Annotated in this window: 387 protein-coding genes, 8 tRNA genes, 1 other RNA gene and 7 pseudogenes (2 of these 403 only partly in view); 257 read left to right on the top strand and 146 right to left on the bottom strand. The window is 74.3% G+C overall.

Annotation, left to right across the window (positions count from 1 at the left end; translation table 11 throughout):
- Together HNR12_RS13330 and HNR12_RS13325 are read right to left on the bottom strand one after the other, a co-directional pair.
- Positions 1-762, bottom strand: partial view of a UvrD-helicase domain-containing protein gene (locus HNR12_RS13330; RefSeq protein WP_179767788.1) — the 5' end (the start) only. 2,682 nt of this gene lie to the left of the window's left edge; only the first 762 of its 3,444 coding nucleotides appear in the window; it begins with the start codon at positions 760-762; the stop codon falls past the left edge of the window.
- Between the two features lie 453 nt (positions 763-1,215).
- Positions 1,216-1,431: a hypothetical protein gene (locus HNR12_RS13325; protein WP_179767787.1), complete on the bottom strand. Its 216-nt coding sequence runs from the start codon at positions 1,429-1,431 to the stop codon at positions 1,216-1,218.
- Here HNR12_RS13325 and HNR12_RS28460 point away from each other — a divergent pair.
- From HNR12_RS28460 to HNR12_RS29520, 4 genes are all read left to right on the top strand, one after another.
- The gene (locus tag HNR12_RS28460) at positions 1,364-1,639 is read left to right on the top strand and encodes a hypothetical protein (RefSeq protein ID WP_246425069.1); all 276 of its coding nucleotides are present in this window, start codon (positions 1,364-1,366) and stop codon (positions 1,637-1,639) included. The genes HNR12_RS13325 and HNR12_RS28460 overlap by 68 nt on opposite strands.
- A 227-nt stretch (positions 1,640-1,866) precedes the next feature.
- Positions 1,867-2,205 (top strand): histone-like nucleoid-structuring protein Lsr2, encoded by a 339-nt coding sequence (locus tag HNR12_RS13320; protein WP_179767786.1) that lies wholly within the window; start codon positions 1,867-1,869, stop codon positions 2,203-2,205.
- A 475-nt stretch (positions 2,206-2,680) separates the two neighbouring features.
- Positions 2,681-5,191 (top strand): ATP-dependent Clp protease ATP-binding subunit, encoded by a 2,511-nt coding sequence (locus HNR12_RS13315; RefSeq protein WP_179767785.1) that lies wholly within the window; start codon positions 2,681-2,683, stop codon positions 5,189-5,191.
- Positions 5,192-5,324: 133 nt separating this feature from the next.
- A complete protein-coding gene (locus tag HNR12_RS29520; protein WP_308118951.1) occupies positions 5,325-6,272 on the top strand; it encodes a DUF3105 domain-containing protein in 948 nt (315 codons plus the stop codon).
- An 86-nt stretch (positions 6,273-6,358) separates the two neighbouring features.
- On the opposite strand, the gene HNR12_RS13305 is transcribed toward HNR12_RS29520, so the two are convergent.
- Positions 6,359-7,234, bottom strand: coding sequence for an A/G-specific adenine glycosylase (locus HNR12_RS13305; RefSeq protein WP_179767784.1), 876 nt, complete (start codon positions 7,232-7,234; stop codon positions 6,359-6,361).
- Between the two features lie 134 nt (positions 7,235-7,368).
- On the opposite strand from HNR12_RS13305, the gene HNR12_RS13300 reads away from it, so the two are divergent.
- Positions 7,369-8,091 carry a hypothetical protein gene (locus HNR12_RS13300; RefSeq protein WP_308118489.1) on the top strand — a complete coding sequence of 241 codons (723 nt, stop codon included), beginning with the start codon at positions 7,369-7,371 and terminating at the stop codon, positions 8,089-8,091.
- A 164-nt stretch (positions 8,092-8,255) separates the two neighbouring features.
- Here the strand turns inward: HNR12_RS13300 and radA are convergent, their stop codons facing one another.
- Positions 8,256-9,620 (bottom strand): DNA repair protein RadA, encoded by a 1,365-nt coding sequence (gene radA / locus HNR12_RS13295; RefSeq protein ID WP_179767783.1) that lies wholly within the window; start codon positions 9,618-9,620, stop codon positions 8,256-8,258.
- Between the two features lie 389 nt (positions 9,621-10,009).
- Between radA and HNR12_RS13290 the strand changes: the two genes are divergently transcribed.
- Positions 10,010-10,909: an SGNH/GDSL hydrolase family protein gene (locus HNR12_RS13290; RefSeq protein ID WP_338119760.1), complete on the top strand. Its 900-nt coding sequence runs from the start codon at positions 10,010-10,012 to the stop codon at positions 10,907-10,909.
- Positions 10,910-11,011: 102 nt separating this feature from the next.
- Here HNR12_RS13290 and HNR12_RS13285 read toward each other — a convergent pair whose 3' ends face one another.
- Positions 11,012-11,704, bottom strand: a complete 693-nt coding sequence (locus HNR12_RS13285) for a class I SAM-dependent methyltransferase (protein WP_179770589.1) — start codon at positions 11,702-11,704, stop codon at positions 11,012-11,014.
- A gap of 74 nt (positions 11,705-11,778) precedes the next feature.
- Here HNR12_RS13285 and HNR12_RS13280 point away from each other — a divergent pair, with 74 nt between their 5' ends.
- Positions 11,779-12,708: a TIM barrel protein gene (locus HNR12_RS13280; RefSeq protein WP_179767781.1), complete on the top strand. Its 930-nt coding sequence runs from the start codon at positions 11,779-11,781 to the stop codon at positions 12,706-12,708.
- Between the two features lie 56 nt (positions 12,709-12,764).
- Here the strand turns inward: HNR12_RS13280 and HNR12_RS13275 are convergent, their stop codons facing one another.
- A complete protein-coding gene (locus HNR12_RS13275) occupies positions 12,765-14,141 on the bottom strand; it encodes a serine hydrolase domain-containing protein (protein WP_179767780.1) in 1,377 nt (458 codons plus the stop codon).
- A gap of 160 nt (positions 14,142-14,301) precedes the next feature.
- On the opposite strand from HNR12_RS13275, the gene HNR12_RS13270 reads away from it, so the two are divergent.
- From HNR12_RS13270 to ccsB, 10 genes are all read left to right on the top strand, one after another.
- Positions 14,302-15,099 carry a TetR/AcrR family transcriptional regulator gene (locus tag HNR12_RS13270; protein ID WP_179767779.1) on the top strand — a complete coding sequence of 266 codons (798 nt, stop codon included), beginning with the start codon at positions 14,302-14,304 and terminating at the stop codon, positions 15,097-15,099.
- Between the two features lie 167 nt (positions 15,100-15,266).
- Complete coding sequence (locus HNR12_RS13265; protein WP_179767778.1) at positions 15,267-16,202, top strand: proline dehydrogenase family protein; 936 nt, start codon at positions 15,267-15,269, stop codon at positions 16,200-16,202.
- Between the two features lie 131 nt (positions 16,203-16,333).
- Complete coding sequence (gene proC / locus HNR12_RS13260) at positions 16,334-17,128, top strand: pyrroline-5-carboxylate reductase (RefSeq protein WP_179767777.1); 795 nt, start codon at positions 16,334-16,336, stop codon at positions 17,126-17,128.
- A 126-nt stretch (positions 17,129-17,254) separates the two neighbouring features.
- Positions 17,255-18,436: an acetoin utilization protein AcuC gene (locus HNR12_RS13255; RefSeq protein ID WP_179767776.1), complete on the top strand. Its 1,182-nt coding sequence runs from the start codon at positions 17,255-17,257 to the stop codon at positions 18,434-18,436.
- 244 nt (positions 18,437-18,680) lie between these two features.
- Positions 18,681-19,478 carry a phosphatase gene (locus tag HNR12_RS13250; RefSeq protein WP_179767775.1) on the top strand — a complete coding sequence of 266 codons (798 nt, stop codon included), beginning with the start codon at positions 18,681-18,683 and terminating at the stop codon, positions 19,476-19,478.
- A 242-nt stretch (positions 19,479-19,720) separates the two neighbouring features.
- Positions 19,721-19,915, top strand: a complete 195-nt coding sequence (locus HNR12_RS13245) for a helix-turn-helix domain-containing protein (protein WP_443729142.1) — start codon at positions 19,721-19,723, stop codon at positions 19,913-19,915.
- Positions 19,916-20,122: 207 nt separating this feature from the next.
- A complete protein-coding gene (locus tag HNR12_RS13240; RefSeq protein ID WP_179767773.1) occupies positions 20,123-20,770 on the top strand; it encodes a TlpA family protein disulfide reductase in 648 nt (215 codons plus the stop codon).
- Entirely contained in the window at positions 20,767-21,573 is an 807-nt protein-coding gene (locus HNR12_RS13235; RefSeq protein WP_179767772.1) for a cytochrome c biogenesis CcdA family protein, read from the top strand. The genes HNR12_RS13240 and HNR12_RS13235 overlap by 4 nt, the downstream gene beginning before the upstream one ends.
- Positions 21,574-21,575: 2 nt before the next feature.
- Positions 21,576-23,189, top strand: coding sequence for a cytochrome c biogenesis protein ResB (gene resB, locus HNR12_RS13230; RefSeq protein ID WP_394353912.1), 1,614 nt, complete (start codon positions 21,576-21,578; stop codon positions 23,187-23,189).
- A gap of 3 nt (positions 23,190-23,192) precedes the next feature.
- On the top strand, positions 23,193-24,248 hold the full coding sequence (gene ccsB, locus HNR12_RS13225) for a c-type cytochrome biogenesis protein CcsB (protein ID WP_179767771.1): 1,056 nt from the start codon (positions 23,193-23,195) through the stop codon (positions 24,246-24,248).
- Positions 24,249-24,326: 78 nt separating this feature from the next.
- On the opposite strand, the gene HNR12_RS13220 is transcribed toward ccsB, so the two are convergent.
- A complete protein-coding gene (locus HNR12_RS13220; protein ID WP_179767770.1) occupies positions 24,327-24,671 on the bottom strand; it encodes a PLD nuclease N-terminal domain-containing protein in 345 nt (114 codons plus the stop codon).
- A 177-nt stretch (positions 24,672-24,848) separates the two neighbouring features.
- On the bottom strand, positions 24,849-25,049 hold the full coding sequence (locus HNR12_RS13215; protein WP_040275033.1) for a BldC family transcriptional regulator: 201 nt from the start codon (positions 25,047-25,049) through the stop codon (positions 24,849-24,851).
- Positions 25,050-25,438: 389 nt separating this feature from the next.
- Here HNR12_RS13215 and HNR12_RS13210 point away from each other — a divergent pair, with 389 nt between their 5' ends.
- Positions 25,439-25,882, top strand: a complete 444-nt coding sequence (locus HNR12_RS13210; RefSeq protein ID WP_179767769.1) for a DUF4229 domain-containing protein — start codon at positions 25,439-25,441, stop codon at positions 25,880-25,882.
- 1,596 nt (positions 25,883-27,478) lie between these two features.
- On the opposite strand, the gene HNR12_RS13205 is transcribed toward HNR12_RS13210, so the two are convergent.
- Positions 27,479-28,798 (bottom strand): hypothetical protein, encoded by a 1,320-nt coding sequence (locus HNR12_RS13205; RefSeq protein WP_338119759.1) that lies wholly within the window; start codon positions 28,796-28,798, stop codon positions 27,479-27,481.
- A gap of 469 nt (positions 28,799-29,267) precedes the next feature.
- Here HNR12_RS13205 and HNR12_RS13200 point away from each other — a divergent pair, with 469 nt between their 5' ends.
- From HNR12_RS13200 to HNR12_RS27830, 18 genes are all read left to right on the top strand, one after another.
- Positions 29,268-29,978, top strand: a complete 711-nt coding sequence (locus HNR12_RS13200) for a demethylmenaquinone methyltransferase (protein WP_179767768.1) — start codon at positions 29,268-29,270, stop codon at positions 29,976-29,978.
- A 1,487-nt stretch (positions 29,979-31,465) separates the two neighbouring features.
- Complete coding sequence (locus HNR12_RS13195) at positions 31,466-32,776, top strand: geranylgeranyl reductase family protein (protein ID WP_179767767.1); 1,311 nt, start codon at positions 31,466-31,468, stop codon at positions 32,774-32,776.
- Between the two features lie 160 nt (positions 32,777-32,936).
- Entirely contained in the window at positions 32,937-33,296 is a 360-nt protein-coding gene (locus HNR12_RS13190; protein ID WP_179767766.1) for an NADH-quinone oxidoreductase subunit A, read from the top strand.
- Positions 33,297-33,384: 88 nt separating this feature from the next.
- Positions 33,385-33,957 (top strand): NuoB/complex I 20 kDa subunit family protein, encoded by a 573-nt coding sequence (locus tag HNR12_RS13185; RefSeq protein WP_179767765.1) that lies wholly within the window; start codon positions 33,385-33,387, stop codon positions 33,955-33,957.
- Positions 33,957-34,733 (top strand): NADH-quinone oxidoreductase subunit C, encoded by a 777-nt coding sequence (locus tag HNR12_RS13180; RefSeq protein WP_179767764.1) that lies wholly within the window; start codon positions 33,957-33,959, stop codon positions 34,731-34,733. Before HNR12_RS13185 ends, HNR12_RS13180 begins: the two co-directional genes overlap by 1 nt.
- Positions 34,730-36,028, top strand: a complete 1,299-nt coding sequence (locus tag HNR12_RS13175) for an NADH-quinone oxidoreductase subunit D (RefSeq protein ID WP_179767763.1) — start codon at positions 34,730-34,732, stop codon at positions 36,026-36,028. The genes HNR12_RS13180 and HNR12_RS13175 overlap by 4 nt, the downstream gene beginning before the upstream one ends.
- Positions 36,025-36,735 (top strand): NADH-quinone oxidoreductase subunit NuoE, encoded by a 711-nt coding sequence (gene nuoE, locus HNR12_RS13170; RefSeq protein ID WP_179767762.1) that lies wholly within the window; start codon positions 36,025-36,027, stop codon positions 36,733-36,735. The genes HNR12_RS13175 and nuoE overlap by 4 nt, the downstream gene beginning before the upstream one ends.
- Entirely contained in the window at positions 36,732-38,063 is a 1,332-nt protein-coding gene (nuoF, locus tag HNR12_RS13165) for an NADH-quinone oxidoreductase subunit NuoF (protein ID WP_179767761.1), read from the top strand. The genes nuoE and nuoF overlap by 4 nt, the downstream gene beginning before the upstream one ends.
- Positions 38,060-40,567 (top strand): NADH-quinone oxidoreductase subunit G, encoded by a 2,508-nt coding sequence (locus tag HNR12_RS13160; protein ID WP_179767760.1) that lies wholly within the window; start codon positions 38,060-38,062, stop codon positions 40,565-40,567. The genes nuoF and HNR12_RS13160 overlap by 4 nt, the downstream gene beginning before the upstream one ends.
- Positions 40,567-41,907, top strand: coding sequence for an NADH-quinone oxidoreductase subunit NuoH (gene nuoH, locus HNR12_RS13155; RefSeq protein ID WP_179767759.1), 1,341 nt, complete (start codon positions 40,567-40,569; stop codon positions 41,905-41,907). Before HNR12_RS13160 ends, nuoH begins: the two co-directional genes overlap by 1 nt.
- Complete coding sequence (gene nuoI, locus HNR12_RS13150; protein WP_179767758.1) at positions 41,900-42,454, top strand: NADH-quinone oxidoreductase subunit NuoI; 555 nt, start codon at positions 41,900-41,902, stop codon at positions 42,452-42,454. Before nuoH ends, nuoI begins: the two co-directional genes overlap by 8 nt.
- On the top strand, positions 42,454-43,404 hold the full coding sequence (locus tag HNR12_RS13145) for an NADH-quinone oxidoreductase subunit J (protein ID WP_179767757.1): 951 nt from the start codon (positions 42,454-42,456) through the stop codon (positions 43,402-43,404). Before nuoI ends, HNR12_RS13145 begins: the two co-directional genes overlap by 1 nt.
- Entirely contained in the window at positions 43,392-43,691 is a 300-nt protein-coding gene (nuoK, locus tag HNR12_RS13140; RefSeq protein ID WP_179767756.1) for an NADH-quinone oxidoreductase subunit NuoK, read from the top strand. The genes HNR12_RS13145 and nuoK overlap by 13 nt, the downstream gene beginning before the upstream one ends.
- Before the next feature lie 14 nt (positions 43,692-43,705).
- A complete protein-coding gene (gene nuoL / locus HNR12_RS13135; protein ID WP_179767755.1) occupies positions 43,706-45,661 on the top strand; it encodes an NADH-quinone oxidoreductase subunit L in 1,956 nt (651 codons plus the stop codon).
- Entirely contained in the window at positions 45,661-47,223 is a 1,563-nt protein-coding gene (locus tag HNR12_RS13130; protein ID WP_179767754.1) for an NADH-quinone oxidoreductase subunit M, read from the top strand. The genes nuoL and HNR12_RS13130 overlap by 1 nt, the downstream gene beginning before the upstream one ends.
- Before the next feature lie 17 nt (positions 47,224-47,240).
- Positions 47,241-48,866 carry an NADH-quinone oxidoreductase subunit NuoN gene (gene nuoN / locus HNR12_RS13125; protein WP_179770586.1) on the top strand — a complete coding sequence of 542 codons (1,626 nt, stop codon included), beginning with the start codon at positions 47,241-47,243 and terminating at the stop codon, positions 48,864-48,866.
- A gap of 135 nt (positions 48,867-49,001) precedes the next feature.
- Complete coding sequence (locus HNR12_RS13120; protein ID WP_179767753.1) at positions 49,002-50,015, top strand: polyprenyl synthetase family protein; 1,014 nt, start codon at positions 49,002-49,004, stop codon at positions 50,013-50,015.
- 244 nt (positions 50,016-50,259) lie between these two features.
- Positions 50,260-50,976, top strand: coding sequence for a PRC-barrel domain-containing protein (locus tag HNR12_RS27830; protein WP_217781151.1), 717 nt, complete (start codon positions 50,260-50,262; stop codon positions 50,974-50,976).
- 89 nt (positions 50,977-51,065) lie between these two features.
- On the opposite strand, the gene rarD is transcribed toward HNR12_RS27830, so the two are convergent.
- Positions 51,066-52,037 carry an EamA family transporter RarD gene (gene rarD / locus HNR12_RS13110; RefSeq protein ID WP_179767752.1) on the bottom strand — a complete coding sequence of 324 codons (972 nt, stop codon included), beginning with the start codon at positions 52,035-52,037 and terminating at the stop codon, positions 51,066-51,068.
- A gap of 203 nt (positions 52,038-52,240) precedes the next feature.
- On the opposite strand from rarD, the gene msrA reads away from it, so the two are divergent.
- Complete coding sequence (gene msrA, locus HNR12_RS13105) at positions 52,241-52,906, top strand: peptide-methionine (S)-S-oxide reductase MsrA (protein ID WP_179767751.1); 666 nt, start codon at positions 52,241-52,243, stop codon at positions 52,904-52,906.
- 150 nt (positions 52,907-53,056) lie between these two features.
- Here msrA and HNR12_RS13100 read toward each other — a convergent pair whose 3' ends face one another.
- Both HNR12_RS13100 and HNR12_RS13095 read right to left on the bottom strand, forming a co-directional pair.
- Complete coding sequence (locus HNR12_RS13100) at positions 53,057-55,006, bottom strand: serine hydrolase domain-containing protein (protein ID WP_179767750.1); 1,950 nt, start codon at positions 55,004-55,006, stop codon at positions 53,057-53,059.
- Positions 55,007-55,189: 183 nt separating this feature from the next.
- Positions 55,190-55,720 carry a pyridoxamine 5'-phosphate oxidase family protein gene (locus HNR12_RS13095; protein WP_179767749.1) on the bottom strand — a complete coding sequence of 177 codons (531 nt, stop codon included), beginning with the start codon at positions 55,718-55,720 and terminating at the stop codon, positions 55,190-55,192.
- Between the two features lie 92 nt (positions 55,721-55,812).
- Between HNR12_RS13095 and HNR12_RS13090 the strand changes: the two genes are divergently transcribed.
- On the top strand, positions 55,813-56,187 hold the full coding sequence (locus HNR12_RS13090) for a VOC family protein (protein ID WP_179767748.1): 375 nt from the start codon (positions 55,813-55,815) through the stop codon (positions 56,185-56,187).
- A 115-nt stretch (positions 56,188-56,302) separates the two neighbouring features.
- Here the strand turns inward: HNR12_RS13090 and HNR12_RS13085 are convergent, their stop codons facing one another.
- From HNR12_RS13085 to HNR12_RS13060, 6 genes are all read right to left on the bottom strand, one after another.
- The gene (locus HNR12_RS13085; RefSeq protein ID WP_179767747.1) at positions 56,303-56,521 is read right to left on the bottom strand and encodes a hypothetical protein; all 219 of its coding nucleotides are present in this window, start codon (positions 56,519-56,521) and stop codon (positions 56,303-56,305) included.
- 354 nt (positions 56,522-56,875) lie between these two features.
- Positions 56,876-57,430 carry a hypothetical protein gene (locus tag HNR12_RS13080; protein WP_179767746.1) on the bottom strand — a complete coding sequence of 185 codons (555 nt, stop codon included), beginning with the start codon at positions 57,428-57,430 and terminating at the stop codon, positions 56,876-56,878.
- A gap of 154 nt (positions 57,431-57,584) precedes the next feature.
- Positions 57,585-58,247: an SDR family oxidoreductase gene (locus HNR12_RS13075; RefSeq protein WP_179767745.1), complete on the bottom strand. Its 663-nt coding sequence runs from the start codon at positions 58,245-58,247 to the stop codon at positions 57,585-57,587.
- A gap of 422 nt (positions 58,248-58,669) precedes the next feature.
- Positions 58,670-60,208, bottom strand: a complete 1,539-nt coding sequence (locus tag HNR12_RS13070; protein ID WP_179767744.1) for a fatty acyl-CoA synthetase — start codon at positions 60,206-60,208, stop codon at positions 58,670-58,672.
- A 242-nt stretch (positions 60,209-60,450) separates the two neighbouring features.
- Entirely contained in the window at positions 60,451-61,437 is a 987-nt protein-coding gene (locus tag HNR12_RS13065) for a 2-oxoacid:ferredoxin oxidoreductase subunit beta (protein WP_179770585.1), read from the bottom strand.
- A gap of 70 nt (positions 61,438-61,507) precedes the next feature.
- Complete coding sequence (locus tag HNR12_RS13060) at positions 61,508-63,358, bottom strand: 2-oxoacid:acceptor oxidoreductase subunit alpha (protein ID WP_179767743.1); 1,851 nt, start codon at positions 63,356-63,358, stop codon at positions 61,508-61,510.
- 663 nt (positions 63,359-64,021) lie between these two features.
- Here HNR12_RS13060 and HNR12_RS13055 point away from each other — a divergent pair.
- Positions 64,022-64,885: a M48 family metalloprotease gene (locus HNR12_RS13055; RefSeq protein ID WP_179767742.1), complete on the top strand. Its 864-nt coding sequence runs from the start codon at positions 64,022-64,024 to the stop codon at positions 64,883-64,885.
- A gap of 8 nt (positions 64,886-64,893) precedes the next feature.
- Here HNR12_RS13055 and HNR12_RS13050 read toward each other — a convergent pair whose 3' ends face one another.
- Positions 64,894-65,889 carry a LysR family transcriptional regulator gene (locus HNR12_RS13050; RefSeq protein WP_179767741.1) on the bottom strand — a complete coding sequence of 332 codons (996 nt, stop codon included), beginning with the start codon at positions 65,887-65,889 and terminating at the stop codon, positions 64,894-64,896.
- A 196-nt stretch (positions 65,890-66,085) separates the two neighbouring features.
- On the opposite strand from HNR12_RS13050, the gene HNR12_RS13045 reads away from it, so the two are divergent.
- The gene (locus HNR12_RS13045) at positions 66,086-67,135 is read left to right on the top strand and encodes an aldo/keto reductase (RefSeq protein WP_179767740.1); all 1,050 of its coding nucleotides are present in this window, start codon (positions 66,086-66,088) and stop codon (positions 67,133-67,135) included.
- A gap of 202 nt (positions 67,136-67,337) precedes the next feature.
- Here the strand turns inward: HNR12_RS13045 and HNR12_RS13040 are convergent, their stop codons facing one another.
- Positions 67,338-67,835, bottom strand: coding sequence for a YajQ family cyclic di-GMP-binding protein (locus HNR12_RS13040; RefSeq protein WP_179767739.1), 498 nt, complete (start codon positions 67,833-67,835; stop codon positions 67,338-67,340).
- Positions 67,836-68,082: 247 nt separating this feature from the next.
- Between HNR12_RS13040 and HNR12_RS13035 the strand changes: the two genes are divergently transcribed.
- Positions 68,083-68,164 (top strand) — tRNA-Tyr (locus HNR12_RS13035).
- Positions 68,165-68,424: 260 nt separating this feature from the next.
- Here HNR12_RS13035 and HNR12_RS13030 read toward each other — a convergent pair.
- Positions 68,425-68,571 (bottom strand): annotated as a pseudogene (locus tag HNR12_RS13030) (MerR family transcriptional regulator); the annotation flags it as partial.
- Positions 68,572-69,737: 1,166 nt separating this feature from the next.
- On the opposite strand from HNR12_RS13030, the gene HNR12_RS13025 reads away from it, so the two are divergent.
- The 15 genes from HNR12_RS13025 (at position 69,738) to HNR12_RS12955 (ending at position 84,603) form a co-directional block, all read left to right on the top strand.
- Entirely contained in the window at positions 69,738-69,980 is a 243-nt protein-coding gene (locus HNR12_RS13025) for a hypothetical protein (RefSeq protein ID WP_179767738.1), read from the top strand.
- A 105-nt stretch (positions 69,981-70,085) separates the two neighbouring features.
- Positions 70,086-70,343 (top strand): hypothetical protein, encoded by a 258-nt coding sequence (locus HNR12_RS13020; protein ID WP_179767737.1) that lies wholly within the window; start codon positions 70,086-70,088, stop codon positions 70,341-70,343.
- 24 nt (positions 70,344-70,367) lie between these two features.
- Positions 70,368-70,610 carry a hypothetical protein gene (locus HNR12_RS13015; RefSeq protein WP_179767736.1) on the top strand — a complete coding sequence of 81 codons (243 nt, stop codon included), beginning with the start codon at positions 70,368-70,370 and terminating at the stop codon, positions 70,608-70,610.
- Positions 70,611-70,635: 25 nt separating this feature from the next.
- On the top strand, positions 70,636-70,926 hold the full coding sequence (locus HNR12_RS13010; protein WP_179767735.1) for a hypothetical protein: 291 nt from the start codon (positions 70,636-70,638) through the stop codon (positions 70,924-70,926).
- Between the two features lie 297 nt (positions 70,927-71,223).
- The gene (locus tag HNR12_RS13005; RefSeq protein ID WP_308251181.1) at positions 71,224-71,988 is read left to right on the top strand and encodes a DUF2397 family protein; all 765 of its coding nucleotides are present in this window, start codon (positions 71,224-71,226) and stop codon (positions 71,986-71,988) included.
- Between the two features lie 93 nt (positions 71,989-72,081).
- Positions 72,082-73,347, top strand: coding sequence for a DUF2398 family protein (locus HNR12_RS13000; RefSeq protein ID WP_179767734.1), 1,266 nt, complete (start codon positions 72,082-72,084; stop codon positions 73,345-73,347).
- A 202-nt stretch (positions 73,348-73,549) separates the two neighbouring features.
- A complete protein-coding gene (locus HNR12_RS12995) occupies positions 73,550-78,253 on the top strand; it encodes a TIGR02680 family protein (RefSeq protein WP_179767733.1) in 4,704 nt (1,567 codons plus the stop codon).
- Between the two features lie 93 nt (positions 78,254-78,346).
- Entirely contained in the window at positions 78,347-80,551 is a 2,205-nt protein-coding gene (locus HNR12_RS12990) for an AAA family ATPase (protein ID WP_372451046.1), read from the top strand.
- 110 nt (positions 80,552-80,661) lie between these two features.
- Positions 80,662-80,737 (top strand) — tRNA-Thr (locus tag HNR12_RS12985).
- A gap of 113 nt (positions 80,738-80,850) precedes the next feature.
- Positions 80,851-80,923: transfer RNA gene (locus tag HNR12_RS12980), tRNA-Met, on the top strand.
- Positions 80,924-81,038: 115 nt separating this feature from the next.
- Positions 81,039-81,203 (top strand): 50S ribosomal protein L33, encoded by a 165-nt coding sequence (gene rpmG, locus HNR12_RS12975; RefSeq protein WP_179767731.1) that lies wholly within the window; start codon positions 81,039-81,041, stop codon positions 81,201-81,203.
- 157 nt (positions 81,204-81,360) lie between these two features.
- The gene (locus HNR12_RS12970) at positions 81,361-81,861 is read left to right on the top strand and encodes a MaoC family dehydratase N-terminal domain-containing protein (protein WP_179767730.1); all 501 of its coding nucleotides are present in this window, start codon (positions 81,361-81,363) and stop codon (positions 81,859-81,861) included.
- Entirely contained in the window at positions 81,858-82,286 is a 429-nt protein-coding gene (locus HNR12_RS12965; RefSeq protein WP_179767729.1) for a MaoC family dehydratase, read from the top strand. Before HNR12_RS12970 ends, HNR12_RS12965 begins: the two co-directional genes overlap by 4 nt.
- A gap of 67 nt (positions 82,287-82,353) precedes the next feature.
- Positions 82,354-83,442 carry a UDP-N-acetylmuramate dehydrogenase gene (locus HNR12_RS12960; protein ID WP_179767728.1) on the top strand — a complete coding sequence of 363 codons (1,089 nt, stop codon included), beginning with the start codon at positions 82,354-82,356 and terminating at the stop codon, positions 83,440-83,442.
- Positions 83,443-84,012: 570 nt separating this feature from the next.
- Positions 84,013-84,603 carry a TMEM165/GDT1 family protein gene (locus tag HNR12_RS12955; protein WP_179767727.1) on the top strand — a complete coding sequence of 197 codons (591 nt, stop codon included), beginning with the start codon at positions 84,013-84,015 and terminating at the stop codon, positions 84,601-84,603.
- A 51-nt stretch (positions 84,604-84,654) separates the two neighbouring features.
- Here HNR12_RS12955 and HNR12_RS12950 read toward each other — a convergent pair whose 3' ends face one another.
- A complete protein-coding gene (locus tag HNR12_RS12950) occupies positions 84,655-85,755 on the bottom strand; it encodes an adenosine deaminase (RefSeq protein ID WP_179767726.1) in 1,101 nt (366 codons plus the stop codon).
- 223 nt (positions 85,756-85,978) lie between these two features.
- Positions 85,979-87,187: a pyridoxal phosphate-dependent aminotransferase gene (locus HNR12_RS12945; RefSeq protein ID WP_179767725.1), complete on the bottom strand. Its 1,209-nt coding sequence runs from the start codon at positions 87,185-87,187 to the stop codon at positions 85,979-85,981.
- A gap of 210 nt (positions 87,188-87,397) precedes the next feature.
- Here HNR12_RS12945 and HNR12_RS12940 point away from each other — a divergent pair.
- From HNR12_RS12940 to truA, 46 genes are all read left to right on the top strand, one after another.
- Positions 87,398-87,470, top strand: a tRNA-Trp gene (locus HNR12_RS12940).
- Positions 87,471-87,552: 82 nt separating this feature from the next.
- Complete coding sequence (gene secE / locus HNR12_RS12935) at positions 87,553-87,819, top strand: preprotein translocase subunit SecE (RefSeq protein ID WP_179767724.1); 267 nt, start codon at positions 87,553-87,555, stop codon at positions 87,817-87,819.
- Between the two features lie 121 nt (positions 87,820-87,940).
- Complete coding sequence (gene nusG, locus HNR12_RS12930) at positions 87,941-88,768, top strand: transcription termination/antitermination protein NusG (RefSeq protein ID WP_179767723.1); 828 nt, start codon at positions 87,941-87,943, stop codon at positions 88,766-88,768.
- Positions 88,769-89,042: 274 nt separating this feature from the next.
- Positions 89,043-89,471 (top strand): 50S ribosomal protein L11, encoded by a 429-nt coding sequence (rplK, locus tag HNR12_RS12925; protein WP_179767722.1) that lies wholly within the window; start codon positions 89,043-89,045, stop codon positions 89,469-89,471.
- 85 nt (positions 89,472-89,556) lie between these two features.
- Entirely contained in the window at positions 89,557-90,258 is a 702-nt protein-coding gene (rplA, locus tag HNR12_RS12920) for a 50S ribosomal protein L1 (RefSeq protein WP_179767721.1), read from the top strand.
- Between the two features lie 403 nt (positions 90,259-90,661).
- A complete protein-coding gene (gene rplJ, locus HNR12_RS12915) occupies positions 90,662-91,186 on the top strand; it encodes a 50S ribosomal protein L10 (protein WP_179767720.1) in 525 nt (174 codons plus the stop codon).
- Between the two features lie 99 nt (positions 91,187-91,285).
- Positions 91,286-91,678, top strand: a complete 393-nt coding sequence (rplL, locus tag HNR12_RS12910) for a 50S ribosomal protein L7/L12 (protein ID WP_179767719.1) — start codon at positions 91,286-91,288, stop codon at positions 91,676-91,678.
- A gap of 766 nt (positions 91,679-92,444) precedes the next feature.
- The gene (gene rpoB, locus HNR12_RS12905) at positions 92,445-95,912 is read left to right on the top strand and encodes a DNA-directed RNA polymerase subunit beta (RefSeq protein WP_179767718.1); all 3,468 of its coding nucleotides are present in this window, start codon (positions 92,445-92,447) and stop codon (positions 95,910-95,912) included.
- A 34-nt stretch (positions 95,913-95,946) separates the two neighbouring features.
- Positions 95,947-99,822 (top strand): DNA-directed RNA polymerase subunit beta', encoded by a 3,876-nt coding sequence (locus HNR12_RS12900; protein ID WP_179767717.1) that lies wholly within the window; start codon positions 95,947-95,949, stop codon positions 99,820-99,822.
- Between the two features lie 184 nt (positions 99,823-100,006).
- Positions 100,007-103,678: a hypothetical protein gene (locus HNR12_RS12895; protein ID WP_179767716.1), complete on the top strand. Its 3,672-nt coding sequence runs from the start codon at positions 100,007-100,009 to the stop codon at positions 103,676-103,678.
- 584 nt (positions 103,679-104,262) lie between these two features.
- Positions 104,263-104,634 carry a 30S ribosomal protein S12 gene (gene rpsL, locus HNR12_RS12890; RefSeq protein WP_017538026.1) on the top strand — a complete coding sequence of 124 codons (372 nt, stop codon included), beginning with the start codon at positions 104,263-104,265 and terminating at the stop codon, positions 104,632-104,634.
- Positions 104,635-104,636: 2 nt separating this feature from the next.
- Positions 104,637-105,107, top strand: coding sequence for a 30S ribosomal protein S7 (gene rpsG / locus HNR12_RS12885; protein ID WP_179767715.1), 471 nt, complete (start codon positions 104,637-104,639; stop codon positions 105,105-105,107).
- Positions 105,108-105,154: 47 nt separating this feature from the next.
- Positions 105,155-107,269 (top strand): elongation factor G, encoded by a 2,115-nt coding sequence (gene fusA, locus HNR12_RS12880; protein WP_179767714.1) that lies wholly within the window; start codon positions 105,155-105,157, stop codon positions 107,267-107,269.
- A gap of 52 nt (positions 107,270-107,321) precedes the next feature.
- Positions 107,322-108,515 carry an elongation factor Tu gene (tuf, locus tag HNR12_RS12875; protein WP_179767713.1) on the top strand — a complete coding sequence of 398 codons (1,194 nt, stop codon included), beginning with the start codon at positions 107,322-107,324 and terminating at the stop codon, positions 108,513-108,515.
- Between the two features lie 255 nt (positions 108,516-108,770).
- Positions 108,771-109,079, top strand: coding sequence for a 30S ribosomal protein S10 (gene rpsJ, locus HNR12_RS12870; RefSeq protein WP_017621536.1), 309 nt, complete (start codon positions 108,771-108,773; stop codon positions 109,077-109,079).
- A 13-nt stretch (positions 109,080-109,092) separates the two neighbouring features.
- Positions 109,093-109,743: a 50S ribosomal protein L3 gene (gene rplC, locus HNR12_RS12865; RefSeq protein ID WP_179767712.1), complete on the top strand. Its 651-nt coding sequence runs from the start codon at positions 109,093-109,095 to the stop codon at positions 109,741-109,743.
- 2 nt (positions 109,744-109,745) lie between these two features.
- Positions 109,746-110,420: a 50S ribosomal protein L4 gene (rplD, locus tag HNR12_RS12860; protein WP_179767711.1), complete on the top strand. Its 675-nt coding sequence runs from the start codon at positions 109,746-109,748 to the stop codon at positions 110,418-110,420.
- The gene (gene rplW / locus HNR12_RS12855) at positions 110,417-110,707 is read left to right on the top strand and encodes a 50S ribosomal protein L23 (RefSeq protein WP_179767710.1); all 291 of its coding nucleotides are present in this window, start codon (positions 110,417-110,419) and stop codon (positions 110,705-110,707) included. Before rplD ends, rplW begins: the two co-directional genes overlap by 4 nt.
- Before the next feature lie 76 nt (positions 110,708-110,783).
- Complete coding sequence (gene rplB / locus HNR12_RS12850; RefSeq protein ID WP_179767709.1) at positions 110,784-111,617, top strand: 50S ribosomal protein L2; 834 nt, start codon at positions 110,784-110,786, stop codon at positions 111,615-111,617.
- Positions 111,618-111,629: 12 nt separating this feature from the next.
- On the top strand, positions 111,630-111,908 hold the full coding sequence (rpsS, locus tag HNR12_RS12845; protein WP_179767708.1) for a 30S ribosomal protein S19: 279 nt from the start codon (positions 111,630-111,632) through the stop codon (positions 111,906-111,908).
- A 74-nt stretch (positions 111,909-111,982) separates the two neighbouring features.
- A complete protein-coding gene (rplV, locus tag HNR12_RS12840) occupies positions 111,983-112,369 on the top strand; it encodes a 50S ribosomal protein L22 (RefSeq protein ID WP_179767707.1) in 387 nt (128 codons plus the stop codon).
- The gene (gene rpsC, locus HNR12_RS12835) at positions 112,369-113,199 is read left to right on the top strand and encodes a 30S ribosomal protein S3 (protein ID WP_179767706.1); all 831 of its coding nucleotides are present in this window, start codon (positions 112,369-112,371) and stop codon (positions 113,197-113,199) included. The genes rplV and rpsC overlap by 1 nt, the downstream gene beginning before the upstream one ends.
- Positions 113,200-113,201: 2 nt before the next feature.
- Positions 113,202-113,618 carry a 50S ribosomal protein L16 gene (gene rplP, locus HNR12_RS12830; RefSeq protein WP_179767705.1) on the top strand — a complete coding sequence of 139 codons (417 nt, stop codon included), beginning with the start codon at positions 113,202-113,204 and terminating at the stop codon, positions 113,616-113,618.
- Positions 113,618-113,872, top strand: coding sequence for a 50S ribosomal protein L29 (gene rpmC, locus HNR12_RS12825; protein ID WP_179770583.1), 255 nt, complete (start codon positions 113,618-113,620; stop codon positions 113,870-113,872). Before rplP ends, rpmC begins: the two co-directional genes overlap by 1 nt.
- Positions 113,869-114,144 (top strand): 30S ribosomal protein S17, encoded by a 276-nt coding sequence (gene rpsQ / locus HNR12_RS12820; protein ID WP_179767704.1) that lies wholly within the window; start codon positions 113,869-113,871, stop codon positions 114,142-114,144. The genes rpmC and rpsQ overlap by 4 nt, the downstream gene beginning before the upstream one ends.
- Positions 114,145-114,245: 101 nt before the next feature.
- Positions 114,246-114,614, top strand: a complete 369-nt coding sequence (gene rplN, locus HNR12_RS12815; protein ID WP_017621547.1) for a 50S ribosomal protein L14 — start codon at positions 114,246-114,248, stop codon at positions 114,612-114,614.
- 3 nt (positions 114,615-114,617) lie between these two features.
- Positions 114,618-114,923 carry a 50S ribosomal protein L24 gene (gene rplX / locus HNR12_RS12810; protein ID WP_179767703.1) on the top strand — a complete coding sequence of 102 codons (306 nt, stop codon included), beginning with the start codon at positions 114,618-114,620 and terminating at the stop codon, positions 114,921-114,923.
- Positions 114,923-115,498, top strand: coding sequence for a 50S ribosomal protein L5 (gene rplE / locus HNR12_RS12805; RefSeq protein ID WP_179767702.1), 576 nt, complete (start codon positions 114,923-114,925; stop codon positions 115,496-115,498). Before rplX ends, rplE begins: the two co-directional genes overlap by 1 nt.
- A 9-nt stretch (positions 115,499-115,507) precedes the next feature.
- Positions 115,508-115,693 carry a type Z 30S ribosomal protein S14 gene (locus HNR12_RS12800; RefSeq protein WP_179767701.1) on the top strand — a complete coding sequence of 62 codons (186 nt, stop codon included), beginning with the start codon at positions 115,508-115,510 and terminating at the stop codon, positions 115,691-115,693.
- 303 nt (positions 115,694-115,996) lie between these two features.
- The gene (gene rpsH, locus HNR12_RS12795; RefSeq protein WP_179767700.1) at positions 115,997-116,395 is read left to right on the top strand and encodes a 30S ribosomal protein S8; all 399 of its coding nucleotides are present in this window, start codon (positions 115,997-115,999) and stop codon (positions 116,393-116,395) included.
- A gap of 16 nt (positions 116,396-116,411) precedes the next feature.
- Complete coding sequence (gene rplF / locus HNR12_RS12790; RefSeq protein ID WP_179767699.1) at positions 116,412-116,948, top strand: 50S ribosomal protein L6; 537 nt, start codon at positions 116,412-116,414, stop codon at positions 116,946-116,948.
- Positions 116,949-116,950: 2 nt separating this feature from the next.
- Complete coding sequence (rplR, locus tag HNR12_RS12785; protein ID WP_274613979.1) at positions 116,951-117,337, top strand: 50S ribosomal protein L18; 387 nt, start codon at positions 116,951-116,953, stop codon at positions 117,335-117,337.
- A gap of 46 nt (positions 117,338-117,383) precedes the next feature.
- A complete protein-coding gene (gene rpsE / locus HNR12_RS12780; protein ID WP_179767698.1) occupies positions 117,384-117,986 on the top strand; it encodes a 30S ribosomal protein S5 in 603 nt (200 codons plus the stop codon).
- Positions 117,987-117,988: 2 nt separating this feature from the next.
- Positions 117,989-118,177: a 50S ribosomal protein L30 gene (gene rpmD / locus HNR12_RS12775; RefSeq protein ID WP_179767697.1), complete on the top strand. Its 189-nt coding sequence runs from the start codon at positions 117,989-117,991 to the stop codon at positions 118,175-118,177.
- Positions 118,174-118,638: a 50S ribosomal protein L15 gene (gene rplO, locus HNR12_RS12770; RefSeq protein WP_179767696.1), complete on the top strand. Its 465-nt coding sequence runs from the start codon at positions 118,174-118,176 to the stop codon at positions 118,636-118,638. Before rpmD ends, rplO begins: the two co-directional genes overlap by 4 nt.
- A gap of 332 nt (positions 118,639-118,970) precedes the next feature.
- The gene (secY, locus tag HNR12_RS12765) at positions 118,971-120,284 is read left to right on the top strand and encodes a preprotein translocase subunit SecY (RefSeq protein WP_179767695.1); all 1,314 of its coding nucleotides are present in this window, start codon (positions 118,971-118,973) and stop codon (positions 120,282-120,284) included.
- Positions 120,284-120,934 carry an adenylate kinase gene (locus tag HNR12_RS12760; protein ID WP_179767694.1) on the top strand — a complete coding sequence of 217 codons (651 nt, stop codon included), beginning with the start codon at positions 120,284-120,286 and terminating at the stop codon, positions 120,932-120,934. Before secY ends, HNR12_RS12760 begins: the two co-directional genes overlap by 1 nt.
- The gene (map, locus tag HNR12_RS12755) at positions 120,934-121,758 is read left to right on the top strand and encodes a type I methionyl aminopeptidase (protein WP_179767693.1); all 825 of its coding nucleotides are present in this window, start codon (positions 120,934-120,936) and stop codon (positions 121,756-121,758) included. The genes HNR12_RS12760 and map overlap by 1 nt, the downstream gene beginning before the upstream one ends.
- Before the next feature lie 188 nt (positions 121,759-121,946).
- On the top strand, positions 121,947-122,411 hold the full coding sequence (locus HNR12_RS12750) for a DUF1707 domain-containing protein (RefSeq protein WP_179767692.1): 465 nt from the start codon (positions 121,947-121,949) through the stop codon (positions 122,409-122,411).
- A gap of 285 nt (positions 122,412-122,696) precedes the next feature.
- Positions 122,697-122,918 (top strand): translation initiation factor IF-1, encoded by a 222-nt coding sequence (gene infA, locus HNR12_RS12745; protein ID WP_017593374.1) that lies wholly within the window; start codon positions 122,697-122,699, stop codon positions 122,916-122,918.
- A 70-nt stretch (positions 122,919-122,988) separates the two neighbouring features.
- The gene (gene rpmJ, locus HNR12_RS12740) at positions 122,989-123,102 is read left to right on the top strand and encodes a 50S ribosomal protein L36 (protein ID WP_017537997.1); all 114 of its coding nucleotides are present in this window, start codon (positions 122,989-122,991) and stop codon (positions 123,100-123,102) included.
- Between the two features lie 261 nt (positions 123,103-123,363).
- Entirely contained in the window at positions 123,364-123,744 is a 381-nt protein-coding gene (rpsM, locus tag HNR12_RS12735; RefSeq protein WP_179767691.1) for a 30S ribosomal protein S13, read from the top strand.
- Positions 123,745-123,840: 96 nt separating this feature from the next.
- Positions 123,841-124,245 (top strand): 30S ribosomal protein S11, encoded by a 405-nt coding sequence (gene rpsK / locus HNR12_RS12730; protein WP_179767690.1) that lies wholly within the window; start codon positions 123,841-123,843, stop codon positions 124,243-124,245.
- A 137-nt stretch (positions 124,246-124,382) separates the two neighbouring features.
- Positions 124,383-125,402: a DNA-directed RNA polymerase subunit alpha gene (locus HNR12_RS12725; protein ID WP_179767689.1), complete on the top strand. Its 1,020-nt coding sequence runs from the start codon at positions 124,383-124,385 to the stop codon at positions 125,400-125,402.
- A gap of 104 nt (positions 125,403-125,506) precedes the next feature.
- On the top strand, positions 125,507-126,076 hold the full coding sequence (rplQ, locus tag HNR12_RS12720; RefSeq protein WP_179767688.1) for a 50S ribosomal protein L17: 570 nt from the start codon (positions 125,507-125,509) through the stop codon (positions 126,074-126,076).
- A 226-nt stretch (positions 126,077-126,302) separates the two neighbouring features.
- The gene (gene truA, locus HNR12_RS12715; RefSeq protein ID WP_179767687.1) at positions 126,303-127,184 is read left to right on the top strand and encodes a tRNA pseudouridine(38-40) synthase TruA; all 882 of its coding nucleotides are present in this window, start codon (positions 126,303-126,305) and stop codon (positions 127,182-127,184) included.
- 87 nt (positions 127,185-127,271) lie between these two features.
- On the opposite strand, the gene HNR12_RS28455 is transcribed toward truA, so the two are convergent.
- Positions 127,272-129,260, bottom strand: a complete 1,989-nt coding sequence (locus HNR12_RS28455) for a hypothetical protein (protein WP_246425068.1) — start codon at positions 129,258-129,260, stop codon at positions 127,272-127,274.
- 926 nt (positions 129,261-130,186) lie between these two features.
- Between HNR12_RS28455 and rplM the strand changes: the two genes are divergently transcribed.
- The 3 genes from rplM to glmM all read left to right on the top strand — a co-directional run bounded on the left by rplM (position 130,187) and on the right by glmM (position 132,788).
- Positions 130,187-130,636: a 50S ribosomal protein L13 gene (gene rplM / locus HNR12_RS12705; protein WP_179767686.1), complete on the top strand. Its 450-nt coding sequence runs from the start codon at positions 130,187-130,189 to the stop codon at positions 130,634-130,636.
- Between the two features lie 36 nt (positions 130,637-130,672).
- Complete coding sequence (gene rpsI / locus HNR12_RS12700; protein WP_179767685.1) at positions 130,673-131,179, top strand: 30S ribosomal protein S9; 507 nt, start codon at positions 130,673-130,675, stop codon at positions 131,177-131,179.
- Positions 131,180-131,435: 256 nt separating this feature from the next.
- A complete protein-coding gene (gene glmM, locus HNR12_RS12695; protein WP_179767684.1) occupies positions 131,436-132,788 on the top strand; it encodes a phosphoglucosamine mutase in 1,353 nt (450 codons plus the stop codon).
- Between the two features lie 133 nt (positions 132,789-132,921).
- On the opposite strand, the gene glmS is transcribed toward glmM, so the two are convergent.
- A complete protein-coding gene (glmS, locus tag HNR12_RS12690; RefSeq protein WP_179767683.1) occupies positions 132,922-134,772 on the bottom strand; it encodes a glutamine--fructose-6-phosphate transaminase (isomerizing) in 1,851 nt (616 codons plus the stop codon).
- A 1,408-nt stretch (positions 134,773-136,180) separates the two neighbouring features.
- Here glmS and HNR12_RS12685 point away from each other — a divergent pair.
- On the top strand, positions 136,181-137,467 hold the full coding sequence (locus tag HNR12_RS12685; protein WP_179767682.1) for a DUF7507 domain-containing protein: 1,287 nt from the start codon (positions 136,181-136,183) through the stop codon (positions 137,465-137,467).
- A gap of 171 nt (positions 137,468-137,638) precedes the next feature.
- The gene (gene coaA / locus HNR12_RS12680; RefSeq protein WP_179770580.1) at positions 137,639-138,544 is read left to right on the top strand and encodes a type I pantothenate kinase; all 906 of its coding nucleotides are present in this window, start codon (positions 137,639-137,641) and stop codon (positions 138,542-138,544) included.
- A 50-nt stretch (positions 138,545-138,594) separates the two neighbouring features.
- On the opposite strand, the gene HNR12_RS12675 is transcribed toward coaA, so the two are convergent.
- A complete protein-coding gene (locus HNR12_RS12675) occupies positions 138,595-139,131 on the bottom strand; it encodes a DUF4913 domain-containing protein (RefSeq protein ID WP_179767681.1) in 537 nt (178 codons plus the stop codon).
- A 287-nt stretch (positions 139,132-139,418) separates the two neighbouring features.
- On the opposite strand from HNR12_RS12675, the gene HNR12_RS12670 reads away from it, so the two are divergent.
- Positions 139,419-140,102: a Uma2 family endonuclease gene (locus tag HNR12_RS12670; protein ID WP_179767680.1), complete on the top strand. Its 684-nt coding sequence runs from the start codon at positions 139,419-139,421 to the stop codon at positions 140,100-140,102.
- Between the two features lie 124 nt (positions 140,103-140,226).
- Positions 140,227-141,720 (top strand): NAD(P)H-hydrate dehydratase, encoded by a 1,494-nt coding sequence (locus tag HNR12_RS12665; RefSeq protein WP_179767679.1) that lies wholly within the window; start codon positions 140,227-140,229, stop codon positions 141,718-141,720.
- Between the two features lie 105 nt (positions 141,721-141,825).
- Here the strand turns inward: HNR12_RS12665 and HNR12_RS12660 are convergent, their stop codons facing one another.
- A complete protein-coding gene (locus tag HNR12_RS12660) occupies positions 141,826-142,377 on the bottom strand; it encodes an NUDIX domain-containing protein (protein ID WP_179767678.1) in 552 nt (183 codons plus the stop codon).
- Between the two features lie 327 nt (positions 142,378-142,704).
- Between HNR12_RS12660 and HNR12_RS12655 the strand changes: the two genes are divergently transcribed.
- Complete coding sequence (locus HNR12_RS12655) at positions 142,705-143,607, top strand: endonuclease/exonuclease/phosphatase family protein (protein ID WP_218901922.1); 903 nt, start codon at positions 142,705-142,707, stop codon at positions 143,605-143,607.
- A gap of 30 nt (positions 143,608-143,637) precedes the next feature.
- On the opposite strand, the gene HNR12_RS12650 is transcribed toward HNR12_RS12655, so the two are convergent.
- Genes HNR12_RS12650 through HNR12_RS12640 form a run of 3 tightly spaced genes read right to left on the bottom strand, consistent with a single transcriptional unit; the run spans position 143,638 to position 144,556 of the window.
- Positions 143,638-143,925 (bottom strand): hypothetical protein, encoded by a 288-nt coding sequence (locus tag HNR12_RS12650; RefSeq protein WP_179767677.1) that lies wholly within the window; start codon positions 143,923-143,925, stop codon positions 143,638-143,640.
- The gene (locus HNR12_RS12645; protein WP_179767676.1) at positions 143,922-144,281 is read right to left on the bottom strand and encodes a hypothetical protein; all 360 of its coding nucleotides are present in this window, start codon (positions 144,279-144,281) and stop codon (positions 143,922-143,924) included. The genes HNR12_RS12650 and HNR12_RS12645 overlap by 4 nt, the downstream gene beginning before the upstream one ends.
- Positions 144,278-144,556: a hypothetical protein gene (locus tag HNR12_RS12640; protein WP_179767675.1), complete on the bottom strand. Its 279-nt coding sequence runs from the start codon at positions 144,554-144,556 to the stop codon at positions 144,278-144,280. Before HNR12_RS12640 ends, HNR12_RS12645 begins: the two co-directional genes overlap by 4 nt.
- A gap of 594 nt (positions 144,557-145,150) precedes the next feature.
- On the opposite strand from HNR12_RS12640, the gene HNR12_RS12635 reads away from it, so the two are divergent.
- From HNR12_RS12635 to HNR12_RS12625, 3 genes and pseudogenes are all read left to right on the top strand, one after another.
- Entirely contained in the window at positions 145,151-146,005 is an 855-nt protein-coding gene (locus tag HNR12_RS12635) for a DUF5753 domain-containing protein (protein WP_179767674.1), read from the top strand.
- A 9-nt stretch (positions 146,006-146,014) separates the two neighbouring features.
- A complete protein-coding gene (locus tag HNR12_RS12630) occupies positions 146,015-146,212 on the top strand; it encodes a DUF397 domain-containing protein (protein ID WP_179767673.1) in 198 nt (65 codons plus the stop codon).
- 192 nt (positions 146,213-146,404) lie between these two features.
- Positions 146,405-146,587 (top strand): annotated as a pseudogene (locus HNR12_RS12625) (GntR family transcriptional regulator); the annotation flags it as partial.
- Between the two features lie 91 nt (positions 146,588-146,678).
- Here the strand turns inward: HNR12_RS12625 and HNR12_RS12620 are convergent.
- On the bottom strand, positions 146,679-147,119 hold the full coding sequence (locus tag HNR12_RS12620) for a TIGR03668 family PPOX class F420-dependent oxidoreductase (protein ID WP_179767672.1): 441 nt from the start codon (positions 147,117-147,119) through the stop codon (positions 146,679-146,681).
- Between the two features lie 281 nt (positions 147,120-147,400).
- Here HNR12_RS12620 and HNR12_RS12615 point away from each other — a divergent pair, with 281 nt between their 5' ends.
- A complete protein-coding gene (locus HNR12_RS12615; protein WP_179767671.1) occupies positions 147,401-149,707 on the top strand; it encodes a PrsW family glutamic-type intramembrane protease in 2,307 nt (768 codons plus the stop codon).
- 64 nt (positions 149,708-149,771) lie between these two features.
- Here HNR12_RS12615 and HNR12_RS12610 read toward each other — a convergent pair whose 3' ends face one another.
- From HNR12_RS12610 to HNR12_RS12590, 5 genes are all read right to left on the bottom strand, one after another.
- Entirely contained in the window at positions 149,772-150,041 is a 270-nt protein-coding gene (locus tag HNR12_RS12610) for a hypothetical protein (protein ID WP_179767670.1), read from the bottom strand.
- 156 nt (positions 150,042-150,197) lie between these two features.
- Complete coding sequence (locus tag HNR12_RS12605; protein ID WP_308251182.1) at positions 150,198-151,292, bottom strand: ABC transporter ATP-binding protein; 1,095 nt, start codon at positions 151,290-151,292, stop codon at positions 150,198-150,200.
- Positions 151,289-152,143, bottom strand: a complete 855-nt coding sequence (locus tag HNR12_RS12600; protein WP_179767669.1) for an ABC transporter permease — start codon at positions 152,141-152,143, stop codon at positions 151,289-151,291. Before HNR12_RS12600 ends, HNR12_RS12605 begins: the two co-directional genes overlap by 4 nt.
- Positions 152,118-152,984: a molybdate ABC transporter substrate-binding protein gene (gene modA / locus HNR12_RS12595; RefSeq protein WP_179767668.1), complete on the bottom strand. Its 867-nt coding sequence runs from the start codon at positions 152,982-152,984 to the stop codon at positions 152,118-152,120. The genes HNR12_RS12600 and modA overlap by 26 nt, the downstream gene beginning before the upstream one ends.
- On the bottom strand, positions 152,977-153,387 hold the full coding sequence (locus HNR12_RS12590; RefSeq protein WP_179767667.1) for a TOBE domain-containing protein: 411 nt from the start codon (positions 153,385-153,387) through the stop codon (positions 152,977-152,979). The genes modA and HNR12_RS12590 overlap by 8 nt, the downstream gene beginning before the upstream one ends.
- Positions 153,388-153,630: 243 nt before the next feature.
- On the opposite strand from HNR12_RS12590, the gene HNR12_RS12585 reads away from it, so the two are divergent.
- The 4 genes from HNR12_RS12585 (at position 153,631) to HNR12_RS12570 (ending at position 157,823) form a co-directional block, all read left to right on the top strand.
- On the top strand, positions 153,631-155,259 hold the full coding sequence (locus HNR12_RS12585; RefSeq protein ID WP_246425067.1) for a sensor histidine kinase: 1,629 nt from the start codon (positions 153,631-153,633) through the stop codon (positions 155,257-155,259).
- Positions 155,260-155,263: 4 nt separating this feature from the next.
- Positions 155,264-155,929, top strand: a complete 666-nt coding sequence (locus tag HNR12_RS12580) for a response regulator transcription factor (RefSeq protein ID WP_179767666.1) — start codon at positions 155,264-155,266, stop codon at positions 155,927-155,929.
- A 58-nt stretch (positions 155,930-155,987) separates the two neighbouring features.
- Positions 155,988-156,971, top strand: a complete 984-nt coding sequence (locus HNR12_RS12575; protein WP_179767665.1) for a DUF4097 family beta strand repeat-containing protein — start codon at positions 155,988-155,990, stop codon at positions 156,969-156,971.
- A gap of 141 nt (positions 156,972-157,112) precedes the next feature.
- Entirely contained in the window at positions 157,113-157,823 is a 711-nt protein-coding gene (locus tag HNR12_RS12570; RefSeq protein ID WP_179767664.1) for a M50 family metallopeptidase, read from the top strand.
- A 92-nt stretch (positions 157,824-157,915) separates the two neighbouring features.
- On the opposite strand, the gene HNR12_RS12565 is transcribed toward HNR12_RS12570, so the two are convergent.
- Complete coding sequence (locus tag HNR12_RS12565; protein WP_179767663.1) at positions 157,916-158,278, bottom strand: STAS domain-containing protein; 363 nt, start codon at positions 158,276-158,278, stop codon at positions 157,916-157,918.
- A 518-nt stretch (positions 158,279-158,796) separates the two neighbouring features.
- Positions 158,797-161,082 (bottom strand): hypothetical protein, encoded by a 2,286-nt coding sequence (locus tag HNR12_RS12560; RefSeq protein ID WP_179767662.1) that lies wholly within the window; start codon positions 161,080-161,082, stop codon positions 158,797-158,799.
- 236 nt (positions 161,083-161,318) lie between these two features.
- Here HNR12_RS12560 and HNR12_RS12555 point away from each other — a divergent pair, with 236 nt between their 5' ends.
- Complete coding sequence (locus HNR12_RS12555) at positions 161,319-162,122, top strand: 1,2-phenylacetyl-CoA epoxidase subunit PaaC (RefSeq protein WP_179767661.1); 804 nt, start codon at positions 161,319-161,321, stop codon at positions 162,120-162,122.
- Positions 162,123-162,230: 108 nt separating this feature from the next.
- Here HNR12_RS12555 and HNR12_RS12550 read toward each other — a convergent pair whose 3' ends face one another.
- Both HNR12_RS12550 and HNR12_RS12545 read right to left on the bottom strand, forming a co-directional pair.
- A complete protein-coding gene (locus HNR12_RS12550) occupies positions 162,231-162,911 on the bottom strand; it encodes a DUF6069 family protein (protein WP_179767660.1) in 681 nt (226 codons plus the stop codon).
- Between the two features lie 119 nt (positions 162,912-163,030).
- Positions 163,031-164,344, bottom strand: a complete 1,314-nt coding sequence (locus HNR12_RS12545) for an aminotransferase class I/II-fold pyridoxal phosphate-dependent enzyme (RefSeq protein WP_179767659.1) — start codon at positions 164,342-164,344, stop codon at positions 163,031-163,033.
- A gap of 419 nt (positions 164,345-164,763) precedes the next feature.
- On the opposite strand from HNR12_RS12545, the gene HNR12_RS12540 reads away from it, so the two are divergent.
- From HNR12_RS12540 to HNR12_RS12495, 10 genes are all read left to right on the top strand, one after another.
- A complete protein-coding gene (locus HNR12_RS12540) occupies positions 164,764-166,452 on the top strand; it encodes a glycine/sarcosine N-methyltransferase (protein ID WP_449338038.1) in 1,689 nt (562 codons plus the stop codon).
- A 343-nt stretch (positions 166,453-166,795) separates the two neighbouring features.
- Positions 166,796-167,701, top strand: a complete 906-nt coding sequence (locus HNR12_RS12535; protein WP_179767657.1) for a universal stress protein — start codon at positions 166,796-166,798, stop codon at positions 167,699-167,701.
- A 140-nt stretch (positions 167,702-167,841) separates the two neighbouring features.
- Positions 167,842-168,825: an NADPH:quinone oxidoreductase family protein gene (locus tag HNR12_RS12530; RefSeq protein WP_179767656.1), complete on the top strand. Its 984-nt coding sequence runs from the start codon at positions 167,842-167,844 to the stop codon at positions 168,823-168,825.
- Positions 168,826-168,918: 93 nt separating this feature from the next.
- A complete protein-coding gene (locus HNR12_RS12525) occupies positions 168,919-169,743 on the top strand; it encodes an SDR family oxidoreductase (RefSeq protein ID WP_179767655.1) in 825 nt (274 codons plus the stop codon).
- A 9-nt stretch (positions 169,744-169,752) separates the two neighbouring features.
- Entirely contained in the window at positions 169,753-170,979 is a 1,227-nt protein-coding gene (locus HNR12_RS12520; RefSeq protein ID WP_179767654.1) for an acyl-CoA dehydrogenase family protein, read from the top strand.
- Between the two features lie 283 nt (positions 170,980-171,262).
- Positions 171,263-171,814 carry a COG4315 family predicted lipoprotein gene (locus HNR12_RS12515; protein WP_179767653.1) on the top strand — a complete coding sequence of 184 codons (552 nt, stop codon included), beginning with the start codon at positions 171,263-171,265 and terminating at the stop codon, positions 171,812-171,814.
- Between the two features lie 528 nt (positions 171,815-172,342).
- Complete coding sequence (locus tag HNR12_RS12510) at positions 172,343-174,130, top strand: phosphoenolpyruvate carboxykinase (GTP) (RefSeq protein ID WP_179770576.1); 1,788 nt, start codon at positions 172,343-172,345, stop codon at positions 174,128-174,130.
- Between the two features lie 357 nt (positions 174,131-174,487).
- Entirely contained in the window at positions 174,488-175,051 is a 564-nt protein-coding gene (locus HNR12_RS12505) for a dihydrofolate reductase family protein (protein ID WP_179767652.1), read from the top strand.
- Positions 175,052-175,258: 207 nt separating this feature from the next.
- The gene (locus tag HNR12_RS12500) at positions 175,259-176,044 is read left to right on the top strand and encodes a hypothetical protein (protein WP_179767651.1); all 786 of its coding nucleotides are present in this window, start codon (positions 175,259-175,261) and stop codon (positions 176,042-176,044) included.
- Positions 176,031-176,525, top strand: a complete 495-nt coding sequence (locus HNR12_RS12495) for a type II toxin-antitoxin system VapC family toxin (protein WP_179767650.1) — start codon at positions 176,031-176,033, stop codon at positions 176,523-176,525. The genes HNR12_RS12500 and HNR12_RS12495 overlap by 14 nt, the downstream gene beginning before the upstream one ends.
- Before the next feature lie 133 nt (positions 176,526-176,658).
- Here the strand turns inward: HNR12_RS12495 and HNR12_RS12490 are convergent, their stop codons facing one another.
- From HNR12_RS12490 to HNR12_RS12460, 7 genes are all read right to left on the bottom strand, one after another.
- Positions 176,659-179,667, bottom strand: a complete 3,009-nt coding sequence (locus HNR12_RS12490) for a glycoside hydrolase family 3 C-terminal domain-containing protein (protein ID WP_308251183.1) — start codon at positions 179,665-179,667, stop codon at positions 176,659-176,661.
- 125 nt (positions 179,668-179,792) lie between these two features.
- Positions 179,793-181,802, bottom strand: coding sequence for a glycoside hydrolase family 31 protein (locus HNR12_RS12485; protein WP_179767649.1), 2,010 nt, complete (start codon positions 181,800-181,802; stop codon positions 179,793-179,795).
- A 261-nt stretch (positions 181,803-182,063) separates the two neighbouring features.
- Complete coding sequence (locus tag HNR12_RS12480) at positions 182,064-182,891, bottom strand: carbohydrate ABC transporter permease (protein ID WP_179767648.1); 828 nt, start codon at positions 182,889-182,891, stop codon at positions 182,064-182,066.
- 2 nt (positions 182,892-182,893) lie between these two features.
- The gene (locus tag HNR12_RS12475; RefSeq protein ID WP_179767647.1) at positions 182,894-183,784 is read right to left on the bottom strand and encodes a carbohydrate ABC transporter permease; all 891 of its coding nucleotides are present in this window, start codon (positions 183,782-183,784) and stop codon (positions 182,894-182,896) included.
- A complete protein-coding gene (locus HNR12_RS12470) occupies positions 183,784-185,025 on the bottom strand; it encodes an ABC transporter substrate-binding protein (protein WP_179767646.1) in 1,242 nt (413 codons plus the stop codon). The genes HNR12_RS12475 and HNR12_RS12470 overlap by 1 nt, the downstream gene beginning before the upstream one ends.
- Positions 185,026-185,129: 104 nt before the next feature.
- Entirely contained in the window at positions 185,130-186,140 is a 1,011-nt protein-coding gene (locus HNR12_RS12465; RefSeq protein WP_217781170.1) for a LacI family DNA-binding transcriptional regulator, read from the bottom strand.
- A 173-nt stretch (positions 186,141-186,313) separates the two neighbouring features.
- The gene (locus HNR12_RS12460) at positions 186,314-187,255 is read right to left on the bottom strand and encodes a sensor histidine kinase (protein WP_179767644.1); all 942 of its coding nucleotides are present in this window, start codon (positions 187,253-187,255) and stop codon (positions 186,314-186,316) included.
- 529 nt (positions 187,256-187,784) lie between these two features.
- On the opposite strand from HNR12_RS12460, the gene HNR12_RS12455 reads away from it, so the two are divergent.
- Positions 187,785-188,561 carry a bestrophin-like domain gene (locus tag HNR12_RS12455; protein ID WP_179767643.1) on the top strand — a complete coding sequence of 259 codons (777 nt, stop codon included), beginning with the start codon at positions 187,785-187,787 and terminating at the stop codon, positions 188,559-188,561.
- A 75-nt stretch (positions 188,562-188,636) separates the two neighbouring features.
- Here the strand turns inward: HNR12_RS12455 and HNR12_RS12450 are convergent, their stop codons facing one another.
- Positions 188,637-189,350 carry a hypothetical protein gene (locus HNR12_RS12450; protein ID WP_179767642.1) on the bottom strand — a complete coding sequence of 238 codons (714 nt, stop codon included), beginning with the start codon at positions 189,348-189,350 and terminating at the stop codon, positions 188,637-188,639.
- A gap of 540 nt (positions 189,351-189,890) precedes the next feature.
- Between HNR12_RS12450 and HNR12_RS12445 the strand changes: the two genes are divergently transcribed.
- Together HNR12_RS12445 and HNR12_RS12440 are read left to right on the top strand one after the other, a co-directional pair.
- Positions 189,891-190,802, top strand: coding sequence for an NAD(P)-dependent oxidoreductase (locus tag HNR12_RS12445; RefSeq protein WP_179767641.1), 912 nt, complete (start codon positions 189,891-189,893; stop codon positions 190,800-190,802).
- Positions 190,803-190,962: 160 nt separating this feature from the next.
- Positions 190,963-191,730 carry a L,D-transpeptidase family protein gene (locus HNR12_RS12440; RefSeq protein ID WP_179767640.1) on the top strand — a complete coding sequence of 256 codons (768 nt, stop codon included), beginning with the start codon at positions 190,963-190,965 and terminating at the stop codon, positions 191,728-191,730.
- 61 nt (positions 191,731-191,791) lie between these two features.
- Here the strand turns inward: HNR12_RS12440 and HNR12_RS12435 are convergent, their stop codons facing one another.
- Positions 191,792-192,136 (bottom strand): DoxX family protein, encoded by a 345-nt coding sequence (locus HNR12_RS12435; RefSeq protein ID WP_179767639.1) that lies wholly within the window; start codon positions 192,134-192,136, stop codon positions 191,792-191,794.
- A gap of 367 nt (positions 192,137-192,503) precedes the next feature.
- On the opposite strand from HNR12_RS12435, the gene HNR12_RS12430 reads away from it, so the two are divergent.
- A complete protein-coding gene (locus HNR12_RS12430) occupies positions 192,504-193,754 on the top strand; it encodes a right-handed parallel beta-helix repeat-containing protein (RefSeq protein ID WP_246425065.1) in 1,251 nt (416 codons plus the stop codon).
- A gap of 66 nt (positions 193,755-193,820) precedes the next feature.
- On the opposite strand, the gene HNR12_RS12425 is transcribed toward HNR12_RS12430, so the two are convergent.
- Positions 193,821-195,428, bottom strand: coding sequence for an apolipoprotein N-acyltransferase (locus HNR12_RS12425; RefSeq protein ID WP_246425064.1), 1,608 nt, complete (start codon positions 195,426-195,428; stop codon positions 193,821-193,823).
- A 276-nt stretch (positions 195,429-195,704) separates the two neighbouring features.
- Between HNR12_RS12425 and HNR12_RS12420 the strand changes: the two genes are divergently transcribed.
- Positions 195,705-196,943 carry a sensor histidine kinase gene (locus tag HNR12_RS12420; RefSeq protein ID WP_179767638.1) on the top strand — a complete coding sequence of 413 codons (1,239 nt, stop codon included), beginning with the start codon at positions 195,705-195,707 and terminating at the stop codon, positions 196,941-196,943.
- Positions 196,944-197,066: 123 nt separating this feature from the next.
- On the opposite strand, the gene HNR12_RS12415 is transcribed toward HNR12_RS12420, so the two are convergent.
- The 3 genes from HNR12_RS12415 to HNR12_RS12405 all read right to left on the bottom strand — a co-directional run bounded on the left by HNR12_RS12415 (position 197,067) and on the right by HNR12_RS12405 (position 199,851).
- On the bottom strand, positions 197,067-197,540 hold the full coding sequence (locus tag HNR12_RS12415; protein ID WP_179767637.1) for a hypothetical protein: 474 nt from the start codon (positions 197,538-197,540) through the stop codon (positions 197,067-197,069).
- A gap of 42 nt (positions 197,541-197,582) precedes the next feature.
- On the bottom strand, positions 197,583-198,839 hold the full coding sequence (locus HNR12_RS12410; protein ID WP_179767636.1) for an alpha/beta hydrolase: 1,257 nt from the start codon (positions 198,837-198,839) through the stop codon (positions 197,583-197,585).
- 85 nt (positions 198,840-198,924) lie between these two features.
- Positions 198,925-199,851, bottom strand: a complete 927-nt coding sequence (locus tag HNR12_RS12405) for a GlxA family transcriptional regulator (RefSeq protein WP_179767635.1) — start codon at positions 199,849-199,851, stop codon at positions 198,925-198,927.
- Between the two features lie 103 nt (positions 199,852-199,954).
- Here HNR12_RS12405 and HNR12_RS12400 point away from each other — a divergent pair, with 103 nt between their 5' ends.
- Positions 199,955-200,596 (top strand): DJ-1/PfpI family protein, encoded by a 642-nt coding sequence (locus HNR12_RS12400; RefSeq protein ID WP_179767634.1) that lies wholly within the window; start codon positions 199,955-199,957, stop codon positions 200,594-200,596.
- Positions 200,597-201,081: 485 nt separating this feature from the next.
- Here the strand turns inward: HNR12_RS12400 and HNR12_RS12395 are convergent, their stop codons facing one another.
- The 9 genes from HNR12_RS12395 to HNR12_RS12355 form a co-directional block, all read right to left on the bottom strand.
- Complete coding sequence (locus tag HNR12_RS12395) at positions 201,082-202,458, bottom strand: ADP-ribosylglycohydrolase family protein (RefSeq protein WP_179767633.1); 1,377 nt, start codon at positions 202,456-202,458, stop codon at positions 201,082-201,084.
- Positions 202,459-202,827: 369 nt separating this feature from the next.
- The gene (locus tag HNR12_RS12390; protein ID WP_179767632.1) at positions 202,828-203,976 is read right to left on the bottom strand and encodes an ADP-ribosylglycohydrolase family protein; all 1,149 of its coding nucleotides are present in this window, start codon (positions 203,974-203,976) and stop codon (positions 202,828-202,830) included.
- A gap of 11 nt (positions 203,977-203,987) precedes the next feature.
- Positions 203,988-205,118, bottom strand: coding sequence for an ADP-ribosylglycohydrolase family protein (locus HNR12_RS12385; protein ID WP_179767631.1), 1,131 nt, complete (start codon positions 205,116-205,118; stop codon positions 203,988-203,990).
- Positions 205,119-205,218: 100 nt separating this feature from the next.
- A complete protein-coding gene (locus HNR12_RS12380) occupies positions 205,219-206,304 on the bottom strand; it encodes an ADP-ribosylglycohydrolase family protein (RefSeq protein ID WP_179767630.1) in 1,086 nt (361 codons plus the stop codon).
- The gene (locus HNR12_RS12375; RefSeq protein ID WP_179767629.1) at positions 206,294-207,601 is read right to left on the bottom strand and encodes an ABC transporter substrate-binding protein; all 1,308 of its coding nucleotides are present in this window, start codon (positions 207,599-207,601) and stop codon (positions 206,294-206,296) included. Before HNR12_RS12375 ends, HNR12_RS12380 begins: the two co-directional genes overlap by 11 nt.
- Positions 207,602-207,606: 5 nt before the next feature.
- Positions 207,607-208,461 (bottom strand): carbohydrate ABC transporter permease, encoded by an 855-nt coding sequence (locus HNR12_RS12370; RefSeq protein ID WP_179767628.1) that lies wholly within the window; start codon positions 208,459-208,461, stop codon positions 207,607-207,609.
- A 52-nt stretch (positions 208,462-208,513) separates the two neighbouring features.
- Positions 208,514-209,452, bottom strand: a complete 939-nt coding sequence (locus HNR12_RS12365) for a carbohydrate ABC transporter permease (RefSeq protein WP_179767627.1) — start codon at positions 209,450-209,452, stop codon at positions 208,514-208,516.
- Positions 209,449-210,483, bottom strand: coding sequence for a LacI family DNA-binding transcriptional regulator (locus HNR12_RS12360; RefSeq protein WP_179767626.1), 1,035 nt, complete (start codon positions 210,481-210,483; stop codon positions 209,449-209,451). The genes HNR12_RS12365 and HNR12_RS12360 overlap by 4 nt, the downstream gene beginning before the upstream one ends.
- A gap of 615 nt (positions 210,484-211,098) precedes the next feature.
- Positions 211,099-211,623, bottom strand: coding sequence for a lytic polysaccharide monooxygenase auxiliary activity family 9 protein (locus HNR12_RS12355; protein ID WP_179767625.1), 525 nt, complete (start codon positions 211,621-211,623; stop codon positions 211,099-211,101).
- A 788-nt stretch (positions 211,624-212,411) separates the two neighbouring features.
- Here HNR12_RS12355 and HNR12_RS12350 point away from each other — a divergent pair.
- Complete coding sequence (locus HNR12_RS12350; protein WP_179767624.1) at positions 212,412-213,185, top strand: GAF and ANTAR domain-containing protein; 774 nt, start codon at positions 212,412-212,414, stop codon at positions 213,183-213,185.
- Between the two features lie 41 nt (positions 213,186-213,226).
- On the opposite strand, the gene HNR12_RS12345 is transcribed toward HNR12_RS12350, so the two are convergent.
- The 3 genes from HNR12_RS12345 to HNR12_RS28450 all read right to left on the bottom strand — a co-directional run bounded on the left by HNR12_RS12345 (position 213,227) and on the right by HNR12_RS28450 (position 216,214).
- Entirely contained in the window at positions 213,227-214,348 is a 1,122-nt protein-coding gene (locus HNR12_RS12345; protein WP_179767623.1) for a winged helix DNA-binding domain-containing protein, read from the bottom strand.
- A 101-nt stretch (positions 214,349-214,449) separates the two neighbouring features.
- Positions 214,450-215,550, bottom strand: a complete 1,101-nt coding sequence (locus HNR12_RS12340) for a DNA topoisomerase IB (RefSeq protein ID WP_179767622.1) — start codon at positions 215,548-215,550, stop codon at positions 214,450-214,452.
- A 31-nt stretch (positions 215,551-215,581) separates the two neighbouring features.
- Positions 215,582-216,214, bottom strand: a complete 633-nt coding sequence (locus HNR12_RS28450; protein WP_246425847.1) for a hypothetical protein — start codon at positions 216,212-216,214, stop codon at positions 215,582-215,584.
- Positions 216,215-216,220: 6 nt separating this feature from the next.
- Here HNR12_RS28450 and HNR12_RS12330 point away from each other — a divergent pair.
- A pseudogene (locus HNR12_RS12330) lies at positions 216,221-216,685 on the top strand (AraC family transcriptional regulator); the annotation flags it as partial.
- Positions 216,686-216,957: 272 nt separating this feature from the next.
- A complete protein-coding gene (locus HNR12_RS12325; protein ID WP_179767619.1) occupies positions 216,958-217,779 on the top strand; it encodes a DUF817 domain-containing protein in 822 nt (273 codons plus the stop codon).
- A gap of 22 nt (positions 217,780-217,801) precedes the next feature.
- On the opposite strand, the gene HNR12_RS12320 is transcribed toward HNR12_RS12325, so the two are convergent.
- Positions 217,802-218,722 (bottom strand): DMT family transporter, encoded by a 921-nt coding sequence (locus tag HNR12_RS12320; RefSeq protein WP_179767618.1) that lies wholly within the window; start codon positions 218,720-218,722, stop codon positions 217,802-217,804.
- A 204-nt stretch (positions 218,723-218,926) separates the two neighbouring features.
- Between HNR12_RS12320 and rnhA the strand changes: the two genes are divergently transcribed.
- Positions 218,927-219,418, top strand: a complete 492-nt coding sequence (rnhA, locus tag HNR12_RS12315; protein WP_308118369.1) for a ribonuclease HI — start codon at positions 218,927-218,929, stop codon at positions 219,416-219,418.
- 93 nt (positions 219,419-219,511) lie between these two features.
- Here rnhA and HNR12_RS12310 read toward each other — a convergent pair whose 3' ends face one another.
- Positions 219,512-219,883, bottom strand: coding sequence for a hypothetical protein (locus tag HNR12_RS12310; protein ID WP_179767617.1), 372 nt, complete (start codon positions 219,881-219,883; stop codon positions 219,512-219,514).
- Between the two features lie 361 nt (positions 219,884-220,244).
- On the opposite strand from HNR12_RS12310, the gene HNR12_RS12305 reads away from it, so the two are divergent.
- Entirely contained in the window at positions 220,245-220,874 is a 630-nt protein-coding gene (locus HNR12_RS12305; RefSeq protein WP_179767616.1) for a hypothetical protein, read from the top strand.
- A gap of 4 nt (positions 220,875-220,878) precedes the next feature.
- On the opposite strand, the gene HNR12_RS12300 is transcribed toward HNR12_RS12305, so the two are convergent.
- A complete protein-coding gene (locus HNR12_RS12300) occupies positions 220,879-221,442 on the bottom strand; it encodes a DoxX family protein (RefSeq protein ID WP_218901921.1) in 564 nt (187 codons plus the stop codon).
- A gap of 294 nt (positions 221,443-221,736) precedes the next feature.
- On the bottom strand, positions 221,737-222,930 hold the full coding sequence (locus HNR12_RS12295; protein WP_179767615.1) for a hypothetical protein: 1,194 nt from the start codon (positions 222,928-222,930) through the stop codon (positions 221,737-221,739).
- A gap of 160 nt (positions 222,931-223,090) precedes the next feature.
- Between HNR12_RS12295 and HNR12_RS12290 the strand changes: the two genes are divergently transcribed.
- A complete protein-coding gene (locus HNR12_RS12290; RefSeq protein WP_179767614.1) occupies positions 223,091-224,131 on the top strand; it encodes a phosphotransferase family protein in 1,041 nt (346 codons plus the stop codon).
- 37 nt (positions 224,132-224,168) lie between these two features.
- Here the strand turns inward: HNR12_RS12290 and HNR12_RS12285 are convergent, their stop codons facing one another.
- Positions 224,169-224,951, bottom strand: coding sequence for a TetR/AcrR family transcriptional regulator (locus HNR12_RS12285; RefSeq protein WP_179767613.1), 783 nt, complete (start codon positions 224,949-224,951; stop codon positions 224,169-224,171).
- Between HNR12_RS12285 and HNR12_RS29755 the strand changes: the two are divergent.
- A pseudogene (locus tag HNR12_RS29755) lies at positions 224,950-225,222 on the top strand (NAD(P)-binding protein); the annotation flags it as partial. The gene HNR12_RS12285 and the pseudogene HNR12_RS29755 overlap by 2 nt on opposite strands.
- Before the next feature lie 247 nt (positions 225,223-225,469).
- The gene (locus HNR12_RS12280; protein WP_218901920.1) at positions 225,470-226,267 is read left to right on the top strand and encodes a hypothetical protein; all 798 of its coding nucleotides are present in this window, start codon (positions 225,470-225,472) and stop codon (positions 226,265-226,267) included.
- Between the two features lie 48 nt (positions 226,268-226,315).
- Here HNR12_RS12280 and HNR12_RS12275 read toward each other — a convergent pair whose 3' ends face one another.
- From HNR12_RS12275 to HNR12_RS12265, 3 genes are all read right to left on the bottom strand, one after another.
- The gene (locus tag HNR12_RS12275; protein ID WP_179767612.1) at positions 226,316-227,608 is read right to left on the bottom strand and encodes an alpha-amylase family protein; all 1,293 of its coding nucleotides are present in this window, start codon (positions 227,606-227,608) and stop codon (positions 226,316-226,318) included.
- A gap of 135 nt (positions 227,609-227,743) precedes the next feature.
- The gene (locus HNR12_RS12270; protein WP_179767611.1) at positions 227,744-229,408 is read right to left on the bottom strand and encodes a catalase; all 1,665 of its coding nucleotides are present in this window, start codon (positions 229,406-229,408) and stop codon (positions 227,744-227,746) included.
- 137 nt (positions 229,409-229,545) lie between these two features.
- Positions 229,546-229,935, bottom strand: coding sequence for a VOC family protein (locus HNR12_RS12265; protein ID WP_179767610.1), 390 nt, complete (start codon positions 229,933-229,935; stop codon positions 229,546-229,548).
- A gap of 184 nt (positions 229,936-230,119) precedes the next feature.
- Here HNR12_RS12265 and HNR12_RS12260 point away from each other — a divergent pair, with 184 nt between their 5' ends.
- Positions 230,120-232,303 (top strand): heavy metal translocating P-type ATPase, encoded by a 2,184-nt coding sequence (locus tag HNR12_RS12260; protein ID WP_179767609.1) that lies wholly within the window; start codon positions 230,120-230,122, stop codon positions 232,301-232,303.
- A gap of 66 nt (positions 232,304-232,369) precedes the next feature.
- On the opposite strand, the gene HNR12_RS12255 is transcribed toward HNR12_RS12260, so the two are convergent.
- Together HNR12_RS12255 and HNR12_RS12250 are read right to left on the bottom strand one after the other, a co-directional pair.
- On the bottom strand, positions 232,370-232,705 hold the full coding sequence (locus tag HNR12_RS12255) for a hypothetical protein (protein ID WP_179767608.1): 336 nt from the start codon (positions 232,703-232,705) through the stop codon (positions 232,370-232,372).
- A gap of 132 nt (positions 232,706-232,837) precedes the next feature.
- Positions 232,838-233,431 carry a GlxA family transcriptional regulator gene (locus HNR12_RS12250; protein WP_179767607.1) on the bottom strand — a complete coding sequence of 198 codons (594 nt, stop codon included), beginning with the start codon at positions 233,429-233,431 and terminating at the stop codon, positions 232,838-232,840.
- Between HNR12_RS12250 and HNR12_RS12245 the strand changes: the two genes are divergently transcribed.
- Positions 233,430-233,792: a hypothetical protein gene (locus tag HNR12_RS12245; RefSeq protein ID WP_179767606.1), complete on the top strand. Its 363-nt coding sequence runs from the start codon at positions 233,430-233,432 to the stop codon at positions 233,790-233,792. The genes HNR12_RS12250 and HNR12_RS12245 overlap by 2 nt on opposite strands.
- A gap of 49 nt (positions 233,793-233,841) precedes the next feature.
- Here HNR12_RS12245 and HNR12_RS12240 read toward each other — a convergent pair whose 3' ends face one another.
- Positions 233,842-234,726 carry a helix-turn-helix domain-containing GNAT family N-acetyltransferase gene (locus HNR12_RS12240; protein ID WP_179767605.1) on the bottom strand — a complete coding sequence of 295 codons (885 nt, stop codon included), beginning with the start codon at positions 234,724-234,726 and terminating at the stop codon, positions 233,842-233,844.
- 93 nt (positions 234,727-234,819) lie between these two features.
- On the opposite strand from HNR12_RS12240, the gene HNR12_RS12235 reads away from it, so the two are divergent.
- From HNR12_RS12235 to HNR12_RS12225, 3 genes are all read left to right on the top strand, one after another.
- Complete coding sequence (locus HNR12_RS12235) at positions 234,820-236,172, top strand: FAD-dependent oxidoreductase (protein ID WP_179767604.1); 1,353 nt, start codon at positions 234,820-234,822, stop codon at positions 236,170-236,172.
- Positions 236,169-237,383 carry an MFS transporter gene (locus tag HNR12_RS12230; RefSeq protein ID WP_179767603.1) on the top strand — a complete coding sequence of 405 codons (1,215 nt, stop codon included), beginning with the start codon at positions 236,169-236,171 and terminating at the stop codon, positions 237,381-237,383. The genes HNR12_RS12235 and HNR12_RS12230 overlap by 4 nt, the downstream gene beginning before the upstream one ends.
- Before the next feature lie 76 nt (positions 237,384-237,459).
- Positions 237,460-238,518, top strand: coding sequence for a flavin-containing monooxygenase (locus HNR12_RS12225; protein ID WP_179767602.1), 1,059 nt, complete (start codon positions 237,460-237,462; stop codon positions 238,516-238,518).
- Between the two features lie 60 nt (positions 238,519-238,578).
- Here HNR12_RS12225 and HNR12_RS12220 read toward each other — a convergent pair whose 3' ends face one another.
- Positions 238,579-239,001 (bottom strand): arsenate reductase ArsC, encoded by a 423-nt coding sequence (locus HNR12_RS12220; protein WP_179767601.1) that lies wholly within the window; start codon positions 238,999-239,001, stop codon positions 238,579-238,581.
- Between the two features lie 82 nt (positions 239,002-239,083).
- Here HNR12_RS12220 and HNR12_RS12215 point away from each other — a divergent pair, with 82 nt between their 5' ends.
- The 3 genes from HNR12_RS12215 to HNR12_RS12205 all read left to right on the top strand — a co-directional run bounded on the left by HNR12_RS12215 (position 239,084) and on the right by HNR12_RS12205 (position 240,862).
- Positions 239,084-239,389: an ArsR/SmtB family transcription factor gene (locus HNR12_RS12215; RefSeq protein WP_179767600.1), complete on the top strand. Its 306-nt coding sequence runs from the start codon at positions 239,084-239,086 to the stop codon at positions 239,387-239,389.
- On the top strand, positions 239,389-240,510 hold the full coding sequence (gene arsB, locus HNR12_RS12210) for an ACR3 family arsenite efflux transporter (protein ID WP_179767599.1): 1,122 nt from the start codon (positions 239,389-239,391) through the stop codon (positions 240,508-240,510). Before HNR12_RS12215 ends, arsB begins: the two co-directional genes overlap by 1 nt.
- A 121-nt stretch (positions 240,511-240,631) precedes the next feature.
- On the top strand, positions 240,632-240,862 hold the full coding sequence (locus tag HNR12_RS12205) for a hypothetical protein (RefSeq protein ID WP_179767598.1): 231 nt from the start codon (positions 240,632-240,634) through the stop codon (positions 240,860-240,862).
- A gap of 70 nt (positions 240,863-240,932) precedes the next feature.
- Here HNR12_RS12205 and HNR12_RS12200 read toward each other — a convergent pair whose 3' ends face one another.
- The 4 genes from HNR12_RS12200 to HNR12_RS12185 all read right to left on the bottom strand — a co-directional run bounded on the left by HNR12_RS12200 (position 240,933) and on the right by HNR12_RS12185 (position 243,312).
- Positions 240,933-242,084: a methyltransferase domain-containing protein gene (locus tag HNR12_RS12200; RefSeq protein WP_179767597.1), complete on the bottom strand. Its 1,152-nt coding sequence runs from the start codon at positions 242,082-242,084 to the stop codon at positions 240,933-240,935.
- 387 nt (positions 242,085-242,471) lie between these two features.
- The gene (locus HNR12_RS12195) at positions 242,472-242,672 is read right to left on the bottom strand and encodes a hypothetical protein (protein ID WP_179767596.1); all 201 of its coding nucleotides are present in this window, start codon (positions 242,670-242,672) and stop codon (positions 242,472-242,474) included.
- Positions 242,673-242,751: 79 nt separating this feature from the next.
- Complete coding sequence (locus HNR12_RS12190; RefSeq protein ID WP_179767595.1) at positions 242,752-243,081, bottom strand: hypothetical protein; 330 nt, start codon at positions 243,079-243,081, stop codon at positions 242,752-242,754.
- A 155-nt stretch (positions 243,082-243,236) separates the two neighbouring features.
- Positions 243,237-243,312 (bottom strand) — tRNA-Arg (locus HNR12_RS12185).
- A gap of 344 nt (positions 243,313-243,656) precedes the next feature.
- Here HNR12_RS12185 and HNR12_RS12180 point away from each other — a divergent pair.
- A complete protein-coding gene (locus HNR12_RS12180; RefSeq protein ID WP_372451047.1) occupies positions 243,657-244,769 on the top strand; it encodes a D-alanyl-D-alanine carboxypeptidase family protein in 1,113 nt (370 codons plus the stop codon).
- Between the two features lie 68 nt (positions 244,770-244,837).
- Here HNR12_RS12180 and HNR12_RS12175 read toward each other — a convergent pair whose 3' ends face one another.
- The 4 genes from HNR12_RS12175 to HNR12_RS12160 form a co-directional block, all read right to left on the bottom strand.
- A complete protein-coding gene (locus tag HNR12_RS12175) occupies positions 244,838-245,278 on the bottom strand; it encodes an MscL family protein (protein WP_179767593.1) in 441 nt (146 codons plus the stop codon).
- A 100-nt stretch (positions 245,279-245,378) separates the two neighbouring features.
- Positions 245,379-246,044, bottom strand: a complete 666-nt coding sequence (locus HNR12_RS12170) for an SAF domain-containing protein (RefSeq protein ID WP_179767592.1) — start codon at positions 246,042-246,044, stop codon at positions 245,379-245,381.
- 573 nt (positions 246,045-246,617) lie between these two features.
- On the bottom strand, positions 246,618-246,974 hold the full coding sequence (locus HNR12_RS12165) for an FmdB family zinc ribbon protein (protein ID WP_179767591.1): 357 nt from the start codon (positions 246,972-246,974) through the stop codon (positions 246,618-246,620).
- A 201-nt stretch (positions 246,975-247,175) separates the two neighbouring features.
- Positions 247,176-247,727: a 5-formyltetrahydrofolate cyclo-ligase gene (locus HNR12_RS12160; protein ID WP_179770570.1), complete on the bottom strand. Its 552-nt coding sequence runs from the start codon at positions 247,725-247,727 to the stop codon at positions 247,176-247,178.
- A 163-nt stretch (positions 247,728-247,890) separates the two neighbouring features.
- On the opposite strand from HNR12_RS12160, the gene galU reads away from it, so the two are divergent.
- The 8 genes from galU (at position 247,891) to HNR12_RS12120 (ending at position 255,303) form a co-directional block, all read left to right on the top strand.
- Positions 247,891-248,823, top strand: a complete 933-nt coding sequence (gene galU / locus HNR12_RS12155) for a UTP--glucose-1-phosphate uridylyltransferase GalU (RefSeq protein WP_179767590.1) — start codon at positions 247,891-247,893, stop codon at positions 248,821-248,823.
- A gap of 81 nt (positions 248,824-248,904) precedes the next feature.
- On the top strand, positions 248,905-250,140 hold the full coding sequence (glp, locus tag HNR12_RS12150; protein WP_179767589.1) for a molybdotransferase-like divisome protein Glp: 1,236 nt from the start codon (positions 248,905-248,907) through the stop codon (positions 250,138-250,140).
- 68 nt (positions 250,141-250,208) lie between these two features.
- On the top strand, positions 250,209-250,697 hold the full coding sequence (gene moaC / locus HNR12_RS12145; protein ID WP_179767588.1) for a cyclic pyranopterin monophosphate synthase MoaC: 489 nt from the start codon (positions 250,209-250,211) through the stop codon (positions 250,695-250,697).
- Positions 250,694-251,254: a MogA/MoaB family molybdenum cofactor biosynthesis protein gene (locus tag HNR12_RS12140; protein ID WP_179767587.1), complete on the top strand. Its 561-nt coding sequence runs from the start codon at positions 250,694-250,696 to the stop codon at positions 251,252-251,254. The genes moaC and HNR12_RS12140 overlap by 4 nt, the downstream gene beginning before the upstream one ends.
- Positions 251,255-251,398: 144 nt before the next feature.
- Positions 251,399-252,103, top strand: coding sequence for a GNAT family N-acetyltransferase (locus tag HNR12_RS12135; protein ID WP_308118367.1), 705 nt, complete (start codon positions 251,399-251,401; stop codon positions 252,101-252,103).
- A gap of 483 nt (positions 252,104-252,586) precedes the next feature.
- Positions 252,587-253,258 (top strand): divisome protein SepX/GlpR, encoded by a 672-nt coding sequence (gene sepX / locus HNR12_RS12130; protein ID WP_179767586.1) that lies wholly within the window; start codon positions 252,587-252,589, stop codon positions 253,256-253,258.
- A gap of 110 nt (positions 253,259-253,368) precedes the next feature.
- Positions 253,369-253,442, top strand: a tRNA-Ala gene (locus HNR12_RS12125).
- Positions 253,443-254,709: 1,267 nt separating this feature from the next.
- The gene (locus HNR12_RS12120) at positions 254,710-255,303 is read left to right on the top strand and encodes a hypothetical protein (protein WP_179767585.1); all 594 of its coding nucleotides are present in this window, start codon (positions 254,710-254,712) and stop codon (positions 255,301-255,303) included.
- A gap of 28 nt (positions 255,304-255,331) precedes the next feature.
- On the opposite strand, the gene HNR12_RS12115 is transcribed toward HNR12_RS12120, so the two are convergent.
- Positions 255,332-255,652, bottom strand: a complete 321-nt coding sequence (locus HNR12_RS12115; protein ID WP_179767584.1) for a sec-independent translocase — start codon at positions 255,650-255,652, stop codon at positions 255,332-255,334.
- A 256-nt stretch (positions 255,653-255,908) separates the two neighbouring features.
- On the opposite strand from HNR12_RS12115, the gene HNR12_RS12110 reads away from it, so the two are divergent.
- Positions 255,909-256,808, top strand: a complete 900-nt coding sequence (locus tag HNR12_RS12110; protein ID WP_308118366.1) for an ion transporter — start codon at positions 255,909-255,911, stop codon at positions 256,806-256,808.
- 55 nt (positions 256,809-256,863) lie between these two features.
- Here the strand turns inward: HNR12_RS12110 and HNR12_RS12105 are convergent, their stop codons facing one another.
- Both HNR12_RS12105 and HNR12_RS12100 read right to left on the bottom strand, forming a co-directional pair.
- The gene (locus HNR12_RS12105; RefSeq protein ID WP_067975405.1) at positions 256,864-257,067 is read right to left on the bottom strand and encodes a cold-shock protein; all 204 of its coding nucleotides are present in this window, start codon (positions 257,065-257,067) and stop codon (positions 256,864-256,866) included.
- Between the two features lie 300 nt (positions 257,068-257,367).
- Complete coding sequence (locus HNR12_RS12100; protein WP_179767583.1) at positions 257,368-258,999, bottom strand: dolichyl-phosphate-mannose--protein mannosyltransferase; 1,632 nt, start codon at positions 258,997-258,999, stop codon at positions 257,368-257,370.
- 222 nt (positions 259,000-259,221) lie between these two features.
- Here HNR12_RS12100 and rsmI point away from each other — a divergent pair, with 222 nt between their 5' ends.
- Positions 259,222-260,037 carry a 16S rRNA (cytidine(1402)-2'-O)-methyltransferase gene (gene rsmI, locus HNR12_RS12095; protein WP_179770568.1) on the top strand — a complete coding sequence of 272 codons (816 nt, stop codon included), beginning with the start codon at positions 259,222-259,224 and terminating at the stop codon, positions 260,035-260,037.
- Between the two features lie 122 nt (positions 260,038-260,159).
- Here rsmI and secD read toward each other — a convergent pair whose 3' ends face one another.
- Both secD and HNR12_RS12085 read right to left on the bottom strand, forming a co-directional pair.
- Complete coding sequence (gene secD / locus HNR12_RS12090; RefSeq protein WP_179767582.1) at positions 260,160-262,802, bottom strand: protein translocase subunit SecD; 2,643 nt, start codon at positions 262,800-262,802, stop codon at positions 260,160-260,162.
- 96 nt (positions 262,803-262,898) lie between these two features.
- A complete protein-coding gene (locus HNR12_RS12085; protein WP_179767581.1) occupies positions 262,899-263,387 on the bottom strand; it encodes a hypothetical protein in 489 nt (162 codons plus the stop codon).
- 176 nt (positions 263,388-263,563) lie between these two features.
- On the opposite strand from HNR12_RS12085, the gene metG reads away from it, so the two are divergent.
- Positions 263,564-265,381 (top strand): methionine--tRNA ligase, encoded by a 1,818-nt coding sequence (gene metG / locus HNR12_RS12080; RefSeq protein ID WP_179767580.1) that lies wholly within the window; start codon positions 263,564-263,566, stop codon positions 265,379-265,381.
- 202 nt (positions 265,382-265,583) lie between these two features.
- Positions 265,584-266,525, top strand: coding sequence for a TatD family hydrolase (locus HNR12_RS12075; RefSeq protein ID WP_179767579.1), 942 nt, complete (start codon positions 265,584-265,586; stop codon positions 266,523-266,525).
- Here HNR12_RS12075 and HNR12_RS12070 read toward each other — a convergent pair.
- Positions 266,522-267,634: a CaiB/BaiF CoA transferase family protein gene (locus tag HNR12_RS12070; RefSeq protein ID WP_179767578.1), complete on the bottom strand. Its 1,113-nt coding sequence runs from the start codon at positions 267,632-267,634 to the stop codon at positions 266,522-266,524. The two genes, HNR12_RS12075 and HNR12_RS12070, sit on opposite strands and share 4 nt — an antisense overlap.
- Positions 267,635-268,063: 429 nt before the next feature.
- Between HNR12_RS12070 and HNR12_RS12065 the strand changes: the two genes are divergently transcribed.
- Positions 268,064-269,431, top strand: coding sequence for a ubiquitin-like domain-containing protein (locus tag HNR12_RS12065; protein WP_338119753.1), 1,368 nt, complete (start codon positions 268,064-268,066; stop codon positions 269,429-269,431).
- Between the two features lie 152 nt (positions 269,432-269,583).
- Positions 269,584-270,519, top strand: a complete 936-nt coding sequence (gene rsmA, locus HNR12_RS12060) for a 16S rRNA (adenine(1518)-N(6)/adenine(1519)-N(6))-dimethyltransferase RsmA (protein ID WP_179767577.1) — start codon at positions 269,584-269,586, stop codon at positions 270,517-270,519.
- Between the two features lie 67 nt (positions 270,520-270,586).
- On the opposite strand, the gene HNR12_RS12055 is transcribed toward rsmA, so the two are convergent.
- A complete protein-coding gene (locus tag HNR12_RS12055) occupies positions 270,587-272,509 on the bottom strand; it encodes a serine/threonine-protein kinase (RefSeq protein WP_179767576.1) in 1,923 nt (640 codons plus the stop codon).
- Positions 272,510-272,771: 262 nt separating this feature from the next.
- On the opposite strand from HNR12_RS12055, the gene HNR12_RS12050 reads away from it, so the two are divergent.
- Positions 272,772-273,695 carry a 4-(cytidine 5'-diphospho)-2-C-methyl-D-erythritol kinase gene (locus HNR12_RS12050; RefSeq protein ID WP_372451051.1) on the top strand — a complete coding sequence of 308 codons (924 nt, stop codon included), beginning with the start codon at positions 272,772-272,774 and terminating at the stop codon, positions 273,693-273,695.
- A 34-nt stretch (positions 273,696-273,729) separates the two neighbouring features.
- Here HNR12_RS12050 and soxR read toward each other — a convergent pair whose 3' ends face one another.
- The gene (gene soxR, locus HNR12_RS12045; protein ID WP_179767574.1) at positions 273,730-274,191 is read right to left on the bottom strand and encodes a redox-sensitive transcriptional activator SoxR; all 462 of its coding nucleotides are present in this window, start codon (positions 274,189-274,191) and stop codon (positions 273,730-273,732) included.
- Positions 274,192-274,260: 69 nt separating this feature from the next.
- Here soxR and HNR12_RS12040 point away from each other — a divergent pair, with 69 nt between their 5' ends.
- The 3 genes from HNR12_RS12040 to HNR12_RS12030 all read left to right on the top strand — a co-directional run bounded on the left by HNR12_RS12040 (position 274,261) and on the right by HNR12_RS12030 (position 277,787).
- Positions 274,261-274,956 carry a transketolase gene (locus HNR12_RS12040; RefSeq protein WP_179767573.1) on the top strand — a complete coding sequence of 232 codons (696 nt, stop codon included), beginning with the start codon at positions 274,261-274,263 and terminating at the stop codon, positions 274,954-274,956.
- 50 nt (positions 274,957-275,006) lie between these two features.
- Positions 275,007-275,906, top strand: coding sequence for a transketolase family protein (locus tag HNR12_RS12035; protein WP_179770566.1), 900 nt, complete (start codon positions 275,007-275,009; stop codon positions 275,904-275,906).
- A 99-nt stretch (positions 275,907-276,005) separates the two neighbouring features.
- Positions 276,006-277,787, top strand: a complete 1,782-nt coding sequence (locus HNR12_RS12030; RefSeq protein WP_179767572.1) for an ABC-F family ATP-binding cassette domain-containing protein — start codon at positions 276,006-276,008, stop codon at positions 277,785-277,787.
- Positions 277,788-277,839: 52 nt separating this feature from the next.
- Here HNR12_RS12030 and HNR12_RS12025 read toward each other — a convergent pair whose 3' ends face one another.
- The 4 genes from HNR12_RS12025 to HNR12_RS12010 form a co-directional block, all read right to left on the bottom strand.
- Positions 277,840-278,880, bottom strand: a complete 1,041-nt coding sequence (locus tag HNR12_RS12025) for a GDSL-type esterase/lipase family protein (protein WP_179767571.1) — start codon at positions 278,878-278,880, stop codon at positions 277,840-277,842.
- Positions 278,881-278,971: 91 nt separating this feature from the next.
- Positions 278,972-279,460, bottom strand: a complete 489-nt coding sequence (locus HNR12_RS12020; protein WP_179767570.1) for a MarR family winged helix-turn-helix transcriptional regulator — start codon at positions 279,458-279,460, stop codon at positions 278,972-278,974.
- Positions 279,461-279,629: 169 nt separating this feature from the next.
- Positions 279,630-280,289, bottom strand: a complete 660-nt coding sequence (locus HNR12_RS12015) for a TetR/AcrR family transcriptional regulator (RefSeq protein WP_179767569.1) — start codon at positions 280,287-280,289, stop codon at positions 279,630-279,632.
- A gap of 28 nt (positions 280,290-280,317) precedes the next feature.
- Positions 280,318-281,283, bottom strand: a complete 966-nt coding sequence (locus tag HNR12_RS12010; RefSeq protein ID WP_179767568.1) for an acyl-CoA desaturase — start codon at positions 281,281-281,283, stop codon at positions 280,318-280,320.
- A gap of 311 nt (positions 281,284-281,594) precedes the next feature.
- Here HNR12_RS12010 and HNR12_RS12005 point away from each other — a divergent pair.
- From HNR12_RS12005 to HNR12_RS11960, 10 genes are all read left to right on the top strand, one after another.
- Positions 281,595-281,666, top strand: a tRNA-Gln gene (locus HNR12_RS12005).
- Positions 281,667-282,171: 505 nt separating this feature from the next.
- A complete protein-coding gene (gene glmU, locus HNR12_RS12000; protein WP_179767567.1) occupies positions 282,172-283,635 on the top strand; it encodes a bifunctional UDP-N-acetylglucosamine diphosphorylase/glucosamine-1-phosphate N-acetyltransferase GlmU in 1,464 nt (487 codons plus the stop codon).
- Between the two features lie 34 nt (positions 283,636-283,669).
- Complete coding sequence (locus HNR12_RS11995) at positions 283,670-284,641, top strand: ribose-phosphate diphosphokinase (protein ID WP_179767566.1); 972 nt, start codon at positions 283,670-283,672, stop codon at positions 284,639-284,641.
- A 320-nt stretch (positions 284,642-284,961) separates the two neighbouring features.
- Complete coding sequence (locus HNR12_RS11990) at positions 284,962-285,615, top strand: 50S ribosomal protein L25/general stress protein Ctc (protein ID WP_179767565.1); 654 nt, start codon at positions 284,962-284,964, stop codon at positions 285,613-285,615.
- Between the two features lie 48 nt (positions 285,616-285,663).
- A complete protein-coding gene (gene pth / locus HNR12_RS11985; protein WP_179767564.1) occupies positions 285,664-286,344 on the top strand; it encodes an aminoacyl-tRNA hydrolase in 681 nt (226 codons plus the stop codon).
- 307 nt (positions 286,345-286,651) lie between these two features.
- Positions 286,652-288,127 carry a sugar transferase gene (locus HNR12_RS11980; protein WP_179767563.1) on the top strand — a complete coding sequence of 492 codons (1,476 nt, stop codon included), beginning with the start codon at positions 286,652-286,654 and terminating at the stop codon, positions 288,125-288,127.
- Positions 288,128-288,132: 5 nt separating this feature from the next.
- Positions 288,133-288,924 (top strand): 3'(2'),5'-bisphosphate nucleotidase CysQ, encoded by a 792-nt coding sequence (locus HNR12_RS11975; RefSeq protein WP_308118363.1) that lies wholly within the window; start codon positions 288,133-288,135, stop codon positions 288,922-288,924.
- A gap of 61 nt (positions 288,925-288,985) precedes the next feature.
- Positions 288,986-289,918, top strand: a complete 933-nt coding sequence (cysD, locus tag HNR12_RS11970; RefSeq protein ID WP_179767561.1) for a sulfate adenylyltransferase subunit CysD — start codon at positions 288,986-288,988, stop codon at positions 289,916-289,918.
- A 38-nt stretch (positions 289,919-289,956) separates the two neighbouring features.
- Positions 289,957-291,225, top strand: a complete 1,269-nt coding sequence (gene cysN / locus HNR12_RS11965; RefSeq protein WP_179767560.1) for a sulfate adenylyltransferase subunit CysN — start codon at positions 289,957-289,959, stop codon at positions 291,223-291,225.
- A gap of 122 nt (positions 291,226-291,347) precedes the next feature.
- Positions 291,348-292,241 (top strand): sulfotransferase, encoded by an 894-nt coding sequence (locus HNR12_RS11960; protein ID WP_179770565.1) that lies wholly within the window; start codon positions 291,348-291,350, stop codon positions 292,239-292,241.
- Positions 292,242-292,667: 426 nt separating this feature from the next.
- Here HNR12_RS11960 and HNR12_RS11955 read toward each other — a convergent pair whose 3' ends face one another.
- The gene (locus HNR12_RS11955) at positions 292,668-293,069 is read right to left on the bottom strand and encodes a hypothetical protein (RefSeq protein WP_179767559.1); all 402 of its coding nucleotides are present in this window, start codon (positions 293,067-293,069) and stop codon (positions 292,668-292,670) included.
- Here HNR12_RS11955 and HNR12_RS11950 point away from each other — a divergent pair.
- The gene (locus HNR12_RS11950) at positions 293,056-294,048 is read left to right on the top strand and encodes a glycoside hydrolase family 26 protein (RefSeq protein ID WP_394353911.1); all 993 of its coding nucleotides are present in this window, start codon (positions 293,056-293,058) and stop codon (positions 294,046-294,048) included. The genes HNR12_RS11955 and HNR12_RS11950 overlap by 14 nt on opposite strands.
- Positions 294,049-294,076: 28 nt before the next feature.
- Here HNR12_RS11950 and HNR12_RS11945 read toward each other — a convergent pair whose 3' ends face one another.
- Positions 294,077-294,454, bottom strand: coding sequence for a nitroreductase family deazaflavin-dependent oxidoreductase (locus HNR12_RS11945; RefSeq protein ID WP_179767558.1), 378 nt, complete (start codon positions 294,452-294,454; stop codon positions 294,077-294,079).
- Positions 294,455-294,606: 152 nt separating this feature from the next.
- Between HNR12_RS11945 and HNR12_RS11940 the strand changes: the two genes are divergently transcribed.
- Positions 294,607-295,191 (top strand): TetR/AcrR family transcriptional regulator, encoded by a 585-nt coding sequence (locus HNR12_RS11940; protein ID WP_179767557.1) that lies wholly within the window; start codon positions 294,607-294,609, stop codon positions 295,189-295,191.
- 25 nt (positions 295,192-295,216) lie between these two features.
- On the opposite strand, the gene HNR12_RS11935 is transcribed toward HNR12_RS11940, so the two are convergent.
- The 8 genes from HNR12_RS11935 to mfd form a co-directional block, all read right to left on the bottom strand.
- The gene (locus HNR12_RS11935; protein ID WP_179767556.1) at positions 295,217-296,734 is read right to left on the bottom strand and encodes a glycosyltransferase; all 1,518 of its coding nucleotides are present in this window, start codon (positions 296,732-296,734) and stop codon (positions 295,217-295,219) included.
- Positions 296,731-297,189 carry a UDP-N-acetylglucosamine--LPS N-acetylglucosamine transferase gene (locus HNR12_RS11930; RefSeq protein ID WP_179767555.1) on the bottom strand — a complete coding sequence of 153 codons (459 nt, stop codon included), beginning with the start codon at positions 297,187-297,189 and terminating at the stop codon, positions 296,731-296,733. The genes HNR12_RS11935 and HNR12_RS11930 overlap by 4 nt, the downstream gene beginning before the upstream one ends.
- Before the next feature lie 147 nt (positions 297,190-297,336).
- Entirely contained in the window at positions 297,337-298,878 is a 1,542-nt protein-coding gene (locus HNR12_RS11925) for a lipopolysaccharide biosynthesis protein (RefSeq protein WP_179767554.1), read from the bottom strand.
- A gap of 26 nt (positions 298,879-298,904) precedes the next feature.
- Entirely contained in the window at positions 298,905-299,780 is an 876-nt protein-coding gene (locus tag HNR12_RS11920) for a sulfotransferase domain-containing protein (RefSeq protein ID WP_179767553.1), read from the bottom strand.
- Between the two features lie 150 nt (positions 299,781-299,930).
- Positions 299,931-301,172 carry a phosphotransferase gene (locus HNR12_RS11915; protein ID WP_179767552.1) on the bottom strand — a complete coding sequence of 414 codons (1,242 nt, stop codon included), beginning with the start codon at positions 301,170-301,172 and terminating at the stop codon, positions 299,931-299,933.
- Complete coding sequence (locus HNR12_RS11910; protein ID WP_246425063.1) at positions 301,169-302,683, bottom strand: ligase; 1,515 nt, start codon at positions 302,681-302,683, stop codon at positions 301,169-301,171. Before HNR12_RS11910 ends, HNR12_RS11915 begins: the two co-directional genes overlap by 4 nt.
- Positions 302,683-304,830: a Wzz/FepE/Etk N-terminal domain-containing protein gene (locus HNR12_RS11905; RefSeq protein ID WP_179767551.1), complete on the bottom strand. Its 2,148-nt coding sequence runs from the start codon at positions 304,828-304,830 to the stop codon at positions 302,683-302,685. Before HNR12_RS11905 ends, HNR12_RS11910 begins: the two co-directional genes overlap by 1 nt.
- 377 nt (positions 304,831-305,207) lie before the next feature.
- Positions 305,208-308,825 (bottom strand): transcription-repair coupling factor, encoded by a 3,618-nt coding sequence (gene mfd, locus HNR12_RS11900; protein ID WP_179767550.1) that lies wholly within the window; start codon positions 308,823-308,825, stop codon positions 305,208-305,210.
- Positions 308,826-309,512: 687 nt separating this feature from the next.
- On the opposite strand from mfd, the gene cysC reads away from it, so the two are divergent.
- Together cysC and mazG are read left to right on the top strand one after the other, a co-directional pair.
- Positions 309,513-311,087 carry an adenylyl-sulfate kinase gene (gene cysC / locus HNR12_RS11895; protein ID WP_218901919.1) on the top strand — a complete coding sequence of 525 codons (1,575 nt, stop codon included), beginning with the start codon at positions 309,513-309,515 and terminating at the stop codon, positions 311,085-311,087.
- 76 nt (positions 311,088-311,163) lie between these two features.
- The gene (gene mazG / locus HNR12_RS11890) at positions 311,164-311,904 is read left to right on the top strand and encodes a nucleoside triphosphate pyrophosphohydrolase (protein WP_179767549.1); all 741 of its coding nucleotides are present in this window, start codon (positions 311,164-311,166) and stop codon (positions 311,902-311,904) included.
- Here the strand turns inward: mazG and HNR12_RS11885 are convergent.
- Together HNR12_RS11885 and HNR12_RS11880 are read right to left on the bottom strand one after the other, a co-directional pair.
- Positions 311,870-313,330: an FtsW/RodA/SpoVE family cell cycle protein gene (locus tag HNR12_RS11885; RefSeq protein ID WP_179767548.1), complete on the bottom strand. Its 1,461-nt coding sequence runs from the start codon at positions 313,328-313,330 to the stop codon at positions 311,870-311,872. The two genes, mazG and HNR12_RS11885, sit on opposite strands and share 35 nt — an antisense overlap.
- Positions 313,331-313,525: 195 nt before the next feature.
- Complete coding sequence (locus HNR12_RS11880) at positions 313,526-314,452, bottom strand: sulfite exporter TauE/SafE family protein (RefSeq protein ID WP_179767547.1); 927 nt, start codon at positions 314,450-314,452, stop codon at positions 313,526-313,528.
- 448 nt (positions 314,453-314,900) lie between these two features.
- On the opposite strand from HNR12_RS11880, the gene eno reads away from it, so the two are divergent.
- The 11 genes from eno (at position 314,901) to HNR12_RS11825 (ending at position 325,076) form a co-directional block, all read left to right on the top strand.
- Positions 314,901-316,184 (top strand): phosphopyruvate hydratase, encoded by a 1,284-nt coding sequence (eno, locus tag HNR12_RS11875; protein WP_179767546.1) that lies wholly within the window; start codon positions 314,901-314,903, stop codon positions 316,182-316,184.
- A gap of 11 nt (positions 316,185-316,195) precedes the next feature.
- Entirely contained in the window at positions 316,196-316,918 is a 723-nt protein-coding gene (locus tag HNR12_RS29515; RefSeq protein WP_179767545.1) for a septum formation initiator family protein, read from the top strand.
- A gap of 81 nt (positions 316,919-316,999) precedes the next feature.
- Complete coding sequence (locus tag HNR12_RS11865) at positions 317,000-317,596, top strand: DUF501 domain-containing protein (RefSeq protein ID WP_179767544.1); 597 nt, start codon at positions 317,000-317,002, stop codon at positions 317,594-317,596.
- Positions 317,593-318,651, top strand: a complete 1,059-nt coding sequence (locus tag HNR12_RS11860) for a Ppx/GppA phosphatase family protein (RefSeq protein ID WP_179767543.1) — start codon at positions 317,593-317,595, stop codon at positions 318,649-318,651. The genes HNR12_RS11865 and HNR12_RS11860 overlap by 4 nt, the downstream gene beginning before the upstream one ends.
- 491 nt (positions 318,652-319,142) lie before the next feature.
- Complete coding sequence (locus tag HNR12_RS11855) at positions 319,143-320,522, top strand: NAD(P)/FAD-dependent oxidoreductase (RefSeq protein WP_179767542.1); 1,380 nt, start codon at positions 319,143-319,145, stop codon at positions 320,520-320,522.
- A 119-nt stretch (positions 320,523-320,641) separates the two neighbouring features.
- A tRNA-Leu gene (locus HNR12_RS11850) sits at positions 320,642-320,715 on the top strand.
- A 90-nt stretch (positions 320,716-320,805) separates the two neighbouring features.
- Entirely contained in the window at positions 320,806-321,720 is a 915-nt protein-coding gene (locus HNR12_RS11845; RefSeq protein WP_179767541.1) for an RNA polymerase sigma-70 factor, read from the top strand.
- 85 nt (positions 321,721-321,805) lie between these two features.
- On the top strand, positions 321,806-322,966 hold the full coding sequence (locus HNR12_RS11840; RefSeq protein WP_179767540.1) for an NAD(P)/FAD-dependent oxidoreductase: 1,161 nt from the start codon (positions 321,806-321,808) through the stop codon (positions 322,964-322,966).
- Positions 322,967-323,507: 541 nt separating this feature from the next.
- Positions 323,508-324,353, top strand: a complete 846-nt coding sequence (locus HNR12_RS11835) for a nitroreductase/quinone reductase family protein (RefSeq protein ID WP_179767539.1) — start codon at positions 323,508-323,510, stop codon at positions 324,351-324,353.
- A gap of 120 nt (positions 324,354-324,473) precedes the next feature.
- Positions 324,474-324,767, top strand: coding sequence for an AbrB/MazE/SpoVT family DNA-binding domain-containing protein (locus HNR12_RS11830; RefSeq protein ID WP_246425062.1), 294 nt, complete (start codon positions 324,474-324,476; stop codon positions 324,765-324,767).
- Between the two features lie 6 nt (positions 324,768-324,773).
- Positions 324,774-325,076, top strand: coding sequence for a hypothetical protein (locus tag HNR12_RS11825; protein ID WP_179767538.1), 303 nt, complete (start codon positions 324,774-324,776; stop codon positions 325,074-325,076).
- A 35-nt stretch (positions 325,077-325,111) separates the two neighbouring features.
- Here HNR12_RS11825 and HNR12_RS11820 read toward each other — a convergent pair whose 3' ends face one another.
- Positions 325,112-326,953, bottom strand: coding sequence for a PucR family transcriptional regulator (locus tag HNR12_RS11820; RefSeq protein WP_179767537.1), 1,842 nt, complete (start codon positions 326,951-326,953; stop codon positions 325,112-325,114).
- Positions 326,954-327,077: 124 nt separating this feature from the next.
- Here HNR12_RS11820 and pruA (HNR12_RS11815) point away from each other — a divergent pair, with 124 nt between their 5' ends.
- Complete coding sequence (pruA, locus tag HNR12_RS11815) at positions 327,078-328,703, top strand: L-glutamate gamma-semialdehyde dehydrogenase (protein WP_179767536.1); 1,626 nt, start codon at positions 327,078-327,080, stop codon at positions 328,701-328,703.
- Between the two features lie 81 nt (positions 328,704-328,784).
- Positions 328,785-329,711 carry a proline dehydrogenase family protein gene (locus HNR12_RS11810; protein ID WP_179767535.1) on the top strand — a complete coding sequence of 309 codons (927 nt, stop codon included), beginning with the start codon at positions 328,785-328,787 and terminating at the stop codon, positions 329,709-329,711.
- A gap of 60 nt (positions 329,712-329,771) precedes the next feature.
- Here the strand turns inward: HNR12_RS11810 and HNR12_RS11805 are convergent, their stop codons facing one another.
- Positions 329,772-330,722, bottom strand: a complete 951-nt coding sequence (locus tag HNR12_RS11805; RefSeq protein WP_179767534.1) for a TauD/TfdA dioxygenase family protein — start codon at positions 330,720-330,722, stop codon at positions 329,772-329,774.
- Between the two features lie 700 nt (positions 330,723-331,422).
- Here HNR12_RS11805 and HNR12_RS11800 point away from each other — a divergent pair.
- A complete protein-coding gene (locus HNR12_RS11800) occupies positions 331,423-332,361 on the top strand; it encodes a Bax inhibitor-1/YccA family protein (protein WP_179767533.1) in 939 nt (312 codons plus the stop codon).
- 144 nt (positions 332,362-332,505) lie between these two features.
- Here HNR12_RS11800 and HNR12_RS11795 read toward each other — a convergent pair whose 3' ends face one another.
- The 3 genes from HNR12_RS11795 to HNR12_RS11785 form a co-directional block, all read right to left on the bottom strand.
- Positions 332,506-332,751: a DUF4287 domain-containing protein gene (locus HNR12_RS11795; RefSeq protein ID WP_179767532.1), complete on the bottom strand. Its 246-nt coding sequence runs from the start codon at positions 332,749-332,751 to the stop codon at positions 332,506-332,508.
- Between the two features lie 272 nt (positions 332,752-333,023).
- A complete protein-coding gene (locus HNR12_RS11790; RefSeq protein ID WP_179767531.1) occupies positions 333,024-334,247 on the bottom strand; it encodes an acetyl-CoA C-acetyltransferase in 1,224 nt (407 codons plus the stop codon).
- Between the two features lie 187 nt (positions 334,248-334,434).
- Positions 334,435-335,502 (bottom strand): SGNH/GDSL hydrolase family protein, encoded by a 1,068-nt coding sequence (locus HNR12_RS11785; RefSeq protein WP_218901918.1) that lies wholly within the window; start codon positions 335,500-335,502, stop codon positions 334,435-334,437.
- Positions 335,503-335,923: 421 nt separating this feature from the next.
- Here HNR12_RS11785 and HNR12_RS11780 point away from each other — a divergent pair, with 421 nt between their 5' ends.
- The 5 genes from HNR12_RS11780 to HNR12_RS11760 all read left to right on the top strand — a co-directional run bounded on the left by HNR12_RS11780 (position 335,924) and on the right by HNR12_RS11760 (position 345,419).
- On the top strand, positions 335,924-337,291 hold the full coding sequence (locus HNR12_RS11780; protein WP_179767530.1) for a cystathionine beta-synthase: 1,368 nt from the start codon (positions 335,924-335,926) through the stop codon (positions 337,289-337,291).
- Between the two features lie 99 nt (positions 337,292-337,390).
- Entirely contained in the window at positions 337,391-338,083 is a 693-nt protein-coding gene (locus tag HNR12_RS11775; protein ID WP_179767529.1) for an acyltransferase, read from the top strand.
- A gap of 520 nt (positions 338,084-338,603) precedes the next feature.
- Entirely contained in the window at positions 338,604-339,905 is a 1,302-nt protein-coding gene (locus HNR12_RS11770) for a hypothetical protein (RefSeq protein ID WP_179767528.1), read from the top strand.
- A 50-nt stretch (positions 339,906-339,955) separates the two neighbouring features.
- Positions 339,956-341,641, top strand: a complete 1,686-nt coding sequence (locus HNR12_RS11765; protein WP_179767527.1) for a hypothetical protein — start codon at positions 339,956-339,958, stop codon at positions 341,639-341,641.
- Between the two features lie 322 nt (positions 341,642-341,963).
- Positions 341,964-345,419, top strand: a complete 3,456-nt coding sequence (locus tag HNR12_RS11760) for a hypothetical protein (protein WP_179767526.1) — start codon at positions 341,964-341,966, stop codon at positions 345,417-345,419.
- Between the two features lie 114 nt (positions 345,420-345,533).
- On the opposite strand, the gene HNR12_RS11755 is transcribed toward HNR12_RS11760, so the two are convergent.
- Together HNR12_RS11755 and HNR12_RS11750 are read right to left on the bottom strand one after the other, a co-directional pair.
- The gene (locus tag HNR12_RS11755; RefSeq protein ID WP_179767525.1) at positions 345,534-346,475 is read right to left on the bottom strand and encodes a lysylphosphatidylglycerol synthase domain-containing protein; all 942 of its coding nucleotides are present in this window, start codon (positions 346,473-346,475) and stop codon (positions 345,534-345,536) included.
- Positions 346,476-346,507: 32 nt separating this feature from the next.
- Positions 346,508-347,461, bottom strand: coding sequence for an alpha/beta fold hydrolase (locus tag HNR12_RS11750; protein ID WP_179767524.1), 954 nt, complete (start codon positions 347,459-347,461; stop codon positions 346,508-346,510).
- A 290-nt stretch (positions 347,462-347,751) separates the two neighbouring features.
- Between HNR12_RS11750 and HNR12_RS11745 the strand changes: the two genes are divergently transcribed.
- The 4 genes from HNR12_RS11745 to HNR12_RS11730 all read left to right on the top strand — a co-directional run bounded on the left by HNR12_RS11745 (position 347,752) and on the right by HNR12_RS11730 (position 354,699).
- The gene (locus tag HNR12_RS11745) at positions 347,752-348,510 is read left to right on the top strand and encodes a hypothetical protein (RefSeq protein WP_179767523.1); all 759 of its coding nucleotides are present in this window, start codon (positions 347,752-347,754) and stop codon (positions 348,508-348,510) included.
- Between the two features lie 130 nt (positions 348,511-348,640).
- Positions 348,641-349,342: a class I SAM-dependent methyltransferase gene (locus HNR12_RS11740; RefSeq protein ID WP_179770560.1), complete on the top strand. Its 702-nt coding sequence runs from the start codon at positions 348,641-348,643 to the stop codon at positions 349,340-349,342.
- 1,417 nt (positions 349,343-350,759) lie between these two features.
- Positions 350,760-352,001, top strand: coding sequence for a glycosyltransferase (locus HNR12_RS11735; RefSeq protein WP_179767522.1), 1,242 nt, complete (start codon positions 350,760-350,762; stop codon positions 351,999-352,001).
- Positions 352,002-352,080: 79 nt separating this feature from the next.
- The gene (locus HNR12_RS11730) at positions 352,081-354,699 is read left to right on the top strand and encodes a bifunctional FO biosynthesis protein CofGH (protein WP_179767521.1); all 2,619 of its coding nucleotides are present in this window, start codon (positions 352,081-352,083) and stop codon (positions 354,697-354,699) included.
- 228 nt (positions 354,700-354,927) lie between these two features.
- On the opposite strand, the pseudogene HNR12_RS11725 reads toward HNR12_RS11730, so the two are convergent.
- The 5 genes and pseudogenes from HNR12_RS11725 to cofD form a co-directional block, all read right to left on the bottom strand.
- A pseudogene (locus HNR12_RS11725) lies at positions 354,928-355,938 on the bottom strand (chitinase); the annotation flags it as partial.
- A 397-nt stretch (positions 355,939-356,335) separates the two neighbouring features.
- Positions 356,336-357,094 carry a DUF1266 domain-containing protein gene (locus tag HNR12_RS11720; RefSeq protein WP_179767519.1) on the bottom strand — a complete coding sequence of 253 codons (759 nt, stop codon included), beginning with the start codon at positions 357,092-357,094 and terminating at the stop codon, positions 356,336-356,338.
- 220 nt (positions 357,095-357,314) lie between these two features.
- Positions 357,315-357,992, bottom strand: a complete 678-nt coding sequence (locus tag HNR12_RS11715) for a lytic polysaccharide monooxygenase auxiliary activity family 9 protein (protein WP_179767518.1) — start codon at positions 357,990-357,992, stop codon at positions 357,315-357,317.
- 224 nt (positions 357,993-358,216) lie between these two features.
- Positions 358,217-359,527 carry a coenzyme F420-0:L-glutamate ligase gene (locus HNR12_RS11710; RefSeq protein ID WP_179767517.1) on the bottom strand — a complete coding sequence of 437 codons (1,311 nt, stop codon included), beginning with the start codon at positions 359,525-359,527 and terminating at the stop codon, positions 358,217-358,219.
- Positions 359,524-360,498, bottom strand: coding sequence for a 2-phospho-L-lactate transferase (cofD, locus tag HNR12_RS11705; RefSeq protein ID WP_179767516.1), 975 nt, complete (start codon positions 360,496-360,498; stop codon positions 359,524-359,526). The genes HNR12_RS11710 and cofD overlap by 4 nt, the downstream gene beginning before the upstream one ends.
- Before the next feature lie 314 nt (positions 360,499-360,812).
- On the opposite strand from cofD, the gene HNR12_RS11700 reads away from it, so the two are divergent.
- The 5 genes from HNR12_RS11700 to HNR12_RS11680 all read left to right on the top strand — a co-directional run bounded on the left by HNR12_RS11700 (position 360,813) and on the right by HNR12_RS11680 (position 368,511).
- Positions 360,813-362,471, top strand: a complete 1,659-nt coding sequence (locus HNR12_RS11700) for a hypothetical protein (RefSeq protein ID WP_179767515.1) — start codon at positions 360,813-360,815, stop codon at positions 362,469-362,471.
- A gap of 250 nt (positions 362,472-362,721) precedes the next feature.
- Complete coding sequence (locus HNR12_RS11695) at positions 362,722-363,009, top strand: WhiB family transcriptional regulator (RefSeq protein WP_040272150.1); 288 nt, start codon at positions 362,722-362,724, stop codon at positions 363,007-363,009.
- 328 nt (positions 363,010-363,337) lie between these two features.
- Positions 363,338-366,643, top strand: a complete 3,306-nt coding sequence (locus HNR12_RS11690; RefSeq protein WP_179767514.1) for a glycosyltransferase — start codon at positions 363,338-363,340, stop codon at positions 366,641-366,643.
- Positions 366,644-366,646: 3 nt separating this feature from the next.
- A complete protein-coding gene (locus HNR12_RS11685; RefSeq protein WP_179767513.1) occupies positions 366,647-368,086 on the top strand; it encodes a DUF5719 family protein in 1,440 nt (479 codons plus the stop codon).
- A gap of 164 nt (positions 368,087-368,250) precedes the next feature.
- Positions 368,251-368,511, top strand: coding sequence for a hypothetical protein (locus tag HNR12_RS11680; RefSeq protein ID WP_179767512.1), 261 nt, complete (start codon positions 368,251-368,253; stop codon positions 368,509-368,511).
- A gap of 46 nt (positions 368,512-368,557) precedes the next feature.
- Here HNR12_RS11680 and HNR12_RS11675 read toward each other — a convergent pair whose 3' ends face one another.
- Positions 368,558-368,983 carry a metallopeptidase family protein gene (locus HNR12_RS11675; protein ID WP_179770559.1) on the bottom strand — a complete coding sequence of 142 codons (426 nt, stop codon included), beginning with the start codon at positions 368,981-368,983 and terminating at the stop codon, positions 368,558-368,560.
- 121 nt (positions 368,984-369,104) lie between these two features.
- Between HNR12_RS11675 and HNR12_RS11670 the strand changes: the two genes are divergently transcribed.
- From HNR12_RS11670 to HNR12_RS11650, 5 genes are all read left to right on the top strand, one after another.
- A complete protein-coding gene (locus HNR12_RS11670; protein WP_308118937.1) occupies positions 369,105-369,530 on the top strand; it encodes a DUF3499 domain-containing protein in 426 nt (141 codons plus the stop codon).
- Positions 369,531-369,750: 220 nt separating this feature from the next.
- Complete coding sequence (locus HNR12_RS11665) at positions 369,751-371,112, top strand: phosphomannomutase/phosphoglucomutase (protein ID WP_179767511.1); 1,362 nt, start codon at positions 369,751-369,753, stop codon at positions 371,110-371,112.
- A gap of 34 nt (positions 371,113-371,146) precedes the next feature.
- Positions 371,147-371,323, top strand: coding sequence for a Trm112 family protein (locus HNR12_RS11660; protein WP_179767510.1), 177 nt, complete (start codon positions 371,147-371,149; stop codon positions 371,321-371,323).
- A 53-nt stretch (positions 371,324-371,376) separates the two neighbouring features.
- On the top strand, positions 371,377-372,537 hold the full coding sequence (locus HNR12_RS11655) for an SIS domain-containing protein (protein ID WP_179767509.1): 1,161 nt from the start codon (positions 371,377-371,379) through the stop codon (positions 372,535-372,537).
- A 31-nt stretch (positions 372,538-372,568) separates the two neighbouring features.
- A complete protein-coding gene (locus tag HNR12_RS11650) occupies positions 372,569-373,864 on the top strand; it encodes a serine/threonine-protein kinase (protein ID WP_179767508.1) in 1,296 nt (431 codons plus the stop codon).
- A 42-nt stretch (positions 373,865-373,906) separates the two neighbouring features.
- Here the strand turns inward: HNR12_RS11650 and HNR12_RS11645 are convergent, their stop codons facing one another.
- Positions 373,907-375,445, bottom strand: coding sequence for a hypothetical protein (locus HNR12_RS11645; RefSeq protein ID WP_179767507.1), 1,539 nt, complete (start codon positions 375,443-375,445; stop codon positions 373,907-373,909).
- A gap of 468 nt (positions 375,446-375,913) precedes the next feature.
- Between HNR12_RS11645 and HNR12_RS11640 the strand changes: the two genes are divergently transcribed.
- Positions 375,914-378,007: an SGNH hydrolase domain-containing protein gene (locus tag HNR12_RS11640; protein ID WP_179767506.1), complete on the top strand. Its 2,094-nt coding sequence runs from the start codon at positions 375,914-375,916 to the stop codon at positions 378,005-378,007.
- Between the two features lie 79 nt (positions 378,008-378,086).
- Here HNR12_RS11640 and HNR12_RS11635 read toward each other — a convergent pair whose 3' ends face one another.
- Complete coding sequence (locus HNR12_RS11635) at positions 378,087-378,563, bottom strand: MerR family transcriptional regulator (RefSeq protein WP_179767505.1); 477 nt, start codon at positions 378,561-378,563, stop codon at positions 378,087-378,089.
- 139 nt (positions 378,564-378,702) lie between these two features.
- Here HNR12_RS11635 and ahcY (HNR12_RS11630) point away from each other — a divergent pair, with 139 nt between their 5' ends.
- Positions 378,703-380,139 carry an adenosylhomocysteinase gene (ahcY, locus tag HNR12_RS11630; RefSeq protein ID WP_179767504.1) on the top strand — a complete coding sequence of 479 codons (1,437 nt, stop codon included), beginning with the start codon at positions 378,703-378,705 and terminating at the stop codon, positions 380,137-380,139.
- A 31-nt stretch (positions 380,140-380,170) separates the two neighbouring features.
- Positions 380,171-381,433 (top strand): adenosylhomocysteinase, encoded by a 1,263-nt coding sequence (ahcY, locus tag HNR12_RS11625; protein ID WP_179767503.1) that lies wholly within the window; start codon positions 380,171-380,173, stop codon positions 381,431-381,433.
- A 1,244-nt stretch (positions 381,434-382,677) separates the two neighbouring features.
- Here ahcY (HNR12_RS11625) and HNR12_RS28440 read toward each other — a convergent pair.
- Positions 382,678-383,481: pseudogene (locus HNR12_RS28440) on the bottom strand (RDD family protein); the annotation flags it as partial.
- 483 nt (positions 383,482-383,964) lie between these two features.
- Here HNR12_RS28440 and HNR12_RS11615 point away from each other — a divergent pair.
- Complete coding sequence (locus HNR12_RS11615; RefSeq protein WP_179767502.1) at positions 383,965-384,960, top strand: stage II sporulation protein M; 996 nt, start codon at positions 383,965-383,967, stop codon at positions 384,958-384,960.
- A 265-nt stretch (positions 384,961-385,225) separates the two neighbouring features.
- Here HNR12_RS11615 and HNR12_RS11610 read toward each other — a convergent pair whose 3' ends face one another.
- The 5 genes from HNR12_RS11610 to HNR12_RS11590 form a co-directional block, all read right to left on the bottom strand.
- A complete protein-coding gene (locus tag HNR12_RS11610; RefSeq protein ID WP_179767501.1) occupies positions 385,226-386,527 on the bottom strand; it encodes a DUF58 domain-containing protein in 1,302 nt (433 codons plus the stop codon).
- Between the two features lie 484 nt (positions 386,528-387,011).
- Positions 387,012-388,007, bottom strand: a complete 996-nt coding sequence (locus HNR12_RS11605; protein ID WP_179767500.1) for an AAA family ATPase — start codon at positions 388,005-388,007, stop codon at positions 387,012-387,014.
- Positions 388,008-388,098: 91 nt separating this feature from the next.
- Complete coding sequence (locus tag HNR12_RS11600; protein WP_179767499.1) at positions 388,099-389,301, bottom strand: DUF4350 domain-containing protein; 1,203 nt, start codon at positions 389,299-389,301, stop codon at positions 388,099-388,101.
- The gene (locus HNR12_RS11595; RefSeq protein WP_179767498.1) at positions 389,298-389,963 is read right to left on the bottom strand and encodes a DUF4129 domain-containing protein; all 666 of its coding nucleotides are present in this window, start codon (positions 389,961-389,963) and stop codon (positions 389,298-389,300) included. The genes HNR12_RS11600 and HNR12_RS11595 overlap by 4 nt, the downstream gene beginning before the upstream one ends.
- Positions 389,960-391,483 (bottom strand): hypothetical protein, encoded by a 1,524-nt coding sequence (locus HNR12_RS11590; RefSeq protein ID WP_179767497.1) that lies wholly within the window; start codon positions 391,481-391,483, stop codon positions 389,960-389,962. Before HNR12_RS11590 ends, HNR12_RS11595 begins: the two co-directional genes overlap by 4 nt.
- A 448-nt stretch (positions 391,484-391,931) precedes the next feature.
- Between HNR12_RS11590 and mtrA the strand changes: the two genes are divergently transcribed.
- The 5 genes from mtrA (at position 391,932) to hpf (ending at position 398,586) form a co-directional block, all read left to right on the top strand.
- Positions 391,932-392,609, top strand: coding sequence for an MtrAB system response regulator MtrA (mtrA, locus tag HNR12_RS11585; protein WP_067963433.1), 678 nt, complete (start codon positions 391,932-391,934; stop codon positions 392,607-392,609).
- Between the two features lie 31 nt (positions 392,610-392,640).
- Complete coding sequence (gene mtrB / locus HNR12_RS11580) at positions 392,641-394,365, top strand: MtrAB system histidine kinase MtrB (protein ID WP_179767496.1); 1,725 nt, start codon at positions 392,641-392,643, stop codon at positions 394,363-394,365.
- Positions 394,362-396,266 carry an LpqB family beta-propeller domain-containing protein gene (locus tag HNR12_RS11575; RefSeq protein WP_179767495.1) on the top strand — a complete coding sequence of 635 codons (1,905 nt, stop codon included), beginning with the start codon at positions 394,362-394,364 and terminating at the stop codon, positions 396,264-396,266. The genes mtrB and HNR12_RS11575 overlap by 4 nt, the downstream gene beginning before the upstream one ends.
- A gap of 96 nt (positions 396,267-396,362) precedes the next feature.
- On the top strand, positions 396,363-397,085 hold the full coding sequence (locus tag HNR12_RS11570) for a ComF family protein (protein ID WP_179767494.1): 723 nt from the start codon (positions 396,363-396,365) through the stop codon (positions 397,083-397,085).
- An 823-nt stretch (positions 397,086-397,908) separates the two neighbouring features.
- Entirely contained in the window at positions 397,909-398,586 is a 678-nt protein-coding gene (hpf, locus tag HNR12_RS11565) for a ribosome hibernation-promoting factor, HPF/YfiA family (RefSeq protein WP_179767493.1), read from the top strand.
- A 95-nt stretch (positions 398,587-398,681) separates the two neighbouring features.
- Here hpf and HNR12_RS11560 read toward each other — a convergent pair whose 3' ends face one another.
- On the bottom strand, positions 398,682-399,122 hold the full coding sequence (locus tag HNR12_RS11560) for a hypothetical protein (protein ID WP_179767492.1): 441 nt from the start codon (positions 399,120-399,122) through the stop codon (positions 398,682-398,684).
- Positions 399,123-399,394: 272 nt separating this feature from the next.
- On the opposite strand from HNR12_RS11560, the gene secA reads away from it, so the two are divergent.
- Positions 399,395-402,304 carry a preprotein translocase subunit SecA gene (secA, locus tag HNR12_RS11555; RefSeq protein WP_179767491.1) on the top strand — a complete coding sequence of 970 codons (2,910 nt, stop codon included), beginning with the start codon at positions 399,395-399,397 and terminating at the stop codon, positions 402,302-402,304.
- Between the two features lie 211 nt (positions 402,305-402,515).
- Here secA and HNR12_RS11550 read toward each other — a convergent pair whose 3' ends face one another.
- Positions 402,516-403,937: a PTS transporter subunit EIIC gene (locus tag HNR12_RS11550; RefSeq protein WP_308118526.1), complete on the bottom strand. Its 1,422-nt coding sequence runs from the start codon at positions 403,935-403,937 to the stop codon at positions 402,516-402,518.
- Positions 403,938-404,012: 75 nt separating this feature from the next.
- Positions 404,013-404,753 (bottom strand): GntR family transcriptional regulator, encoded by a 741-nt coding sequence (locus tag HNR12_RS11545; RefSeq protein ID WP_179767490.1) that lies wholly within the window; start codon positions 404,751-404,753, stop codon positions 404,013-404,015.
- 177 nt (positions 404,754-404,930) lie between these two features.
- Between HNR12_RS11545 and HNR12_RS11540 the strand changes: the two genes are divergently transcribed.
- The 7 genes from HNR12_RS11540 (at position 404,931) to HNR12_RS11510 (ending at position 411,540) form a co-directional block, all read left to right on the top strand.
- Positions 404,931-405,974, top strand: a complete 1,044-nt coding sequence (locus HNR12_RS11540) for an SIS domain-containing protein (RefSeq protein ID WP_179767489.1) — start codon at positions 404,931-404,933, stop codon at positions 405,972-405,974.
- Between the two features lie 115 nt (positions 405,975-406,089).
- Positions 406,090-406,338, top strand: coding sequence for a PTS glucose/sucrose transporter subunit IIB (locus HNR12_RS11535; RefSeq protein WP_270074524.1), 249 nt, complete (start codon positions 406,090-406,092; stop codon positions 406,336-406,338).
- A gap of 91 nt (positions 406,339-406,429) precedes the next feature.
- Positions 406,430-406,876, top strand: a complete 447-nt coding sequence (locus HNR12_RS11530) for a PTS sugar transporter subunit IIA (RefSeq protein ID WP_179767487.1) — start codon at positions 406,430-406,432, stop codon at positions 406,874-406,876.
- Positions 406,873-407,556 (top strand): HAD family hydrolase, encoded by a 684-nt coding sequence (locus tag HNR12_RS11525; protein WP_179767486.1) that lies wholly within the window; start codon positions 406,873-406,875, stop codon positions 407,554-407,556. Before HNR12_RS11530 ends, HNR12_RS11525 begins: the two co-directional genes overlap by 4 nt.
- A gap of 64 nt (positions 407,557-407,620) precedes the next feature.
- A complete protein-coding gene (locus tag HNR12_RS11520; protein ID WP_179767485.1) occupies positions 407,621-407,884 on the top strand; it encodes an HPr family phosphocarrier protein in 264 nt (87 codons plus the stop codon).
- Positions 407,885-407,896: 12 nt separating this feature from the next.
- On the top strand, positions 407,897-409,579 hold the full coding sequence (gene ptsP / locus HNR12_RS11515) for a phosphoenolpyruvate--protein phosphotransferase (RefSeq protein ID WP_179767484.1): 1,683 nt from the start codon (positions 407,897-407,899) through the stop codon (positions 409,577-409,579).
- A 275-nt stretch (positions 409,580-409,854) separates the two neighbouring features.
- Positions 409,855-411,540 (top strand): glycoside hydrolase family 3 protein, encoded by a 1,686-nt coding sequence (locus tag HNR12_RS11510; RefSeq protein ID WP_179767483.1) that lies wholly within the window; start codon positions 409,855-409,857, stop codon positions 411,538-411,540.
- 76 nt (positions 411,541-411,616) lie between these two features.
- On the opposite strand, the gene HNR12_RS11505 is transcribed toward HNR12_RS11510, so the two are convergent.
- Positions 411,617-412,816 carry an acyl-CoA dehydrogenase family protein gene (locus tag HNR12_RS11505; RefSeq protein ID WP_179767482.1) on the bottom strand — a complete coding sequence of 400 codons (1,200 nt, stop codon included), beginning with the start codon at positions 412,814-412,816 and terminating at the stop codon, positions 411,617-411,619.
- 218 nt (positions 412,817-413,034) lie between these two features.
- On the opposite strand from HNR12_RS11505, the gene HNR12_RS11500 reads away from it, so the two are divergent.
- From HNR12_RS11500 to pruA (HNR12_RS11490), 3 genes are all read left to right on the top strand, one after another.
- Positions 413,035-413,709 (top strand): HAD family hydrolase, encoded by a 675-nt coding sequence (locus HNR12_RS11500; RefSeq protein WP_179767481.1) that lies wholly within the window; start codon positions 413,035-413,037, stop codon positions 413,707-413,709.
- A gap of 227 nt (positions 413,710-413,936) precedes the next feature.
- The gene (locus tag HNR12_RS11495) at positions 413,937-414,401 is read left to right on the top strand and encodes a DUF6912 family protein (RefSeq protein WP_179767480.1); all 465 of its coding nucleotides are present in this window, start codon (positions 413,937-413,939) and stop codon (positions 414,399-414,401) included.
- Positions 414,402-414,603: 202 nt separating this feature from the next.
- Positions 414,604-416,232 (top strand): L-glutamate gamma-semialdehyde dehydrogenase, encoded by a 1,629-nt coding sequence (pruA, locus tag HNR12_RS11490; protein WP_179767479.1) that lies wholly within the window; start codon positions 414,604-414,606, stop codon positions 416,230-416,232.
- Positions 416,233-416,286: 54 nt separating this feature from the next.
- Here pruA (HNR12_RS11490) and HNR12_RS11485 read toward each other — a convergent pair whose 3' ends face one another.
- Positions 416,287-417,945 carry a hypothetical protein gene (locus tag HNR12_RS11485; protein ID WP_179767478.1) on the bottom strand — a complete coding sequence of 553 codons (1,659 nt, stop codon included), beginning with the start codon at positions 417,943-417,945 and terminating at the stop codon, positions 416,287-416,289.
- Positions 417,946-418,134: 189 nt separating this feature from the next.
- Between HNR12_RS11485 and HNR12_RS11480 the strand changes: the two genes are divergently transcribed.
- The 8 genes from HNR12_RS11480 (at position 418,135) to ssrA (ending at position 430,732) form a co-directional block, all read left to right on the top strand.
- Positions 418,135-418,833: an HAD family hydrolase gene (locus tag HNR12_RS11480; protein WP_179770556.1), complete on the top strand. Its 699-nt coding sequence runs from the start codon at positions 418,135-418,137 to the stop codon at positions 418,831-418,833.
- Between the two features lie 366 nt (positions 418,834-419,199).
- Positions 419,200-424,098 (top strand): NAD-glutamate dehydrogenase, encoded by a 4,899-nt coding sequence (locus tag HNR12_RS11475; RefSeq protein WP_179767477.1) that lies wholly within the window; start codon positions 419,200-419,202, stop codon positions 424,096-424,098.
- 118 nt (positions 424,099-424,216) lie between these two features.
- On the top strand, positions 424,217-425,332 hold the full coding sequence (prfB, locus tag HNR12_RS11470; RefSeq protein ID WP_179767476.1) for a peptide chain release factor 2: 1,116 nt from the start codon (positions 424,217-424,219) through the stop codon (positions 425,330-425,332).
- A 324-nt stretch (positions 425,333-425,656) separates the two neighbouring features.
- The gene (ftsE, locus tag HNR12_RS11465) at positions 425,657-426,346 is read left to right on the top strand and encodes a cell division ATP-binding protein FtsE (protein ID WP_179767475.1); all 690 of its coding nucleotides are present in this window, start codon (positions 425,657-425,659) and stop codon (positions 426,344-426,346) included.
- A 75-nt stretch (positions 426,347-426,421) separates the two neighbouring features.
- Positions 426,422-427,330 carry a permease-like cell division protein FtsX gene (gene ftsX / locus HNR12_RS11460; protein ID WP_179767474.1) on the top strand — a complete coding sequence of 303 codons (909 nt, stop codon included), beginning with the start codon at positions 426,422-426,424 and terminating at the stop codon, positions 427,328-427,330.
- 55 nt (positions 427,331-427,385) lie between these two features.
- Positions 427,386-427,850 (top strand): SsrA-binding protein SmpB, encoded by a 465-nt coding sequence (gene smpB / locus HNR12_RS11455; protein WP_179767473.1) that lies wholly within the window; start codon positions 427,386-427,388, stop codon positions 427,848-427,850.
- A gap of 23 nt (positions 427,851-427,873) precedes the next feature.
- Positions 427,874-429,907, top strand: coding sequence for a penicillin-binding transpeptidase domain-containing protein (locus HNR12_RS11450; RefSeq protein WP_179767472.1), 2,034 nt, complete (start codon positions 427,874-427,876; stop codon positions 429,905-429,907).
- Positions 429,908-430,360: 453 nt separating this feature from the next.
- Positions 430,361-430,732: a transfer-messenger RNA gene (gene ssrA, locus HNR12_RS11445) on the top strand.
- Between the two features lie 209 nt (positions 430,733-430,941).
- Here the strand turns inward: ssrA and HNR12_RS11440 are convergent.
- The gene (locus HNR12_RS11440; protein ID WP_246425060.1) at positions 430,942-431,115 is read right to left on the bottom strand and encodes a hypothetical protein; all 174 of its coding nucleotides are present in this window, start codon (positions 431,113-431,115) and stop codon (positions 430,942-430,944) included.
- A gap of 174 nt (positions 431,116-431,289) precedes the next feature.
- Between HNR12_RS11440 and HNR12_RS11435 the strand changes: the two genes are divergently transcribed.
- On the top strand, positions 431,290-432,270 hold the full coding sequence (locus HNR12_RS11435; RefSeq protein ID WP_449338321.1) for a helix-turn-helix domain-containing protein: 981 nt from the start codon (positions 431,290-431,292) through the stop codon (positions 432,268-432,270).
- A 27-nt stretch (positions 432,271-432,297) separates the two neighbouring features.
- Here the strand turns inward: HNR12_RS11435 and HNR12_RS11430 are convergent, their stop codons facing one another.
- The 4 genes from HNR12_RS11430 to HNR12_RS11415 all read right to left on the bottom strand — a co-directional run bounded on the left by HNR12_RS11430 (position 432,298) and on the right by HNR12_RS11415 (position 437,391).
- Positions 432,298-433,194 (bottom strand): radical SAM protein, encoded by an 897-nt coding sequence (locus HNR12_RS11430; RefSeq protein ID WP_179767471.1) that lies wholly within the window; start codon positions 433,192-433,194, stop codon positions 432,298-432,300.
- 159 nt (positions 433,195-433,353) lie between these two features.
- Entirely contained in the window at positions 433,354-433,668 is a 315-nt protein-coding gene (locus tag HNR12_RS11425; RefSeq protein ID WP_179767470.1) for a hypothetical protein, read from the bottom strand.
- A gap of 150 nt (positions 433,669-433,818) precedes the next feature.
- A complete protein-coding gene (locus tag HNR12_RS11420; RefSeq protein ID WP_179767469.1) occupies positions 433,819-434,997 on the bottom strand; it encodes a Cmx/CmrA family chloramphenicol efflux MFS transporter in 1,179 nt (392 codons plus the stop codon).
- A gap of 279 nt (positions 434,998-435,276) precedes the next feature.
- A complete protein-coding gene (locus HNR12_RS11415) occupies positions 435,277-437,391 on the bottom strand; it encodes a glycosyltransferase family 2 protein (protein WP_179767468.1) in 2,115 nt (704 codons plus the stop codon).
- A 373-nt stretch (positions 437,392-437,764) separates the two neighbouring features.
- On the opposite strand from HNR12_RS11415, the gene HNR12_RS11410 reads away from it, so the two are divergent.
- The gene (locus HNR12_RS11410) at positions 437,765-438,442 is read left to right on the top strand and encodes a DinB family protein (RefSeq protein ID WP_179767467.1); all 678 of its coding nucleotides are present in this window, start codon (positions 437,765-437,767) and stop codon (positions 438,440-438,442) included.
- Positions 438,443-438,490: 48 nt separating this feature from the next.
- Here the strand turns inward: HNR12_RS11410 and nagA are convergent, their stop codons facing one another.
- Complete coding sequence (gene nagA, locus HNR12_RS11405) at positions 438,491-439,645, bottom strand: N-acetylglucosamine-6-phosphate deacetylase (RefSeq protein ID WP_179767466.1); 1,155 nt, start codon at positions 439,643-439,645, stop codon at positions 438,491-438,493.
- 666 nt (positions 439,646-440,311) lie between these two features.
- Between nagA and HNR12_RS11400 the strand changes: the two genes are divergently transcribed.
- Entirely contained in the window at positions 440,312-440,920 is a 609-nt protein-coding gene (locus HNR12_RS11400; RefSeq protein WP_179767465.1) for an NADPH-dependent FMN reductase, read from the top strand.
- Here HNR12_RS11400 and HNR12_RS11395 read toward each other — a convergent pair whose 3' ends face one another.
- Positions 440,921-441,856 carry a hypothetical protein gene (locus HNR12_RS11395; RefSeq protein ID WP_179767464.1) on the bottom strand — a complete coding sequence of 312 codons (936 nt, stop codon included), beginning with the start codon at positions 441,854-441,856 and terminating at the stop codon, positions 440,921-440,923.
- Between the two features lie 1,013 nt (positions 441,857-442,869).
- On the opposite strand from HNR12_RS11395, the gene HNR12_RS11390 reads away from it, so the two are divergent.
- The 7 genes from HNR12_RS11390 (at position 442,870) to HNR12_RS11360 (ending at position 455,181) form a co-directional block, all read left to right on the top strand.
- Positions 442,870-444,663, top strand: a complete 1,794-nt coding sequence (locus HNR12_RS11390) for a GDSL-type esterase/lipase family protein (RefSeq protein ID WP_308251186.1) — start codon at positions 442,870-442,872, stop codon at positions 444,661-444,663.
- Positions 444,660-446,867: a hypothetical protein gene (locus HNR12_RS11385; RefSeq protein WP_179767463.1), complete on the top strand. Its 2,208-nt coding sequence runs from the start codon at positions 444,660-444,662 to the stop codon at positions 446,865-446,867. The genes HNR12_RS11390 and HNR12_RS11385 overlap by 4 nt, the downstream gene beginning before the upstream one ends.
- Complete coding sequence (locus HNR12_RS11380; protein WP_179767462.1) at positions 446,864-447,004, top strand: hypothetical protein; 141 nt, start codon at positions 446,864-446,866, stop codon at positions 447,002-447,004. Before HNR12_RS11385 ends, HNR12_RS11380 begins: the two co-directional genes overlap by 4 nt.
- 251 nt (positions 447,005-447,255) lie before the next feature.
- Complete coding sequence (locus HNR12_RS11375; RefSeq protein ID WP_394353910.1) at positions 447,256-448,803, top strand: glycosyltransferase family 4 protein; 1,548 nt, start codon at positions 447,256-447,258, stop codon at positions 448,801-448,803.
- A 302-nt stretch (positions 448,804-449,105) separates the two neighbouring features.
- Positions 449,106-453,518, top strand: a complete 4,413-nt coding sequence (locus HNR12_RS11370; RefSeq protein ID WP_179770553.1) for an alpha-(1->3)-arabinofuranosyltransferase — start codon at positions 449,106-449,108, stop codon at positions 453,516-453,518.
- Positions 453,515-454,636 carry a DUF3068 domain-containing protein gene (locus HNR12_RS11365; protein ID WP_308251188.1) on the top strand — a complete coding sequence of 374 codons (1,122 nt, stop codon included), beginning with the start codon at positions 453,515-453,517 and terminating at the stop codon, positions 454,634-454,636. The genes HNR12_RS11370 and HNR12_RS11365 overlap by 4 nt, the downstream gene beginning before the upstream one ends.
- Before the next feature lie 122 nt (positions 454,637-454,758).
- A complete protein-coding gene (locus HNR12_RS11360; RefSeq protein WP_179767461.1) occupies positions 454,759-455,181 on the top strand; it encodes a PPOX class F420-dependent oxidoreductase in 423 nt (140 codons plus the stop codon).
- Positions 455,182-455,221: 40 nt separating this feature from the next.
- Here HNR12_RS11360 and HNR12_RS11355 read toward each other — a convergent pair whose 3' ends face one another.
- Both HNR12_RS11355 and HNR12_RS11350 read right to left on the bottom strand, forming a co-directional pair.
- A complete protein-coding gene (locus HNR12_RS11355; protein ID WP_179767460.1) occupies positions 455,222-456,013 on the bottom strand; it encodes a class I SAM-dependent methyltransferase in 792 nt (263 codons plus the stop codon).
- Positions 456,010-456,753, bottom strand: a complete 744-nt coding sequence (locus tag HNR12_RS11350; protein WP_179767459.1) for a class I SAM-dependent methyltransferase — start codon at positions 456,751-456,753, stop codon at positions 456,010-456,012. Before HNR12_RS11350 ends, HNR12_RS11355 begins: the two co-directional genes overlap by 4 nt.
- A 177-nt stretch (positions 456,754-456,930) precedes the next feature.
- On the opposite strand from HNR12_RS11350, the gene HNR12_RS11345 reads away from it, so the two are divergent.
- The gene (locus tag HNR12_RS11345) at positions 456,931-459,129 is read left to right on the top strand and encodes a hypothetical protein (protein WP_246425059.1); all 2,199 of its coding nucleotides are present in this window, start codon (positions 456,931-456,933) and stop codon (positions 459,127-459,129) included.
- Between the two features lie 17 nt (positions 459,130-459,146).
- Here the strand turns inward: HNR12_RS11345 and HNR12_RS28435 are convergent, their stop codons facing one another.
- Both HNR12_RS28435 and HNR12_RS28430 read right to left on the bottom strand, forming a co-directional pair.
- The gene (locus HNR12_RS28435; RefSeq protein WP_449338320.1) at positions 459,147-459,617 is read right to left on the bottom strand and encodes an acyltransferase family protein; all 471 of its coding nucleotides are present in this window, start codon (positions 459,615-459,617) and stop codon (positions 459,147-459,149) included.
- Between the two features lie 618 nt (positions 459,618-460,235).
- Positions 460,236-461,015, bottom strand: a pseudogene (locus tag HNR12_RS28430) (acyltransferase family protein); the annotation flags it as partial.
- Between the two features lie 351 nt (positions 461,016-461,366).
- Between HNR12_RS28430 and HNR12_RS11335 the strand changes: the two are divergent.
- Positions 461,367-461,373 carry the start of a DUF3068 domain-containing protein gene (locus tag HNR12_RS11335; protein WP_179767458.1) on the top strand. The gene runs 917 nt beyond the window's last position, so the window shows 7 of its 924 coding nt (coding positions 1-7); its start codon is at positions 461,367-461,369; its stop codon lies beyond the right edge, outside the window.

The raw sequence follows: 461,373 nt of genomic DNA, 5'->3' as shown, positions 1-461,373 counted from the left end.
GTCGCCGGTCTCCAGCGCGCGGCGGATGGCGTGGTAATCGAGGTCGGTGTCGAACCGGGTGGCCTCGCGGGCCAGCATGGGCGGGGAGTGCGCGTCGGAATTGCTGACCAGGGTGTAGGCGTCCAGCGAGGACACCGTCCAGTTCATCTCGGGGTCGCTGGAGAGCCCGGTCTCGACGGCGAAGATGTGGTCGGCGAGGTCGCCATAGCAGTCGGCGACGGCGTCGAATCCGGATTTGGAGCCGAGAACGGCGAACCACGGAGTCCACACGTGCGCGGGCACGAGGTAGCTCGCCGGGTCGCTGGCGAGTGTGATCTCCAGGAGGTCGCGCGAATCCAGGCCCAGGATAGGGCGGCCGTCGGAGGCGAGATTGCCGATGCGCGCCAAATCCGCCGTGATCGCCTCGGCCGCCTCCATCGTGGGGGCGTAGAGCAAATGATGCACCTTTCGGGTGCGTTCGCCCCGTTTATAGATGGTGGAGATCTCCACTGACAGCAGGAACCGGCACGGATTGCGGCACGAGGGCGGCAGAGTGCGCAGCACCTCGGCCTCGATATCGGGCGCCAGGCGGAACAGGCCCGGTTCGGCCGGCACCAGTTTGGTGCGCAACTCCTCGCGCCAGGCAGGGTGAGTGAAATCACCCGTACCGACCACCTGAATACCCTTGCGCGCGGCCCACCACGCCAGGTGCTCAAGGTCGCAATCCCTGCTGCAGGCCCGTGAGTACTTGGAGTGAATATGCAGATCTGCGTGGAACTCCACGATGAGGTCCTCCCAATGCCCACGGTCGCCGTCTCCGGCGGGGCGGTGCTAACTCGCGGATGTCGGACTCGCCCCGAGTCAGGGTGCCACGATCTCGCGGCCTCCTCGGCCCGGCACCGGTTATCCGGGGCGCCGGAGGCGGTGCGGGATCGGACATAGCACCAGGTAATCTGTGCATTGGGAGCGGAAGTCGGCGTACGGCGCCGGGCGCCTTGGCCAAGGCGGGGCACCGGGTACCGCGCGCCGGTCCATAAGCCCCCGCACGGCACGCGGGCCAATCCGCGGGCGCGCGCGGTCGCGAACCGCCGTCATTTCAACGGCGATTCGGTTGCGGCCGGCCGCCCCGGGTGCCGCGCGCGCCCCCGGCACGAACCCGGAACGCCTTATACGGCGGGCTTTTGGCGCGTTCCTAAGCCTTCTTCGGGGCGGGGTCCGAACCGGTGCGCACGGTGTCTATGATGTCAGTGCCTGCTGATGTTTGCCGATGTCCACGCCCGTGTATGGGCGCGGGCGCCGCACCGCCGGGCGAACCGGGTCGAGCGGCGCCCCTCCGTGGGGTAATTGCTGCATAAAGTAACAACAAGGAAGGGGTGCGCGCTCGATGGAAGAAGTTTTGTCGGCGCTGATCCCCCCTGCTGTTGTCGCAACGGTCTTCTGCACGTTCGTCATCAAGCTGCTCCGTAAGGAGATGGCGCCGAGAACATCGGACGGCCGCCTCGTCAGCGAGACCGACACGGCATCCGGCCACGGACCCGCGGGGACCACAACGGCGTCCGCGGCCGCGACCGATGGTGTTCCAGCGGATGACGGGGCAAAGGGATCGGGAAGTTCCCAGACGGAACTCCCCGCCGATGCCCCCGGGTCCGCCGACCGCTAACGGCAACGCATGGGAAAGGGGCCCGGCCGCCCCGCGCGTTAACGACTCCGGTCCCCGGGCAGGGGACCGGAGTCGTATCAGCCGTTGACCGGTCATTTGCACCGGGGGTCGCCCCGCCGCATACCTCCACCGGGTTTCCGCCGCGCCGAGAATTGTCTTTCTGCTTCTCTCCGGCTAGCTTTACATTCAGGTGCCCTCGCACCGCTCTGCTGGAAAGGTTTGTATCTATGGCACAAAAGGTTCAGGTGCTTCTCGTCGACGATCTCGACGGCGGCGAGGCCGAGGAGACCGTTTCGTTCGGAGTCGACGGCTCCTCTTACGAAATCGACCTCAGCGCCGCCAACGCGAGCAAGCTGCGCGACGCGCTGGCTCCCTACGTCGAGGCCGCCCGCAAGGCTCCGGCCAAGAGCGGGGGACGGGCCAACCGCCGCCAGCAGCGCAGCGCGCCCAGCCGTGAGCGCAGCGCCGAGATCCGCGCGTGGGCGAAGGCCGCCGGCAAGCAGGTCAACGAGCGCGGCCGAATCCCGGCCGCCATCGTGGCCGAGTACGAGGCCGCCCAGCGCTGAGCGCACGGCGGCGCCCGCTCATGAGTGGCGGTTGCGCGGAGCTCTCCGGACCCGGGAGACCCGCGCAAGGCCATTACCCGCCGGGCCGCTTCGCGGGCACCGTGCTCTCCCACGGGCACGGTGCTTCGATGTTCGCTCAAAGCAAACTGCCGCGCGAATGCGCACCACGGCCCGTGTGCCCTCGTTTAACGGGGGCACACGGGCCGTTCGCTTGCGGCGTACTTGGAACACGAGGCCCCCGATCGGTAGTTGGATGAGGGTGAACGCCCTATCGTCGGGGAAAGTCTCTTGCACGGGCGGTTGGATTCAGCAGCCTCCGTGCACGGTGTGTCCGTCGGGCGCGTCGGGAAGCCGGCCGCCGGGTCGGACGGGGTGCGGATGCGCCTCCTGGAACTTTCCCCTTGGGGCCGAAATGCGGAAAGCGAGGGTCGGAGCTTCCGTCCCTGCCTGACCGCTCTGTGAGGAGCGACGAGACATGTTCGAGAGGTTTACCGACCGCGCACGGCGCGTGGTGGTCCTGGCCCAGGAAGAGGCCAGGATGCTCAACCACAACTACATTGGTACAGAGCACATCCTGCTCGGCCTCATCCACGAGGGCGAGGGCGTCGCCGCGAAGGCTCTGGAGAGCCTGGGAATCAGCCTCGAAGCGGTTCGGCAGCAGGTGGAGGAGATCATCGGCCAGGGCCAGCAGGCCCCCTCCGGCCACATCCCCTTCACCCCCCGCGCGAAGAAGGTTCTTGAGCTCTCCCTCCGGGAGGCGCTGCAGCTCGGCCACAACTACATCGGCACCGAGCACATCCTGCTGGGCCTCATCCGCGAGGGCGAGGGTGTCGCGGCCCAGGTGCTGGTGAAGCTGGGCGCCGACCTCAACCGGGTGCGCCAGCAGGTTATCCAGCTGCTGCACGGCTACCAGGGCAAGGAGCCCCAGGCCACCGGCGCGTCCTCGGAGTCCACGCCGTCCACCTCCCTGGTGCTGGACCAGTTCGGCCGCAACCTCACCCAGGCGGCGCGCGAGAGCAAGCTCGATCCGGTCATCGGCCGGAACAAGGAGATCGAGCGCGTCATGCAGGTGCTGTCGCGCCGGACCAAGAACAACCCGGTCCTCATCGGCGAGCCCGGCGTCGGCAAGACCGCCGTGGTCGAGGGGCTGGCGCAGAAGATCGTCAAGGGCGAGATCCCCGAGACCCTCAAGGACAAGCAGCTCTACACGCTCGACCTCGGCGCGCTCGTGGCGGGCAGCCGCTACCGCGGCGACTTCGAGGAGCGGCTGAAGAAGGTCCTCAAGGAGATCCGCACCCGCGGCGACATCATCCTGTTCATCGACGAGCTGCACACGCTGGTGGGCGCGGGCGCCGCCGAGGGCGCGATCGACGCCGCCTCCATCCTCAAGCCGATGCTGGCGCGCGGTGAGCTGCAGACCATCGGCGCCACCACGCTCGACGAGTACCGCAAGTACCTGGAGAAGGACGCCGCCCTGGAGCGGCGCTTCCAGCCCATCCAGGTCGACGAGCCCACGATCTCCCACACCATCGAGATCCTCAAGGGACTGCGGGACCGCTACGAGGCGCACCACCGCGTGTCCATCACCGACTCCGCCCTGGTGGCCTCCGCCCAGCTGGCCGACCGCTACATCAGCGACCGGTTCCTGCCGGACAAGGCGATCGACCTCATCGACGAGGCCGGCTCGCGCATGCGCATCCGCCGCATGACCGCGCCGCCGGACCTGCGCGAGTACGACGAGAAGATCGCCGCGGTGCGCCGCGACAAGGAGTCCGCGATCGACGCGCAGGACTTCGAGAAGGCCGCCTCGCTGCGCGACGACGAGAAGAGCCTGCTCGCCAAGAAGGCCCAGCGCGAGAAGGAGTGGAAGGCCGGCGACATGGACGTCGTCGCCGAGGTCACCGAGGAGCTGATCGCCGAGGTCCTGGCCACGGCCACCGGCATCCCGGTCTTCAAGCTCACCGAGGAGGAGAGCTCCCGCCTGCTGCGCATGGAGGACGAGCTCCACAAGCGGGTCATCGGCCAGGAGGACGCCATCAAGGCGCTCTCCCAGGCGATCCGGCGCACCCGCGCCGGCCTGAAGGACCCCAAGCGCCCCGGCGGGTCGTTCATCTTCGCCGGCCCCTCGGGCGTCGGCAAGACCGAGCTGTCCAAGACGCTGGCGGAGTTCCTGTTCGGCGACGAGGACGCGCTGATCCAGCTCGACATGAGCGAGTTCATGGAGAAGCACACCGTCTCCCGGCTGTTCGGCTCGCCTCCCGGCTACGTCGGCTACGAGGAGGGCGGCCAGCTCACCGAGAAGGTGCGGCGCAAGCCGTTCTCCGTGGTCCTCTTCGACGAGATCGAGAAGGCCCACAACGACATCTTCAACTCGCTGCTGCAGGTTCTTGAGGAGGGGCGCCTCACCGACGCCCAGGGACGCAACGTCGACTTCAAGAACACGGTCATCATCATGACCACCAACCTCGGCACGCGGGACATCTCCAAGGGCGCGGCCATGGGCTTCGCCAAGGAGGACGACGCCAAGACCAACTACGACCGGATGAAGGCCAAGGTCCAGGAGGAGCTGAAGCAGAACTTCCGGCCCGAGTTCCTCAACCGCGTGGACGACGTCATCGTCTTCCACCAGCTCACCCAGGCCGAGATCATCGACATCGTGGACCTGATGGTCGAGAAGCTCGACGAGCGCCTCAAGGACCGCGACATGGGTCTGGAGCTGCGCCCGGCGGCCAAGAACGTGCTGGCCGAGCGCGGGTACGACCCCGTGCTGGGCGCCCGGCCGCTGCGCCGGACCATCCAGCGCGAGATCGAGGACGCCCTGTCCGAGAAGATCCTGTTCGGCGACCTCAAGCCCGGCCAGATCGTCGTGATCGACGCCGAGGGCGAGGGCACCGAGGCCAAGTTCACCTTCCAGGGCGTGCCCAAGCCCGAGTCCGTCCCGGACACCCCGCAGGTGCAGGAGACCGCGGCCGGCAAGGGCGAGTAACCCGGCGCGCACCGGCCGGAGCACGCTCCGGCCCCGCGCTCCTGAGCGGTCAGGGGGCGGTCCCGCGGGACCGCCCCTTTCGCGTGCCCGGGCGGGGATCCGGGCGGGCGGCGCGGCCCGATAGGGTTTGTCCGTGGTTTCTCCCGACAACCTCCCGCAGCAGCCCGACCGGCCCGGACCGCCGGGGCCGCACCGGCCGGGCGTTCCCGACACCGGCGGACCCGGTGCTCAGCAGGGCGCCCAGGGGCCGACCGGCCCGCACGCCGGCCGGTTCGGCCAGCCGGGGCAGGCCGCCCAGCCGGGCCGGCCCGGTGGGCCGGGCGAGCACGCCGCCCACGGCGCCCCCGGCCAGTACGGGCCCGCGGGCGGGCCGGGCGCGCCCGGCCAGTACGGGCCGCCTCCCGGCGCGCCCGGCTACGGCGGGCCGCCCGGAGGGCCGCCCTACGGCAATCCCCCGCCGCCCGCGGGGACGCGGCGCCGCTCCGGCGGCGGCGCCCTGTGGTGGATCATCGGCGCGGCGGCGGTCGTCCTCGTGCTGCTGGTCGCCGGCGGCGGGGCCGTCGCCTACATGTCCATGAGCGGCCCGCCCACCGCTTCCGGCGGCGGGGACTCCGGCCGGACCGAGCCCGGCGACATCGAGGGCGTGCGCACCTTCGACAACCTCGACCCCACCCACACCGAGGAGCCGGAGGAGTACCCGGTGCACCCGCCCGTGGGCGGCCCGCACTCGCCGATCTGGCTGGACTGCGGCGTCTACACCCAGCCGGTGCCCGACGAGAACGCCGTGCACTCCCTGGAGCACGGCGCCGTGTGGATCACCTACAACAGCGGCTCGGTGTCGGCCACCGACCTCGCCACGCTCGAAGGGCTCTACCGCGACGGCGACTACCTGGTCGTCAGCCCGATGGACGACCTGCCCGGCCGGATCGTCGCCTCGGCCTGGGGCAAGCAGCTGGTCCTGGACTCCGCGGACGACCCCCGGCTGACCGAGTTCCTCAACACCTACGTGCAGGGCCCCCAGACCCTGGAGCCCGGGGCGCCGTGCAGCGGCGGCACCGGGATCACCGGCGAGCCGGTCTAGCCGACCCGGCCCCGCCACGGGGTCCGCGCACGAGAGGGCGGGCGCGCCGCGCCCGCCCCCCGCCGTGTGTGCGGCCCGTCCCCGGCTCAGCCGGGCAGGGCGTAGGTGCCGTCCTCCAGGGGGTCGACCAGGCCGTCGGCCACCAGCGCGTCGAGCGCGCGCTCCCGCTGGATCGGCTCGTCCCACACCACGTCCAGCGCGGCCTTGGGCACCGGCGCCGCGGACTCGCGCAGTACCGCCAGCAGCCGGCCGCGCACCTGCCGGTCGGTCCCGGCGTAGGTCTGGCCGCGCCGGGGCGGACCGTCGTAGGGCGGCTTGCCGGCCAGCCGCCAGGCGCACTGCCCGGCGATGGGGCAGTCGGCGCAGGCGGGGGAGCGGGCCGTGCACACCAGCGCGCCCAGCTCCATGACCGCCACCGCCCACCGGGCGGCCACGGCCGGCTCGGGGGGCACCAGGGACTCCGCCAGGGCGACCTCGGCCCGGGTCTGGGTCTTGGGCGGGTACTCCACGCCGGTGCGGGCGCGGGCCAGGACCCGCCGCACGTTGGTGTCGAGCACGGCGTGGCGCTGGCCGAAGGCGAAGCTGGCGACCGCCGCCGCCGTGTAGGAGCCCACCCCGGGCAGGGCCAGCAGGTCGGCGTGGGAGTCGGGGACCTCGCCGCCGTGGCGCTCCACGATGGTGCGCGCACAGGCGTGCAGGTTGAGCGCGCGGCGGGGGTAGCCCAGCCGGTTCCACATGCGCACAGCCTCGCCCGAGGGCTCGGCGGCGAGGTCGGCGGGGGTGGGCCAGCGCGCCATCCACGCCTCCCAGGCGGGCAGGACGCGCACGACGGGGGTCTGCTGGAGCATGATCTCGCTGACCAGCACCGACCAGGGGGAGGCGCCGGGGCGGCGCCAGGGGAGGTCGCGGGCGTTGGCCTCGTACCAGGCGAGAACCGCTGTGCTGTAAGGGTTGTCGAACATGCGCAATCGGTGTGGGGTTCGGCGGGTTGAGTAGGTGCGGTGCGGGGAAACCCGGAATACTACGCGCCATGGCGTCAAGTGCTGGACATCCGGGACCGGTGAGTCCCGAAACGTATTGGAGAAGGCGTGTCTTCGTGCTGGTGGGTGTCCTCGTCGTCGTGGCGCTGATCACCTACGCGTGCACCCGCGCGTCGTCGGAGGAGAACGGCGGCACGGCCGGCGGCGGCGGCGAACCCAGCGCGGCGCCCGAGGAGTCGCCGTCCCCCAGTGTCTCACCCCCGGCCTCCTCCAGCGCCTCGCCCAGTGCCTCCCCGAGCGCGAGCGAGGACCCCGAAGGCGGCGGCTCCGGCGGTGCCGCGGGCGGGGCCGGGTCCGGCGCCGGCGACTCCGGCGACGACTCCGGCGGCGGATCGGAGGGCGGCGGCTCCGGCGGGGGGTCGGTGGCCGTCCCGGTGCGCGCCGAGGACCCCTGCCGGCCCTCCGACATCGTGGTGACGATGGAGGTCAACAAGTCCGACCACGACTGGAACGACCGGCCCAAGTTCGAGCTGACCCTGGTCAACACCGCCGAGCAGACGTGCACGGTGGACACCGGCCGCAAGGCCATGGAGATCCGGATCACCTCGGGCGAGGACCGGGTGTTCTCGACGGCCGACTGCGTCGAGGGCTCGGGCGCCGACCGGCAGCAGCTGCGCCGCGGGGTGCCCTACACCACCACGTTCACCTGGGACCGCAAGCGCTCGTGGGAGGACTGCCGCGACAGCGACGTCAACGCCAAGCGGCCGGGCACCTACGTGGCCGAGCTGCACAGCGACTACGACGAGGGCGCCGAACCCCAGGTGTTCCGGCTGAACTGACGACGCCGCACCCCCGGCCCTCCGCGGGCCCCCGCACCCCCGACCCCCGAAGGATTCACCGCGCCCCCGCCGCCCGGGTCACCGCCCCGGCGGCGGGGGCGCGGTGCTGTGCGCGCCGCCCGTGCCGCCCGTGCCCGCCGGTGGAGCCGCACCGGCCGGCGGGGTCACTCCGCGCGCTGACGGGCGGGAAAGGCCGCGCGCAGCGCCGCGGCGACGTCGTCGACCCCAACGGTCTCGATGCCCTCGACCGGCTCCTCGCTGTGCCGGGGCACGATGGCGCGGGTGAAGCCCAGGCGCTGGGCCTCGGCCAGCCGCCGCTGCACGGCGCTGACCGCGCGGACGTCGCCGGCCAGGCCGACCTCGCCGATGGCGACCAGGCCGCGCGGCAGGGGCTCGTCGCGCACCGAGCCAGCCACGGCCAGCGCGAGCGCGAGGTCGACCGAGGGCTCGCCCAGCCGCACCCCGCCCACGGTGGAGGCGTAGACGTCGGCGTTGGCGATGCGCACCCGCGCGCGGCGCTCCAGCACCGCCATGACCATGTTGACCCGCGCGGTGTCGAGGCCGGAGGTGGCCCGGCGCGGCTGCGGCAGGTTGGAGGAGGCGACCAGGGCCTGGACCTCGGCGATCAGCGGCCGGCGGCCCTCAAGGGTGACGGTGACGCAGGTGCCGGGCACGGGTTCGTTGCGGCGGGTCAGGAACAGGCCGCTGGGGTCGGGCAGGCCGATGATACCGGAGTCGGTGAGTTCGAAGCAGCCGATCTCGTCGGTGGGGCCGTAGCGGTTCTTGACGGCGCGCAGCATGCGCAGCTGGGAGTGGCGGTCGCCCTCGAACTGGAGCACGACGTCGACGAGGTGCTCCAGCAGCCGGGGGCCGGCGATGGAGCCGTCCTTGGTGACGTGGCCGACCAGCACGGTGGCGATGCCGCGCTCCTTGGCCAGCCGGATCAGCGCGCCGGCGACCTCGCGGACCTGGGTGACGCCGCCGGGCACCCCCGAGACGTCGGGGGAGACCATGGTCTGCACGGAGTCGACGATGAGGAGCGAGGGCGCCACGGCGTCGACGTGGCTGACCAGGGCCGCCACCGAGGTCTCGGCGGCGAGGTAGAGCTTGGGGGAGAGCGCGCCGAGGCGTTCGGCGCGCAGCCGCACCTGGCCGGTGGACTCCTCGCCGGTGACGTAGAGGACCGGGCCGGCCTCGGCGCACAGCGCGGCGACCTCCAGCAGCAGGGTGGACTTGCCCACGCCGGGTTCGCCGGCGAGCAGCATGACGCCGCCGGGCACCACGCCGCCGCCCAGCACGCGGTCGAGTTCGTCCAGGCCGGTGGGGGTGGCGTGGGCGGCCTCGACGCTGATGTCGGTGATGGGCTGCGCCGGGGCGGTGACCCGGGCGGGCGCGATCACGGTGGAGGTGGGGGCGCCGGCCTCCTCGACGGTGCCCCATGCCTGGCACTCGCCGCAGCGGCCGACCCATTTGAACGTGGTCCAGCCGCACTCGGCGCAGCGGAACGTGGTCTTCGCAGCCTTGGCCATGGTCTGCACGGTAGCGGTTGGCGGTGACAACCGGGGCCGGGCCGCGCGCCCGCCGCCCGCGCCCCGCCCCGCCCCGCCCCGAGCCTGTCCGCGCACCCGGTGAGCGGCCCGCGAGGGCGCGTGGCGGTGCCTGGTGTGCGTGGCGGTGCGTGGCAGTGGGCGGCCGGGTCCGGCGTTTCGCCGAGCGGTCGCCACCCTGCGTAGTACCGTTGTCGCGTCAAGTCGTTGGCCGGTTGCGGTCCGCGCGGTTGACCCGCCGCACGCACGCGCTGACAGTCGGTGCGGCACCCTGCCGCGTCCCGGTGCCGCAGACCCTCGCATCCCCTGCGCATCCGCCGATGCGTCCGCACCCGCGCCGGTTCCGGCGCGCCCAGCACGAGGAGTACCGCGTGTCCGCACCGCCGTCCGCCCGCCGCCGCACCGCCGCCGCCCTCGCCGCGCTCGCCGGGGTGAGCGCCCTCCTCGGGCCCGCTGCCGCGCGGGCCGAGGACCTCGCCGCCCGCTACGTCGCCCTCGGCGACTCCTTCACCGCCGGGCCGTTCATCCCCCACCAGTACGGCGACCCCGCGCTGTGCCTGCGCTCGCGCGGCAACTACCCCAACCTGGTCGCCGAGGCGCTGGGCGCGGCGGAGTTCGTGGACGCCAGCTGCGCGGGCGCGGAGTCGCGGCACATGACCGAGCCGCAGACGCTGGCCCTCGACACCGCGCCCCCGCAGTTCGACGCGCTGACCCCCGACACCACCCTGGTCACGGTCGGGATCGGCGGCAACGACCTCGGCTTCGGCGAGATCGTGCTGAAGTGCCTGGCGGTGAGCGTGACCGACCTCACCGGCGACCCGTGCCGCGACCACTACACCGACCCCCGGGGCCGCGACGAACTCGCCCAGCGCATCCCCGAGACCGGCGAGGCGGTCGGCGAGGTCCTGGCCGGAATCCGCGAGCGCAGCCCCGGCGCCACGGTCGCCGTGGTCGGCTACCTCGAACTCCTGCCCTCCGAGAAGGGCTGCCTGCAGGTGCCCTACGCCACCGGGGACATCCCCTACCTCTACGGGGTGTGGGAGGACCTCAACGCCGTGATCGAGAAGGAGGCCGCCGAGGCGGGCGCGGTGTTCGTGGACGCCTCCGGCCCCGGCCACGACATGTGCGCGCCGCGCTCGGAGCGCTGGGTCGAGGGGATCTTCCCCACGCGCCCGGCCGCGCCGGTGCACCCCAACGCCGACGGCATGGCCGAGGTCGGCGACCGCGTGCTGGCGTCCCTGGGCGTGCGCGCCGGCAGCCCGCTGGCCTGAGCCGGCCCCCCACCCGGCCCCCGCCCGGCCCCCGCCCGGCCCGCCGCCCCCTGCGGCGGCGCCGGGGACCGCGCCCGCCGCGCCCCGGCCGGTACCCGCGGGTCAGTACTCGCGCCACCACAGGTTGACGGCGTAGTCGACCTCCAGGCCGGGGTGCTCGGCGATGATCTCCTCGGCGAGGGCGCGGTCGAACTCGATCCGCACCACGGCCTCGAAGTCGGCGCGCCGCTCGAACTTCCAGCGCATGGTCAGCGGGGTGCGCGCGAAGCCCTGCCGCGCCCAGAACCGCTCGACCGCCTCGGGGTCGTAGCGGGGCAGGAAGCGGCGGAACCACCCGCCGAACGTGCTGCGGGTGGCGTCGTTGTCGATGACGAACGCCACCCCGCCCCGGCGCATCACGCGCCGCAGCTCGGCCAGGCCGGGCTCGCAGCCGGGGCCGAAGAAGTACGCCCAGCGGGCGTGGGCGAGGTCGATCCGGGAGTCGGGCACCGGCAGGTTCTGCGCCACGCCCGTGCGGACCTCGACGTTGGCCAGTCCGGCGGCGGCCGCCCGCGCCCGCGCCACCGCCGCCAGCTCCGCGTGCGGCTCCACCCCGATGACGTGCTCGGCCTCGCGGGCGAAGCGCGGCAGGTGGTACCCGGTGCCGCAGCCGATGTCGAGGACGCGCGCCCCGGCCGGGCCGCGCACGGCGCGCATGGCGGCGTCGATCGCGCCGTCGGGGTCGACGGCGTCGTTCTCCAGTTCGTAGGTGCCGGGGCTGTTCCAGATGTTGGGGCTGGGGATCGCGCCCGCCATCGCTGCTCTCACCCGAGGAAGGATAGGCACACGCGGGGAGCCGCGATCGGCGAACAGCGCATACTCTTGGTGGAGTGAGCGCTATCCAGGTTCCAGACGCGCCGGTTGTCCTCTCGACGGCGTCGGTCTACCCGGAGAAAACACCGGCGGCCTTCGAGACCGCCGCCAAGCTCGGCTATGACGGCGTTGAGGTCCTGGTCTCCTCCGACCCGGTCAGCCAGGACATCGACATGCTGCGCCGGCTGTCGGACTACCACGGTGTGCCGATCCTCGCCGTCCACTCGCCGTGCCTGATCTTCACCCAGCGCGTCTGGGGGCGCGACCCCTGGGGCAAGCTGGTGAAGTCCAAGGAGATGGCCGAGGCGCTGGGCGCCAAGACCATCGTCGTCCACCCCGCCTTCCGCTGGCAGCGGGAGTACGCCCGCGAGTTCGAGGCCGGCATCAACCGCATGCAGGACGAGACCGACGTCGTCTTCGCGGTCGAGAACATGTACCCGGTGCGCATGCGCGACCGCGAGGTCGTGCCCTACGCGCCCAGCTGGAACCCGCTCGACCGCGACTACCCCGACGTCACCCTCGACCTGTCGCACAGCGCCATGTCGCACTCCGACGCCATGGAGATGGCCAAGGCGCTGGGCGACCGGCTCTCCCACGTGCACATGGCCGACGGCACCGGCACGCAGAGCTTCGACGAGCACCTGATCCCGGGCCGGGGCACCCAGCCCTGCGCCGAGCTGCTGGAGCACCTGGCCACCACCGGCTACCGGGGCCAGATCGTGCTGGAGGTCAACACCCGCAAGGCCGCCGACCGCGAGTCCCGCCACCTCGAACTCGCCGAGGCGCTGGCCTTCACCCGGCTGCACTTCGCCGGCATCCACACCGACCCCGCCGCCGACCCCCGGGGCGACCGCCGCGAGCGCATCGCCATGCGCCGCCGGGACGACGGCTCCCCGCCCCCGCGCACGTTCGCGGTGACCTCCGAGGGCACCGTCGACCGCACCTGACCCCTCCGGCCCGCCCGGCGGGCGCTCCGGCCGCAGGGGCGCCCGCCGGGCGGGCCTCAGCCCACCCGCGGCGCGGCCCGCATGCCGATGTAGACGCACGCGGTGCCGTCGGCCAGGGTCGTGAACACCACGGGCATCCACTCGCCGCTGAAGGCGCCCATGCCCGGTACCGCGAACACGCCCGGCTCCACCGGCACGAGGTGGGTCTCGAACGGCGGCGCGAAGCCGGCCATGCCGTCCACGAACGCGTAGCGCATGCGCGCGGTGCCCTCGGGCGTGCGGGTGACGGAGACCTCCACCCCCTCGCGGCGGTACTCGCCGGTGATCCCGGCGGTGTCCGCCTCCACCGGCCGCGCGGGCGGGCCGAAGGGCGCGGGCTGGGCCACCCCGGCCAGGTCGCCGAGCAGTTCGGCGAACAGCTCCTCGTAGAGGCGCCGCGCGCCGCCCCCGTTGGTCAGCAGCACCGCCGCCACGCCCGCGCCGGGCACCACCCGCAGGTAGGAGTACTGGCCCAGGGTGGCGCCGTCGTGCCCGAACCCGGGTGTCCCGGCCCAGTCGTAGAGGGTCCAGCCCAGGCCCCAGGCCGAGGAGTGGACGGTCCAGCGGTCGGGCGTGGGGGCGACCGGGCGCCGCATCGCGGCGACGGCCTCGGGGGAGAGCAGGCGGGTGCCGTCGGCGGCGGTGCCGCCGTCCAGGTGCATGCGGGCCAGCAGCAGGACGTCGGCGGCCGAGGCGCACATCCCGCCGTAGGGTCCGGCGGAGCGCGGCATGGCGGTCCACGCGGGGGCGGGCCCGGGGTCCTCGCCGGGGGCGCCCAGGTGGCTCATCGCGGCGCGGAACCGCAGCACCTCCTCGGGCAGGGTGGCGGTGCGCTCCGCGCCGAGCGGGTCGAGCAGCAGTTCCCGCAGCGCCTCGTCCCACACCCGCCCGGTCACGACCTCGGTGATCCGGCCGAGGACGGCGTAGCCGGTGCTGCTGTAGGAGACGGCGGCGCCGGGCGGGCAGTCCTGGCCCACGGCGGTGCAGGCGGCGACGTAGCGGGCCAGGCAGTCGTCGCCGCGCCCGGTGTCGAGGGTGAAGTCCCCGCTGATGCCGCCGGTGTGGCTGAGGAGCCGGCGCGGGGTGACGGTGGCGCTCGCGCCTGGGTCGGGCACCGCGAAGCCGGGCAGCACCTCGGCGACGGGCGCGTCCAGGTCGAGCGCGCCCTCCTCGGCCAGCCGCATGACCAGGGTGGCGGTGTAGACCTTGGCGACCGAGCCGAGCTGGAAGACCGAGTCGGGGGTGGCGGCCACCCCGGTGCCCCGGTGCAGGACTCCGGAGGCCAGTTCGTGCACGTGGCCGCCGGCGAGGACGGCCAGGGCGGCGCCGGGCACGCGGTGGGCCGCGCGCAGGGCGTCGAGGCGGGACTGCCAGTGGGCGGGGTCGAACGGCATGGTCACTCCTGGGCATCCGTTTGCGAACAGTGTTCCGGGGATGCGCACACCGTACTCATTGCGCACGGTGTGCGCAACATGCGAACGCCGTCCCCCGGCGCGCTAGGGTGGGTGTGCCGCCAGAGCCGCCAAGCCGCCAGTGCCGCCATGAGGGAGCGCCGTGCCAGCCGACACGCCAGCCGACGACCAGCCGATCCGCTCGGTGTGGGCCCGCCCGCGCCGCGGCCGCGCCCAGCCCGGCCTCAGCCGGGACCAGATCGTGTCCGCCGCCGTGGAGCTGCTGGACGCCGAAGGCGTCGAGGCGCTGAGCATGCGCCGCCTGGGCGCCGCCCTGGGCGCCGGGGCCACATCGCTCTACCGGCACGTGGCCGGCAAGGACGAGCTGATCGAACTCGTCGTGGACCGCTTCTACGGCGAGCTGGCGGTCCCCGACCCCGCCGACGGCGCCCCCTGGCGCGACGCGGTCGCCGCCTGCGCGCGCGACCTGCGCGCCGCCGCCCTGCGCCACCCGTGGGTCGTGGCGGTGCACGGCCAGGCGGGGCTGTCCCAGCTCGGCCCCAACCTCGCGCGCTTCTCCGAGGGCGTGCTGGCGGTCCTGGAGGCCGCCGGGTTCGACCTGGTCGAGGCCGACCGGGCCATGAGCGTGCTGCTGCCCGCCGTCATCGGCATGGTGTCCAGCGAGGCCGCCTGGCTGTCGGCGGTCCGGCGCGGCGGCGCCGACGAGCGGGACGCGGCCGAGCGCCTGTGGGCCGTCACCCAGGAGGCCATGCGCGACCACCCCCGCCTGCTCGCCGTCTACGCCGCCCAGCGCGGCACTGAGCCCCGCGCGGTCATGGACGCCTACTTCGACTACGGCCTGGACCGGCTCCTCGACGGCCTGGCGGCCCGGCTGCCGGCCGGCGGCGCGGGCGGGGCCGCCCCCGCGCGCGCCGAGGGCGCCGCCGGCGGCGCGGACTGATCCGCGGGCGTACGGGGGCCGCGCGCCCCTGCCCGGCGCGGCCGGGGCGGCGTAGCCTCGGAGGGGACGCGGCGGGCGGGCGGCATCCGCGGCCGATCGGCGGGTAGCACTCACCGGACGCGGAAACCGGCGGGCGGCGCCGGACGACGGTGAACGAGGAGCGCGACATGGTCCTTCGGCAGACTCTCCTGGCGGCATCGGGAAGCGACCGGCTGCGCACCCTGGTGGCGGGGACCCGCCTCACGCGCGGCGTCGTAGACCGCTTCGTGGCCGGCGAGCGCGCCGAGGACGCCGTGCGCGCGGCGGGCGAGCTGGCCGAGTACGACCTGCTGTCCTCCATCGACCACCTCGGCGAGGACGCCGACCACCCGGCGCGCACCCAGGACGTGGTCAAGGGCTATGTGCGGCTGCTGCGGCTGCTGGACGACACCGGCCTGACCTCGTGGGCCGAGGTGTCGGTCAAGCCCACCGCCGTGGGGCTGGGCCTGGGCCCGGAGGGCGAGGCCCTGGCCGTCGACAACCTGTCGCGCATCTGCGACACCGCGGCCGAGGTCGGCACCACCGTCACCGTCGACATGGAGGCCGCCCGGCACGTGCCCGCCACCCTGCGCGTGGTCGCCCGGCTGCGCGCCCGCCACCCGTGGGTGGGCTGCGTGCTCCAGTCCTACCTGCGCCGCACCGAGGGAGACACCGCCGCCATGGCCGCCGAGCCGGGCGCGCGGGTGCGGCTGTGCAAGGGGGCCTACGCCCCCGAGCGGGGCAGCGCCTACACCGGCCGGCGCGAGGTCGACGCCGCGTTCGTGCGCTCCCTGCGCCGGCTGATGACCGGTTCGGCCTACCCCATGGTGGCCACCCACGACTCCCGGCTGATCGACATCGCCACCACGCTGGCCCGCCGCTACGGGCGCACCTACGACGACTTCGAGTACCAGATGCTCTACGGCGCCCGGCCCACCGAGCAGCGCCGGCTGGCCTCGCTGGGCGCGCGGGTGCGGGTGTACGTCCCCTACGGCACCGACTGGTACGGCTACCTGGTCCGGCGCGTGGCCGAGCGCCCGGCCAACGCCGCCTTCGCCGCCCGCCAGGTCCTCACCCGGTACTGAGCGCCCGGCCCCGCGCCCGGCCGCCGCCCGCCCGGCCCCGCCCGCCCGGGGTTTTCCCCAGGCCGCGGGGCCGCGGATGCGGCATACCCGCCGCGTCGATACCGTTGAAGTGACGGGAAAGGTGTGAGGACATGATCGCGATCATCGGCGGCGGCAAGATGGGCGAGGCCCTGCTCGCGGGGCTGCTGGCCACCGGCTACGAGCCCACCCAGGTGCTGGTCACCGAGCCGCACCCCGACCGCGCCGCCGAGCTGCGGGAGCGCTACGGGGTCGCCGCCGCGCCCCTGGCCGACTCCGCCGCGCGCGCGTCCACCCTCGTGCTGGCCGTCAAGCCCCAGGACATGGTCGAGGTCCTCGACGACCTCTCCCCGCACCTCAAGCCCGACTGCCTGGTGGTCTCCATCGCCGCCGGGATCACCACGGCGCTGCTGGAGAAGCACCTGCCCGCCGACACCCCCGTGGTGCGGGCCATGCCCAACACCCCGGCGCTGGTGGGCAAGGGCATGACCGCCGTGGCGGCCGGCTCCCACACCGGCGACGCCCAGCTCGACCACGCCGAGTCCCTGCTGCGCTCGGTCGGCGACGTCGTGCGGGTGCCCGAGCACCACATGGACACCGTCACCGCGCTCTCGGGCAGCGGCCCGGCCTACTTCTACTTCATCGCCGAGACCATGATCGAGGCCGGGGTGGCCATGGGCATGACCCGCGCCGCCGCCAGGAAGCTGGTCACGCAGACCATCACCGGCGCCGCCGAGATGCTCGCCGACCCCGCCAACCACCCCGTCGTGCTGCGCGAGGCGGTCACCTCGCCCGGGGGCACCACCGCCGCCGCGGTGCGCGAACTGGAGCGCCACGGCGTGCGCACCGCCTTCACCGAGGCCATCGAGGCCGCCCGCGACCGCAGCCGCCGGCTGTCGGAGGGGTGACGGCACGCCCCCGACCCGCCGCCCGCGCGCCGGTTCGCCGTTGACTAGGCTGGAGGCGCGGGTGACGCCGCACACACCACCGCCCGCGTGCTCGGCACGCACGCGATCCACCGTCCGGGAGGGCGCATGGCCTGTTCACTGCACGTGGCCTGGGACGACGGGCTGACCTCCTACAACTTCGGCCCGCAGCACCCGCTGGCGCCGGTGCGCGTCGAACTCACCATGGCGCTCAGCCGGGAGTTCGGCGTCTTCGACCGCCCCGGTGTCACGATGATCGACGGCGTCGAGCCCGCCTCCGACGAACTCCTCCAGCTCGTCCACGCGCCCGACTACATCGAGGCCGTCAAGCGCGCCGGCAAGACCCTGGAGCCCGACGACCCCTACTGCCTGGGCACCTCCGACAACCCCGTCTTCCCCGACATGCACGACGCCTCGGCGCTGGTCGCCGGCGCGTCGGTGCGCGCCGCCGCGGCCGTCTGGCACGGCGAGGCCGCCCACGCCGCCAACATCGCGGGCGGCCTGCACCACGCCATGCCGCGCCACGCGTGGGGCTTCTGCGTCTACAACGACGCCGCCCTGGCCATCGCCTGGCTGCTGGAGCAGGGCGCCAAGCGCGTGGCCTACGTCGACGTCGACGTCCACCACGGCGACGGCGTCCAGGCCATGTTCTACGACGACCCCCGCGTGCTCACCATCAGCCTGCACGAGTCCCCGGCGACCCTGTTCCCGGGCACCGGCCGCGCCACCGAGACCGGCGGCCCCGGCGCCGAGGGCTACGCCGTCAACGTCGCCCTGCCCGCCGGCACCAACGACGCCCGCTGGCTGCGCGCCTTCGAGGCCGTCGTGCCGCCGCTGCTGCGCGAGTTCCAGCCCGAGGTGCTGGTCACCCAGCAGGGCGCCGACACCCACGCCCTGGACCCCCTGGCCAACCTCGTCCTCAGCCTCGACGGCCAGCGGCGCACCTACGCCGCCCTGCACCGCCTGGCGCGCGAGACCGCCGGGGGGCGCTGGCTGCTGCTGGGCGGCGGGGGCTACGAACTCGTGCAGGTCGTGCCGCGCGCCTGGACCCACCTGCTGGCCGAGGCGTCCGGCGGCCAGGTCGACCCCGCCTCGGCCACCCCCGACTCCTGGCGGGCGTTCGTCCGCGAGCGCACCGGCGAACTCCCGCCGCTGTACATGACCGACGGCCGCGATCCCCAGTACACGCCCTTCGAGGACGGCTTCGACCCCGAGGACCCCGTCGACCAGGCCATCCAGGCCACCCGCCGGGCGGTCTTCCCCAGCCACGGCATGGACCCCAGCCTGTGACCCCCCGCCCGGCGGCCCCCGCCGCCGGGCCCGGGTTCCCGGTCCGCCGCAGCGCGGCCCGCGGCGCCACCCCGATACGCCACGGGCGGTACCCCTGCGTTCAACCGATGGACAGCGGCGCTCAAAGTTGAATTTGTCATGAAGAGGGTATGACGCCCTTTTGGATCGTCCGTGGCCGCCACGGGTCCCGCGCCGTCCCGTGCGCGGGCGGCGCGCCGTCGCATCGGAGGGGAAGGGGATCGTGGTGAGGCCGCCCTCGCGCGCAGAACTCGTCGCCTATCTCGTGCGGACCGGAATCGCCGGGCACGTCGACACACCGCGGCAGAACAACCTGCGCCACTACCGGCGGCTCTGCCAGAAGGACCCCTACTACCAGTTCGGCCTCACCTTCGACCACGAGTGGTCGTTCTCCGAGGTGCTCGACCTCATGGCCAAACGCTGCGGCGTGGTGGCCGACCACGGGCACCAGTGGGGGATCGACACCATCGACCCCGACCGCACCGTCGACGCGCTCGACGCCGTCGCCGACCGCCTGGCCGAGGCCGCCGCCCGCAGGCAGCGGGTGATGTTCGCCACCGGCCACCCCAAGAGCCTCGCCGACACCTACCGCAGCTGGAAGTCCGCCCTGGAGGCCCGCGGCTGCGAGGTGGTCACGGCGGCGGCCGGCTACACCTACGACGTCGCCACCGAGCACCCGCCCAGCCGGCGGGTGCTCGTCTGGAAGGACGGCGTCGGGTTCGTCATGGACGGCGGCACCCCCCGGCACAGCCACCACCCCTTCGCCATGCGCGCCGCGCTCGCCGACCTCTCCGAGAAAGGCCAGGAGTGGCCGCAGTTGGTCGTCGCCGACCACGGATTCGCGGGCGCGGCCGGAGAGGCGGGGGTCCCCACAATCGGCTTTGCGGATTGCAACGATCCCGCATTGTTCCTGGCCGAATGCGAGGGAAAACTGCTCACCACCGTTCCCCTGGACGACGGATACCCGCCGCGCGAATACCGGCCATTGGCCGCATATGTGCTGCACCGCGCCGGCCTCGACTAGCGGCTATCTGCGGCGGGACGGCGGTACCCACTTCCTAAACCTCACGCGACCCCCGACTCTCATGTAGCTGCAGGGACAGCAAAACCGGCCTTTCAATGCCGTGCACCCGGATCTACCCTGAAACCGGACGTGTCAGCAGTTACCGAAGAACACTCCGGCGCGGCGATGGGGTCTTGGCGCCGGATGACAGAGGCTGGGACATCTACGCTCACGTCCGGAAGTGAGGGCGTCGGAGAATGAACGTGAAGGCACCCCTTGACGAGGTCCGGTTCCTGACCGTGGCCGAAGTCGCCACGATCATGCGAGTTTCCAAGATGACCGTCTACCGAATGGTGCACTCCGGTGTGCTCCCCGCGATCCGCGTGGGTCGCTCCTACCGCGTGCCCGAACGCGCCGTGCACGACTACCTCCGCGAGGCATTCGTCGAGGCCGGGTAGTCCCAACGGCGCCACCCGATCGGGGCGGTGAAACCCCGCCCATCGCCCCTCGGGTGGGCACAGGCGTCGGTTCGGCGGGCGCGCGGAGCGGGCGCGCCCCGTCACCTCGGGGCGCCGGTGGCCGCGGCCAGGCATCTACTACACTTCGTCGTTGATGCATGTAGCCGCTAGCTGCCCCTTGCCACCTCGCGTTCTAGGTTGACGCCCATGCCCTGGAAGACCACGCCCGCGCGCGTCCGCTCCGCCGCCGCGGCCGCGGCGCTGCTCCTCCTGCTGACCGGATGCGCCGGGGGCTTCGGCGCCGGCGGCTCCGGCGCCGACTCCGGCTCGCAGGACAACCGCTACATCGAGGGCGACGGCTCCAGCACCTCCTTCGCGCCCGACGAGCGCAGCCCCGCCCCCGAGGTCAGCGGCGAGACCCTTGAGGGCGACCCCGTCGACCTCGCCGACTACCGCGGCCACGTCCTGGTGGTCAACTTCTGGGCGAGCTGGTGCGGCCCCTGCCGCTCCGAGACCCCCGTCCTCAACGAGGTCTACGCCGAGCACAAGGACGACGGCCTGCGCTTCCTCGGCGTCAACATCAAGGACAACAGCACCGCCGCCGCGGCCTTCCAGGAGAACCAGGAGGTCGCCTACCCCAGCCTCTTCGACCAGCCCGGCGCGGTGCCCCAGGCGTTCCGCGACACCGTGCCGCCCGCCGCCATCCCCTCCACCCTGGTCCTGGACCGCCAGGGCCGCATCGCCGCCCGCGTCATCGGCGAGACCGGCTACAACGAGCTGACCGGCCTGGTCGAGACCGTGCTGGCCGAGGACGGCGGCGGAGCGGGCTCCGGCGACTCCGCGGACTCCGCATGATCGCCGACACCGTCCTCCACGGCTCGCTGCTCCTGGCCGTCCCGCTCGCGCTGGCCGCCGGCCTGGCGTCCTTCCTGTCGCCGTGCGTGCTGCCGCTGGTGCCCGGCTACCTGTCCTATGTCACCGGCATGACCGGCGCCGACCTCGCCGCCCGCCGCCGCGCCCACGCCGCCGCCCTGGGCCCCGGCGCCCCCGAGCCCACCGCCGACGACGTCCTGGCCGCCCGGCGCGGCACCATGCTGCTGGGCAGCCTGCTGTTCATCGCCGGGTTCAGCGCCGTGTTCGTCACCGCCGGCGTGTTCGTCGGCGGGATCGGCGGCCTGCTGCTGGACTACACCGAACCCCTCACCCGCGTCCTGGGCGCCGTCACCGTGGTGCTGGGCCTGATGTTCATGGGGGTCCTGCCCGGCCTCAACCGCGACCTGCGCATCCACCGCCTGCCCAGCGCCGGCCTGGCCGGGGCACCGCTGCTGGGCGTGGTGTTCGGCCTGGGCTGGACGCCCTGCATCGGCCCCACCCTGGCGGCCGTGCAGACGCTCGCCTTCACCGAGGGCAGCGCCGCGCGCGGCGCGCTGCTGTCGCTGGTCTACTGCGTGGGCCTGGGGCTGCCGTTCGTCGCCGCCGCGCTGCTGTACCGGCGCGCGCTCGGCGCGTTCGCCCGGGTCAAGCGGCACTACCGCGCCATCACCGCCGCCGGCGGCGCGATGCTGGTCGCGGTGGGGCTGCTCCTGGCGACCGGACTCTGGACCGATCTCACCGCCCTCCTCCAGGGCTGGGTGGCCGACTACACGACGGTGATATAGCAGTGCCCACCGAATCCGCCTCCGCCACCGCCCCGGCCGCCGCCCGCCCGCCCGCGGGCGACCCCGAACTCCCGCGGCTCTCGGCCCTGGGCTGGGCCCGCTGGGCCTGGCGCATCCTCACCTCGATGCGCACGGCGCTGATCCTGCTGTTCCTGCTGGCCGTGGGCGCCATCCCCGGCTCGATGCTGCCCCAGCGCGGCGTCAGCGTCGAGCAGGTGCGCAACTACTTCCTGGAGCACCCCGACCTCGCGCCCTGGCTGGACCGGTTCTACCTCTTCGACGTGTACTCCTCGCCCTGGTACGCGGCGATCTACCTGCTGCTGTTCGTCTCGCTGACCGGCTGCGTGCTGCCGCGCGCCGCCGCACACTACCGGGCCATGCGGGCGCGCCCGCCCAAGACCCCGCGCAACCTCGCGCGCATGCCCTACTCGGCGACCTTCACCACCGCCGCGCCGCCCGAGCAGGTGGTCACCGCCGCCCGCGCGCTGCTGCGCCGCCACCGCGCCGACACCGCCGAGGAGCCTGACGGCGGCCGCGCGCTGGCCGCCGAGACCGGCTACCTGCGCGAGACCGGCAACGTGCTGTTCCACCTGGCGCTGCTGGCGCTGCTCGTCGCCCTGGGCGCCGGCTCGTTCCTGGGCTACCGCGGCAACATGCTGGTGGTCGAGGGCGACGGGTTCGCCAACACGCTGACCTCCTACGACGCGTTCTTCCCGGGCACGGCCGTGGACGAGGGCGACCTCCAGCCGTTCTCCTTCACCGTCGAGGAGTTCCAGGCCAGCTTCATCGAGGAGGGCGACCTGAGCGGCCAGGCCGCCGCGTTCTCCGCCGACCTCACCTACCGGGCCGCGCCCGACGCGCCCGAGGGACGCCACCACCTGGCCGTCAACCACCCGCTGTCGGTGGACGGCGCGCAGATCTACCTGCTCGGCCACGGCTACGCGCCCGAGTTCCGCGTCACCAACGCCGAGGGCGAGGTGGTCTTCGACCAGGCGGTGCCGTTCATCGCCCGCGAGGAGACCGCGTTCACCTCCGACGGCGTCATCAAGGTGCCCGACGCCGGCGAGGAGCAGCTCGGGTTCACCGGGGTGTTCCTGCCGTCGGCCGCCGAGGGCCCCGACGGCGAACTCGTCTCCACCTTCCCCGGCACCCGCAACCCGGTGGTCACGCTCACCGGCTACCAGGGCGACCTGGGCATGGACGACGGCGGGTCGCAGTCGGTGTACCAGCTCTACACCGACGACATGCGCGAACTGGGCGAGTCTCCGGAGCTGTCGCCCGGCGACACCTGGGAGCTGCCCGACGGCGCCGGCGAGATCACCTTCACCGGGTACCGCGACTACATCAGCATGCAGGTCAACAGCAACCCCGCGCGGGTGCCCGCGCTGGTGGCGGCCGCCACGGCGGTGGCGGGCCTGCTCGCCACCCTGTTCGTGCGGCCGCGCCGCGCCTGGGTGCGCGCCCGGACCCGCGAGGACGGGCGTACGGTGGTCGAGGTCGCCGGGCTGAGCAAGATCGAGAACGCGGCCCTGACCGCCGAGTTCCACCAGTTCGCCACCTCGCTGAGAGACCGACTGCGGGAGACCCCCGCGACCGACACAGGCACGAAGGAGTAGCCGGTGGAGCACACGCTCGCCGCCGAGACAGCGGTGGACACCAACCTCGCCGCGGTCAGCGACTCGCTGATCATCGCGATGATCGTGGCCTACGCGATCGCGCTGTTCCTGTTCGCCGTGGAGGCGGCCTACGGGCGGCGCCGGCGCCTGCGCGCCAACCGGCTGATGCCGGCGGGCGCCGCGGCCGAGCCCGCGGCGGTGGGCGCAGCCGGCCCCGCGGCGGCGGGCGGCGGGGGCATGGCCGACCTCGACGCCGAGGACGACATGGAGGTGCGGCTGCGCCGGGAGGAGCCCGAGCCCAGCGCCGCCCAGCACGTCGTCGGCCGGATCGCGGTGGTCGTGACCGCGCTGGGCCTGCTGCTCAACGCCGGGCAGATCGCCACCCGCGGCCTGGCCGCGGACCGCTGGCCGTGGGGCAACATGTTCGAGTTCGTGGTGGCGATCTGCCTGTGCAGCGTCGCCGCGTTCCTCTACGCCGCGGTCCGCTACCAGGCGCGGTTCCTGGGCACGTTCGTGCTGCTGCCGGTGCTGGTGCTGCTGGGGATCGCCGCGCGCTGGCTCTACAGCGAGGCCGGGCCGGTCATCCCGGCGCTGCACTCCTACTGGATCGCCATCCACGTGTCGGCCGCCATCATCGCCACCGGCGGGTTCATGGTGGCCGGGGCGGGCGCCATCGCCTACCTGATGGCGCGGCGCACCGAGATCCGCCGCGCGGCGGGCGAGCGGGTGAGCGGGGTGGCCGCCAAGCTGCCCGACTCCGAGCTGCTGGACCGGGTCTCGCACCGCTTCATCGTGCTGGCGTTCCCGCTGTGGACGTTCGCGATCATCGCGGGCGCGGTGTGGGCCGACGAGGCGTGGGGCCGGTTCTGGGGCTGGGACCCCAAGGAGGTGTGGTCGTTCATCACCTGGGTGGCCTACGCCGCCTACCTGCACGCCCGCGCCACCGCCGGCTGGCGCGGCAGCAAGGCCACCTGGATCGGGCTGATCGGGTTCGGCTGCCTGCTGTTCAACTTCTTCGCCGTGAACTACCTGTTCAGCGGGCTGCACAGCTACGCCTGAGCGGGTTTCCGCCCTGGAACGCGACGTGCGGGCCGCCCCGGTGGGGGCGGCCCGCAGGCGTGTGCGCGGTGTGCGGCGCTAGTCCTCGGGGTTGATGCGCCGGTTCAGCATGCGCAGGAACTCCGGGTCGTCGTCGGGGCCGCGCGGGACGTCGTGCGAGGACGGGCCCTCGAAGTCCGCCGGGTCAAGGTCCTCCAGCGAGGCGGCCTCAGCGGGGGTGTCCAGCGGCTCCGGGGTGTTCCTGGGGCGGCCGAGGAAGATCCACAGCAGCGGGCCGACCGGGGTGAACAGGACGATGATGATCAGCCACAGGATCTTCGGCAGATTGCGCACCTCGGCGGCGGGACTGGTGAGCGCGTCGAAGAACGCGTACACCCAGAGCACGATCGTGAGCAGCGTGATAAGGCCAGCGAGCCACACCATGGTTTCAGCCTATCCGGGATCGTTTCCGAACGCGCCGGAACGAATTGGCCCGGTGGCCACGCGGGAGCGGGACGCTCCGTCGCTCCGGCGCGTGTGCGCGAAGCGAGGATCCCGGTGGCGGTGGACGGCGCGTCGCCGCGGGGGCTCCGACGAGCGGGCGACCTACGGGCGCCCGGTTCAGGGCGTGGACTCGGTTGGCTCTCCATGGAGTAGGGCGCGGACTTCGGACTCGCGGAACCGGCGGTGACCGCCGGGTGTGCGGATGCTGCTGATCCGTCCCGAGGCGGCCCACCGCGTCACGGTCTTGGGGTCGACTCGGAAGAGGGATGCCACCTCTCCAGGGGTCAGCAAGCGTTCGCTTCCTCTTTCCACCTTCACAATCCCCCTTCGGGCCCGCCAAGTGTCTTTGGGGGAGGCGGGCGTTTGCTCCCCTAGTGTGCATGAGTTAGTCCGTTTCCTCCCTAGTTTTCGTAAAAACAGAGAGGAACAGGTGGCGAGTGCGCGATATGTGATCGGAACGTAACCTTCATTTCGGAGGTCCGGATTCGAGGGTCCCATCATCGGTATGGCCCTTCCGCCCGCCCCGCTCCACGCCCTCCCGCCGGGGGCGGATCCGGGCGCCGCCGACCAGCCCTTACCCTGGCAAGGACGGGGCGGAGGCGCTCGCACGCCACCTCAAGCGGGCGGTCGCATGCCGGCCATCGCCGACCGCGCGCCGCGCCCACGTCTCAATCTATTGCCGATTGATCCGTTGTGAGGCGGTTTTCATGCGTAGCGTCGTCGCCTACACCGCAGCCCGGCTGCTGCTGTTCGCGGTGGCCTTCGGAGTCCTGTACCTCCTGGGCGCCCGGGGCCTGCTGGCCGCCGCCCTCGCGGTGCTGATCAGCGGCATGGTGAGCTACGTGCTCCTGGCCCGCCAGCGGGACGCCGTGTCGGCCGTCATCGCCGGAGGCATCGCCAACATGCGCGGAATCGGCGACCGCCTGGAGGCAGGAGCCGCCAAGGAGGACGCCGCCCAGGCGGCGGCCCGGAGCGAGGCCGCGGAGAGCGCGGCCGGCGGGCCCAAGGACGGCACCGAGGGCGGTGCGGCCGGCCAGGAGCGCGCCGAGAAGGAGTCCGGCGAGGGCGCGGACGGGCCCCGCGAGGAGAGCGGGGAAGGCGCCGCGGCAACGGCCGCGCCGAGCGCGCCGGGTTCGACCGCCGAGCGCTGAACCCAGCCCGGCAATCCCTCAGCCGCCCCCGGGGCCACCGCAGCCGCCCCGGGGGAAGGGTTACCGTCCCGCTCCGCCCCGTCCGGCGGCGGGGATCTGACGGGGATCTGAGGCGCCGCCGAAGGCGTCGAGGCGAGCGCGGTTTCCGTGCCCGGACGATCGGAGAGAGCCCGGCCGGACACGGATGCGGCCCCAGCGGACCCGATCCGGGGCGTCCCCGCTCGGCGGTCGCCGAGGGGACCGGGTGGCCAGGTAGTCGGAAGTGCGTTCACCCACCGGCGGGGGCGGTGGGCGGCCGAGGCCCCATCGCGGCGGCGAGGCGCCCAGGGGGCCGGGCGGCGTTCACCGGTGCTGCCGGAGTGGGCTCGGGCGGTAACGACGGCGGCGCAGGGTGCGGGCGAACTCCCATCGGAGCCCTTCGCGACGGCCGGGCCCAGCGACGTCGGCGTGCCGGAGGGCGTGCGACCGCCGGACTGGCGTGGTCGGCGTCCCCCGCCTCGGCGACATGAGTGAACGCGACGGCGGGGCGTCGGCAAGGTCGACGGAAGGCGCTGTCCAGGCGGATTATCTCAGCATGTGAGACGAAAATCGCCTGCCCCTGACGATATACGTTTCCCGGTCATCCCGACGTGCGAAAAGGCCAGACTCGTCACCCATGAAAAGGGGCGCATTGGCCAAATCGGGCACGGAGGGGCGCATTCTGTCTCATGGTGTGGACACCCTCTGCCGCTGAGCTGCGAAAAATCCTCATGTGGCATTGTGAAACGGGCAAAGCGTCGAAATGGGCAGGCTGTATACCATCGACATTAGGCTTTTTGCATTCCCGCGCGGACGCCCACAGCAGAACGGCGCGGCACCACCCAAATGCGGCCACCGCATCCCCTTCGACCAGCCGACGAATGCCGACCTCGCAGCCCCGGCCCTCTGCGCAAACCCGCCCGCCGGAGCCGCGCCGTCAACACCCCCGCGCGAGAAGAGGCGGCCACCGCCGCCCCGTTCGGGCCTGGGCCGCCCGCCGAGAGTCCCGCTGGAGGCTCGCCCCCCGCCGCCCTTGGTGCCCGCGTCGCCACCCGATTGCGGCGCGGGGAGATGCGGTGGTCGCGCGGCCGGGCCACAGGCGCCCTCGCCGCCCGCCGTCGCGGCCGAGTCCCGGCTGACAGGCCGGTGGCTCCGGCCGTGGCCACGCGCCGCCCTGGTCGGCGCCCCGTTGGCCCGGCCCACCGGCCGACAGAATCGAGAGGGGTTCGCCCCGGCCCTCAGCGCCCCCGGGTGCCATCGTCGCGGCCTTCGCCGACCGGGTCTTGGCGATGGCCGAGTGCCCGGCTTGCCGCCGCGACCAGACCTCGGCCGACCGCCGAGGGCACCGGTTGTCAAAGCCCCGGCCATCCGAAGCCCCGGCGCAGCGTCGTCGCCCGCCGCCCTGGCAGGCGCCCGGCCGATGCATGGACGCCGGGGCCGAGCGGCTTCAATTCCCTGGCCCTCACCTGGGACGACGGCGGGATGACCACCGCTCGCGGTCCGGACGGGCGATGGGCGGCGGCCTTCGCCCGCCGCCCATCGCCCGTCCTTCCGCCGTTCCGCGTCAGTTCGCCGTCGTCACCTGAGCGGGAACATGCCGATCCGGCCCTTGTACTCGCCGCCCAGGCGGGTGGTGTCGCTGCCGACGTACAGGCCGTCGGCCGTGGCCAGCAGGGCCTCGGCGCCGTGGCCCCGTTCGCGGCCGGGGTTCCAGGGCAGGGCCTTGCCCGTCCGCGGGTCGATGGCCCCGATGCCCTCGCGCTCAACCGCGCCGGGCCCGGCGTCGTGCTGGCCCTCGGGGTTGTCCATCCACCGCTGGTGTCCGCCCACGTAGACCGCCGCGCCGGTGGCCGCGACCGAGTACACGGCGTCGCCGCCGGTGTGGTTCACCCACGTGGGGTCGGCACCCGCGGGACCGTTGGACTCCCAGCGGGCCACCGTCTTGCAGATGCCTTCCTTGATGGAGGGGCCGCCGGCCGTCGCCACCACGAAGTAGGACCCGTCCGGGGCGAAGTCGATCTGGCGCAGGTAGGTGTTCATGCGCTCGTAGTCGCACGGCTTGCTGTAGGCGCTCGTGGACCAGTTGCTCAGCCGGGCCGGGGTCGAACCGGTGTTGATCACGGCGATCTGGTAGCGGCCCTTGCCCTCCACCTTGGTGAAGGTTCCGGCGATGACGAGCTTGTCGCCGCTGGGGCTGACCGCCAGCTCTCCCACGCGGAGGTCGCCGCGCCGGGGCTCGGAGATGGTGATGTCCAGTCCCTTGTCCAGCTCGCCGGTGTCGGCGTCGAACCGGGCGACGCCCGTGCGCTCGGTCCCGTTGACCGAGGTGAAGGAGCCGCCCGCGTAGAGCTGGCCGCCGTGCGCGGCGAGGCGGTACACCGAGCCGTTGTCGATCGAGGCGGAGAAGCCGTCCACCGGCTCGCCGTCAACGGTGGAGAGGAGCGCGAGGCCCCGGTGCGGTTCGCCGTTGACGTGCTCGAACCTGCCGCCGATGAAGACGGTGCGGCCGGGGCCGGGGACCACGCTGCGGATGGTGCCGTCCACCTCGGGCCGGAAGGTCGAGCTGATCTCACCGGTGCCGGGCTCGAAGGCGAAGATCCGGTCGCGCTCCAGGGTGTCCTCGCCCTCGGGGTCCGAGACCTCGGTGAAGTCGCCGGCGGCGACCACGAGGCCGCCCGCCTCGGCGATGGTCGTGACCGAGCCGTCGAGGACGTGCGGGGTCCAGTTGACGGGGTTCTCGCTGACCACCCCGCTGTGCCGGGCGCCCGCGTGCGCGGGCGACGGGGCCACGACGGTCGAGGCCGAGGCGGCGGCGAAGACGCTCAGCGCTACCGCCAGCGCGAACGGAAGCCGGTGCCGCAGTGCGGCAGGTGAGTAAGCGGTACGGACGGTGGCCACAGGCTGCCTCCAGGTCGAAGTAGAGCCAGGGGGGACAAAGGCGCGCCACCGACGCCCGGCCGCGCGGGTCCGGACACGAACCACCGAGTCGCCGTTGAGACCGACGTCCGGCGGGCGCGATCTTTCGATCACACAGAGTAACGTTTTATGCACTACCGGGTTACCGAAAAGGCGGTTTGGGCACGCGCGTGTCGCGGATTCGGCCGACAACGCCGCCCTGAACCGGCCGGACCACTGCCGCAGGCAGACACGAGCACGGTGGACGTGACCGAATCCGCGCTCACCGTCTCACAACCCCGCAGGCCGGTCAGTGCTCCCCGCACGCGGGGATGGCCCCTGCACGGTGTTGGCCGCCCGCGGCAGGCCGAGGTGCTCCCCGCGCAGGCGGGAATGGGACGTTCAGCGACAGGGGAGGGGCATACCGTCATGCCGGGTCGGCATCCGCCGGCACCGGCTCTAAAGTGGACGCATGACCCGCGCTGAGCTTGACAAGCGGCCCGCCGATGTCGCGACCATGTTCGACTCCATCGCCGACCGCTACGACCTCGCCAACGACGTCCTTTCCCTCTGGCAGGACCGGCTGTGGCGGCGTGCCACCGTGCGGGCGGTCGAGGCGTACAGCGGTGAACTGGTCCTCGACCTCGCCGCCGGAACCGGGACCTCGTCGGAGTCCTTCACGGGCAAGGGCGCGCGGGTCATCGCGTGCGACTTCTCCCAGGGGATGCTGCGCGTGGGCGCCGAGCGGCTGGGCGGGGCCTCCCGGCGCGGGGTCACCTTCGTGGCGGGCGACGCCCTCGCGCTGCCCTTCAACGACGAGACGTTCGACGCCGTGACCGTGTCCTTCGGTCTGCGCAACGTCTACGACCTCGACCAGGCGCTGCGCGAGCTGCGGCGGGTGACCAAGGTCGGCGGCCGACTCGTCATCTGCGAGTTCAACCACATCCCCTTCCGGCCGCTGGACAAGATCTACACCACCTACCTCATGGCGGCGCTCCCGCACGTGGCCCGGGTGATCACCTCCGACTCGTCCGCCTACGAGTACCTTTCGGAGTCGATCATGGCCTGGCCCGACCAGCAGGCCCTCGCCGCGCGCATCCAGGAGGCGGGCTGGGACCGCGTCGCCTGGCGCAACCTCACCTTCGGCGTCGTCGCCCTGCACCGAGGCTTCCGCACGAAGTAGCGGCCCCGGCTCGGCCGGGCGCGTCGCGACCCGGCCGGCCGGGTCCACCGCCGCTGTGCCGCGCGCCCCCGTTGCGATGCGCTCATCAGCGGCCGTCGCGACGTTGCGCCGCAACCGGTCTCCGTCGGCGCGCTGGGAGACGCCGCCCGCGCTCAAGTCGCGCGGCGACTCATCGCCGTTTACCAGGCGAGACCGCCTCCCGGTGGCGCGGCCCTGCGCGGTCGCGTGCTCGGCACTCTCCACGCACCTGGAGGCGAGCCGCCGCGCGCGCAGCGCGAGCGGCAGCGGCGGGTGTCCTCTCCCCACACACGTGGAGGTGAACGGATTCTGCGCGGACGCGGTGGGGGACCGCGTATGCGTACACTTCGCCGCCCGCCCGCCCTTCCTGACACCCGCCCCGCCTTTTTCGCTCGCTCCGGACCATGGCCGCGGCGCTTCGGCGGCGGATGACCGGCCGACCGGCCGGCCCGAAACCTCCAGGCGCCACCCCGGCTGTCCCATCTGCGCGCGTGGCGCGAGGCGCGCCTCTTCCCGCGCGGACATCCCGCCGCGCGCCCCCATACCACACCGGGCGCAGTGCTCCCGCCCGTAGTGGTCCGCGCTTAACCACCACTCCTGGGTGACCGAAACCCGCCCACCTGCAATTCCCATTGCTTCGGTGGAAATTCCAGGCCGCCGCCCAGCGGCTTTTTCCGCGCCTATCCCAGCCTTTCCGTGCCCCCGTCGACCGGGGGTCCGGCCCGCTCGCGCGCCACCGCCCGCTCCCGATCGCGCTGCCCCCTCCACCGCGCCGCGACGTGTCGCGGCCGACCTCTCTTTGCGGCCACGTCCACGGCGAGCCGCGCCGCGCCGTGGCGGGCCGGCGGCGGGCCGGCCGCACCGTACCCCTCTCACCTGCGCGGATCCGGCTTCGCGCACCCCGGCCGCGCCCCATTCGGCTGAACCTCCGCCGACCCCCGCCGCGCCGCCGCCCGCGTCACCCCATCTCTGGAATCCCGCATCGCGGAAATCTCTCATTCTCCACAAAACGCCATTGGCGGGGCAAAACACTGGCAAAGCAATTTAGGTTTGCCTAACTTTACCGACAAATTGACTGGGCGTCCCGTTTGTCGCTGAAAACGCCGCAAGGCGACGAATGCACCCCTGGGGGTCGCCCCGCGAACCGGAAAGGTCTAGACTGCGAACCGAGCGTCCTTGTGAAGGACTTCACAAGCGTACGAGTCGCAGATAACAGCACATCAGCCGCCACGTGGCAGCCAGCCGCGCGGGGGCCGCGGGCAGGACGGCGCGACCCGCCCCGGGCGTCCGCCCAGCCGACCAGAGAACCCACACCCGACCCGCAGAAGCCACAGCCACCACACAGCCGAACCGGCCAGGCAGGCCGGCCCAGACCAGCCACCCGCACCACCGCAGTCCGCCCGCACAAGCGCCGACACCGGGCGCACCCCCGAGCGCGATGCCGCGCACCGCACGTCAAGGACCAACTCGTGAGCGAGACAGCACCCGCCCTCCAGTCTGTCCAGGACCGCCGCCCCGCCGGCGAGTCCGCCGACGTCATCGTCGTCGGCGCCGGACCCTCCGGGTCCACGGTCGCCTATTACCTGGCGCAGGCCGGACTGGACGTCCTCCTCCTGGAGAAGACCGCCTTCCCCCGCGAGAAGGTCTGCGGCGACGGCCTCACCCCCCGCGCGGTCAAGCAGCTCACCGCCATGGGCGTCTCCCTCGACGACAAGGCCTGGATCCGCAACCACGGACTGCGCATCATCGGCGGCGGCGTCCGCATCGAGCTCCCCTGGCCCGAACTCGGCGAGTTCCCCGACTTCGGCCTGGTCCGCACCCGCCACGACTTCGACCAGATCCTGGCCGAGCGCGCCGTCTCCGCCGGCGCCCGCCTGCTCCAGCGGACCAACGTCACCGGCCCGGTCATCGACCCCCGCGGCAACCGCATCGTCGGCGTGAACGCCAAGGACCCCGACGGCGAGCCGGTCACCTACCGGGCCCCCCTCGTCGTCGCCGCCGACGGCAACTCCTCCCGCCTGTCGGTCGCCATGGGCATCCGCAAGCGCGACGACCGCCCCATGGGCGTCGCCGTGCGCACCTACTTCACCAGCCCCCGCCACGACGACGACTACCTGGAGTCCTGGCTGGAGCTGTGGGACAGAACCGAGGGCCGCGACGTCCTGCTGCCCGGCTACGGCTGGGTCTTCGGTGTCGGCGACGGCACCAGCAACGTCGGCCTGGGCATCCTCAACTCCACGGCGTCCTTCCGCGATGTCGACTACCGCGCCCTTTTGCGCCGCTGGACCGAGAGCATGCCCGCCGAGTGGGGGTTCACCCAGGACAACCAGCAGGGGGCCATCCGCGGCGCCGCCCTCCCCATGGGCTTCAACCGCACGCCGCACTACACCCGCGGCCTGCTGCTGGTCGGCGACGCCGGAGGCATGATCAACCCCTTCAACGGCGAGGGCATCGCCTACGCCATGGAGGCCGGCCACATCGCCGCCGACGTCATCGTCCAGGCGCACGCCCGGCCCACCCAGCAGACCCGCGAGCGGACCCTGCTGCGCTATCCGCGGATCCTCTCCGAGACCTACGGCGGCTACTACACGCTGGGCCGCTACTTCGTGAAGATGATCGGCCAGCCGGAGTTCATGAAGTACGCCACCAAGTACGGCCTGCCGCAGCGCACCCTCATGCGGTTCACGCTGAAGATGCTGGCCAACCTGACCGAGCCCACCCGCGGCGACGCCATGGACCGCGTCATCAACGGGCTGAGCAGGATCGCGCCCGCGGCCTAGCCGCGCTCCGGAGGGTTCGCATGCACGCGACGCAGCCACCGCACAACCGGTCGCACCGGTACGTGAACGCAATCACAAGCGGGACCCGACCGCCCCGCCCGCACGCCAGGCCGCGGCGCGAGGTCGCCGCCGCACCGCTTCTTGAGGGGAACGGCTAGCCATGGAGCTGTACGCACCGATCTTCGTCCTCGCCGCGATCGGCGCCGCGTTCGTCGTGGTCTCGATGGTCGTGGGCTCCATCGCCGGACCCAAGCGCTACAACCGCGCCAAGCTCCAGGCCTACGAGTGCGGCATCGAACCCACCCCGCAGCCCGCGGGCGGCGGCCGGTTCACGATCAAGTACTACCTCACGGCGATGCTCTTCATCGTCTTCGACATCGAGATCATCTTCCTCTACCCCTGGGCGGTCCACTTCGACGAACTCGGGGTCTTCGGCCTGATCGCGATGGTCCTGTTCCTGGTAAACGTGTCGATCGCCTACGCCTACGAATGGCGCCGCGGCGGACTGGAGTGGGAGTGAGCGCCACCACCGACGCCGTCGGCGCCCCAGGCGCCGGAGCGACCCGGAAACCGCAAACCGAGCAACCGGAGGAAAGGGGGTTCGCCGGATGGGGATCGAGGAGAAGCTGCCCAGCGGAATCCTGCTGACGACCGTCGAGCAGATCGCCGGCCTGGTGCGCAAGAGCTCCATGTGGCCGGCCACGTTCGGCCTGGCGTGCTGCGCCATCGAGATGATGTCGGCGGGCGGACCGCACTACGACATCGCCAGGTACGGCATGGAGAAGTTCGGCGCCACGCCGCGCCAGGCCGACCTGATGATCGTCGCGGGCCGGGTGAGCCAGAAGATGGCCCCCGTCCTGCGCCAGATCTACGACCAGATGCCCGAGCCCAAGTGGGTCATCGCCATGGGCGTCTGCGCCTCCAGCGGCGGCATGTTCAACAACTACGCCATCGTGCAGGGCGTCGACCACATCGTGCCGGTCGACATGTACCTGCCCGGCTGCCCGCCGCGCCCGGAGATGCTGTTCGACGCCGTCCTCAAGCTGCACGACAAGGTGCAGAACACCAAGCTCGGCGCGCACCGCCGGCGCGAGATCGAGGAAGAGGAGGAGCGCAAGCTCCGCCGCCAGCTGCCCTACCCGGTCTTCGCCGCCACCGAGCACAGCGAGGGGGTGGGCTGATGAGCCTCAACGGCAACGGGTCCGCGCCCGCCCCCGGCGAGGAGGGCGAGGAGCGCGTCGACGAGAACCTGCCCGCGCGCGCCGGCCGGGAGCGGCTGAACGCCGACGTCGACCGCCGCGGCATGTTCGGCGCCAAGACCACCGGCGACACCTCCGGCTACGGCCGGCTGCTGGTGCGCCGGCAGCCGCCGCTGGCCTCCGAGCGGCCCTACACCCACCCCGACGACCCGCGCACCTCGTCGTTCGACGCGGTCGCCGACGCGCTGGAGCGGGCGCTGGGCAAGTCGCCGGTCGCCTACGGCCAGGCCGTGGAGCGCGTGGTGGTCGACCGCGGCGAGATCACCTTCCACGTGCGCCGCGAGCACCTGGTCGAGGTCGCCCGCCGCCTGCGCGACGACCCCGACCTGCGGTTCGAGCTGTGCCTGGGCGTGACCGGCGTGCACTACCCGCACGACACCGGCCGCGAACTGCACGCCGTCTACCTGATGCGCTCCATCACGCACAACACCGAGATCCGGGTCGAGACCGCCTGCCCCGACGCCGACCCCCACATCCCCTCGATCGTGTCGGTCTACCCCACCAACGACTGGCACGAGCGCGAGGCGTGGGACTTCTTCGGCATCGTCTTCGACGGCCACCCCGCCCTGACCCGCATCGAGATGCCCGACGACTGGAACGGCCACCCCCAGCGCAAGGACTACCCGCTGGGCGGCATCCCGGTGGAGTACCGGGGCGCCACCATCCCGCCGCCCGACGAGCGGAGGTCTTACCAATGACGAACGTCACCGAGGACTACATCGACGCCTCCGGCGGCGACTGGGACGAGGTCGTCGCCGCCGCGCAGGCCAGCAGCGCCGAGCGCCTGGTGGTCAACATGGGCCCCCAGCACCCCTCCACCCACGGCGTGCTGCGGCTCATCCTCACCCTCGACGGCGAGACCTGCACCGAGGCGCGCGTCGGCATCGGCTACCTGCACACCGGCATCGAGAAGAACATGGAGTACCGGACGTGGACGCAGGGCACCACGTTCGTGACCCGCATGGACTACCTCACGCCGATCTTCAACGAGACGGCGTACTGCCTGTCGGTCGAGAAGCTGCTGGGCATCACCGACCGCATCCCCGAGCGCGCCAACGTCATCCGGGTGCTCATGATGGAGCTGAACCGGATGTCGTCGCACTTCGTGGCCATGGCGACCTTCGGCATGGAGCTGGGCGCCACCACGATCATGACCAACGGGTTCCGTGAGCGCGAGATGGTGCTCGACATCTTCGAGCTGATCACCGGCCTGCGGATGAACCACGCCTACATCCGTCCCGGCGGCGTGGCCCAGGACCTCCCGCCCGAGGCCGAGGGCAGGATCCGCGAGCTGCTGAAGGAGATGCCCAAGCGCGTCACCATCATGCGCAAGATGCTCGACGCCAACCCGCTGTACCTGGCGCGCACGCGCGACGTCGCCCACCTCGACCTGGCCGGGTGCATGGCGCTGGGCGTCACCGGCCCGCTGCTGCGCGCCTCCGGCCTGGCCTGGGACCTGCGCAAGGCCAAGCCCTACTGCGGCTACGAGAACTACGAGTTCGACATCCCCGTGGCCGAGGCCGGCGACGTCTACGCCCGCTACCGGGTGCGCCTGGCCGAGATCGAGCAGAGCCTGCGCATCATCGAGCAGTGCCTGGACCGGCTGCGCCCGGGCCCGGTCATGATCGAGGACGCCAAGATCGGCTGGCCCGCCAAGCTGGAGCTGGGCGCCGACGGCCTGGGCAACTCGCCCGACCACATCGCCCACATCATGGGCGGGTCCATGGAGGCCCTCATCCACCACTTCAAACTGGTCACCGAGGGCTTCCGCGTCCCGGCCGGCCAGGCCTACGCCGCCGTCGAGAGCGCCAAGGGCGAACTCGGCAGCCACGTGGTCAGCGACGGCGGCACCCGCCCCTACCGCGTGCACTTCCGCGACCCCTCGTTCACCCACCTGCAGGCGGTGGCCGCCATGTGCGAGGGCGGCACCGTCGCCGACGTGATCGCCGCGGTCGCCAGTATCGACCCCGTGATGGGAGGGGTGGACAGGTGAGCACCACGTTCCCCGAAGAGGTCCGCGCGCGCCTTGAGGTCGACGCCAAGGAGATCATCGGCCGCTACCCGCGCGAGCGCTCGGCGCTGCTGCCGCTGCTGCACCTGGTGCAGGCCGAGGAGGGCTACGTCAGCGCCGCCGGCATCCGGTTCTGCGCCGACCAGCTCGGGCTGACCACCGCCGAGGTCACCGCCGTGGCGACCTTCTACACCATGTACAAGCGGCGGCCCACCGGCGAGTACCACGTCGGGGTGTGCACCAACACGCTGTGCGCGGTGATGGGCGGCGACGAGATCTTCGCCGCCCTCAAGGAGCACCTGGGCGTGGGCAACGACGAGACCACCGAGGACGGCCGCGTCTCGGTGGAGCACATCGAGTGCAACGCCGCCTGCGACTTCGCGCCGGTCGTGATGGTCAACTGGGAGTTCTTCGACAACCAGACGCCCGAGTCCGCCCGGAGGCTGGTCGACGACCTGCGCCTGGGCAAGGACGTCAAGCCCACCCGCGGCCCCGACCGGCTGTGCACCTGGAAGGAGGCCAGCCGCATCCTCGCCGGGTTCGGCGACGGCCGCGGCACCGAGGGCGTGCAGGCCGGCGGCCCCTCCCTGGAGGGACTGCGGCTGGCCCGCGAGCGCGGCTGGGCGGCGCCCGACCCCGACTCCGTCCGCCCCGCCCCCGCCGACGGCGACGAAGGGAGCGCGAAGTGACCACCCTGACCCCCGTGCTGTCGGCCAACTGGGACCGCGCCGACTCCTTCACCCTGGAGGGCTACCGGGCCACCGGCGGCTACCAGGCGCTGCGCACCGCCCTGGGCATGGCGCCCGACACCCTGGTCGACCTGGTCAAGGCGTCGGGCCTGCGCGGCCGCGGCGGCGCCGGGTTCCCCACCGGGATGAAGTGGGGCTTCCTGCCCAAGGACAACCCCAACCCGCGCTACCTGGTCGTCAACGCCGACGAGTCCGAGCCGGGCACCTGCAAGGACGTCCCGCTGCTGCTGGCCAACCCGCACGTCCTCGTCGAGGGCGTGATCATCGCGGCCTACGCCATCCGCAGCTCCCAGGCGTTCATCTACGTGCGCGGCGAGGTGCTGCACGTCATCCGCCGGCTGCGGCACGCCGTGGAGGAGGCCCGCTCGGCCGGCCTGATCGGCAAGGACATCCTGGGCAGCGGGTTCGACCTCGACGTGGTCGTGCACGCCGGCGCCGGCGCCTACATCTGCGGCGAGGAGACCGCGCTGCTGGACTCCCTGGAGGGCTACCGGGGCCAGCCCCGGCTCAAGCCGCCGTTCCCCGCCGTGGCCGGGCTCTACGCCTCGCCCACGGTGGTCAACAACGTGGAGTCCATCGCCAGCGTCCCCGCGATCGTCGCCAACGGCGCCGAGTGGTTCACCGCCATGGGCACCGAGAAGTCCGCCGGGTTCGGGTTCTTCTCGCTGTCGGGCCACGTGGTCCGCCCCGGCCAGTACGAGGCGCCGCTGGGCATCACCCTGCGCGAACTCCTCGACATGGCCGGCGGGATCCGCCCCGGCCACCGGCTGAAGTTCTGGACCCCCGGCGGGTCCTCCACCCCGATCTTCACCGAGGAGCACCTCGACACCCCGCTGGACTTCGAGTCCGTGGGCGCGGCCGGCTCCATGCTGGGCACCCGGGCGCTGCAGATCTTCGACGAGACCACGTGCGTGGTGCGCGCCGTCGGCCGCTGGATCGAGTTCTACGCCCACGAGTCCTGCGGCAAGTGCACGCCCTGCCGCGAGGGCAACTACTGGATGGTGCAGGTGCTGGACCGGCTGGAGCACGGCCGGGGCACCGAGGCCGACCTCGACAAGCTGCTGGACATCTGCGACAACCTGCTGGGCCGCTCCTTCTGCGCGCTCGGCGACGGCGCCACCAGCCCGGTCATGTCCTCCATCAAGCACTTCCGCCAGGAGTACATCGACCACGTCACCCAGGGCGGGTGCCCGTTCGACCACAGCAGGTCGACCGTGTGGGCCGACCGGCCCCTCGCCGGCGCCCGGGCAGGAGAGGAGGAGCGGTGACCGTCACCACCAACAGCACCGCGGGCGGCCCGCCGGCCGTCCCGCCCGAGGACCTTGTCACCGTCACCATCGACGGCTTCCAGATCCAGGTCCCCAAGGGCACGCTGGTCATCCGGGCCGCCGAGCTGCTGGGCATCCAGATCCCGCGCTTCTGCGACCACCCGCTGCTGGACCCGGTGGGCGCCTGCCGCCAGTGCCTGGTCGAGATCCCCGACGCCGGCAACGGGCGGCCCATGCCCAAGCCGCAGGCGTCGTGCACGATCACCGTCATGGAGGGCATGGTCGTCAAGACCCAGCTCACCTCGGCGGTGGCCGACAAGGCCCAGCGGGGCATCATGGAGTTCCTGCTGGTCAACCACCCGCTGGACTGCCCCGTCTGCGACAAGGGCGGCGAGTGCCCCCTGCAGAACCAGGCGATGTCCAACGGGCAGGGCGAGACCCGCTTCGTCGACGTCAAGCGCACCTTCCCCAAGCCGGTGCCGCTGTCGACCCAGGTGCTCCTGGACCGCGAGCGCTGCATCCAGTGCGCGCGCTGCACCCGCTTCTCCGCCCAGATCGCCGGCGACCCCTTCATCGAACTGCTGGAGCGCGGGGCCTCCGAGCAGGTCGGGATCGCCGAGGGCGAGCCGTTCCAGTCCTACTTCTCCGGCAACACCGTGCAGATCTGCCCGGTGGGCGCCCTCACCGGCGCCGCCTACCGGTTCCGCTCGCGCCCCTTCGACCTGGTCAGCACGCCCAGCGTGTGCGAGCATTGCGCCTCGGGCTGCGCCCAGCGCACCGACCACCGGCGCGGCACGGTCATGCGGCGGCTGGCCGGCGACGACCCCGAGGTCAACGAGGAGTGGAACTGCGACAAGGGCCGGTGGGCGTTCAAGTACGCCACCCAGCCCGACCGGATCACCCGCCCCCTGGTGCGCGACGAGGAGACCCGCGCGCTGGAGGCGGCGTCCTGGCCCGAGGCCGTCTCCACCGCCGCCGCCGGCCTGGCCCGCGCCCGCGACCGCGGCGGCCGGGTCGGGGTGATCACCGGGGGCCGCCTCACCCTTGAGGACTCCTACGCCTACGCCAAGTTCGCGCGGCTGGCGCTGCGCACCAACAGCGTCGACATGCGGGCCCGCCCGCACTCCGCCGAGGAGGCCGACTTCCTGGCCGCCCGGGTCGCCGGCACCGGTATCGGGGTCACCTACGCCGACATCGAGGCCGCCCCGGCGGTGCTGCTGGCCGGGTTCGACCCCGAGGACGAGTCGCCGGTGGTGTTCCTGCGGCTGCGCAAGGCCCACCGCAAGAACCGGCTGCGGGTCTTCTCCGTCGCCTCCCACGCCGCGCGCGGCCTGGACAAGACCGGCGGCACGCTGATCCCCGCGGCGCCCGGCGACGAGTCCCGCGTCCTGGACCAGATCAGCGACCTCGCGCCCGAGGCCGTCGAGGCGCTGCGCGCCCGGGGCGCGCTCATCCTCGCCGGCGAGCGCCTGGCCCAGGTGCCCGGCGCGCTGTCGTCGGTGGCCCGCCTGGCCGACCGCACCGGCGCGCGCCTGGCCTGGATCCCGCGCCGGGCCGGGGAGCGCGGCGCGGTCGAGGCGGGCGCGCTGCCCAACCTGCTGCCCGGCGGGCGGCCCGTCTCCGACGCCACGGCCCGCGCCGAGGTCGCCCGCGCCTGGGGCGTGGGCGCGCTGCCCGAGCGCGAGGGCCGCGGCACCGCCGAGATCCTCGCGGCGGCCGCCGAGGGCGAGCTGGAGGCGCTGCTCATCGCCGGCGTGGAGCTGGACGACCTGCCCGACCCCGAGCTGGCCCGCGCCGCCCTGGCCCGGGTGCCGTTCGTCGTCAGCGTCGAGATGCGCGCCGGCGCCATCACCGACCGCGCCGACGTGGTGCTGCCGGTGGCCGCCGTCGCCGAGAAGAGCGGCACGTTCCTCGACTGGGAGGGCCGCGCCCGGTCCTTCGGCACCGCGCTGAAGAAGCCGGGGACGCTGTCGGACCTGCGGGTGCTGTCCGCGCTCGCCGACGAGATGGACGTCCACCTGGGCCTGCCCGACGACGCCGCCGCGCGCGCCGAGCTGGAGCGGCTGGGCCCCTGGCAGGGCGAGCGGGTGCCCGACCCGCTGAGCCGCCCGGCGCCGCTGCCGCGGCCGGAACGGGGCGAGGCCCTGCTGTCCACCTGGCGCCAGCTGCTGGGCCGCGGGCGCATGGAGGACGGCGAGCCCTACCTGGCGGGCACCGCCCGCCCGGCCGTGGCGCGGGTCTCGGCCGCCACCGCCGCCGAGATCGGCCTGCCCGACGGCGGGCGGCTGCGCGTCACCGGGCCCGGCGGGTCGGTCAGCGTGCCGGCGCTGGTGGTGCCCATGCCCGACCGCGTGGTGTGGCTGCCGGCCAACGCCCGCGACTGCGACGTCCGCCGCGACCTGGGCGCCGACGCCGGCGCGGTGGTGCGCCTGGAGGCCGAACGGGGCGCGGGCCTCGACGTCGAGGCCCGGCCGACCGCGACGAGTGCTGGGAGCGACCAGTGATGACCATCGCCCAAGGCGCCGAGCCCGGGCTCGGCGCGTTCGGCACCGACCCCTGGTGGATCACCCTCATCAAGGCGCTGGTGATCTTCGTCTTCCTGATGGTCTGCGTGCTGATGATGATCATGGCCGACCGCAAGGTCATGGGCCGCATGCAGCAGCGCCACGGCCCCAACCGGTTCGGTCCGCTGGGCCTGCTCCAGTCGCTGGCCGACGGCGTGAAGCTGTCGCTGAAGGAGGACGTGATCCCGCGCGGCGTGGACCGGCTGGTCTACATCGCGGCGCCCATGATCGCGGCCGTCCCGGCGTTCATCGCCTTCTCGGTGATCCCGGTCGGCCCCGAGGTCACCATGTTCGGGGTGCGGACCCCGCTCCAGCTCACCGACCTGCCGATCGCCGCGCTGGTCGTGCTGGCCACCGCCGCCATCGGCGTCTACGGGATCGTGCTGGGCGGCTGGGCCTCCCAGTCGCCCTACGCCCTGCTCGGCGGGCTGCGGGCGTCGGCCCAGGTCATCAGCTACGAGATCGCCATGGGCCTGTCGTTCGTGGCGGTGTTCATGTACTCGGGGACGCTGACCACCTCGGGCATCGTCGAGGCGCAGCGCCCGCTGTGGTTCGCGGTGATCCTGCTGCCGTCGTTCCTCATCTACCTGGTCACGATGATCGGCGAGACCAACCGGCTGCCGTTCGACCTGGCCGAGGGCGAGGGCGAGATCGTCGGCGGGTTCATGACCGAGTACGGGTCGATGAAGTTCACGATGTTCTTCCTCGCCGAGTACGTGAACATGGTGACCGTCGCCGCGGTCTCGGTGACGTTCTTCCTCGGCGGCTGGCTCGCGCCGCCGCCCATCACCTCGTTCTGGGCGGGCGCCAACGAGGGCTACTGGCCGATCCTGTGGTGGCTGGTGAAGTTCCTCGCCGTGATGTTCCTGTTCATCTGGGTGCGGGGCTCGCTGCCGCGCATCCGCTACGACCAGCTCATGCAGCTCGGCTGGAAGATCCTCATCCCCGTGCAGCTCGTGTGGATCACCGCGGTCGCCGTGGTGCGCATCCTCGTCAACGAGGGCGCGCCCGCGGGTGCCGTCGCCGCCGTGGTCGCGGGCTTCGCGGCGGTGGTGGTCGCGGCCGTCTGGGGCTTCGCCCGCTCGGCCCGGCGCCGGCGCGCCGCCGCGGCCGCCGAGCGTGAGGAGGAGCTGCGGCTCATGCGCGACGACCCCGCCTACGGAGGCTTCCCGGTGCCACCGCAGAACGCACCCCACTACGGCAGCAGCGTGCCGGCCGAGGGACCCCGCCCCGGTGCGCGGGTCCCCCACGACAAGCGTGAGGAGGTTACCGGTGCTTGACTGGCTCAACCCCGTCAAGGGGTTCGGCGTCACCTTCCACACCATGTTCAAGAAGGTGCCGACCGTCAACTACCCCGAGGAGGTGCGGCCCACCGCGCCGCGCTTCCACGGCCGCCACCAGCTCAACCGCTGGCCCGACGGGCTGGAGAAGTGCATCGGGTGCGAGCTGTGCGCCTGGGCCTGCCCGGCCGACGCGATCTACGTGGAGGGCGGCGACAACACCGAGGACTCCCGGTTCTCGCCCGGCGAGCGCTACGGCCGCGTCTACCAGATCAACTACCTGCGGTGCATCCTGTGCGGGCTGTGCGTGGAGGCCTGCCCCACCCGCGCGCTTACGATGACCAACGAGTACGAGATCGCCGACGACGAGCGCGAGAGCCTGATCTGGACCAAGGAGCAGCTCCTCGCCCCGCTCAGGGAGGGCATGGAGGCGCCGCCGCACCCGATGCGGCTCGGCGAGACCGAGGAGGACTACTACCGGCAGGGCCCCGCCTTCGCCAAGGCCGCCGCGGGCGAGCCCGCCGCCGACGGTAAGGCGGCCCGGTGATGCCGGGCGCGCTCGCCGCCGCCGCGGCGGCCCCCATCGGCGGGCTGGAGACCGCCGCCTTCTACGTGATCGGCGCCGTGGTCGTGCTCGGCGCGCTCGGGGTGGTCTTCAGCCGCAAGGCGGTCCACTCGGCCGTGCTGATGGCGATGGTCATGCTCGGCCTGGCCGTGTTCTACGGCATGAACCAGGCGCCGTTCCTGATGGTCGTGCAGATCGTCGTCTACACCGGCGCGGTCCTGATGCTGTTCCTGTTCGTGCTGATGCTGGTGGGTGTCAGCTCGGCGGACTCCCTGGTGGAGACCCTGCGCGGGCAGCGGCTGCTCACCGCCGTGGTGGCGGCGTGCTTCCTGGGCGCGCTCGCGCTGGGCCTGACCCGCATCACCGCCGGCGACCCCGCCGGGCTGGGCGCGGGCACCGCGGCCGCCGGGGGCAGCGTCCCCTGGATCGCGAGCGAGGTCATCTACCGCTACATCATCGCCTTCGAGGCCACCGGCGCGCTGCTGATCACCGCGGTGCTGGGCGCCCTGGTGCTGGCGCACGTCACCCGGCTCAAGAAGCGCCGCACCCAGCGCGAGATGGCCCGCGACCGCATCCGCGGCGACCACCCCACCCCGCTGCCCGGACCCGGCACCTACGCCCGGCACAACGCCATCGACATGCCGGCGCTGCTGCCCGACGGCTCGGTGTCGGAGCTGTCGCTCAACCCGGTCCTCACCGCCCGCGACCCCGCCCTGCAGTCGGAGGTCCCCAAGGACGTCCGGCTGGGGGTCGGCCCCCGCCCCGGCGGCGCCTCCGACTCCGCGTGGTCCAAGGAGGGCCACGCCGCCGGCGAGCGCGCGCCCGAGGAGGCCGGCTCCGCCGAGGCCGCCGACGGCACCCGCGAGCCGGGCGACGACGACCGCAACGGCGACGCCAACGGACAGGAGGCCGAGCGCTCATGGACCCGATGAACTACATCGTGCTCGCCGCGATCGTGTTCACGATCGGCGCCGTCGGGGTGCTGGTGCGGCGCAACGCCATCATCGTGTTCATGTGCGTGGAGCTGATGCTCAACGCCTGCAACCTGGCGTTCGTCGCCTTCGCCCGGATGCTCGGCGACATCGAGGGCCAGGTCATCGCGTTCTTCGTGATGATCGTGGCCGCGGCCGAGGTCGTCGTGGGCCTGGCGATCATCATGCAGATCTTTAGGACCCGCAGGTCGGCGTCGCTGGACGACGCCAACCTGCTCAAGCACTAGAAGGCGACGTGGCTGTGTCTCAACTAACCCTCGCCGCCGAGCAGCACGCGCACGCCGTCACCACCGAGGCCGGCGGGGCGGTCCTGGAGAACTCCTGGCTGCTGATCGCGCTCCCGCTGGTCGGTGCCGCGATCCTGCTGCTGGGCGGGCGCCGGACCAACGCCTGGGGCCACTGGCTCGCGGTGGCGCTGCCGCTCGCGAGCTTCGGGTGGGCCGTGGCGGCGCTGCTGCAGATGCTGGGCGCCCCGCCCGAGGAGCGGAGCTACGCGGTCCCCGTCTACACCTGGTTCTCCGTCGGCGGGTTCGACGCCGAGGTGGGCCTGCTGCTGGACCCGCTGTCCATCAGCTTCGCGCTGCTGATCACCGGGGTCGGCTCCCTCATCCACATCTACTCGGTGGGCTACATGGCCCACGACGACCGGCGCCGCCGGTTCTTCGCCTACCTGAACCTGTTCGTGGCGGCGATGCTGGTCCTGGTCCTCGCCGACAACTACGCGCTGCTGTTCCTGGGCTGGGAGGGCGTGGGCCTGGCGTCCTACCTGCTGATCGGCTTCTGGCAGCACAAGGACTCCGCGGCGGTCGCCGCGAAGAAGGCGTTCCTGGTCAACCGCGTCGGCGACATGGGCCTGCTCATCGCGATCATGCTCATGTTCACCACGTTCGGCACGGTCGCCTTCCACGACGTGTTCGGCGCGGCGGGCGAGGCCGGCCAGGGCCTGATGACCGCCATCGGCCTGCTGCTGCTCCTGGGCGCCTGCGGCAAGTCGGCCCAGCTGCCGCTCCAGTCCTGGCTCCTAGACGCCATGGAGGGCCCCACCCCGGTCTCGGCGCTGATCCACGCGGCGACCATGGTCACCGCGGGCGTCTACCTGATCGTCCGCTCGGGCGCCGTCTTCGAGGCCGCGCCCGCCGCCCAGCTCACCGTCGCCATCGTCGGCGCGGCCACGCTGCTGGCCGGCGCGGTCATCGGGTGCGCCAAGGACGACATCAAGAAGGCGCTGGCCGGCTCCACCATGAGCCAGATCGGCTACATGACCATGGCCGCCGGCCTGGGCCCCATCGGCTACGCCGCCGCCATCGCCCACCTGATCACCCACGGGTTCTTCAAGGCCGGGCTGTTCCTGGGCGCCGGCTCGGTGATGCACGGCATGAACGACGAGGTCGACATGCGCCGCTACGGCGGACTGCGCACGGCCATGCCCGTCACCTTCGCCACCTTCGGCCTGGGCTACCTCGCCATCATCGGGTTCCCGCTGCTGTCGGGGTGGTGGACCAAGGAGGGCATCATCGCCGCGGCCTTCGACAGCGGCGGCGCCGCGGGCACGGTGTTCGGCGCCGCGGCCCTGCTGGGCGCCGGGCTGACCGCGTTCTACATGACCCGCGTCATGATCATGACGTTCTTCGGCACGCGGCGCTGGGCCGACGACGCCCACCCCCACGAGTCCCCGGCGTCGATGACGGTGCCGATGATCGTGCTGGCGGTGGGCTCGGTGGCGCTGGGCGCCGTCCTGGTGTTCGGCTACCGCTTCGCGGCGTTCCTGGAGCCCGCCATCGGCGCGCCCGAGCACCACCACGCGTTCAGCATGGCCACCATGCTCACCAGCTGGCCGAGCCTGGCCGCGCTGGGCCTGATGGTGGCCGGCGTGGCCACGGCCTGGTTCATGTACGGCCGGCGGGAGGTCCCGCGCACCGCGCCGCGCGCGGGCCTGGTCACCGCCGCCGCGCGCAACGAGCTGTACGGCAACGCCATCAACGAGGGGCTGCTCATGCGGCCCGGCCAACAGGTCGCCCGGGCGCTGGCGGCCTTCGACACGTCGGTGGTCGACGGCCTGGTCAACGGGATCGCAACGAGCGTGCGCGACAGCTCGCGCGGGCTGCGCGGCGCGCAGACCGGGTTCGCCCGGACCTACGCGCTGACGATGCTGTTCGGTGCCGCCATCGTCGTCGCAACGCTGGCTGTGAGGATCTGATGACCGACATCCCCTGGCTCACCCTCGCCATCGCGCTGCCCGCCCTGGGCGGCCTGGTGGTGGCCCTGCTGCCGCGCGAGCGCGTCCAGGCCGCCAAGTGGACGGCCCTGGGCGTCAGCGGCGCCGTGCTGGCCCTGGTCGCCGTGATGGCCGCCCGGTTCGCGCCCGCCGGCGGCGACCGGCTGCAGTTCGCCGAGGTCTACCCGTGGATCCCCCGGTTCGGGGTGAACTACGCGGTCGGGGTCGACGGCATCGCGCTGGTGCTGATCCTGATGTCGGCGGTGCTGGTGCCGCTGGTCGTGCTCGCGGCCTGGCACGAGAACGACGACGCCGACGACCGCGGCAAGGGCTACTTCGCGCTGATCCTGGTCCTTGAGGCGATGATGATCGGGGTCTTCGCGGCCACCGACGTCTTCCTGTTCTACGTGTTCTTCGAGGCCATGCTCATCCCGGTCTACTTCATGATCGGGCGCTACGGGCGCGGCGAGCGGCGCCGCGCGGCCGCGGTGAAGTTCCTGCTCTACAGCCTGCTGGGCGGCCTGCTGATGCTGGTCGCGGTGATCGGCGTGTACGTCTACGGCGGCACGTTCCTGTGGAGCGAACTGGTGGGCCCCGACGGCGCGCTCGCCGGGGTCGACACCACCGCGGCGCGCTGGCTGTTCCTCGGCTTCTTCGTGGCCTTCGCGATCAAGGCGCCGATGTGGCCGGTGCACACCTGGCTGCCCACGGCGGCCGGGGCGTCGCGGCCGGGCACCGCCGTGCTGCTGGTGGGCGTGCTGGACAAGGTCGGCACCTACGGCATGCTGCGCTACTGCCTGGAGATGTTCCCCGAGGCGTCGCGCTGGTTCGTGTGGCCGGTGGTGGTGCTCAGCCTCATCAGCATCGTCTACGGCGCGGTCCTGGCCATCGCGCAGAGCGACATGATGCGGCTGATCGCCTACACCTCGGTGTCGCACTTCGGGTTCATCACCCTGGGCATCTTCGCGATGACCTCCCAGGGGCAGTCGGGTGCCGCGCTGTACATGGTCAACCACGGGTTCGCCACCGGCGCGCTGTTCCTGGTCGTCGGGTTCCTCATCGCGCGCCGGGAGTCCTCGGCGATCGGCGACTACCGGGGCGTGCAGAGGAGCGCGCCGGTGCTGGCCGGGGTGTTCCTGGTCGCCGGCCTGGCCGGGCTGGCGCTGCCGGGGCTCTCGCCGTTCGTCAGCGAGTTCCTGGTCTTCATCGGCACCTACGCGTTCCACCCGGTGCCCGCGATCATCGCCTCGGTGGGCGTGGTGCTGGCCGCGCTCTACATCCTGTGGATGTACCAGCGCACCATGACCGGCCCGGAGCCCGAGGGGGCGCCGCGGCTGCGCGACCTCAACCGCCGTGAGACCTGGGCCGTGGCGCCGCTGATCGCCCTGCTGATCGTCTTCGGCGTGTACCCGCAGCCGCTGCTGGACGCCATCAACCCGGCGGTCGACGCGACCATGCGGCAGGTCGGCGTCACCGACCCCGCACCGGCGCTCGGCGACGCCGAGACCACCGCGAGCGGGCAGGAAGAAGGGGACCACGAGTGAGTACACCGTTGCTCGTGATGGCGGCACCGACCATCACGGAGAACCCGCCGCAGATCGACTACTGGCTGCTGTCGCCGATGCTGGTGGTGTTCGGCGCCGCCGTGGTCGGCGTGCTGGTCGAGGCGTTCGTGCCGACGGCGCGGCGCCGGCCGGTCCAGCTCGGCCTGGCGCTGGCGGCGGTCGCCGCCGCGTTCGTGCTGAGCATCCTGATCGTGGGCGCGCTGCCCGCCGAGGGGCCGGGCGAGACCCTGGCCTTCGGCAGCGTCGCGGTGGACCGGGTGTCGGTGTTCCTCCAGGGCTCCGTGCTGGTGCTCGGGTTCGTCAGCCTGCTGCTCATCGCGGAGAACCGCCGGGGTGAGAGCGCGTTCGCGGCCCAAGCCGCGGCGGTGCCCGGCAGCGAGGAGGAGCGCGAGCACGTGATGGCGGGCTCGCAGCACACCGAGGTCTACCCGCTGGTGCTGTTCGCGCTGCTGGGCATGCAGCTGTTCCCCGCGGCCAACGACTTCCTGACGATGTTCGTCGCGCTGGAGGTCATGAGCCTGCCGCTGTACCTGCTGTGCGGCCTGGCCCGGCGGCGCCGGCTGTTCTCCCAGGAGGCGGCCGTCAAGTACTTCCTGCTGGGCGCGTTCTCCTCGGCGTTCTTCCTGTTCGGGATCGCCATGGTCTACGGCTACGCGGGGTCGGTGAACTTCGCCGACATCGCGGCGGCGGTGCGCGACGGCGGCGGGCCGCTGTTCGCCGACGGCGGGGGCCGGCCGCTGCTGCTGCTGGGCATCGGCATGGTCGCGGTGGGCCTGCTGTTCAAGGTCGGCGCGGTGCCCTTCCACAACTGGAAGCCCGACGTCTACCAGGGCGCGCCCACCCCCGTCACGGCGCTGATGGCCTCGTGCACCCTGGTGGCCGCCTTCGGCGCCGTGCTGCGGGTGTTCTACGTGCCCTTCGGCGGCTCGGCGGCCGACTGGGCGCCCATGCTGTGGGTGGTGGCGATCCTGACCATGGTGCTGGCCGCCGTGGTCGCGGTGACCCAGCGCGACATCAAGCGGCTGCTGGCCTACTCCTCGGTGGTGCACGCCGGGTTCGTGCTGACGGCGGTCGTCGCCGCCAGCCCCGAGGGCCTGGCCGGGGCGATGTTCTACCTGGCCGCCTACGGCTTCACCACCATCGGCGCGTTCGCCGTGGTCACCCTGGTGCGCACGCACGAGAACGGCCCCGAGGCGGGCGAGCTGGCCCAGTGGGCCGGGCTGGGGCGCACCTCGCCGCTGCTGGCCGGGGCGCTGGCGCTGTTCCTGCTCGCCTTCGCCGGGATCCCGCTGACCAGCGGGTTCATCGGCAAGTTCGCGGTGTTCGAGGCGGCCATGGCGGCGGGTGCGGCCCCGCTGGTGGTGGTGGGCGTGCTGAGCAGCGCGGTGACGGCGTTCTTCTACGTCCGCATCATCGTGCTGATGTTCTTCGCCGACCCGGCCGAGACCGGCCCCACGGTGGTCCGCGCGGGCGTGTTCACCGGCTCGGCCATCGCGATCGGTGTCGCCGCGACCGTCGTGCTGGGCGTCTACCCGACCCCGGTCCTGGACAACCTGCTGCCCCAGCCGGGCACTGAGCAGGGCGAGTCGCTGGTGGCCACGGCGGAGGGCTCCGCGGGGTAGCCGCCGTGACCCGGTGGGTGGCTTTGGCACCGCTATCCGGGTCGGATAACTTGGCTAGTCGGTTTTGTTCATCCCGAGAGCGCGCGATATGTCCGGTTAGGGGGTATCGCGCGCCCGTTGACATGTGGAGCCCAGGTGAGCGGTGCTGTCCCGAGCGATTTCCTCGCTCTGCCGAGTATCGACGCCGGCCTCGCCAAGGAGGTCCAGGAGGCCCTGGACCAGGTCGAGAAGCTGCTTCGGGAGTCCGTCGCCGCGAGCGACCCCCTGCTCACCGAGGCCGCCTCGCACCTGCTGTCGGCCGGCGGAAAGCGGTTCCGCGCCACCCTCGTGCTCCTGGCGTCGCACTTCGGCGACCCCACGGTGCCCGACCTCACGCGCGCGGCCGCGGTGGTGGAGCTGACCCACGTCGCCACGCTCTACCACGACGACGTGATGGACGAGGCGGAGCTGCGGCGCGGCGAGCCCAGCGCCAACCAGCGCTGGGGCAACAGCGTGGCCATCCTCACCGGCGACTACGTGTTCGCGCGCGCCTCGGAGATCCTGGCCGACCTCGGCACCGAGGCGGTGCGGATGCAGGCGCGCACGTTCGGCCGGCTGGTGCAGGGCCAGATCCTGGAGACCTCGGGGCCCCGCGACGGCGCCGACCCGCTGGAGCACTACCTGCGGGTGATCTCCGACAAGACCGCCTCGCTCATCGCGTCGTCGGCGGAGTTCGGTGCCACGTTCGCCGGGGCGGGACCCGAGGTCACCGGCACCATCACCCGCGCCTGCGACGCGCTGGGCATGGCCTTCCAGCTCGCCGACGACATCCTCGACGTCGCCGGCGACCCCAGCGAGTCGGGCAAGGTCCCCGGCACCGACCTGCGCGAGGGCGTCCTCACACTGCCCATGCTTTATGCCCGCCGCGCCGCCCAGGCCGGCGACACCGGCAGCGCCCGGCTCGACTCCCTGCTGGGCCGGCCGCTGAGCGACGCCGAGACCGAGGAGGCCCTGGGCCTGCTGCGCGTGCACCCGGCCATGGACGAGGCGCGGGCCACCACCCGCGAGTGGGCCGAGCGCGCCCGCGCCGAGCTGGCCGCCCTGCCCGAGGGCGCCCCGCGCGACGCGTTCGAGGCGCTGTGCGACTACGTGGTGCGGCGCTCGGGCTGACCCCGGCCCGCGCCGCCTCCGGCCCCGTCCCGCCGCCGCGCGGGGCGGGGCCGCCGTTGTCTTCCGGGGCCCGCGGGTAACGCGCGGGTCCGGACTCGGTCATAGCCGGGCAAAACCGGCATGACCTCCCTCGCCTGCGGGAATCCGCACACTGGCGGGCTGGCGCCGCTCGGGGTCGTGCGCCGGGCGTCCGCCGAGGACGTTGGGGCACAACGGGGGGATGTGAGTCGCCGTGGCGGCGCAGATGGGAACACAGCGGTTGATCGGGCACCGGCTCGTGGACAGGGACGGCGCCGCGGTCGGCAAGATCGGCCAGGTCTACTACGACGACCAGACCGATGAAGCCAAGTGGATCACGGTGCGGACCGGCCTGTTCGGGTCGCGGGAGAACCTGGTGCCGCTGCTGGGCGCGGAGATGGTCTACGACGCCCTCCAGGTGCCGTGGTCCAAGGCGGAGATCAAGTCGGCCCCGAGCTTCGACATCGACCAGCACATCTCGGTGGAGCAGGAGGACCGGGTCTACGAGCACTACGGCCTCACCCCCGAGATACCGGGACAGCGCCCGGCCGAGCCGATCGAGCGCCCGCGCGGCCGGCACGCCCGCGCCGAGGACCGGCCCGAGCAGCCGGAGTACCTGGACCGCTCGGAGCCCCCGCCGCGGCAGGCCCCCCGGCAGCGCACGCAGAGCCCCGGCGACCAGGTGCCGCGCCGGGAGCGCGCCGAACGTCCGGGCCCGGCCGCGCCGCAGGCCGGCAGCGGCGGCGGGCCGGCCGCGCGGGGAGGCGCGCCCCGGAGGGGCGAGGCCCCCGGCGAGGCCGGTCCGCGCCAGGCCAGGCCCGGATGGGCGGGGCCCACGGCCCCGCAGGTCCGCCCCGGCGCGCCCGAGGCCGGCCGCGCGGGGGAGTGGGCCCGCTCCTGGCAGCCGCCGAACCGGCCGCCCGCGCGCCCCGGGCAGCCCTAGCCGGGGCACATGACATCCCCGCGGGGGCGGCGGGCGCGTCACGCGCCCGCCGCCCCCCCGTGCGCGTGGCGGACGCGTCCCCTGCGGGCCTAGGTCCTCTGGTCGGGCTCGGGCTCAGGGTCGGGCTCGGGGCCGGTGCCGCGCGCCGCGCGGTCCGCGCGCTGCCCCGGCTCCGCGCCGCGCGGTGTCCGCGCGGTGGCGCGCAGCATGTCCGCCACGAACACCACCAGCGCCACCCACACCACTCCGAACCCGATCCACCGGCTCAGCGGCATCGCCTCGTCGAACACCAGCCAGGCGAACAGGAACTGCATGACCGGCACCACGAACTGGAGCAGCCCCAGCATGCTCAGCGGCACCAGGCGCGCCGCCATGCCGAAGCACAGCAGCGGCAGCGCCGTGACCACCCCCGAGCCGACCAGCGCCCAGGTGTGGGCCGTGGAGACCCCGGTGAAGGTGCCCGCGCCGGTGGCCTCAAGAAACCCGAGGTAGGCCGCCGCGGGCAGGAACAGCAGCAGGGTCTCCACCGCCAGGCTCTCCACGCCGTCCAGCCGGACCGTCTTCTTCAGGGCGCCGTAGGTGGCGAAGGAGAACGCCATGCCCAGGGAGAGCCACGGCACCCCGCCGTAGGCGAGGCTGAGCACGGCCACCGCCACGGCGCCGAGGACCACCGCCGCCACCTGCGCCCGGCGCAGCCGCTCGGCGAAGAACACCACGCCCACCAGCACGCTCACCAGCGGGTTGATGAAGTAGCCCAGCGCGGCCTGGCTGGTCTGCCCGCTGTTCACGGTGTAGATGAACAGGCCCCAGTTGACCGTGATGAGCGCCGCGGCCCCCGCGAGCACCGCGAGCTGGCGCGGGGTGCGCAGCACGCCGAGCAGGAAGCGCCAGTGCCGGCGGACCGCGAGGACGGCCAGGACGGTCAGCAGCGACCACACCATGCGGTGCGCGATGACCTCGGTTGCGCCGGCGGCCGCGACCAGGGGCCAGTAGAGGGTGGAGACACCCCACAGCAGGTAGGCACCGGCCCCGAAGAGCATGCCGCGGTTGGAATCGGACACGCGCGCTAGCGTAGGCGAAAATTCATCCCATGAGTATGTGAATCAGCTGGCACCGCCCGGAAGCGGCCGTTCCGGGACGGACCGGACGGGGGGTGGAACGGGGGCGACGGCCGGGGCGTGGGCCGGGGGGAAGCGGGGTGAGCAGCCGGGGCGGGCGCCGCCCTGGCCCGGTCCCCGTTGGACCGGCCGGGTAGCCTGAAGGCATGTTCGGCAAGCAGATGACCATGGTCACTCCGGAGCAGGCACTGCCCGGCCGCGACACCCCCATGCCCGTGCCGCCGCGCCACGAGGTGCTGGGCACCCCGCTGGCACCGCCCTACCCCGAGGGCAGCGAGATCGCCGAGTTCGGCATGGGCTGCTTCTGGGGCGCCGAACGCCGGTTCTGGGAGCTGGGCGCCGCCAACGGCGTGATCACCACCGCCGTGGGCTACGCGGGCGGCTACACCCCCAACCCCACCTACGAGGAGGTCTGCACCGGCCGCACCGGCCACACCGAGGCCGTGCGCGTGGTGTTCGACCCCCGGGTGATCTCCTACGCCGACCTGCTGAAGGTCTTCTGGGAGAGCCACGACCCCACCCAGGGCATGCGCCAGGGCAACGACCTCGGCACCCAGTACCGGTCGGCGATCCTCTACCACTCCGACGCCCAGAAGGCCGCCGCCGAGTCCTCGCGCGACGCCTTCCAGCAGGTGCTCACCCGCGACGGCTACGGCCCGATCACCACCGAGATCACCGCCGCCGGCCCGTTCTACTTCGCCGAGGACTACCACCAGCAGTACCTGTCGGCCGCCAAGAACCCCAACGGCTACTGCGGCCTGGGCGGCACCGGAGCCACCTGCCCCGTGGGCGTGGCCCGCACCCCGGCCTGACCCGAGCACTCGGCCGCCGGCCTCCCCCGAGGTGTCCGGTCCAGGACTCCCCGTCGGCGTCCGACCGCGGGCGGAAACCGGTGAACCTGTGGAAAGAGCGGGCGGCCCGGATGTCCGGGCGCCCGCTCCTTCGGTCGGCCGAGGCGGTGCCTACACCGGCGGGGTCCAGAGCAGGCCGTAGGCCCCCGCGACGTTGACGACCACGGTGAGGGCCGCGGCGACCAGGGTGAAGTGGACGCGGCCGGCCAGGGTCCACCAGCCGCGGATCCACGCGGCGGCCACCCCGACCAGGACCGGGACCGCGATGACGGCGGCCACCGCCATCGGCACCGTGAGCATCGGCGAGCCGGTGAACATCGCCCACGTGAAGGCGTAGCCGCTGCTCAGCAGGTAGACCAGGTAGCCGGCGAACCCGAACACCACCAGGACGGCGAGGCCGGCGGCGAGGGTGGCCGCGCGGGCAGCGGCCGGGGTGGGGCGGGTGCGGCCGCGCAGCCGGCGGACCAGGGCCGTCAGGGGCCAGGCCAGGGCGGTCAGCATGACCACCAGGGCGATCCCGGCGGCGGCGAAGTGCGGCGTGGGCGCCTCGTACCAGGCGCGGCGCTCGTAGTCCTGTGAGGGGATGGAGTCCAGGCCCAGACCGGCGACCTCGCCGCCGTGCTCGGCGAACGCCAGCCGCTCGCCCTGCTCCGACCGGAAGACGCCGTCCCCGACGGGCGTCCAGTACTGCTCGCCGAAGATCGCGTTGGTGGTGCGCAGGCGGCCGTCGCCGGTGACCGCCACCGACATCTGGTCCATGACCACCATGGCGGCGCTGGGCTCGCTCCGGCTGGTGCGGGTGGTGGTGTAGGTGCCCGCGTAGCGGTCCAGGTCCACGTCGGCGGCGGGCTCCACGACCGGGGCGCCGGTGGTGCCCGCGAACTCGGTCAGGACCGCGTCGACGATCCGGGCGCGGGCGTCCTTCAGCGGGTTCTCCGCCACACCGTCGCCGTTGACGACCACGTAGACGCCCAGGTCCAGTTCGGGCACCAGCGCGTACTCGCTGTGGGCGCCGTCGAGGTCGCCGCTGTGGCCCACCACGCGGGGACCGTTCCAGAACCGGTCCCAGGTGCCGTAGCCCGCGCCGGTCAGCTCCGGGTGCAGGTCGGCCTGGTGGGCCAGCATCGCCTCGGCGGACTCCGGGGAGAGGACCCGCTCGCCGTCCAGTTCACCGCCGTTGAGCAGGGCGAGCATGAACCTCGACATGTCGGCCGCCGTGGCCCAGCCCTCGCCCGCCGGCCCCTGGTTGACGTACATGGGGGCGGCGGTGGTCTCCGGAGAGTCCGCGTAGAGCGTCGGCAGGGTGAACCGCCGCCCGGCCTCGTCGGGGTCGGCGAACCCGCTGCGGGCCATGCCCAGCGGCCCGAAGACGTGCCGGTCCAGGTAGTCGTTGAAGGGCGTGCCCGACACCTCCTGCACGACCAGGCCGGCGAGGGTGGTGCCGTAGTTGGAGTAGGCGATGAACCGGCCGGGCGGGTACACCCGGGCGGGCTGGTACCGGGCGGCGTACTCGGCCAGCGGCAGCAGGCCCTCGGCCGACGGCGCGGCCATGCCCTCCACGCTGTCCTCGAACCCGGCCGTGTGGGTGAGCAGGTGGTGCAGGGTGACGGGCTTCCCGGGGTAGGTGTCGGGCAGCCGGGCGTCCTCGGGCAGATAGGTGTTGACGTCGGCGTCGAGGTCGAGCCTGCCCTCGTCCACGAGCTGGAGCACGGCGGTCGCGGTGAAGGACTTGCTCACCGAGGCCATGGGGAACGAGGTGGCCTCGGGGTCGACCGGCGTGCCCTCGGCGACGTCGGCCTCGCCGTACCCGCCGGCGTGCACCTGCTCGCCGTCGGCCACCACCGCGACCGCCGCGCCGGGGACCTGGTGCTCCCGGAGGAGCTCGGGGACCCGTTCGTCGAGGAAGCGGCGCACGTTCTCGGCCGTGGGCGCGGCGGCCTCGTGCGCCTCGGCGCCGGGGGAGTCGTCGGCCGCCGCCGCGCCGGCGGGAAGCACGGCCAGCCCGGCGGCGAGGGCCGCCGCCGTGCAGAAGGCGAATGCGGATCGGATGCGTGGCGACACGGCGCCGTCTCCTCTGAACCGGGGGACCGGGGGTTGGTCCGTTCAAGAGAAGACGCTATTTGCGCGAAAGCCGCAGATCAGCGGAGCCGCCACCCGTCTCCGCGCACCGGCGGGCGCCACCCCGGGGGTGTAGCCCGCTCCACCCCCGGGTCCGGTCCGCGGCCGCGGCCCCGACGGATAGGGCTAGGTGTCGGGCAGGACCTGCTTGGGGTCGGCGCAGTAGGCCACCATCCAGTGCGGCTCGATGCGGTAGTAGACGATGTCTCCCCAGGTCACGGGGTTGCTGCCGTAGTGGCGGGTGAGGTGGTCCAGGACCTCGGGCCACTGCGGGTCGTCGGCGTCCGGCGGCGCGATGGGCACCGCGCGGCCGTGGGTGAACACGCCCAGGGCCTCGCCGCGCAGGTGCGCCACGCTGACGGCGGGCCGGGCCGCCAGGTGGCGGGCCTTGGCCGCGCCGCGGTCGGTGCCGACGATCCAGCGGCCGTGCAGGAAGTGGCCGTCGACTCCGCTGATCCGCGGCTCGCCCTTGGCCGTGACCGTGGAGATCGCCAGCGTGCACATGCCGGTGAGGGCGCGGGCGAGCTGCTCGGCGTTGAGCGTGTTGGGCGCGGTGTTCTCAGGGGCGACGATGGAGCGCAGGTGCGCGGTCGAGCCGCGCAGCGATGTGTCCAGCAGCCCCTGGAGTTCGGCGAGTTCGGCGGGTGATTCGTACATGGCGCCGATTCTTCCCCGGGTGGCTGACACCCTCTGTCAGTCAGTGCGGCGCGGCGCCGGGTTTGTCGGTGGCGGGTGCCACACTCGCTCCCATGATCGACCACCTGTCCCTCCAGGTCGCGGACGTGGCCGTCAGCGCCGCCTTCTATGACTCCGTCCTGCGCCCGCTTGGCGGCCACCGGCTGGTGGAACTCGGCGACGGCGCGGTGGTGGCCTTCGGCGCCGACCGGCCCGTCCTCTGGCTGGTCCCGGCCGTCGGCGGCGGTGAGGTGCGGGAGGTCCACCTGGCGTTCAGCGCCCCCGACCGCGCGGCCGTCGACGCCTTCCACGCGGCGGCCGCGGCGGCCGGCGCCGAGGTCCTGCACGCCCCGCGCGTGTGGTCGGAGTACCACCCGGCCTACTACGCCGCCTTCGTCCGCGACCCCGACGGCGTCAGCATCGAGGCCGTCTGCCACCTCCCCGAGTAGCCGGCGCACTCTCGGCCGCGGGTCCCGGCGCGCCGGAGGCCGGGCGGTGCGGCGCCCCAAGTACGGCGACAGGCCCGAGCGGGCGCCCGCTCGGGCCTGTCTGAGGTGCGACGGGTCAGGAGACGCCGACGCCCTTCTCGGAGTGGACGTCCACGACGTTGCAGCCGTCGCCGCCGTACACGCCGCTGCCCTGCAGGGCGCCGAGGTCGAGGCAGACGGGAATGGTGATGTTCTGCACCTCGGCGTTGTTGTCGGCGGCGGCGGTGCCGGTCATGGCACCCAGGGCGAGGGCGGTGGCGGCGATGAGACCGGAGACCGTGGCGATGCGCTTCATAGTCGATCCTCTCGGAGAAAGCTCGGCAAGCTTGGCCGGGGCGGAAAACCGCCCGCGCCAAGTAACCTAACGTAGTCACTACAGCGCGTCACGTTATTACGGGCAAAAGGCGGGAGTTTGTTTTGGCGCTGAGCTGCGGAGATGCGGCGCTTCTACGCAGATCGGGGCAGAGGGTGCGCCCCCTGGGGAGCCCTCGGCCGGGCCCCGGCGCCCCGCGCGGCCGTCACGGAGCGCGCACACGGCAGCGGCCCGCGCGCGAATGCGCGCGGGCCGCTGCCGTGTCGTGTTGGGCCGGGTCGGGCTCTCAGCGTCCCCGCCGCGCGGCCTCAGCCGGGCGCGGGGAAACGGGGCAGATTACCAGCCCTGCTGGCCGTAGCCGGGGTACTGCTGCCCATAGCCCGGCTGCTGCTGACCGTAACCGGGCTGCTGCTGTTGACCGTAACCGGGGTACTGCTGTTGCTGCTGGCCGTAGCCCGGGTACTGCTGCTGTTGCTGGTAGCCCTGACTGTACTGCTGGCCGGTCTGGTACTGGTAGCCGGCGTAGGGGTCCTGCTGGGGCTGGCCGCCGGTGTTGGTCGGCTGCGCCGACGCCTGCTGCTGCGCGGACCGGTCCTTGCTCTCCTGGCCCGAGCCGGACGAGGAGCCCTCGGCCGCCTCGGGGTCGGGGCGGAAGATGAACAGCCGCGCGGCCTCGCCCTCGGCGCCGGTGCTGGGCGCGGTCTGGTCCAGCCGCCAGCCGGCGTCCTCGATGCCCTCCAGGATGCGGGTCAGGCCGGGCCGGACCTTGCTTGACGCCTCGTCATAGGCGTTGACGTCCAACTGCACGATGAACATCTTCCGCTTCTGCTGCGCGGCGACCTTCGCGTGCTCGACGACGGTGCTGTCCCTCACGACCTGCGTGACGCTCATTTGTCAACCGTACCTATCTGCTCTCTGCGGCGCTCGCCTGCCCGTTGAGCGTTGCCCCACCATCCACGTCCGTCGAGGAGTTGGCCCGCCGGGCCGTTCGCACCCATGATGCCCTGTATGGGGACTTCAAGCCAGAAGACCCCGTGAACGGCTACTACGCTCCGACGGCCCGCACCGCCTCGGCAATCGGGGTGGTCCCGCCGACCAGCTCCAGAACCTGGCCGATGGTGGCAGGCTCGTCGAGCAGCGCGACGATGACCGCGGCGACGTCCTCCCGTGCGACCTCGCCCCGCTCTACCTTGGGCGCGAGCCACACCTTTCCGGTTCCCGCGTCATCGGTCAGGCGTCCGGGGCGCAGGATGGTCCAGTCGGTCTCCAGGCTGCGCTGGCGGAGGTCGTCGTCGGCGGCGCGCTTGGCCTCGACGTAGGCCGCCCACACCGGGTCGGAGCCGGGCGCGGGGCCGTCGTCCACGCCGATCGCCGAGACCATGATGTAGCGGCGCACCCCCGCCAGGGAGGCGGCGTCGGCCAGCAGGCGAGCGGCGTCGCGGTCGACGGTCGCCTTGCGGGCCGCCCCGCTGCCGGGGCCCGCGCCCGCGGCGAACACCACGGCGTCGGCGCCCATGACCTTCTCGGTGAGCTGGGTGACCGTGGTGTTCTCCAGGTCGATCACCACGGGCTCGGCCCCGGCCGCCTCGACGTCGGCCGCGTGGTCGGGGTTGCGGATCAGCCCGACGGGTGTGTCGTTGCGCGCGGCCAGCAGGCGTTCGAGCCGCAGCGCGATCTTGCCGTGTCCTCCGGCGATGACAATACGCATACCCGCAGGCTATGTCGTGGTGGCGGTGTTGGCGGGAATTGCCGGTAAGCGACGGTTTCGCGTCGCTCACAACCTGGAGTGTGCGGGTCGGCTGCGCTGTCGGCACCGCCCACTCCGCGCGCTCAGCGGAACCGCCGGTGTGGTGTGGCTCGCGGTGCCGCCTCGCTTGCTGCGCGGGCGGTGCGGGTCGGCTGCGCCGTCGGCACCGCCCACTCCGCGCGCTCAGCGGAACCGCCGGTGTCGTCTGGCTCGCGGTGCCGCCTCGCTTGCTGCGCGGGCGGTGCGGGTCGGCTGCGCCGTCGGCACCGCCCACTCCGCGCGCTCAGCGGAACCGCCGGTGTCGTCTGGCTCGCGGTGCCGCCTCGCTTGCTGCGCGGGCGGTGCGGGTCGGCTGCGCCGTCGGCACCGCCCACTCCGCGCGCTCAGCGGAACCGCTCGCGGAGAACGCGCTTGAGGAGTTTGCCGCTCGCGTTCTTCGGCAGGTCGTCGACGACGTGCACCCGCTTGGGGGTCTTGAAACCGGCCAGCCGGGCGCGGACGAACTCGATCAGCTCCTCCTCGGCCACCGGCTCCTTGAGCACCACCACGGCCGTGACCGCCTCGCCCCACCGCTCGTCGGGGACGGCGATCACCGCCGCCTCGGCCACCGCCGGGTGCTGGTAGACGACGTCCTCGACCTCCCGGGGCGCCACCAGCACCCCGCCCGTGTTGATGACGTCCTTCACCCGGTCCACGATCGTGAAGTAGCCCTCGGCGTCGCGCCGCGCGATGTCGCCCGAGCGGAACCAGCCGTCGCGGAACGCCTCCTTGGTCTCCTCGGGCTTGTCCCAGTACCCCTCGCACAGCTGCGGCGACCGGTAGACCACCTCGCCGCGCTCGCCCGGCCCGACCTCGGCGCCCTGGTCGTCGACCACCCGCGCCTCCACGAACAGCACCGGCCGCCCGCAGGACTCCATGCGCCCCTCGACGTGCTCCTCGGGCCGCAGCACCGTGGCCAGCGGGCCGATCTCGCTCTGCCCGAAGCAGTTGTAGAAGCCGATCCCCGGGTGCCGCGCCCGTATCCGCTCCAGCACGGGCACCGGCATGATGGCGGCCCCGTAGTAGGCCCGGCGCAGCCCCGACAGGTCGCGCGTGGCGAAGTCGGCGTGGTTGGCCATGGCCGCCCACACCGTGGGGGCCGCGAAGAACGACGTGATGCCGTCGGCCTCGATCCGCCGCAGCATGTCGCCGGGCTCCGGCGCCTCCACGATCTCGCTGTAGGCGCCCGCCGCCAGCGCCGGCATGAGGAACACGTGCATCTGCGCCGAGTGGTACAGCGGCAGCGCGTGCAGCATGCGGTCGCCCGGACCGATGTCGAGCGCGTGCAGGCAGCTGGCGTACTCGTGCACCAGCGCGCGGTGGGTCATCATCGCGCCCTTGGGCTTGGACGTGGTGCCCGAGGTGTAGAGGAGTTGCACCAGGTCGGTGTCGGCGACGTCGGTGATCAGCTCCTCGGGGGCGTCGGGGTCGCGCGCGACCTCCAGGACCGACTCCTCGGCGCCGCGCAGCGCCAGCACGTCGCGCGCGGGGATCTCCGAGCGGATCTCCTCGACACGCCCGGCCAGCTTGGGGTCGGTCAGCACCACGATGCTGCCCGACTGCGCCAGCAGGTAGCTCAGCTCCGCGCCGCGCAGGCTCTGGTTGACGGGCACGTGCACCAGCCCGGCGCGGGCGCAGCCCAGGAACGCCAGCAGGTAGGCGTCGGAGTTGTGCCCGAAGCACGCCACCCGGTCGCCGCGGGTCAGGCCCAGGCCCAGCAGCCAGGCGGCCACCCGCGTGGCGCCGCGGTCCAGTTCGGCGAAGGTCCAGTCCCGGTCGCCGAAGCGCAGCGCGTGTTTGCCCGGTGCGCGCGCCGCCGTGCGGCGCAGCACGCCGTCGACCGTGCTCGCCGTGGTCAGTGCCGAGTCGCCGACCGCTCCCATGCCGCCTCCCGCCGCCGTCGTTGGCTGCCCGCCCCGCCGCTGTGACGTGGCGCACCACCAAACCTAGGGTGCGAAGGCGCCGGGAGGCCAGACGCAATCCGCGCACACCCGCGGAATCGCTGGTCGCGCCTCAGCGGAAACATGAAAAACATTCGCACCGCGGTGGCCGCCGGCGCCCGCGCCGGCACGCCGGCGGGCGGCCCGCTCGTGCGGACCGCCCGCCGGCGGGGTCCCGACCGCCCTCAGCGCACCGTCCAGGTGTCGCCGCCGGCCAGCAGCGACGCCAGCTCCTCCTGGCCGCTCCGCGCCTCGGCCCCGCCGAGCTGCTCCGCCATCAGCTCGTCGTAGGTGGGCCGGGAGATGTCGCGGAACACGCCGACCGGCACGTGCTCGAACGCCGGGTAGTCCATGCGGGACAGGGCGAACGCGTACCCGGGGTCGGCCCGGTGGGCGTCGTGGCGCACCAGCGCGTCCTCGCCCACCTCGGCGATGTCGGCCACCTTCAGCTCGCCGTAGTCGCCCATGACCACGCCCCGGTCGGCGCCGATGCGCAGCGGCTCGCCGTGCTCCATGCGCAGCAGCCGCATGTCGCGCTCGGCGGGGTCCTTCAGCGGCTCGAACGCGTCGTCGTTGAAGATCGGGCAGTTCTGGTAGATCTCCACGAACGAGGCGCCCTCGTGGTCGGCCGCCGCCCGCAGCACGCCGGTCAGGTGCTGGCGGTCGGAGTCGATCGTGCGCGCCACGAACCCCGCCTCGGCGCCCAGCGCCAGCGACACCGGGTTGAACGGGGTGTCCAGCGAGCCCATCGGCGAGGACTTGGTGATCTTGCCGGCCTCGGAGGTCGGCGAGTACTGGCCCTTGGTGAGCCCGTAGATGCGGTTGTTGAACAGCAGCACGTTGATGTTGACGTTGCGGCGCAGCGCGTGGATGAGGTGGTTGCCGCCGATGGACAGGCCGTCGCCGTCACCCGTGATCACCCACACCGACAGGTCCGGGCGGCTGGCCGCCAGGCCCGTGGCGATAGCCGGCGCGCGCCCGTGGATCGAGTGCATGCCGTAGGTGCTGAGGTAGTAGGGGAACCGCGACGAGCAGCCGATGCCCGACACGATCACGATGTTCTCGCGCGGCACCCCCAGCTCCGGCAGGAAGCCCTGGAAGGCGGCCAGGATGGCGTAGTCGCCGCATCCCGGGCACCAGCGGACCTCCTGGTCGGACTTGAAGTCCTTCATCTTGTAGGACGCCTCGGCGCGCGGGACCAGCCGCAGGCCTTTGAACCCGCCGCCCTCGCGGCCGTTGTTGTCAGACACGGTCGATGACCTCCTGCACCACGCCTGCCAGCTCTTCGGCCTTGAAGGGCAGGCCGCGGACCTTGGTGTAGCTGATGACGTCGACCAGGAACCTGCCGCGCAGCAGCAGCGCGAGCTGGCCGAGGTTGATCTCGGGCACGAGCACGCGGTCGTAGGACCGCAGCACCTCGCCCAGGTTGGCCGGGAAGGGGTTGAGGTGGCGCAGGTGCGCCTGGGCGACCGTGCCGCCGGCGCGGCGCACCCGCCGCACCCCGGCGGCGATGGAGCCGTAGGTGCCGCCCCAGCCCAGCACCAGCACCCGGGCGTCGCCGGTGGGGTCGTCGACCTCGAGTTCGGGGATGTCGCGGGCGATCCCGTCGATCTTGGCCTGGCGCGTGCGCACCATCAGGTCGTGGTTGGCCGGGCTGTAGGAGATGTTGCCCGAGCCGTCGCTCTTCTCGATGCCGCCGATGCGGTGCTCCAGGCCCGGCGTGCCCGGCACCGCCCAGGGCCGCGCCAGGGTCTCGGGATCGCGCCGGTAGGGGAGGAACTCGCCGTCGTCGCCGTTGGGCTCGGTGGTGAAGGGCACCGACAGGTCGGGCAGCTCGGCCACGTCGGGGATCCGCCAGGGCTCGGAGCCGTTGGCCAGGTAGCCGTCGGAGAGCACGATGACCGGCGTGCGGTACTTCACGGCGATCCGGGTGGCCTCGATCGCGATGTCGAAGCAGTCCGAGGGCGAGCGCGGCGCCAGGACCGGCACCGGCGACTCCCCGTTGCGCCCGAACATCGCCATCAGCAGGTCGGCCTGCTCGGTCTTGGTCGGCATGCCCGTGCTGGGCCCGGCCCGCTGGACGTCGACGACCAGCAGCGGAAGCTCGGTCATGACCGCCAGGCCCAGGGTCTCGGCCTTGAGCACCATGCCCGGGCCCGAGGTGGTGGTGACCCCCAGCGAGCCGCCGAAGGCCGCGCCCAGCGCGGCGCCCACCCCGGCGATCTCGTCCTCGGCCTGGAAGGTGCGCACGCCCAGCCGCTTGTGCTTGGACAGCTCGTGCAGGATGTCGGAGGCCGGGGTGATCGGGTAGGAGCCCAGGAACAGCGGCAGGCCCGACAGCCGCGAGCCCGCGATCAGGCCGTAGGAGATCGCGAGGTTGCCGGTGATGTTGCGGTAGGTGCCCGGGGGCAGCTGGGCCGGCTTGACCTCGTAGGAGACTGCGAAGTCCTCGGTGGTCTCGCCGAAGTTCCAGCCCGCCTGGAACGCCGCCAGGTTGGCCGCCAGGATCTCGGGCTTGCCGGCGAACTTGGACTTCAAAAAGCCCAGCGTGCCCTCGGTGGGGCGGTTGTACATCCACGACAGCAGGCCCAGGGCGAACATGTTCTTCGCGCGCTGGGCGTCCTTCTTGGAGATGTCGAAGTCGGCCAGCGCCCGCACCGTCATGGAGGTGAGCGGCACCTGGCTGACCTTGTACTCCGCCAGCGAGCCGTCGCTCAGCGGGTCGGAGTCGTAGCCGACCTTGGCCAGGGCGCGCTTGGTGAACTCGTCGGTGTTGACGATGATCGTGGCGCCGCGCGGGAGGTCGTCGACGTTGGCCTTGAGCGCGGCGGGGTTCATCGCGACCAGGACGTTGGGCGCGTCGCCCGGGGTCATGATGTCGTGGTCGGCGAAGTGGAGCTGGAAGCTCGACACCCCGGGCAGGGTGCCGGCCGGTGCGCGGATCTCGGCGGGGAAGTTGGGCAGGGTCGACAGGTCGTTGCCGAACGACGCGGTCTCCTGGGTGAACCGGTCGCCGGTCAACTGCATGCCGTCGCCGGAGTCGCCTGCGAATCGGATGATGACGCGATCGAGTTGCTTGACCTGCTTGGTCACGGGGATCGCCGACCTCCTCGGCACGCCGCCGAATGGGGTCGGCGGCTCAGGTTGGCAGAGTCCTCACCACCACGTTCGTGCACCGGCTGGGCCGGGGGTGGCCGGACGGACTTGTTCGAGCGGGGACCTGGCCTGGCTCCGGCGGCCGAGGAACGCCGTCGCGCGCTCACGCACGCCTGGCGGGCGCCGATCCTGCGGGACGGGGACCCCGGTGTCATCCGGACGGGACCGAGCGGGCTCGACCGCTGGACCGCGCCGGACGCCGCGGTGGCCGGCGGCGGGTGGTGCCGCCGGGGAGCCGCGTGTCTAGGGACAACAGGGCTCGCGTGCGATGCGCACGAGGTCCACGTGCCGTCGACCGGTCAGCGCTGCGCCTGGTACGACGGTCGTCGAAGGGTAAGCGGCCACTCTCGCACTATAGGTGGTCGTTGTCGCCGCTACCGAGGCGAGTGGGGGATATCACACGTGTGAGACGTGAAACGTCCCGCTTAACCTGCGGTTGGGCGGTTGCGGGCATCGGGGCGCGCGGGCGTGACCCAACCGGAACACCGATGAGGGGCTGGTCACCCGGCCGATGCGGGAACGCTTGACGTGCGCTCGCGCGTTTGCCTCCCAGGAGCGGCCTGGAGGGGGCCGCCGACCGGAGGGAGGCCGTGAGCCGTCGTGCAGCTCAACACGATCCGCGCAGCCGCTCTGCTGGTCGGCGTATCCGCGTTCGTCATCGCGGCGAGCTGGATCTGCGGCGGGGCCCAGGGCCTGCAGATCGGCATCGTCGCCGTGGTCGGGCTGAACGCGGTCGTCTACTTCTTCGGCGACACCATGGCCCTGCGGGCCATGCGGGCGCGCCCGGTCAGCGAGATCGAGCGGCCCGAGCTGTACCGGATCGTCCGCGACCTGGCCACCCAGGCCCGCCAGCCCATGCCGCGGCTCTACCTCTCGCCCACGCGCGCCCCCAACGCCTTCGCCACCGGGCGCGGTCCGCGCCGCGCCGCCGTCTGCTGCACCACCGGGCTGCTGAGCCTGCTCAACGAGCGCGAGCTGCGCGGCGTCATCGCCCACGAGCTGGCCCACATCCGCAGCCGCGACACCGTGGTGTGCTCGGTGGCCGCCGCCGTGGCCGCGGCCATCACCTCGCTCACCGCGCTGGCGCTGCTGCTGCCGCTGGGCGACTCCGAGGACGAGGACGTCCCCAGCGTCCTGGGCGCGCTGCTGTTCCTGCTGCTGGGGCCCCTGGCCGCCGGGGTGATCCGGGTGGGCGTGGGGCGCACGCGCGAGTACTCCGCCGACCGCGCGGCCGCCGAGCTCACCGGCGACCCCCTGGGGCTGGCCAACGCGCTGCGCAAGATCGACGTCGGCGCCCGCATCCACCCGCTGCCGGCCGAGCGCCCCCTGCTGACCGCCGGGCACCTGATGATCGCCCACCCGTTCCCGCTGCGCGGGGTCAACCGGCTCTTCGCCGTGCACCCGCCGATCGCCGAGCGCATCCGCCGCCTCCAGCGGCTCGCCGACACCTGGGGCGCGCCCTAACCCACCGCCTACCCCGGCGCCGGCGCGGGGCCGGGCGCGCCCCCGGAGGGCTCGGGCCCCGCGGGCCCGGCCTCGGCCGGGCGCGGGCCGTGCCGGCGCGGCACCTCGTGGGCCAGCTCGGGCGCGCGCAGCTCGCGCACGATCGCCGCGAAGGCCGGCAGCAGCGGGTGGGCGCACTCGTGCGTCCAGCCCAGCGCGATCCGCAGCGGCTCCACGCCCACCAGGGGGCGCCACACCAGGTCGGGGCGCCGGTAGTACACCGAGATCGAGCGCGACACGATGCACACCCCCGACCCGCCCGCCACGTTCTCCAGCAGTTCCTCGGCGTTGTCGTTGGCGGGCCCCCAGCGCGGCCGCGAGCCGTCGGGCCGCGGGACCACCGCCCACCACTCCACCCATTCGCGCGGCGCGCTGCGCGCCCAGGGCAGCGGCTCGTCGCGCAGGTCCTCGATGGTCAGCACGTCCTTGGCGGCCAGCGGGTGGTCGGCGCGCATGCCCACCGCGCGCGGCTCCTCGGCGACGATCTCGGTGGTCAGGCCCGACAGGTCGTTGGGCAGCCAGATGAGCGCGGCGTCGACCAGGCCCTCGCGCAGCGCCGCGACCTCGCCGCCCCAGTTGAAGCGGTGCGGCTCGATCGAGGCGTCGGGGTGGCGCTCGCGGAAGCGCATCCGCGCGCGGGTGGTCAGGTCGGCCGCGCCGGTCGCCTCGAAGCCCAGCCGCAGCACCCGCTGCGCCGCGGCGCGGGCGGTGCGCGCCGCGCGCTGCCCGGCGGCCCAGTCGTCGATCATCCGCCGGGCGACCGGCAGCAGCGCCTCGCCCGCGGGGGTGAGCCGCACACCCCGGGTGGTGCGCTCGAACAGGGTGACCCGCAGGTCGCGTTCGAGCCGGCGGATCTGCCGGCTCAGCGCGGGCTGGGAGACGTAGAGGCGCTCGGCGGCGCGGGTGAAGTGCAGCTCCTCGGCCACGGCCGCGAAGTAGCGCAGCAACCGGGTGTCGACGTCCACGGCGGCGAGCCTCCCTCGGCCCGGTGCGCGCGGCGAAACCCCTGGTACCGCCGCTATTCCCGGCAATGCGGACCTATTGATGCACGCAGGTTATAAGAGCGGGTCTTGGACGCGCAGGGGGTTTCCGCGATCGGGTGGGGAAACCGGCCCCGACGGGGACCGGGCACACGCGAAGACCCATGGAGAGACACACGCGATGCGATACACCCTGTTCGGCCGCACCGGCCTGCGCGTCTCCGAGCTGGCGCTGGGCGCGATGACGTTCGGCGAGGACTGGGGGTGGGGGGCCTCCGAGGCCGAGTCCGCCCGGCTGTTCGAGACGTTCGCCGAGGCCGGGGGCACCTTCGTCGACACCGCCGACCAGTACACCGACGGCAGCTCCGAGCGGATCCTCGGCCGGCTGCTCAAGGGCCGCCGCGACGCGTTCGTGGTGGCCACCAAGTACACGTGCAGCTCCTCGGCCACCGACCTCAACGCGGGCGGCAGCCACCGCAAGAACCTGGTGACCTCGCTGGAGGGCAGCCTGCGCCGGCTGGACACCGACCACGTCGACATCCTCTACGTGCACGCCCGCGACGTGCTCACCCCCGTCGAGGAGACCATGCGCGCGCTGGACGACCAGGTCCGCGCCGGCAAGGTGCTCTACGTCGCGGTCTCGGACTGGCCGGCGTGGGAGATCGCCCAGGCCGACACACTGGCGCGGCTGCGCGGCTGGACGCCGTTCGCCGGGGTGCAGCTGCGGCTCAACCTGCTGGAGCGCACGCCCGAGCGGGAGCTGCTGCCCATGGCCGCCGCCCTGGACCTGGGCGTGGTGGCGTTCGGCGCGCTGGCCGAGGGGCGGCTCACCGGCAAGTACCTGCGCGGGGAGACGGGGCGGCTCGACACGTTCGACTGGGGCGGCGGCCACGACCGCACGGCCGAGATCTACGCGGAGGTCGCCGCGGTCGCCGAGGAGGGCGGCTGGAGCCCGGCCCAGGTGGCGATCGCGTGGCTGCGCACCCGGCCGGGCACGGTGGTGCCGCTGATCGGCGCCCGGACGGAGGAGCAGCTGCGCACCAACATCGCCGCCCTGGAGGTCGGCCTGAGCGCGGACCAGGTGCGCCGCCTCGACGAGGTCAGCCGGATCGACCTCGGCTTCCCGCACGACTTCCTGGCGGCCCCGGTCGTGCGCGAGGCGGTCTACGGCCCCCGGTGGCGGGAGGTGGACGACCGCCGCACGACGGCCCGCCCGCCGTTCGCCGGCTGATCAGCGGCTGCCCGCCGGCCCGCCCCGGGCCGGCGGCGAGGCGCCCGGAGCCCGGCACCCGCCCGCCGCGCGGACGGCCACCGGGCTCCGGGCGGGTGTCCTGCGGGCGGGCGGCGGTCCACCGGGCGGCCGGGCGCCGGGGCCGGCCGCGAGCCCGTACCGGTGCGCCGCCGTGCGGAGGCCCCGTCGGGGCCCAGCAGGGTCAGCGGTAGTTGGTGAACTGGAGAGCGACGTCGAGGTCCTTCTCCTTGAGCAGGGCCTGGACCGCCTGGAGGTCGTCCTTCTTCTTGGAGCTGACCCGCAGTTCGTCGCCCTGGATCTGCGCCTTGACGCCCTTGGGGCCCTCGTCGCGGATGATCTTGGAGATCTTCTTGCCGTCCTCGGTGGAGATCCCCTCCTTCAGCGAGATCTGCAGCCGGTACTCCTTGCCCGACACCTTCGGCTCCTCGTCGGTGTCGAGGACCTTCAGCGAGACGCCGCGCTTGACCAGCTTCTCCTTGAAGACGTCCAGGGCGGCCTTCACGCGCTCCTCGGCGTTGGCGCGGATCTCCACGCCGTTCTCGCCCTGCCAGGCGATGGCGGCACCGGTGCCCTTGAAGTCGAAGCGCTGGGAGAGCTCCTTGGCGGCCTGGTTCAGCGCGTTGTCGACCTCTTGCCGGTCGAGCTTGGAGACGACGTCGAAACTGGATTCAGCGGCCACGTGCGCTCACACCTTCAGATTTGGATCCACGGGCCGCGCCGTTTGCGGCCCGAGCTTGCCTGGGAGCACGACCCGCCGCCCTCCGGCGGCCCTGGTCGCGACAGCCCCCGAGCTTAGCCGTGCCCGCTTCACCACGCGCGGGCCCGCGACCCGCCCCCGCGCCCCGCCGCGCCAAACCGATTTCGTGTCCGCACCGCTTGTCCGCTATCCTCACTGGTGCGCCGCGACGAACAGTCGCCGCACTCCAGGCAGGTTGCCCGAGTGGCCAAAGGGAGCGGTCTGTAAAACCGCCGGCTCAGCCTACGCAGGTTCGAACCCTGCACCTGCCACCCACGGAAAACCCCCGTTGAACAGCAGGAACGTGCCGTCCAGCGGGGGTTTTCGCTTTCCTCGTCGTGCAGCCACATGCCACGGAAAGCAACTCCACGCGGGTGGTCGCGGAATATTCGCGGAATGCTCTCGCGCGTGTCGTCCCAGGTCGGCCCGGACACGCGAAGGGGGTCTCGGCGCCGCGGCCGCCGTCCTCCGCACGCGCGCCTGCCCGTCTGGCCGTCCTCGCGGGCTCGGGCGAGCCAGGCGAGGAAGTGGGTCCGTAGCGGCGGCGGTTGTCGGCGCCCCGCCGCGGTTCGGCGAGCAGCCCGATGGCGTGGTAGTGGCGGATGGCTCGGGGAGTGGTCCCGGTGAATGCGGCAGCGTCGCCGATCTTGACCCAGCGGGGAATCGCAGGCAGGTGCATGAAGGAAACCTCTCAGCGTCGTGCTCACCGTTCACTGGACCACATGCCGCTACGGCATGTGCAAACCCGCCGACGTCAAGCTCGCCTGGCTTCGGGGGAACCGCGCCGACACCGACCGCACCCCCGCGGCCACACGGCCGTCAACTACGGCGCCCACCAGTGCCTCGGCCACACCTTGGCACGCCCGGAACGAACGGGAGGTCGGCGCCGCGCCGCCCACCCTGCCGGCGCCACCGGCCCGACCCGGGGCTCGCGGTGCCGCTGGGGAGGCCCGCTTCCGCGACCACATGGGCATCCACGGGGTCCACGAGCCGCCCGTCACCCGGCAAGCCGCCGACGTCAGGACCGTCCTCGGCGGCCCGCCGGTTCAGCCGTGCGGCAGGACGGTCCCCTGCACGCATGGCGAAGAGCGTGTCAACCGATGCGACAGTCGCCGGGGATCACCCTTCCGCTCGTACTCGGACCCCTACCTGCGCCAGGCGCGCGCCTGCCACCCACGGAGACCTGTGAACGGCGCGAACGTGCCGTCCAGCGGGGGGTGCCGCGTGTCCGGGCCCGCCGGCGCGGGGCGCATTCGAACGACTTGGCTGTGTGGGGCGGCGCGGTGGGCTATGGTCGGGGTGTTCGCACGGTGGCCCTTTGTGGTTGCGGTGCGGCGGCGGGTGCCGGGTGAGTCGCCTCCGGTGGGCCCGCCCCCTTCCCTCTCGCAATCCCTGTGCCGTTCCCGGCGCCTGGCGGCGGCCGGGAATTTCGTCATGGCCGTAACAGGGCAACACGCGTCCGCGATCGCTCCCCAGAGGGTTTTGCGTGTCCTCCGCGGTGGCGGCGGCGTGTCCGCATCCGGGGTGTGCGGCGGTGCGGCGTGCCGCGTGTCGGGGTGGTGCCCTGTGCTATGTCCGGAATGCCTGCGGCAAAGCCGTCACCAGCGGAGATAGTGGCGTGCAACGGACACGCCAAGTATTTCGTAAACATCGGAAAATAAAACCCGCGCTTTTTCCGCCATTCTCGGTCAATTGCTCACTGCGGACTAAACGGACATACTGTCTTCGTTGTTTTTGGCGTTGACAAAATCCATTTGCGGGGTCGATGATTGCTCCAGTCCACCACGACATCGGGCGCTTGCCGCGCCTTCTCCAATCAACCTCGTTTGAATTACCGGGGGAATCGTGCTGAAGAAGTTTGCCGCCGCGGGTCTGATCGCCGGTGCCGCGATGGGCGCTGTGCTTATGGCGGGCCCCGCTCAGGCCGCCACCAACTCCGGCGACCAGCAGTTCAACCAGAACCTGCAGGTCGTGCCGATCCAGCTGTGCAACGCCAACGTCTCGGTGCTGGGCGTCACCGTGCCGGTCCTGTCGCCGCAGACCACCGGCGACTGCATCAACGGCCCGGTCGCCGCCAACGTCGACTAGCAGCCGGCGCGCCTACGACGTCGTGAATCCCGGGCACGCCTCCGGTGGCCCCCGGGACAGCAAGCCAAGACTTCTCTGACTTTTTCCAGCCGAAAGGACATTGCCATGCTGCGCAAGCTCGGAATCGCGGGTCTGATCGCCGGTGCCGCCCTGGGTGCGGTCGTCGCCGCCTCGCCGGCCACCGCCGCGACCAACTCCGGCGACCAGCAGTACAACCAGAACCTGCAGGGTGTCCCGGTCCAGCTGTGCAACGCCAACGTCAGTGCGCTGATCGGCGTCACCGTGCCGGTCCTGTCGCCGCAGACCACCGGCGACTGCACCAACGGCCCGGTCGGCACCAACATCGACACCGGCAAGAAGTAAGAGCGGACGAGGGAGACACCAGCCATGCTGCGCAAGCTCGGAATCGCCGGCCTCATCGCCGGCGCCGCGCTGGGGGCCGTTGTGGCCGCCTCGCCGGCCACCGCCGCGACCAACTCCGGCGACCAGCAGTACAACCAGAACCTGCAGCTGATCCCGATCCAGGGCTGCAACGTCAACGCGTCCGTGGTCGGCGTCACCGTGCCGGTCCTGTCGCCGCAGACCACCGGCGACTGCACCAACGGATCCGTCGGCGCCAACGTCGACTAGGTCCTCGGAATAGGAGTCGGTTTCCATGCTGCGCAAGGTGACCGCCGCCGGTCTGCTCGCCGGTGCCGCCTTGGGGGCGTTGCTCCTGGCCGGTCCGGCGCAGGCCGAGGACCGCGGCGCGGATCAGCAGTTCAACCAGAACCTGCAGGTGCTGCCGATCCAGCTGTGCAACACGAACGTCGCCGTACTCGGCGCCAACGTTCCGGTGCTGTCCCCGCAGACCACGGGGGACTGCGTCAACGGGCCCTCCCTGACCAACCTGAACTCGCGGGACGCGTACAACGCGATCCCCGAGCCCAGGGGGGACGGCCGCTGATCACGCGGCACCACGCCGCCTGACGGCTTTGGGCCCCCGGTGCCCCGCCAACGCGCGGGGCACCGGGGGCCCTTCGCGTTGCCCGCTTCCGCCCCCGCGCGGGCCCCGCGCGCCGGCGGCGGCGGGGGTGCCGCGGGCGGCCCGCCGGCACCGGCCGCGGCGGGGTGCCAACCGGCGTCCGAAGAAATACCAATGACCGGAAATCGCAGATCACCGCCGTGAAATCCGGCCCATCAGCGGCCCCGATGGCGGCGTTCGGGCCGCGTCGGTGGCCGGGGGTCTTTAGTCTGCTGAGTTGTGGGTGACTCAGCGGATCGGGTGAGGACGGTGGGCGCCGGTGGCAGTGCCGCCGACGCCTGGGAGCGGCTGCGCGCCGGCGGCGCGCCGGCCGACGGCCCCGTGCCCCGGCACGGCCGCGCGGCCCTGCTGCGCCTGGCCGCGTGGTTCGAGGGCGCCGACACGGAGACCGCGCACCGCATCTACACCGCCGCCTTCGCCGCCCACAGCGCCACGCACCTCGGCGGCGCCGGCGAGGAGTCCGTCGCCGCCACCACCAGCTGGTGGCAGGCGCCCCTGGCCGACATCGCCGCCGCCCGGCTGACCAGCGCCCTGCCCGCCGACCCCGTGCGCGACCACACCGCCCAGCGCGCCCGGCTGCGCGACGCCGCGGAGTCCTCCGCGCACTGGCGCCGCTCCGCCGCCCAGGAGGTCCACCGCGTGCTGGCCGAGGCCACCGGCACCGACTCCCGCATCCGCCTCTCCAGCTCCGCCATGGGCGTGCTGATGGAGCTGCTGACCGCCGCGCTGGGCTCGGGCGACGCCACGCGGGGCCCGGTGTCCGCCGGCGACCTCGAACTCGGCATCCGGCTGCACGTCCGCCACGACCCCGAGGCCGCCCTCACCCTGCGCGGCTCCGGCGGCGACCTCGCCCTCGACGGCCTGCGGCTGGTCGTCACCCCCTTCGCCGCCTCCGGCGACCCCTTCGACCCCGAGGCGGACGACCCCCACCGCCGCCCCACTCCCGCGGCGGGAACCGGCTTACCACTGGCCCGCCAGGCCTGACAGCGCACCGGCGGCCCCACACCGCCGGAACCGCCCGCCCCCGGGCCCGCGACCGCCCAGGCGACCCAGCGACGTAAGGAGGTGGCGACGACCGTGACGGCAACGGACGACATCGCCCTGATCGGCGAGCGCCAGGCCGCCGCCCGGCGGCTCCTCGCCGACCCCATAGTCACCGCCCGCACCCACCCCGACGACTTCGCGGTCATCCGCACCCACTCCGACTGGCTCATCCAGCGCTTCCGCCGCGTCCTGGGCTACGAGCTGAAGGTGGCGGCCGACCACGCGCGGCTGGTCAAGACCGGGCTCGTCAGCGGCACCACCCGCCCCCTGACCCGCCCCAGCGGCGCCTACTTCTCCCCGCGCACCTACAGCTACCTCGCGCTGAGCCTGGCCGTCCTGGTCGAGGCGCCCGCGCGCGTCACCGCCGCCGGCCTGGCCGCCGACGTCAGCGCCGCCGCCGCCGAGGCCGGCCTCGACCTCGACCCGCGCCGCCGCATGGGCGAGCGCCGCGCCTACGCCGCCGCGCTGCGCCGCCTGGCCGACTGGGGCGCCCTCAGCGAGGAGCAGGGCCGGCTGCCCGCCTACGCCGCCGACTCCTCCCACGAGGTCCACCTGGCCGTGCACCACGAGGTCGTGCGCCGGGTGGTGGCCCACCCCCCGCACGCCACCGACGACCCCGCAGCGTTCGTCGCCGACATGGACGCCACCGACCCCGCCGGCGAGGACGCCGGCGAGGTGGCGCTGCGCCGCGCGCTCGCCGAGACCGCCGTGGTCTACCGCGCCGACCTCTCCGAGCGCCAGCGCCGCCGCCTGGCCGCCCACCAGTGGCGCGCCGTCGCCGAACTCGGCGACCTGCTGGGCTGCGACGCCGAGATCCGCGCCGAGGGGGTCGCCCTGATCATGCCGGGCGACACCGGGGCCGACGCGGTCGCCGCCTTCCCCAGTGCCGGCCCCGTGGGGCAGGCCGCGCTGCTGCTCGTGGAGCGCCTGGTGGCCCGGTTGCGGCCGGCCGCCCCCCAGACCCGGGTCGCCGTTCCCGCCGAGGTGCTGGAGGAGGAGCTGGCGCACGCCACCGCCGCGCGCACCGGCGGCGACCGCTCCGCGCTGCGCCACGAGCCCGACCCCGCCACCCTCGCCGCCCGCGTCCTGCGGCTGCTGTGCGACACCCGGCTCATGCACCACCCCCGCCCCGACAGCGGCGACCGCACCGGCTGGTGGCTGCTGGCCGCCGCCGCGCGCTACGGCGGGCGCCCCTCCGACGCAGCGGCCCCCGCCCCCGAGCCGGACACGGGCGCCTCCGCCGACGACACCGGCCGCCACCGCCGCCCCGCGCCGGCCGCCCCCGGAAGCGGCCTGTGACCCCGCACGCCCCCGGCGGCGGGGGAGCGCACGAGGAGCACTCTCCGCATCCGGAACAATGGCAGGGTCCGCACGGCCCCCGGGCGTGCCGGGCCGCCGCGGCCGCCCGCGCGCCGCGGCTCCGGCCGGCCCCGACGAGTCCCGCCGCCCCGGAAACCTCCGGTGGCGCGACCCCCGACGGCACAGAGCGAAAGGACGGGCGATGACCGCCGCCAACGCGAACGGGCGAGCCGAACCGTCGCCCCTGGGCGGCGACGGCGACCCGCACGGCGCCGCCTCCGGCGCCCAGGCGGCCGAGGCCGACGCGGCGGCGCGCGCCGAGGCGCGGCGCCGCGGCTCCATCGCCGACGCCCTGCGCCCCGGCGACCTGCTCGGCGCCCAGCAGCCCCCCACCGCCGCCCCGGCCGAGCCCGACCCCGAGCCCGAGCCGCTGGAGTCCGGCCGGCCCGACCCCGAGCGCCGCCGCCCCGGCCGCTACCGGCTCAACCGCGCCGGAATCCAGAACGTCTGGCACTACGACGACCACGTCTTCGACTTCGCCCAGGGCCGGCTGCTGCTGCGCGGCCGCAACGGGGCCGGCAAGTCCAAGGCGCTGGAGATGCTGCTGCCGTTCCTGCTCGACGGCGACGCCCGCCGCCTCGACACCACCGGCAGCAGCCGCACCAGCCTGCGCTGGCTGCTGCTGGAGGGCCGCGAGCCCGCCCGCGCGGCCGACGACCCCGACGGCGCCGAGGGCGGCGACCCGCGCGCCGCCTCCACCCTGGGCTACCTGTGGGTGGAGTTCACCCGCGGCGGCGCCGCGGCCGAGACCCCCGAGACCCCCGAGGCGGCCCAGCCCGCCCGCATCACCCTGGGCGCCGCCGTCACCGCCTCGCCCGGCACCGACGCCCGCAGCGTGTTCTTCGTCACCGAGCGCGAACTCGGCGCCGACCTGAAGCTGATCGCCGACGGCCGCCCCATGCCCATCGACCGGCTGCGCACCGAGGTCGGCCCCGACAACTGCTACGACAGCCCGGTGGCCTACCGCGCCCGGGTGATGCGCGAACTGTTCGGCATCGACGACCCCGTGCGCTACCGCAACCTCATCCACCTGCTCTACCGGCTGCGCCGCCCCACCATCGGCGAGCGCCTGGAGGCCGGCGAGCTGGTGTCGGTGCTGGCCGAGGCGCTGCCGCCCATGGACCAGGGCGTCCTGGACGAGATGGCGCGCAACATCACCGACCTCGAACAGGCGCGCGCCCGCCTGGAGGCGCTGCGCACCGCCCGCGAGCAGGTCGCCGGGTTCCTCACCGACTACCGCGGCTACCTGCACCGCACCCTGCGCGTCCAGACCCGCGCCGCGCGCGAGCAGGTCCGCGCGCACGCCCGCCGCGACGCCGAGGTCGACCGCCTCACCGACGACCTCGAACGCCTCGTCACCGCCGAGAGCGCCGTGCAGGAGGAGCGCGACCGGCTGCGCCGCACCCGCGACACCGCCGCCTCCGACGCCGCCACCCTCACCGCCGGCGGAGCGTCCTCGGCCGGGGCCACCGACTTCGAGCAGCAGGCCCGCGACGCCGCCGTCTCGGCCTACATCCGCGCCGCCGAGGCCGCCTCGGCCGCCGCCGGCTACGCCATCACCAACGAGGAGCACGCCAAGCGGCGCATGGCCGCCGACACCGCCGCCATCGACCGCGCGCTTGAGGGCCTGCGCGGCCTGCACGCCCAGATGGCGGAGTCCGCGCGCGCCGCGGGCGTGGACACCGCCGGGCTGGGCCAGGTGCCGCACCCGGTCGCCACCACCCTGGCCCCCCGCGAGAGCGTCACCCGGGTCAACCTGGAGGGCCTGGAGCAGGCCGTCGAGCGCGAGCCCGTGCCCGGCCTGGACGTCGGCGACCTGCGCGACCGCCTGGCCGAGCTGCACGACCGCTACGCCGCCGCCGACACCGCCGCCGCCGAGCGCGCCGCCGTGGCGGCCGACCTCATCGAGCGCGCCGCCGAGCGGGCCGCCGCCGACGAGCGCGAGGCCGCGCTGGCCGGCGAGGCCGAGGCCGCCGAGGCCGCCCTGGAGCGCGCCCGCGAACGCGAGCAGGCCGCCATCGACGCCGTGCGCGCCGCCAGCGCCGGCTACGCCGCGCGGGTGCGCGAGTGGAGCACCGGCCTGCGCGCCACCGCCGCCGACACCGACCTCGGCGCCTCGCTGGCCGAGCTGGAGGCGCTGGTCGAGCTGCCCCTGGAGGACACCCTCCGGGTGCTCGACGCCGACGTGGGCGAGCGGGTGGCCCGCCACGCCCACGGCATCGTCGACCCGCTGCTGCGCGAACTGCGCACCCGCCGCGACACCGCCGTGAGCGAGGAGCGGGAGCTGGCGGCCGAACTGGACGAGCTGTCGGAGCGCCGCGCCGCCGCCGACGGCGACACCGCGCCCGAGCGCCCCGCCTGGGCCACCGCCGTGCGCGACGACTCCGCCGGCGCGCCCTTCCACCTCGCCGTGGACTTCGCCACGGGCCTGGGCGCCGCCGAGCGCGCCAACCTGGAGGCCGCGCTGGAGGCCTCGGGCCTGCTGGCCGGCTGGATCTCGGCCGACGGCTCCCTCACCGACCCCGCCACCCGCGACGTCGTGCTGGCCCCCGGCCGCCCGGTCAAGGGCCGCAGCCTGCGCGAGGTGCTGGTGCCCGCCGAGCCGCTGCCCGCCGGCACCACCGCCGGCGCCGTCTCGGCCCTGCTCGACTCCATCGGCCTGCTGGCCGCCCCCGGCGAGGAGGAACCCGAGCCGCGCCACCGCCGCGACAGCCCGCCCCCCGTGGCCACCGCCGTCGCCCTCGACGGCCGCTGGCGCCTGGGCGTGGCCTCCGGTTCCCACACCAAGCCCGCCGCCGAGTACATCGGCAAGGAGGCCCGCGCCGAGGCGGGCGACCGCCAGCGGGCCAACGCCGACCGCCGGATCGCCATCGCCGAGGCGCTGCTGGCCGAGGCCGGCGAGCGGCGCGGCGACATCGAGCGCCTGCACGCCGCCCTCGTCGAGACCGACCGCGCCCTGCCCGACTCCGCCGACCTCCAGGCGGCCTGGGCCGGGCTCGACAACGCCCGCTCGTGGCTGGCCCAGACCCAGCGCGCCTACAGCGCCGCGCGCGAGGACCTCGCCGAGGCGCGCGAGACCGCGCTGCAGCTGCGCGCCGACCTGGCCGGGCCCGCCGCCCGCCTGGACCTGCCCACGGGCGTCGAGGCGCTGCGCGCCACCCGCGCCGCGCTGGAGCGGCTGCGCGCGGAGCTGGCCGACGGCCACCGCGACCTGGCGGCCCTGGCCGTGCTGCTGGAGGACTACCAGGCCGACATCGCCGCCTGGGAGGAGGCCCGCTCGGGCCGCGTGATCGCCGAGGACGCCCGCACCGGCGCCATCAGCGACATGATCACCGTGCGGCGCGAGATCGAGCTGACCGACCGCGCCCGCGCCGCCGCGCCCGAGCAGATCGCCGCCGCCGTCGACCAGGTCCGCGAGCGCATGGAGCAGGCCGCCGCGCGGCTGCCCGAGGTCGAGCGCGAGGCTCAGCGCGCCCGCGACGAGCGCGTGGCCGCCGAGACCCGGCTGGAGACCGCCGTGCTGGAGCGCGCCGAGCAGGCCCGCCGGGCGCTGGCGGCCGGCGACGTGCTGCGCGGCATGCTCACCCGGCCCGACGGCACCCCCGACTCCGCGCTGCTGGCGGCGGCCGGACTGGAGTCGGTCGCGCCGCTGGCGGCCGAGACCGCCGCGGTCGCCGCCCCCGGCGGCTCCGACCCCGCCGAGCCGGCCGGTCCCGCCGACGGCGCCGACGGCGCCGACAGTGGTGACGGTGTTGACCGTGTTGACGGTGCCTCCCCCGAGCCCGCGGCCGACCACGACGCCCTGGCCCGCCGCGTCGCCGCGCTCGACACCCTGCTCACCGCCCTGGAGAAGGAGCTGGGCGAGCCGGCCGAGCACGAACTGGACGACAGCGGCATCCTGCGCCGCCGCGAGGAGCTGCACCGCCACCTGGCCGGCAGCGACGCCGTGGGCGCCCGCACCGAGCTGACCGAGCCCGCCGGCCTCAAGCGGCTCACCGTCCACGGCGACGACGGCAGCCACGACATCACCGCCTACGCCGAACGCCTCGACCGGGCCGTGGCCACCGCCGAGGAGGCCGCCCTGCTGCGCGAGGAGGACGCCTTCGAGCGCCACCTGCTCGGCGAGCTGGCCGGCCACCTCTCCCGCCAGATCGACGAGGCGCGCGCGCTGATCTCCACCATGAACGACGTGCTGCGCGACGTCACCACCTCCCAGGGCCTGGGCGTGCGGCTGGACTGGCAGCTGGCCCCCGACGCCGACGAGGACGTCCGGGCGGTCGTGCCGCTGCTGGCCACACCCGCCGAGCAGCGCACCCGGGTCGAGACCACGCGGCTGCGCGACGCGCTGCGCCGCTGCATCGAGGCCATCCGCCGCCTCGACCCCACCGCCACCGGCGGTGCCCAGCTGCGCGCCGCCCTGGACTACCGCTCCTGGTTCGCGTTCACCGTCTACGTCACCGACGCGGCCCACCCCGACCGCGAGCGCCGCCTGACCCACCGCACCGCCCTCAGCCAGGGCGAGCAGCGCGTGGTGGCCTACCTGGTGCTGTTCGCCGCCGCCGCGGCCCAGTTCGGCTCCCTGGCCGCCCAGGCGCCCGCCGCGCCCCGGCTGATCCTGCTGGACGACGCGTTCGCCAAGGTGGACGAGCCCACCCACGGCCGCCTGCTCGGCCTGCTGGTCGAGCTGGACCTGGACTTCGTGCTCACCTCCGAGCGCGTCTGGGGGTGCTTCCCGAGTGTGCCGAGCCTGGACATCTACGAGTGCCTGCGCGACCCCGCCGTCCCCGGGATCGCCACCCTGCACTTCACCTGGGACGGCAGCCGCCGCAAACTCGTGGGGGTGTGACCGGGGCCCCGCGCACCGCCCGCCCCGACCTATAGCTTTCGCCCGACCTTGTCCTACTCTGCAGTGCAAGGCCAACAATCGAGCGGGTGTGTGGTGACGACAGTGACGACAGGGCCTGCGACCTCCACCGGGGCTGCCCCGCGCCGGTACGACAGCAGCGCGGTGGCCGCGCGCTCCCTCCTCGACCGCCTCGCCGACTCCGGCCTGGACCCCGCGGCGCGGCGCTGGGTGCTGGCCGCCCTGCGCGGCGACGACGCGATCGCCGCCTGCGCGCGCGGCGAGGACATCCCCTGGCCGGTCGTGGAGCAGGCCGAGGACGCCCGCCGGCTCCCGCCCGCCGCCCACGCCCGCCGCAGCTTCCTGCGCCGCATCGAGGTCCAGGGCTTCCGCGGCATCGGCCGCCCCGCCGCCCTGGAGTTCGCACCCGGCCCCGGCCTCACCGTGATCGTCGGCCGCAACGGGTCGGGCAAGTCCAGCTTCGCCGAGGCCGCCGAGGCCGCGCTGACCGGCCGCAACCTGCGCTGGGACGCCATGCCCGCGGGCTGGCGCGACGGCTGGCGCAACCTGCACTTCGACGAGCGCACCGAGATCACCGTCGAGCTGCAGCTGGCCGGCGACCGCGGCCCCACCCGCGTCACCCGGGTCTGGAGCGGCGACAGCGTCCGCTCGGCCCGCGGCGAGGTGGTGGGGCCCGACGGCGCGGTCGTGCCGCTGCGCAGCATGGGCTGGGACCCCGAGCTGTCGCGCTACCGGCCGTTCCTGTCCTACGACGAACTCGGCCGGGCCGTCACCGGGCGGGCCGCCGAGCTGTACGACACCCTCACCGCGCTGCTGGGCCTGACCGACCTCACCGAGGCCGAGCGCCGCCTGGCCCGCGCCTGCGACCAGTACGCCAAGCGGCGCGACCGGCCCGGCCGCGAGCACGGCTATCTGCTGGAGCGGCTGCGGTCGTCGTCGGACCGCCGCGCCGGGCTGGCCGCCCAGCTCCTCACGGCGCCCTCCATCGACCTGGACCGCCTGGCCCAGATCGCCGCCGACGACGGCCCGGCCGACCCCGCCCAGCACCTCGTGCTGCGCCGCCTGCGCCGGCTGTCGGTCCCCGAGCGCGCGCTGCTCACCGACGTGGTCAACGAACTGCGCGGCGCCGCCATGGAGCTGGCCATGGCCGCCGGCACCAAGGGCGACCGCGCGCGCGGCGTCGCCGAGCTGCTGCGCCGCGCCCTGGAGCACCACCGGCGCCACCCCGCCGAGACCGACTGCCCCACCTGCGGGGCCGGCGGCGCGCTGGACGGCGACTGGGTGCGCCGCGCCGAGGCCGAGATCCGCCGCCTGGAGCCGGTGGCGGCCGGTGCGGCGGCGGCCTACGAGCGCGCCGACAACGCCCGCGACCAGGCCCGGTTCCTGATGGCGCCGATGCCGGCGTGGCTGCCGCCCGACTCCGAGCTGGGCCGGGTGTGGGCCGAGTGGGAGGCCGGCACCGAGATCACCGACCTCACCCAGTTGGCCGAGCACATCGAGACCGTGGGCCGCCGGCTGCGCTCGACCGCCGTGGCCGCCCGCAAGGCCGCCGGCGAGCGGCTGGACGACCCCACCGACGGCTGGTCCGAACTCGCCGAGCAGCTGGCGGCCTGGGTGGAGGACGCGCGCGCGGCCACGGCGGCGCGCGAGGCCCTGCGCCCGGCCGAGCAGGCGCTGGAGTGGTTCACCGGGATCGCCCGCGAGATCCGCGCCGAGCGGCTGCGCCCGCTGGCGGCCCAGGCCGAGCACGTGTGGCACCGGCTGCGCCAGGAGCGCCGCATCGACCTGGAGGCGCTGCGCCTGGTGGGCCGGGGCGCCCGCCGCCGGGTGGCCGTGGACGTCGCCGTGGACGGGGCCGAGGCCGAGGGGACCTCGCCCGGCCTGCTCAGCCAGGGAGAGTTCCAGGCGCTGGCCCTGTCGATCTGCCTGCCGCGCACGCTGGTGCCCGACAACCCGTTCGGGTTCCTGCTGCTGGACGACCCCGTGCAGGCCATGGACACCGAGACCGTGGAAGGGCTGTCGACGGTGCTGGCCGAGGTGGGGCGGCACCGCCAACTGGTGGTGTTCACCCACGACACCCGGCTGCCCGACGCGCTGCACCGGCTCGGGCTGCCCGCCGACATCCGGCGCATCCAGCGCGACGCCATGTCGAACGTGTGGGTGGCCGACACCGACCGCACGGGCGGGGGCGCCGCCGGGGCCGGGGGACCGGCCGCGCCGCCGGGGTCGGGCGACCCCTGGGGCGCGCCGCGGGCCGACCCGCTGCGGGGCATCGGATGAGCGCCCGGGGGCGCCCGGCATTCGATTTGGCAGAGCACCCCCGGAGCCCTGTATAGTCAACATCAACGCGAGCGGCGGAAAGCCCCGAGGGGCCGAAACCGCAGACGCGCGCCCCTTTAGCTCAGTCGGCAGAGCGTCTCCATGGTAAGGAGAAGGTCTACGGTTCGATTCCGTAAAGGGGCTCCACCACTTGATTGAGGTTCCGGACCACTCAGGTGGTATACGACCGGAGAAAACCTTGTCTCCGGTCTGTCCGGGTTCCGGTACCCTGGCTTCCAGGGCCAGTCCACCCGGTCCACGGCGGAGTAGCTCAGTTGGTAGAGCAAACGGCTCATAATCGTTGTGTCGTCGGTTCGAGTCCGGCCTCCGCTACTGCCCACGCCCAGGCCGTCCCGTTCGCGGGGCGCCGTCCTGCTGCCCGGCCCCCGGGCGGGCGCGTGGGCGCGCAGTTGTGTCCCGTTGTTTCCCGTGAGAAAGGCACTCCGACGTGGCTACCACCGACGTCAGGCCGAAGATCACCCTGGCCTGCCAGGAGTGCAAGCACCGTAACTACATCACGCGCAAGAACCGGCGGAACAACCCCGACCGCCTGGCGCTGAAGAAGTTCTGCCCGAACTGCCGTCAGCACCGCGAGCACCGCGAGACCCGCTAGCAGGCCGCGCCGTCCCCGGCGCCCCGCGGGTCCGGTGCACGGGCGCAAGGCCGCACCGTCGCGTGGTCACCAGCCCAGTGAGCGTACCGGCTCGCTGGGCCATTAGTGTGTGACTCGCCCGCGGCACGCGGCCGACAACGCAGGTGAGAGGGAGCCGATGGCGATCAACCGCGACCTGGTGGGCCGGGAGTACCGGTCCCCGCAGCCCTACGAGGTGACCCGGGGCAAGATCCGGGAGTTCGCCGAGGCGATCGGCGACACCAGCCCGGTCTACACCGACACCGCCACCGCGCGGTCCCACGGCTACCCCGACGTCATCGCGCCCCCGACCTTCCCGGTCATCATGGGCATGGAGGGGATGTCCCAGGCGGTGGTCGACCCCGAGCTCGGGCTCGACTTCTCGATGGTGGTCCACGGCGACCAGAGCTTCGCCTACCGGCGCCCGCTGCACGCCGGCGACGTGGTCGAGACCGTCACCCGCGTGGCCTCGGTCTCGGCCCTGGGCGGCAACGAGCTGCTGACCCTCGAAAGCGAGATGCGCACCGTCGAGGGCGAGCACGTCGTGACCGCCGTCAACATGCTGGTCGTGCGCGGGGGCGCCGCCGCGGGCGCGCCGGCCGCGAGCACGGCCGCCGCCCAGGAGGGGAGCGCCGTATGACCGCCGCCATCGCCTACAGCGACGTCGAGGTCGGCACCGAGATCCCCGAGCGCGCCTTCCCGGTGCGCCGGGTCGACCTCGTGCGCTACGCCGGGGCCTCCGGCGACTTCAACCCGATCCACTGGAGCGAGCGCACCGCCAAGTCGGTGGGCCTGCCCAACGTGATCGCCCACGGCATGTTCACCATGGCCCAGGCCGGGCGCCTGGTCACCGACTGGGCCGGCGACCCCGGCGCCCTGGTCGAGTACAAGGTGCGGTTCTCCGCGCCCGTGGTCGTGCCCGACGACGACACCGGCGCCGAGGTCACCGTCAGCGGTGTCGTCAAGGAGAAGCTCGACGGCAACCGGGTGCGGATCGCCCTGACCGCCCGCTCCGGCGGCGCCAAGGTCCTGGCGCGCTCCACCGCCGTCGTCCGCCTGGCCTGACAGCGCGGGCCGCCGCGCGGCGCGCGCCGCCCGGCGGCCCCTCCCGCCCCTACCGCAGAGGTTGCCCGTGTCCCGTCCCGGTCCCGCCGACTCCGCGCCCGTCCAGACCGGCGTCCCGCTGGCCGACTACACCACCCTGCGCCTGGGCGGCCCGGCCGCGCGGTTCCGCGTCGCGCGCGACACCGACGAACTGGTCGCGGCGGTCGCCGAGGCGGAGTCCGCCGGCGACCCCCTGCTCGTGCTGGGCGGCGGCAGCAACCTCGTGGTCGCCGACGACGGCTTCGCCGGCACGGTCGTGCACGCCGACTCCCAGTCCGTGGAGTTCGCCGAGGCCGGGGACGGCCGCGTGCGGGTGCGCGCCGCCGCGGGCGTGCACTGGGACCCGCTGGTCGAGCGGGCCGTGGCCGAGGGCCTCAGCGGCATCGAGTTCCTGTCGGGCATCCCCGGCCGCGTGGGCGCCACCCCCATCCAGAACGTGGGCGCCTACGGCCAGGAGGTCAGCCAGACCATCGCCGAGGTGCTGGTCTACGACCGCCGCACCGGCGAGCGGCGCACCATGTCCAACGCCGAGTGCGGGTTCGCCTACCGCGACAGCGTCTTCAAGGGCGACGACCGCCACGTGGTGTGCGAGGTCGTGTTCGAGCTGACCCGCTCGCCGCTGAGCCGCCCCATCCGCTATGCCGAGGTCGCCCGCGCGCTGGGCACCGAGGCCGGCGCGCGGGTGCCGCTGGACCAGGCGCGCGCGACCGTGCTGGAGCTGCGCCGGGGCAAGGGCATGGTGCTCGACCCCGACGACCCCGACACCCGCAGCGCGGGGTCCTTCTTCACCAACCCGGTGCTCGACCCCGAGGACTACGCCGAGTTCACCCGGCGCGCCGCCGACCTGCTCGGCCCCGACGTGCGGCCGCCCGCCCACCCCGGCCCCGACGGCCGCGTGAAGCTGTCGGCGGCCTGGCTGATCGACCGGGCGGGGTTCGCCCGGGGCTACGGCTCGCCCGCCCGGATCTCCACCAAGCACACCCTCGCCCTCACCAACCCCGGCGGCGCCACCACCGCCGACCTGCTCGCCCTGGCCCGCGAGGTCCGCGCCGGGGTGGCCAAGGCGTTCGGGGTGACCCTGGTCAACGAGCCGGTCATGGTGGGCGTGGCCCTGTAGCCGGGGCGTCGCGACCGGGTGGCGGCCGCATCCCCGCATCCCGCGTTCCCGCATCCCCGCGTTCCCGCATCCCCGCGTTCCCGCGGGTGCCGCCGCGCGCTCCGTGTCACCGTGCGGCGGTACCGCCGCCCCGCCCAGCGCGCCCGCCTCGCGAACCGCCGCCCGCGGCGCGGCAGCCGGAGCGCCCGGGGCGGGCGGTGCGGCCCGCGTCCCAACGCCGCCGGCCGACCTCGCCCCGGCGGGGGCGGAATGCGCCCGGAGCCGGGGGCCAGGCGTTCGAAAAGGGTGATCGACCTTTTTTCTTCGGCGCGCCGAACTCCATTTTTGGCCGCGCGTCGGCAAACACATCGCTTTGCCCACGAATTGCGTTTGCAAATTGCGCTGGTAATATCGAATTCGTCGAGGGGGAGTAGTCCCCGATCCACGCGGTCGACACACTGGCGGTGCCCTCCACCTGCCCGGTCGCGTGAGCCTGCGCCTGCGGCGGAGGCGGACGAGACCTTCGGCCTGGCAGTCGTATTCGTCCGGGCCGGAGCCGTATCCGCCTGGTTTGACGCAGACGGAGATCCCATGGGATTCCTTTCCGCCGCCGCCATCAGCGCGCTGGCCGTATTCGTCGCCGAAATGGGCGACAAGACCCAACTCGTGGCGATGTCGCTGGCGACCCGCTACCGCGCCGCCACCGTCCTGCTGGGCATCACCATCGCCACGGTCGCCGTGCACGGCTTCAGCGTGTTCATCGCCGAGGTACTCGGCCTGGCACTGCCCACCGACTGGCTCACCCTCATCGCCGGCGCCGCGTTCGTCGTGTTCGGCGTGTGGACCCTCATCGGCGACGAACTGACCGACAAGGACGAGGCGCGCGCCGCCTCCCGCCGCATCCGCTCGGGGCTGCTCACCGTGGCGGCCGTGTTCTTCGTGGCCGAACTCGGCGACAAGACCATGCTGGCCACCATCACCGTGGGCACCCAGTACGACTGGCTGCCGGTGTGGATCGGCTCGACCGCCGGGATGGTCGTGGCCGACGCCCTCGCCATCGCGCTGGCGGCCGTGGTGGGCAAGCGGCTGCCCGAGCGCGCCATCAAGATCGGCGCGGCCGTGCTGTTCTTCCTCGCCGGCGGCGCCATGCTGTTCCAGGGCGTGCTGGCCGTGACCTCCTGACCGGCGCCCGAGCGCCGGGGGAGTGCCCGCCCCCGCGCGGGACCGGGCCGCTCAGGCCGGGTCGGTGCCGCCGGGGGCGGAGCCGTGGGGCTCCTCGGCCACGCGGGCCCCGCCGCCGGCTCCGGGCTCCTCCTCGGGCGGCGCCGCCAGCCAGTCGTCCACCCCGCCCAGCAGTTCCTTCTTCAGCCAGTCCGGCGCGCCCGACCCGCGGATCGACATCCGCGCCAGCTCCGCGAGTTCGGGGTCGGTGAACCCGAACACCTCGCGGGCGATCCGGTACTGCTCGGCCAGGCGCGGCCCGAACAGCAGGGGGTCGTCGGTGCCCAGCGCGATCGGCGCGCCCGCGTCGAACAGCCGGCGCAGCGGCACCTGCTCCAGCCGGTTGACCACGCCCAGGCCCACGTTGGAGGTCGGGCACACCTCCAGGGTCACGCCCTGCGTGGCGATCCGCTCGACCAGGTAGGGGTCCTCCACGGCGCGGACGCCGTGGCCCACGCGGTCGGCGGCGAGGTCGTCCAGGCACTCGCGCACGCTGCGCGGCCCCTGGAGCTCGCCGCCGTGCGGCGTGGACAGCAGCCCGGCCCGGCGCGCGATCCGGAAGGCGCCCTCGAAGTCCAGCGCGCGGCCCCGCCGCTCGTCGTTGCTCAGCCCGAAGGAGACCACGCCCCGGCCCGCGAACTGGGCGGCCAGCCGCGCCAGCGCCTTGGCGTCCAGGGGGTGGCGGGTGCGGTTGGCCGCGACCATCACGCCCATGCGCAGCCCCGTGGCCTGCTCGGCGGCCCGCACGGCGTCCAGGACCAGCTCCAGCGTGGCGGTCAGGCCGTCGAAGTGGCCGGCGTAGCCGCTGGGGTCGACCTGGATCTCCGTCCAGCCGGCGCCGGCCGCGCGGTCGTCCTCGGCGGCCTCGCGCACCAGGCGGTAGATGCTCTCGGGCGTGCGCAGCACCGAGCGGGCGATGTCGTAGAGCCGCTGGAAGCGGAACCAGCCCCGCTCGTCGGTGGCTCTCAGCCGCGGGGGCCAGTCGGTGACCAGCGCGTTGGGCAGGTGCACCCCGGAGCGCTCGGCGAGGTCGACCAGGGTGGGATGCCGCATGGAACCCGTGAAGTGCAGGTGCAGGTGGGCCTTGGGCAGTCGGGAGATCGGACGTTCCATGTCCCAAGGGTGCCTCAACAGCCCCCGCGCCGCCCGGACCTCCCCTGAAAACCCCTGTGGCGCGGGGCACGCGGGAGTCAGCCCCCCGGCGCAGCGGGGCCTGGGACGCCGAAGGGGCGCCCGGTGCGGACGCCCCTTCACCTGCTCGCCTGTTCGGCTGCGCGCCTGCGCGCGGAGCCGGCGGCGATAGGCGGGCCCCCGCGCGCGGCGGCCCGCCTTCGGATCACTCCGACTCGCTGATCAGCTTGTGGATCCGGCCCACGCCCTCGGCGAGGTCGGAGTCGCCCAGCGCGTAGGACAGCCGCAGGTAGCCGGGGGTGCCGAACGCCTCGCCGGGCACCACCGCGACCTCGGCCTGCTCCAGAATCAGCTCGGCCAGCTCGGCGGAGGTCTGCGGGCGGCGGCCGCGGATCTCCCGGCCCAGCAGCTCCTTGACCGAGGGGTAGGCGTAGAACGCGCCCTGCGGCTCGGGGCAGAGCACGCCCGGGATCTCGTTGAGCATCCGCACGATGGTCCGCCGGCGCCGGTCGAAGGCGGTGCGCATCTCGGCCACGGCCGCCAGGTCGCCCGACACCGCGGCCAGCGCCGCAGCCTGCGACACGTTGGCGACGTTGGAGGTGGCGTGCGACTGGAGGTTGCCCGCCGCCTTGACGACGTCCTTGGGGCCGATCACCCACCCCACGCGCCAGCCCGTCATGGCGTAGGTCTTGGCCACGCCGTTGACGATCACCGTGCGGTCGGCGATCTCGGGCACCTCCACCGGCAGCGAGCTGAAGCGCGCGTCGCCGTAGACCAGGTGCTCGTAGATCTCGTCGGTCAGCACCCACAGGCCGTGCTCGGCGGCCCACCGGCCGATCTCGCGGACCTGCTCGGGGGTGTAGACCGCGCCCGTGGGGTTGGACGGCGAGACGAACACCAGCAGCTTGGTGCGCTCGGTGCGCGCCGCCTCCAGGTCGGCCACCGAGGCCAGGTAGCCGGTGGACTCGTCGGTGACCACGTAGCGCGGCACGCCGCCGGCCAGCTTGATCGACTCCGGGTAGGTCGTCCAGTACGGGGCGATGACGATGACCTCGTCACCCGGGTCCAGCAGTGTGGCGAAGGTCTCGTAGATCGCCTGCTTGCCGCCGTTGGTGACCAGGATCTGGGCGGGCTCCACGCGGTAGCCGGAGTCGCGCAGCGTCTTGGCCGCCAGCGCCTCCTTCAGCTCGGGCAGCCCGCCGGCGGGCGTGTAGCGGTGGAAGCGGGGCTCGCGGGCGGCCTTCACCGCCGCCTCGACGATGTAGTCGGGGGTGGGGAAGTCGGGTTCCCCGGCGCCGAAGCCGATCACGGGGCGCCCCGCCGCCTTCATGGCCTTGGCCTTGGCGTCGACGGCGAGGGTCGCCGACTCGGAGATGCCGCCGATACGTGCGGAGATACGAGGTCGGTCAGTCATGTTCCCCATGCTTGCACGTGGCCGCCACTCCTTATCCGCGCGGGAGGCGGGCGGCGCCCCGGGAATCCGGGTTGGTCCGCGGCCCCGATAGGGCATAGACTCGTCCAGCCGATGGTCTGGGACCCCAGCCGCGGCACCGGCTCGCTGTGCGGTGCGCGCGGTCGCGGTCAGCGGCTATGGTGGGGTAACCGGCGTACGCGGTACCCGCGAAGGGCAGTGGCTCAATTGGTAGAGCACCGGTCTCCAAAACCGGCGGTTGGGGGTTCGAGTCCCTCCTGCCCTGCAAGGACACTGGGTCTTACCCACAGAACGAGGCAGTTTCCGCCGGAAGCAGGTCAGCCGAACCGACTCCTAAGGACCTTCAGGTGACACAGACTGACGCCGACGCAAAGCCGGAGAAGGAGCGCAAGCGTCGCACGGGTCCGGTGACCTTCACCAAGGAGGTCGTCGGCGAACTCCGCAAGGTCCGCTGGCCCACGCGCCGCGAGCTGATCACCTACACGATCGTCGTCATCGTGTTCGTCCTCATCATGGTCGGTTACGTCTCGCTGCTGGACTTCGGCTTCGGCGAGGCCGTCACCTGGCTCTACGGCCAGTTCAGCCCGGACCCCGCGGCGGGCGCCCCGCAGTAGCGGCGCGGCCCTCTCCTGGTCCCGGCTCGTCCACCGAGCCCGTAAGCTGGCAGTAACCTGCGTCGGCGCGGCACCCTGCCGCGCCTTCGGCAGCGCGTAACCGACGAGAGAAAGAGCAGCCGTGTCCGAGTCCCCACTGACCCCTGGCGACCTCCCCTACGAGGAGCAGGATCAGTCGTCGGAGGATGACGCCGGCCGGCGCGCCGAGTACGCGGAGCCCGCCGAGGAGCCTCGGGCCCCCGAGGCCGAGGCCGCCGAGGGCGACGAGCCCGCGGCCGGCCTGGAGGCCGGCGCCGACGACGAGACCGAGGCCGGCGAGGCCGCGGACGACACCGAGGCCGAGGAGGCGCCGCGCGTCGACCCCGTCGAGGAGTTCAAGCAGGAGCTGCTGCTGCTTCCCGGCGACTGGTACGTCGTGCACACCTACGCCGGTTACGAGAACCGCGTGAAGGCCAACGTCGAGAGCCGCACCCAGTCGCTCAACATGGAGGAGTACATCTTCCAGGTCGAGGTGCCCACCCAGGAGGTCACCGAGGTCAAGAGCGGCAAGCGGCAGCAGGTCACCGAGAAGGTCCTGCCCGGCTACGTGCTGGTGCGCATGGAGCTGACCGACGAGTCCTGGGCCGCCATCCGCAACACCCCCGGGGTCACCGGGTTCGTGGGGCTGTCCAACCGGCCCGCCCCGCTGAGCCTCCAGGAGGTCGCCGACCTGCTGGCGCCCGAGCCCGAGGAGCTGCCCGAGCAGGAGCGCAAGGAGAAGGCCGAGGCCCGCTCCGACGTCGCCTACGAGGTCGGCGAGTCCGTCACCGTCATGGAGGGCCCGTTCGCCACGCTGCCCGCCACGGTCAGCGAGATCAACCCCGACACCCAGAAGCTCAAGGTGCTGGTGTCGATCTTCGGCCGCGAGACCCCGGTCGAGCTGGCGTTCAACCAGGTCTCCAAGATCTAGGGATCCAGCGGATCCGCAGCCGGTCCCGCCGCCGCCCGGCGGTCGGGGCCGGTCCGCCGCTTCACGGCGGCGCGTAGACTTGACGGGTTGGCCCGTTCGCGGAGCCGACCCGTCGCGCCCCGGCACCCGGGGCGCTTCCACGCCTGTGCGCGGATCCCGGCGCGGGCGTGGCCCCCGCCTCGGCGCGGACGCCGCGCGCACCGCGCAGTCCGGTGCGCCTCTGGCACCCACACCGGGATCCAGCACACACAGCAGATCAGGCAAAGGACCCGATATGCCTCCGAAGAAGAAGATCGCCGCCCTGGTCAAGGTGCAGCTGCCCGCCGGCCAGGCGACCCCGGCGCCGCCCGTCGGTACCGCGCTCGGTCCGCACGGCGTCAACATCATGGACTTCTGCAAGCAGTACAACGCTGCGACCGAGGCCCAGCGCGGAAGCGTCATCCCCGTCGAGATCACCATCTACGAGGACCGCTCCTTCAGCTTCGTCACCAAGACGCCGCCGGCGCCCAAGCTGATCCTCAAGGCCGCCGGCCTGGACAAGGGCAGCACGGACCCCAGCCGCCAGGTGGTCGGCTCGGTGACCATGGACCAGGTCCGCGAGATCGCGCAGACCAAGCTGCCCGACCTCAACACCGACGACATCGAGGCCGCCGCCAAGATCGTCGCCGGCACCGCCCGCTCCATGGGCATCGAGGTCAAGTAGTCCTCCGGCCGCACACCGGCCGCCCCCGCCAACCGTGGCAGGGCCAGGCGCTGGCCCTCACCACAGCTCTCGTCAGGAGAAGTACGTGAAGCGCAGCAAGAACTACCGCAAGGCCAGCGACCTGGTCGACCGCAGCAAGCTCTACGCGCCCGTCGAGGCCGTCAAGCTCGCCAAGGAGACCAGCGTCGTGAAGTTCGACGCGACCGTCGAGGTCGCCCTGCGGCTGGGCGTGGACCCCCGCAAGGCCGACCAGATGGTGCGCGGCACCGTCAACCTGCCGCACGGCACCGGCAAGACCGCCCGGGTCCTGGTCTTCGCCACCGGTGAGCGTGCCGAGCAGGCGCGCGAGGCGGGCGCCGACTTCGTCGGCGACGACGACCTGGTCGAGGAGATCCAGAAGGGCTTCCTGGACTTCGACGCGGTCGTGGCCACCCCCGACCTCATGGGCAAGGTCGGCCGCCTGGGCCGGGTCCTGGGCCCGCGCGGCCTCATGCCCAACCCCAAGACCGGCACCGTCACCCCCGATGTCGCCAAGGCCGTGACCGACATCAAGGGCGGCAAGATCGAGTTCCGTGTCGACCGGCACGGCAACCTGCACTTCATCATCGGCAAGCTGTCGTTCTCCGAGGACCAGCTGGTCGAGAACTACAGCGCCGCGCTGGACGAGGTGCTGCGCCTCAAGCCGGCCGCCGCCAAGGGCCGCTACATCAAGAAGGCCACGCTGACCACCACGATGGGCCCCGGCATCCCGGTCGACCCCAACGTCACCCGGCCCGTCGCCGCCTGACGGCGGTCGGCTGACGCGCCGGCCCGCCGGCGGGACACCACGCGCCGCGGCGCCCCGGTCCTTCAGGACCGGGGCGCCGCGGCCGTTCCAGGGGTTGTGCGGGGGCGCCCGGGGCCACCGCGCGGGGCGGGCCGGAGGGGAGTTTCCGGGGCCGTTCGCGCGGGTACTGTACTTCGGCTAGGATGGAGGACGCCGAAGACCGCCGGTCGCCACCCGAAGGGTGGCCGAAGGACCCATGCGAATGGGCGGCCCGCGCAGGTGTACGACGATGTGGTGGCCGATCCGCCGTTGGCGGGTGCGGCCCGACCGCGCCCCGTGCCCTGCGCCGGGGCTTTTTTGCTGCCTCGCGCCCCTCCCTTCGCGTCGGCCTTCACGACCGGTGATCACAGTTGGAAGGAGTCCCATGGCGAGGCCGGACAAGGTCGCCGCGGTCGCCGAGCTCACGGAGGAGTTCCAGAGCTCTCAGGGCGCCGTGCTGACCGAATACCGGGGGCTCAGCGTCGCGCAGATCACCGAACTGCGCCGCAGCCTCGGCCAGAACGCGCGCTTCCGCATCGTCAAGAACACGCTGAGCAAGATCGCGGCCACCGAGGCCGGTCTGGACGACCAGGTCATGGACCTGTTCGAGGGCCCCTCGGCCATCGCCTTCGTCCGCGGGGACGTGGTCGAGGCCGCCAAGGGCCTGCGTGACTTCTCGAAGGCGAACGCGCCCCTGGTGATCAAGGGCGGTGTCATCGACGGCCGTGCGATGACCCCCGAGCAGATCACCCAGCTGGCCGACCTTGAGTCCCGCGAGGTTCTCCTCGCGAAGCTGGCCGGTGCGCTGAAGGCCAAGCAGGGCCAGGCCGCCGCGCTGTTCCAGGCACTGCCCTCCAAGGCCGTGCGGCTCGCTCAGGCGCTGGCCGACAAGCGCTCCGAAGAGGGCTAGGAACACCACCCGACCCGCCGGCGTGCCCGCGCCGGTGTCCCCACGCTCGGCACGGCGCCGCCCGGCGCACGTGCCGGAAGAGAAAGAGAGATCGCGATCATGGCGAAGCTCAGCACCGAAGAGCTGCTCAGCGCCTTCGAGGAGATGACCCTTCTCGAGCTGTCCGAGTTCGTCAAGGAGTTCGAGAGCAAGTTCGACGTCACCGCCGCCGCCCCGGCCGCGATGATGGCCGCCCCCGCCGCCGGCGCCGGCGCCGCCGGCGGCGAGGAGGAGCCCGAGAAGGACGAGTTCGACGTCATCCTCGAGGCCGCCGGCGACAAGAAGATCCAGGTCATCAAGGAGGTCCGCAGCCTCACCAGCCTGGGCCTCAAGGAGGCCAAGGACCTGGTCGACAACGCCCCCAAGCCGCTGCTGGAGGGCGTGAACAAGGAGACCGCGGAGAAGGCCAAGGAGACCCTTGAAGGCGCCGGCGCCACCGTCACCCTGAAGTAGGCCCCCTGTCCGGACCGCGTGAGCGGATCCGGACGGACCGGCTCTGGAGGGCGGTCATCCCGCGCGGGGTGGCCGCCCTCCGCCGTGTCCGGGGCGCGCCCGGGTACGCGCCGTGCCCGGGCGCCGCGCGGCCCCCGCGCTCGTGCGCGGCGGGTCTGGGCGGGCGCGGGCTGAGGGCGGCGGGCGGGCGCCCCGGCGTGGCCCGTGCGCGGCGGCCCGGGGGCCGTGCGAGAGTGGGGGAGCGGGAGGCGCGCGGAGCCCGCAGGGCGGCGCGGAGCCGCCCGGGGGCGAGCGGGCATCGGGAAAGGCGCCCGGCGCGGCTGGGAGGCGGGCGCCGCGGGGCGCCGCGGAATCACTCTGCCGGACCGGGGGTCGAAGATACTTTCCCGCTTGTCGGGGCTCTCACACCCCGTATCCGCTGTGGGACCTCTCACGGCGCTGGAATGGGCCGCAGCCCCGGACTCGGGCTTGACGGATCCGGCCGTTGGGGCGATGCTGCGTGGTGTCGTGACTGACTCCGGGGGCTGTGGTTGGACAGCGGTGTAGTATTCGGCTACACTGCCCTTTTGCGCTGCCCATTGGCGATCCGTGTGCCGGTGTCCGTGCTCCGCGTCCGGATTCCGAGGTTTCTCGGGCTTTCCGGACCCCACTGTACGTCTCACACGAGACCCGACCGATCCCACGTCGGCGGGTCTTCGACCTGACAGTTACGGATCGTCCGGCGTGCGCGCGCATCAACCGCCACAAGCCTTCGGAAGGACCCCTGTTGGCAGCCTCGCGCAACGCCTCCGCTAACGCCCTTGGTCCGAACCGCGTTTCCTTCGCCCGCATTCAGGAACCACTCGAAGTCCCGAACCTTCTGGCCCTGCAGACCGAGTCGTTCGACTGGCTGCTCGGCAACGAGAAGTGGCGGGCCCGAGTCGAGGCGGCTCGTAACGCCGGCCGCAAGGACGTTCCGGAGCAGTCCGGTCTCGAAGAGATCTTCGAGGAGATCAGTCCCATCGAGGACTTCTCCGGCACGATGTCGCTCTCGTTCCGCGACCACCGGTTCGAGCCGCCCAAGTACTCCGAAGAGGAGTGCAAGGACAAGGACATGACCTACTCCGCCCCGATGTTCGTCACGGCGGAGTTCATCAACAACGACACCGGTGAGATCAAGAGCCAGACGGTCTTCATGGGCGACTTCCCGCTCATGACCGTCAAGGGCACGTTCATCGTCAACGGCACCGAGCGCGTCGTGGTGTCGCAGCTGGTCCGCTCCCCGGGCGTGTACTTCGACCGGCAGGTCGACAAGACCTCCGACAAGGACCTCTACGGCTGCAAGGTCATCCCCTCGCGCGGTGCGTGGCTGGAGTTCGAGGTCGACAAGCGCGACTTCGTCGGCGTCCGCATCGACCGCAAGCGCAAGCAGGGCGTCACCGTCCTGCTCAAGGCGCTGGGCTGGACCACCGACCAGATCCTGGAGCGCTTCGGGGCCTACGAGTCCATCCGCAACACGCTGGAGAAGGACCCCACCGCGGGCACCGACGACGCGCTGCTGGACATCTACCGCAAGCTGCGCCCGGGCGAGCCGCCGACCAAGGAGTCCGCGCAGGCGCTGCTGGAGAACCTCTACTTCAACCCCAAGCGCTACGACCTCGCCAAGGTCGGCCGCTACAAGATCAACAAGAAGCTGGGGCTTGAGGCCGAGTTCACCCAGGGCACGCTGACCGAGGACGACATCGTCGCCACGATCGACTACCTGGTCCGCCTGCACGCCGGCGAGACCGAGCTGCAGACCCCCCTGGGCCCGCGGCCGATCGAGACCGACGACATCGACCACTTCGGCAACCGCCGCGTGCGCACCGTCGGCGAGCTGATCCAGAACCAGGTCCGCCTGGGCCTGGCGCGCATGGAGCGCGTGGTCCGCGAGCGCATGACCACCCAGGACGTCGAGGCCATCACGCCGCAGACCCTGATCAACATCCGGCCGGTCGTTGCCTCCATCAAGGAGTTCTTCGGCACCAGCCAGATGTCGCAGTTCATGGACCAGACCAACCCGCTGGCGGGCCTGACCAACAAGCGCCGCCTCTCGGCGCTGGGCCCGGGCGGTCTGTCCCGTGAGCGCGCGGGGTTCGAGGTCCGCGACGTCCACCCGTCGCACTACGGGCGCATGTGCCCCATCGAGACCCCTGAAGGCCCCAACATCGGCCTGATCGGCTCGCTGGCCGGCTACGCCCGCGTCAACTCCTTCGGCTTCATCGAGACCCCCTACCGCAAGGTCGTCGACGGCCGCATCACCGACGAGGTCGTCTACCTCACCGCCGACGAGGAGGACCGCTTCGTCATCGCCCAGGCCAACACGCCTGTCGGCCCCGACGGCGCCTTCACCGAGTCGCGCGTGCTGGTCCGCCGCAAGGGCGGGGAGTTCGAGGCCGTCGCCGCGAGCGAGGTCGAGTACATGGACGTCTCGCCGCGCCAGATGGTGTCGGTGGCCACGGCCATGATCCCGTTCCTGGAGCACGACGACGCCAACCGCGCCCTGATGGGCTCCAACATGCAGCGCCAGGCGGTGCCGCTGCTGCGCGCCGAGGCCCCGCTGGTGGGCACCGGCATGGAGTACCGCGCGGCCACCGACGCCGGCGACGTCATCCTGGCCGAGAAGGCCGGTGTCGTCGAGGACGTCACGGGCGACTACATCACCGTGATGGCCGACGACGGCACCCGCAAGACCTACCGGCTCGGCAAGTTCCGCCGCAGCAACCAGGGCACCTGCTTCAACCAGCGCCCCATCGTGGACGAGGGCCAGCGCGTCGAGGAGAACCAGGTCCTCGCCGACGGCCCCTCCACCGACAAGGGCGAGATGTCGCTGGGCAAGAACCTGCTCGTGGCGTACATGTCCTGGGAGGGCCACAACTACGAGGACGCCATCGTGCTGTCCCAGCGGCTGGTCCAGGACGACGTCCTCTCCTCGATCCACATCGAGGAGCACGAGGTCGACGCCCGCGACACCAAGCTGGGCCCCGAGGAGATCACCCGCGAGATCCCCAACGTCAGCGAGGAGGTCCTGGCCGACCTCGACGACCGCGGCATCATCCGCATCGGCGCCGAGGTCATCGACGGCGACATCCTCGTGGGCAAGGTCACGCCCAAGGGCGAGACCGAGCTGACCCCCGAGGAGCGCCTGCTGCGCGCCATCTTCGGCGAGAAGGCCCGCGAGGTCCGCGACACCTCGCTGAAGGTGCCCCACGGCGAGTCCGGCAAGGTCATCGGCGTGCGCGTCTTCAGCCGCGAGGACGGCGACGAGCTGCCGCCCGGTGTCAACGAGCTGGTGCGCGTCTACGTCGCGCAGAAGCGCAAGATCACCGACGGCGACAAGCTGGCCGGCCGCCACGGCAACAAGGGCGTCATCGCCAAGATCCTGCCGCAGGAGGACATGCCGTTCATGGAGGACGGCACCCCCGTCGACATCGTGCTGAACCCGCTGGGCGTGCCCGGCCGCATGAACGTCGGGCAGATCCTGGAGATCCACCTGGGCTGGCTGGCAAAGAACGGCTGGCGCGTCGAAGGCGACGACGAGCCGTGGAAGCAGGCCATGCACGAGATCGGCGCCGCCGACATCCCGCCGGGCACGAAGGTCGCCACCCCGGTCTTCGACGGCCTGCGCGAGGACGAGATCGGCGGTCTGCTGGCCTCCAGCCTGCCCACCGAGGACGGCACCCGGCTGGTGAACGAGTTCGGCAAGGCCCGGCTCTTCGACGGCCGCACGGGCGAGCCGTTCGCCGAGCCGATCGCGGTCGGCTACACCTACTTCCTCAAGCTCCACCACCTCGTGGACGACAAGATCCACGCGCGCTCCACCGGCCCGTACTCGATGATCACCCAGCAGCCGCTGGGCGGTAAGGCGCAGTTCGGCGGGCAGCGCTTCGGCGAGATGGAGGTGTGGGCCCTGGAGGCGTACGGCGCGGCCTACGCCCTGCAGGAGCTGCTCACCATCAAGTCCGACGACGTGCTCGGCCGGGTGAAGGTCTACGAGGCGATCGTCAAGGGCGAGAACATCCCCGAGCCGGGCATCCCCGAGTCGTTCAAGGTGCTCATCAAGGAGATGCAGTCGCTCTGTCTGAATGTGGAGGTGCTGTCCAGTGACGGTATGTCCATCGAGATGCGGGATACGGACGAGGACGTCTTCCGTGCGGCAGAAGAGCTGGGAATCGACCTGGGGCGGCGCGAGCCGAGCAGTGTCGAAGAGGTCTAACTTCCGCGATCTTCAAGAGCAGGGGACGAATTAAGTGCTCGACGTCAACTTCTTCGACGAGCTGCGAATTGGCCTCGCGACCGCTGACGACATCCGCCAGTGGTCCCACGGCGAGGTCAAGAAGCCGGAAACCATCAACTACCGCACCCTCAAGCCGGAAAAGGACGGGCTCTTCTGCGAGAAGATCTTCGGCCCCACCCGCGACTGGGAGTGCTACTGCGGTAAGTACAAGCGGGTCCGCTTCAAGGGCATCATCTGCGAGCGCTGCGGTGTCGAGGTCACCCGGGCCAAGGTCCGGCGCGAGCGCATGGGCCACATCGAGCTGGCCGCGCCCGTGACCCACATCTGGTACTTCAAGGGCGTGCCCAGCCGCCTGGGCTACCTGCTGGACCTCGCGCCGAAGGATCTCGAAAAGATCATCTACTTCGCCGCGTACATGGTCACCTGGGTCGACACCGAGGCCCGCGAGCGCGACCTCCAGTCCCTGGAGGCCCGCATCTCCGTGGAGCGCCAGCACCTGGAGCAGCGCCGCGACTCCGCCGTCGAGGAGCGCCACAAGAAGCTTGAGGCCGACCTCGCCGAGCTGGAGGAGCAGGGCGCCAAGGGCGACGCCCGCCGCAAGGTCCGCGAGTCCGCCGAGCGCGAGATGCGGCAGATCCGCGACCGCGTGCAGCGCGAGATCGACCGCCTCGAAGAGGTCTGGAACCGGTTCAAGAACCTCAAGGTCCAGGACCTCGAGGGCGACGAGATGCTCTACCGCGAGATGCGGGACCGCTTCGGCAAGTACTTCCGCGGCGGCATGGGCGCCCAGGCCATCCAGGAGCGCCTGGCCAACTTCGACCTCGACGCCGAGGCCGAGCGGCTGCGCGAGACCATCCGCAGCGGCAAGGGCCAGAAGAAGGCCCGCGCCCTCAAGCGGCTCAAGGTGGTCTCGGCGTTCCTCAACACCCGCAACAGCCCCATGGGCATGGTGCTGGACTGCATCCCGGTCATCCCGCCGGACCTGCGCCCCATGGTGCAGCTCGACGGCGGCCGGTTCGCCACCTCCGACCTGAACGACCTCTACCGCCGGGTCATCAACCGCAACAACCGCCTCAAGCGGCTGCTGGACCTCGGCGCGCCCGAGATCATCGTCAACAACGAGAAGCGGATGCTGCAGGAGGCCGTCGACGCGCTGTTCGACAACGGCCGCCGCGGCCGGCCGGTCACCGGTCCGGGCAACCGCCCGCTGAAGTCGCTCTCGGACATGCTCAAGGGCAAGCAGGGCCGGTTCCGGCAGAACCTGCTGGGCAAGCGCGTCGACTACTCCGGCCGTTCGGTCATCGTGGTCGGCCCGCAGCTCAAGCTGCACCAGTGCGGCCTGCCCAAGCAGATGGCGCTGGAGCTGTTCAAGCCGTTCGTGATGAAGCGCCTGGTCGACCTGAACCACGCGCAGAACATCAAGAGCGCCAAGCGGATGGTGGAGCGGTCCCGCCCCGTGGTGTGGGACGTCCTTGAAGAGGTCATCACCGAGCACCCGGTGCTGCTGAACCGCGCGCCGACCCTGCACCGGCTGGGCATCCAGGCGTTCGAGCCGCAGCTGGTCGAGGGCAAGGCCATCCAGATCCACCCGCTGGTCTGCACCGCCTTCAACGCCGACTTCGACGGCGACCAGATGGCGGTCCACCTGCCGCTGTCCGCCGAGGCCCAGGCCGAGGCGCGGCTGCTGATGCTGGCCACCAACAACATCCTCAAGCCCTCCGACGGCAAGCCCGTGACCATGCCCACCCAGGACATGATCATCGGCCTGTACTACCTGACCACCCTCAAGGAGGGCGCGAAGGGCGAGGGCCGGGCCTACCGCACCCCGGCCGAGGCCATCATGGCCTACGACCTGGGCGAGCTGGACCTCCAGGCCAAGATCAAGCTGCGCGTCGAGGGCGACGTCCCGCCGCCGCGCGACTGGGTCGCGCCCGAGGGCCACGAGCCGGGCCGGCCCTACGTGCTGGAGACCACCCTGGGCCGGTACCTCTTCAACGAGACCACGCCCTCGGACTACCCGTTCGTCAACTACCAGGTCGGCAAGAAGCAGGTGTCGGCCCTGGTCAACGAGCTCGCCGAGAACTACCCGAAGGTGCACGTCGCCTCCACCCTCGACGCGCTCAAGGACGCCGGGTACCACTGGGCCACCCGGTCCGGTCTCACCATCGGCATCTCCGACGTCCTCGCGCCGCCGCGCAAGGAGGAGATCCTGGAGGGCTACGAGCGGCAGGCCGACAAGATCCAGCGCGAGTACGACCGCGGTCTGATCACCGACGACGAGCGCCGCCAGGAGCTGACGGAGATCTGGACCAAGGCGACCAACGAGGTCGCCAAGGACATGGAGGACAACGCTCCCGCCGACAACCCGGTGTGGATGATGGTGAACTCCGGTGCCCGAGGCAACCCGATGCAGGTCCGCCAGATCGCCGGTATCCGCGGCCTGGTCTCCAACACCAAGGGCGAGACCATCCCGCGGCCGATCAAGTCCTCCTACCGCGAGGGCCTGTCCGTGCTGGAGTACTTCATCTCCACGCACGGCCAGCGCAAGGGTCTGGCCGACACCGCGCTGCGCACGGCCGACTCCGGGTACCTCACCCGGCGCCTGGTCGACGTCGCCCAGGACGTCATCGTCCGCGAGATCGACTGCGGCACCGACCGCTCGCTGTGGCAGGAGGTCGGCGAGAAGAACGCCGCCGGCGTGGTGGTGCGCAAGCACAACGTCGAGAACACCGGCTTCGGCCGCACCATCGCCGAGGACGTCGTGGTCGACGGCAAGGTCGTCGTCCCGGCGCTCACCGACACCTCCGAGGCGGTCATCGACAAGCTGGTCGCCAACGGGGTGGAGCGGGTGCGCGTGCGCAGCTCGCTCACCTGCGAGGCCAAGATCGGCGTCTGCAGCACCTGCTACGGCCGCTCCATGGCCACCGGCAAGCCGGTGGACGTCGGCGAGGCCATCGGCATCATCGCGGCGCAGTCCATCGGTGAGCCCGGCACCCAGCTGACCATGCGGACCTTCCACATGGGCGGTTCGGCCGGCCAGGACATCACCCACGGTCTGCCGCGTGTGACCGAGCTGTTCGAGGCCCGCATCCCCAAGGGTGTGGCCCCGATCAGCGAGCTGGACGGCCGGATCCGCATCGAGGACACCGAGAAGAGCCGCAAGATCATCCTGGTGCCCGACGACGGCTCCGACGAGATCGCCTACCCGGTCCCGATGCGGGCCCAGCTCCTCGTGGGCGAGGGCGACCACGTCAAGGTCGGCCAGCAGCTGATCCAGGGCGCCATCAACCCGCACGAGGTGCTGCGCATCCAGGGCCCGCGGGCCGTGCAGCAGCACCTGGTGTCGGAGGTGCAGGAGGTCTACAAGTCGCAGGGTGTCTCGATCCACGACAAGCACATCGAGATCATCGTGCGGCAGATGCTCAAGCGGGTGAACATCCTGGAGTCCGGCGACACCGAGCTGCTGCCCGGCGAGATGGTCGAGCGGCCCAAGTTCGAGGCGATCAACCGCCGCGTGGTGGCCGAAGGCGGCCAGCCGGCGGCCGGCCGCCCCGTGCTGCTCGGTATCACCAAGGCCTCGCTCGCCACGGAGTCGTGGCTGTCGGCGGCCTCCTTCCAGGAGACCACCCGGGTCCTCACCGAGAACGCCATCCACGGCAAGAGCGACCCCCTGGTCGGTCTCAAGGAGAACGTCATCATCGGTAAGCTCATCCCCGCCGGTACCGGCATGCCGCAGTACCGCAACATCCGGGTGGAGCCGACCGAGGAGGCCAAGGCGTCCATGTACTCGGTGGCGGGCTACGAGGAGCCCAGCGAGTACACCTTCGGCCAGGGGTCGGGCGAGGCCGTCCCGCTGGAGGAGTACGACTTCGGTCCCTACAACAGGTGACCTGAAGAGTCAATCGGTGACATCGATTGCTTGACGAAGCAGCGGCGGTGGTCCACTCCCTTTTGGAGTGGACTGCCGCCGTTCGTCGTTCACCCTCGGCATACTCGTATGCGGATGGAGACATCAGCGCGCACGCGCGGTCGGGAGATCGAAGACAGTGACGGACAACGGGGGACAGCGGTACGTGCCGTCCGACGACGAACACGGCGCCCGGCAGGAGAACACGGAATCGTGGTTCCGGCCGAGCGGCGACCGACACCGGTCGCAGGCGCAGTACCAGGAGACCTTTAGCGACAGCGCCGAGAGCGGCGACCCCGGGCGCGGCGCGCCCGGCGGCCCCGCGCCCGAGGCGTCCCGCCAGGAGCCCGGGGCGCCGGGGGAGCCCGCGCGGCCCCGCCCGACCTTCCCCAACAGCGGGGGGTACCCGGGCCTGAGCGGCGAGCGCCCCGGCATGGCGGAGCCCTACCCTTCGGCCCTGGGCGACCTCGGCGGCTCGCCCCTGGCGCCGCCCGGCCCGCCGGCGGGCGACCCGCCCTCGCCCATCCGGCCCTACGCCGCCCCGGCGCCGCAGGCCGACCGGCCCGCGCCCGCTGAGGCCGCCTACGACCTCGGCACCACCGGCCCCGCCGCTCCGGGCGAGGCCGGGCCCCGGCCGGGCACCCCGGCGCCGGGCCCGGCGGCCGGCGCCGACCCGGGCCGCGACTTCGGCGACCCCGCGGGCGGCTACGCCCGGCCCGCGGGCGGTGGGCGGCCGGGCGGCGAGCCCGGCTCCCCGCTGAGCGCGCTCGGCGGCGGCACCGGCGGCTACCCCGGCTTCGGCTCGACCGTGCGCGGCCGCCCGGACCAGGCGCCCCAGGCGCCCGCCGGCCCGGCGGAGTCGCTGTGGCCGGGCCAGGACGGCGCGGGCGCGCCCGGCCGGCCCGCCGAGCAGCGGCCCGCGGCCGACGACGGCCCCGACACCGCGCCCTTCGCCGGCACCGGCCGGCCCGCGCCCGGCGACACCGACCCCCGCCCGTGGGGCGGCCCCGCCGCTCCGGGCGAGGCCGGGCCCCGGCCCTGGGGCACCCCGGCCGCCGACACCGAGCGGCCGTCCTTCGGCGACCGCCCGGTTCCGGGCGCTCCCGCTGAGCGCTTCGGCGCCGGCGAGGGGCCCGCCTTCGGCGAGCGCACCGACCCCGGGGCCCCCGCGCGCGAGTGGTCCGCCCCCGCCGGTCCGGCGGCCGGCGACCCCCTGTCCACCGACCCCCTGTCCGGCGGCCGCGCCGCCGACAGCGCGGCGCCGTGGGACACCACCCGTCCCGGCGCCGCGCCCGCGGCGTCCGATCCCGCCGGCGCGCCGGGCGAGCGCCCGTCCTACGGCGCCGACCCGCTGGGCGGATCGACCTCGGCCGGCCCCGCCGACGACGCGTGGCGGCGGCCAACCGACACCGACCGGGGCGGCGAGCGCGACCACCGCGCCGACACCCCCGGATACGCCGACCCGCTGGGCGGCCCCGCCGGCGCGCCGGGCGAGCGCCCGTCCTACGGCGCCGACCCGCTCGGCGGACGCGAGGGCTCCGACACCCCCGCCGACCGCTGGGGCGAGCCCCGGCCCGACCGGTACGGCGCCCCCTCGGGCGCGGCCGAGCCCGGCCGCCACGACGACCCCGCCCCCCGCTCCGCGACCGATTCCGGTGCCGGGGCCCCCTGGGGCGGCGGCGACCCGCTCGCGCCGGAGTCCCGGCAGGAGCGGCGGGAGTCCGCCGACCCGCTGGGTGCCGATCCCGGTCGGGCGGCGGAGTGGGGCACCGGCCAGTGGGAGACCGGTGCGCGGCCGGCGGCCGACCTCGGCGCGCCCGCGGGCGGCGCCGAGCGCGGCGCCGAGGCCGACCCGTTCCGCCGCGAGCGGCCCGACTCCGGCGACCCCTTCGGCGGCGGGTTCCCCCGCTCGCCGGAGTCCGGCGCCGAGCGCACCGCCTCGGCATGGGACACCGGCGCCCGCGGCGCCGCCGACCCCGGCGCTCCGACGCGGGATTCCGGCGGCGACCCGCTCGCGCCGGAGTCCCGGCAGGAGCGGCGGGAGTCCGCCGACCCGCTGGGTGCCGATCCCGGTCGGGCGGCGGAGTGGGGCACCGGCCAGTGGGAGACCGGTGCGCGGCCGGCGGCCGACCTCGGCGCGCCCGCGGGCGGCGCCGAGCGCGGCGACGGCTACGACGACGAGCTGTCGCGCCCCTACTCCTCGCGGATCCCCGCTGACGAGGACCTCGGCGCGACCTCGCCGGGCTACCGGCAGTCCAGCGCGCCCGCGGGCACCCCGGCCGCCAACGGCCCTCCGGCCGGCGACACCGGAGCCGACCGCCGCGCCGACGACCCCGCGCGCGCCGACACCGGTCTGGGCGGCGACCTCGGCACCGGCAGCGGCAACACGTGGGCCTTCAGCCGCGACGACGAACGCCTGCCCGAGCACATCCGCCAGGCGGCGGCCGAGGCCCAGCGCAAGCGCCGCGACGGCTCGCCCGAGCACACCACCCAGGTGTTCCGCTCCGGCGGCGACACCCCCGGCACCCCCGGCGGCCGCCCCGACACCGGCCCCCGGCCGGGCACGCCCGTGACCGACCTCGGCGACGACCCGCTCGCCGCCATCGCGGCCCAGCAGGCGCGGGCCCGCTCCGACGACCCCGAGCCGCCGGCCTCCGCCGCCGACCCCGGCTGGGGCGGAGACCCCGGACCGGGCACCCAGGCCGTGCCGGCCGTCGCCGACGAACTGGGCCCCGACCTGCGCGAGTCCCGCCGGGGCGAACGCCCGGGTGAGGACCCCGGCGCCCCCCGGTGGTCCGAGCGCGAGCCCCGGCCCGCCGACGAGGGCGGCCCCAGCACCCAGGCGATGCCCGCCGTCGCCGACGAACTGGGCCCCGACCTGCGCGACGAGCCGCGGCGCGACCCGCTCGGCGGCGACCGCGGCGCCCCCTGGGCCGCCGAGGACCCCGCCGCCCGGCGCGACCCGGGCGGCTACGGTGCCGAACCCGGCGGCGGCTACGACCGGGAGTCCGCCGACCGCGCGGGCGACCCGTTCGGCGCCGCGCCCGAGCCCTACGGCTCCGCCGCCGGCGACCCGGCGGCGGCCGCGCCCGGCGACCGCACCCAGGCGTTCCCCCCGGGCGGCTTCACCGGCGCGCCCGGGACCGACCACGGCCGCGGCGAGCCCGCCGACCCCTGGCGGCGCGAGCCGGAGGCCCCCTCGCCCTACCTCGACGGCGGCGCGGAGTACCCGCGCGGCCACCGCGAGGGCGGGGAGTTCGGCGGGGCGCCGCAGGGCTACGCCGACACCCCCTACGGCGACCGCCGCGAGGCGCCCGAGCCCGGCGGCGACCCCTACGGCACCCGCCACCAGGAGCCGTACGCGGGCGAGTACGGCGACCGGCACCACGGCCGGCACGGGGAGTACGGCGAGGCCGAGGGCCACCCCGACACCCGCGACGACCGCGGCGGGCGCGGTGCCGACGCCCCGACCCGCCGGGGCCGGTCCGGCCGCGACCCGGTCGCCGACGACTTCCCCGGCTTCGACGACCGCCCGCCCGGCGCGGCGGCCGGCGACGCCTACCCCGGCTACGACAACATCGACTACTGGCCCGAGACCGCCCCCGGGGCCGCCGCGACCCTGTGGCTGGGCATCATCGGCCTGGTGCCGGTGATCGGCCTGTTCACCGCGATCGCGGCGCTGGTCACCGGGCCGCGCGCCCGGCGCGCCATCCAGCGGTCCAACGGCGAACTGGAGGGGCTCAACCTGGTGCGCGGCGGCACGATCACCGCGTGGGTCGGTATCGCGCTGTTCGTCGTCGAGGCGGTGGTGTTCGTGGCGACCACGGTGCTCTCCTGATGAGGCGGCGCCCCCCGCGGCACCGCCGCGAGGGGCGGCCACCTTCCGAACGGCCGCGGTCACGCACGGTGCCCGGCGCGGACTCCGCGCCGGGCACCGCGCCGTTGGGGGCAGGGGCCGGGCCCGAACGGGCGGCGCGGCGGGCCGCCCCGCCGGCCCGGGCAAGATCACCGAGATCAGGTGGAGCGGGGCCGCCGGTAATCACCGCGCGAGCACTCGGCGGAGCCCGTACAATGGACAGAGACCTACGACAGCATGAGGCTTCGGAGCCGGGTACCGAGGGTAGCGGTCGCCGTTTTGACCCGTTACTCAGCCTTCGGTACTCTCTAACTTCGTGCCCGTGAGTCGACGGGTCAGCACGTGCGCGTATTCGAACCGGCTTGGACGCCAAAGCAGAACGCGGCGCGTGACACCTCCTCCCAGAGAAATTGACCGCAGGGTCGGGTTTGCTCGTTCCGCCATGCATCGGGTAGAGCGCGACACGCCCGAGTGCGGGGGTAGGGGAGGACGGGAAGCCAAGCAGGTCATAGCGACACATCGGCTAACAGAACCGGCGTAGGTCACGAGAAAGACACGGAGACGCGGTGCCCACCATCCAGCAGCTAGTCCGCAAGGGCCGACAGGACAAGGTCGCGAAGAACAAGACCCCGGCGCTGAAGGGGAGTCCGCAGCGTCGTGGTGTGTGCACGCGTGTCTACACGACTACGCCCAAGAAGCCGAACTCCGCGCTGCGCAAGGTCGCCCGTGTGAAGCTGAGCAGCGGGATCGAGGTCACGGCCTACATCCCCGGCATCGGCCACAACCTGCAGGAGCACTCCATCGTGCTCGTGCGCGGCGGCCGTGTGAAGGACCTGCCGGGTGTCCGCTACCGGATCGTCCGCGGCTCGCTCGACACCCAGGGTGTGCGCAACCGCAAGCAGGCGCGCAGCCGCTACGGCGCTAAGAAGGAGAAGTAAGCATGCCGCGCAAGGGCCCGGCGCCGAAGCGCCCCCTCATCACGGACCCGGTCTACGGATCGCCGCTCGTCACCGCACTGATCAACAAGGTGCTGCTGGACGGCAAGCGCTCCAAGGCCCAGGGGATCGTCTACGACGCTCTTGAGGGCGCCCGCGAGAAGACCGGCCAGGACCCCCTCGTGGTGCTCAAGCGTGCGCTGGACAACGTGAAGCCCGCCCTGGAGGTGCGCAGCCGCCGCGTCGGTGGCGCCACCTACCAGGTGCCAGTCGAGGTCCGTTCGTCCCGCAGCACCACCCTCGCTCTTCGCTGGCTCGTGAGCTACTCGCGGCAGCGCCGCGAGAAGACCATGACCGAGCGCCTCATGAACGAGCTGGTCGACGCCAGCAACGGTCTGGGCGCCAGCGTCAAGCGTCGCGAGGACACCCACAAGATGGCGGAGTCCAACAAGGCCTTCGCCCACTACCGCTGGTAATCCCCGCGGCCCAATCGATACGAGAGACCGAGAGAAGACGAGCCCTCATGGCTACCACTGCTCTTGACCTTGCCAAGGTCCGCAACATCGGGATCATGGCGCACATCGACGCGGGTAAGACCACGACCACCGAGCGCATCCTCTTCTACACCGGCGTGAACTACAAGCTGGGCGAGGTCCATGACGGCGCGGCCACCATGGACTGGATGAAGGAGGAGCAGCAGCGGGGGATCACGATCACCTCCGCGGCGACCACCACCCACTGGGACGACCACACCATCAACATCATCGACACGCCCGGCCACGTCGACTTCACGGTCGAGGTCGAGCGGTCGCTGCGTGTGCTCGACGGCGCGGTCGCGGTCTTCGACGCCAAGGAGGGTGTCGAGCCCCAGTCGGAGCAGGTGTGGCGCCAGGCCGACCGCTACGGTGTTCCGCGGATCTGCTTCGTCAACAAGATGGACAAGATCGGTGCGGAGTTCCAGCGCTGCGTCGACATGTTCTCCGACCGCCTGAACACCAACCCGATGCCGATCCAGCTGCCCATCGGCGCTGAGTCGGACTTCAAGGGCGTCATCGACCTGGTGCGCATGAAGGCTCTGGTCTGGAGCGACGAGGCCGCGCTGGGCGAGATGTACGAGACCGTCGACATCCCCGACACCCACATCGAGGCCGCCCGCGAGGCGCACGACAAGCTGATCGAGACCCTGGCCGAGGCCGACGACGAGATCATGGAGCTCTACCTCGAGGGCGTCGAGCCCACGGTGGAGCAGATCGTCCCGGCCATCCGGCGCGCCACCATCGCCGGCACCGCCATCCCGGTGCTGTGCGGCACGGCGTTCAAGAACAAGGGCGTGCAGCCGCTGCTGGACGCGGTCGTCGCCTACCTCCCCTCGCCCCTGGACATCGAGGCCATCACCGGCCACGACCCCAAGGACGAGACCGAGGAGACCGTGCTCAAGCGCCGGCCGAGCGAGGAAGAGCCGCTGGCCGCCCTGGTCTTCAAGATCATGAGCGACCCCCACCTGGGCAAGCTCACCTACGTGCGCGTGTACTCCGGTGTCCTGGAGGCCGGCACGCAGGTGCTCAACAGCGTGAAGGGCCGCAAGGAGCGCATCGGCAAGATCTACCGCATGCACGCCAACAAGCGTGAGGAGATCGGCCGCGTGGGCGCCGGCGACATCGTCGCCGTCATGGGCCTGAAGGACACCACCACGGGCGAGACCCTGTGCGACTCCTCCGACCCGATCGTGCTGGAGTCGATGACCTTCCCGGCCCCGGTGATCGAGGTCGCCATCGAGCCGAAGACCAAGAGCGACCAGGAGAAGCTGGGCATCGCGATCCAGCGGCTGGCCGACGAAGACCCGTCCTTCCGCGTCTCGACCGACCAGGAGACCGGCCAGACCGTGATCTCCGGTATGGGCGAGCTGCACCTGGAGGTCCTGGTCAACCGCATGCGCGACGACTTCAAGGTCGAGGCCAACATCGGCCGTCCGCAGGTGGCCTACCGTGAGACCATCCGCAAGAAAGTCGAGAAGGTCGACTACACCCACAAGAAGCAGACGGGTGGCCAGGGCCAGTTCGGCCGCGTGGTGATCGACCTTGAGCCGCTGATGGCCGACGGCGAGGGCGACACCGCCGGATACGAGTTCGTCAACAACATCACCGGCGGCCGCATCCCCCGGGAGTACATCCCCTCGGTGGACGCGGGCTGCCAGGAGGCCGCTGAGTTCGGTGTCCTCGCCGGGTACCCTCTCGTGGGGATCAAGGTCACCCTGCAGGACGGCGCCTACCACGACGTCGACTCCTCCGAACTCGCCTTCAAGGTCGCCGGCTCCATGGCTTTCAAGGAGGCGGCGCGCAAGGCCAAGCCGGTTCTGCTGGAGCCGGTGATGGCGGTCGAGGTCACGACGCCCGAGGAGTACATGGGCGACGTGATCGGCGACCTGAACAGCCGGCGCGGTCAGATCCAGTCCATGGACGAGCGCTCCGGGACACGGGTCGTCAAGGCCCAGGTGCCCCTGTCGGAGATGTTCGGCTACGTGGGTGACCTGCGCAGCCGTACGCAGGGTCGAGCCACGTACACGATGGTGTTCGACTCCTACGCGGAGGTCCCGTCCAACGTCGCAGAAGAGATTGTGGCGAAGGCGCGCGGCGAGTAACCGCGACACGTATCAAGTCAGCTAGCAAACCTGTACGTCTAGGAGAAATCCAGTGGCGAAGGCCAAGTTCGAGCGGACCAAGCCGCACGTAAACATCGGCACCATCGGTCACATCGACCACGGTAAGACCACCCTTACCGCCGCGATCACCAAGGTTCTGCACGACGCGTTCCCGGAGCTGAACCCGTTCACGCCGTTCGAGGACATCGACAACGCTCCCGAGGAGCGCGAGCGCGGTATCACGATCTCCGTCGCCCACGTCGAGTACGAGACCGAGCACCGCCACTACGCGCACGTGGACTGCCCGGGCCACGCCGACTACGTGAAGAACATGATCACGGGTGCGGCCCAGATGGACGGCGCGATCCTGGTCGTGGCCGCCACCGACGGCCCGATGCCGCAGACCAAGGAGCACGTGCTCCTGGCCCGCCAGGTCGGCGTGCCCTACATCGTCGTGGCGCTGAACAAGGCCGACATGGTCGACGACGAGGAGATCTTCGACCTGGTCGAGCTCGAGGTCCGCGAGCTGCTCAGCGAGTACGAGTTCCCCGGCGACGACGTCCCGGTGGTCCGCGTCTCGGCGCTCAAGGCCATGGAGGGCGACCCCGAGTGGGGCAAGGCCGTCCTTGAGCTGATGAAGGCCGTGGACGAGAACATCCCCGAGCCGCAGCGCGACATCGACAAGCCCTTCCTGATGCCGATCGAGGACGTCTTCTCGATCACCGGTCGCGGTACGGTCGTCACCGGCCGCATCGAGCGCGGTGTCATCAACGTCAACGAGACCGTTGACATCGTGGGCATCAAGGAAGAGAAGCAGACCACCACCGTCACCGGTGTGGAGATGTTCCGCAAGCTGCTCGACCAGGGCCAGGCGGGCGACAACGTCGGCCTGCTCCTGCGCGGCACCAAGCGCGAGGACGTCGAGCGCGGCCAGGTCGTCATCAAGCCGGGCACGACCACCCCGCACACCGAGTTCGAGGCGCAGGTCGTCATCCTGTCCAAGGACGAGGGTGGCCGCCACACGCCCTTCTTCAACAACTACCGGCCGCAGTTCTACTTCCGCACGACCGACGTCACCGGCGTCGTCTCGCTGCCGGAGGGCACGGACATGGTCATGCCCGGTGACAACACCGAGATGACCGTCCAGCTGATCCAGCCGGTCGCCATGGAAGAGGGCCTGCGGTTCGCCATCCGCGAGGGTGGCCGGACCGTCGGCGCCGGCCGAGTGACCAAGATCATCAAGTAGCACGAACGTGCGGGGGCGGTCGCCGCGGCAACGCGGGGACCGCCCCCGGGGGCGGCCGGACCGCCGAGACGGACCGGCCGCCCCCGACATGAACGACGTCATCGGGCTCTGTAGCGGTGATGCGCCTCAGGGGACAGCCCTGTCGCAGATTCTCAGGTGAATAGAGCCAGACACGGGCAAGCCCCCGAAGGGCACGGCGCCATCTCACCGGCGCCGCGCCTCTACGGACACTAAGCGAAGGACGAAAAGGCCACCATGGCGGGACAGAAGATCCGCATTCGGCTCAAAGCCTATGACCATGAGGTCATCGACAGCTCGGCTCGCAAGATCGTCGAGACCGTGACGCGGACTGGCGCGAGCGTCGCTGGCCCGGTGCCGTTGCCGACGGAGAAGAACGTTTACTGCGTCATCCGCTCGCCGCACAAGTACAAGGACTCGCGCGAGCACTTCGAGATGCGCACGCACAAGCGGCTGATCGACATCATCGACCCGACGCCGAAGACCGTCGACTCGCTCATGCGGCTCGACCTTCCGGCCGGCGTCGACATCGAGATCAAGCTTTAAGGGACGCACTGACATGGCCACCAAGCAGATCAAGGGAGTTCTGGGCGAGAAGCTCGGCATGACCCAGGTCTTCGACGACGCGGGCAGGATCGTGCCCGTGACTGTCCTGAAGGCCGGTCCGTGCGTTGTGACGCGCGTCCGCACTCCGGATACCGATGGCTACTCCGCCATCCAGCTCGGCTACGGGAAGATCAACCCGCGCAAGGTGAACAAGCCCCTCGGCGACTACCTGCGCAAGCACGATCTGACCCCGCGCCGCCACTACGTCGAGGTCCGCACCACCGACGCCACCGAGTACCAGCTCGGCCAGGAGGTCACCGCCGAGGCGTTCGAGGCCGGCCAGCTGGTCGACGTGACCGGCAAGAGCAAGGGCAAGGGCTACGCCGGCGTCATGAAGCGCCACGGGTTCCGCGGCCTCAGCGCCACGCACGGTACCCAGCGCAAGCACCGCTCGCCCGGCTCCATCGGCGGCTGCGCCACGCCCGGCCGCGTGTTCAAGGGCCTGCGGATGGCGGGGCGCATGGGCAACGCGCGCACGACCGTCCAGAACCTGACCGTCCACTCCGTGGACGCGGACAAGGGCCTGATCCTGGTCAAGGGCGCCGTGCCCGGCCCCAACGGCGGGCTGGTGCTCGTCCGCACCGCCGTGAAGGGGGACAAGTAACCATGGCCACCACCGTTGAGGTGAAGAGCCCCGAGGGCAAGGCCGGCCGCAGCGTCGAACTGCCGGAGTCGATCTTCGACCAGAAGGTCAACATCCCGCTGATGCACCAGGTCGTGAACGGCCAGCAGGCCGCCGCCCGCCAGGGCACGCACTCGACCAAGACCCGCGGCGAGGTCCGCGGCGGCGGCAAGAAGCCGTACCGCCAGAAGGGCACCGGCCGGGCCCGCCAGGGCTCGACCCGCGCGCCGCAGTTCACCGGCGGCGGCGTCGTCCACGGCCCCAAGCCGCGCGACTACAGCCAGCGCACGCCCAAGAAGATGAAGGCCGCGGCCCTGCGCGGCGCGCTCTCCGACCGCGCCCGCCACAACCGCGTCCACATCATCAGCGAGTTCCTGGGCGAGGACGTCACCAGCCAGCGCACCAAGACCGCTCTGAAGGCGCTGCGCGGCATCACCGAGTCCACCAAGGTGCTCGTGGTCCTGGACCGCGACGACCACCACAACCGGACGGCGCTGCGCAACCTCCCCGAGGTGCACATCCTCGACGCCGACCAGGTGAACACCTACGACGTCCTGCGCGCCGACGACATCGTCTTCACCGAGCGCGGCTACGACGAGTTCGTGGCCCACGCCCAGGGCGGCGCCCGGGCCGCGGAGGCTCAGGAGGAGGACCAGTGAGGATCCCCGACCCTCGGGACATCATCATCGAGCCGGTGATCTCCGAGAAGAGCTACGGGCTCATGGACCAGAACAAGTACACGTTCCTGGTGCAGCCCACGGCCAACAAGACGCAGATCAAGATCGCGGTGGAGAAGATCTTCGACGTGAAGGTCACCAACGTGAACACGATCAACCGGCAGGGCAAGCGCAAGCGCACCCGGTTCGGTTACGGCAAGCGTCCTGACACCAAGCGCGCGATCGTCAGCCTGCGCGAGGGCGACCGGATCGACATCTTCGGCGTCTAGGACACCGCACCGTCCCCGCGGCGGTGCCCCGCAGGGCTGACCGCCAGAGAAACACGCAAAGGAATGCGCGAAGAAGATGGGCATTCGTAAGTACAAGCCGACCTCACCAGGTCGCCGCGGCTCCAGCGTGGCCGACTTCGTCGAGATCACGCGCTCCCACCCGGAGAAGTCGCTGGTGCGTCCGCTGCACTCCAAGGGCGGGCGCAACGGCCAGGGCCGCATCACCGCGCGCCACCAGGGCGGCGGCCACAAGCGGGCCTACCGGGTGATCGACTTCCGCCGGCACGACAAGGACGGGGTTCCCGCCAAGGTCGCGCACATCGAGTACGACCCGAACCGGACCGCGCGGATCGCGCTGCTGCACTACGTCGACGGGGAGAAGCGCTACATCCTCGCCCCGACCGGCATCCAGCAGGGCCAGCGGATCGAGAACGGCCCCGGCGCCGACATCAAGCCCGGCAACTGCCTCCCGCTGCGCAACATCCCCACGGGTACGTTCGTGCACGCGGTCGAGCTGAAGCCGGGCGGCGGCGCCAAGCTGGGCCGCTCCGCCGGCTCGCAGATCCAGCTGCTGGCCAAGGAGGGCAACTACGCCACGCTGCGCATGCCCTCCGGCGAGATGCGGCAGGTGCTCGTCACCTGCCGCGCGACGGTGGGCCAGGTCGGCAACGCCGAGCAGTCCAACATCAACTGGGGCAAGGCCGGCCGCAACCGCTGGCGCGGCAAGCGCCCCTCGGTCCGCGGTGTGGCGATGAACCCGGTCGACCACCCGCTCGGCGGTGGCGAGGGCAAGAGCTCGGGCGGCCGGCACCCGGTCAGCCCGTGGGGCAAGCCCGAGGGGCGGACCCGCAAGCCGAAGAAGGACAGTGACCGGCTCATCGTGCGTCGGCGTAGCAAGAAGAAGCGGTAAGGAGCACGTCCGATGCCACGTAGCCTGAAGAAGGGCCCGTTCGTCGACGACCACCTCATGAAGAAGGTGGAGGAGCAGAACGAAAAGGGCACCAAGAACGTCATCAAGACGTGGTCGCGCCGGTCCATGATCGTCCCTGAGATGATCGGCCACACGATCGCCGTCCACAACGGCAAGACGCACATCCCGGTGTTCATCACCGAGGCCATGGTCGGTCACAAGCTCGGCGAGTTCGCTCCCACGCGCACTTTCCGCAGCCACGTCAAGGAAGACCGGCGCAGCCGCCGCTAGCGGTTGCGATGAGGAGTAAAAGCCAATCTCCCCACGGTGAGTGGGGGCTGATTTCCGTGAGCGAGGGAAAAGCGATGGGAACGAGGGCACAGGCACGGTTCGTCCGTGTTACGCCCCGAAAGGCCCGCCGTGTGGTGGACCTTATTCGCGGGTTGCCCGCTGACGAGGCACAGGCGGTGCTCCGGTTCGCGCCCCAGGCGGCGAGCGAGCCGGTGGGCAAGGTGCTCGCGAGCGCCATCGCCAATGCCGAGCACAACGACAAGCTGGACCGCGAGAATCTGGTGGTCGGTGGCGCCTGGGTGGACGAGGGTCCGACCCTGAAGCGCATCCGGCCGCGGGGCTTCGGCCGCGCGTTCCGGGTCACCAAGCGGACGAGCCACATCACCGTGGTCGTTGAGCCGCGTGACGCCGCCTCGTCGTCCAAGACGTCGTCGTCCAAGACGAAGGAGAGGACCCGATAGTGGGGCAGAAGGTCAACCCGCACGGGTTCCGACTCGGTGTCACCACCGACTACAAGACCCGGTGGTATGCCGACAAGCTGTACAAGGACTACGTCAAGGAAGACGTGGCCATCCGCCGGATGCTGAACCGCGGCATGGAGCGCGCCGGGATCTCCAAGGTCGAGATCGAGCGCACCCGTGAGCGCGTCCGCGTCGACATCCACACCGCCCGGCCGGGCATCGTCATCGGCCGCCGCGGCTCGGAGGCCGACCGCATCCGCGCAGACCTGGAGAAGCTGACCAACAAGAAGCAGGTCCAGCTCAACATCCTTGAGGTCAAGAACCCCGAGATCGACGCCCAGCTCGTCGCTCAGGGTGTGGCCGAGCAGCTTTCCAGCCGAGTCGCGTTCCGGCGGGCCATGCGCAAGGCCATGCAGAGTGCCATGAAGAGCGGTGCCAAGGGCATCCGCATCCAGTGCGGCGGCCGCCTCGGCGGTGCCGAGATGTCCCGGTCGGAGTTCTACCGCGAGGGCCGCGTGCCCCTGCACACGCTCCGCGCCGACATCGACTACGGCTTCTTCGAGGCCCGCACCACCTTCGGCCGCATCGGCGTGAAGGTGTGGATCTACAAGGGCGACGCCCCGGCCACCCGCGCCGAGCGCGAGGCCGCCCAGGCGGCGCAGCGCGCCCCCGGCGGTGCCGGCGGCCAGCGCCGCGAGCGTCCGCAGCGGCGCCGCCGCGGCGGCCAGGGCGGTCCGCAGGGCGGCCAGGGCCAGGCGGCCGAGGCGAAGTCCGGCGCACCGGCCGGGGCCGGCCAGGGTGCCGACAACTCCGGGAACGAGGGGAGCTGACCATGCTCATTCCCCGCAAGATCAAGTACCGCAAGCAGCACCACCCCAGCCTGAAGGGGCGGGCCAAGGGCGGCACGAAGGTCAACTTCGGTGAGTACGGCATCCAGGCCCTGGACGCCGCCTACGTCACCAACCGGCAGATCGAGGCCGCGCGTATCGCCATGACCCGGCACATCCGGCGTGGCGGCAAGGTCTGGATCAACATCTTCCCCGACCGCCCCATCACCAAGAAGCCGGCCGAGACCCGCATGGGTTCCGGTAAGGGCTCCCCCGAGTGGTGGGTCGCCCCGGTCAAGCCGGGCCGCGTCATGTTCGAGCTGTCGGGCGTGCCGGAGCCGGTGGCCAAGGAAGCCATGCGTCGCGCGATGCACAAGCTTCCGATGAAGTGCAAGTTCGTGAAGCGCGAAGTGGAGGCGTGATGGCCAAGTCCCTGACCGCCCAAGAGCTGCGGAACGAGTCCCTCGAGGACCTGGTCGGCAAGCTCAAGGAGGCGAAGGAGGAGCTGTTCAACCTCCGCTTCCAGGCCGCCACCGGGCAGCTGGACAACCACGGCCGTCTGCGCACCGTGAAGCGCGAGATCGCTCGGATCTACACGGTCATGCGCGAGCACGAGCTGGGGATCATGCCGCTGGCCGGAGAGTCGGCTGAGGAGACGAAGGAAGCAGCCGAATGAGCGAGACCACCCAGGGCTCGGGGCGCAACTACCGCAAGGTGCGCGAGGGCTACGTCGTCAGCGACAAGATGGAGAAGACCGTCGTTGTCGAGGTCGAGGACCGCGTGAAGCACGCGCTTTACGGCAAGGTCCTGCGCCGCACCACCAAGTACAAGGCCCACGACGAGGCGAACTCCTGCGGCGTCGGTGACCGGGTTCGCCTGATGGAGACCCGTCCGATGTCCGCGACCAAGCGCTGGCGCGTCGTGGAGATCCTGGAGAAGGCGAAGTAACCCCTGTGGCGGCCGGTTGGTGGAGATCGGCCGCCCAAGGGGTGTGACCACCTAGCAGCGCGGACCGGGAGGCCGGTCGCGCGCGAATATCAGGAGCAGACGTGATTCAGCAGGAGTCGCGACTCAAGGTCGCCGACAACACGGGGGCCAAGGAGATCCTGACCATCCGTGTCCTCGGTGGCTCGGGTCGGCGCTACGCGGGCATCGGCGACACCATCGTGGCGACGGTGAAGGACGCCCTTCCCGGCGCGGGCGTGAAGAAGGGCGATGTCGTCAAGGCCGTTATCGTGCGCACCTCCAAGGAGCGCCGCCGGCCCGACGGCTCCTACATCCGCTTCGATGAGAACGCCGCCGTGCTCATCAAGGACGGTGGGGACCCGCGCGGCACCCGCATCTTCGGCCCGGTCGGGCGCGAGCTGCGGGACAAGAAGTTCATGCGCATCATCTCGCTAGCGCCGGAGGTGCTCTAGGCGATGAAGATCAAGAAGGACGACGAGGTCATCGTCATCGCCGGCAAGGACAAGGGTGCCACCGGGAAGGTCATCAAGGCCCTTCCCCGGGAGCAGCGTGTCGTCGTCGAGGGCGTCAACCTCATCAAGAAGCACAAGAGGGCGAATCCGGCGAGCGGCCAGCAGGGCGAGGTCGTCACCAAGGAGGCGCCGATCCACGTGAGCAACGTCGCGATCGTGGAGGACGGCAAGCCGACCCGGGTGGGTTACCGCTTCGACGAAGACGGTACCAAGGTCCGGATCTCCCGCCGTACCGGTAAGGACATCTGATGACGGCCCAGACTGAGACCGCCGCGCCGCCGGTTCCGCGGCTGAAGGAGAAGTACCGCTCCGAGATCGCTGCGGCGATCCGCGAGGAGTTCGGGATCAAGAACGTCATGCAGACCCCCGGTCTTGTCAAGATCGTGGTGAACATGGGCGTTGGCGACGCCGCGCGCGACGCCAAGCTGATCCAGGGTGCGGTCTCCGACCTGTCGCTGATCACCGGCCAGAAGCCGCGCATCAACCGCGCCAAGAAGTCCATCGCGCAGTTCAAGCTGCGCGAGGGCCAGCCGATCGGCGCCAGCGTCACGCTGCGCGGCGACCGCATGTGGGAGTTCCTCGACCGGCTGCTGTCGCTCGCGCTGCCGCGCATCCGCGACTTCCGCGGGCTGTCGCCGAAGCAGTTCGACGGCAACGGCAACTACACGTTCGGGCTGACCGAGCAGGTCATGTTCCACGAGATCGACCCCGACAAGGTCGACCGCCAGCGCGGCATGGACATCACGGTCGTCACCTCGGCGACCAACGACGACGAGGGGCGCAGCCTGCTGAAGCGGCTCGGTTTCCCCTTCAAGGAGTCCTAGGGGAGACCTATGGCCAAGAAAGCACTGATCGCCAAGGCGAACCGGAAGCCGAAGTTCGCGGTTCGCGCGTATACTCGTTGCTCGCGGTGCGGTCGTCCGCGCGCCGTCTTCCGGAAGTTCGGCCTGTGCCGCATCTGCTTCCGCGAGATGGCCCACCGCGGCGAGCTTCCCGGTATCGCCAAGTCGAGCTGGTAGCCCCTTCGCCTACGCCCACGGGCCGACGAGCGCTGATCGTCGGCCCGGGCGTGCCGCGCGCGGCCGCCTATGGCACGGCCGCCGCGGAGCGCGCGGGACGGCTCCTCGCGGTGCGTCCTCTCACGCGCCGCACCCCCGCCACAACGAACACACCAAAACCGACAGGGCACCCGCCGGCCGAGCCGGAGAGGTGCCCATGACCACGCCGTAGGTCCTAGAGGAACCCGTGCAGCCGCACGGGAACAGGTCCGCAGGGAGGGACCTGTCCTTGGGGAAACCGCGGTGAGGAAGGGCCTATCGGCCATGACGATGACCGACCCGATCGCAGACATGCTGACGCGTCTGCGTAACGCGAATTCGGCATATCACGACACCGTGACCATGCCGTATTCCAAGATCAAGGCGCACATCGCCGAGATCCTCCAGCAGGAGGGCTTCGTCCAGGGCTGGCGCACCGAGGAGGCCGCGGTCGGCCAGAACCTCGTCGTCGACCTGAAGTACGGGCCCACGCGCGAGCGCTCCATCGCGGGCGTGCGCCGGGTGTCCAAGCCCGGTCTGCGCGTGTACGCGAAGAAGGACAACCTTCCGCGCGTCCTGGGCGGTCTCGGTATCGCCATCATCTCGACGTCCGGCGGTCTGATGACCGACAAGCAGGCCAAGAAGCGCGGCGTGGGCGGCGAAGTCCTCGCCTACGTCTGGTAGAGGGAGGGATTTCGACATGTCGCGCATCGGACGACTCCCGATCGAGGTCCCCAAGGGCGTCGAGGTCACCATCGACGGGCAGGACGTCAGGGTCAAGGGTCCCAAGGGCGAACTGAAGAACACGGTCGCCGAGCCCATCACGGTGCAGCTGGAGGACGGCGTCATCCGCGTCCAGCGGCCCGACGACAAGCCGGACAACCGGTCGCTGCACGGCCTTACCCGCGCCCTGATCGCCAACCTGATCGAGGGTGTCTCCAAGGGCTACAGCAAGACGCTGGAGATCCACGGTGTGGGTTACCGCGTCCAGGCCAGGGGCTCGAACCTGGAGTTCTCGCTGGGCTACAGCCACCCCGTGGTGGTCGAGCCCCCGGAGGGGATCACCTTCCGCGTCGAGAAGCCGACCCTGCTGCACGTCGAGGGCATCGACAAGCAGCTCGTGGGTCAGGTCGCCGCGAACATTCGCAACCTGCGCAAGCCCGACCCGTACAAGGGCAAGGGCGTTCGCTACCAGGGCGAGTTCATCCGCCGCAAGGCCGGAAAGGCTGGTAAGTAGTCATGGGTAAGAGCACGACGCTGGTCCGCAGGGGGACGGCCAAGCGCGCGGCTTCCCGTGCGCGCCGCCACCTTCGGGTCCGCAAGAAGGTCTCGGGCACGCCGGAGCGTCCGCGCCTGGTGGTGTTCCGCTCCTCCAAGCACATGGTCGCCCAGATCATCGACGACACCCGCCACCACACGCTGGTGGCGGCCTCCACGCTGGACCGCGACATCCGCGACAGCGAGGGCACCAAGACCGAGAAGTCCCGCAAGGTCGGCGAGCTCCTGGCGGAGCGCGCGAAGGCCGCCGACATCTCGGCGGTCGTCTTCGACCGCGGCGGCTACCAGTACCACGGCCGCGTCGCCGCGCTGGCCGACGGCGCGCGCGCCGGCGGACTGGAGTTCTGATGAGCCCGGTCGCAAGCATTTTCACCAACGGGAAGAGGAACCACTGATGGCTGCAGCTCCGCGGCGCGGCGCCGGTGGCGAGCGGCGTGACCGCCGTGACGATCGCCGCGGCGGCGCCGCAGACAAGGGTGTCTCCTACATCGAGAAGGTCGTGACCATCAACCGGGTCGCCAAGGTCGTCAAGGGTGGTCGGCGCTTCAGCTTCACCGCCCTGGTGGTTGTCGGCGACGGCAACGGCATGGTCGGCGTCGGCTACGGGAAGGCCAAAGAGGTCCCCGCCGCCATCGCCAAGGGTGTCGAGGAGGCGAAGAAGAACTTCTTCCGCGTCCCCCGCATCCAGGGCACGATCACGCACCGGGTCCAGGGCGAGGAGGCCGCCGGCGTGGTGCTGCTGCGCCCGGCCGCGCCCGGTACCGGTGTTATCGCCGGCGGTCCGGTGCGCGCCGTGCTGGAGTGCGCCGGTATCCACGACGTGCTGAGCAAGTCCCTGGGGTCCTCCAACCCGCTCAACATCGTGCACGCCACGGTCGCGGCGCTCAAGGACCTCAACCAGCCCGAGGAGATCGCGGCCCGCCGCGGTCTGCCCATCGAGGACGTGGCCCCGGCCGCGATGCTGCGCGCCCGCGCCGAGGCGAAGGCGGGTGCCTGAGCATGGCGAACAAGCTGAAGATCACCCAGGTCCGGTCCAAGATCGGCGGGAAGCAGAAGCAGCGCGACAGCCTGCGGTCGCTGGGACTGCGGAAGATCGGCTCGTCCGTGGTGCGTGAGGACAGCCCCTCGGTCCGCGGGCAGATCAACGTCGTCGCGCACCTCGTGAGCGTCGAGGAGGTCGACGAATGAGCGACTACACGCCCGACGAGCCGCTGAAGCTGCACCACCTGCGGCCGGCTCCGGGCTCCAACAAGGCCAAGACCCGCAAGGGTCGCGGCGAGGCGTCCAAGGGCAAGACCGCGGGCCGCGGCACCAAGGGCACCAAGGCCCGCTCCACGGTGCCGTTCGGCTTCGAGGGCGGCCAGATGCCCCTGATCCGGCGGATCCCCAAGCTCAAGGGCTTCAGCAACGCCCGGTTCAAGACCACCTACCAGGTGGTGAACCTCGACCGGCTGAGCGAGCTGTTCCCCGAGGGCGGCGAGGTCACCGTCGAGAGCCTGGTCGCCAAGGGCGCGGTCCGCAAGAACCAGCCCGTCAAGGTCCTGGGCGAGGGCGAGATCTCGGTGGCCGTCCAGGTCACCGCGGACGCGTTCTCCGCCTCGGCCAAGGAGAAGATCACCGCGGCCGGTGGCAGCGTCACCGAGCGGTAGGGACTCCGCTCCCGTCGCGCGTGTTCGGGCGCTCGCCGGCCCGCCCTCTGGGCGGGAACCGGCGGGCGCCCCCGCGCGTTCGGCCGGGGGTTGAGGTAGGTTCGGTACCACGCCCGAGGCGCCGTCGCCCGGACACGGTACGGACACCAGACGTGACCCGGAGTTACCTCGGGCAACCGCATCCCCCTGCGATTGGCTGTTACAGTGCGATACTGCTTGACCGACGACCTCACAGCGCCGGGGCCGCGCCCCGGCCTGACGATCTACGACGATTCAGGATCGGCCGCGATGTCTGGAACCGGTTCCGCCGCCGAAACCTCGCAGGAGGAGACGTGCTAGGTGCGTTCGTCCGTGCGTTCCGCACGCCTGACCTGCGTAACAAGCTGCTGTTTACGCTGTTCATCCTGACCATCTTCCGGCTGGGCGCGGTCATCCCGGCACCGGGTATCAACTCCGCGGCCATCAGGGAGCAGCTTGAGGCGGTGCAGGCGCAGGACTCCACCGGGGTCTTCACGCTGCTCAACGTCTTCAGCGGCGGCGCGCTGTTCCAGCTGGCGGTGTTCGCGCTGGGCATCATGCCCTACATCACCGCGAGCATCATCATCAACCTGCTGACGGTGGTCATCCCGCGGCTGGAGGCCCTCAAGAAGGAGGGCCAGGCCGGGCAGGGCAAGATCACCCAGTACACGCGCTACCTCACCCTGGCCCTGGCGGTGCTTCAGGCGTCCAGCATCGTGGCCATGGCGCGCACCGGGCAGCTGTTCCAGGGGCAGATCCCGGTCAGCAGCTACATGCCCAACCAGGACCCGCTGACCCTGGTCACCATCGTCGTCGTGATGACCGCCGGCACCGGTGTCATCATGTGGTTCGGCGAGCTGATCACCGAGCGCGGCGTGGGCAACGGCATGTCGCTGCTGATCTTCACCACGGTCGTGGCGGGCTTCCCCTCGGGCATGACCACCATCTTCCAGGAGCAGGAGACCTGGGTCTTCGCGCTCATCTGCGTGGCGGGCCTGGTGCTCATCACCGGCGTGGTGTTCATCGAGCAGGCCCAGCGCCGCATCCCGGTGCAGTACGCCAAGCGCATGGTCGGCAAGCGCATGTACGGCGGCACCTCCACCTACATCCCGCTGAAGGTCAACCAGGCCGGCATCATCCCGGTGATCTTCGCGACATCGCTGCTGTACCTCCCGCAGCTCGCGGTGGGCCTGATCGGCCCGGAGTCGACCAACCCGGTCGTCGAGTTCCTCAACACCTACTTCGTGACCGGCACGCACCCCGTGTACATGGCCACGTTCTTCCTGCTGATCATCGGGTTCGCGTTCTTCTACGTGTCCATCACGTTCAACCCCGCTGAAGTCGCCGACAACATGAAGAAGTACGGTGGGTTCATCCCGGGTATCCGGCCCGGGCGTCCGACCGCCGAGTACCTCGACCACGTGTTGACCCGGCTGACGACTCCCGGTTCGCTCTACCTGGCGGTGATCGCCCTCCTGCCGATGGTCGCGCTCGGAGCCTCCGGCGCGATGCAGAACTTCCCGTTCGGCGGGACGAGCATCCTGATCATGGTCGGTGTCGGGCTGGACACGGTGAAACAGATCGAGAGCCATCTCCAGCAGCGGAACTACGAAGGTTTCTTGCGATAGTGCGTGCCGTATTGGTGGGTCCTCCGGGTGCCGGTAAAGGCACCCAGGCCCAGATCCTGGCGTCCGAATTGTCCATCCCGAAGGTGTCCACAGGCGACATCTTCCGTGCCAACGTGAGCGGCGGCACAGAACTAGGTAAGCAGGCCAAGGCCTACATGGACCGCGGCGACCTCGTCCCCGACGAGGTCACCAACGCGATGGTCCGCGACCGCCTGGCCCAGCAGGACGCCCAGGGCGGATTCCTGCTCGACGGGTTCCCGCGCAACGTCGCGCAGGCCGAGACCCTCAACAAGATCCTCGACGACCTGGGGGAGCGGCTCGACGCCGTCCTGGAGTTGAAGGTCGACGAGGAGGAGATTGTCAAGCGGCTGTCGGGCCGCCGGTCGTGCCGCAACTGCAACAACGTGCAGCACGTGGTCTACGACCCGCCCGCGACCGAGGACGTGTGCGACGTCTGCGGCGGGGAGCTGTTCCAGCGCGAGGACGACCGCGAGGAGGTCGTCCGGCACCGCCTGGACGTCTACCACGAGCAGACCGAGCCGCTGGTGTCCTTCTACGCCAACGAGGGCATCCTGGTGACCATCGAGGCCACCGGACCGGTCGACGAGGTCACCGCGCGCGCCAAGGCCGCCCTGCGGAACGGCTCCTGATGTTCCGCAGGTCCGACCCTGCCGTGCAGCTCAAGACCCCCGCCGAGATCGCGAGGATGCGCGAGGCGGGCAAGGTGGTGGCGCGCACCCTCGACCTGCTGCGTTCCGCGGTGCGGCCGGGGGTCAGCACGCTCGACCTCGACGCGATCGCCGAGGAGTCCATCCGCGGCGCCGGCGCGGTGCCGTCGTTCAAGGGCTACCACGGGTTCACCGGCTCCATCTGCGCGTCGGTGAACGAGGAGGTCGTGCACGGCATCCCGCGCGCCGACAAGGTGCTCGCCGAGGGCGACCTGATCTCCATCGACTGCGGCGCCATCCTCGACGGCTGGCACGGCGACTCCGCCATCACGGTGGCCGTCGGCGAGGCCCGCCCCGAGGACGCCCGGCTGCTGGAGGCGTGCGAGGAGTCCATGTGGGCCGGCATCGCCGAGCTGCGGCCGGGCAACCGCCTGGGCGACGTCGGGGCCGCCATCGACGGCTGCCTGCGCTCGCGCGGCCGGTTCGGCAACGTCCAGGAGTACGGCGGCCACGGCATCGGCACCGAGATGCACATGGACCCGCACGTGCTCAACTACGGGCGGCGCGGCAAGGGGATCGAGCTGGTCGAGGGCATGTGCCTGGCGATCGAGCCGATGGCCAACGCCGGCACCCGCCACGTGCTCCAGCTGGAGGACGGCTGGACCGTGGTCACCCGCGACGGCGCGCGCTCGGCGCACTTCGAGCACTCGGTGGCCATCACCGCGCAGGGCCCCCTGGTGCTGACCGCCCGCGAGGAGAACCGCGCGCGGATCGCCGAGCTGGGCTGGCCCGACCCCGGGTTCTAGCCGGCGGCCGGCGCCCGGCCCGCGCGGCGGACCGGGGGCGGCCGGCCGGGGGCGGCGGGGCGGCCTTCGCGGGCCGGGCGAACCGGTCCGCGGGCGGGCGGAGTGGCCTACGATAGGGGACGCGGGTGCGGGTCCGGCCCGCGTTCGGACATAGGAGTCTTCGGCCACTCCGGTTAGGAAGGTGCGCGATGTCCGAGTCCTCGCCCGAAGTCCGGGCCTCGGACGCCGACCGCGACCGCGTCGCGAAGCTGCTCCAGGAGCACTTCGCCCAGGGGCGGCTCGACAGCGACGAGTTCAGCACCCGGCTGGAGCGCGCCTACAAGGCCCGCGTCCTGGGCGACCTCGTTCCGCTCACCGAGGACCTCCCCGAGCACGACCTCGCCGACCTCCCGGCCGACCCGCCCAAGCCGCCGCCGCTGGGCGCCGCGGGCGTGCTGCGCGACCCCGCGCTCGCCATCCCGTGGGCGATGTGGGCGGGGGTGAACGTCCTGTGCTTCACCATCTGGCTGATCCTGTTCGCCACCGGAACAACCGAGGGCTATCCGTGGTTCCTCTGGGTGCTGGGACCCTGGGGGATCGTGCTGGGCTTCATCACCGTGGCGCTGGCGGCCACCGACCGCGGCGGCCAGGGCGGCCCGAGCGGCCGGCCCTAGAACGTCTCCGCCGCCCGACCCCCGTGCCGCGCTCCGGCGGCCCGCGCACCCCCGGCCGGGCGTGTCGGCAGCACGCGGGCGAACAGGTAGACTGGGTGGGCCCACACTCGGGCTGTTGGGTCGGGCTGCCTTTGTCGCGTCCGTGCGGTCCTCGCGCGTATGCTGTTGCAGTTGACCTGATTTCTCAGTGTTAGCAGTTCACCTAGCTTCAGCAGATCCCGGGCGACCTGCCCGGGTCATTACGTATGTTCCCCCGCGCCCGCGCGGGGTGTTCCGGTGGAGGATATGGCTAAGAAAGACGGCGCCATCGAGATCGAGGGCTCCGTTATCGAGTCCCTACCCAACGCTATGTTCCGAGTGGAGCTCGACAACGGGCACAAGGTCCTTGCCCACATCAGCGGCAAGATGCGGATGCACTACATCCGCATCCTTCCCGACGACCGCGTGGTCGTGGAGCTGAGTCCGTACGACCTCACTCGCGGACGCATCGTTTACCGCTACAAGTAGTCCGCCGAACGTCGCCGGTCGCGCGCCGGCGGCCACGGGGCCGGACGAGTTCCATGAGTTCGGAGCCACTATGAAGGTCAAGCCGAGCGTCAAGAAGATCTGCGCGAAGTGCCGAGTGATCCGCCGCCACGGCCGGATCATGGTCATCTGCTCGGACCCGCGCCACAAGCAGCGCCAGGGCTAGCAGACCGCACCGCCCTCGCTGCGCACGTTCTTGCACGCCTGAGATGAAGTGCGCCGGCGCCCGCGCCGGCGGACGAGATGCCGCACGCCCGTCCCGGGCCCGATGCGGCGGCAACCGCGAAGATCCTGTCCCGCTTCCGCCCCATGCGCGCCGCATGCGGACGGGAGAACCCCCGGTCGGAGGCCGGGGCCTCGTCGATTGGGCGACGAGAGGGCAATGGGACGGGAACCACCTCCGCAGATATGTGAGGAGTTCGCCCATATGGCACGCATTGCCGGCGTCGACCTCCCCCGCGACAAGCGGGTGGAGATCGCTCTTACCTACGTCTACGGGATCGGCCGCACCCGCGCCGTCGAGACCCTGAAGAACACCGGTGTGAACCCGCAGACCCGCGTCCACCAGCTGAGCGAGGACGAGCTCGTCAAGCTCCGCGAGTGGATCGACGGCAACTACCAGGTCGAGGGTGACCTCCGGCGCGAGGTCCAGGCCGACATCCGCCGCAAGATGGAGATCGGCTGCTACCAGGGCATCCGCCACCGTCGCGGGCTCCCGGTGCACGGGCAGCGCACGCAGACCAACGCGCGCACCCGCAAGGGCAAGAAGAAGACCGTGGCCGGCAAGAAGAAGGTCGGCAAGAAGTAGTAGTCCGGTCCGGGCGGGGCGGCCGCTGCCCCTTCGCGCACGCCGCCCGCCGCCCGGTTTCCGCCATCGGACCGATGATCTTGGGAGTTTTCAGGTATGCCGCCTAAGGGCCGTCAGGGCGCAGCGCGCAAGGTGCGCCGCAAGGAAAAGAAGAACATCGCCCACGGGCACGCTCACATCAAGAGCACGTTCAACAACACCATCGTGAGCATCACCGACCCCACGGGCGCGGTGATCTCGTGGGCGAGTTCCGGGCAGGTCGGGTTCAAGGGCTCGCGCAAGTCCACCCCGTTCGCCGCGCAGATGGCCGCCGAGGCCGCCGCGCGCCGCGCCCAGGAGCATGGGGTGCGCAAGGTCGACGTCTTCGTGAAGGGCCCGGGCTCGGGCCGCGAGACCGCGATCCGCTCGCTCACCGCCACCGGCCTTGAGGTCGGCTCGATCCAGGACGTCACGCCGGTTCCGCACAACGGCTGCCGTCCGCCCAAGCGCCGCCGGGTCTGACCCGCAGGCGTATCGCCGCGCCGCCCTCCCCGCCTCGGCGGGGCGGGGCGCGGGCGGGTGACACCGGGTCCCGCGGCCGCGGGACCCGCTCAGTGGCCGTCATATAGCGGGCGGCCCGGGGAAAGGAAACACCGACCATGTTGATCGCTCAGCGTCCCACGCTGTCCGAGGAGAGCCTCGGCGAGTTCCGGTCCAAGTTCGTGATCGAACCGCTGGAGCCGGGCTTCGGGTACACCATCGGCAACTCGCTGCGGCGCACGCTGCTGTCCTCCATCCCGGGGGCGGCGGTCACCAGCATCCGCATCGAGGGCGTCGAGCACGAGTTCACCACCGTGCCGGGTGTCAAGGAAGACGTCACCGAGCTCATCCTCAACCTCAAGGGCCTGGTCGTCAGCTCCGAGCACGACGAGCCGGTCCTGATGTACCTGCGCAAGCAGGGCCCCGGTGTGGTCACCGCCGCCGACATCGCGCCGCCGGCGGGCGTCGAGGTGCACAACCCCGACCTCCACATCGCCACCCTCAACAGCAAGGGCAAGCTGGAGATGGAGCTGACGGTCGAGCGCGGCCGCGGCTACGTCTCGGCGACGCAGAACAAGCAGCCGGGGCAGGAGATCGGCCGCATCCCGATCGACTCGATCTACTCGCCGGTGCTGCGTGTCACCTACAAGGTCGAGGCCACGCGTGTCGAGCAGCGCACCGACTTCGACCGGCTCATCGTGGACATCGAGACCAAGCCGAGCATCCGCCCGCGCGACGCCGTCGCCAGTGCGGGTAAGACGCTGGTCGAGCTGTTCGGCCTGGCCCGGGAGCTGAACGTCGACGCCGAGGGCATCGACATGGGTCCGTCCCCGACGGACGCCGCCCTGGCCGCCGACCTCGCGCTGCCGATCGAGGACCTCAACCTCACGGTGCGGTCCTACAACTGCCTCAAGCGCGAGGGCATCCACAGCGTCGGCGAACTGGTGGCCCGCTCCGAGCAGGACCTGCTGGACATCCGCAACTTCGGCGCGAAGTCCATCGAAGAGGTCAAGCAGAAGCTGATCGACATGGGCCTGTCCCTCAAGGACTCCCCGCCCGGGTTCGACCCCAGCAGCGCGGCCGACTCGTACGGCTCCGACGAGGAAGACGACGCCTTCGTCGAGACCGAGCAGTACTAGAAGCTTGCAGACCTCAGAAGGCCGGGAGACCGCCTTCGCCGCCCAAGGCCCCCCGCCGCGTACGGGAACACGCCGCGGGGGACCGCACCACTAGGAGAACCACAATGCCCACGCCAACGAAGGGGCCCCGTCTGGGTGCCGGGCCGGCACACGAACGGCTCATGCTGGCGAACCTGGCGACCTCGCTGTTCCAGCACGGCCGCATCAAGACCACCGAGGCCAAGGCCAAGCGCCTGCGCCCCTACGCCGAGAAGCTGATCACCCTCGGCAAGCGCGGGGACCTGCACGCGCGCCGCCTGGTGCTGGCCAAGATCACCGACAAGGCGGTCGTGCACGAGCTGTTCACCGAGATCGGCCCGCGCTACGAGAACCGGCCCGGCGGCTACACCCGCATCACCAAGATCGGTCCGCGCAAGGGCGACAACGCCCCCATGGCCGTGATCGAGCTGGTCGAGGCCGGCCCGGCGACCCCGCCGGCCGCCACCCGCCGCGCGGGCGAGGAGAGCGAGCAGGCCACCGAGTCCGCCGCCACCTCCGAGACCGCCGAGCAGGAGGTCCCGGCCCAGGAGCAGGCCCAGGGCGCCGACGACGCGGCCGCGGCCGACGACACCGCCGAGGCCAAGGCCGACGCGGAGGAGTCGGCCAAGGACGAGGACTCCGGCGACAAGAAGTAGCGCGCGGCGTAACGCGGCGCGAGGTGCGGCGCGCGGCCGGTCGGTTCGGGGCCGGCGCGCGGTCGCGTGTGCGGTGCCCGGTCCCGGTGGGGCCGGGCACCGCTTGCGTTGGGGGCGCCGGCGGTGCGAGAAGCATGCCGGGAGCGCCCGGAGGGGCCGCGCACGGGCGCGGCGCGGCCGGCGCCCGGCGGGGCGGCCGGATCACGACAGGCCTGCGGAGGCGAGGATGGACGCGGACACGGCGGCGGAGCACGGCGGGCCCCGGGAGGGCGCCGGCGGCCCCGTGGTGCGGCTGCGGCTGGACATCTCCTACGACGGGACCGACTTCTCCGGCTGGGCCGACCAGCCGGGGCGGCGCACCGTCCAGGGCGAGCTTGAGGCCGCCCTGGCGCGCGTGCTGCGGCTGGAGTCGCCCCGGCTGACCGTGGCGGGACGCACCGACGCCGGGGTGCACGCCCGCGGCCAGGTGGCGCACCTGGACGTCCCCGCGCCGGTGTGGGCGGCGGAGGCGGACCGGCTGCTGCGCCGCCTGGCGGGCGTGCTGCCGCCCGACGTGCGGGTGCGCGCGGTGGCGGCCGCGCCGGAGGGCTTCGACGCCCGGTTCTCGCCGCTGTACCGCCGCTACGCCTACCGCGTGAGCGACGCCCCCGGGGGCGTCGACCCGCTGCTGCGGCGGCACGTGCTGTGGAACCGGCGCCCCCTCGACGTCGACCGCATGAACGAGGCCGCCGCCGCGCTGCTGGGCGAGCACGACTTCGCCGCCTACTGCCGCAGGCGCGAGGGCGCCACGACCGTGCGCGAGCTGCTGCGGCTGGACTGGGCGGTGGAGGCGGAGCACCTGTACACCGCGACCGTCCAGGCCGACGCGTTCTGCCACAACATGGTGCGCGCCCTGGTGGGCGCGCTGCTGGCGGTGGGCGAGGGCCGGCGGGAGCCGGACTGGCCGCGCCGGGTGCTGGCGGCCGGGGTCCGCGACTCCGGCGTGCACGTGATCCCGCCGCACGGACTCACCCTGGAGGAGGTCCGCTACCCCCCGCCCGGGGAGCTGGCGGCCCGGGCCAGGGCCACCCGCCGCGTCCGCACCCTGTCCGCCGCGCCGAAGGCCTGAGCCCGCGGGGGCGCCCGGCCGGCCGGGGCCGCTGACACGTGTGCCCCCGGTGCCGGAGCGGCGCCGGGGGCACGTCGGACGCAGGCGTCAGGCGGACTGCTCGCCGAGCGACTCCAGGGGGACCTCCAGGAACCCCTCGCTGATCTCGGCCATCTGCTCCGCGCGGCTCTCGTTCACGCGGCCGTCGCTGCCCGCGGCCAGGGAGAACAGCAGGTAGGGGCCCCAGCGGGCGCCCGCGCCGTGGCCGCCGGCGATGTCCATGCGCTCGGCGCCGCTGCCCTCCTCGCCCTGGAGGCCGGCGAACCACTGGGCCGCCCCGAGGTCCTGGGCGTCCTGGGCGCTCTGCGCCTCGTCGGGGCTGCCCATCGCGGCGATGCCCACCGTGACGGCCGTGGTCTGGTCCTCGTTGACGTAGGTGGCCCGCACGATCTGCTGGCAGTTGTTGTCGGTGAGGACCCCGCCGTAGTCGCCGTGGGCGGCGGTGTCGCACGCGTCGGTGTCGTCGGTGATGCTCAGCGTGTAGGGCTCGCCCGCGACCTCGACGGAGTTGGGGAACAGGTCGCCGGTCTCCAGGGTCGCCGGGGTGTCGGGGGCGTCGGCCGACTCGCCGCCGGAGCCGCCGAGGCCTCCGGTGGCCAGGAAGAACGCGCCGCCGCCCGCCACCAGGAGCAGCACGAGGAACCCGGCGGCCATCATGAGCACGCGCGGCATGCGGGAGCGTTCGCCGTAGTCGTCGTCATCGTCGTCGGCGATGGCCGACAGGTCGATCTCGGCGGTGGTGGAGCCGCCCCTGCGGCGCGGTGCGGCGTCGTCGCGGAACATCGGGCGGCCGCCGAACTCGTCGTCGACCTTGTTGATCGCCTGGGTGGCGTCCTCGTCGGCGACCGCGTTGATGTTCTGGGTCTGGGCGCCCGCGTCGGCGGGGAAGAGCGGCTCCTCCTCGACGTCGGCGGGCGTGGGCGTGCCCGGCGCCACGACGCGCCCCTGGAGCGGCTGGTTGGGGTTGGGCGGCGGGCCCTGGGGGCCGGGCGGCCGCTGGGGGTGGCCCTGCGGGCCCATGCCCCCGGCGGGCGGCTGCTGCGGTGCGCCCATGGGCGGGCGCGGACCGGTGGGCGCGCCCATGCCCGCCGCGGCGGCTCCGGCCGCGCCGGGGACGGCGCCGGGCGGCGGCTGCGGCGGGCGCTGCTGCCCGGGGGCGCCCGGTCCGGCGCCGGGCCGGGCGCCGGGCGCGGCGGGCAGGCTCGGGAGCTGGGGCAGCGCGGCCTGCGGCGGTCGGCCGGGGTGCGGGCCGGTGGGCGGCACGCCGGGTCCGGGTGCTCCGGGGTGGCCCTGGGGGACCGGCTGCCCCGGCTGCGGGGGGCGGCCCGGCGGGACGGGGCGGCCCTGCGGGCCGGTCGGCGGGGCGCCCTGCGGTGCGGCCTGGGGACCGGGCGCGCCCTGCGGGCCGCCGGGGGCCTGGGGGCCGCTGCGCGGCGCTCCGGGGGCCATGGACGGCCCGCCGCCGGTGGGCACCCGGTAGGGGGAGTGCGGACCCGAGGGGGACGGCGGCACCGGGGCCGGGCCGCCGGTGGGCGGTCCGCCCTGGAAGGACTGCTGCGGGCCCGACATGGCGTGCTGGCCGCCCGTGGCCGGGCGCTGGGGGGCCTGCGGCCCGGAGGGCCCGGCCGCCGGGTGCGCGGGCTGGCCGCCGGTGGGGATCCGGTAGGGGGTCTGCGGGCCGGGCCCGGGCGCGTCCCCGGGCTGCGGAGGCTGCCCGGGGCGGCCGGGCCCCTGGTGCCCGAGGTCGGAGAGCGGCCGCTGCCCGCCGCTGGGCTGCTGGGGGCCGGCGGGCGGGTGGGGCGGGCGCGGAGCGGTCCCCGGCGCGCCGAGCGGGCTGTGCGGGCCGCCGGTCGGGGCCGCCGGCAGACCGGGGATCGCGGGGGCGCCGTTGGCGGGGCGCGGCGGGCCGGCGGCCGCGTCCGGGCCGGGTCCGAAGGGCGGCACCTGGCCGCCGGAGGGCGCCGCGCCGTAGGCGGCCTGGGGACCGGAGGGGCCCGCGTGCGGCGGGCCGGCGATCGGCCCGCCGGTCAGCGGCATGGTCGGGAAGCCGCCGGGCGGCGCCTGGCCGGGCGCGGGGCCGCCCAGGAGGTCTCCCTCTCCCGCCGCGGGCGCGGGGTGGAGCGGCGGCTGCGGGCCGCGGGTCCGCTCCGCGGACTCCGGGGTCGCGGCGGTGTGCCGCGCTTCGGGCCGGCCGTCAGGGCCGGGGCGGCCGTCGTTCGGCTCATTCGGATGCGGTGCGATGGCGGTACTCCGGAGGATGTCCTGGGCGGGGGTGGGCGGGTTCGGCGCGGGCGGGGCCGGGCGCCGCGGACCGGTGGGCCGCGGTCGGTCGGGGCGCCGTCGGGGCCGGGGCGCGGGCGCGGGGTGGAGCGGGCGGGTGCCGGGTGGTCCGTCCTGTGGTCCGGACCGGTCGAGGGTGCCGGCAGAGGATAGCCCGTCGCCGCGGCGGAGCGCCGCGCCGGCCCCGGGCGCGGTGGGCGGGCGGGTGCTCGGGGGCGTGCGGCCCGTCGCGGCGGGCGCGACCGCGTCCTATCCGACTGTAGCGCCCGGTTCGGGGCGAGGGGGGCCTTATGTCATGGATCCTCCGGTCCGGTGTGGGCCCGTGTGGAGCGGTGTTCCGGCGCCGCGCGCAGGTGGTACGGCCAAAGCACTCCCCGGGCAAGGCATAATGAGATGTGGAGTATTCACGCGTCGCCGTGCCGCTGCGGGTTCAGACACGATCGAGTGTATGATCATCGGTCGTTTTGACCAGGGGTGCGCCCGGCCGATAGAATATTCCGTCGTTGTGCGTTGAGTTGCCGTGGGTTCCCAGACCATCCACTTGGGCGCCGATCACGCATCATCGTCCGCACTCACCCGTCGGCTGACCGCCCGCGCAGGCGCGGCAGCCGGACCAGTAATTCGAGTTTTCCATCTCCGTTCGCGGGGATGGGCCCCGCCGACTGAGACGAAGGCTTACGATCGTGCGCACATACAGCCCTAAGCCCAGCGATGTCCAGCGTCAGTGGCACGTCATCGACGCCAGCGATGTCGTGCTCGGCCGGCTGGCCGCCCACGTCGCCACGCTGCTCCGAGGCAAGCACAAGACCTACTACGCGCCCCACATCGACACCGGCGACTTCGTGATCATCGTGAACGCCGGCAAGGTGGCGCTGACCGGTGACAAGCTCCAGCAGAAGCGCGCCTACCGGCACTCCGGCTACCCCGGCGGTCTGCGTTCCGTGGCCTACGGCGACCTGCTTGAGAAGTACCCCGAGCGCGCCATCGAGAAGGCCGTCAAGGGCATGCTCCCCAAGGGCTCCCTCGGCCGCAAGATGGCCAAGAAGCTCAAGGTGTACGCCGGCGCGGAGCACCCGCACCAGGCCCAGCAGCCGGTGCCCTACGAGATGAAGAAGATCCAGCAGCCCGCCTAGGCGTTCGCGAGACCTGAAGGAAGTACGAGGAGAACCGTGGTCGAGCCCACCGGTATCGAAGACGTGGCAACCGAGGAGAACTCCGAGGAGTTCCCCGCCGAGTACACCACCGAGACCCCCGAGTCCGCCGGTGCGGGGTACGTCCCCACCGCCGCCGGCCCCGGCTCCGGCACGGGTCGCCGCAAGACGGCGATCGCGCGCGTGCGCATCCTGCCGGGCTCCGGCGAGTGGCGTATCAACGGCAAGCCGCTGGAGGCCTACTTCCCGGACAAGGTGCACCAGCAGCTCATCAAGGAGCCCCTGGTCGCGCTGAGCCTCGAGGGTGCCTACGACGTCTTCGCCCGGATCAACGGCGGCGGCCCCAGCGGCCAGGCCGGCGCGCTGCGCCACGGGCTGGCCCGCGCCCTCGCCGGGCTGGACCCCGAGAACTTCCGCCCGGTCCTGAAGAAGGCCGGCTACCTCACCCGCGACGACCGCGAGGTCGAGCGGAAGAAGGCCGGTCTCAAGAAGGCCCGCAAGGCTCCGCAGTACTCCAAGCGCTAAAGCGCTCGGCCGCGATGCCGCTGCCGCGTTCGGCCGGCGCATCCGGTCTTGGCCCGCCCGCCCCCGCTCCGCGGGGGGCAGGGCGGGCCATACCTTTTTCCACCGTTCCACCGGTCACCGGCCGGTGCGGGGGATGCGGGCGGACCACGTCGCCGGTGGGATGGTGTGCCCTGTCCGCGCGCAGGCCCCGTTCTCTCACTGCGACACTGTCCTTCCGGTCCGCGAGGGCCATCCCAGACGAAGGGGCGATTGGTTCGTGACTCGGCTGTTCGGTACTGACGGAGTCCGCGGGGTCGCCGGACGCGACCTCACCGCCAAGCTGGCGCTGGAGCTGTCCGCGGCCGCCGCGCGGGTGCTGCCCGGCGCCGCCCGCGAGGGCGCGCGCCCCACCGCGGTCGTCGGCCGCGACCCCCGGGCCTCCGGGGAGTTCCTGGAGGCGGCCGTGGTCGCCGGACTCGCCGGCGCCGGCGTCGACGTCGTCCGGCTGGGCGTGCTGCCCACGCCGGCCGTCGCCTTCCTCACCGAGGAGCTGGACGCCGACTTCGGTGTCATGCTGTCGGCCAGCCACAACCCCGCCCCCGACAACGGGATCAAGTTCTTCGGCCGCGGCGGGCACAAGCTCGCCGACGCGGTCGAGGACGAGATCGAGGCCGCGCTGGCCGACCCCGCGCCGGGTGCGGTGGGCGCCGGGGTCGGGCGGGTCACCGACGCCCTCGACGGCGCCGAGCGCTACATCCGCCACGTGGTGGACTCCCTGCCGCACCGCCTGGACGGCCTGCGGGTCGTGGTGGACTGCGCCAACGGCGCGGCCTCCGAGGTGGCCCCCGAGGCGCTGCGCCGCGCGGGCGCCGAGGTCATCGCGATCCACGACACCCCCGACGGGCTCAACATCAACGACGACTGCGGCTCCACCCACATGGAGCGGCTCCAGGCGGAGGTGCGCCGCCACGGCGCCGACGCCGGCCTGGCCCACGACGGCGACGCCGACCGCTGCCTGGCGGTGGCCGCCGACGGCTCGGTCGTCGACGGCGACCAGATCCTGGGCATCCTGGCGCTGGAGCTGCAGGAGGCGGGCCGCCTGGCCAAGGACACGCTCGTCGTCACGGTGATGTCCAACCTCGGCCTGAAGCTGGCCATGCAGGAGGCCGGGATCGCCGTGGTGGAGACCCCGGTGGGCGACCGCTACGTGCTGGAGGCCATGCGCGAGGGCAGCTTCTCGCTGGGCGGCGAGCAGTCGGGCCACGTGGTGCTGCTGGAGCACGCCGCCACCGGCGACGGCCTGCTGACGGGCCTGCACCTGCTGGCCGCCATGAGCCGGCGCGGGCAGGCCCTCGCCGAGCTGGCGAAGGTCATGACGCGGCTGCCGCAGGTGCTGATCAACGTGCGCGGCGTGGACAAGGCCCGCGCCAAGACGTCGGCGGCGCTGGCCGACGCCGTCGCCGCCGCGGAGGCCGAGCTGGGCGGTACCGGCCGGGTGCTGATCCGGCCCAGCGGCACCGAGCCGATGGTGCGGGTGATGGTCGAGGCCGCCGCCGAAACGCACGCCCAGGAGGTCGCCGAGCGCCTGGCGGGCGTGGTCCGGGCCGACCTCGCCGTCGCCGCCGAGTAGGGCGCCGAGCGCCCCGTCCGGCGCCCTAGCGGTGCTCCGGGGCGCCGACACGACGAGGGGCGGACCGCCCGCCGCGGTCCGCCCCTCGTCGTGTCCGGCGGGCGGCGGCCCCGAGCGGGGCCGCCGCCCGCGCCTATTCCACGGTCACGCTCTTGGCGAGGTTGCGCGGCTGGTCGACGTCGTTGCCCTTGGCCAGCGCCAGCTCGCAGGCGAACACCTGCATGGGGATGGTCGCCACGATCGGCTGGAGCAGCGTGGGCACGGCCGGGATCTCGATCAGCTCGTCGGCGTAGGGCAGCACGTCGGCGTCGCCCTCCTCGGCGATGACGATCGTGCGTGCGCCGCGCGCGCGGATCTCCTGGATGTTGGAGACGATCTTGTCGTGCAGCACCCCGCGCCCCTCGCGCGAGGGCACCACCACGACCACCGGCAGGCCGTCCTCGATCAGCGCGATCGGCCCGTGCTTCAGCTCGCCGGCCGCGAACGCCTCGGCGTGCATGTAGGCCAGCTCCTTGAGCTTGAGCGCGCCCTCCAGAGCCACCGGGTAGCCCACGTGGCGGCCCAGGAACAGCACGGTATCGGCGTTGGCCAGCGACCGCGCGAGGTCCCGCACCGAGCCGACGGTGTCCAGGACCCGCTCGACCTGCTGGGGCATGTTGGCCAGCTGCTCGATGACGGCGTTGATCTCGTCGCCGTACTTGAGGTTGCGCACCTGGGCGAGGTAGAGCCCCACCAGGTAGCAGGCCACCAGCTGGGTGAGGAACGTCTTGGTGGCGGCCACCCCGACCTCGGGCCCGGCGTGGGTGTAGAGCACGCCGTCGGACTCGCGCGGGATGGTGGAGCCGTTGACGTTGCAGATGGCCAGCACGCGGGCGCGCTGCTCGCGGGCGTAGCGCACCGCCATCAGGGTGTCCATGCTCTCGCCCGACTGGGAGATCGCGATGACCAGCGTCTGGCGGTCCAGGATGGGGTCGCGGTAGCGGAACTCGCTGGCGACCTCGACCTCGCACGGGATGCGGCACCAGTGCTCGATCGCGTACTTGGCGATCAGGCCGGCGTGGTAGGAGGTGCCGCACGCGATGATGACGATCTTCTCGATGTCGCGCAGCTCCGAGGGCGCCAGGCGCATCTCGTCCAGGGTGAGGGTGCCGTCGACGCCGACGCGGCCCAGGAGGGTGTCGGCCACCGCCTGCGGCTGCTCGACGATCTCCTTGAGCATGAAGTAGTCGTAGCCGCCCTTCTCGGCGGCGGAGGCGTCCCAGTCGACGTGGTACTCGCGGACCTCGGCGGGGTTGCCGTCGTAGTCGGTGACGGTGATGGAGTCGCGGCGCAGCTCCACCACCTGGTCCTGGCCCAGCTCCACGGCGTCGCGGGTGTGGGCGATGAACGCGGCCACGTCGCTGGCCAGGAAGTTCTCGCCGTCGCCGCGGCCGACCACCAGCGGGGAGTTGCGCCGGGCGGCCACGACCAGGTCGGGCTGGCCGACGTACATCGCGACCAGGGTGAACGCGCCCTCAAGCTTGCGGCAGACCGCCCGCATGGCGGCGGGGAGGTCGCCGTCCTGGGCCTTGACCTCCTCGCCGAGCAGGTGGGCGGCCACCTCGGTGTCGGTCTCGGAGGTGAACTTGCAGCCGCGCTCCTCCAGTTCCAGGCGCAGGGAGGCGAAGTTCTCGATGATGCCGTTGTGGATCACGGCCACCCGGTTGTCGTTGTCGACGTGGGGGTGGGCGTTGACGTCGGTCGGCGCGCCGTGGGTGGCCCAGCGGGTGTGCCCGATGCCGATGCCGTCGGCCGAGCGCGGGTGCTCCTCCAGCGCCGCCTTGAGGTTGGCGAGCTTGCCCGCGCGCTTCTCGGTCTCGATCCGGCCGTCGGCCACAACGGCGACGCCCGCGGAGTCGTAACCCCGGTACTCCAACCTTTTGAGGCCGTCCACGACGACTTCGAGCGCCGGTTGCGGCCCGACGTAGCCAACGATTCCGCACATGGCCGCCAGCGTAGCCAATGAACCGGGGTATCCCGACCGTCCTGCGTTCAGACCAATGCACATTTTCCCAGGTAAGGGTATAGACCATTTGGTTGCCCCGGTAAGACCGCGCACGTCAGGCGCCCCGTCCCGGCGCGGCCGGCGGTCCGCGGGCGGCAGATCGCGGAAAGGTAAAAAATCCGCTCTCGTCCGCTTCGCGGCGCCGCCTCCCCCGGTTCCGGTCCGGCCCCGCCCATCCCCGGCCAAAGGTATGGCCAGCACTTCCTCGCCGCACGTGTCCGCGCGGTCGCGCGGTGGCGCGCCCGTTGAGGATCGATGCGTTCGGGGCGAGGGGGAGCCGAGTGGGGAGCGACATGGCGAGCACGGCCAGGCGCGGAGCGGCGCGTGCCGTCCGGGCGGCGGCGGCACTGGTGCTGGTGGGCGGATGGGCGCTGGGCGGCACGGCCGCAGCGGAGACGACGGGCCCCGGCGCGCCGCCCGTCCCTGCGGGGGAGGCCGTCGGCGGGCCGCCGGCGGTGGAGAGCGCGGTCGCACCCGGCGCAACGGACGGGCGGGATCAGGCGGCCGAGTCGGGCGGCCCGGACGGGCCCCCGGCGCCGGAGGCCCCGGCGGAGCCGGGGGCGGCCGACGCCGCCGGGGCGGGCCGGGGCGGCCCGGACGCGCCCGCTGAGCCCACCCCTCGCCCGAGCCGACCGGCGACCCGGACCCGTCGCCCAGCCCCTCGCCCGAGCCGACCGGCGGCCCCGATCCGGGTCCCGGACCCACGCCGGATCCGACCGGCGACCCCGACCTTCCGCCCGGCTACGCCGACGACGGCACGCCGGACACCGGCCTGCCGGTGACCGGCGGGGGCCTGGGCGCGCTGGCGGCGCTGGGGGCCCCGCTCGCCGGTATCGGGCTGGCCCTGCGCCGGCTGTCCGTCCGCTAGGGCGGGCACCGGCCGCGCGCGGCCCCCGGGTCCGCCGCCCCGGGGGCCGCGCGGCGCCGGGCCTATCGCCACCCATCGCCGCCTAAAGATCTGCCCAGTAGTTGATCGCCCTCCGTGTTCGATTGATGACACAGAGGTACGAACCATGTGGATCGTGCCGGTTGCGGGCGCAGGCATCACTGGGGGAGAGACATGGCGAAGGCGACGACACGCGGCACGGCCCGCGTCGTCCGGACGGTGGCGGCACTGGTATTGGCGGGGGGATGGACCCTGGGCGGCACCGCGGCCGCCGGGGCGGTGGAGCCCGGCGGGCCGTCGGGGACCCCCTCGGTGGCGGAGGCGTCACCGCGGGAGCGGCCGGGTGCCCCAAGTCCCGGCGAACCGGGCGGGGCGGGCGCGGAGAGACCCGATGAACCGGGCGGGGCGGGCGCGGAGGCCCCGGGGGGCGCCACCGCGCCGGAGTGGTGGCCCGGGGCGCCCATGACGGGCGGCGCGGATCCGTCCGCGTCGCAACCCGGCGGCGCCGGGCCGGGCGGTCCCGGTGGATTCGGGGCCGGGCCGACCGGGGGCGCGCCCGGCGCCCAGCAGGGGGCGCCGGCCGGGGAGGGCCCCGGGCACGGCGCGGACGACGGCGGCGCGGCCGACCCGCTCGGCGGCGGTGACGGGCACGGGCACGGGTCGCACGCCCGGCTGGAGATCGGCAAGTCGGTCACGCCCGACCCGATGGTCATCGGCGGGAAGGCCGCCTACACCGTGACCGTGACCAGCACGGGGAAGGCCCCGGCGCGCGACGTGGTCGTCACCGACCACCTCGACCCGGCGGTGAAGTACGTCAGCGGCGCCGGCTGCACGGCATCCGGACGGACGGTGACCTGCGGCGGCGAGGGCACCACCATCGCGCCCGGCGACTCCGTCAGCTACACCATCACGGTGCGGGTGGGCTCCGGCACGGCCGCGGGCACCACGATCGTCAACCGGGCCGAGGCGTCGGCGTCCAACGCCAAGAAGGCCACCGTCGAGATCGCCACCAAGACCAAGGGCGGCGACGGGCACGGCGGCCACAAGAAGCGCGCCGACATCGAGGTCGCAAAGACCGCCGACCCGGCCGCGGTGAAGCCCGGCGGCACCGTCGCCTACACGGTGACCGTGCGGAACAAGGGCGCGGCCAAGGCCGTCGACGTCACCGTGAAGGACCCCGTCGGCGGCGAGCACACCACCGTGGTGAGGCAGCCGGAGGAGTGCCGCTCGGGCGGCTCCGGCGGCTCGGGCGTGGTCTGCGACCTGGGCACGCTGAAGCCGGGGGAGTCCGCGGTCCTGGAGTTCACCGTGCGCGTCAAGCGCGGCACCGCCCCGGGCACCCGGATCGCCAACTGCGCGGCCGCCACGACGGGCAGCGAGGAGACCACCACGGACAACAACAAGGCCTGCGCCGAGGTGAAGGTCACGGGCGCGAAGCCCAAGCCCTCGCCGACGCACAGCCCCGAGCCCTCGCACAGCCCCAGCGGCAAGCCCGAGCCCTCGCACAGCCCCACGGCCGGGCCGGTTCCGCCCGCTGACGGCGGCGAGGTCGGCGGTGAGATCCCCGGCGGCGGTGCCGACGCGGGCGGCCCGGCGGCCGGGCTGCCGGTGACCGGCGGCGCCGTCGGCGCGGTGGCCGCCCTGGGCGCGGTGCTCGCCGCCGCCGGGCTCGCCCTGCGGCGGGCGGCGGCCCGCCGGACCGGTGCCCGGCGCGCCGGTCCGGCGGCCGGCCCCGGCCACCTCGGCTGACGCCGAGCCGCTGAGCGCGGCGCCCCGGGCACAGCGCCCGGGGCGCCGCCGTGTCCCCAGGTCAGTGGGTGGCGACCGGCGTCGGCCAGGGGCGGGCCGCAGGTCAGCGGGCGGGCTCGTCTAGTGTGGGGAGACGTGGCGCAGATCAGGAGCGGCTTCTCAACGCCGTACGTGGAACTCGACCGGCAGGCGTGGGCGCAGTTGCGCGACACCACGCCGCTGCCGCTGACCGAGGCCGAACTGGAGGGGCTGCGCGGCACCACCGACCCCACGTCGCTGGACGACGTGCGCGACATCTACCTGCCGCTGTCGCGCCTGCTCAACCTCTACGTCCGCGCCACCCGGCAGCGGCACGGGGCGGTGCGGGACTTCCTCGGCGAGGACGACCGGCCCACGCCCTTCATCATCGGGGTCGCCGGCAGTGTCGCGGTGGGCAAGTCGACCACCGCCCGGCTGCTGCGCAGCCTGCTCGCGCAGTGGCCCGACCACCCCAACGTGGAGCTGGTCAGCACCGACAACTTCCTCTACCCCAACGCGGTGCTGGAGGAGCGGGGGACCATGAACCGCAAGGGGTTCCCCGAGAGCTACGACCGGCGGGCGCTGGTGCGGTTCGTGTCGGAGATGAAGGCCGGGGCGGCCCGGATGGAGATCCCGGTGTACTCCCACCTGGCCTACGACGTGGTGCCGGGGGAGCGGCAGACGGTGCACCGGCCCGACATCCTCATCCTGGAGGGCATCAACGTGCTCCAGCCGCCGCTGCCGGGGCGCCTGGCGGTGGCCGACTTCTTCGACTTCTCCATCTACGTCGACGCCAAGGTGGAGCACATCCGCTCCTGGTACCTGGACCGGTTCCTGGAGCTGCGGCGCACCGCGTTCTCCGACCCGCGCTCCTACTTCCACGCCATGGCGACCACGATCGGCGAGGAGGAGGCGATCGGGTTCGCCTCGGACGTGTGGCGCACGATCAACGAGGTCAACCTGGTCGAGAACATCCTGCCGACCCGGGGCCGGGCGACCCTGGTGCTCTACAAGGGCGGCGACCACGCGGTGCGCCGGGTGCGGCTGCGCAAGACCTGATCGGAGGCGCGGGCGGGCCGCCCGTGGGACCGGCGGGCCCGGACGGGCGCTCAGGCCGACGCGGAGCGGCGCCGCTCGACGTGGCCCCGCTCCCGGGAGCAGGCGGCGAACGGCCCGTTGGCCGAGCGCAGCCGGTCGAGCACCGGGTCGAGGTGGTCGCGGTGCCACACGCCGGGGCCCGAGGGCCCGGCGACCCGGGTGTCGGCGAGTTCGTCGTAGGCCAGCCGCAGCGCGTGCAGGCGGCCGACCGCCTCGTGGTGCTCCCACCAGACGGGGCACCAGGCGGTGCCGTCGGCGGTTTGGCCCAGGGGCTCGCCCACGTAGACCGGCACCAGGAAGTCGTTCACCCACCGCACCAGGTCCGCCAGTTCGCCCTTGTAGGCGTCGCGGGACATGTTGAAGATGAAGGGGGTGGGCTCGGGGCGGTCGTCGGCGGCCTCCTCGGGCCGCGGCGGCGCGGCCAGCTCGCTCAGCTGGGTCTGCAGCCTGATGACGTCGGCCCCGAGCCGGTGCATGGCGTTCTGCAGGTTGGTCACGCGCTCGGAGAGCCCGTCGTCGGTGAGCATGCGGTCGTCTGTGGAGGTCATGCGGCTAGTCCCGTGCTGCTGTCCGTGTCCGGGCGGGGCTCCCGGGCTGTGGGTTCCGTGTCGGGCACCTACCGGGGGCGGTCCCCGGTGCGGTCGTCAGGCTTCCTCCGACGGTACGCCACCGGTGGCGCTGCCGGGTCCGGGCGGTCGCCCCGGCGCGGCGCGGCGGTGCGCGGCGTTGCGGGCGTCCGTACGGCGGGTTCTGACGTGGCGCGATGGGTATGATCCGAAACCGCTGCGGTGGACAGCCGGCAAACTCGCGGACTCGCTGTTACGGGGTGACACGGATGGCTACTCTTGGCGACGAAAACGATCCGACAGCCGAAGGTAGTGAGATGGGCGTGCTCTCCGCGACCGAACCCCAGGCCCAGCCCGCGTCGCCGGCGGAGCCGGGGGAGCCTGCCTTGAACCGGACGTGGCCGTTGCCTCCCCCCGAGGGCTTCACCGCCGACGACCTCGACCGGATCCCGGATCTCCCCCCGCACACCGAGCTCATCGACGGGAGCCTGGTCTTTGTGAGCCCGCAGGCCCTCTTTCACATGCTGGTCATCGACCTGCTGAGGTTTCAGCTGCCGCAGCAGGCGCCCGAGTCCATGCGCGTGCGCCGCGAGATGAGCGTGGTCCTCGGGCCCCGCCAGCGGCCCGAACCCGACATCATGGTCGTCGACGCCGCTGCCGAGGACGGGGTCGACCTCAAGTCCTACGCGGCCGAACACGTGATCCTGGCCGTGGAGGTCGTGTCGCCCGACTCCCAGGAGCGCGACCGCGAACGCAAGCCGCAGCTGTACGCCAAGGCCGGGATCCGGCACTTCTGGCGGATCGAGAACGACGACCACCGGCCGGTGGTCTACGTCTACGAACTCGACCCCGCCACCGGCGCCTATGTCGCCACCGGGATCCACCGCGACCACCTGAAGCTCAGCGTGCCCTTCGACATCGACATCGATCTGGGCGACATCAAGCGGATGTGAGCCTCCGGCGCGGCGGTCCGCCCGGTTTTCCACACCCGGCGGGGTGCGCTCGCGGGAGCCCGGCCGGGTGGGGCATGCTCGGCTGAGCAGGCGCGAACGAGCGGCGATCAGCGAGGAGGCCCCCGTGCGCTACGCACACACGGTCGACACCGTGCGCAAGGCCGAAGGCGGGCTCATGGCCCGGCTCCCCGACGGCACGCTGATGCGGCGGGCGGCGGCGGGGCTGGCCGCCGTCTGCGCGCGGATGCTGCCGCGCACCTACGGCGCGCGGGTGGTGCTTTTGGTGGGCGGCGGCGACAACGGCGGCGACGCCCTCTACGCGGGGGCGCTGCTCGCGCGGCGCGGCGCGGCGGTGCGGGCCGTGCCGGCCGGTTCGCGGGTGCACGAGGGCGGGCTCGCGGCGCTGCGGGGCGCCGGCGGGCGCACCGTGCCCGCGCCCGGGGCCCAGGGCATCGCCGACTCCCCGGCCGCCGCCGACATCGCCGGCGCCGACCTGATCGTTGACGGCCTCGTCGGCATCGGCGGCCGCGGCGGGCTGCGCGCCCCTCACGCCGGGCTGGCGGCCCTGGCGGGCGCGGCCGAGGCCCCCGTGGTCGCCGTCGACCTCCCCAGCGGCATCGACCCCGACACCGGCGCGGTCACCGGGCCCGCCGTGCGCGCCGACGTCACCGTCACCTTCGGCACCCACAAGCCCGGCCTGTTCGTCGACCCCGGCGCCGCCCACGCGGGCGTGGTCGAGTACGTCGACATCGGGCTGGGCCCCGAGCTGCCCGGGCCGCGCCTGGAGTGCCCGCAGCACGCCGACATCGCGGCGCTGCTGCCGCGCCCCACCGCCGAGTCCGACAAGTACCGGCGCGGTGTGCTGGCCATGGCCGTGGGCTCCGACCGCTACCGGGGGGCGGCCGTGCTCGCGGTGGGCGGGGCGCTGCGCATGGGCGTGGGCATGGTCCGCTACGCCGGGTCCCAGGGCGCCGTCGCTGAGGTGCTGCACCACTGGCCCGAGGTCGTGGCCTCCGTCCTTGACCCCATGGACCCCGTGGGGTCGCTGCCGCGCCGCGTGGCCGCGTGGGTGGTGGGCTCGGGGCGCGGCCTGCACCCCGTGGCCGCCGCCGAACTGGAGACCGTGCTGGACAGCCCGCGCCCCGTCCTGGCCGACGCCGACGCCATCACTCTCATCGGCAAGGACCCCCGCCTGCTGCGCGATCGCTCGGCGCCCACGCTGATCACCCCGCACGCCGGCGAGTTGGCGCGGCTGCTGCCCGGCACCGAGCGCGAGGACATCGAGGCGCACCGCCTCGACCACGCCGCCCGCGCGGCCGACGAGTACGGCTGCACGGTGCTGCTGAAGGGCTCCACCACCGTCATCGCCGAACCCGGACACCCCGCGGTCGCCAACCCCACGGGCAGCCCCCTGCTGGCCACGGCCGGCAGCGGCGACGTGCTCGCCGGCATGATCGGCGCCCTGCTCGCGGGCGGGCTCACCCCGCGCGAGGCCGCGGTGTGCGGGGCCTACCTCCACGGCCTGGCGGCCCGCGTGGCCCACGACGGCGCGGCGATCTCGGCCTCCGACCTCTTCGACGCCGTGCCCCGGGCGGTGGCCGCGCTGTCCCCGCGCTGACGCCCGGCGCCCGGGTCGCCGCGCGCCGCGCGGGCGGGCGCGGGTCGGCTCCCGGCGGGGGTCAGGCCCGGGCGGGCCGGGCGGGTTCGGCCTCTCGGCGGGCGGTCAGTTGAGGCCGGGCGGGGGCGCGGCCAGGAGGGCGTGCGCCTTGGCCAGCCCCAGGGCGGCCACGTCGGCGACGAACGTGTCGCCGGGGTCGCGGGCGTCGTGCAGCAGGTCCAGGTCGTCCTCGGTGATCCAGGCCGCCTCGGTGTGCTTGCCGGGTTCCAGGCGGGGGGCGGCCAGGTCGCCGTCCACGGACACCAGGTAGTCGACCTCGTGCCGGGGCACGCCGTCGTCGGGGGTCCAGACCAGCCGGTGGAGTTCGGCCAGCACCCCCGCCAGTGTCCAGCCCGTCTCCTCGGCGATCTCGCGGCACATGGCCTCGGCCATGGTCTCGCCGGGTTCGACGTGGCCGCCGACGAGGTCCCAGCAGCCGGGGAACAGCCGCCGGTCGGGCGAGCGGCGCTGCACGAAGACCCGGCCCCGGCCGTCGGTGACCACGGCGCCCACCACCCAGGTGCGGCCGTCGCCGGTGTCGGGGAACGCGATCCCCTCGGCCACCGCGAGGCCTTCGGTGCCTCCGGTGTCTTCGGTGTCTCCCGTGTCCTCGGCCATGTGCCGCGCCTCCTCGTCATCGCCGTCGCTGCGGCGGCCGCGCCGGGACCGCCGGGATCGGATCGTGACCGGATTGGGCCGTATGTCCTAAGTCTGGATTCGCCGGTCACCGGGGTGGTACACCAGAACAGTAGGCGACGAAGCCGACGCGAGGGACAAGGACGGGGGCGGCCGTGGACCGAGCTGTCGACACCGGTTCCCCCGGCCGGGCCGCCCCGCGCGGCCCCGCGCCCCCGCGGGCGGGGGCGGTGGCGCCCGAGCGGCGGCGCCGGCCGCGCCCCCGCTGGACCGCCGTCGTCGCGGTCGGATGCCTGGCCCCCTGGGGGCGTGGGCGGTGGTGCGCGCCTCGGCCTGGAGGCGGGGTTCCTGCCCGTCGCGCTGATGGCCTTCACGCCCTACGCCGCCGCCACCGCGTGCGTGCCGCTCGCGCTGGCGCTGCTGGCCCGGCGCTGGCCGGCCGCCCTGGCGGCCGGGGCGGTCGCCGCCGCGCTGGCCTGCTGCGTCCTGCCGCGCGGCCTGCCCGGTCCGCAGCCCCAAACCGCGCCGACCGGGCCGCGCCTCACCGCCATGACGGTGAACATGTACTACGGGCTGGCCGACCCCGATGCCCTGGTGCGGCTGGTGAGGGAATACGGGGTCGACGTGCTCAGCCTCCAGGAGCTGACACCGCAGTCGGCCGACGCGCTCAGCCGGGGGGGCCTGCGCGCGGCGCTGCCCCACGAGGTCGCCTACACCGCCAGCGGGCCGGTCGGCGGCGCGGTGTACTCGGCCTACCCGCTCACTGATCGGGGCCGACCGCCCACGGAGCACTTCGCCATGCCGCGCGCCGAGGTCGACGTGGCGGGCGCGCCGCCGGTCGAGGTCGTCGCGGCGCACCCCATGCCGCCGGTCGCCTCCAGCGCGATGGAGGAGTGGCGGGCGTCGCTGCGGGAGCTGCCCGACGCCGCCCCCGACGGGGTCCTGCGCATCCTGGCGGGCGACTTCAACGCCACCCACGACCATGCGGAGTTCCGGGCGCTGCTGGAGACCGGTTACACCGACGCCGCGGCGGCGACCGGTGACGGCTGGGACCCCACCTGGCCCTCCGACGGCTCCCTGCCGGGCACGGTCCTCGACCACGTCCTGGTCGACCGCCGCGCCGCCGTCGAGGACACCGACGTCCACACCATCCCGGGCAGCGACCACCGCGCCGTGGTCACCACGCTCACCCTGCCCGCCGCCTCCCGGTGAGGCGGCGGGGCAGGCTGCCCGGGCTGGGCGTCACGGAACGGCCGCCGGGCCGCGGACCGGGACGGTGAACGGACCGGCGCGCGGCGCCACGGGCACGGCCCGGGGCGGCGGCGCCGCGTGCCACCGCTCGATCGCGGCGGCGTACTCCTCCGCCAGGGCGGCGAGCGCGCCGGGGTCGGGCACGGTGGCGATCCCGAAGATTCCGACGGCGTAGTACCGGCCGGAGTAGGCGCCGAAGGCGAAGTCGAGGCGGCCTCCGTACCGCTGCTGGAGGCGGGCGACGACGGCCGCCGGGTCGGCGGTGGGTTCGGCGGTCACCGGTCGGGCTCCCGCCCGATGCCGGGGAGGCCTTCGGCGGCGGCGTCCTCGGCGGTGGCGATCAGCCGGGCGAGGAGCCCCACGCTGGGCGCGGAGAGGATGATCGACCGCGCGAGGTGCACCGCCTGGTAGCGGACGCGGACCGAGTCGTCGCCGTCGTAGCTGATCATCCACCCGTCGGTGGTGTGCTGCATGGTCAGCTCGGCCACCGCCGCGTAGGCGGCGGGGCCGAGCAGCGGCAGCGCGTAGGACCGGCGCGCGCCGAGGGGAGCGGGGTGGGCGCCGGGACCGGTGTCGTCGGCTGAGGCCGGGTGCCCGCCGGGACGGGGGCTGTCGGGGGTGCGGTCGCCGGTCATCGGCCTCCGCCTTCTGCCGAGCCGGTGCCGTCGCCGCGGGCCGCCTCCAGCGCGGCGATGCGGTCCCGCAGCACGGCGGTGGCCACGCGTGCACCGGGGACGCCCGCGCACAGCGCCGTGGTGACCGCCGTGCTGATGTAGGCGGCCTGCTCGGTGTGCAGCCTGCCGAGCTGGTCGAGCCTGCCGGGATGGGCGGGGGCGACGGCGGGCGCGTCGGCGCTGTCGCGGATGGCCTCCAGCAGCGCCCGAACCTCGGGGGCGAGGTCGGTGTTCACCGGCCCACCCCCGCCCCGGCCATCTCCCGCGCGGGCCGCGCCCACGCGGTGAGTCCGGACCGCTGAGCGGCCGACGGACGGAAAAGCGCGGCAAGCCGCGCGTCGGGCTCCCGAACCACGGACGCCGGGCAGACCGGACAACCCGCACCGGGCGCGGGGACGGGGGCGCCGCAGTCCGGGCACGCAGGGTGCCACTCAACGGGAGCAGAGACCCCAGCCGGGGCGACCGGAACGGGGTCCGGCGCGGCGGACGCGGGCACGTAAGGCCGAACCCGAGCGGCCCGACGCGGCCGGCGCCAGACGGCGGGGGCGACGTGACGACCTCGGCTGCACGGCCGTGGGCGCGGCTGACCGGATATGAACGCTTGGAACATGGGTCCCCCTTGGGGGCGGGCCGGGTTGGGAAGTCCGGCGGGATGTTGTGGTATCCCCATCGTCGCGGACAGCACTCAGAAACGCACGATGCGTTTTCAAGAGCATGCGACAATTCGCGAAGTCATCGATGTTCTCTACTGAGAGATGCGCTAAATGTCTGGAAATTCGTCACGGAGCGTAGGCTCTGGCCAGCGACCCCGCAGTATGAGGAGCGACCCGTTGGCCGCCAGTCCGACACTCCGCAGACGCCGCCTCGCGCGCCAGCTCCTACGCCTGCGCGAGGAAGCCGGGCTCACGGCCAAGAAGGCCGCGGCTCAGGCGAAGGCGGCAAGCCCGGATCGCCCCTGGTTCGAAGCGAAGATCACGCGCATCGAGAACAGCAAGATCCAGCGAATTCGCGACATCGATATTCAGACGCTGCTCGACGTGTACAAGGTGAGCGATGCCGACGAGCGGGAGGCGTACCGGCGCCTCGCACGCGAGGCCAGCCAGACCGGCTGGTGGGTCGGCTATCGAGATGTGCTCGGCTCCGGCACTTACGTCGATCTGGAGACCGAGGCGTCACGTATCCGCTCGTACCAGGTTCTCTACATCCCTGGACTGCTTCAGACCGAGGCATACGCCCGCGCGCTGGTCCAAGGCGGCAGCGTTATCGCCGACCGCGACGTGGACCGGGTTGTCGAGGCCCGCATGCTGCGGCAGGGGATCCTGCACCGCGCGGACGCGCCCCGGCTGTGGGCGGTCGTTGACGAGGCCGCGTTCGACAAGATGCCCGCTGCGGTCGCGGAGGAGCAGATCCAACACCTCATAGAGATTCAGAGACCGACCCTCCGTGTGCAGGTGTTGCCCCATAGTGTGGGTCCGCACGCGGGGATGGACGGCGCTTTCGTTGTCCTGGACTTCGAGCGCGATCCGTCCACCGTCTACGTCGAGCACTCAACGTCATCCCTGTTCGTAGAGGATGCTGCCGACGTCGCGCACTACGAGATGGTGTACGACCATGTACACGCCATGGCGCTCTCTCCTTCGGACTCGATCCGGTGGATGGAGCGCCGCCTGGAGTCATTGAGGTAGCGAGGACCTATGCCCGACGAAGCATCCCACCTGAAATTCCGCAAGAGCAGCTACAGTTCCCCGCGGCACCAGGACTGCGTCGAGGTAGCCGACACTCCTGGCACATCGGCGGTGCGCGACACGCAGAACCGCCACCTCGGTCACATTGAGTTCCCCTCAACCGAGTGGGCCGCCTTCCTCAGGGACATCAAGGCAGACCGCCTTTAGCGCACAACGAAGGCCCCGTACCGGCAGTACGGGGCCTTCGTTGTGCTTTTTACCACAAGCATCCCGAGGGCCGAGTCTAGCGCGCACCGTGGCCAGCGGCTACGGACGCAGCTAACAGACGGTGGCTGTGCCGAAACCGGCGGTAGGCTGCGGTGTCCCGTTGCACGGCACCCTTTCAAAACGCATCGAAGAATGGGAGCGCCCGTGAGCCGTCCGACCTACCAGAGCATCGCCGCCGAGCGGCGGCGGCGCATCATCACGGGCGAGTACGCACCCGGCGACCGCCTCCCGTCCCGGCAGGCGCTGGCCACGGAGTTCGACATCGGGCTCCGGGCAGCGGCCGATGCGGTGGCCGCGCTCGTCGCCGAGGGCTACGTCGTCTCCCGCACCCCCGCCGACAGCGGGAGGTCAATCATGCATCGCCATGCGTTCCCGCTGGGGAGGTTAGAGTCGCGTGCCTCGGCGGCTACGGCCGCGCGGCCGGTGCGGTTCGGACCGACCATCCCGACCAGCGGCGCACGGACACGAGAATCACGGGGCCGTCCGGCGGGTTGTCCTGGTACTGCCGGTACTTGCCGATCAAGTGCCCGCGTGCGGTCGACCACGCCTCTCCCTCGTGTTCGACGCGTGCGTCGCCGTCTGCCCTGGTCCACCACAGCCGGTCCCAGTCGTCGCTGTACTCGTCGGCGAGGAGGGACACGCGCGGGTTGTCCATGATGTTGCGCAGGCGCTTGAGGTTGCGCGATGACTTCGGCTTGTGGTCGAGTCCGGTGGCGATCGTGTCCCCGTAGACGGCGAACGTGACCGGCACGAGGTGCGGCCTGCCCGCGGCGTCGGCGGTCGCGAGTCTGGCGACACTGCTCTCCGCGAATCGTGCCCGCGCCTGCGCCGATGTCCATGTGGCCATGGCACGACGGTCGCACAATTCGCAGGCGCTCGCCCTCGCCTCCTCGCGTGCCGCCGAACTCGGCGGTCCCGGCGGGGCTGGCGCGGGGTCCCGGGTGGTCGAAGGACCGTTCCCGGCGTTCGAGGTGCGGCGGTGCGGAAAGGCTTGGTGGGCCGGGGATTGGGGCGGCGAGGGCGGGGGGCTCCGCGATAGCGTAGGCGCTCGCCTTCGTTTCCTCCCGTGCGCGGAGGCGGACCTCTCGACTTCTCGGGCCGTGCCCGGGACACCGCCGTAGGGGGCTTATGGACGACCAGGCCATGATCACCCGCGACCTCGCGCTGCGGGTGTGCGCCAACGCCACCGAGTTCGACGAAGGCTGGATCGAGGCCGACTCCAAGACCGTCGTCCCCTTCACGGCCCCCCGCGACACCGCGCTGATCGAGCGGGTCGTCGCCGCCGGGCGGGCGCTGGGCGTGGACCGGCTGCTGGTGTGCCGCACCCGCGCCGAGTACGCCTATGAGCCCGTGACCGAGGTCGCGGCCGACTCCCGCAGCGTGGTGCACGTGATCCGCGGGTGGGGCTCCGAACCCACCGACGTGCTCGTGGCCGTCGAGGACCTCTCCGCCGCCGTGCTCGTGACCGCGACCACGCTGACCGTGGCCGCCGGCCCCGAGGACTTCCTGCGCCCCCTGGTGGGCGCCGACATCGAGGCCGCGCGCACCGGGTTCGCCGAGGAGGCCCGCGAGACCCGCGACCCCGAGCTGCTGCGCGCCGCCCAGTTCTACAACTGCCTGGAGGCCGGTGCCCGCCACGCCCGCTCGCCGCGCGGCCCCGGCCCCGACCTCGCCGAGCGCCTCGCCGTGCGGGCGGCCGCCTGGCGCGCGGGCGGCGCCGCCGGCCCCCTGCGCACCCTGCGCGGAGCCTGGACCTGGGCGATGCTCGCCGTGCTGCTGGCCGCCCCCTTCCTGGTGCCCGGCACCGGTGCCGCCGTGCCGGTGGCCGCGGGCATGCTGTGGCTGCTGGCCCAGCTCGCGTGGCTGTCCCGGTCGCGCACCGTGGCCTTCGCGGTCCTGGTGCGGGTGCTGCTGGCGGGCGCGCTGCTGGTGTGGCCGGCGGCGCTGGTGGAGAACGCGGTCTCGGCCGCCCTGGGCGTGCCGGACTGGGTGTCGGCCACCTACGTCGCGGTGGGCGTGGAGGAGGCCGTCAAGCTGGCGCCGCTGCCCCTGCTGGGGCTCGTGGCCCGGCGCCGCCTCCGGCGCATGGCCGCCGTGGACTACCTGCTGGTGGCCGCCGCCTCGGGTGCCGGGTTCCAGCTCGCCGAAAGCGTGCTGCGCGCCCTGCCGCAGGGCCCGTGGGGCGGCGTGGTGCCGCTGCCCGCACCCGCGTTCGCGGCGTTCCTGCCCGGCGGGGTGGCGATGCCGCACGCGGGCGTGGCGTTCGCCGGGCACGGCGTGCTCACCGGGCTCATCGGCGCGGGTATCGGCCTGGCCGTGGTGGGCCGCCGGCGCCACGGCCTGTGGCTGTGGCTGGTGCCGTTCGCGGCGGTGTGGCTGGCGGTCCTGGACCACATGGTGTTCAACGCCGCCGTCGCCGAGGTCGAACTGGGCGCGCCGCTGGAGCTGCACCCGGCGACGGCCGTGTTCCACGGCCTCACCGGCTCGGGCGGGGCGAGCCGGTGGCTGCTGGCGGGGCTGCTGCTGTGGTGCGTGCTGCTGGACTACCGGATGGCGCGCGCCGCCGCCGCCGTGACGCCGCCGCTGCCCGGCGAGCCCCCGCTGGGCCGACTGCGCCGCCGGGCCTACGGCCGGGCGATCCGGCTGGGCGTGCGCGTGCCCGGCGACATCGCCCCGGTGTTCCGCTGGGCCGCGCTGGTGTGGGCCCGGCTGCCGCTGCGCCTGGCGCTGACCGCGTCGGCCATGCTGCAGGAGTTCGCGGTGATGCTGGTGGCCGCGCGGCGCGGGCTGGGCGACCTCGGCGCGGCGTGGCGGTTCCTGCGGGAGCGGCGCGCCTACGCGATGGGCGCCGCGCGGTCGGGGGACCGGCCCTGGCGGAGGTTCCCGCCCCGCGAGGAGCTGCGCGCGGCGTCGCGGCGGCTGGAGGAGGCGCTGCTGGGCGGTGCCGCCGCTGCCGCGGCGGTGGTGGTGGCGACGGCCGTGGTGGCGGCGGGCGCGGGCGCGGGGTGGCCGCCCGCCGGGCCGGAGGGTGCGCTCGGGCCCGGGCGGGCGGCTGCCGGCTACGCGGCGGCGGAGGCCGTACGCCACGCGGACGGCTGGCAGGTGCCCCCCGCTGACGCGGGGCCGGCCCTGCCCCAGCCCGCCCCCGCCTACGCGGCGGAGGCGGTGGACCATGGGCGGGGGTGGTACGCCGCGCTGCCCGCCGCCCAGGTGCCGTGGGTGTGGGCGTGGGGCGTGGCGCTGGTGAGTCTGCTGGCGGTGGGGTGGTCGGTGCCGCACGATTACCCGCGGCTGCGGGTGTTCCTGCGCGAGCCCGGACGGATGGCCGGGCGGGTGCTCGGGGCGTTCGCGCCGGGGCAGCTGCCGTACGCGGTGGCGGGGCTGGCGGGCCTGCTGCTGCCGCGCGGGGTGGACCGGACGCTGCGGCGCCGCTGAGGCGCGCGGTCGGCCGCCCGGCCGCGCGCCCGGCCGCGCCTACGCGCGTCCGCCCGCACGCGGGTCAGTCGCCGTGGGAGCCGCGCCAGCCTCTGTTGATGTCGGCCGAGTCGCGGTCGCCGCTGTGGCCGTCCTTGCCGTAGCCGTGGTAGCCGTCGTAGTCCTTCCCCCACGCGCCGCGCTCCTGCGGCATGGTCTCGTGGTGGTCCCGATGCTCGTGGCCGTAGTAGCCGTCCCGGCCGTCGGCCTGGGCGGAGGCGGCACCCGACATGGCGATGGCGGCACCCGCGGCGGCGCAGACGGCGGCGGTGGTGACGGTGCGTTTCAGAGACACGAAGATCCTCTCGGTAATCAGTTGACTACTGAAGGTGACAACAGTAATCAGTGGTGCCGCACACCACCAGCACCGTCCACAATGGGGCGAATCGGCGTGTCCCGACCCGTGCCCCGCCGCTGAACCGCAGGTCACCGCGGGTGTACGGGGCGGCGGTCAGGCCGGGTAGCAGCGCACCTCGGCCGCCTTCACCGCCGCCCACACCGGGGTCCCGCCTTCGAGCCGCAGCTCGGCCAGCGCCGCCGGGGTGATGTCGGCGCGCAGCGGCAGCGGGCCGCCGAGGTGCACCCGCACCTGGTCGCCGAACCGCTCGACGCCCTCGGTCCGCAGCCGCCACAGGTTGCGCGGCGAGCCCTGGGGCCGCTCGCGGTACAGGGCGACCGCGCGCGGCGGGAACGCCACGAACACCTCGCCCGCGCGCGGCTCGGGCAGTGTTACCTCCGTTACCTCCGTTACCCCCGTTGTCTCCGCTGCCTCCGTGCCGGCCCCCGCCACGGCCACCCGCGTGCCGTGCGCCGTGCCCCGGTACAGGTTGAGGCCCACCAGCCGCGCCACGTAGCCGGTGCGCGGGTGCTGGGCGACGTCGCCGGGCGCGCCCTCCTGGACCACGCGGCCCGACTCCACCACCGTGATCCGGTCGGCCAGCACCATCGCGTCCAGCGGGTCGTGGGTGACCAGCACGGTCGCGCAGTCGAGGTCGGCCAGGTGCCGGCGCAGTTCGGCGCGCACGCCCGCGCGGGTGTGCGCGTCCAGGGCCGCCAGCGGCTCGTCCAGCAGCAGCATCCGGGGCCGCACCGCCAGGGCGCGGGCGAGCGCCACCCGCTGCGCCTGCCCGCCCGACAGCGCCCGCGGCCGGGCGTGGGCGAACTCGGCCAGCCCCACGCGCTCCAGCAGCCGCGCCGCCGCCGCGCGCGCCTCGGCCCGGCCCGCGCTCGCGCAGCGCGGCCCGAACGCGACGTTGTCCAGCACGCTGAGGTGCGCGAAGAGCAGGTAGTCCTGGAACACCATGCCCACCGGCCGCCGCTCGGGCGGCGCGGTGGTGACGTCGTGCCCGTCGAGCAGGATCCGCCCGGCCGTCAGCGACTCCAGCCCCGCCAGGGCGCGCAGCGCCGTGGACTTCCCGGCGCCGTTGGGGCCCAGCAGCGCCACCACCTCGCCGGGCCGCGCGCGCAGCGCGGCGTCCAGCCGGAAGCCCCCGCGGTCCACCACCAGGCGCGCGTCCAGCCCGGCGCCCCCGGTGCCGGCGCTCACAGCGCGCCCGCCCAGCGCTCGCGCAGCGCCACCAGCACCACCAGGGACACCGCCAGCAGCACCAGGCTGAGCACGATGGCCGACTCCGGGCTCTCCTGCATCGCCAGGTACACGGCCAGCGGCATGGTCTGGGTGCGGCCGGGGAAGTTGCCCGCGAAGGTGATGGTGGCGCCGAACTCCCCGAGCGCCCGCGCCCACGCCAGCACGGCGCCGGCCGCCACCCCCGGCGCGGCCGTGGGCAGGGTGACCCGCCAGAAGACCACCGCCCGCGAGGCGCCCAGCGTGGCGGCGGCCTCCTCGTAGCGGCGGTCGGCGCCGCGCAGCGCGCCCTCCACGCTGATCACCAGGAACGGCATGGCCACGAAGACCTGCGCCAGCACCACGGCCGCCGGGGTGAAGGGCAGGGTCAGCCCGAACCAGGCGTCGAGGTAGGTGCCCACCAGGCCGCGACGGCCCAGCGCCAGCAGCAGCGCCACACCGCCCACCACCGGCGGGATCACCATCGGCACGGCCACCAGAGCGCGCACCAGGCGCCGGCCGGGGAAGTCGGTGCGGGCCAGCAGCCAGGCCAGCGGCACGCCCAGGCACACCGACACCGCCGTGGCGGTCGTGGCGGTGGTCAGCGACAGCCACAGCGCGCCGCGCACCTCGGGCATCAGCAGCCGGGTGCCGATGGAGGCCCACGGCGCGCGGGCGAGCAGTCCGGCGAAGGGCAGCACCAGCACGGCCAGGCCGATCAGCGCGGGCACCACCAGCAGCCAGGGGAACCGCCCGGCGCGCACCCGCAGCGCCGTGCGGCCCGCCCCGGCGGCCGGGGGCGCCGCCTCAGCGGGTGGTGAACCCGGCGTCACGGAACACCCGCTGGGCGTCGGCCGAGCGCACCCAGGCCACCCAGTCCTCGGCCAGGGCGGGGCGGGGCGCGGCGGCCAGCACGGCGATCGGGTAGTCGTTGGCGGCCTGGTCGGCCTCGGCGAAAGCCACGCCCTCGACATCGTCGCCGGCTAGGACGTCGGTGCGGTAGACCAGCGCGGCGTCGACCTCGCCCAGTTCGACCTTGGTGAGCGCGGCCTTCACGTCCTCCTCCAGCGAGACGGGCGCGACCTCCACGCCGGCGGCGTCGAGCACCTCGGCCGCCGCGGCGCCGCAGGGGACCTCCTCGGCGCACAGCGCGACGCTGACACGGGGGTCGGCGAGGTCGGCCAGCCCCTCGACACCGGCCGGGTTGCCGCGCGGCACCGCGATCTCCAGGGTGTTGCGGACGAAGACCACGGGTTCACCGGCGGTGTTGCCGGCCTCGGCGACGGTGTCCATGGTGCGGGTGTCGGCCGAGGCGAACACGTCGGCGGGTGCGCCCTCGTTGATCTGCCCGGCGAGCTGGGAGCTGCCGGCGAAGTTGAACTCCACCTCCGTGCCGGGGTGGTCGCGCTCGAAGCGCTCGCCCAGCTCCTCGAAGGCGCCGGTGAGCGAGGCCGCGGCGAACACCGTCAGCGTGCGCTCGGCACCGCCGGCGCCTTCCCCGCCCTCGGTGCCGCCGCCGACCGGAGCGCAGCCGGCCAGCGCGGCCAGCGCGGCGAGCGCGGCCGTCGGCAGCGCCGCGGCGGCGCGCCGGCGCCCCCCGCCGGCGGCGGGCCGCCCGGCGGCCGTGGCGCCCGGGACGCCCGGGACGCCTCCGCGCGACCGGTCCCTAGCCATGGCGCGGCCCCCTCGGGGTCTCGTTCTCCACGATCACGGTGGTCGACTTGACGACCGCGACGGCCGGCGAGCCGACCTCCAGCCCGAGCTCGTCGGCGGCCTCGCGGCTCATCAGCGACACCACCCGGTGGGGCCCGGCCTGGATCTCGACCTGCGCCATGACGTCGCCCCGCGCCACGGCGGTGACCAGGCCGCGGAAGCGGTTGCGCGCCGAGGAGACCTCGCGCGCGGGGTCGTCGCCGGGGTCGGCGCGCACGAACGCCGCCAGCGCGGCGCCGTCGACCGTGCGGTGCCCGTGGGAGTCGCGCTCGGCGGGCAGCCGCCCGGAGTCGATCCAGCGGCGCACGGTGTCGCCGCTGACGCCCACGAGCTGGGCGACCTCGCTGATCCGGAACGTCGGCATGTCCTGAATGTACCCCTCGCACCCGCCAAGGGGAACAGTCCGATACCCGGGTATCTGCCAGGCGTACGGCGCTCGCCCCTCGCATTCGCGTGCTCGGTAGCGGTAGCACTACCTCCGTGCGGCGTGGTGCCGCCATGGCGCCAAAGGCCCGCCCCTCCTACGGTTGAGAGTGGACACCTGGACAGGGACGAGGGCACGGCGCCGGCGCGGTCGCGCGGCGCCGGCGGAGGGGCGGGCACAACGATGGCGCGCAGCCGGGCGGCCTCCGCCGCGCACAGCGGCCCCGGACCGCGCTCCGGCCCCGCCGCCGACTCCCCGCCGGCCGACCCCGCCGCCCCCGAGCGCACCCCCGACCCCGCCCCCGGCACGGGATCGGCCGCCGCGCCGCCGCCCGCCGGCGCCGGCCTCGCGCCCGCCGGCCTCAGCGGCCGACTGCTCGGACTGCTGCACCTGCTGACCTCCTTCGCCCTGTCGGCCCTCTACCTGGTGCCCGCCTTCCTGGTCGCCGTGCCCGCCGTGGGCACCCTGTTCGCCGTCATCGGCGCGATCACCGACACCCCCCGGCCCGTCGGCTCCCTGGTGGGCCTGCCGGCCCTCCCCGGACTCCCCGAGCGCCCCGACCCGCCCGGCCTTCCCGAGCCGCCCGGGCGCTCCGGACCCGCCGGGTGGGACGCCGGCGACCCCGCCGGACCGGTCGCCTCGGTCGTGGAGGCGCTGGTGGGCTCCTCGGCCAACGGACCCTCGCCGGTGCTCCTGGCCGCGCTCGCGGTCGTGCTGTCGGCCGCCGCCACCCTGCTCGCCCGCCTGGCCTGCCACATCCAGCGGCGCCGCCTGGAGGACGTCTTCGGCATCGTGGAGTCCGGCCCGCCGCGCCCGGCCGCCGCGCTGCCCTGGCCGCTGCGCGCGCTGAACCACCTCTACGGCCGCGACGCCTGGACCGCCCTCATGTGCTGCACGCTGACCGGCGTGCAGGGCGTGGTCTTCGGCGGTATCGCCCTGGGCCTGGTGGTCTACGGCATCGGGATGACGCTCGGCTCGCTGATGGGCCTGGGCTACGCCATGGCGAGCGAGACCCTCGACGTGGCGGGCTCGCCGCTGGTGTGGATCGCGCTGGGCCCGCTGGGGGTGTCCCTGGGGGTGTGGCTGGTGCCGCTGCTGGTCCGGCTGGAGGTCGAGGTCAGCCGGCGGCTGCTGCTGGACGCGCCCGAGAACCTCATCCGGCGCCGCCTGGCCGAGGTGCAGGACAGCCGCTCGCGGATGGTCGACGCCGCCGAGGCCGAGCGCCGCCGCATCGAGCGCGACCTGCACGACGGCGCCCAGCAGCGGCTGCTCGCCGTCACCATGACCCTCTCCCGCGCCCGCGCCCGGTTCGACCGCGGCGCCGAACCCGAGCAGATCCGCGCGCTCATCGACGAGGCCCGGGCCGAGGCCAAGGAGGTCATGGCCGAACTCCGCGACGTCGCCCGCGGCCTGCACCCGCGCGTCCTCACCGACCACGGCCTGGAGGCCGCGCTGCCGGTGGCCGCCGGCCGCTGCCCGGTGCCCGTCCAGGTCCGGGTGGACCTGCCCGAGCGGCCCAGCGCCCGCGCCGAGGGGGTTGCCTACTACGTGGCCAGCGAGGCGCTCACCAACGTCGCCAAGCACGCCGGTGCGCGCGGGGTCGTCGTCCGCGCCGAGCGCGTCCGGCGGCGCGGCGGCGCGGTCCTGCGGCTGTCCGTCGCCGACGACGGCGCGGGCGGCGCCGACCCCGACTCCGGCAGCGGCCTGTACGGCCTGTGGGACCGGGTGAACGCGGTCGACGGCACACTGGCCGTGCACAGCCCGCCCGGTGAGGGGACCGTCCTCACCGCCGAGATCCCCTGGAAGGCGTAGAGACGTGCGGATCATCATCGCCGAGGACTCCGTGCTGCTGCGCAGCGGCATGGTCAAGCTGCTGGAGGACGCCGGCGTCGAGGTGGCCGCCGCCGTCGGCGACGCCGAGGCCCTGCTCGCCGCGGTCGAGGCCGACCCCGGCGTCGACCTGTGCCTGATCGACATCCGCATGCCGCCCACCTACGCCGAGGAGGGCATCCAGGCCGCCATCGAGATCCGCCGGCGCCGGCCCGGCGCGGCCGTCCTGCTGCTGTCCCAGCACGTGGTCAGCAGGTACGCCGCCGACCTGCTCGGCGGCCACAGCGGCGGCGTCGGCTACCTGCTCAAGGACCGCGTGGCCGACATCGACGAGTTCCTGGTCACCCTGCGCCGGGTCGCCGACGGCGGCGCGGCCATCGACCCCGAGGTGGTGTCCCAACTGCTCAGCCGCCGCAACGACAGCGCGCTGGACCGGCTCAGCCCGCGCGAGGGCGAGGTGCTCGCCGCCATGGCCGAGGGCCTGAACAACGCGGGCATCGCGGCGCGCCTGGTGATCACCGAGCGCGCCGTGGAGAAGCACATCCGCTCGATCTTCACCAAGCTCGACCTCGGCCAGGACGACCACGACCACCGCCGCGTGCGGGCGGTCCTGTCCTACCTGCGCAGCGACACCTTCAGCCCGACCCCATGACCCCGCCCGCCCACACGACGCGCACGGGGCCGCCGTCTCGCCCCGGAAAGGACAGCAGATGACGTTCACGGGAAGGGGGCTCTACGCCCACTCCAGCAAGGAGCCGCGGCGGCGCCGCTCCGGCTGGCTGCTCATCGGCGCCGCGGTGGCGCTCGTGGTGCTGGTGGTCGGCGGCGTGGCCGCGTTCGGCAGCGTGCCGCTGAACGGCTCCGGCGGCCGGCACTCCTTCGACGGCGCCGCGGCGGTGGAGATCCGCAACCAGACCCAGGGCTCGGTCACCGTGCGCGGCGACGGCACCGGCGACCAGGTCGAGGTCCGCGCCGAGGCCAGCGGCACCCCCTTCGCCGAACCCAAGGAGGCCGCCGACCTGGAGGGCGACACCGTGCGCGCCGCGGCCGACTGCGTCGGCATGTGGGCCTTCACCGGCTGCCGGGTGGACTACGAGGTCACGCTGCCGCGCGACGGGGGCGTGGCGGTGCGCATCGAGACCGACACCGGCGAGGTCGAGCTGGAGTCGGTCGAGGGCGACATCCATGTCACCACCGACACCGGCTCCGTCAGCGGCGAGAACCTGCGCGGCGAGGTCGCCGCGCACACCGGGACCGGCGAGATCGACCTCTCCCGCGTCCAGGGGCCCCTGGAGGTGTCCTCCACCACCGGATCCATCAGCGCGACCGGCAGCGGGGAGTCCGTCGTGGCCGACACCACCACCGGCAGCGTGGAGCTGGAGCGCTTCGACGCCGAGACCGTCGAGGTCTCCACCACCACCGGCGAGGTCGACGTGGCGTCGGTTTTCGACTCCCTGCGCGTGGAGACCACCACCGGCGAGGTCGACATCCAGGCGCAGGGCCCCTTCTCCGAGATCGTCGCGAGCAGCACCACCGGCGAGGTCGACGTGCAGGTGCCCCGCGGCACCTACCGGGTGGAGGGCGACTCCACCACCGGCGAGCGGGACGTGGAGGTGGAGACCTCCGACAGCGCCGACGCGCTGATCCGGGTGGACACCACCACCGGAGAGGTCGGCGTCGACTCCGACGACTAGGGGCGCCGGGGCCGACCGCGCGCGGCCGGCCCCCTCGGGCCGGCGCCTGTCCCGTCCGCGCGGACGGGACAGGCGCCCTCGCCCATGCCCTACAGTGCCCTACAGTTCGCCTGAGCCCCGGTGACCGAGGAGAAGACGCCCATGGAAGCGACGACGTTCGGAGACGTCTGGCGCGACGTCTTCACGGCCCAGCCGGCCCCGCCGATGTGGCTCGTGGTGACCGCGGGGGTGGTGGCCCTGGCGGCGGTGCTGTTCCGCCCGGTGTGGCGCGTGGGCCGCAACGTCGTCACCATCGCCCACGAGGGCGGGCACGCGGTGATGGCCCTGCTCAGCGGGCGCCAGCTCACCGGCATCCGGCTGCACTCGGACACCTCGGGCGTGACCGTCTCGCGCGGCCGCCCGACCGGTCCGGGCATGGTGCTCACGGTCGCGGCGGGCTACATCACGCCCTCGATCGTGGGGCTGCTGTGCATCCTGCTGCTGCTGGGCAACCGCGTCACCGCGCTGCTGTGGATGAGCATCCTGGTGCTGGCCGCGATGCTGCTGCTCATCCGCAACGTCTACGGGGTGGTGTCGGTGGTGGGCACCGGCGCCGTGGTGTTCCTGGTGTCCTGGTTCACCCCGCCCGAGGTGCAGGCCGCCTTCGCCTACTTCTTCACCTGGTTCCTGCTCCTGGCCGGGATCCGGCCGGTGTTCGAGCTCCAGGCGCAGCGCTCCCGGCAGCCCTCGCCGCACTCCGACGCCGACCAGCTGCACCGGCTCACCGGTGTGCCGGGGATCGTGTGGGTGCTGTTCTTCGGCGTGGTCAACGTGGCGGTCACCGCCGCCGGGATCTGGCTGCTGATGTTCTAGCCGGCCAGCCCGGCCCGGAGACGACGGAGGCGCCGCACGCGGCAGCGTGGGCGCCTGTTCTTCGTGTGGCCGGCCCGGTTGGGCGGGCGGCGCTAGCTCGCGCTGGGGCTCTCCTGCGGAGCGGCCAGGGCGGAGTCGACGGAGTCGAACATGGGGATGCGGGTGTCGATCGCGGTGACGTGCAGGATGCGCGCCACGCGCTCGGTGGCACCGGCGATGGCCACGGTGGAGTCGACGGCCTTGGCGGCCTTGTGCGCCTGGATGAGCACCCGCAGGCCGCTGGAGTCGATGAACGCCAGCCGGGTGAAGTCGAGGACGAGGCGGCCCGTACGGGCCTCAAGGGCGTCGCGTACGGCGCGGTGGAACTGCTCCTCGGTGGCCATGTCGACTTCGCCGCTGAGCGCGAGGACGATGCCCTCGTCGCGCGTGCGTCGGGTGATCTTCAGCGCGGGCATATTCGCTCCGAGGTGTTGCGCCGATACCGTGGCCCTGGGGGTCGGTGCGGCGCCGCCAGGGCCTCCAGAGTGAAGGCGAATGCCGAACGCGCTGGTCAGCGCGTTGACGGGCGCGCCGCTTAGGCGAGGTTGGTCTTTCAAAGTCGATACCCCCACGCCGGCAGTTGGCGCTGCCGGGCCTATGTGGTTCTCATGTGATCTGCTGATCTTCGCTGCCTGCCGTGCCGGCATGCCGCGGGCGCGTGGTCGGCATGGGCGGATCGGCGGCAGATGGCTGTGGCCCGTAGGGCCTGCTGGGCGACTCGCGAACCGCGAGCGCCTCCCCCCTCTTGCTAAGACACTTAGAACTCAAGCGTCCGACCGGACCATACCACACGGCCGTGTTCTATTCGTGACGTGAGTGACGCGGATGCGTGTTCCGGGTCCATGCGGATATACGCTTACCTGCGACTTTGCATACAGGGGGGTTCGCGCCCGCAAAGAGCGATATGCCCCACACCCGTCTCGGGAACCCCGTGCTACGCGCGCGCGGCGTCCGCCCCGGCGCCCGCCCGGTCCGGCGCGGAAGCGCCGCCCCGCGGCCCCTCGCGGCGCAGCACCCACGTGCACGCCGACAGCGTCAGCGGCACCGCCACGGTCAGTGCGAGCGCCGGGATCGCGATCCCGGAGTCGTTGACCACGAACCCCGCCACGGCCGTCAGCAGCGACCCGGTCAGGCCCGCGCGCAGCATCGGCGCGTGCTCGTAGGCGCGCTGCAGGGTGCCCATCCGCCAGTTGGTCGGGCTGTTGAGCACCGCGAACAGGAACACCAGCGCGCCCGCCGCCAGCAGGGTGAGCTGCCAGTTGCCCAGCGAGCCCAGCATCGCGTCCAGCTTGCGGGTCAGCACCGGGCCGGCCTCCCCCTGGAGCACCTGCCCGGCGAACTGGCCGAAGTGGCTGCGCTCGGTGGGCGGGCGGCGGTAGTCGAGGTAGGCCATGAGCCCCAAAAGCGCGGCCGCGGCCGCGCCCACCCCCAGCAGCCAGCCGGTGGTGACCCGGCGGCCCGCGATCATCAGCACCGTCACGGTCAGGCCCGGGGCCAGCGCCATCACCCCGCCGAAGTCGGTGCCCAGGCCCGGCCAGCCAATGACGAACACCGTGGCGGCGCCGATCACCAGTGCGGCGGCCACCGCCCACCGCCGCCGCCCGCGCGCGATGAGGGCGTGGGCGATCCCGGCGACCGTCATGAGCATGCCGGTGGCGAAGGTGGCGAAGGCGATGTTGCCCAGGCCGTAGAACCGCCCGCCGACGATCGGGGTGTAGCCCGTCGGCGAGTTGAGCTGGAGGTTGGCCCCCGTGCACATGTCCACGAACAGCACGGCGGTGGTCACCCCCGCGACCGCGGTCATGGGCGCCAGGATCTCCCGCCGCCACGGGCCGGCCGTGGCCGCCGCCACCACCGCCGCGTCCACCAGCAGCACGCACGCGGGCAGCGCGAGTTCGGGCGCGGGCGCCCGCCACCAGGGGATGAGGTTGGCAAGGTAGCTGGAGACCGGGAAGGCGGCCCCGCCCAGCGCCACCACGCGGGTGAGGGTCAGCGCGGCGTCGCGCGTGTGCCGGTCGCGCCGGCCCAGCCGCTTGAGGGTCACGGCCGCGGCGGCGTAGATCAGCAGCTGCACCGCCACCAGCAGGCTGAAGAAGCCCGCCATCAGCGACTCCACCACCTGGGCGGCGGTGTTGAACCCCACCAGGTCGGCGACCGCCTCGGCGAGCTCGGGCGGGCGCTCGCGCTGGGACCAGGCCCGCCCCACGGCGCCCGGCGGGGCGGGCAGCTCCAGGGAGCGCGTGAGGGTGGTGGTGACGTCGGTGAGGGTGACCAGGCCGGTGCGCCGGGTGGACTCGGAGGTGAGGAAGCCGCCGTGGTGGCCGGCGCCGTCGGGGCCGGGGCCGTGCAGCAGCGCCGCGTTCAGCTCCGACTCCCCGGTGTCCACGGAGATCCCGGCCACCGCGACCGTGGCGGTGGGCGGCAGCAGGTCCAGCACCCGCCCGACCTGGGCGTCGACGCGGGCCAGGGCCGCCAGCCGGTGGGAGCCGCCGACCGGCACCGGGGTCTGCCCGGCGGCGCCGCCGTCCTCTGCGCCGCCGTCGGCGCCGTGGCCGCCACCGGGCGGGGCGAGGTAGAGGTCGGCCAGGTCGTCGAGGTCGACGGCGGTGAGCCACGCGCCGGCCAGGTCGGCGCGGTCCAGGGCGTGGACGTCGGGCACGTAGCGCGGCACCCGGCCGCGCGCGTCGGCGGCGGCCAGGGCCGCCCCCGGTCCCACCGCGAGCGTCTCGCCCCCGGCCGCGCGCACGGCGTCGCCCAGCAGCCCCACGCGGGCCGAGTAGGGGGAGTCGGCGTTGGCCGCCGCGAGCTCGGCGAAGCCCGGTACGCGGGCGCCCGCGCCCTCGCGCCGGGGCGGCTCGGGCAGTTCGCACACAAAGTGGCGGCGCCGCTCGCTGAGCGCCCGCTCACCGGCGGAGACGGTCAGCCAGCCGTCGACCGGACAGGTGCGCGAGGTGGCGGAGCGGATCGACATGTCCCCGATGGCGCTGCGGTCGGCCAGGCGCCACAGCCGCGGGGTCACGCCGGGGTCGATCTCGGCCCAGCGCAGGCCGGGGACCCCGATCAGCACCACGGGGCCGTGCGGGGGGCGCTGGGCGCCCGGCGCCCCCGCGGCGCCGGCCGCGTGCGCCGGCGCAGGCGCGGCGGGCACGGCCGGTACGGCGAGCACGGCGAGCACGGCGCAGGCCACCGCGGCGCGCACGAGGACCCCCCGCAGTGCCACGGCCCCTCCCCCTTCAGCCGGCGGCGGTCACGCTGAGCAGCACACCGGTCACCCTAGTCGTCGGCGCGGCGCGAGCGTGGGAGGCCGCCGGACCACGGCGCGTGGGCCTCCGGCCAGGTGTCGCGACCGGCGGAACGGGGGTATGGCCCCCCGTGCGCGCGCCGTCGGGCCCGGCGGGCGGGTGCGGACACCGGCGCGGCCGAGCGGCGGCGCGCACCAGGTCTGGGGAGGTCGGAATGAACGAGACAGGCGCCGCGGCGGCGGCGGTGGACACCGCCGCCACCGCCTACGTGCTGCGGCTGGGCGACGACGCGCTGATCGCGGGCCACCGGCTGGCCGACCCCGCGCTGCGCGGGCTGTGGCGGCCCGAGCCCGGCGCGCCGGCCGACGACACCGAGGCGGCGGCGATCGCCGGCGAGCTGGCGGAGCTGGCCCGGTCGCTGCTGGGCTGCGCCGGGCGCATGGAGGAGCAGCTCACGGGAGTGCTGCGCACCGAGGACGACCTGGTGGCGGGGCGCAGCGCCGACCAGTTCCGCAACCTGCGCCTGGTCGAGCTGCCCAACACCGGGCTGGCCCACGCCGTGGTGCGCCAACTGCTGTTCTCCGCCTACGCGGTGGAGCTGTACGCGGCGCTGGCGCGGTCGGCCGAGCCCGGCCTGGCCCAGATCGCCCGCACGGCCGCGGACCGGCTGCCGCGCCACCGCGACCACGCCGTGCGGTGGACGGCCCGGCTGGGCTCGGCCGACGACGGCCGGCACCGGCTGAGCGCGGCGCTGGAGGAGGCGTGGCCGGCCACCGGCGACCTGTTCGCCGCCGACGAGGTCGCGCGCACGGCGGCCGAGGCGGGCGTGGGCGTGGACCCGGGGACCCTGCGCCCGGCCTGGGAGCGGACGGTGGCCGCGGCGCTGGGCGAGGCGCGACTGGCGCCGCCCGGTCCGGTGCCGCCGGCCGGGCCGACGGCGGTGCGCGGGCGCGGCGGGGTGCACGGCGCCGCGTTCGCGGAAATCCTGGCCGACCTGCGGGGCGCGGCGGCCGACTGAGCGCGGGCGGCGGCCCGGGCACACCCCGGCCGCCCGGCGCGGTGCGCCGGGCGGCCGGGTGGAGGCGAAAGCGTCCGGGCCGAAGCGCCCTGGCCGGAGCCCCGGGCGTCAGCCCTGGTCGGTGTCGGCCGCGGTGGTGCGCGGCTCGGGCGGGTGCGGGTCGAGACCCCGGTGGCGGCCGTCGTAGCGGCGGTCGGGGTGCTCGGCCAGCGCGTCGCGGTAGCCGGCGGCGTAGCCCACCCCGGTACCGGTGGCGGGGTCGATCTCGGGGTCGAGGACGTCGGCGGTGTCGGCGTCGGCGCGCAGGGCGCCGCCGGGCGCGCCCCGCCGCCCCCGGCCCCTCCGGCGGGGCGGGCGGCGCCGCACCGCCGCGGCGCCCACCCCGCTCAGCAGCGAGGCGATGGCGGTGCCGGCCACCCCGTTGATCAGGGCGGTGGCGAGCTGCCCGGCGAACGGGGCGTCCTGGGTGAACGGGGTGACGGCGGCGACCACCGCGGCCAGCCCCACGATCCAGCCGAAGAAGGTGGTGGGCCGGGGCGCGCTGAGCAGGAGCAGGTGCAGCAGGCCGGTGGCCGCCAGCGCGGCGCACCCCGCCAGCAGCGCGTAGAGCGCCGTGCCCAGGTCGCCGAAGTAGCCGGCGTCCTCGGGCGCCAGCACGGGCACGCCCAGCACGCCGCGCACCACCAGCGCGCCCACCAGGATGATCAGTGCGGCCACCACGGCGGTGGCCAGGCCGCCCGACCACAGGCGGGCGACGTTGACCCGCCGCTCGCTGCCGAACTCGCTCATGCCGATCCCCCCGATACGGCGCCGAACACGGTCGAGGGCCCCATACCCGGGGGTCACCGGCGATAACCCCATGTGTCGTATTGATGACGGTGTGTTGTCAATGGCGGGATGGCCGCGGCTCACACCGGCGGGCCGCCGGTGCGCACGGCGGCGGCGATGTCGGCCGCCAGCGGCGCCATGTCGGCGGCGTCCAGCGCCGAGATCGTCACCCGGATCCCGGGCGGCGTGGCGATCCGGTGCCGCGACCCGGGCGAGGTCGCCCAGCCCCGCGCGTGCAGGGCGGTGACCGCCGCGGCCTCGTCGCCCACCGGCACCCACACGTTGAGGCCGCTGCGGCCCGTGGCCGCCACCCCGTGCTCGGCCAGGCGGGCGATCAGCGCGGTGCGGCGGGAATCGTAGCGCGCGGCGGTCTCCTCCGGGCGCACCGCGCCCGAGCGCCACAGCTCCACGAACGCTTCCTGCAGCACCACGCTCACCCAGCCCGGGCCGGACTGCTGCTGGGCGCGGACCCGGCCGGTGGTCACGGCGTCGCCGGCGACCACGGCCAGCCGCAGGTCGGGCCCGTAGGCCTTGGCGACCGAGCGCACCACCGCCCAGTGCCCGGTGGCGCCGAAGACCCCGGTGAAGGGCGCGCTGACGAACCCGAACCCGTGGTCGTCCTCGATGGTGAGCACGCCGGGGTGGCCGGTGAGCACCGCGCGCAGCTCGGCGGCCCGTGCCGGGGAGAGGGCCGCTCCGGTGGGGTTGTGCGCCCGGCTGGTGAGCAGCACGGCCCGCGCGCCGCCGCGCAGCGCGGCCGCCAGGTCCTCGGCCAGCGGGCCGTCGTCGTCCACGCGGACCGGCGCGGCGCGCAGCCCCAGCACGGTGAGCAGGTGGAAGGTGCTCGGCCAGCCCGGGTCCTCGACCACGACCGCGTCGCCGGGGCGCAGCGAGGAGCGCAGCACGCGGTCGAAGGCGTCCAGCGCGCCGGAGGTGGCGGTGAGGTGGTCGGCGGGCACGCCGTCGGCGGCGAACACGGCGCGGGCGACCCCGGCCAGCTCCTCGCTCACCGGCGGCTCACCGTAGAGGACGTGCCGCCCGGCGCGGCGCCGGGCGACGGCGGCCAGGGCGGCGGAGAGGTCGGGCAGCAGCCGGGGGTCGGGGTTGCCGCTGGCGGCGTCGCGGGTGCCGGGCGGGATGGCGGCGGGCTCGGTCTCGCGCGGGGCGCCCAGGGGCCGCGGCCGCACCCGGGTGCCGCGCCGGCCGCCGGTCTCGACCAGGCCGCGCTCGCGCAGCTGCCGGTAGGCGGCGGCGACGGTGTTGGGGTTGACGCCGAGGTCGCCCGCGAGGTCGCGGATGGGCGGGAGCGCCGCCCCGGCCGCGAGGTCGCCACTGGTGATCGCGCGCTCGACGCTGTCGGCGATCTCGTGGGAGCCGCGTCCGGTGATGGCCATGCCCGCATTATCCAGCAGGGGCGCCGCCCGGGACCTGGCGCGCGGCCCCGGCGGGGGAGGGGCGGCGCCGGAGGCGGAAGGGGACCGCCGCGCGCGCCGATTGGGGCGGCGGAATACGGCCGGCCGGGCGGCGGAAACACCCCGGGAGAATTCCCGTGGATTGGGCGTTGTTTCCGCTTTGTTTCCCGTTATTGCGGGGTGCGTATTACGCGATGCGTTGCGCACTGCGATTCCCCGGGTGCGCGGAATTGGCCTCGGGGGCGCTTCGGCGTTGTTGATCACGCCTTCCCGGATGGTCACCCGGGGTGACTTTTCAGCCTCTGGCCTGCTGATATGTCGACGAATTCCACATCGGCACTTGAACTGTGGTGGGGGTCATGGCGTTCAATGTATATGCGCGAAGTTTGACCCTCGGCGTCGTGTGTGTCCAACTAGAGGGTTTTTCGAGTGTGAGGAGTCGGACAATTAAGGGACAGGATCAGCAGCGTTTCGGTGATGACCCGCTGGCCGTTCGCGACACCGACCACTACAAAGCCGAGTACGTGACCGGATTCGTTGAGAAGTGGGACGAGCTGATCGACTGGAAGAAGCGTTCCGCCAGCGAGGGCCGCTTCTTCATCGACCAGCTCAAGGCGCGCGGGGTGCGCAAGGTCCTCGACGTCGCCACCGGGACCGGGTTCCACTCGGTCCGCCTGCTGGAGGAGGGCTTCGAGACCGTCAGCGCCGACGGCAGCGCCGAGATGCTGGCCAAGGCGTTCAGCAACGGCCAGACCTACGGCGGGCACATCCTGCGCATCGTGCAGGCCGACTGGCGGTTCCTCAACCGCGACGTCCACGGCACCTACGACGCCATCATCTGCCTGGGCAACTCCTTCACGCACCTGTTCTCCGAGCGCGACCGGCGCAAGGCGCTGGCCGAGTTCTACGCGATGCTCAAGCACGACGGCGTGCTCATCCTCGACCAGCGCAACTACGACGCCCTGCTGGACGGCAAGTACGGCAACAAGCACACCTACTACTACTGCGGCGAGGAGGTCTCGGCCGAGCCCGAGCACGTCGACGAGGGCCTGGCGCGGTTCGTCTACCGGTTCCCCGACCACTCGGAGTACCACCTGAACATGTTCCCGCTGCGCAAGAACTACGTGCGGCGGCTCATGCGCGAGGTCGGCTTCCAGCGGGTCGACACCTACGGCGACTTCCAGGAGACCTACCAGGCCGACGAGCCGGACTTCTTCATCCACATCGCCGAGAAGGAGTACCGGGGCGACGACCGGCCCGCCGACGGCTACTCCGCGGCGGTGCAGACGGCGCGCGACTACTACAACTCCAGTGACGCCGACACCTTCTACCACAGCGTGTGGGGCGGCACCGACATCCACATCGGGCTGTACGGCCCGGCCGGCGACGACGACATCGCCGAGGCCAGCCGCCGCACCGTGGAGCGGATGGCGGACAAGCTGGAGATCACGCCGCAGACGCGGGTCCTCGACATCGGCTCGGGCTACGGCGGCTCGGCCCGGTTCCTGGCCCGCACCTACGGCTGCCGCGTGACCTGCCTCAACCTCAGCGAGGTCGAGAACGAGCGCAACCGCGAGGCGACCCGCGCGGCCGGGCTCGACCACCTCGTGGAGGTGGTCGACGGCTCGTTCGAGGACATCCCGCTGCAGGACAACGCCTTCGACGTGGTGTGGTCGCAGGACGCCCTGCTGCACAGCGGCGACCGCACCCGCGTCATGGAGGAGGTCGCCCGCGTGCTGCGGCGCGGCGGCGACTTCGTGTTCACCGACCCCATGGCCGCCGAGACCGCGTCGTTCGAGGAGCTGCGGCCCATCCTGCGGCGGCTGCACCTGGACACCATGGGCACCCCGGAGTTCTACGACCGCGAGGCCGGCCGCCTGGGCATGACCCGCCTGGAGTTCGACGACCTCCACGAGCACCTGCCCGTCCACTACGGCCGCGTGCTGGCCGAGACCGAGCGCCGCGAGCCCGAACTGGCCGGGCGGATCAGCACCGAGTACCTGGAGCACATGAAGACCGGCCTGCGCAACTGGGTCAACGGCGGCCACTCGGGCGCCCTGACCTGGGGCATCCTGCACTACCGGGCCTGACCGCCGCCCAGCGGGCGCCCGGGGTGCGGGCGCCCGCACCCGCTGCGCCCAAGGGCGCCGCCGGCGGTCCCGCGCCCGTGCGCGGGGCCGCCGGCTGTCTGTTCGGCCATAGTGCCGCCCGCTCCGGCATACGCGGTGCCACCTGGGGTAAGGCCGGGGTGAGAACCGGCTCGCGGCCCCCGGCGGATCGGGGGCGCGGGCCGCGGCGGCGGACGCGCGGGACCGCGGACGCGCGGGACCGCGCACGCGCGGGCCCGGCGCCGCCGCGCAAGTGCCGAACCCGGCACCCCGGGCCGGGGCCGGCGGCGCTGTCCGCGGCCGCCGGTAGGAGAGGAGCAGCGGAATGAACGGCACGCCCGAGACACGCTGGATCGTGGTCGGAGTCGACGGCTCGGACTCCAGCCGCTACGCGCTGGAGTGGTCGGCCAACCAGGCGATCCTGCGCGGCAGGGGGCTGAGCATCGTCACCGCGGTGGGGCCCTCCGAGGCCGCGGGCCCCTTCCGCGAGGTCGTGCCGAGCGGCGACGAGCAGGTCACCGACCGCGAGCGCGACGCCCAGGCGCTCCTGGACTACGCGCGCGACTGGATCGTGCGCCTGTTCCCCGAACTCCCCGTGCGCACCCGCATGCCGCGGGCGCGCGCCGCCGACGCGCTGCTGGAGGAGGCCGCCCTGCCCGAGTGCACGGCCGTGGTGGTGGGCTCGCGCGGGCTGAGCGGGCTGGCGTCGGCCTTCGTGGGCTCGGTGGGGATCGAACTGGCCGCCAACTCCCCGGTGCCGGTGGTGGTGCTGCCCAAGAAGCACGAGGCCGCCTACGGGGTCACCGGCCGCATCATCGCGGGCGTGGACGGATCGGAGTCCAGCCGCCGGGCCGTGGAGTTCGCGTTCTCCCAGGCGGCGTGGACCAAGAGCGACCTCATCGCGATCTGCGCCTGGCAGCCCATGGCCGCGTTCGTGTCGGCGATGGGCCCGGTGCCGCCCGAGGCGTTCGACGACGACGCGGTCGAGGCCACGGCGCGGCGCACCGCCGAGGCGGAACTGGCCGAGATGCGCGAGGCCTACCCCGACGTCCCCGTCGACCTGCGCACGGTGCGCGCCCACCCGGTGGTGGCGCTGCTGGAGGAGAGCACCCCGGCCGACCTGATCGTGGTGGGCTCGCGCGGCCGGGGCGGATTCCGCGGCCTCATGCTGGGCTCGGTGAGCCAGTCGGTGCTGCACGGCGCGCACGGCCCGGTCGCCGTGGTGCGCTGAGGCCGCGCGGCGCCGCACGCGGTCGCGGCCGCGCAAGCCCGCAGGGCCGCCCGCCCGGCGCGGGCGGCACTTGACGCGCGGCGCCGGGCCGCGATTCACTCTTGACCGACCAGTTGGTATCCAAGGTCGGGAGGCGGCCCGTGAAAGCGCTGCGCGTGCACGAGAACGGCGAGCCCGCAGACGTGCTGCGGCTTGAGGAGGTCGCCACGCCGCGGCCGGGACCGGGGCAGGTGCTGGTGCGCGTGCGCGCCGCCGCGGTGAACTTCCCCGACGCGCTGCTGTGCCGGGGGATGTACCAGACCCGGCCGCCGCTGCCCTTCACCCCCGGGGTGGAGCTGTGCGGCGAGGTCGCCGAGGCCGGCGAGGGGGTCACCGGGATCGAGCCGGGCGCGCGCGTGCTCGGCGGCGCCGACCTGCCCGCCGGCGCCTTCGCCGACTACGCGCTCATGAGCGCCGACGGCGTGTTCCCCGCGCCCGACTCGCTCGGCGACGACGAGGCCGCCTCGCTCTACATCGGCTACCAGACCGGCTGGTTCGCGCTGCACCGCCGGGCGGGCCTGCGCCCCGGCGAGACCGTGCTCGTGCACGCCGCCGCGGGCGGCGTGGGCAGCGCCGCCGTGCAACTGGCCAAGGCCGCCGGCGCGCGGGTGGTGGGCGTGGTCGGCGGGCCGGAGAAAGCCAAGACCGCCGCCGCGCTGGGCGCCGACGTGGTCGTGGACCGGCACGCCGAGGACTTCGTGGCCGTGGTCAAGGAGCTGACCGGGGGGCGCGGCGCCGACGTGGTGTTCGACCCCGTGGGCGGGGAGTCCTACGCGCGCTCCACCAAGTGCGTCGCCTTCGAGGGCCGCATCGTCGTGATCGGGTTCGCCAGCGGCACCATCCCCACCCCCGGACTCAACCACGCGCTCATCAAGAACTACTCCATCCTCGGCCTGCACTGGGGGCTGTACCGGCAGCGGGCGCCCGAGACGGTGGCCGAGGCGCACGCCCGCCTCACCGAACTCGCCGACCGCGGGCTGGTCAAGCCGCTGGTCAGCGAGCGGCTGGGCGCCGAGGGGCTGGCCGCGGGCGTCCAGCGGCTCGCCGACGGCGACACCGTCGGCCGGCTGGTCTTCACCCCCTGACCCGCCGCACCCCCTGAGCCCCGCCGCCCGCCTCCCCGAGAGTCCGCCCCCGTTCCGGGCCCGCCGCCCCGCCCCCACGCCAAGGAGTGCCCCATGCCCGAACCGTTCTCCATCCCCGGGACGACCGCCGTCGTCACCGGCGCCGCCGGCGGGATCGGGCGGGCGCTCGCCGAGCGCCTGCTGCGCGAGGGCGCCGCCCGCGTGGTGGTCAGCGACCTCGACCCCGACCGCGTGGCCGAGACCGCGGCCGGGCTGGGCGCGCGCGCCCACCCCCTGGCCCTCGACGTCTCCGACGAGGCGGCCGTGGGCGCGGCCGTGGAGCACATCGAGCGCACGCTGGGGCCGATCGACCTGTGGTGCTCCAACGCCGGGATCGCGGCCGGGCGCGGCCTGGGCGACGACGCCGACTGGGACGTCTCCTGGCGGGTGCACGTCCTGGCGCACGTCTACGCGGTGCGGGCGCTGTTCCCCCGCATGGCCGCGCGCGGGCGCGGCCACCTCCTCGTCACGGCGTCGGCGGCCGGGCTGCTCACCCAGCTCGACAGCGCCCCCTACTCGGTGACCAAGCACGGCGCGGTCGCGCTGGCCGAGTGGCTGGCGATCCGGCACGCCGACGAGGGGATCGGGGTCTCCTGCCTGTGCCCCCAGGGCGTCAACACCGCCATGACGGCGGGCGACGACGGCACCTCCGCCACCCGGCTGGGCGGCGACTACATCGAGCCGGAGGACGTCGCGGAGTCGGTGGTGGCCGCCCTGCACGACGGGCGGTTCCTGATCCTGCCGCACCCCGAGGCGGCCCACTACGAGCGCAACCGAGCCAACGACCGGGACCGCTGGATCGGCGGCATGCGCAGGGCCTGGGCCGGGATCCGCCGCGCCGCGCCGCAGGCCGGCCCCGGCGCGGCCGAACGGAGCTGAGGAGCGGCCATGGACTTCACCTACGACGACGTCACCCGCGACCACCTCGACCGGCTGCGGGCCTTCCTGGACGAGCGGATCCTGCCGGCCGAGCCGGTCTACGCCGCGCAGGCCGCCGAGCGCGCCGACCCCTGGTCGACCCCGCCGGTGGTCAAGGAGCTGCAGGCCGAGGCGCGCGAGCGCGGCCTGTGGAACCTGTTCCTGCCCCACCCCGCCTACGGCGCGGGCCTGACCAACCTCCAGTACGCCCCGCTGGCCGAGCTGACCGGGCGCTCGCCCGGCCTGGCGCCCATCGCGCTCAACTGCGCCGCGCCCGACACCGGCAACATGGAGATCCTCGCCATGTTCGGCACCGAGGAGCAGCGGCGGCGGTGGCTGGAGCCGCTGCTCAACGCCGAGATCCGGTCGGCGTTCTGCATGACCGAGCCCGACGTCGCCTCATCCGACGCCGCCAACATCCGGCTGAGCATCCGCGCCGACGGCGGCGACTACGTGCTCAACGGCCGCAAGTGGTGGACCTCCGGCGCGCTCAGCCCCGACTGCCGGCTGCTCATCGTCATGGGCGTGACCGACCCCGGCGCCGAGCCCTACCGGCGGCAGAGCATGGTGCTGGTGCCCCGCGACACCCCCGGGGTGGAGGTCCGGCGCGGGCTGCCGGTGTTCGGCTACGCCGACGGCACCAAGGGCGGCCACGCCGAGGTGGTGTTCACCGACGTCCGGGTGCCCAAGGCCGACATCCTGCTCGGCGAGGGCGAGGGCTTCCGCATCGCCCAGGAGCGGCTGGGGCCGGGCCGCGTCCACCACTGCATGCGCACCATCGGCGTGGCCGAACTGGCGCTGGAGCTGATGTGCCGGCGTGCGGCCGACCGGGTGGCGTTCGGCCGGCCGCTGGCCGACCAGGGCGTGGTGCGCGAGCGCGTCGCCGAGGCGCGGGTGGGCATCGAGCAGGCCCGGCTGCTGGTGCTGAAGACGGCGTGGCTGATGGACACCGTCGGCAACAAGGGCGCCCGCACCGAGATCTCGGCGATCAAGGCGGTGGTGCCGCGCATGGCCGAGCGGGTGCTGGACGACGCCATCCAGGTCCACGGCGGCGCCGGGGTCTCCGACGACGTTCCGCTGGCGCGGCTGTGGGCGGCCAACCGGACCCTGCGGCTGGCCGACGGCCCCGACGAGGTGCACCTGCGCTCGATCGCCCGGCGGGAGCTGCGGCCCTACCTGGGCGAGCGCGCCGGGTAGGGGCGGTCCGGGCGGTCCGCAACCTCGCGCCCGGCCGTCCGAAACGCGGGGAATCCGCGAACCGGCCGCCGCGGTCACGCGGAACCGGTACGTTCGGTGACGATCGGGACACGCCTCGGCGCGGATACGGCGAGCGGGAACCCCGGTGGGTTTCAATTGACGGCGTTCCCGCCGCCGCGCACCGCCCGGGCCCCGGTCCGCCGCCGCGCGCCGGCCGCGCCCGCTCGGCGCGGCCCCTTCCGACGCGGCGGCGAACCCGCACGGCGAGGAAGGAAGACCACCCGTGGACGCTCCCAGGACGATGCGGCTGTACCTGGCCGGCGGCGCCGCCGCGCTGCTGACGACCGTGGGCTGTACCCCCGACGAGGGCAGTCCGGGCGGCTACGGCGACCGGCCCGGCGAGACCGAGCCGGGCGAGGGGGTGTCGGCCACGCTCAGCGTCGCCGAGGACACCCAGGCCGGGCCGGTCGTCACCGACTCCGACGGCTACACGCTCTACGTCTCCGCCGCCGACAGCGCCGACCCCACCGTCTCGGCGTGCACGGGGGAGTGCGCCGAGCAGTGGCCGCCGGCGACCGTCCAGGGCGAGGTCACCACCGAGGGCATCGACGCCTCCCTCGTGGACGGCTACGAGCGCCCCGAGGGCGGCACCCAGCTCACCCTGGCGGGCTGGCCGCTCTACCGGTTCTCCGGCGACGTCGACCCCGGCGACGTCAACGGCCAGGGCGCCGACGGCGTGTGGTTCGCGGTGGGCCCCCAGGGCACCCGCTCGGAGGTGCTGCCGCACCCCAGCCCGGAGGGCACCGGCGGCTACGTGGAGTTCCCCGGCCAATAGGAGCACACCCTTTGGGGCCGTTCCGGCGGGCCGGGTCGACCACTAGTGTGACGCGAATCATGCGGGGCGTGCGCGCCGCGTCACGGCGGCGGCGCGACGCCCCTGGTCGGCCTGCGTGAACACCCGCCGTCGGCCCGGTGAACCGCGCTTGAACCGGTCGGCGCGGCGCGGGCGGCGCGCCCGCGAAACAGCATCTGACCTGCGGTCATGTCCTCTCGTAGGTGCCGCCCGCCGTGCGCGGTGCGCACCCGCGTCGGCGGGCGGCGGGCGCGGTGACCGGGAACTCCCGCCCGGCGGCGCGGCCCCCGTCCGGGCGCGTGGTCCAGTACCCCGGCGCGTCCGCCGCCACCCACCGCACCCGCCGCTGACAAGGCGTAATCCCCTGCGTGTGGGCTGTGGCGCGAAAAAATAGACCATTGGTCCACACCACTTGTCCAGACCAACTGGCCCTTTCCGAAGGCGTCGGCGATGATTCGGCTTGACGTAGACAAAGGAGCCGCTGTGTCGGAACAGGTGCCTGGCCTGGGCATGGTCCCAACTGGCCACAAGGAGTTGATCGACTGGGTCCGCGAGATAGCGGACCTCACACGGCCGGACCGGGTCGTATGGTGCGACGGTTCGGAGGCCGAGTGGGAGCAGCTCACCGGACAATTGGTAGAGCAGGGGACGTTCGTCCGGCTCAACCCCGAACTCCGGCCCAACAGCTTCTACTGCCGGTCCGACCCGAGCGACGTCGCCCGCGTCGAGGACCGCACGTTCATCTGCTCGGAGCGCGAGCAGGACGCCGGACCCACCAACAACTGGATCGACCCGGCCGAGATGCGCGCGACCTTCGCCGACGTCTTCGCCGGCTGCATGCGCGGCCGCACGATGTACGTGGTGCCGTTCTGCATGGGCCCGCTGGGCGGCGAGATCTCCCAGCTCGGCGTCGAGATCACCGACTCGCCCTACGTGGTGGTCTCGATGCGGATCATGGCCCGCATGGGCACGGCGGCCCTGCGCCTCATCGAGGAGCGCGGCTCGTTCGTCAAGGCCGTCCACTCGGTGGGCGCGCCGCTGGAGCCGGGGCAGGCCGACGTGCCGTGGCCCTGCAACAGCACCAAGTACATCTCGCACTTCCCCGAAACCCGTGAGATCTGGTCCTACGGCTCGGGCTACGGCGGCAACGCCCTGCTCGGCAAGAAGTGCTACGCGCTGCGCATCGCCTCGGTGATGGCGCGCGACGAGGGCTGGATGGCCGAGCACATGCTCATCCTGAAGGTCACCCCGCCGCAGAGGGAGCCGCGCTACATCGCGGCCGCGTTCCCCAGCGCGTGCGGCAAGACCAACCTGGCGATGCTGGCGCCCACCATCCCCGGCTGGAAGGTCGAGACGGTCGGCGACGACATCGCGTGGATGCGCTTCGACGACGAGGGGCGGCTGCGCGCCATCAACCCCGAGGCCGGGTTCTTCGGAGTGGCCCCGGGCACCGGCGAGGCCACCAACCTCAACGCGGTCAAGGCGCTGTGGGGCAACAGCATCTTCACCAACGTCGCCCTCACCGACGACGGCGACGTGTGGTGGGAGGGCCTCACCGAGGAGCCGCCCGCGCACCTGACCGACTGGAAGGGCCGCGACTGGACCCCGGACTCCGCCGAGCCGGCCGCCCACCCCAACGCCCGCTTCACCACCCCGGCCAGCCAGGCGCCGACGATCGCCCCCGAGTGGGAGGACCCGGCGGGCGTGCCGATCTCGGCCATCCTGTTCGGCGGCCGGCGGGCCACGGCGGTGCCGCTGGTCAACGAGTCCTTCGACTGGCAGCACGGCGTCTTCCTGGGCGCCAACGTGGCCTCGGAGAAGACCGCCGCCGCCGAGGGCACGGTCGGCGAGCTGCGCCGCGACCCGTTCGCGATGCTGCCCTTCTGCGGCTACAACATGGGCGACTACTTCGGCCACTGGCTGGAGATCGGCCGCAAGACCGACCCCGCGAAACTGCCCCGGATCTTCTACGTCAACTGGTTCCGCAAGGACGACCAGGGCCGGATCGTGTGGCCGGGCTTCGGCGAGAACAGCCGCGTCATCAAGTGGATCGTGGAGCGCCTCAACGGCACCGCCGAGGCCGAGCGCACCCCGATCGGCAACGTGCCCAAGCCTGAGGCGCTGGACACCTCGGGCCTGGACATCTCGCGCGAGGACCTGGAGTTCCTGCTGACGGTCGACAGGGCGACCTGGCGCGAGGAGGCGTCGCTGATCCCCGAGTTCTTCAAGACCTTCGGCGACCAGCTGCCCGACGAGCTGTGGGACGAGTACAACGCCCTGCTGAACCGCCTGGGTTAGCCGCCGGACCCGGCGGGAACCGCAGTACCGGCGCAAGCCGGAAGAACCAGCGGGAACCGGCGGGCCCGAGCGGGCAGAGCCGGGGAGGCCCCCACGGCACCGACGGCCACCAGGGGTGGGACCTCCCCACGGACCGGCCCGGGACGGAACGCGCGGAAAGCCATCCGCGCGGCCCATCCCGGGCCATCCCCGTGCCCGGGCACGGGGGCCGGGCGGGGCCGCGGCCACCCGCCGGGCGCGCCGCGCGCGGACTGGCCGGTGGGTCGGCGGCGCCGTACGCTGGCGGTGATCGAGGCGGCGCCGCCCCGGACGGCGGGGACGGGCCGTCGCGGTGACACCGTGAGGGAAGGCGCCGGCATGGCCAGTCTGATCTACTCGATGATCGCCTCGCTGGACGGCTACGTCGCCGACGCCCGGGGCGACTTCTCCTGGGCCGAGCCCGATCCCGAGGTCCACGCCTTCATCAACGAGCTGGAGCGGCCGATCGGCACCTACCTGTACGGCCGCCGCATGTACGAGATGATGACCGTCTGGGAGACCGACCCCGCGCTGGCCGAGCACTCCCCGGAGCTGCGCGACTTCGCCGAACTGTGGCGCGAGGCGGACAAGGTCGTCTACTCCACCACCCTCGCCGCGACCGCCACGCGGCGCACCCGGATCGAGCCGGTCTTCGACCCGGAGGCGGTCCGCCGCCTCAAGGAGAACGCGTCCCGCGACGTCACGGTGGCGGGCCCGACCCTGGCCGCCCACGCGTTCCGGGCGGGCCTGGTGGACGAGTGCCACCTGTTCGTCGTACCGGTGATCGTCGGCGGCGGCCTCAAGGCGTTCCCCGACGACGTCCGCCTCGACCTCACCCTCCAATCGGAACGCCGCTTCACCGGCGGCACGGTCTTCCTGCACTACACCGCCCGCCCGGTGTGAGCCCACCTCCGGCAGGGAGAGCTTGCAATGGGCTGCCAATGTCACGAAGCTGAAACCGATCCGGTACCCGGTTTGCTACGTTGACCTTGGGCGTCCGCTAGACAGAGTGGAGGCGTCGACCCGTTCGTATGTGCCAGGTCCATCTTGAGGATCGGCGGCGCACACGGACATCATTCCCAGGCGGATTAGCGGGCGGAGGAGGCGCTGATGAGTGCTCTGGAGATTCTGCTCAGCCGAGAGGGTGAGCCGGTCGACGCTGCTGTCTTCTTTGAAAGCGCGAAAACCGTGATCGACCTTGTGCAGCAGATTGAGCGATCACTCGGCAGGACACGCGTAGCTACACGGTGGGGCATCACGGAACTCCGACTCGGCAGTGCGGTGGTTGTCACCACACCGATTGAGGATAGCCCAAGCGCGAACGAGGCCGGGGAGTTGCTGGTGAAAGGCGTTGGCTCACTGGAGAGATCCCCCCAGATGCCCTCCGCCTTCACATTGGAGGTGCTTCGCGGCCTCCTGCGTGTGGCCTCGAACTCAGAGCAGAGCGATCGCGCACGATTGACGTTGAGATTCGGAGAAGGAAAGGCGGCTGCCGCAGCAGCGGTTTCTGCGCAACTTGCCGCCAATGCGCGCAAACTGCTGTCCGCTCGGATCCTGGAATTCGAGTCGGTTCAGGGCGAGATCGATCGGATTGACGTCCGGGGTGGCAAGCGGGAAGTCAGCATATTCGATACGGAGCAGAACCGGTCCGTTCGGGCCACTTTCTCGGATGACATGCTCGCTGACATTGTGGGCAGCATAAAGCAGCGTGTTGCGGCCTGGGGGCTGGCCCAAAAGACGGCTTCTGGGCAGATAGTCTCCTTCGAGATCGAACGTCTTGAAAGGATCGATGACCGCCCGCCCGTGTCTGTCCGGGAGATCGCCGGAATCGCTCCCTGGTGGACTGACGGAGAAGACCCCACGGAATGGGTCCGGAGGCATCGTGAAGAAGAATAGCGGGCGGGTCTACATCGATTCCGACGTCTACTTGAACGTGATATTGGGCGCGAAGGACAGTAACCCGGAACGATTCGATCAAAGTTTCATCGTGATCGACCGCGGGGAGCGCGGCGAGTACGATATCGTGGCGTCCTCATTGATATACGCCGAAGTCGCCTGTGCGGGACGGCTCAGGTCTCGCGAAGTCGGTGAAGCGCACAGGGTGAGCGCTCAATCAAAAATCAGAGAGTGGTTCACACACTCCGGCATCCAAATCGTCTCCGTTGACCGTTTTGTGGTAGACAAAGCCATCGGATTTTCTCGGTCGTATGGACTCAAGTCGAATGACGCGATTCATCTTGCCTCTGCCGTACTTGCACGATGCTCACATCTGTTCTCGTGGAACAAGCGAGATTTCCCCATGGGGCAGGAGATCGAAGGTGTTCTGATGAGCGAACCCCACGCCATCGGGCAGCAGGAGTTCGATATTGGCATGTGATGGCACCCACGAATCCCTCGGTTGCGGGGCTCCGTACGGCTCCGCATATGGTGTGGGGCGGCCGATCCTGTTTTCATAAACGGCGAGGGCGCCCCCCTCTCGTGGGCGCCCTCGCCTGTTCGTGGGGGCGGGGTTACCGCTTGGTCAGGGCGAACTCGCTGAGGCGGAGGTCGCCGGTGAACACGAGGTAGACGTCGCCGTGCCCGGCGCCGGGGCGGGTGAGGGCGGTGGTGACCTCCTCGTAGGTGTACTTCCCGCCGGTCGAGGGGACCTCGGCCGTGCCCAGGAGGCGGCCCTCCGGCGAGCCGAGGCGGATCTCCAGGGCCGCGCCGCCCTCCTGGGCGCGGGCGGCCTGGGCGGTGAATCCCGACAGGCGCGACGGCAGGGACGCGGCGTCGAAGGCGATCCAGTCGCCCGCCGAGCCCTCCACGGCCATGCCGTCGGCCTTGGTCTCGTCGGCGATCGCGATACCCGAGTAGCGGTCGAAGTCGGCCGCCCGCGTGGTCTCGGTCAGGTCCCGGGGCGGGATGCGCTCGCCCTTCACCTCGATCTGCGTCCGGCGGCGGATGTCGGCCGACGACGACCCGATGAGCACGTCGTGGCTCGCGGTCTCCACGACCTCCCGGCCCCGGGTGACATCCCAGAAGGCCAGGTCGGCGGCGTCGATCTCCAGTTCCACCGTGACCGTCTCGCCGGCCTCGACGTGCACCCGCTCGAAGTCGCGCAGCTCCTGGATCGGCTGCGCCACCCGCGACCGGTTCTGGTGGGTGTAGAGCTGCACCACCTCGTCGCCGTCGCGCTCGCCGGTGTTGGTCACCGGCACCCGCACCGTGACCGTGCCCTCGGCGCCGATCCGCCGCCGGTCCAGGCGCGGTTTGCCGTACTCGAAGGTCGAGTAGGACAGCCCGTGCCCGAACGCGTAGAGCGGATCGCCCTCGAAGTACTGGTAGGTGTGCCCGGAGTGGATGATGTCGTAGTCGTGCATGGCGGGCAGGTCGTCGGTGGAGCGGTACCACGTCTGCGGCAGCCGCCCGGCCGGGTTGTGGTCGCCGAACAGCACCGCCGCCAGCGCGCTGCCGGTCTCCTGCCCGGCGTGGGAGGTCCACAGCAGCGCCGGGACGTGCTCCTGGGCCCACGGCACCGCCTGCGGGTAGCTGGACTCCAGCACCACCACGGTGTTGGGGTTGGCCGCGGTGACCGCCTCGACCAGCTCCCGCTGGGCCTGCGGCAGCTCGATGCTCTCCCGGTCGTCGGTCTCGCGGGCGTTGATGAAGGGCATGTTGCCCACCACCACGACCGCGGCGTCGGCGCCCGACACCGCCTCCACGGCCGCGTCCGTGCCGCTGACCAGGGTGTCGACCCGGAAGCGCGCGGCGTCCTCGGGGGTGTCGGCGTCGACGGTGAGCGCGCCGTCCTCGCCGACCGACACGTACTTGCGGTTCCAGGTGTCGTACCCGGCGTACTTCAGCACGACCTCGCCGTCGCCGACCTCCTCCATGCGGAACAGCTGCTGCACGAACCAGCCGTTGGGCTGCTCCTGGTCGTTGTAGAGCCGGTTGCCCTCGCCGAGGCCGACCACCTTGCCGTTGGCCTCGGTACGCAGGGTCACCACGCCCTCGCCCCACTCGAACACGCTGATGGCGCGGGCGTCCTCGCCGCCCCCGCCGGCCTCCTGGGCGCGCAGCACCCCGCCCCCGGCCTCGGCCGAGGCGGTGACCGCCCGGCCGTCGGCGGTGGTCAGCGTGACGCGGTCGGCGCCCTCGGCCGTGGCCACCGAGCCGCCCTCGCCCAGCCGCTCGGCGATCCCGTCGGCCGGCGTGACCTCGTAGGGCATGGTGCCGCTGTACCAGTCCTCGTAGAGGGTGTCGGCCAGCGGCCCGACCACGGCCACCTCGGTGTCGGACTCCGGGTCCAGCGGCAGGGCGCCGTCGTTCTTCAGCAGCGTCATCTGCGCCAGCGCGGCCTCGCGCGCCAGCTTGCGGTGCTGGGGGGTGTCGATGGCCTCGGGCGTGATGCCGGAGTAGGGGTTGCGCTCGGGCGGGTCGAACTCGCCCAGCCGGAACCGCACGGACAGGCTGCGGCCCACCGCCCGGTCGACGTCGGCCTCGGTGATCAGCCCCTGCTCCAGGGCCTCGGTCACCGCGTCGACGGTCAGCGAGGGGTTGGTGTCCTGGTCGGTGTAGCTGTCGATCCCGGCCGTCAGCATCGCCGCGTGCGACTCGGCGTGGGTGTCGTAGTACCCCTGGCTGTTGGCGACGTTGGAGGGCCCGTAGGCGTCGCTGACGACCATCAGGTCGTGCTCGCTCCACGACCGCACGTCGTCCAGCAGCGGCGTCACGTGCGCGGGCCGCCCGTTGATCAGGTTGTAGGCGGCCATCACCCCGGTGGCGTTGCCCGCCGCGATGGCCGGGCGGAACGCCGGGTAGACGTACTCGTGCAGCGCGCGCGGCGGGACGGTCACCGACACGCGGTCGCGGTCGGCCTCGATGTTGTAGGCGGCGAAGTGCTTCAGGGTGGGCGCGGTCTTGAGGTAGAAGTCGTCGTCGCCGCGCAGCCCGCCGGTGTAGGCCGTGGCCATCTCCCCGACGAGCGTGGGGTCCTCGGAGTAGCCCTCCTCGTTGCGGCCCCAGCGGGGGTCGCGCAGCGGGTCGGCCACCGGGGCCCACACGTTCAGCCCGTGGGCGGCGGGGTCCTGGACGTGGAACCCGCGCATCTCGGTGCCGGTGGCGTCGCCCACGCGCTCCACCAGTTCGGGGTCCCAGGTGCCGCCCAGGCCCACCGACTGCGGGAACACGGTCGCCTCGCCCAGCCAGGCGACGCCGTGCAGCGCCTCGGTGCCGGTGCGGAACGGGCCGATGTCCAGCCGGGGGACCGCCGGCTGGTACTGGTGCAGCATGGCGATCTTCTCGGCGCGGGTGAGGCGGCCGAGCAGGTCCTCGACGCGGGTGTCCAGGGGCAGGTCGGGATCGCGGAACGTGCCGGTGTCGGCCGAGGCCGCGCCGGGCACCGCCGACACCAGGCCGGCGGCCAGCGCCGCCGCCAGGGCGGCGGCCGCCCACCGGGAGCGGCCCCGGCGGGCGCGCCGCGGCCCGGCGGCCGGCGCGGAGGGGGCGGGTGGTCGATGGGGGATGCTGGGGTTCACCGTGCTACCTCGCTTCGGTTGGGGGGTTCCTGCGCTGGGGTGCCGACTCGGGTCCGCCCCGGTCGACTCGGTGAGGCCGGCCCTCCGGCCGGTGGCACAGCGGTGCGGCGGGCGGTGTGCGGCGGCTACCGCGCGGACTTTGGGGCGCTCCCGGCGATCGGCACGTCGGCGCCCTCGCGGACCAGCACCGGCGCCCGCTCCAGGGGCGCCGCCAGCCGGATCACCGCGCCGCCCGCGTGCACCTCGCCCGTCCACGGGTCGCGCCAGCGCGCCCCGGCGGGCAGGTAGACCTCGCGCTCGCGCGCCCCGTACTCGGTCACCGGTGCCACGAGCACGTCGGGGCCGAACAGGAACGCGTCCTCGACCGCCCAGGCCCGGTCGTCGTCGGGGAAGTCCACGAACAGCGGGCGCATGGGCGGCAGCCCCCGCTCGTGCGCGGCGCGCATCTGCTCCATGACGTAGGGCCGCAGCCGCTCCCGCAGGAACAGCAGCTCCCGCAGGTGGCCGTAGACCTCCTCGCCGTAGGACCACACCTCGTTGGGGCCGCCCGACATCTGCGGGTGCAGCTCGTCCACGAACGGCTCGCGGAACCCGTGCAGCCGCAGCAGCGGGCAGAACACCCCGTACTGGAACCACCGCACCAGCAGCTCCCGGTACTCCGGCGACTCCTGGTCGCCGCCGTGGAACCCGCCGATGTCGGTGGTCCACCACGGGATCCCCGACATCGCGACGTTGAGGCCCGCGCGGATCTGGGCGCGCAGGGAGGCGAACGTCGCGGCGATGTCGCCCGACCACAGGGCGGCCCCGTAGCGCTGGCTGCCGGCCCACGCCGACCGGCACAGGGTGATGACGTCGGTCTCGCCGGCCTCGCGCATGCCCTCGTAGAAGCCGCGCGCGTGCTCGGCCGGGTAGATGTTGCCGACCTCCGCGCCCGGCCCGGCGTGGTAGCGCAGGTTCTCCTGGTGGCCGGGCTTGATCTCGGGCTCGCAGGCGTCCAGCCACCACACCCGCACGCCCAGGTCGAGGTAGTTGCGGCGGGCCTTGTCCCAGACGTAGGCGCGCGCCCGGGGGTTGGTGGCGTCGTAGAAGGACACCTGCACCTTGGCGGCCACGCCCTTGTCGGCCCAGTCGGCGTGCACCGGCGGGCCCTGCTCGGTGGCCACGAGCAGGCCCTGCCGCAGCATCTCGTCGTAGTTCTCGCTCAGCGGGCTCACCGACGGCCATACCGACACCATCAGCTCGGTGCCCATCTCGCGCAGTTCGCGCACCATCGCGGCGGGGTCCGGCCACTCGGCGGGGTCGAACCGCCAGTCGCCCAGGTGGGTCCAGTGGAAGAAGTCGCTGACGATGACCGACAGCGGCAGTCCGCGCCGCTTGTACTCGCGGGCGACCTCCAGCAGCTCCTCCTGGGTCTTGTAGCGCAGCTTGGACTGCCAGAACCCCGACGCCCACTCCGGCAGCATCGGCGCGCGGCCGGTCGCCGCGGAGTAGTGGTCCAGGACCGCCGCCGGGTCGGGGCCGGTGGTGACCCAGTAGTCGATCTGCCGCGCGCTGTCGGCCACCCACCGGGTGCCGTTGCCGGCCAGCTCCACGCGGCCCACCGCCGGGCTGTTCCACAGCAGGCCGTAGCCGCGCGAGGAGAACAGGAACGGGATGGTGACCTCGGCGTTGCGCTGGACCAGGTCGATGACCGCGCCCTTCTGGTCCAGCAGCCCGTGGGTGTGCTGGCCCAGGCCGAACACCCGCTCGCCCGCGTAGGCGGCGAACCGCTGCTCGATGCGGTAGTAGCCGTTGCCGGTGGAGGAGAACACGCGCGGCCCGGGCCACCAGAAGTGCGCCCGCCGCTCGGCCAGCAGTTCGGCGCCCGTGGCCGTGCGCACGAAGCGCAGCATGCCGTCGTCGCCGACCTCGGCGGTGATCTCGCCGTTGACCAGCCGCGCGGTGGGTGCGCCGGAGTCGTCGTCGATGCGGATCTTCGCCTCGGAGGCGGGGCGGTCGCCCAGCGCGCCGGGGATGTCGGAGCGCAGGCGGGACAGCCCGGCGCGCACCCGGACGCTGTCGGCGCCCCAGGGCTCGACGCGCACCACCTGGTGCCCGCCGTGCCATTCGATGCCGCCGTCGATCTCGTGCAGCACGCGGAGTCCTTTCACGTGTACGAACCAGTGGATTTCGGGCGCACGCACCCGCGGTGCGGCGCGGTGGTCGCGGGAACAGGGAGTCGGGGAAGGGGGAGTGGACGGAAGCGGGCGGTAAGGGCGGCCGGGGGCAGGGGCGGACGAGGGCCGGGGACAGGGGACGGGGACGTGCGGCTCGGGGCGCGGCCCGGCCCCCGCCGCCCCGGCAGGCGGCGGCGGGGGCCGGGCCGCGCGGGCGGTCCGGGGCCGGTCCGGTGGCGGTCAGTCCTTGAGGGCGCCGCCGGTGACACCCGCCGCCACGTAGCGCTGGGCGGCCACGAGCAGCACCGCCGCCGGGATGGACGCGATCACGCCGGTGGCCATGACGCTGTTCCAGTCGGCGGTGTGCGCCCCGATGAAGCGGTAGATGCCGACCGTGACCGGCATGACGGAGTCGTCGGTGTTGAGGGAGATGGCGAACAGGAAGTCCGCCCAGGCGAACAGGAACGCGAACAGCGCCGCGGTGATCATGGCGTTGCGGCTGACCGGCAGGATCACCGACCACAGCACCCGCGCCGCCCCCGCGCCGTCGACCATGGCGGCCTCGCCCAGCTCCTTGGGGATGGTCACCATGAACGCCCGCAGGATCAGCACCGCGAAGGGCACCGCGACCGTGGAGTCGGCCAGGATCAGCGCCAGGTGGGTGTTGAGCAGGCCCGCCTGGTTCATCACCGCGTACAGCGAGTTCGCCATGACGATCCCGGGCACCATCTGCACCAGCAGCAGCGCGAACAGCACCACGCCCGCGCCGCGCACGCGGAACCGGCTCAGCGCGTAGGCCGCCGGAACCGACAGCAGCAGGGTGAGCGCCACCGTGCCGGCCGCGATGGCCAGGCTGTTGAGCAGCGCCTGGCCCTGGCCGTCCAGCGCCGCCCGGTAGCCCTCCAGGGTGCCGCCGATCGGCAGCCACCGCGGCGGGGTCTCCAGCAGGCCGGCGGGCGGCTGGAAGGACGCGTTGACCATCCAGTACAGCGGGAACAGCAGCACGGCGACGATCGCCACCGCGGTGACGGTGGTGAACGCGGTGCGGACCCGGCGGTGCACGGCCATTCTCACCCCCTCCTTCCCGAGCCCGGGGCGCCCGGCTGCGTGCGCAGGCCGCGCAGGTAGACCAGGGCGAACACCAGCGCGATCACGATCAGCAGGTTGCCCACGGCCGCGCCGAGCCCGAAGTCGAGTTCGCCGAAGGACAGCGCGTGCGCCCACGTGGTCAGGGTCTGGGTGGCGTTGGCCGGCCCGCCCTGGGTGAGCACCATGATCACGTCGAACTGCTTGAGCGTGTAGACCAGGCCCAGCATCAGCACCACCGCGCTCACCGGCCGCAGCAGCGGCCAGGTGACGTGCCGGAACCGCTGCCAGGGGCCGGCGCCGTCGAGCGCGGCTGCCTCGTAGAGGTGGGCCGGGATGCTCTGCAGCCCGCCGTAGAGGATGACCATGTTGAACGGGATCCCCACCCAGATGTTGGCGACGGTGACCGAGGCCAGCGCCATCGACGTGCTCGACAGCCACGGCACGCCCTGGTCGATCAGCCCCAGGCCCAGGAGGGTCTGGTTGAGGACCCCGTACTCCTGGTCGAAGATCCACCGCCACACGGTGCCCGATACCACCAGCGGCAGCAGCCAGGGCACCAGCAGCAGCGAGCGCAGCAGGCCGTTGAGCGGGACGTGCCGCTGGAAGAACACCGCCAGCGCCAGCCCGATGGCGAACTGGAAGACCAGCGAGCCCACCGTGAACAGCGCGGTGTTGCTCAGCGCGGTCCCGAAGACCGGGTCGGCCAGCACCGCCGCGTAGTTGGCGGCCCCGACGAACGGCGCCTCACCGGTGTAGAACGACGCGGCGGTGTACTCCCGCAGCGCCATCGACTGGTTGGCGAGGAGCGGGTAGCCGAAGAACACGGCCAGGTAGACGACCAGGGGTGCGAGAAAGCCGACCCGGGCTAGCATCAGGACTCCGGCACCGACTGCTGGGCCTGGGCCAGGGCGTCCTCGGCGGAGCCCGATCCGGCCAGGGCCTGCTGGATGGCGTCGGCGATCGCGGCGGAGACGTCGGGGTAGTCCTCGCCCAGGTCGGCGGTGCGGGCCTGGGCGGTGGGCACCGACTCCACGAACGGCGCCATCTGCTCGTTGTCCTCGGCGAGCCGCTGGGCCGGCTCCTCCTTGGCGGGGACGTAGGCGTTCAGCTCGGCCCACTCGGTCATGTTGTCGTCGCTGAGCAGGCACCGCAGCACCTCGGCGGCCTTCTCCTCGCGCTCGGTGCCGTTGCGGCCGATGGCCCACACCTCACCGCCCATGGGGGTGGCGGGGTCGCCGCCGGCCTCGGGCACGGGCAGCGGCACGACCTCGTAGTCGACGTCCTCCTCGGCCAGCACCGGGATCTGCCAGGAGCCGTTGATCATCATGGCCGCGCGCCCGCCGATGAACTGGTCGTTGACGTCGGCCTGGGACCAGTTGACGACCGACTGCGAGACCGAGCCGTCCTCGACCATGCCGGCCCACAGCTCCAGCGCCTCGACGGCCTCGGGGGAGTCCAGTTCGGTGAGCGTGGCCCCGTTGCTCCACATGAAGGGCTCGAAGGTCCAGGTGCCCTCCTCGTGGCCGATGGCCGAGAACGCGAACCCCTTGGTGTCGCCCCGGGTCAGCTCGTCGGCGGCCTCGCGCAGCTCCTGCCACGTGGCGGGCGGCTCGACCCCGGCGTCCTGGAGCAGCGCGGTGTTGGTGAACAGCGCCAGGCCGTTCACGCCCGAGGCGATGCCGTAGAGGGTGTCCTCGTGGGTGCCCACCTGCAGGACGCTGTCGTAGTAGCCGGCGGTGTCGAACCCGGCCTCCTCCAGCGGCAGCAGTGCCCCGGTGGCCGCGAACTGGGGGAGGTCGGGGTTGTCGATCAGCATGAGGTCGGGCAGCTCCTGCTGGGAGGCGCCCTGGAGCAGGCGCGGCATGAGCTGCTCGCGGGGCAGCGCCTCGCGCTCGACCTCCACCCCGGCCTGCTCGCCGCACTCCTGGAGCATGCTCTCGGTGGCGCCGTTCTGCGGTTCGGCGAGGTTGTAGTCGAGGGCGGTGATCGAGGTGACCTCGCCGCCGTCCTCGCCGCCACCGCCGCAGGCGGTGGTGAGGCCGAGCAGGCCGGCGGCGACCAGGGCCGAGGGGGCGCGGAGGCGGTGTGCGGGGTTGCCGGAAACGCGTGTCATGGTGCGCTCCTTCATGTCCGTCGAAGCGCTTCGATCGCGTCGACGTGGGGAAACGGGGATGGCGGTGATGGGGATGGACGGAAAGGGTGGTGGCGGGGGCGGGGTCAGGGCAGGGCGGGTCGGGCGGCGGTGCTCGCCCGCGGCACGAGGCGCGGCTGGATCAGGGTGATCTCGGGGGTGTCGACGTTGTCGAGCTTGTCCATGAGCAGGGCGACGGCCCGCCCGCCCATCTCCTCGGTGGGCAGGGTGACCGAGGTCAGCGGGGGGACGGACTCGGTGGCGAGGTCGTCGGGGCCGATGGCCACCACCGAGACGTCGCCGGGGATATCGCGGCCGGCGGCGCGCAGGGCGTCCAGCAGCGGCGCCACCGCGGGCTCGTTGTGCACGACGATCCCGGTGACACCGGGGTGGTCGCGCAGCAGGGCGCCGACGGCGGCGGCGACCTGGGCGGGGGCGGCCTCGCACGGCACGACCAGCGGGCGCAGGCCGCGTTCGCGGGCCTCGTCCTCGAATCCGGCGATGGTGCGCTCGGCGAAACCGGTGCGGCGCTCGTAGACCGAGGGCGGCTGGCCGATGAGGGCGACCTCGCGGTGCCCCAGGTGGGCGAGGTGGGCCACGCAGATGCGGCCGGCGGCGTCGAAGTCGAGGTCGACGCAGGTGAGGCCCTGGCTGTCGGCGGGCACGCCGATCAGCACGGAGGGGTGGCCCAGCGTGCGCAGGGTGGGGACCCGGGCGTCGTTGAGCTGGACGTCCATGACGATGATGCCGTCGACCATCGAGGTGCCCGCGACACGGCGCAGGCCGCTCTCGCCCTCGGCCTGGGTGAGCAGGAGGACGTCGTGCTCGCGGTCGCGGGCGCTGGTGACCACCGACACCGCGAACTGCATGGCCACCGGCACGTGGATGCCCGGCCGCAGCGGCAGGACCAGCGCGATGACGTTGGCGCGGTTGCTGGCCAGGGCGCGGGCGCCGGCGTGCGGCTGGTAGCCCAGCACCTCGATGCTCTTGAGGACCCGGGCGCGGGTGGCGGCCGAGATGGAGCGCTTGCCGCTCAGCACGTAGGAGACCGTGCTGGGCGACACCCCGGCATGCCGGGCGACATCGGAGATCCGCACGCACGCCTCCCAGAGCATCAGAGTGTCGAACCGCTTCGACTGCCTGGGATGTTACGACGATCACATTCGCCGCGCAATGGGTGCGGGCGAGGTCGTCGCGGCGGGCGCGGCGGCGGGGAGGGCGCGCGGGGCGGCCGCGGCGGCGGGCGGCGTGGTGGCCCCGCGCACGCCGATCAGCCCCGGACCAGCAGGTGCAGCCGCACCACGCTGCGCCCGCCCACCGAGCCCAGGTGCACGCGGTCGCACAGCTGACGCACGATCCACAGGCCGCCGCCGCGCTCGTCCAGCGCGGGCGGGCTGCCCGCGAACGGCGGCACCACCAGGTAGGCGGTGTCCTGGGCGACCTCGCACACCACCTCGTCGTCCTCGGTCCAAAACCACACGCTGCCGGTGCCGCCGCCGTGCAGGACCACGTTGGTGACCACCTCGTTGACGGCGATGACGAGGTCCAGCGCCCGCGACCGGGGCACCCCCAGCCGGTCGGCGTAGGCCAGTGCGTCGGCGCGGAGCCGGGAGAGGTCGGCGGGGGTGAACTGGCCGCCCATGAGGTCGGCCGGCAGGGACGACGGCTCCTCGACGGCGCCGCCGGCGGCGAACACCCCCGGCGGCACGTAGGCGTCGTTGGGCCGGACGCGGCCGGCCCGGACGAGTTCGGGGTGGGTCCTGCGGGCGGCCTCGACGACGCGGGGCGGCACGCGGCGGGTGTCGTAGGCGCAGACCAGCCAGAGGTTGGTGGCCCCGAAGAGCGGGGTCAGGCTGGACTCCAGGTGGGCCCACGCGGCGATCTCGCGGGGTGAGCGCCCCGCCCACACGGGTTCGGCGAGGATCCGCACGCGCTCGGCGCGGCCCCGGGCGGCGTGCCCGCGCCAGTAGCGGTCGATGGCGGAGAGGCGCTCGGGCGGGCGGTGGCCGAAGCGCGCGGGGTCGACGTAGTCGACGCGCCGGCTGCGCGGGCCCAGGGCCTGGTCCAGCAGCGCGGCGTTGGCGGGCGTGAGCGCGGCCAGGACGGGGTCGCCGGAGTCGACGCCGTGGCCGGTGAACGGCAGCGCCATCGCCAGGAACTCGTCGTCGGAGCCGTAGACGCACGCCTGGTGGGTCAGGTGCGGGTCACCCACGGGGGGATCCCTCCGGCCGTCCGCCGATCTCCGGCGAATACCGGATCCATCCCCGAAAGGGGCGAAAAAGGGTGCGGCGGCGGTGTGGAACCCGCGCCCGCGGCGGCGGCGCGCACGGCCGGCCGCGCGGCGGGCGGGAAAGGTGCGCGCGGCGTTCGGCCGCAGGCGCGGCGGTGATCTGGTGACCAGGTCGGGGTCGGGGGAAAGAGTCGGCGCCGTCGGGTTTCCGAGGGGGCCGGGAGCGGGTTTCGAGCATGGGTCGGGGTCCGAAATTCCACGGGATTGGGGTGTCGTCCGAGGTAAGGGGGTGCGGTATTCCGATAACCGGCCACGGGCCGCTCCGGATAGCGGAACTCCGGAACTTCCCCAGTGTCGGGAAATGACGCGAGTGGCAGATGTTCCGCATGATCACATGGTAAAGCAGGAGCGGTTCCGAAACCCTACGGAATCACGCTCTTGTTCCCACAGGCCGCTGCGGCCCCCTCAACCGGTGCCCACTTCGCCCGGAAATCACCTATTCAGGAGAATCATGACCGCCAGCCTAATTGTGGTTTTCGTCATTCTCGCCGTCCTTCTGGTCGCGGGGATCGTGGTGGCGCGCAAATTCGTCATCTCCCCCGACGACTCCGACGGCCCGGTCGGCTCGCTCATCGCCCCGTGCGTGCTGTCGATCTACCTCATCGCGCTGGCCATGGGCCTGGTGATCGGCTGGGAGAACAACCGGGGCGCCGCCGACTCCGCGGTCGAGGAGGCCGGCTACGCCACCGCGCTGTACTGGGGCACCGCCGCCTTCCCCGACAAGGAGGGCGACGCCGTGCGCGCGGACCTGCGCGACTACGTCGACACCGTGATCGAGGAGGACTGGCCGGCGATGCGCGAGCAGCGCGAACTCGACCCCTCCGGCGCTGCCGCCCTGGACCGCCTGCGGGTCAGCGTCAACGAGGTCCCCGCCGAGGGCTCGGCCGCCGCCCTGGAGCGCATGGAGGCCCGGCAGAACGTCACCGACCTCGTGCAGAGCCGCGTGGAGCGGGCCGACTCCGCCCAGGCCACCGTGCCGGGGGTGATCCTGCTGGCCACGGCGGTCAGCGGACTGGCGGTGGTGGTGCTGCCGTTCGCCATGCGGGTCGGCCAGGCGCGCACGCGGATCTTCTGGTCGGTGGTCAACCTCGTGTTCATCGTGTCGAGCCTGCTCATCCTGCTCGCGCTGGACCACCCCTACACCGGGCTGCTGGCCACCGACTCCGGCGCCTTCGAGGACGCCCGCGCCGGGTTCGACCGGATCGACGCCGCGCTGGCCGGCCCCTGAGCCGCTCCGAGCGGTGCTGAGCGGTGGCCGAGGGCGCGGCGGCCCGCCGCCTTCGAGGGCGGCGGGCCGGCGGCCTCAGCGGCGGACCCCGGAGGCGCCCACGGCGGCGGCCACGGCGATGAGGACGGCGAAGACCATGATCTGCATGGGCTCGAACCCGTGCGGACCGCCGCGTTCACCGGGGCCGATCAGGGGGGCGCCGATCAGCTGGGCCGCTTCCTCCTCGGACGGCGGCTCGGCGGGCCGCTCGCGCGGCGGCGCGGGGTCGGGGGCCGGGGGCGCTGCCGGAGCCGGTGCGGCCACCTCCTGCGCGGGCGGGGCGGGGGTGTCCGGCTCGGGCGGTTGGGGGAGCGGGGGCTCGGGCCGCTCCGGCTGCGCGGGTTCCTCCGGGGATGCCGGCGGCTCCTCGGGCGGCGGCGGCTCCTCGGGCGGCGGTGGTTCCTCCGGCGGAGGCGGTTCCTCGGGGCCGGGGTCGGGCGGTGGCGGCTTGGGCGGCTCCGGGCAGCCGGGGCCGGGCGGCCAGGGGTGGCCGGGCAGCGCCGGGGCCACCGGGGGCTCGGGCCCGTACGGCGGTTTCATCCAGTCCGGGGGGTCGGGGGTGACCGGCCCGCCGGGGACGCCGGCGAGCCCGCCCGCGGACGCCTCGGGGACGGCCGCCGCCGCGCCCGTTCCCGCGAGGGTGTCGGCGTGGGCGGTGCCGCCCGACAGGGCCAGCTCGACGGTGAGCACGGCCAACACGCAGACACCGGTACGGGCGCGGTACCGGCCTGCGTTGCGACGGGGGTTCATGGGGGTCGCACTCCTTATCCGGTGGTCCGGGCCGGAAACGCTGGTCCACCTCTTCTAGCACGGTGTCCGACGCGCCCACCGGGCCGTTTGGGAAACAGGCGCGAAAGGCGGTCCGCCGGGGGCCCGTTTTCGCGTTGGTGCGCCGGGGATTGGTGCGCTGCCAAAATGCGGGCGGTGCGGATAACAGCCGGTCAGAGCGGTGTGCGTCCGGTCAAGAGCGGCTCCACTCCGTCCGTTTCGCCACCGGAGGAGCGGTGTTTCCGATTGGTGCTCACCGTGAAACCGGGTGGCCAGGTTCGGGCAATGGTGCGACCGTAATCCGCGGGCGCGGATCCGCAATTCCGAAAACAACCACCAAAGGTGTCAATGCGGTCAATGGGGGAGGCGCGGAAAAAACGGGCGGGCGCGGGCCGGAGAAGCCGGGGATTCGCCCGCGCCGAATCCCACCGCGCCGAACCCCGAGGGGGCCGCACCCGCCACGCGGCGCGGACGTGCATCCCGCGCGGTCGGCCGCGCCGCCTCCGGGGTAGAAAGGGCCCCATGCAGCCATCGACACCATCGACACCGCCCGCCGAGGCCCCCAGGGTCGCCGTCCTGGGCACCGGGACCATGGGCGCCCCCATGGCGCGCAACATCGCGGCGGCGGGGATGCCCGTCCGCGTCTGGAACCGCACCCGCGCCAAGGCCGAGCCGCTGGCCGGCGCCGGCATCGAGGTCGCCGGCACCCTGGACGAGGCCGTCGCCGACGCCGACATCGTGGTGACCATGCTCTACGACGGCGACACGGTCGAGGAGGTGATGGCCGGCATCGTGCCGCCGGCCCCCGGCGCGGTGTGGGCCCAGACCACCACGGTGGGCCTGGCCGCGACCAACCGCCTGGCCGCCCGCGCGGCCGAACTCGGCATGGACTACCTGGACGCACCCGTGCTGGGCACGCGCGGCCCGGCCGAACAGGGCGCGCTGACCGTCCTGGCGGCCGGCCCCGAGCGCGCCCGCCGGCGCGCCGCGCCCGTCTTCTCCGCCATCGGCGCACGCACCGTCTCCTTCGACCAGGTGGGCGCGGCCAGCCGGCTCAAGCTGGTGGCCAACAGTTGGGTCCTGGCGCTGACCTCGGCCACGGCCGAGGCGCTGTCGCTGGCCGAGGGCCTGGGCGTGGACGCCCGCGACTTCCTCGACGTGGTCTCGGGCGGCCCCCTGGACAGCGGCTACCTGCACGCCAAGGCCGGTGCCATCCTCAGCGGCGACTACACCCCCAGCTTCTCCGTGGCCAACGCCGCCAAGGACGCCAATCTGGTCCTGGACGCCGCGGCGGCGGCGGGCGTGCACCTGGACCTGGCCGCCGCATCGGCCCGCCGGTTCGCGCGCGCGGCCGAGGCCGGGCACGGCGACGCCGACATGGCCGCCGGCTACCACGCCAGCTTCATCGCGCCCGAGGAGTCGGCGGCGGGCTGACGGCGGTGGCCGCATCCGGCCACGCCCGCCGGGTTTGGCGCGGGCGCGCGCGGCCCGACGTGCGCACACGCGTCCGGCCCGCCCCGCGCGGCGCAGCACCCGGGCGTGCCCGGGTGCGCCGAGCGTCATGGGGGAGTCACCGCCGGGTAAAGATCGGCCCATGGCCTCTCATCGACCACCGCACCTTCGCAAGCAGTGCACGAGAACCGCGGCCGCCCTGGCGCTGGCCGCGGTCGCCGTGACCGGGTGGGCGCCGGCGGCCCACGCCGGCGCGGCACCCGCGGCGGCGCCGGGCGCCGCCCCGTCCGCCGCCGCGTCGACCTCCCAGGACGAGCCGCTGCTCAGCATGGGCGACTCCGGCCCCGCCGTGCGCGAGGTCGAGGAGCGCCTGAAGGAACTGGGCTACTGGCTCGGGCCGGTCGACGGCGAGTACGACGTCCGCACGGCCCAGGCGGTGATGGCGCTCCAGAAGGTGGCCGGCATCGACCGCGACAGCGTGGTCGGCCCCGACACCCGGGCCGCGCTGGAGGAGGGGCCCCGGCCCCAGCCGTCCACGTCCTCCGGCGTGGTACTGGAGATCGACCTCGACCGCCAGGTGCTGCTCGTCGTGCGCGACGGCGAGGTGCGCAAGATCTTCAACACCTCCACCGGCTCCGGCGAGACCTACTTCTCGCGGGGCCAGACCAACGTGGCCGTCACCCCCGAGGGCGAGTACAGCGTCTTCCGCCGGGTCGACGGCTGGGACGACGGTCCGCTGGGCTCCCTCTACCGGCCCGCCTACTTCAACGGGGGGATCGCCATCCACGGCTACTCCTCGGTGCCGGGCTACCCCGCCTCCCACGGCTGCGCCCGCGTGAGCCTGCCGGCCATGGACTGGCTGTGGGCCAACGGGCGCGTCGAGAACGGCGCGGCCGTGGTGGTGCGCTGACCCGCGCCGCCTCCGCCCCCGCACGCCCCGACCGCCGCCGCGCCCGGCGCGGCGGCGGGTGTCAGGCCGCCGCCAGCGCCAGGGACGCGACCACGGGCGCCGCGTAGACCAGCGGGAACGGTACGTGGGAGTAGGAGCGGGCGCGCAGGACGGTGACCACGGCGCCCGCGAAGTACAGCACCAGGCCGGCCCCCGCCAGCAGTCCGACGAGCGGGACGAAGAGCCCGGCGACCAGGCCGACCGCGCCCGCGGCCTTGGCGGCGCCCAGCCAGGGCAGCCACGAGAGGGGCACCCCGTACTCGGCGATGGGGCCCACGACCCAGGGCGCGCGGACGAACACGGAGACCGCCGAGAACGCCACGAAGGCGGCGGCGAACAGCGTGACGGCGATGTGGACGACGGACATGGGGGTCTCCTTCTCGGGTGGTGCGGGGGTCTCCCGCCCGGCCGTGCGGCCGTCACCACCCCGACCCGGCGCGGCGCGCGGATGTGACACCGCAGCGTGCGTGGCCTGCGTCACGGCCCCGGTGGCGGGGCGGTGGACCCGGCGAACGCCGGTGAACCGGCTCGCGTGGGGGAGCCCGACGGCGGCGGGTGAATCGTTTTGAGTGCCTTTCCGCCGGTGGGCGGAGGGTGCGGAAAACAGCGGTGCGAAGGCGGGTTGCCACGGTGGGTGTCCGTTGCCATACTCCCGACCACCGGTAAGCGCTTACCTCTGTTCCGTGCGGCACGCCTCCTGTCTCCTTCCATCCCCCAACCACCAGGAGAGAACGATGGGACCTCACAGCGCGGCGCCTTCCCTGCGTCCCCCCGCCGCCCCGCGCCGGCGCGGGGCACCGGCGCCGCTCGCGGCCGGACTGGCGACCGCCTCCGCCCTGATCCTCGCCTTCTCCGGCGCCACGGCGGCGCTCTCGGAGGAGGCCGCCGCGCCCCCGGCGGCGCCCGCCGCCGAGGCCGCCGCACCGGCGGCGGCCGCCTGCGGCGACGGCTCCTTCCACGCCTCGGTGGTGCGCAGCGGCGGCACCTGGACCGCCTACGACGGCGGTGAAACGGTTTACAGCGGCACCAACCTGCTGGAGGCCATGCGCTCGGCCGTGCGCGCCCTCACCCCGGGGCGCACCTCGGTGGAGCGGATCGTGGTGCGCGGCTCGGGCGAGGTGAGCGCCGGGCAGTCGCTCGACCTGCCCAGCTACACCTCCCTGGAGGTCTGCGGCACCGTCAACGTGGTGGGCACCCCCGGCGGCGACCACGCGGTGGTGCGGGCCCGCAACGTCCAGCACGTCTCGGTGCCCTACCTCAACGTCACCGGCGCGCCCTACTTCGGCGTCTTCGTCCGCAACGGCGAGCACATCCACCTGGGCCAGATCGACATGCGCCTCTCCGGCGGCCTGGGGGTCCGCATCGACAACCACGCCGACCGCAGCCGGCCCACGCGCGACGTCACCATCGACGACGTCTACGTGTCGGGCACCGGCAACCACGGCGTGGAGACCTACGGGGTCGACGGCCTGACCATCGGCGCCGTGACGGCCCGCAACACCGCCTACTCCGGCCTGCTGCTCAACCAGACCGTCAACGCCCGCGTGGGCAGGGTCGACGGCCAGGGCACGGGGACGGGCACCGGCTACGCCGCGTTCCGCATGGCCAACCGCAACGGCCGCATCGGCGACTCCTACCCGACCAACGTCCGCGTCGGCGAGGTGGTCGCGCGCGGCGGCGGCCGGGGCCTGTTCTGCGTGTCGGAGAGCGGCGGCGCCGTGATCGACCGCGTGGACATCGCCGACACCGGGAGCAACGCGATCCTGGTGGAGAACTGCCACAACGTCACCATCGCCGCCCAGAGCGGCCGCGTCGAGGGGCCCGGCGACATCCGGATCGCCTCGCGCGCGGAGTTCCCGGTGTCCTCCGGCATCACACTGCAGAACCTCACCGTGGTGGACTCCGCCATCACCGAGCGGCCCTGCGGCCAGAACACCACCGTCCGCAGCAACACCCTGGTCAACAGCACCCAGAGCGTGTGCTGACGCGGGCACCGCGACCCGGGCGGGAAGGCCCGCGCGCCGGCCTTCCCGCCCGCCTCGGCACCGGCCTCAGCCGCCGTGGCGCCGCGCCCGGCTCCGCGCGGCCAGGGCCAGCAGCACCAGCAGCCCGGCCAGGCACAGCCACGAGAACAGGTCGCCGACCCGGCTGTAGACGGTCGTCGCGCCCGCGGTGGGGACCTCGGCCACCATCGCCTGCTCACCGGTGTCGAAGTAGTCGGTGGTGGCGATGGTGCGGCCCTGGTGGTCGACGGCGGTGGACTGCCCCCGGTTGACCGGCCGCACCAGGGAGAACCCGCCCTCGACCGCGCGGAACAGCGCCCGCTCGGCGTGCAGCTTGCGGATCCCCTCCCACTCGTTGGACGGCAGCAGCACGATGCCCGCCCCCTGCGCGCCCGCCTGCCGCAGGGTCTGCGGGAAGTCCACGTCGTAGCAGATGGCGGTGGCCAGCCGGCCGAACGGGGTGTCGGCCACCGGGGTCTCGCCCGAGCCGGCGTCGTAGGGCTCCAGGACCGGGATGGGGTGGGCCTTGTCGTAGGTCCAGGCGGTCTCGCCCTCCGGTGTCACCAGGACGGTCTGGTTGCGCATGTAGGGCTTCTCGTGGATGTAGACCGACACCCCGATCTGCACGTAGACGCGGTGCTCGCGGGCGACGGCGGCGACCTGCTCCAGCAGCGCGCCCTTGTCCTCCTCGCGGGTGTGGGCGGCCGACTCCGACCACACCACGAGCCGGGCGCCGGCGCGCGCCTCGCGCTCGGTGGCGCGCAGCAGCTCGTCGTGGATCGGCGCGAACACCTCGCGCACGCGGCCCCGGTCGGCCGCGACGATGGCCTCCAGGGAGTCGAACTCGGTGAAGGCGGCGCTCACCCTGGTGTCCCACGTCTCCTCGGCCAGGGTGACCCCGGCGACGCGCACGGTCGGCGACGACGGCGGCGCGAACCCCAGCCGGGCGCCGCCGAAGGACAGCACGAGGGCGAGGACGGCCGTGTAGACGACCACCAGGCGGCGGGTGCGCGGGGCGCCCCACCCGGTCTCCCAGGCGTGCGCGGCCACGGCGGCGAACCAGGCCACGAGGAAGCTGACCCCGTACACCCCGGTGACCGAGGCGATCTGGATGAGCGGGAGGTTGCCGTGCTGGGTGCCGCCGAGCACGCCGTAGATGGTGCCCAGCGGGCTGAGCGAGGCGGTGAGGAACTCGGTGGCCGCGGTCGCCGCGGGGAACACCAGGCTCGCGGCCAGGGCGCCGCGGCGGGCCAGGCGCGGCGCCGCGAGCCGGTCCAGGACGAAGGGCACGGCCTCGATGAGCGCCAGGGCCGCGGCGAGCAGCAGCATCGGCGGGGAGAACACGTCGGCCTGCCAGAACCAGAACGCCAGGCCCAGCGAGGCGACGCCGACCATCCAGGCCGTGCCCGCCGCGGCGCCGCCGGTGCGGGTGAAGCGGAGCAGGAAGACGGCGTAGACCCAGGCGGCGAGCGGGATGTCCCAGTTGCCGTGGACGGCGAACAGCGAGACGGCGGTGCCCGCCGCCAGCCAGAGGTAGCGGCGCCGGCGGGAGGGCCGGCCGGATGCGGGGGAGCCGGCGCGGCCGGCCGGGCCGGCGGTGCCGGGAGAGCCCGGGGCGCCGGGGGCGCTGGGCGCGCCGGGGGGTGGCATGGGCATGGTGGAACCCTTTCCGGGGTGTCGACGAGGGGCCGGCGCCGCCGGGCGGCGCCGGCGGGCACGCCGCCGCGGCGGCTCCCGGGGCGGGTGCCCGGGGCGGCCGGCGCCGGCAGTGGCCAACGCTAGGAGCGGCGGGGCCGCCCGACCCATGGGAACGGCCACCCGGCCGCGCGGGGGCATCCGTAGTCCACAGGTGCGGAAATCCGCAGTGCGGCGGTGCCGGGCCCCGGACTAGCCTCAGTCCTGACCTGCTCGGACCCCCCTTCGGAAGGCGCCATGACCACCGATCCCCAGGTGCGCCGCGGTGCGGCGTGCCAACTCGCGCGCTCCGCCGCGCTGGCCGCCGTCGGCGCCGCGCTGGGCGTGGCCACGGCCGTCGCCGAACTCTGGCTGGCGCTGCTGTGCCTGGCGGCGCTGCCGCTGGCGCCGCTGCTGCTGTGGCGGCCCGCGCGCGCGGCCCTGCCCGCCGCGCTGCGGCCGCTGGTCCGCGCGCTCACCCGGCTGGAGCTGTACCGGCTGGCCCGCTGCTACGGCATCGAGATCCCCGGCCCCCACGCTCTGCCGCGCTCCCTGGGCTACCTCGCGGCGCGCTGGCCGCTGGGCATGCTCGGCGCGCTGGTGCTGGGGGTGTTCCCCGCCGGCGCCTACCTGGTGGTGTCCCCGCTGGGCGCCCTTGACGGCAACAGCCCGGCCATCGTGGTGTTCGGCCTGATGTTCATGTACCTGAGCGTGCAGGGCACGGTCGGTCTGATCGGCATGGAGCGCTGGCTGGCGCGCACGGTGCTGGGCCCCACCCGCCAGGACCTCCTTGAGGAGCGCGTCGCCGAACTCACCGCCAGCCGCGCCGGGGTGGTCGAGGCCGTCGACGAGGAGCGCCGCCGCATCGAGCGCGACCTGCACGACGGCGTGCAGCAGCGGCTGGTGTCACTGGCCATGCTGCTGGGCCGGGCGCAGCGCGGGCGCGACCCCGACCGCGCCGCCGCCCTGGTCCGCGACGCCCACCAGGAGGCCCGCCAGGCCCTTGACGAACTCCGCGAGGTCGCGTTCCGCGTCTACCCCATCGTGCTCGACGAGTTCGGCCTCGAAACCGCGCTGGTCTCGCTGGCCGACCGCGCCGGCCTGCCGCTGCACGTCGACTACACGCTCGACCGGCCCCCCGCGCGCAGCGTCGCCACCGCCGTCTACTTCGCCGTCCGCGAGGCGGTCACCAACGCCGCCAAGCACGCCGGCGCCGACTCCGTGCGCGTCGAGGTCGGCGAGGACCGGGGCGTGCTCACCGTGCGCGTCACCGACAACGGCCGGGGCGGCGCCGACCCCCGGGGCACCGGCCTGTCCGGGCTGGCCCGGCGGATCGCGGCCGTCGACGGCACCCTGCACCTCGACAGCCCCCCGGGCGGCCCGACCGTGCTCACCGCCCGCCTGCCCGCGCGGCCGGTGTCCGCGGCGGTGCGCCCGGCGGTCGGGGCGCGGGTGCCGGCGCAGGCGGGGGCCGACCCGGCGGGCGGCGCGCCGTGATCCCGCCGGCGCGTGTGCGCCCCCGCCGCGATCCGGCACAACCGGCGGGTGGGCGGCCCGGGCAGGCGGTCTTTGCTCGCTGACGACCACTGGCCCAGGCACCGCTCTCCCATCGGCGATCCTTCAGGCGGTGCCCCCGGCCTCGGGCGGCGGCACCTCGCCCTGGGCGAAGATCCCCACGAACGGCCGGTCGGGTTCGGGGTTGGTGTAGCGGGGGGTCACCACCCGCAGCACGATCCCCGCCCGGTGGTGCTGGGGTTGCGCCGTGTAGGCGAACCCGTCGGCGTCGCGGGCCGAAACCCGGGCACCGCCGCCGAGCGGGCGCAGGGCGGCCTCCATCCCGCGCGCCCGCCAGTGCTCGTGCAGCCGCTCCAGGGCGGGCAGCACGCCCTCGGCGCCGGTGGCGGCCGTCCACAGGGCCACCGCCACGAACACGTCGGCCGACTCGTCGGAGCCCGGGTCGGCGTCGATCGGGCCGGGGGAGTCGGGGCGCGCGCCGGCGAACTCCAGCGGCGCGCCCACCAGGTCGGCCAGCGCCTCGCCGCGTGCCATCGCGCGCCGCGCCGCGTCCGGTTCGCGGACCTCTTCCAGTGCCATGGCCACTCCCGCCCTACTCGTCGTCGCGGTACCGCGGGCCGCTCACGGCCCGCGCCGCCCGCCGCGCCGGGGCCAGGGCCGGTGCCCGGGCCGGGTCCGGGTGGCGGCGGCGCGGGGCCGGCGGCCCGACGCGCTCTCCTGCCGGCGGACCACGCCGCGCGCGTGCCGCAGCACCTTCCACGGGCTGCCGCCGGGTGGCCGCGGCGCGGCCGGCACCAGGTCGTCGGTCGCACCGGTGAACACCGCCACCACGTTGTCCAGGCCCACGCCGGGCTCCACGTAGTCATGGTGCCCGTGCGGGTCGGTGGCCAGCCGGATCAGCCCCGAGTCCGCGGCCGCGGGGTTGACCCCGTGCAGCGAGGGCGGCAGGTAGGTGATGGAGTCCGCGTCGGAGGCCAGGGCGTAGGCGCGGCCGGGGGCCACGCGCAGGTCCGCCACACCGCTGACGCCCTCGCCCATGCCGGGGCTGGCGCCCAGGATCACGTTGTCGGCCGCGAACCCCGGCGACTCCGCGGAGCCGGGGGCCGCGGAGTCGGCGGTCCCCGCGGCGGCCTGGGCCACCACCAGCGATCCGTAGCTCAGCCCGTAGACCGTGGTGGTGCTCGTGGCGAGCGGGTCCCGCGCCTCGAGGCCGGCCAGGAAGTTCCGCAGCGGCTCCCGGGCGGCGAGGGCCAGGTCGAGCCGTGCCGCCTCGGGGCCGAACTTCGGCGCCCGGGCGCCCTGCCACACCAGCACCGCGTGGTCGGATGCGCCCACCGTGCCCGCCTTGGCGTCGGCCTCGTCCTTGATCCGGGTGATACGGCGGATGTTGCGCCCGATGTTGTGCAGATCGGTGCCGGCGCCGGGCACGATCACCAGCCTCCGCTTCGCGGTGTCGGGGTTGCCCGCCGATACCGCCGCGAGCCCGTCGCCCGCGCCGGGCCGGCTCGGCGGCGTGAACTGCATGAGGTACATCCGCGTGGGCTCCCGGTCGTGGACGGCCAGGACCCTGCTCAGGATCGCGACGTCCTTGTCGGTGTTGGCCTCCAGGTACTCCCGCAGCACCCGGCGGTTCGCGGCGTCGCGGACCTCGGCGGGCAGGCCGTCCAGCGCGCCCAGCGCGGCGGGGTCCTCGCGCACGAGCCGGTCGCGCTCGGCGGGGTCCAGACCGCGCCACCACCGCGCGTACCCCGCCGGGGTGGTCTGGGGGATCCGGGGGTCCGGCCGCGCCGACTCCGCGGGTGTGGGCGCGGTGCGGGTCCGCCCCAGCAGCCGGCCGAGCACGCCTCGCCGGCGTGGTCCTCCGCTGCGGTCAGCCATGGCGTGGGGTCCTCCTCGCGGGGTAGAGGCGCGCGCCGGGGTGCAGGGGCCGCGCGGAGCGGGGGTCGCGGTGACGGTATCACCCTCACTGGAACGCGGCACGGTAGGCGGTGGGGGTTGCGCCCACCTGCCGGCCGAAGTGGTAGCGCAGCGTCTCCACGGTGCCGAACCCCGTGCTCCGCGCGATCCGCGCCACCGGCAGGCCGGTGGTCTCCAGCAGCTCCCGCGCCCGCTGCAGCCGGCGGTCGAGCAGCCAGCGCAGCGGCGTGGTCCCCGTCTGCGCGCGGAACCGCCGCGACAGGTGGCGGGGGCTCACCGCCGCGTGGGCGGCGATGTCGGCCACGGTCAGCGGCTCGTCCAGGTGGTCCTCCATCCAGCGCAGCGTGGCGCCCAGGTCGGCGGTGTCGTCCACCGGGTCGCGGTGCTCGATGAACTGCGCCTGGCCGCCGGGGCGCTGCGGCGGCATCACGATCATGCGCCCGGTGTCGGCGGCGGCCGCCGCGCCGCGGTCGCGCCGCACCATGTGCAGGCACAGGTCGAGGCCGGAGGCCACCCCCGCCGAGGTCAGGATCTGGCCGTCGTCCACGAACAGGACCGAGGGGTCCACCCGCACGCGCGGGTGGGCGCGGGCCAAATCGTCGGCCAGCAGCCAGTGGGTGGCGGCCGGGCGGCCGTCGAGCAGGCCGGCCGCCGCCAGCACGAACGCCCCGGTGCAGATCGAGGCCACGCGCGCGCCGCGGTCCACGGTCTCGCGCAGGAGCCCCAAGACCTCCTCCGGCGGCGGGTTCGCGGGGTCGCCGCCCGGCACGACCACCGTGTCGGCGCGGCGGGCCTCGGCCAGGCCGTAGGGCGCCGACAGCCGGAAGGTCTCGCGGCCGGCGGCGGTCGCGGCGATGTCGGTGTCAGCGCAGACCCGCACCTCGTAGCCGGGCGCGAACGAGAACACCTGGCACGGGATGGTCAGGTCGAAGCCGACGATCCCCTCGAAGGCGAGTACGGCGACCACGTGCATGGCCGAATCCTACGCATGGCGGTCCATCGGGCCGCTGTCCCCCCGGGGAGCCCGTCGCGATACTCGGCGTGTCCGCAAGACAGCCGATCCCGGGGAGGCAGCGATGACCCTGCGCGTGCAGGCCGTGCTCTACGACGGAGTGGAGGACCAGGACCTCGTCGGTCCGCTGGGGGCGCTGGACGTCGTGGACGACGTCCGCACGACGTTCGTCACCCTGGGCGGACCCGGAACCGTCACCACGTCCTTCGGCATGGAGGTGCGGGCCGGCGCGGCCCTGGACCCCGCGCGGGCCGACCTCGTCGTGGTCCCCGGCGGCGGCTACGGCGCGGGCTCGGCCGTGGACCGCCAGGTCCGGTCGGGCGCGCTGCCCCGGGCGCTCGCCGAGGCGGCGCGGCCCGGCCTGATCATGGCGGGGGTGTGCACCGGCACCCTGCTGCTGTCGGCCGCCGGCCTCACCGCCGGGCGCCCCTGCACCACGCACCACGCCGCAACGCAGGACCTCGCCGCCCAGGGCGCCGAGGTGGTGGCGGGCCGGGTCGTGGACGACGGCGACCTGGTCACCTGCGGCGGTGTGACCTCGGGGATCGACCTCGGCCTGTGGCTGGTGGAGCGCCTCTACGGCGCCCAGGCGGCGCTGCTGGCCGAGCAGATCCTCGAACACGAGCGCCGGGGCACCGTGTGGCGCCGCCCGGCCGCCCGCGGCGGCGAGGAAGCGGCAGAGGAGGCGCCGGCCGTGCCGGCCTGAGCCGGCGCTGCCCAGGAGGGGCGGGCGAGGTGGCGACGGGAGCCGAGGGCGGCGGGGGCGGGGGCGCGCGGGACGCAGACCCGGGGAACACCAGGGCGCGGCGCACCTGTTCGGCGTCTCACCATGGGCAGATACCGGGGCCTCGGTGGGACCTCGTGGCCGGCACCGCGCCCGCCGTCGGTGAGGGCAAGAAGGGCGAACGGCCGGCAGGTGCCCTCGCGCGCGCAGGCCGGGCGGGGATTCCGCCTCATCCCTCCGGCCCGGGTGGCCGCGAACCGCGTCACCGCCCACGAAAACGCCTCCCAGCACCGGCCACACCCGGCCGGGAGGCGACCGCCCCCGCCGCGCCCCCACCGCCGCGATGCGGAGCGGTGGCCGCCGGCCGGCCCCGCCGGGTGGTGGCGGTCCTCGCGGCGGTCCGCCGAGAGCAGGGTCCCGCACCCGGCGGGCGGCCAGGCGCCGGCGGCGAGCCGGGTGCCCCTGGGCTACGGCATCGCGGCGGGGTCGGTGCGCAGGGCCAGGGTGCGGGCGGTCAGTTCGGCGAAGGTGATCCCGCCGAAGCCGGTGAGGCTGCTGGCCACGCGGCCCCGCAGCGGGGCGGTCCAGTACTCCGGCAGGGCCGCGGCGCCCGTCAGCGCCCCGGCCGCCGACCCCACCGTGGCGCCCACCGAGTCGGTGTCCCACCCGGCCGACACCGCCCGGGTGATGGACGCGGCGAAGTCCCCGGCGCCGTGGACCAGCGCGGCGGCGATCACCGCCGCGTTGTTCACCGCGTGCACCCAGTGCAGGTGGCCGTGCGCCGCGTAGAGGCCGTCGACCACCTCCTCGAAGTCGTCGGCGCCCGCCGCGAGCACCATCGCGTCGCGGACGGCGGCGGCCAGCCGCGAGCGCGGCGGCACCACCCGCAGCGCGGTCTCCAGGGCGGCGGCGGGGGAGTCGGCCACCGGGGCCATCGCGGCCAGCGCGGCGGCGAACATCGCGCCGTAGACCCCGTTGCCGGTGTGGCTGACCACGGCGTCGCGGTGCGCCATCATCGCGGCCGTGCCCGGATCGCCCGGGTTGGCCCACCCGAACACGTCGGCGCGGATCAGCGCGCCGATCCACTCCCGGAAGGGGTTGCGCACGGTTGCGGTGTGCGGCGGCACGACCCCCGTGAGCAGGTTGCGCACGGCCACCCGCTCGGCGGTGAAGATCCGGCCGGGCGGAAGTTCGTCCAGCCAGATCTGGGCGACGTCCTCGCTGGTGAACCGGGATCCGTGGCGTTCGAGCAGGGCCAGGCCGAGCATGGGGAAGTTGAGGTCGTCGTCCTCGGGCGTGCCGTCGAGGGTCTCGGCCAGGCTGGTGGGGGCGCTGCGCCGGTTCCACGGCCAGCGCGCCGCGACGTCGTCGGGCAGGCCCTTGGCCGTGAACCAGCCCCGCACCGGCCAGTTCCCGGTGGCCTCGGCGATCTCCCGGATACCGGCGCGGGGGATCTTCTCGACCGGCTTGCCGAGCACGCACCCGGCCGCCCGGCCGGTCCAGGCGCCGAGTAGCCGGTCGGCGAGGTCGGCGCCCGGCGCGGCCACGGGACCCACCGGCCACTCCGGGCAGGCCGCGATGATGTCGGGCAGGTCGGTGGGCTCGTCCCCGGCCAGCGGCGAGGGAAGGGCGGACAGTTCGTCCAGCAGGTCCTCGGCCAGCGCCCGCAGTTCGGGCGGGGCCGGCTCCGGCGACGCGCCCGCCAGCGGCGGCGCGTCGTGCCCGCCGGCGGCCCGCCAGCGCTCCCGCACCCGGGCCACGGCGCCGGGGTCGCGGCCGTCCTGATCGGCTTGGCGCAGTTCGTGCCCGATGAGGTCCTCGGAATGGATCCAGGTCACGCGCATGGGGCGGGTTCCTCCAGTGGTCGTTGTGTCGGACGGACCGGCTCCGGCGGGGCGGCTCCGGCGGAGCCGGCCGCCGACGGGCCGCGCGGCGGCGGCCGTTGACCGGCCAACGCGCGGCGCGGCCCCGCGCGTGCCCGGCACCGGGTTTGCCCGCGACCGTGGACGGGGCTTCGCGCCGTCCCAATCGGTGCCGCGCCGGGTTCCGCGGCGCGCCGAGGGCCGTGCCGGGTGCGGCCGGCGGGACGGGTGGCCTGCCGGCGCGCACGCGATCGCGCGACGGCTGCCCGGTGAACCGGCGCCCCAACGCCGGGCCGGTGCCGGAGAGCCGCACCGGCCGCGCCTGGCCACCGCGCCGCACCCGCGCCTCCCTCAGCCGGCCGGGGCCTCCAGGGCGGCCAGGGCGGCGTCGGCCGCCTCGCGGCGGCGGCGGTCGGCCGCGCGGATGCGCAGCGCGACCTCCGCCAGCTCCAGGCCGGGGGTCTCGATGTCGGTGCGGCTGGCCTCGGCGACCTGGGTGCGCCACTCGCCGGGCACCGCGTCGCGGCCGCCCAGGGCCCCGGCGATGGCGCCGCCCATGCTGGCGATGGAGTCGGCGTCGCGCCCGTAGTTCACCCCGCCCAGCACGGTCTCGCGGTAGTCGCCCCCAGCGATCAGCAGGAACGCCAGCGCCATCGGCAGTTCCTCGATGGCGTGCACCCGGCTGGGCCTGCGGGCGCCCAGCCCTTGGTCGCGGTAGGTGTCGGCGACCGTGTCGAACGGCGCCATGGCCTCGCGCAGCGCCGGGGCCGACCCGCGCCACCCGTCGATGCCGCGCGCCCGCTCGCACACGGCCTCGATCGCGGCGCGCGTGCCGTCCTTGGCCAGCCCCAGCGCGGCCGCCACCACCGCCTCGGCGTCGGCGCCCGGCGCCATGGCCGCCGCCACCGCCGCCGCGAACACCCCGGCCGCCTCCCGGCCGTAGCTGGACTGGTGCGCCCCCGCCAGGTCGATCGCCTCGGCGTAGGCGCCCTCCGGGTCGCCGGCGTTGACCACGCCCACCGGCGCCATGTACATCGCCGCGCCGCAGTTGACGATGTTGCCGGTGCCCGCCTCGCGCGGATCCACGTGCCCGTAGTGCAGCCGCGCCACCAGCCACTTCTCGGCGAGGAAGACCCGCTGCAGCAGCAGCGCCTCCTCCTCCAGTTCGGGCACCCACCGCCGCTGCCCCATCATCTCCGGCACCAGCAGCTCGGCGGCGGCGTAGGCGTCCAGGTGCCGCTCGGCCCGGGCGTAGACCCGGATCAGCGCCTGGGTCATCAGGGTGTCGTCGGTGATGTGGCCGTCGCCCTTGTGGTAGGGCGCGATGGGCCGGGCGTTGCGCCAGTCGGGGTTGAAGGGGCCGACGACTCCCTCCACGTAGCCGCCGTAGCGCCGGTGGATCTGCTCGACGGTCCAGCCTTCGGTCGCGCCGCCGAGCGCGTCGCCCACGGCGGCACCGGCGATCGCGCCGACGGCCTTGTCCTGCAGGCGGGTCAGCATGGATGGCTCCTTCACGGGTCGCGGCGCGCACCCGCGCCGCGGTCGTCGTTGTCACTCCGGGCCGAGGCGGCGAGCGCGTCGGCGACGCCGATGAGGTCGGTGCCGGCCAGTTCGGGCAGGCAGCACCCGGCCAGCGGGGCCGCGCGCGCCCGCCAGGCGGGCGCGACGGCGGAGTAGCCGCCCAGCGCCCCGGCGAGCGCGCCCGTGAGGGCGGGCGCGGAGTCCGCCAGCGGCGCCAGGCACGCCGCCGCGCTCACGGCCGGGCCCAGCGCGCCTTGGGCGGCGCCGGTCAGCGCGAACGCGGCGGCCAGCGTGGCCTGCGCCGCCGTGCCGTAGGAGTAGACGTGGTCGCAGCAGACCGCTTCGAGGGCCGGAAGCAGGTCGAACGGCTGCCCGGGCGCGGCCCGCCCCAGTTCGGCCAGCGCCTCGCCCACGACCGCGCCGATCGCGCTGCCCGGCGGCAGCTGCGCCGTGCCGGTGGCCAGCGCCTCGGCCGGTCCGGCGCCGGCCACCGCCGCCGCGACGGCCGCGGCCATGGCGCGGGCGGCGCTGACGCCGTCGCCGGAGTTGGTGACCTCGGCGTCGGCGCGGGCGTCGTCGGCGGCGGCCTCGGGCCGCCCGGGCCGGGCCGCGCCGAAGGCGACCGCGCGCACCGCCGCCGCGTCGTCGAAGAAGTGCGGGTTGTCGTGTCCGCTGTGCGGCGGGCCCAGCCCCCGGGCGAGGTTGTCCAGCGCCGTGCGCACCGAGATCCGCGCCCGGATGTCGTCGCGGCCGGCCAGGGCGGCGAACGCCTCGGCGCGGTCGGTCGCGATGCCCAGGGCCGTCCACGCCAGCCACTCGGCGTCGTCGGAGGGCCCCATGGCCAGCGGCGCCACCGGCTGGTTCAGCGCGAAGGGCACCGGCAGCGTCGTGACGCGGTGCTCCTCGGCGAACAGGTCCAGCTCCCGGCCCAGCCGCCGCGTCCACGGCGCGAGCAGCGCGAACCGGTGCCGCCCGGCCGGCCAGCCCACCGCGTCCCCGATCGCCAGGCCCGCGAACGCCCCGCGGATCCGGTCGCCGAGCGCGCCGGACGCCTGCGGCCCCGGACCCGCGCCCGCCGTGCCGGCACCGGTTCTGCGTGCCGGATCGTCCCCCGTTGTCACTGCCGTCCCCTCCCTGCGCCGGGCCCGCCGACGGGCGCGGCCCGGTCGCCTCTACCGCTCGTGCGCGCGCCGCCGGCCCCGCGGCCGGCGGCGCGGGTCATCAGTCGTGCGCCCCCCGCGCGGCGCCGCCCCGGCCCGCCGCCCCGGCCCGGTCGGCCGCGCCGGCCGCCACCAGCAGGTCGGCGACCTCGGTGACGCGGCGCCCCGCGACCGACGGCAGGCAGCTGCCCGTCACCGGCCCGATCGCCGCCGCCCACCGCCGCGGGATCCGCGAGGCGCCGCGCCCGGCCCCCGCGAGGGCTCCGGCGATCGCCGCCGTGGTGTCGGCGTCGCGGCCCATGTTGGCGGCCGTCACCACGGCCTCCTCGACCTCGCCGCCCGCGGCGAGGTAGGCACCGAACGCCAGCGCGACCGCCTCGGGCGCCAGGTCGGTCCACGGGTAGTGCGCCGGCACCACGGCCGCGTGCAGCGCCGCGCCCAGCGCGGCGGTGTCGGGCGCCTCGTCGGCGGCGCGCACCGCGTGGGCCAGGGCGCGTCCCGTCCAGGAGTCGGCCGGGACCTGCTCCCGCGCCGCCGCGGCGACCTCGTGCGGCGCGGCCCCGGCGATCGCCGCCGCCACGCCCGCCGCCACCGCGCGGCCGCCCAGCAGGCCCTCGCCGGCGTGGCTGACCTGCCCTTCGAGTTCGATCAGCCGCGCGGCCTGCGCCGGGTCGCCCGCCGCGAACACCCCGTAGGGCGCCGCCCGCATCGCCAGGCCGTCGGACCAGCCGTGCAGGTGCCGCCGCCCGGTGTGGGGCGGCGCCAGCCCCCGCCGCAGCGCCTGGACGGTGCCCAGTTCGGAGAACCCCGCGCCGCGCATGGGCCCCTCGATGGTCAGCACGTCGCGCTCGTAGGCCGCCACCACGTGCTCGGGCCGCAGGCCCCGGCCGTGCTCGGCCAGCAGCAGCCCGATGAACACCGAGTACTCGGTGTCGTCGGTGCCCGCCGCCACGCCGTGCTCGTCGACGGCCAGTTCGGTCAGCCGCCCCCACCGCTCGGCGATGGCCTCGGGCGTCATGTTCTCGGCCGGCCGCCCCAGCGCGTCGCCGCAGGCCAGGCCCAGCAGGGCGCCGCGCGCCCGGTCCCGAAGGGAGCCGTCCGGGCCCTCGGCCGCGCCGCCGGCGCGGCCCGTGTCCTCACCCCTCATCGGTCGTGTACCTCGCCATCACCGCGTTGCCCTCCTCCTCCATGCGCCGCGCCAGTTCGTCCAGGCTGATGCGGTCGCCGAAGTACTCCTGGAGAAGCGGCTCGGACACCCGGTTCTTGAACTCGTCGAAGCCGGGCACCTGGAGGTAGGGCGCCGAGCGGAGGCTGCCCGCCGCGTGGACGGCGACGTCCCACTCGTTGGCCTCCGTGGTCAGCTCGGGTGATGCCAGCGCCTCCTGGCTGGTGGGCGTCAGCCAGTCGCCCAGCGCGAGGTCCACCTGGTTGTCGGGCTCGGCCATGAACGCCACGAACGCGGCCGCGTCCGCCTCGTGCGGGCTGTCGGCGGCCACCGACAGCGTCTGGGAGGTGGCGCCCTGGTCGGGGACGTCGCCCACCAGCGGCGGCAGCATCACCCAGTCGAACCCGTCGGGCGCCTGCTCCACCACCTGCTGGCGGGTGTAGACCCCGCCCTGGACCATGGCGTACTGCCCGGCGAAGAACGCGGGCAGCGGGTCGGAGCCGCCCATGCCCACCGCCTGCGGGTCGGCCGTGCGGTCGGTGTAGAGCTGGCGGTGGATGCGCTCCAGCACCTCGCGCTCCTCGGGCCCCACCTCGACGGTGACCGCCCCGTCCTCGGCGACGCGGAAGAACTCCCCGCCGAAGTTCAGCGCCAGGTTGAGCACCCGGTTGGTGGGGCTGCTCAGCGGCCAGGCCACCGCGTGCCGCTCGCCGGGCACGGTCAGCTCCCGGCTCGCCTGCTCGAACTCGTCCCAGGTCCAGGGCTCCTCGACCGTGGGCACGCGCACCCCCGACTCCCGCAGGATGTCGGCGTTGGCGATCAGCACCTGCGGCTCCTGGAGCAGCGGCACGCCCACCACGCGGCCGTCGATGGTGACGGTGTCCCAGGCGGCGTCGCCGATGTCGGCGCGCACGTCCGCGGGCAGGTGGTCGCCGAGGTCGGCCAGGTAGTTGCGGTACTCGAAGCTGGTCAGCGTGGGCGACTCGTTGTGGATGATGTCGGGCGGGTCGCCGCCCTCGAACGCCGTGACCAGCTGGTCGTTGACGTTGTCCCAGCTGCCCTGCACGTACTCCACGGGCGCCTCGGGGTGCTCCCGGTTCCACTCCTCGACCAGCCGCCGGTTGGCCTCGATCGACTGGGTCTGCCAGGCCAGGCTCAGGTAGCGCATCGGCTCCTCACCCGGGTCGCCCTGGGCGCAGCCGGTCACCAGCACCGCCGTCGCCAGGCCCGCGGCCACCAGGGCCGCGCCCGGCCGCCGGCGCACCGTTCCTCCGCTCATCGCGGTCACCCCTTCACCGCCCCGTCGACCAGGCCGCCGCGGAACCGGCGCTGGATGAACGCGAAGAACACCAGGCTGGGCACGGCCGCCATCAGCGACGCCGCCGCCAGCGGACCCAGCCGCGCCACGCCCTCGGGCCCGGTGAACGCCACCAGCACCAGCGGCAGCGTCTGCACCCCGGGGTCCTTCAGCAGGATCAGCGCGAACAAAAACTCGTTCCACGACGAGATGAACCCGAACATCAGCGCGGCCGCCACGCCCGGCGCCGCCAGCGGGGCCACCACCGACACCAGCGTGCGCCAGCGGCCCGCGCCGTCGACCGCCGCGGCCTCCTCCAGCACCCGCGGGATGCCGCGCAGGTAGCCCCGCAGCATCCACAGCACGAACGGCAGGCACCAGGTGGCGTGCACCAGCACCAGTCCCACCAGGGAGTTCACCAGCCCGAACTGCCGCAGGATCATGAACAGCGCGATGATCACCAGGATGAACGGGAACACCTGGCTGACCAGCACCCAGCTCATGGCGATCCGGTTCACCACCGAGCGGTAGCGCGCCAGCACGTAGGCGGCCGGCAGCGCGAGCAGCACCGTCAGCACCGCCGAGCACACCGCCACGGTCAGACTGCGCCGGGCCGCGCCCACCAGGTCCTGCTCACCGAACGCGGCGGCGAAGTTGGCCAGGGTGGGCTCCAGCGGGATCCACGTGGGGTCCAGCAGCGCCATCTCCTGCGGCGTCTTCAGCGCCGTGGACAGCAGCCACACCAGGGGGAACGCCAGGAAGACCAGGTAGCACAGCAGCGCGGCGTACTGGCCGGTGCGGGCCGCCGCCCGGCGCACGCGGGTCGCGGTCACCGCGGCCATCGCGGGCCTCCTGTCCGTCGCCGCCGCGGCGCGGCGCACGTGCGGGCTCGCCTCATGCCTCGGCCTCCTTCAACTGGCGGCGCAGGTAGAACCCGAGCACCGCGAGGACAACGATCACGATCGCCACGCCCATCGCCGAGGCGTAGCCGAAGAACCCGTAGCGGAACGCCTCCTCGTAGGCGTAGAGCATGGGCAGCCGCGTCATCCCGCCGGGGCCGCCCTGGGTGAGCACGTACACCAGCGCGAACTCGTTCATGTTCCACACGAAGTTCAGCGAGGTGATCGCCACGGTGACGGTGCGCAGCTGCGGCAGGGTGACGGCGGTGAAGCGGCGCCAGGGCCCGGCGCCGTCGACCCGCGCCGCCTCGCCGAGGTCCCGGGAGACGTTCTGCAGCCCGGCCAGCAGCACGATGGTGGTCTGCGGCATGCCGGTCCACACGCCCACCACCACGACGGCGGGCAGCGCCCAGCCGAAGTCGTTGAGCCAGTCGATGTTCTCCGAGATCAGCCCGAGGTCGGTGAGCGCGGCGTTGAGGACGCCGGCGTCGGGGTGGTAGACCAGCCGCCACATCAGGCCGACGATCACCGGCGGCATGGCCCACGGGAACAGCGCCAGTGTGCGCGCCAGCCAGCGCAGCCGCAGGTTCTGGTTGAGCAGCAGCGCCAGCCCCATGCCCGCCGCGTACTGCAGCAGCGTCACGGTGACGGCCCAGACCAGGCCGATCCGGAACGACGACCAGAACTGGACGTCGGCGAGCAGGTGCCCGAAGTTCTCCAGGAACACGAACGAGGTGTCGACGTCGCGGCCGGCGCGGGCGTCGGTGAACGCCAGGAACATCCCGTAGACCAGGGGCGCGATGCTGAACAGCACCACCGGCACCAGGGCCGGAAGCAGCAGCGCGTAGGCCGAGCGGTCGGGCCGCCGGGGGCGGGCGCGGGGCCGGGGCGGCGCCGCTTCGGCGGGGGGTGGGGACGCCGAGGTGAGCGTCATTGGTCGCCTCCTGTGGTCGAGGCGCGCACCACCAGGCGCGGCGCCACGGTGACGGTCCGCGCGGCCTCGGCGGCCGGTGCCGCGGGGGGAGCGCCGCGCAGGCGGTCGAGCAGCAGTCCGGCGGCGCGGCGGCCGCGCTCGGCCGAGCCGAGGCAGACGCTGGTCAGCGTGGGCCACGACACCGCCGCGAGTTCGGTGTCGTCCATGCCGACCACGGCGACGTCGTCGGGCACCCGCAGGCCGGCGGCGCGCAGCGTGTCCAGCGCGCCCAGGGCGATCAGGTCGTTGGCGCACAGCAGCGCGTCGGGCGGACCGCCGGGGTGGGCGAGCAGGCGGCGGGCGCCCTCGGCGCCGGTCTCGCGGCGGAACTCCCCGACGTGCACGAGCCCGTCGTCCACGGGGCTGCCGGCGTCGGCCATCACGTCGCGGAAGGCGGAGTCGCGGCGGCCGCCGGGCACGGTGTCCAGCGGGCCGTTGACGAACCCGATGCGGCGGCGCCCGGTGCCGAACAGGTGGCGCAGGGCCAGGCGGATGCCGGTGCGGGAGTCGGCGCGCACGTTGTCCACGGGGGTGCCGGGCGGCACCGAGCCGATGACGACCACGGGGGCGGCGGTCTCGGCGAGGGCGCCGAGGAGTTCGGGGGTGACCCGGATGGGGCTGATGATCAGGCCGTCGGCGTGCCGGCGGCCCAGCCCGCGCAGCACCTCGATCTCCTCGCCGGGGTCGCCGCCGGTGGAGTGGACGACCAGCCGGAAGCCGTCCGCGCGCAGGACCGGCTGGATCTCGCGCAGCATCGCCAGGTAGACGGGGTTGCCGATGTCCTCCACGGCGAACGCCACCTGGTCGGTGCGGTTGGACTTCAGCGACCGCGCGACCGCGTTGGGGACGTAGCCCAGGCGCTCCGCCTCGGCCAGCACGCGGCGGCGGGTCGACTCGCGCACGGGCTGGCCGTTGAAGACCCGCGACACCGAGGCGATCGACACACCGGCGGCCTCGGCGATCGTGGTGATCGTCGGGACGGGCTTTGCCATGCGCCCTCCCTGAGCTGCGTGGACGGAAACTGTAAACGTTTACAGTCCGGTGGTGTGTGAATCCGTGTGAAGATCCCGGTTGAGTGTGAGGCATCAAACACCACGGCTCGGCGGGGCGTCAAGTGGGGTGCGCGGACCACGCGGCGCAACCGCGCGGTGGCGGGAGGTGGCGCAGGTGGCGGCCGGTCCCACCGGGCGGGCCCGGCCGCCCTGGCCGCTGGTGTCCGCGCGGAAACGGCGCAGACGATTCGGAAACCGTCGCAGAAGCAGTCGCGGAACGGCGGCGGAAACGGCCGTGGGAACGGCGTGCGGAATCCCGGCCGGCACGCCGGAAAACCGTTCCGGGAAAGAGTCCGGAACGGGCGCCGGGCGCCTCGGGAATTGCCTTACCGGGCGTGCTGCAGCGATTTCGGAAAACGGCGGAAAACGGCGGGAAACGGATTCCGGTGCGGTATCCGCCGGCCCGGTACGGTGCCGGGCGGTGCTTTCGCGCGCGGCGCGGCGGTCCGCCCGCGCGCCCGCCCGGCCCTGCCCGGTCCCCGATGCGGGCGCCGCCCGGGTACCGGCCGGTGGGGCCGGTACCCGAGGGCGGGGCTGGTGCGGGTCGGGCGCGGGTCAGGCCGCGCCGACGTTGACGTCGATGCAGGCGTAGAAGGCGTTCGCGGTGTCGGCGACGTTCCACACCGCCAGGATCTTCTGCCGCCCGCTGTAGTTGCTCAGGTTGACGTTGTGGGTGACCGTGGCCGGCGGCCGCGCGCCGCCGTCGTTGAACACGGCGATCCGGGTGCCGCCGATGTAGTACTCCCACGTGGACGTGGCGTGCTGGGCGGTCAGCCGCCAGGTGAAGGTGGCGCTGCGGCCCACCGGGGTGACCTGCCAGCCCAGGCTGTCGTCGTCGAGTTCGGCGAACCGGGCGTTGCCGCCGCTGCAGCTCTTCAGGCCCTTGGGGCCCTCGACGCTCTGCGGCTCCCACTTGATCCCGCCGCACTCCACCACCCCGGCCGCGCACTGCGCCTGGCGGCTGGGCGGGGAGGAGACGTAGCCGTGGGCGTTGGCGGTGCCGGCGGGCATCAGCGCGAACAGCAGCGGGGTGGCCAGGGCGACCGCCGCGGCGGAGAGGGACGCCTTCTTCAGGTTCATGGAAGACCTTCGTTTCTCGCGGCGCGCCGCGGCGGGCCGGTGCGGGCGGCCCGGGGGGTCGGAGCGTCGCGGTAGCGGGGATGGGTCGTGCGGGTGCGGGCGGCCGGCCCGGCAGGGGCGCGGCCGCCGCGGATGCGAAGTGCGCCGGAGGGGGATCGCGCGCCGGTGCGAATTCCCCTCGAAGGCGGCGGAGGTCGGGGCGACCGCGCCGCCCGGCCGCGGAATTCCGCCGCCCGCCGACCCGGGCGGAGGGTATTCTTCGGCCGCGGAGCGATTTCGACGGTAAATGGCGCGCCAGAGGGCGTCAAGGTCGCGAACGGGATTGTCGATCCCGGTGAATCCCCAGGCCACGCCGGTCGGCGGCGGATTATCCGGCGGCAATGGCCGACCGGTATTGCTCCGCCTGATTTCGCGCCGCGCGCGCAACCTGCGCCGTCGGCACCCCGGCCCCCGCGCCGGTCTAGACCGGCGCGGCCGACCGGCCCCTGCTCCGGAGCGTCGGCGCACCGATACCGGAAGTAAGGGACTTCTGTCCTTCCAGTAACACTTCCCTCCGAAGGGCTCAGCGGGTACACAGGTAGGAACACACTTGCTGTCGGCGCGCCGCGACCTGGCGGGCCCGCCCCCGCTCCCTGCCGCACCGCCGACCCGCCCGCGCACCCGCGCCGCGGCGCGCCGCCCGCACCCGGCGCCGCGCGCCCGTCCCACGGGCGCCGCCGCGGTCGCACGGCGTGTCCGGGCCCGCTCGCGGCCCCGGCCGCAGGGGCGCACCCCAGAAAGGAACGGACGTGAGCGGAACCATGGTCGAGCACGGCGACGGCGGCGAGCCCGGGCAGGAGCCCGCGGCCCCGGCCGCCGCCGGCGAGGACCTCGCGGTCGCCCGCGCGTTCGCCGACTTCGCCCGCGACGTCCTGGAGAAGGACTCCGTCCCGGCCACCCTGGAGGAGATCACCGCCCTGGCCGTGGCCGAGATCGACGGTGCCGACTACGCCGGGGTCACCCTCTACGACCGGCGCACCCGCGAACTCTCCACCCACGCACCCACCGACCCCCTGGTCGAGCGCGTGGACCGGATCCAGTACCGCACCGGCCAGGGGCCGTGCCTGGACGCGATCTGGGTGCGCGAGGTGTTCAGCCTCGACTCCGTCGACGAGGAGACCCGCTGGCCGGAGTTCGTCGCCGAGGCCGGCGGCCTGGGCATCAAGAGCGTCATCTCCTTCCAGCTCTTCACGCACAGCGACGTCCTCGGGGGGCTCAACCTCTACTCCGGCACGCCCAACGCCTTCGACGTCACGGCCCAGGAGATCGGCGAGATCCTGGCCGCCCACGCCGCCGTGGCGCTGGCCAACGCCCGCACCCAGCACCACCTCACGCGCGCCATCCGCACCCGCCAGCGCATCGGCGAGGCCACCGGGATCCTCATCGAGCGCTACAAGCTGACCGACCGCCAGGCGTTCACCCTGCTGGCCAAGGCGTCGCAGAACCTCAACGTCAAGCTCAGCGCGCTGGTCGAGGAGCTGGTGCGGACGGGCAGCTTCCCCGAGCCCCGCGAACTCCGCTGACCCCCCGGGGGCGGCGCCCCGCCGCGCCCGCCGCGCGGGCCCTACCCCGTGGGCGCGGCGATCTCGATCCGCCGCTCGCCGGCCTTGGGCGCCCAGAACTCCAGCAGGGCGGCCCCCTCGGCGCTCACCTCCGCCTCCTCGGCGGCGGTGAGCGCGCGCACGGGGGTGATCGCCAGCACGGCCGAGTCCCGGTCGAGCGCGATCCGCCAGCCCGCCGCCACCGTCCCGTCGACCAGCACCGTCCCGGGGTCCACGCCGTTCTTGGCGTTGAACCCGTGGTCGCGCAGCCGAACCGCCACCAGGCGCGCGGTGTCGGCGTGGGAGCGCAGCAGGTTGTCGTACTCGTAGCAGAACCGCACCGGCGCCGGGGTGTCGGGATCGGGGCGCGGCGCGTCGGGCAGGTCGAACAGTTCCCGCCCGTCGGGGCCGGTGAAGACCTCCAGCCCGCGCCGCAGGCCGTCCACGACCTCGGCCAGGCGCGTCAGCCCCGACCAGTGCTGCACGTCGCGCACCGAGGCCGGGCCGAACGCGGCGAGGTAGCGCAGCACCAGCCGCGACACCGAGGGGTCGGGGGCCAGGGCGCGGCCCGGCCACGTCTCGATGGGGGTGTGGGCGGCGGTGCCGCTGCGGCCCCACTGCCCGCGCGGCGGCACCTGCACCAGCGCCACCCGTGTCCGGACCAGGTTGGCCAGGGCCTGGGGGTCGCGCTCGCCCCAGCCGGCCCGCCGCCCGTGCTCGGCCAGCGCCCGCCCCAGGGCGCTGAAGGGCAGCGGCTTGTCGGCCAGCGCGGCGCGGCCGGCCCGCTCGACCTCGGCGAAGTCGAGCCCCGCGGCCTGGCGGCCGTAGGTGGCCTGGAAGCCCCGGTCGTGCACGGGCTGCACCGCGGGCCGCAGCCACTGCGCGTCCTCGGCGGTGACCAGGTGGATGGTCGAGCGCATCAGCGCCAGCCGCACGATGTGGCCGCGGCCCAGCAGGTCCGACGCCTCCTCGGGGGAGAACCCCGCCAGCCGCGACCACAGGCCCACGTACCAGGTGTGCGGCGTCTGCGCCTGGAGCCCGACCAGCCGCTCCAGCAGTTCGGGCACGGTGAGGCGGGCCCGTTCGAGCAGGTGCTGGCGGGCGAGGGTGGCGCGGTTGAGCTGCCGGAGGCTGAGCGCGGTCATGCGGTCTCCACGGGTGGGGCGGGGCGCCGGGGCGGGGACGGAGGCGCCGGGCGCGGCTGCGTAGGGGACCATCCTGGCAGTGCGCCGCCGCGTCCGCCCGCTCAGCCCGGCGCTTTTGCCCCGGCCTCGGCGGGGGCGCGGTGCTCGGGGTGGGTGCGCAGCATCTTCAGCACGGCCTTCTCGACCGCGCCCTGCGTGGCGAGTTCGCCGAAGTCGGAGTCGCGGCCCAGGCCGGGCAGGGCCGCCGCGACGGTAACGCCCTCGTCGAACAGCCGGAACACGCGGGGGTCGATGTAGGAGGCGCGCGCCACGGCCATGGTGTTGCCCAGGTAGGCGGCGACCTCGCGGGTGACGTGGGCGGCCAGGCGCGTGCGCGCGGTGGGGCTCGCGGGCTTGGCGGCCACGGCCAGCCCCACGGCCGCCAGCACGGTGGCGTGCCAGGTCCGGAAGTCCTTCACGGTGAAGTCCTCGCCGCTGGTCTCACGCAGGTAGTCGTTGACGTCCTCGCTGCGGATCTCCCGCCAGTCGCCGCCGTCCCGGTAGGCCAGCAGCGTCTGGCCCGGGGTGCGGCGCCGCTGGAGCACGGCGATCAGCCGGGCGACGTCGGGCTCGGCCAGTTCCACCGTCCGGTGCCGGCCGCCCTTGGCCGGGTAGGAGAACACCAGCAGCCCCCGGCGCCGGCGCACGTGCTCGCGCAGCAGGCTGGCGACCCCGTAGGTGTCGTTCTCCTCGGCGTAGGCGCGGTTGCCGGCGCGGAACAGGCCGAGGTCGACCAGCCGCACCGCCGCGGCCAGGACCCGTTCGCGGCCCAGCCCGGCGCGCCGCAGGTCGGCGCCGACCGCGGCGCGGATGTCGGGCAGCCGCTCGGCGAAGTCCAGCATCCGGTCGTACTTGGTCTCCTCCCGGATCCGCTGCCACTCCTGGTGGTAGATGTACTGGCGCCGGCCGGCCTCGTCGGTGCCCACGGCCTGGAGGTGGCCGTCGGGGTGCGGGCAGATCCACACGTCCCGCCAGGCCGGGGGCACGGCCAGCGCCCGGCAGCGCCGGACCACCTCGGGATCGGTGATGGGGCGGCCCTCGGGGTCGTGGAACCGGTAGCCGCGGCCCCGGCGCACCCGGGTGATCCCCGCGGCGGCGGGGTCGCCGCGCCGCAGGCCGCGGCGCCGGGCGGCCTCGCCGATGTCGTCCTCCGCGTAGCGCATTGCGGCCTCACTACCCGCCTTTACCGCGGTTTCACGGTGCCTTGGGCGCGCGCCGCCGCGCCGGAGGCACCGGCGCGGCGGAGACCGGCGCTAGGACCAGGCGCCTTCGGAGGCGACCCGGGTGGCCCAGGCGGTGAAGTCGGTCGCCTCGCGGCCCAGCACCCGCCGCACGCCGTCGGCGGGCTCGGCGAGGTGGCCTTCGCGGAGCAGGGCGTACAGCGCGTCGAACGCCTCCACGCCCTCGGGGGGGCATGCCCTCGGCCGCGAGTTCGGCGCGGTACTCCTCGGGGGTGAGTTCGACGTAGTCGACGGCGCGGCCGGAGGCGCGGGCCACGGTGCGCACCGCCTCGGCGAAGGTGAGCCCGCGCGGCCCCGACAGCTCGTAGCGGCGCCCGGCGTGGCCGTCGGAGGTCAGGACCGCCACCGCGACCTCGGCCACGTCCCCGACGTCGACGAAGGGCTCGGGGACGGCGCCGACGGGAAGGGCCAGCCGTCCGGCCATCACGGGCGCGTACCAGAGGTCCTCGGTGAAGTTCTGCGCGAAGTTGTTGGCGGCCAGGACGGTCCACTCCGCGCCGGAGGAGGCGACGGCGGCCTCGGCGGCGGCCATGCCCGCCCCGAACGCCTCGCCCACCTTGTCCATGCCGCGCCCGGAGAGGACCACGAAGCGGGGCGGCAGATCGTGCTGGACCGGCTGCTGGACTGGCTGCTGGTGTGCACGCTGCGCGACTGGTTCGACCTGCCCGAGGCGCGGCCCCCGGCCTGGTACCGGGCGCTGACCGACGAGGCGGTCGGCCCGGCGCTGCGCGCGATGCACGCGGCCCCCGCGCGGCCCTGGACGACCGCCGAGCTGGCCGCCGAGGCCGGGGTCTCGCGCACGACCTTCGCCAAGCGGTTCCGCGAGCTGATGGGCGAGGCCCCGGCCGCCTACCTCACCGAGTGGCGCATGGACCTGGCGGCCGACCTGCTCGCCGATCCGCAGGTGACGGTCGCGGCGGTGGCGCGGCGCGTGGGCTACGCCGACCCGTTCGGCTTCAGCGCCGCGTTCAAGCGCGTGCGCGGGGTCTCGCCCAGCTCCTACCGCGCCGCCCTGGCCGGCGCCCCCGACGAGCGCCGCGAGACGCCGGTGGGCTGAGTCGGGCCGGACGGCCGGACCGCCGCCGTCGGCGGCGGCGGCGCGGGGGCGGGGAGCGGCGCGCCCCCGCCCGGCGTGCGGCCTGGGGCCGGTGCGCGCGGTGGGGCCGGCCCGACGGCCGGCCGGAGCCGGGACGGGCGTGCGGACAGCCCGCCACCAGGGCGTTCCCGCCGTCGGCGCGCCACCGCGGCCCCCGACGGCCGGCCGGTGGTGGTGTACGCTGCCGCTCCGGCGCCGGGACCCGTCCGGCACCCACCGGGGAGGTTGCGCGGATGGTCGCGGAGGCGCTTCCGGCCGGTCCCGCCGTGCGCGCGGCGCGGGCGGCCGACTGGTTCTCGCCGTCCCAGCTGCTGCGGTTCGCCTGGCTGGAGGGGCTGTCCTGCCTGTTCGCGGTGTGCCTGTTCGCCGGGCTGGCGCTGTCGTCGGTCGTGCCGCTGCCCATCGCCCGCTACGACGCGCTGCTGCTCTACGGGATCGCGCTGACGCTGCTCTTCTGGGCCGTGCGCCTGGAGACCGGTACCGAGGCGCTGGCCATCGCCGGGTTCCACGTGGTGGGCCTGGTGTTCGAACTGGTGAAGGTGCACATGGGGTCGTGGAGCTATCCCGAGGACGCCCTCACCAAGATCGCCGGGGTGCCGCTCTACAGCGGGTTCCTCTACGCGGCGGTCGGCAGTTACGTGTGCCACGCCTGGCGGCGGCTGGACCTGGAGTTCGTGGGCTACCGCCGGATCGCCACCGCCGTCGTGGCCGCCGCGATCTACGCCAACTTCCTCACCCACCACTTCCTGCCGGACTTCCGCGTGCCGCTGGCCGCGGCCATGGTGGCCGCCACGTGGGGCGTGATGGTGGGGTTCACGGTCGGTTCGGTGCGCTACCGCATGCCGCTCGCGGTGTCGTTCGTGCTCATCGGGTTCTTCCTGTGGGTGGCCGAGAACATCGCGACCCTGCTGGGGGCGTGGCAGTACCCCCACCAGGCCGACGTGTGGCACCTGGTGCACCCCGCCAAGTTCGGCGCGTGGGCGCTGCTGGTGACGGTGGCCTGCGTGCTGGTGGCCTCGTGGCGCAACGGGCGGCGCGAGACCCCGCAGGGGTGAGCCGCGCGGTGGCCCCGGCGCCTCAGCCGTCCCCGGTGGCGCGCCCGGCCGCCCCGGCCCGCTCCCCGCGCCCGGCCCGCCCGGCGGGCTCGCCCGTGTCGGGGTCGACGGTGGCGAGCAGGAACACGCCGCGCATCGCCACCAGCCCCGCCGCGGCGGCGACCACCACGCCCCACACACCGCCCTGGTAGGTCTCGCCGAGGAACGTCAGCCCGACGACCACCGACGACAGCGGGTTGGCCAGGTTGATCACGGCCAGCGGCGCGCCGACCGCGCTGCCCCGGTAGGCGGCCTGCGACAGCAGCGCCCCCGCCGCGGCCAGGGCGGCGATCCCGGCGGGCGCCGGATGCGCCACCGCCGCGAGCACGCCCTGGGCGGTGGCGGTGTCGGTGAGGGCCTTGGTCATGGCCGACCCGCCCGCGAACGCCGCCCCGGCGGCCGCGGCGTACAGGCCGCTGCGCCACCGCGGCCGCCGGGCGAACCGCCCCGCCGCGGCGAACGCGGCCACGGCCAGCAGCACCGCGCCCAGCGTGAGCAGGGCGCCGGAGGGGCCCAGCGGCCGCCCTTCCCCCGAGGACGCCGCCGCCACCAGCAGCACGCTCAGGCCCGCGACGGTCAGCAGCGCGCCCCACCACTCCCGCCGCGACACCCGGCGCCCCGACCACCGGGCGGCCCAGGGCAGCGCGAAGACCAGGGCCAGCGTGCCCAGCGGCTGCACGACGATCAGGGTGCCGTAGGCGAGCACGACGACGTGCAGGGCCGCGCCCGCGCCGTTCAGCGCGACCGCGAACCACCACAGCCGCTGCCGCATCAGGACACCGACCATGCGCCGGTCCAGGGGGCCGCCCAGCCGCGCGGCCAGGCGGCGCTGTGTGGCCGCGCCCGTGCCGTAGCAGACCGCCGAGGCCAGGGCCACGGCGGCGGCGATCCACGCGCCGCTCACCGCGGCCCCCGCCGGCCGGTGCGGAGGTCGGGGGCGGCGGACGGGCGGGGGGCCCGCGCGGTCGCGGCGGGCGCTGAGGGGACAACACGCATACGGTTCCGCTGCCCGGTACGGGCGGGTCCATCCGCGCCGAGTCGCCGGCGGCGGTGGGCGGAGGCCGTCGACGGACGTGGGAAGGCCCGGTCAGGCGATAGATTTCCGGGCGTGCGAACAAGCGAAGAGCAGAGCGCGGCGGACGCGGAGCAGGAGTCGCCCACGCGCTCGGTGGTGATCTACACCGACGGCGCGTGCTCGGGCAACCCCGGTCCGGGCGGATGGGGAGCGGTGCTGCGCTACGGCGAGCACGACAAGGAGCTGTACGGCGGCGAGGCGCGGACGACCAACAACCGCATGGAGCTGATGGCCGCCATCATGGCCCTGGAGGCGCTGAAGCGTCCGCTGTCGGTGCGCCTGCACACCGACAGCACCTACGTGCGCAACGGGATCACGTCGTGGATCCACGGCTGGAAGCGCTCGGGCTGGCGCACGCGCGACAGGAAGCCGGTGAAGAACGCCGACCTGTGGCAGCGCCTGGACGCGATCGCGGCCCGCCACGACATCGAGTGGCGCTGGGTGCGCGGCCACAACGGCGACGCGGGCAACGAGCGCGCCGACGCCCTGGCCTGCCGCGGCCGCGACGAGGCCCGCGCCGGCTGACACGCGCCGGATCGCGCCGGGCGCGGAAAAGCGCCGGGCCCGGGCCGCGCGGTGCGCGGCCCGGGCCCGGGGGGAGCGCGGTGCGCGGCGCCCTCAGTAGACCTGCGGGTGGAACTGCGGAGCGGCGAAGGTGCCGCCCGTGGAGAACTGCATGTTCCGGCCGGCCGGGATGTGGTAGGAGGTCGTGGACTTCATCCGCCCCCCGGAGTTCTGGATGGTCACGTAGAAGTCCTCGCCCCCGTTGGTGCTCACGCTGGTGCACTGGCCGGGGTTGACGACGAAGGTCGAGAAGTGGCCGGCCGGGAAATCCGCCCACGCGGAGTAGTCGGAGCCGACGTTGCAGAGCCGGAAGGTCCCCGCGGCGGCGGAGGCCGGGGCGGCCGCGGCGACCGACAGGCCCGCGGCGAGGAGCAGGGTGGCGGCCAACGACGAGGTGAGGGCCAGACCTCGGCGGAAAGCGGACATGCGTCTCCTTGGGGTTCCCGGGCGGCGGCTACGGCCGGGCGGGGTCCGGGCCCGGCCGCGCCGACCAACGTGGCGCGACGCAGTCAACCACACACGAACGGTTCGCAACAGGGTTTTGTGTGGCTTTCAGGTTGTAATTTCTTGGAATTGATTGGTTTTCCTGGTCAGCGATGTTGTTTTTCGCGCGCTGTCGCGAGGAGGCGGTGGGTCGGGTGCGTCCGGTGCGCCCATGCGGGGTGGATGTCGACTTTCGAGCTTGATATCCGGTTATCTGGTGGTAATCCCTTTTGAGGGGAATGGCGACGCGGTCGCGAACGCGCCGGACCGCCCCTTTCGTCCGCCTCCGCTAGGGTGCTCCGACATGGATTCCCGACGACGCCACGTCATCGCCGCCGCCGTGCTCGTTCCGGCGGGGCCGCTGGTGCTCCTCAACGTCGCCGAATGGGGAGCCGCCGGCCTGACGGCCGGCGCTGTCGGCGGGCTCGTGGCGATGCCGGCCACGGCGGGGCTGGTCTACGCCGTTCTGCGCGGGCTCGACCGCCGCACCGGCACGGCCGCGGTCTTCGTGCTCGCGTGGGGAGCGGTCGTGCTCGCGTCGGCCGTCGGCGAGTCGGCGGCCGCGCTCGCGGCCAACGAGCTGGCGGCGCGCGCGGAGACCGCGCAGCCCTGGGAGGACTCCGGGGAGGGCTCGGCGGGCGGGCCGCACGCCGCGCCGCCGCCCTCGGGCCACGCGGAGCCGACCTTTGCGCCCGGCGGCGCACCCCTCCCGGCGCCCACCGCCGAGCCGACCGGTGCGCCCACCGCCGGCACCGCCGTCCAGGCGGCGGTCGCGGTCTCCGCCGCACCGGCTCTCGGGGGATCGGTCCTGCCCTACGGCACCGCCGCCCTCACACTCATGCTGGGCTGGGTGCCCGCGCTGTCGGGGACCGTGGCCTACCGGCGCACCCGCCCCCGCGCGCAGGACGGCACCGGGGCGTCCGGGGCCGCCTAGCGCCCTAGTCGGCGCCCTCGGTGTCGGCTCCGTCGCCGTCCACGACGGCCTCGGCCTCGGCCTCGCGGGCCAGCAGGCGGCGCTTGCGCGCGACCACGAGCGCCACCGCCGGCACCACGGCGGCGCAGGCCGCCGCGCGCATCCACGGCCGGTCCAGGACGCCGCCGGTGAGGTGGTCCAGCGAGAGCCGGCCCGGCCCCGACGCGGCGATCGACAGCGCGGTCAGCGCGATCAGCGCCGGGTACTCCAGGCCGCCCTCGGTGTTGAAGAACCCGTTGGGCGCGTGCAGTTCGGCGGCCACGGCCATGGTCCCGGCCACGGCCGCGCCGGCGGCGGGCGTGCCCAGGCCGAGCACGAGCGCGGCGCCGCCCGCGGCCTCGCTCGCCCCGGCGGTGAGCGCCATCGGGCGGCCCGGGCGGTAGCCCATGCCGTGGAACGCCTGCGCGGTGCCCTCGGGGCCGCCGCCGTTGAACCAGCCGAACAGCTTCTGCGTGCCGTGGGCGAAGACCGTCGCCCCGATTCCGGCGCGCACCGCCAGTGCCGCCGCGTCGCCGATCGTGACGCCCATCGTGTGTCCTCCCCTGGAGTGGATCCGACTGCCCCGCCGGCGCACCGCCCGATACGGCGGGCCCGCCGGGCGCGGGCCGGGCTCCGGGCGCGCCCGCGCGAGGCGGGGCGTGGCGGGGAGCCGGCCGGCGCGTCCCCGGCCGGGACCGCCGCGGGAAGGCGGTGTGCCGACGGGGCGGCCGCTACCCGGCGCGGGGCCGTCGAAAGATCGCCGGGCACGGTGATCGCCGGCACGCCGGCCGGGGAACGCGGCGGCGAGGGGAGGGAGGAGCACCGAGGGGACGCGGCGCCTGGTTCAAAAGTCCCCGGCGCCCGCCGGGCCTCCGGCGCGCGCGGCCGGAGCGGACACGCCGCCCCCGCCGTCCTCGCCGGCCGATGCGTAGCCGGGCGGCGGCATCATCAGCGGCAGCGGCGGGTGCGCGTAGTGCTCGGGCTTGTAGCGGCGCAGCAGGTCCTCGCCGTCGCGCTCCCAGGAGAAGCGCGGCTTGTTCAGCAGCGTGCGGAACACCCGGTCGGCCTTTGCGGTGTCGCGCGCCGCCAGGCGCCGGACCGGCACCGGCGGAATGGTCGCGTCGCGCACGTACATGCTGATGACCTCGCGGTACCGGCGCTTCACCACCAGGTCCGGGTCGGCGAACGCCTCCTCGGCGAGCCCGAAGTCGGCGTAGACGCCCAGCCCCTCCTCGGGGTCGTAGACGAGCCCGGCCGTCTCCGCCTCCTCCCATTCCTCCACGCGCAGGTCCGCCCGGCTGCCGCCCTCGCCCGCCACCTCGGCCCACTCGGGGTCGCCGGGTTCGCGGGTGCGCTCGTAGTGGTGCCGGTCCAGCTCCTCCAGCCGGTCGGCCAGCTCCGCGGCCGGCACGACGACCTCGTCGGACCCGAACAGCTCGATGAAGGACGCCCGGTGCTCGGCCTGCAGCCGCCAGCCCTCGGCCAGCTTCTCGGGGTTGCGGAACACCTGCTCGGGATGGTGCCAGGCCAGTTCCTCGGCGATCTCGTAGACGTCGGCGGCGTCCTCGGCCGCGAAGGCGACCGGCTCGCCGCTGATCATCCAGTCCTCGCCCACGGGCACCAGGCGGGTGACCAGGAAGTCCCCGACCGCCACGGCGGCGCTGCCGTCCTCGCCGAGGTTGGAGTGCATGCGGTAGGTCCGCTCGTCGACCAGGTTGAACGCGACCAGCGCGGCGCCCTCGCGCGCGTCGACCCGGAAGACGCCCTCCACGGGGTCGCGCCAGGACAGCAGCATCGCGCGGTCCTCGTCGCCGAGGTCGGGGCGCGCGGCGAGGAAGCGGTCGAGCACGGTGCCGCCGCCCGCCAGTTCGTGCTCCAGCAGGAAGGAGTCGATCAGCTGGGAGGCCACCGCGCCGTCCTCGGCGGTCTCGTCCGAGGCGTCGGCCAGGACCGCGTCCCGCTCGGCCGCGAACCGCGGCTCCAGCCCGAACTCCAGCAGTTCCACCTTGAGATCGCCCGCCCGCCGCATGCGGTCCATCGGTCCTCCTTCGCGCTCTCCGTGCCGTTCCAGGGTCCCAGACCCCGCCCGGACGCGCCGCCGCCGGGGATTCGGCCGCCGTCCCCCGGGGAACCGGGACATCTGAGGGCGAGCCCCGGAAACCGGTCCGGCCGCCGCGCACCGGGGAGGGACCGACCACGTGGACTCCGCCCTTGCCCGCCAGGGCCGGCGCCTCGCCTACCTGGCCCGTACCGCGCCGACCCTCGTGGGACTGCCCGCCGCCCCTCCCGACTCGGCGCGGGTCGAGGTCGCACCGCTGGGCCGCGGCGAGAGCTACACGGCCTGGCGGGTGGCGGTGGGGCCGCCCGGGCCCGGTGCGGCCGCGCCCGAGCCCGTCGTCGTGCGCGTCCTGCGCCGCCCCCTCACCGAGCTTCCGCGCGCCATGGGCGAGGAGTTCGCCGCGCTGAAGGCGGCGCCGCCGGGGCTCGGCCCCCGGCCGCTGCGCCTGCAACTGGACGCCGACGTGCTCGGCGCGCCCTACATGGCGACCTCCCTGGTGCCGGGCCGGCCGGTGGGGCACCGGGAGTGGGACACCGCCCTGCTCACCGCGCACGCGCGCCAACTGGCCGCCCTGCACGCCCGCGCCCACACCGGCTGCGGCGAGGTCACCGCCCCCGCGCCCCGGCGCGGCGCCCGCCTGCGGCTCACCGACCGCCTCCAGGGCAGCCTGCGGTGGTGGCGGCGCACCCGCCCCGAGGTCTTCGCCGAGCCGGATGTCGCGCGCCTGCTGCCGCGCGTGGCCGCCCGCGTCGAGCGGGCAGCGCCGGCGTTCTCCCGGCTGCGCCGCTTCGCGCTCGTCCACGGCGACCTGGTGCCGGGCAACATCCTGGTGGACGGCGGCACCCCCCGGTACGTGGACTGGGAGTGGGCCGAGATCGGCGACCCCGCCCAGGACCTGGCCTACCTGGGCGGCACCGTGGCCGCGCCGCCGTGGTACGTCCCGCTGGACGAGGACCGGGTGGAGGTGCTGCTGCGCGCCTACGCCGAGGCGGCCGAGGCCGCCGGCCACGGCGTCGACCTGCCCGACCTGCGCGCCCGCCGCGACGCCTGGGAGGTGTTCGAGCGGTTCACCACGTCGCTGTACCACCGCGGCCTGCGGGGCACCCCCGCCGACGCCGACGGCCGCCGCACCCGCGCGGCGCACGAGATCACCGCCGCCTTGGACGCCCGTCTGCGCTGATCCCCTGCTCCGCCTCCCGCCCCCACCCGCGCGCCGCTCACCCCTCGCCGGTGCGCTCCCGCACCAGCACAGCCAGTCCGTCCAGAATGCGCTCCAGGCCGAACTCCAGTGCGCGGTCCTGACCGGTCCCGGCGGCCGCCTCGGCGAAGGCGGCCGCCGCCTCGGGGAAGTCGCCGCCCCGGCGGCGCAGCACCCCCGCCATCACCCGGCCCAGTTCGCCCTCGACCGCGCCCGCACCCCCGTCCCCGCCCGGCGCGGCGGCGCCCTGCTGGGCGATGCCCCGCACGTGCCCGAGCAGCAGCACGGCCGCGTCCAGCCGTTCGGCCCCGGTGAGGCCGGTGCCCCGCATGGCCGCCAGCCCGGCCTCCAACCAGGCCAGTTCGTTGGGTCCCATCACCCGAGGGCCCGTCGACGCCTCTACCGCCCACGGGTGCGCGCTCAGGCGCGGCAGCAGGGCCGACGCCCAGGCGCGCAGGCGCGGGCGCCACCCCGGCGGCTCGGCGGCCAGGTCGGGCGGGGGGCCGACCGCCTCCTCGACCATGAGCGCGATCAGCTCCGCACGCCCCGGCGCGTACCGGTACAGAGACATTTTCGTGTAGCCCAGGGCGTCGGCCACCCGCTGCATGGACAGCGCCGCGAGCCCTTCGGCGTCGGCCAGCGAGATCCCCGCCGCCACGACGGCGGCGCGGCTGAGTGAGGGCTTGGGGCCCCGGCGCGGCTGCGCGGGATCGTCCCACAGCACGCCGGCGGTGCGCTCGGCCGCCGGGAGGGAGTCGCCGGGGGCGGGCGGCTTCCGGGGACCGCCGTGGTCGGGCGCCATGGGTGCTCCTCACGTCTGTGCCGTTCGGCCTTGCGAAAACCGTGTCTACCAGATACTAATGGTGTCCACTGGAAACCGTTTCTGGTGGACACTATTGTCGTTATCGCGGAGGTGCGCCGTGCGCTCCCTCAACATCCTCATCTCCGGCGCTGGGATAGCCGGCCCCGCTCTCGCCCACTGGCTCGTCCGCTACGGCCACCGTGTCACCGTGGTCGAGCGCGCCCCCGGTCCGCGACCCGGCGGCCAGGCCGTCGACTTCAAGGGGGCCACGCAGTTGGCCGTGTTGCGCCGCATGGGCCTGCTGGAGGAGGTGCGCGCTCATCAGACCGGGGGCACCGACACCGTCATGGTCGACGCCCGCGGCCGCGAGCGCGCCCGCATTCCCGCGGAGTTCACCGGCGGCGACGTGGAGATCGTCCGGGGCGACCTGGTGCGCATCCTCCACGCCGCCACCGCCCCCCCACTGCGACTACCGCTTCGGCGACTCCCTCGCCGCGCTCCGCGAGGAGGCCGGCGGTGTGCGCGCCGTCTTCGACAGCGGCGCCGAGCACACCTTCGACCTGGTCGTGGGCGCCGACGGCATCCACTCCCGCACCCGCGCCCTGGCCTTCGGCCCGGAGGAGCGCCACGTCCGCTACCTGGGCGCCCACTACGCCATCGCCACCCTGCCCGAGGACGGCCCACCCCTACCCGCGCCCGCGCCCGCCCCCGGTGGCCCCCTGGTCGCGCTGATGCGCAGCACGCCCGGCCGCACCGCCGTCTACGGCGGAACGAGTGCCATGTTCGTGTTCGCCGCCGACCCCCCGCCCGCCGGGCGCGCCGACGACGCCGACCGGCGGCGCCTCCTGGCCGCCGCGTTCGCAAACGCCGCCGAACCCGTGGCAGACCTGGTGGAGCGGGCGCTGCGCGCCGACGACCTGTTCGTCGACTCCATCAGCCGCGTGCAGATGCCCTCCTACACGCGCGGCCGCGTCGCGCTGCTGGGCGACGCCGCGTTCGGCAACACCTTGGCCGGGTTCGGCACCGGCCTGGCCGTGATCGGCGCAGCCTGCGTGCTGGCCGGCGAACTGGCCGCCGCCGACGGCGACCACACCGCCGCGTTCGCCCGTTGCGGCGCGCTGATGCGCCGGCACGCCGCCCCGGCCCGCACGGGCAACGCCAGCACGTTCCTGGCGCCCTCCACCGCGATGGGCCTCTGGCTGCGCGAGCGGATGTTCGCCTCACCCCGGCTCACCCGCCTGCTGCTGAAGAGCACCGACGCCTTCGCCACCGCCGGCGAGCTGCCCGACTACCCCCGCCCCGCACCCCGGCCCTGACGGCGGGGACGACGCGCGGCCGGCGGCCCGTGGGGACCGGCGTCCACGTCAGGACCGGTCGGGCTCGGCGTCCAGCCGCCACAGCGTGTGGCCGGCGGGGCCGCGGATCGCCACGTGCCACCCGGCGGCGATGTCGGCCTCGACCTCCAGGTGGGCACCGCCGTGCCGCCCGTGCGCGCGGAACACGTAGCGGGTGTTGTCCAGGGCGACCGCCTCGGTGGCGGCGGTGGCCAGCCAGGGGTGCCTGCGGCGCAGGCCGATCAGCTCCCGGTGGGCGCGGTGCACGCCGCGCCCCCAGGGCGCCAGTTCGCCGGGGGAGCCGGGGAACGCGGGCCGCACGGCGTCGTCGCCGCCCAGGCGCTCCTCCTTGATTCCGGTGAACCCCTGCTCGTCGCCGTAGTAGACGCAGGGCACCCCGCCGACGCACATGAGCAGGGCCGGCGCCGCCACGGCACCGTCCCCGCCCAGGGTGCTGGCGATGCGGGTGACGTCGTGGTTGCCGACGAAGGTCGTCGGCGTGAAGGAGTCCAGGAACCGGTTGTGGCGCTGGAGCGCCCAGTCCAGCTCGAAGAGGTTGCGCTCGGCCAGGCTGGACCACAGGGCCTTCCACAGCTCGTACTGGGTGACCGAGTCCAGGCGCGACTCCGCGACGAACGCGCCGTAGTCGCCGTGGATGACCTCGCCGAGGAACCACGCGCGCGGGTGGTCGCGGCGCACCCGCCCGCACACCTCGGCCCAGAAGCGGGGGTCGACGGAGTAGGCGGCGTCCAGCCGCCAGCCGTCGACACCGCGCTCCAGCCAGTACCCCAGCACGTCGGCGACGAGGTCGGCGGTGCGCGGCCGGGTGTGGTCGAGGCGGACCAGCTCCCCGTGCCCCTCGAACACGCGCGGGCGCGGCCCGCCGGGGGCCTGCCAGTCGACGTCGAACAGCTCGGCCTCGGGGCTGCCGGGCCCGGCGGCCAGGGCGCGCGCCAGCGCGGGGTGCCCGGCGCCCACGTGGCTGAAGACCCCGTCGAGGACGACGCGCAGGCCCCGGGCGCGGCAGGCCGCCACGAGGTCGTCGAAGTCCGCGAGCGTGCCCAGGCGGGGGTCGATCCGGTAGTGGTCCAGCGTGTCGTAGCCGTGCGTGGCGGAGTGGAAGACCGGCCCGAGCAGCAGCCCGTTGACGCCGAGCTCCACGGCGTAGTCCAGCCAGTCCAGCAGGGCGCGCAGCCGGGGCGCGGGCGCGGGACCGGCCGGGCGGACCGGGGCGCCGCAGAATCCCAGCGGGTAGACGTGCCACCAGATGGCGTGGCGGATCCAGGAGGTGTCCGGCGCGTCCGGGGAGCGTGGGGCGTCCATGCGGCCAGGGTAGTGACCGCCCGCCGCCGGGTTCCGCCACCGGCCGGGCGCCGGGCACGCGGGGGCCCGCCGCGCGCCCGGCGCGGCGGGCCCCTTGCGCTCCGGTCGCCGACGGCCCCGGGACCGGCCGCCCCGCTACCGCCGGGCGGCCTCGAAGCGCTCGTTGGGCACGCAGTGGGTCATCTGCAGGCCGGTGACGTCGCGCGAGCCGTTCTTGCCGAGGTTGGCCAGGCGCTCGCGGTCCTCGTCTGTCATGGTCTGGCTCTGCAGCGGCTCCAGGTGCGCCACGTCCTGCGGCGAGATGCCCAGGCCCTCGCCGACGCGCAGCCCCAGGTCGTCCTCGACGAGCAGGAAGTGCCACACCATCCGCTCCTGGATCGGTCGGTCGCACTGGGAGAGCTGGTTGACGAGGTTCTTCACCAGGTCGTCGCGCTCCCACTGCTCCATGAGGCAGTAGCGCTGCCCCGCCTGCTTGTAGTCGGCGGTGAGCGGGATGCGCTTGCGGGTCAGCCGGCCGTGGATGACCGGCCCCTGCTCGTCGTGCGTGGGGTACTGCGCCTCGCGCAGCCCGCCGGTGATCGACGGCTCGTAGTTGACGTGCGGGTTCTCGCCGCCGGAGTCCTGGCGGTGGGCCATGTAGCCGTCGCGCTGGTTGGTGTGCACCCGGGCGTTGCGGGCGTTGTTCACCGGAAGTTGCAGGTAGTTGGGGCCCACGCGGTAGCGCTGGGTGTCGCTGTAGGAGAACGTCCGCCCGACGAGCATCTTGTCGTCGGAGAAGTCCAGGCCGTTGACCAGCACGCCGGTGCCGAACGCGATCTGCTCGTTCTCGGTGAAGTTGTCGGACACGTTGCGGTTGAGCACCATGCGGCCGACCGGCTTGGGCGGGAAGTCCTGCTCGGGCCACGTCTTGGTGTCGTCCAGCGGGTCGAAGTCCAGTTCGGGGTGGTCGCCGTCGCTCATCATCTGGACGAGCAGCTCCCACTCGGGGTAGTCGCCCCGGTCGATGGCCTCGTGCAGGTCCCGGGTGGCGTGGCCGAGCTCGTGGGCCTGCACGGCGGCGGCGTCCTCCTCGGTCATGCTGCGCACGCCCTGCCGGGGCATCCAGGTGTACTTGACCAGCACGGTCTCGCCGCGGTCGTTCACCCACTTGTAGGTGTTCACCCCGAAGCCCTGCATGTGCCGGTAGTCCGACGGGATGCCGCGCGGGCTGAACAGGTTGACCAGCATGTGCATGCACTCGGGCGTCTGCGACATGAAGTCGAAGATCCGGTTGGGCTCCTGGCGGAACGTCACCGGGTCGGGCTTGAGCGCGTGGATGACGTCGGGGAACTTCACGGCGTCGCGGATGAAGAAGACCGCGAGGTTGTTGCCGACGAGGTCCCAGTTGCCCTCCTCGGTGTAGAACTTCACCGCGAAGCCCCGGGGGTCGCGGGCGCACTCGGAGGAGTCGCGGCCGCCGATCACCGTGGAGAACCGCAGCGCGACGTCGGTCCGCTTGCCCTCCTCCTGGAACAGCCGGGCGCGGGTGTAGCGGGAGATCGGCTCGTCGCCCCACCGGCCGTAGGCCTCGAAGAAGCCGAACGCGGTGGCGCCGCGCGCGTGGACCACGCGCTCGGGGATGCGCTCCCGGTCGAAGTGGCTGATCTTCTCCAGGAAGTGGTAGTTCTCCAGGGTCGCCGGCCCGCGGGCACCCACGGTGCGCTGGTTCTGGTTGTCGTAGATCGGGTGCCCCTGCCGGTCGGTCAGGTAGCGCCGGTCGTCGGCGCTGTTGCTGGAGCCCTGGCTGGCTACGTCCGTCATAGCGCGAGATCCCTCGATCGTCGTCCGTCACGTTCGGGGATCCGCTAACCCGTGAACCCACCCGTAACCACCCCGCGACCAGCGGGAACACGGCCGTCTTGGAGGCAAAGGCGCGGGTTTGGCGCGGTGTGCGGGGGTCAGGGGCGGCGGTCCGCCAGGACGCAGAACTCGTTGCCCTCGGGGTCGGCGAGCGTGACCCAGCTCTCCTCGCCCGTCTGCCCGACGTCGGCGTGCCGGGCGCCCAGGGCGAGCAGGCGGCGGACCTCCTCGTCCTGCTCCCGGTCGGTGGGGCTGACGTCGATGTGCAGCCGGTTCTTGACGGTCTTGCCCTCGGGCACGCGCGCGAAGGTCAGCAGCGGCGGCACCGGCCCGAGGCGGTCGCCGTCCCCGGGCCGGGCAGGGGGGCCGATGGTGACGAGCCCGTCGTCCTCCTCCCGCACCTCGTAGCCGAGGACCGCGCACCAGAACCGCGCGAGCCCGCGGGGATCGGCGCAGTCGATCGCGAGTTCGGTGAACTTGCCGGCCATGCCGTGACCTCCGGTCGCCTAGCGGGTCCGCCAGAGGCCACATGCTAGCGGCGGGCGCGATCGGCTTCGCGGGGGCGGGGAGCGCACGTGCCCCGGCCCCGCCCAGGTCACAGCGCGCGAATTTGACACATATATACCCCTGGGGGGTATATATGTGGGCAGTCGAACCGCAAAGGAGGACGCCGTGAATCCCCACGCCGACCACTCGGGGCACCACCCGCCGGGCGAGCCGGGCGCGGCCGGACCGCACGCGCGGCACGACCACGACCGGCACGGCCCCGCACCGCGGAGCACGCACGCCGGGCACGGCGAGCACGCCGACCACACGCCCCACAAGGCCGACCAGGCCCACCTCGGGCACCACGGCCACGCCGGGCACGGCGGCCATGGTGGGCACGCCGGGCACGGCGACCACGCCGCCCAGTTCCGCTCCCGCTTCTGGTGGAACCTGGCCCTGGCCGTGCCGGTGGTGCTGACCAGCCACATGATCGCCGACTGGTTCGGCTACACCGTGCCGCACACCCTGACCTGGGTGCCGCCGGTGCTGGGCACGGTGGTGTTCGGCTACGGCGGCTGGCCCTTCCTCAGCGGCGCCGTGGGCGAGTTGCGCACCCGCCGGCCGGGCATGATGACCCTGGTCGCCCTCGCGATCACCGTGGCCTTCGCCGCCAGCCTGATGAGCACCCTGGGCCTGGCCTCGATGGCGCTGGACTTCTGGTGGGAGCTGGTCCTGCTCGTCGCCATCATGCTGCTGGGCCACTGGCTGGAGATGCGCGCCCTGGGCCAGGCCTCGGGTGCGCTGGAGGCCCTGGCCGACCTGCTGCCCGACACCGCCGAACGCGTCGGCGCGGACGGCGCGATCGAGCAGGTGCCGGCGTCGGCCCTGCGCGTCGGCGACACCGTGCTGGTGCGCTCGGGCGGCCGGGTGCCCGCCGACGCCGCGGTGGTGTCGGGGCGCGCCGCCATGGACGAGTCCATGATCACCGGCGAGTCGCGCCCGGTGGCCCGCACCGAGGGCGACCGGGTGACGGCCGGGACCGTGGCCACCGACTCCGCCATCCGGGTGCGGGTGGAGGCCGTCGGCGAGGACACCACGCTCGCGGGCATCCAGCGGCTGGTCGGCGAGGCCCAGGCGTCGCGGTCGCGCGCCCAGGCGCTGGCCGACCGCGCCGCGGCGCTGCTGTTCTGGTTCGCCCTGGCGGTGGCGGCGGTGACCTTCGCCGTGTGGGCGGCCGCGGGCGACACCACGGTCGCCGTCGAACGCACCGTCACCGTCCTGGTGATCGCCTGCCCGCACGCCCTGGGCCTGGCCATCCCCCTGGTCATCGCGATCTCCACGGGCAAGGCCGCCCGGTCGGGGATCCTGGTCAAGGACCGGCTGGCCCTGGAGCGCATGCGGATCGTCGACACCGTCCTCTTCGACAAGACCGGAACCCTGACCAAGGGCGCCCCCGCCGTGACCGCCGCCGCGGCGGCCGAGGGGCACGGCACCGACCGCGTGCTGGCACTGGCCGGCGCGGCCGAGTCCGACTCCGAGCACCCGCTGGCCCGCGCGGTCGTGCGGGCGGCGCGCGAGCGCGGCGCGGTACCCGCCGCCTCGGCTTTCGGCTCGCTCACCGGGCGCGGCGTGCGCGCCGAGGTCGAGGGCGCCGTGGTCCACGTGGGCGGCCCCGGGCTGCTGGCCGAGCTGGGCACCGCCGAGCCCGAGTCCCTGGCCGGGCGCACCGCCGCGTGGCGGGCGGAGGGCACCACGGTGCTCTACGTGGTGGCCGACGGCGCGGTGGTGGGCGCCCTGGGGGTGGCCGATGAGGTCCGCCCGGAGTCCCACAGCGCCGTCCGCGCCCTGCACGAGCGGGGCGCGCGCGTGGCCATGGTCACCGGCGACGCCCAGAGCGTGGCCGACGCGGTGGCCGCGCGCCTGGGGATCGACGAGGTGTTCGCCGAGGTGCTGCCCGACCAGAAGGACCGGGTGGTGCGCGGCCTCCAGGAGCGGGGGCGGCGCGTGGCCATGGTGGGCGACGGCGTCAACGACGCGCCCGCGCTGGCGCGCGCTGACGTGGGGATCGCCATCGGCGCCGGCACCGATGTCGCCATCGAGTCGGCCGGGGTGGTGCTGGCCTCCGACGACCCCCGCGCGGTGGTCTCGGTGCGCACGCTGTCGGCGGCCGGATACCGCAAGATGTGGCAGAACCTGCTGTGGGCCGCCGGGTACAACGTCCTGTCGGTCCCGCTGGCCGCGGGCGTGCTGGCGCCCGTGGGGTTCGTCCTGCCGCCGGCGGTGGGCGCGGTCGTGATGAGCCTGTCCACGATCGTGGTGGCGCTCAACGCCCAGCTGCTGCGCAGGGTCGACCTGGCCCCGCCGGCCTGAGCGCCGCTCGGGCGGCGGTCCCGGCCCGGGGGCCGCGGGCCGCCCGCCGCGGGGTCGGTCGCGGGGTCAGCGGCGCATGGTCCAGCGGATGACCAGCGGGATGACGGTGGCGGCCGCGCCCAGGATGAGCAGCACGAACATCGGCGTGCGCATGCTGTTGTGCATCTCGATGCAGGCGTCGCGCACCGGGTTGCCGAACAGCCAGTCGCCGACCGAGGGCTGGGCGTCGTAGGCGGGGCTGAACACCGATCCGCAGGAGGTGTCGGCGACCGACACGGGCAGCAGGCCGAGCCCGAAGCCGGCGACGAGCCCCACCACCCCCAGGACCGCGACGACGACCAGGGCGTCGGGTCCGCCGCGCGAAGGGGCGGGGGAGGGGTGGGCGGGGGGCGGGCTGGTCAACGCGGTCTCCCGATGTGCGGGGAACTGGGGGCGCGGGGAGTCTACCCGGCGCCGCCCCGGCGGAACCGGGGTTGCGGCCAACGCGTCCGGCGCGGCCGCCGCGCCCGTGCCGGGCGGCACGGGCCGGCCGCGTCAGGAGGCCGCGCGGCTGCCGGTCGCGCGGTGGCGCGAGGGGGTGGTGCCGTACCGCTCCACGAACGCGTGGCGGAGCGCCTCGGCCGAGCCGAACCCGCAGCGCGCGGCCACGCGCCGCACCGGCAGCGCGGTGGTGGCCAGCAGGTGCGCGGCGGCCTCGGCGCGGGCCCGGCGGACGTACCGGCCGGGCGGCTGCCCGAGGTGGCCGAGGAACAGCCGGGTGAGGTGGCGCGGGCTGACGCCCGCCACCGCGGCCAGGGCCTCGGTGGTGAGGTCGCCCCCGATGTTGGCGGTGACGTGGTCGGTCACCCGCCGCACCACGTCGGGGCCGGCCGGTGCGGGGGCGGTGAACATGCTGATCTGCGCCTGGTTGCCGGGCCGCTGCAGATAGGTCACCAGCGCCCGCGCCACCCGCCGCCCCAGTTCCGGCCCGTGGTCCTCCTCGATGAACGCGATCATCAGGTCCAGGGCGCTGGTGACCCCGGCGGAGGTGGCGACGTTGCCGTCGCGGATGTAGATCGGGTCGGCGTCCACGGCGACGGCGGGGTGCTCGGCGGTCGTGGGCCGGCCCCTCGCCGTCTGGCCGGTCATGCTGGTGCTGCTGGCCCTCGCGCAGGCCGCCGAGTACCTCGGCGTCGGCTACCCGGCGGTGGTGGGGCCGCTCGCCGCCGTGACGGCGGTGGCCGGCCTCGTCAACGGGCGGCTGCTGCGCCCCGGCCTGTACCGCTGGCAGTTGCCGCAGACGGCGGCCGTGGCGGCGGTGGTGCTGGTCGCCGAGTACGGCGGGCTGCCCTTCGCCGGCTACCTGGTGGCCGCGGTGCTGTTCGGCCACGCGGCCTGGGACGTCGTGCACTGGCGGGCGGACCGGGTGGTGCACCGCCCGCTGGCGGAGTTCTGTGCCGTGCTGGACTTCCTGCTGGCCGCGGGGGTCGTCGTCCTGGTCTCGGTGTGACCCCGGGTACGCCCGCCCCGCCGCCGCGCGGGCGGGCGGGGCGGCGGGGTCAGCACCCGCCCTCGGCGGTGCCGGAGTCGCCGGCGGCGCGGGTGTCGTCGCGGCGGCGCTCCAGCATCACGGTGTCGCGCCAGACCCCGTGGTGGCGCCCGATGCGCTCGCGCACCCCCAGCGTGCGGAACCCCGCGCTGTGGTGGAGGGCGAGGCTGGCCTTGTTCTCGGGGAAGATCGCGGTCTGCAGGGTCCACAGGCCCCCGGAGTCGGCGGCGGTGACCTGGCGGTGGAGCAGGACCTTGCCCACGCCGCGCCCGCGCGCGGCGGACGAGACGTAGATGGAGGTCTCGGCCACCCCCGCGTAGACGGGGCGGCTGGAGACGGGGGTGGCGGCGGCCCAGCCCACGACCTCGCCGTCGATCTCGGCGACCCAGCGGTGGCCGGGCAGCCACTTGGCGTCGAGGGCCTCCGCCGAGGGGGTCTCGGTCTCGAACGTGGCGTTGCCGGTGGCGATGCCCTCGGCGTAGATCCGCAGCACGGCGGGGAAGTCGGTGTCGGCCATGGCGCGTACCGCGACGTCGGCCGGCAGGTCGGCGGGGCAGCACGGCCGGGCGGCCAGCAGGCCCATCACGGCGTCGGCGGCGTGCGGCAGGCCGCTGCAGCAGTCGGGGTTGACCATGACGCGGGTGGAGGTGCCGGACTTGGTCAGGGTGACGAACCCGGCCTCGGCCAGCTTGCGGAGGTGGTGGGAGACCGTGGGCTGGCGCAGGCCGAGCGCGTCGGCGAGTTCGCCCACCGTCACCGCTCCGGGGGCGGTGGCGACCGTGTGCAGCAGCCGCACCCGGGCGGGTTCGGCCAGGCAGGCGAACCAGGCGGCGTAGGTCTCGGCGTCGGCGGCGTCCAGGGTCGGCAGGGAGCCGGTAAGAGGCGGTGCGCTCATGACGTCATTATCGACGACAATCGATGGTTGCGTCCATTGATGGTTGTCGATAAAGTGCACGCTAAATCGACATACATCGATGAAAGGGGCGGCATGAGCGAGGGGACCCCGATCGTGGTGATCGGTGCCGGTCCGGTCGGCCTGGCCGCGGCGGCGGAGTTGGCGGAGCGCGGGCTGCCGGTGCTCGTCCTGGAGAAGGGCGCCGCGGCCGGGGCGGCGGTGCGCGAGTGGGGGCACGTGCGGCTGTTCTCCGCCTGGCGCGACCTGGTCGCCCCGGCCGCCGGGCGGCTGCTCGCGCCGACCGGCTGGACGCGGCCCGACGACGGCGCCTACCCCACCGGGCGGGAGTGGGCCGCCGCCTACCTGGAGCCGCTGGCCGCCGCGCTCGGCGAACGGGTGCGCCTGGGCGCCGAGGTCGTCGGCGTGAGCCGGCGCGGCCGTGACCGGGTCGTGGACGCCGGCCGCGCGGACGAGCCGTTCACCGTGCGCGTGCGCCCGGCCGCAGGCGGCGTCGAACGGATCACCGCCCGCGCGGTGGTGGACGCCTCGGGCACGTGGGGATCGCCCAACCCGCTGGGCGCCGACGGCCTGCCCGCGCTCGGCGAGGCCGAGGCGGCCGACCGCGTCGCCTACCGGGTGCCCGACCTGGCCGACCCCGACGTCCGCGCCCGCTACGCGGGGCGCCGCACCGCCGTGGCGGGCAGCGGGCACTCGGCGCTGACCGCCCTGGTCGCGCTGGCCGGACTCGCCGAGGAGGCGCCCGGCACCCGCGCGGTGTGGGTGCTGCGCCGCGGCGAGGTCGGCGACGCCTTCGGCGGCGGAACCGCCGACCGGCTCGCCGCGCGCGGGGCCCTGGGGCGGCGGGCGCGGGAGGCGGTGGAGGCCGGGCACGTCGAGGTCGTCACCGGGTTCCGCACCGCCGAGGTGGGCCGCGCGGGCGGGCGGATCGTGCTCGCCGACGAAGGCGGGCGCCGCCTGGACCCGGTGGACGAGGTCGTCGCCCTGACCGGGTTCCGGCCCGACCTGGCGCCGCTGTCGGAAATCCGGCTCGGCCTGGACCCCGCCCTCCAGGCGCCGGTCGCCCTGGCGCCGCTGATCGACCCCAACGTGCACTCCTGCGGCACCGTCTACCCGCACGGCGCCGCCGAGCTGGCCCACCCCGAGCCCGGGTTCTACCTGGCCGGGATGAAGTCCTACGGGCGCGCGCCGACGTTTCTGGCGCTGACCGGGTTCGAGCAGGTGCGCAGCGTCGCCGCCGCGCTGGCGGGCGACCACGAGGCGGCGGCGCGGGTGGAGCTGACCCTGCCCGAGACCGGCGTGTGCAAGGGATCGGGGCTCGCCGAGGCGGCCGAGGCCGCCGACGCCCCGGACGAGGGCGGGTGCTGCCAAGCCGCCGGGCCCGACCTGATCCAGCTGACCCGCCCGGCCGGCCGCGTCCCGGCGTGAGCGCCCCCGGGGCCCGCCGCGCGCTGGTGGCGCTGTGCGTCACCGTGACCACCAGCTACGGCGTGCTGCTGTACGCCTTCCCGGTGCTGGCCCCGGCCATCAGCGCCGACACCGGATGGTCGCTGGGCACGGTGACCGCGGCCTACTCCGCCGCGCAGGTCACCTCGGCGCTGGCGCAGGCCGCGGTCGGGCGGTGGCTGGAGCGGGCGGGACCGCGCGCGGTCATGACCACCGCCGCCGCGCTGGCCGTCCCGGCCGTCGCGGGGATCGCCCTGGCGCCCGGCCTGCCCGTGTTCTTCCTGGCGTGGCTGGCGGCGGGTGCGGCCACTGCCGGGCTGTTCTACCCGCCGGCGTTCGCCGCGATCACCGGGTGGTTCGGCGAGGGGCGGGTGCGGGCGCTGACGGCGCTCACCCTGGTGGCCGGGCTGTCCAGCACGGTGTTCGCGCCGCTCACCGCCGCTCTGGAGGCGGCGCTGGGCTGGCGCGGCGCCTACGGGGTGCTGGCCCTGGTGCTGCTGTGCGTGGTGCTCCCGCTGCACGCGGCGGCGCTCACCCCGCCCTGGCGGCCCGCGGGCGGGGCGGGCGGGGCGGCGGGGGCCGGGCGCGCGGTCGGGCTGCGGGAGGTCGTGGCCGACCGGGCGTTCCTCGCGCTGACCGCCGCGCTGACCCTGGGCGCCTTCGGCGTGTACGCGGTCGTGGTCAACATCGTGCCGCTGCTGGGGGAGCGCGGCTTCGACACGGCGGTCGCGGCGTGGGCGCTGGGGGTCGGCGGCGTGGGGCAGGTGCTGGGGCGCCTGGCCTACGCGCCGCTGGAGCGCCGCGCCGGGCCGGTCGCGCGGGCGGTGGCCGTGCTGGCGGCGTGCGCCGCCTCCACCGCGCTGCTGACCGTGGTGACCGGCCCGCTCGCCCTGGTCATGGCCGTGTCCCTGCTGGCGGGGATGGCGCGCGGGATCTTCACGCTGCTCCAGGCCACCGCCGTCGCCGACCGCTGGGGCACCGCCCGCTACGCCGCCCTCAACGGGATCCTGCACAGCCCCCTCATGCTGGCCATCGCCCTGGCGCCCTGGGCCGGCGCCGCGCTCGCCGGGCTGCTGGGCGTCTACCCCGCGATGTTCGCGGTCCTGGCCGCGATCGGCGCGGCGGGGGCGCTGCTGGCCCCGCTGACCCGCCCGGCCGGCGCGGGCGGCCGGGGCGACCCCCGCCCCGCCTGATCGGCTGCCCAACGCGGCGGCCCGCCCGCGCGCCACCCGCCCCGCGCTCACCCCACCGCCCTTTTGAGGAGACGCCATGCCCGAAACGCCCGAACACCCGCTGATCGTCGTCGGCGCCGGCCAGGCCGGACTCGCCACCGCGCACGCCGCCGCGCGGCGCGGCGTCCGCGCCCTGGTGCTGGAGGCCGCCGCCGACGTCGGCGGCTCCTGGCCGCACTACTACGACAGCCTCACCCTGTTCTCCCCGGCCCGGTTCTCCGCCCTGCCCGGGCGGGCGCTGCCGGGCGAGGGCGACCGCTACCCGCTGCGCGACGAGATCACGGCCTACCTGCGCGCCTACGCCGCCGACCTGGACGCCGACATCCGCTGCCGCAGGAAGGCCGCCGCCGTCCAGGCCGGTCCCGGCGGATTCACGGTCACCACCACCGAGGGCGAGCGCTTCACGGGAGCGGCGCTGGTGGCCGCCACCGGCGCCTTCTCCCGGCCGCACCGTCCGGCCCTGCCCGGCCTCGGCACCTTCACCGGGACCGTCCTGCACACCGCCGACTACCGCCGCCCCGAGCCGTTCGCCGGGCAGCGCGTGGTGGTCGTGGGCGGGGGCAACTCCGGCGTGCAGATCGCCGCCGAACTCGCGGCCGTGGCCCGCGTCAGCCTGGCGTCGCGGTCCCCGATCGCGTGGGCGAACCGGCGGCTGCTGGGCCGCGACCTCCACTGGTGGTTCGTGCGCAGCGGCCTGGACGCCGCGCCGCTGCGCCGGGTGTGGGAGAAGGGCCCCACCCTGGTCAACGACGACGGCCGCCACCGCGCCGCGTTCGCCACGGGCAACCCCGACCGCCGGGAGATGTTCACCCGCCTGTCCGGGAGCAAGGCCGAGTGGGCCGACGGCACCGTGGAGGAGGTCGACACCCTCGTCCTGGCCACCGGCTACCGGCCCGCCCTGGACTACCTCGCGGACACGGGCGCGCTCGACGGCCAGGGGCGGCCCCTGCACCGCGGCGGGGTGTCGACCACCGTGCCCGGCCTGGGGTACGTGGGGCTGGAGTTCCAGCGCGGCTTCGGCTCGGCCACCCTGCGCGGCGTGGGGCGCGACGCCCGCCATGTCCTGCGCCGGCTGCGGGTGGGGGCGGGAAGGTGAATACCGGGGCCGGGCACCCGCCGTGACGGGTGCCCGGCCCCGGCGCCCTCCCTCCCTGGACTACCGGCCGGTGCCGGCCGCGAGTTCGGCGATGAGCGCCTCGACGCGCCGCCGGATCTCGTCGCGGATGGGGCGCACGGCGTCGACGCCCTTGCCGGCGGGGTCGGGCAGCTCCCAGTCGAGATAGCGCTTGCCGGGGAAGACCGGGCAGGCGTCGCCGCAGCCCATGGTGACGCACACGTCGGAGGATCGGACGGTGTCGGGGGTGAGGCGCTTGGGGGTCTGGGCGGAGATGTCGATGCCGACCTCGGCCATGGCCTCTACCACGGCCGGGTTGACCTCGTCGGCGGGCGCCGAGCCGGCGGAGCGGACCTCGACGCGGTCCCCGGCCAGGTGCGCGAGCCAGGCGGCGGCCATCTGCGAGCGGCCGGCGTTGTGGACGCACACGAACAGCACGGAGGGGACGGACGGGGCGGCGGTCATGGCGGGGCCTTTCACGAGGCTGCGCGGGCAGCGTGCGCGGCGCCGAAGGCATCAGCGTCGGCTGATGTGATAGTATCAGTCCATGCTGATGTCAGTCGACACTGATGTGATCCGCGCCCTGGGCGATCCCCTGCGGCAGCGGATTCTCGCCCTGCTCGCGCGCGAGACCCTGTGTACGACCCACCTCATGGCCGAGACCGGGGCGCGCCAGACCAACCTGTCCAACCACCTGCGCGTGCTGCGCGAGGCCGGGCTGGTCGACACCGAGCCGTGCGGCCGGTTCACCTACTACCGGCTGCGCCCGGAGGCCCTGGAGGCGGTCGCGGAGGGCTTCGCCGAACTCGCCGCCGTCGCCCGCGCCAGTGGCCGGGCGCGGAGGGCCTGCTGATGGCCCGCGCGCGGGCGGCGAAGGCCGCCGGGCCCGCCGCACCGGCCGCACCCGCCGGGACCCCGGTCGCGGCGGCGCTGCCGCGCCTGGACCGCTACCTGCCGGTGTGGATCGGCCTGGCGATGGGCGCGGGCCTGCTGCTGGGCCGCTGGGTGCCGGGGGTGCCGGCGGCCCTGGAGGCGGTGGAGGTCGGCGGGATCTCCGTGCCCATCGCCCTGGGCCTGCTGCTGATGATGTACCCGGTGCTGGCCAAGGTCCGCTACGACCGCCTGGGCGCGGTCGCCCGCGACACCCGGACGCTGGCCGCCTCGCTGGTGCTCAACTGGGTGGTGGGGCCCGCGCTGATGTTCGCCCTGGCCTGGCTGCTGCTGCCGGACCTGCCGGAGTTCCGCACCGGGCTGATCATCGTGGGGCTGGCCCGCTGCATCGCGATGGTGGTCATCTGGAACGACCTCGCCTGCGGCGACCGCGAGGCGGCCGCCGTGCTCGTGGCCCTCAACTCCCTGTTCCAGGTGGTGGCGTTCGGCGCCCTGGGCTGGTTCTACCTCGACCTGCTGCCGGGCCGGCTGGGGCTGGACACCAGCGGCATCGACGTCTCGCCGTGGGAGATCGCGGCCATGGTCGCGGTGTTCCTCGGAGTCCCGCTGGCCGCCGGGTTCGCCACCCGCGCCGCCGCCGAACGCACGCGCGGCCGCACCTGGTACGAGGACCGCTTCCTACCGCGCGTCGGCCCGCTGGCGCTGTACGGCCTGCTGTTCACCATCGTGATGCTGTTCGCCCTCCAGGGCGAGGCCATCACGTCGCGCCCCCTGGACGTCGCCCGGATCGCGCTGCCGCTGCTGGCCTACTTCGTGGTCATGTGGGGCGTGTCGCTGCTGCTGGGCCGCTGGATCGGTCTCGGCTACGAGCGGTCGGCCACCCTGGCGTTCACGGCGGCCGGCAACAACTTCGAACTGGCGATCGCCGTCGCGATCGGCGTGTTCGGCGCGGCATCGGGCCAGGCCCTGGCCGGAGTGGTCGGCCCCCTGATCGAGGTTCCCGTCCTGGTCGGCCTGGTCTACGTCTCCCTGTGGTCCCGCCGGTTCTTCGGCGGAGCCGCCTCGCCGAGGGCGGAACCCTGAGCCGCGGCGGCCGCCCCGCGCACGCGGGCGCTGGGCGGCGGCCCGGGCCGGGGCCCTGGGCGCGGCGGCTCGGGGCTGGCAGCATGAGGACCCGATACGACCGATACGGCGAGGAGAGGCAGTGACCAACTATCCCCCGGAGTTCCCCGTGCTCGCGGCGCGGGACGCGTTGGACAAGGGCGTACCGGTGCACGTCGCGGCGCTGCACGAGTCCTTCCGGCATGTATGGGGCCAGGTGATCGCCGACATCGAGGCCATGGGCTGGACCCTTGAACACTGGGCCGTGACCACCGCCGGCGACGACACCTTCGCCTACCCGGTCTTCCGCCGCACCTCCCCGCCCCGCCCGTAGCCGAGCCATGGCATAGGCGCGGACCGGCTGCCCGGTGCAGTCGGCGGGGCGCCGCCCCGGGAGCGCCCCCTCAAGTGCGCGCCCGGTGGTCGGCGCCCAGCGCCCCGGTGCCGGGGTGGGGCCACCACGGGCCACCGTCGGGGTTGTCCAGCCACACTCGCTGCCGACCGTCGGTGTCGACGGTGAGGCCGTAGTCGGTGACCGGCGGTCGGCCGCGGGCCGTCCACCACCGGAACGCCGCCTCGGCCTCGTCCCACAGCCGCCGCGGGCCGCCCTGCTCGATGCGGCCGTCGTGGTGCAGCCGCGCCCAGGACGGGCTGTCGGTGGCCGACATCCACGCCCATGGCTCCCCGGCGGCATCGGCCCAGCGCAGTCCCAGCCGCCATGGGCCGGCCATCATGACGAGTTGCAGGCAGGCGTCCCCCAGGACCACGTCGCGCGGGTCCCCCTCCCACCGGGAGACGGACTCGGCCTCGGCGTCCAGGTCGTGCGGGGCGCCCCCGGCCCACCGCTGGGACCGCAGCCGCATGAAGCTGGAGGTGCCGCAGAACCGTCCGCCCGCCCGGTCGCCGCCGACGACCAGGCGCGCCAGCAGCCCGCTGGGCAGGTCGGGCGCCGGTGCCCACGGCGTCACCACGATCCCGCCGGTGCGCACCTGCGCGATCCACGCGGGCGGCACCGCGACCACGCTGCACGTGGCGATCACCGCGTCGAACTTCCCGAAGCCGGCCCACGCCGCCGCCCCGTCGCCGACGACCACCGTGGGCGCGTACCCCAGGGCGTCCAGTCGGCGGCGCGCCTGCGCGGCCAGCCCGGGATCGACCTCGACGGTGACCACGTTCTCCTGGCCGACGAGTTCGCACAGCAGCGCGGCGTTGTAGCCGGTGCCGGTGCCGATCTCCAGGACCCGCGACCCGGGCCGCAGATCGGCGGCCTCGATCATGCGGGCCATCATGGTCGGCATCGAGGAGGAGGACGAGGGGAGCCCGATGTCGGAGCGGCCGTCGGCGACCTGGGTGACGACGGCCTCGTCGGCGTACACCAGATCGGCCCAGCGCTCGGGCTCGGAGCCGCGATCCAGGGGCGGACCCAGGCCCGCCGGCCACACGCGGTCCGGGATGAACGCGTGCCGAGGCACCCGCCCGAACGCCGCCTTGATGTCGGGGGTGGTGTCCAGGGACGCGGCCAGAGTCGCACGGGCCCGCGCCCAGTCGACGCTCATACCTTCCCCGTTCCCTTGCAGTTGGGGCAGGGGACGGGGTGGGTGGACTTCCATGGGTTCTTCCCGTCGCCGTCCGACGTGGTGAACACCACGCCCGTCCCGTTGCACATCTTGCACTGCGCCATAGAGGCTTCCTTCCCGTCGGGGCAGAGGCGCCCCCGCCCCTGGCAGGGCGGGGGAGGGGCCGACCACTGGGCGGCAATCGGGGTCACCGGCCGGGTGCCGGTGCAGCGCCTGGGGCGGAGTGGACTCGTGCAGGTCCAAGCACCAGCGGCACCAGCTTCGCGGCGGTCTGCACGCTCAGTTCGTGGCAGGTCGGCGTGACCATCGGGACCGGCGCGCGGCAGTGCCCTGCCACGGTGCCCGGCTGCGGCAGATGGTCGGAGGTCACCCGGATACCGACCGGCCAGGCCGTGACCATCTCCCGCTCAGGATCGTGGCCACGCCGGTGAGGCGCTGTAGCAGGTCGTTGATCTGGACGCCGGTGAGATCCCGGCCGTCGGCCGTGATCGTCAGCTTGGAGCCGTTGTCGTGCACCTCGAAGGCGACCATGACGGCATCAGGTTCCCGCCGGGATACGACGTCCATGCAGACGACGGTAGGACGTCCGGCTGAGGACGGGGGGTAGAGTCGCCACCCCCTCGCCTAGGGGTACAGGTTGTACCCCTTACACCGTCATGACGCCGATGGCCTCGGCCAGCGCCCGGGCATCGTCGCGGACGAGCGCCGGTCCCGACGTGGCGAGCTGTTCCACCGTGGACCGGGTGCAAGGGTTGTAACGGGCCGTGTCGGGAGAGGCCTTGTGCGCCTTGGCGAGCAGGTGCACCACGGCCACGTCCTCACTCCGCAGAGCGTGGGCGCGCGCCAACTCGATGATGTGGAAGCTGCGGCGGGTGGCCGACGGCACCTGCGCCAGGTCGACCTGGCCGGCGACGTCGATGGCGTCACCTCCCCGCATCAGGTCGACGTGGATGGTGATGGCGTAGGCGCCGACCATGCCGCGGCCGAAGATGAGATAGGGGTGCGCGTAGGTGTCGCCGAGCCGCCGCGCGGCGTCGTCGGCGCGGTCCCAGTAGCGCCACGCCTGCCCGGCGCGTCCGACTCAGCGCCGCCGCAGGGTCCGCCGTGGCGTGCCCGCCGCCTGGTCAGGCGTGGTGGCCCCAGCAGGATTCGAACCTGCGACACCCACTTTAGGAGAGTGGTGCTCTGTCCCCTGAGCTATGAGGCCGGAACAGTCCCCAAGGGTAGCGGAGAACCGCGGGCCCGTGGTCTCGGCGGGTTGCGGCGGGTGAGGGCGTCGGTTGAGTAGGCTTCTGCCGGTATGGTTGCCACCGCCGCCCGGTGATCTTGCTCACCGGTGCGGGCCGCGGTTGCGGCCACGGGCCCGGCGCCGAGGGCGTTGCGGCCCCTTCCGGACGAGCGCACCGCTGGTGACCGGCAGTTTCGGACCGGTGCCGGTGGGTGCGGAGCGGGCGGCATACCCCCCTGGCCGATCGGGACCGTCCCATAGCGGACATGTAGTAACTTGCGGTTCGGCCACGTGAACCACCGGACACTCAGCGGAGGACCCTCGTGCCGTTCACCCTCGATTCCACGCGGCCCGTGCGCCGCGTGCCGCGAATCGGGTCCTTCTCGCCGCTGATGCTATCTCCGCGCGTTCAGCGGCACGGTGGCGTGTCCGCGCTGCTGGTCATCCTCGTGGCGCTCTTCCTGGTGCCCAGCGGCTCCGCCTCCGCCGACTCCGACCTCGACCAGCTCAAGCAGCAGGCCGACGAGGCCAAGGCCGAACTGGAGGAGGCCACCGAGGAGTACACCGAGCGTGAGGAGAACCTGGAGGACGCCCAGGACGAGCTGATCTCCACGCTGCACGACCTCCAGCAGACCGAGTTGCGGCTGTCGGAGATGCGGGTGCCGCTGGCCCAGCTCGGCAGCACGCTCTACCAGCAGCCCGACGGCGGCATCCTCGGTGTGATGACCTCGGGCAACCTCGACCAGGACCTCCAGGTGGAGTCGCACGTCCTCAAGCTCGCCGACGACAAGGAGGCGCTGCTGGAGGAGGCCAACGACCTGCGCGACCGGCAGGCCGACCTCGCGGGCAAGGCCCAGGACCTCCAGGCCGAGACCCAGCTGGAGCGGGTGGAGCTGGAGGACGACCTCGCCGCGCTGCGGGAGCAGTCCGAGGAGAGCACCCGCGAGCTGACGGAGGAGCTGGAGAACCGCGGTCTGGACCCCGACGCCTACATGGCCGGGGTTGAGTGCGACCCCACCGCCGGCCAGGAGGCGTCGGGCTACCCCAACGGCCTGCTGCCCCAGGGCGCGCTGTGCGAGCTGCACGAGGGCGGCCACTTCCTGCGCGCCGACGCGGCCGTGGACTTCCTGGAGATGAACCAGGCCTACACCGAGGAGTTCGGCACCCCCATCTGCCTCACCAGCTCCTACCGCGACCTGCCCAACCAGCACCGCGTCTACCAGGAGCAGCCGCCCGGCAACGCCGCCGTGCCCGGTACCAGCAACCACGGCTGGGGCCTGGCGGTCGACATGTGCGGCGGCGTGCAGACCGAGGGCACCCCGCAGTTCGCGTGGCTTGAGGCGAACTCCACGCAGTGGGGCTGGTTCCACCCGCAGTGGGCGTACTCCAGCCCCTACGAGCCCTGGCACTGGGAGTACGACGCGCCCCACGGATAGGCCGCGGCGGACCGCGCGCCGCTCGCGCCCGGCCCGGGGGACCGGCCGGACGCGGGCGGCGGCGGTGGTCAGGACACGGGCTCGGAGACGTCGGAGACGGCCTCCGGGACGGTCTCGGGGGTGACCTCGGAGGTGCAGTGGGCGCACCGGGACGCCGCCTTGCTGATCTCGCTGCGGCAGTGCGGGCACTCGCGGTTGGCGGCCTCCTCCTTCTTGGTGAAGCGCTCCAGGACCTTGGTCATGGGCAGGACCACGAAGAAGTACACGATGGCCGCCGTGAGCAGGAAGCTCACGGCGGCGTCGATGAACCGGCCGTACAGGAAACGGCTGCCGTTGACCTCGAAGTACAGCTCGCCGAAGGTCGGAACCCCGCCGAAGACGCCGATCAGTGGGGTGATGAAGCCCTCGGTGAAGGCGGTGACGAGATCGGCGAACACCGCGCCGATCACCACCGCCACCGCGAGCTGCACGAGGTTGCCCTGCATCAGGAACTGCCGGAAACCGCTCATCTCTCCTCATAAAACGCAGTGGGTCGGATTCTCGCCGGTCCACGTGCCCGTTTGCGGGGGTGTGGAACGCCGGACAGCATCCACCACCCCGGGTGAGAGGTCAACCGCGGATGGTGATGGACAGGAGGCCGGCGGCGTGGCCGGCGAGCGCGCGGGCCTCGTCGGGGCGGACGGCCAGCAGCACGAGCCCGCCCGGCGATCCGCCGCCCAGTCCGCCGCCGGATCCGGGATCGGGCACGGCGATGACCGGGCGGTCCTCGACGACGGTCACGGCCGGCGCCGCCGCCGGACCGCCAGTGCCGCCGAAGTCCGCGGCCGTGGCGACGGCGGGGTCGGCCGGGGCGGCGAGGACGTCGACCCGGCTGCCGGGGTGCAGGAGGTCCACCACGCCGGGGTCGGGCACCCGCAGCGGCGCCGCCACCATGCCGGGGCCGTGGCCCCGCGCGGGGGGATCGGCCAGCCGCGCCCGGGTGATGACCTCGCCCCGGCCGACGGGGCCGGAGAGCGAACGCCCCTCGGCGCGGTGGGACGGCTCCAGGGCGCCGTCGGGAACGGCGCCGGCGGGCAGGGCGCGGAGGATGAGGTCGCCGGGGGCGATGGGCTCCAGGGCGGTCAGCGGCCGCGCCGCCACCCAGACCTCGGCGGTGGGCGCGGGAGTCGGGCGCAGGAGGAGCACGGCCCCGGTGAGGGCCAGTGCCGCGCAGGCGGCGCCGAGCGCCCGGCGCCACCGCGCCAGGAGGCGGAAGGCCCGCAGGCCGGCGTTCACGGCGCGGCCTCGGGACGCGGTTGGGCGGCCGCCCGCCGCCGCCGCGCGGCGGCGGCGCGGGCACGGGCTCCCGGGAACGGGTGGCGGGCGGTGCGCGCGGTGTCCATGCCCGCACGGTAGGCGGCGGGCGGCGGGGGATGCCGCCGTTGTCCACAGGGGCGCAGCGGCGGTCCGGGCGCCGGGTGCGGACGGGCGCGAGCGCGGGCGGGGGAGGGGCGCGGCCGTGCGAACGGGGTGGTGTGCCGGGTGGTGTCCATGGCCGCACGGTAGGCGGGTGGCGGGGTGGCGTGTCGCGGTTGTCCACAGGGGCCGCCACGGGAGCGCGGCTCAGGCGGTCGCGGAGGCCCGGGGAGTCGGTGGGCCGTGAGCGCCGGCGGCGGCGCCGGCGTGCGCACGGCTCCGGCCGGCGCGCACGGTTCGTCGGTTGCGAACGCCCCGCACGGTCGACGGGCTGTGCCGGGCCGGTGCGGGGACGCCAAGACGACGGGCGGGCGGGGCCCGCCCGGATGCGAGAGTACGGTGCGCCGAGCGGCGCTTCGCCCGTCCACCCCAGGGGGCGCGGGCGGGTGAAGGCTACTTCGCGGCGGTCGCGGCGGCGCTGGAGGAGGAGCCGGTCGTGGCCGTCGAGGCGGAGTCGGAGCCCGAGGACGCCGACCCGGAGTCCGAGCCCGAGGACTCGCTCTTGGCGCCGCCCGAGGAGTCGTCCTTGGCACCGTTCTTGCTCGACCCCGCCATCACCGAGCGGTTGGACGAGGAGTTGCTGTCGGTGCGGTAGAAGCCGGAGCCCTTGAACACGATGCCCACGGCGGAGTACACCTTGCGCAGCCGCCCCTGGCACTCGGGGCAGACGGTCAGCGGGTCGTCGCTGAAGCTCTGCACGGCCTCCAACTGGGAGCCGCACTCGGTGCATGCGTACTGGTACGTCGGCACTGGGGTCCTCCTTGCTGGCACTCTCACCCGTCGACTGCCAAATATTACGCGGTCGGGCAGCACAGCCGCGACATCGGGGGCGGAGCGCCTTCACGGTGGCGCTGCCGATACCGTGCAACGCCGCCCGCCGCCCCCCTGTTCCACGTCGGCCGCCCGGCCGGGCCCCCGCGCCCGCGCCGCCGCCGCGTGCCGCGACCGGCTTTAGAACCGGAGCAGCCCCCGGCCGGGTGTCACCACGCCGTCGACCGCCCGGTCGTGGGGCTCGGCCGGGACCTCCGCCACCAGTTCTGTGTCGTATATCACCGCCAGTGTCAGGGTGTGCGGGCCCACGTGCGCCAGCGCGCGGTCGTAGCAGCCCGCGCCGCGCCCCAGGCGGCGCCCCGCGCCGTCCACGGCCAGCGCCGGGCACAGCACCGCCGCCGCCCGGCGCAGCGCGTCGGTGCCGTAGCGCCGGCCCAGCGGCTCCACCAGCCCGCGCCCGGCCGGCGCCAGGCTGTCCGGGCCCTCGTAGGCCGCCCAGTCCAGTTCGCCGCCGGGCAGCAGCACCGGCAGCAGCACGTAGGTCCCGTGCTTCCACAGGGCCGCGAGCAGCTTGCGGGTGTCCGGCTCGGTGCCCACCGAGTAGTACAGCGCCACCGTGCCGCCCGTGGTCAGCAGCGGGACCTCGGCCAGCGCATCGCGCAGCGCCGGGCCCGCCGCCGCGCGCTCGGCCTCGGGCATGGCCCGCCGGGCGGCCAGGATCCGGCGCCGCATCTCCCGCTTCGTCTCAACCGTGGTCACGGCACAGCAGTCTGGCAGTTCGCCCCGCGCCCCGGCAGCCCTTCGCCGGACCGCCCCGCCCCCGCGCCCGGCCGGGCGGCGCGCGCGGCGGCGGGGCTGGGCCGCACGGGCGGCGCGACTGGCCTAAAGTGCCGACATGACAGATACGCACCGCCGCCCGCCCGGAGTGGCCAAGGCCGTCGTACCGGCGGCCGGACTGGGCACCCGGTTCCTGCCCGCGACCAAGGCCACGCCCAAGGAGATGCTGCCGATCGTCGACAAGCCGGCGATCCAGTACGTGGTGGAGGAGGCGGTCGCCGCCGGCCTCCAGGACGTCCTGATGATCACCGGCCGCAGCAAGCGCTCCATCGAGGACCACTTCGACCGCGCCTACGAACTGGAGGAGGCGCTGCGGGCCAAGAACGACACCCAGCGCCTGCATTCCGTGCGCGAGTCCAGCGAACTGGCGCAGGTCCACTACGTCCGCCAGGGCGAGCCCCGGGGCCTGGGCCACGCCGTGCTGTGCGCCGCCTCCCACGTGGGCGACGAGCCGTTCGCCGTCCTCCTCGGCGACGACCTCATCGGCCAGCGCGAGGCCCTGCTGCAGCGCATGATCGAGGTCCGCGACACCTACGGCGGCAGCGTCGTGGCGCTCATGGAGGTCGAGCCCGAGCAGGTCTCCCTCTACGGCTGCGCCGCGATCGAGGCCACCGACGAGGACGACGTCGTCGTGGTGACCGACCTCGTCGAGAAGCCCCCGGCCGACCAGGCGCCCAGCCGCTGGGCCATCATCGGCCGCTACATCTGCGACCCCGCCGTCTTCGACGTGCTGCGCGAGACCGGCCCCGGCCGCGGCGGCGAGATCCAGCTCACCGACGCCCTGCGCGAGCTGGCCCGCCGCAAGCCCGAGGACGGCGGCCCCGTGCACGGCGTCCTGTTCCGCGGCCAGCGCTACGACACCGGCAACAAGGCCGACTACCTCCGCACTGTGGTGGAATTCGCGTGTGAGCGCCCCGACCTCGCCGCGGACTTCCTGCCGTGGCTGCGGGAGTTCGTGGCCGCCCACGACACCCCGCGCGCCGACGACTGAGACCCCGCGCCGGGCCGTCACGCGCCGCACCGCCGCGGCACTCGCCGCGCCGCCAACCGGGTATGGCTGAGGGAGCCTTCGATGAAGACCGTCGAGCAGCACATCTCCGACGTCCTGGATCTGGTCCGCCCGCTCGACCCCATCGAGCTGGACCTGCTCCGCGCGCACGGCGGGGTGCTCGCCGAGCCGGTCGCCTCTCCGGTCTCCCTGCCCGCCTTCGACAACTCCTCGATGGACGGCTACGCCGTGGCGGCCGCCGACGTCGCCCAGGCCACGGCGCAAGCGCCCGTCCGGCTGCCCGTGGTGGCCGACATCCCCGCCGGAGACCCCTCGGCCACCGCGGTGCGGCGCGGCCACTGCGCCCGCATCATGACCGGCGCGCCCCTGCCGCGGGGCGCCGACGCGGTCGTTCCGGTGGAGTGGACCGACGGCGGCCAGGCCGAGGTCGCCATCAGCCGGCCGGTGCGCCCGGGCAACGCCGTGCGCCGCGTCGGCGAGGACGTCGAGAAGGGCACCACGGTCGTGCACCGGGGCGCCCGGGTGGGCGGCGCCGAACTCGCCGTGCTGGCCGCCGTGGGCCGCCGCGCGGTCCGCGTGCACCCCCGCCCGCGCGTGGTCGTGCTCTCCACCGGCGCCGAACTGGTGGAGCCGGGCAACCCGATCGGCCCCGGCCAGATCTGGGAGTCCAACAGCTACATGCTGACCGCGGCCGCCCTGGACGCCGGCTGCGCCGCCTACCGGCACGGGTTCGTCGGCGACGACCCCGCCACCGTGCTGCGCACCATCGAGGACGTCCTGGTGCAGGCCGACATCGTGCTGACCACCGGCGGCGTCAGCATGGGCGCCTACGACGTGGTCAAGGAGGTGCTCTCGGGCCTGGGCACCGTGCGGTTCGAGCAGGTGGCCGTGCAGCCCGGCAAGCCCCAGGGCCTGGGCACCGTCGGCGACCCGGCCACCCCCATCCTCACCCTGCCCGGCAACCCCGTCAGCTCGTTCGTGTCCTTCTACCTGTTCGTACTGCCCGCCCTGCGCCGGCTGCGCGGCCTGCCGCCCGACCCCCTGCCCTCGGTGCACGCCCGCCTGGCCGCCCCCGTCCGGCACTCGCCGCCGGGCCGCCGCTCCTACCTGCGCGCCGTGCTGGAGTACGACCACGCCGCCGGCGGCACCGGCTACACCGCGGCCCCGGTCTCGCGGCAGGGCTCCCACCAGCTCTCCGCGCTCGCCGAGGTCAACGCCCTGGTGGTGGTCCCCGAGAACACCACGGAGCTGCCCGAGGGCAGTGTGGTGGAGGTCCTGCAGCTGCCCACCGGAGCCTGAGCGGCGCCGCGGACCCGCCGCCCGGTCCGCGCGGCGCCCCCGTCCCACACCCCAGAAGGAAGCCCACCATGCCCGACGCCCATCCATCCGGGATGAGCCACCTCGACTCCTCGGGCGCGGCGCGCATGGTCGACGTCTCCGCCAAGGACGTCACCGCGCGCACGGCCACCGCCACCGGGCGGGTGCTGCTGCGCCCCGACACCGTCGCCGCCCTGCGCGGGGGAGGCGTGCCCAAGGGCGACGCCCTGGCCGTGGCCCGCATCGCGGGCATCCAGGGCGCCAAGCGCACCCCCGACCTCGTGCCGCTGTGCCACCCCATCGCCGTGCACGGGGTCGACCTCGGCCTGGCCGTGGACGACGGCGGCGTGGGCATCACCGCCACCGTGCGCACCGCCGACCGCACCGGTGTGGAGATGGAGGCCCTGACCTGCGTCATGTCCGCCGCGCTGGCGCTCATCGACATGGTCAAGGCCATCGACCCCGAGGCGGTCGTCACCGACGTCCGGGTCGAGGAGAAGACCGGCGGCAAGACCGGGCACTGGCGGCGGTCCCGGTGAGCGCCCCGGAAACCCCAGGAGCACCCGGCGCCGCGCCCGCCGAGGGCGCCGCCCGCTACCGCGTCGCCGCCATCACGGCCTCCAACCGCGCCGCGGCCGGGGTCTACGCCGACGCCTCGGGCGAGGTGCTGCGCGCCGAACTTGCGGCGCTGCCCGGGGTCGCCGTCGAGGGCCCGTGGGTGGTGCCCGACGGCCCGCCCGTGGCCGAGGCCCTGGCGCGCGCCCTGGAGGCGGGCTGCGACGCCGCCGTGACCACCGGAGGCACCGGCCTGAGCCCCACCGACGCCACCCCCGAGGCCACCCGTCCGCTGCTGGCCTACGAGATCCCCGGGATCGCCGAGGCGCTGCGCGCCGCGGGCCGCGAGAAGGGCGTGGCCTCGGCCGTGCTCTCGCGCGGGCTGGCGGGGGTCGCCGAGCGCGGCGGGCACCGGATGCTGGTGGTCAACCTGCCCGGTTCCCGCGGCGGCGTCCGCGACGGCATGGCCGTGCTCGGCCCGATCCTCGCCCACGCCCTCGACCAGCTGCGCGGGGGCGACCACCCCCGCCCCGGCGCCTGACGGGCCGCCCGCCATGGTGGGATACTGGAGGTCGGCGACCGGGGCACCAGGTGCCCCCCGGCCGCTGCCGCGCGACCGCGCGCCACACACCCCTACTCGGGCCGCCGTCCGCCCGCGGGGCCGGAGGCGGCGGAAGGACGCGACGTGAACCGGATTCGCGGCTGGCCGATCACCCTCGCGGAGGGTCCGGTCGGCCTGCGCCCGCTGCGGCTGCGCGACGCCGGCGCGCTGCGCGAGACCCGCGTCCGCAACGCCGAGTGGCTGCGGCCCTGGGAGCCCACGCACCCCGAGATGCCGCTGCAGAGCACCGGGCTGTCCCCCTACGTGGCCATGCTCCAGGCGATCCGCCGCGAGGCCCGGCAGGGCATCTCGATGCCCTGGGCCATCACCTACGACGGCGTCTTCGCCGGGCAGCTCACCATCAGCGCCATCGTGTGGGGGTCGGCGCGCTCGGCCCAGGTCGGCTACTGGATCGACCGGGCCTACGCCGGCCGCGGCGCCACCCCGACGGCGGTCGCGCTGGCGGTGGACCACGCGTTCTTCACGGTGGGCCTGCACCGGATCGAGGCCAGCATCCGCCCCGAGAACCGCGCCAGCCGGCGGGTCGTCGAGAAGCTGGGGTTCCGCGAGGAGGGCCTGCGCCGCCGCCAGTTGCACATCGACGGCGCGTGGCGCGACCACCTCGCCTACGCGCTGACCACCGAGGACGTCCCCGGCGGCCTGCTGGCGCGCTGGCGGCGGCGGGGCAGCGGCGCCGGCGGGGCGACCGGCGGCGACCCCGGCAGCCCCGACGCCCCGGGCGGAGGGGGAGCGGCGCCCGGGGCGGCGCCCCGGCCCGGATGGCCGTGAGGCCGCCCGCGGCCCCCGGTGATCGCCGAGAGTAAGGACTTCGCCCCTAAACCGGTGTCGGCACCCGTCCGTTCGCGGGATAATCGCCGGTACCCGGCCGGGACCTGTCGGCACCGGACTGGGTCGCGTCGCGCGATCACGCCTATCCCCCCGGGCCGCCGCGCCGTGACCTGGGTGTCCTGCGGCAATATGGGGCGGCGGGGAAAGAGGAAAGACTGTAATCTCACGACACTCCGGGCCGAATACTGCGCATTTATGGACACCTGGTCGTACGGTGCGGAACGTAGACGTACCAACGATGCAGGCAACACGTGCATATGGCGCATGGGAGACGGCGAATGACGAGTGGCGCGATGGACGGCTCCAGCGCCGCATCGTGACCTCGGAGCGGCCCACCGGGCCGCGGGTCGCCATGGGCCATGAACCAGCCTCGTCGCCGGAGCGTCTGAGAGTGTCCGGTGACCGGCGGTGCGAGGAGGAGTCATGAGCAGCTCTCCTCTGTATCTCGCCATCGTCGTCGTCTGGCTGATCGTGCTGGTGCCGATGCTCCTGCGCCGCGACCCCGCGCCCGACCACGACGACCAGGTCGAGTACGACGAGCCGGTCGGCGGCGAGGCCGGTGCGCAAGACGGCGCCGAGGCGCCCGCCGAGGACAGCGCGCCCGAGGCGGCGCACCCGGGCGAGGACGCCGACGACCGCGCACCCGCCGCCGAGGACACCGGGGCGGTCTTCGACACCGACGTGGAGGCCCACCACGCCTCCGGTCCGCTGCCCGAGCCCGCCGTGGGCCGCGAGCCGCTCCCGCCCCCGCGCGCCCGCCGCGCCCGGGTCATCGCCCGCCGGCGCCGCCGCACCACCGTGCTGGTGGCGCTGCTGGGGCTGAGCGGCGCCGGGGTGGCCGCCGGCCTGGGCCCCTGGTGGGTGCTGGTGCCGCCGACCGTGCTGCTGCTGGGCCACCTGGTGCTGCTGCGCGAGGCGGCCAAGGCCGACGCCGAGCGCCGGGCCGCCGAGGAGCGCCGCCGCCGGCGCCTGGAGCGGATCCGCCGGGCCCGCGCCGAGGCCGCGCGCGAGGCCGAGGTGATCGAGCTGATGGAGCGGCGCAACCAGGTCTACGACCAGTACACCGACGCCCAGCTGCGCGCCGCGGGCGACTGAGGGCGGCCCGCACCGGGCCGCCCGCCACCCGCCCGCGGCGCGGGCCGCGGGGGGAACCGGTTATCGGTTCGGAGCACCGGGCGGAAGCTGCTAGCATTTGAAGCGTCCTTGGGGCTGTAGCGCAGTCCGGTAGCGCACCTCGTTCGCATCGAGGGGGTCAGGGGTTCAAATCCCCTCAGCTCCACTTATCCAGGGCGGTTCGGGAAATCCCGGGCCGTTCTGTGCGCGGTCGGTGATTGCGCGCAAACCGACGGTGTCCACACCGCGGGAGCGTACCGCGGGCAATCACCGGCTGTGAGATTCGCGGAGGCCGCCAGGCGGCCTCCTTTTCCTTTTCCACCCGCCTCGCCGGGCGTCTGCCGCCATTCTCGGCCACGGTGTGTGAAGGCGCCCGAATCCGGGGCGGACGGCGGTAATGCGCGCCGGTATCCCCGCGTCGGAGGCGGCGTTGGGCCCTCCTCCGACAACCACCGCAATGGCGGGAGTGGCACAGGTGCGCATTGTGCCGCTCATAACGCGATAAAATCGCGGTGTCCGCCAATCCGGCATGCTTGCGGTGCGTAATGACCGGCCGTGCCGTCCGCGGATTGTCGCCATCGCGACCCGCGCCTCATGATCACGCTGCGCCACGGGAATGCCGGGTGCCGTGTTTTGGCTGGTCGTTTCGGCAGGTGGCCTGGTAGGGCGGTGTTCGCCTCCGTCCGCGCCCGCCGCCGTCCGGGCGCGCGGCGCACCCGGAGGCGCCGAGCGGGCGCAGGCGGCGCGGCCCCCGTGCGAACCGCGCGGCGGGAGTGAATCAGGTCGGAGCGGAGACCGCACAGGCCGTACTGCGCGGCGCATCATTATTTATGCGGGTTTCTGCACGATAAGCATCAGTTTTCGGTAGAAGTGCGTTAATATTACAACTTGGGGTCTTGCGTAAGTGTGTCCGTTAGGCCATCTTGTATGTGGGGATGGATGACGATGCAATGGGAAGGTGTGCTGTGTTAAAGAAGCTGTGCGCTGTTGTGGCCCTCGCGGTCACCGCGATTCTGGCGCCTTCGGTTCCGGCGGCCACCGCCGACCAGGCCGTGGCGGCCGAGGCCAACTGGGGTTGGTACTAGGCCGTCATCCCTCTTCCGGCATCCGTTCGGAACGAACCGGTCTCCGGCCCGTGCCCCCGGGCCGGAGACCGGTGTGCATCCGCCCCTCCCGCCCGGCGCACCTTTCCCGCACCTTCCCGCGTCCCCACCGCCTCCCGCGGCGCACCCGCCGCCCGGTCGGCTGATCCCCGCGTCCGTGTCCGCCCGGCCCGCCGCCTCCCGGCGCCGCGCGCCCGCCGGGGCGGCACCGGGCCACCCGGTGGGCCAACTCCGCCCCTCCGGTGGCGTCCCCGCGCGTTCCGGCGCGCGGCGGAGCGGGTAGCTACGGAGCGTGGAAGCCCGTCGGACGCAGAAGGGCGGCGAGACCCCGTGCCCGACTCCCCGGAGCACCCCCGACCGGAGCCCGCGCCACCGCACCGGCCGACCCCGCCCGACCCCGCCGACAGCGGCGGCGCGAACTTCCCCGGCGGCACCGAGTACCCGATCGGCGACCGCGCCCCCGGGGGCTACCACTACGCCGAGCCGCCGCCCCCGCCGCCCGAACCCGCGCCGGTCGACGACCCCGATCCCGCCCCCGTGGCCGCCGAGCGGTTCCGCTGCGACACCCCCGCCCGCCGCAAGGCCATCCCGCCCATGCGCGGCCGGGGCCACTGGCGGCTGGGGATCAGCACCGCGCTGTTCGTGATGGCGGCGGCGGGCGCGGCCGACTACATCGAGGTGGGCACCCGCGCGGTGTGGCACGTGCTGTTCTGGGGGCTGCTGGCCGGGGCCGCGCTCACCGAGGTCTACCGCGAGCGCCGCAACGGCTGGGAGCCGGCCGCGCGCTGGCCCTGGCCGGCGGCGGCGGTGATCGGCACGATCGGCGCGGAGGTGCTGGTGGCGCTGCTGGACTCCCCGGCGGTGATCGCGGGGTCGGCCGTGGTCATGGGGATCGGCCTGGTCCTGGTCATGCTGTTCGGCTGACCCCGCCGGGCGGGGCGCGCCGCAGCGCTCAGGTGGCCTCGCTGTCGAAGGGCGGGCGCTTGCCGTTGAGCTGCGAGGCCGGGCGGCGGCGCCGGGAGGAGTCGTTCTCGCCGGCCTCCCAGAAGTGCTTCTGGACGAACCGGCGCGGGTTGAGGTCCTCGACGTCGAAGTCCTTGAACTCGGGGCCCAGGCCCTTCTGGATGTCGGAGCGCGCGCTGTCGGCCATGGTGCGCAACTGGCGCAGCACCCGGCCGACCTGGGCCGCGGCCTTCGGCAGCTGGTCGGGGCCGAAGATCAGCAGCGCGAGCAGGCCCAGGAGGACGAACTCGCCGCCCCCGATGTTGAACATGCCGGGTTCCTCCGATTGACCGTGGTGATTGCTCCGGCCTTCTAGCAGATTAGCCGGTGTTGTTCCTGGCGGAGACACCGCAGGGGTGACCGGCGCGTGTCCATCATGCGCCCCGGCGGCCCGCGCGCCGGCCCCGCCGCGCCCCGTCGGGGCGGAGCGGGAGCCCGACCGGACCGCCGGGCCGTGGCACGGCAAACGCTAGGGTTGGTCCCGTTTGCCGGTGATGTCAGGGGCCGTGGGGCGGGGGAGTGGATCGGTGGCCGAGTCAGGGCTGCGCAGCCGAGCGCGGGCGATCGTCGCGAGCGGCTGGTTCCAGGTCGCGATCGTCGCCGCCATCCTGCTCAACTCCGTCACCCTGGGCCTGGAGACCTACGAGGACGGGCCGCTGGCCGAGGCCGGGCCGTTCTTCGACGCCGCCGAGGTGGTCTTCATCGCGGTCTTCACCGTCGAACTGCTGATCAAGGGTGTCGCCCAGGGCCGCGCGTTCTTCCGCGACCCCTGGAACTGGTTCGACATGGTGGTCGTCGGCGTGGCCGTGGTGCCGGCCTCCACCGGGTTCGGCGTGCTGCGGATGCTGCGCATCCTGCGCCTGGTCAGTGTGCTGCCGCAGCTGCGCACCATCGTCTCGGCGCTGTTCCACGCCGTGCCGGGCATGGGCACCGTGATCGGGCTGCTGCTGATCGTCGTCTACACCGCCGCCGTCCTGGGCGAACGGCTGTTCCACGACATCGACCCCGAGCACTTCGGCGACCTCGGCGCCACCCTCTACAGCATGTTCATGCTGCTCACCATGGAGGACTGGCCCGACGTCGCCCAGCCGGCCATGGAGCGCCAGCCGATGGCGTGGGTGTTCTTCGTCGGCTACATCGTGGTGACCGCGTTCATCCTGCTCAACCTGGTCATCGGCGTGATCGTCACGGCCCTGGAGCAGGAGGTCAACGCCCACCGCTGGCAGGAGGACCAGGCGCTGGAACTCGCCCAGCACCAGTCGGTCATGACGCAACTGGAGGCGCTCACCGCCCAGGTGGCCCACCTCACCGAGCAGGTGCGTGCGCTGGGCGGGCCCGGCGCCGCGGCGGCCGCGGGGCCGGACGGGGACACGGCGCGGCAGGCCGGTGCGGGCGCCGACGGCGAGCCGCGGATGCCCCGGGAATGAGACAGCCCTTCGCCCGGAGACCGAGCGAAGGGCCGAGTAACGAATTCAGGCGACGTCAGAGCGCGCGCACGTTGGACGCCTGCGGACCCTTCGGGCCCTGGGTGATCTCGAACTCGACCGACTGGTCCTCTTCCAGGTTCCGGAAGCCGGTACCCGCGATCGCCGAGTAGTGAACGAACACGTCCGGTCCACCGCCCTCAACGGCGATGAAACCGAAACCCTTCTCAGAGTTGAACCACTTCACGGTGCCCTGAGCCATCTGCTCTCCCTTGGGGACTACATCGGGGCCGCACCCTGCTGGCCCCGGGTTGCCGAGCGCCCGTCCCCGGGAGTTCCCGCCCAAATGACAAGCGCCCACGTGAAGTTCCGTGAGGCGCCTGGGCCATCCATGGAAACTACAACCGCAACCGATCCATGAGACTACCAGCCGTATACGGGCGTTGCCGAGACTTATCCGGACGAAAATCAGTGTTCAAAAACCCGTCATTCGGCGGTGCGGTTGCTGTTGATTTCTCCGGTGGCGGGGGAGGTGAACGGCGGAAAGAGTGCGGCGGGGGCGCTAGCCCTCGCCGCCGTTGCCGTAGATCCAGGTCTGGAACCACATGCGGTCGGCCCACGCCTCGTAGGGGATGGTCTCGGCGCTGAGCACCGGGTAGAGGTAGGCGAAGTTGGCGATCACCAGCAGCAGCACCACGCCGAACACCACGCCCCCGGCCACCCGGCTCCACGGCGCGAACTCCGGCCGCCCCTCGCCCGAGCCCATGGCCAGGCCGATCGCCAGGGTGATGGCCAGCACCAGGAACGGCAGCATCGGCAGCGCGTAGAACACGAACATGGTGCGGTCGGGGTAGGCGAACCACGGCAGCCACCCGGCCGCGACCCCCAGCAGCACCGCGCCCGCGCGCCAGTCGCGGTAGGTCAGCCACCACCCCAGCATCACCAGCAGCGCGGCGATGCCCAGCCACCACACGGCCGGCGTGCCGACGCTGAGGATGGTGGTGGAGCACTCCGGCTCGCCGCACGTGGAGGGCTGGTCGTTGTAGTAGAACGCCACCGGGGTGCGCATGATGATCCACTCCCAGGGCTGCGACGCGTAGTCGTGCGGCTTGGACAGCCCGCTGTGGAACGTGTACATCTGCTGGTGGTAGTAGGCCAGGCTGCGCAGCGCGTTGACGGGTCCCTGCAGCCAGCCCGGCAGGTCGGCCAGCCAGCCGGGCATGTGCTGGGCGCCCCAGGTGCGGCCGTAGCCGCCCGAGGTCGCCAGCCACCCGCTCCAGGTGGCGAGGTAGGTCACCGCCGCGACCCCCACCATCTGGAAGAACGCCGGCACCGCGTCGAAGCCGAACCAGCGCAGCACCGTGCGGTCGTGCCCGGCGCTGCGCCGCGCCCCGTAGTCCCAGGCCACGGTCAGCAGCCCGAACGCCGCCAGGTAGAACAGCGCCGACCACTTGCAGCCCACGGCCGCGCCCAGGCACACCCCCGCCGCGAGCCGCCACCACCGCACGCCCAGCCAGTTGGCGCCGCTGGACCCCTGCTCGGCCAGCCGCGCCAGCCGGGCGCGGGTGCGGTCGCGGTCGATCACCAGGCAGCCGAACCCGGCCAGCAGCCAGAACGTCAGGAACACGTCGACCATGGCGATGCGGCTGAGCGTGAAGTGCAGGCCGTCCAGCGCCATGATCAGCCCCGCCGCGCTGCCCAGCAGCCAGGATCGGGTCATCCGCTGGGCGATGCGCGCCAGCAGCAGCACCGACAGCGTGCCGAACACCGCCGCCGCCATGCGCCAGCCGGCCGGCTCGACCGGCTCGGTCAGCGGCAGCAGGCCCCACAGCCAGTCGCCCGCCGCGATCATCCACTTGGCCAGCGGGGGGTGCACCACGAAGTCGGCGCCGCCCGACCAGATGTCGCCGTTGCCGGTGGCCAGCCGGCCGTCGGCGTCCTCGACGGTCTCGTGCTCGTAGCCGAAGACCCACAGCGCCAGCGCGTTCTTGGCGTAGTAGGTCTCGTCGAAGTAGATCTCGTCGGGCCGCCCCAGGCCGATGAACCGCAGCGCTCCGGCGAACAGGGCCACCGCCAGGGCGCTGATCCACCCCACCCACGCCGGGTACGGGGAGGGCGGGACCAGGCGCGCGCGGACCGTGGCGCGCCAGGTGGGTTCCGGCTCGGTGGTGGCGTGGGGTGCGGTGCTGGTCATATCGGCTCTTAAGGTTGGGGCACGGGTGGACGGTCAGCGGCCGGCTTCGGCTGCCACTCGGCGGGGATTATGAGCTAACCGTAGCGTCTGGAGAACGGGGAGAACGTGACCGCAGGGGCGCGAAAGGCGGGCGGGCAGGAGCAGGGCGCCGCGGATTCGGCGCGGGCCCGGGAAGCGGCCGGCGGCGCGCCGGGCGGCGCCGCGGGCGCGGGCACGCTCACCCTGGCCGGACTCCCGATCGGCAACCTGGACGACGCGCCGCCGCGCCTGCTGCGCGCCCTGGAGGCGGCCGACATCATCGCCGCCGAGGACACCCGGCGGCTGCGCCAGTTCGCCTCCCGCGCCGGGCTGCGCCTGGGGGGAGACTCCGGCGCCCGCGTGGTCTCCTACTACGACGCCAACGAGGCGCGGCGCGCCGACGAGCTGCTGGCGGAGCTGCGGGCCGGGCGCGACGTCCTGGTGGTGACCGACGCCGGCATGCCCGGGGTCTCCGACCCCGGCTACCGCCTCGTGGCGGCCTGCGCGGCCGCGGGGGTTCCCGTCACCTCGGTGCCCGGCCCCACGGCCGTCACGACCGCCCTGGTGCTCTCCGGGCTGCCCACCGACCGCTTCTGCTTCGAGGGGTTCGCCCCCCGCAAGGGGCAGGCCGCGCACTTCGCGGGGCTGGCCGGGGAGCGCCGCACCATGGTGTTCTTCGAAAGCCCGCACCGGCTGGCGGCCACCCTGGCGGCGATGGCGGAGGCCTTCGGCGCCGACCGCCGCGCGGCGGTGTGCCGCGAGCTGACCAAGACCTACGAGGAGGTCCGCCGGGCGCCGCTGGGCGAGCTGGCGCAGTGGGCGCGGGGCGAGGTGCGCGGCGAGATCACCCTGGTGGTGGCCGGGGCCGTGCCCGAGGACGCGCCGCGCGAGCCCGAGGACCTCGTGGCGGCCGTGGCGGCGCACGAGGCCGAGGGCGCCACGCGCAAGGACGCCATCCGCGACGTCGCCCGCGAGCTGGGCGTGCCCAAGCGCGAGGTCTACGACGCCGTGCACCGCTGAGGGCCGGCGCGGGACGCTCCGGGCCGCACACGGCCGCCCAGGGCCTAGTGGAAACGGCGGAGGGGCCGGGCGCACGGCGCCCGGCCCCTCCGTTGTCCCGCACCCGCCGGCGGGCGGCGGCGCTAGACCACCGCGCCGTCGCTGGCCTCGCGGGCGGCGCGCAGTTCGCGGCGCTGCTTGGTGCGCTTCTCGCGGATGACGTGCGGCGGCGGGGTCTTGTCCCACCGCTGCAGCCAGGCGGCCAGCGGCGCGGCCACCAGCATCGTGGAGAACACGCCCGAGACCAGGCCGACGAGCATGGCCACCGAGAAGTCCCGCAGCGAGGACCCGCCGAAGATCGCGAGCGTGGCGAGGATGAACAGCCCGCCGATGGTGGTGTTCACCGTCCGCGGCAGGGTGTGCAGGATCGCGGTGTTGGCGATCCTGGCGAACCCGGACTTGCTGTCCTGCGCCCACTCGTCGCGCACCCGGTCGAACACCACCACCGAGTCGTTCACCGAGAAGCCGATGACGCTCAGGATGGCCGCCAGGAACACGCCGTCGATGGGCCGGCCCAGCCAGCAGAACAGGCCGATCACCAGGACGATGTCGAACGCCAGCGCCAGCATGGTGGACAGCCCGAACGACCAGCGGAACCGCCAGCCCAGGTAGACCATCTGCAGGGCCAGCGCCGCGACGAGCGCGATGAGCGCGCGGTTGCGCAGTTCGTCGCCCATGCTCGGGCCGATCCGCTCGTCGGAGATCCGCTCGGCCGCTCCGGCCTCGGCCTCCAGGGCCTCCTGGATGTCGGCGGCCTCGTCGTCGTTGATGGGCCCGGTGCGCACCGACACGTCGCCGTCGCCGGACTCCTGCACCACGGCGGTGGGGAACCCGGCCTCGGAGACCGCCTGGCGCGCCTCGCTGACGCTGATGCTCTCCTGGGTGGTGAAGTCCATGACCCGGCCGCCGGTGAACTCCACACCGAAGTTCGGCGGGCGCACGACGATGCCGACGACGGCCACCACGGTGATCAGGCCGGCGATGCCCAGCCACAGCCGCCCGCGCGACATCAGGTCGGGGTTGCGGGTGATGAGCCACTCGCGCACCCGGCTGATCTTGGAGATGCCGCTGAGGGCGGGGCGCTTGCGCACGATCTTGCGCCGCACGGTCCACTCCACCAGCACGCGGGCGATGACCAGCGCCGAGACCATCGACGCCACGGTGCCCAGGCCCAGGGTGACACCGAAGCCGCGCACGGTGCCCGAGGCGAAGAAGAACAGCAGGACGGCGGCGATGAGCGTGGTGATGTTGGTGTCGACGACCGCGCTCCACGCCTTCTGCGTACCGGCGACGAACGCCTTCTGCAGGTTCGGCGGGATCGCCCGGCGACGGCGCCGCGACAGCACGCCGGACTCGGCCTGCCGGGTCTCGGCCTCGGTGGCGTCGGCCATGCCGGCCGACTTGTTGGCCTGGTAGACCTTCTCCTGCTGCTGGTACTCCTCGCGCGCCCGCTCGAAGATCAGCACGTTGGCGTCGATCGCCATGCCGATCGCGAGCACGAACCCGGCCAGGCCGGGCAGGGTGAGCGTCGCGCTGAGCACCACCAGGGCGGCGTAGGAGATCAGCGTGTAGCAGGCCAGGGCGACGGCGGCCATGAAGCCGACCAGCCGGTAGGCCACGCAGATGTAGATCGCGGTGAGCAGGATGCCCACCGCGCCGGCGATGAAGCTGGCCTCGATGGCGTCGGCGCCCAGGGTCGGGCCGACCGTCTGGCGCTGCACCTCGGTGACCGGCAGCGGCAGGGAGCCGCCCTCGATCAGCACGGCGAGGTCCTGGGCGCTCTCCTGGGTGAAGGTGGAGCTGGTGATGGTGGTGCTGCCGCCGGTCTGGCCGACGTCGCAGGCGGTGTCGGCGTTGACCTCGGGCGAGGAGATGACCTCGTCGTCCAGCACGATCGCGATGCGACGCGTGGCGTCGCCCTGCGGGGCGCAGGCGGCCTGGCCGGTCAGCTCGGCCCAGGCGTCCTGGCCCTCGCCGCGGAACTCGACGTTGACCTGCCACTGGGTGTTGGTCGTGGGGTCGAGGACGGCCTCGGCGTTGGCGACCTGGGCGCCCTGGATCTGGGACGCGCCCAGCTGGAGCTGGTTGCCCTGCTCGTCGGGCAGCGTGCGGGCGACGTCGTCGGGGTTCTCGGCGGGCTGTCCGCCGCCCCCGGCGCCCGTGCCGCCCTGGCCCTGGAGGAGCTGCTCCAGCTCCTCCTGGCTCATCTCGGAGCCGCCGCCCTCGCCGCCGCCGTCTCCACCGCCGCCACCGTCGCCGCCGGTGTCCTGGCCGTCGGCCGGGGCGTTGGCCTCGTCAGCCGGGGCGTTGGCGAAGTCGCCGGTGGGCGCCTGCACGCCGCTGCCCTGGGCGGGCGCCACCCCCAGAACGGGGTGGAAGGTGAGCTGGGCGGTCTGGCCCAGGATCTCGGCCGCCTCGGTGGGGTCCTGCACACCGGGCAGCTCGACGATGATGCGGTTCTCGCCCGAGCGCGACATCGTCGCCTCGCTGACGCCGAGGCTGTCGATGCGCTCGCGCAGCACCTCGATCACCTGGTCGGTGTTCTCGGCGTTGGCCTCGGTGCCGTTGGGGGCGTCCTGGGTCTCCAGGACGATCTGGGTGCCGCCGCTCAGGTCGAGCCCCAGCTGCGGCGGGATGAACCACGCGGCGCCGAAGGCACCGATCACGATGGCGAGGGAGACGAGGCCGCGCAGCCAGCGCGTCCCGGCTCCCGATTGTGTGGACAATGGACTACCTCTCACGAACTCTTCATGCGACCGTGGCGGCACCGGCGCACAGCGCCATGGGTGCCGCGGCTGCCGCGGGGTGCGGCGGGGGATGGTTCACACGCGCGCGGTGAGAGGCGGCGCCCGGCCGGGAGGCAGCGCGAACGCGTCGGCGGTGTCGGGCGCCGGCACCGACACCGGCGGCGGCACCCGGCCCCATGGGCCGTCCAGCGGCGGGGCCCAGGGGAGTTCGGGGCTGTAGGCGTCGGGCAGGTCGCGCACCTGCGGGCGGTGGTCGCCGCTCCAGCCGGGGATGGCCAGGGCCACCGCGCCGGAGTCGCGCTCGGCCCACAGGGCGGCGGGGAGGTCGCGGTCGGCCGGGACGGCCGGGCGGGCGCCGTCGGCCCGCGCGGCGGGCGGCGGCACGGCGAGGGCCGTGGGGGCGACGGGCGCGCCGAGCACCAGCAGGGCCAGCGCCACGAGCACGGCGAAGGCGCGGGTGACCACGGTGACCACCGCCTTCGTCGATCCTGGGCCGTGCCGGCCGTGTCCGCTGGGCTTGAGGGGCGCGTGGGCGCGGACGCCTGTCTCGGCAGACGAGCTCAAGGAGACACCTTACCGACTCGGCGTGCCGCGCCGGTCGGCGAACGCTGACCGGGGCGTCCGGCCGGGCGCCGGGGCGGCCGGCGGACCGGCCCCGGGGCGCCGCGCGGCCGGCGCCGGTGTCCACAGGCCCGCGAAACGCGGGTGAATCGGGGGCCAGGCGGCTTTAGGCTTGTGGCATGTCGTCGAAACGCCACATCCTGACCGCGGTGGCCTGGCCTTACGCCAACGGCCCCCGCCACATCGGACACGTCTCCGGCTTCGGGGTCCCCTCCGACGTCTTCGCGCGCTTCCAGCGAATGTCCGGGCACGACGTCCTGATGGTCAGCGGCACCGACGAGCACGGCACCCCCGTGCAGGTCCTCGCCGACCAGGAGGGTGTCACCCCGCGCGAGCTGGCCGACCGCTACAACCGGGTCATCGTCGAGGACCTGGTCGCCCTCGGCCTGTCCTACGACCTGTTCACCCGCACCGCCACCGGCAACCACTACGCCGTGGCCCAGGAGCTGTTCACCGGGCTCTACGACAACGGCTACATCTTCACCCGCACCACCAAGGGCGCCATCTCGCCCTCCACCGGCCGCACGCTGCCCGACCGCTACATCGAGGGCACCTGCCCCATCTGCGGCTACGACAGCGCGCGCGGCGACCAGTGCGACAACTGCGGCAACCAGCTCGACCCCATCGACCTCATCGAGCCCCGCTCCAAGGTCAACGGCGAGGTCCCCGAGTTCGTCGACACCGAGCACTTCATGCTCGACCTGCCCGCGTTCGCCGAGGCCCTGGGCACCTACCTCACGGCCAAGTCCGGCCAGTGGCGGCCCAACGTCCTGAAGTTCTCGCTGAACCTCCTCGACGACCTCCAGCCGCGCGCGGTCACCCGCGACCTCAACTGGGGCGTGCCGATCCCGCTGGAGGGCTGGAGCGACAACGCCAACAAGCGGCTCTACGTCTGGTTCGACGCCGTCGTGGGCTACCTGTCGGCGGCGGTGGAGTGGGCCAAGCGCACCGGCGACCCCGACGCCTGGCGGCGGTGGTGGCAGGACCCCCAGGCCGAGTCCTACTACTTCATGGGCAAGGACAACATCGTCTTCCACGCCGAGATCTGGCCGGCCATGCTCATGGGCTACAGCGGCATCGGCGACCGCGACGGCGACCCCGGCTCGCTGGGCGCGCTGAACCTGCCCACCGAGGTCGTCTCCAGCGAGTTCCTGACCATGGAGGGCCGCAAGTTCTCCTCGTCGCGGCGCGTGGCCATCTACGTCCGCGACTTCCTGGAGCGCTACTCCGCCGACGCCCTGCGGTACTACATCATCGCGGCCGGCCCCGAGACCCAGGACACCGACTTCACCTGGGCCGAGTTCGTCCGCCGCAACAACGACGAACTCGTGGCCGCCTGGGGCAACCTGGTCAACCGCACGATCTCCATGGCCGCCAAGTACGTCGGCGAGATCCCCGAGGCCGGCGACCTCACCGACGACGACCGCCGGGTCCTCGACCACTCCCGGGCGGCCTTCGCCGCCGTGGGCGGGCACCTGGACCGCTCGCGGTTCAAGGCCGGGCTCCAGGAGGCCATGCGCACCGTCGCCGAGGCCAACAAGTACATCTCCGACCAGGCGCCCTGGGCCCTGCGCAAGACCGACCCCGACCGCATGCGCACCGTCCTGCACGTCGCGCTGCAGCTGGTCGACGACGCCAAGACCCTGCTCACGCCGTTCCTGCCGGCGTCGTCCAACAAGGTCCACGCCATGCTGGGCGGCACGGGGGTGTGGTCGGCCATGCCGCACGTCGAGGACGCCGTGGACACCATCGGCGGCAGCGGCGAACCCACCACCTACCAGGTGATCACCGGCGACTACGCCGCCAGCCAGGCCCGCTGGGAGTCCGTGCCGGTGCGGCCGGGCACCCCGCTGGCGGCCCCCACGCCGCTGTTCACCAAGCTCGACCCCGCCGTGGCCGACGAAGAGGTCGCCCGGCTCGAGGACGCCGCGAAGTAGCGCGCCGGGCCCCGGGGCGGTGCGCCCCGGGGCCCGGTCGCGGAACCGGCGTCGCAAACGCCACGCTCCGGGCGGCGGCCCCGGGGGGAATTCCGGGGCCGCGCGGCCGGTTGGCAGTGCCGGAGCGCCCGCCACGTACTGCGCCCGCGCGCGGCGCGCGCAGGTCCACGCACCACTCACCACGACCACGGGGGGATCCGCCATGGGCAAGCGAAGCGGCCAGGCCGTCCGCAACCGCAACGCGCAGACGCCGCCGGAGCCGCCCGAGCCCCTGCGCGTCGCCGTGGGCGACAGCCACACCCACATGGACATGCAGACCCCCGAGGTCGCCGAGATCATCGCCGCCGCCGAGGCGGTGGGGGTCACGCCGCTGATGCAGGTGGGCGTGGACGTGCCGTCGTCGCGGTGGGCCGCCGAGGTCGCCGACCGCCACCCGGGGCGGGTGTGGGCGGCCGTGGCGCTGCACCCCAACGAGGCCCCGCGGATCGTGCACGGCGACGGCGCACCGGGGGTCGAGGTCGACGACACCGACTGGGCGGGCAAGGTCCGCCCGCCCGGCGGCGAGGCCGGGCTGGCCGAGGCCCTGGCCGAGATCGACCGCCTGGCCGCCCTGCCCCGCGTGCGCGCCGTCGGCGAGACCGGCCTGGACTACTTCCGCACCGGCGAGGAGGGCGTGCGCGCCCAGCAGGAGTCGTTCCGCCGGCACATCGACATCGCCAAGCGGCACGGCCGCGCGCTGATGATCCACGACCGCGACGCCCACGACGACGTCCTGCGCGTCCTGGCCGAGGAGGGCGCGCCCGAGACGGTGGTGTTCCACTGCTTCTCCGGCGACGCCGACATGGCCAAGGTCTGCGCCGAGCACGGCTACTACATGAGCTTCGCCGGGAACGTCACGTTCGCCAGCGCCGAACCGCTGCGCCAGGCGGCGGCCGCGGCCCCGCCGGAGCTGATCCTCGTCGAGACCGACGCCCCCTTCCTCACCCCCAAGCCCTACCGCGGCCGCCCCAACGCCCCCTACCTCATCCCCTACACCCTGCGCGCGCTGGCCGAGGTCAAGGGCATGGCCGAGGACGACCTGGCCGCCGCCGTGGCGGCCAACGGCCGCCGCGCCTTCCGGCTGGACACCGAGGAGCCGGGCTAGGCCGGGTCCACGTCGGGCAGGCCCCACGCCTTCAGGGTCTCGGCCGCGGACGGCTCGGGGAAGTCGGGGTCGCGGGTGCACCGGCCCGGGGTGCGGCCGAACCTCGGCGCGGGGCCGGGGTAGAGGCGGCCGTCCTTCTCGACCACCGAGCCGCGGGCGCGCACGTGGGGGTGGGCCGCGGCCTCCGGCATGGACAGCACCGGCTGCACGCAGGCGTCGGTGCCCTCGAACACCGCCGCCCACTCGTCGCGGGTGCGCGTGGCCAGGACGGCGGCGAACCGCGCGCGCAGCTCCGGCCAGCGCTCCCGGTCCCACTGGTCGGGCAGGTCCGGATCGCCGGCCAGGCCGACACCCGCCAGGAACGCGGCGTAGAACTGCGGCTCGATGCAGCCCACCGACACATGGCGGCCGTCGGCGCAGGTGTAGACGTCGTACCAGGGCGCCCCGGTGTCGAGGTAGTTGGTGCCCCGCTCGTCGGACCAGGCGCCCCGGGCGCGGTCCTCGTAGACCATCGACATCAGCAGCGCGCTGCCGTCGACCATCGCGGCGTCCACCACCTGGCCGCGTCCCGACGTCTGCCGCTCGACCAGCGCGCTGAGGATCCCGGTGACCACGAACATCGTGCCGCCGCCGAAGTCGCCGAGCAGGTTGACCGGCGGCACGGGCGCCTCGCCGCGCCGGCCGATGCTGTGCAGGGCGCCGTTGAGGGAGATGTAGTTCATGTCGTGCCCGGCGGCGCGCGCCAGCGGGCCGTCCTGGCCCCACCCGGTCATGCGCGCGTAGACCAGCCGCGGGTTGCGCTCCAGGCAGACGTCGGGGCCCAGGCCCAGCCGTTCCAGCACCCCGGGCCGGAAGCCCTCCAGCAGCACGTCGGCGGCGTCGACGAGGCGCAGGGCGGTGGCCGCGCCGGCCTCCGACTTCAGGTCCACCCCCAGGACCGGCCGGCCGGTGGTCATGTGCGGCCGGGCGCCCTGGCGGGCGGCCTCGGCCGCCGCGGGGCGGTCCAGCCGCAGGACGCTCGCCCCCAGGTCGGCGAGCAGCATCGCCGCCATCGGGCCGGGACCGATCCCGGTGAACTCCACGACCCGGATTCCGTGCAGAGGCCCCATCAGCGCCCTTTCCGTGCCCGTGGGCGGACCCGTTCGGCGCCGGAGGGACCGGGGCGCCCGCCGCGGTTCGAATGTCGTTCGGTTCGGTTTTCGGCTCCCATTCTCGGGGCCCTTGGGGTGCGGCCACAACCAGCGCCGACGCCGGGGCGCGGGCGCGCGGCCGCGACCGGGTGACCGGGTCTGCCGCCGCCACCGGGGTTGCGGCCCCCAAAGACGGGGGCCGGTCCCGGTAAGGGCGTCGTTACCCGGAGGATTCGGACAAGACCTAACCGATGCCCGAGGTGGTGTGATAGCTTCCGGAACACAGCAGCGGTCGGATGCGGCGCATCTGCCCCCGACCCACCGCGAGCCGTGCGCCCTCTCGCCGGCGCGCCCCCCTTTTTCGAGTTCCCCCCTCATCCGTGAGCGATCGCGAAGGCCGAGACCAACGTGCGTAGTTCGTCCAACCGCGGATCCCACCGCGGCAGCCGCAGGGCACCGAGCAAGCCTGGCCGCCAGCCCCGCCGAGGCGCCACCGAGCCCACCGGAGCGGCCGGGCGGCAGCACGCGCAGGGACACCCCGGCCCGGCAGCGCCGCCCCCCAACAACGGCCACCCCGGGACCGCCGCCACCGCCCAGTTCGCCGCGGCCGCCCCCGGCGCCCCCCGCGCCGGGCGCAAGGCGCGGCGGCAGGGCCGGGGCGGGCTGCCCGCCGTGCTGCGCTCCCGCGCGGCCGTGATCGGCGCCGCCGCGGCGGCGCTGCTGCTGATCGGCGGCGGCACGGCGTTCGCCATGGACCAGCGCATCACCCTCAACGTCGACGGCGACGAGCGCACCGTGCACACCTACGGCGCCACCGTGCAGGACGTGCTCGACTCCGCCGGGGTGACCCTCGGCGAACACGACGCCGTGGCACCCGACCTCGACACCGAACTGGGCCAGGGCGACAGCGTGCTGGTGCGCTCGGGCCGGGAGTTCACCCTGACCGTCGACGGGGAGTCCGAGCCCCACTGGGTGACCGCGCTGACCGTGGGCGAGGCAATGGACCAGCTGGGGCTGAGCGGCGAGCCGCTGGAGCTGTCGGTCGAGCGCGGCGCCGAGATCCCCGAAAGCGGCCTGGAGGTCGAGGCCAAGGAGGCCCTCCAGGTGGTCATCCTGCGCGACCAGGTCCGTGTCGAGACCGCCACCACCGCCGGCACCGTCGAGCAGGTCCTCAAGGACAACGGCATCACCCCGGGCGAGCACGACATCGTCAAGCCCAAGCTCGACACCAAGCCGAAGGACGGCATGGTCATCGACGTCATGGAGCTGCTCACCGAGCCCAAGACCGAGGAGGTGCCGATCGAGGCCGAGATGGAGGAGCGGGAGAACCCCGACCTCCCCGCCGGTGAGGAGAACGTCGTCCAGGAGCCCAAGGACGGCGTGCGCGAGATCACCACGGCCATGGTCATGCAGGAGGGCGAGGAGACCGAGTACGTCATCAAGGAGGAGGTCGTCGAGGAGCCGGTCAACGGCATCACCGAGATCGGCACCAAGGAGGAGCCCGAGATCGACGCCTCCGCCGAGGCCGGCAGCCTGAACTGGGCGGCCCTGGCCGAGTGCGAGTCCGGCGGCGACCCCACGGCGGTCAACTCCGCGGGCGGCTACTACGGCCTCTACCAGTTCTCCATGGCCACCTGGCAGTCGGCCGGCGGCACCGGGTCCCCGGCCGAGGCCAGCCCCGAGGAGCAGACCATGCGCGCCCAGAAGCTCTACGACATGGTCGGCGGCAACTGGCAGAGCCAGTGGCCGGAGTGCGGGGTCCACCTCTTCGACTGACCCGGGCGCACACCGCCTTTGCGGGCACCCGCGACGTGTGGGCGCCGCCCCGCCCGGGGCGGCGCCCACACGCGTCGTGGGACAGGGGCCCGCAGCGCCGCCCCGGACGCGGCCGGCGCGGCACCGGCGCCCGGCGCTGGCAGAATGGCCCCGTGACCCCTTCCGACTCCGCCGGCGACGCTCGGCTGCTCACCCCCGCCGACGTGCGGCGGCTGGCCGAGCGCACCGGCGTCCGGCCGACCAAGACCCTCGGGCAGAACTTCGTCATCGACGGCGGCACCGTGCGCCGCATCGTGCGCACCTCCGAGGTCACCGAGCACGACGTGGTGCTGGAGGTGGGGCCCGGCCTGGGGTCGCTCACGCTGGCGCTGCTGCCCCACGCCCGCGCCGTCACCGCCGTCGAGATCGACCCGCGCCTGGCCGAGGCCCTGCCGGAGACGGTCGCCGAGCACGCCCCCGGCCACGCCGACCGCCTGCGGGTCGTCACCGCCGACGCCATGCGGGTCACCGAGATCCCCGGCCCCGCGCCCACCGCGCTGGTCGCCAACCTGCCCTACAACGTCGCCGTGCCCGTCCTGCTGCACCTGCTGGAGCTGCTGCCCTCCCTGCGGCGCGGGCTGGTGATGGTGCAGGCCGAGGTCGCCGACCGGCTCGCCGCCCCGCCGGGCAGCCGGACCTACGGCGCGCCCTCGGCCAAGGCCGCCTGGTACGCCGAGGTCCGCCGGGCCGGCGCGGTGGGCCGCAGCGTGTTCTGGCCCGCGCCCAACGTCGACTCCGGCCTGGTGGCGCTGCGCCGCCGGCCCGCGCCCGGTGCCGAGGCGGACCGGCGCGAGGTGTTCGCCGTCATCGACGCCGCGTTCGCGCAGCGCCGCAAGACCCTGCGCGCGGCACTGGCCGGGTGGGCGGGGTCGGCGCCGGCCGCCGAGCGCGTCCTGCGCGCGGCCGGGGTCGACCCGGGCGCGCGCGGCGAGGCGCTGGGCATCGCGGACTTCACCCGCATCGCCGCCGCCGGCGCGGCCACATCGGGCGGCGCGGGCGGCGCGGGCGCCGGGGCGGCGGCGCCCCAACCCGGCGCCGACACGGGCTGAGGGCCCCGCCCCGCCATCGCCCCGCACCCGGCCACGCGCCGCCCGCGGGGACGCGGCGGGCGGAGGGTCAGGAGGTCCGGCTGACCCCGGCCACGGGGATGCGGGCGGCCTCGTCGGTCCCGCCGCTGCTCAGGTGCAGCGTGGCGGTCTCGACCACCGGCTCGTCCAGGATGAAGAACACCAGGTGGCCCTCGGCCTGGGTGCCGGCGTCGATCGCCCCCCACAGCGGTGCCTGCTCCTCGCGCACCGACGGCTCCTCGGCGGACTGGAAGTTCTGCGGGGAGCGCTCCAGGCGCTGCTGCTCGTGGTCCAGGGTGATCGTCTCGGCGCCGGTGTTGCTCGCGGTCACGGTGAACACGCAGTAGGCGCCGTCGCTGGCCTTGGCGCGCCCCTCGACGACCGGCGAGCAGTAGTACTCCTCCACGCTGAACACCACGCGGCCGTCGCTGGCGCTGTTGGGTCCGGCCGACCCCTCGGGCTCGCCGCCCGCACCGCGCTCGGCGGTGTCCTCGCCGCCGCCCTCGGGCGCGCCGGTGTCCTCGGCCGCCTCGGGGCCGTCGGCCGAGCCGGGCCAGATGAGGTTCTGCATGCCCAGCAGGGTGAGCGTGGTGAACAGCAGCACCGCCAGGATGACCGCCACCACCGCCGTGACGGCCACCCAGCGCAGCCGGCGGCGCCCCGGCTGCATGGGCCGGTGCGGCGGGAGCGAGGCGGGCGGTACGTAAGGCTGGGCGTGCGGACGCGGCCCCCCGGCGCCCTGGTCGGGCGGGGGCGGCACCTGCGGGATGGGGCCGGTCTGGTTCGGCGCCACGGTGGGGTACTGCCCGGTCTGGTGGCCCTGGGGCTGCCCCTGGGCGGCCGGGGGCGCCGGAGGCGCCTGCGGCGGGCCGCCCTGGCCCTGGCGCGGCGGCCCCGCCGGGCGCTGCATCGGCTGGCTGTGGTGGGCCGGCTGGGCGTGCATGGGCGCGGCCTGCGGCGGGCCGGCGTAGTGCGGCGGGGGAGCGGGCGGGCCGGGGCGGCGCAGGCCGCCGTGGGTCTGGTGCGGATTGGGCGGCGGGCCCGGCATGGGGCCGCCCATGGGCGGGAGGTTGGGGTGCCAGGAGGCGTTCAGCGCGTGGCTGACCATGTCGTTGGCGTCGGCGCCGCCGCCGGGGTCCTCGCCCCCGGCCAGCTCCAGCAGCAGGTCCTGGGCCTTGGGCCGGCGCTCGGGCTCCTTGGCCAGCGCCTGGGCCACCAGGCGGTCCAGCGGGCTGTCGAGGTCGCCGATGTAGGGCTCGGCGAACAGCACCCGCTTGCCCAGGGTCATGGCGTCGCCGTTGCCGAAGGGGTGCACGCCGTTGCCCGCGAAGGCCACCAGGCAGCCCCACGCGAAGATGTCGGCCGCGGTGGTGACCTTCTCCTCAAGGAGCTGCTCGGGCGCCATCCAGCCGGGGCTGCCCATGACGATCCCGGTCTGGGTGTGGTTGGTGGCGGTGTTCATCGCGCGCGCGATGCCGAAATCGATCACCCGCGGGCCCGACAGCGACAGCAGCACGTTGGCGGGCTTGAGGTCGCGGTGCACCAGGCCGGTGCGGTGGATGGCCGCCAGGGCGGCGGCCACGCCCAGCGCGAATCCGTGCAGGGTGCTGGAGTCCAGCGGCCCGTGCTCGGCGATGTGCTCGGCCAGGGCGGTCCCCGCGATGTACTCGGTGACCATGTAGGGGCGGTTCTCGAACGTGCCGTGGTCGAGGACCTTGGCCGTGCAGAAGGAGGCGACCCTGCGGGCGTTCTCCATCTCGTCGCGGAAGCGGGCCCGGGTGGCCTCGTCGAAGGCGAGCTCGGGCCGGATCACCTTGATCGCGACGTGGGCGCCCTTCTCGGGGGTGCGGCCCAGGTACACCGTACCCATTCCGCCGCTGCCGAGCCGTCCGGCCAGCACATAAGGACCGATGGTCGCCGGATCTCCGGCAGCCAACGGTTCCAGGTTCTTCGGGAGCCCATCCGACGGCAAGCGACCCTCCCCGACGGTGTCCTAACTCCGCCTGGCCCCCAAGGTAGCGGTGATTGTGTCCCGATACCCACCCGTGCAGGCCACGGCGCCCGGATCCGGACAGCCGGGAGGGCCCGAGGGCGGGTGGGACCGTGCCGGTGACTCCCACCATCATCAGGAAGATGCGTGGACCGCACAAGAGTCCCGAGTCGGGAATGCGGGTTCACGGGGGTGGGGGTTCCTTTACGATCTAGGACTCGTGACCACTAAGACCGCCGTGACCGTGCGGGTCCCCGCGAAGGTGAACCTTCAGTTGGCGGTGGGGCCGGCGCGCGAAGATGGATACCACGATCTGGTCAATGTCTTCCACGCTGTAGCGCTGTTCGACGAGGTTACCGTTACCGGCGCGGACTCGCGCGCAGAAGGCGCGTGCGCCGGGCTCGGTGTCGAGGACGCCACCGGCGGCGGTCTGGCCGGGCACGTGGCCCGGGTGCCCGTGGACGGCACCAACCTCGCGGCGCGCGCCGCCGAGCTGGTGGCCGAAGCCTGCGGCGGGCCGGGCGCGGTGGCGCCGGTACGGCTGCTGCTGCGCAAGGCGATCCCGGTCGCCGGGGGCATGGCCGGGGGCAGTGCCGACGCCGCCGCCGCGCTGGTGGCGTGCAACGCCTGGTGGGACGCCGGGCTCACGCGCGAGGACCTGCTGGCGCTCGCCGCCCGGCTGGGCAGCGACGTCGCGTTCCCGCTGCTGGGCGGCACGGCCGTGGGCACCGGGCGCGGCGAGGTGCTGACCCCCGTGGAGAGCCCGGGGCGCTACCACTGGGTGTTCGCGCTGGCCGAGGGCGGGCTGTCCACGCCCGAGGTGTTCGCCGCCTACGACCGGCTGCGGCCCGAGGCGCCGGCCCCGGCGGGCGACCCCGAGCTGATGGCCGCGCTGGCGGCGGGCGACGCCCGCCGGCTGGGCGCGGCGCTGAGTAACGACCTGCAGCCCGCCGCGCTGGAGCTGCGCCCCGAACTGGGCGCGGTGCTGGAGTGCGGGCGCGCGGCGGGCGCACTGGGCGCGTTCGTGTCGGGCTCGGGCCCCACGTGCGCGTTCCTGGCGGCCTCCGCCGACCACGCGGCGGCCGTTGCCGGGGCCCTGGAGGAGTCGGGCCGCTGCGAGCGCGCGGTGACCGCCCACGGCGACGTCCCCGGCGCGACCCTGCTGTAGCCGCCGCGGGCCCGCGGGCGGGTGCGGCCCGCCCTTAGATCCCGCCCTCGCGCGCGGGCTTGAGCAGCGGCGCGCCCGGCCCGGCGGCGGCCAGTTCGTCGTCGGCGTTCTGCAGGTTGCACGACTTCAGCGACAGGCAGCCGCAGCCGATGCACGAGGCCAGCCGGTCGCGCAGCCGCTGGAGGGCGTCGATGCGGGTGTCCAGCTCGGCCTGCCACTGCTCCGACAGCCGCGCCCAGTCCTCGACCGTGGGCGTGCGGTTGTCGGGCAGGGTGGCCAGCGCCTCGTGGATCTGGTTCAGGGTGAGCCCCACCCGCTGGGCCGCCGAGACGAACGCGAGCCGGCGCAGCGTGTTGCGGTGGTAGCGGCGCTGGTTGCCCGGGGTGCGCTCGGCGGTGATCAGGCCGCGCTCCTCGTAGAAGCGCAGTGTGGTGGGCGGCACCCCGCTGCGCTCGGCGAGCTGTCCGATCGTGAGGCGTACGGGCAGGTGAGACATGTCACATCCGGTCGTGGTCGCGGGTGCGGGGCTTGACTTCCATTTAAGTCGAGGTTTGAGACTGGCGCCATGTCCACCGCACCGGCTCTGACCAGATACGCCGACCTGCCGGCCCTCATCGGTCTGATGACCGGCGACGAGAAGCACCGGATCGCCGCCGAGTCCACCCGCGAGGTCCTGTGGGTGCTCTACGACCGGGTCCTCAACGTCTCGCCCGAGACCGCCGACGACCCCGACCGCGACCGCTTCCTGCTGTCCAAGGGACACGGCCCCATGACCTACTACGCGGTCCTCGCCGCCAAGGGCTTCCTCGACGTCGCGGCCCTGCGCCGCTGGGCCGCCTTCGACTCGCCCCTGGGCCACCACCCCGACCGCACCCTGGTGCCCGGCGCCGAGATCAGCAGCGGCTCCCTGGGCCACGGCCTGGGCCTGGGCGTGGGCACCGCGCTGGGCCTGCGCGCCCAGGGCCGCCACCGCCCGCGCGTCGTCGTGCTCCTGGGCGACGGCGAACTCGACGAGGGCAGCAACCACGAGGCCATCGCCGCCGCCGGGCGGCTGGGCCTGGACCGCCTCACCGCCGTCGTGGTCGACAACGGGTCGGCCACCCACGGCTGGCCCGGCGGGATCGGCGAGCGCTTCGCCCGTGAGGGGTGGACCGCCCGCACCGTCTCCGGCCGCGACCAGGACGCCCTTTACGACGCGCTCACCGCACCGCACGGCCGCCGGCCACTCGCCGTGGTCGCCCGCGTGCGACCGAAGGGATGACGACCATGACCATCGCCGCACCCGAGCCCCAGCACGTCACCGCCCAGCCCATGCGCGACACCTTCGCCGAGACCGTCAGCGCCGCGCTGGACACCGACCCCCGGCTGGCGGTCGTGCTCGCCGACATCTCGGCCGACCGCTTCGCCCGCGCGGCCCAGCGCCACCCCGACCGGGTTATCAACCTCGGAATCCGCGAGCAGCTGCTGATCGGCGCCGCCGGCGGGCTGGCCCTGGCCGGCATGCGCCCCGTCGCCCACACCTTCGCGCCCTTCCTCATCGAGCGGCCCTTCGAGCAGGTCAAGCTGGACCTGGGCCACCAGGGCGTCGGCGCCGTGCTGGTGAGCATCGGCGCCTCCTACGACGGCGCCCACTACGGGCGCACCCACATGGCCCCCGGCGACGTCGCGCTGCTGGACACCCTGCCCGACTGGACCGTGCACGTGCCCGGCCACGCCACCGAGGTCGAGCGGCTGCTGCGCGACGCCCTGGCCGGCGAGGGCAACGTCTACGTGCGCCTGACCGAGCGCGGCAACGCCGCCGCCCGGCCCGTGGGCGCGGGCCTGGTCACCGTCCGCGCGGGCTCGCGGCGGTCGGCCGGGGTGGTGGTGGCGGTCGGCCCCATGCTCGACCGGGTGCTGGCGGCCACCGAGGACCTCGACGTCACCGTGGCCTACACCGCCACCGTGCGGCCCTTCGACCGCGAGGGACTGAACCGGCTGGTGGCCCAGGCGGGCCACGCCGACGTCCTCGTGGTCGAGCCCTACCTGGCCGGGACCTCCGCCCACGAGGTCGCCGAAGCGCTGGGCGACCGCCGCCACCGCCAGCGCTCGCTGGGCGTGCGGCGCGACACCGAGGTGCGCGGCTACGGCACCCCCGCCGACCACGACCGCGCCCACGGCCTGGACACCGAGGGGATCGCCAAGGCCGCCCGCGACTTCTTCCTCGTGTGAGCGTGCCGCCGGCCCCGGGGCGGGCTGCGGCGCGGCCGGACCCGCCGGGCGCGGCCGCGTTCGCCGCGGTGCCCGCGGGCCAGCACAATGGAACACACGATGAACCTCGTCAATCTGCAAGACGTGTCCCTGGCCTACGGCCCGCTGGTGCTGCTCGACTCCGTGTCCCTGGGGATCGATGAGGGCGACCGGATCGGTGTCGTCGGGCGCAACGGCGGCGGCAAGTCCACGCTGATGGCGGTGCTGGCCGGACGCACCGCGCCCGACTCCGGCCGGGTCGTGCACAACCGGGGCCTGCGCATCGGGTTCCTGGCCCAGCGCGACGCCTTCCCCGACGCCAGCGTGGCCGCCTTCGTGCTGGGCGAGCGCGCCGAGCACGAGTGGGCCGGCGACGCCCGCGTGCGCGACGTGCTGCGCGGCCTGCTCAGCGGCTGGGACCTCGACGCCCCGATGTCCACCCTCTCCGGCGGCGAGCGGCGCCGCGCCGCCCTGGCCCGGCTGCTGATCGACAGCCACGACCTCATCGTCCTGGACGAGCCCACCAACCACCTCGACATCGAGGCCATCGCCTGGCTGGCCGAGCACCTGCGCCGGCGCCGCGAGGCGCTGGCCGTGGTCACCCACGACCGGTGGTTCCTCGACGCGGTCACCAACCGCACCTGGGAGGTGGTCGACGGCCGGGTCGAGCGCTACGAGGGCGGGTACGCCGCCTACGTCCTGGCCAAGGCCGAGCGCGCCCGGCTCGCCGCGGCGGCCGAGGAGCGGCGGCAGAACCTCATGCGCAAGGAACTCGCCTGGCTGCGGCGCGGCCCGCCCGCCCGCACCTCCAAGCCGAAGTTCCGCATCGACGCGGCCAACAGCCTGATCGCCGACGTCCCGCCGGTGCGCGACACCGTGGAGCTGGTGCGCTTCGCCAGTTCGCGCCTGGGCAAGACGGTGATCGACGCCACCGACCTCACCCTCACGGCCGGCCCGACCACGCTGATCGACCGGCTCACCTGGCAGCTGGGCCCCGGCGACCGCATCGGCCTGGTGGGCGTGAACGGCTCGGGCAAGACCACCCTGCTGCGCGCGCTGGCCGGCGAGCGCGAGCCCGACGCCGGCCGGGTGCGCCACGGCAAGACCGTCAACCTCGCGCACCTGTCGCAGAACCTGGCCGAGCTGGCGCCCGACAGCCGCCCGCTGCAGGCGGTCGAGGAGGTCCGCCGGCACGTCACCATCGGCGACCGGGAGTTCACGGCCAGCCAGATGCTGGAGCGGTTCGGGTTCCGCGGCGAGCGCCAGTGGACCCCGGTGGGGGAGCTGTCGGGCGGTGAGCGGCGGCGGCTCCAGCTGCTGCGGCTGCTGATGAACGAGCCCAACGTGCTGCTGCTGGACGAGCCCACCAACGACCTCGACATCGAGACGCTGACCGAGCTGGAGGACCTGCTCGACGGCTGGCCGGGGTCGCTGGTGCTGGTCAGCCACGACCGGTACTTCCTGGAGCGCATCACCGACCGCGTGCTGGCGCTGATGGGCGACGGCCGCCTGCTGTTCCTGCCCGGCGGGGTGGACGAGTACCTGAGCCGCCGCGCCGAGGCCGAGGCGGGCGCCTCGGCGGTGCCGTCGCGCCGTTCCGAGGAGTCCGAGGCCGCGCCGGCCGCCGCCGCGCCCGCCCTGTCGGCGGCCGAGCGCCGCGCGGTGCAGAAAGAGGTCCAGCGCGTCGAACGCCGCCTGGACCGCATCGCCGCGCGCGAGGCCGAACTCCACGAGCAGATGGCCCGGGCCGCCGAGGACTACGTCCGCCTGGCCGAACTCGACAGCGAGCTGAAGACACTTGCGGCCGAGAAGGCCGAACTGGAGGAGATCTGGCTCGCCGAGGCCGAGAAGCTCAACGGCTGACCACCGCGCCGGCCGGCCGGGGAGCCCTCGGCCGGCCGGCGCCGGCGGGACCCTAGGGGCGGCCGAGCTCGGCCTCGAAGGCGTCGGCGATCAGGGCGGCGCCCGCGGGGTTGGTGTGGATGTCGGGGCCCACCGCCAGGTTGCACATCCAGGTGTGGTCGCAGACCCGCTCCACGTTGGCGGGCATGCCGGTCTCGCTGCCGGCGGGCACCGAGGTGTCGCCGGACGCGAAGGCGCCGGCGACGTCGGCCACGGCGATGTCCTCGGCGGTGTAGGCGTCGGTGATGACCCGGTTCATGTCCTCGAAGACGCCGGTGGCGTAGTCGACCGCCTCACTTCGCCGCGGCTCGGCGCCCGCAGCCCCGTCCGCGCCGCCCGTGCCCGGCCCGGCCCCCGCCGCGCCCGCGTCCTCCAGCAGCAGGGCCGCCAGGAAGGGGTTGTAATAGGTCATGCCGACGATCCGGGTGTCCGGGCCCGCCGCGCCGCGCAGGCGCCGGGCGATGACCGGAAGTTCGGCCTCCAGCCGCTCCAGGCCGTCGGCCACGCAGTCGCGGTCGATCCCGTCCAGGCCGGTGACCACCCCCGAGCCCGCCGACGGCTCGGCGCCCGCGCCCTCGGTACCTTCGGCGCCCTCGACCGCGTCCAGCACGCACCCGGTGAAGTTGTTGGCGCCGATCCCCACGGTCACCAGGTCGACCCGGTCGCGGTGCCGGCCGAGGAACCGCTCGGCGGCGGCCAGTTGCGACTCCTCGGCGTAGCGCCCCTCGCACAGGTCAGTGCCGCCCTCGACGAAGGTGGTGGTGTCCTCGCCGCCGCAGCCCATCCGGCGGTGCTCCAGGGTGGAGTCGCGGTCGTACAGCCGGCGGTACAGGACGTCGGTGTAGCCGTCGCGGGTCTCCTCCAGCCCGCCGTCGGCGGTGGGCTGCACCCCCACGGCCAGGGAGTCGCCCAGCGAGACGTAGTAGTGCTTGCCGGAGCGGTCGTGGCCGTCCGGCTCCTCGGGCGAGCAGGCGGCCAGGCCCGCCGCCAGGGCGGCGGCGGCCGCGGCCGCCGCGGCGGCGCGCAGGCGGTTGTTCACGTCGACCCTCCCCATCGTGGGCGTCCTCCTCCAGCGCGGCGCGCCCGGTGGCGCGCCGGCGGCGGGGCGGGGGACGCCGCGCAGACCAGGGTGGCCGATGGGGCGATCATTCGTCCAGCGGCGAGAGCACCGCGCGCAGCAGCGCGGCCAGCCGGGCGCGGTCCTCGCGGCTGACCCCCGACAGCAGCGACTCCTCGTAGCTGAGCAGGTCGGCCAGTGCGGCGTCGACCCGCTCACGGCCCTCGTCGGTGAGCCGCACCAGCACCCCGCGCCGGTCGGCGGGGTCGGGGCCGCGGCGCACCAGCCCGGCCGCCGCCAGGCGGTCGATGCGGTTGGTCATGGTCCCCGAGGTGACGAGCGTGGCGCGCAGCAGGCGGCCCGGACTCAGTTCGTAGGGCGGGCCCGAGCGGCGGAGTTCGGCCAGCACGTCGAACTCCCACGGCTCCAGGTCGTGCGCGGTGAAGACGGTGCGCCGGGCGCGGTCCAGGTGCCGGGCCAGCCGGGACACCCGGCTGAGCACCTGCAGGGGTTCGATGTCGAGGTCGGGGCGCTCGGCGCGCCACGCCTCGACCAGGCCGTCGACCTCATCGCGCATAGCCGACAGCCTATCTCTTGATATCAAGATAGTCGCGGTCCGCCCCGGCGGTCGTGCGCGGTCCGCCCCGGGCGGTCGCGTCCGGTCCGCCGGAACACGGCCGCGGGGCGCGGGGGACCGCTCCGGCGGCCCGCCCGCGAACGGGCCGCCAAGCGCGTCTCCCCGGGTGCTAGTCGGCCGCGCGGCCGCGGCGCAGGGTCTCCAGGACCGGCCGGGCCTCCAGGTTGGACAGGCCGTTCCAGGCGAGGTTGACCAGGTGGGCGGCCACGACCTCGCGCTTGGGCTTGCGGACCTCCAGCCACCACTGGCCGGTCAGCGCCACCATGCCCACCAGCGACTGCGCGTACATCGGCGCCATCTTGGGGTCGTAGCCCCGGGCCTTGAACTCCTCGGCCAGGATGTGCTCGACCTGGGTGGCGATGTCGCTGATGAGGCTGGCGAAGCTGCCCGTGCCCGACGCCGCGTGGGAGTCGCGGGCCAGGATGCGGAAGCCCTGGCTGCACTCCTCGACGTAGCGCAGCAGCGCCATGGCGGCGTTCTCGATCTGTCCGCGCGGGGTGTCGGCGGTCAGCGACTCGCCGACCATGGAGAGCAGGGTCTGCATCTCGCGGTCGACGACGACCGCGTAGACGCCCTCCTTGCCGCCGAAGTGCTCGTAGACCACGGGCTTGGACACGCCGGCCCGGGCCGCGATCTCCTCGACGGACGTGCCATCGAAGCCGCGCTCCGCGAAGAGCTCACGCCCGATCCGCAGGAGCTGTTCCCGGCGTTCCTTGCCGGTCATGCGCTTGCGGCGCGACCGGGGCTGCTGCTCGCTCACGGCTTCCATGATGGCTGCCACTCACCTTAGTCACGGATCAGTTCACGGCGTTGACGCGCTTGGCAGCGAGGCGCTCGGCGTTGGGCCAGCGGACCTTGCTCGCCCAGCCAAGCTTCTCAAACATCCAGATGACGCGCGCGGAAATATCGACCTGCCCCTTGAGCACGCCGTGGCGGGCGCAGGTGGGGTCGGCGTGGTGCAGATTGTGCCAGGACTCCCCGAAGGAGGGGATGGCCAGCCACCACACGTTGCGCGAGCGGTCGCGGACCTCGAAGTTCTCCTCGCCGATGGTGTGGCAGATGGAGTTGATGGACCAGGTGACGTGGTGCAGCAGCGCCACGCGCACCAGGCTGCCCCAGAAGAAGGCGGTCAGGGCGCCCCACCAGGACATGGTCACCAGGCCGCCGATGACGGCCGGGGCCAGCAGCGAGAAGAGCACGATCAGGCCGAAGAACCGGTCGACCCTGCGGACGTCGGGGTCCTTGAGCAGGTCGGGGGCGAAGCGCTTGGGCGAGGTCTTCTCCTCGTCCAGGTACAGCCAGGCCATGTGCGCGTAGTAGAGGCCCTTGGCCACCGAGCGCCAGTCGTCGCCGAAGCGCCACGGGGAGTGCGGGTCGCCCTCGTGGTCGGCGTACTTGTGGTGGCGGCGGTGGTCGGCCACCCACTTGATCACCGAGCCCTCGATGGCGAGGCTGCCGGCCACGGCCAGCGCGATGCGCAGCGGGCGGTTGGCCTTGAACGAGCCGTGGGTGAAGTGCCGGTGGAAGCCGACCGTGATCCCCAGGCCGCTGACGAGGTAGAAGACCGCGCCGATGACGATGTCGGTCACGGTGAGGCCCCAGCCCCACGCGAACGGCACGGCGGCGGCCAGGGCCAGCAGCGGGATGAACACGAACGCGAAGACGGTGTAGCGCTCGGCCTTGCCGCGGCCCTCGGGGTCGAGTTCGGGCTCGGGGGCCCGCTTGCCGGTCTGGTCGACTGTCAGTTCGGGTGCTGCGGTCATATGTCCACCTTGCTTGTGGCGGCCGCCGAGGCGGCGCGGGGCGCGGTGCCCCGCTCGTCGGCGGTCGTCGTAACCTATACCTACGTAACCGTAACCTACGCTGCCGTAGGTTTGTAAAGGGTTGGCGATGAACTTCGGGAGCGGCCCCGCCGGGGGGCGGTGCGGTGCCCCCGGGTCCGGGGTTGCGGTGTTTCCCCGTTTCCCCGTTTCCGGGCGGTCCCGGGCGCCGCGGAACGAAGGTGCCGATATCCCGGCGAGCCGCTATCGTTGGCAGTCGGATCGCGCCGCCCACCACGGCGGACGCACCGTCTTCCCGGGTGGTCTAATGGCAGGACGCAGGCTTTTGGTGCCTTGAGGTGAGGGTTCGAATCCTTCCCCGGGAGCCCTCCCCGCCGGGCGCGCGCGCCGCGCCGGCCGCCGCGGCGGTCCGGCCATCGCGAATCTCACATCCGGCCCTTTTTCCGGGCCGCTGCCCCCGCCCCGTGCGGTGAAACGCCCCTCCCCGCCGGCCCGGCGCTCTCCCGGCGCCTCCTCCGCGCCTTGCCGGTGCTCTCCGGATGCCCTTGGGGCAGCGCCCGGAGGGCGTCCCACGCCCCGCCCGCCGGGCCGCCGCCGCGCCCGGTACGCGTGTTTCGGCGGTGTTGCGCCCCGGGTCAGGCCCCAGGTCGGCCGCAGCCGCAACCCGGGCAAGGGCGCATGTATCCTTCCCATGTCGGCGACCGGCGGCCGGTGTTCGCGTGCCCGCCAGGCGCCGTCAGCCACGCAGACACGTCGCGTCGACCCCGCGGGGAAACCCCGCCGAACGCCGCGTCCCGCCCCGGCCGCGCCCCGCGCGGGGGACGGAAATCCCGACATCGCATCCGCCAGCGACCCAAGGAGCCTCCGCCAGTGAGCGTGAGCCGTCCGGCTGCCGTCATCGTCCTAGCGGCGGGTGAGGGCACCCGAATGAAGTCCCGGCTGCCCAAGGTGCTGCACGAGATCTGCGGCCGCAGCATGCTCGGCCACGTGCTGGCCGCCGCCGGCGAACTCGACCCCGAACGCACCGTGGTGGTCGTGGGCCACGCGCGCGAGCAGGTCGTCCAGCACCTCAAGGACACCGCGCCCGCGGTGGGCACCGCCGTCCAGGACGAGCAGAACGGCACCGGCCACGCCGTGCGCATGGCCGTCGAGGCGCTCGCCGCCGAGGGCGTGGCCCTCAGCGGCACCGTCGTGCTGGCCTACGGCGACACCCCGCTGCTGCGCGGCCGCACCCTGGCCGACCTGGTCGAGGCCCACGAGTCCGCCGGCAATGCCGTCACCGTGCTCTCGGCGCGGGTGCCCGACCCCGCCGGCTACGGCCGCGTGGTGCGCGACCCCTCCGGCGCGTTCACCGCCATCGTCGAGCACGCCGACGCCACCCCCGAGCAGCGCGCGCTGGACGAGATCAACTCCGGCATGTACGCCTTCGACGGCGCGCTGCTGACCTCCGTCGTCCAGCGGCTGTCCACCGACAACGCCAAGGGCGAGGAGTACATCACCGACGCCGTGGCGATCCTGCGCGGCGACGGCCACCGGGTCGGCGCCGCGCTCGCCCGCGAGTGGACCGAGATCCAGGGCGTCAACGACCGCGTGCAGCTCGCCGAGGCGCGCCGCCTGCTCAACGACCGCCTGCTCACCGAGCACATGCGCGCCGGGGTCACCGTCGTCGACCCCGCCACCACGTGGGTCGACGCCGAGGTCAGCATCGGCCGCGACACCGTCGTGGAGCCCCAGACCCAGCTGCGCGGGCGCACCGTCATCGGCGAGGGCGCGCTCGTGGGCCCCTGCACCCAGCTCACCGACACCCGCGTGGGCGACGACGCCAAGGTGCGCCACGTGGTCGCCGACAGCGCCGAGATCGCCGCCGGCGCCAACGTCGGCCCCTACGCCTACCTGCGGCCGGGCGCCTCGATCGGCCCCCGCGCCAAGATCGGCACCTTCGTCGAGGTGAAGAACTCCCAGATCGGCGAGGGCTCCAAGGTCCCGCACCTGACCTACGTCGGCGACGCCACCATCGGCGTGGGCGCCAACATCGGCGCCTCGTCGGTGTTCGTCAACTACGACGGGGTCGACAAGCACCGCACCACCGTGGGCGACCACGCCCGCACCGGCAGCGACAACACCTTCGTCGCGCCCGTCCACATCGGCGACGGCGCCTACACCGGCGCGGGGACCGTGGTGCGCGAAGACGTCCCGCCCGGCGCGCTCGCGGTCTCCGCCGGGAGCCAGCGCAACATCGAGGGCTGGGTGCGGCGCAAGCGCCCGGGGACCCCGGCGGCCGAGGCCGCCGAACGGGCGGAGAACACCGCCGAGCGCCGCGGCGAAGATTCATGACAATCGCGTCTGTGTTGTGGGGGGCTTAAGTAAAGTGACCGGCATGAAGGCCGCGGGTCAGAAGAAGTTGATGCTGTTCTCCGGGCGTACCCACCCGGAGTTGGCGGAGCAGGTGGCCGACCAGCTCGGCATCGAGGTCGCGCCGACGAAGTTCCAGGACTTCGCCAACGGCGAGATCTTCGTGCGGTACCTGGAGTCAGTGCGCGGCTGCGACGCCTTCGTGCTGCAGTGCCACTCCGACCCCATCAACGAGTCGATCATGGAGCAGCTGATCATGGTCGACGCGCTCAAGCGCGCTTCGGCCAAGCGCATCACCGTGGTGACCCCGTTCCTGGGCTACGCCCGCCAGGACAAGAAGCACCGCGGGCGCGAGCCGATCTCGGCCCGCCTGATGACCGACCTCTTCCGCACCGCGGGCGCCAACCGGCTGATGTCGGTCGACCTGCACACCGACCAGATCCAGGGCTTCTTCGACGGCCCCGTCGACCACCTCTTCGCGCTGCCGCTGCTGGCCGACTACGTCCAGTCCCGCGTCGACATCGCCGAGGCCACCATCGTCTCGCCCGACAGCGGCCGGGTCCGCACCGCCGACCGCTGGGCCGACCGCATGGGCACGCCGCTGGCCATCATCCACAAGCGGCGCGACCCCGACGTCGCCAACGAGGTCAAGGTGCACGAGGTCGTCGGCCAGGTGCGCGGGCGCACCTGCGTGCTGGTCGACGACATGATCGACACCGCCGGCACGATCGTGAAGGCCGCCGACGCCCTGTTCGAGCAGGGCGCCCGCGAGGTCATCGCGGCCGCCACCCACGGCGTGCTCTCGGGCCCGGCCGCCGAGCGGCTGCAGAACTCCCGCATCTCCGAGGTGGTCATCACCAACTCGCTCCCGGTCCCCAAGGACCGGCAGTTCGACAAGCTGACCCAGCTGTCCATCGCGCCGCTGATCGCGCGCGCCATCAGCGAGGTCTTCAGCGACGGCTCGGTCACCAGCCTGTTCGAGAGCTGACCGCCCGGCGCGCCCGGGACGCGGCCCCTCGGGGCCGCCTCCCGGTGTGTCCGGAGTCGTCGGGCAAGGCAGTAGACTGGATTGAGTGTCCCCAGCTCCCGCTGGGACGCGTTGGGGATCGTGGTCTCACCGCTTCGCGCGGCGGCGCCCAAGGGCGCGCGCGTGCACGGACGGTGTCCGGCCCGGGCGGTCGCCACCGGCCCGCCTTCGCAGGCTACGGCCGACGATGGCCCTGGACGACGCGGCCGTCTACGCGGGAGCCGTTTCAGCAGAAGTCGTGTTCCCCGTGCCGCACGGGGACGATCCCGAGGAGTTTTGTCGTGTCCGAGGTACGCATCGCTGCCGAGCCGCGCACGGAGTTCGGCAAGGGCGCCGCACGGCGCGTCCGCCGCGCGGGTAAGGTGCCGGCCGTCCTCTACGGCCACGGCACCGAGCCTCGCCACATCACCCTGCCCGGGCATGACCTCATGCTCGCGCTGAAGACCCCCAACGTCCTGCTGCGCGTGGACGGGATTCCCGGGTCCGACAACCTCGCCCTGCCCAAGAGCGTCCAGCGCGACCCCATCAAGGGCTTCCTTGAGCACGTCGACCTGCTGGTCGTCAAGAAGGGCGAGAAGGTCAACGTCGAGGTCTCGGTGAACCTCACCGGCGACATCGCCGCGGGCGGCGTCCTCACCCAGGAGCTGGTGACCGTCGAGGTCCTGACCGAGGCCACCCACATCCCCGAGGGTGTCGACCACGACATCGAGGGCCTGGAGGTCGGCGCGCAGGTCACCGCCGGCGACCTCAAGCTGCCGGCCGGCGTCGAGCTGGTCACCGACCCCGAGACCATCGTCGCCACCGTCACGGCCGAGCGCACCGACGAGGAGCTGGCCGCCGACGAGACCGGCGAGGCCGCCCCGGCCGAGGGCGAGCCCGCGGCCGAGGCCGCCGCGGAGTCCGGCGAGTCCGCCCCGGCGGAGTCCGCCGAGTAGGACACCGGACGCGGGCGGGCGCCCGCCGACAACGAACAGGCGGAACCGATGCGTGGTCTGCTGCGCTGGGCGCGGGCGGGCCGCGCATCGGCGTCTCCGGGCGCGGCCGCCGCCGCGCCCGCGGGTGAGGCAAGCGGTGAGGAGGCGGCCGTGGAGGCCGAGCGCTGGCTGGTCGTGGGCCTGGGCAACCCCGGTCCGACCTACGCCGGGAACCGGCACAACGTCGGGTTCATGGTGGCCGACCTCCTGGCCGAGCGCGGCGGCGCGCGCTTCAAGGCCCACAAGGCCCGCGCCGAGACCGCCGAGACCCGCGTCGCGGGGGTCCCGGCCGTGCTGGCCAAGCCCCGCTCCTACATGAACCTCTCCGGCGGGCCGGTGGCGGCCCTGAGCCGGTTCTACAAGATCCCGCTGGAGCGCATCCTCGTCGTGCACGACGAGCTGGACATCCCCTTCGCCGCGCTGCGGCTCAAGCGCGGCGGTGGCGCCGGCGGACACAACGGCCTGCGCTCCCTCACGTCCTCGCTGGGCGCCCCCGACTACCTGCGCGTACGCGTGGGCGTGGGCCGCCCGCCCGGCCGCATGGACGCCGCGGCCTACGTCCTGAAGGACTTCTCCGGCACCGAGCGCAAGGACCTGGGCGTGGTCCTGGAGCGCGCCGCCGACGCCGTCGAGACCGTCCTGACCGAGGGCCTGGAGAAGGCCCAGAACACCTTCCACGCCTCCGCCTGAGCCGCGCCCCGCACGGCCCCGGGCGGGGGCGTTTTCGCCTGCCCCTCGCCTCGGCATTGCGGAGATCCCCAATCGGTAACGCCTTCGGTCTTTTTCCGGCTGCATTCCGTCACGGGCCGCGACTATGTGACCACGTTTAGCTAGAGTTCCCACGTCAGTTCGCGTTCCGTACCCCTTGTCGCCGCGCGCGGGCCCCGCCCCGCCGACGCCGCCGTGTCCGGAACACGGCCGCGCCGCCGTGCCGCGCCGCGGAGCGGGCGGCGAGCCGCCCGCGACCACAGGGGAACCGTGCCAAGGGTAGGGATTCATGGTCGTCGTCGATCGTGTCACGACAGTCGCGCCACTACCGGCCGCGGGGGCGCCGGCCCCGCGCACCGCGCCCCGGTGGATTCGGTCCTATGTCCGGGGGCTGCTGTGGATCGATCTGGCGGCGGGCGCCGCTGCGGGCGCCTTCGCCCTCCAGGTCCGGTTCGGCAGCCCGCTGTCCGCCGGCGGGCCGTGGTACCCGCTGCTGTCGCTGGCGCTGCCGCCGCTGTGGGTGCTGGTCGTGGCGGTGTCGGGCGGCTACGCGCGGCGGTTCGTGGGGCAGGGCACCGAGGAGTTCCGCCGCGTGCTGCGGGCCGGCCTGGTGCTGACCGCGGGGGTGGCCATCACCGCCTACGCGGCCAAGGTCGACGTCGCCCGCGGCTACGTGCTGCTCGCGCTGCCCACGGTCGTGCTGTCGTGCCTGGTCCTGCGCTACGCCTGGCGCAAGCGGCTGCACCGGCTGCGCCGCTCGGGCCGGTGCATGCGCGGCGTGGTGGCCGTGGGCTACCTCGAACAGGTGCGCGACCTCATCCGGCAGTTCCGCCGCGAGCCCTACCACGGCATGCGCGTCATGGGCGTGTGCCTGCCCCCGCACCAGGTGTACGCGGCCGCCGGCGAGGTCGACGACTGCCCCGTGCTGGGCGACTTCTCGACCGCGGCCGACGCCGTCGCGGCCTCGGGCGCCGACACCGTGGCGGTGCTGTCCTGCCCCGAGATGGACGGGGTGGAGCTGCGCCGCCTGGCGTGGCGGCTGGAGAAGAGCGGCACCGACCTCACCGTCGCGCCTGCCCTGATGGACGTCGCCGGACCGCGCACCACCATCCGCGCGGTGGCCGGGCTGCCGCTGCTGCACGTGGAGCACCCCGAACTGGTGGGGGCCCGCCGCGTGGTCAAGGGCCTGTTCGACCGGGCGGCCGCCGCGCTGGCCCTGGTGCTGCTGGGCCCCTTCTTCCTCGTGCTGGCGCTGTGCGTGCGCCTCAGCGACCCCGGGCCCGCGCTCTTCCGCCAGACGCGGGTGGGCAAGGACGGTGTCGAGTTCACGCTCTACAAGTTCCGTACCATGGTGGTCGAGGCGGAATCCCTCAAAGGGGGGCTGAGCTTCGCCAACGACCACGACGGCGTACTGTTCAAGATGCGTCGCGACCCCCGGGTCACCTCGTTCGGCGGCTGGCTGCGCCGGTACTCACTGGACGAGCTCCCGCAGCTCATCAACGTGCTGCGGGGCGACATGTCGCTTGTGGGCCCGCGGCCCCCGCTGCCCGACGAGGTGGCGCGGTACGGCTGCGACGTGCGCAGGCGCCTGGTGGTCAAGCCGGGCATGACAGGGCTGTGGCAGGTCAGCGGCCGGTCGGACCTCTCGTGGGAGGAATCCGTCCGTCTGGACCTGCGATACGTGGAAAACTGGTCGTTGACCCTGGACGTCCAGATCCTGTGGAAGACATGGTCGGCAGTTGTCCGCGGAGCGGGAGCGTACTAAGGCCGGTGAGCAGCATCCGAAACGATCACGAAGTGGCGCGAGACCTGGCGACCGAGGCGGGGCAGCAGTTGCTGCGCCTCCGGGCCCGGCAGGGGTTCGACGAGCCCGAGGTATTGCGCACACTCGGCGACCGCACGTCGCACGAGTTCCTCTTCTCGGCGCTGGGCCGGCTGCGCCCCAGCGACGCCGTCCTCTCCGAGGAGGGCATCGACGACAAGGCGCGGCTGACCGCGCGGCGGGTGTGGATCATCGACCCGCTCGACGGCACGCGCGAGTTCTCCGAGTCCGGCCGCACCGACTGGGCGGTCCACGTGGCGCTGTGGGAGAACGGCGAACTCGCGGCCGGCGCGGTCGCGCTGCCCGCCCAGGGCAGCACGGTCTCCACCGTCGACCCGCCCTGGCTGCCGCCGGAGCGGCCCACCGAGCAGCGGCTGCGCATCACCACCAGCCGCACCCGGCCGCCGGAGTTCGTGCAGCGCCTGGCCACCCAGTTGGGCGCCGAGATCGTGCCCATGGGATCGGCCGGGGCCAAGATCTGCGCCGTGCTGCTGGGCATCGCCGACATCTACGTGCACGCCGGCGGGCAGTACGAATGGGACAGCGCGGCACCGGTCGCGGTCGCACGGGCGGCGGGGCTGCACGCCTCGCGCATCGACGGCAGTGAGCTGCGCTACAACCGGACCAACCCCTCCCTGCCGGATATCCTTGTCTGCCGTCCCGAATTGTCGAATATGTTGTTGGCGAGTATCCGTGGCGTCGCCGAGCGCGACAGCGCGGACCCGCACGCCGCGGGATGAGTGCCCAGCCACTCCACCACCGGCAGTCCAGGCGTGCGGCAACAAAGCGTTAGGCGGGTTCATGAGTCAGGCCAATACGGCGCCGCTCGGCAGATACCAGCTCTCCCAGTTGGACTTCCTTGAGGCCGAGGCGATCTACATCATGCGCGAGGTGGCCGCCGAGTTCGAGCGGCCGGTCCTGCTGTTCTCGGGCGGCAAGGACTCCATCGTCATGCTGCGGCTCGCCGAGAAGGCGTTCTGGCCGGGGGCCGTTCCGTTCCCGGTGATGCACGTCGACACCGGCCACAACTTCCCCGAGGTCATGGAGTTCCGCGACCGCCGGGTGGCCGAGGCCGGCGTGGAGCTGATCGTGGCCTCGGTGCAGGAGCAGATCGACGCCGGCAAGGTCGTGGAGCCCACCGGCCGCTGGGCCAGCCGCAACCGGCTGCAGACCGCGGCGCTGCTGGAGGCCATCGAGAAGTACCGGTTCGACGCCGCGTTCGGCGGCGCCCGCCGCGACGAGGAGAAGGCCCGCGCCAAGGAGCGCGTGTTCTCCTTCCGCGACGAGTTCGGCCAGTGGGACCCCAAGGCCCAGCGCCCCGAGCTGTGGAACGTGTACAACACCCGCATCAACATGGGCGAGCACATTCGGGTCTTCCCGCTGTCCAACTGGACCGAGCTGGACGTATGGGGCTACATCGCGCGCGAGAGGCTGGAACTCCCCTCCATCTACTTCTCGCACAAGCGCCAGGTCTTCGAGCGCGACGGCATCCTGCTCTCCGACAACCCCTACATCACGCGGGGCGAGGACGAGGAGCTGTTCGAGGCCACCGTGCGCTACCGCACCGTCGGTGACATGACCTGCACCGGGGCCGTGCGCTCCACGGCGGTGGAGCTGGACGAGATCATGGCCGAGATCGCCGCGACCCGGATCACCGAGCGCGGCCAGACCCGCGCCGACGACCGCTCCAGCGAGGCGGCCATGGAAGACCGCAAGCGCGAGGGCTACTTCTAGACCCCGGCCCTGACCCCACCCCTTTGGAACGTGTGCACATGAGTACAGACATCCTGCGGTTCGCCACGGCCGGGTCGGTCGACGACGGCAAGAGCACCCTGATCGGCCGGCTCCTCTTCGACTCCAAGTCGATCTTCGAGGACCAGCTCGACGCGGTCGAGCGCACGAGCCGGGGGCGCGGCGAGGAGCAGACCAACCTCGCGCTGCTCACCGACGGCCTGCGCGCCGAGCGCGAGCAGGGCATCACCATCGACGTGGCCTACCGCTACTTCGCGACCCCGCGGCGGACCTTCATCATCGCCGACACCCCCGGACACATCCAGTACACCCGCAACATGGTCACCGGGGCCTCCACCTCCGACCTGGCGATCATCCTGGTCGACGCCCGCAAGGGCCTGCAGGAGCAGAGCCGCCGCCACGCGTTCCTGACCACGCTGCTGCAGGTGCCGCACCTGGTGCTGGCGGTCAACAAGATGGACCTCGTCGACTACTCCCAGGAGCGGTTCGAGGAGATCAAGCAGGAGTTCTCGGCGTTCGCCACCAAGCTGGACGTCAGCGACCTCACCTTCATCCCGATGTCGGCGCTGCACGGCGACAACGTCGTGGACCGCTCCATCAACATGCCCTGGTACGACGGCCCCTCGCTGCTGCACCACCTGGAGCACGTGCACATCGCCTCCGACCGCAACCTCATCGACGCGCGGTTCCCGGTGCAGTACGTGATCCGCCCGCACCGCGCGGCAGACCCCGAGCTGCACGACTACCGCGGCTACGCCGGGCAGGTGGCCGGCGGGGTGTTCAAGCGCGGCGACGAGATCATGCACCTGCCCTCGGGCCTGACCACCCGGGTGGCCAAGATCCTCACCCCCGACGGCGAGCTGGACGAGGCGTTCCCGCCCATGTCGGTGACCATGCTGCTCGAGGACGAGATCGACATCTCGCGCGGCGACATGCTGTGCCGGCACAACAACCAGCCCGAGGTGTCCCAGGACATCGACGCGATGGTGTGCTGGATGTCGGAGGCCCGCAAGCTCACCCCGCGCTCGCGGCTGCTGATCAAGCACACCACCCGCACCGCCAAGGTGCTGGTGCGCGACCTGCTCTACCGGCTCGACGTCAACACGCTGCACCGCGACGAGGACGCCACCGACCTCTCCCTCAACGAGATCGGCCGGGTGAGCCTGCGCTCGACCCAGCCGCTGTTCGCCGACGAGTACAAGGAGAACCGGCTCACCGGCGGGTTCATCCTCATCGACGAGGGCACCAACGCCACGGTCGGCGCGGGCATGATCGTCCACGCCGACTAGGCGGCCGCGCGGGCTTGCCCGGCCGTCGCGGCGGGCCGGGTGCGACCGCAGCGTGACCACACCGGCACACGGCGTACTAGTGTGCCGGTGTGGAGGACTTTCAACTGCTGTTCGTGGGCGGCATGGGCCGCTCGGGCTCGACCCTGATCGAGCGGCTGCTGGGCGAGCTGCCCGGGGTGTGCTCCGTGGGCGAGGTCGTGCACATGTGGCGCCGGGCGCTCGTCGACGGCGAGCTGTGCGGCTGCGGCTCCCCGTTCGCCGAGTGCGGCTTCTGGACCGCCGTGGGCCGCGCGGCCTTCGGCGGCTGGGAGCGGGTCGACCCCCGCGAGGTCCTGGCGCTCAAGGACGCCGTGGACCGCACCCGGTACGTACCCGCGCTGCTGCGCGGCCGGCCCCCGGCGGCGCTGGCCGAGCGGGTGGGCCGCTACACCGACCTCTACGACCGGCTCTACGGGGCCGTGGCCCGCGTGAGCGGGTGCCGGGTGGTCGTGGACTCCAGCAAGCACGCCTCGCTCGCTGCGTGCCTGCGCCACCGCTACGGCCGCGGGCTGCGGCTGCTGCACGTGCTGCGCGACCCCCGCGCGGTGGCGCACGCCTGGGCCAAGCGGGTGCCCCGGCCCGACGCCACCGCCACCAGTCCCGAGCAGGAGATGGCGCGCTACTCGGCGGGGCGGGCGGCCCTGCAGTGGACGGCGCAGAACGAGATCCTGGCCTGGCTGACGCGCGACGGCGTGCCCACGCGGCGGGTGCGCTACGAGGACTTCACGGCCGACCCGGTGGCGGAGTTCCGGGGGATCGCGGCGTTCGCCGGGCACCGCGGCGGCTCCCTGCCGGTGGCGGCCGACGGCACGGCGCGGCTGTCGCCCGCACACACGGTCTCGGGCAACCCGATGCGGTTCTCCACCGGCGCGGTGCGGGTGCGCGCCGACCTCTCGTGGCGGTCCGGGCTGGCCCCGCTGAACCGGGTGGCGGTGTCGGCGCTGACATGCGCGAGCCGGCGGCGGTTCGGGTACTGAGCACGGCGGCGTCCGGCTGCGTACGGGCCGCGGCGCGGCGCGGAAGGGCCGTCGCGGGCGGTGTCGGACTTATCGGCAATGCGACGCGCCCGAAAATGCATACTTATGTTGCTCTACGTGCATGTGTGGTAACTAATTGTGCATGCGTGTTTCCGGGGGAGTCCACAGGTCCGAGCAGGGCGACCGCGCGACCCGGCGGGTGGCGCGGCTGCTGGAGCGCTGCACACCGGGGCGCCGCGGCGGTGCGGCGATCGCGGTGACACTGATGGCCGTGGCCTGCGCGCCGGTGGCCGTGGGCGGCACGGCGGCGCGGTTCGTGGACGGCGGCCATCAGCCCGCCACGGACTACGCGTCGGCCGGGCCGCAGGGCGCGTCCAGCGGGTACGGCAGCGGCCCCGCGGCCACCGGGTCGGCGACTGCCACCCACTACTCGTCCGCGGGCCCTGACGGCGCGGTCAGCGAGTACGGCGGGGTTCCGTCGCCGGCGACCACCACCAGTACCTCGGCGGGGCCCTCGCCGGCCGCCTCGGAAGGTGCGGGTGCCTCGCCGGCCGCCTCGCCCTCGGCGAGCGCGCCGGCCTCGGGCGGCGCCGCGGCGCAGGAGTCGCCCAGCGCCCCGGCGTCCGCGGCGGCCGCTCCCTCGCCCGCCGCCGCCGAGCCCAGCGGCGACCCGTCGGCGGCGCCCGCCGGCGCGGAGCCCTCGGCCGCGCCCTCGGGCGGCGACCCCGCTCCGGAGCCGGCGCCGCCGAGCGCCTCGCCCAGCCCTTCGGCCGCCTCCTCACCCAGCCCTTCGCCGGACCAGCACCGCTGCACGGTGAGCGCCATCATGGAGCCCTCGTGCGCGGTGTGGTGGGGCGCCTCCCCCTGGGAGGGCGATCCCCGGCCGCTGGAGAAGGTCACCGGCCGCCCGATGGACATCGTCTACACCTGGCACGGTGTCGACCAGCACCAGGTGCCCACCGACCGCGAGGTCGCGCTGGCGCGCGAGGGCCGCATGCTGCACGCCAACATCGAGGCCCGGCGGTTCGAGGAACCCGGCCACCCGGATCTCAGCTACCGGCAGATCATCGAGGGTGAGCTGGACGACTCCCTGACCGCCCAGGCCCGCAACATCGCCGAGTTGGGCATGCCGTTCTTCGTCACCTTCGACCACGAGGCCGACGCCAAGAGGCGCTACAACACCCGCGGCACGCCCGAGGAGTTCGTGGCCGCCTGGCGGCACATCGTGGACCTCTACCGCGCCAACGGCGCCGACAACGCGATCTTCGTCTGGAACGTCACCGGCTGGCCCGACAACCTCGACCGCCTGCCCGGCCTGTGGCCCGGCAACTCCTACGTCGACTGGATCAGCTGGGAGGCCTACAACATGACCGGGTGCGAGCTGCAGCCCCACTGGGAGCACGTGGAGTCTTTCGAGGACGCGCTGCGGCCCACCTACGAGTGGATCCAGACCGAGGGCGAGAAGCACGGGATCGACCCCGGCAAGCCGGTGATGGTCGGCGAGATGGGCACGGTGCCGCTGCGGGACCCCCGGGCCACCGCCGCGTGGTACGCCGAGATCCCCGAGACCCTGCGCAAGTACGAGCGGGTGCGGGCGGTCAAGCTGTGGGACGGCATGACCGCGCCCACCTGCGACTTCCGGGTGCTGCGCGACGCCCACGCCGCCCACGGCTACAGCAGGGCCGCCAGGGACCCCTATGTCAACGTGCCCGAGCGGGCCCGCGAGACGATCGAGGACGCGCTGGCGCTCGCCGAGCAGGCGCGGCGCCACGCGGAGCGGCTCAGCGAGCGGGGGCTGCGGAAGTAGGGCCGGCGGCGCGCCGGGCCGCGCCCGCTCACGCGGGGGTGAGCACGAGGTAGTCGCGGACGTCGGCCAGCCGCATGACAGCGCGGGCCCAGGCGGGCAGCAGCCCGGCGGCCTCGGCCGCGGGGACCCGGCGCAGCGCTGCCGCCCGGTGGCGGCGGCCCGCCCGGGTGAGGTCGGCGCCGCCCGCGTGTTCGGCGTTGCGCAGCCACTGGACGTCGGAGCCGTAGGCCAGGGCGATCACCCACCCCGCCCCGGTGGGGAACGCCATGACCGGGGTGGAGTAGGCGCGGCCGGTGCGCCGGCCCGTGTGGTGCACCAGCGCGAGCGGCGGCAGGCGGCCGGCCAGGGGGCGGACCACCGGGTTGAGGACGCGCGAGAGGGAGCGGAACGCACGGGGCATGGGCATGGCGGCCTCCGGAACAGGGGGTGAGGGGTAGAGGGCGGCGGTGGGTGCGCACGGCGTGCGAGCCGCGACCCGGCCCGCACCAATAAGAAACCCGCCGTTTCTTCACTGTATCCGGGGTCGTTAAGAAACGCAACGTGTCTTATGCTGGGTGCATGGAGAGGGAACCCGCCACCCGGCGGCGCGGCTCGGTGCTGGAGGACGCGATCTTCGCCGCCGTCGCGGCCGAACTCGCCGAGGTCGGCTACACCCGCCTCACGGTCACCGCGGTCGCCGACCGCGCCGGCACCAGCAAGCCGGTGCTGTACCGCCGCTGGCCCAGCCGCGCCCACCTGGTCTACGCCGCCGTGTCCCACGGCCACCGCCGCCCCGGCCCCGTGCCCGACACCGGATCGCTGCGCGGCGACCTCCTGGAGTGGCTGGCCGACCGCGCCGCCCTGGCGCGGCGCTGGTCCGCCGACACCCTGTGGGGCCTGCTCGCCGAGAGCGCCGCCGACCCCGCGCTCCTCGCCGAGATCCGCGGCGACCTCGCCCGGCCCGACGACCGCCGCCAGATCGCCGAGATCGTCGCGCGCGCGGCCGCGCGCGGCGAGGCCGCGGCGGCCGACCCCGCCGAACCCCTCCTGGACCTCCCCGCCCAGCTGCTGCGCGAACGCTTCCTGCTGGACCGTCCGCTCGACCCCGCCGCGCTGGAGCGGATCGTCGACCACGTCCTGCTCCCGCTGCTGAGCGGTCGCTGACGCGCGCCCCCGCCCCGCGGCGCGGCTACAGGCCCCGGCCGCGGCGGTGCAGGGCGCGCAGCACCACGCCCGGCGGCAGCCCGCAGGTCACCGCGGCCGCCAGGTAGGCGCGGGCCTCGCCCGGGTGCGCGCGCAGCGCCGCCACCGCCCACTCCAGGGCGGCGGCGCGCCGGCCGGCGGCGGCCTCGGCGAACGCGATCTGCCCGGCCACCCGGGCGAACCCGCGCGGCACCAGCCGGAACTCCGGGTAGGCCGCCAGCAGCCAGCGCAGCGCCGTCGAGATCGTCTGCCACCGGCCGCCGAAGTGGGACCGGGCGTGCCACAGCACGCGCACGTGCGCGGCGGGGACGTTGCGGATGGGGCCGCGCCGGGCCAGGCGCAGCAGGAGTTCGTAGTCCTCGGCGTAGCTGCCGGGGATCTCCTCGTTGACCCCGCCGGCGCCCTCGACCAGCGCGGAGCGGCGCAGCAGGAACGTGGAGGGGTGGAGTTCGGTCAGCCGCGACCGCAGCAGGTCGCCGAACTCCACACAGGTGCGGTCGAGCACCCGCTCGGCCTCGGCGTGCCCGTAGACCACCCGGATGCCGCAGCACACGAGTTCGGTCTCGGGCTCGGCGCGCATGACCTCGACCTGGGCGCGCAGCTTGCCCGGCAGCCAGGTGTCGTCGTCGTCGCAGAAGGCCACGAGTTCGGTGCCGGCGGCCAGGACGCCGGTGTTGCGCGCCCCGGCCAGGCCGGGGCGCCCGGTGTTGCGCAGGACGCCCACCGGGCGGGACCCGCCGGTGCGGGCCAGAGCGGGGTCGGGCTCCTCCTGGTCGTAGACGACCAGGGTGCGCACGGTGCCCGGGTAGTCCTGCCCGGCGATGTGGCGCAGCGTGCGGCGCAGCAGGTCGGGGCGGTCGCGGGTGGGCACGACCACGGTGACGTCGGGCCACTCGGGCGTGTCCGGCGCCCCCGGCGGCGGCGCGGCGGGGAGCGGGCGGTCGGCGCGGGTGTCGCGGATGAGCAGGTCGATCAGCCGGCCGGCGCGCAGGGCCACGGCCTCGGGGCCCTCGCCGGGCTCCTCGGCGACCCGGAAGTCGGCGGGCTGGGCCAGCGCCTTGTCGACGGTGGCCGCGAACTGCTGGTAGCTGGAGCAGGAGCGCACCATCCGGGCGGAGTCGAGCCGGGCGACGAACCGGAGCTGGTGGTCGTCGACGTGCTCGCCGAGTTCGGGGTCGCGCGCCACGGCGATCGGCAGGCGGCCGGCCGCGCGGGCCTCGCTGATGGTGGCCGGGCCGCCGTGGGTGACGACGGCGGCGGCCGCGCGCATGGCCGCGCCGAGCCGGTCGCGGTCGATGAGGCCGACGCCCTCGGCGGTGCCGGGCGCGGGCGTGGCGCCGTGCTGCACCAGCACACGGACCTCGGGGCGTTCGGCGGCGTAGGTGTCGGCCCAGTCGATCAGCCGGGTGAACGGGTGGTGGTCGGTGCCCACCGCCACCAGCACCAGCGGGCGCGGGTCGGCGGGGTCGGCGGCGGCGCCGGAGTCGGCGCGGCGGTCGGTCACAGCAGCGGTCCCACGGTGATGGCGGTCGGCAGGAAGGCCCGCTGCTCCTCCCACTGGGTGAGGTGCAGCCGGGTGAAGGGGCGGCAGAGCCGGGTGGTCAGGGTCGGGGTGTCGATGCGGTCGTAGACCTCGACGTAGACGGTGGGGATCCGCAGCAGCCAGGCCAGCACGAAGAACGGCAGGGCCACGCCCGCGCCGGTGGTGACCACCGCCGCCGGGCGGGTGCGGGCCAGGGTGCGCACCGCCAGCAGGGTGTTGCGCACCAGGTTGGCGAGGTTGCGCGTGGTGGGGTGGTGGGCGTGGCGGACGTCCTCGCCGGCGAGCAGGTGCAGGGCGTCGGGCGTGGGGAAGGTGACCCAGATGCGGCGGTGCTCCCGCCACCACGGGCGCAAAGCCCACAGTTGGGCGAGGTGGCCCCCGCTCGACGCGACGAGGAGGACTGGAGCGGTAGGCATGGCGGCATCATCCCATAACTTATGGTGATTCACCGATCGCTAACGGTAATGTCCGCGAATTCAGCCGCCGGGAGGAGGGACCGGGCCGGGCGGGGGCGGCCCGTCCGGCCCGGTTCGCCGGATCCGCCCGTTTTCCGCGGCGGGGTCTCAGGCCGTGTCCGCCCCGACCGCCTCGGGGGCCGGGCGCCGCCGGCGGGACAGCAGGCCGTCGAGTTCCAGCGGCGCCCGCAGCCGCCACAGCGTGGCCGGGTACCCGGCGGCGCCCGCGGCCAGGGCGAGGGCCAGCGACAGCCCGGACGCGCCCAGCACCGCGGCGCACAGCCCCGGCAGCGCCCCGAACCACACCAGGCACACGCCCGCCGCCAGGAACCACCGCCGGTCGAAGGGGTGCAGCCCGTGCGAGCGCGCCAGCTGCGCGAGCGGGAGGACCTTGCGCACCGCGACCGCCCCGGCCCACGCCAGCGCGGCGCCGACCGTGCCCAGGACGGGGATGAGCAGGACGCACAGCAGGAGGTCGGCGGCCAGCGCCAGGAGGTTGTTGGCCAGGTTCAGCCGGGTGCGCCCCGTCATCGCCAGCACGAGGTCGCCCATGCCCAGCGCCGACGACGCCAGCTGGGCCAGCGCCACCACCACCAGGACGGGGGCGCCCGCGGTGTAGCCGGACCCGAACACCGCCATCAGCAGCGGGGCGTAGGCGAGGACGGGGAGGAACAGCGGCCACGTCAGGCAGATCTGCCAGGCCGTGCCGGCGCGGTAGAGCCGGGCGGCGCCCCGGCGGTCGTCGACGGCCAGCAGTTCGGCCAGTCGCGCCTCGGCGGCGAACTGGAGCGCCTGGGCGGCGAACTGGCCGGCGACCATGAACCGGGTCGCGGCGGTGAAGACGGCGGCCTCGGCGGCGCCCTGGAGGGCGGCGACGAACACGATGCCCAGGCGCTGGATCCCCAGCTGGGCGATGCCGGCGACCGCGCGGGGCAGGGAGAACGCCCAGAACGCGCGCGGCGGGACCGCGTCGGCGGGGGCGGGCGTGGGGCAGGGTGCGTCCGGGGGGTCCGGCGTGTCCGGCGGGGCCTTGGCGCGCGGCGCGCCGGTGATCCGGCGCATCCACCACCACGCCAGCACCGCCACCGGCAGGTAGGGGCCGGCCCAGGCGACCGTGAGCAGGCCCGCCCAGCCCGTCAGGGCCACTCCGCACACCAGCGCGAGCTGGGCCGTCGGGCGGCCCAGCTTCTCCAGCAGCACGGTGGGGGCGTGGTCGTGGTAGGCGCGGGTGGCGGCCAGCGCGGCGTCGGTGAGCACGGCGAACGGCAGGAACACCGCGAGCAGCCGCAGGTACACCGCCGCCGCCGGGTCCGACAGCAGCGCCGCCAGCACGTCGGCGAAGGCGAACACGGCCGCGCCGAGCAGCACCGCCGCCCCGGCGGCCGGGCACAGGGCGGTCCGCAGCACGCGCGGGACCGCCTCGGCCGCGCCCAGCGCGCGCAGCCGCGCCAGGAAGTACACCAGCCCGCTGGGAGTGCCCAGGTTGGCCACCGCCGAGGCGATGAGGAACACCGAGGTGGCCGAGAACAGCAGTCCGGCGGTCTCGGCGGAGAAACCGCGGGTGACGGCGACCACCACGCCGAGGTTGACGACCGCCGCCGCGACCGCGCCGGCCATGTTCACGGCCCCGCCGCGCGCAACCCGGCGCATGTCGGGTCCGCCCGCGTGGGCCGGGCTCACGCCCGCCACGCCGGGGTGCGGCCCCACCAGTCGGCCAGCTCCCGGTCGGCCTCGGCGAAGTGGTCGGCCAGCCGGGCGCGCAGGTCCTCGGGCATGGCCGAGCGGGACCGGGCGTTGTGCCGGCCGAACCGGACGCGGTCGTGGTGGCCGATGCCCAGGAAGTGCTCCACGGCGGCGAAGGTCGCGGCGGGCGCGGTGAAGAACGCCTCGCTGTCGATGACGTGCATGCGGTCGCGCCCCACCGCCTTCTCCAGCCGCCGCAGCTGCTCGGCGTAGCGCCCGCGCGCGAGGTAGGCGTGGTGCTGGTGGGAGTGGGAGTAGGCGGTGGGGTCGCGGCGCAGCCGGTCCTCCTCGCCGCGCAGCCGCTCCTCCTCCAGTTCCAGTGCGCGCTCGAACGGCTCGGTCTCGAACCCGCGCGCCAGTTCGTGGCTGTGCGCGGAGTAGGCGCGCTCGACCGGGTCGCGCAGCATCACGATGACCTTCACGCCGGGCAGGTCGCGCGCCAGGCGCTCGGCGGCCAGGGGGTGGAACAGGTAGTAGGGGCTGGACTCGCCGACCTCCACGCGGGGCCGGCCCCGGCAGGGCCGGGTGAACAGGCGGGGCGGGAAGTGCCCCCGGTAGAAGTCCAGGCCCCGGGCGTACTGGGTGTCGAAGTAGTGCACCCCCTTGCGCAGCACCGGGCCCATGACCTGCGGGTGCTGGGTCAGGGCGCGGAACAGCGAGGTGGTGCCGCAGCGCTGGGCGCCGACGATGAGGAACGTGGGCAGCGAGCGGATGCCGCTGGTGGCCTGGCCGAAGACGTGGGACACCGAGCGGATGGTGTCCTTGACCGCCGGAGGCAGGGCGGTCCGGGCGGTCGGGTGCGCGCTCATGGGCGGTTTCCTTGTCCGGTGAGGTGGAGCGGTGGCGCGAAGGCGGGCGGCGGCCGGATCGGCCGCCGCCTCAGCGGGGTGCGGGAGACGGGCGCGCGGGGCCCGCGCGGCGCGGCGGCCCGGTGGCGCGGCCCGCGGGGCGGGGGCGGGTCATCCGGCGGCCTCGCGGGTCTCGTACTCGGCGCGGTCGCGCAGGCCGGCCAGGGCCGGCAGCAGCCAGTCGTCGACGGCCGCGAGCCGGGCGCCGGCCTCGGCCTGGCGGTCCTGGAGGTAGCGGGTGGCGAGGTCGATCAGGTAGAGCGCCATGACCGTGGCCACCGCGCCCGAGGGCAGCCCGGCGCCGCTCATCAGGGGGTCGCGCAGCAGCCGGGCGCCGGTGTCCAGCCACCGGTGCACGCCCGGGTGCACCCCGATCTGCACGCACTCGTTCAGCTCGTAGTGCAGGGCGTCGAACCCCAGCGGGACGCCGAAGGCCAGCCGCTCCCAGTCCCACACGAACGCCCGGCGCGGGGTGCAGGCGAGGTTCCACCGGGTGAGGTCGCCGTGCCAGGCGCCGAAGGGGACGCGGACGTCGGGCAGGTGCTCCAGGCAGGCGCGCAGCGGTTCGGCCTCGGGGCGGGCGCCGAGGCCGGCGATCCGGGCGCGCAGCAGGCCCCGGTAGGGGCTGCGCGACAGCGGCAGCACCTCGATCGGCTGGAGCGCGCCGATCTGCAGCACGCAGCGCAGCAGTTGGCGCCGGGTGGGGCGGTCGGTCTGGTCGCCCACGGGCAGGGCGTCCTGGACCAGCAGCGGGCGGCCGTTCCACTCCCCGGCGTGCAGCAGCCGGGGGACCGTGATGTCGGGCAGGCGGGACTCCGCCAGCAGGCCCAGCGCCTCGGTCTCGGCGCGGACCAGGCGGCTGGTGAGGTCGTTGACGCCGAGCTTGGCGTAGCCGATGGCGCGCCCGGCGGGGGTGAGCAGCAGCAGGACGGGCTTGCGGTTGGCGCGCGGCGGGCCGATGTGGATGGCGATGACCACCGTGCGGTCCAGCGCCGCGGAGAGCGCGTGCTCGATGGTGCGGCCCGCGCCCACGTGCAGCCGGTCGCGCAGCAGCAGCGGCGCCACCCCGCAGGCGAACGCCGTGGTGAGCACGGTGGCGCGCACGCGTTCGCGGAAGGAGTGCCGCTGGGCGAACGCCGCGATCCCGCGCGCGGCGGCGTAGCGGTTGGTGACCGGCAGGATGACCCGGGGGTTGTGCGCCGAGGGCACCGGAAGGTAGACGCGGCTGTCGCGGCTGCCCCGGGCGGGGCTGGACCCGCTCCGGATCGCGGCGGGTTCGCCGCGGCCGAGCATGCCCCCGCAGGGCCACAGGACCTCGGCCAGTCCGGTCAGGTAGTCGGTGTCGCCGGTCATGCCCCACCCCTCGCCTCGGGCTCCGCTTCCTGCGGGGGGACCGTGCCGACGGGGGCCGACGCCGCCGCGGGAGGGGCGGGCGGGAGGGGGCGGGTGCCGCGCCGCCACAGCAGCGCCACCGCGATCATCGTGACGGCCAGCGGACCGGTCAGCGCCACGTAGAAGAACATGTACCAGAACAGCAGCAGCACGGTGAGGAGCGCGGCCGAGCCCACGAGGGTGGTGTCGTCGCGGTGCCGCCAGGCGGTGTAGCCGAAGAAGGCGAGGAACAGGGCGGTCCCCACCCAGCCGTTGGCGACCAGCAGCAGCCAGAGCTGGCCGTTGTTGCCGATCGTGTGGTTGCCGCAGCCGGGGCACTCGGGGGAGGGGCCGATGGCGATGGACTCCGAGCTGCCCACCATGTCGCGGGTGGTGCCCCAGCCCAGGACGGGGGAGGCGTTGGCCGCCTCGACGGCGGCCAGGCTGGTGGCGGCGCGGCCGTCGTCGCTGTGCGGGCTGTCCATGCGCTCCAGCACGATGTCCACCAGCGGTGTCAGCAGCGCCAGGGCGAGCACGGCGGTGGCGGCGGCGGTGGCGGCGCCCACCGCCAGGATCCGGCCCGCGCGCAGCAGCTGCACCAGGACCAGGGCGACCGTGAGGGCCAGGCCCGCCCACAGCGCGCGGTTGAGCGAGTAGACGATGGGCGCGGCCGAAACGGCCACGGCCGCGCCGGCCGCCAGCGGCCGCCACCACGACCCGGGCCGGGCGGCGCCGGGCGCGGGGCGCGGGCCGCGCCACAGCCAGCCCACCGCCAGCCACAGCACCAGCAGCGAGAGCATGTTGCCCCAGGTGTTGGTGTACTCCCAGGGCGCCTTGGGCCGGGCGGACTCATAGCCCAGGACGTCCATGATCTGGGCCGACGCGGGGTGCAGGAGGTCCTGCACGTAGGGGTCGGCGGCCAGCCCGGCGGGCAGCAGCCGCTCGGTGGGCGCGGTGAACTCGAACTCCGGCGCGAGCAGCCCGAGCATGCCGCCCGCCACGGTGGCCAGGCACAGCCACCCCAGTGAGCGGGCGACGGCGAGGTCGGGAAGCTCGCGGCGGCTGAGGTTGCCGACGTAGAGCAGGACGACCGTCAGCGCGAGGTAGCTCGCGAGGCGCACGAGGGCGCCGGTGAGGCTGCCGCTGTCGGGCACGGTGCCGGCGGGGTTGGTGCCGATGAGGGCCAGGCCCACGGCGCACCACACCAGGAAGAGCGCCCACAGCGTGAACCCCGGCGGCAGCCGCAGGCCGGTGGCGCGGTGGCGGCGGAGGAGTTCGGCGGCCATGGGCACGGCGAAGACCCAGAACGCGAACTGGCCCAGGCCAAGGGCCCACCACAGCGGGTATCCGATGAGCAGCCAGTGCAGCGGCCGACCGGGCGCCGGCCCGGCGGTCCGGGCGCGCGCGGTGGCGCCGAGCGCCCGCAGGACGGGGACCGCCCGCGCGCGTGGACCGGGCAGTCCGTGCGCGGGCGGGATGGCGGCGGTGTTCATCAGCGGCGCAACGAGAGGTCGGCTTGGGTGTCGGTCGTGGCCTCGGCCTTGGGCTCGGCGGTGGTGGCGCCGGAGCCGTCGCGCTTGCCGCCGGACTTCTTGGCGGACTTCTTGGCGGAGCGGCCCGACCCCGCGCCGGTGCCGGTGGTGCCGGTGGTGGCGGTGTCGGTGGTGTCGGAGTCGGCGGCCGCGGTGGCGCCGTCGGTGGTGTCCGCCACCGCGTCGGCGGCGTCGGCGGCGGGCGTGTCGGCGGCGACGGCTCCGGCCTCGGCGGCGCCGTCCGTGTCGGAGGCGGTGCCGGCCGCGATGGGGGCGGCCGCCGGGGTGTCCCCACCGGTGGAGGCGTCGGCGGTGCCGCCCTCGACCGCGCCGTCGGCATCGGCGGACTCGGCGGACTCGGCGGTGTCGTCGCGGTCGGCGGTGACGACGGCGGCGGGCCCGGACGGCTCGGCCGCCTCGCCGGGACGCGCCGGGGTGTCGGAACCGGCCTCGATCGAGCGCGGCCGGTCGACGCGCTTGACGGTGCGCATGCGCCCCCGCTGGACGGCGGCCCGCGCGGCGGCCGAGGCGGTGCCCACGCGGACGGAGGGCGGGGGCACCGCGACGGCGCCGGCCACGACGCCGCCCAGCGAGCCCAGGGCGTCGACCATGTCGCGGAGGTCCGCCGAGCGGGTGCGGCCGAGTTCGACGGCGGGCAGGACGAGGTCGGCCGAGGAGGCCCAGGCGTGGGCGTCGGCGCGCTCGGAGGTGGGCGCGGCCGCCACCACGACGAAGCGCGCCTGGTGGCGCAGGCGGCCCAGGAGGCCCACCATGTCGGGGCGCTGGAGCAGGTGGGCGGCGTCGGCCTCGCCGTAGCGCAGCACGCGCAGCCCCGGCACGGCGGTGGCGTGCTGCTCCAGCCGGGCGGGGTCGGCGCCCTCGGCCAGCACCTCGGCAAGGCCCCGCTGGTCGGCGGGCAGCCCCAGGTGGTGGGCGGGTTCGCGGTCGGCGGGGTCGGCGCACACCAGCAGCACGTCGGCGCCGATGCGGGCGAGCGCCGCCGCCACGCCCACGGCCGCCGTGGTGGCCGCACGGCCCGGCGAGACCCCCGCGACCAGCACGACCGCGCCCTCCGGGCGGTCGGCGGGGGAGAGGCGGGCCGAGAGGGCGTGGGCGACCTCGTTGGCGCGCTGGGCGGCCGGGCCGTCGTAGAGCGCCGGGTGGGCGTTCTCGATGGTCTCGACGTGGCCGGTGCGGCCGCTGCCCGGCGCGGCCGGGGTGGCCCCGGCGCGACCGGTGGGGCCGGTGCGCACGGCGCGGCGGGGCTCGGAGAGGTCCAGCAGGGTGGGCAGGCCGGTGGTGCGGGCGATGTCGCGCGCGGTGTGCAGGCGCCCGGCGCCCCGGTCGGCGCGGTAGGCGGCGGCGACCCCGGCGGCCAGGCCGAGCGCGGCGCCGGCGGCCAGCCACACCAGCGGCATCGGCGACTCGGCCGAGCGCGGCGGGACGGCGGGGGAGATGACCTCGGCGGGCTCGATCGAGGCGCTCAGCGTCTTGAGCGGTGCGACGTCCGTGCTGAGCTGGGCGATCTCGTTCTGCACGGCGGTGACGCGGGCCTGCTGGGTGCCGCCGGTGTCGGCGGCGGCGGACAGGTCGTCCAGTTCGGTGTAACGGGAGTCGATCTCGCTCTCCAGCGCGGCGACGCGGTCGCCGATCTGGTCCTTGACGAGCGCGGCGCGGTAGTCGAGGTAGGCGTCGGCGAAGGCGGCGGAGCCCTCGCGGGCGGTGTCGGGCGTGCCGGCGGAGAAGGCGATCTCCAGGACACTGCTGTTGGGCGGCACGCTGACCGAGACCTGGTCGCGCAGGTCGACCGGGTCGGCGCCGCCGAGCCGCGCGGCGGCGTCGTCGGCGATGCGCGCCGAGGAGACGATCTGCGCCTCGGTGTCGAGGTTGATCTCGCCGTTGGTGCGCCCGGACCGCTCGCCGGTGATCTCGGGGATGCCGGAGGGGCGCACGTGCACGGCGGTGGTGGCGGTGTAGGTGCGCGGCGCGACCAGCAGCGCGAGCGCGGCGAGCAGCAGCCCGCCCACCACGAACGCGGCCACGAGCCGCCACCGGCGACGCAACGTGGCCGCGACATCCTTGAGGTCCGGTCCGGCGGCGGTGTCCATGCGGGCTCCGCTCCTTTCAGCGACTACCACGGTTAGTACATTGACGAGCACTAAGGGTAGTCGTATTCGCCGCACAGGTGCATGACGCGCGCAGGGAAAACCCCTGTTGAATGTTTATGCAGGTCAACAAGGGGTCAGGAGAGGGAGATCCCGCGTGCCCTGTGGATAACGGCCTCGGGACGCCGGCCGGGCGCCCCCGAATGGGAGTAAGGGCGGGTGACGGCAATTCCGCAAAGAGGCGAAAAACCGCCTCTAACGCAGGAATCATCCCAGTTCAGCAAGGTGCTCCCCGCGCACGCGGGGATGGTCCCCCGGCGGGGCCGAAGACGGCCTGGGGCGCCCTCGAAAACGAGGGCGCCCCAGGCGTGCCACCTACTTCAGCGCTGAGCCGACGCATCCGCCTTCCGGCGGGACGGTTCGAACAGGGCCTCCACCAGGTCGGTGCACCACTTCAGCAGCTCCAGGTCGCGGAGCTGGCGGCCGCCGATGCCGCCGGACTTGGGGACCGGGACCAGCAGGGTGCGGGCCGGCTCCTTGTAGACCGACTTGGGGTACAGCCGGCGCAGCCGCAGCTGCTGGGACTCCCGCAGCTCCGCCGGGGCGAAGCGGATCTGGGTGCCCTGGAGCACCACGTCCGTCAGCCCCGCGCTTTTGGCCAGCACCCGGAACCGGGCCACCGCCAGCAGGTTGTCCACCGGCTGCGGCGGCGGGCCGTAGCGGTCGACCAGCTCCTCCCGCGCGGCCGCGATGTCGGCCTCGCTGGTGACCCCGGCGATCCGCTTGTACGCCTGGAGCCGCAGCCGCTCGCCCGGCACGTAGTCGTGCGGAATGTGGGCGTCGATGGGCAGCTCCACCTTGGTCTCGGGCTCGTCGCCCGCCGTGGGGTCGCCCTTGAGCTCCCGCACCGCCTCGCCGACCATGCGCACGTACAGGTCGAACCCGACCCCCGCGATGCTGCCCGACTGCTCGGCGCCCAGGATGTTGCCCGCGCCCCGGATCTCCAGGTCCTTCATCGCCACGTACATGCCCGCGCCGGTCTCGGTGTGCTGGGCGACCGTGGCCAGCCGCTCGTGGGCGGTCTCGGTCAGCGGCTTCTCCGGCGGGTACAGGAAGTAGGCGTAGGCGCGTTCGCGCCCGCGCCCGACACGGCCGCGCAGCTGGTGCAGCTGCGAGAGCCCGTAGGTGTCGGCGCGGTCCACGATCAGCGTGTTGGCGTTGGGCACGTCGAGCCCGGACTCCACGATCGTCGTGGAGACCAGCACGTCGTAGTTCTTCTCCCAGAAGTCGATCATCACCCGTTCGAGCTGCTGCTCGTTCATCTGCCCGTGGGCGTAGGCGATGCGGGCCTCGGGGACCAGCCTGCTCAGCGACGCCGCGACCCGGTCGATCGAGGCGACCCGGTTGTGCACGAAGAACACCTGGCCCTCGCGCATCAGCTCGCGCCGGATGGCGGCGGCGATCTGCTTCTCCTCGTAGGGCCCCACGAAGGTGAGCACCGGGTGGCGCTCCTCGGGCGGGGTGAGGATGGTGGTCATCTCGCGGATGCCCGTCAGCCCCATCTCCAGCGTGCGGGGGATCGGCGTGGCCGACATCGCCAGCACGTCGACCTGGGTGCGCAGCCGCTTCAGCGCCTCCTTGTGCTCGACGCCGAACCGCTGCTCCTCGTCGATGATGACCAGGCCCAGGTTCTTGAACTTGGTCTCGCTGGAGAGCAGCCGGTGGGTGCCGATCACGACGTCGATCTCGCCGCGCCGCAGCCCCTCGCGGGTGGCCTCGACCTCGCCGTCGGTCTGGAACCGCGACATGGGCTTGACGCTCACCGGGAAGGACGCGTAGCGCTCGGTGAAGGTGGACATGTGCTGCTGCACCAGCAGCGTGGTGGGCACCAGCACCGCCACCTGCTTGCCGTCCTGCACCGCCTTGAACGCCGCGCGGACCGCGACCTCGGTCTTGCCGTAGCCGACGTCGCCGCAGATCAGCCGGTCCATGGGGACCGGCTTCTCCATGTCGCGCTTGACCTCCTCGATCGCGGCGAGCTGGTCGGGGGTCTCGACGTAGGGGAAGGCGTCCTCCAGTTCGCGCTGCCAGGGGGTGTCGGGCGCGAACGCGTGGCCGGGCGACGCCTGGCGGGCGGAGTACAGCCGGATGAGGTCGCCGGCGATCTCGCGGACGACCTTGCGGGCGCGGCTCTTGGCCTTGGACCAGTCGGCGCCGCCCATCTTCGACAGCGTGGGGGCCTCGCCGCCGACGTAGCGGGTGACCTCGTCGAGCTGGTCGGTGGGCACGAACAGCCGGTCGCCGGGCTGGCCGCGCTTGGTGGCGGCGTACTCGATGACCAGGTAGTCGCGGGTGGCGCCCTGGACGCTGCGGCTGACCATCTCGATGTAGCGGCCCACGCCGTGCTGCTCGTGCACCACGTAGTCGCCGGACTTGAGCTGGAGCGGGTCGACGGTGCCGCGCCGCCGGCTCGGCATCTTGCGCATGTCGCGCGTGGAGGACTTCTGCCCGGCCAGGTCGGTCTCGGTGAGCACCACCAGGCGCACCGACCGCCAGACGAACCCGTGGTCGATCAGCCCGGTGGTGACCGTGGCCACGGCGGGGTCGGGCGGGGTGTCGACGTCGCCGCGCAGCTGGGCGCCCAGCCCGGCGTCGCGGAGCATGGCGACCAGCCGCTCGGCGGGGCCGTGGCCCGGGGTCAGCAGCACCACGCGCCAGCTGTCGTGCAGCCAGGACTTGACGTCGGCGAGCGCGCGCTCGGTGTCGCCCCGGTAGGCCTCGGCGGCCGAGGCGCCCAGCTCCAGACCGGGCTCGTCGGCGTCGTCGGTGTCCCCGGTGCCGCCCTCGGCGCGGCCCGCGCGGGGCCCGGCCTCGAACGGCGAGATGGACCACCACGGCAGCCCCAGTTCGGCGGCGTCGGAGCGGACCTCGGCGATGGACCTGTAGGCGGACCCGCCGAGGTCGATCGGCGCCTCGCCGCCGGAGGCGGCGTTGATCCACGAGGCGTCGAGGAACTCGCGGCTGGTGGCCTCCAGTTCGACGGCGCGGGTGCGGATGCGCTCGGGGTCGCAGCCCACGATGTGGGCGCCCTCGGGCAGGTAGGTGAACAGCGACTCCATGCGGTCGGCCAGGACGGGCGCGAACGCCTCCATGCCCTCGACCGCGACGCCGTCGGCGAGCTTGTCGAGGACCTCGGCCAGGGCCGGGTGCTCCGCGGCCAGCCGGCGGGCGCGCTCGCGCACGTCGTCGGTGAGCAGGAGCTCGCGGCAGGGCGGCGCGAACAGCCCGGACGCGGCCTCGGACTGGCCCTCGCCGATGGAGCGCTGGTCGGCGACCTGGAAGTAGCGGATCTCCTCGACCTGGTCGCCCCAGAACTCCAGCCGCAGCGGGTGCTCCTCGGTGGGCGGGAAGACGTCGAGGATGCCGCCGCGCACCGCGAGGTCGCCGCGCTTCTCGACCAGGTCGACGCGGGCGTAGCCGGCCTCGACCAGCGCCGCCACGACGTCCTCCAGCGCGACCTCGTCGCCCTGGCGCACGCGCACGGGGGTGAGGTCGCCCAGCCCGCCCACCAGCGGCTGCAGCACGCTGCGGATGGGGGCGACCACCACGCGCAGCGGCGCGGTCAGGGGGTCGGCGGGGTCGGGGTGGGCCAGGCGGCGCAGCACGGCCAGCCGCTGGCCGACGGTGTCGGAGCGCGGCGAGAGCCGTTCGTGCGGCAGGGTCTCCCAGGCCGGGAACAGCGCCACGGAGTCGGAGGGCAGCAGCGACCCCAGCGCCTCGGAGAGGTCTCCGGCCTCGCGTTCGGTGGCGGTGATGGCCAGCACCGGACGCGCGGCGCCCACCGGGGCGTCGGCGGCCAGCGCAGCGATCAGGAACGGCCGCAGCGACGGCGGCGCGACCAGGTCCAGGCGGGGATCGTGACCGCCGCGTGCGGTGTTGATCGCGGAGTTGAGTGCCGGGTCGTCGGCGACGACCGCGAGAAGTCCTGAAAGGCTCATATCACCAGGTAAGAGGCTGTGGCGGTGGTGCCGGCGGTACCGGCCAGGCTGCGGTCCGCGGCTCGTGCCGGGGGCCGGCGGCCGGGAACGCCGTGGGGGCGCGGGTGCGGCGCGCGGGCGGCGCGCAGCGGGCCCCGGCGACCGGCGCGCTCAGGCGCGAGGGGCCCCGTGGGCAAGACTACGCCGCCGACCGCTCGCGGGGGCACCGTGTCGCGGTTCGGTCGTGTGGCCCGGGTCATGTCCCTCCTTCTGGCCGCCGAGGGCCGCCGTGCGTGCCGGGTGGGTGCGGTGTGCGCCGGGTGGGCCGGGTGTCCCGCCGGTCGGGTGCTTCCAGCGCGCGGCCCGTGGTGGAGAGGTCGTGCGGGAGGCGGCCGGTCGGGTCGCGGGACGAAGGGCGATCACCTCACGTAACGACCGTCGGGGGCGCCATGTTCCCGTCGCAGGTGTGTCCCCGCCCTTCTCCGCGCGGGCGCGCGAGGCCCGCCCCGCCCGGCGGACGACACACACCCCCGCGGCGGCCGCGGGCACCCCCCGCCGCCTCGTCGGGGTGCCCGGGCGGCCGCACCGCACCGGGGCGGGGCGGGGTGGGGCGGCGTGCTGGTGCGCCCCGGCGGCGCAATACGCTGGTGCGCGACCGCGCGCGGCGGGCGCGGGGCAACACAGCCGACCAGCGATACGGAGGCCGGGTTGAGCGACGACAGCGACCGCAGCGGGGGCCGGGCGGCGGCGCCGGTGTTCGCGCCCGACCCGGTGAGCTTGGCCCACCTGGAGCTGATCCTCAGCGGGGCCTACCCGCTGAGCGGCTTCATGACGCGCGAGGAGGCCGCCTCGGTCGCCAAGCACGGCCGGCTGCCCGACGGCACCGCCTGGCCCGTGCCGGTCACGCTGCCGGTGCCCGACGAGCTGGCCGACGCCGAACGGCTCGTCCTCACCGACCCCGAGGGCGCCCCGCTGGCCGAGCTGGCGGTGAGCGAGCGCTGGTGGTCGGGCCCCGACCCCGCCGAGGGCGCCGCCGGTCCCGCCGGGCACGGCCACCGGCTGGCCGGGGAGGTCCGCTTCCTGCAGCCGGCGGTCTACGGCGCCCTGCGCCCCCTGCGCCTGGCACCCGGCGAGGTCCGCGCCCAGCGCGAGCTGGCCGGCGACGCCGAGATCCCGGTGCTGGCCGTGGTCGCCGACCGCCCGCTGCACCACCGCGAGCTGCACCAGGTCCGTGCGGCCGCCGCCGAGCTGGCCGGGTCCGGGCGCGCCGAGATCCTGGTGATCGTGGACGTCCCCGTCGAGAGCGCCGGGATCGCCCCGGTGGTGCTGGCCGCCGAACCGCTGCTGCCCGCGCCCGTCCGGTTCGTCGCGGCCACGCTGCCGCGCGGCTCGGCCGAGGGCGCGGGCGCGCTGCCGCCCGACCGCGCCGACCTGCTGCGCGCCCACGTCGCCCACGCCTACGGCGCCACGCTGGTGCTGGTCGCGGGCGCCTCGGGCGGCGCCTCGGGGGAGACCCTGTCCGGCGGGCCCGTCCCCGTGGTGCGCCCGGCCGAGTGGGCCTACGACACCGAGGCCGGGCAGTGGCGGCGGGCCGAGGAGGTCGCCCCCGCCCACGCGGCGCCCCTCCCCGACGCCGCCGAGGTCGAGGAGCTGCTGGCGCGCGGCCGGCCGCTGCCGTCGTGGTTCACCCCCGCCCGCGTGGCCGCCGAGCTGGCGCGGCTGCGCCCGCCGCGCACCGAGCGCGGGCTCACCGTGTTCTTCACCGGCCTGTCGGGTTCGGGCAAGTCCACGATCGCGCGGGGGGTGGCCGAGGGCATCCGCCGCTCCGGCCGTACGCTCAGCCTGCTCGACGGCGACGTGGTGCGCCGCCTGCTGTCGGCCGGGCTGACGTTCTCCCGCGCCGACCGCGACCTCAACATCCGGCGCATCGGCTACGTCGCCGCCGAGATCACCCGGCACGGCGGCGTGGCGGTGTGCGCGCCCATCGCCCCCTACGCCGCCACCCGCGCCGAGGTGCGGGCGATGGTCGAGGAGACCGGCGACTTCTTCCTGGTGCACGTGGCCACACCGCTGGAGGTGTGCGAGGCGCGCGACCGCAAGGGCCTCTACGCCAAGGCCCGCGCGGGCGAGATCCCCGAGTTCACCGGGATCTCCGACCCCTACGAGGAGCCCGCCGACGCCGACCTGGTGGTCACCACCGAGGACCGCACGGTGGAGGAGTCGGTGGCCGAGGTGCTGGCCGCGCTGCGCGCCGGCGGCTGGCTGCCCGCCGACCCCTCGTGACGCCCGGCGCCGCCGCACACCCCGCCCATCCACCCCACGACACCCGCAGCGAGCACAGGGAGCAGGGAGCACCGCCATGAGCGAGCCGAGCCCGACCGACCGCGAGGCCGCCGGGGGCCCGCCGCGCGGGCACCGGCTGCTGGAGCTGGTGCGGGTCATGGACACCCTGCGGCGCGACTGCCCGTGGGACGCCGCCCAGACCCACGAGTCGCTGGCCAAGTACCTCATCGAGGAGGCCTACGAGACCCTGGAGACCATCGAGGAGGGCGACTACGCCACGCTGCGCGAGGAGCTGGGCGACGTCCTGCTCCAGGTGGTCTTCCACTCCCGGGTCGCCGAGGAGCGCGGCGCCGACGGGTTCACGGTGGACGACGTCGCCGACGCGATCATCGACAAGCTCACCCGCCGCCACCCGCACGTCTTCGGCGGCCGGGAGGTGGCCGGCGCCGACGAGGTCCGCGCGAACTGGGAGACCATCAAGGCGGCCGAGCGCGCCGCCAAGGGCCAGCACGACGCCTCCATCCTGGAGGGCGTGCCCTTCGGCCAGCCCGCGGCGCTGCTGGCCTATGAGCTGCAGAAGCGGGCGGTGCGCAACGGCCTGCCCGAGGACCTGGTGGCCGACGACGGCGGCCCCGGCGGCGCCCTGTTCGCCGCGGTCGACGCCGAGCGCCGCCGCGAGGCCGACCCCGAGCTGGACCTGCGGTCGGCGGCGCGCCGGTTCGACGAGCGGGTGCGCGCGGCCGAGGCCCGGGCGCGCGCCGACGGCCGTGATCCCCGCGCGCTCACTCCCGAGCAGTGGCGCGGCTACTGGAGCTGAGCAGCCGCACGGCGCCGGTGTCGGCCTCGGCCGCCCCGGCCGGGGGCGCCGGCGTGCGGGGCCGGCGCGCGCTGTCGCTGATGCGCAGCCACAGCGCCACGATCATCCACGTCGAGACCAGCGAGGACCCGCCGGCGGCCAGGAACGGGGTGGTCATGCCGGTCAGCGGGATGAGCCGGGTGACCCCGCCCAGCACCACGAACGTCTGGAAGGCCAGCAGGAACGCGCACCCGGCGGCGGTGAGCTGGGAGATGGCGTCGCGGGCCGCCAGCGCGGCGGCGAACCCCCGCTGGGTGAGCATCGCCAGCAGCAGCACGACCGCCGACAGCCCGGCCAGGCCGTAGGCCTCGCCGATCGACACCAGGATGAGGTCGCTGTCGGCGGCGAAGATCCCGGCGGCGCGGCCGCCGCCGAACCCGATGCCCAGCAGCCCGCCGTCGGCCAGCGCGAACAGTCCCTGGACCAGTTGCCGGCTGCCGCCGACCGCGCGGTAGACCTCGGGGTCGAACGGGTCGATCCAGATGGTCACCCGCTGGCGCACGTGCCAGAAGATCAGCCACGCCGCCCACGCTCCGGCCAGGAACATGGCCAGGCCGATGCCCACCCAGGACTTGCGCCCGGTGGCGGCGTAGAGCATCGCCAGGAAGACGCTGAAGAGCACCAGCGAGGTGCCCAGGTCGCGGGTGGCCACCAGGATCAGGATGGCCGCCGCCCACGCCGAGGTCATCGGCCCCAGCACCCGCATGCGCGGCAGGCTGAAGACCTTCACCGGGCCCAGCCGCACCTGGCTGGCGGTCAGCGCCAGCACGTCGCGGTTGCGGCCCAGGTAGCCGGCCAGGAAGACGATCAGCAGCACCCGGGCGAACTCCGAGGGCTGCACCGTGTAGGTGTGGTCGCCGAACCCCAGCCAGCGGCGCGCCCCGAACACCTCGATGCCGACGAACGGCAGCACCGGCAGCAGGATCAGCGCCAGACCGGCGGCGGCGGTGAGGTAGGGGTAGCGGCGCAGCGGCAGCGGGCGGCGGACCAGCGCGAGGACCCCCACGAGCGCGGCCACGCCCACGGCGGTGAACAGCAGTTGGCGGTCGGCCTCGGCCGGGCCGGTGCCGTTGGCGGCGTGCAGCGCCCAGATGGCGGTGATGCCGATCCCGTTGAGCACGGTGGCCAGCGGCAGGATGAGCGGGTCGGCCCAGGACGCCAGCGAGCGCAGGACCACGTGGGCGGCCCCGGCCAGCGCGCCGAGGGTACCGGTGTAGAGCGCCAGGCGGTCGGGCAGGCGGCCCTCGACCTGGAGCCCGGCCAGCGCGAGCGCCAGCCCCGACACGCCGACGGCGGCGGCGATCAGCAGGAGTTCGAGGGCGCGGCGCCGCGCGGGCCGGGTGCCGGCGGGCCGCCGGGCGGCTGCGCGGGTCGCGGGTGTGGCCATTCCGCCTCGCCTTGGACGTCTGCGTTGGTGCCCCGCCCGGTGCCGTCAGGGCGGCGGCCCTGGTGAGCGGGGTGACGGGTGTGCGAGGGCGGATGATACGGGCGGGCCGCGGGGGCGCGTCCGACCGGTTGGCTTTCTGCCCTCTCAGGGCGGAAAGAAACCCGGTTGCCCGGTTTTGGCGGCGGCCGGTCGGGGTCAGTCGCGGGCGTCGGCCGCGGCGAAGTGCTCGGTGGCCGAGGCGGCGCAGTGGTTCTCGCGGCGTTCGGCCAGGTGGGCGCGGAGCGACCAGCCGACGGCGGCGGCCCACACCAGCGCCACGGCGGTGTAGACGGCGGCGACGGCGCCGGGGGAGCCGGTGAGGCCGGCGCTCTCCATGAGCACGCGGACGTTGGTGAAGACGATCAGCCCGCCCACGACCGAGCCGAGCATGCGGGCCGGCACGTGGCTGGCCAGCCAGGCGGCGACGGGCGCGGCCAGCAGGCCGCCGAGCAGCAGCACCGCCACCCAGGGGAGGTTGATGCCCTCCATGCCCAGGCCGATGGCGAACCCCGCGCTTCCGGCGACGACCACCGCCGACTCGGCCACGCTGACCGAGCCGATGACCTTGCGCGGCTCCAGCCGGCCGCTGGCCAGCAGCGCGGAGGTGCCCACGGGGCCCGAGCCGCCGCCGCCAGTGGAGTTGAGGAACCCGGCGAGCAGGCCCACCGGCGCCAGGAACGGGCTGCGCAGCGGGCGGTCGACGCGGGGGCGCGGCAGCGCCCGGAAAGTGAAGCGGGCCAGCAGGTAGACGCCCAGGACCACCAGGATGCCCGACATCAGCGGCGCCGCGGACTCGGTGGACAGCCGGCTGAGCAGCAGCGCGCCGACGAACGCGCCGATGGCGGCGGGCAGCGCGTAGCGCCACACCACGGCCCAGTCGACGTTGCCGAACCGCCAGTGGGCGAACCCCGACGCGATCTGGGAGCCCACCTGGGAGAGGTTGACGGTGGCCGACGCCACGGCCGGAGTGGTGCCCATGACCAGCAGGGACGTGGTGGTGGTGATGCCGTAGCCCATGCCCAGGCTGCCGTTGATGAGTTGCGCCAGAAGGCCGACGAACCCCAGGAGGACGAGGGTCTGCATAAGCGGCGGGCCTTCCTCATCCGGGTGTCATGGCGACTCCACCGTTTATACCTCTTTAGTAGGGATCCATGCCAATGAAACCGACAGAGATTGTGGGATAAGCGCCGCCGGCGCGCCGCCGCGTCGGCGCAGGTCCCGGCGGGTGAGGGGACCCGGAATGCCCGGTCGGCCGCCCTCCCGTCCCCGCCCGGGTGACGGCCGGTTGTGGACTAGACCAATTTCCGGTGGTGGGGGAAGACCCCGCGGCCCCGGGTCGCTAGGGTGGCGTTGGTGGGCGCCCGCGCCCCGGACCGGCGCAGCGGCGCCGCTCCCGCGCGGTCCGCGCCCATCGCCCACGCCCGCGGCGGTGCAAGGCGCGCGGGCGGAGCGCGCCGGGCGGGCGCCTTCGGCGCCCCCTCCGCGTCGCCGCTCCAGCCGGGAACGGACCCGAAACAAAGGAGTTGCAACGTTGTCGTCGATCGAGGCAGTGCAGGCGCGGGAGATCCTCGACTCCCGCGGTAACCCGACGGTCGAGGTCGAGGTCCTGCTCGACGACGGGACGACCGCGCGGGCGGCGGTCCCCAGCGGCGCGTCCACCGGCCAGTTCGAGGCGGTCGAGCTGCGCGACGGCGGCGACCGCTACGGCGGCAAGGGCGTCGAGAAGGCGGTGGCCGCCGTCAACGACGACATCGCCGACGAGCTGATCGGCTTCGCGCCCGAGGAGCAGCGGCTCATCGACCGCGCCCTCATCGAGCTGGACGGCACCCCCGACAAGTCCAAGATCGGGGCCAACGCCATCCTGGGCGCCTCGCTGGCCGTGGCCCACGCCGCCGCCGAGACCTCGGGGCTGCCGCTGTTCCGCTACATCGGCGGGCCCAACGCCCACGTGCTGCCGGTGCCGATGATGAACATCCTCAACGGCGGCGCCCACGCCGACACCAACGTCGACATCCAGGAGTTCATGATCGCCCCCGTGGGCGCCGCGAGCTTCCGCGAGGCCGTGCGCTGGGGCGCCGAGGTCTACCAGGCGCTCAAGTCGGTGCTCAAGGGCCACGGCCTGGCCACCGGCGTCGGCGACGAGGGCGGGTTCGCCCCCAACCTCGACAGCAACCGCGCCGCCCTGGACCTCATCATCGAGGCGATCCAGAAGGCCGGCTACACCCCCGGCCGCGACATCGCGCTCGCGCTCGACGTCGCCGCCACCGAGTTCTGCTCCGATGGCGTCTACAACTTCGAGGGCAAGTCGCGCAGCGCCGAGGAGATGGCCGCCTACTACACCGAGCTGGCCGACTCCTACCCGCTGGTCTCCATCGAGGACCCCCTCGACGAGGAGGACTGGGCCGGCTGGACCCAGCTCACCGCCACGCTGGGCTCGCGGCTGCAGATCGTCGGCGACGACCTGTTCGTGACCAACCCCGAGCGGCTGCGCCGCGGCATCGAGGAGGGCGCCGCCAACTCGCTGCTGGTCAAGGTCAACCAGATCGGCACGCTGACCGAGACCCTGGACGCGGTCTCCCTGGCCCAGCGCAGCGGCTACACCGCGATGATCTCGCACCGCTCCGGCGAGACCGAGGACACCACCATCGCCGACATCGCGGTGGCCACCAACGCCGGCCAGATCAAGACCGGCGCCCCGGCCCGCAGCGAGCGCGTCGCCAAGTACAACCAGCTGCTGCGCATCGAGGAGGAACTGGACGACGCCGCGCTCTACGCCGGCGTGTCGGCCTTCCCGCGGTTCCGCCCGCAGGACTAGCCTGTCCGGTTATGCCCGAGGTGCCAGAGCAGCCGAGGCGGCCCCGCCCGAAGAAGGCGCGGCCGCCGGCCTCCGGTGCCGCCGAACGCGCGGCGCGGCCGGGGCGCGAACCCGCCCCGGCCGCGCGCGGCAAGCGCGACACCGCCGCCCGCAAGGCCGCCGCACCGCGCCGCGGCGCGGCCGAGCCCGCGGCGGGCGGCGGCCGCCGCCCGCCGGGCAAGGGCGGCAGCGGCGGCGGATCCGGAGGCGGTAAATCCGGTAAGCCCGGCAAAAGCGGCGCGAGCGGCGGTGCGGGCACGCCCGGAGGCTCCGGAGGCGGCGCGCGCGGCGGCCGTCCCCGCCCCGCCCTCACCAGCCGCGCCGCGATCCTGGCGCTGGTGATCTGCGTCATCGCGCTGAGCCTGGCCTACCCGCTGCGCGAGTACCTGGCCCAGCGGGCGCGCATCGCCGAACTGCGCGAGGAGCAGGCGCGCGCCCAGCAGAGCGTCGAGCAGCTGCGGGAGCGCCGCGAGCAGCTCCAGGACCCCACCTTCATCGAGCGCGCGGCCCGCACCCGCCTGCACTACCAGTACCCCGGCGAGCGCGCCTACGTCGTGGTCTCCCAGGACGACGAGCAGGAGGAGCAGCAGGCCGAGGGCACCGGCGAGCCGTGGTTCACCCGCCTGTGGCTGTCGGTGCTGGAGGCCGACCGCCCCCAGGGCTCCGGCGGCGACCCCGGCGGGCGGCCCCGCTGATCCCGCGCCCCGCAGCGCGGCCGCCAAAGGCGCCCCCGGCGTGCGTGCCGCGCGGCGCCGGGCGACTAGGCTGAAACCGCGATGAACTCCGCCGAACCCGCCGCCGACACCCACGTCAGCGCCGCCGACACCGCCGCCGTCCACGCCCAGCTGGGCCGCCCGCCGCGGGGCCTGCGCGCCGTGGCCCACCGCTGCCCCTGCGGCCGACCCGACGTCGTGCGCACCGCGCCGCGTCTGGAGGACGGCACGCCGTTCCCCACGCTCTACTACCTCACCTGCCCGCGCGCGGCCTCGGCCATCGGCACGCTGGAGGCGAGCGGGACGATGCGCCGCATGCAGGAGCGCCTGGCCGAGGATCCCGACCTGAAGGCGGCCTACGAGCGGGCGCACCGCGACTACATCGCCGAGCGCGACGAGCAGACCCGCCGCGACGGCTCGGCGCCGCTGCCCGAGGGCATGCAGAGCGCGGGCGGCATGCCCGAACGCGTGAAGTGCCTGCACGCCCTGGTCGCGCACGAGCTGGCGCGGCCGGGGGCCAACCCCTTCGGCCGCGAGGCGCTGGAGGCGCTGGGCGCGTGGTGGGCCGAGGGGCCGTGCGTGCCCGAGGAGCCGGGCGCCGAGGGCGACGGGGACCACCGGGACCACCGGGACGACGACAGCGAGGGAGCCGCCACGTGAGCCCGCAGCAGCACGACGACCGGCCGCAGGGCGCCGACGACGGCCACACCGCCACGGTCGGCGCCATCGACTGCGGCACCAACTCCATCCGGCTGCTGGTCGCCGGGGTCGTGGGGCTCTCCGACGACGAGGTCCGGCTGGTCGACATCGACCGCCGCATGGAGGTCGTCCGCCTGGGCCAGGGCGTGGACCGCACCGGCGAGTTCGCCCCCGAGGCGCTGGAGCGTACCTTCGCCGCCCTGCGCGAGTACGCCAAGCTGATGCGCGACAGCGGTATCGAACCGGGGCCGGAGTCGGTGCGCATGGTCGCCACCAGCGCCACCCGCGACGCCGCCAACCGCGCCGAGTTCGTCGCGGGCGTGCGCGAGATCATCGGCGTGGAGCCCGAGGTCATCAGCGGCGAGGAGGAGGCGGAGCTGTCCTTCATCGGCGCCACCGCCGAACTGGAGGCGGGCGACGGCGCGGCCGGGACCGGGTTCACGCCGCCGTTCCTCGTCGTCGACATCGGCGGGGGCTCCACGGAGTTCGTCCTGGGCTGGGCCGATCCGGAGAACCCGCCCCAGGACGCGGGCGCGGTGCGGGTCTCGCGCTCGGTCGACATCGGCTGCGTGCGGCTGACCGAGCGGCACCTCACCGACGACCCGCCCACGGCCGAGCAGATCGCCGCCGCGACCGCCGACATCGACGCCGCGCTGGACGCCGCCGCCGAGGCGGTGCCGCTGGCCGAGGCCGGCACGCTGGTGTGCGTGGCCGGCACCGCCACCACCGTGGCGGGCATAGCGCTGGACCTGCCCGAGTACGACCCCGAGCGGATCCACCGCGCGTGGGTGCCGGCCGAGGACGCCCACCGCATCGCGCGGGAGCTGCTGGCCATGCCGCACGAGCGGCGGTCGGAGATCGGGGTCATGCACCCGGGCCGGGTGGACGTGATCGGCGCGGGCGCGCTGATCCTGTCGCGCGTGGTCGCGCGCACCGGCGCGGCCGGGTTCGTGGCCAGCGAGCAGGACATCCTCGACGGGATCGCGTGGGGGCTGTCGCTGGGCGGCGAGGAGTAGCGGACCGGAGCGGGACCCCCCGTGCGACCCTGGTCGCGCACCGGTTCGGCCGCGCGGCGCCGCGGGTGTGCGCGGGGCGCGCGCCCCTCCGGCGCGCCGCCGGCGCTCCCGCCCCACCGGGGCCTCTGGCCGATCGCACAGCCCCGCCCCCTGCCTGCGGCGTTGCGCTGTTCCCGGGCGGAGTCGAGGCCGGAGCCGGGTGAGACGTGTCACCCGGCGAGGACTACGTGAAAGCCTTCACAAGCACTCTGACCTGCGGAAACTCTGGTTTGAGCCGCCGTGGGATGGTCTAAACCTGTCCTTGGTGTCCCTTTCGTGTTACGAGGGGCTTGTGAAAGAATGCACAAGCGAGGGCGAGGAGAACCCTCCCGCTCTTGCCAAGGAAGGGCATTCTTTCCGCCGAACGCCGACGGGAACGTGCCGATCAACCAGAGACTTACCGATCTTGGCGCTCAAGGTCTGGGGCAACGGGATTCAAAGGTGGGTGCACGATGACCGAACACAGGAACTACCGCCTGGTACACGGCGGCGGCGATGAGTCGGAGATCCCGCACATTCTCATCGTCGGCGGCGGCTACCTCGGCATGTACACCGCGAAGCGGCTGGAGAAGAAGCTGGGGGCGGGCGAGGCCCGCATCACGGTCGTCGACCCCAACTCCTACATGACCTACCAGCCGTTCCTCCCGGAGATCGCGGCCGGCAGCATCTCCCCCCGCAACGTCGTCGTGCCCCTGCGCCACGTCTTCGACCGCGTCCGCGTCCTCACCGGCCGCGTGGTGCGCATCGACCACGCCAACCGCAGCGTCGACTTCGAGCCCACGGTCGGCGAACCGCGCGCCATCTCCTACGACTACATCGTCATGGCCGCCGGCGCCGTGTCCCGCACCCTGCCCATCCCCGGGCTGGCCGAGTGGGGTATCGGCATCAAGACGGTCGAAGAGGCCGCGTTCCTGCGCAACCACGTGCTGGACCAGCTCAACATCGCCGACTCCACCGACGACCCCGAGATCCGCCGCAAGGCGCTCAACTTCGTCTTCGTGGGCGGCGGGTTCGCCGGCGCCGAGGCGATCGCCGAGCTGGAGGACCTCGCCCGCGACGCCACGCGCATCTACCCCTCGATCGGCGTCGAGGACCTGCGCTTCTACCTCATCGAGGCCGCCGACCGCATCCTGCCCGAGGTCGGCCCCGACGTTGGCGAGCGGGTGCTCAACCAGCTCAAGCGGCGCGGGATCGACGTCCGGCTGTCGACCTTCCTGGAGTCGGCGGTCGACCAGCGCATCAAGCTCAGCGACGGTACCGAGTTCGACGCCGGCACGCTGGTGTGGACCGCCGGTGTCAAGCCCAGCCCGGTGGTGCAGGCGGGCGACCTGCCGCTCGGCCCCAAGGGGCACGTCGACACCAGCGAGTACCTCACCGTGAACGGCGTGGAGAACGCGTTCGCGGGCGGTGACAACGCCCAGGTGCCCGACGGCAACGGCGGCTTCTACCCGCCCAACGCCCAGAACGCCGTGCGCCAGGCCCCGGTGCTGGCGGACAACGTGATCGCGGCGCTGCGCGGCAAGCCGATGACGCCCTACCGGCACAAGAACCTGGGCGCGGTGGCCGGACTCGGCCTGCACAAGGGCGCGGCCCAGATGTTCGGCCGCGTCAAGCTGACCGGGCGGCTGGCGTGGTACGCGCACCGCGCCTACCACCTCTACGCGGTGCCGACCTTCAACCGCAAGGTGCGGGTGCTGGCGGACTGGACGATCGGGTTCTTCCTGCGCCGCGACTTCGCGGCCCTGCCCGACATGGACGCCCCGCGCCAGGCGTTCGAGAGCGCCAGCGGCCCGCAGGTCGAGAACGGCCGGCTGCTGCGCCGCGTGAGCTAGCCTCCGGCCTGAGCAGCGAAAACGGTCGGTCCCTACCCCGGGGACCGGCCGTTTCGTATGTTGACAGGCCGAAGCGGTGCGAAACCCGCTGAAACGTCGGGCGCCGGTATGATGGTGCCGCCCTCGTAGCCCAATGGTAGAGGCAGGCCCCCTAAAAGGGTCACAAGTGTCGGTTCGAGTCCGACCGGGGGCACCCCCACCGCATCCGGCGCGGTCGCGCCGCCCCCACAGCGCCGCCCCGCCCCGGCCCGGAGCCGTCGGCGCCCCGCGCTACGCTGGCGCCATGCCAGAGGCGGCCACGGCCCACACCCGGGCGTTCGAGGAGCAGCGGCCCCGCCTGTTCGCCATCGCCTACCGCATGCTCGGCTCCGTCGCCGAGGCCGAGGACGCCGTCCAGGACACCTACCTGCGCTGGGTGGGCGCCGATCACTGCCGGGTCGAGGTCCCCGCCGCCTGGCTCACCGCAGTCCTGGTGAACCTCTGCCGCACCCGCCTGACCTCCGCCCGCGCCGTGCGCGAGACCTACCCCGGCCCCTGGCTGCCCGAGCCCGTGGTGACCGCCGCGCCCGACACCGACCCCCAGGAGGCGGCGGTGCGCCGCGAGACGGTGTCGATGGCCGTGCTCGCGCTGCTGGAGCGGCTGACACCGGCCGAGCGCGCGGTCTTCGTGCTGCGCGAGGCGTTCGCCTACCCCCACCGCGAGATCGCCGCGGTGCTGGAGCTGTCGGAGGCCAACTCCCAGCAGCTCTACCACCGCGCGCGCTCGCGCATCGAGGCCGACCGGCCGCGCTTCAGCGTCACCGACGACCAGGCCCGCCGGACCGCCGAGGAGTTCCTGCGCGCGGCGCGCGAGGGCGACGTCGCCGCTTTGGAGCGGCTGCTGCACGCCGACGTGGTCGCCCAGTCCGACGGCGGCGGCCGGGTCCACGCCGCCCGCAAGACCGTCCGCGGCGTCGAGCGGGTGGCCCGCTACCTGCTCTCCTGGACCACCCGCCAACTGCCGCGGCTGGAGGTGGCGGCCGCCGAGGTCAACGGCCAGCCCGGGTTCGTGGCGCTGTCCGAGGGCCGGGGCGTGGCCGCCATGGTGCTGGAGATCCACGGCGGCCTGGTCACCGCCGTGCGCACGGTGGTCAACCCCGACAAGCTGCGCTACGTCGCCGCCCAGGCCGCGGGCGGCGCCGACGCGGCGCGGATATGACGCGGATCACATCGCACCCTGTCAGGTTCGGCCGTGCCCGCCGGTTCAAGAGGCGGCAACCGACGACGACGAAAGGGCGGCCGCCATGCACGACATCCTCATCCTCGGCGCGGGCTACGCGGGCCTGAGCGCGGCGCGGCGACTCGCGGCCGAACTGCGCGGCGAACCGGTCCGGGTGCGGCTCGTCAACGCCTCGGAGCGGTTCGTGGAGCGCGTGCGGCTGCACCAGGTCGCCGCCGGGCAGGACGTCCGCCTGCCGTCGCTGCCCCGGCTGCTGCGCGGCACCGGGATCGACCTCGTGGTCGGCCGCGTCGCGGCCCTCGATCCCGAGCGGCGGCGGGTGCGGCTGGAGGCGGCCGGGGACAGCGCGGCGGGCGGGCGCGAACTGGCCTACGACACGCTCGTCTACGCCCTCGGCAGCACCGCCGACCCCGAGGGCGTCCCCGGCCTGGCCGAGCACGCCCACTCCCTCGCCCACCTGGCGGGCGCGCGGGCGCTGCGCCAACGGCTCGCCGGGCTGGGGCCGGGCGGCGAGGTGGCGGTGGTCGGCGGCGGGGCGAGCGGGATCGAGGCGGCCGCCGAGATCGCCGAGAGCCGGCCCGGGACCCGGGTGCGGCTGGTGTCGGCGAAGGAGCCCGGGGCGTGGCTGTCGCCGCGCGGGCGGGCGCACGTCCGGCGGACGCTGGCGCGCCTGGGCGTGGAGGTGCGCGCCGGGGCGGTCGCGGCCGCGATCCGGCCCGACGGCGTCGAGCTGGCCGGCGGCGGGTTCGTGCCGGCCGACGCGGTGGCCTGGGCGGGCGGGCTGCGGGTGGCGCCGCTGGCCGCCCGGTCGGGGCTCGCGGTGGACGCGGCCGGGCGGGTGCGCACCGACGACACCCTGCGCTCGGTGTCGCACCCCGACGTGTACGCGATCGGCGACGCCGCCGTCATGTACGGCGTGGACGGCGCGGAACTGCGCATGGCCTGCGCGACCGGGCTGCCCGCGGGGATGGGCGTGGTCGACAGGATCCTCGCCCACCGGCGCGGCGAGCCGGCGCGGCCCTTCCGCTACGGCTACATCGTGCAGTGCGTCAGCCTGGGCCGGCGTGACGGGCTGATCCAGTTGGTGCGCTCCGACGACTCCCCGCGCCCGGCCGTGGTCACCGGCCGCCCCGCCGCCGCGATCAAGGAGGCGGTCTGCGCGTCGGCGGCGCTGATCGCCCAGCACCCCGGCCGCACGCTCACCCGCCTCTACGGCGGCGCGTGAGGCCGCGGGCGCTGCGGCGCAGACCGGGCAGGCGGACCGGGGGAGAGCGGCTCCGGCGGCCTGACGCGGCGACCGGGGCGGAGCGGGCCGGGCGCGGCGGCCGGTTGCGGCCGGGGCCCGGCGTTGACAAGCCGGGGCCGGTGGGCTTTGCTGGTGCGCGTGCCGTGTCGAGCGGTCCCCGGTCCCGGGGGTCGCGCGGCGGCGGCACCGAGAGCCCAAGGGGGATGATGTCGTGAGCCGCATCACAGGCGCCGTCTAACCGCCGCACCCGCACGTCGTCCCCGCCCGGCGGTCACCACGTCCCGCCGCCGCGCCGGCCGCGCTCTCCACTTCCGCACCTCTTCGCGCACGTCCCCGCCCGGGAGCCGCCCCGGGTCCGTGCGCCTGCTCCGTGCGTCCTGAGCCGCTCCCGCCTCCGGCGACCGCTGTGTCCGCCCGGAGGGGTCGACGTGCGCCCCGGCGTGCCCCGCGCCCTCGCGCGTGCCGGCGCGCCCGCCTCAGCCATCGCCGCGTTCGACCCTGAAAGGGAGCACTGACCTCTATGACCGAAACCTCCGCGCCCGTTGACTTCAACCAGGCCGTCATCGACGAGTTCCGCGCCAACCGCGGCCGCGTCGGCGGGATGTTCGAGGGCGCCCGCCTGCTGCTGCTCACCACCACCGGCGCCCGCAGCGGCCGGCCGCACACCGTTCCGCTGGGCTACCTGCCCGACGGCGACCGCAGCATCGTCATCGCCTCGGCCGGCGGCTCGCCGCGCCACCCCGCCTGGTTCCACAACCTGCGGGCCAACCCGCGCGTCACCGTCGAGAACGGGGTCTTCGTCCTGGAGGCCGACGCGGTGGTGCTGGAGGGCGAGGAGCGCGACGCCGTGTTCGCCCGCGCCGTGGAGTCCGACCCCGGATGGGGGGAGTACCAGGCCAAGGCCGGGCGCACCATCCCCGTGGTCGCCCTCACCCCCGTGACCGCCGCTCCGGTCGAGACGCGGCTGGGCGAGGGCCTGGTGGCCCTGCACGACTCCCTGCGCCGTGAACTCGCCCTGATCCGCGCCGAGGTCGGGGCCGCCGGCCCCCGGCTGGGCGCCCAGCTGCGGATCAACTGCCTGACCATGTGCCAGAGCCTGGGCTTCCACCACACGATGGAGGACAACGGCATGTTCCCGGCGGTGGCGAAGGCCCACCCCGAGACCGCCGAGACCATCGCCCGCCTCAGCGCCGAGCACAAGGCGATCGAGCGGCTCCTGGAGCGCCTCCAGGACCTGCTGGGCGGCGCCGAGCCCACCACCGGCGCCCTCGCCGAGGAGGTGGACCGGCTGATCACCGAACTGGAGGCCCACCTCGACTACGAGGAGGAGCAGCTGGTGCCGATCCTGAACAGCTTCGCGCCGTAGGGGGCCGCTCCGCCGGGCGGGGCGGCCCCCTACGGCGGCGGCCGCGGACCCGAACGTCCGACCGCAGGGAATTCTGAATTTCGTATAAGCTGAAATCCTCTCAGTCCGAGGGGAGGCGCCATGTCCATCAGAGAGCGTCGGCGGCGGGCAACCATGCGCCGCAGGAACCAGTTGACAGTGCCTGCCGAGATCGTTGAGGCGCTGCACATCCGTGAAGGCGACGAGGTGGAGTTCACCGTCGACGCCAACGGCGACGTGCACCTCCGCGGCCTGATGGTGGTCCCCGCCGACCAGCGCTGGTACTGGACCGACGACTGGCAGCGGGGAGAGCGCGAGGCGAGCGAGCAAATCGAGGCGGGCGAGGGTGCCGTCTACGATCACGTTGACGCCATGTTCGATGATCTGGACAGGTGACCTGCGGTGCCGACCTTTGAGGTCCTTCCCCGTTTCAAGCGGGACTACAAGAACCTCACCAGGGAGCAGAAGGCTCGCTTCCGCAAGGTGGTCGCGGAGGAGTTCGTGCCCGACCTTGTGCGCGGCTCCTTTCGCCCTGGTCTACGGGTGAAGCGGGTGCAGGGCGTTGCCTCCGAGGTGTACGAGATGACATGGGCGCCGGACGGGCGGGCGACATGGCAGTACGGACGCGAGCAGCGCCCCGGGACTCCGCACGTCGTGTGGCGGAGGGTCGGAACGCACGCGGTCTTCAATCCCGGTCCCCCGTAGCCCGGCCTTCTCCTCGCACGACCGCGCGTCGGGGCCTACTGGTTCGTCCGCTCCAGCAGGAGTTGGAGGTGGGTGAACAGGCGCTGGGTGGGGTCGGAGAGGTCGATGCCGCTGACGGACTCCGCGCGGCGGACGCGGTAGCGCAGGGTGTTGGGGTGGACGTGCAGGCGGGCCGAGGCGGTGCGGACGTCGCCGAACTCCTCCAGGTAGGCCAGCAGCGAGGGCACCAGGTCGGAGTTGTGGGCGGCGTCGTGGGCGGCCAGGGCGCTGACCCTGGGGTCGCGCAGGGCGGGTGAGGCGCGCAGGTAGGCCAGGGTCTCGCTGATCAGGACCTGGGTGCGCACGTCCGACATGGTGGCGACGTCCTTGGCCAGGTCGCGGCCCATGGCGTCGAGGATCCGGTCGGCCTCGGCGCGGGAGTCCGCCACCTGGGCCAGGGAGTCCACCAGCGAACCCATCGCCCCCTGCACCGCCACCCCCAGCGTGGCGCGCGCCGCCTCCACGGTCTTGCGGGTCAGGGCCAGCACCGACGCCTCCGCCGAGGACTCCCCGGCCTCGGCCGCGCCGCGCGGGCCCCGCGCCAGGTCGGGCATCAGCACGTAGATGCGCCCGCCGATCGCCGTGACCAGCGAGCGGCGGCGGTAGGCGGCGGTGTGCACGGTGACGAGGTCCACAAGCCGGCGCCGGACGAGTTCGCGGCCCGAGGGGTCGCCGGGGTCGGCCGCCGCGCGCCGCGCCCCCGCCGCACCCGGCCCGCCCGCCGTGCCCGCCGGGCCGGCGGCCAGGGCGAACGCCACCACCAGGGCGGGGCGCTCGTGGCTCACCTCGATGGTGTCGGCCAGCGCGGCCGCCTCGATGCGCCCCTCCAGCAGGCTGGCCAGCAGGTCGTCGCGCAGCCGCAGGCCCACCGCCGTCTCCGTGCGGTGCCGCAGCAGGTGCAGGGCCGCCATGCGGGCGGCGCCCAGCAGCGCCTCCTCGGCGTTGGCGCTGAGCGGCTGGGCGCCCTCCTGCACCCAGATCGCGCCCAGCGGCTGGGTGCCCGCGTGGATGCCCACCGCCAGCCGGCGCCGGATGCCCAGCTCGGGGTGCTCGTCCACGCGCACGACCTCCTCGCCCGCGCGCAGCCGCGCGAACACCCCCCACTCCCGCAGCAGCGCCAGGTACTGCTCGGGTCCGCGACGACCCAGCACCGAGAGGCGGCGCAGTTCGTCGACCTCCTCGCCGCTGGAGTAGGCCAGCACCCGGCTCGCGGAGTCCTCGACGGTGACCAGGCCGCCGGTCAGCGCCGCGATCGTCTGGGCCAGGGAGAACAGGTCGCCGCCGGGCTCGCCGAGGCCGGTGTCGGCGGACAGGCGGGCGTCGTCCAGCACGCTGCGGCACAGGGAGTGCAGCTGGTCCCAGCGGACCTCGGGCCGTACCGCCAGCAGCGCCACCCCCGCCTCCTCGGCCACCGCGCCCAGCAGCGCGGACTCCTCGCCGCCGCGCCGGGCCGGGCCCGCCTGCCGCGCCCCGCCCCGGCCCGGCGGGGGGAGCGGGGGGCCGCCCGCGGCGACCTTGACCGCGACGGCCGCCGCGCCGCGCCGGGCGGCCGCGCGCACCAGGTGGCGGGCCGCGGCGCCGCGGGCGCCGATCAGCAGCACGAGGTCGCCGGGGGAGGCGTCGGGGTCGTCCTCGGGGTCGGCGAGCACCACGTCCTCCACCCGGGTGTCGAGGCCGCCGGGCGCGGCGAGGACGTCGACCAGCGGGTCGCCCACCGCCAGCAGCAGGCGGCGCAGCGGCACGCCGGCGCCGGTGTCCGGGGCTTCGGACGCGGCGGCGGGCGCGGAGGGGTCGGAGAGGCCGGACGGACGGGCGGGCGGTGGCGAGACGGAGTCCATGGTGGGTCCATTTTGTCGTATCGGCCAAGCGGACGGCGCGAACGTCGGACGGCCGCACAACGCCCGCCCCCCGCCCCCTCTCTTACGTTTGTGCAGTTCAACCAGGTCTTTCGCGGGAGGTCGCATGGACGCCGTCACGAACGTGCCCACGCCGGTCAACGAGCCGGTCCTGACGTACGCGCCCGGAAGCCCCGAGCGGGCCGAGTTGACCGCCGAACTCACCCGCCTGGCGAAGGAGCCCGTCGACCTGACGATGGCGATCGGCGGCGAGCGGCGGATGGGCGGCGGCGCGCGCGTGGACGTTGTGCAGCCGCACAAGCACGCCCACGTCCTGGGCACCCTGGGCACCGCCACCCAGGACGACGCCCGCGCGGCGATCGCCGCCGCCAAGGCGGCGGCGCCGGCCTGGCGGGCGATGCCCTTCGACGAGCGTGCCGCCGTACTGCTGCGCGCCGCCGACCTGCTGGCCGGGCCCTGGCGGCAGACCCTCAACGCCGCCACCATGCTCGGCCAGTCCAAGACCGCGATCCAGGCCGAGATCGACGCCGCCTGCGAGCTGATCGACTTCTGGCGCTTCAACGTCGCCTACGCCCGCCGCCTCATGGCCGAGCAGCCCCACAGCCCCGCCGGCCAGTGGAACCGCCTGGAGCAGCGGCCGCTGGAGGGCTTCGTCTACGCCGTGACACCGTTCAACTTCACCGCCATCGCCGGCAACCTGCCCACCGCCCCGGCGCTCATGGGCAACGTCGTGGTGTGGAAGCCCGCCGTCACCCAGCAGTTCTCCGCGCACCTGCTCATGGCCCTGCTGGAGGAGGCCGGCCTGCCGCCGGGCGTGATCAACATGGTCACCGGCGACGGGATCGCGGTATCGGAGGTCGCCCTGGCCGACCCCGATCTGGCCGGGGTGCACTTCACCGGCTCCACCCGGGTGTTCCAGCGGTTCTGGCGGACCGTGGGGGAGAACATCGCGACCTACCGCTCCTACCCCCGCATCGTCGGCGAGACCGGCGGCAAGGACTTCGTCGTCGCCCACGCCAGCGCCGACCCCGACGTGGTGCGCACCGCGATCGTGCGCGGCGCGTTCGAGTACCAGGGCCAGAAGTGCTCGGCGGCCTCGCGCGCGTTCGTCGCCCGCTCGGTGTGGGAGCGCATGCGCGACGACCTCGTCGCCGAGGTCGAGGCCCTGCCGATGGGCGACGTCACCGACCTGTCCAACTTCCTCGGCGCGGTGATCGACCGCCGCGCCTACGACCGCCTCGCCGGGGTGCTGGAGCGCGTGCACGCCGACCCCACCCTCACCGTGATCGCGGGCGGCACCTGCGACGACTCCACGGGCTACTTCGTGCGCCCCACCGTGGTGGTCGGCACCGACCCCGGCAACGACGTCTTCCGCACCGAGTACTTCGGCCCGATCGTCGCCGTGCACGTCTACGACGACGCCGACTACGAGCGGATCCTGGACGTGGTGGACCGCGGCTCGGCCTACGCGCTGACCGGCGCGGTGATCGCCAACGACCGCGCCGCCATCGCCGCCGCCCACGAGGCGCTGCGGTTCGCGGCGGGCAACTTCTACGTCAACGACAAGCCCACCGGCTCGGTGGTGGGCCAGCAGCCCTTCGGCGGCTCCCGCGCCAGCGGCACCAACGACAAGGCCGGCAGCGCGCAGAACCTCGCCCGCTGGACCAGCCCGCGCTCCATCAAGGAGACGTTCGTCCCGCCGACGGCCTCGCGCCACCCCCACCAGGGCTGAGCCCGACCCCGGCCGCGGCCGGGGCGGGGCGCCCGCCCGCCCCGCCCCGGCCGGCCCACGAGCACGAAGGGAAGACCGCACATGCTCCGCACCGCACTGCTGGCCGCCGGGCGCTCCCGCGCCTGCCGCGCGGCCGTGGAACGCGCGCCGGTGACGCGCGAACTGGTGGCCCGGTACGTGGCCGGGTCCACCCTGGAGGAGGCGCTCGGCGCGGTCGAGGCGCTGGCCGCCGACCGCGAGGTCACGCTCGACCACCTGGGCGAGGACGTCACCGACGCCGCGCGGGCGCGTGCCACCGTCGACGCCTACACCCGGCTGCTGGCCGAACTCGCCCGCACCGGCCTGGCCGCCCGCGCCGAGGTCTCGGTGAAGCTGTCGGCGGTGGGCCGGCTGCTGCCGCGCGACGGGGAGAAGATCGCCCTGGACAACGCCCGCCGCATCTGCGCGGCCGCGGCCGAGGCGGGCACCGCGGTGACCCTGGACATGGAGGACCACACGGCGGTGGACGCCACCCTGGGGATCCTGGCCGCCCTGCGGGCGGACTTCCCCTCGACGGGCGCGGTGCTCCAGGCCTACCTGCGCCGCACCGAGGCCGACTGCCGCGACCTCAGCGGCGCGGGGTCGCGGGTGCGGCTGTGCAAGGGCGCCTACGACGAGCCGGAGTCGGTGGCCTACCGCGACCGGCGCGAGGTGGACCGGTCCTACGTGCGCTGCCTGCGGATCCTCATGCGCGGCACCGGCTACCCCATGGTGGCCACCCACGACCCCCGGCTCGTCGCGATCGCCGGCCGGCTCGCCGAGGACGCCGGCCGCGGCCCCGCCGACTACGAGCACCAGATGCTCTACGGCGTGCGCGACCGCGAGCAGCGGCGCCTCGCCGCCGAAGGCCGGCGGATGCGGGTGTACGTGCCCTACGGCGACGAGTGGTACGGCTACTTCATGCGCCGCCTCGCCGAGCGCCCGGCCAACGTGGCGTTCTTCGCGCGCTCGCTGCTCAGCCGGGGCTGAGCCGGGGCCGCCCCGGCGGGCCGGGGCGCCCGGGCCGTGCCGGGCGCCCCGGACGCGGGGTCAGAACGGCCGGTCGCCCACGATCGCGACGCGCTCGGCCACGCGCCGGTGCGGGTGGTAGTCGTTCACCGCGTAGTGCTGGGTGGCGCGGTTGTCCCAGAAGGCGATGGAGTCCTTGCGCCACTGGAAGCGCACCTGGTACTCGGGTACGTGCGCCTGCTGGAACAGAAAGCGCAGCAGCCGGTCGCTCTCCTCGGGCGCCATGCCCAGGATGCGGGTGGTGAAGGAGACGTTGACGAACAGGGTCTTGCGGCCGGTCTCGGGGTGGGTGCGCACGACCGGGTGGTGCACCGGCGGGAACCGGTCCTGCCACTCCAGCAGCTTCTCGTGGCCGAGGAACCGGGCGAACCCGGGGATGACGTCGTGCTCGGCGACCGCGCCGTCGATGCGCTCCTTGACCTCGTCGGGCAGGTTGTCGTAGGCGGCGCCCATGTCGGCCCACATGGTGTCGCCGCCCTGCGGCGGGACCTCGACCAGCCGCAGGATCGCGCCCATGGCGGGGGCCTCGCGCCAGGTGACGTCGGTGTGCCAGACGTTCTCGTAGCTCGGCGGCATGTCGCCCTTGGCGAAGCGGGCGATGTGGGCGTCCTCGCCCTGGTCGATGAACGGGTTGGTCTCCAGCTCGCCCCACATGCGGGCGATCTCCTGCTGACGCCGGGCGGTGATGGGCTGGTCGCGGAAGAAGACGACCTTGAACTCCAGCAGCGCGCGGTGGATCTCGGCGCGCAGCTCCTCGCTGATGGGCTCGCGCAGGTCGACGCCGTGGATCTCGGCGCCGATGACCCGGCCCAGTGGGCGGACCTCGAAGGCGGTGTAGGGGCGCTCCTCGGCGCCCTCGGGCAGCCGGCGCAGGACGCGGGGGCCCTCGACGACGGCGTCGTCGACGCAGCGGGCCTCGCGCAGCGCGCGCGCCGCGGGGGCGGGGGTGGTCCCGGTGGTGAGGACGGTCATGCGTGCACTCTCCTTCGCGGTGTCTGGTGAGTGGTGTCGGTGACGTGCGCCTGCGTGGTGGTGTGCGGCCGTGCCGCCCCACCGCCGCACGCGCGAGGGCCGCGCGGCGGCGGTGGCCGCAGGGTGGTGCCGGACAGGAGTGGAGGGCGGGCGGTCGGGATAGGCGGACGGGATCGGGACGGGCCGGGCCGGCGCCGGCCGGCGCGGGGCCGCGCCGGGGGAGGCGGTCCGCCGCGGCGCGGCGGGACGGGCGAACGCGGCGGGGCGCGGCACCGGCGGATCGTCACTTCAGGAAAGCAGAAAGCGACCGTGTGTCGTCGGAGTCGTCCACAGGCAGGACCCGTGGCGGGGCCACCGGGTGGCCGGGTGGTACCGCGGCGCGGAGCGCGGTGAGAGGGTCAGGCGCGGGGCGGAGAGCCCAGGCGCCCGCGGCGACACAGCAGGGCGGCGGTGCCGCGGCGCGCCCCGATGCGGATTTCGGGCCGGAAGCTGGCCAGGGGGAACCGGGGCGGCGTGAACATGGTCTGAGGATGCGGACAGCGCGGGGCCGCTGTCAACCCCCACCCCCGCCTCCTACCACGCCCCGGGGGCCGCCCGCACCCGTCGAGTCCGACCCGTGACGTTCGCGGGGAACCAGCGGGCGGGGCCGTGCGTTACGTTGAGGGCACACAGGTCACGCCCTGGAAAGGCTTGCGCAGACATGCAGATTAGGAGTTCCAACCCCGTTCTCAAACGGGCCGTGCGGTCCGGCCGCGCCGGCTATGGGCAGTCGTACCAGGCGCCGTACGGCCAGGGCGGGCCCTACCAGCAGGGCTACCAGCAGCCCTACGGCCAGCCCGGCTACCCCCAGCCCGGGTACCCCCCGCAGGGCTACGGCTACCCGCAGCCCGGCCAGGCCCCCTACGGCCAGCCCGGCTACGGCGCGCCCTCGGCCGCCGACCGCCTGACCATCGACGACGTGGTGGTGCGCAGCGCCATCACCATCGGCATGGTCATCCTGACCGCCGTGCCGACCTACCTCATCACCGTCGCGGGCAACCCGCTCGGCATGGGGCTGGCGATCATCGGCGCGATCGGTGCCTTGATCCTGGGCCTGGTCATCGGCTTCCGGCAGTCCACCAACCCGGCGCTGATCCTGGTCTACGCCGCGCTGGAGGGCCTGTTCGTCGGCGGCCTCAGCGGCATCCTCGAACTCTCGCTGGCGGCGTCGTCGGGCTCGGCCATCGGCTCGCTGGTCACCCAGGCGGTCTTCGCCACGCTCATCACCGCCGGCGCGGTGCTGGCCGTCTACCGGTTCCGCATCATCCGCGTGACCAACACCTTCGTCAAGGTCGTCACGGCGGCGGCGCTGGGCCTGCTCGTGCTGCTGCTGGTCAACCTGGTGGCGGCGCTGTTCATCCCGGGCGGCCTGGGGCTGCGCGAACCCTCCCTGCTGGGCCTGGGCATCTCGCTCATCGCGGTCACCCTGGCCGCGGCCATGCTGATGATCGAGTTCCGCGGCATCGAGGACGCCCTGAACATGGGCCTGCCGCGCAAGTTCTCCTGGCAACTGGCCTTCGGCCTGACCGTCACGCTGGTCTGGCTCTACATCGAGATCATCCGGCTGATCTGGATCATCCGCTCGCTGTTCAGCGAGTGACGCCCGCCCCGCGGGCCGCACCGGCGGCCCGCTCCGGGCGCGCACACCACGGCGCCCCGTCCGGTTCGTCCGGACGGGGCGCCGTCGTCGTGTCGGGCGGCCGCGCGGGCGGCCCGCACCGTGCTCACGGGCGTGTCTCGGTCATCAGGGGCGCTGCCTCGGTACGAAGGACCGGTTGCGCCGGCGCCGGTCGTACTCCTGGACGATCGCCTGGGCGTAGCCGTGACTGAGGTTGTACTCGTCGGCCAGCCAGTTGGAGCGTTCCAGGCAGCGGGACAGACCGGGGCCCTGTTCGAGCGTGTCGAACCACTCGCTGAGTTCGCGGCCGGTGACGGTCGGGATCCGGGCGATCAGTTGCGCGTGCGTCTCCGGCGAGTGGGTTACCGACATTGGCACCTCCATAGGTGGGTGGCACTTACCTGCGACACTGCAACAGGATCACGGTTGGGACAAGACCCTCAGCCGGGCTTTTACGTCCGGATTTGTCGGTCGGCCGTCCCGGTTCCGTCACTCACCGTTCGCGCCGCGGCCATCCGCGGGTGCCGGAGGCCCGGCGTGGCCGGGCCTCCCGCGCCGCCCGCGCCCGCGGGGCGCGGCGGAAGGGAAGGCCCGGCGCCGGGCGCGCGCCGCGATGATCGATCACCGTGGGCGCGGTGCGGCGATCAGCTCAGCCGCTCGTAGACCGCCGCCATGCCCTGGCCGCCGCCCACGCACATGGTCTCCAGGCCGAAGGTCTTGTCGTGGAAGTCCAGGCCGTTGAGCAGCGTGGTGGCGATACGGGCCCCGGTCATGCCGAAAGGGTGGCCCACGGCGATGGCGCCGCCGTTGACGTTGAGCTGGCGGTCGATGTCGATGCCCAGGTCGTCGGCCGAGGGCAGCACCTGGGCGGCGAACGCCTCGTTGATCTCGACCAGGTCGATGTCGCCGATGCTCATGTTGGCGCGGGCCAGGGCCTGGCGCGACGCCTCGACCGGGCCCAGGCCCATGATCTCCGGCGACAGCGCGCTGACCCCGGTGGAGACGATGCGCGCCAGCGGGGTGATGCCGAGCTGGGCGGCCTTGGTGTCGCTCATGATCACCAGCGCAGCGGCGCCGTCGTTGAGCGGGCAGCAGTTGCCCGCCGTCACGGTGCCGTCGGGGCGGAAGACCGGCTTGAGTTCGGCCACCTTCTCGTAGGTGGTGCCGCGCCGCGGGCCGTCGTCGGTGTCGACCACGGTGCCGTCGGGCAGCGTGACGGGCACGATCTCCCGGCTCCAGAACCCGTTGTCGATCGACTTCTCGGCGAGGTTCTGGGACCGCACGCCGAACTCGTCCTGGCGCCGCCGCGACACCCCGCGCAGCTGCGCGACGTTCTCGGCGGTCTGGCCCATGGCGATGTAGACATCGGGCAGCCGGCCGTCCTCGCGCGGGTCGCGCCAGGGCGGCGCCCCGCCCTCGGCGCGCTTGGCGGTGCGCTCCTCGGCGTCGGTGAAGACAGGGTTCTTGGTGTCGGGGAGGGAGTCGCTGTTGCCCTTCACGAACCGGCTGACCATCTCGACGCCGGCGGAGACGAACACGTCGCCCTCGCCGGCCTTGATGGCGTGGTAGGCCATGCGGGTGGTCTGCAGCGACGAGGAGCAGTAGCGGGTCACGGTGGCCCCGGGCACACCGTCGAGCCCGAGCTGGACGGCGATGACGCGCGCCAGGTTGTGCCCCTGCTCGCCGCCGGGCAGCCCGCAGCCGAGGAGCAGGTCCTCGACGTCCGCGGGGTCCAGCTGGGGAACCTTGGCGAGCGCGGCGGTGATGACCTGCGCGGCGAGGTCGTCGGGCCGGATGTCCTTCAAGGAGCCCTTGAAGGCGCGCCCGATGGGAGAACGCGCGGTCGCGACGATGACGGCTTCGGGCATGTTCGCGGCCTTTCTCAGCGGAACACGATGTGACCGACCAGTAGGTCGGTCGGTGTTACAGGAAGGCTAACCGAGCCGGCCACGGAGTGGGGTGCCGAGGTCCCGTGTCGCGCTGCGCGGCCCCCGCGGGCGTCCGGCCCGCCGCCGCCCACGGCGGGGCGGGGCGGGGCGCGCCGCGCGGGCGGGCTCAGCCGGCGGCCGAGGACCCGCTGACCTCGTGTTCGGCGGTGTCGTCGTCCTCGACCGCGACCGGCGGGGCCCCGGTGCCGGGGGCGACCTCCTCGGTGCGGGGCCGGCGGCGCATGAGGGTGGCCCAGCGGCCCCGGGGGCCGCGCTCGCGGCCGCCGACCCGGGCCCGGCTGACCTCGCTGCCGCCGGTCTCGGCGGCCGCCACCGCCGCCCGGTGCACGGGCAGCACGTCCTCGCCGAGGGGGGACTCCAGCCGGTCCGCCGGCTCGGGCAGCAGGCCCAGGGCCGCGCACGCCGAGGGCAGGACGGCGGCCGCCGCGTGCGCGTACCCCCGGGCGGAGGGGTGGAACCGGTCGGGGCCGAACAGCTCGTCGGGGCGGGCCAGAAAGTCCTCGGCCAGCAGGCTGCCCAGCGACACCGTGCGCCCGCCCGCCTCGACGACGCCGATGGTCTGCGCGGCGGCGAGCTGGCGCGAGGCCCGCCGGGCGATGTAGCGCAGCGGCTGGCCGATGGGCTGCACCGTGCCGAGGTCGGGGCAGGTGCCCACCACCACGGCGGTGCCCATGCCCACCAGTTCGCGCACGACCTCCTGGAGGTGGCGCACGGAGTCGGCCGGGCGCATGCGGCGGATGACGTCGTTGGCGCCGATGAAGATGACCGCGAGGTCGGGCGCGCGCTTGCGCCGGCGCAGCTTCTCCAGCTGCTCGTGCAGGTCGGCCGAGGTGGCGCCGACCTTGGCCACCCGGCGCAGCCGCACCGGGCGGTCGGCCACCGCCGCGATGCCCGAGGCCAGCATGCTTCCGGGGGTCTCCAGGGGGTCGGCGACGGCGTAGCCCGCGGCCGTGGAGTCGCCCATCATGGCGAACAGCAGCGGGGTGCCGGTGCCCTGTCCGTAGACGCCGTCGGCCTTGGGCGGCTGCCACTTGGTGAAGCCGATGGCGTGCACGGCCATGCGCGCCTGGAGGTAGAGGAGCCCCACGGTGGTGGCGCCCAGCAGGGTGATCCCGCCACCCCCGAACGCGGTCGCCGTGGCGATCCTGCGGGCGCGTGCGGCGCGCAGCACCATGTCCGCCTCCCTGGGTCGAGCGGTCACGGTCCGCCCCGGCAGACCGCGTCCGGTCGGCCCGCGCGGCCGTCGCGCCCGGACGGGGTGCCGTTTCGGTGTGCCCGGTTTGTTCGTCTTCGCGTATCCGTGGACTCAACGGCCGTCCTGTAAGCGGTTGTTCCCGTTCGCCGCACGGTTCACATGACGTGCGCCGATCCGCCTCCGGCGTGTCACCGCCGCTTCAACGGGGTAGCAAGGGAGCCCGGCGGGCGGTCCGGCGCCCTCGCCGGGGCCCCTCGGCCACCACCGCGCGGTCCCGGTTCCGTTGCTGGTCACCGGGTGCGGGGCGGGGCGGCGCGCCCGTTAGAGTCGGGGCACGGCCCAGCGGCGCGCAGGAGGCGCCGCGGCCGGGCGACGGCGCCGTAGTGAGAAAGGTTCAGCGATGCGGGTCCACAACTCTTTGATCGAACTGGTGGGGAACACCCCGCTGCTGCGGCTGAACAAGGTGACGAGCGGGCTCGCCCCCACCGTGCTGGCCAAGGTCGAGTACTTCAACCCGGGCGGGTCGGTCAAGGACCGGATCGCCCTGCGCATGGTCGAGGAGGCCGAGAAGGCCGGCAAGCTGCGCCCCGGCGGCACCATCGTCGAGCCGACCTCCGGCAACACCGGTGTGGGGCTGGCGATCGTCGCCGCCGAGAAGGGCTACCGCTGCGTCTTCGTGTGCCCCGACAAGGTGGGCTCGGACAAGCTCGCCGTGCTGCGCGCCTACGGCGCCGAGGTCGTGGTCTGCCCCACCACCGTGGCGCCCGAGCACCCCGACTCCTACTACTCGGTCTCCGACCGCCTGGCCCAGACCATCCCCGGCGCCTGGAAGCCCGACCAGTACAGCAACCCGGGCAACCCGGAGTCGCACTACCGCTCCACCGGCCCGGAGATCTGGGAGCAGACCGAGGGGCGCATCACCCACTTCGTGGCCGGTATCGGCACGGGCGGCACCATCACCGGCACCGGCCGCTACCTCAAGGAGGTCTCCCAGGGGCGGGTGAAGATCATCGGCGCCGACCCGGAGGGCTCGGTCTACTCCGGCGGCACCGGCCGCCCCTACCTGGTCGAGGGCGTCGGCGAGGACATCTGGCCGCAGACCTACGACCCCGCCGTCTGCGACGAGGTCATCGCGGTCAGCGACAAGGAGTCCTTCCTGATGACCCGGCGCCTGGCCCGCGACGAGACGCTGCTGGTGGGCGGCTCCTGCGGACTGGCCGTGGTCGCCGCCCTGCGCGTGGCGGCCACCGCCTCGCCCGAGGACGTCATCGTGGTGCTGCTGCCCGACGGCGGGCGCGGCTACCTCGGCAAGATCTTCAACGACGAGTGGATGGCCGACTTCGGGTTCCTGGCCGAGGAGACCGAGGAGGCCACGGCGGGCGACGTGCTCGCCGCCAAGGGCCGCGACCTGCCCGACTTCGTGCACATCCACCCGCACGAGTCGGTGGGCACGGCGGTGTCGATCATGCGCGAGTACGGGGTCTCGCAGCTGCCCGTCATGAAGGAGGAGCCCCCGGTCATGGCGGCCGAGGTGGTCGGCGCGGTCGCCGAGCGCGACGTGCTCGACGCGCTGTTCCACGGGCGCGCCAACCTGGACGACCCGGTCGAGGGGCACATGGGCGCCCCGCTGCCCGTGGTGGGCTCGGGCGAGCCGGTCAGCCGCTGCGTGGAACTGCTCCAGGAGTCGGGCGCGGTGGTGGTGCTGATGGACGGCAAGCCATCAGGGCTGCTGACCCGCCAGGACGTGCTCGCGCACCTGTCGCTGTAGCGCCGGCCGACCGGGCGAGCGGCACCCGGCCGCTCGCCCGGTCGCCGGGGCCGGGGATAATACGCTGCATCCCGTCACTACCGGCCAGTAGATGTGGGGATGCGGGTGTCACGACTGGTCTCCTGGACGCTGCGCGCACTGTGGTCCTGGGCGCGGCGCAACGCCGACGTCCGCGCGGGCTCGCGCGCCGCGCGCCGCTTCGCCGCCTACGGGCCCGGCACCTCCATCGCCTTCCCGCCCGCCACGATCTTCGGCGAGCCGTGGATCGAGCTGGGCGCCCACACCCTGCTGGGCGCCGACATCACGCTCACGGCCGGCATGGTGCCGGGCCTGGACCTGGGTCCGCGCCCGCTGATCCGGATCGGCGACGGCTGCACGATCGGGCGCGGCTCCCACGTGGTGGCCCACCGCTCGATCGAGGTCGGCGACGACGTGTTCACCGGCCCCTACGTCTACATCACCGACCAGAACCACGTGTACGCCGACATCGACGTGCCCGTCGGCCGCCAGTGGCCCGCCGACGCCCCCGTCCGCATCGGCGCCGGCACCTGGATCGGCGCCAACGCCGTGGTGCTGCCCGGCGCCCGGCTGGGCCGCAACTGCGTGGTCGCCGCCAGTTCGGTGGTGCGCCCCGGCGACTACCCCGACTACAGCGTGATCGCCGGGGTGCCCGGGCGGATCGTGCGCCGCTACGACCCCGAGGCCGGGTGGGTGCCGCCCCTGCGCGGCAGCGGGACCGTCCGGCCCGCCCCCTCCCTCGACGGCGGCGGTGTTGCCCCGCCGGAGGTGTGATACGCGTCCCGCCGGGCGGTTGCCGGTGGTCGGGGCGGGGTGGGGCGCGCCGCGCGGGAGTACTCTCGATGACCGCGGAGCCGATGATCGCGGGGGGCGGCCATGGACGGGGTTGACGGGCAGGGGCGGGTGGCGGTGCCGCCGGGACCGGACGGGCCGCAGGAGGTCTTCGTTGTCTTCGCCGAACTGCGGCGCTCCCACGGACCCTCCAACGCCGAGCTGGCGCGGGCCGTCGAGGAGGACCTGGACCGGCGCCTGGGGCACGCCGCGGCCCTGTACGGGGACGGCCGGTTCGCCGACGTCTACCGGTGGGCCGACAGCGCGGCCGCCGGCGTGAAGGCGCTCGCGGAGCCCGGCCTGCCCGTCCGCTACGCACTGGAGGCCGCGTTCACGGCCGGGAGCAGCGCCCTGCACCTCGACCGCCTCGACGACGCCTACCGGCACCTGACGGCGGCCCACCGCCTGGCGCACGCGGTGGGGGCGCCTCCCCGAGGCGGAGCGCCGCCTCCTCGCCCAGCGGGTGGCCACGGAGCTGACCGCGCTGCGGGACCGGCTCGTGGCGCGCTCCGACCTGCCCACGCCGTGGGCCAGGTCGGCGGCGCTGGACATGGTGCGCGCGCTGCGCGTCGACGCGCTGCTGCCGGAGACCGCCGACCCCCGCCGGGCGCGCGGGTGGCGCGTCCGGCTGCTGCACCTCCAGGCGCGGACCCTGGCGGAGGCGGAGGCCGTCGGCCCGCGCCGGACGGCCTACCGGGCGCTGCGCATGACCGCGGCGCGGCTGCTCGCCGACCCGGACCTGGGGCCCGGCGCCGCCAACCTGCCCGAGGCGCTCGACGCCTTCGGCAAGGCCATCCGGGAGTGGCGGAGCGCGGGGGAGACCGACAGCCGCGTCGAACTGATCGCCCTGGCCGGCCAGTTGCGCACCGCCGCCGACCTGATCACCCGCGCGCCGGTCCGAGCGAGCGGCATGGACGTGGTCGACGTCCAATTGGCCCTGCGCGAGGTGGCGCGGCACCTGGCCGACGGGTACCGGACCCGGGCGGACACCCTGACCGCCGACCTGGCCGCGGCCGAGCGGGGCCGGGAGGCCGCCGACACCGCCGACACCGCGCGGAGTACCGCCGGCACGGAAACGCTCCGCGCCGAGCGGGACGCCGCGCTCGCGGCCCACCGCGAGTGGTGCAGGACCGCGTGGGAGGCCGGCCGCGCAGCGGGGTCAAGCGGCAAGCCCCACCTGGCCGACTCCTACGACTACCTGCGGGCCCTGGCGTGGGCGGGACCCAAGGGGTGGGCCGAGGCCCAGGAGCGGTTCGACGCCCTTCCCCGAGGCATCGAGGGCGCGTTCGGGGCCGAGGACCCCCGGGCGGCCGGGGCCGCCGAACTGCTGGCGTCGATGGCCTACGCCCGCTCCCGCGAGCACCTGGAGGACGGTGAACCGCGCGAGGCGCTGGCGGCGGTCCGCGAGGCCATCCGCCATCAGCGCGAGCTGATGGGGATCAAGGGGGAGCTGCCCCGGGGCGAGCGCCGCGCCACGCTGCCGCAGGGCGAGCGGCTCACGGAGAACCGGTTGCGCCTGATTGAGATGGAGCACACCATGCGGCGTGCGCTCAAGGCGCACGCGGCCGTCGGCGAGGCCGAGCGGGCGCCGCTCCTCTCGGGCGTCCGGGTGGCGCGCGCCATCGCCGACCGCCATGGGCGGGACCGCAAGGAGAAGACGCGGCTGCGCGTAACCGGCGCGCCGGGGGACTCCCGGCGCGCCTCCTCCGCGGAGGTCAGCCGCGTCCCGCACCCGAGCAGGGTGGCGGCGGCCCGCGCCCGGTGAGGCCCGCCGCCGTATGATTCAGGTTCGCCCAGCGCAGCGGAGGTCGGGGAATGGCGGCGGATGACGACCGGGAGCGGGCCGAGATCGCGAGAGCCCGCGACTTCCAGCGCGACGCCCTCGACCGCGTGGGCCGCGTCCGCACCACGGCCGACGTGGCGGCGCTGGGCGAGGCCCTGAACCAGGCCGTGCTGCACGCCCGGAGGCTGCTTGGCCACGGCGACCACGCCGCCGCCCAGGCGTGGGCCGACGGCGTGGTGGAGGCGGCCGCCCACCAGGCGGCCGGCGACCCCGGCGGCGGCCGGTACCCCTACCAGCACGCCACCGCACACCTGGTCCGGGGGCTCGGCGCCACGGGCGCGGGCAGGGTCGTCCAGGCCGCCGACGACCTGGCCGACGCCTACCGGATGCTGCGCGACCCCGCCGTGCCCTGGCCCCGGGAAGCCGTGCGGGACGGACTTATCGGTGAGGCCGCGACCGCTCTCCTGGACCTCTATGAGCACTGCCACCGCGAGGCGCTCGGCGTCGACGGCGATGCCGCCCGAAGCTACCGCGAGAACGCCGAGTGGGCACTGAACGAGGCGGTGTCCCTGGAGGAGCGCGCGGTGGACGGGCCCCGGTGGCGGCTGGCGCTCGCCGAGCGGCTGCTGGACCGGGTCGACCGGGTCGAGGACGCGCAGGGCCGGGCCCGGCTGCTCAACGGCGCCGAGGCGCTCACCGAGCGGACCGACGACGTCCTCGCGCCGGCCGACCGCGAGGCGCTGCGCTACCTCAGCGCCCGCACCTACCGCCAGAGCATGGAGTGGCACACCGAGGCCGGGACGCGGTTCGCCGGCGCGGAGCTCGCGGAGAACGCCGCGCACTTCGCCCAGCGCGCGGGTGAGCTGGAGGGCCGCCCCGACCTCGAGCCCCGCGTCCGGCGCGAGCTGAACCTGGCGCTGCGGGAGAGCCTGACGGCCTACGCCGGAGGGCTGTGGCTGGACGCCCAGGCCCTGTCCGAGGCGGGCATGACGGCGGCCGAGCAGTTCCGGCGGCGCCGCGAGGCGCTCCAGGAGGCATGGCGGATCGGCCGCGAGTTCGAGGCGCCCGACGCGGCGCGCACCCTCGCCGACGGCTACGCCTATCTGCTGGCCGCGGCCGAGAGCGGCCGGGACCCCGCTCCCGAGGAAGCCTCCCACCTGGCCGAACTGCCCAAAGGCCTGCTCAGGCGGTTCGGCGCCCAGGACCACCGCGCCCCCACCGCCGCGGCGGTGCTCTACGCGGTCGAGGCCAGGCGGGCGGGCCGGCTGCTCGCCGAGGCGCGGACCCTGTTCGGGGACGCGGGCCGGCTGCGCCGGGAGCAGCGGCACGACTCCGCCCGGGCGGCCGGTGCCAAGGCGAGGGCGGCTGTCGAGGGCGCGCGGAAGGCGGTCGACCGGGCGGAGCGGCACCACCGGTTCGCCGCGAAGGCCGAGAAAGCCGCGGCCCCCGCCGGTCGTCCCGCCGCCGAGCGGGCCCGCGAACTCCAACCCGCCGCCGAGCGCGTCCGCGAACTCGACGGCCTGCGGGCGGAGACGGCCCGGCTCGCCGAGCGCGCGGCGCGCGGCGGCGGGCTCCCGTCGGCGATGGCCGGGCGCGCCGCCGCCGCGAAGCCGGGCATGGCCGGGCGGAGGGCCGCGACGGGTACCGCCGCCGGCCGCCGCCCCGCACCGACGGACCCCGCGGCCGTGGCGCGGGGGTCCCGGATCCGCCACGGCTGAGGCGGCGCCGGGTTGCCGCGCGCGGCGTCCGCGCGGCCCGGCCCTATGCTGTTGGCGCCCTATCAGCGAGCGGCGGAAGGCGGGCCATGGCGGCGGACGGGGAGGACCGGGAGAGAGCCGAGATCGCGGCGGCACACGCGTTCACCAACCGGGCGTGGGAGATCCGCGACTCGGACGCACCGGACCGCCTGCTGATCGAGGCCACCACCGGACTCGTGCGCGGCGAGGACCTGCTGCGGGACGGACACCCCGAGGCCGCGCTGGCCTGGGTCGAGGGCGTGCTCGACGCCACGTCGGGCCTCCACGGACCCCGTTCCAGGGCGTGCGGACCTCCGCCACCCTGGCCGCCGGCCACGCGCTGGTCGCCGTCGGCAAGGACGTCCTGGAGCGGTACGGGCCCGGCGGCGCGGCTCTGCGCATGGCCGAGGCCGCCCAGTACCTGCGGATCGGCTACCGGATGCTGCGGGACAGCGCCCACTCCTGGCCGCCGGACCGGCGTGACGCCCTCGTGCCGCAGGTCCTCACCGACATCCTGGACCTGCACGCCTGGCAGCACACGGCCGCGGCCGAGATCGGCGACACGGGTGCGGCACACCAGTTCCGGATGAGCGCCCAGACCCTGCTGGGCGCGATCACCGACACCGAGCGGCGCGCCGCCCAAGGCCCCCAGGGCCTGCTCCTCCTGGCCACGGCGCTGCTCGACCGCGCGGAGGCCACCGAGGACGCCCACGCCCGCTACGACCTCGCGGTGGCGGCCAAGGACCTCACCGCCGAACCCGACGACCTCGCGACCACCCCCCAGGAGTTCGGGCGCCGGATCGCGCTCGCAGGGGCCACGCGGATATGGCTGGAGGCGTCGCGGGAGACCGGCAAGGAGGTTCCCGCGGCCCTCCTCGCCAAGATGTCCGAGGAGTTGGGCGACACGCACAGCGAGCTCGCCGCGAGCCGGGACGTCCACGAGTTGGCGTATGCCAGGGCGGTCGGGCTGCTGCTCCGCGAGGTGCAGACGGCGCGTGTGGCCGCCGCCGACGTGATCCTGCGCGCAGGGGACCAGGGCAGCGTGCCCCCCTCCCGAAACGGGCACGAGGCCGGGGCCGGCTCCCCGGAGGACAACCGCGCCGGCCTGAGCGGGCTGCGAAGCAGCCGGCGAGAGCAGTTGCGGCAGGCCTGGGAGTTGAGCCGCACCTACGAGCTCACGAAGGACTCGCCGCGGCTGCTCGCCGACTCCTTCGCCTACCTGATGGCGCTGGCCGAGGGCGCTCCTCCCGATTGGGACGTGGCCGAGCGCGAGTTCGCCGTCCTGCCCGGGGCACTCCGTGAGAACCTGCCGCGCGGCGACCAGCGGCCCCGCCTGGCGGCGGAAGCGCTGTACGCCATGGCGGCCGAGCGCGCCCGCGGCCACCTCGCCGACGGCGAGGTGGCCGCCACCGCCGCGAGGGCCCAGCGCGCCTCCCGCCGGGCGCGGGACCTGATCGCCGTCGCCGAGCACTACCACGCCGAGGCCGGCGCGGCCCCGTCCGCCGCCGCATCCGGCGCCGGACGGCCGACCGCCCAGCCGGCCGGCGGACCGCTCGATCCCGCCGCACTGCTCGCGGCGCCGCCCGACCGGGCGGCGGACCGGGCCGCCGACCGGCGGCGCGCCGAACTCGCCGAACTGCGCACCCGGGTCGAGCACCTGGAGAAGGGGCGGCACGCGCCGCCGGGCGTGCGCCGGGCGGTGGCCGCGAGCCGGAAGCGCGACGGCGCGGCGCGGGGCTGGAGGGCGCGCACGCGCGGGCCGCGCGAGCCCCTGAGCGGGGTGACGGCCGACAGCGCCCTGCCCGCGAAGGGCCGGCTGGGCCGGATGAGCGCCACAGCGGCGCCCGCCGCCCGCACCACGCCCGCGTCGGGGCCCGGGCCGCCCGCCTGGGCGGCTGAGGCCCCGGCCGTCGTATCCGGGCCGCCGGTCCGGGGTGCGGCGTGGCGACGCTCACCCCGGTGCGGCCGCCACCAGCGGGAACCGCCGCGCGCGGCCGCCGGTCGGAGGGGAGGGCGCCCCGTCGGGGGCGCCGTGCGCGGGGGAGAGCACCGCAGGACCAGGGGGAGTGGACAGCGTATGGCGGAGCATGCCGAGGGGCCGCGGCCCGGGGACGGCGAGCCGGTCAACCACCTTGAGGGCGGGCGGCTGCCGGGGGAGGGGTACCCCCGGACCGAGGCGCAGTGGGCCGCCCTCGGCGACGATTTGGACCGGCGGGTGCAGTACGCGGCGGAACTGTACGCGCGCGGCGACTACCTCAACGCGCGCCAGTGGGCCAGCGACGCGGGCTTCGCCAGCTCGGCCTACGGCGACGGCCGGCTGGAGGTGTACGCCATCGAGGCGTACCTGCTCGCCGGGCGCAGCGCCATGGCGCTGGGCGACCTGTACGGGGCCTACCTGGGGCTCACCGGGGTCTACGCGCAGTTGGCCGAAGGCGGCGGGGTCCTGCCGGACACCGAGCGGCGGGTCCTCGCCGACACGGTCCGCGCCGACCTGCGGCGCCTCCAGTCCCGATGCGAGGAGGCCGCCCGCACGGCTCCGACCGGGTACGCCGTCGGCCACCTCCGCTCGGCTGTGGAGATCGAGCGGCTGCTCGCCGCTCCCGCCGACCGGCGGCGGCTCCAGGACCTGCGCATCGAGCTGCTGCGCCGGCAGGCGGAGTGGGCGGGGACCATGCCGGACTCTCCGCAGCGCGCCCGCCTGGAGGACGCCGCGCTGCGGACCGCCGCCGACGTGCTGGACGGCGCCGACCTCGGCCTGGCCGGACCCGAGCTGCGCCCGGTGGCGCACACCTACGCCGCGCTGGCGCGGCGGCGGATGGCGCAGGGCGCCTTCGGTGAGGAGGCGGAGCTGAAGGACCTCGCCGATCGGCTGCGCGACGCCGTGCGGTACCTGGACCGCGGTGACCCCCCGGGGCGGCCCGGCCCGCAGACCGTCGAGGCGTACCTGGCCGTGCGCGACACCGCGCAGCGGTACGCCGAAGGGCTGGCCGGACTGGTGCTGGAGGACACCGCGAGCGCGGACGACGCCTACGCGCAGACACGGGACGGCGCGGCCCGCAGAGCGGAGGCGCGGGAACGCCGCGACCTGCTGCGGGAGGCGTGGGGCATCAGCCGGGAGGTGGAACCCGACCCCGCGCGGCGCGCGGCCGACTCCTACCTGCTGCTTCGGGCGCTGGCCGACGGCCCGGAGAACGAGCGGACCGAGGCGGGCGAGGAGCGGCGGAACTGGGCCGAGGCCGAGGAGCTGCTGAAGAACACCGCTCGCGAGCTGTACAGGCACTTCGGCGCCGCCGACCCCCGGGTCCGCGACGCGGCCGAGGCGCTCGCGGACATGAGCGCCCGTCGCGCGCAGAACCCGAAGGCCGGCCTGGCGGAGGCCGCGGCCCTGCTGCGCACGGCCGAGGGACACCAGCTGTTCGCCACGCGCGTGGAGGCGGTCGCGGCGGCGGGGGCGCGGTTCGGCGGGAACGGTGCGGCCGGTGCCGCGGCCGCTCCGGCGCCCTCCGCGGCCTCCAGCGCGCGGCGGCTGGAGGACCTGCGGACGCTGCGCGCCCACCTGCTCGCAAGCAAGAGCGAGGTGCCGGGGCGGGCGTCGCGCCCGAGTGCGGCCCCGAGGCCGGGCCGGGGCACCGCCAAGGCCGCGTTGACGCGGTCCCGCATCGGGGGAGCAGCGCCCGCACCCGACCCCCGCCTGTCGGGCCGGTCGGCGCTGCGCCCGCAGTGGAACCGCCCGGGCGCCGCGGGACCGCGGGGACTGTGACGCGGCGGTAGGGCGAGCCCCGTCGCCCGCTACACGCCGCCAACGGCGCGCGGCCGTGCGGGCGGCCCGCGTGTCCCGGCCGCCGGGTATCCCGCCCGCCCGCAGGGGCGCGGCTCAGGGCCGTTCCGGGGCCACCGGTGAGCGGGACACCAGGACGGCCAGGCCCGCCCACGCCAGGTCCGCCAGCGTCATGATCAGCCGCGACAGCGCGGCCACCACCAGGGCCGACCCCGGGTCGAGCACCGGGGCCAGCCCCACCACCAGCACGACCTCCCGTATGCCCAGGCCCGCCGGCGCGAACACCACCAGGACGCCCAGCGTCCAGGCCAGCGCGTAGGCCCCCGCCGCCGCCGGGAGGGCGCGGGGGTCGGCGCCGGCTCCGGCCGCCGCCGTCAGGGTCCACACGTGCGCGGCCAGCGGCACCCACGCCGCCAGCGACCACGCCACCGCCGCCGCCATGGCCCGGCCGCCGATCCGCTCCGGTCGCGCCTCGGCCGGCCGCCGCGAGCGCGGCACCAGCCGGGCCCCCGCGCGGATCACCGCCGTCACGACCCGCGGGTGCAGGGCGGCCAGCAGGACCGGCGCGCACACCAGCACCCACCACCAGCGGCGCGCCGCGGCCTCGGAGACGAACGGCAGGGTCGCGGCGGCCACGGCGAGGTTCACGGTGAGTGTCACCGCCACCGCCAGCAAAGTCGCGCTCAGGCCGCGCGGCCGCTCCACCCGGTGGTCGCGGGCCAGCTCCACCTGGGCGACGAACGCCCACACCGAGCCGGGCAGGTACTTGCCGAGTTGGCCGAGGAACATCACGCGCGCGGCCGCCGGAACCGGGAGCGGGGAGCCCAGCCCGGCCAGGATCGCCCGCCAGGCCATCATCTGCGCGCCCAGCCCGGCCATGGCCGCCAGCGCCGAGGCCGCCAGCGGCCAGGGCGACAGCGTGCTCAGCGCGTCGCGCGCCTCGTCCCAGCGGCTGTGGAGCGCGGCGCCGGCGAAGACGAGGACGAGCGCGACGACGGACAGGCGCACCCATCGGTTGGCGCGGAGGCGGCTCAGCACGTCGCCAGCGTAGTCGGCGGTCCGCGTGCGGATCACCGGCGGCGCGGCGGCTCAGCACCGGCCAGGAACTCCTCGATGAGTTCGGCGACCGCCTCGGGGCGGCCCAGGTGCGGGACGCGCGTGCCCGCGACCGCGCCGACCCGGGAGCCCGGGCGCGACCGCGCCAACGCGTGGGCGGTGTGCGCGGCGACGATGTCGGCGAAGCGCGCGGGCGCCCCGGGCATCGGGGGCGGGGGGTCGGCCGCGGCGAGGGTCAGGACGGGGGCGGCCACGCGCTCGGCCAGGTCGAGGGGGTCGCGCTCGGCGAGTTCGGCGAACAGCGCCCGGACCGCGCGCGTGCCGGGGCGGGGGAACACGAGCTGGTCGGCCGTTGCGGCGGCGCGCCGGGCCGTGGCGGCAAGCACGGCCCCGGGCAGCCCGAGGGGATCGCCCCGGCAGGCGTCCAGCGCGCGCTCGAAGGTGGCCGCGGGCATCGGGGCGAACAGTTCGGCGGTCTGCTCGACGGTGAAGCGGTGCACGGCGGCGGCGTGCACCGCCGCCTGGTCGGGGGCCATGCCCAGGTGCTCGGCCACCACCGCGGGGTCGGGCCGGCCGAACCCGCCGAGGTTGACCACCGCCGCCACGTCGGCGCGGCGCGCGGCGCAGACGAGCGCGACCACACCGCCCAGTTCGTGGCCCACCACCACCGGGCGGCGCAGGCCGAAGTGGTCGACGACCCGTGCGACGTCGGCGGCGCAGCCCGCAAGGGTGGGGTCGGCGTCGCCGGAGCGGCCGTGCCCGCGCAGGTCGAGGGAGTAGACCGGGTGGCGGGCGGCGAGCAGCGCGGCCAGCGGCTCCCACTCCTCCAGGGTGCCGCCCAGGCCGTGCACCAGCACGACGGGCGCGCCCGGCGCACCGGGACGCTCGCGGCGGCGCACGGCGAGTTCCGGCGCACCCGCCAGCGCGGTATCCCGGGGCGGCACCGCGGCGCCTGTGGCACTGGGCATCGGACGCTCCTTCACCCTCCCGCCGCGGCGCCCGCGGCGCTCGGGACGGCGGATGCCGCTGACGCTAGCGGCGTCCGCTGCCGCGCCCCTGACAGATCGCTGATGCCCGCCCGGCCCCTACCCCCCGCACTTCGGCTCGTGATATAAGTGCTTGATTTGTCGGATCTATTTGCCGGATCTCGTTGTCAATTGCGGAAAGTGTTCGCCCGGTCGCGGACCGGCGTTCGCCTGCGTGGACACCGCACCCGCTGACAGTTCGGTGCGGCGGGGACGACGGAATGGGGCCGCTAATGGGACAGGGGCACGGAGATATCCCCTTCGTTCCGTTCTTCGTCGCGGGCGGCGAAGGCCCGGCGGAATTGCGCCTGCTCTACCGCCCCGGCGCGCCCGAGGCCCTCGTCGTGCCGCCCGGCGGCGGCGACGCGCGGCGGATGGCCGTCCGGGACCCCCACCGCGAACACTGGGACCTGGAGTCCTTCCGGGACGAGGCTGAGCGGATCCTGACGGAGGCGGGCGTCCCGCGCGAGCACTGGGGCGAACCCCGCCAGGCCGCCTACGACAACGCGGGCACCATGGTCGAATGGCAGGAAAACGGCGTCGGTGTCGACTGCCGCTCCTTTTTCGCCGAAGAGAACGGCGAATACTGGTGGCGGCCGCGGGACGCCGACGATTTCCACGGCGCCGTTCAGGCGGCGTTCAAGAGCATCGCCGATCCCAGCAGGGCCTACTCGATTCTGGACCGTCCGGCCGACCACCGGATGCGCGACAACGGGCACCGCAATTTCCGCGCGCTGCTGGGAGCGGGCGCCGACTACCTCGGGCTGCCGGAGAAGCCGTGGGACCCGCCTGACACCGGCAGGACCGCTCGGGGCGCCCCCGGCCTCGACGCCGTGGGCAAGGACGTCCCCGGCGGCCGGCGCGCCGCCCCCGGCCCGCCGCGCGCGGCCGACGGCGGCCCCGCGCCGACCCGCCCGCGCGCCACCCCCCACCGCCCCGACCCCGCGCACCGCCCCGGCCCGCCGCACCGCTCCGGTCCCGGAGCCTCCTGATGCCGGGTCCGCCGCACCGTTCCGGGTTCGTGGCGTCCTGATGCCGGGTCCGCCGCACCGCCCTGGTCCCGCGGCGCCCAGACGGCCGGTCCTCCCGCACGCGCGGTCCCGTAGGCTGTGCCGCGTGGGAATGCCTGACGTCGTCGCCTTCGCCGGTCACCAGATCCATGTCTGCCGCTACCGCGAGGCGGGCACGCTGCTGCGCTGGCTGGGTTCGGACCTGCGCGGCCAGACCGTGCTCGACGTCGCGGGCGGCGACGGCTACTGGGCCGGGCAGGCGCGCCGGCGCGGCGCCCGCGCGATCTGCGTCGACCTCGCCCGGCACAAGATGGTGCGCGGCTCCCGGCTGCGGCACGCCCCGGCTTTGCTGGAGGCCGACGCCCTGCGCCTGCCGGTCCGCGACGGCGCGGTCGACAAGGTGCTGTCCATCTGCGCCATCGAGCACTTCGACGACGGCCCGGCGGCGCTGCGCGAGATGGCGCGCGTGCTCAAGCCCGGGGGCGAGCTGGTGATGTCGGCCGACTGCCTCTCCCGCCGCGATCGCTGGCCGCACCTGTTCGCCGCGCACAGCCGGCGCTACCACGTGCGGCGCACCTACACCCACACGGTGCTGTCCGAACTCCTCGCCGACTGCGGGCTCGACGTGCTCGGACACAGCTACCAGTTCCGGAGCGCGCTCGCCGAGCGCGCCTACCTGTCGCTGTCGGCCCACGGCGGCCGGGTCGGCTTCAACGCCGCCGCCCCCCTGGTGCCCCTGATCGCCCTGGACGACGCCCGCCACCCCAACACCCGCGGCAGCATCGTGCTGGTCCGAGCCCGCAAGCGCGCCTAGCGGTCCACGGCGAGGGGGACGGCGGCAGCCGGTGGCCGAGGGCTCCGGTGGCCGGGGCCGGTGGCCGAGCGATCACCGGACAGCCGATCAGCGGTCGATGCGCGCGACGGGGCAACGACGGCGGCGGACGGCCCGGGTGTGCGGTGATCGGGTCGCGGGGCGGGTGGTCGGGGTGGCGACGGGGCGCCGAAGCGAGGCGCGGGTTCGGGTGCGCGGTCATCGGGTTGCGCCCGAGTGGTTGGCGTGCCCAACGGGCGGCGAGGGCGGCGGACGGCCCGGGCGAGCGGGACCGGCTCGGCTTGGCGGGGGCACCTCGGATGGATGCGGCGGCGCCTGGGCGCGGGGCGCGGAGCCCCCTGGCCGTCGTCTCGTGACTGGGTGCGTGGTCGCAGATCGCCTCGTTCGCAAACCGGGGCAAGTCGGTCACCGGCCGCCTCTAGTCTCACATGGTGAGACGAAAACGGCCTCTTTCGCGACGATATGCGGCTGTGGTTCGCCGCTTTGGCTCGAAAGGCATTTTCGTCGCCCAAGAAAACGGGCATTGCAGGCGAAATGACCTCGCATGCACGTTTGGTGTCTCACCATGCGGACGATTAGGCCCCAGTGGGCTTCTCCGGCCTCGCTGTGACAGTCGTGTGTAAGCGCAAAAGGGGCAAATCGGAGAAAAGCGCCGCGCTGTGCGCCGGCGAGATGCGGATTCCGGTCACCTGCCCCCTCCACCAATGGCCGCCCGCGCGGACCCCACCCCACCTCGGTGGGTGGCCGCCCGCCTGGAGCCGCGTCTGGCCTCGGTGCCTCGTCGCCGCCCCGGCCACCCCGCCCTGCGGCCCGGTGGCCGCCCGCCCGGACCTGCTCCCGCCTTTGCTGCCCTCGTCGCCGCCCTGACCATCCGCCGCGCTGGTCGGTGCTCGCCCGCCGATCCCCGCCTCGCCTCGGTGCCTCGTCGCTATCCGGGCCGTTCGCCCCGCTGGTCGATGGTCGCGTGTTGCTCCGACACCACGCCGCCTCCGCACCAACCGCCGTTCGCCCCGCTGGTCGATGGTCGCGTGCCTGGCCTTCGCCTGCGGCTGCCGCCACCTGGGAACACCGTGCGGCGGACGACCTGGTTGGCCCCCTCGCGGCCTCGGTGACCTGGGATTTCCGGGTGAACCGGGCATTGCGTTCCGCCTCGCGCGCGGGTTGGGCCTGCGGCCTTGTCTTGGCCGCCGGGTTCTGCTTGGTTGGTGCCAGGTTCACGTACCGTAGCTCATTGGTCACTCCAACGACATTCGCCCCTCACGTCACCGCCGCCACCGTCGAGGACCTGCGGCTCCCGGCCCCGTGCCGCGCGCCCCCGGCCCGCGCCGACCCACGCCACGCCACGCCGTCCCGCTCACGGCCGACCCGCCGAACTCGCAGCCGAGGAGGCCGAGGCCCCGTGAAGATCGCGTTCCTGATCGCCAACGCCTACGGCATGGGCGGCACCATCCGCACCGTCTTCACACTCTCCCAGGGGCTGACCGCCGCCGGGCACGACGTCGAGATCGTCAGCCTCGCCCGGCACCGCGACCAGCCCTTCTTCCCCCTCCCCGACGGCGTGACCCTGCGCGCCCTCAGCCCCGGCCCCGGCAATCCGCCCGGCAGTCCGCCCGCCAATCCGCCCGGCGGCCGGCCCGATGCCCCGCCCCCGCCGCCCGACCCGGGGCCGCTGGACCGCTGGCGGCACCGCCGCGTCGGCGGCACCATCCCGCTCACCGAGGCCCGCAACCACCGCGTCTTCGACGCCCGCCGCATGCACGCCCTCGCCGCCTACCTGCGCGGCACCGACGCCGACGCCGCCATCGGCACCCGCCCCGGCCTGAACCTGCTGCTGGCCCGGTGGGCGCCGCCGCGCCTGCTGCGCATCGGCCAGGAGCACGTGCACCACGACCGGCACGCCTTCGACATCCGCTTCGCCATCGCCCGCCGCTACCGCCGCCTCGACGGCCTCACCGTGCTCACCGAGGCCGACCGCGCCCGCTACCACGGCGTCCTGCGCTCGCCGCCGCCCGGCTGGCTGGCCGTCATGCCCAACCCCCTGCCGCCCGGCCGCCACCCGCGCGCCGCCCTCGACGCCCCCGTGGTCGCCGCCGCCGGCCGGGCGGACCCCGTGAAGCAGTACCCCCTGCTCCTCGACGCGTTCGCCGAGGTCGCCCGGTGCGAACCCGACTGGCGGCTGCGCATCTACGGCACCGCCAAGCGCGACGAGGCGCTGCGCGCCATCATCGCCGACAAGGGCCTGGGCGACCGCGTGGCGCTGATGGGCCGCGTCCGCGACCTGTCCGCCGAACTGGCCGGCGCCTCCGTGCTCGCGGTCAGCTCCCGCTCGGAGGGGTTCGGCATGACCATCATCGAGGCGTTCGCCGCGGGCGTGCCCGTCGTCAGCTTCGACTGCCCGCACGGCCCCCGCGAGATCATCGACCACGGCCGCACCGGCCTGCTCGTCACACCCCAGGACCCCTCCGCCCTGGCCGGGGCGCTGCTGCGGCTGGCCCGCGACCCCGCGCTGCGCCGCCGCATGGGCGACGCCGCGCGGCGCGCGGCCGCGGCCTACGACCTTGGCGCCGTCACCCGCCGGTGGGAGGACTACCTGGCCGCCCGCATGGCCGCCAAGCGGCACGGCCTCAGCCGCGCGACGTGACACACGCCCCCTCCGCGCCCCGCCGCCCGACGGCGGGGCGCGCCGTGCGCCCCGGACCCTCCGCCGTATCGTCGCCGGTATGACTTCCGCAGGATCCGAGACCAGCGTATCCGCACCCGCTCCCTCGGCCATGCGCCGCGCCCTGGCGCGCGCCCGCGACGGCAAGCCCTTGGACCCCGCCGAGGCCGAGGTCCTGCTGCACGCGCGCGGCGACGACCTTGACGCCCTGCTCGACCACGCGGGCCGAGTCCGCGACGCCGGACTGGCCGCCGCGGGCCGCCCGGGCACCATCACCTACAGCCGCAAGGTGTTCATCCCGCTCACCCGGCTGTGCCGCGACCGCTGCCACTACTGCACCTTCGCCACCACCCCCGGCCGGCTGCCCGCCCCCTACCTGTCGCCCGACGAGGTCCTCGACATCGCCCGCCGCGGCGCCGCCCTGGGCTGCAAGGAGGCCCTCTTCACCCTCGGCGACCGCCCCGAGGACCGCTGGCACCAGGCCGCGCGGTGGCTCGACGAGCGCGGCTACGAGGACACGCTCTCCTACGTGCGTGCCATGGCGGTGCTGGTGCTGGAGGAGACCGGGCTGCTGCCGCACCTCAACCCCGGCGTGCTGACCTGGGCCGACTTCCAGCGCCTCAAGCCGGTCGCGCCGTCGATGGGCATGATGCTGGAGACCACCTCCGAGCGGCTGTTCACCGAGCGCGGCGGCCCGCACTACGGCAGCCCCGACAAGGACCCCGCCGTGCGGCTGCGCGTGCTCGCCGACGCCGGGCGGTGCACGGTGCCCTTCACCACCGGCATCCTCATCGGCATCGGCGAGACCCTCGCCGAGCGCGTCGACTCGGTCTTCGCCATCCGCCGGTCCGCCCGGGAGTACGGGGCGATCCAGGAGGTCATCGTGCAGAACTTCCGGGCCAAGCCCGACACCGCGATGATGCACCGCCCCGACGCCGAACTCGCCGACCTCGCGGCCACCATCGCCGTCACCCGCCTGGTGCTGGGCCCCAAGGCGCGCGTGCAGGCGCCGCCCAACCTCATCGGCGACCAGTACGCGCTGATGCTGCGCGCCGGCATCGACGACTGGGGCGGCGTCTCCCCGCTGACCCCCGACCACGTCAACCCCGAGCGCCCCTGGCCGCAGATCGACGCCCTGGCCCGGCACACCGCCGCCGCCGGGTTCACCCTGCGCGAGCGGCTCACCGTCTACCCCGAGTACGTGCTCCAGGGCGAGCCGTGGCTGGACCCGCGCGTCCGCGGCCACGTCGCCGCGCTCGCCGACCCCGCCACCGGCCTGGCCCGCGAGGACGCCGAGGTGCGCGGCCGGCCCTGGCAGGAGCCCGAACCCCAGCTCAGCGCCTCCGGCCGCACCGACCTGCACACCGCCGTCGACACCGAGGGCCGCACCGGCGACCGGCGCGGCGACTTCGACGCCGTCTACGGCGACTGGGAGGAGGTCCGCGCGCGGCTGGGCCGCCCCGCGCTGGGCGCGGGCGCGCCGCGCCGCTTCGACCCCGAGGTGCGCGACGCCCTGCGCCGGGCCGAGGCCGACCCCGCCGGGCTCAGCGACGAGCAGGCCCTCGCGCTGCTCCACGCGCACGGCCCCGAACTGGAGGAGCTGGCCGCGCTCGCCGACGGCGTGCGCCGCGACGCGGTCGGCGACGACGTCACCTTCGTGGTCACCCGCAACATCAATTTCACCAACGTCTGCTACACCGGCTGCCGCTTCTGCGCCTTCGCCCAGCGCCGCACCGACGCCGACGCGTTCACCCTGTCGCTGGAGCAGGTCGCCGACCGGGCAGAGGAGGCCTGGCAGGCCGGCGCGACCGAGGTGTGCATGCAGGGCGGCATCCACCCCGACCTGCCCGGCACCGCCTACTTCGACCTCGCCCGCGCCGTCCGCGAGCGCGTGCCGGACATCCACGTGCACGCCTACAGCCCGATGGAGGTCGTCAACGGCGCCGCGCGCGCCGACCTGCCGGTGCGCGCGTGGCTGGAGCGGGCGCGCGAGGCGGGCGTGGACTCCCTGCCCGGCACCGCCGCCGAGATCCTCGACGACGACGTGCGCTGGGTCCTGACCAAGGGCAAACTGCCCGCCGCCGCGTGGATCGAGGTCGTCACCACAGCGCACGACCTGGGGATTCCCACGACCTCCACGATGATGTACGGCCACGTGGACACCCCCGAGCACTGGGTCGCCCACCTGCGGCTGCTGCGCTCGCTGCAGCTGCGCGCGCTGGAGCGCAACGGCCGTCCCGGGTTCACCGAGTTCGTGCCGCTGCCGTTCGTGCACACCAACGCGCCGATCTACCTGGCGGGCCTGGCCCGCACCGGTCCCACCGTGCGCGAGAACCGCGCGGTGCACGCGCTGGCGCGGCTGCTGCTGCACGGCGCCATCGACAACATCCAGTGCTCGTGGGTGAAGCTGGCCGAGGACACCTGCCGGCAGCTGCTCACCGGCGGGGCCAACGACGTCGGCGGCACGCTGATGGAGGAGACCATCAGCCGCATGGCCGGCAGCGGCAACGGGTCCTACAAGACGATCAGCGACATCCGCGCCCTGGTGGAGCCGACCGGCCGGCCGCTGCGCCAGCGCACCACGCTCTACGGCGAGGTGTCGGCCGAGCGCCGCGCCGCCGCCGAGGCGGGCGACGGCGTCGCCGAGAGCATCCGCCGCACGCGGCTGCCGGTGGTCTAGGCGCGGGCGCCGCCCCCGCCCGGCCCGCCCGGCCTCCGCGCTCCGCCCGGTCCGCGCGGGCCGCCCGGACCGCGCGCGGGAGGGCGGCCCCGCGTAGGGGATGCGCGGGGCCGCCCGGGGCGTCCGGCGGGGGCAGGGCCGGACGGGTGCGCCGGGGTGCCGGCCGCGCCCGAGGGGCAGGGGGCGCGGCCGGAGGGGAGCCCGGCGCCGTGGTGCCGGTCGGCGTCAGCCGGTGCCCAGCCGGGCGCCGATGGCGTTGGCGAAGGCGTAGCCGTTGGTGGCGTCCCAGTTGACGGACCAGGTCATCACGCCGCCGATGGGACCGTAGGGCTGCGCCGGGGTGAACGCGCCGCAGGAGCGGCCCGCCTCCAGGCAGTCCAGCGCGGCGATGACGTTGCCGGTGGACTGGTGGCCGCCGCCGGCCGCCTGCGGGGTGGCGGGCAGGCCCAGGCCGACCTGGTCGGGGCGCAGGCCCATCTCCAGTTGGATGCAGGCCTGCGCGGTGACGAAGTCCACCGTGCCCTGGGAGTAGACCTGGCCGTCGCAGCCCAGCATGCTGCCGGAGTTGTAGTACTGCATGTTGACGATGGTCAGGATGTCGCCGATGTTCCGGGCGAGCTGGTAGTAGGCGAAGCTGGGCGCCTGGAAGTCGATCGTCTGCGGCGCCATGGTGATGATGAGGTCGGAGCCCGCCCGCGAGCGCAGGGCGCGCAGCGCCTCCTCCATGTACTGGGCGTTGATGCCGTGTTCGAGGTCGATGTCGATGCCGTCGAAACCGTACTCGACCATGAGGTCGTGCGCGGAGTCGGCGAAGTTGGCGGCCTCGGTGGCGTTGGTGACGTTGACGTGGCCGTTCTGCCCGCCGACGGACAGCACGACCCGGCGGCCCTGGGCCTGGGCGGCCGCGATGTCGTCCTTGAACCGCTGCTCGGTGTAGCCGCCCAGTTCGGAGGAGGCGAGGTTGAACGTGATGCCGCCGGGCACGCCGGCGAGGTTGTCGGCGAAGGCCACCGCGATGAGGTTGTAGGCGGCGGGGACCTCGCTGAGGGGCAGGGTGGTCGACCCGTTGTCGAAGTTGTGCCAGTAGCCGGTCAGCCAGGGGCCGGTGGCGGCGGCCTCGGCCGTGGCGTCGTCGGCGGCGGCCGGGCCGCCGGCGGTCAGCGCGAGGGCGCAGGCCGCTGCCGCGGCGGTGAGGGCCGCGGCCAGGCGCGGCAGGAGGGTGCGGCGGGGAGCGGTCACGGGGGCTCCTTTGTGTCCGTGCGTCCGTGAGCGGGGAAGGGACGCGGACCCGGGGTGCGCGCGGGGCCGGGTTCGCGGAGGGGGTCGGATCCGGACCTGGGTTGAATTGTTAAGAAACCTAAGAGCTTTGTTCGCGGCGCGTCAAGATCTGAAAGGCTTATTTCCAAAAACGGTGCGTTCCGTTCCGGACACGCGCCGCACCCGCGCAGGTCACCCCCGCGTCACCCGCGGCGACCGGCGCTCCGCCCGGCGCGGCGCGCGCCGGGCGGCCGGCGCGGACCGGGTCACCCGGTGGAAGGGGCGCGGCCGGGCGGTGCCCGCCGCCGTCCACGCGCCCCCGGCATGCGGCGGCCCCCGGCGCGAGGCGCCGGGGGCCGGGGTGCGGTGGGAGCGCGGGTCAGAGGTGGAAGGGCAGGTTCAGCCAGGGGCTCTGCGGGTGCGACATCATCACGTGGTGCACCTCCAGCGGCTCGGTGTAGCGGGGGCCGAACTCGCCGTTGTCGAAGTGCAGGCAGCGGCCCAGCACGTAGCCCGCCGAGAAGTCGGCCCACGACGCGTAGTGGCGCCGCGCCTGCTCGCCGGCCCGCACCACGTACCACTGCGCGGTCTGGAGCACGGTGTAGCCGCACTGCACGCCCCAGCGCGCCATGTTGGCGCCGCGGCCGAAGTCCCACGCCTGGATGGCGGTGACGTACCCGCCGGGCGGCAGCAGGCCGTCGGCGACGAACCGCTTCTCGTAGTCCAGGATCATGCCCGCCAGGCCCACCAGCTGCTGGTAGGTGCCGGTGTCGATGCCGTTGTGCCGGCACCAGTCCCCGATGGCGCTGCGCCAGGTGCCGGGGTCGACCGGGCGGCCGTTGAGGTACTGGGCGGCCTGGCGGCGCAGCGCCAGCAGGGTGCCGGCCACCGGGTTGCTGCCCCGGTCGTCGAGCAGGGTCTCGGCCTGGCCGCGCCAGTCGTCGGGGCCCTCGATGCCCCAGTCGCGGCTCAGGTCGCCGCGCTTCTCCTCGGGCGTGCAGCAGGTGCAGCCGGTCTCGCTGTTCCAGGGCGCGCCGTTCATCACGGCGATGTGCACGCCGCACGCGTAGCCGTGGGCGAGAGGGCCGTGGAACGGCCCGTAGGGATCCGCCTTCAGCCCCAGTCCCTGGCGCCGCACCCGCCCACCCCCTGTCCCCGTGCGCCGCCGCGAGGGGCGCGGCGGCAAAGAGCGATGTGCGGGGAACGGTATACCACTTTGGGGCGTGTTGCGCACCGGCGGCCGTGTGCGGCCGCCGCACGGGGCGGCCCCGCCGGACGCGGGGTCCGGCGGGGCCGGGGGCCGACCGGTGGCGCCGTGGGCGGCCGGTGGGGCCGGGAGGGCGCTTCGGCGGCGGGGATCAGGTGAAGTTGACGTCGCTGCAGATGTAGTAGGTCTGGTCCATGTGGGACGCCTTCCACACCGTGTAGACGACGTGGCGACCGCTGTAGCCGGACGTGTTCACGTTGATCCGGTAGTTCTGGGAGGGCGCGTAGCGGCCGGTCTGGGCCACCAGGTCCAGGTCGTCCCAGCCCATGGCCTCCCGCGTGGGGTCGAAGCCCTGCTTGGTGACGTAGACCAGGAAGTAGTCCGCGCCGTGGGACGCCTGGTCGTACAGGTTGATGGTGAAGTTGCTCGTGATGTTCGTGGTCTTCCACGCGCCCACGGCGTCGAGCGAGTCGTAGCGCCCGCCTTCGGCGTGCCCGCCGCTGCACAGCGTGCCGTTGGGCACGTGCTGCTGGTGCTGGCCGCCCACGTTGTTCTTGTAGAGCCCGTTCCAGTTCCACATGGCGTTGGGGTCGTCCTGCCACGCCTGCCAGCACATGGGGTCTTCCTGGGCCATGGCCGGGTTGAGGTGGTCGTCGCCCCACCGCTCCCAGCAGCCGTAGTTGCGGCTGGCCGGGTTGATCACCGAGCCGTGCGCCGATGCCGACCCCGCCAGCGGGACGGTGCCGACCAGCGCCATGGCGGCAGCGGACAGAAGGGTGAGGGCGCGAAGCGCCAAGCGGGGGGCTTTTGCGTTCTCGCGAGATTGCATCGTGCGATCTCCGCCTTCCGGTTGGGGGTAGCCGGAGTTGGGAGCGCTCCCAACGTGTTTCCCGTCACGTTACCCGATGGAATCGCCGAGCGACAGACGGTTTGCGGGGAGATTTCCGAACCGGACGAACCGGCACGGACCAACACGCCGGTCGCGGGCGGGGCGGGGCGTCCGAGAGATTCCGGAAAAATTCGGCCGCCCGCCGCGCGGCGGGCGGCCGGGGTCTACCGCACCTCGATGAACTTGTCCGGATCGCGGGGCGGCCGCTCCTTGGGCCTCGCCGCGGCGTGCCCCACCGCCACCGACCCCATGGGCTGCCAGTCGTCGGGGAGGTTCAGCACCCGCCGCACGACGTCGGGGCAGAACATCGTGGAGGACACCCACGCCGACCCCAGGCCCTCCATGGCCAGCGCCACCAGCAGGTTCTGCACGCCCGCGCCCATGGCCACCAGGAACATCGACCGCTCGGCGACCGCGCGCCGGGGGTCGGGGTAGGCGTGCGCGCCGTCGGCCACCAGGCACGGCACCACCAGGTAGGGCGCCCGGCGCAGGACGTCGCCGCGCCGGGTGCGGCGCGCGATCGCCTCCTCGCCGAACCCGTCGGCGCGCAGGTCGGCCACCCAGGCGGCGAGCATGGCGTCGAGGAGTTCCGTGCGGGTCGCCGCGGACTCCACCAGGACGAACCGCCACGGCGTGGTGTGGTGCGGCGCGGGCGCGGTGACCGCCGCCGCCACCGCCCGGCGCACCGCCTGGGGGTCGACCGGGTCGGCGGTGAACTCGCGGACCGTGCGCCGCGCCGGCACGACGTCGCGCGAACCGTAGCGGAACAGGTCGGCGTCGGCCGGGCGCACCAGTGCGGCCGCGCCGGGGCCGTCGGAATCGGTGACCAGGTGGCCCAGGCCCCGCACCACCGCCACCGGGACACCCGACACCTTGCCCTTGACGAGCTCGCCGGCCGCCGCGATCTCGTCGGCGACCGCGGCCACGGTGACCTCCAGCACGTTGCCGTGGGAGTCGGGGGTGCCGCGCAGGTCCAGCAGCGGATCCAGGCCCGCGGCGCCGATGGCGACATCGGTCTGGCCCGCGCGCCAGGGCCGGCCGAAGGTGTCGCTGACCACCACCGCGACCCGCACCCCCAGCCGCTCGCGCAGCCCGGCCCGCAGCGCCCGCGCCGAGGAGTCGGGGTCCTCGGGCAGCAGCAGCACGTGCCCGGCCGGGACGTTGGAGGAGTCCACCCCGGCCGCCGCCATGACCAGGCCGCGGCGGTCCTGCACGATGCGCAGGGAGCCGCGCCGGGCCACCACCCGGTCGGTCTCGGAGTCGACGGCGGCCTCGCGGTCCATGCGGCGCAGGCGGCCCTCGGCCTTGCTGACGATCTTGGAGGTGACGACCAGGATGTCGCCGTCGCGGAGGTCGGCCGCGCCGGCGACCAGCGCGGCCAGGTCGTCGCCCGCGCCGATCTCGGGCAGCCCCACGACAGCGGTGACCTCGACGGCGGCGGGCGCGGCGGCGGGCCGCGCGGCGGGTTCGGTCACGGCCGGTCCCCCTTCAGCTCCAGCGCGAGGTCCAGCGCCGCCCGGGCGATCGCGGCGGTGGCGTCGGGGTCGCTCATGTACAGGGGGCGGGCGCGCACGGTGACGCCCTCGACCGACGCCCCGGCGTCGGCGGTGTCGACCAGCCAGCCGTCGAGCAGGTCGGGGCCGAAGTGCGCGGCCACCGCCTCGGCGCTGGTCTCGACCCCGATGGCGGTCAGGCAGGCGTCGGCCATGCCGCGCACGGGCGCGCCGCCGATGATCGGCGACACCCCCACCACGGTGGCGCGCTCCAGCGCGGCGCGCACGCCGGGCACGCCCAGGATGGAGCCGATGCTCACCACGGGGTTGGAGGGCGGCAGCAGCACGAGGTCGGCCTCGTCGATCGCCTCGACGACCCCGGGGGCGGGCTTGGCGTCCTCGGCGCCCACGCTCACGATCTCCAGCGCCGGCAGCGCGGCGCGGTGCCGGATCCACCACTCCTGGAAGTGGATGGCCCGCCGGCCGCCGTCGCCGTCGGCGACCACCACGTGGGTCTCGACGCGGTCGTCGGTCATGGGCAGCAGCCGCACGCCCGGGCGCCAGCGGTCGCACAGCGCCTCGGTGACGGCGGAGAGCGGGTAGCCCGCCGCCATCATCTGGGTGCGCACGATGTGGGTGGCGACGTCGCGGTCGCCCAGGCCGAACCAGGTCGGCTGCATGCCGTAGGCCGCGAGCTCCTCCTTGACCGCGAAGGACTCCTCGGCCCGGCCCCAGCCCTGGGACTCGTTGATACCGCCGCCCAGGGTGTACATCACGGTGTCCAGATCCGGACAGATCCGCAGTCCGAACAGGGTGATGTCGTCACCGGTGTTGCCGATGACCGTGATGGTCGGGTCGTCTTCTGTGAGGTCGGCTCCGATCCCGAGCGCCGCCTTGAGGCCGCGCAGGAAGCGCGCGCCCCCGATACCGCCAGCCGGTACGACTATCCGCATGGGCTCAAGTCTGGCAGGCTGAGGTGGTGTATGTGCCATGCTCTTCCCGGCTCGGGGAGAGCGGCATCCCGGTCGGCCCCGCGGGCGCGCCACGGTGACGCGCTGAGGCGGGGCGCGCCGCGCTGCCATCGGCCGCCGCGCGCGGCCACCCGGTGGCCCGCGACACGGTGGCGTCCCTCACACGCGACCGCGCCGACGGCCGCGCCGCGCCGTGTCGCGCGAAAGCGCCGCGTCCCCGGCCGATTCCATTGACAACCGGTTGATATGCCAAGCTTCCACCGACGCGACGGCGAAGCAGCGGAGGGGAACCTCTCTTGAACAACGAAGCACTGAACCGCCTGCGGGTGCCCGCGGCATGGGCGCTGCTCGGCGCCGTGATCGCGCACATGCTGGGCGGCCTCATCTACCTCTTCGGCCACGGCGGAGTGGGCTACGAGACCACGATCGCGGGCAACTTCACCGACGTCGGCTCCGGCATGTTCCACGGCCCCGTCATCGTCGCGCTGATCGTGGTCGCCGTGCTGCTGGCCGTCACCGCTCCGCAGAAGACGTCGGTGAACTTCCCCATCGCGCTGGTCGGGCTGATCCTGCTCGGCTTCGCCGCGCTCATGGGCGTCATCGGGCTCATCATGGGCTTCGTGGCGGCCAACGAGACCGCGCAGCTCGCCGACGGGTTCTCCTCGTTCCTGTCCATCGGCGGCCAGCTCGCCATCATCGTCTTCGCCGGGCTGTTCCTGCTGCGGGTCTTCAACGACCAGTCGCTGGTGCCGCGCTCGGCGCCGATGCACTCGGGCGCGCCCATGGGAGGTCAGCCGGGGCACCCCGCTCCCACCGGCGGCCAGGCGTCGTTCGCGCCCCAGACCGGCGCCCAGCAGTCCTTCGCCGCGCCGCAGACCGGCGGGTTCGCCACCGGCGGCCAGCAGTCCTTCCAGCAGCAGCCGCAGCAGCCGCAGCAGGGGGAGTGGGGCGGCGGCGCGCAGCCCGCCTACGCCGAGCCCGCGCAGCCGCAGTACTCCGCCGACCCCGCCCAGCAGCCCTCCGGCTACGCCGCGGCCGACCCCGGCCAGCAGACCGGCTACGATCCGGCCGCCCAGCAGCCGCAGGCGGACTGGCAGTCCGCCGCGTACTCCGACCCCAACCAGCAGACCATGGTCCAGGGCTGGGGCCAGCAGCCGGGCCAGGACCCCTACCAGCAGCCCGGCGGCCAGCAAGACCCCTACCAGCAGGGCTACGGCACCGGCGGCCAGCAGAGCGCCTACGGCCAGGACTGGGGCGGCCAGCAGGGCCAGACCCACCAGGCCGACCCCGCCGACCCGCTGGGCCAGCAGAACCCGCAGGCCCAGCCGGGCCAGCCGGGTCAGCAGGGCTACGGCCAGGACTGGCAGCAGCAGTCCGGCGGCGGCTACGACCCCTACGCCCAGAACCAGCAGTCCGCCTACGGCACCGGCGAGCAGCAGTCCTACGGCTCCGGCGGCCAGCCCGCCTACGGCTCGGGCGACCCCTCCGGCTACGGGAGCGGCGGCCAGACCGGATACGGCGCCGGCGCCCAGAGCGGCGGCTACCCCAGCGGCGGCCAGCAGCCCTACGGCTCGGGCGACCAGGGCGGCTACGGTACCGGAGGCCAGCAGGCCGGCTACGGCTCGCCCTACGACCCCGCGCAGTACGCGCCCCAGCCGGGCAGCGAGGGCGAGCAGGCGGCGCAGAACGCGATCCAGTACGGCTGGTACCAGCAGCCCGGTGAGCAGCCGCAGCCGCCGCAGGAGCAGCCGCAGCCGCCCGCCGACCAGCGGCGCGACACCCCGCTGGACTCCTTCTTCCACGACGACAAGACCAGCACCGACCAGTTGCAGCAGGTCGACCCCGGATACGGGTCCGGCTACGGCCAGGGCGCGGGCTACGGGACCGACCCCAAGCAGGGCAAGGACGCCTCCGACACGCCGCCCGGCTGGTACCGCGACGACGACCGCCGCTGAGGCGGCGCCCCTGGCTGAGCCCGCCGACCCAATGGTCGCGCGGCATACCCGCGGCACAATTGCGTGGTAATCCGCTGAAGCGAACGCGCCGGGTGGACTCCCGGTGTTGGTTTGTTACATGATATTCAGGGGATTACCACGCAGCGCGCTTGACGTATACCCGGCGGCCCGCGTGTAATTCACCGTGTGATTCCACCCTCCCGGGGGTCAGAATGGGAGGGTTCATCTAGGGGGGCAATAGGAGGTGCGCATGAGCGAGGTCATCCCGCTGGCGCACGGCGCAGATGAAGATCTGGGCTGGCAGGAGCGCGCACTCTGCGCGCAGACCGACCCCGAGGCGTTCTTCCCCGAGAAGGGCGGCTCGACCCGCGAGGCGAAGAAGGTCTGCCTGTCATGCGAGGTCCGGGCGGAGTGTCTGGAATACGCGCTGGAGCACGATGAGCGCTTCGGCATCTGGGGGGGACTCTCCGAACGCGAGCGGCGGCGGCTGAAGAAAGCGGCCGGCCAGGATTTCGATTTCCTCGCCGACATGCTGTGACCGCCTGCTCAAGGTCGAGCGCGGCCCGGGTTTTTACCCGGGCCGCGCGTTTTTTTAGCGGCCCTTTACGCGCCCGCTGGTAATGGCGCGGGCCGACCGCCGCGCGCGCTCGCGGCCGCATCCGGCCGCGCCCCGCCGCCCTCCCGGCGCCCCTCCCGCCCCCCGCCCGCCCGGAGCGGACCGGCGGCGGGCACGGCCCCGAACCAGCACGAAGCCTCCGGCGGGTGGCGTATGGTGTTCTGCCGACACCCCGTGCCCGCGTCCCACCGCCCCGCCGCCAGGGTCGTCCCCACCCCGCCCGCACCCCTGTCGAGAGCGATCACCAGCCGTGCTACCTCTGGATCCGGCTCGCCACATCGTCACAGCCGTCATCGTCACCCACGACGGCGCCCGATGGCTGCCGGAGACCCTGGAGGCCGTCCGCGAGCAGACCCGGCCGGTGCAGCGCGTCGTCGGCGTCGACGTCGGCAGCCGCGACCGCAGCGGCCGCATCCTCGCCGAGTACATCGCCGCCGACGCCATCACCACGCTGGACCGCGCCACCGGCTTCGGCGACGCCGTGCGCGCCGCCCTGGACTCCCCGCGCGCCCGCGCCGCGTTCCCCGGCGCCGCGCCCGACGCCACCGAGTGGATCTGGCTGGTCCACGACGACTGCACCCCCGACCCCGACGCCCTCCAGCACCTGCTGATCGCCGCCAACGACGACCCCCGCGCCGCCGTGCTCGGCCCCAAGCTGCGCGACTGGTTCGACCGCCGGGTGCTGGTGGAGTGCGGGGTCACCATCGACGGCGCCGGGCGCCGCGAGACCGGCCTGGAGCCCCGCGAACTCGACCACGGCCAGCACGACGGCACCCGCCAGGTCCTCGCCGTCTCCAGCGCCGGGATGCTGGTGCGCCGCGACGTGTGGGACGAACTGGGCGGGTTTGACCCCGCGCTGCCGATCTTCCGCGACGACATCGACTTCTGCTGGCGAGCGGGCGGCGCCGGGCACCGCGTGCTGATCGTGACCGACGCCGTGGCCTACCACGCCGAGGCCGCCGCGCGCCGCCGCCGGCGCATCGCCGCGGCCGGCGACCACCCGCGCCGCCTGGACCGCCGCCACGCCATCTTCGTGCTGCTGGCCAACCTGCCCGCCGGCGGCATGCTCGCGGCGTTCGTGCGCAACTCCTTCGCCTCGCTGCTGCGCGTGCTGATGTACATCGTCGCCAAGCAGCCCGCCAACGCCTTCGACGAGGCGTTCGCCATCACGTCGGTCTACCTCATGCCCGGCCGGCTGATCCGCGCCCGCTTCCGCCGCCGCCGCAACCGGCGCCGCACCTACAGCGCCATCCGGCCGTTCCTGGCGCGCGGGGTGGCGCTGCGCCAGTTCACCGACGCCGTGGCCGACCTGTTCTCCGGTTCGGCCGGACTGGACACCGCCGGGCGCCACCAGGCGGTCGTGGCGCCCCCGGCCGAGGACGACGACCCGCTGCGCGACGACCTCACCCTGCTGCGCCGCGTCCTCACCCGCCCCGGCCCGCTGCTCGTCCTTGCGCTGACCGCCGTGACCCTGGTCGCCGAGCGCCACCTGCTGTTCGGCGCCGAACTCGCCGGCGGCGCGCTGCCGCCGGTGGCGGGCGGCGCCTCGGACCTGTGGGCCCTCTACCTCACCGGCCGCCCCGACATCGGCGCGGGCACCGGCGCGCCCGCACCGCCCTACGTGGGCCTGCTGGCGCTGCTGTCCACCCTGCTGCTGGGCAAGCCGTGGCTGGCGGTCACCGTGCTGCTGCTGGGCTGCGTGCCGCTGGCCGGGCTGACCGCCTACCTGCTGGCCCGCCGCGTGCTCAGCGCCACGTTCGCCCAGGTCTGGATGGCGGGCTCCTACGCGCTGCTGCCCATGGCCACCGGGGCCGTGGCGCAGGGCCGGCTGGGCACCGCCCTGGTGCACGCCCTGCTGCCGGTGCTGGGCATCCTGCTGACCCGGCTGCTCACCGAGCCGCCCCGCCGCTCGCGGCGCACCGCCTGGGCGCTGGCGCTGTTCCTGGCGGCGGGCACCGCGTTCGTGCCGCTGCTGTGGCTGCTGGCGCTGGTCACCGGCGTGCTGGTGGTGGTCGCCTTCGGCCACATCGGCCGCCGCCTCTACGTCAGCGTCGCCATCGCGCTGGGGGTGCCGCTCGTCCTGCTCCTGCCGTGGTCGCTGGAGCTGCTGCTGCACCCGTCGCTGTGGCTGCTGGAGGCCGGCCTGCACCGGCCCGAGCTGAGCGCACCGGCGCCCGGCGCGGTGTCCCTGCTGATGCTCTCGCCGGGCGGCCCGGGCATGCCGCCGGTCTGGGTCACCGCCGGGTTCCTGGTCGCCGCGCTGTCGGCGCTGCTGCTCCTGCGCCGCCGCATGCTGATCGCGGTGGGCTGGAGCGTCGCCCTGTTCGGGATCCTGGTGGCGATCGTCATCAGCCGCGTGCCGGTGGAGCCCTGGTACGGCGGCCCCACCGCCCCGGCGTGGCCGGGCGTGGCGCTGGCCTTCGCCGCGACGGCCATGCTGCTGTCGGCCGCCAACGCCGCGCAGTCCTTCGGCCTGATGTGGCGGCTGGGCGGCGCGCGCCGCGCCTTCGCCGCCTTCGCCGCCGCGCTGGCCCTCACCACGCCGCTGTCGGCCGCCGGGGTGTGGATGTGGCAGGGCGTACAGGGCCCGCTGAGCGGGCACGCCGGACCCGTGGTCCCGGGCCTGCTGGGCGGGGTCAGCGACGACGGCCGCGGCGCGCGCACCCTGGTTGTGGCCCCGCAGGACGACGGGTCGGTGCGCTACAGCGTGCTGCGCGGGCGCGAACCCCGCCTGGGCGAGGAGCAGGTCCCCACCAGCGGCCCCACCCGCGCCGTGCTGGACGAGGTCGTGGCCGGACTCGCCGGCGGCCGGGGCGGCGACGAGACCGCCCGGCTGGCCGACCTCGGCATCGGCTACGTGCTTATGCCGCGCCCGCCCGGCTCCGAGGGCCCCGACGTCACCCTGGTCGACATCCTCGACGGCGCCCCCGGCCTCACCCGGGTCCAGCTGGGCGAGCGCTTCGGCCTGTGGTCGCTGGACACCCCCACCGGCCGGGTGCGCGTGCTGGGCGAGGGCGGGCCCGTGGTGCTGCGCGCCCAGGCGGGCGAGGGCGCCGAGGCCGCCTACCGGGTGCCCGGCGGGGCGGCGGGGCGCCGGCTCGTCCTGGCCGAACCCGTCGGCACCGGCTGGAGCGCCACCCTCGACGGCCAGGAGCTCGCGGCGCGGTCGGGCCCCGGCGGGCTGCAGGCCTTCGACCTGCCGGCCTCCGGCGGGCGGCTGGAGATCGCCAAGTCCGACCCGCTGCGCCAGGCGTGGCTGGCCGCGCAGGCCGCGTTGCTGGTGGCGGTGGGCGTGCTCGCGCTGCCCGGCGTGCGCACCGAGGAGGACCTGCGCGAGCAGCGCGCCCAGCCCGCGCCCCGGCCGCGGCGTCCCATGCTGGCCGGCGCCCGATCGGGCTCCACCGGCACCCGAGCGGCCGGCCAGGGCCACCGCGCGCCCGGCGCCCGCCGGGGCGCCCGCGGCGGCCGGGGGACGCGCGGCACGCGCTCCCGCGGCGGCGGCCCGGCGGCCACCCCGCCCGGCGGCCTGGACACCCGCGACCGGGAAGGGGAGTAGGCCGTGCGGCTGATCGTGGAGAACCGCTTCGCGCTGCTGGGCCTGGTGGCCATCGCGCTGACCGCGCTGTTCGGCGTGGCGGCGGTGACCCAGGGCGTCGACCCGGGCGGCGCGCCGGAGGCCGCCACCGCGCCGGTGGAGTCCGACCTGCGCCTGTGCCCGCCGCCCCAGGGCGAGGACCGCGCCACCACCACCGCCGCGCTGGCCACCGGAGCCCCCGACGGCGGCGGCGAGGGCGAGCTGACCGCCGCGGAGAACACCGCCGAGGCCGCGCCCGTCGGAGACTCCGGCCCGTTCACCCGCACCGGCCGGCTGTGGAGCGCCGACACCTCCGGCGCCGAGGCCGCCACGGCCGTCACCGCGCGCGGCACCATGGCGGCCGGCCTGGAGGTCGCCCAGGCCACCGTCGGCGAGGACGACCCGTATGCCACCGAGGTGCGCTGCCCCGCGCCCGCCACCAGCACGTGGTTCGCCGCTCCCGGCGGCATCACCCTGGAGGGGCTGCGGCTGTTCCTGGCCAACCCCGACGGCGAGCCCGCCACCGCCAACGTCGACATCTACCTCAGCGACGGCCCGTCCTACTCCGACGACACCCGCGGGATCGCCGTCGAGGGCCGCGGCCACACCGAGGTCGACCTCACCGAGCTGATCCAGGGCAGCCCCGCCGCCGTCGTGCACGTGCGCACCAACGCCGGGCGGGTGGCGGCGTCGCTGTTCGCCGAGCGCGGCGGCGACGGAGAGGACTGGGTGCCCCCCACCGCCGCGCCCGCCCGCAGCCACGTCGTGCCCGGGATCCCCGGCGGGGGCGGCAGCCGCCGGCTCATCGTGGCGGCCGTGGGCGACACCCCCGCCACGGCCGACGTCGCCGTCTACACCCCCGAGGGCCGCGCCGAGCACGAGACCCTGACCGGTCTGGGCGTGCCCCCGGCCGCCGGGACCTTCCTGAGCCTGGAGGGGCCGCTGGCCGAGCAGCCGGGCACGGCGGTGGTCGAGGCCGACCAGCCGGTGGTGGTGGGCGTGGCCATGGACCGCGCCGACGGCGACGACACCGCCTACGCGCCCGCCGCGCCGCCGCTGGCCGGCCCCCTCAACGGCACGGCCGTGGTGCCGGCCGCGCCCGAGGGCACCGAGAGCAGCCTGGTCTTCGCCGCGTTGGAGGAGGACGCCGCGGCCGTCGTCACGCCCGTGGACGCCGACGGCCGCGCGGGCGACCCGGTGGACGTGGAGATCCCCGCCGGGCGCACCACCGCGCCCGACCTGGAGGCGCCCGAGGGCGCCGGGTTCGTCGTGGAGGTGGCCGGCGGCACCCCCGTCTACGCCGGCCGCGTGCTCACCCAGGGGTCCGGCGGCGACGCCGCGACCTCGGCCCAGCCGCTCCTGCCCGCCCCCGCCCGGATCGTCCTGCCCGAGGTCGACGACAGCCTCACCAGCGTCGTGCCCTAGGGCCCGCGAGACCGGGTGTCCCGGTCCGTGCCCGGGTGACCGGATCGGGCCCGGCGCGGGGCCGGAGGTCCGCGGCGGGCGGCCGCGCGGCCCTGCCATCATGCTGCTGCGGACCCGGGCGCATCGGGCGCTCTGGGCGGCCGCGCAGGCGCAAGGAGTCCCCCGTGCAGTTCCATGGCTACGAACAGGTCGGCGATTCCCGCGAACGCTACGCGGGCACCTGGGAGGACGCGCGCGCCGCCGCGCACTGGCTGCGGTCGCGGTTCGCCGACTACCAGCGCGGGGTGGCCTCGCAGTCGGTGCCCGCCGTGCGGGAGTGGTTCGCCGAGGAGCGGCTGCGCGCGGGCGGCGGCGTGGTGTGGGAGGCGCGCATGGCCGACGGCCGGCGGGTGTCGCTGTCGGTGGTGCCCGCCGGGGACTCCTGACAGCGGTGCGGGCGGCGCGGCAGGAGGTGCCGCGCCGCCCGCCCGGTCAGGTCTCGGGGTCGACGGTCTCGGGTTCGAGCCCCAGGAGGTTGGCGACCTCCTCGACCACGGTGTCGTAGACGAGCATGGCCATCTCCTCCGGCTCGCGGGTACGGATCTCGACCGGCCGCCGGTAGACGATGATCTTCGCCTGCCCTGATCTGCCGGTCTCCAGACGCGAGAAGGGGATGCCGTCCTCGGCGGTCACGCCGCGCGGGACCCGGGGGACGTCCTCGACCAGGAACTCCACGTTGGCGAGTTCCCGCGCCCACACCCGCTCCAGGCGCTCGACGGCGTCGAGGACCAGGTCGTCGAAGATGTGGGCCCGGCTCCGCGCCATGGGGAGTTCGGGCGGCGCCAGCGGGCCGCGCACGCCGCGTCCGCGGCGGTCTCGGCGTCGTACTCGGTCGGCTTGAGCCCTGTGAAGGTGCACTCGTCGCACGCTCCGAGACTATGCCATCCGCGGCCGACATGCAGCCCCGGCCCGCCCGTGCGCGCGGACACAGCGGGGCGATGCTGGCGCCCGACCGTGGAAAGGCATAAAGTCGGTGCCCGTGAGCGTTGTCCGACGCTGCTCGCGCACCGCGTGCCGGCAGCCCGCCGTCTTCACGCTCACTTATGTCTACGCCGACTCCACGGCGGTCCTGGGTCCGCTCGCCGCCTACGCCGAGCCCCACTGCTACGACCTCTGCGCCATGCACGCCGAGCGCCTCACCGCGCCCCGCGGCTGGGAGGTCGTGCGGCTGCCCGCCGACTCCTCCGGCGGCGGCCCCGGCAGCGACGACCTGGAGGCCCTGGCCAACGCCGTGCGCGAGGCCGCCCGCCCGCCCGCCGTGGGCAACCCGGTCGGCCAGGGCGTCGAGACCCACCGCCGGGGCCACCTGCGCGTGGTCAAGTCCGACCCCCAGGCCGGGAGCGAGCCCGGCCGGCGGGCCCCCTCGCCGCAGTCGGCCCGCCCGCGCCCCCGCCGCGACGTCTGACCCCGCCGCCCCCGTCCTGTCCCGGCCCCCTGCCACGCCGGGCCGCGCGGGCGCGGATCGGCCCGGCCCACCGCGTCCGCCGCCCCGCCCCACCGTGTTGATAGCGTTGTCCCGAGCGTGGCCGGCGTCCGCCCGCAGCCGCCCCCGGCGGGCACACGGCGCGGCACGGGCGCCCGCGCCGCGCGAAGAGCCCTGTCCACGACCCGATCCGGAGACGCGTGTGGGTGACCTCGGCCAGATCTTCAAGGCATACGACATCCGGGGCATCGTCCCCGACACACTCGACGCCGACACGGCCCGCTCCATCGGGGCGGCGTTCGCGCGGGTGGCCGACGCGCCCTCGGTGGTCGTGGCCTACGACATGCGGCCCTCCTCGCCGGAGCTGGCCGCGGCCTTCGCCGAGGGCGTCACCGGCCAGGGCGTCGACGTGGTCATGGCGGGCCTGGGCTCCACGGACATGCTGTACTTCGCCTCGGGCCACCTGGACATGCCCGGCGCGATGTTCACCGCCAGCCACAACCCCGCCCAGTACAACGGCATCAAGATGTGCCGGGCCGGCGCGGCGCCCATCGGCTCCGACAGCGGCCTGGCCGACATCCGCCGCCTGGCCGAGGAGGGCGTCGAGCCCGCCGGCGCCGCCGGCACGGTCAGCGAGCGCGACCTGCTCACCGAGTACGCGCGCTACCTGCGGTCCCTGGTCGACCTGTCGGGCGCGCGCACGCTCAGCGTGGTGGTCGACGCCGGCAACGGCATGGGCGGCTACACGGTCCCGGCGGTGCTCGGCGGCGACCGGCTGGAGGCGCTGCCGCTGCGCATCGAGCCGCTGTACTTCGAGCTGGACGGCACGTTCCCCAACCACCCGGCCAACCCGCTGGACTACGCCAACCTGGTCGACCTCCAGGCCAAGGTGCGCGAGACCGGCGCCGACATCGGCCTGGCCTTCGACGGCGACGCCGACCGCTGCTTCGTCGTGGACGAGCGGGGCGAGCCCGTGCCGCCCTCGGCGATCACCGCCATGGTCGCGGCCCAGGAGCTGGCCCGCGAGCCCGGCGCAACCGTCATCCACAACCTGATCACCTCCAACGCGGTGCCCGAGATCGTGCGCGAGCGCGGCGGCACGCCGGTGCGCACCCGGGTGGGCCACTCGTTCATCAAGGCCACCATGGCCGAGACCGGCGCGATCTTCGGCGGCGAGCACTCCGCCCACTACTACTTCCGCGACTTCTGGCGCGCCGACACCGGCATGCTCGCGGCCATGCACGTGCTGCGCGTGCTGGGCGCCGACACCCGGCCGCTGTCGGAGATCACCGCCGAGTACTCCCGCTACGCCGGCTCCGGCGAGATCAACTGCGAGGTCACCGACCAGGCGGGGCGCGCGGCGGCGGTCGAGGAGGCGTTCGCCGGCCGCGAGGGGGCGAAGGTCGACCACCTCGACGGCCTCACCGTGTCGCTGCCCGACGGCTCCTGGTTCAACCTGCGGGCCTCCAACACCGAGCCGCTGCTGCGGCTCAACGTCGAGGCGCCCGACACCGCCGCCATGGAGCGGCTGCGCGACGAAGTCCTGGCCATCGTGCGGGCCTGACCGCACGCCCTTACCCCGCGAGGAGAACACCGCGATGACCGCGAAGATCGACGACTGGCTGCTGGACATCCTGGCCTGCCCCCAGAGCAAGGCGCCGCTGCGCCTGGACGAGGAGGCCGGCGAGCTGGTCTGCGACGAGAGCGGGCTGGCCTACCCCATCCGCGACGGGATCCCGGTCCTGCTCGTGGACGAGGCGCGCCGCATCAGCTGACACCGGGCGCCCGCGCCGCCGCCCGGCGGCGGCGCCGGCCGGGAGGGAGTGCCGTGCCGCTGGAGTTCGACGAGTCCCGGCTGGAGGACCCGCGGGCGGGCGCCGACGCGCTGCGCGGGCTGGCCTCGGCCGCGGCGCGGGTGCGCTCGGCGCGCACCGCGGCCGCCGAGGCCGACCTGGACGTGCTGGCCCTCGACGGCCGCCCGCGCGCCGTGGTGGTGCTGGGCGCCGGGGCCGCCGCGGCGGTGGGCGACATCTGCGCGGCGGCGCTGGGGCCGGGCTGCCCGGTGCCGGTGGTGCCGGTGCGCGGGTACCGCCTGCCGGGCTGGGTGGGCGGCCCCGACCTCGTGGTCGCGGTAGCGCCCTCGGCGCCGCCGGCGCCCGGCGGCCCGTCCGATCCGGCGGCGGGCGCGTCCACAATCGGCCAAATCAGCCCGTCGCACGCCGCGGTCGCCGCCTGCGCCGCCGAGGCCGCGCGGCGCGGGTGCCGGTTCCTGGCCATCGGCCCGGCCGGCGGCCCGCTGGCCGCCGTCGCCGAGCGGTCCCGCGCCCCCTCGATCGCGCTTCCGCAGGTCGGCGGGCCTCCGGAGTCGCCGCTGGGTCCGGTGGTGGCCCTGCTGACGGCGGTCTCGCGGGTGGGGGTGTCCGGTCCGCCCGAAGGCGCCTACGACGCGCTGGCCGAGCGGCTGGAGCGGGCCGCGATGGCCTACGGGCCCTCGGTCGAGACCTGGGACAACCCCGCGAAGTCGGCCGCCCTCGACATCGCCGGGAGCATCCCCGTCATCAGCGGCGGGACGCCCGCCGCCCAGGCCGCGGCCGACCACTGGGTGTCGAGGCTGGCGTCGGTGGCCCGGTATCCTGCGGTCCGCGGCGGTTCGCCGGAGTTGCTGGGCGACCACATCTCCCTGGTCGGCGGCCCGTTCGGCGGCACCGGGCCGCGGTCGATCTTCGACGACCCCGTCGAGGACGGCGCCGTCGGCCTCCGGCTGGTCCTGCTGCGCGATCCGGAGGAGGTCCCCGAGGCCGCCCGCGACCTCGCCCTCGCGGCCGACACGGCACGTGAACAGGGGGTCGAGGTGAGTGAGTACACAGCGGACGAGGGCGGTCCACTGGAACGCACAGCCGGTTTGATCGCTCTAACCGATTACGCCACTGTGTATGTAGCCGTTGCCTATGGCACAGACCCGCTAGCCCATACGCTGGTCGTGCGCTGACTCCAGCCACGACCGCACCTGGAGGAGATCGATGCCCGGTCCCGAGTCGCTGTCGCCGAACGACCCGAAGTCCTTCGGCGACTACAGCGTGGTCGGCCGCCTGGGAAAGGGCGGGCAGGGCGTCGTGTACCTCGGGCGCAACCCCGAGGGCGAAGAGGTCGCGATCAAGGTCCTCAACGACCAGTGGTCGCAGGACGACGACCTCCGCAAGCGGTTCGAGAAGGAGGTGCGGGCGGCGCAGAAGGTCGCGTCGTTCTGCACCGCCGCCATCCACGAGGCCCAGCTCGACAAGGACCCGCCCTACGTGGTGTCGGAGTACGTGCCGGGCCAGTCGCTCCAGGAGGCGGTGGCCACCAAGGGGCCGCACAAGGGCGCGGCGCTGCAGCGGCTGGCGGTCTCCACGGCCACCGCGCTGGTGGCCATCCACCAGGCCGGGATCGTGCACCGCGACTTCAAGCCGGGCAACGTGCTGCTGGGCCCTGACGGCCCCCGCGTGATCGACTTCGGCATCGCCCGCGTCGCCGACGGCACGGCCACCCTGACCAACTCGATCGTGGGCACGCCCTCCTACATGGCGCCCGAGCAGATCGAGGGCCGGGGGATCACCGACAAGGTCGACATCTTCGCCTGGGGCTGCGTGGTGGCGTTCGCCTCCACCGGCAACGCCCCCTTCGGCCAGGACAGCGTGCCCGCCGTGGTGCACCGGGTGGTCAGCGCGCCGCCCAACCTCGACGGCGTGCCCGACTCCCTGCTGCCGATCGTGCAGACGTGCCTGGACAAGGACCCCGCGCGCCGGCCCACCGCGCAGGAGCTGCTGATGCGGCTGCTGGGCCACGAGTCCGCGGTCTCCACCGACGACGCCCTCAAGGAGGGCGAGCGCATCGCGGAGTCCGGGCCGCCGCTGAGCGGGCCGCAGACCCCGATCCCGCCGTCCAACCAGGTGGGCGGCTACGCGCCGATGGGCGGCATGGCGCCGGGGCACACCCCCAGCGGGCCGCAGACCCCGTTCCCCGGCTACGGCCCCGGCCCGGCGCCCAACTCCGGCCCCCAGGCGGGGTTCCCGCACCAGCCGCCGCGCGGCCCGCAGCCGCACGGGCCCAACGTCACCGGCGTGCGCCCCGGTCCGGCCGGGCCGCCGCACACCGGCCCCAACACCATGTACGGCGGGCGGGCCATGCCCACCCAGCGGCCGCAGCTGCCGCCGCAGGGGCGGCCCCCGCAGCAGGTCGAGGACCCCATCCTGTCGCACGGCTGGGTGGTCCCGGCCGTGCTCATCGCCATCATCATCCTGGTGCTCGTGCTGTTCCTGGCGGCGCTGAGCACCTGACCGCCCGATCCCCGGCGGCCCGGGCGGGTCCGGCGGCCGCGCTCAGTAGCGCGCCGCGCGGGTGAGGTGCCCGACCGCCCGCGAGAGAACGTCGTCGGCGAACGCCTCGACCTCGGGCCAGCGGTCGTCGGCGGCGTCGGCGGGCACCAGGGTCACGCAGTCGGCGCAGCCGAGGTCGAGCACGTCGACCACGCCCTCCCCGGTGGCCAGGCGCCCGTCGGCCGTGACCGCGAGCACGCCCGAGGCGGGGTCGCCCACCTCCTGCACGAGCACCAGCAGCCGCAGGGCGCCGTCGGCGAGGTCGACGTCGACCGAGGCCCGCCACTCGTTGGGCCCCGGGGTGAACAGCGCGCGCCGCGCCGCAGCGGCCCGGCGCTCGGCCGGCGGGGGCACCCCCGGGACGCCGGGGGATCCGGGGGCGGGGCCTTCGGGCTCGGCCGAGGAGCCCACCGAGGTGCGCGCTGCGGGGTCGAGCTCGCGCAGCACCATGCGCAGGGAGTCGCAGCGCAGCCGCAGGTGGTTGACCACCCGGCGGTGCACGGCCCGGCCCAGGCACGTGCTGTCGGGGCGCAGGGCGCCGGGCAGGCGCGCGGGCCGGCTCAGCTCGGCGCGCAGCGCGGCGGTCTCCAGGTCGGCCAGCAGCAGCACCATGGCGGACAGGCGTTCGACGGGGCCGTGCGCCCGGTCGGCGCCCGAGGCGCCGGGTGCCGGCGCGGCGGCGGGCGGCGGGGCGGCGCGCCGGTCGATCGCCGGGGGCGGGAGGTCGGAGCGCATGAGCGACAGCGACGCCAGCACCCAGGGCAGGGGGCGCAGGTGGGCGGGCGGGCCGCCGCCGCGCCGGGGCGCCGGAGGCCCGGCGGGCGCGGCGCCGTCGCCGGGGCCGGGCGAGCGCACGGCGGGCGGCGCGGCGGGGTCGTCGGCGGCGGGCGCGGCGGCCGCGGTGCTGACCGGGATGTCGCCGACCCCGGGGAGGGTGAGGACGCCGGAGGCGGCGCCGGCCGCGCCGCGGTAAGCCGCCCCGTCGGGGCCGGGGCCGGCCGCTCCGGCGGGCAGGGGGGTGTCGGCGCCGTCGCGCCCCCGGCGGGGCCCGGCCAGGGGGCCCACCGCGTGCGGCGGTGGCGGCGCGGGCGCGCCGTTCAGGGCGTCTGCGCAGGTCAGGAAGAGGTGGGCGGCGCGGATCAGCGGATGGGTCTCGATCGCCGCGGCCTCGGCCAGCAGCGCGCCCACGCGCTCGGGCGCGGGCAGCGGCGGCGAGAAGTCGGGGACGGCGCGCACGAGCGTGTCGAAGTAGTCGGCGTTGAGGCGCACACCCGCACGGGAGTCGTCGGCCAGGGCGACGAGGGCGTCCTCCTCGGCGCGCAGCCGGTCGGGCGGCAGCGGCGGGAGTCCGGCCAGGGCGCGCAGCTCCTCGATGCGGCGGCGGGCCCCGTCGCGCACGGCGGCGGGGTCGGCGGAGCTGATGCCGTGGCGGCGGCGCTCCGCCCACAGCTCACGGAGCCGGTCGAGGCCGGCCAGCCGTCGGTGCACGGCCTCGGGGAAGCCGTCGGGAACCAGGGTGCGACCGCGTCGTCGGGTGTCCACGGTGTCACCGTAGCCCGCGGAGAGGTGGATAAAACCCGGCTCGTCCGATCGCATGGTGAAAGGGACTGGAAAGCGTGCAATGCACGGAGACCGGGAAGAATGTGGTCCTTGGTTCAACTCCCGTACTCTTAGCTGTAACGGGACTGGGAGAACATCCCACGGTGGCGCCGAGCCGTTCCTTCGGCTGTGCACAGTCTGGCGGTCCGGCTGGCGCTGGGGCAGCGCGAGCCGGTTGACTGGAATGTAGGGGATCCCCCCTGGGCACAGGCGCCGATCCGCTGCTCCACGGACCGGCCGTTTCCGCCTGCCCGCAAGCGGCCTGAGCGTGGGTCTCGCCCGCCGTGTCCCGGCCCCCGGGCCACCCCATGGCTCGCGCATCCCCACCCCACCGGCAGTGGTCAGCGAACGACCCCCGCAGCGTCCCGGCCGCACCCCCCGGTGTGCAACGTAAGTGAGGTAGTCGTTCCCGTGCAGTCGACCCCCGACTCCGCTTCCGCCGCGCCGCCCCCCGCCCCAGCGGCACACCAGGCCCCCGCCGGGCGCGCACCGGCCAAGGGGTCCACCTACCGCCCCGAGATCCAGGGCCTGCGCGCCGTCGCGGTGCTGCTCGTGGCGGTCTACCACATCTGGCTCGGCCGGGTCTCCGGCGGCGTCGACGTCTTCCTGCTGCTCACCGGCTTTCTGATCACCGGCTCCCTGCTGCGCTCGGTGGAGCGCAAGGGCGGCATCGGCTTCGCCGCCTTCTGGACCCGCATGGTCAAGCGGCTGGTGCCCGGCGCCGCCGTGGTGCTCGCGGGCATCCTGACCGCCACCTACCTGTTCCTGCCCGCCGACCGCTGGCGCGACGTCATCGCCGAGGTCGTCGCCGCCGCCCTGTACTACGAGAACTGGCACCTGGCGCTCAACTCGGTCGACTACCTGGCGCGCAGCGGCGTGGCCAGCCCGGTCCAGCACTTCTGGTCGCTGTCCATCCAGGGCCAGTTCTACCTGCTGTGGCCCTTCCTCATCGGCGGCGCCGCCTGGCTCGCGGCCCGCGCCAAGCGGCCCTCCCCGCGCGGCGCGGTCGCCGTGGGCCTGGGCCTGGTCTTCACCGCCTCGCTGGCCTACTCCGTGGTCACCACCGCCTCGCAGCAGGCGTGGGCCTACTTCGACCTCGGCGCCCGCCTGTGGGAGTTCGCGCTGGGCGGCCTGCTCGCCCTCGCGCTGCCGCACCTGCGCCTCCCGATGTGGCTGCGCGTGCTGCTGGGCTGGACCGGCGTGGCCGCCCTGGTGCTGTGCGGCCTGCTGGTGCAGGTCTCCACGCTCTTCCCCGGCTACATCGCGCTGTGGCCGACCATGGCCGCGGTGCTGGTGATCGCGGCCGGCACCACCGGCCGCCCGCTGGCCGTGGACCGCCTGCTCAACCTGCGCGCCATGCACTACGTCGGCGACCACGCCTACGCGCTCTACCTGTGGCACTGGCCCGTGCTGATCTGCTACCTGGAGGTCACCGACCGCACCCTGCCCAGCCTCACCGGCGGGTTCGCGGTCCTGGCGGTGTCGATGCTGCTCGCGGTCGCCACCCGGTGGATCACCGAGACCCGGGTCGACGTGTTCACCCGGGTGCGCCCCGCGCGCCGGTGGTCGCTGGCGGTGGGCGCGGCGTTCCTGGTGCCCGTCCTGGCGGCCACCGGCCTGTGGTCGGGCTACCTGACCGAGCAGCAGCGCCAGCAGGAGTTGGCCGTCGAGCAGTCCGGCTCCTACACCGGCGCGCAGGCGCTCACGGCGCCGGCCGCCCAGCAGGACCAGGCCCCGGTGCCGGTCTACCCCGCGCCCGCCGACGCCGCCGACGACGTCCCCCGCACCTATGCCGACGGCTGCAACCAGGAGACCGGCAAGTCCGAGGTCCTGACCTGCGTCTACGGCCCCGACGACGCCGAGCACACCGTCGCCCTGGTGGGCGCCTCCCATGCGGCGCACTGGTTCCCCGCGCTGATGGAGATCGCCGAGGACCGCGACTGGCGGGTCGTCAACATCATCAAGGGTTCGTGCCTGTTCACCGACATCGTGCAGGTCTACCGGGGCGAGGAGTACCACTCCTGCGCTCAGTGGAACTCCGGGGTGCTCGACGAACTGCGGCGGCTGCGGCCCGACGCCGTGTTCACCACCGCCACCAGCACCAGCATCGACGGCGAGGCCGGGTTCGGCGGCGAGGTCGTGGTCGAGGGCTACGTGGACCGCTGGCGGGAGCTGGACCGCATGGGCATCGACGTCGTCGCGGTCCGCGACACCCCGCGCATGCCCTTCGACGCCCCCGAGTGCGTCGCCGAGGACGGCCCCGAGGCGTGCGTTGCCGACCGCTCGTTCTCCATGGACGCGGAGTCCCCGCTGGAGAAGCTGGAGGACGTCCCCGACAACGTCGCGTTCATCGACATGACCGACCACATGTGCGACGGCGACCGGTGCCCGGCGGTGATCGGCAACATCCTCGTGTACTGGGACACCGGCCACATCACCACCACCTACATGCGCACGCTGGCCCCCGGGCTGGGGGAGCGCATCGCGGCGGCCACCGACCTGTGAGCGCCGGGCCCGGCACCGGACGGGGCGGGCGGGGTGGTGCCGAGCGGGGCGGTGCGGACCCGGCGGGCGTACGGCGCGCCTAGGGCGTCCCGCGCTCGCGGCGGCGGAGCAGGCGCAGCGCCTTCTGCTTCTCGAAGTCCATGGCGCGGGCCGGCGCTGGGGCCAGGCGGCCCACCCGCTCGCCGAAGGACCGCACCCGCGCGAGCGTCGCGGGCTCGGCCAGCACCCGCAGCGCGAACGCCAGCGCGGCCGGCGGGATGCCGTAGGCGCGCTCCAGTTCCAGGCCCGCGGCCACCGCGCCCAGGTCGTCCTCGCTGAAGCGGCGGTGCCGGTGTCCCCGGCCCGTGGGCTGCTCCTTGGTGGGCGGCACCAGCCCCAGCGCCTCGCGGTAGCGCAGCATGCGCGGGCTGGTGCCCAGGCGCTCGGCGGCGGCGGAGATGGGCAGGGCCGGGGCCGCGCGGCCGGGAGCCGCCGGAGCCGGGCCGCCCGGCGCGGGGCGCCGGTAGGCGGCCGGGGAGGGGCGCGCGGTGCCCGCGCGGTCGTCAGCATGCGCCATGGGCAGCCACTCTAGCGGCCTCCCCCGTGCCCTCCGCGCGAATCTGACAATCGCGTGTCAATTTGGCCCGTTCGGCCGTGCCGGAGGCGGGTGTAGCCGCTTAGACTCGGTGCGCATCCACCAGGAGGAGAAAAGACGCATGTCCCTCGACTTCAAGGTCGCCGACCTGTCCCTGGCCGAGTTCGGGCGCAAGGAGATCCGGCTCGCCGAACACGAGATGCCGGGCCTGATGGCCACCCGCGCCGAGTACGGCGCCTCCCAGCCGCTCAAGGGCGCCAAGATCATGGGCTCGCTGCACATGACCGTGCAGACCGCCGTGCTCATCGAGACCCTGGTGGCCCTGGGCGCCGAGGTCCGCTGGGTGAGCTGCAACATCTTCTCCACGCAGGACCACGCCGCCGCGGCGGTCGTCGTCGGCCCCAACGGCACCCCCGACAACCCGCAGGGCGTCCCCGTCTACGCCTGGAAGGGCGAGACGCTGGAGGAGTACTGGTGGTGCACCGAGCAGGCGCTCACCTGGCCCGGCGGCGAGGGTCCCAACATGATCCTCGACGACGGCGGTGACGCCACGATGCTGGTGCACAAGGGCGTGGAGTTCGAGAAGGCCGGCACGGTCCCCACCCCCACCGAGGACGACTCCGAGGAGTACCAGGTCTTCCTGCGGCTGCTGCAGAAGAGCCTGGCCGCCGACCCGCAGAAGTGGACCCGGATCGCCGAGCGCATCAAGGGCGTCACTGAGGAGACCACCACCGGCGTGCACCGCCTGTACGAGATGCAGCGCGACGGCCGGCTGCTCTTCCCGGCGATCAACGTCAACGACTCGGTCACCAAGAGCAAGTTCGACAACAAGTACGGCATCCGGCACTCGCTGCCCGACGGCATCATGCGCGGCACCGACGTGCTGATCGGCGGCAAGGTCGCGGTGGTCTGCGGCTACGGCGACGTCGGCAAGGGCTCGGCCGAGGCGCTGCGCGGCCAGGGCGCCCGCGTCATCGTCACCGAGATCGACCCGATCAACGCCCTCCAGGCGGCCATGGACGGCTACCAGGTGACGGTGCTGGAGGACGTGGTCGAGACCGCGGACATCTTCATCACCACCACCGGCAACTTCAACATCATCACCGCCGACCACATGGCGCGGATGAAGCACCAGGCGATCGTCGGCAACGTCGGCCACTTCGACAACGAGATCGACATGGCCGGCCTGGCCAAGATCCCGGGCATCGTGCGCACCGAGATCAAGCCGCAGGTGCACGAGTGGCGCTTCCCCGACGGCCACACCATCCTCGTGCTGTCGGAGGGACGCCTGCTCAACCTGGGCAACGCCACCGGCCACCCCAGCTTCGTGATGTCCAACAGCTTCACCAACCAGGTCATCGCGCAGATCGAGCTGTTCACCAAGACCGCCGAGTACCCCACCGACGTCTACGTGCTGCCCAAGATCCTCGACGAGAAGGTCGCCCGGCTGCACCTGGACGCCCTCGGCGTCAAGCTCACCGAGCTGACCAAGGAGCAGGCCGCCTACATCGGCGTCGACGTGGCCGGGCCCTACAAGCCCGACCACTACCGCTACTGAGTCGGCGCGGGGGATCGGAAGAATCCGCCGGATGGCACTACCAGAGCATGACGTCGCGGACCTCGGCCTGGCGCAGGCCGGGGTCCGCCGCGTCGAATGGGCCGAACGCGCCATGCCCGCGCTGGGGCGGGTGCGCGACCGCTTCGCCGCCGAGCGGCCGCTCGCGGGGCGGCGCATCGCGGCGTGCATGCACGTGACGGCCGAGACCGCGAACCTGCTGCGGGCGCTGAAGGCGGGCGGCGCCGAGATCGCGCTGGCCGCCTCCAACCCGCTGTCCACGCAGGACGACACCGCCGCCGCGCTGGTGGCCGAGTACGGGATATCGGTGTTCGCGCGCGCGGGCATGGACCCCGCCGCCTACGACCGCAACCTCGCCACGGTGCTGGAGCGGCGCCCGCACCTGCTCCTGGACGACGGCTGCGACCTGGTCAATATCGCCCACCTGGAGCGGCCCGAGCTGCTGGAGGAGGCGGTGGCCGGCTGCGAGCAGACCACCACCGGGGTCATCCGGCTGCACCGGATGAGCGCGGAGGGCGCGCTGCGGCTGCCGATGGTGGCCGTCAACGACACCGCCACCAAGCGGATGTTCGACAACCGCTACGGCACCGGGCAGTCCACCCTCGACGGCATCATGCGCGCCACCAACGCCATGCTGGCGGGGCGCACCATGGTCGTGGCCGGGTTCGGCTACTGCGGCCGGGGCCTGGCCGAGCGGGCGCGGGGGATGGGCGCGCGGGTGGTGGTCACCGAGGTCGACCCGGTGAAGGCGCTCGACGCGGTGATGCAGGGCTACACCGTGCTGCCGATGGAGGAGGCCGCGCCCATCGGCGACGTGCTGGTGACGGTGACGGGCAACCGCGACGTGGTCCGCGCCGAGCACCTGGCGAGCCTGAAGGACGGCGCGGTGCTGGCCAACTCCGGCCACTTCGACGTCGAGATCGACCTGCCCGCGCTGGAGGCGATGGCGGTGGAGGTCCGCCGCGAGGTTCGGCCGCAGGCCGACGAGTACGTCCTGGGCGACGGCCGCCGCATCGTGCTGCTGGCCGAGGGCCGCCTGGTCAACCTCGGCGCCGCCGAGGGGCACCCGGCGGCGGTGATGGACATGTCCTTCTCGGTCCAGGCCCTGACGGTGGCCTGGCTCGCCGAGAACCACGCGGAGCTGGAGCCGGGCGTCCTGGAGGTCCCGCGCCGCATCGACACCGAGGTCGCCCGCCTGGAGTTGGAGGCGCTGGGCGTCCGGATCGACAGCCTGACGGAGGGGCAGGAGGAGTACCTCAACTCCTGGCGCGCCTGAGAGAACCGGAGGCCGGTCCGGGGTCCGGGGTGGTGGGGCTTGGACTCGGGCCGGGCTCGGGCATGGGCTCGGGGCCGGTGGTCAGCGGTGCGGGTGTGGGGGCGGTTGCGGTCGTGTCGGGGCGGCGGGTGGCTCGGGCGGGCGGTGATCGGTTCCGGGGGTGGCTGGCGAGGGCCGCGTCGGGGCGCCGAGGGGCCCCGCCCCGGGACCACGCGTGAGGCGGTGGGGCGGCCGCCGGGTCGACCGGCGCATTCGGCCGTGTTCGGTGGCTGGGGTTCGCCCTTGGCAAGGGCGGCAGACGAAAACCCCGGACGGGTCTGCTTTCAACTACGGCATTTGACGGCAAATGCCCGTATTGTCAGGCCGCTTGGGCGGAGAGCGGTGCCTTTCGAGCGGCGCCGGGCCCTTTGATGTCCATCATGTGAGACGCCACATGCTGGGAGCTGGCCGATTTGGTGTCTATGTCGGTTTTTCGGGGTGACGATCTACGGTTTTGGGTGCGTTCGAGCTTCCAAGCGTGTAGATCGTCGCGGAAGGCGGTCTCTTGTCTCGTAATGTGAGACGCCAGGGGGGCGATTGCGGCAATTCGGGCCAGGGGGCATGGCGGCCCGCTCGAAGGCACCAGCCGCGCGGTCTCGTCCGTGCGCCAGGGGCGCCATGGACAACAGGGCCCTCGCCCCGCGCAACCTCGCCCTCACCACGACCGATCCGCCGACCGCCCGCACCCCCGGGTGCCCTGGGTGCCGTTGATTCGGGCGTCGGTGATCGCCCGGTCGGTTCCCGCGCTGTCCTTGGCGCCCGTCGGGGCGCGGCCGTCCGCTCGGGATGCGTTGTCCGCCCGCCGGAGTCATCCGCTGCCTTCGGTGCCCCGTCGCGACCCCGGGCATCCGCACTCGGGGACCGTTGGTCGCCTGGCGGCGCCCCGCTGCCCAACCGCGCCGGGCCGCCCGCTTGGCTCCAACGCCGCGAGGTCTGAGGCAGAGCGGTCAGCCGTGGCCGTGGGCGGAGCCGTCCGAGTCGGGGGCCGTCGGGCCCGAGGGCCGGGTGGGCAGGCTGCCGAAGCCGTTGGCGCCGCCCATGCCTCCCCTCCCGCCCGTGCCGCCGGTGCCGGCGGCGCCTCCCGTGTTACCGGCGCCGGGAGCGCCGTTGGCCGGACGGCCGGCGGACCACGGGTCGCCACCGCCGGGAGCGCTGCCGTCCGGACCGCTCCCGCCCGGTGTGCCGCCGCCCGGACCGGCACCCCAGGGGCCGCCGCCCGGGGCGGCGGTCGCCCGGCGCTCGGCCAGCTTGGCCTCCTCGCGGCGTCGGCGTTCGGCCAGGACGGCGGCGAGGTAGTCGGGCGGGGTGGTGTAGGGCGGCGGGGGAGGGCTGACCGACGCGGCCACCAGGTCGGCGATGCGCGTGCCCATCTCGCGGCGGGACTCCTCGGTCAACTCCTCGAACCGCAGCAGGTACTGCCGCGCCGTGCCGGCCGTCTCCGGCGACAGCCGGGACAGCTCCGCACCGCGCGCCCACTCCGCCAGGTGCGGCGGCATGGGCAGCGCTTCCTCGGGGCGCCGCCCGGCGCGCTCGTGCACCACCAGGGTCCCCGCGATGAAGTCACCCACCCGGCGACCGTCGCGGTTGACCAGCGAGCAGGTCAGCGCCACCACGGGCACCATCCAGATCTCGACCGCGGAGGCGAGCGCGCGGGCCAGCGCCTGGCGGAAGCGCTCCGGCGAGCCGTCGACGCCCACCACGCGCAGCCCCAGCGCGACCTTGCCGAGCGACAGCCCGCGCGTCAGGGTCTCCACGGCGGCCGGGTATCCGACCATGATCAGCACGGTCAGCGCGAGGTTGACGGCGGCCGTGGCGGCGGGGTCGACCCCGGTGCCGATGAACACCACCAGCAGCACCGCGCCGAAGAGCGCGACGACCTGCACCACCATGTCGATGATCAGCGCGGCCATGCGCGTGGCGAAGCCGGCCGGCCGCAGGTCCAGCACAACGGCATCGCCGGTGACCAGAGGCGACTGGTCGCCGGGGTGTGGGGCGCCCGGGTATGCCACCGTTCGTTGCCTTCCGCGTCGTGACGGGCCTGCCGAGGGGCCGGCCGTGCCCTCGCGGCCGACCGTACCGCCCGGCCGGTCGGCGGGGGCGGACGGGACCGCACCGCATGTTCCTGTCCCTCCCAGTTTGTCAGGCGCGGCGGACGAACCCGACCGCCGCCGCGCGCGCCGCGCCCCGCCACCCCGGCCCGCGCGCGCCGCGCCCCGCCCCGCCACCCCGGCCCGCGCGCGCCGCGCCACCCCGGCCCGCCCGCCCCGCCCATTTCCGTTCTGCTCCGTTCTGCTTCTTCCGCCCCCAGCCCGGCCCGACCCGCCTACCCAACCCGCCCGACCACGCCCCCGCCCCGCCCCATGCGCGGCCCGCCGCGCCGGCCCCCGCCTGGTTGCCCCGCCTGATTCGCCCCGCACCCCCGCCCCCAGGCGCGTTCCGTCCGGCCCGCAGCGCCCGGGCGGCGGGGCGGGGGAGCCGGTAGAGTCCACATCGTGGATCTCGACGTCTTCGCCGCCGCGCACCGCCCCTCGTGGGAGCGGCTGGACCACCTTGTGCGCCGGCGGCGCCGACTTTCCGGGGCCGAGGTGGACGAGCTGGTGGAGCTGTACCAGCGGGTCTCCACCCACCTGTCGGTCGTGCGCTCCTCGGGGCAGGACCCCGTGCTGGTCGGGTGGCTGTCGGGCCTGGTGGCGCGGGCCCGGTCGGCGGTGACGGGGGCGCACGAGCCCGCCTGGCGCGACGTCACCCGCTTCTTCGTACGCACCTTCCCCGCGATCCTGTACCGGCTGCGCTGGTGGTGGGTCACCGCCTCGCTGAGCGCGCTGGCGGTCTCGATCGGCGTGGCGGCGTGGATCGCCACCAACCCCGAGGTGACCAGCGCCATCGGGCCGCCCGAGCAGATCCGGGCCTACGTCGAGAACGACTTCGCCAACTACTACGTGGAGCACCCCGGGGCGTCGTTCGCCGCCCAGGTGTGGACCAACAACGCCTGGGTGGCGGCCCAGGCGCTCATCCTCGGCGTGTTCCTGTGCCTGCCCACCGTCTACGTCCTGCTGCTCAACGCGGTCAACCTCGGCGTGGCCGGGGGCCTGATGTTCGCCCACGGCAAGGGCGACGTCTTCCTCGGCCTGATCATCCCGCACGGCCTGCTGGAGCTGACCGCCGTCTTCGTGGCCGCCGGGGTGGGGGTCAAGCTGGGCTGGACGCTGATCGCGCCCGGCGCGCGCCCCCGGCTCCAGGCCCTGGCCGAGGAGGCCCGGCCCGCGATCGCGGTGGCGCTGGGCCTGGTGGTGGTGCTGTTCGTCTCAGGCCTGATCGAGGGCCTGGTCACCGGGTGGGTGCACATCACCTGGCTGCGGATCGCCATCGGCGTGGCCGCCGAGGTGCTGTTCCTGGCCTACGTGTTCGTGCTGGGCCGCGCCGCCCACTCCGCGGGCGAGACCGGCGACATCGACGCCCGCCCGCAGACCGCGCCCGTGGTCGGCTGACCCGGGACCGGCACGCCGCGCACCGACCCCTTCCGGGGCCGCGGTCCCGGGCCTCCGCGTCCCGGAGCCGACCACCCGACCGCCCGCCGGGCGCACCCGACGTCCCGCCGTCCACCCCTCCGCCGTCCTCGCCGTCCCCGTCGGCCGCTCCGCCGGCCGCACCAACCGCACCGTCCGCACCCACCGCACAGGCAACGCCGGTGGCCGCGGCCGGGCGTGGCCGGGGGCGGCCGGGTGCGGGGCCGAGCGCGACGGCGCGCGCGGCCTAGAGCCTCCCCTGCGCCTTGAGCGCGATGTAGGCGTCGGCGAGCGCGGGCGCGATGTGGTCGGGGTCGGCGTCGACGACCTCCACGCCGTGGCGGCGGAGTTCGGCGGTGACCCGGTGGCGTTCGCCCAGGGTGCGCTCTGCCGCCGCCGCGGAGTAGACGCCGCGCGCGGTGCCGCGTTCGGCCGCCATCTCGGTGACGCGGGGGTCGCCCACGGCCGCCACCATCAGCAGGTGGCGAGCGGTGAGCGCGGGCAGCCGCGGCAGCAGGCCCTCTTCGAGCGCGGCGGCGTTGAGGTCGGTCAGCAGCACCACGAGCTGCCGGGTGCGGCTGTGCCCGCCCAGGATGGTGGCGACCAGACCGGCGGGATCGGACTCCACCAGTTCGGGTTCGAGCGGGGCCATGGCCTGCACGATCTGCGGCAGCCGGCTGCCCCTGCCGTGGCTGCGCACCTGGGCGCGCACCCGGCGGTCGTAGGCCAGCAGGTCGACCCGGTCGCCCGCGCGGCCCGCCAGGGCGGCCAGGAGCAGCGCGGCGTCCATGGCGTGGTCGAGCCGGGGGACGTCGCCCACCCGCCCGGCCGAGGTGCGGCCGGTGTCGAGCACGATGAGGATGCGGCGGTCGCGTTCGGGCCGCCAGGTGCGCACCACCACGCCGTCGCGGCGGGCGGTGGCCCGCCAGTCGATGGAGCGGACGTCGTCGCCGGGGACGTACTCGCGAAGAGAGTCGAACTCACTGCCCTGGCCGCGCACCAGCGCCAGGTGCTGGCCGTCCAGCTCGCGCAGCCGCGACAGCTTGCCGGGCAGGTGGCGGCGGCTGTGGAACGGCGGCAGCGCCCGCACGGTCCAGGGCACGGTGTGGGTGCACTGCCGCGCCGCCAGGCCCAGCGGGCCGACGCTGCGCACGGTGACCCCGGCGGCGAACTGGTCGCCCCGGCGACTCGGGGTCAGCGCCGTGGCGAGCCGCAGCCTGCCCCCCGCCGGTACCGACACGGCGGTGCTGCGGGGTTGGGCCCCGGCGCTGGGCGCCCAGGCGTCGCGCACCCGGCCGCGCAGCCTGCGCCGGCCCGGGTTGGCCAGCACCAGCGCGAGGTGCGCGGTCTCGCCCAGGCGCACCGAGGTGTCGCCGGAGCGCTCGAAGCGCACCGCGCGCGGGCTGGCCGCCAGCAGGAGGTCGACCAGCAGCGCGGCCGCCAGCAGCCCCAGCGCGGTCCACGCCAGCCACATGCCCAGGGAGCCCGCGATGAGCACCACCAGAACGGCGGCGAACGCGGCCAGTACCGCGCGGCCCGTGACCGCCATTGCGGCCTCCCTTCACCTCGGCCCGAAGGCCCCGATCCAGCCCTGGCCCGAAGGCCCGGACCCCCGGGCCCCGCGGCCTGAATTCCACTCCGGGCCCCAGGCCCGAAGCACCGGGCCCGAAGGCCCCATCGCGTCCGGCCAAGCCCCCTGGCCACCGGCCCGAAGTCCCGCAGGTGCTCCGACCTGCGGCCCCAGGCCGCTGACGCCTCCGACCTGGAGGCCGGAGCCGTTCGCCCGTCCGGCGGGCGGCCCGCCGCTCCGGCGTTCCGCCCCGGTTCCATCCAACCCCGGTCCGCTCCGCCTTGGCCACCGCGCCGCCGCGCCTGTGGACGACCGCCCGGCCGGGTTCCGGCCCGCCGCCGAGCGCACGCCCGCCGCCGCGCCGCCGTCCAGCGCCGCCCCGGCCCACCGACGGCGGGCCCAGGCGGGCCCGTCCGCCCCGAGCCGGTGCCTCGGCGCCTCAGCGTGCCGGCGCCTCAGCCGCTCAGCGCGGCACCGGCACCGCGGCCAGGACGCCGTCGAGCACCCCGGCGGTGGTGGCGCCCTCCAGTTCCGCCTCGGGCCGCAGTGCGATGCGGTGCCGCAGCGTGGCGGTGGCCAGCGCCTTGACGTCGTCGGGGGTGACGTAGTCGCGGCCCGACAGCCACGCCCACGCCCGGCTGGTGCGCAGCAGCGCGGTCGCGCCGCGCGGCGAGGCGCCCAGCTGCAGCGACGGCGAGCTGCGGGTGGCCCGGCAGATGTCCACGATGTAGGCCAGCACCTCGGGCGCCACCCGGGTGCGCGCGACCGCCTCGCGCGCGGTGCGCAGCTCCCCGGCTCCGGCGACCGGACGCAGCCCGGCGGCCTCCAGGTCGCCGGGGTCGAACCCGCTCGCGTGCCGCCCGAGCATGTCCACCTCGTGGTGGCGGTCGGGCAGCGGCACCACGAGCTTGAGCAGGAACCGGTCGAGCTGGGCCTCGGGCAGCGGGTAGGTGCCCTCGTACTCCACGGGGTTCTGCGTGGCGGCCACGACGAAGGGGTCGGGCAGCGGAGCGGGCTCGCCCGCCACCGTGACCTGCCGCTCCTCCATGGCCTCCAGCAGCGCCGCCTGCGTCTTGGGCGGGGTGCGGTTGATCTCGTCGGCCAGGAACAGGTTGGTGAAGACCGGCCCCTCGTGGAACTCGAACTTGGTGGTGCGCGAGTCGAAGACCTGCGACCCGGTGACGTCGCCGGGCATCAGGTCGGGGGTGAACTGCACGCGCTTGTGGTCCAGCGACAGGGCCGCCGCCACGGACCGCACCAGCAGCGTCTTGGCGACGCCGGGCACACCCTCCAGCAGCACGTGGCCCCGGCACAGCAGGGCCACGACCAGGCCGGTCACGGTCTCCTCCTGGCCCACGACGGCCTTGGCGACCTCGTCGCGCAGCGCGGTCAGGGCGGCGCGGGCCTGCTCGGCGCCCTGGTCGGGGTCGCCCGTCCCCTCGGCGGTGAAGGCGGTCACTTGTGGTCTCCCTCGATCAGCGAAGTCGGCTTGGGCAGTGCACGGCGGCGTGTGGGCGCGGCGGCGGGCGGGCGCGGGCGCGGGGCGGGGCTCACCGCAGGCGTCCCTCCAGCCCGTCCAGGTCGTCGCCCAGCCGCACCAGGCCGTGGTCGTCGGCGGTGTAGGGGTCGGCGCCGCCGGAGGGGGCGGCTCCGTAGAGCAGGGCGTGCAGCGCGGCGGGATCGTCGCCGGTGCGCGCCGCCACCGCGCCGACCACGGCCTCGGGCGCGGCGTCGTTGGCCAGGCCCAGGGCCGGGCGCAGGCGGCGCAGCGTGCCCGCGCGCAGCGCGGCGCCCGCGCGGTCGCGCGCCCGCCGTGCCGCGTAGAGCCCGGCGCGCCCCTCGGCGGTCTCGGAGGCGCGCACCACCACCGGCAGCCGCTCGGTGACCAGCGGGCCCAGGCGGCGGCCCTGCCAGAAGGCGAGTAGCAGGAGCGCGGCGGTCAGCGGGATGAGGCTGTGGAACAGCGACGGCGGCACGAGGTCCCAGATGTCGGCCTGCCCGCTCTCGGCGACGGGCTCGGGCCGCAGCCACACCACGTCGCGCCCGTCCACCAGCGACAGCAGCAGCGCGGCGTTGCCCTCGTCGGCCAGGCGGTCGTTGGTCAGGGGTTCGGGGGTGCCCAGCACCGTGGCGGTGCCGTGGTCGGTGCCGACCTGCACCAGCCCGTGGCCCTCGCCCTGCGGGTCGGGGTAGCAGGCGCGGCCGCCGTCGGCGGTGTACAGCTCGCCGCCCAGGTCGGCGGTGCCCGCGGCGCGGGCCGCCGGCAGGCGGCACTCGGGCGCGAGGACGCGGCCGTCGATCCGCCCTGTCACGCGCACGCCCGGTGCCAGGGCCTCCAGCGCCAACGTGGTGGGCCGGACCAGGACGCGGTCGCCGGGTGTGCGGGCGAGGTCGGCGAGCTGGCCGGCGGGCAGCCGGTGGGAGCCCACCACGACCAGGACGGTGTCGGGCCCGGCTGCCTCGACCGCGTCGGCGGCGCTGCGGGCCACGGTGACGTCGCCGCCCTGGCGGTCCAGGATCTCCACCAGCGCGCGGGCGCCCTCGGGCGCGGGGTCCTCGGGTTCGAGCGGGCCGGTGCGGTTGCTCTGCGCGCCCAGCGAGAGCAGCAGGGCCAGGACCACCAGACCGCCGATGAAGGCCAGCGGCCCGCGTACGCGCCGCCACAGGTCGCCCGCGTCGACCGAGACGGGCGCGCCGCCGTGTGCGGAGGGGGCGGGCGGCGCCAGGGTCGCGGGGGAGGCGGGGGCGCTCACGCGGCACCGCCCTCGTCAGCGGAGGCGGAGGCGGTGGCCGCGGGCCGCCCGGCGCGCAGCAGGTCGTCCAGGTCGCGGAGCAGGCGGTAGCCGTCGGCGGTGGCGGTGCGCTGGCCGTAGGCGGAGTCGTTGAACGTGGTGGCGGCGGCGTACAGCCGCTCACGCAGGTGGGGAAGCTCCACGGCGGTCTCGGCCGCGAGCTCTGTGGCGGTGCGGCCGGGGCGGGGGGTGATCACGGCCCGGTCCTCCAGGTCGCGGCTGATGGCGCGCAGCCGCTCGCGGATGGCGGCGGCGTAGTCGCCCTCGCCCGCGTGGCGCTCGGCGGCGGCCCGGTGGTCGGCGGCGGTCAGCGGGGCGCCGGAGTCGACGGCGGCGCCGGGCCGGCGCCGCCGCAGGGCCGGCCGCAGGTAGACGACGAGCCCCACGAGCAGCAGGAGGAGCACGGCCAGCAGCGGCGCGAGCACCCACCAGCCGCCGGGGACGTCCGCGCCGGCGTCGAGCAGGTTCGCAAACCAGTCCTGCAGCCACATCAGGACCCGGTCCAGCAGGCTCGGCTCGGCCTCGCGGTAGGGGGGTTTGGCCAGCTCCTCGCGGGCCAGGCGGGCGCCTTCCTCGCGGTCGACCGCGGCGGCGGCCGCGAGGACCGGCGCGGCGCCGGTCAAGCGGGGCCCCCGTACCCGCCGGAGGGGTACCCGCCCGGGGCGGGCCCGCCCTGGCCGTAGGGGTCGGGGCCGGGCGCGCCGCCGTAGGGGGAGCCCGGCGTACCCGGCGCCCCCGGCGCCGCGGCCGTGTAGGCGGGCTCGTAGTCGGTGCGGTAGACCTCGGGCCCGGTGTGCTGGCCCGACTGCGCGGCGGCCTGCAGCCGGAGGTCGAGGCCCTCGCGGCGCATGCGCAGGTCGATGTAGAGCAGGGTGGTGACGCCGATGACGAACGGCGAGGCCAGCGTGCTCGCCAGGACGGTGCCCAGGAACGACAGCATGGCGGCCACCACGGTGGCCCACGCGGCGCCGCCGCCCAGCAGCGCGGCGATGGTGCCGCCAAGGGTGAACGGCGTGGCGAGCAGGTTGACCACCAGCGAGGCCAGCAGTTGGGCGAGCACCGTGATGCCGAACACCCGCCACCAGCTGCGCTGGGTCAGCCGCCAGGAGCGGGCCAGCGACCGCCCCGGGCCGATGTGCTCCAGCACGGCCACCGGCATGGCCAGCGCCGTGCGCACGAACACCCACACGCCCGCCGCGACCACGGCGGCGACCCCGAAGAAGCCGACGAGCACGCCCGCGAGCGGGTCGACTCCCATGCCCAGGACCACCGCGCCGATGAGGACGCCCAGGAGCAGCAGGCTCCAGCCCAGCCCGATCAGAAACAGCAGGCCGGCGACGCCGAACACCGCGCCCAGCCGGCCCCGGACCAGGGCGTTGGCCTCGGACATGGACACGTGGCGGCCCAGCACCGCCATGCCCACCACGGCCGCGAGCAGGCCGGTGAGCACGATCTGGCCGATGTAGGAGAACAGGGCGCCGCCGTACATGGCGGCGATGCTCCACGGCGCGATGGGGAAGTCGGAGGACGGCGCGGCGTAGGGGTCCTGGAGCGACTCCTCGATCAGCACGCCGTAGTCGGAGAGGTAGCCGCCCATGCCGATGGCGCTGACGACGTTGGCCACCGCCGAGACGATCAGGGCCAGTCCCAGCGTGGTGCGCGGGTTGGCGCGCACGTAGCCGAACGCGCCGTTGAAGAGGTCGCCCAGGGTGAGGGGGCGCAGCGCGACCACGCCGGGCCGGGGCGCCCACGGGCGGCCCCACGCGGGTGCTCCCGGGTGGCCGGGCGGCTGCCCGGGAGCACCGGGCGCACCGGGGCCGTGCGGGCCGCCGTAGGCGCCGCCCGCCGCGGGCCGCGCGCCGGGCGCGGCCCAGCCCGCGCCGGCCGGCGGCGCGGTGCCCGGAGCGGCCCATGCGGGGTCGGGTGCCTGCGGGTACGGTGGCTGCCGGTGGCCGGACTCCTGGCCGGGTGCGGCCCACGGCGCCCCGGCGGCCGGAGGCCGCGCGCCCGGGGCCGCCCAGCCCGAACCCGGCTCCGCGCCGGAACCGGCGGCGGGGGGCGCGGGCTCGGCGGCGGGTTCGCCGGGGTCGCCGGGCTGCTCAGGGGGACCTGGGACGGGCCGGCCGGGGTCGTCGTGGTCCATCCGAATCGGTCCTCCGAGGCGGTCGTACTCCGGGGGTGGCTAACTCCCACGTTATGCCACATCGGGGACAGGGCGGGCGGTGCCGGTGAGCGGCCAGGTCCCGCACGCTTTCGCAACGCCGCTCCGGTTCATTCTTTTTGTATGCTTTCTGTTATCTGCTGGCCAACTCGGCGCCGACCACAGGCCGCGGCCCGTCCGGATCACCCTGGACGCGGCGGCGGCGCAGGCGGCAGGGTGGTGGGCGCCTCAACCGTCGAGCGGCGGCCCGCCCGGGGGGACGGGGAGGCCGCGGGAGAGCGCGGTCGACCCCGCGGATGGCAAGGTTGACCGGGAGGACGGCTCCCACGAGGGACCCGGCGAAAGTGTCCGAAGTTTCCGCCGCTTGAGTGTCCAGAAAGGAGAAGGCGCGACACCGTGCGCCGCAGGGCGCTACGCGCCGGATACACCTATGAAGGGACGCGTACTGGTCGTCGACGACGACCTCGCTCTCGCTGAGATGTTGGGCATCGTCCTTCGCGGCGAAGGCTTCGAGCCCTCGTTCGTCCACGACGGCGACAAGGCGCTGGAGGCGTTCCGCGAGACCAAGCCCGACCTCGTGCTGCTGGACCTGATGCTGCCCGGCGCCGACGGCATCGACGTCTGCCGCCAGATCCGCGCCGAGTCCGGCGTGCCCATCGTCATGCTCACGGCCAAGAGCGACACCGTCGACGTCGTGCTGGGCCTGGAGTCCGGCGCCGACGACTACATCGTCAAGCCGTTCAAGCCCAAGGAGCTGGTGGCCCGGGTGCGCGTGCGGCTGCGCCGCACCGAGGAGCCCGCGCCCGAGGTCCTGCAGATCGGCGACATCACCATCGACGTCGCCGGCCACTCCGTGCGCCGCGACGGCGAGCCCATCAGCCTCACCCCGCTGGAGTTCGACCTCCTGGTCGCCCTGGCCCGCAAGCCGCGCCAGGTCTTCACCCGCGAGGTCCTGCTGGAGCAGGTCTGGGGCTACCGCCACGCCGCCGACACCCGCCTGGTCAACGTCCACGTGCAGCGGCTGCGCGCCAAGATCGAGAAGGACCCCGAGCACCCCGAGGTCGTGGTGACCGTCCGCGGTGTCGGCTACAAGGCCGGGACCGCCTGAGCCGGCACGTCAGGGCGCGGGTGAGCGGCAGGTGAGCGGCGGCGGCGTCGACGCGGCGGGCCCCCCGGAGGGGGCGGTCGCCGCGCGCTCGCCCCTGCACCGGCTCGCCGGGCTGCCCGTGCGCTGCTACCTCACCGCGCAGCGCGCCGCGCGGGCGCTGGTGCGCGGCGTGCACCACCGCTGGCGGCGCTCGCTGCAGCTGCGGGTGGTCACCACCACCCTGCTGATCTCGGCGCTGGTCACCGCCGTGCTCGGGTTCTTCCTGGTGCAGCAGGTGCTCACCGGGCTGCTGGAGGCCAAGCGCGAGGCCGCCCTCAACGACCACAAGGCCGGCCTGACCACCGCCATCAACATGATGCAGGACGGCGACCAGAGCGCCGACCAGGACGGCCAGGTCGCCGAGATCACCGCCGAACTGGCCAACCACAGCGGGGCCACCGGCCTCTACGAGGTCGTCATCCTGCCCGACATCGGCGGCCTCAGCGGCTACGCCACCGTCGACGAGGCCAGCGTGCCCCAGCGGCTGCGCGACGAGGTCGGCCAGAGCCTGGAGCTGGAGAAGCAGTACGTCACCTTCACCGAGATCATCCGCGGCGACACCCGCCAGCCGGGGCTCGCGGTGGGGGCGCGGCTGTCCAACTCCTACGAGCTGTACTACCTGTTCCCGCTGGACCACGAGCAGCAGATGCTCGACCTGGTGCAGAACACCGTCTTCTTCGTCGGCACCGCGCTGATCCTGCTGCTGGCGGTGATCGCCTACGTCGTGACCCGCCAGGTGGTGATCCCGGTGCGGGCGGCGGCGGGGTCGGCCGAGCGCCTGGCCTCGGGCGACCTCACCGAGCGCATGAAGGTGCGCGGCGAGGACGACCTCGCCCGGCTGGCGATCTCGTTCAACGACATGGCCGGCAACCTCCAGGAGAAGATCCGCGAGCTGGAGGAGCTGTCGCAGGTCCAGCGCCAGTTCGCCTCCGACGTCTCCCACGAGCTGCGCACCCCGCTGACCACCATCCGCATGGCCGGCGACCTGCTGTATGAGGACCGCCACCAGCTCGACCCCACCATGGGCCGGTCGGTGGAGCTGCTGCAGAGCCAGTTGGAGCGGTTCGAGGAGCTGCTCACCGACCTGCTGGAGATCAGCCGGCACGACGCCGGCGCGGTCACCCTGTCGCTGGAGACCGTCGACATCCGCGACGCCGTGCTGAAGGCGGTCGGCGACGCCGAGCAGATCGCCGAGAAGACCGGCATCAAGGTGGTGCTGCGGCTGCCGGCCGAGCCGTGCGTGGCCGAGTTCGACCCCCGCCGCATCAACCGCATCCTGCGCAACCTCATCGTCAACGCCATCGAGCACAGCGAGGGGCGCGACGTCATCGTCACCGCCGCGGGCGACCGCGACGCGGTGGCGGTGGCCGTGCGCGACTTCGGCGTCGGCCTCAAGGAGGGCGAGGAGCACCTGTGCTTCGACCGCTTCTGGCGCGCCGACCCCGCCCGCGCGCGCACCACCGGCGGCACCGGGCTGGGCCTGTCCATCGCCAAGGAGGACGCCCAGCTGCACGGCGGCTGGCTCCAGGCGTGGGGCATGCCCGGCAAGGGATCGCAGTTCCGGCTGTCGCTGCCGCGCCGGGCAGGCGCCGAGCTGCGCGGATCGCCGCTGCCGCTGGCACCGCCCGAGATGGCCATCGGCCGCGCCCGCGGCTTCTCCGCGCCGATGGGGGAGCGCACCGCCCAGACCGCCGCCGGCCCGGGGGAGGGCGCATGACATCCGACCTTCACCACCGCGCCCGCCCCAGCCGCCCGCGCGTGCGCGCGGGCCTGGCGGTGCTGGCGCTGGCCGCGCTGTCGGGCTGCGCGACCGTGCCCAGCGGCGGGCCGGTGGTCGAGGGCGCCGGGGGCGACACCGGCGCCACCGCGTCCGACGGCCGCTACGTGCGCCAGCTGCCGCCCGGTCCCCAGCCCGGCATCACCCCCGAGGGCCTGGTGCGCGGCTTCCTCAAGGGCATGGGCAGCTTCGAGGAGAACCACGGCGCCGCCCGCGAGTACCTGGCGGCCCGGCCCAGCGCCGAGTGGAACCCCAACGGCCCGGTCCTGGTCTACGAGGACGCCGACGAGCTGACCATCGACCGGCTCACCGGCGACGAGGGCGACACCGCGCGGGTGCGGCTGCTCAGCACCCGCATGGCCACCATCGACGGCAGCGGGCAGTACCTGCCCGCCGACGGCGAGCTGATCGACGTCACCTTCGACCTGGTGCGCAACGACGACGGCGAGTGGCGGATCTCCAACCCGCCCGACCAGCTCATCCTCAGCCGCAGCGACGTCGACCTCGCCTACCGGCCGCTCAACCTGTACTTCTTCAACCGCGACCGCAGCACCCTGGTGCCCGACCCGGTGTTCCTGCCGGTCAGCAGCGACCGGTCGGCGCCGCGCCTGGTGAAGATGCTGGTCGACGGCCCCACGAGCTGGCTGCGCCCGGCGGTGGAGTCGGCGTTCCCCGACGGCGCCAACGCCGACGTCGCCTACGACTCCGGCACCGTCACCGTCGAGATCGACACCCCGGCGGACGGCGCCGAGGAGCGCTTCGGCATGGGCGCGCAGCTGGTGTGGACGCTGCGCCAGCTGCCCGAGGTCGAGGAGCTGATCCTGCGCGTGGGCGGCGAGGAGATCGAGATCCCCGGCGAGGAGGGCGAGAACCTGCTCACCGGCGGCGGCGACTGGGAGTCGGTCAATCCCTCCGGTGTCACCGGCAACCTGCGCGCCTACTTCGTCCGCGACGGCCAGATGTGGGCGCTGGAGAGCGACGCCCTGGACAGCCTGCCCCAGGAGGCGCGCGTGCAGGGCGCCGCCGGGCTGGGCGACGTCCCGCTGGAGCGGCACGCGGTGTCGCTGGACGAGGACCAGGTGGCCGGGATCAGCGCCGAGGACGACGCGGTCGTGGTGGCCGGGACCGGCCAGGACAGCGAGTACGCCACCGTGCTGTCCGGCGGCGAGTACACCGCGCTGTCCTGGGACGGCTACGGCAACCTGTGGGTCGCCGAGGACGTCTCCGAGGGCGCGGCCTCCGACGAGGAGGACGAGGAGCAGGCCGTCGAGGAGGACACCGAGCGGGGCGACCCGCCCGCCTCGCCCTCGCCGAGCGGCGCCGAGTCCGGCGACCCCGGCACGCGGCTGTGGATGCTGCGCGGGGGCACCGACCCCGTGGAGGTCAGCGCGCCCGAGCTGGCCGACGTGGTCGTGACCCAGTTGCGGATGTCGCGCGACGGCACGCGGGCCGCGGTCATCAGCGAGGACGGCCGGGGCGGCGCGCCGGAGCTGGCGGTGGGCCGCGTGGTGCACTCCCGGGGCGGGGTGCAGCTCGGCGACGCGCTGCCGCTGGCCACCGAGCTGGACGAGGTCTCCGACGTCTCCTGGCGCAGCGGCGACCAGCTGGTGGTGCTGGGGCGCGACGGCCGCGGCGCCGACCAGGGCTACCTGGTGTCGCTGGACGGCAGCACCGAGACCACCAGCGCGGGGGCGCCGCCGGGCACCGACATGGTGGCGGTGACCGCCGCGCCGGGGCTGCCGCTGCTGTCCAGCGTCGAGGACGACCACATCTGGATGACCAACGACCGGATCACCTGGCAGCGGGTCATCGACGGCACCAACCCGGTCTACCCGGGCTGACCTCGGCGGGCCGGCCGCCGCCGGGCGGCGCCCGGGTTATCCACAGGCCGCCGGACCGGGTGGCGGCCTGCCGGGGCGCGCGGCGAACCTGGGGCCATGGAACGGTTCACCGCGCACCCGCCCCTCGTCCGCACCCCCGGCCCCCGCCCCGCCCTGGCCGTGCTCGCCGCGCTGCTGCTGGGCGACCGCTGCGCCGCCTGCGGCCGGTCCGGGCCCCGGCTGTGCCGCCGCTGCGCGGCCGGGATCGGCGCCCGCGCCCACCGCTGCCGGCACCGGCCCGGCTGCCCGCCGGTGTGGGCCGCGGGCTACCACCGCGGCCTCGACCGCGTGCTGCTGCTGGAGTTCAAGGAGCGCGGCGCGCGCGGGCTGGCCGCGCCGCTGGGCGCGCGGCTGGCGGCGGCCGCGGCCGCCGCCGCGGGGCCGCGCCCCGGCGTGCTGCTGGTGCCGGTGCCCGCGCGGCCCGGCGCCCTGCGCAGGCGCGGCTACGACCCCGTGGCGCTGCTGGCGCACGCCGCCGCGCGGGCGCCGGCGGCCCGCGGCCACCGGGTGGCGCCGCTGCTGGTCCACCGGCGGCGCGTGGCCGACCAGGTGGGGCTCGACCGCGCAGGGCGGCGCGCCAACCTCACCGGCGCGCTGGCGGTCCGCGCCGGCCCGGCCGGGGTGCCCGGCCGGGCGCGCGGCGGCGCCGTGCGGGGTGCGCCGGTCGTGGTCGTCGACGACGTCGTCACCACCGGCGCCACCCTCGCCGAGGCGGCGCGGGCGCTGCGGGCGGCCGGCGCCCGGGTGGTGGGCGGAGCCGTGCTGAGCGAGCGCCGGTGACCCCCGAGCGGCCGTGCGGACACCACCGCGCTGATTTTTTACCTTTGCCCCGAATTCGCCGCCTGATCGGCGCGTTCGCCGCACTTCGCGTGCCCGCCGGGGCCGTACGGAGCACGATCGCGACCTGACATCTGAGGGAACTCGGGTTAGCGTTCAGGACATGGCACCCGTCCGGGTCCGTGGTTGCGCCGGGTACAGCGTCCCCTCGCGGGGGCGCGAATCCGGCAAGCCGATGCCAGCCGCAGGCGAAACGGCCCACGTAAGGCGACTTTTCGTCGACCGATCACGGTGCGGCTTAGAGGTAAGTCCTGCCCCGCGGAGGGACCCGATGTCCCTCGCTGGCGGGAGAAGGGCAGTAGTCGCACTCAAGCGCGGCGACCCCCTCAGCAGGCGGATGTGGGGACGAAGACCAGGTCGGCCGGACGGGTGGCATGCCCCTTCGGCGTGCCCCGGATCCGCTCCCCGCCGCCGCTCCCGCCGCGCCGCGCCCGCCTCCGGCACCGATTCCGACCCCGCCCGGGCCGCGCCTCCGCCCGGCGTGTCCGCGGTGTCCGATTCGGGTTCCCCCGCCGCGCGATTGGCGCCCCGCACCCGGATACGAGCCGTGATCTTGTGGGTATACGGAGAGCCACAACACCATAGGCACCAGGACCATAGGCACCAGGACCGACCCAGCCACCCGCGCCCGCCTCTCCGGCGCGGCGGGTGGACGGAGAGGAGGCACGCGGAGACGTCGAGCCGCTCCGCGTCGTCCGGCGCGCAGCGGTGAAACGCCAGCACCACGGGCCATCGACTCCGATGGTCACGCGTTGAAGGGGGTCTAGTGGACATCATCGTCAAAGGTCGCCGCACGGGTGTCAGCGACAAGTTCCGGCAGCACGTCGAGAACAAGCTGCGCAAGCTCTCCAAGTGGGAGAAGAAGGGCATGACCGTCGATGTGGAGGTGTCCAAGGAGCGGAATCCCAAGCTCGCCGACGAATGCGAACGCGTCGAGCTGACCATCCGCTCCGCCGGCCCGGTCATCCGCAGCGAAGCGTGCGCCGCCGACCGCTACAACGCGCTCGACCTCGCGGTCGACCGCATCGAGGCGCGGCTGCGCAAACTCGCCGATCGCAAGAAGGTCCACAAGGGCAACCGGGCCCCGGTGTCGGTGGCCGCCGCCACCGCGAGCCTCGCCAACGGCACCCCGGGCGCCCTTGGCGAGGTCGCCGAACCTCCGGCGGTGCCGCGCCCGGCCCGCGAACCCGACGAGTTCGACGGTGCGGCCGTTGACGACCAGTTCGCCGACGAGTTCGTCGAACTCGACACCCAGGGCGGGCGGCCGGTGATCGTCCGCGAGAAGTTCCACTCCGCCAAGCCGATGACCATCGACCAGGCCCTCCTGGAGATGGAACTCGTCGGGCACGACTTCTACCTGTTCCACGACGAGGACCGCGACGCCCCCAGCGTGGTCTACCGCCGCAAGGGGTTCAACTACGGCGTGCTCCGCCTGGTCGACTGACTTCTCCGGCGGGTGCGTTCCCGCGCCCCCGCCGCCTGACCCGCGCGCGCCGACGCCCCGGCACGGGACCGGGGCGTCGGCGCGAAGCGGGCGCGTCAGGTGTCGGTGGCGGCGCGGTGGCCGTCGCGCAGTTCGGCCTGGGCGCGGTCGTGCGCCTTGATCCGGTGCAGGGGGGTGTTGTGCGGTTCCTCCGACTCGTGGTGGGGGGAGTCCAGCACGACGTCGGTGAAAATGTCGGTGACGAAGCAGAGCACGCCGCCGACGGCCATGAGCACCACGGCCGCGCCGATCAGCCACCAGTTGAGCCCGAGCGCGATCCCCAGGCCGCCCAGCACGAACCCCACGACGATCACGCCGACCGCCAGCCAGGACCCGATCCGCCCGCGGTGGCTCTGGGTGGGCGCGAACTGCCCGCCCTCGCCCTGGTAGCCGCGGACGTAGCGGTGCTCCTGCTTCTTGTCGCGCTCGAACGCGCCGTCGCCGCCTTCGGCGCTGCGGTGGTCGTGGCCGGTGTCGCTGCCTTTCGGTTCGGTCATTTCGGCACCCCCGGTACCAATCGGCGTGCACTTCGCACGCGCTGCCGTTTTCGGCTCGGTCCTTGCGTCCTTTCCGTCTTCCTTCTTCGGGTATCCCCGCCACCTGCGAAGTAAACGGAGGACAACACGCGGCGGCACGCCGGGCGGCCATCCACAGTGACGACGCGTGCGTGTACGGCGAGGCAATAGGGTCGCCTACGATGGAAAGCTGGGGGTCAAGGATCCGTCCCGCCTCCGGACGCGGGCCCAGATCTGCGAGGAGCGCATAGCAAGTGCCAGGCATACTCGACAAGGTCCTCCGCGCGGGCGAAGGAAAGATCCTGCGCAAGCTGCGGAAACTCAGGGACCAGATCAACTCGATCGAGGACGACTTCGTCGATCTCAGCGACACCGAGCTGCGCGAGCTTACCGATGAGTTCCGCGAGCGCCACAAGGACGGCGAGTCCCTCGACGACCTGCTGCCCGAGGCGTTCGCCACCGTCCGCGAGGCCGCCAAGCGCACGCTGGGCCAGCGCCACTTCGACGTCCAGCTCATGGGCGGCGTCGCGCTGCACCTGGGCAACATCGCCGAGATGAAGACCGGTGAGGGCAAGACCCTGACCTCCACCCTCGCGGTCTACCTCAACGCGCTCTCGGGCAAGGGCGTGCACGTCGTCACGGTCAACGACTACCTGGCCAAGCGCGACGCCGAGAACATGGGCCGCATCTACCAGTTCCTCGGCATGGAGGTCGGGGTCCTCTCGCCCGACATGCGCGGCCCCGAGCGTCGCGCGGCCTACGCCGCCGACATCACCTACGGCACCAACAACGAGTTCGGCTTCGACTACCTGCGCGACAACATGGCGCTGTCGCTGGAGGAGACCGTCCAGCGCGGCCACGCCTTCGCGATCGTCGACGAGGTCGACTCCATCCTCATCGACGAGGCCCGCACCCCGCTGATCATCAGCGGCCCGGCCGAGCAGAACTCCAAGTGGTACGCGGAGTTCGCCAAGATCGCGCCCCGCCTGCGCCGCGACGTCGACTACGAGGTCGACGAGAAGCACCGCACCGTGGGCATCACCGAGAGCGGCGTCGCCAAGGTCGAGGACTACCTGGGCATCGACAACCTCTACGAGTCGGCGAACACCCCGCTGATCAGCTTCCTCAACAACGCCATCAAGGCCAAGGAGCTGTACCGGCGCGACAAGGAGTACATCGTCAAGGACGGCGAGGTGCTCATCGTCGACGAGTTCACCGGCCGTGTGCTGCGCGGGCGCCGCTACAACGAGGGCATGCACCAGGCGATCGAGGCCAAGGAAAAGGTCCGGATCAAGGACGAGAACCAGACCCAGGCCAAGATCACCCTGCAGAACTACTTCCGCCTCTACGACAAGCTGGCCGGCATGACCGGTACGGCCGCCACCGAGGCCGCGGAGTTCAACCAGACCTACGGCATCGGCGTGGTGCCCATCCCCACCAACAAGCCGATGGTCCGCACCGACGAGCGCGACGTCATCTACAAGGGCGAGGAGGCCAAGTTCGAGGCCGTCGTCGACGACATCGCCGAGCGGCACGAGGAGGGCCAGCCGGTCCTCGTCGGCACCACCAGCGTCGAGAAGTCCGAGCTGCTGTCCAAGATGCTCAAGCGGCGCGGCATCCCGCACGAGGTCCTCAACGCCAAGAACCACGCGCGTGAGGCGTCGATCATCGCCCGCGCGGGCCGGCTCGGCGCCGTCACCGTGGCCACCAACATGGCCGGCCGCGGTACCGACATCATGCTCGGCGGCAACCCCGAGTTCATGGCCGACGAAGAGCTCCAGAAGCGCGGCCTGCAGCCGCTGGAGACCCCCGAGGAGTACGAGAAGGCCTGGCCCGAGGCGCTGGAGAAGGCGAAGAAGGAGGTCGAGAGCGAGCACGAGCAGGTCGTGGAGGCCGGCGGGCTCTACGTTCTGGGCACCGAGCGCCACGAGTCCCGGCGCATCGACAACCAGCTGCGCGGCCGCTCCGGCCGCCAGGGCGACCCCGGCGTCTCGCGGTTCTACCTGTCCCTTGAGGACGACCTCATGCGCCTGTTCAACAGCGCGCGGGTCGAGATGATCTACGACCGGCTGAACATCCCCGACGACCAGCCGATCGAGTCCAGCGTCGTCACCAAGGCCATCCAGTCGGCGCAGGCGCAGGTCGAGCAGCAGAACTTCGAGATCCGCAAGAACGTCCTCAAGTACGACGAGGTCCTCAACCGCCAGCGCAAGGTCATCTACGCCGAACGCCGCAAGGTGCTCGAAGGCGCCGACCTCAAGGAGCAGGCGCTGGGCATGATCGACGACGTGCTCGACGGCTACGTCCGCGCCGCCACCGCCGAGGGCGACCCCGGCGACTGGGACTTCGACAAGCTGTGGACCGCCTTCAAGCAGATCTACCCGGTCAGCTTTACCGTGGACGAGTTGATCGAGGAGAACGGCGGCGAGCTCGCCAACCTCACGCCCGACATCATCGCCGAGCGCGTGATCGAGGACGCCCACACCGCCTACGAGGCGCGCGAGGAGGCGCTGGGCGCCGACAACATGCGGGTGCTGGAGCGCCGGGTCATCCTCATCGTGATGAGCCGCAAGTGGCAAGAGCACCTCTATGAGATGGACTACCTCCAGCAGGGCATCGGCCTGCGGGCCATGGCGCAGCGCAACCCGCTGATCGAGTACCAGCGCGAGGGCTTCGACATGTTCCAGCAGATGCTGGAGGCCATCAAGGAGGAGACCGCCAGCACCCTGTACCGGGCCGAGGTCCGGCCGGCGCGCACCGCGGTCACCGCGGCCACCGCGGCCGCCACCGCCGGCGCACGCGGCGCGGCCCTTGCCACCGCGCCCTCGGGTACCGCCACCGAGGAGACCGATGAGGACACCGGCTCCGGCGACTCCGCCTCGGGCGCGGCGGCCGACTCCGCCGCCGCGGCCCCCGCGGAAGCCGATTCCGAGGAGGCCGCCGCGGAACCGGTGGGGTCCGCTGACGACGACCTTGAGGTAGCGGGCCTGTCCGACCTCCGCCCGAGCCGGCTGCAGTACTCCGCGCCGGCCGAGGGCGGCGGTGTCGAGACCCGCACCGAGACCGTCGAGGACGCCTACGCCGGCACCTCCCGCAACGCCCCGTGCCCCTGCGGCTCGGGCAAGAAGTACAAGCGCTGCCACGGCGACCCGCGCAACCGCTGACAGGCGTCGGCGGGCGGGGCCGGGCACCGGCACACGACGGCGGCCGGAGGACGATCCTCCGGCCGCCGTCGGCGTTCGCGGGCTCGTCCGGGAAACGGGGGCGGCCGCCCCGGCACGGCCCCGGCCGGTCCGCTCGCCGGCCCCGAACGGAGGGGGCGGGCCCCGCCCGCGCGGGACCCGCCCCCCGTGTGCCGTGGCCGACCGGCGGCCGCTAGGGCGCCGACGGCGGCGGGGTGCCGCCCTCGCCGCCCTTGTCCGCCGGGGTGCCGGCGGCCGGAGCGGTGTCGGGGTTGGCCGCCACCGAGGCCTTCTCCTCCACCGGCTCCCGCCCGGGGGTGGGCAGGTTCATCCGGGTGATCAGGAAGTAGAAGACCACGTAGTACAGGCCGAAGTAGACCACGCCCAGCAGCAGGATCCACAGCAGGCCGGTGGTGTTGGACTTGAACGCGTTGAGCAGCAGGTCGATCAGGCCCGCCGAGAACCCGAAGCCCAGGTGCGCGTCGAGCGCGTTGAGCAGCGCCATCGAGACACCGGTCAGCACCACGTGCACCGCGTACAGCACCGGCGCGATGAAGATGAACGCGAACTCGATCGGCTCGGTGATACCGGTGACGAACGCGGTCAGCGCCGCCGAGATCATGATGCCGCCCACCGCCGCGCGCTGGCTGGGGTGCGCCGCGCGCCACATCGCCAGGGCCGCCGCGGGCAGGCCGAACATCAGCACCGGGAAGAAGCCCGACAGGAAGCCGCCGGCCGTGGGGTCGCCCGCCAGGTAGCGGTTGATCTCGCCGTGGACCACGTCGCCGGTGGCCGGGTCGGTGTAGCTGCCGAACACGAACCACACCACGGAGTTGACGATGTGGTGCAGCCCGAACGGCAGCAGCAGCCGGTTGACCACGCCGTAGACGCCGGCGCCCACCGCGCCCGAGCCGACGATCCACTCGCCGAGGCCGTTGATCCAGCCGCCCACCGTGGGCCACACGAACCCGAACACGACCGCCACCACCAGGGCCGCCACAGCCGTGACGATGGGGACGAACCGGCGCCCGCCGAAGAAGCCGAGCCAGGCCGGCAGCTTCACGCGGTAGTAGCGCTGCCACAGCAGCGCCGCCAGCAGGCCGATCACGATGCCGCCGAGGACGTCGGTGGGGTTCTTGACGCCCCAGTTGATCGCCTCGGCGCCCTCGGCGTCGAAGGTCGTGATCCGCTCGCGCAGCTCGCCACTGGGGTCGAAGTTGAAGAACATGTAGCGGGTCACGCGGTCGAAGACCACGTAGCCCACGACCGCGGCCAGGGCGGTGGAGCCGTCGGCGCGCCGGGCGAAGCCGATGGCCACGCCCACCGCGAACAGCAGCGGCAGCGCCTGGAAGAGGGCGTCGCCGGCGGTGCCGATGACGCCCGCCACGGGCTCCATCCAGCCGAGGCCGCCGACGTCGGCCAGGCCGCCGGGCTCGGCGCCGTTGCCGCCGAGCATGTCGCCCTGGCCCAGCCGCAGCAGGATGGCGGCGGCCGGCAGGACGGCGATGGGCATCATCAGGCTGCGGCCGATGCGCTGCAGCACGCCCAGGATCGCCGAAGACGATCCCGACGATGTCTGGGGCTGACCGCCGGCGGCGGTCGATGTGGAACTCACGGGTTCCTCCCACTGGTGAACGGGTCGGATGTGGTGGACGCACGGACGGCCGTGCGCGGTGGGCCCGGGCGCTGGTCAGGAGCCGCCCGGACGTCGGGGATCGAGACGGGAGTGGAGGGTGTAGCGGTCCGCGCGGTAGCGCGAGATCGCGAGTTCCACGCAGCGGCCGTTGGCGAAACTGCGCCGCCGCATGGACAGCACCGGGCTGCCCTGGGGCAGCCCGAGCAGCTTGGCGTCGGCGGGGTCGCAGATCCCGGCCTCGATGGTCTGCTCGCCGGAGTCCAGGATGATCCCGTACTCCTGCTCCAGGACGGAGTACAGCGAGCGACCCGTCAGCGGGTGCCGGTCCAGGTCCGGCGCGAGGTCGACGGGGATGTTGGAGCGCTCCACGGCCATGGGCTCGTCGTCGGCGGTGCGCAGCCGCTCGATGTGGTGCACCGGCGCCTCGGGCGGCAGGCCCATGGCGCGGGCGGTGCCGCCGCTGGCGGGGACGACGCGCCGCAGCAGGTCCTGGGAGCCGGGCCGGAAGCCGCGGGCGCGCATGTCCTCGGTGAACGAGGCGAGCGCCAGCGACATCTCGATCTTGGGGCGGGCCACGAACGTGCCCTTGCCCGGGACCCGGTACAGCTTGCCCTCCGACACCAGCAGGTCGATGGTCTGGCGCACCGTCATGCGGGACAGGCCGTAGCGCACGCCCAGTTCGCGCTCGGAGGGAATGGGGTCGTCGACCGACAGGCCCGTCTCGACGATCCAGTCCAGCAGGATGTCCCGAAGCTGGGAGTACTTCGGGACCGGACTCGTGGGATCGATCGCCATGGGCGTGCCTGTTCCGTCGTGTGACATTCTGGTATGACTGGTATAGGCCGGACTAGACCACAGGTCGGCTCGGTGTGTCAACATGTGGACGCCCGCCTCCGGACCGCCCCCCTGCCCGGCGCCATCGTCGCAGGTCAGCGGTGCACCGGCACGCGGCTCGAAAACCGAGGAGACACGATGACAACCACGACCAGCGTCATGCGCGCTGAGATCGCCGAGCAGCCGGCGGCGCTGCGCGCCACGCTCGACACCCTGCTGCCGCTGACCTCGGAGATCGCCGCCCTGGGCCGCCAGACCCGCCAGGTGCTCTTCATCGCCCGGGGGTCCTCCGACAACGCCGCCGTCTACGGCGGCTACCTGCTCCAGGCGCACAGCGGGCGCCTGGCCACCCTGGCCTCCCCCTCCATCGCCACCACCTACGGCGCCAAGGTCGACCTCGACGGCGTGCTCGCCGTTGCCATCTCCCAGTCCGGGCGGACCGAGGAGATCGTGGAGACCATGGCGTGGGCCGCCGACTGCGGCGCCCGCACCGTGGCCGTCACCAACGGCGAGGGCTCCCCGCTGGCCGAGGCCGCCGACGTCGCCCTGGTCACCCGCGCCGGCACCGAGCTGGCCGTGCCCGCCACCAAGACCTACACCACCCAGCTCGCCGCGCTGGCCGTACTCGCGCTGGGCCTGGGCGCCGACCTGGACCCCGCCGAGCTGACCCGGGTGCCCGACGCCGTCGACCAGGTGCTCGCCCAGCCCGAGGACGACGTCGAGGCCATCGTGGAGCGCCTGGTCGGCGTCCAGGGCGCCGTGGTGTCCGGGCGCGGCATGGCGTTCTCCACGGCCCTGGAGGCCGCCCTCAAGCTCAAGGAGGCGTGCTACCTGCACGCCATGGGCCTGTCCTACGCCGACCTGCTGCACGGCCCCATCGCGGTCGTCGACTCCACCACCCCCGCGCTCCTCACCGCCGCCAACAGCGGACCCACCCTCTCGGGCACGGTCGCCCTGGCCGAGCGCGTCACCGCCGCCGGGGCGCCGGCCTTCGGCATCGGCGGCGGCGCCGCCCTGGCCGGCGCCTGCGACCTGGCCGTCCCGGTGCCCGACCTGCCCGAGTGGCTCGCCCCCATCGGCCTTATCGTGCCCGCCCAGCTCATCACCGAGCGGCTCGCCCGGCGCCTGGGCTACAACCCCGACGCGCCGCGCGGCCTGGGCAAGGTCACCCAGACCTCCTAGGCGCCACTCCCACCGGGCCGTAAGCTCGGAGAATCCCCAGCGTCCGCCTCCGGCGGCAGCAGCCCGCGCGCCCGCGCGGGCCGCCCGCCGGCGCGCCGGCGCACGTACGACCGAACTGGAGGAACCCATGGCCGACAAGGCAGCGGCGATCGTCGCCGGGCTCGGCGGCGCCGACAACATCGAGGACATCGAGGCGTGCATCACCCGGCTGCGCACCGAGGTCGGCGACCCCGGCAAGGTCGACGAGCCGGCGCTCAAGGCGGCCGGCGCGCACGGCGTGCTGATCTCCGGCAACGTCGTGCAGGTGGTGGTGGGGCCCGAGGCCGACGCGCTCACCGACGACATCCAGGACCTGCTGGGCTGACACCGCAACCCGGTGCGCTGACAGCAGCGACATCCGCCACCGGCGCGGCCGGCACCGTGCCCGCCGCGCCCCGTTCGACAAGGAGGTGGCCGTGCTCACCGTCCTCACCCCCGTCCCCGGAACCGCCGTCGCCATGAGCGAGGTCGACGACCCCGTCTTCGCCCAGGGCATGGTCGGCCCCGGCGTGGCCGTGCAGCCGGCCCGGCACCGCCACGAGGCGGTCGCGCCGATCGCCGGGCGCATCGTCAAGCTCCACCCGCACGCCTTCCTCGTCCTCGGCGAGGGCGGCCGGGGGGTGCTGGTGCACCTGGGCATCGACACCGTCAAGCTCGACGGCGCCGGCTTCGAAACCCTGGTCGAGGAGGGCGCCGCGGTCGAGCCCGGCACCTCCGTCATCCGCTGGGACCCCGCCGACGTGGAGCGGCAGGGCCTGTCCCCGGTGGTGCCGGTGGTGGCGCTGGAGGCCGACGCCGCCGCGGTCGCCGACCCCGCGGCCGGGGAAGTCGCCGCGGGCGACACGTTGTTCAGGTGGGCATGAGCCTCCAGACCGACACCCCGCCCCGCGCCGCCCTCTTCGACCTCGACGGGACCCTGATCAACTCCGAGCCGCGGTCCATGGAGGTCTGGTCGCGGCTGCTGGACCTGCACAACATCCCCCACGACGAGTCCACCCTCCACCGCTTCATGGGACGCCGCGGCACCGACGTCCTGGAGGAGGACCCCTCCCTGTTCCCCGGCGTCACCTGGGACGTGCTGCTGGCCGAACTCCAGGTCATCCAGTCCGCCCCGGACCTGCCCGAGACGCGCGAACTCCCGGAGTCGGCGGCCTTCGTGCGCCGCCTGCACGCCGAGGGGGTCCCCTTCGCGCTGGTCACCTCGGCCGGGCCGCAGTGGGCCGAGATCGCGCTGGAGCGGCTGGGGGTGCGCTCCATGTTCAAGGGGCTCATCACCGCCGCCGACGTGACCGAGGGCAAACCCCACCCCCAGGGCTACCTCGCGGGAGCGGATCTGTTGGGATACGCACCCGAGCACATCGTCGTGTTCGAGGACACACCCGCCGGAATCGAGGCGGGGCGGCGCGCGGGGATGCGCGTGGTCGCCATCACGACCACGCACCACCCCGACGTGCTGAGCGGGGCCGATCTGATCGTCGACCACCTCACGGAGGTCGACTGGCCCCGGTTGGCCCGCGTCGACCGCCCCGGCGCCCCGGACTGACCACGCACCGCCCGATCCACCCACCCCGAACCAATCCCAGCTACCCGGAAAGTAGGTGCCTCCCGTGGCCCAACGCCGAGTCACAGTCGAGTCCAAGGTCGGCCTGCACGCCCGCCCCGCCGCCATGTTCGTCGAGGCCGCGTCCAAGGCCGGGGGCCAGGTGACCGTCGCCAAGGGCGAGGGCACCCCCGTGTCGGCCAAGAGCATCCTCGCCGTCATGGGCCTGGACGTCCGCAACGGCGACGAGATCGTCATCGACGTGGAGGGCGAGGGGCCTGACGCCGACGCCCTGCTCGACCGCCTCGCCGAGATCGCGAACGCCGACTAGGTGGGGGACGACATGGCGCAGACCTACCGAGGGGCCGGGGTCAGCCCGGGCGCGGGCTACGGCCCCGTCAAGCGGCTGACCCGCGAGGTGCCTCAGCCCGCCCCCGACGCCCGCCACGCAGGCGACGCCGAGGCCGAGGCGCGGCGCGCCGTGGCCGCGATGGAGCAGACCGCCCAGGACCTCACCGCGCGCGGCGAGCGGGCCGGGGGCGAGGCCGCCGAGGTGCTCAGCGCCCAGGCGCTCATGGCCCGCGACCCCGCTCTGGCCGACGACGTCCGCCGCCGCGTGGGCGAGGGCGCCGACGCCGCGCGGGCGGTGTCGGAGGCCATGGCGGTCTACCGCGACATGCTCGCCAACGCGGGGGAGTACCTGGCCGCGCGCGTCGCCGACCTCGACGACGTGCGCGACCGGATCGTCGCCCGCCTCATGGGCGCCCCGATCCCGGGGATCCCCGACTCCGACAGCCCGTTCGTGCTCGTCGCCGAGGACCTCGCGCCCGCCGACACCGCGGTCCTGGACCCCGCCCAGGTCGTGGCGTTCGTGACGCGCGAGGGCGGTCCCACCAGCCACACCGCCATCCTCGCCCGGTCGCTGGGGCTGCCGGCCGTCGTCGCCTGCGCGGGTGCCGACGCCATCGCCGAGGGCACCATGCTGCTGGTCGACGGCGCCACCGGCGAGGTCGTCGCCGACCCCGACCCCGCCGCCGTCGAGGCCGCCACCGCCGCGGCGGCGGCCCGCGCCAGGGCCGCCGCGCAGAGCACCGGGCCCGGGCGCACCGCCGACGGCCACCCGGTTCCGCTGCTGGCCAACATCGGCGGCCCCCAGGACCTCCCGGCGGCCCTGGAGAACGGCGCCGAGGGCGTGGGCCTGTACCGCACCGAGTTCCTGTTCCTGGACCGGTCCGACGCGCCCGGCCACGACGAGCAGGTCGCCGCCTACCGGGCGGTGCTGGAGGCGTTCCCCGGCGGGAAGGTCGTGGTGCGCACGCTGGACGCCGGCGCCGACAAGCCGCTGGCGTTCCTGCCGGCTCCGGCGGCCGAGCCCAACCCGGCGCTGGGGGAGCGGGGGCTGCGGATGATGCGCCGCTTCCCCGAGACCCTGGACGCGCAGTTGGCGGCGCTCGCCGAGGCCGAGCGCGGCACCGACGCCGAGCTCCAGGTCATGGCGCCCATGGTCACCGACGCCGAGGACTCCGAGTGGTTCGCCGCCGTGGCGGCCAAGGCGGGGGTCCAGCAGGCCGGCGTGATGATCGAGGTCCCGGCGGCGGCGCTGCGCGCCCGGCACATCGCCGCCTCCGCCGCGTTCTTCAGCATCGGCACCAACGACCTCACCCAGTACACCTGCGCCGCCGACCGCGAGACCGGCGGCCTGGGCCGGTTCCAGGACCCCTGGCAGCCGGGCGTGCTGGACCTGGTGGCGGTGGCGGCCTCGGCCGCGGCCGAGGCCGGGCGCCCCTGCGGTGTCTGCGGCGAGGCCGCCGCCGACCCGCTGCTGGCGTGCGTGCTGACCGGGCTGGGCGTGACCAGCCTGTCCATGGGCGCCTCGGCGCTGCCGCTGGTGCGGGCGGCGCTGGCGCGCGTGGAACTCGCGCAGTGCCGGGCCGCCGCCGACGCCGCCCTGGCGGCGCGCGGTCCCGAGGAGGCGCGCGCGGCGGCCGCCGCCGCCCTGCCCGGGCTGGCCGAGCTGGGGCTGTAGGCGGTATTCGCGCACGGCGACGGGGGTCGCGGGCACCGCCCGCGGCCCCCGTCGGCCGTTTCCGGAGCCGCCGCGCCGTGCGGCGGGGCCCGCCTGTGGACAACCGCCGCCCCGGGCCGCCCGGAGCGGTTATCGTGGGTCCGCCGGGGCACCCGCCCGCGCCGCGCCCTGAGCGCGGTGGCCGCATCGGTCCCTTCGGCCCCGCCGCGCCCGGCCGTCCGCAGAACCCGCTCGCCGCGCCGCCGCGTCCCGCCGCCGTCCTTCGGAAGGTCCGCATGCACCTGTGCCGCGCCCTCGCGCTCCTGGGCGCCCTCGTCCTGCTGCTCACGTCCTCGGCCTGCGCCCAGGGCGGCTCCGGCGGCCCCTCGGGCCCCAGCGCCTCGCCCGACGCCCAGGAGCGCGAGCGGGAGCGTGAGCGCCTGGCCGAGGAAAAGGCCGACCAGGTCCTCGCCGACATGTCCACCGACGACAAGATCGGCCAACTGCTGGTGCTCACCGCCCAGGGCACCACCGCCCAGGACAGCGCCGGCCTCATCGAGCGCTACCGCCCCGGCGGGCTCATCTACTTCCCCGAGAGCCTCACCGGCGCCGAGCAGATCGCCCGCATGTCCAACGGCCTCCAGCGCGCCGCCGCCGACCACGGTGCGGGGGTGCCGCTGTTCCTGGGCGTCGACCAGGAGCAGGGCATGGTGTCGCGGGTGCCGGTGGGCACCCGGTTCTCCGACGCCATGGCCGTGGGTGCCACCCGCGACCCCGGCCAGGCGGCAACGCTGGCCCGGGTCACCGCCGAGGAGCTGACCGCGCTGGGCATCAACCTCGACTACGCCCCCGACGCCGACGTCAACTCCAACCCCGCCAACCCGGTGATCGGCATCCGGTCCTTCGGCTCCGACCCCGGCCTGGTCGCCGACCTGGCCGCCGCCGAGGCCGAGGCGTTCAGCGACGCCGGCGTGGTGCCCGTGGTCAAGCACTTCCCCGGCCACGGCGACACCGCCGTCGACAGCCACACCGGGCTGCCGGTCGTGGACAAGACGCGCGAGGAGTGGGAGCGCGAAGACCTCCCGCCGTTCCGCCGCGCCGTGGAGTCGGGCGTCGACGCCGTCATGACCGCCCACGTGGTCCTGCCCGCGCTGGACGACTCCGGCGAGCCCGCCACGCTCTCGCCCCGGGTCGTCCAGGACGTCCTGCGCGACGACCTCGGCTACGACGGCATCGTCACCACCGACGCCCTCAACATGGAGGGCGTCCGCCAGACCCACGACGACGGCGAGGTCGCCGTGCGCGCGGTGCTGGCCGGCGTCGACCAGCTGCTCATGCCGCCCGACCCCCAGGCCGCCGTCGACGCGCTGCGCGCGGCGGTCGAGGACGGCCGCATCAGCCGCGACCGGCTCGACGACTCCGTCCGCCGCATCCTCAAGGTCAAGGCCGAACGCGGCCTGTTCGACGCCGAGCCCGTCGACGCCCAGGCCGCCGCCGACGCGCTGGGCACCGACGACCACCGTGCCGCCGCTGCCGAGCTGGCCGACCGGTCGGTGACCCTGCTGCGCAACGAGGGCGGCGCGCTGCCCCTGGCCGAGGGCGCCACCGTCAGCGTCACGGGTTCCGGCGCCGAGGAGATCGGCGCGGAGCTGGAGCGGCTGGGGTTCACCGTCACGGCCGACCCCGCCGGTGCCGATCTGGCGGTCGTGGGCACCCTCAACGCGCGCGGCGACGCCGGCCAGGCCGCCCTGGTGGAGTCCGCCGCCGCCACCGGCACGCCGGTGGCCGTGGTGGCGCAGGGCAACCCCTACGACATCGCCGAGCTGCCCGGGGCCGACGCCTACCTGGCCGTCTACTCCGCGGTCGACCCCGCGCGCGCCGCCGCGGCGCGGGCGATCGCCGGCGAGGTCGCGCCCTCGGGCCGGCTGCCCGTCGACATCCCCGGTACCGACCTGGAGTTCGGCGACGGCCTGGAGTACTGACCCGCCCGGGGCGCCCGCCGGCGGGCGCCCCGGGGGCGCAACCCCCGCATGAGGCGGCGCGGGGCCGGGGCACGGCTCAGGCGTGCCGCTTGACCTCCTGGCGGGCCAGCGAGCGCAGGTGCACCTCGTCGGGGCCGTCGAAGATCCGCATGGCGCGGGCGTGGGCGTACATCCGGGCCAGCGGGAAGTCGTCGCTGACCCCCGCGCCGCCGTGGACCTGGATGGCGCGGTCGATCACGTCCACGGCCACACGCGGCGCCGCCACCTTGATGGCCGAGATCTCGGTGCGCGCCTCCTTGGTGCCGTGGTTGTCGATCAGCCACGCGGTCTTGAGCACCAGCAGCCGCGCCTGCTCGATCGCCAGCCGCGACTCCGCGATCTGCTGCTGCACCACGCCCTGGGCGGCCAGCGGCTTGCCGAACGCCACGCGCTCGTTGGCGCGGCGCACCATCAGCTCCAGCGCGCGCTCGGCCATGCCGATGGCGCGCATGCAGTGGTGCACGCGGCCCGGCCCCAGCCGCGCCTGGGCGATCATGAACCCGTCGCCCTCTCCGGCTATGAGGTTGGCGGCGGGCACCCGCACGTCGGTGAACCGCAGCTCGCAGTGCCCCTCCTGGTCCTGGTACCCGAACACCGGCAGGGAGCGCACGACCTCCACGCCGGGGGTGTCGCGGGGCACCAGGATCATCGACTGCTGCCGGTGGGCCGGGCCGTCGGGGTCGGTCTTGCCCATGACGATGAAGACCGCGCAGCGGGGGTCGGCGGCGCCGCTGATCCACCACTTGCGGCCGTTGACGACGTAGTCGCCGCCGTCGCGGACGATGGAGGTCGCGATGTTGGCGGCGTCGGAGGAGGCGACGTCGGGCTCGGTCATGGCGAACGCCGAGCGGATCCGCCCCTCCAGCAGCGGCTCCAGCCAGCGCGTGCGCTGGTCGGTGGTGCCGAACATGTGCAGCACCTCCATGTTGCCGGTGTCGGGCGCCGAGCAGTTCAGCGCCTGGGGCGCGAGCACCGGTGAGCGGCCGGTGACCTCGGCCAGGGCGGCGTAGTCGGTGACGCTCAGCCCGCTCACCTCGGGCAGGAACAGGTTCCACAGGCCGCGGCGGCGCGCCTCGGCCTTCAAATCCTCCATGACCGGCGGCAGGTCGTGGTTGTCGTGGCCGGCCGCGGCCCGCCACCGGTGGTAGACCGGCTCGGCGGGGTAGACGTGCTGGTCCATGAACTCGTGCAGGTTGGCGAGGTACTCCCGCGCGGTGGGGCTGGGGTCGAAGTCCATGTACCGCAGTATGCCATCAGACCGACTGGTCGGTACCGTCTGATGGGGGTCGGGCGCTCCGCCGCACCCGGGGGATTGGCCGGGCCGCGGTGGGGGAACAAACCCGCCCCGGGCCTGCGGCGACGAGGGGGCGCCCGCGCCGCGGGCCGCAACCCCGGGACCGCGCGCCGACCCCGGCACGCGGCGGCGGGCGCCGACGACCGAAGGCGAGGCAGTACATGGCCGGACAGTCCGGACAGTGCCGTGCGATCATCACCGACTGGGGCGGCGTGCTGACCTCCCCCCTCCGCGAGACCATCGACGCCTGGCTGGTCGCCGACGGCATCGACCAGCAGGGCTACCGCGCGGTCATGCGCTCCTGGGTCGAGGGCGCCTACGCCGGCGGGCCGGCCGCGACCAACCCCATCCACGCCCTGGAGCGGGGAGAGGTCCCCGTCGCCGAGTTCGAGCGGATGCTGGCCGCCGAACTCCGGCTGCTCGACGGCGGCCCGGTGCCCGCCGAAGGGCTTATCACCCGGATGTTCTCCGGCTTCCACCCCGTCGAGGAGATGTACGCGCTGCTGCGCCAGGCGCGGGAGCGGCGCGTGCGCACCTGCCTGCTGTCCAACTCCTGGGGCAACGGCTACCCGCACGACCGCTTCGCCGAGACCTTCGACGCCGTCGTGATCTCCGGCGAGGTGGGCATGCGCAAGCCCGAGCCGGGGATCTTCCGCCGCGCGGTCGAACTGACCGGGGTGCCCGCCGAGGAGTGCGTGTTCATCGACGACATCGAGCACAACGTGCGCGCCGCCGTGGAACTGGGCATGACCGGCATCCTGCACACTGACCCGGCCGAGACCCGCGAGCGCCTCGCCGAGACCTGCGGCGTGGAGTTCGACCCGCTGCCGTCCTAGACGGCCCCGCCCGCGAGGCCGGGGACGCGGCCGGGCGGCGGGCCGCCGAGGGCGGTGCGCAACCGCCGCCCCTGCCCCGGCGTCCGTGCCGCGGCCACCGCCGAGTCGCCGGGCGCACCGCCCGGCGGCTCTGGCACACTTGGCACGCCCGCGCGCGGCGGCCCGCCGCCCGCGCCGGCCGCTCGCCCCCCGGCACCCACCCGACCACGGACCCACCAGAGCCACGGATGCGCATCTACCTTCCCAGCACCTTCACCGGCCTCGCCGCCCTTCTGGACCAGGGCGAGGTCGGCGGCGCCCCGCTGCGCGCCTACGCCGTCACCCCGCACCTCAGCGGCGGCGACCGCCCGGCCGACGACGAGGAACTGGAGTACGAGGCGCTGCGCGGCGCCGCCCGCGCCAGCCTCCGGCTGCTCGCGGCCGACCCCGGCGCACCGCGCCGCCGTGCCGTGATCGCCGCCGAGATCCCCGACGCCGCCGTCAGCGCCGACCCCGCGCCCGGCGACCCCGCCGCCGTCAGCGTCGCCGGCACCGTGCCGCTCAAGCGGGTCGCCGCCCTGCACGTCGACGCCCCCGAGGCCGCCGACGCCGTCGCCGCGGCCGTGGCCGACCCCGGCGCCGGACACGACGAGGACGAGGAACTGCTCTGGTACGCCACCCAGGAGCTGCCCGACCTGCTGGGCCGCCGCTGAGGCGGCCCGGCGCCCCCAGCCCTCGCACGGGCGGTGGGGAGGAGTCGACGGCGCCGACGGCACCGGGCGCACCGGCCGCACCCCGGACGATTACCGCACACGCGCCGACGGGTATGCATGACCGCGTGGAGACCGGCGCCGGTTCCGCACGAGGCCCCGGCGCCGCCGGGACCACGCCCCACCCCGACCGGGAGGCAGTGCGATGGACGCCGTCACCAACGTCCCCGAGCCCGTCAACGAACCCAACCTGAGCTACGCCCCGGGGACCCCGGAGCGCGCCGCGGTCGAAGCCGAGATCGCGCGGCTGTCGGCCCAGGAGGTCGACCTCGGCCAGACCATCGGCGGTGAGACCGCGCCGGGCGCGGGCGAACCCATCGCCGCCGTGCAGCCCCACCGGCACGGCCGCGTCCTGGGCCGCATGACCAACGCCACCGCCGCCGAGGTCGCCCGTGCCGTCGACGCCGCCCGCGCGGCCGCCCCCGCCTGGCGCGCCATGCCTTTCGACGAGCGCGCCGCCGTGCTGCTGCGCGCCGCCGACCTGCTGGCCGGGCCCTGGCGGCAGACCCTCAACGCCGCCACGATGCTGGGGCAGTCCAAGTCGGTGCAGCAGGCCGAGATCGACGCCGCCTGCGAGCTGATCGACTTCTGGCGCTTCAACGTCGCCTTCGCCCGCCGGCTCTACACCGAGCAGCCGATCTCGGTGCGCGGAGTGTGGAACCGGCAGGAGTTCCGCCCCCTTGAGGGGTTCGTGCTGGCCATCACGCCGTTCAACTTCACCGCCATCGCCGGCAACCTGCCCACCGCGCCGGCCCTCATGGGCAACACCGTGGTGTGGAAGCCCTCGCCCACCCAGACCTACTCCGCCTACTTCCTGCTGCGGCTGCTGGAGGAGGCCGGCCTACCGCCCGGCGTGGTCAACCTGGTCACCGGCGACGGCGCCGCCGTCTCCGAGGTCGCCCTGGCCCAGCCCGACCTCGCCGGGATCCACTTCACCGGCTCCACCCGGACCTTCCAGCACCTGTGGCGCACCGTGGGCCACAACATCGCCGACTACCGGTCCTACCCCCGCATCGTCGGCGAGACCGGCGGCAAGGACTTCATCGTCGCCCACACCAGCGCCGACCCCGCCGTGCTGCGCACCGCCATGATCCGCGGCGCCTTCGAGTACCAGGGCCAGAAGTGCTCGGCCGCCTCGCGCGCCTACGTGCCGCGCAGCGTGTGGCGCTCCCTGCGCGACGACCTCGTCGCCGAGGTGGAGTCGCTGACCATGGGCGACGTCACCGGCGACGTGTCCACCTTCATGGGCGCCGTCATCGACGACCGCGCTTTCGCCAAGAACGCCGCCGCGCTCAAGCGGGCCGCCGACACCGACTCCATCACCGTGCTGACCGGCGGCGGCGCCGACGACTCCGAGGGCTACTTCGTCGAGCCCACCGTCATGGAGTGCACCGACCCCGAGGACGACGTGTTCCGCACGGAGTACTTCGGGCCGCTGCTGGCCGTGCACGTCTACGACGACTCCCGCTACGACGACGTGCTGGCGCAGATGGCCGACGTCGCGCCCTACGCGCTGACCGGCGCCGTCATCGCCCGCGACCGCGCCGCCATCGCCCGCGCCGACGCCGCCCTGCGGTTCTCGGCCGGCAACTTCTACGTCAACGACAAGCCCACCGGGTCCATCGTGGGCCAGCAGCCCTTCGGCGGCGCCCGCGCCAGCGGCACCAACGACAAGGCGGGCTCGGTGTTCAACCTCGCCCGCTGGGTGAGCCCGCGCGCGGTCAAGGAGACCTTCGCGGCCCCCACCGACTGGCGCTACCCGCACATGGGCTGAAGGGCCGGCCGCGCCGCCCGGGGAGCCGTCCGGCCCCGCCCGGCGCGGCCGGGCTCAGGCCGCGAGCAGGCGGCGCACGGCCGCCAGGTCGGCCCGCGCCCGCTCCTCGGCGGCCTCGGCGGCGGCCAGTTGCGCGCGCCACTCCTGGACCCCGGTGTCGGCCTTGGCGCGCAGCTGCCGGCGCGCCGCCTCCACCGACGCGGCGGCGGCGCCGGCCTGGGCGCGGTGGCGGTAGCCGAACACGCCCGCCGCCGCCAGCCCGGCCGCCGCGACCCACCACAGCAGGACGGCGCCCGCCGCCAGCGCCGCCACCGCCGCGAGCACGGCGACACCGCCCGCCGCGGCGGCCCCGACCACGTTGCCCCGGTCGGTGGCGTAGGTGGCGGCCAGTTGGGCCTCGGCCGCGGCCAGCGACGCGGTGTCGGGCCCGGTGGAGGTGACGCGGACCCGGCGGCCGTGGTGGCTCACCTGGGCCTCGTCGGGCACGGGCGCGCCCGCCCGCCCGGCGAGGTCCTGGGCCGCGCGCAGCACCTCCGGGGCGTGGACCCACACCGCCAGCGCGCGGCGGGGCGCGGGCGCCGACGCGGCCGCCGCGTCGGCGCGCAGCAGGTCGGCGGCCGAACCCACGGTGTCGGTCCAGGCGGCCACCGGATCATCCGGCGAGGCGCTGCCGCTGCTCTCCACGACCGCGCGCAGCTGGGCGGCGCGCCGGAGCAGCGGCGCCTCCTCGGCGGTGCCCTCGTCCACCAGCATCCGCAGCGTCTCGGCGACCTCGGGCGCGGCCGGGGCCGCGCCGGGCCTGCCGTCCCCGGTGCCCCCGGTGTCCGCACCGCCCCCGGTCTCCCCGGTGCCTGCCTCGACCCCGGCCGCTCCGGCACCCGCCCCCTCGGCCGCCAGCGCCTCCTCCAGCCATCCGCGCAGCGCCGCCAGCCGGTCCGCCGCCACCACGCGGGCGTGGGCGGCGCTGTCGCGGCCGTCGAGCACCCGGGTGCCGGGGGCGGGGGTCGTGGCGGGCGCCACGGTGGCCCAGAACTCCGGCCGCGCGGCCGGGCCGCCGCCCTCGCCGGCGCGGCGTACCGCCTCGGCGGCCAGGCCGCGCACGTGCTCGCGCGCGGCCCCGCCCAGTCGGCCGTCGGCCGCCAGCAGCCACAGCGCGCGCTGGTAGCGGGTGACCTCCTCGGGCAGCTCCGGCAGGATCCGGGGCAGGATCCAGTCGGCGAGCGCGGGCGCCTCGCGCGGCGCCGCAACGGCCGCGGCCAGCAGCGCGAACGTGCCCGAGCGCAGCGGGTCCAGCGCGGCGGCCTCGCCGATGCGCAGCCGGGCGGCGGCGGAGTCGCCCCGCACCGCCGCGGCCAGGCCGCGGGCCGCCGGGCACAGCCAGTAGCCCGCGACGTCGTCGCGGTCGCCGTCGTCGTCGGCCTCTCCGGCCAGGACGCGGTGGGTGCGGTAGCGCGCCACGGCGGCCTCGGGGAACATCGCCAGCAGCGCCCGCACGTCGCTCAGCTCGACGAAGGCGTCAAACGACGTGGACAGGCGGTCCAGCCGCTGCTCCAGGCTGCCGCTGATACGCCGCATCTCGGATTTGAGGCGCGACCGGGTGCTCGCCAGGCGCGCGTCGAGTTCGTGGATGGCCTCGTTCTGGCGCTGGTCGGCGATCCAGCCGCCGAAGGTGTCGTCGCCGCCGAAGAAGCCGCCGCTCAGGTTGTTGACCACGGGTCCGTCCTTGGGGAGAGGGCTCAGCAGCATTGACGCGGCCGGGGGCGGCGGCGTTCCCCCGCGCACGCGCCGACCGCCCGCGGGCGGCGGCCGCGGGGGCGCCGGCGCTGACGTGGGTACGGCAAAATAAGGGGGCGAACACCCGCACATCCGTCCCTCAAGGAGCCTCCCATCAGCCGGCTGGTGTTGTGGAATATCGACCTCACGCTCGTGGACGTCGCCCAGGTCACCCGGGCCGCCTACGCCGAGGCGTTCGAGCGCGTCACCGGCGCGCCGCTGGTCTACCTCGCCTCCACGAGCGGGCGCACCGACTCCGAGGTCTTCTTCGAGTTCCTCGCGCGCAACGACGTCCGCCTCGAACCCGGTGAGGAGCCCCTGGCCGACTTCATCGAGGCGCTGGGGGAGTCCTTCGCCCGCCGCCGCGACCAGCTGACCGTGCGCGGGCGCGCCATGCCCGGCGCCCGCGAAGCCCTGGCCGCCGTCGCCGCCCTCGACGACACCGTGCAGACCGTGGTCACCGGCACGATCATGGCCAACGCCGTGGCCAAGCTGTCGGCCTTCGGCCTGGACCGCTACCTCGACCTCAGCATCGGCGGCTTCGGCTCCGAGCACTATCCCAAGGCCAGCCTCATCCAGTTCGTGCGCATGCGCGCGGCCGAGGCCCGCAACGCCGCGTTCTCCGAGGCCGCCACCGTCTACATCACGGAGTCACCGCGCGACGTCGAGGCGGCGGTGATCGGCCACGCCACGCCCGTCGCGGTGGTCAGCGGGTCGGCCACCGAGTCGCAGCTGCGCGCCGCCGGGGCCGAGCACGTCCTTGAGGACCTCACCGACACCGACCGGCTGCTGAGCGTCCTGCGCCGGGCGACCGCCGACGCCACCTGACCCCGGCCGGTCCCGGCCGCGCCCCTTGTGCCGGTGCGTCCCCCGCGTACCGTGTACGGGGGAACGCTCCGAACGCGTGGTGTCGCAATACGTTCCTAACAACTTAAACGCACAGTTAACGGTGTTGATCACGAATGCGGGGCGCCCCACCCGCTAGCCTGGGGCCAGGCGGGGGCCGGACAACGCCGTCCGGCCGGACACCCGCCCCTGTGCGCACAGGACCCGCCCTCCCTCGGGCGGCCCCCGCCGACCGCGCCCCCGCGGGCGCCGCCGGCGCACAACTTCATAGCTGTCATACGACCCGTTTCCGGGCCCACCGGCCACGAGCCGGTCCCCCAACGACTCACAAGGGAGTGAGATCGCACCATGTCCGGGCAGCACGACGATGTCATGGACCAACTTCTGCGCGACTCCGTCGCGCAGTGCTCCGACTGGCCTCTTCTCGCCGACGCCCCCGGCGGCCCCGACGGCACCCGCCGGTTCCTCGGGTTCTACTACCGCCACGTCGCCGTCGAGGAGCTGAGGGAGCGCGAGCCGGCCGAGGTCTGCGGCCCCGCGGCCGCTCACCTGGCCTTCGCCCGGCACCGGCCGCAGGGCCGGGCCAAGGTGCGCGTCTACACCCCCACCCGTGAGCACGACGGCTGGGACAACGGCCACACGGTCGTCGAGATCGTCACCGACGACGCCCCCTTCCTGGTCGACTCCGTCACCATGGAGCTGGACCGCCGCGGCATCGGCTACGCCGTGGTCATCCACCCGCAGCTGCGCGTGGCCCGCGACGTCGCCGGCCACCTGCGCGAGATCGAGCCCGGCCCCGACTTCGACCCCGACGGCCTGGTGCCCCTCCAGGAGTCGTGGATGCACCTGGAGATCGACCGCCGCCCCGACCCCACCGCGCAGAAGGAGCTGGCGGCCGACCTCGAACGCGTGCTGGCCGACGTCCACAACGTCGACGAGGACACCGACCGCATGCGCCGCCAGGCCCGCCTCCTGGCCGACGAGCTGGAGCGCACGGCCGACTCCATCGCCGCCGGCGGGGTCGACCCCGCCGAGATCCGCGAGAGCGTGGCCTTCCTGCGCTGGGCGGCCGACCGCCACTTCCACTTCATGGGCTACCGCGAGTACAGCCTGGTCACCCGGTCCGGCGAGCCCGCCGACTCCGCCGACTCCGCCGAACTCGGCCTCAGCCCGCGCACCGGCACCGGCCTGGGCCTGCTGCGCGGCGACTCCGCGGTCTCCGAGAGCTTCGCGCTGCTGCCGCCCGAGGCCCGCGCCAAGGCCCGCGAACCGCACGTGCTGGTGCTGACCAAGGCCAACTCCCGCGCCACCGTGCACCGCCGCAAGTACCTCGACTACCTCGGCGTCAAGCGGTTCGACGACCGCGGCCGCGTCGTCGGCGAGTACCGCTTCCTGGGTCTCTACACCCACGAGGCGGTCACCATGAGCATCACCGAGATCCCGATCCTGGCCCGCAAGCACGCCGAGATCCTGCGGATCGCCGGGTTCGACCCCGAGAGCTACGACGGCAAGGACCTCACCGAGATCCTTGAGGGCTTCCCCCGCGAGGAGCTGCTGCAGACCCCCGTCGACCAGCTCCACGACATCGTCTTGAACGTGCTGCGGCTGCGCGAGAAGCGCGGCACCCGGCTGTTCCTGCGCCGCGACCCCTACGGCCGCTACATGTCGTGCCTGGTCTACATGCCGCGCGACCGCTACAACACCGACGTCCGCCTCGACATCCAGCGCGTGCTCGCCCGCGCGTTCGAGGGCGCCACCATGGACCACAGCGTCATGGTCGGCTCCGCGCCCTTCGCCCAGCTCTACCTGGTGGTGCGCGCCGAACGCGGCCGGCTGCTGGCCGAGTACGACCACGCCGCCCTGGAGGCCGAGGTCGTGGCCGCCACCCGCTCCTGGGCCGACGACCTCGCCGACGAACTGCGCGCCCGCTTCGGCGCCGCCCGCGCCGCCGAGCTGCTGGACACCTACGGCGCGTCCCTGCCCGAGGGCTACAAGGTCGACACCCCCGCGGCCACCGCCGTCGACGACATCCACCGCCTCGACCAGCTCGGCGACGACGAACTCGCCGTCAACCTGTACCGGCCGGCCGCCGCCGAACCCGGCGAGTGGCGGCTCAAGGTCTACCGCAAGGGCGATCCCATCTCGCTGTCGCGCGTGCTGCCGCTGCTGGAGCACATGGGCGTCGAGGTCAACGACGAACGCCCCTACGGGGTCGCCGGCCCCCGCACCGGGCGGGCCTGGATCTACGACTTCGGCCTGGCGCCCCTCACCGACGCCGTCGAACTCCCGGCCAACCGCCTCAAGCACCTCTTCGAGGAGGCGTTCACCGCGCTGTGGCACGGCCGCGGCGAGTCCGACCGGTTCAACGCCCTGGTGGTGCGCGGCGGCCTCGACTGGCGCCAGCTCACCATCCTGCGCGCCTACGCCAAGTACCTGCGCCAGACCGGCAGCACGTTCAGCCCCGCCTACATCGCCGACGTGCTCGTGGCCAACGTGCACGTGGCCAACCTGCTGGTGCGGCTGTTCGAGTCCCGGTTCGACCCCGAGCACGGCACCAACCGCGACGAGCGCACCGAGGCCATCACCGAGGAGATCCGCGGCGAGCTGGACCAGGTGGCCAGCCTCGACCAGGACCGGATCCTGCGCTGGTTCCTCGCCGCCATCGAGGCCACGCTGCGCACGAACTACTACCAGGGCCGCGCCGACGGGTCCAAGCCCTACCTGGTCTACAAGCTCGACCCCCAGCGCATCCCCGACCTCCCGGCGCCCCGCCCCCGGTTCGAGATGTACGTCTACTCGCCGCGCTTCGAGGGCGTGCACCTGCGCTTCGGCGCGGTGGCGCGCGGCGGCCTGCGCTGGTCCGACCGCTTCGAGGACTTCCGCACCGAGATCCTGGGCCTGGTCAAGGCCCAGATGGTGAAGAACTCCGTCATCGTGCCCAGCGGCGCCAAGGGCGGGTTCGTCTGCAAGCGGCTGCCGGCCGGCGGCGACCGCGACGCGGTCATGGCCGAGGTCGTGGCCTGCTACAAGCAGTTCATCAGCGGCCTGCTCGACGTCACCGACAACCTCGTCGGCGGCGAGGTCCAGCACCCCGACGACGTCGTGCGCTACGACGCCGACGACTCCTACCTCGTCGTCGCCGCCGACAAGGGCACCGCCACCTTCTCCGACATCGCCAACGGCATCTCGGTGGAGCGCGACTTCTGGCTGGGCGACGCGTTCGCCTCGGGCGGCTCGGTCGGCTACGACCACAAGGCCATGGGCATCACGGCCCGCGGCGCCTGGGAGTCGGTGAAGTACCACTTCCGCGAGATGGGGGTGGACATCCAGAACGAGGACTTCACCGCCGTGGGCATCGGCGACATGTCCGGCGACGTGTTCGGCAACGGCATGCTGCTGTCGCGCCACACCCGGCTCGTCGCGGCGTTCGACCACCGGCACGTCTTCCTCGACCCCGACCCCGACCCGGAGCGGTCCTTCGCCGAGCGGCAGCGCCTGTTCGACCTCCCGCGCAGCAGCTGGGCCGACTACGACACCTCGCTGATCTCGGCGGGCGGCGGAGTGCACCCGCGCACCGCCAAGTCCATCCCGATCACCCCGCAGGTCCGCGAGGCCCTGGGCATCGACGACGGCGTCACCGCGCTGGCGCCCTTCGAGCTGATCCGGCACATCCTCACCGCGCCGGTGGACCTGCTGTGGAACGGCGGCATCGGCACCTACGTCAAGGCCGCCACGGAGTCCAACGCCGACGTCGGAGACAAGGCCAACGACCCCGTCCGGGTCAACGGCGCCGAACTGCGCTGCAAGGTCGTCGGCGAGGGCGGCAACCTCGGCCTCACCCAGGCCGGGCGCATCGAGTTCGCCAAGGCCGGCGGCCGGGTCAACTCCGACTTCATCGACAACTCCGCCGGCGTGGACACCTCCGACCACGAGGTCAACATCAAGATCATGCTCGACCGCGAGGTCCGCGAGGGCCGGCTCACCAAGGCCGAGCGCGACGAGCTGTTCCTGAGCATGACCGACGAGGTCGCCGACCTGGTCCTGGACAACAACTACGCGCAGAACGTCGTGCTGGCCGCCGCCCGCCGCCAGGCCGGCGCCATGATGCACGTCCACGCCCGCTACCTGCGCAAGCTCGAACGCGACGGCCGGCTCAAGCGCAAGCTGGAGACCCTGCCCGACGACAAGGAGATCGCCGCCCGCCGGGCCGCGGGCCAGGGCCTGACCGGACCGGAGTTCGGCACCGTCCTCGCCTACACCAAGAACACCCTCAAGGACGAGATCGCCGCCTCCGACCTGGCGTCCGACCCCTACCTGCGGCGCACCCTGGTGGACTACTTCCCCACCGCGCTGCGGGAGCGGTTCGCCGACGCCATGCCCGGGCACCCGCTGTGCCGCGAGATCATCACCAACCAGGTCGTCAACGACATGGTCAACCGGGGCGGCACCACCTTCGCCTTCCGCATCAACGAGGAGTTGGGCGCGGCGCCCGCCGACATCGCCCGCGCCTACCTCGTGGTGCGCGAGGTGTTCGGGCTGGACGACTTCTGGCGCGCCGTGGAGGGCCTGGACCACTGGGTCGACGCCGGCGTGCAGCTGGCCATGCTGCTGGAGGCGCGCAAGCTCATCGAGCGCGGCGCCCGGTGGCTGCTGCGCAACCGCAAGTCGCCCTTCGACCTCGGCTCGGAGATCTCCGCGTTCGCCGAGGGCGTGGCCGAGCTGGTGCCGCAGCTGCCCAAGCTGGTCAACGGCCGCGACCGCCGCTCCTTCGCCGACCGGCGCGACCGCTTCACCAAGGAGGGCGTGCCCGCGGAGCTGGCCGAGCGCGTGGCCGCCATGGTGCCGGCCTACTCCACGTTCGACGTGATCACGGTGGCCCAGCGCACCGGGCGCTCCCTGCTGGACGTCGCCGAGGTCTACTTCGACCTCGCCGAGAGCCTGCAGATCGGCACCCTGCGCGAGCGCGTCATCGCGCTGCCGCGCACGGACCGCTGGCTGACCATGGCCCGCGCCGCGCTGCGCGACGACCTCTACGCCGCCCACTCCGAGCTGACCCGCGAGGTCCTGCTGTGCGGCGAGGCCGGCGAGCACCCCGACACGCTGCGCGAGCGCTGGCTGGAGCGCAACGCCGTGGCGGTGGGCCGCTCCGAGCAGACGCTCACCGAGATCCGCGAGGCCGACCAGTGGGACCTCGCCACCCTCTCGGTGGCGCTGCGGTCGGTGCGCTCGCTGCTCTCGGCCGACTAGCCGCCGCGGCGGGCCGGGCGGGGGCGCGCCCCCGCCCGGCCCGCCCTGCCGCGGGCGGTCGTCCACAGCCCGCGGCCGCCGTCCGGAAACCGCACGCGCAGACCCTAGACTTAGGGCTGTGGCAGACCTAGACCCCGCGGAAAAGATCAAGGAACTCTCGTCGACCCTGGCGAGCGTCGAGGCCGTGCTCGACCTCGACGCCAAGCAGCGCGAGATCGAGGAGCTGCGCGAGCAGTCCGCCGACCCCGAGCTGTGGAACGATCCCGGTGAGGCGCAGAAGGTCACCCGCAGGCTCGCCAACCTCGAATCCACGGTGAGCAAGGTCGGCAACATCCGGCGTCGCCTGGACGACCTCAGCGTGCTCTACGAACTCGCCGCCTCCGAGGACGACGCCGACACCCTGGCCGAGGCCGACTCCGAGCTGGACTCCCTGCGCGGCGACATCGGCGAGCTGGAGGTCCGCACCCTGCTCAACGGCCCCTACGACGAGCGCGAGGCGCTGGTCACCATCAACTCCCAGGCCGGCGGGGTCGACGCCGCCGACTGGGCGCAGATGCTCCAGCGCATGTACCTGCGCTGGGCCGAGCGCCACGGCTACCCCACCGAGGTCTACGAGACCTCCTACGCCGAGGAAGCCGGCATCAAGTCCACCAGCTTCGTCGTCAAGGCGCCCTTCGCCTACGGCACGCTGCGCGGCGAGCACGGCACCCACCGCCTGGTGCGCATCTCGCCGTTCGACAACCAGAACCGCCGGCAGACCTCGTTCGCGGGCGTCGACGTCGTGCCCGTCGTGGAGCAGAGCGACCACATCGACATCGACGAGAGCGAACTCCGCATCGACGTCTACCGCTCCAGCGGCCCCGGCGGCCAGGGCGTCAACACCACCGACTCCGCGGTGCGCATCACCCACCTGCCCACCGGGATCGTGACCTCCTGCCAGAACGAGCGCTCCCAGATCCAGAACCGCGCCACGGCCATGTCGATGCTCCAGGCCAAGCTGCTGGAGCGCAAGCGCCGCGAGGAGCGCGCCGAACTCGACGAACTCCGCGGCGAGAGCGTCAGCAGCTGGGGCACCCAGATGCGCAACTACGTGCTGCACCCCTACCAGAGCGTCAAGGACGTCCGCACCGGTGTCGAGAGCGGCAACCCCGGCGCGATCCTGGACGGCGAGATCGACACCTTCATCGACGCCGAGATCCGCTGGATGCGCAGCCAGGAGGCGGCCGAGAAGTAGCGGCGGGCGGGGCGGCCCGCGGTACCAAATCAGCGGTGCGTCCGTTACGCGGTATATGTGAGCGTTACCGCCGGTTGACAGTTCCGATATGCTCGTGTCGGTTGTCCGCTGGGACGACCCCAGGCCGATCGGCTGTGTCGGATCGCGTTACCCGAGCATTCCGCCCGCGTCCGGGGCACCTCCATTGAGGTTGCGGGTCGAAATGGGACATTCCAGGTTGCGATCACCTCTACACTGACGATTGGCCGTGTGGCCGGTACTGCCTTCTGCGGATCCCGACATCCGCTGGGGCGCCCCAACCTCTGAGAACCTTGTGATGCCGCTGTGATCCACTTTGAGAACGTCACCAAGGTCTATCCGACCCAGAAGCGCCCTGCGTTGGAGGACGTTACGATCGACGTCGACAAGGGGGAGTTCGTCTTCCTCGTCGGCCCCTCGGGGTCGGGCAAGTCGACCTTCCTGCGGCTTGTCCTCAAGGAGGAGAAGCCGACGAAGGGCCGCGTGCACGTCGCCGGCAAGGACCTCGCGCGCCTGTCCAACTGGAAGGTGCCGCACCTGCGGCGGCGTATCGGCTGCGTCTTCCAGGACTTCCGGCTGCTGCCGAACAAGAACGTCTTCGAGAACGTCGCGTTCGCCCTGGAGGTCATCGGCAAGCCCCGGCGGTTCATCCGCAAGGTCGTCCCGGAGGTCGTCGAACTCGTCGGCCTCGAAGGCAAGGCCGACCGCATGCCCGACGAGCTGTCGGGTGGTGAGCAGCAGCGGGTCGCCATCGCGCGCGCGTTCGTGAACCGGCCGCAGATCCTGCTGGCCGACGAGCCGACCGGAAACATCGACCCCGCCACATCGATCGGCATCATGAAGGTGCTGGACCGAATCAACCGGACCGGGACGACCGTTGTCATGGCGACTCACGACGCCGCCATCGTCGACTCGATGCGCAAGCGCGTGATCGAGCTCGAAGAGGGCGAGGTCGTGCGGGACCAGTCCCGCGGCGTCTACGGCCAGGCGTACTGACGCACGGGCCTGCCAGCGCTCCTGCGTTGGTCAGTGCAGCGCGGCGAAGCCCACGAGGATGGACCCTTAACTCTCATGCGAGCTCAATTCGTTCTTTCCGAGATCTGGATCGGTCTGCGTCGCAACCTGACGATGACCGTCGCGGTCATCGTCACGGTGGCCATCTCGCTCGCCCTGTTCGGCGGCGGTCTGCTGATCAACCAGCAGGTGACGCAGATGCGCCAGTACTGGGACGAGCGCGTGACCCTCACCGTCTACATGTGCACGGACATCTCCACGTCCAACGCGTGCCAGGAGAACGGTGCGGCCACCGACCAGCAGCGCCAGGACGTCCAGAACGCTTTGGAAAGCATGGACGAGGTCAGCAGCGTCGAGTACATCAGCGCCGAGGACGCCTTCAAGGACTTCCAGGAGCGCTTCGCCAACAACGAGGCGATGGTCGAGGCCGTCCGCGAGGGTGACATCCCCGACAACTTCCGGGTCCAGCTGGTCGACCCGAGCCAGTACGAGGCCGTGTCGAGCAACATCGAGGGCAGCCCCGGCATCGACTCGATCTACGACGACCAGGCCGTCCTGGAGCAGTTCTTCGGCCTTCTCGACGGCCTGACCGCCGCCGCGCTCACCGTCGCGTTCGTGCAGCTGGCCGCCGCGGCCCTGCTCATCGGCAACACCGTCCGCCTCGCGGCCTACAGCCGCCGCAAGGAGACCGGCATCATGCGCCTGGTCGGTGCGTCCAACTTCTACATCCAGCTGCCGTTCCTCCTCGAAGGCGCGATCGCCGGCCTCATCGGCGGCATCATCGCCTCCGGGTTCATCGTGGCGGCGCGGTTCCTGCTGCTGAGCCGGATCCAGGAGTGGTTCCAGTTCGACGTCACCCTCTCGACCGGCTCCCTGCTGTCGGTGATCGGCGTCTCGCTGATCCTCGGTGTGCTGCTGTGCACCGTCGCGTCGTTCCTGACGCTGCGGCGCTACCTGCGGGTCTGACCCCGGGCGCGCACACGCCGTCCGGCCGAGGAAGCGGCTGAGAAAGGGAACTCCTGTGGCACGGGAAAAGGGGCGCAAGCTCATCGCGCAGAACCGGCGGGCCCGGCACGACTACCACATCGACGACACCTACGAGGCGGGCATCGTCCTGACCGGCACCGAGGTCAAGTCGCTGCGGGCCGGGCGCGCCTCCCTTGTCGACGGGTTCGCCCAGGTCAAGGACGGCGAGGTGTGGCTGGAGAACGTCCACATCCCCGAGTACGCCCACGGGACGTGGACGAACCACGCCGCGCGCCGACCGCGTAAACTGCTGCTGCACCGCGAGGAGATCTCCCGGCTCATCGGCAAGACCCAGGAGCCCGGCCGCACGCTGGTCCCGCTCTCGCTGTACTTCAGCGAGGGCCGGGCCAAGGTCGAGATCGCGCTGGCCCGCGGTAAGCGCACCTACGACAAACGCCAAGACATCGCCGAGCGCGAGGCCAAACGCGACATCGAGCGCGCGCTCCGGCGCCGCCGCTGAGGCAGTGTGAAAGGAACACCAGGGTGTCCCCCCGTCACCTCCGCCGACTCCTCGCAGCGGGCACCGGGCTGGCCACCGCGGCCGTCGTCACCGGCTGCACCACCCAGCCCAGCCCCGAGGTCGCGGTCCGCACGTTCCTGCTGAACTGGCAGGCCGGTGAGTACGCCGCCGCCGCCCAGCAGACCAACGGGGACCCCGACGAGGTCGCCGAGGCGCTGGAGGACACCCACCGCCAGCTCGACCTCGCCGGACTGCGGTTCTCGCTGGGCAAGATCCAGCAGGACGGCGACACCGCCACCGCCGCGTTCGAGGGGCAGGCCGACCTCGGTATCGGCGACCCGGTGTGGAACTTCGACGGCTCCATGAACCTGCAGCGCGGAGCGCAGGGCTGGGCCATCGACTGGTCGCCGTCGGTCATCCACCCCGAACTGGGCGCAAACGAGCGCATCGCCGTCAGCTACGACGTCCCCGACCGCGGCCAGATCCTCGACCGCAACGACGAGCCGCTGGTGGGCACCGACGCGGTCACCGCCTTCGGCGTGGTCCCCGCCGAGATGCGCGACATGGAGCGCGGTGTGGCCGACCTCGCCGAACTGCTGGGCGAGGACTCCGACCCGCTGCTGGACCGGGTGCGCTCGGCCCCGCCGCAGGAGTTCCAGCCGCTGGTGCTGATGCGCCAGGGCGACGTCCGGGCCGACGTCGAGCGGCGCGCCAAGGAGATCCCGGGCGTGCGGACCGAGAAGCTGGAGATGCGGCTCAACCCCCGCGCCGCCGAGGCGGTCATCGGCCAGGTGGCCGGAACCGCCGAGCACAACGTGTCCTCCCGCGTGGCGGGCACCTACCAGGCCGGCGACACCGTGGGCCTGACCGGCCTGCAGAACGTCTTCCAGCAGCGGCTGGCGGGCACCGCCACCACGGCGGTGGTCACCGTCGACGCCGAGGGCCAGGAGACCGGAACCCTGCACTCGTGGCCGGGCATGGAGAGCGGGTCGCTGACCACCACCCTGGACCTGCGCGCCCAGGAGGCGGGGGAGTCCGCGCTGGCGGCCCTGCCCGGCCGGGGCTACCTGGTGGCGCTCGACGCCCGCACCGGCGAGATCCTGGCGGCGGTGGGCAACCAGGGCGGCACCGACGACACCGGCGCGCTCACCGCCGAGTACCGCCCGGGCGAGGCGTTCAGCATCGTGTCGGCCACCGCCGCGCTGGAGAGCGGCATGCGGCCCGCCGACACCATGGCCTGCGAGAACCAGACCCGCGTGGGCGACCGCACCTTCCGCACGCCCAACAACACCGGGCTGTCGGGACTGCCCGACCTCACCACCAACTTCACCTACGCCTGCACCACCGCCTTCGCGCGGATGGGCGAGCAGGTGGGCGCCGAGGCCCTGGAGTCGGCGGCGAGCCGGTTCGGCATCGGCGGCGACTGGCGGCTGTCGGTCCCCACCTACAACGGCAACTTCTCCCCGCCGCAGAACCAGGCCGAGACCGCCGCCGCCATGGCCGGCGTCGACCAGGTCCGGGTGAGCCCCCTGTCGATGGCGATGGTGGCCGGGGCCGTGGCCGACGGCACCTGGCACGCGCCGCGCCTGGTGGCCGACGACGACGCCGCCAACGTGCAGGGCGGGGAGTCCCACGAACTCGACCCGCAGGCGGTGGGCCAGGTCCAGGACATGATGCGCGCGGTGGTGGAGCAGAGCGCCACCGCCGCCAACGTGGGCACCACGCTGCCGGTGCACGGCCAGGTCGCCAACACCCAGCAGAAGGTACGGGGCCAGAACACGGCGGTGCAGTGGTTCGTGGGCTACCAGGGGCCGCTGGCGTTCGCGGTGGTGGCCGAGGTGGACCCCTCCATCCAGTTGTGGGAGCAGTACGCGGTGACCGCCGCCGGGTCCTTCCTGCAGACGCTGCCGGCCGGGTACGCCGAAAGCCTCGCCCAGGACGGCGGGAGCGCGCCGGACGTCGCCGACACCGCGCCGCAGGGCGACGCCGCCGGGCAGGAGCAGGCCGGGGGCACGCCGTCGGCCCCCGCGACCGGCGCGGAGGTCCTGCCGGAATAGGGGTTCGCGTCGCCTCCCCCCGGCCGCCCGCGGCCGGTCGGGGCGCCCGCGAAAAAAATCGGGCGGAGAGGCAACCTTCGGGCGTCCGGGCTGCGTCTTTCCGGGTGACTGGAACCGCAAAGGGGGTTGCGGAACCAGTCTGAGTAAGCAGGACCTCGTCTCGGGGGAGGCCCTGCCGAAGAGAAAGGCCGGCCCGACCCTGCCGGCCGCCCTCGCGGGCAGCGTCGATGGTTCCCGTCCGCGCCCGCGAGGGATTCTTCGTGTCCGGGGGGCGCGCGGTGGCCCGCCGGGGCGCGCGGAGCGTGACCGCCCCGACCGGCGGCCGAAAGATCCCGATCGGGCCTCGGCGGCGGGAATCGGCTTGGCTGTCCCCGCGTTGTACCGGTAACGTGGGACCACACGGGGACTCCTCGGGGTTCCTCGCGCGGGCCGCGGCCCGTTGAAAACTGCACAGGGGGTGATCGGTTTCGACTTCGGTCGCCGTATTGGGGGAAGCGAGCCGAGGATCGCGAAGGTAACCTCGTTAATCCTGCTTTCGCAAACCAACAAGTGCCAATTCCAAGCGCACTGAGTTCGCTCTCGCTGCCTAAGCGATAGCGACTCTGTCGGCCCGGGTACGTCCTCGACCCGGTGTCCGGCATCGTTCAGGGGACTTACCGCTCAGATCAGGCCACGGGGCCTGAGCGGGACACTTTCGTGGCTGGGCTCGTCAGCGACCTGTTCGTGGGAGCGCTGGAGCCGAGGAGAACGGCAGCACGAACTGCGCTCGGAGAAGCCCTGATGCGTCATCGAAGGACGCGGGTTCGATTCCCGCCACCTCCACCTTGGAAGGGGCGACCCTGCTCGGCGGTGTACCGCCTCGCGGGGTCGTCCCTTCGTCTTTTCGGGGGCGATCCCGCGGCCCCCCGGGGAGGACCACCCTGTTCGGCGGCGAGCCGCCTGGCGGGGTGGTCCTTTTGTGTTCCCGGGGGCGGTCCTGCCCGGTGGGGCCGGCCACCGGGCAGGACCGCCCTCCCGCCCTCTCCGCGGGCGGCCTACGGCTCCTCGGCGCGCCAGATCCGGCTGCGCAGGTCCCGGCCGCGGACGACCTGGACGCGCCAGGGCGTCAGCCGGAGCACGTGCAGCTTCGGGTCCTCGGGCGAGGTCCAGAAGTTGCCCAGCGGGTACCCGGCTCCGAGCGGGGCCGTGGGTGTGTGGTCCAGCAGCATTCATGTCGTGCTCCAAGGGATGGGGATGTCCGCCACCAGGCGGTCGGTCTCCGGGCTCCCCAGGCTCGCAGCGCCCTCCCGCGCCCGCCAGTGGCAGCGGTGACGCCCTCCACCAATTTCCTGCCACGCCTGCTCTAGGATGGAGCGGTGACCCCTGGAACCGTCGCCCTGGTCGTGCCCGAGGAGATCGGCATCCCCTCCTGGGACCTCTACGAGCTGAGCATCCCCGCCACCGTGTTCGGCAAGCCGCAACCGGACCTCGCCGACCCCTGGTACGAGCTGTGGCTGTGCGGTACCGCCCACCGCTCCTCGGGCGCGGGTCCGGGCTTCTCCCTGCGGACCACCCACGGGTTGGCCGATCTCGTCCGCGCCGACACGGTCATCGTGGCCTCGGTGCCCGACGTCTGCGTCGACGCCGACGCGCCCGTGCCGCCGGAGCTGACCGAGGCGCTGCGCGCCGCCCACGACGCGGGCGCCCGGATGGTGTCGCTGTGCACCGGCGCCTTCGCGCTGGCCGAGGCCGGCCTGCTCGACGGCCGCCGCGCCACCGCGCACTGGATGCACACCGCCCAGCTCGCCGCGCGCTACCCGGCTGTGCGGGTGGACGACTCCGTCCTCTACACCGACGACGGCAACGTCCTGACCAGCGCCGGGATGTCCGCCGGGCTCGACCTGTGCCTGCACCTGGTCCGCCGCGACCTCGGCGCGCACGTCGCCAACCAGCTCGCGCGCCGCATGGTCGTGCCCGCGCACCGGCCCGGCGGCCAGGCGCAGTTCATCGACCTGTCGGTGCCCGCCGCCGACACCCAGGGCCTGACCCCCGTCCTGGACTGGGCGCGGGCCAACCTGGACCGGCCGATCACGGTCGAGGACCTCGCGCGGCGGGCGGCCATGAGCCCGCGCACGTTCTACCGGCGGCTCCAGGAGACCACCGGCACCACGCCGCTCCAGTGGCTCCTCAACGAGCGGCTGGCCCGGGCGCAGACCCTGCTGGAGTCCACCGGCCTGTCGGTGGAGAAGGTCGCCGAGCTGAGCGGGCTGGGCACCGCCAACAACCTGCGGCACCACTTCCTCAAGCAGGTCGGGGTCTCGCCCAGCGACTACCGCAAGGCGTTCCCGTCGGCGGCGCCGCGGGAGCCGGCCGCGGCGCTCTAGCCTCGGCGGCCCCCGGGCGCCCGCCGGTCAGCTCGGCGCGGGCGCCCGGCCCGGGTCGGGCGGGGCCGCCTCGTCCGGGGCGTCGCGCAGCGCGAACGCGCGGCGGATCAGCGGCTCCAGCCCCTCGGAGAGCATGCTGCCCAGCACGGCGTTGCGCGGGGCGGCCACACTGCCGAGGTCGGCGGTGACCGTGCCGTCGGCCAGGATCCACGCGCGGAACGGGTAGGGGTCGTCGTGGGCCCGGGTGGGCTGGGCGAACACCGCGACACCGGGGACCGTGTCGCGGACGGCGTCCACGGCCGCCGTGAACGCCGCCGGTTCGTAGCCGTAGATCTCGGCCTTGCGGGGGTTGGCGCGCCCGATCGGCCGGTACTGCGAGATGAGCCAGTACTCCACCTCGGTGCGGGCGGCGACGCCGCGGATCAGCTCGGCGAGTTCCGGCAGCCGCCGCACGCTTTCGCCGGTCGTGAAGGTGTTGAACGCCAGACGCCGTCCGTCGGCGACGAGCATGTCGACGTTGGCCGTGAAGCGGTCGAAGTAGCCGCTGCCGCGGAACCAGTCGGCCGTGGCGGCGTCGGGGCCGTCCACGGCCAGGGAGTACAGCGTCACGTGGTCGCGCAGGCCCGGGTACCGGTCGGCGAGCAGCAGCCCGTTGGTGTGCAGGTTGGTCTCGAAGCCGAGGCCGGCGGCGTGGGCCAGGGCGACTTCGAGGTGGTTGTCGTAGGGCATGACCGGATCCCCGCCGGTAAACACGATCCGCCGGGCGGCGGACTCGGCCCGGACCAGGTCGATGACGCGGCGCACGGTGTCGGGGTCGGTGGAGACGCGGTTGCGTTCGCGGTAGCAGAACCGGCAGACCCCCGGCGATCCCGGGGCGTTGGGGCGGTCCCAGGCGTTGCAGTCGGTGTTGAGGACCAGGTGCACGATCGGCAGTTCATCGAGGCTGAGAATGACCGGCTCCTCCCTGCGCGCTCCCCTGGACGGTCACGGCGCACAGACGGGGATGCTACTCACCGGACGCCGTGAGCAACAGGGGTGCGCACCGCCGAGGCGGGCGGCGCCCCGAAGGCCGGGCGGGCGCGGCTACTCCTTGATGGCGCCGACGAGCCAGGCGACCTTGCGCGCGGTCAGGTCGAGGCTGTCGCTGCTGCCCAGGTAGACCCCGAAGGACGCCAGGAACGCGTGGTCGTGGGCGCGGCGCTCGCACAGCACGTCCTCGACCGCGTAGTCGGACTCGGGGTTGCTCACGCGCAGGTAGGGGGCGGCGTCGTCGATGACCCGGGCCCACACGCCGTAGCGGGTGAGGGCGGTGGCCAGGCGCGAGAGGTGCCCGCGTTCGGCGGAGCGGGGCAGCGTGGGCGGTGCGGGCCGGGACTGGGCGGAACGGTACTCGACCACGGGGGCCTCCTTGCTGATGCGGGTGAGGTGCGGGACCCTGCTGTCTGGCCATTGTCACCCTGCGTGGCCGAACCGCTCCGCAACCCCGCCGTGACACGCCGATACCCGGCGGGGGCGGCGACACCCCCGCCGGGCCGCTGCGGGGGAGCGCTAGACCCGCTCCGCCGGGCGCGCGGCGCCCGCCAGGGCGCGTGGGAACGGCGCCGCCACCAGGAGCGCGGCCGCCACCAGGGCGGCGCTGGCCCACACCGGGCCGAGGCCGGCCGCAGCCGTGCCCAGCGCCGCCGCGGCGACGGCGGGGCCGGCCGCGGCGCCCACGTTGAGGGCGGCGGTGGCGTAGGAGCCCGCCATGGTGGGCGCGCCCGCGGCCGCGTAGAGCACCCGCGCGATCAGCGTGCCGCCGAGGGCGAAGGAGAGCGCGCCCTGCGCGAACACCAGTGCCGGCAGCGCCGCCGGGTGGGCGGCGCTCAACCCGAGCGCGATCCAGCCGACGAGCAGCAGCGGCCCGGTGACCGCGACCACGAGCCCGGGACGGCGGTCCGACAGCCGTCCGGCGGCGGTGACGCCGGCGAAGGAGCCCAGGCCGAACAGCACCAGCACCGCGGGCACCCACAGTTCGTCCAGGCCGGCGGTGCCGGTGGCGATGGTGGCGAGGAAGGTGAAGGTGCCGAAGGTCGCCGCGTTGACCAGCGCGCCCAGTGCCATGACCAGGAGCAGGCGCGGGCTCCGCAGTCGGGCCAGTTCGCGGCGCAGGGCCGGAGCGGGCGCGCCGCGGTCGGCCGCGGGGCCCGCGGGGATCCCGCGCAGCACGCCCAGCGCCGCGGGCACGCACAGCAGCGCGACCGCCCAGAACGTCGCGCGCCAGTCGAGCAGGGCGCCCAGCAGCGCGCCGCCGGGCACCCCGGCGATGGTCGCGAGCGTGGTGCCCCCCAGCAGGACCGCCAGCGCGCGCCCCGTGCGGTCGGGCGGAACGAGTGCGGCGGCGGTGGTCATCGCGACCGCCAGGAACCCGGCGTTGGCCAGCGCCGCGACCACGCGGGTCGCGAACAGCACCGCGAAGGCGCCGGTGAGGGCGCCCGCGACGTGGGCGCCCAGGAACAGGCCGAGGAAGCACAGCAGCGCGGTCCGCCGGGGCCAGGTGCGCGACAGCGCCGCCATGAGCGGGGCGCCCGCGACCATGCCGACGGCGAAGGCCGAGGTCAGCAGGCCCGCCGTGGCCACCGGGACACCGAGGTCGGTGGCGATGTCCGGCAGCAGGCCGGCGAGCATGAACTCCGAGGTGCCCATGGCGAACACGGCCAGGGCGAGCAGGTAGAGCGGAAGCGGCATCGAGTGGCTCCGAGGTGGTGAGTGACCGGACGACTCGTCTGGTCACCGCGCAGCCGTTGCCGCCCCGACGCCCGCAGCGGGCCGCCGCGCGCGGCGGCGCTCAGGGCCGGGGAATCAGGGGTTCAGGGGGCTGACGGGGTGACCGAAAGCCCCCACCTTGGACGCCTCTGGACTCGACACGCCCCGCACCCTACCCGACACGGCCGCACCCGTCACCCGCAATACCGGGCGGACCGCCGGGGGCGGGCGGCCGCCAACGGGAGCCGCCCGCCGTCCCGGCTACCGCTCGTGTGAGGCCACCGGAGCGGGCGCGGTGTCCGCGGCGGGCGCGGGGCCCTCGGTGCGCGGGCGCGGCGGGGGCACGGCGCCCGCCGCCGCGCCCGAGGTGCCCCCGGCCGACCGGGTACCGCCGCGCAGCCGGGCGCGGGCGCCACCGAGCAGCCCGCGCGCGTGGCGCCGGGCACCGCGCGCCAGCGACCGCAGGCCCGGACCGGACGAGAGGCGCCAGCCCCATGGGCCCCACGCCAGCACGGGGCCGAGTTCGGTCACCCGCCCGGCGTCGCCGACCTCGACGCGCCAGGTGCCCAGCCGGGCCGGGGGCGTGGGAACGGTGGCCGTGAGCACCGCCATGGGCAGCTCCGTGCCGTGGGCCCGCGGCGGCTCCGCGCGGCGCTCCGGCGCGGCGACCCGGCCCACCACCGTGATCGGGTCGCGGCCCTCGCGGACGCAGCGCAGGGTCAGCGGCACGGCGGTGTCGGCGGGCTGCACCGCCAGCGGGATCTCCAGCCGCAGGCCGCCGGGGGTGCGGGTGACGGTGGCGGGCACGCCGGTGCGCAGCGCGCGCCGCAGCGGCCGCCAGCTGCCCTTGTCCGACAGCGCGAGCCGGCCGTCGTTGTTCCAGTAGGGGTTGAGGAAGCGGCTGCCGAGGTCGGAGTGCACGAACGCGGGCGCGCGGACGGCCTCGGCCTCGGGGGTGTGCTCGGCCAGCGGGTCGTTGTGGGCGGCGCCGCCGACGTCGATCCGGGTGTGGAAGCACCACGTGCCGGTGAAGGGCCGGCCGTGGTTGGCGCGGGCGGTGTCCACGCGGACGGTTCCGGTCAGCCGCACGTGGAAGCGGCCGTCGCCGGAGGGGTCCTCGTGCACCTGGGGCTCCAGCGGCAGCCGCAGCACGGCGGGGTCGCCGGAGCGGGTGGCGAAGGCGCGCAGGCTGATCCGGGGGAGTTCGCGGCCGACCTCGGCGGCGGCCTTGATCTCGGGCACGGCGAGGAGGTCGGCGGGCAGGTCCCAGTAGGTGCGGTCGCCCTCGCGCAGGAACTCCAGGGGGCGGCCGGTGGAGGAGCGGACGACGGTGGACTCCACGTCGACGCCGAGTTCGGGGCCGGTCCACCTGAACCCGGTGATGCGGGTGCGGTGGGCGATGTCGGACTCGAACTCGGCGACGGCGCGGAGCATGCCGGGGTCGCCGTGCAGCAGGGCGGCGGCGCGCAGCCGGGTGATGGCGTTCACCCGGCGGGCGGCGGAGGCGGGCACGCGGCGCCGGACGAGGTCGGCGGCGACCTCCTGCATCTCGGCGATGCGGCCGTGGTCCTGGCGCAGGAACTTGCGGCCCTGGAAGAGGCCCAGCAGCTTGGAGCGGTACCAGTGGGCGATGAGCCGGTCGCGGAAGGCGCCGGGCTCGACGTGGTCGTCGATGATGTCGAAGAGGCGCTCGACGCTGCCGAGGAAGTCGGCGGGCTCCTTGGGCGCGAAGGAGATGTTGCCGAATCCCTGGTTGCGGATCCAGTGGTAGCAGGTGTAGTCGTGCACGACCGAGACGCGCTCGGTGGCCAGGTAGGCGCGCAGCATGAACATGTGGTCCTCAAGGCGCACCCGGCCCTCGGCGAAGCGCAGCCCGTTGTCGAGCAGGAAGCGCCGGCGGAACAGCTTCTGCACGGTGAGGGTGCTGAGGAGGATGGGGTGGGTGCGCAGCGAGCCGTTGGACATCGGCTGCTGGAAGACCTCGCGCGGGGCGGTGCGGCCGAACCCGGCGACACGGCCGATGACGATGTCGGCGCTGTCGCGCTCGGCGGCGCGCAGCATGCGTTCGAGCGCCTCGGGCGCGAAGCGGTCGTCGTCGTCCATGAAGAACACGTACTCGCCGCGCGCGTGGTCGACGCCGACGTTGCGGGGGCGGCCCGGCCAGCCGGAGTTGGCGATGTGCACGACGGTGAAGTTGGGTTCGCCGGCGAGTTCGGAGTCGAGGAGGTCGCCGGTGCCGTCGGTGGAGCCGTCGTCGACGTAGATCACCTCGAAGCGGTCGCGCGGCAGCGACTGCGCCCGGAGAGAGTCGATGCCGCGCACGATGCCGGCTGCGGTGTTGTAGGCCGGCACGACCACTGACACGGCGATGTCCATACAGTTCCCCCTGGGTGATTGCGCGCTTTGCGTGGGTCGGTGGGGGGGCGGTCGTCACGATGCGCAGTTCTGCTCTGGCTGAGGGTAGCGGCACGCGAGCGCGCCTACGGCTGCGACAGGCGATCCGGGTCACCAGGTCCGTCCAGGCCGGCCGCGCGCCTTTGCCGCGCCGCCCGCCGCGCGAAAGCGCCGGTGGAGCCGCCGCCCGGGTCCCCGCCGGGCGCGGGTGTCAGGCGCGGGTGTCAGGCGCGTCGCGTCCCCGGTGGTCCCCCGTGGTGAAGGACGCCGAGGCACCGCCGGCGGTTGCCCCGGTCCGCCCGGTGATCGCCGACAGGGCAGGCGACCGGATGCGGCGCGGGGGTAGCGTCGGGCCATGCCCGACACCACCGCCTCCCCGCCGCCCCGCGCGCGGGTGACCGCCGACGACGTCGAGCGGGCCGTGTGGCTCGCCGCGGACCTCCTCCGGCAGGCGCCCCCGGCCGCCTGGGACGCCCGCGCGGGCTCGCTGGAGTGGACCTGCTGGGAGACGGCCGAGCACCTGGCCGACGACCTGTTCGCCTACGCCGCCCAACTGGGCCTCCGCCGGCCGCCGCGGAACCGCGAGGTGCCGTTCGCCGTAAGCGTCCGCCGCCCCGGCGGCCCGGCGAACACCGTGCACGCGGACCGGGCGGCGGGGCCGGAGGGGCTGCTGGAGGTGCTGGAGGCCTGCGGGGGGATGCTGGCCGCCGTGGTGCGGACCGCGCCGCCGCACGCCCGCGCGCACCACGTCTTCGGCGTGTCCGACGCCGAGGGGTTCGCCGCGATGGGGGTCGTCGAGACCGCCGTCCACACCCACGACATGGCCCAGGGGCTCGGGCTCGCCTGGGAGCCGCCCGCCGACCTGTGCGCCCGTGCGCTCGCCCGGCTGTTCCCGCACGCCCCCGGCGACGCGCGGCCCTGGCCCGCGCTGCTGTGGGCCACGGGGCGCGCGGACCTTCCCGGGCGCCCGCGCCCGGGGTCGTGGCGCTGGGACGGCACGGTCCGGACCGGGCGGGGGGGAGCGGGCCGGTAGGGCCGGGCGGCGGGGCGGCGCGGGGCCGGGCCGCACCTCCCCCGCGGGTCAGGGCTCGCGGATCCAGGCGCCCCGGTGCATCACGGCCGTGACCTCCAGCTTGTCGTCGAGGACCACCAGGTCGGCGCGGTTGCCGGCGGTCAGCGACCCCACGTGCGGCAGGTTCAGCGCCCGCGCGGGCACCGCCGTGGCCGCGTGCGCCGCTGTCTCCAGGCGCACCCCCACGGCGTGCACCGCGCGGCGGACCGCGTCGGGCAGCACGATCGTGCTGCTGGCGATCTGCCCGGTCTCGGGGATGCGGGCCTGGCCGTCGACGACCCGCACCCGCAGCCGGCCCAGGGTGTACTCGCCGTCGCCCAGCCCGGTGGCGGCCATGGCGTCGGTGACCAGCGCCACCCGCTCGGCCCCGGCGCTGGCGAAGACCAGCGCGGCGGCGCCCGGGTGGACGTGGACGCCGTCGTTGATCAGCTCCACGGTGACGCGCTCGTCGTTGAGCGCGGCGGCGATCGGCCCGGGTTCGCGGTGGTGCAGCGGGCGCATCTGGTTGTAGATGTGGGTGGCCACGGTGGCGCCGGCGTCGAAGGCGGCGCGGGTCTGGTCGTAGGTGGCCTCGGTGTGGCCGACCGCCGCGACCACGCCCTCGGAGGCGGCGGCGCGGATCAGCTCCAGCGCGCCGGGCAGTTCGGGGGCGACGGTGATCATGCGGATGTGGCCCCGGCCCGCCTTCAGCATGGCCGCGAACTCCGCGAGGTCGGGCTCGCGCAGCAGGGCGGGGTCGTGCGCGCCGCACTTGCTCTTGGCGATGTAGGGGCCCTCAAGGTAGATCCCGGCGAGCTCGCCGGCGTCGGCGACCTCGGCCAGGGCCGCGATCTGGTCGAGGGTGTCGCGGGGCGCCGCCGCCACCAGGCCGCCCACCACCGTGGTGACGCCGTGCCCGCGGTTGAAGCGGACGATCTCCAGGGCGCGCTCGGGGTCGGCGTCGGTGAAGGCCGCGCCGGCGCCGCCGTGGATGTGGATGTCGACGCAGCCGGGCATCACCCACTGGCCGCCGAGGTCGAGTTCGGGGGGCCCGCCCGAGGGCGCCTCGCCCGTGCCGAGCGCGTTGATGCGGCCGTCCTCGGCCCGGAGCCACCCGGCCCTGACCCCGTGGGGGGTGAGCAGCCGGGCGTTGGTCAGTGTGGTGCCGGTCGGCCCCTGGCCCATGTCGCGCGTCCTCCTGTGCCCGATAACACAATGCCTACACCATGCTCCCGGATGCCCGCCGGACGCCGCCGGGCGCGCCGGTGGCGGGCACGCGAAGACCGCACCAGCGCCCGAAGGGCCCCGCCCATGGCGCGGGCGGGCACCGCGGCGCCGGGTGCCGGAGTCCGGCGCCGAGGCGGGCGGGAAGCGGCGCCCGCGGGGCACCGGCGATCCCCTCCGCCACGCATTGACGATAGCCGCCGCCCCGATCATTATGGAGAACATGTCCGCCGGTGAGCTGCTCGTCCAGCGCCTGCACGTCGACCTGCGCCAGCAGGCCAGCGCGCTCTGTTGTAGATAGCGCCCGCGGGGCACCGCCCCGCCCGACCCCGGCACCGGAGGGCGGCGCTTTCCCTTAAGCCGCCCGCCGCACAGGCGCGCCCGGACCGCGGACACCGTCGTCACGGCCCTGACCAGCCGGTGGTACCCGGTGACCGGCCGCCCCCGACCGCCTGTCGCCGTCTTCCTCTCGCCTCTTGGAGCGGGTGCTCCGCGACGCCGCGGAGACCCGCGGCCCACCCGGCCCGCCGCCGTCGAGCGCCGCCCGCCGCCTCCCGCTCCCTCCGCAGCGCCGAACTCCCGGCGCAGTGTGGTCCTGCCCGGCCGTAACCGACCAGGAGAACCCCTATGACACGTTTCACCGTGCTCGTCGCCGCTCCCGAGCCCCGCTCCGCGGTGCGCGGCGCCGCCGTCCTCGCGGCCGACACCGTCGCCGCCCTCGTCGACAGCCGCGCGCCGCAGGCGCCCGCCGGCACCCCGGGGGCGGCCGCCGCCCCCGCTCGTCCCGAAGCCGCGTCCGCCGCGCCGGCGGCCGTCCGGGCGGAGCCCACGCGGGTCGTCGACCTCGCCGAACTCGGGCCCGCGCTGCTGGCGGCCCGCCCCGGCCGCGACGTCCTCGACGCGCTGGAGGCGGTGCGCCGCAGCGACGTCCTGCTGGTGGCCTCGCCGCAGGCGCACGGCAGCTACACCGGCCTGCTGAAGGTGTTCCTGGACCGGCTGCCCGAACTGGGGCTGGGCCACGGGGTGGCCGTCCCCGTGGCGGTGGTCGAGGACCTGCGCAACGGCCGCACCATCGAGGACGATTTGCGGGTGCTGCTGGCCGACCTCGGCGCGTGGGTGGTCGAGCCGGGGCTGCTCATCAGCCGCCGCGAACTGGAGCGCCCGCTGGGTGTCGTGCCGGCGTGGGCGCATGTCGCGGCTCCGGCGCTGGCGCAGGCGCTCGCGGTCCGGGTGTAGTCAGCGCTCGGGCGCGGCCGGGCGCTCCGCCCGCGCCGCGCCGCCGGCCTCGGCGCGGCTGCGGGCGGTGTCGGCCTCGGCGCGGGCGACGTTGCCGCGGATGAGCACGACCACCACCAGCGTCAGGCAGAACCCGGCCACGCGCAGCGCGAGCGCGGCGGGGTCGTCGGGCAGCTCCTCGGCGAACACCACCGTGCCCAGGACCACCATGAACACGTTGCCCACCACGTTGGCCACGGGCGCGGTGACGGCGGCGCGGGAGCGCTGCAGCGAGGTCTGGAAGAGCACGATCCCCACGGCCCAGCCCACGGCGTAGAGGTAGGGGTAGGGCGAGGCGAGGGCGGCGGGGACCGCCGCGAAGAGGCCCTCCTCGGCGAGCAGGCCGCCCACCGCCTTGCCCTGGAGGCCGGCGACCCCCTGGGCGAGCCCGGCGGCGGCGCCCATGGCCGCCGCGGAGACGTAGCGCCCGGCGCGCCCGGCGGCGGCCATGGCGGCCACGCAGCCCACGACGGTGGCCGCGCTGACGCCCAGCAGCAGCGGCAGGTGCGGGGTGGTGCCGGTGCGCCCGCCGGAGTCGAGGGAGAGGCTGAGCAGGAGCAGCGCGACGGGCATCAGCCCGAGGGCCACGCGCTCGCCCCGGGTGATGGGCTCGCCGAGGACCAGCGCCATGACCAGCAGCATCGTGGAGATGCCCCCGGCGAAGGCGGGCTGCACCACGGACACCGGCGCCAGCCCCAGCGAGACGATCAGCCCCACGCTGCCCAGGGCGGCCAGGGCGCACCCGGCGAGCCAGCGGGGGGTGCCCAGCAGGACGCGCGCCAGGTGCAGCGGCCGGTGCACCCCGATGGCGGGCGCCCGGTGCAGCGCGCGCTGCTCCACGGTGAGCCCGACGGAGTACACCGCCGCGGACAGCAGCGCGGCGAGCAGGCCTGTCACGGGGTGCGCCGCCTTTCGGTCGAGTAGCAGGGGCGCCCGGTCCTCGCCGACCGCGCGTCTGTAACACGTTCTAGTTTAGAGGTGTGTGCGGGCGGCCGATGAAGCAGGGGGAGACCGAGGGGCGCCCGCGGACCGTGGCGGCGCGGCGGAAGGCGCCGTTCTTCACCGGCGCCGAGCGCCCGGCGCTCGCGCTGACCGAGGCGGCCACCTGCCGCCAGGGCGGCGCGCCGGACGTGACCGGAGACGGGTGCGAGGAGGCCGTCCGGCACTTCGGCGAGCGGCGGCTGCCGGCGATCATCCCTGAACATCGCGCTGAGGGGCTTCTGCGCCGAACGACGCGGGAACCGGCCGGGAAGACCCGGTCGTCCGCCCCGCGGACGGCGGGCGCGCCGCCCGCGGGAGGGCGCCGCGCCGCCCGCCGCTCGGGGCCTCGCTGTGATCCCGAGCACGCCGCGCGTTCCCCGCGGGGCCGAAACCGGCCGCGCGAGCCGCAAAGCGCAGGCCGGCGGGCCGGTGGCACACGGTCGCGGCGCCACCGCGCGCGGTGCCCGGCGCGGGAGGGGGAGACAGCCGCCGCGTTGGGATGCACCGTTGTATAGCGCGCGTCGCGGGTGCCTGACAGCCTCGTGGCGCACGATGAGTGCGAACGGACAGCACGACGACGAGGAGAACGACAGTGGACAAGCGCACATACGGCGGTGGTGGCGGCGGCGGGGAGTCCGGCGGCGTCATCTGGGAGTAAACGCTGACTGGCTGACGCCGGCGCCCTTCGCGGCCCGTCCGGGCGGTGCGGCACGCACGGCCGTCCGGGCGGGCCGCTCGGCTGCCGTGCCCGGTCCGGGGTGTGGACGACGATGTGCGCCGGATCTCCCCGTGGAGTTCAATCGAGGCATGCACACACGGAGGCGGTGCGGCGGACGGGCGGGGGCGGCCCCCGGCGGGCGGCCGCGCGCGTGGGGGGTGCGGGGCCGCCGTGACCTGCGGCGGTCCCCTGCGGGGCGGGGGCGGCCGTGGTGAGCGGCGGCGGTCGGCGCCCGCCGGGCGGGGCCTGGCCGCGCGGCGTCGTGCGGCGGCTCGGCGCGGCGCTGCCGTTCCGGCGGCGCGGCGGCGCCGGGAACGCCTCCGGCGAGCCGGCCGAACCGGGGCCGGGCGCTCCGGCCGCGGCTTTCGAAACCCCCGCCGGCCCCGGGGGCGCGGACGGTGCCGGCGCGGCGGCCACGGCGGGTGCCGGCACCCCGGCCCCCGGCGGCCCCGGCGCCTCCCCCGGCGCCAACCCCGCCGCCCGGCGGCGGGCCCGGTTCCAGCCGTCCCCGCTGGGGCTGTTCGGGATCGCCGCCGCCGCCATGTTCGCCACGCTCCTGGTGATCCAGCTCGTCTCCGGCCCCTTCCGGGTCGAGGACCCCCAGGCCGGCGCCGACCCCGGCACCGCGCCCGAGGACGCCGCCACACCCCCCGAGGGCACCGCGCGGATCATGGTCGCCGGCGACTCCATCGCCCAGGGCAGCAGCGGCGACTTCACCTGGCGCTACCGCCTCTGGCGGCACCTGCGCCACAGGGCCGGACTCGACGTCGACTTCGTGGGCCCGCACACCACCCTGCTGGACGTGGTCGCCGGCGAGCAGGGCGACTCCCGCTACGCCGACCCCGACTTCGACACCGACCACGCGGCGCTGTGGGGCAGCACCGCCGCCGACCTCGCCGACTCCGTCGGCGAGCACGTCGCCGAGTACGACCCCCACTACCTGTTGCTGATGGCGGGGGTCAACGACTTCGTCGCCGGGGGCAGCGCGCAGTCCGCGCTCGGCGAGATCCGCGACGCCGTGAGCACCGCCCGTGTCGCCCGGGGCGACATCCAGATCGTGATCGGCGAGCTCACCCCGGTGCGGGGCGGCACCGGGAGCGACCCGATGAACGCCCGGATCGCGGAGTTCAACGCCGCGCTGCCCGGCCTGGCCGCCGAGATCAGCGGCGCGGACTCCCCGGTCACCGTCGCGCGCACCGCGCGGGGCTACGCCCCGGCCGAGGACACCTGGGACGGCACCCACCCCAACGCGCGCGGCGAGCTGAAGATCGCCGCCGCCTTCGCCGACGCCCTGGCCGCCACGCTGCACCTGGGCGAGCCCTACCCGCGCCCGCTGCCCGACGTCCGCACGGGTCCGCGCCGCGCACCCGAGGTCACGGCCGAGGCCGTGGCCCGCGACGTCCGCCTGACCTGGGACCCCGTGCCCGGTGCCACCCGCTACCACGTGTTCCAGCGGCGGGTGCGACCCGACCCGGACGAACTCGTGCGGCTGCCGATGGAGGTCGCGGCGGCCGACACCGGCGACACCCCCTCGGCGACCATCGACCGGCTGCTCGCCGGGGCCACCTACGAGTTCGTGGTGCAGCCGTTCAAGGGCGACAACGGCGGCGCGCGCTCCGACCCCGTCGAGATCACCGCCGGCGACGACCCCCCGCCCGCGCCGGAGTGGGTGCGGCTGGCCGAGGACCGCCGCACGCTGGTGTGGGCGCAGGTGCCCGACGCCACGCACTTCGAGGTGTGGCGGCGCCCGCTCGTGTGCGCGGCGCCCAGTGCGGACCCCTCGCCCCCGGGCGGGGACGGCGCGCAGCGCCCCGACTGCCGGCCGCGCAACGACCTTGGCCCGGGCCGGGGCGAGGGCTGGCAGAGCGCGGCCGTGGTCAGCGGCGACCGGCGCTGGACCGTCGCCGCCGACGGCGCGCCCGGATGGGAGCTGGCGGTGCGCGCCCACCGCGACTTCGTGCCCGGCGCGTACTCCGCCACCGTCGTCTACGAGGTGCCGGGATGACGCCCCGGCGGGCGGGGCGCGGGGCGCTCGGGCGGCTGCTGCCGTGGGCGGTGGGCGCGGCGGCGGGCGCGCTCGCGCTGGGCCCCGCGCTCGGGCCGGGCTACGTCCTGCGCTACGACATGGTCGCCGTGCCCGAGCCGCCGCTGTCGCAGGTGACCCTGGGCGGCGGGGGCGGGTTCCCGCGCGCCGTCCCCAGCGACGCGGTGCTGGGCGCGCTGGGGCTGGTGCTGCCGGGCGACGCCGCGCAGGCGCTGCTGCTGATGGCGGTGTTCACGCTGGCGGGGGCGGGTGCCGGGCACCTGGTGCCGAGGGCGCACACGGGCGCGCGGGTGGCGGCGGCGCTGTTCTACGTGTGGAACCCGTTCGTCGCCGAGCGGCTGCTGCTGGGGCAGTGGGCGGTGCTGCTGGGCTACGCCGGACTGCCGTGGGTGGCGGCGGCGGTGGCGCGGGCCGCCCGGGCGGCCCGCGGCCGGGGCGCCGGCGGCACGGGAGGCACGGCGGGCCGGTGGCGCGGGCGCGCGCGGTGGCCGGCGCCGCTGGTCGTCGCGCTGCTGCCGGCGGCGGTCGGCGGGTTCTCGTCCATGGTGCTGTCGGCGCTGGTCGGGCTGGCCACCGCGCTGCTGGCCGGCGGGGGAGCCGGGCGGGCGCTGCGGCGGGCCGGGGCGGTGGCCGGTGCGCTGGTCCTGCTCAGCCTGCCGTGGCTGGTGCCGGCGCTGGGCAGCGGCGCGCGCACCGACCCGGCGGCCGTGGACCTGTTCGCCGCGCGCGCCGACACCCCGTTCGGCGCGGTGGGGTCGCTGGTGTCGCTGGGCGGGATCTGGAACGTGCAGGCGGTGCCCGAGTGGTACGGGCTGCCGGTGCTCGCGGCCGTCCGGCTGGTGCTGTCGGCGGCGGCCGTGGCGGGGTGGGTGTGGCTGCTGCGGCGCGGCGGGGCTCCGGGGTTCGGGGCGGGGGTGACGGCGGCGGCGGTGGCGGGGCTGCTGGTGGCGCTGGCGGGCGTGACCGAGCCGGGCCGCGCGGCGGTGGCAACCTTGATCGGGCTGTGGCCGGGGTTCGGCCCGCTGCGCGACGGCCACCTGTACGTGGCGCCGCTGGCCCTGCTGCAGGCCGCAGGCATGGCCGGGGCGCTGATGTGGCTGCGCCGCGCCGCGAGGGCGGAGGGCGCGGGGCACGACGAAGCGCGGGCCCCGGGGGAACCCCTTATCTCAAGTGAAGCCGACCGGCCCGGGGCGGCGCCACACGGGTTCGCCCGCCTGTGGACGACCGGCGACGGCGGCGGCCCCGCCCCCGCCGGACCCGCCCCCGCCGGCCCCAGCCTCCGCGCCCCGGCACCCGGCCGCCGGTCCCCGGGCGCGGGGCCGCGCCCGCCCGGTCGGCCGCGCTCCCGATTCGCCTCCCGCTCCGGCGCCCGCGTCCTCGGGGCGGCCGCGGCCGCGGTGCTCGCCCTGGCGCCGGTGGCCGCGCTGCCCGGGCTGGCGTGGGGGGCCGCCGGGCGGCTGGCGCCCGCCGCCTACCCCGACGAGTGGCGGCACGTGCAGGCCGTCGTCAACGCCGACGACCGCCCCGGCCGCGTGCTCGTGCTCCCCTGGAGCGCCTACCGGGGCCTTGACTGGCGCGGCGACGGGCATAGAGTCGTCGTACTCGACCCCGCCACCAAGCTCTTCGACCGGCGCGCGGTGTGGAACGACGACCTGCGCGTCGAGACCGGCGGCGCGGTGCGCGTGGTCGAGGGCGAGGACCCGCTGGCGCGGCGCGTCGACCTGCTGCACGCCGCCGACCCCGGTCCGCGCGCCTACGCCGCCGCCCTGGCCGGCCTCGGCATCCGCTACGTCCTGGTGGAGCGGTCCGCGCTCCCCGGTGCCCCCGGACCCGGCGCGTTCCCGGCCGCCGGCAGCGGCGCCGACCCGGCCGGCGGCGCTGCCCAAGCCGCCGCCGCGCTGGGCCCCCTCGCTGGCGAGAACAGGTTCTCACTTGCCGCCGCCGGTCTGGCCACCGTGCACGACGGAGCCCAGCTCACCCTGCTTGAGCTTCCGGATCAGCATGTCGTTCCGACGAGCGACGCTCTGTCGGGGTTGGAAGCATCGGCCTGGTTCGTTACAGTTGGGGCAATCCTCTGGTCGATTGCTGTATCAGGTTCTAGTCTCGTTTCCAGGCGTCCCGCCCCGACCCCCGGTGCGGAATCGCGGAAGGAGCACTCCACGTGATCAAAATCGTCGCCGCCTGCGTCATCGGCGCGGCACTGGCGGGCGGGCTGGCGCTGGTGGGAACCACGTTCGCCACCCAGAGTTCGTCGTCGACCGAACCGGTGAACCAGTCCCTCTACAACTACGGCGACCGCTGACCCCGCCGCGCCCACGGCCCTGACCCGACCCGGCGCGTTTCGGCGGCCGCGGCGGGGCCGTCCCGCGCTCGGCGCCCACCCCCTCGCGCCCCCTGCGGCGGGCCCCCTGCCCCGGCCCGCCCCGCGCGACGGTCGCCCATCGCGCACCCCCGGTGCGCTCTCCCAACGACCCCGGCCGTGCGCCGCTCCGGTTCCACCGTCCGGGCGCCCCACCCGGCGGGCACGCAGCCGCCGCCGGGCGACAAGGCGGAATGGGCGGAACAGGAGTGCATGTGGCCTACCAGCAAATACCCCTTTTCCCCGAGTTCCCGGAGTTCCCGGGGCTCACCGGCGGCCCCGGCGCCGCCTGCCCCCGCCCCGCCGCGCACGGCTCCACCCCCGGCTCCGGGCTCCCCGGCGGCCCGGACGCCGGCGCCGACACCGGCCGCCCGGCCCCCGCCGACACGGGCGACCCCGCCCAGCCCCGGCTCGACGGCCTGCGCGTCGTCATGATCAACTGGCGCGACCCCTGGCAGGCCGCCGCCGGCGGCGCCGAGGAGTACGCCTGGCGCATGAGCCGCCACCTCGCCCGCCAGGGTGCCGTGGTCACCTTCCTCACCAGCCGCGAGCCCGGCCAGGCCCGCGTCGAGACCCGCGACGGGATCGTCATCCGCCGCATGGGCGGCAGGTTCACCGTCTACCCGCTGGTCATGCTCTGGCTCCTGCTGTGGCGCCGGGAGTTCCACGCCGCCCTGGACTGCATGAACGGCATCCCGTTCTTCTCCCGCCTGGTGCTGCCGCGCCGCACCGGGGTCGTCAGCGTCGTGCACCATGTGCACGACCTCCAGTTCAACGCCTACTTCAACCGCCCCCTGGCCTGGCTGGGCCGGTTCATCGAGAGCGCCGTCGCCAGCCGCGTCTACCGCTCCTGCCCCACCGTGACGGTGTCGGAGTCCTCCCGGCGCGCCATGCGCGAGAAGCTGCGCTGGCGCGCCCCCATCACCGTCATCCACAACGGCAGCCCGCCCGCCCAGCCCATCGCCCCCGACCGCTGCCTCAGCGAGGCCGAGATGGGCTCGCCCGCGATCGTCAGCCTCGGCCGCCTGGTGGTCCAAAAGCGCGTCTCGCGCATCGTCGACCTCGCCCGCGACCTGCGCGCCGACTACCCCGACCTGCGGGTGCACGTCGTCGGGCGCGGCCCCGAGAGCGCCACCCTCACCGAGCAGATCCGCCGCGACGGGATCGCCGACCACGTCCGCCTGCACGGGTTCCTGCCCGAGGCCGACAAGAACGCCGTCCTGGCCAGCTCCCTCCTGCACGTCACCGCCTCGGAGTTCGAGGGCTGGGGCCTGACCGTCATCGAGGCGGCGGGCCTGGGGGTGCCCACCGTCGCCTACGATGTCGACGGCCTCCGCGATTCGGTGCGCCACGGAGAGACCGGCTGGCTGGTACGGGAGGGCGAGGAACTGACCGACGTCGTCGCCGCGGCTCTGGCGGAACTCAGCGACCCCGTCCGCGCCGCGCAGATCCGCCGCGCCTGCCGCGCGTGGGCCGCGCGCTTCACCTGGGAGCGCAGCGGCGCGGCCATGACCCGGCTGGTGGCCGCGGCCGCGGGTCGGCCGGTGCCCGCCGCCGCGGTCGAGGCCGCCCCCGCCGCCGAGCCGTCCGCCGCCGCCCCCGTGCGCCCGCGGCGGCGCCCCCGGACCGCCGCGCCCGCCGACGGAGTGGTGCGCCCGGCCGACGCCGGCGCCCCCGCGCCGGCCCCGGCCCGCACCGCCGACCCGAGCATCCGCGCGGTGCGCGCCAAGGCGGCCCCGTGACCCACCCCGAGGCCGGGGACAGGCGCGAAGGACAGCAGGACGGCGGCGGCGACGACGCCGCCGGGCGGTCCCGCGCGCCCGCCGGCGGCGCGGAGGAGGCCTCCGGTCCAAACGCCGCCACCGGCACCCCGGCCGCCCCCGCGCCCGCGCCGCCCTCCTCCGCCACGACGACCGCGACCGCCGATCCCGTGACCACCGGCCCCGCCGCGCCCACCGCGCCCGACTCCCGCCCGGCCCCCGCCACCGACGCCCGCCTGCTGCGCAGGCTCAAGCTCTTCGGCGTCTGCCTGCTGCTGTGGGCCATGGCGCTCAGCCTCAACCCGCCGATGATCGTCGGCGACACCAAGATCGACCTCACGGTCAACCCCTTCGGGTTCCTCTACCGCGCGCTCTACCTCTGGGACCCCGCCTACTTCGGCCAGCTGCAGAACCAGGCCTACGGCTACTTCTTTCCCAACGGCCCCTTCCACGCCCTGCTCATCGGCCTGGACATGCCCGAGTGGCTCGTCCAGCGCGTGTGGATGGCCGTGCTGCTGTGCGCCGCCTTCCTGGGCACCGTCAAGCTCGCCGAGGCGCTGGGCATCGGCTCCGAGCACACCCGCATCCTCGCGGGCGTGGCCTACGCGCTCTCCCCGCGCGTGCTCACGCTGCTCTCCTACAACTCCGCCGAGCTGCAGCCGATGATGCTGCTGCCCTGGATCGTGCTCCCGCTGGTCCACGGCACCCGCCGCGGCCGCCCTCCGCTGCGCGCCGCCGCGCTCTCGGCCCTGGCGTTCCTGCTGTGCGGCGGCACCAACGCCGCCTCCGAACTCGCGGTCCTGGTCGTCCCGCTGATCTACCTGCTCAGCCGTGCGGGCGGACCGCGCACGTGGCGGCTGCTGGGCTGGTGGCTGACCGCGCTGTTCCTGGTGTCCTTCTGGTGGCTGGTCCCGCTGCTGCTCATGGGCCGCTACGTGTTCTCGTTCATGCCCTACACCGAGGACGCCGCGACCACCACCAGCGTCACCACCCTCACCAACGCGCTGCGCGGCGCCTCCAACTGGATGGGCTACGTGCCCGGCCACGGCCAGCCCGCCCTGCCCGCCGGCGCCGAACTGTCCACCGAGCCGTGGCTGGTCGCGGTCACCGCCCTGGTCGCCGGGCTGGGGATCGCCGGGCTCGTCAACCGGCGCACCCCCGAGCGGACCTTCCTCGTCACGACCCTGCTGACGGGGACCGCGATCGTGGTCGCGGGCTACACCGGCGCGCTCACCGGCCCCTTCGCCGAGACCATGCGGGGCCTCCTGGACGGCGCGCTCAGCCCGTTCCGCAACATCCACAAGTTCGACGCGCTGATCCGGCTCCCGGTGGTGCTGGGCCTGGCCGCGCTGCCGGTGGCCGTGGCCCGCGACGCCGCCGACCGCCGCGCCCTGCGCACCCGCCGGGCCGCCGCGGCCCCCGCCGCCGCGCCCACGCCGCATGCCGCCGGCCCGCCCCCGGCGCCCTCCGCCCGCCGCCTGGCCGCGCCGCACCGGGTCGCCGCCGCGGCCTGCGTCCTGGCCGTGCTCGCCACGCTGACCCCGCTCGCCACCGTGGGGGTGTCCACCCCGGGCGGGTTCGAGCGGATCCCCGGCTACTGGTACGAGGCCGCCCAGTGGCTCGACCGGCACAGCGGCTCGGGCACCACCATGGCGGTGCCCGGCTCGGCGCGCGGCGAGTACGAGTGGGGCCGCCCCATGGACGAGCCCATGCAGCCGCTCATGGAGAGCGCCTGGACCAACCACCAGATCATCCCCTGGGGATCGGCCGGGGTCTCCCGCCTCAACCACGAGATCGACCAGCGCATCTCCTCGGGCCGGGGCTCCGCCGGTCTGGCCGACACCCTCGCCCGCATGGGCGTCACCCACCTGCTGGTCCGCAACGACCTCCAGCGCGACACCATCAACGGCGGCTGGCCGGCCCGCGTGCACCAGGCGCTGAACTCCTCGCCCGGGATCTCCCACGCGGTGTCCTTCGGGCCCGACGTCGGCTCCCTCGACGTCCAGCGCGCCGCCGACTGGTACGACCAGCCCTACCGCGCCCTCGACGTCTACACCGTCGACGGCGCCGCGCCCCGCGTGGGCACCGTGCCCGCCGAGGACGCCCTGCGCGTCACCGGCGGCCCCGAGGCCCTGCTCAGCCTCGCCGAGCAGGGCCTGCTCACCGACGACCGGCCCGTCATCATCGGTGACGACCCCGGCGCCGAGGAGGTCGCGCCCGAGGACACCGTCGTGACCGACACCGCGCGCCGCCGCGAGATCGTCTACTCCGACGTCCGCCGCAACGTCAGCAACACACTCACCGCCGAGGAGGAGCTGGAGCGCGACGCCCCCGCGCCCGACATCACCGACCCCGCCTGGGCCGACTACACCGCCGTCGCCGAGCACACCGGGATCGCCCAGGTCAGGGCGTCCTCCACCGAGTCCGGCGCCAACGCCGGGCCCACCACCCGCGACCCCGGCCGGATGCCGTTCGCCGCGCTGGACGACGCCGCCGACACCTCGTGGCGCTCCAGCGGGTTCACCGGCGCCGTGGGCCAGTGGCTGGAGGTCGAGTTCAGCGAGCCGCGCGAGGTCGGCGACCTCACCATCGCCTTCGAGCAGATCCCCGGCGAGCCGCCGCCCGCCCGCATCAGCCTCATCACCGACGACGACCGCACCACCGCGCCGGTCGCCGCCACCGAGGACCCCCAGGAGTTCACCGCGCCCGCCGGGACCACCACCCGCCTGCGCGTCCGCGTGGACGAGCTGGCCTGGGAGCCGGAGTACCGGTTCGGCACCCGCGTGGGCATCACCGGTATCACCCTGCCCGGCCTCCAGCCCGAGCGCACCCTGCGCGTCCCCGGGCCCGCCGACGCCGGCGCCCACCTGTTCACCGGCTCGGTGGGCACCGTGCCCGGGTGCATGGAGGGCTCGCGGGTGTGGGTGTGCAACCCCGGGCTGGCCGTGCAGGGCGAGGACGCCCACACCTTCGACCGCTCCTTCGCGGTGAGCGCCGACGCCGCCGACGGCGCCCACACCATCACCGGGCAGGCCGTGCTCACCGACCCCCACGACGCGGAGAACGCCGCCAACCGCGCCGCCGGCCAAGACGAGCCCACGGTCACCTCGTCCTCCACCTCGGTGGAGCACCCCGCCGCCATGGGCCGCAACGCCCTGGACGACGACCCGGCCACCGTGTGGTACCCCGACCCCGACGAGCGGCGGCCCTGGCTGGAGGTCGGCCTGCCCCGCGCCACCGAACTGGACGGGCTGCGCGTGGAGTTCCCGCGCGCCGACAGCGTCACCCGGCCGGTCAAGGTCACCGTGGAGTCCGGCGGCACCGTGCGCGAGGGCTGGCTGGACGGCACCGGCTGGGTCGGGTTCGCCCCGCTGACCGCGCGCGAGCTGACCATCACCTTCGACCCGCCCGAGGGCCAGCCGCTGGAGGTCCGCGGCATCACCCTGCCCGGCACCGACCCGCTGCCGCCCGTGGCGGGCGGCGACGCCGCCACCGCCTGCGGCCTGGGACCGGTGCTGCGGGTCAACGGCGAGCGGGTCGAGACCCGCATCGTGTCGGGCACCCTGGAGGACCGGCTGCGCGGCGAGCCGCTGGACTTCGCCAGCTGCTCGCCGGTGCCCCTCGCCGAGGGCGCCAACCGCCTCACCGTCGACCCCGGCAACCAGTACCAGGTGCGCTCGGCCGTGCTGGCCGGTGCCGACTCCGCCCTGGCCCGCGCCGGAGCCGACGGCGACGGCGGCGAGGAGGCCGGCGGCGCGGTGCGCACGGCCCCCGTGGACGCCATGGGCGGCTGGGGCCGCAGCGAGCGCCGGTTCGACGTCTCGGTGGACGAGGCCAGCTTCCTGGTGGTCAACGAGAACTTCAACGACGGCTGGCGGGCCACCCTGGAGGGCGCCGACGAGCCGCTGGAGCCCGTGCGGCTGGACGGCTGGAAGCAGGCGTGGCGGCTGCCCGCCGGCGCGTCGGGCCAGGTGACGCTCACCTACACCCCCGACACCGCCTACCACGCGGCGCTGGGGGTGGGTGCGGTGTTCGCGCTGGCGGTGGCGGTGCTGGCCGCGGTGTCGGCGCGCCCGGTGCGCCCGGCGCGCCGCCCGACCGCGCCCGCCGCGCGGCGCGCGCGCCGCGAGCGCGCCGCGCTGCTGCCCGCCGCCGGACCCGCCCGCCTTCCGCGCCCCCTGCTGGCGCCCCTGGGCGTGGCCTACGGCGTGTGGGTGGGCGGCGCGGCCGGCGCCGCCGTGACGGCCGGGGCGCTGCTGCTCGTGTGGTGGCTGGGCCGCGCGCCGTCGCGCTCCCTGCGGCACGCCAGACCGGGGCGGCCCGCGCTCGGCGGGCGGCTGCTGGGCGTGCTCGCCGGCCCCTGGGCGGTCGCGCTCGCCCTGGGCTGCGCCGGGCTCTCCCTGGGCGCCGGCACCTACCTCGCGCTGTACTACCCCTTCCACGACATCAGCGAGCTGCTCAGCGGGCCGCTGCGCGAGTGGGTCGCCCAGGCGTGCTGCCTGCCCGCGCTGGCCCGGCTCGTGGTGGCGCTGGGCGAGCCGGTGGGCTCGCCCGCCGCCGCGCCGCCCGGGGGCGGCCCCGCCTTCACCGTGCCCGGCGGCGGGCCGGGGGAGCGGGCCGCCAACGGGGCCCCGCGGCCGGTGGGGAAGGCGGCCGGACACGCCGCCGGCGGCCCCGCCGAGGAGGTGCGCGCGTGAGCGCCCGCGCCGAGCCGGCCGCCGCGCGCGGCGGCACCGCACCCGCCGGGGCGGACGAACAGGGCCGCGCCCCCGGCTCCGCGCGGCCGCGGCAGGAGCGCCCGCCGCGCCGCCTGCCCGAGCCGCTGCGCCGCAACGCCGCCCTGCTCGGCCTGGTCCTGGGCGCCTTCCTGGTGACCTCCGCGCTGCTGCTGCGCTTCTACGTCGCCGGCCAGCTGGCGCTGCTGCCGGCGGAGGTCGACCAGCGGGTCCGGCTGGTGGACGAGTCGGGCACCTACCTCGACACCGGCACCTGGCGCACGGTGGCCGACACCGAGGTCGAGCTGCGCACCGACATCCGCGGCACGCCCAGCCCCGGCAACTCCGGCTGGAGCACCTGGCAGATGTCGGTGGACGTCGCCGCCGGGCAGGACATGGTGTCCCACCTGGACCGCCGGGTGATCGTGGACCGCGCCACCGGCATGGCGGTCAACTGCTGCGGCGAGCACGTGGACGGCGACCGCGCCGTGCGCCAGGCCGGGCTGGTGTTCCAGTGGCCGGCCGGCGCGCGGTGGCCGGAGTACCCCTTCTACGACGCCGACCTGCGCGCCGCCCCGCGCATGGTCGACGAGGGCCCCGACGAGGTCGGCGGCCTGGCTGTGCGGCGCTACGTCCAGCGGGTCGAGCCCACCCAGATCCCCGACTCCGCCCGGCCGGTGCCCGCGAGCGCGCTGGGCCTGGAGCGCGGGGGAGTGGTCGAGGCCAACCGGTGGCTGGAGCTGGAGCGCGTCTACTGGGTGGAGCCGGTGACCGGCCGGGTGGTCGACATCGCCGAGGAGCGGCACGAGACCCTGCGGCCCGCCGCGGGCGGCGGCGGTGAGCGGACGCTGCTGGACGCGCGGTTCACGATGCCCCAGGAGGTGGTCGACGCCCACGTCCGGCAGGCGGCGGAGCGGCGGGCCCTGCTGCGGGCGGCGCGCGCGTGGCTGCCCGCAGGGCTGGGCGCGGCGGGCGTGCTGCTGCTGCCGGCGGCGGCCTGGCGGGTGCTGCGGCCCCGCGCCGGGGCCGGCGGCGGCGCGGACACCGACGCGGCGGCGGCCGCCGGGGAGGGGGCCGGGGACTCCGCGGTCCGCAGGTGACCGGCGGGGCGGTGGCGGGCGGGGGCGGTGCGCGGCCCTGCGGTTGACCTCAAGTGCGGTTGAGTTCCTACGGTATGCCTCCCGGCCCGCGTCGGGCCGTTGACCGCGAGGAGGTCCGCGCCGTGTGCTTCACCGAACCCGAGATCGACTACCTGGCCACCCAGCTCGTGGGCCGCCTGGCCACCGTCGGCCGGCGCGGCGCGCAGGTCCGCCCGGTGGCGTTCCGGCTCAACGAGGACGGCACCATCGACATCGGCGGCCCCGACATCACGGCCGGCGCGGAGTACCGCAACGTGCGCGAGCGGCCCGACCGCGAGGTGGCGCTGGTGGTGGACGACACCGCGCCCGCCTCCGGCGCGCCGCGCCCGGCCCGGGGCCGGGGCCGAAGGGTGGAGGTGCGCGGCCGGGCCGAGACGCTCACCCTGGACGAGCCGCCGCTGCGGCCGGAGTCCTTCGCCCGCGAGGTCATCCGCATCCACCCGCGCACGGTGGCCAGTTGGAACGTCGACCCCGACCGCCCCGACGGCACGCGCGCCGCCGGGTGAGCCGGCGTCGGCACCGGAGCGGGCGGGGGTGCCGCCCGGCTCAGCCGGCCGGGCGCTTGCGCAGCACCAGCAGCAGGTTCCAGGTGACGAACTCGCGGAGCACCGGCACGCGCACCACCGGGTGGGCCCACCGGGGCAGGTAGCGCGGCACGATGTCCACCACCTCGACGTCGGCGCGCCGGCGGGTCCAGGCGATCATCTCCGCCGCCGACACCGCGAACATGGTGCGCCCGAAGTCGTTCTTGGGCCGCCGCCCGGTGCGGCGGGCGAACCGCCGCGCCGCGTAGCGGCCGCCCAGGTAGTGCCACGGCGAGGTCTCATGGCCGCCCCACGGCGACAGCCACAGGGTGTAGGACAGGTACACCAGCCCGCCGGGGCGGGTGGCGCGCACCATCTCGGCGGCCATGGCGGGCGGGTCGGGCACGTGCTCCAGGACGTTGGAGGAGAAGCAGACGTCCACCGACCCGGTGCGCACCGGCAGCGCCAGGGCGCTGCCCAGCACGGCGGTGTCGGGCAGTTCGCCGTCGCGCAGCCGCAGCTCGGTGGGGTCGGCGTCCACGCACACGCACCGGGCGCCCGCCGCGCGCAGCTCGTCGGCGAAGTAGCCGGGGCCCCCGCCCACGTCCACCACCACCGCGCCCTCCAGCGGGGTGTAGGAGCGCAGTTGGGCCACGGTGTCGCGGGCCAGCGTGCCGTAGAAGTGGTCGGGGTCGGTCTGCTCCTTGCGGAACGCCGAGAACAGCGCCACCGACCGGCCCAGCGTCGCGCGGAAGGGCGCGGGCGCCCCGGCGCCGCCGGCCTCCCGCGCCCGCTCGGGCGCGCCGCCGGTCACCGGGCCTCCTCGGGCACCGCGACGTAGTGGCGCAGGTGGTGCCAGTGGTCGCCGCCCCAGTACTCCTCGCTGGCGGCCACCCGGGCGCCGCCCTCGGCCAGGACCGCGGCCAGGCGCGCGGCGGGCACCGGGTGCATCCGCATCGGCGCCGGGTAGCCCAGCAGCACGCGCTGGGCCAGCCGGATCAGCGGCCAGGGGGCGTGGCGGAACACCAGGCCCTTGAACGTGGGGCGCTCGCGGTCGGGCACGCCGATCACCATGGCCCCGCCGGGCCGCACCACCCGGGTGAACTCGCGCAGGTAGCCCTCGGCCAGGGGCGGCGGCAGGTGCTGCAGGACCAGGTCGGTGTAGACGAGGTCGAAGGAGGCGTCGGGGAGGCCGGCCAGGTCGGGGCGGTCGTTGAGCCGGAACTCGATCCGGCCCCCGCTGCGGTCCAGCCGCCGGGCCTCGGCCAGCATGGGCGGTGAGATGTCCACCCCCACCACCGCGTCGAAGTGCGCGGCCAGCGCGTTGGACAGCCGGCCCGCGCCGCAGCCGAAGTCGAGCGCGCGCCCGGTGCCCGGCCGCAGGCCGAGGTCGGCCAGCCGCCCCAGCGCGGCGTCGATCTCGCGCCGGCCCGAGGCCAGGAACTCGTCGTCGTCCCACCCGCCGCCGCGCTTGGCGGGGTCGACGCACACCGCCCACAGCGGTTCGGCCGCCCCCAGGCGGGTCCAGTCGGCGCGGACCTCATCCAGCCCCAAACCGTGTCTCCTCGGCGGTGCGGGAGAACCGGACTGAACCGGGTTCTCGTTGACGGTCACGCTGCTGTAATGGCATTGCGGCAGCGCACCCCGGATGATGTGGAACGTGTTGTATTCTGACACCCGCGTACAGGGGGGCGTCAACCGGCCGGATACCACACCTGGGAATGGAGCGGTATGCACGACGCCGACACCCCCGCCGGGAGTCCGCGCACGGACCCGGCCGAGGACCCCGCGGGGCGCCCCGCTGAGACCACCTCGCCCGGCACCGGCCCCGACTCCGCCCCCGGTTCCCTCCCCGACCCCGGGCGCGCGCAGGCCGAGGCGGGCGGCGGCCCCGCCGGGGGCACCGCCCCAAACGGCACCGCGGAGCCCGCCGACCCCGCCGAGCCCGAGCCGCGGGACACCGGGCGGCCGGGCCGCGCCGCCGCCTGGGCCGCCCTGCTCAACCGGGGCCTGCGCGACCCGGTCGTCCTGGTCGGCGCCGCGCTGATCCTCGGCTCGGTCGCGCTGAAGATCCACGTGCTGGGCGCCGCCTACTTCATCGAGGACGACTTCCTCTTCATCGGCAACGCCGCCGCCACCGACCTCACCGTCGACTACCTCACCGACCTGCACAAGGGCCACCTCATGCCCGGTGCGATGCTGCTGGCCTACATCCAGGCCGCGATCGCACCCTACAGCTGGGCCGGCGCCTCCGGCGTGATGCTGGCGTGCCAGGCGGGCGCGGCCGTGGCCGTGTTCCGCCTGCTGTGGGTGGTGTTCGGGCGGCGCTGGGCGATCGTCGCGCCCCTGGCGCTCTACTGCTTCGCGCCGCTGACCGTGCCCGTGCTGGCGTGGTGGTCGGCCGCGCTCAACGCCGTGCCGTTCCAGCTGGCCATCGCCCTGGCCCTGCTGTGGCTGGTGCGCTACCTGCGCACCGGCGAGGTCCGCTACGGCTGGCTGACCGCCGGCGCGGTGCTGCTGGGCATGGCGTTCTCGGTCAAGGCGGTGTTCCTCCCGCCGCTGCTGTTCGCGTTCGCCGCCGCGTTCCTGGTGCCCGGCCGGCTGCCGCGCGTGCTGTGGCGCACCGCCGACCGCGACCTGCCGTTCTGGGTGGGCATGGCGCTGCTGTCGGCGGGCTACGGCCTGGTCTACCTGTCGCGCCAGGACACCGCCGAGGGGGAGGGCGCGGGCGTGCCGCGCGCCGAGGCGGTCGCCGACATGGCGCGCGGCCTGCTGGGCGAGACCTTCCCGGTCGGCGCGGTGGGCGGCCCCGGCCAGTGGGGGCCGGTGACCCCCGCCGGCGGGCTGCTCGACCCCCCGGCGTGGGCGGTGGCGGCGGCCTGGGCGGTGCTGCTGCTCGTCGCGGCGGCCGGCCTGCTGACCCGGCGCCGGGCCTGGCGGGCGTGGGCGCTGCTGGCCGGGTACCTGGTGGTGGTCGACCTTATCCCCACCGCCATCGCGCGCGGCCGCTACGAGTCGCTGGTGGGCTACGACCCCCGCTACGTCGCCGACGCCGCGCTCGTGTTCGTCCTGTGCCTGGCGTTCGCGTTCCTGCCCACGCGCGACGAGGCCGAGCCGGTGCGCCGGTGGGTCCCGCCCCGGCGCGCCGCCCGCGCGGTGGCGGTGGCGGTCACGGCGGCGATGACGGCGGCCGGGGCCTACTCCACCCACGCCTTCACCGACACGCTGTCGGGCGACCGGGTGCGCTGGTACCTCGACACCGTCCGCCAGTCGGTCCGCGACGTCCCCGCCCAGGCCGGGATCTACCCGCGCCCGGTGCCCGAGGACATCGTGCTGCCGTGGAACGGGCCGCGCCGGCTCACCTCCCACCTGCTCAGCCCGCTGGCCGAGCCGGGGGTGGCCGAGCGCATCCGCGAGCCCGAGGCCGCCAACGCCGCGCTGGTGTTCAACGACGCCGGCTACCTGGTGCCGGGCGAGCCGGTCGAGGGCAGCGCGTTCTTCGGGCCGCCCGAGGACGAGGAGTGCGTTCTCACCTTCGGCGGCCAGGTGATGTGGCCGGTGGAGTCCCTGGGCGGCCCCACGCTGGTGCTGTCCATCGCCTACACCTCCGAGCGGGCCACCGAGGTGGGCGCCGTGCTGGGCGACCGGTGGGAGACCACGCGGCTGCCGGCCGCGCCCGACGGCGGGGTCTGGTACCTGCCGCTGGACGGCGCGGGCGACCAGTTGGTGCTGCACACCGACGAGGAGGAGCTGTGCATGCGGTGGGTGACCTTCGGTGAGCTGCAGCCGGTCACCGAGGGCGACCCCTGGTCGGAGGACGCGCAGGAGGAGGCGCGGCAGGACGAGCGCGACGGCGAAGGCGACGGCGGCGGCCGCGGGGACGGCAGCGGTGAAGGGCGCGGGGGAGACGGCGGCGAGGGCGGCCGCTGACTTCGGACCGCCCCGCCTCAGTTGACCGGGGTCCGGGCGCGGCGGGCGGCCGACCGCTCCCGGCGCCGCCCGTCCGCCGCGCCGTACCAGCGCCGGGCCGGCCGCTCCACGAACCGGTAGGTGAGGTCGGCCAGCAGCACCGTGCCCGCCGCCACCGGCACCAGGTCCAGCCAGAACGACCCGGTGAAGATCTCCTGGCCGGTGAAGTCGCGCCACAGGTAGAGCACGACGAACTGCCACAGGAAGATCCCGTAGGAGATCCGCCCCAGGTACCGCATCACCCGGTGGCCGAGCAGGACCTCCAGCCAGGCGCCGCCGCCCGCCCGCACCGGCGGCGGGCCCCCGGACCGGGCCGGGCGCAGGGCCACCGGCGCGATGACGAAGAACGCGAACCCCATCGACGTCGCCATGCTCACCAGGGAGATCCAGAAACCGTCGACACCGACGAACCGGGGCCCGGCGGCGGGCGTGGCGGCGAGCAGGTACATGGCGCCGGCCAGCAGCCAGCACAGGGTGGCCGCGCGCGGCAGGGTCCGGCACAGTTGCCGCACGGGGCCGTCGGCCGAGGGGTCGGCACCGGCGGCTCCGCTCGCTCGGCCGCCCTCCCGCGTGTGGTTTTCGGCGGTGGGGCGGTCTTGCTCGCTGCGCCGCCGGTTCGGGTCGGCTGTGCGGTCGGCACCGGCGGCTCCGCTCGCTCGGCCGCCCTCCCGCGTGTGGTTTTCGGCGGTGGGGCGGTCTTGCTCGCTGCGCCGCCGGTTCGGGTCGGCTGTGCGGTCGGCACCGGCGGCTCCGCTCGCTCGGCCGCCCTCCCGCGTGTGGTTTTCGGCGGTGGGGCGGTCTTGCTCGCTGCGCCGCCGGTTCGGGTCGGCTGTGCGGTCGGCACCGGTGGCTCCGCTCGCTCGGCCGCCCTCCCGTGTGCTGTTTTCGGCGGTGGGGCGGTCTTGCTCGCTGCGCCGCCGGTTCGGGTCGGCTGTGCGGTCGGCACCGGTGGCTCCGCTCGCTCGGCCGCCCTCCCGTGTGCTGTTTTCGGCGGTGGGGCGGCCTTGCTCGCTGCGCCGCCGGTTCGGGTCGGCTGTGCGGTCGGCACCGGTGGCTCCGCTCGCTCGGCCGCCCTCCCGCCAGGCCCACTCGCCCAGTACCGCCAGCGCCATCCCCACCGCGAACATGCCCAGGCAGCGGGGCAGCCAGGCGTACATGTAGGGGCGCGGCTCGGGATAGTACTGCGGCAGCAGCGCCAGCACGGCCACGGCGGTGAGCAGCGCCAGTCCCACCAGCAGCCGCCGCCCGCGCACGGCCGGGCCGGGCCGCCCGCGCACCGCCGCGCGGGTCAGCAGCAGGGCGATGAGCGGCAGCAGGGCGTAGAACGTCACCTCGACCGACAGGCTCCAGGTCTGCCCCAGCCCGTAAGGGCCGGTGCCCACGTACCAGGGGTCGGTGTCGAAGACGTAGGTCAGGGTCATGACCTGCGCCCACACCGCGGCGGAGTCGAGGTGGTCGCGCGACCACAGCAGCAGCGCGGCCACCGCCACCAGCCAGTAGGCCGGCAGCACGCGCAGCGCCCGCCGCCACAGGTAGGGGCGCACCCGGGGGCCGGGGGTGTCGCCGAACGCCGCGCGCGCCCAGGGGCGGTACAGCAGCAGCCCCGACAGCGCGAAGAACAGCGGCACCCCCAGTTCGCCGGTGGCCAGCAGGGCGCCCAGCACCCCGGGGGCCAGCGCGGCACCGGTCTCGATGGCCACGTGGAAGACCAGCACCATCAGCGCGGCCAGCGCCCGTACGCCGTCCAGCGCCTCGATGTGGCCGCGTACCTGGGGGAGTCCGGTGCCGGCGCCGGCGAGGGGCCCCGGTGCGCGGTCCTGCGCGGCGGCGGGGTCGGCGCCGTCCAGCACCCGGGGGGCCCGGGGGGCGCGCCGACCGCCCTCGGCGCCGCCGCCGGCGCCCGCGGGCGCGGGTGGATCCTGGGGCGACGCGCTCACCGGCGGCCTCCTCCCGTGTGGTGTGCCGCGGTCCCGGCCCGGCCGCGGCCGCGGGCGGGCGCAGGGGAAGGGGACGACGGCCGTTCGGTGCAACGGGTTCTTCTCGGGGGTGCCGGTTCAAACTGCCGAGCCGCTGTATCGGGCCGCGAGTGCGGACTAGAACCGGTTATAAATATTCAGCCACGCCGTGGTGACTCTGTCCAGTATGGGGCGGTACTCTACCCGAAAATCCAGCTCCGCCCATGTCGCCCAGGAGGGCTAATGCGCC

Origin of the sequence: Streptomonospora nanhaiensis (assembly GCF_013410565.1) — a bacterium.
Lineage (GTDB): Bacteria > Actinomycetota > Actinomycetes > Streptosporangiales > Streptosporangiaceae > Streptomonospora > Streptomonospora nanhaiensis.
Note: the sequence above shows the minus strand (reverse complement) of the source record. Positions and strands in the feature narration are given on the sequence as shown.

Excerpts from the sequence above, each read along its gene's own strand:
- HNR12_RS12675 (WP_179767681.1), bottom strand. The coding sequence starts at position 139,131 with ATGACCTCCACAGACGACCGCATGCTCACCGACGACGGGCTCTCCGAG.
- HNR12_RS11375 (WP_394353910.1), top strand. The coding sequence starts at position 447,256 with ATGGGCGGAACAGGAGTGCATGTGGCCTACCAGCAAATACCCCTTTTC.
- HNR12_RS11840 (WP_179767540.1), top strand. The coding sequence starts at position 321,806 with ATGCACGACATCCTCATCCTCGGCGCGGGCTACGCGGGCCTGAGCGCG.
- HNR12_RS12455 (WP_179767643.1), top strand. The coding sequence starts at position 187,785 with ATGACCGCCAGCCTAATTGTGGTTTTCGTCATTCTCGCCGTCCTTCTG.
- HNR12_RS12115 (WP_179767584.1), bottom strand. The coding sequence starts at position 255,652 with ATGTTCAACATCGGGGGCGGCGAGTTCGTCCTCCTGGGCCTGCTCGCG.
- nagA (WP_179767466.1), bottom strand. The coding sequence starts at position 439,645 with ATGGGCCAGGGGCCGACCGGCACCACACTGACCAACGCCCGGCTGCTC.
- HNR12_RS11820 (WP_179767537.1), bottom strand. The coding sequence starts at position 326,953 with ATGGACTCCGTCTCGCCACCGCCCGCCCGTCCGTCCGGCCTCTCCGAC.
- HNR12_RS12570 (WP_179767664.1), top strand. The coding sequence starts at position 157,113 with ATGGAAGCGACGACGTTCGGAGACGTCTGGCGCGACGTCTTCACGGCC.
- HNR12_RS13210 (WP_179767769.1), top strand. The coding sequence starts at position 25,439 with ATGCGTAGCGTCGTCGCCTACACCGCAGCCCGGCTGCTGCTGTTCGCG.
- HNR12_RS13085 (WP_179767747.1), bottom strand. The coding sequence starts at position 56,521 with ATGAAGCGCATCGCCACGGTCTCCGGTCTCATCGCCGCCACCGCCCTC.
- HNR12_RS12220 (WP_179767601.1), bottom strand. The coding sequence starts at position 239,001 with ATGACCGCCGCCCCGTCCGTCCCCTCCGTGCTGTTCGTGTGCGTCCAC.
- HNR12_RS12235 (WP_179767604.1), top strand. The coding sequence starts at position 234,820 with ATGAGCGAGGGGACCCCGATCGTGGTGATCGGTGCCGGTCCGGTCGGC.
- HNR12_RS12620 (WP_179767672.1), bottom strand. The coding sequence starts at position 147,119 with ATGGCCACATGGACATCGGCGCAGGCGCGGGCACGATTCGCGGAGAGC.
- HNR12_RS12190 (WP_179767595.1), bottom strand. The coding sequence starts at position 243,081 with ATGGTCGGCGCCTACGCCATCACCATCCACGTCGACCTGATGCGGGGA.
- HNR12_RS12500 (WP_179767651.1), top strand. The coding sequence starts at position 175,259 with ATGAGTGCTCTGGAGATTCTGCTCAGCCGAGAGGGTGAGCCGGTCGAC.
- HNR12_RS11925 (WP_179767554.1), bottom strand. The coding sequence starts at position 298,878 with ATGCGCCGGGTTGCGCGCGGCGGGGCCGTGAACATGGCCGGCGCGGTC.
- HNR12_RS11495 (WP_179767480.1), top strand. The coding sequence starts at position 413,937 with ATGCGCATCTACCTTCCCAGCACCTTCACCGGCCTCGCCGCCCTTCTG.
- HNR12_RS12425 (WP_246425064.1), bottom strand. The coding sequence starts at position 195,428 with ATGCCCATGCCACCCCCCGGCGCGCCCAGCGCCCCCGGCGCCCCGGGC.
- HNR12_RS11795 (WP_179767532.1), bottom strand. The coding sequence starts at position 332,751 with ATGTCGGTAACCCACTCGCCGGAGACGCACGCGCAACTGATCGCCCGG.
- HNR12_RS13095 (WP_179767749.1), bottom strand. The coding sequence starts at position 55,720 with ATGTACGAATCACCCGCCGAACTCGCCGAACTCCAGGGGCTGCTGGAC.
- HNR12_RS12225 (WP_179767602.1), top strand. The coding sequence starts at position 237,460 with ATGCCCGAAACGCCCGAACACCCGCTGATCGTCGTCGGCGCCGGCCAG.
- rpsK (WP_179767690.1), top strand. The coding sequence starts at position 123,841 with ATGCCGCCTAAGGGCCGTCAGGGCGCAGCGCGCAAGGTGCGCCGCAAG.
- rplX (WP_179767703.1), top strand. The coding sequence starts at position 114,618 with ATGAAGATCAAGAAGGACGACGAGGTCATCGTCATCGCCGGCAAGGAC.
- HNR12_RS12215 (WP_179767600.1), top strand. The coding sequence starts at position 239,084 with ATGCTGATGTCAGTCGACACTGATGTGATCCGCGCCCTGGGCGATCCC.
- HNR12_RS13065 (WP_179770585.1), bottom strand. The coding sequence starts at position 61,437 with ATGAAGGACTTCAAGTCCGACCAGGAGGTCCGCTGGTGCCCGGGATGC.
- rpmC (WP_179770583.1), top strand. The coding sequence starts at position 113,618 with ATGGCCAAGTCCCTGACCGCCCAAGAGCTGCGGAACGAGTCCCTCGAG.
- HNR12_RS12400 (WP_179767634.1), top strand. The coding sequence starts at position 199,955 with ATGACCCTGCGCGTGCAGGCCGTGCTCTACGACGGAGTGGAGGACCAG.
- HNR12_RS12800 (WP_179767701.1), top strand. The coding sequence starts at position 115,508 with ATGGCCAAGAAAGCACTGATCGCCAAGGCGAACCGGAAGCCGAAGTTC.
- cysD (WP_179767561.1), top strand. The coding sequence starts at position 288,986 with ATGAGTCAGGCCAATACGGCGCCGCTCGGCAGATACCAGCTCTCCCAG.
- HNR12_RS11695 (WP_040272150.1), top strand. The coding sequence starts at position 362,722 with ATGAGCGAGGTCATCCCGCTGGCGCACGGCGCAGATGAAGATCTGGGC.
- HNR12_RS13080 (WP_179767746.1), bottom strand. The coding sequence starts at position 57,430 with ATGAGCGTCACGCAGGTCGTGAGGGACAGCACCGTCGTCGAGCACGCG.
- HNR12_RS11410 (WP_179767467.1), top strand. The coding sequence starts at position 437,765 with ATGCCCGACACCACCGCCTCCCCGCCGCCCCGCGCGCGGGTGACCGCC.
- HNR12_RS12660 (WP_179767678.1), bottom strand. The coding sequence starts at position 142,377 with ATGGCCGAGGACACGGGAGACACCGAAGACACCGGAGGCACCGAAGGC.
- HNR12_RS11800 (WP_179767533.1), top strand. The coding sequence starts at position 331,423 with ATGCAGATTAGGAGTTCCAACCCCGTTCTCAAACGGGCCGTGCGGTCC.
- HNR12_RS11590 (WP_179767497.1), bottom strand. The coding sequence starts at position 391,483 with ATGGACCACGACGACCCCGGCCGGCCCGTCCCAGGTCCCCCTGAGCAG.
- mfd (WP_179767550.1), bottom strand. The coding sequence starts at position 308,825 with ATGAGCCTTTCAGGACTTCTCGCGGTCGTCGCCGACGACCCGGCACTC.
- HNR12_RS11915 (WP_179767552.1), bottom strand. The coding sequence starts at position 301,172 with ATGACCGGCGACACCGACTACCTGACCGGACTGGCCGAGGTCCTGTGG.
- modA (WP_179767668.1), bottom strand. The coding sequence starts at position 152,984 with ATGGCTAGGGACCGGTCGCGCGGAGGCGTCCCGGGCGTCCCGGGCGCC.
- HNR12_RS11370 (WP_179770553.1), top strand. The coding sequence starts at position 449,106 with ATGGCGCTCAGCCTCAACCCGCCGATGATCGTCGGCGACACCAAGATC.
- HNR12_RS12410 (WP_179767636.1), bottom strand. The coding sequence starts at position 198,839 with ATGGCTGACCGCAGCGGAGGACCACGCCGGCGAGGCGTGCTCGGCCGG.
- HNR12_RS12030 (WP_179767572.1), top strand. The coding sequence starts at position 276,006 with ATGAACCTCGTCAATCTGCAAGACGTGTCCCTGGCCTACGGCCCGCTG.
- HNR12_RS12685 (WP_179767682.1), top strand. The coding sequence starts at position 136,181 with ATGACGGGCGGCGCGGATCCGTCCGCGTCGCAACCCGGCGGCGCCGGG.
- fusA (WP_179767714.1), top strand. The coding sequence starts at position 105,155 with ATGGCTACCACTGCTCTTGACCTTGCCAAGGTCCGCAACATCGGGATC.
- HNR12_RS12375 (WP_179767629.1), bottom strand. The coding sequence starts at position 207,601 with ATGAGCGGAGGAACGGTGCGCCGGCGGCCGGGCGCGGCCCTGGTGGCC.
- HNR12_RS12440 (WP_179767640.1), top strand. The coding sequence starts at position 190,963 with ATGGCCTCTCATCGACCACCGCACCTTCGCAAGCAGTGCACGAGAACC.
- HNR12_RS11855 (WP_179767542.1), top strand. The coding sequence starts at position 319,143 with ATGACCGAACACAGGAACTACCGCCTGGTACACGGCGGCGGCGATGAG.
- HNR12_RS13130 (WP_179767754.1), top strand. The coding sequence starts at position 45,661 with ATGACCGACATCCCCTGGCTCACCCTCGCCATCGCGCTGCCCGCCCTG.
- HNR12_RS12505 (WP_179767652.1), top strand. The coding sequence starts at position 174,488 with ATGGCCAGTCTGATCTACTCGATGATCGCCTCGCTGGACGGCTACGTC.
- rplO (WP_179767696.1), top strand. The coding sequence starts at position 118,174 with ATGAGCGACTACACGCCCGACGAGCCGCTGAAGCTGCACCACCTGCGG.
- HNR12_RS12405 (WP_179767635.1), bottom strand. The coding sequence starts at position 199,851 with ATGCACGTGGTCGCCGTACTCGCCTTCGAGGGGATCGTCGGCTTCGAC.
- HNR12_RS12100 (WP_179767583.1), bottom strand. The coding sequence starts at position 258,999 with ATGACCAGCACCGCACCCCACGCCACCACCGAGCCGGAACCCACCTGG.
- HNR12_RS12510 (WP_179770576.1), top strand. The coding sequence starts at position 172,343 with ATGGTCCCAACTGGCCACAAGGAGTTGATCGACTGGGTCCGCGAGATA.
- HNR12_RS12615 (WP_179767671.1), top strand. The coding sequence starts at position 147,401 with ATGGACGACCAGGCCATGATCACCCGCGACCTCGCGCTGCGGGTGTGC.
- rplF (WP_179767699.1), top strand. The coding sequence starts at position 116,412 with ATGTCGCGCATCGGACGACTCCCGATCGAGGTCCCCAAGGGCGTCGAG.
- HNR12_RS11880 (WP_179767547.1), bottom strand. The coding sequence starts at position 314,452 with ATGCAGACCCTCGTCCTCCTGGGGTTCGTCGGCCTTCTGGCGCAACTC.
- pruA (WP_179767536.1), top strand. The coding sequence starts at position 327,078 with ATGGACGCCGTCACGAACGTGCCCACGCCGGTCAACGAGCCGGTCCTG.
- HNR12_RS13045 (WP_179767740.1), top strand. The coding sequence starts at position 66,086 with ATGCGATACACCCTGTTCGGCCGCACCGGCCTGCGCGTCTCCGAGCTG.
- ahcY (WP_179767504.1), top strand. The coding sequence starts at position 378,703 with ATGTCCCTCGACTTCAAGGTCGCCGACCTGTCCCTGGCCGAGTTCGGG.
- HNR12_RS13145 (WP_179767757.1), top strand. The coding sequence starts at position 42,454 with ATGCCGGGCGCGCTCGCCGCCGCCGCGGCGGCCCCCATCGGCGGGCTG.
- glp (WP_179767589.1), top strand. The coding sequence starts at position 248,905 with ATGAAGACCGTCGAGCAGCACATCTCCGACGTCCTGGATCTGGTCCGC.
- HNR12_RS13220 (WP_179767770.1), bottom strand. The coding sequence starts at position 24,671 with ATGGTGTGGCTCGCTGGCCTTATCACGCTGCTCACGATCGTGCTCTGG.
- rpsQ (WP_179767704.1), top strand. The coding sequence starts at position 113,869 with ATGAGCGAGACCACCCAGGGCTCGGGGCGCAACTACCGCAAGGTGCGC.
- HNR12_RS12590 (WP_179767667.1), bottom strand. The coding sequence starts at position 153,387 with ATGCCGACGTTCCGGATCAGCGAGGTCGCCCAGCTCGTGGGCGTCAGC.
- nuoK (WP_179767756.1), top strand. The coding sequence starts at position 43,392 with ATGGACCCGATGAACTACATCGTGCTCGCCGCGATCGTGTTCACGATC.
- HNR12_RS12450 (WP_179767642.1), bottom strand. The coding sequence starts at position 189,350 with ATGAACCCCCGTCGCAACGCAGGCCGGTACCGCGCCCGTACCGGTGTC.
- HNR12_RS11415 (WP_179767468.1), bottom strand. The coding sequence starts at position 437,391 with ATGGACATCGCCGTGTCAGTGGTCGTGCCGGCCTACAACACCGCAGCC.
- arsB (WP_179767599.1), top strand. The coding sequence starts at position 239,389 with ATGGCCCGCGCGCGGGCGGCGAAGGCCGCCGGGCCCGCCGCACCGGCC.
- HNR12_RS13255 (WP_179767776.1), top strand. The coding sequence starts at position 17,255 with ATGGCCTGTTCACTGCACGTGGCCTGGGACGACGGGCTGACCTCCTAC.
- HNR12_RS12365 (WP_179767627.1), bottom strand. The coding sequence starts at position 209,452 with ATGACGCTCACCTCGGCGTCCCCACCCCCCGCCGAAGCGGCGCCGCCC.
- msrA (WP_179767751.1), top strand. The coding sequence starts at position 52,241 with ATGTTCGGCAAGCAGATGACCATGGTCACTCCGGAGCAGGCACTGCCC.
- HNR12_RS11610 (WP_179767501.1), bottom strand. The coding sequence starts at position 386,527 with ATGGCGGTCACGGGCCGCGCGGTACTGGCCGCGTTCGCCGCCGTTCTG.
- HNR12_RS12575 (WP_179767665.1), top strand. The coding sequence starts at position 155,988 with ATGACGTTCACGGGAAGGGGGCTCTACGCCCACTCCAGCAAGGAGCCG.
- ftsX (WP_179767474.1), top strand. The coding sequence starts at position 426,422 with ATGCGAGCTCAATTCGTTCTTTCCGAGATCTGGATCGGTCTGCGTCGC.
- HNR12_RS12175 (WP_179767593.1), bottom strand. The coding sequence starts at position 245,278 with ATGAGCGGTTTCCGGCAGTTCCTGATGCAGGGCAACCTCGTGCAGCTC.
- HNR12_RS11765 (WP_179767527.1), top strand. The coding sequence starts at position 339,956 with ATGGCGGCGGATGACGACCGGGAGCGGGCCGAGATCGCGAGAGCCCGC.
- HNR12_RS13020 (WP_179767737.1), top strand. The coding sequence starts at position 70,086 with ATGCTGCGCAAGCTCGGAATCGCGGGTCTGATCGCCGGTGCCGCCCTG.
- HNR12_RS11785 (WP_218901918.1), bottom strand. The coding sequence starts at position 335,502 with ATGGTGCTGCGCGCCGCACGCGCCCGCAGGATCGCCACGGCGACCGCG.
- HNR12_RS13070 (WP_179767744.1), bottom strand. The coding sequence starts at position 60,208 with ATGGGAGCGGTCGGCGACTCGGCACTGACCACGGCGAGCACGGTCGAC.
- mtrA (WP_067963433.1), top strand. The coding sequence starts at position 391,932 with ATGAAGGGACGCGTACTGGTCGTCGACGACGACCTCGCTCTCGCTGAG.
- HNR12_RS11780 (WP_179767530.1), top strand. The coding sequence starts at position 335,924 with ATGCGGGTCCACAACTCTTTGATCGAACTGGTGGGGAACACCCCGCTG.
- HNR12_RS12295 (WP_179767615.1), bottom strand. The coding sequence starts at position 222,930 with ATGGACCGCATGCGGCGGGCGGGCGATCTCAAGGTGGAACTGCTGGAG.
- HNR12_RS12025 (WP_179767571.1), bottom strand. The coding sequence starts at position 278,880 with ATGGGGAGGGTCGACGTGAACAACCGCCTGCGCGCCGCCGCGGCGGCC.
- rplQ (WP_179767688.1), top strand. The coding sequence starts at position 125,507 with ATGCCCACGCCAACGAAGGGGCCCCGTCTGGGTGCCGGGCCGGCACAC.
- HNR12_RS11440 (WP_246425060.1), bottom strand. The coding sequence starts at position 431,115 with ATGCTGCTGGACCACACACCCACGGCCCCGCTCGGAGCCGGGTACCCG.
- HNR12_RS12370 (WP_179767628.1), bottom strand. The coding sequence starts at position 208,461 with ATGGCCGCGGTGACCGCGACCCGCGTGCGCCGGGCGGCGGCCCGCACC.
- HNR12_RS13175 (WP_179767763.1), top strand. The coding sequence starts at position 34,730 with ATGACGAACGTCACCGAGGACTACATCGACGCCTCCGGCGGCGACTGG.
- HNR12_RS12020 (WP_179767570.1), bottom strand. The coding sequence starts at position 279,460 with ATGCGCGATGAGGTCGACGGCCTGGTCGAGGCGTGGCGCGCCGAGCGC.
- rpmD (WP_179767697.1), top strand. The coding sequence starts at position 117,989 with ATGGCGAACAAGCTGAAGATCACCCAGGTCCGGTCCAAGATCGGCGGG.
- map (WP_179767693.1), top strand. The coding sequence starts at position 120,934 with ATGTTCCGCAGGTCCGACCCTGCCGTGCAGCTCAAGACCCCCGCCGAG.
- HNR12_RS11475 (WP_179767477.1), top strand. The coding sequence starts at position 419,200 with ATGTCCGGGCAGCACGACGATGTCATGGACCAACTTCTGCGCGACTCC.
- HNR12_RS11845 (WP_179767541.1), top strand. The coding sequence starts at position 320,806 with ATGCCAGAGGCGGCCACGGCCCACACCCGGGCGTTCGAGGAGCAGCGG.
- glmS (WP_179767683.1), bottom strand. The coding sequence starts at position 134,772 with ATGTGCGGAATCGTTGGCTACGTCGGGCCGCAACCGGCGCTCGAAGTC.
- HNR12_RS12965 (WP_179767729.1), top strand. The coding sequence starts at position 81,858 with ATGACCGCCGCCATCGCCTACAGCGACGTCGAGGTCGGCACCGAGATC.
- HNR12_RS13240 (WP_179767773.1), top strand. The coding sequence starts at position 20,123 with ATGCCCTGGAAGACCACGCCCGCGCGCGTCCGCTCCGCCGCCGCGGCC.
- HNR12_RS11740 (WP_179770560.1), top strand. The coding sequence starts at position 348,641 with ATGCCTGACGTCGTCGCCTTCGCCGGTCACCAGATCCATGTCTGCCGC.
- HNR12_RS13075 (WP_179767745.1), bottom strand. The coding sequence starts at position 58,247 with ATGCGTATTGTCATCGCCGGAGGACACGGCAAGATCGCGCTGCGGCTC.
- cofD (WP_179767516.1), bottom strand. The coding sequence starts at position 360,498 with ATGCGGATAGTCGTACCGGCTGGCGGTATCGGGGGCGCGCGCTTCCTG.
- HNR12_RS12070 (WP_179767578.1), bottom strand. The coding sequence starts at position 267,634 with ATGGGGCCTCTGCACGGAATCCGGGTCGTGGAGTTCACCGGGATCGGT.
- HNR12_RS12645 (WP_179767676.1), bottom strand. The coding sequence starts at position 144,281 with ATGACCGGCGACCGCACCCCCGACAGCCCCCGTCCCGGCGGGCACCCG.
- HNR12_RS11945 (WP_179767558.1), bottom strand. The coding sequence starts at position 294,454 with ATGCCCATGCCCCGTGCGTTCCGCTCCCTCTCGCGCGTCCTCAACCCG.
- sepX (WP_179767586.1), top strand. The coding sequence starts at position 252,587 with ATGAGCAGCTCTCCTCTGTATCTCGCCATCGTCGTCGTCTGGCTGATC.
- HNR12_RS12435 (WP_179767639.1), bottom strand. The coding sequence starts at position 192,136 with ATGTCCGTCGTCCACATCGCCGTCACGCTGTTCGCCGCCGCCTTCGTG.
- HNR12_RS13185 (WP_179767765.1), top strand. The coding sequence starts at position 33,385 with ATGGGGATCGAGGAGAAGCTGCCCAGCGGAATCCTGCTGACGACCGTC.
- HNR12_RS12195 (WP_179767596.1), bottom strand. The coding sequence starts at position 242,672 with ATGGACGTCGTATCCCGGCGGGAACCTGATGCCGTCATGGTCGCCTTC.
- HNR12_RS11575 (WP_179767495.1), top strand. The coding sequence starts at position 394,362 with ATGACATCCGACCTTCACCACCGCGCCCGCCCCAGCCGCCCGCGCGTG.
- HNR12_RS11570 (WP_179767494.1), top strand. The coding sequence starts at position 396,363 with ATGGAACGGTTCACCGCGCACCCGCCCCTCGTCCGCACCCCCGGCCCC.
- HNR12_RS11650 (WP_179767508.1), top strand. The coding sequence starts at position 372,569 with ATGCCCGGTCCCGAGTCGCTGTCGCCGAACGACCCGAAGTCCTTCGGC.
- HNR12_RS11540 (WP_179767489.1), top strand. The coding sequence starts at position 404,931 with ATGACAACCACGACCAGCGTCATGCGCGCTGAGATCGCCGAGCAGCCG.
- HNR12_RS12340 (WP_179767622.1), bottom strand. The coding sequence starts at position 215,550 with ATGCGCTACGCGGAGGACGACATCGGCGAGGCCGCCCGGCGCCGCGGC.
- HNR12_RS11525 (WP_179767486.1), top strand. The coding sequence starts at position 406,873 with ATGAGCCTCCAGACCGACACCCCGCCCCGCGCCGCCCTCTTCGACCTC.
- HNR12_RS13090 (WP_179767748.1), top strand. The coding sequence starts at position 55,813 with ATGATCGACCACCTGTCCCTCCAGGTCGCGGACGTGGCCGTCAGCGCC.
- HNR12_RS12950 (WP_179767726.1), bottom strand. The coding sequence starts at position 85,755 with ATGGAACGTCCGATCTCCCGACTGCCCAAGGCCCACCTGCACCTGCAC.
- HNR12_RS27830 (WP_217781151.1), top strand. The coding sequence starts at position 50,260 with ATGGGAACACAGCGGTTGATCGGGCACCGGCTCGTGGACAGGGACGGC.
- HNR12_RS12265 (WP_179767610.1), bottom strand. The coding sequence starts at position 229,935 with ATGGCCGGCAAGTTCACCGAACTCGCGATCGACTGCGCCGATCCCCGC.
- HNR12_RS12480 (WP_179767648.1), bottom strand. The coding sequence starts at position 182,891 with ATGGCCGTGCACCGCCGGGTCCGCACCGCGTTCACCACCGTCACCGCG.
- HNR12_RS11940 (WP_179767557.1), top strand. The coding sequence starts at position 294,607 with ATGGAGAGGGAACCCGCCACCCGGCGGCGCGGCTCGGTGCTGGAGGAC.
- HNR12_RS12670 (WP_179767680.1), top strand. The coding sequence starts at position 139,419 with ATGGCTACTCTTGGCGACGAAAACGATCCGACAGCCGAAGGTAGTGAG.
- ahcY (WP_179767503.1), top strand. The coding sequence starts at position 380,171 with ATGGCACTACCAGAGCATGACGTCGCGGACCTCGGCCTGGCGCAGGCC.
- HNR12_RS12040 (WP_179767573.1), top strand. The coding sequence starts at position 274,261 with ATGTCCACCGCACCGGCTCTGACCAGATACGCCGACCTGCCGGCCCTC.
- HNR12_RS11660 (WP_179767510.1), top strand. The coding sequence starts at position 371,147 with ATGACCGCGAAGATCGACGACTGGCTGCTGGACATCCTGGCCTGCCCC.
- HNR12_RS11635 (WP_179767505.1), bottom strand. The coding sequence starts at position 378,563 with ATGGCGCATGCTGACGACCGCGCGGGCACCGCGCGCCCCTCCCCGGCC.
- HNR12_RS12555 (WP_179767661.1), top strand. The coding sequence starts at position 161,319 with ATGAACGAGACAGGCGCCGCGGCGGCGGCGGTGGACACCGCCGCCACC.
- HNR12_RS11505 (WP_179767482.1), bottom strand. The coding sequence starts at position 412,816 with ATGGACTTCGACCCCAGCCCCACCGCGCGGGAGTACCTCGCCAACCTG.
- HNR12_RS12585 (WP_246425067.1), top strand. The coding sequence starts at position 153,631 with ATGGCGCGCAGCCGGGCGGCCTCCGCCGCGCACAGCGGCCCCGGACCG.
- HNR12_RS11905 (WP_179767551.1), bottom strand. The coding sequence starts at position 304,830 with ATGGACACCGCCGCCGGACCGGACCTCAAGGATGTCGCGGCCACGTTG.
- HNR12_RS11805 (WP_179767534.1), bottom strand. The coding sequence starts at position 330,722 with ATGACCGTCCTCACCACCGGGACCACCCCCGCCCCCGCGGCGCGCGCG.
- HNR12_RS12245 (WP_179767606.1), top strand. The coding sequence starts at position 233,430 with ATGCTGGTGCTGCTGGCCCTCGCGCAGGCCGCCGAGTACCTCGGCGTC.
- HNR12_RS12035 (WP_179770566.1), top strand. The coding sequence starts at position 275,007 with ATGCGCGACACCTTCGCCGAGACCGTCAGCGCCGCGCTGGACACCGAC.
- HNR12_RS12955 (WP_179767727.1), top strand. The coding sequence starts at position 84,013 with ATGGGATTCCTTTCCGCCGCCGCCATCAGCGCGCTGGCCGTATTCGTC.
- rpsG (WP_179767715.1), top strand. The coding sequence starts at position 104,637 with ATGCCGCGCAAGGGCCCGGCGCCGAAGCGCCCCCTCATCACGGACCCG.
- rplC (WP_179767712.1), top strand. The coding sequence starts at position 109,093 with ATGGCCACCAAGCAGATCAAGGGAGTTCTGGGCGAGAAGCTCGGCATG.
- HNR12_RS12430 (WP_246425065.1), top strand. The coding sequence starts at position 192,504 with ATGGGACCTCACAGCGCGGCGCCTTCCCTGCGTCCCCCCGCCGCCCCG.
- nuoN (WP_179770586.1), top strand. The coding sequence starts at position 47,241 with ATGGCGGCACCGACCATCACGGAGAACCCGCCGCAGATCGACTACTGG.
- HNR12_RS12475 (WP_179767647.1), bottom strand. The coding sequence starts at position 183,784 with ATGCTAGCCCGGGTCGGCTTTCTCGCACCCCTGGTCGTCTACCTGGCC.
- metG (WP_179767580.1), top strand. The coding sequence starts at position 263,564 with ATGTCGTCGAAACGCCACATCCTGACCGCGGTGGCCTGGCCTTACGCC.
- HNR12_RS12285 (WP_179767613.1), bottom strand. The coding sequence starts at position 224,951 with ATGGCGCCCGACCACGGCGGTCCCCGGAAGCCGCCCGCCCCCGGCGAC.
- HNR12_RS13325 (WP_179767787.1), bottom strand. The coding sequence starts at position 1,431 with ATGACGAACGTGCAGAAGACCGTTGCGACAACAGCAGGGGGGATCAGC.
- HNR12_RS11980 (WP_179767563.1), top strand. The coding sequence starts at position 286,652 with ATGGTCGTCGTCGATCGTGTCACGACAGTCGCGCCACTACCGGCCGCG.
- HNR12_RS11920 (WP_179767553.1), bottom strand. The coding sequence starts at position 299,780 with ATGAGCGCGCACCCGACCGCCCGGACCGCCCTGCCTCCGGCGGTCAAG.
- HNR12_RS29515 (WP_179767545.1), top strand. The coding sequence starts at position 316,196 with ATGCCCGAGGTGCCAGAGCAGCCGAGGCGGCCCCGCCCGAAGAAGGCG.
- HNR12_RS12250 (WP_179767607.1), bottom strand. The coding sequence starts at position 233,431 with ATGACCGGCCAGACGGCGAGGGGCCGGCCCACGACCGCCGAGCACCCC.
- rplK (WP_179767722.1), top strand. The coding sequence starts at position 89,043 with ATGCCTCCGAAGAAGAAGATCGCCGCCCTGGTCAAGGTGCAGCTGCCC.
- proC (WP_179767777.1), top strand. The coding sequence starts at position 16,334 with ATGATCGCGATCATCGGCGGCGGCAAGATGGGCGAGGCCCTGCTCGCG.
- HNR12_RS12105 (WP_067975405.1), bottom strand. The coding sequence starts at position 257,067 with ATGGCTCAGGGCACCGTGAAGTGGTTCAACTCTGAGAAGGGTTTCGGT.
- truA (WP_179767687.1), top strand. The coding sequence starts at position 126,303 with ATGGACGCGGACACGGCGGCGGAGCACGGCGGGCCCCGGGAGGGCGCC.
- HNR12_RS11750 (WP_179767524.1), bottom strand. The coding sequence starts at position 347,461 with ATGCCCAGTGCCACAGGCGCCGCGGTGCCGCCCCGGGATACCGCGCTG.
- rplD (WP_179767711.1), top strand. The coding sequence starts at position 109,746 with ATGGCCACCACCGTTGAGGTGAAGAGCCCCGAGGGCAAGGCCGGCCGC.
- HNR12_RS11835 (WP_179767539.1), top strand. The coding sequence starts at position 323,508 with ATGACCGAAACCTCCGCGCCCGTTGACTTCAACCAGGCCGTCATCGAC.
- HNR12_RS12360 (WP_179767626.1), bottom strand. The coding sequence starts at position 210,483 with ATGGCAAAGCCCGTCCCGACGATCACCACGATCGCCGAGGCCGCCGGT.
- HNR12_RS12380 (WP_179767630.1), bottom strand. The coding sequence starts at position 206,304 with ATGAGGGGTGAGGACACGGGCCGCGCCGGCGGCGCGGCCGAGGGCCCG.
- HNR12_RS13305 (WP_179767784.1), bottom strand. The coding sequence starts at position 7,234 with ATGTTCGACAACCCTTACAGCACAGCGGTTCTCGCCTGGTACGAGGCC.
- HNR12_RS11955 (WP_179767559.1), bottom strand. The coding sequence starts at position 293,069 with ATGATGGCGCTCACCGTGCAGCGGTGCTGGTCCGGCGAAGGGCTGGGT.
- moaC (WP_179767588.1), top strand. The coding sequence starts at position 250,209 with ATGCCCGACGCCCATCCATCCGGGATGAGCCACCTCGACTCCTCGGGC.
- HNR12_RS13180 (WP_179767764.1), top strand. The coding sequence starts at position 33,957 with ATGAGCCTCAACGGCAACGGGTCCGCGCCCGCCCCCGGCGAGGAGGGC.
- HNR12_RS12075 (WP_179767579.1), top strand. The coding sequence starts at position 265,584 with ATGGGCAAGCGAAGCGGCCAGGCCGTCCGCAACCGCAACGCGCAGACG.
- HNR12_RS28435 (WP_449338320.1), bottom strand. The coding sequence starts at position 459,617 with ATGTACCTGCTCGCCGCCACGCCCGCCGCCGGGCCCCGGTTCGTCGGT.
- HNR12_RS11545 (WP_179767490.1), bottom strand. The coding sequence starts at position 404,753 with ATGGCGATCGATCCCACGAGTCCGGTCCCGAAGTACTCCCAGCTTCGG.
- HNR12_RS12630 (WP_179767673.1), top strand. The coding sequence starts at position 146,015 with ATGCCCGACGAAGCATCCCACCTGAAATTCCGCAAGAGCAGCTACAGT.
- HNR12_RS11910 (WP_246425063.1), bottom strand. The coding sequence starts at position 302,683 with ATGAACACCGCCGCCATCCCGCCCGCGCACGGACTGCCCGGTCCACGC.
- HNR12_RS12970 (WP_179767730.1), top strand. The coding sequence starts at position 81,361 with ATGGCGATCAACCGCGACCTGGTGGGCCGGGAGTACCGGTCCCCGCAG.
- HNR12_RS12545 (WP_179767659.1), bottom strand. The coding sequence starts at position 164,344 with ATGGCCATCACCGGACGCGGCTCCCACGAGATCGCCGACAGCGTCGAG.
- HNR12_RS13285 (WP_179770589.1), bottom strand. The coding sequence starts at position 11,704 with ATGGCGGGCGCGATCCCCAGCCCCAACATCTGGAACAGCCCCGGCACC.
- HNR12_RS11345 (WP_246425059.1), top strand. The coding sequence starts at position 456,931 with ATGCACGACGCCGACACCCCCGCCGGGAGTCCGCGCACGGACCCGGCC.
- HNR12_RS11400 (WP_179767465.1), top strand. The coding sequence starts at position 440,312 with ATGACACGTTTCACCGTGCTCGTCGCCGCTCCCGAGCCCCGCTCCGCG.
- HNR12_RS12995 (WP_179767733.1), top strand. The coding sequence starts at position 73,550 with ATGACCGCCGCCAACGCGAACGGGCGAGCCGAACCGTCGCCCCTGGGC.
- HNR12_RS11830 (WP_246425062.1), top strand. The coding sequence starts at position 324,474 with ATGTCCATCAGAGAGCGTCGGCGGCGGGCAACCATGCGCCGCAGGAAC.
- HNR12_RS11500 (WP_179767481.1), top strand. The coding sequence starts at position 413,035 with ATGGCCGGACAGTCCGGACAGTGCCGTGCGATCATCACCGACTGGGGC.
- cysN (WP_179767560.1), top strand. The coding sequence starts at position 289,957 with ATGAGTACAGACATCCTGCGGTTCGCCACGGCCGGGTCGGTCGACGAC.
- HNR12_RS12275 (WP_179767612.1), bottom strand. The coding sequence starts at position 227,608 with ATGGACGCCCCACGCTCCCCGGACGCGCCGGACACCTCCTGGATCCGC.
- rpsM (WP_179767691.1), top strand. The coding sequence starts at position 123,364 with ATGGCACGCATTGCCGGCGTCGACCTCCCCCGCGACAAGCGGGTGGAG.
- rpsE (WP_179767698.1), top strand. The coding sequence starts at position 117,384 with ATGGCTGCAGCTCCGCGGCGCGGCGCCGGTGGCGAGCGGCGTGACCGC.
- HNR12_RS12395 (WP_179767633.1), bottom strand. The coding sequence starts at position 202,458 with ATGCGCGTGACCTGGATCCATTCCGAGGACCTCATCGGGCACGAACTG.
- HNR12_RS12160 (WP_179770570.1), bottom strand. The coding sequence starts at position 247,727 with ATGCGGCGCCGGATCCTGGCCGCCCGGCGGGCCATGCCCGAGGCCGAG.
- HNR12_RS12305 (WP_179767616.1), top strand. The coding sequence starts at position 220,245 with ATGGATTCCCGACGACGCCACGTCATCGCCGCCGCCGTGCTCGTTCCG.
- HNR12_RS11960 (WP_179770565.1), top strand. The coding sequence starts at position 291,348 with ATGGGCCGCTCGGGCTCGACCCTGATCGAGCGGCTGCTGGGCGAGCTG.
- HNR12_RS12550 (WP_179767660.1), bottom strand. The coding sequence starts at position 162,911 with ATGAGCGAGTTCGGCAGCGAGCGGCGGGTCAACGTCGCCCGCCTGTGG.
- HNR12_RS11420 (WP_179767469.1), bottom strand. The coding sequence starts at position 434,997 with ATGCCGCTTCCGCTCTACCTGCTCGCCCTGGCCGTGTTCGCCATGGGC.
- HNR12_RS12750 (WP_179767692.1), top strand. The coding sequence starts at position 121,947 with ATGTCCGAGTCCTCGCCCGAAGTCCGGGCCTCGGACGCCGACCGCGAC.
- HNR12_RS11885 (WP_179767548.1), bottom strand. The coding sequence starts at position 313,330 with ATGGCCACACCCGCGACCCGCGCAGCCGCCCGGCGGCCCGCCGGCACC.
- HNR12_RS12300 (WP_218901921.1), bottom strand. The coding sequence starts at position 221,442 with ATGGGCGTCACGATCGGCGACGCGGCGGCACTGGCGGTGCGCGCCGGA.
- rplJ (WP_179767720.1), top strand. The coding sequence starts at position 90,662 with ATGGCGAGGCCGGACAAGGTCGCCGCGGTCGCCGAGCTCACGGAGGAG.
- HNR12_RS12010 (WP_179767568.1), bottom strand. The coding sequence starts at position 281,283 with ATGACCGCAGCACCCGAACTGACAGTCGACCAGACCGGCAAGCGGGCC.
- HNR12_RS12470 (WP_179767646.1), bottom strand. The coding sequence starts at position 185,025 with ATGACACGCGTTTCCGGCAACCCCGCACACCGCCTCCGCGCCCCCTCG.
- HNR12_RS13265 (WP_179767778.1), top strand. The coding sequence starts at position 15,267 with ATGGTCCTTCGGCAGACTCTCCTGGCGGCATCGGGAAGCGACCGGCTG.
- HNR12_RS12535 (WP_179767657.1), top strand. The coding sequence starts at position 166,796 with ATGAACGGCACGCCCGAGACACGCTGGATCGTGGTCGGAGTCGACGGC.
- HNR12_RS12525 (WP_179767655.1), top strand. The coding sequence starts at position 168,919 with ATGCCCGAACCGTTCTCCATCCCCGGGACGACCGCCGTCGTCACCGGC.
- HNR12_RS13010 (WP_179767735.1), top strand. The coding sequence starts at position 70,636 with ATGCTGCGCAAGGTGACCGCCGCCGGTCTGCTCGCCGGTGCCGCCTTG.
- HNR12_RS13200 (WP_179767768.1), top strand. The coding sequence starts at position 29,268 with ATGACCCGCGCTGAGCTTGACAAGCGGCCCGCCGATGTCGCGACCATG.
- HNR12_RS12520 (WP_179767654.1), top strand. The coding sequence starts at position 169,753 with ATGGACTTCACCTACGACGACGTCACCCGCGACCACCTCGACCGGCTG.
- HNR12_RS13315 (WP_179767785.1), top strand. The coding sequence starts at position 2,681 with ATGTTCGAGAGGTTTACCGACCGCGCACGGCGCGTGGTGGTCCTGGCC.
- HNR12_RS11730 (WP_179767521.1), top strand. The coding sequence starts at position 352,081 with ATGACTTCCGCAGGATCCGAGACCAGCGTATCCGCACCCGCTCCCTCG.
- rplL (WP_179767719.1), top strand. The coding sequence starts at position 91,286 with ATGGCGAAGCTCAGCACCGAAGAGCTGCTCAGCGCCTTCGAGGAGATG.
- HNR12_RS13235 (WP_179767772.1), top strand. The coding sequence starts at position 20,767 with ATGATCGCCGACACCGTCCTCCACGGCTCGCTGCTCCTGGCCGTCCCG.
- HNR12_RS12015 (WP_179767569.1), bottom strand. The coding sequence starts at position 280,289 with ATGGAAGCCGTGAGCGAGCAGCAGCCCCGGTCGCGCCGCAAGCGCATG.
- HNR12_RS12355 (WP_179767625.1), bottom strand. The coding sequence starts at position 211,623 with ATGAACCTGAAGAAGGCGTCCCTCTCCGCCGCGGCGGTCGCCCTGGCC.
- HNR12_RS11930 (WP_179767555.1), bottom strand. The coding sequence starts at position 297,189 with ATGCCTACCGCTCCAGTCCTCCTCGTCGCGTCGAGCGGGGGCCACCTC.
- HNR12_RS12420 (WP_179767638.1), top strand. The coding sequence starts at position 195,705 with ATGACCACCGATCCCCAGGTGCGCCGCGGTGCGGCGTGCCAACTCGCG.
- HNR12_RS11715 (WP_179767518.1), bottom strand. The coding sequence starts at position 357,992 with ATGCAATCTCGCGAGAACGCAAAAGCCCCCCGCTTGGCGCTTCGCGCC.
- rplR (WP_274613979.1), top strand. The coding sequence starts at position 116,951 with ATGGGTAAGAGCACGACGCTGGTCCGCAGGGGGACGGCCAAGCGCGCG.
- rpsS (WP_179767708.1), top strand. The coding sequence starts at position 111,630 with ATGCCACGTAGCCTGAAGAAGGGCCCGTTCGTCGACGACCACCTCATG.
- HNR12_RS13190 (WP_179767766.1), top strand. The coding sequence starts at position 32,937 with ATGGAGCTGTACGCACCGATCTTCGTCCTCGCCGCGATCGGCGCCGCG.
- HNR12_RS11560 (WP_179767492.1), bottom strand. The coding sequence starts at position 399,122 with ATGACCGAACCGAAAGGCAGCGACACCGGCCACGACCACCGCAGCGCC.
- nuoH (WP_179767759.1), top strand. The coding sequence starts at position 40,567 with ATGACCATCGCCCAAGGCGCCGAGCCCGGGCTCGGCGCGTTCGGCACC.
- HNR12_RS12945 (WP_179767725.1), bottom strand. The coding sequence starts at position 87,187 with ATGACTGACCGACCTCGTATCTCCGCACGTATCGGCGGCATCTCCGAG.
- HNR12_RS28455 (WP_246425068.1), bottom strand. The coding sequence starts at position 129,260 with ATGCCGCTGACCGGCGGGCCGATCGCCGGCCCGCCGCACGCGGGCCCC.
- HNR12_RS13275 (WP_179767780.1), bottom strand. The coding sequence starts at position 14,141 with ATGCCGTTCGACCCCGCCCACTGGCAGTCCCGCCTCGACGCCCTGCGC.
- rplV (WP_179767707.1), top strand. The coding sequence starts at position 111,983 with ATGGGAACGAGGGCACAGGCACGGTTCGTCCGTGTTACGCCCCGAAAG.
- HNR12_RS12270 (WP_179767611.1), bottom strand. The coding sequence starts at position 229,408 with ATGACGGACGTAGCCAGCCAGGGCTCCAGCAACAGCGCCGACGACCGG.
- HNR12_RS12565 (WP_179767663.1), bottom strand. The coding sequence starts at position 158,278 with ATGCCCGCGCTGAAGATCACCCGACGCACGCGCGACGAGGGCATCGTC.
- HNR12_RS12445 (WP_179767641.1), top strand. The coding sequence starts at position 189,891 with ATGCAGCCATCGACACCATCGACACCGCCCGCCGAGGCCCCCAGGGTC.
- rplP (WP_179767705.1), top strand. The coding sequence starts at position 113,202 with ATGCTCATTCCCCGCAAGATCAAGTACCGCAAGCAGCACCACCCCAGC.
- HNR12_RS11510 (WP_179767483.1), top strand. The coding sequence starts at position 409,855 with ATGCACCTGTGCCGCGCCCTCGCGCTCCTGGGCGCCCTCGTCCTGCTG.
- rplB (WP_179767709.1), top strand. The coding sequence starts at position 110,784 with ATGGGCATTCGTAAGTACAAGCCGACCTCACCAGGTCGCCGCGGCTCC.
- HNR12_RS12325 (WP_179767619.1), top strand. The coding sequence starts at position 216,958 with ATGGTCGCGGAGGCGCTTCCGGCCGGTCCCGCCGTGCGCGCGGCGCGG.
- HNR12_RS11790 (WP_179767531.1), bottom strand. The coding sequence starts at position 334,247 with ATGCCCGAAGCCGTCATCGTCGCGACCGCGCGTTCTCCCATCGGGCGC.
- pruA (WP_179767479.1), top strand. The coding sequence starts at position 414,604 with ATGGACGCCGTCACCAACGTCCCCGAGCCCGTCAACGAACCCAACCTG.
- HNR12_RS11865 (WP_179767544.1), top strand. The coding sequence starts at position 317,000 with ATGAACTCCGCCGAACCCGCCGCCGACACCCACGTCAGCGCCGCCGAC.
- infA (WP_017593374.1), top strand. The coding sequence starts at position 122,697 with ATGGCTAAGAAAGACGGCGCCATCGAGATCGAGGGCTCCGTTATCGAG.
- HNR12_RS13015 (WP_179767736.1), top strand. The coding sequence starts at position 70,368 with ATGCTGCGCAAGCTCGGAATCGCCGGCCTCATCGCCGGCGCCGCGCTG.
- HNR12_RS12200 (WP_179767597.1), bottom strand. The coding sequence starts at position 242,084 with ATGAGCGTCGACTGGGCGCGGGCCCGTGCGACTCTGGCCGCGTCCCTG.
- HNR12_RS12240 (WP_179767605.1), bottom strand. The coding sequence starts at position 234,726 with ATGAGCGCACCGCCTCTTACCGGCTCCCTGCCGACCCTGGACGCCGCC.
- HNR12_RS11775 (WP_179767529.1), top strand. The coding sequence starts at position 337,391 with ATGCGGGTGTCACGACTGGTCTCCTGGACGCTGCGCGCACTGTGGTCC.
- radA (WP_179767783.1), bottom strand. The coding sequence starts at position 9,620 with ATGGCCAAGGCTGCGAAGACCACGTTCCGCTGCGCCGAGTGCGGCTGG.
- rpsH (WP_179767700.1), top strand. The coding sequence starts at position 115,997 with ATGACGATGACCGACCCGATCGCAGACATGCTGACGCGTCTGCGTAAC.
- HNR12_RS12310 (WP_179767617.1), bottom strand. The coding sequence starts at position 219,883 with ATGTCCGCTTTCCGCCGAGGTCTGGCCCTCACCTCGTCGTTGGCCGCC.
- mazG (WP_179767549.1), top strand. The coding sequence starts at position 311,164 with ATGAGCGAGCCGAGCCCGACCGACCGCGAGGCCGCCGGGGGCCCGCCG.
- HNR12_RS12390 (WP_179767632.1), bottom strand. The coding sequence starts at position 203,976 with ATGCTGACCCGCCTGCAGGACAAGGCCGTCGGCGCGATCGCCGGTGCC.
- HNR12_RS28460 (WP_246425069.1), top strand. The coding sequence starts at position 1,364 with ATGGAAGAAGTTTTGTCGGCGCTGATCCCCCCTGCTGTTGTCGCAACG.
- pth (WP_179767564.1), top strand. The coding sequence starts at position 285,664 with ATGCGTGGTCTGCTGCGCTGGGCGCGGGCGGGCCGCGCATCGGCGTCT.
- rplE (WP_179767702.1), top strand. The coding sequence starts at position 114,923 with ATGACGGCCCAGACTGAGACCGCCGCGCCGCCGGTTCCGCGGCTGAAG.
- HNR12_RS12415 (WP_179767637.1), bottom strand. The coding sequence starts at position 197,540 with ATGGCACTGGAAGAGGTCCGCGAACCGGACGCGGCGCGGCGCGCGATG.
- HNR12_RS11745 (WP_179767523.1), top strand. The coding sequence starts at position 347,752 with ATGGGACAGGGGCACGGAGATATCCCCTTCGTTCCGTTCTTCGTCGCG.
- rpsJ (WP_017621536.1), top strand. The coding sequence starts at position 108,771 with ATGGCGGGACAGAAGATCCGCATTCGGCTCAAAGCCTATGACCATGAG.
- ptsP (WP_179767484.1), top strand. The coding sequence starts at position 407,897 with ATGGCGCAGACCTACCGAGGGGCCGGGGTCAGCCCGGGCGCGGGCTAC.
- galU (WP_179767590.1), top strand. The coding sequence starts at position 247,891 with ATGACAGATACGCACCGCCGCCCGCCCGGAGTGGCCAAGGCCGTCGTA.
- HNR12_RS13320 (WP_179767786.1), top strand. The coding sequence starts at position 1,867 with ATGGCACAAAAGGTTCAGGTGCTTCTCGTCGACGATCTCGACGGCGGC.
- HNR12_RS11385 (WP_179767463.1), top strand. The coding sequence starts at position 444,660 with ATGACGCCCCGGCGGGCGGGGCGCGGGGCGCTCGGGCGGCTGCTGCCG.
- soxR (WP_179767574.1), bottom strand. The coding sequence starts at position 274,191 with ATGTCTCACCTGCCCGTACGCCTCACGATCGGACAGCTCGCCGAGCGC.
- rpmJ (WP_017537997.1), top strand. The coding sequence starts at position 122,989 with ATGAAGGTCAAGCCGAGCGTCAAGAAGATCTGCGCGAAGTGCCGAGTG.
- HNR12_RS12345 (WP_179767623.1), bottom strand. The coding sequence starts at position 214,348 with ATGACCGCGCTCAGCCTCCGGCAGCTCAACCGCGCCACCCTCGCCCGC.
- HNR12_RS12725 (WP_179767689.1), top strand. The coding sequence starts at position 124,383 with ATGTTGATCGCTCAGCGTCCCACGCTGTCCGAGGAGAGCCTCGGCGAG.
- HNR12_RS11810 (WP_179767535.1), top strand. The coding sequence starts at position 328,785 with ATGCTCCGCACCGCACTGCTGGCCGCCGGGCGCTCCCGCGCCTGCCGC.